The organism is Ornithinicoccus sp., from assembly GCF_057176825.1.
Window position 1 is genome coordinate 1,234,983 of the sequence record NZ_CM169976.1, and the last position, 448,411, is coordinate 1,683,393.

Genomic DNA, 448,411 nt, shown 5'->3' on the forward strand with positions numbered 1-448,411 from the left:
AGGGTGGCCGGCACACGCCGTTCTACGACAACTACCGTCCGCAGTTCTACTTCCGGACCACGGACGTCACCGGTGTCGTGCACCTGCCCGAGGGCACCGAGATGGTCATGCCGGGTGACAACACCGAGATGCGCGTCGAGCTGATCCAGCCGATCGCCATGGAGGACGGCCTGAAGTTCGCGATCCGCGAGGGTGGCCGCACCGTCGGCGCCGGCCGGGTCACCAAGATCCTGAAGTGATCTGAGCCCCACGGGGCGACCCGGGCTGAAACGCCCGTCACGCAGGGCCCGGACCGATTGTCGGTCCGGGCCCTGCTGCGTCCCCGCCTGACCGTGGGGCGGATCACAACCGGTGCCCCCGTGACCGATTTGAGTGCGGGGCCACCGGCGTGGCACACTAGACAGGTTGCTTGACGCGCGGCGCTGACCCATGTCGGTGCCGCCAGCCATCTGGCACGGCCGGATCTCACCCGGGCGGGCGATGGCAGCGCAAGCCCCGACGGTTGACCGTCGGGCTCCGGACACCACGCCCCAGCGATGACGATTCGTCGGTGCGTGCCTGCGGACAGGGCGACACGCCCGACCGCGGGGGTCGGAGTCCGGGGGAGACCGGCCCGAAGTTGAACGACGAGAGAGAGTCAGACAAGCGATGGCGGGACAGAAGATCCGCATCCGGCTGAAGTCGTATGACCACGAGGTCATCGACAGCTCGGCGCGCAAGATTGTCGACACGGTGACCCGTGCCGGCGCGACCGTGGTCGGCCCGGTGCCGTTGCCGACGGAGAAGAACGTCTTCTGCGTCATCCGGTCGCCCCACAAGTACAAGGACAGCCGCGAGCACTTCGAGATGCGCACCCACAAGCGTCTCATCGACATCGTCGACCCGACCCCCAAGGCGGTCGACTCGTTGATGCGTCTCGACCTTCCGGCTGACGTCAACATCGAGATCAAGCTGTAAGGGCCACCAATGACTGCTACGACAGAGCGCAGCGTCAAGGGCGTCCTCGGCGAGAAGCTCGGCATGACCCAGGTCTGGGATGCCGACAACCGCCTGGTCCCCGTGACCGTGATCAAGGCCGGCCCGTGCGTCGTCACCCAGGTGCGCGCCGAGGCCGACGGCTACAACGCGATCCAGATCGCCTTCGGTGCGATCGACCCGCGCAAGGTGAACCAGCCGATGAAGGGCCACTTCGACAAGGCCGGGGTCACCCCCCGCCGTCACCTCGCCGAGGTGCGCACCAGCGACGCCGGCGAGTATGCCGTGGGCCAGGAGCTCACTGCCGAGACCTTCGAGGGTGGTCAGACGGTCGACGTGACCGGGACCAGCAAGGGCAAGGGATTCGCGGGCGTCATGAAGCGCCACGGATTCCACGGCGTCGGCGCCTCCCACGGTGCGCACCGCAACCACCGCAAGCCGGGCTCGATCGGCGGGGCCTCGACCCCGGGTCGTGTCTTCAAGGGCATGCGGATGGCCGGTCGCATGGGCGGCGTCCGCCACACCACCCAGAACCTGACGATCCACGCCGTGGACGCCGACAAGGGTCTGCTGCTGATCAAGGGCGCCGTTCCCGGCCCCCGCGGCAGCGTCGTCCTGGTCCGCACGGCGGCGAAGGGGGCCTGACGTCATGACGACGATCACCATCACCACCCCGACCGGCGGCGAGGCCGGCACCGTGGAGCTGCCCGCCGAGCTGTTCGACGTGCAGACCAACGTGCCGCTGATCCACCAGGTCGTCGTGGCCCAGCTGGCCGCGGCCCGCCAGGGCACGCACGCCACCAAGACCCGCGGCGACGTCCGCGGCGGTGGCCGCAAGCCGTACCGGCAGAAGGGCACCGGCCGCGCCCGTCAGGGCTCGGTCCGCGCGCCGCAGTTCGCCGGCGGTGGCATCGTGCACGGCCCGCAGCCGCGCGACTACGCGCAGCGGACGCCCAAGAAGATGAAGGCTGCCGCCCTGCGCGGGGCGCTGTCCGACCGGGCCCGCAACGGCCGCATCCACGTGCTCTCCGCCGTGGTCGAGGGCGAGGCCCCGTCCACCAAGAGCGCCTGGACCGCGCTGAGCGCTCTGACCGAGCGTCCGAACCTGCTGGTCGTTGTCGACCGCGCGGACGAGATCGGCCTGAAGAGCCTGCGGAACCTGGAGGACGTGCACGTGCTGTTCGTCGACCAGCTCAACACCTACGACGTGTTGTGCGCCGACGACGTGGTGTTCACCCAGGCCGCGCTGACCGCCTTCGTCGAGGGCCGCACCGCGGCCCCGGCTGCCGAGGCCGCCACCGTCACCGAGGAGGACGCCAAGTGAGCACCGAGACCAACGCTCGCAACAAGGACCCGCGGGACGTGCTGCTGGCACCGGTCGTGTCCGAGAAGTCGTACGCGCTGCTGGACCAGGGCAAGTACACCTTCGTGGTGGACCCCCGCTCCAACAAGACCGAGATCCGCAAGGCCGTCGAGGACATCTTCGGCGTCAAGGTCTCCTCGGTCCACACGATGAACCGCAAGGGCAAGACGCGCCGCACCCGCTTCGGGCTGGGCAAGCGCAAGGACACCAAGCGCGCCATCGTGACGCTCCGCGAAGGCACCATCGACATCTTCGGCGCCCTCTGAGCCGGCAGCCGAGACGTTAGAACCGAGGAATACCCACATGGCTATCCGTAAGTACAAGCCGACTACGCCGGGCCGTCGCGGCTCCAGCGTGGCCGACTTCGTCGAGGTGACCCGCTCCACCCCGGAGAAGTCGCTGGTCCGTCCGCTCACCAAGTCCGGGGGCCGCAACGCCTCCGGCCGGATCACCACCCGTCACATCGGTGGTGGCCACAAGCGGGCCTACCGCGTGATCGACTTCCGTCGCGCCGACAAGGACGGCGTGCCGGCGAAGGTCGCGCACATCGAGTACGACCCGAACCGCACCGCGCGCATCGCGCTGCTGCACTACGCCGACGGCGAGAAGCGCTACATCATCGCGCCGAACAAGCTGAAGCAGGGCGACGCGATCGAGCAGGGCCCGGCCGCGGACATCAAGCCCGGCAACAACCTGCCGCTGCGCAACATCCCGGTCGGTACGGTCATCCACGCCATCGAGCTCAAGCCCGGTGGCGGGGCCAAGATCGCCCGCTCCGCCGGCACCCGCGTGCAGCTGGTCGCCAAGGAGGGCGCCTACGCCCAGCTGCGGATGCCCTCGGGCGAGATCCGCAACGTGGACGCCCGCTGCCGCGCCAGCATCGGTGAGGTCGGCAACGCCGAGCAGAGCAACATCAACTGGGGCAAGGCCGGCCGTATGCGGTGGAAGGGCAAGCGCCCGACCGTCCGTGGTGTGGTCATGAACCCGGTCGACCACCCGCACGGCGGTGGTGAGGGTAAGACCTCTGGTGGCCGTCACCCGGTGAGCCCGTGGGGCCAGCCGGAGGGCCGCACCCGCCGTCCGAACAAGCCCAGCGACAAGCTCATCGTGCGTCGCCGCCGGACCGGCAAGAAGCGCTGAGTAGGGAGCAGATAAACGATGCCTCGCAGTCTGAAGAAGGGCCCCTTCGTCGACGACCACCTCGCCAAGAAGGTGGACGCCCAGAACGAAGCCGGCACCAAGACCGTCATCAAGACCTGGTCCCGCCGGTCGATGATCACCCCCGACATGCTCGGCCACACGCTGGCCGTGCACGACGGCCGCAAGCACGTCCCGGTCTTCGTGACCGAGTCGATGGTCGGCCACAAGCTCGGTGAGTTCGCCCCGACCCGCACCTTCAAGGGTCACGAGAAGGACGACCGGAAGGCCCGTCGCCGCTGACGCGGCGACGCCGGACCGGACAACGATGAGTACGAACGAAAGCAAAGGGACAGCGATGGAAGCCAAGGCGCAGGCGCGGTTTGTCCGTGTCACGCCCCAGAAGGCCCGCCGCGTCGTGGACCTGATCCGTGGCAAGCAGGCCGAGGAGGCCAAGGCGATGCTGCAGTTCGCCCCGCAGTCGGCCAGCGAGCCGATCCTGAAGGTGCTGAACAGCGCGATCGCGAACGCTCGGTTCCAGGCCGACCAGACCGCGACCGCCTTCGACGAGCGCGAGCTCGTCGTCACGGCCGCGTACGTCGACGAGGGGCCGACCATGAAGCGGTTCCGTCCGCGGGCGCAGGGTCGGGCGAGCCGGATCCTCAAGCGCACCAGTCACATCACCGTGCTGGTCGGACAGACCGAGCAGGTCAAGGGAGGTGCCCGCTGATGGGGCAGAAGATCAACCCGTACGGCTACCGCCTGGGCATTACGACCGACCACGTGAGCCGTTGGTTCGCCGACTCCACCAAGGAGGGCCAGCGTTACCGCGACTACGTCAAGGAGGACGTGGCCATCCGTGAGCTGATGTCGACCGGCATGGACCGCGCCGGCATCGCCAAGGTCGAGATCGAGCGCACCCGCGACCGGGTCCGCGTCGACATCCACACCGCCCGGCCGGGCATCGTCATCGGCCGCCGCGGCGCGGAGGCCGACCGCATCCGCGGTGAGTTGGAGAAGCTGACCGGCAAGCAGGTGCAGTTGAACATCCTCGAGGTCAAGAACCCCGAGGTCGACGCCCAGCTCGTGGCGCAGGGCATCGCCGAGCAGCTCGCCGCCCGCGTGACCTTCCGTCGCGCGATGCGCAAGGGCATGCAGACCGCGCTGCGCGCCGGCGCCAAGGGCATCCGGATCCAGTGCTCCGGTCGTCTCGGCGGCGCCGAGATGTCCCGCTCGGAGTTCTACCGCGAGGGTCGCGTCCCGCTGCACACGCTGCGCGCGAACATCGACTACGGCTTCTACGAGGCCCGCACGACGTTCGGTCGCATCGGCGTGAAGGTGTGGATCTACAAGGGCGACCTGACCGCCAAGGAGCTGGCCCGCGAGCAGGCGGCGGCCCCGTCGCGTCCGGGTCGTCCCCGTCGGGACGGCGACCGTCCCGGTCGTGGGCGTCGCGGTGACCGCGGCGAGCGTCGTGGCGACCGCACCGAGGCCCAGCAGCCGACGACGGCCCCCGAGGCTCCGGCCGAGGCGACCCCGGCGAGCAGTGAGGGAGAGCAGTCCTGATGTTGATTCCACGTCGCGTCAAGCACCGCAAGCAGCACCACCCCAAGCGGACCGGAATGGCCAAGGGTGGCACCGCCATCGCGTTCGGTGACTACGGCATCCAGGCCCTGGAGCCGGCCTACGTCACCAACCGGCAGATCGAGTCGGCCCGTATCGCGATGACCCGTTACATCAAGCGTGGCGGAAAGGTGTGGATCAACATCTACCCCGACCGTCCGTTGACCAAGAAGCCGGCCGAGACCCGGATGGGCTCCGGTAAGGGCTCGCCCGAGTGGTGGATCGCCAACGTCAAGCCCGGACGCGTCATGTTCGAGCTGTCCGGCGTGAGCGAGGAGACCGCCCGTGAGGCGATGCGCCTGGCGATGCACAAGTTGCCGATGAAGTGCCGCTTCGTCGCGCGTGAAGGTGGTGACAACTGATGGCTTTCGGGAGCAAGAACCTGACGCCCGAGCAGCTGCGTGGTCTGGAGGACGAGCCCCTGGCCGACGCCCTTGCCGAGGCCAAGCGGGAGCTGTTCAACCTGCGGTTCCAGACGGCGACCGGCCAGTTGGAGAGCCACGGCCGGCTGCGCGCGGTCCGCAAGGACATCGCCCGGATCTACACCGAGATGCGTGAGCGCGAGCTCCACATCGGCCGGGACGTTCCGGAGCCGGCTGACGACACGAACGAGACCACGACCGAGAAGGTTGGCTGATCATGAGCGAGACCACGCAGCCCACTGAGGCCACCGACGCCCAGCCAGCGCGCAACTACCGCAAGACCCGTCAGGGTTACGTGGTGAGCGACAAGATGGACAAGACCGTGGTGGTCCTGGTCGAGGACCGCGTCAAGCACGCCCTGTACGGCAAGGTCATGCGCCGCAGCCACCGGGTGAAGGCGCACGACGAGGCCAACGCCGCGGGTGTCGGTGACCTGGTGCAGATCATGGAGACCCGCCCGCTCAGCGCGAGCAAGCGCTGGCGCGTGGTGCAGATCCTGGAGAAGGCCAAGTAACCACTCGCACGGGGGCGACCCGCCCCCTGCACCCCCGTCGCACTAATCATCCACAACGTTCGGCAAGGCTCATCTGACGCGAGAGCGTCACGAGAACCGGCACGACGAAGGAGTCTGAAGTGATCCAGCAGGAGTCGCGACTGCGTGTCGCGGACAACACCGGTGCCAAGGAGATCCTGTGCATCCGCGTGCTCGGTGGCTCCGGCCGCCGGTACGCCGGCATCGGTGACACCATCGTGGCGACCGTCAAGGACGCCATTCCCGGTGGCAACGTCAAGAAGGGTGACGTCGTCAAGGCGGTCATCGTGCGTACCCGTAAGGAGCGGCGCCGTCCCGACGGCAGCTACATCCGCTTCGACGAGAACGCCGCGGTGATCCTCAAGGCCGACGGCGACCCCCGTGGTACCCGCATCTTCGGCCCGGTGGGCCGCGAGCTGCGTGACAAGAAGTACATGAAGATCGTGTCCCTCGCTCCCGAGGTGATCTGAGATGGCGAAGATGAAGATCAAGAAGAACGACCTGGTCCAGGTCATCTCCGGCCGCAAGCAGGACAAGGGCGGCGACCGGGGCAAGCAGGGCCGCGTCATCGCGGTCTACCCGGAGACCAACCGGGTGCTTGTCGAGGGTGTCAACCGGGTCACCAAGCACACCAAGGCCGGTGACCGGCAGGGCATGAGCTCCGGCGGCATCCAGGTCATGGAGGCCCCGATCCACGTGAGCAACGTGGCCCTGGTGGACCCCGAGACCAAGGCGCCGACCCGGATCCGCACCCGGGTCGAGACCGTCGAGCGCGACGGCAAGACCAAGACGCAGCGCACCCGCGTGTCGGTGCGCTCGGGTAAGGACCTCTGATGACGACCACGACCGAGACCACGACGGGTCAGCCGCGCCTGAAGGCGCGCTACCTGTCCGAGATCAAGCCGGCGCTGACGCAGGAGTTCTCCTTCGCCAACCCGATGCAGGTGCCGGGGATCGTCAAGATCACCGTCAACATGGGTGTCGGCGACGCGGCCCGCGACAGCAAGCTGATCGAGGGCGCGATCCGTGACCTGGCGACCATCACCGGCCAGAAGCCGGCGGTCACCAAGGCCCGCAAGTCCATCGCGCAGTTCAAGCTGCGTGAGGGTATGCCGATCGGCGCCCACGTGACGCTGCGCGGCGACCGCATGTGGGAGTTCCTGGACCGTCTGCTGTCCCTGGCGCTGCCCCGGATCCGCGACTTCCGCGGCCTGTCCCCGAAGCAGTTCGACGGGAACGGCAACTACACCTTCGGTCTCAACGAGCAGTCGATGTTCCACGAGATCGACCAGGACAAGATCGACCGCGTGCGGGGGATGGACATCACCATCGTCACCACCGCCACCAACGACGACGAGGGCCGGGCGCTGCTGCGTCACCTGGGCTTCCCGTTCAAGGAGAACTGACCGTGGCCAAGACCGCCCTGATCCAGAAGGCAAACCGCAAGCCGAAGTTCAAGGTGCGCGGCTACACCCGCTGCCAGCGGTGTGGCCGACCCCACTCGGTCTACCGCAAGTTCGGTCTGTGCCGGATCTGCCTGCGGGAGATGGCGCACCGGGGCGAGCTGCCCGGCGTGACCAAGTCCAGCTGGTAATCGACCACCACGTCACGGGAGTGCTCCCGTGACCACCCCGCACCCATGACTCTCTACATCGCAGGTCGGCCAGGCCCCACGGGGGCCGGACGAAACCGCGGTGAGGAAGGGCACGAAGCCCAATGACAATGACCGACCCGATCGCGGACATGTTGACCCGCATCCGGAACGCCAACTCGGCGCACAAGGATGCCGTCAGCATGCCGTTCTCCAAGTTGAAGTCCCACATCTGCGAGATCCTCCAGGCGGAGGGTTACATCGGCGGCTGGTCCGTCGAGGACGCCGAGGTGGGCCAGACCCTGGTGATCGACCTGAAGTACGGCCCCAACCGGGAGCGCTCCATCGCCGGTGTGCGACGCGTCTCCAAGCCGGGCCTGCGGGTCTACGCCAAGTCCACCAACCTGCCGCGCGTGCTCGGCGGCCTGGGTGTGGCGATCCTGTCCACCTCCTCCGGCTTGTTGACCGACAAGCAGGCGGCCGAGAAGGGCGTGGGTGGGGAAGTCCTCGCCTACGTCTGGTGAGGGAGGAGTAAGACATGTCTCGAATCGGACGACTTCCCGTCACCGTGCCCAGCGGTGTCGACGTCACCATCGAGGGCCGCGACGTCACCGTCAAGGGCCCGAAGGGCCAGCTGGCGCACACCGTCGCCGACCCGATCACGGTCGACAAGACCGAGGACGGCAGCGTTGCGGTCGCCCGGCCGGACGACGAGCGCGAGTCCCGCAGCCTGCACGGCCTGACCCGCAGCCTCATCGCCAACATGGTCGAGGGCGTCACCAGCGGCTACACCAAGAAGCTGGAGATCCACGGCACCGGGTACCGCGTGGTGGCCAAGGGCTCGGACCTCGAGTTCGCCCTGGGCTACTCGCACCCGATCCTGGTCAAGGCCCCCGAGGGGATCACCTTCCAGGTCGAGAACCCGACCCGGTTCTCCGTCTCCGGCATCGACAAGCAGCAGGTCGGCGAGGTGGCTGCGAACATCCGCAAGCTGCGCAAGCCCGACCCGTACAAGGGCAAGGGTGTGCGCTACGAGGGCGAGCACATCCGCCGCAAGGTCGGAAAGGCTGGTAAGTAAGCCATGGCAAAGATCGTCAAGCGCCCCAAGGGCAAGATCGCCGCGCGCTCGCGTCGGCACCTGCGCCTGCGCAAGAAGGTCACCGGCACCGCCGGTCGTCCCCGTCTGGTCGTCAACCGGTCCTCGCGGCACGTGTTCGTCCAGGTCGTGGACGACTCCACCAGCAAGACGCTGGTGTCGGCCTCGACCATGGAGGCCGACCTGCGCCAGCTGGACGGCGACAAGACGGCCAAGGCCAAGCGCGTGGGCGAGCTGATCGCCGAGCGTGCGAAGGCTGCCGGCGTCGAGGCGGTCGTCTTCGACCGTGGCGGCAACCGCTACGCGGGCCGCGTCGCTGCGATCGCCGACGGCGCCCGCGAGGGTGGGCTGTCCCTGTGAACATGACCGACAACGCACAGAAGAGGAACGTCTGATGGCTGACTTCCAGCGTCGAGGGGCCGGCGACTCCAACGCCGACTCCGGTCGCGGCGGCCGGGACCGTCGTGACAACCGCGACCGCGACAACCGTCGCGGTGGCCGTGACGACGACCGCAACCAGTACCTGGAGCGCGTCGTCACCATCAACCGTGTCGCCAAGGTCGTCAAGGGTGGTCGTCGCTTCAGCTTCACCGCGCTCGTCGTCGTCGGTGACGGTGACGGCACCGTCGGTGTCGGCTACGGCAAGGCCAAGGAGGTGCCGGCCGCGATCTCCAAGGGTGTGGAAGAGGCGAAGAAGAACTTCTTCCGCGTGCCCCGGATCGCCGGCACCATCCCGCACCCGGTCCAGGGTGAGGCCGCTGCCGGTGTCGTCATGCTCCGCCCCGCCAGCCCCGGTACCGGTGTCATCGCCGGCGGCCCGGTGCGTGCGGTCCTGGAGTGCGCCGGCATCCACGACGTGCTGAGCAAGTCGCTCGGCTCCGACAACGCCATCAACATCGTGCACGCCGCGGTGCAGGCGCTCAAGGAGCTGGAGACCCCCGAGGCCGTGGCCGCCCGTCGTGGGCTGCCCATTGAGCACGTGGCCCCGGCGGCCATGCTCAAGGCTCGTGCAGAGGCGGGTGCGTGATGGCTCAGCTCAAGGTGACCCAGATCAAGTCGGAGATCGGTGGCAAGCAGATGCACCGGGAGACGCTGCGCTCCCTGGGCCTCAAGCGCATCGGTCACACCGTCGTCAAGGAGGACCGCCCGGAGTTCCGGGGCATGGTCCGCTCGGTCGCCCACCTGGTGACCGTCGAGGAGGTTGACTGACCATGGCTGACACCACGGCCAAGACCGAGGCGCGCGCCGGTGGCTCCGCGCTGAAGGTCCACCACCTGCGTCCGGCCCCCGGCGCCAAGACCGCCAAGACCCGCGTGGGTCGCGGTGAGGCGTCCAAGGGCAAGACCGCCGGCCGCGGCACCAAGGGCACCAAGGCCCGCTACCAGGTGCCGGCCAGCTTCGAGGGTGGCCAGACGCCGCTGCACATGCGGCTGCCGAAGCTGCGCGGCTTCAAGAACCCGTTCAAGGTGAGTTACCAGGTCGTGAACCTGGCCAAGCTCGCCGAGCTCTACCCGCAGGGCGGCGACGTCACCGTCGAGGACCTGGCGGCCAAGGGTGCGGTCCGCAAGGGCCAGCCGGTCAAGGTGCTCGGTGAGGGCGAGATCGCCGTCGCCGTCAACGTGACCGCGGCGAAGTTCTCGGCCTCCGCCCAGGAGAAGATCCAGGCGGCGGGCGGCACGATCACCGCCACCGGGGTCTGACCCGACACCCCCTGGTATGCCGATGCCCCGGAACGCCTACCCGCGTCCCGGGGCGTCGGCATACCGGCCGGGTTCTCACCCGGTCATCCGCCCGGACCGCGACGAGTGTTATCGTCAGCCGGTTCACGCACTGACCCGCGACGCGGGGCACCCCAGGAGGATCCGCTGTGCTTTCCGCCTTCGTGCGGGCGTTCAAGACGCCTGATCTTCGCAAGAAGATCCTGTTCACCCTAGGCATCCTTGCGGTGTTCCGGCTGGGTTCTGCCATTCCCAGCCCCGGCATCGACTACAGCCTGGTGCAGCAGTGCGCCAACATGGCCGAGCAGACCAACTCGGTCCTCGGGCTGGCCAACCTGTTCAGCGGCGGGGCGCTCCTGCAGCTGTCGATCTTCGCCCTCGGCGTGATGCCCTACATCACCGCCGCCATCATCACCCAGCTGCTCACCGTGGTCATCCCGCGGTTCGAGGAGCTGAAGAAGGAGGGCTCGGCGGGCCAGACCAAGATGACGCAGTACACGCGGTACATGACCATCGGTCTGGCCGTGCTGCAGTCCTCCACCCTGGTGACCTTCGCCCGCAACCCCTCCTCGTTGTTCGGCCCGACGTGCAGCACGGTGATGCCCGACGACGGTGTCGTGACCATCCTCCTCATGGTGTTGACGATGACGGCGGGCACCGGCCTGATCATGTGGCTGGGCGAGCAGATCACCGAGCGCGGTGTCGGCAACGGCATGTCGCTGCTGATCTTCACCGCCATCGCCTCCGGCTTCCCCGGCTCGCTGGCCGTGATCCAGCAGCGCTCCTGGACCACCTTCGCTCTGGTGATGGTGATGGGGCTGTGCATCATGGCGCTCGTCGTCTTCGTCGAGCAGTGCCAGCGCCGGATCCCGGTGCAGTACGCCAAGCGGATGATCGGGCGTCGCCAGTACGGCGGCACCTCGACCTACATCCCGCTGAAGATGAACATGGCCAACGTCATCCCGATCATCTTCGCCAGCTCGATCCTGATGCTGCCCACGCTCATCGCCCAGTTCAACACCCCCTCGGACCCCGCGGCTGAGCCCCCCGGCTGGGTGACCGCGATCAACACCTACTTCGGGATGGGGATCACCGGCCAGGACACGCACTGGATCTACATGCTGGTGTATGTCGTGCTGATCATCTTCTTCACGTTCTTCTACGTCGGCGTGACGTTCAACCCGGTCGACGTGGCGGACAACATGAAGAAGTACGGCGGCTTCATCCCGGGCATCCGGGCCGGCCGGCCGACGGCCGAGTACCTGCAGTACGTCATCAACCGGATCACCACCCCCGGTGCCATCTACCTGGCCAGCCTGGCGCTGATCCCGCTGATCGCCTTCAACATCCTGGGCACCAGTCAGGACTTCCCCTTCGGCGGCGCCTCGATCCTGATTATCGTGGGTGTCGGGTTGCAGACGGTCAAGCAGATCGAGTCCCAGCTCCAGCAGCACGACTACGAAGGGTTCCTCCGCTGATGCGCATGATCATCCTCGGGCCGCCCGGTGCCGGCAAGGGCACCCAGGCCGCTCTCATCGCCGAGAACCGGGGCATCCCGGCCATCTCCACCGGTGACATCTTCCGGGCCAACATCCAGGGCGAGACCGAGCTCGGACTCCAGGTCAAGCAGATCCTCGCCTCGGGCGGGTACGTCCCCGACGAGGTCACCAACGCGATCGTGCGCGACAGGCTGGCCCAGGCCGACGCCGCGCTCGGCTTCCTGCTGGACGGCTACCCGCGCACCCCCGGCCAGGTGGAGGCGCTGGATGAGATGCTCGCCGAGCAGGGCAACTCTCTGGACCTGGTGCTCGAGCTCACGGTCGACACCGACGAGGTCGTCGGCCGCCTCCTGCAGCGCGCCCAGGAGCAGGGCCGGGTCGATGACACCGAGGACGTCATCCGCAAGCGAATGGACATCTACACCGAGGAGACGGCCCCGCTGGCCGCGACCTACTCCGAGCGCAACCTCCTCAAGCAGGTCGACGGCATGGGCACGGTCGAGGAGGTCACCGGCCGGATCACCGCCCTGCTGGACCAGACCGGCGCCACTCCCGCCTGAGCCGGCCCCTCCGCATACCTGCCTGATGTCGTTCCTGCGCCGCCCCAAGATCGAGGCGAAGTCCCGCGAGCAGCTGCTGCTGATGCGGCGCGCCGGCCTCGTCGTGGGGCAGACCCTTCAACTGGCGCGCGAGGCGGCCGTCGCCGGCACCACGACCGGTGAGATCGACCGGCTGGCGGAGGAGAACATCCGGGGGCAGGGGGCGGTGCCGTCCTTCAAGGGGTACCACGGGTTCCCCGGCTCGCTGTGCATCAGCGTCAACGAGGAGGTCGTCCACGGCATCCCGGGGGAGCGGGTGCTGCAGGAGGGGGACCTGGTCTCCATCGACTGCGGTGCCATCGTCGAGGGCTGGCACGGCGACGCGGCCCTGACCCTGGTCGTGGGAGGCCGTGCCGCGGCGCGCCCCGAGGACCTGGCGCTGATGGACGACACCGAGGCCGCGATGTGGGCGGGGATCGCCGCGCTGAGCGTCGGGGGACGGCTGTATGCCGTGGGAGACGCCGTCGAGGGGTCCGCCCTGGCCGCCCGGGAACGCCGGGCCCAGGAGGGGAGTCCTGCGCTGACCTACGGCATCGTGGAGGACTACGTGGGCCACGGCATCGGGCGGGAGATGCATATGGACCCGCAGGTGCCCAACTACGCCGTCGATGCCAAGGGCCCCACCGTGCCCGACGGGGCCACTCTGGCGATCGAGCCGATGATCACCCTCGGCACCATCGAGACGCGCACCCTCGAGGACGACTGGACTGTGATCACCACCGACGGGTCCCGCGCGTGCCACTGGGAACACACGGTGGCGGTGACCGCGGACGGTCTGTGGGTGCTCACCGCCCTCGACGGCGGGCAGGCAGCCCTCGCCGCCGCCGGCGCCCCCTTCTCCCCATTTTCGTAGTGGGATTGTCGCCCGGCCCCGCATTTTCGTAGCGGTTCTGCGGGCGGGTTCCGGCCGCGTCAGAACAGCCACGACGTGCCCGTCGAGCACCCCAACGGCACCCTTGACCGGTGGTGGGTGCCGTGTTACGTTCGGGGATGCAATCGATTGCAACCGAGCGGGGAAGGTAAGACGATGGCGTCAATCACCGGCGGAGGCCCCCAACGGTCCGGTGGCCCCCGGGGCCTCACGACACGGAACGTGGCGACGACGGAGATCAGTCGTCGTCGCATGCTGCAGCTGACCGGGCTCGGCCTGGGTGCGGTGGGGCTCGCCGGGTGCGGCCCGCTGAGCTCGGAGTCCGGCGGCGGGGCATCGGGGCCGGACGGCGGCGGAGGATCGGGTCCGCAACTGGCCGAGATCGGGGTGAAGCCTGCCGAGGGCACGTCCGGGTGGGACTTCCTCGTCGGGGTCGGTGACGAGGTCACCGAGGAGAACCCCGACTTCACCTACAACTTCACCTTCGTCAACACCAAGGTGCGGCCGCAGATCGAGCAGCGCTGGCGGGCCGGGAACCCGCCGGACACCGACTACGAGATCTTCAACGCGCAGGTCCCCTCGACGCACGACTTCGCGGAGAACCTGCTGGATCTGACGCCCTACCTCGAGGAGGAGATCGAGGGCGGCGGCACGTGGGGGGAGAGCTTCCTGGAGGGCACGGCCAAGGAGGTCGAGCTCGACGGCAAGACCTACGGGGTGGTGACGGACACCCACGTCGTCGGCCTGTACTACAACATTGCGCTGTTCGACGAGCTCGGCATCGAGGCGCCGACCACCTGGAGTGCGCTGCTGGAGGCCTGCGAGGCCCTGCGGGGTGCCGACATCGCCCCGATCGCGGTGACCGGTATGCACGACCCCTACATGGGGTACTGGACGGACTACCTCTTCATGCGCCACGTCGGCTTCGAGGCGGCCCGCGAGGCCGCCTACTCCGGGGACTTCAGCGATCCGGGATTCCTCGCCGCCGCGGAGCTCTTCCAGGAGTTCCGGGACACTGATCCCTTCATCAACGGGTTCGAGGGGACCGACTTCACGGCCGTCCAGATGGAGTTCTTCCAGGAGAAGGCCGGCATGATCCTCATGGGCACTTGGATCACCGCCGAGATGAAGGACTCGATCCCGGAGGGCTTCGCCCTGGGTGTCGTGCCCTTCCCCCAGGTCGAGGGCACAGAGGAGAACCATGGCTTCATCGCGGCCTCCAACGTGATGGTGGTGAACAAGCAGAGCGAGAGCATCGATGCCGCCATCGCCTACATGAAGGCCCTGACCTCCAAGGAGACCCAGACGAGGCGAGCACTGGAGCAGTCGGCGGTGTCGGCGGTGAAGGACGTCCCCGGCCCGCCGGGGGTCGAGGGGTTCGACGAGATGATCGCGGGGGCCGACGAGCTCAACATCCGCCAGTACGGGCTCGAGTACACCCCGGACCGGAACACCGCCTTCTACCGCGAGGTGGCCAGGTTCTTCTTCGGGGACCTGGACGCGCAAGGATTCATCGATGGCTTGTCCAAGGCCATGAAGGGTGCCTCCTGACTGCCGTGCGACCGGGTGATCACCGACTGACATGAGCATCATCGATCAGCAACGGCGTCGCCTGGCACTGCCCTTCCTGGCCATCCCCTGCGCGATGCTGGTGGCCTTCTTCATCTTCCCGCTGTACCAGACGTTCTACCTGTCGTTCACCGACTGGTACGGGACCTTCCAGACCACCGGTTGGGTCGGGCTGGAGAACTACCGTGCGCTCTGGAACGACCCGCTGTTCCACAGCGCGGTGCTGAACACCCTGCTGTATTTCGTGCTCTCCCTCGTGGTGCTCTTCCCGCTCGCCATGTTCATCGCCTGGGCGCTGCTGCGCACCAAGGGCAGCCGGTCCTTCTTCCAGGTGGCCATCTTCGCCCCGGCCGTGCTCTCGGTGTCGGTCGCGGGCGTGCTCTGGAAGTTCATCTACAACCCGAGCTTCGGGCTCATCAACACCGCACTGGACGCGGTCGGCCTGGAGTCGCTCGCCCGGCCCTGGCTGGGCGATCCCTCGACGGCGATGTTCGGCATCGTCGTGGCGGTGATCTGGCACGGCATCGCCACCTGGATCATCCTGATCCTGGCCGGGATCGACCGGATTCCCTCGGAGCTCACCGAGGCCGCGTCCCTCGACGGCGCCTCGGACTGGAAGGTGTTCACCAGGATCACGCTGCCGCTGCTCTGGCCCGTGCTCAGCACCCTGCTGGTGCTGTGGTTCATCCAGTCCATGCAGACGTTCGCCTTCATCTACGTGATGACCAACGGTGGTCCCGCCGGCGCCACGGAGGTGATGGCCACCTACATGTACCGGCTGGCCATCGAGGGACGGATGTTCGCCTACGGCTCGGCGATGGCTGTGGTCATGACGCTGATCGTGCTGGTGATGAGCCTGGTGGGGTCCAAGTTCTTGAAGGGTGATCGCTTTGAGGCGTGATCGTCGAGGAGGTTGGACGCGGCCGCTGCGCCAGCATCCGATCGTGTTCCTGTCGCTGTCGATCTACGCGGCGTTCAACATCTTCTGCCTGGTCTGGCTGACCAACACCTCGTTCAAGAGTTCCTCCGAGATCCTGGCCACCAGCCCGTGGACGCCGGCGCAGGCCCCGCTGTGGGAGAACTACGCGAATGCCTGGACCTACGGTCACATGGGCACCTACATGCTCAACTCGGTCGTCGTCACCGCGATCACGACGGTGGCCGTGCTCCTCCTGGGGAGTCTGAGCGGCTACGTCTTCGGGCGGATCGAGTTCCCGGGCCGCAACGTCCTGATGGCGATCTTCATGACCGCCATGATGATCCCGCCGTTCGCCCTGGTGGTGCCGCTGTTCGACGTCTTGACGTTCACCGGGCTGCTGAACACGCGGACGGGCCTCATCCTGGTCTACGTCGCGATGGAGCTGCCCCTGGTCACCTTCATCCTGACCGCGTTCCACAAGACCGTGCCGAGGGAGCTTGAGGAGGCCGCCGCGATCGACGGCGCGTCACCGCTCCAGACCTTCCGGCGGGTGGTGCTGCCGCAGACGGGCCCCGCGATGACCGCCTGTGGTGTGGTGGTGGTGCTGCGGGTGTGGAACGAGTTCATCTACGCCCTGACCTTCATCCGGGACGACGAGTTCCTCACCCTGGCCGTCGGAATCTTCAAGCTGAACCAACTCGCCGACTACTCCTCGAACTGGGCGATTCTCTTCGCCGGGATGGTGATCAGCATCGCACCCGTCCTCGTCGTGTTCGCGCTGTTCCAGCGCAGCTTCACCAGCGGCATCGCACAGGGAGCCGTGAAGTTGTGAGCGACAGCGGGGACACGGTGGCAGAGACGCGCCAGGACCTCTCCCGCGAGGAGGTGCTGACCCGCTTCCGCGAGGACGTGTACGGCCGGGCGCCGGCGGACGGCTGGGAACTCTCGTGGGATCTGCTGCACGAGCACGTGACCGCCACCCGACTCGTGCGCCAACAGTGGGCACTCGTGATCAGCACGGCACGGGGCAGTCACCGGTGCGTGGTGCTGGTGGACAGCCCCGAGCAGGCGACGGCCCCGGTTTCGGCCTTCCTGGCCCTGAACTTCCGCGGCAACCATGCGGTGACCGCCGACCGCGAGGTCCTCGACCTCCAGCGCGAGCCGGCTGCTCGGGGCGGATCCCTCCACTATGAGGGTCTGCGGGAGCCGGTGACCCTGCCGGTTTCCCGGGGGGTCGAGGCCCACCGCTGGCCGGCGGAGCTCGTGGCGGGCGGGGGCTACGCCGCGATCACCGCCTGCTACCTGCAGTGCGGTCCGGACAGCACGGACATCTTCGGCCACGGCATCCACCGCCTGTTCGGCACCAGCCACGCCGCGACCCGTGGGCCGCACGAGTGGGGCAGCATCAGCATCTGGGCGTGGCTGCTGTCCCGGATCCTGGATGCACTGGAGGGCGGCATGGCTCCCGCGGTCGACGCCGGCAGGGTCGCGGTCCTGGGCCACTCCCGGCTCGGAAAGGCGGCGCTCTGGGGGGCCGCTCAGGATCGCCGTTTCGCCGCGGCGATCAGCAACAACTCCGGATGCATGGGTGCGGCGCTGTCCCGACCTGTCGGAGAGACCCCCGAACTCCTCGCCCGGGTCCGACCGCAGTGGTTTGCGCGACGGTTCTCCGCCACGGTCCTGTCCGGCCAGCCGGTCCCCGTCGACCAGTCCCAGTTGCTCGCGGCCATCGCGCCGCGACCCGTCTACGTCGCCAGCGCCAGCGACGACGCGCCCGCCGACCCGGAGGGCGAGTTCGGGGCCCTGTGCGCGGCCGCCCCGGCCTGGGGGGTCGGCGGCCAGCTTCCCGACCTCCCGGCCCCGGACGCGGTGCAGTGGTGGGACGGGGTGCCGCTCGGGTACCACCTGCGTCGCGGGCACCACGAGATGGTGGCGTGGGACTGGGCCCAGTACGTGTCGTTCGCCGATCGCTGGCTCGGAGCGCCCACTGACCCGCTCGTGGAGTCATCCTGAGGGAGCTCAGAGCCCGCCGTGGACGACCTCGCCCCCCACGATCGTGGCGAGCAACCGGCCCGCCTCGTCGAGCACGACGAAGTCGGCCCGCGCACCGATCCGCAGCCGCCCACGATCGGTGGCGCCCACGAGCGCGGCCGGGACGGACGTGGCCATGGCCAGCAAGGTCGCCCGGTCCAGGGGAGTGTGCGCCCATGCCCAGCGGAGGCAGTCCAGGAGGTGGGCCCCCGAGCCCGCGAGCAGACCGGTGCCCGGCAGGCGCAGGGCGCCGTCGTCGGTCACCTCGACCTGTCCGCCCACGGGTGTCGGGTGGACGCCGGGTGGACTGCCGGCGAGGGCGGCGGCATCGCTGACGAGGAAGGACTTCCCCGGTCCCTTGGCGCGCACCATGGCCGTCACGGTGTCGGCCGGGAGGTGGTGCCCGTCGGCGATCAACCCGGCCGCGAGCCGGTCGTCCGCCAGTTGCGCCCAGAGTTGGTTCGGGTGCCGGGGCAACATCGTCTGGATCGCGTTGCCGAGATGGGTGGACAGGCTCGCCCCTGCCGCAGCCGCGTGGTGGATCTGCTCGGTCGTGGCGGCACAGTGACCGACCGAGACCCGGACCCCTGCGGCCACGGCCTCGCGGATGTATCGCTCGGAGCCGGGGAGCTCGGGTGCCACGGTGATGATGCGCACCAAGCCGTCGGCCGCCGCCAACCACCGGCGGAGCTCGGCCGGGTCCGGGTCCCGCAGGTGACGCGCGTCATGGGCCCCCCGCGGGCCGTCCACCGCGGACAGGTGGGGCCCCTCGACATGGATGCCCACCACGGAGGCCGCAATTACCGGGTCCTCCCGGACGGCCCGACCGATCGTCTCAAGCGCGCGGACGATGGCGGACTCGGGTGCCGTGATCACCGTCGGGCAGAAGGCGGTGGTGCCGCGGGCACGGAGTGCCTCGGTGAGTGCCCGCAGGGTGGCGACGTCGAAGTCCTCGCCGTTGACGTCCAGACCCGCGCCCCCGTTGACCTGGAGGTCGACCAGACCCGGCAGGACGAGTGGCCAGGTCTGGCTGCCGGTGTCCGCCACCTCCTCGATGGTGGCGATCCGTCCGTCCTCGGCGGTGATCCGTGCGACCGCTCCGTCCAGGAGCCTGCCGGTGATCATCCGGGCAGCCTACTGAGACGTGGTGAGTGCGGACGCTGCGCCCGTGTCCAGATGGAGGACGGCGTCGGCGTGCCTGCGCAGGGCACTCGCCGGACAGCTCTCGGTCAGGGCGCCGGTGACGGCCCGGGCCACGGCCGGAGCCTTGTGCCGGCCGGTCACGGTGCACACGAGCGAGGTGGCGGACAGGAGGGCGGGGACCGTCAGGCTGAGGGCGCTGGTGGGGACCTCGTCGAGGCGCTCGAAGCACCCGTCGTCCACCTGCTGCTGCCGGGACTCCTGCGTGAGGGTGACCTCGCGCACGGCGTGGGGATCGCTGAAGTCGGTGTCACCCGGCTCGTTGAATGCGAGGTGACCGTTGACACCGATGCCCAGGAGGCACAGGTCGATGGGCGCCTCGCCCAGCAGCCGGGCATACCGGGCAGCCTCGGACCCGGGCTCCGCCCGGCCGTCGATCCGCTCCAGGCGTCCCAGGGAAACCGGCGCCAACTGGTCTGCCAGCCACTGGCCGAACGCCTGGGGGTGGTCCGGCGGGAGCCCGAGGTACTCGTCCATGTGGAAGGCGCTGACCCGGGCCCAGTCGATGTCGGGCTCGGCGACGAGCGCCGCCAGCATCGCCTGCTGCGAGGGCGCCGAGGCCAGGATCACCCGGGCGGTGCCGCGGGCCGACAGCGCGCCGCGCAGGGCGGTCGCCGCATCGCGCGCCGCCGCCCTGCCGGTCTCGGTCGCGGATGCGCCGACGCGGATGGGGATGGTCTCCCGTGCAACTGAGCGTGTCATCGTGCCCTTCGTGTGGGTTCCGCGCTGCAATCGATTGCATCGAGTCTAGGGGCGCTCCACGGCTCTGGCAAGAGCGGGCAGGGGAGGGGGCGCTCAGCCGCGTCGAGCGGGGACCGGGCCGGTGGAATTGCGCAGGGAGAGGGTGCCGGTCAGGGTCGCGGTCTGGGGCCCTGCGGTGCGGTCGGTGAGGTGGCGCTGCAGCTGGGCCAGGGCCGCGCGTCCCAGCTCGTCCAACGGTGCCGTGACCGTGGTGAGGGCCGGGGTCAGGGTCCGTGCCAGCAGGACGTCGTCGCAACCGACCAGGCTCATGTCGTCTGGGACCCGGAGCCCGCGTGCGGCCAGTCCCGCCACCGCGCCGCAGGCCATCAGGTCATCGAAGGCGAAGGCGGCCGTAGCCGGGGCCTCAACCAACCTGTCGGCGGCCTCCCGGCCGCCGTCGTAGGAGGCCGGGAATGGGCCCAACTCGAGGAGGTCCACGCCCGTGCGCCGAGCCCAGTCCTTGACCGCGGTGGCCCGGCGCTGCGCCGCCCAGGATCCTGACGGGCCGCGCAACAGCGCGATCGACCTGTGCCCCAGCTCGTGCAGGTGGTCTCCGGCCTCCCGCAGGGCGGGTCCGTTGTCGACGACGGTGGTGCTGACCTCGGCGCTCGACCGGTTCACCGCAACCATGGGCATCTCGCCGACGGCGTCCCTGATCCGGGTCATCGGGCTGCGGGGTGAAACGAGGATCAACCCATCGATCTGACCGCGCAGCCGTCGCACCAGGTCGAGCTCAACCGCGGGCTGTTGCCCGGAGTCGAGCAGCATGACGTTCAGGTCGACCTCGGAGGCCGCGCGCTGGATGACCCGCACCAGAGGCGGGAAGAACGGGTTCTCGATGTCGGGGATGAGCAGGCCGACCATGCCGAGCCGGCCGGTGATCAGTCCCCGGGCCGTCTTGTTGGGCTGGTAGTCGACCTCGGACGCCTTGGTGAGGATGCGCTGGCGCACGGCCTCGTTCACCAGGTCGGGGCGGCTGAACGCGCGCGACACCGTCGAGGGGTGGATCCCCAGCTCCTTGGCCAGCGAGTAGATCGTGGCCCTCTTGGCCGGCATGCCAGCGCCTTTCCCCTGGGTCGGGATCACGGGTTGAGTCCGGTCCATTCTAGGTGGTGGCGAGGCGAGGGATCGGGGTCACTGGTCCGTCCCCGCACGGCGCTGTGCTGCGGCGCGGGCGAGCAGCCTGGCCTCGAACTGACGCACCTCGGCCCGCAGGTCGTTGTCCTCGGGAGCGGTGCCACCGAAGTTGCCGTGGGGCATCGCCTCGAACACGTGGAGCTCGGCCTCGACCCCCGCGGCCAGGAGGGCGCGGTGCATGCGGACGCTGTTCGACAGGAAGAGGTCCCGGGTGCCGCTCTGCAGGAAGGTGGGCGGCAACCCTGCGAGGTCGCCGAAGAGGGGAGACAGATAGGGGTGGGCGAGGTCCTCGCCGTTGGCGTAGAGCAGGTTGACGGGCATCAGCGAGGTGATCACGGTGTCGATGCCGTCGTTGGTCCGGAACGTGTCACCGGACTCGGTCAGGTCCACCTCGGGGGTGAGCAGGACGAGCGCGGCGGGCATTGGCAGTCCCTCGTCCTTGGCACGCAGCAGGAGGGCGGCCGCGAGGTTCCCACCTGCCGACCCGCCGCTGATGACGATCTCGGACGGGGAACGGGTGCCCAGCGCCGCGCGATACACGGCGAGCACGTCGTCCAGTGCGGCGGGGTAGGGGTGCAGCGGGGGCATCCGGTAGTCCGGCGCCCAGGTGACGCCCGCCCGGTCGACGGCGTGCCTGGACGCGGACATCCAGGTGAGGTCGCCCCCGCCGAGCCACAGGGCTCCGCCGTGGAGCTCGATAAACAGCGCTCCGCCGTCTGCGCCCGCACCACGGGTCGGCCGCAACTCGTATGTCGTGACGCCGGCGACGTCGGACTCCGTCACCTCCAGTGCACCTTCCGGGGGGAGCGCCGACTCCAGGTAGGGCCTCCTGGTGCCGGTGTCCGTCTCCCGGGCGAGACTGAGCCAGGCCTCGGTATCCTCGATCGGCGGATACACCGGGTCCGGTGGTCCCGGTTGCGACAGCACCCGCCGCGCCTCCTCGCTGACACTGGGTGGTGCCGGCGGACGGGTGCGGTGGGCGGGGGGTGGGTGCGGCACGTCTGGCGCCATGCTGTCTCCTGGTCGGTCCCGTGATCGGGCGTCGGCTGCGTCGTGCGTGACGGGTCACGCTAGGCAGCGATCCTGACACGCCGCGGTGCCCGATCGACAGGCGCCGCGATTGGTGTTCGGACGGCCTCGTGGCGTAGACTCGACCCTCGGTCCACGTCTGGGCTCCCTCAGGGGTGCCCAGGGACGGGCCACGTGTTGTAACCAACCCTTGTGAACGCATCGAACCAGGCGCGGCCTGTGCCAGGTGCGGGCACTGAGAAATGTGGAGGACATGGCGAAGAAGGACGGCGTCATTGAGATCGAGGGCACCATTGTGGAGGCCCTCCCGAACGCGATGTTCCGAGTCGAGTTGACCAACGGTCACGTTGTGCTGGCTCATATCTCGGGCAAGATGCGTCAGCACTACATCCGGATCCTCCCCGAGGACCGGGTCGTCGTGGAGCTCAGCCCGTACGACCTGACCCGCGGCCGCATCGTCTTCCGCTACCGCTGAGCCCCCGGGCCGGCACAGCACCACCATCCATCCACCCACAGATCGAAAGCGGCAACCAGAACATGAAGGTTCAGCCGAGCGTCAAGAAGATCTGTGACAAGTGCAAGGTGATCCGCCGCAACGGCCGGGTCATGGTGATCTGCGACAACCTGCGCCACAAGCAGCGCCAGGGCTGAGCAGAAGCACCACCCGAGCACGAGTCACGGACTCGAGCGCACGACATACCAGAACACGCAGCACCCGACCCCCGACATGCGGGACGTCACCCTCGGACGCGTTGGCCGAGGACCGCGGGCAGCAGCCCACCAAGAAGATGCGGACCGGTGTTGCACCAGACCATCGCGACAGACACAGGAGCACACGCCACATGGCACGACTCATCGGTGTCGACCTGCCGCGCGAGAAGCGCGTCGAGGTCGCCCTGACCTACATCTTCGGCGTGGGACGCACCCGCGCCGACCAGACGCTGGCGGCCACGGGTGTGGACCCGTCCACCCGCGTCAAGGACCTGACCGACGAGCAGCTGGTGCAGTTGCGGGACCACCTCGAGGCCAACTTCCGGCTCGAGGGTGACCTGCGCCGCGAGGTTGCCGCCGACATCCGCCGCAAGGTCGAGATCGGCAGCTACCAGGGCTTGCGGCACCGCCGCGGCCTGCCGGTGCACGGCCAGCGCACCAAGACCAACGCGCGCACCCGCAAGGGCCCGAAGCGCACCGTGGCTGGCAAGAAGAAGGCCACGAAGTAATCACGCTCGGGGGCTCCGCCCCCGAGTCCCCCGAACGCTCGCTTCGCTCGCGGGCGTCGGGACACCAGACTTGACTCGTCAGTTCAGGAGTAATGAATGCCCCCCAAGAGCCGTAGCACGGCCGGCGCCCGCAAGGTGCGTCGCAAGGAGAAGAAGAACGTTGCCTTCGGGCAGGCTCACATCAAGAGCACGTTCAGCAACACCATCGTCACGATCACGGACCCGACCGGTGCGGTGATCGCGTGGGCCTCGTCCGGCCAGGTCGGATTCAAGGGCTCGCGCAAGTCCACCCCGTATGCCGCGCAGATGGCCGCCGAGGCCGCCGCGCGCCGCGCGATGGACCACGGCATGCGCAAGGTCGACGTGTTCGTCAAGGGCCCGGGCTCGGGCCGCGAGACCGCCATCCGCTCGCTCACCGCCGCCGGCCTCGAGGTCGGCGCGATCAGCGACGTCACCCCCCAGGCGCACAACGGCGTTCGTCCGCCGAAGAAGCGTCGGGTCTGAGACCGGAAGGGAGTTAGAGGAGAATCATGGCCCGTTACACCGGACCCATCACCAAGAAGTCCCGCCGGCTCAAGGTCGACCTGGTCGGAGGGGACAAGAACTTCGACCTGCGTCCGTTCCCCCCGGGGCAGCACGGCCGTCGTCGCACCCAGGAGAAGGAGTACCTGACCCAGCTGCAGGAGAAGCAGAAGGCCCGCTTCACCTACGGCGTGATGGAGAAGCAGTTCCGCCGCTACTACGCCGAGGCCGCCCGCCGGCCCGGTCGCACCGGTGCGAACCTGCTCACCATCCTGGAGTCCCGCCTCGACAACGTCATCTACCGTGCCGGCCTGGCCCGCACCCGTCGCGCCGCGCGCCAGCTGGTGACCCACGGTCACTTCCTGGTCAACGGCCAGCGCGTCGATGTGCCGTCCTACCGGGTGGAGCAGTACGACATCATCGAGGTCCGGCCGAAGTCGGTCGAGACGCTGCCGTTCGAGCTGGCCCGCCAGACCTTCGGGGACCGCCCCGTCCCGGCCTGGATGAAGGTCGTGCCCGGCACGCTGCAGATCCTGATCCACCAGCTGCCGACGCGTGAGCAGATCGACACGATCCTCACCGAGCAGCTCATCGTGGAGCTCTACTCCAAGAACTAATCGCACGGGGGGCACACGGGGGGCAAGCCCCCCGTGTGCCCCCCCGACGGCCAGGAGCTCGCTTCGCTCGCGTGCTCCTGGCTGTTCCGGGAAACCAAGCCTCGCTCCGCTCGGCGGTTTCCCGGGCCCCACGGCATACGGACAGAGGTATGCCGTGTTCTCACCGGGCGTCAAATAGCGGTCGCCCGATGGAAAGGAAACAACCGTGCTGATTGCTCAGCGTCCCACCCTGTCCGAGGAGGTCGTCTCCGAGGCCCGTTCCCGGTTCGCCATCGAGCCCCTGGAGCCCGGCTTCGGCTACACCCTCGGCAACTCCCTGCGCCGGACCCTGCTGTCCAGCATCCCCGGCGCCTCGGTCACCAGCATCCGCATCGACGGCGTGCTGCACGAGTTCTCCACGATCCCCGGGGTCAAGGAGGATGTCACCGAGATCATCCTGAACCTGAAGAACCTCGTCGTCTCCTCCGAGCATGACGAGCCCGTCGTGATGTACCTGCGCAAGCAGGGCGCCGGCGCGGTCACCGCCGCCGACATCGCCCCGCCCGCCGGCGTCGAGGTGCACAACCCCGACCTGCACATCGCCACGCTGAACGACAGCGGCAAGATCGAGATGGAGATGACCGTCGAGCGCGGTCGTGGCTACGTCTCCGCCCAGCAGAACAAGTCCGGCGACCTGGAGATCGGCCGCATCCCGGTCGACTCCATCTACTCCCCGGTGCTGTCCGTGACCTACAAGGTCGAGGCCACCCGTGTGGAGCAGCGCACCGACTTCGACAAGCTGATCGTGGACGTCGAGACCAAGAACTCGATCGCCCCGCGGGACGCCATGGCCTCCGCCGGCAAGACCCTGGTCGAGCTGTTCGGCCTGGCCCGGGAGCTCAACGTCGAGGCCGAGGGCATCGAGATCGGCCCGTCGCCGACCGACGCCGCGCTGGCCTCGGACCTGGCGCTGCCGATCGAGGACCTGGACCTCACCGTGCGGTCCTACAACTGCCTCAAGCGCGAGGGCATCCACACCGTGGGTGAGCTCGTCGGGCGCAGCGAGGCGGACCTGCTGGACATCCGCAACTTTGGGGCCAAGTCGATCGACGAGGTCAAGGAGAAGCTGGTCGAGATGGGCCTGGCCCTCAAGGACAGCCCTCCCGGGTTCGACCCCAGCACCGCGGACTACACCGAGGGTCCGGACGACGAGGCCGACGCCGGCTTCGCCGAGGACGAGCAGTACTGACCTTTCGCTAGGAGAAACCACGAATGCCTACCCCGAAGAAGGGCCCGCGCCTCGGCGGCGGTCCGGCGCACGAGCGCCTGATCCTGTCCAACCTCGCCACCGCCCTGTTCGAGCACGACCAGATCACCACCACCGAGGCCAAGGCCAAGCGGCTGCGTCCGCTGGCCGAGCGCCTGGTGACCTTCGCCAAGCGCGGTGACCTGCACAACCGCCGCAAGGTCATGGCGATCGTCCGCGACAAGGGTGCCGTGCACCGGCTGTTCGCCGAGATCGCGCCCGACATGGCCGACCGTCCCGGTGGCTACACCCGGATCACCAAGATCGCGCCGCGCAAGGGCGACAACGCCCCCATGGCCGTGATCGAGCTGGTCCGCGAGCCGGTCGCCAAGAAGGCCGTCGTCACCCAGGCCGAGGGTGCCACCAAGCGCGCCGCCAAGGACCAGGCTGCTGCCGAGGCGGAGGTCGACACGACCACCACCGACGTGGCCCCCCTGGCCGGTGAGGGCGAGCTGACCGAGGTCAACGAGACGACGACCGAGGACACCACCGAGGCAGCCAACACGGCAAAGACCGACGACGGCGCCGACGGCGGCTTCGGCCCGGACTCCGCTCCGGTGACCGAGGACGGCGCGGCCCCCGAGGGCTTCACCGTCAAGGGCAACAAGGACTCGATGAAGTACCACGTCGAGGGCTCCCAGTGGTACGACGCGACCGTCGCCGAGGTGTGGTTCCGCACCGCGGAGGCGGCCGAGGCTGCTGGCTTCGAGCCGGCCGGTGGCGCCGCCGCCCAGCAGGGCGCGGACACCGGTGCCGAGCTCGGCAAGGCCGACGAGGACTGAGGTCTGAGGGACGGACTGTCCTGACCCCGTGAGGGCCGCAACCCACCCCGGGTTGCGGCCCTCACGCGTGCGGTCAGGGCGGTATTGCCCGGCCGGTGCAACGCCCGCGATAGCGTCGGGGGGTGCGCATCCGGATCGATCTCGCCTACGACGGCACCGCCTTCTCCGGGTGGGCCCGACAACCGGGCCTGCGCACCGTCGAGGAGGAACTGGCCACAGCCCTCGGCACCGTGCTGCGCACCGACCCGCCGCGGCTGACCGTCGGCGGACGCACCGACGCGGGGGTGCACGCCCGTGGGTCGGTCGCCCACGCCGACCCCGACCCGGAGGCCTGGGCGGCGCTGCCCGGGCGCTCGGACCGGACGCCGGCACAGGCCGCGGTGACCCGGCTCGGTGGGGTGCTCCCGCCGGACGTGGTGGTCCGCTCCGTGCGGGAGGTGCCGGAGGCCTTCGACGCCCGTTTCTCCGCGCTGCGGCGCCGCTACACCTACCGGATCTGCGACGACCCGCCCCGGCTGGACCCGCTGCGACGGCACGACACGGTGCGCCACCGGCGAGCCCTGGACGTCGCCGCCATGGACGCCGCCTCCCGCGCGCTGACCGGGCTGCACGACTTCGCGGCCTTCTGCAGGCCGCGCGAGGGAGCCACCACGATCCGCACGCTGTTGGACTACACCTGGTCCCGCGACGGGGACGGCGTCCTGGTCGGCACCGTCGTGGCGGACGCGTTCTGCCACTCGATGGTGCGCGCGCTCGTCGGGGCGGTAGTGCCCGTCGGGGAGGGCCGGTATGCCGTCAGCTGGCCCGCGCAGGTGCGCGACGCCGGGCGCCGGGACCCGCGGGTGACGGTGATGGCAGCCCACGGGCTGTGCCTGGAGGAGATCACCTACCCACCCGATGACCAACTGGCCGAGCGTGCGGAGCAGGCACGCAGCATACGGACCCGTGAGTGAGCGCTCAGGGGACCGGCGCCGGCGCCAGGTCGGTCGGCGCGGGCACCCGGGGCCGCTTGCGGCGCAGTGACCCGAGCAGCACCCCGGCAACGACGACCACGCCCCCGAGCACCTCGACCGGGCTCACCGTCTCGCCCAGCACCACCCACGCCGCCAGCATGCCGGCGACCGGGACCAGCAGGGAGTACGGTGCGACCACACCGGCCGGGTGCCGCGCCATCAGCCAGGTCCAGATGCCGGTGCCGACGACGGTGCCGAACACCACCGTGTAGGCGAGCCCCGCCAGCGCCGGCAGCGCCTCGGGGGTGAAGGCCGTGCCCAGGGCGGCGCCGATCCGGGCCGGGCCCTCGACCGCCAGCGACACGGCGAGCATCGGCAGCGGCGGGACGACGGACATCCAGAGGGCCAGGTGGAGCGGGTTCTGCGGGCGCGCCTGCCGGTTGCACAGGTTGCCGATCGCCCAGCCCAGCGCGCCGGCGAGGGTCAACAGGAAGGGCAGCACCGCGGCGACCTGGGCCCGGTGCGCGCCGACCAGGGCCAGGCCGCCGACGGCGATCAGGATGCCCAGCACCTGGATGCCGCTGATCCGTTCCCGCAGGAAGACCGCGCCCAGGACGACGGTGAACGGGGCGGAGGCCTGCAGCACCAGGGAGGCCAGCCCGGCGGGCATCCCGGTCGCCATCCCCCAGTAGAGGAACAGGAACTGCAGGGTCCCGAAGCCCAGCCCGTACCCCACCAGCCAGCGCACCCTCACCCGGGGCCAGGGGACCAGGAAGAGGGTGGGCAGGGCCAGGACCAGGAACCGCAGCGCGACCAGCAGGAACGGCGGGAAGTGCTCCAGCGAGGCGTGGATTGCGGTGAAGTTCAGCCCCCACATCACGGCGACGGAGACGGCCAGCAGGCGGTGACGGATGGGCACGAGACCAGCCTCACCCGCGCCTACTGTTCAGCACAAGCGACAGTGTGTGACTGGTATTTGTAGGATGCCTACATGGACGTGCGCCACCTCGAACTGCTGCGGGAGCTCGCCGAACGGGGCAGCATCACGGCGGTGGCACGGGCCACGCACCGCACTCCCTCCGCGGTGTCCCAGCAACTGCAGACCGCGCAGCGCGAGCTCGGGGCGCGGTTGGTGGAGCCACGCGGCCGGGGGGTGCGGCTGACCGAGGCCGGTGAGCTGCTCGCCCGCCGGGCGGTGGACGTGGCCACGGTGCTCGCGGACGTCCACGCCGAGTGGGACGCCTACCGCGACGAGCCGACGGGGTCGGTGTCTGTGCTTGCCCTGCCCAGCGCCGGGGAGTTCCTGCTGCCTGCGGCGCTCGTGGCGCTGCGCGGCTCCGGCATCCGGGTGAGCTGCCACGATGCCGACGTCGCCGAGGCGGACTGGGCCGGCCTGGCGCGCGACCACGACATCGTGCTCGGGCACTCGCTGCGCCACCGGCGCCCGCCGGGCACCGCGGCGCTGCGGGTCACGCGGGTGGTCCGGGAGCCGCTGGATGTTGCTCTCCCCGCCGGTCACCGACTGGCTGGTCGTGGCGCGGTGCAGCCCGCCGAGCTGGTCGGGGAACTCTGGATCGGGGTGCCGCTGGGCTTCCCGTTCGACACTGTCCTCCAGGCGATCGAGCACCACACGGGGGCGACGTTGGACGTGGTGCAACGGGTCCGGGACAACCGCCTCGTCGAGGCCCTGGTCGCCGCCGGGTGCGGGGTAGCCGTGCTGCCCCGATTCACCACCCGACCCCGGGAGGACGTCGTGCTGGCCCCGCTCGCGGGGATCGACACGGGGCGGCACATCATGGCGATCCAGCGGCCGGACCGGGCCAGGCGGCTGGCCGTACGCCGCGTCCTGGCTGCCATCGAGGAGGTGGCCGCCTCCTTGCCGGGCGCGCCGGGGAAGGCCCTGGCAGGGTAGGCCGATGGGCACCGAGGAGATCCGCGAGCACCTGCAGGCCAAGGAGGCCGAGCTGCTCGCGCAGATGGAGCAACTCACCGCCCCGCAGCAGGACCAGGGCACTATCAGCTTCGGCAAGCGGGTCGGCGAGGGAACCTCGATGGCGGTCGACCGACTCAGCGCGGTGACCGCCCACGACACCCTGACGGACATCCTGGGGCAGGTGCGCCGGGCGCTGGCCAAGCTCGAGGAGGGTGACTACGGGCGGTGCGACGTCTGTGGCGAGGACATCGGTGAGGGGCGGTTGGAGGCCCGGCCCTGGGCGACCGGCTGCCTGCGCCACTCCTGACCCGCCCCGGCCACGGGCCGGCATCGCAAACCCCGTCGCCGGCCCGGCGGCGGTCGTGGCACACTGACGGCCGATCACGCGGAGGAGAGACGTGGGACACCTGGACATCAATGGTGTCGGGTTCACCCTGCCCGACGGCCGGCCGCTGCTCGACGGGGTCTCGCTGCGCGTCGGGGAGGGCGCGCGGGTGGCGCTCGTGGGGCCCAACGGGACCGGGAAGACCACCCTGCTGCGGATCGTCGCCGGGGACCTGGCACCGCACGCAGGCTCGGTGGGTCGCGGGGGTGGGCTAGGGGTGATGCGCCAGTTCATCGGGACGATGGGGCGTGAGGACGGTGGCGGGGAGCCGCCGACGGTGCGGGACCTGCTCGTCGCCGTCGCGCCGCCCGACCTCCGGGAGGTCGCGGACCGGCTCGAGCAGGCGGAGCTAGCCGTGATGGAGGTCGATGACGAGCCCGCCCAGCTCGCCTACGCCCAGGCCCTCTCGGACTGGGCCGACGTCGGGGGCTACGACTACGAGACGCTCTGGGACGTGTGCACCGTCGCCGCCCTGGGTGTGCCGTTCGAGAAGGCCCAGTGGCGCAGCACGGCGACGCTGTCCGGCGGCGAGCAGAAACGGCTGGCGCTCGAGGCGCTCCTCCGCGGTCCCGACGAGGTGCTGCTGCTGGACGAGCCGGACAACTACCTCGACGTCCCGGCCAAGCGCTGGCTCGAGGAGCAGCTGTGCACCTCCGGGAAGACCGTGCTCCTGGTCAGCCACGACCGGGAGCTGCTGTCGCGGGTCGCCACCCGGGTGGCCACCCTCGAGCCGGGTGCTGCCGGGAGCAGCCTGTGGGTGCACCCGGCGGGCTTCGCCACCTGGCACCAGGCGCGGGAGGACCGCAACTCCCGGCTGGAGGAACTGCGCAGGCGCTGGGACGAGGACCACGCCAAGCTGCGCGCGCAGATGCTGATGTACAAGCAGAAGGCGGCATACAACTCCGACATGGCCGCCCGCTACCAGGCGGCCCAGACCCGGCTGCGCAAGTTCGAGGAGGCGGGACCCCCGGAAGTCGTTGCCCGGGAACAGAACGTCCGGATGCGGCTCCAGGGTGGCCGCACCGCCAAGCGCGCGGTGATCGTGGAGCACCTGGAGCTCACCGGCCTGATGCGGCCCTTCGACCTCGAGGTGTGGTTCGGCGAGCGGGTGGCGGTGCTGGGCAGCAACGGGTCCGGGAAGTCGCACTTCCTGCGGTTGCTGGCGGGCGGGGGGAGTGATCCCGAGCCCGAGCACCGGCCCGTCGGCGACGTGGTCCCCGCGTCGGTGGCGCACACCGGGCTGGCCCGGCTCGGGTCCCGGGTGCGGCCCGGCTGGTTCGCCCAGACGCACGACCACCCGGCGCTGGTGGGTCGGACCCTCCTGGACATCCTGCACCGCGGGGACGAGCACCGCCGCGGCCGCCCGCGGGACGAGGCGGCCCGGGTGCTGGACCGCTACGAGCTCGCCCGCGCCGGCGAGCAGAGCTTCGACTCGCTGTCCGGTGGGCAGCAGGCACGGTTCCAGATCCTGCTCCTGGAGCTGTCCGGTGCGACCCTGCTGCTGCTCGACGAGCCGACCGACAACCTCGACCTGCACTCCGCGGAGGCGCTGGAGGCCGGGCTGGCCGCGTTCGAGGGCACCGTCGTGGCGGTGACCCACGACCGATGGTTCGCCCGGGGTTTCGACCGGTTCCTCGTCTTCGGTGCCGACGGGGTGGTGCGTGAGTCCGACGAGCCGGTCTGGGACGAGGGGCGCGTGGCGCGGGCACGTTGAGCGGGCTGGTGGGCACCGGCCCGGCGTCAGGTCGTGCGGAGCACGGGCACGTGCTCGCTAGCGCTGCCAGTCAGGGTCCCGGCCGATGAAGCCGATCAGCCGGGTCTGGACGTCGGCCTCCGCGGGCACGGGCACGGCGGGACCGTACTGCCCGCTGCTGCGGAGGACCTCCTCCATCGGCTGCATGCCTTTCAGCAGCTGTGCGCAGAAGTCGGCATCGAGTTTCTCTCCCTGGCCCGTCGCCCGCGCCAGGTCCCAGGTGTGCATGAACACGTCGGCCGTGTAAACACTGGTTACCGCCGCCGCCAGTGGTTGCTCGGGCAGCTGCGGGTGGCGGAACGGCGAACTCGCCACCTCGGGGTCCTCGAGCAGCTCCTGGACGCCGTCCGTGTGCACCTGCCAGGCGGCGACCGGATCGTCCGTGACGGCAGGCCCGGTCGGCAACCGGTGCGTCGTGCCACCCTCGAGCAGCCCGGGCAACCAACCCACCAGGTGGCCGACGACGTCCCGGGCGGTCCACCCCGCGACCGGCGCAGGGACGTCCCAGTCGGTCACGCCGCGCACCCGGTCTGTGAAGGTCCCCGCCACCTGCCGGTGGAGCGCGGCAGGCTCGGTGGGCAGCGCCATCAGCTGGCGTCCCCGGCAAACAGCCCGTCGAGCTTGGCGTAGCCCTCGTGGACACCGACGTCCATCCCGGATGAGAGCATGCCGTCCCGTCCCTCGAAGGAGTCGCACAGCGACTGGCTGCGCAGCCGGGTCCAGCCGTCCCCGAGGTCCTCGAGGGTCATCGTCTCCAGGGCGATCGCCTCGGGCATCCCCTCGAAGGTGAAGGTCTGCACGATGCGGCGCTCGCTCACCTCGGGGAAGGTCCCCCGGAAGGCGTACTCCTCGCTGCCGAGGTGGCTCAGGTAGCGGTAGGACCCGAGTGTGCGGCAGTCCCAGTGGTCGATCGTGGTGGTGGTCGAGTCGGGGCCCACCCACCGGGCGAACAGCTCGGGGTCGGTGTGGGCCGCCATCACCTGCTCCGGGGTGGCCCGGAAGTCGCGCACGATGTGGATCATCGGGACGTTCGGGTCCGCCTCGATAGTGGCCTCGGTGTGGCGGGTGCTGCTGTCGGTGGTGGTCATGATGCGGTGTCCTCTTCTCTCGTGGTGTGTGGTGTGGTGCCCTGCATGTCGGCCAGGACTGCGTCCAGCCGGCGGTACCGGGCCTCGGCCTGCGCGCGGTAGCGTTCGATCCACCGGGTCATCAGGTCGAGTACCCCGACCTCCAGGTGGACGGGCCGGCGTTGGGCATCCCGGGTCCTGCTCACCAGGCCGGCGTCCTGGAGCACCTTCACGTGCTTGGACACCGCCTGCAGGGAGACGTCGTACGGCTCGGCGAGGTCGCCCACGGTCGCGTCGTCGCTGCAGAGACGGGCGACCATGTCCCGCCGGGTCGGGTCCGCCAGGGCGGCGAAGGCCCGGGAGAGCTGATCCTCGTCCATCGAATCCCTTCCTCAACTAATCGGTTGAATAACCGTAGGGCACCTGAGGCACGTTGTCAACCATACGGTTGATAAATGGTGGCGGTGGGCCAGCCGCGCCCCCGACGTGTGCCGTTCACCGGGAGGGACTACCGTGCTCGACAGAGGGCCTTCGCGGCCGCGGAGGACCACCGACCGGTGCCCGGTCCCACCCCGGGACACCAGGACGAGAAGGAGACCCGCATGCCCAACCCCGTTGTCAGCAAGGCCAGCACCGTCTGGAACGGCGACCTGTTCACCGGCCGGGGATCAACCTCCCTGGACAGCTCCGGTGCCGCCACCTTCGACGTGGAGTGGAACGCCCGGGCCGAGGGCTCGGACTCGACCACCAACCCCGAGGAGCTCCTCGCCGCCGCGCACGCCACGTGCTACTCGATGGCCCTGTCCAACGAGCTGAAGAAGAACGACACCCCGCCGACCCAGCTGAACACCACGGCCGAGGTGACCTTCGTCGCCGGCACCGGGATCACCGGGATCCACCTGACCGTCGAGGCGCAGGTCGAGGGGATCGAGGCCGAGGCCTTCCAGGGCATCGCCGAGGGCGCGAAGACCGGCTGCCCGGTCAGCCAGGCGCTCGCGGCCACGGAGATCACGCTCACCGCCTCCCTGGCCTGACGGTGGCCCCGCCGCCGGAGCCGGGCGACCCGGGCGGGCCCAGCGCGCCGTGGGCCCCCGGAGTCGCCCGACGCACGGGGCGGACGCTGGAGGAGTGGGTCGCGCTCATCGAGGAGTCCGGCCCGGACCCGTTGGACCAGAAGGGGGTCCGGGCCTGGCTCCGTGAGGAGCACGCCGTCCCGCTCAACACGCAGTGGGCCATCGCCGACCACGTGGCCGGTCTCCACGGGTGGGAGCGACCCACCGTGACCGGCTACACCGACGGGCTGTATGCCGGAGCGAAGGCGGGGCTGCGCCCGCTCCACGACGCGGTGGTGGGCCTCGCCATGGATCTGGGCGAGGACGTCGAGCCGCAGGGACGGGCGACCTACATCCCGCTGGTCCGCCGCACCCAGTTCGCCGCGGTCGCCCCGGGGCCACGGGGCACGCTCCGGGTCGGGCTCCGCTACCGCGAGGACGTCCCCGACGACGACCGGCTCGAGACGGCCCGCGGCTTCGCGCAGGCGACGCACTGGGTGCACCTGCCCGGCGACACCCCGCCCTCCGGCGCCGGCCCGCTCGAGCCGTTGCTGCGCCGGGCCTACGACCAGAACGGCTGACCCGGACCCGTGTGAGCAGGTAGCGTCGGATCATGCCCGGAGAGCAGCGCAACGTGCTGGGTGGCGAGCTGCAGCAGTGCGGCACCGACCCGCTGACTGGTTTCTACCGGGACGGGCACTGCCAGACGTCGGTGGAGGACGTCGGCAGCCACACCATCTGCACCGTCGTGAGCCGGGAGTTCCTGGAGCACCAGCGGTCCGTGGGCAACGACCTGATCACCCCGCGGGCCGAGTACGGCTTCCCGGGACTGCAGCCCGGCGACCGGTGGTGCGTGGTGGCCGCCCGGTGGCTGCAGGCGTGCCAGGCCGGCGCGGCCGCCCCCGTCCTCCTGGCTGCGACGCACGAGTCGGCGCTGGAGGTCGTCCCGCTCCAGCTGTTGCGCAGCTTCGCCGCCGACATCCCCGACGATCCGAGCTCACTCTTCTGAGCGGCGCCGCTCGTGCCGGGCCCGGGCCAACCGGTGCGCCGTCCGGAGCAGCTCGAGCAGGACCTCGCGCGTCGCCGGACCGGGATTCGTCACGGCCAGCCACCCGAGCTCCCCGTACACCGGGTGCGGGAGGACCGCGTCGTCCATCGGGTCCCCCGTGGGGTCGCCGGGCGCCCTGGGTGCGTCCGGCGGGGCGTGGCCCACCTGGTCCCGGTATGCCGTGCTGCCGGCGGCGACGTTGACCCGGAAGGCGCCGGTGCGGTCCAGCCGGGAGGACACGTCCTCGGGGTAGTCCTTGGTCACGATCGTGGCGAACGGCTGTCCCGGCGGGAGCACGCCGTCGGGCGCGACATAGAAGAAGGAGTCGCCCCAGGCGATCTCGGGGGTGCCGTCACCCGGTCGCGGGGTCAGCGTGAGCACCCCACCCAGCCCCGTGACGAAGTCGGTGATCTCCTGGATGTCCATTCCTCCAGCGTCACATTAACGTGCTTGTGGAGACCTGAGGCCCGATATCGTGGTGAAGTGCCCGGTGAAAGTCTCCACCCGATCCTGCGGACGGTCGATGTGGCGCGGAGGACGGGGTACTCGGTCCAGCAGGTCCGCAACCTCGAGCGGGACGGCGCTCTGCCTCCGGCTCCGCGCACCCCTGCGGGCTACCGGGCTTACCACGACGGTCACGTTCGTGCCGGGCTCGCCTACCGCGCGCTGGCCGCCGGGGTCGGCCCGGTCCGTGCCAAGGAGTTGCTCCGCATCGCCCACCGTGCCGCCCCAGAAGTCCTGGCCGAGAGGCTCGACGCCGCCCACGCCGAGCTCGATGCCGAACGGAAGCACCTGGCGCTGGCCGAACGGGCGGTGCTCTCCATCGCCGAGGAGCCGGTCGAGGATCCGCAGCCGTCCGATGCGCTGACGGTCTCCGAGCTCGCGGGGGCTCTCGGCATACCTGCCTCCACCCTGCGGCACTGGGACGCGGAGGGGCTCGTCGTCCCCGGCCGGCACGGCGTGGCCCGGGTCCGGAGCTATGGCCCCGCGGCAGTCCGGGACGCGCGCATCGTGCACCAACTACGACGGGCCGGCTACCGGATCGGTCCGTTGCGCGCCCTGTTGCCCGAGCTGCGCGGTGCGCGGCGGCTGGAGGAGGTGGCGAGCGCGCTGGCCACCCGGCAGCGCGACATCAACTCCCGGTCCGTGGCACTCCTGCGTGCCGCGGGTCACCTGGTGGCGGTGGTCGACGCCGGGTCCAACGGCAGGGCGCAGGTATAGAGCACGACCCGCTTGGCCTGCGGGTTGCCCTGCCCGACCCGGCGGTATCTGCCGAGCACCTCGCTGAGCTCGGCGCGCAGCGCGGTGAGCTGCTCGGCGGTCACCTGCACGAGGTGGTCGTCGAGTCCCGCGACCTGCCACTCCTGCGGCCACTGCGCCCGGCGCTCCAACCAGCCCTGTGCGCGCTCGTGGAAGTGCGACAGGTAGTCCAGAGCCAGCCAGTCCGCCGCCTGGGCGTCCTCCTCGTCGAGCGGCTCCCCGTCGGGGCCGTCGGCGGTCGCGACGTCCCGGTCGGCCGCCCGCCAGACCCGCTGCCTGCCGGCGCCGGTGCCGGTGTCCTCAACGAGGGCGACCTCGGCCAGGCGACGCAGGTGGTAGCTGGTGGCGCCGCTGTTGGTCTCCAGCGCCCGGGCCAGCTGGGTGGCCGTCGCCTGGCCGTGCACCCGGAGCTCGGCGAGCAGGCGGGAGCGCAGCGGATGGGCGAGGACGCGGCGGGCGGGTGCGGACTGCGGGAAGGTGGGCATAGTTGCACAATAGTTGTGCACACTACTGATGCACAACTGTTGTGTGACGTCGCCGATGCCCCTTTGACCAGGGATGATGCCGGATTTGGGGCACCCTGACGGGGGCCCGTAGAATGAATGACTGTTGCTTTCGCAGCACACCATCCGAACGACATACGAAGGTTTGCACTGTGCGCACCTACACCCCCAAGGCCAGCGAGATCACTCGCGCCTGGCACGTCATCGACGCCACGGACGTCGTCCTGGGCCGGCTCGCCTCCCAGGCCGCGATCCTGCTGCGCGGCAAGCACAAGACCACCTACGCGCCGCACGTGGACACCGGTGACTTCGTCATCATCATCAACGCCGAGAAGGTCGCCCTGACCGGCGCCAAGCTTGAGCAGAAGAAGGCCTACCGCCACTCCGGCTACCCCGGTGGCCTGAAGGCCGTCGGCTACGAGCAGCTGCTCGAGAAGCACCCGACGCGTGCGGTCGAGAAGGCCATCCGCGGGATGCTCCCGAAGAACTCGCTGGGCCGCCAGCAGCTGAGCAAGCTGAAGGTCTACGCCGGCGACACCCACCCGCACGCGGCCCAGAAGCCGGTGCCGTTCGAGATCTCGCAGGTTGCGCAGTAAGTCCGCCACGGACTTCGCGGCTAACGAAGAAACAGGAGAGACGTGGCTGATATGAGCGTGAACGAGAACGAGGTCCTGGAGACCGACGAGCCGGAGCTGACTGAGTACACCTCCGAGTCCGAGACCCCCGTCGAGGCGGCCGCCCGCCCGACCGCCTCCGCCCCCGGCGCCGGCACCGGCCGGCGCAAGCAGGCCATCGCTCGGGTCCGGATCGTTCCGGGCAGCGGCGAGTGGAAGATCAACGGGCGCACCCTGGAGGAGTACTTCCCCAACAAGGTGCACCAGCAGATCGTCAACGAGCCCCTCACCGTGCTCGAGCTGGACGGTGCGTATGACGTGCTGGTCCGGGTGCACGGTGGCGGCCCCTCCGGCCAGGCCGGCGCGGTCCGCCTCGGGGTGGCCCGCTCGCTCAACGGGGTGGACGCCGAGCTGAACCGCCCGGCGCTGAAGAAGGCGGGCCTGCTCACCCGCGACGCCCGCGTCCCGGAGCGCAAGAAGGCCGGGCTGAAGAAGGCCCGCAAGGCTCCGCAGTACAGCAAGCGCTGATCCGGCGCCCCCGTCGGGGGCACGGAACGACGACCGACGGCGGTCCCAGGACCTGCACCGCAGGTGCCCGGGGCCGCCGTCGGCGTCTCCGGGAGGCGGGTCGCCCGGCATCCCGCGGCCCTACGGCATACTGCTCCGGTGCCCCTCATGGAAGGGCCCGCACGGAAGGCGAACACAGATGGCACGAATTTTCGGCACCGACGGGGTGCGTGGACTGGCGAACAGGGACGTGACCGCGGAGTTGGCCCTCCAGCTGTCGGTGGCGGTGGCGCACGAGCTGGGCGGGCGCAGCACCTTCGGCGGCGCGCGCGCGATCGCCGTGGTGGGGCGGGATCCCCGGGCCTCCGGCGAGTTCCTCGGGCACTCGGTCATGGCCGGGCTGGCCTCCGCAGGGGTCGATGTCCTCGATGCGGGCGTCCTGCCGACCCCCGCCATCGCCTACCTGACCAAGCGGATGTCGGCGGAGATGGGGGCGGTCCTGTCGGCCTCGCACAACGCGATGCCGGACAACGGCATCAAGTTCCTCGGCGCCGGGGGGCACAAGCTGCCCGACAACGTCGAGGACGCCATCACCGAGCGGATGAGCAACGACTGGGAGCGTCCGACCGGAGCGGGGGTGGGGCGCATCAGGCCGTTCCCGCAGGGCACCGAGTTCTACTTGGAGCACCTGCTCAGGAGCGTCCCGACGCGGCTCGACGGCCTGCACGTCGTGGTCGACGCGGCGCACGGGGCGGCCAGCCACGTGGGGCCGGAGGCGTTCCGCCGGGCGGGGGCGACGGTCGACGTGATCGGGGCCGACCCCAATGGGCTGAACATCAACGACGGCTACGGGTCCACCCACCTGGAGCAGCTGCAGCGCGCCGTCGTCGAGCGGGGCGCGGACCTGGGGTTCGGATTCGACGGGGACGCCGACCGCTGCCTGGCGGTCGATGCCGACGGCGTGGTGGTCGACGGGGACCAGATCATGGCCATCCTCGCCGTGGACCTGCACGAGCGCGGTCGCCTGGCCGATGACACGCTCGTCGCGACCGTGATGAGCAACCTGGGCCTGATCCGCGCGATGGAGCGGCACGGCATCACCGTCAAGCAGACCAAGGTCGGCGACCGCTACGTCCTCGAGGAGATGCGGTCCGGCGGCTTCAGCCTGGGCGGGGAGCAGTCGGGCCACATCATCATGCTGGAGCACGGCACCACGGGCGACGGTGTGCTCACCGCCCTCGCGCTGGCCTCGAGCGTGGTGGCCTCGGCCCAGCCGCTGGGTCGGCTCGCCGCCGTGATGACCCGCCTGCCGCAGGTCCTCGTCAACGTCAAGGACGTCGACAAGGATGCGCTGGACGGGGACGAGCAGGTGCGCGCCGAGGTGGTCGCCGTGGAGCAGGAGCTGGGCCGCGACGGCCGGGTCCTGTTGCGCAAGTCCGGCACCGAGCCGCTGGTGCGCGTCATGGTCGAGGCCGACACCGGCGACCGTGCCCAGCAGTATGCCGACCGGCTGGCCGCGGCGGTCCGCGACCGTCTCGCCCTGGGCTGAGCGGTGCCGCAGGAGTCGCGCCGGGACGGCGTGGGACTGCACCCGGACGACATCCGGGCGGCCCGGGACCGGATCGCGGGCCAGGTCCGACCCGTCGCGCTGACCACCTCGGACCTCGTCCCGGGACTGCACCTGGCGCTGGAGTTCCTGCAGCACACCGGGTCCTTCAAGGCACGCGGAGCGGCCAACTTCATCCGGGCCCACCGGGATGCGGGCAGCCTCCCGGATGCGGGCGTCACGATCGCCTCCGGCGGGAACGCCGGCCTGGCCTGCGCATGGGCGGCCCGTCGCCTCGGGGCGGCTGCCACCGTGTTCTTGCCCGAGACCGCGCCCGCGGTGAAGGTCGCGCGGCTCCGGGCCTACGGGGCGGACGTCCGGTTGGTCGGTGTCGAGTATGCCGAGGCGCTCGCCGCCTGCCAGGACTTCGCCGCCGCGAGCGGGGCGCTGACCTCCCACGCCTACGACGACCCGTTCGTCGCGGCGGGGGCCGGCACGGTCCTGGAGGAGATCCACGACCAGCTGCCGGCGCTGGACACCGTCGTGGTGGCCGTCGGGGGAGGGGGCCTGTTCGCCGGTGTGGCCACCGCTGCCGAACCCCACGGGGTCCGCACCGTGGCGGTGGAGCCGGACCATTGTCGGGCGCTCAACGCGGCCCTCCGTGCCGGGCGCCCCGTCGACGTCCCTGTCGATTCGGTGGCTGCGGACTCCCTCGGGGCGCGGCGCACCTCCGCGATGGCGCTGGCGGCGGTCCGTCGTCCCTCGTCCCGGTCCGTGCTCGTCCCCGACTCCGCGATCGTCCGGGCCCGGCAGCTGCTGTGGGACGAGCACCGGGTCGCCGTCGAGCACGGCGCGGCCACCGCCCTCGCCGCGCTGGTGCACGACGACGGCTACCGGCCTGAGCCGGGGGAGCAGGTTTGCGTGGTGCTTTGCGGCGCGAACACCGACCCCTCCGACCTGGCCTGACAACTCCGGACCCGGGGTGACATGACGCGGCGGTCAGCGCAGGTCGGGCTGCCCGCGATCGCCGTCGGGCGTGGGGTCGCCGTCATCACCCTCCGGGTCAGGCTCGCGGGACGCTGTCGAGGGGGTGCGGATCGGCATGGCGAGGGCGGTGCCGTCCGGGGCGTCGCCCGAGGTGGTGCCGGCAGCTGACGCCGAGGGTGGGGCCGGGTCGGGCGAGGGGCGCTCGCTCGTGCGTTCCTGCCGGGGGCGGATCCGGATCCGGTCGGTGCGTCCGGCGAACCCCTCGAGCGAGCGGATGGCGTCCTGGTGGGACAGGCCGGTCATCCGGAGCAGGTCGACGGCGGCGGAGCGCACCTGCCAGACCATGACGTTGCTGGTGGGTCGCTGCGTGGAGTGCAGTGTCGAGGAGGCGGTGGCGGCCGCGCGCAGGGCGTGCTCGCGCACCACCTCTCCGCTGGTCTGCCCGCCCACCCAGCGCCGCAGCTCACCGACCGCCCGGGCGTACTGGTCGACGGCGGTCACCAGCCGGCCGTCCGGCGGCTCCCCGTGGCGGACCGCGCTGGCGGTGGCCCGGGCCATCGAGCGCCCGGTGGTCAGCAGCAGGTCGAGCCGCTCCACGACCTGCTGTACGGCCCGCAGCCGCCGTCGCTCGCTAAGCCGCCGCCGGCCACGGGACAGTTGCAGGCGCTCCCCGACGGCGAGCAGGGCCTCCTCGATCGAGGTCCGCGCCCCGTCCAGGTCGTCCAGTGTGTCCTGCGCCTCGTGGGCCTTGGGCAGGTCGGCCTCCTCCAGGGCATTGACCATCAGGTACAGCGCCGAGCCGAACCGCTCGAGGGTGTCGCGGGTCCGGTCGACCGCCACCTTGTGGGGATCCGGCGACAGGAACGCGTTGAGCACGATGGCCACGGCCCCGCCGATCATGGCGTCGAAGAGGCGCACCAGCGGGGGCGCGTCCTGGTAGGGAGCGAGCGCGATCACGATCACGGCGGCCACCGCGGCCTGGTTGGCCAGCAACGGACTGGCGCGGAAGGCGACGGCGCCGGTCATCGCCAGGAACACCGCGAGCGAGAGCTGCCACGCCCCGAGCCCCAGGAACCCGACCAGGAGGTCCGCCAGCACCAGCCCGAGCACGACGCCCAGCGTGATCTCGATGGCACGGAGCAGGCGCTCGCCGGCGGCGAGCCCGGTGGAGACGATCGCGGCGATGGGGGCAAACATGGCGTGCTCGGCCGAGAAGACGAGCAGCGCCAGCAGGTAGGCCAGACCGGCCGCCACGGCGGCCAGCAGCAGGGAGGGCAGGTGGGAACGGACCCGACGGGCCATCTGCACCAGGGCACGCCGGGGCCGCCAGCGGAACCACCCGGTCGGCGCCCGGGTCATGTCCGGGTCGTATCTCACCCGGACAAATCTATCGGTCCGGGCCCGACCCGTCGTAGGCCTCGAGGATCAGGTCGGCGGCGCCCACCGCCGTGAGCTCCCCGGCGACGACCTGGGCGCGCACGGCTCCGCGGACCCGCGCCACCTCGGCGTTGCTGGCGAGCCGGGAGTCCAGCTCGTCCCGCACCAGGGCCCAGGCGAACTCCAATTGCTGACTGGCCCGCTTGTCGGCCAGCCCCCGGCGCCCCAGGAACTCCCGGTGCCGGAGGACGCGTCGCCACACCTTCTCCACGCCCGTGCCCTCGAGGGAGGAGCAGGTCAGGACGGGCGGCACCCACGAGCTGGTGCCCGCGTAGACCAGCCGCAGCGCCCCGGCCAGGTCCTTGGCGGTGGACTCCGCCTCGGTCACCCGGTCGCCGTCGGCCTTGTTGACGGCGATGACGTCGGCCAGCTCCAGGATGCCCTTCTTGATCCCCTGGAGCTGGTCTCCCGTGCGGGAGATGGTCAGGAAGAGGAAGGTGTCCACCATCCCCGCGACGGTGACCTCGGACTGGCCCACTCCCACCGTCTCGACGAGCACGACGTCGAAGCCGGCCGCCTCCAGCACGGTGATCGCCTGCGCGGTGGCCCGGGCCACCCCGCCGAGCGTGCCGGCGCTGGGGGAGGGACGGATGTATGCCGAGGGGCTGGCCGATAGCCGGGACATCCGGGTCTTGTCCCCCAGCACGGAGCCGCCGGTCCGGACGCTGGAGGGGTCGACCGCGAGGACTCCGACGGTGTGGCCCTGCTCGATCAGCCAGCTGCCCAGCCACTCGATGAAGGTCGACTTGCCGACCCCGGGCACACCGGAGATCCCGACCCTGACGGCGCCTCCGGCGTGCGGGGTGAGCTCGGCGATGAGGTCACGCGCGGCACGGCGGTGGTCGGTGCGGCTGGACTCCACGAGGGTGATCGCCCGTGCCAGTGCGGTCCGGTTGCCGGCCACGACGTCGCGGGCCAGTGGGGCGGTGTCCAGCGGGGTCTTCCGCGCGGCCCCGGCTGGTGCCGGGGGCTCCTGGCGTGCCGCGGGCTCCTGGTGGGTGGCCATCCGGTCAGTGCCCGAGGTCGGCGCGGAGCCGTTCGAGGAGGGACAGGGCGCTCGTGGCGATGACGGTGCCGGGCAGGAACACCTCGGCGGCGCCCATCTCCCGCAGCGTGGCCACGTCGTCGGGAGGGATCACCCCGCCGATGACCACCATGATGTCCTCCCGGCCTAGCTCGGCCAGCGCGGTGCGCAGGGCGGGGAGCAGGGTGAGGTGGCCGGCTGCCAGCGACGAGACCCCGACCACGTGCACGTCGGCGTCGACCGCCTGCTGCGCGACCTCCTCCGGGGTGGAAAACAGTGGCCCCACGTCGACGTCGAAGCCCATGTCGGCAAACGCGGTGACGATGACCTTCTGACCGCGGTCGTGCCCGTCCTGGCCCATCTTGGCCACCAGGATGCGGGGGCGGCGACCCTCCGCGCGCTCGAACTCCTCGGTGGCCGCCACCACCTGCTCGACGTTGCCGGCCCCACCGGCCTCCTGTCGGTACACCCCCGAGATGGTACGGATCACCGCGCGGTGCCGGCCCCACGCCTTCTCCAGGGCGTCGGAGATCTCACCGACGGTCGCCTTGGCCCGGGCGGCATCGACCGCCAGGGCGAGCAGGTTGCCCTCCAGCGAGCCGTCGCCGCCACCACCCTGCTCGGCGCTGCGGGTCAACGCCTGCAACGCCGCCCCCACCTGCTCGCCGTCCCGCTCCTCCCGGAGGCGTTCCAACTTGGCCAGCTGGGCGGCATACACCGCGTCGTTGTCCACCTTGAGCACCTCGAAGGGCTCCTCGTCGTCCACCTGGTAGGTGTTGACGCCGATCACCGCCTGCGCGCCGGAATCGATCCGCGCCTGGGTGCGGGCGGCCGCCTCCTCGATGCGCATCTTGGGGATGCCCTCCTCGATGGCCTTGGTCATCCCGCCGGCGCGCTCCACCTCCTGGATGTGCTCCCACGCCCGGTTGGCCAGGTCGTGGGTGAGCCGCTCCACGTAGTAGGAGCCGCCCCACGGATCGATGATCCCGGTGGTGCCGGTCTCCTGCTGGATCAGCAACTGGGTGTTGCGGGCGATCCGGGCGCTGAAGTCGGTCGGCAGCGCGATCGCCTCGTCCAGCGCGTTGGTGTGCAACGACTGGGTGTGTCCCTGGGTGGCGGCCATGGCCTCGATCGCGGTGCGCTGCACGTTGTTGAAGACGTCCTGGGCGGTGAGCGACCACCCGGAGGTCTGGCAGTGCGTGCGCAGGGACCGTGACTTCGGGTTCTGCGGGTCGAAGTCGGAGACGAGCCGGGACCAGATCGCCCGCGCGGCGCGCATCTTGGCGACCTCCATGAAGAAGTTCATCCCGATCGCCCAGAAGAAGGAGAGCCGCGGGGCGAACGCGTCGATGGCCAGGCCGGCGTCCAGCCCCGCCCGGATGTACTCCACCCCGTCGGCGAGGGTGTAGGCCAGCTCCAGGTCTGCCGTGGCCCCGGCCTCCTGGATGTGGTAGCCAGAGATCGAGATCGAGTTGAACCGTGGCATCCTCGCGGCCGTGAAGGAGAAGATGTCGCTGATGATCCGCATCGACGGGGCCGGCGGATAGATGTAGGTGTTGCGGACCATGAACTCCTTGAGGATGTCGTTCTGGATGGTCCCGGACAGCTGCTCGGGGGAGACCCCCTGCTCCTCGGCCGCCACGATGTAGAGCGCGAGCACCGGGAGCACGGCGCCGTTCATGGTCATCGACACACTCATCTGGTCCAGCGGGATGCCGTCGAACAGGGTGCGGGTGTCGTAGATGGAGTCGATCGCCACCCCGGCCATGCCGACGTCGCCGCGCACGCGTGGATGGTCGGAGTCGTAGCCGCGGTGCGTGGCCAGGTCGAAGGCCACCGACAGCCCCTTCTGGCCGGCCGCCAGGTTGCGCCGGTAGAAGGCGTTGGACTCCTCCGCGGTGGAGAACCCGGCGTACTGGCGGATCGTCCAGGGTTGCGTGGTGTACATCGCCGGGTAGGGGCCACGCAGGAACGGTGCCAACCCGGGGTAGGTGTCCAGCGCGTCCAGGCCGGTCAGGTCCTCGGCGGTGTAGAGCGGCGGCACCTCGATCCCCTCGGGGGCGCTCCAGGGCTGGCTGCCGGCCACGGCCTGCTCGTATGCGGACCGGTCGGGCTCGGTGGGGTGCTGGGGGTTCAGCGGGAACCCGGCGAAGGACCTCGGGATGTTCCTCATCGTGCCTCCTCCGTCCGGGGGTCGGCGGTGAGCCGCTCGCGGGTGCGCTGTAGAAAGGCCAGGGCGTCCAGCCCCGCGGCGGCGTGGTCGTCCACGTCGACGCCTGCCACCGGTCGACCGGCCAGGACTACCCAGGTGGCCCCGGCGTCGCGCAGGGCCGCGACCAGGTCGGCCCCCCACTCGGCATACGCATCGTCGGTCCCGGCGAGACACACGACAGGCTGCCCCCGGTACGCGGCGAGGACGTCCTCCACCCCGGTCGTGGCGCCGGCCGGGGCGGCGGTGATGCCACCGGCTGCCAGCACGTTGCCCACGAAGGTGGCGCGGGCGGTGTGCTGGGCGACGCTGCCCATCGTTGCCAGGAAGGCCGGCCGGGGCGGCGGGGCGTCACGCAGCGCCTCGAACGCCGCGCCGTAACGGACCACCTCCCGCGGGACGGGGTAGGGACGCCGCTGCGGGAGGGTCTCGGCCGCCTGCGGGAACTCGGAGAGACCGGTGAGGGGACGCTGGCGGCGGGCCACCTGCTCGTCGCGGGCGGCGGTGGTCGCGGCGACGCGGTCGTCCCACGAGCCGTCGTGCAGCACGTGCAGGATGCCTCCCGCCTGCTCGATCTCGCCGAACAACCGCCACGCGGCGTGGGCGAGGTCGTCGGTGAGGCGCTCGACCGCCGGTGCGCCGCCGGCCGGGTCGGTGACGGTGCCGACGTGGGACTCGTGGATGAGCAGGCTGGAGGTGTTGCGGGCGATCCGCCTGCTGAACGACTCGGGCAGGCCGAGGGCCTCGTCGAAGGGCAGGACGGTCACGGCGTCAGCGCCACCGACCCCTGCGGCGAACGCGGCGACCGTGGTGCGCAGCATGTTCACGTAGGGGTCGTAGCGGGTCATCATCGGCCGTGAGGTCACGGCGTGCTGGGCCTGCCCGCGGTGCTCCGCCGGGACATGGCTCAGCTCGAGTACGCGGGACCAGAGCCTGCGGGCGGCGCGCAGCTTGGCGATCGTCGGGAACTGCTCGGCGGTCGCGGCGTAGCGGAACTCCATCAGCCCGGCCGCCGTCGTCGGGTCGTGACCGGCCCGCGCCAACAGGCGCAGGTAGGTCGCCCCGGCCGCCATCGTGTAGGCCAACTCCTGCACGTCGGAGGCTCCGCGGTCGTGCACGCCCGTGCCGTCGACGACGACGGCACGCAGCCCCTCGCGGACGGCCAGGTCGGCGATGTCGCGCACGACCTCGCGGGTCATCGGCTCGGGGGCGCGCTGGCCGATCGGGTTGGCCCCGAGATTGGTGCCGGGCGCCGGGCGCACCCTGCGGTGCACCAGGGCCTCGACGAACGCCGAGGCGGCCACCACCGGCCGCTCGGGGGCGTCCAGCACCACCGGGGCGAGGTCGAGGAGCACCGGCTCCAGCACCTGGGGCAGGTCCTCCGGGGCTATCCCCCCGGTGCCGACGGAGAGCCACAGCGAGTTCACGCCGTTCTCCAGGTCGGTCAGCACGTGCCGGGCCGTCAACTCGGCATCGGGGTCCTCGAACCTGGCCCGGATGTCCCACGCCCCGAACTCCCGGAAGGGCAGGCGCCCCCGGGTGTAGGGGGCCTGGCCGGGGAGCCCGGGGTCCGGCACTCCGGCGGCACCCTCCGGGGTCCCCAGGGGGAGCACGCCGATGCCGTCCAGGGTCGTGGCGGTCAGGGCCGACCACACCTCGGTGTCCGCCGCGTCGGGTCCGAGCCGCCCGGTCTTGCGCAGCACCGCCGCGACGGCCCGCTCCCAGTCCTCCCGGTCGGCGTCGGCGCCCGGGGCGAGGGGCAGACGTTCGGCAGGCGACGGCGAAGGCATGGTCCGATCGTAGGGGTCGCGGGGGCGCCTACGCCTGCCGGGTGACCAGCCCGGTGTCCACGTCGTAGAGGAACCCGCCGACCTCCACGGAGTCCGGGATCAGCGGGTGCGACTCCACGATGTGCACGTCGGACCGCAGCGCCGCGAGTTGGTCGGTGACCACCCGGAACCGCTGCCACGAGACGTCCACCCCGGCGGACTCCCCGACCCTGGCCTGGAGCTCCTCCTCGGATGCGGAGGCCATCGCGCACCGGGTGTGGGGCACCACGAGGACCCGCCGTACCCCCAGCAGGTGGACCCCGAGCACGAGCGCCTCCATCGCCTGTTCGGTGACCCGGCCACCGGGGTTGCGGAAGATCTTGGCGTCCCCGTGCTGCAACCCCAGCATCGCCAACGGCTCGATCCGGGAGTCCATACACGTCACGACGGCCACCCCGGCGTGGGCGATGCCGTCGAAGCCACTCTGGGCGAACTGTTCGGCATACCGTCGGTTGGCGGCGAGGAGGTCGGCGAACCCCGCGTCCGTGGTCGGCGGGGCGGGGCGTTCTGGGGACATGAACCCAGGGTAATCGCGACATGACGCCCGGGGGTCCTAGCGTTGTCGGCCGAACGGGTGTTGGATGAGATCACGAGCGTGCCCGCGCACGCACGGATCTGCCGAAGGAGCCAGATGTGAACAGACGCAGAAGCCGACCCCGGATCGCAGCGGCGCTGTGCGCTGTTGCCGGACTTGCCGGGGTGACGGCCTGTGGCGGCGGCGACTCGGGCACTGCCACGCTGAACTGGTACATCAACCCCGATGGCCAGGACACGCTGACCGAGATCGCGCAACGGTGCAGCACCGACCAGTACGACGTCGTGATCCAACTTCTCCCCGCCAGCGCCACCGACCAGCGCACCCAACTGGCCCGCCGCCTGGCCGCCGGAGACAGCTCGACCGACCTGATGAGCCTGGACCCCGTCTTCGTGGCCGAGTTCGCCAACGCTGGCTGGCTCGAGCAGTTCCCGGACGAGGCCGCCTCACGGGTGGTCGACGACGACGTGCTTGAGGGCGCTGCGGAGACGGTCCGGTGGGACGACGGCATCTATGCCGCTCCGCAGTGGGCCAACACGCAGGTGCTCTGGTACCGCAAGTCCCTGGCCGAGGCGGCCGGGCTCGACATGGAGCAGCCCGTCACCTGGGACCAGGTCATCGACGCCGCGGCCGACAACAACGGCACGGTCGGGGTGCAGGCCAACCGGTACGAGGCCTACACGGTGTGGATCAACGCCATGGTGCTCGGTGCCGGCGGCGAGATCATCTCCAACACCGAGGCCGGTCGCGACGCCGAGGTCCAGATCGACTCCGACGCCGGGAGGTCTGCGGCGGAGATCATCGCCAAGCTCGCCGACTCCCCGGCCCGGCAGCCGGACTTCACGGTGTCCAACGAGGGCACCAGCCTGGGCCGGATGTACCCGGCAGACCCCGAGGGCCAGGGTGGCGCCGGTCAGTTCATGGTCAATTGGACCTTCGTCTACAAGAACTACGAGGGCTCGGTCAGCGAGGAGGAGTTCGAGGACCTCGGCTGGGCCCGCTACCCGCAGACCGTGGAGGGCGAGGATTCCCGCCCGCCGATCGGTGGCATCGACATCGGTGTGGGTGCTTTCTCGGCCAACACCGAGTTTGCGCTGGAGGCCGCCGAGTGCATCACCGACGTCGAGGCCCAGACCGCGCTCGCGGTCAACGACGGACTGATGCCGGCGCGGCAGTCGGCCTATGAGTCCCAGGAGCTGCAGGAGGCCTACGACCCGAGCCTGCTGGAGCTGTACCAGGTCAGCATCGACGAGGGCGGGCCGCGGCCCAAGAGCGCGTTCTACAGCCAGATCTCCTCGGCCGTGCAGTCCGTCTGGCACTCGCCGACCTCGGTGAATCCTGACTCCACCCCCGAGGAGTCGGCGACGTTCCTGAGGGACATCCTCGACGGAAGGAGGCTGTTGTGAGCGTCACCTCAGCACCCCCTGCAGGTCGGCACGCACAGGGTCGCGCGGCCCTGTCCGACCGGGCCCGCGCGGAGAACCGCCTGGGTATCCGCCTGGTGGCACCAGTCGTCGCGCTGATGCTCCTGGTGACGGCGTTCCCGATGCTCCGGGCGCTCTACCTGTCGTTCACCAACTTCAGCCTCACCGCCCCGGACGACAGCGAGTTCGTCGGCCTGGCGAACTACTGGACCGCGCTGACCGACCCGTTGTTCTGGCAGGTCACCGCCAACACCGTGTTCATCATGGTGGTCACGGTCGCCGTCGAGCTGGTCATCGGCTTCGCGTTCGCCATGGTGATGCACCGGGTGGTGTTCGCCCGTGGAGTCATCCGCACCTCCATCCTGATCCCCTACGGGATCATCACCGTCGTCTCCGGCTTCGCTTGGCAGTTCGCGTTCAGCAACTCCAACGGCTTCGTCAACGCCTGGATCCCGTTCATGGAGGACGGTTTCAACTGGTTCGGCCAGTACGGCTCGGCGATCTCGGCGATCATGGTCTCGGAGATCTGGAAGACGACCCCGTTCATGTCGCTGCTGCTGCTGGCCGGTCTGGCCAACATCTCCGAGGACATGCTCGAGGCGGCCAAGGTCGACGGGGCCAGTTGGATGGCAACGCCTGACCCGGGTGATCCTGCCCAACATGCGGGCCGCGATCATGGTCGCGATCCTGTTCCGGGCGCTGGACGCCTACCGGATCTTCGACAACATCTTTGTGATGACGGCGGGAGCGCAAGGCACCGAGTCGGTGTCCTTCCTGACCTACAGGCAGGTGATCGAGCAGTTCCAGCTCGGCCTTGGATCGGCCCTCTCGGTCCTGCTGTTCCTCTCGGTCCTGGTGGTGGCGTTCATCATCGTCAAACTCTTCCGAGTCGATCTCGGCGCGGCGCGACAGGAGTCCTGAGATGTCTACCAAGAACCGTATCGGCGTGGTCATCGGCGCACTGCTCATCCTCACGTGGTGCCTGCTCCCGGTGGCCTGGATCATCTCCCTGTCGTTCAAGTCGCAGGAGGCCATCACCACCGGTAGTCCCGGGTTCCTGCCGTCGTCCGGCGGGTTCGCCGGCTGGCAGAACTACGCGGACGTCATCGCCGACGACCAGTTCCGCCGGGCGATCTTCAACTCCATCGGAATCTCGCTGATCGCGACCGTGGCCTCCGTCGCCCTGGCAACGCTGGCTGCCTATGCGATCGCCCGCCTGGAGTTCAAGGGCAAGAAGTTCGTGCTGACCACCGCCCTGGTGATCGCCATGTTCCCGGTGGTGTCCCTGGTGGGCCCGCTGTTCGACATGTGGCGCACCCTGGGGATCTACGACACCTGGCTCGGGTTGATCATCCCGTACATGTCGTTCACCCTGCCGCTGGCGATCTGGACCCTGTCGGCCTTCTTCCGCGAGATCCCGTGGGAGATGGAGCAGGCGGCCCAGGTCGACGGGGCGACATCGTGGCAGGCGTTCCGCAAGGTCATCGTGCCGCTGGCAGCGCCCGGTGTGTTCACGGCGGCGATCCTGACCTTCTTCTTCGCCTGGAACGACTTCGTCTTCGGCATCTCGCTCACCTCGACCGAGACCGCACGACCGATCCCCGCGGCGTTGTCGTTCTTCGTCGGCGACGACCCGTTCAACCGTCCCGCCTCGCTCCTGGCAGCGGGTGCGGTCGTCTCGACGATCCCGATCATCATCATCGTCCTGCTGTTCCAGCGCAAGATCGTCGCCGGCCTGACCTCCGGCGCAGTGAAGGGTTGATGCCACATGGCTTCCATCGAAATGAAGAACATCGTGAAGCGGTACGGCGACGGCTTCCCCGCGGTCAACGACGTCAGCATCGACGTCGGTGACGGGGAGTTCGTGATCCTGGTCGGGCCCTCCGGCTGCGGCAAGTCGACCCTGCTGCGGATGATCGTCGGGCTGGAGGACATCACCGACGGCGACATGGTCATCGGTGGGAAGCGGGTCAACGACCTGGCCCCGCGCGACCGCAACCTGTCGATGGTGTTCCAGAACTACGCGCTCTACCCGCACCTGTCGGTGTTCGAGAACATCGCGTTCCCGCTCCGGCTGTCGAAGGGCAAGTTCACCGAGGACGAGATCACCTCCCGGGTGAAGCGGGCCTCGCAGATGTTGGAGCTCAACGACCACCTGGAGCGCAAGCCGGCCAACCTCTCCGGTGGTCAGCGCCAGCGGGTGGCGATGGGCCGGGCCATCGTCCGGGAGGCCGACGCCTTCCTGTTCGATGAGCCGCTGTCCAACCTGGACGCCAAGCTGCGCGGTCAGATGCGCACCGAGATCTCCCGGATGCAGCGACGGCTGGGCACGACGACGATCTATGTCACCCACGACCAGACCGAGGCGATGACCCTCGGCGACCGGGTCGCGGTGCTGAAGAAGGGCGTGCTCCAGCAGTGCGCCTCGCCCCGCGAGCTCTACGAGCAGCCGATCAACCTGTTCGTCGCCGGCTTCATCGGCTCGCCGCCGATGAACTTCCTGCCGGCCCGGGTGGAAGAGGGGAAGCTGGTGCTGCCCTTCTGTGAGGTGAGCTTCGGGCCCGACTTCGCCGCGAAGGTCAAGGGCAAGGACCTGGTCATTGTCGGCATCCGGCCGGAGTACATCAAGGACAGCAAGGTCAACCCGCCCGGTGACAACGCGGTCGGGTTCGAGGCGACGGTGGACGTCACGGAGTGGCTGGGCAACGAGCAGTACGCCTACGTCCCCTTCGAGTCCGACCCCTCGGTCCAGGCCAAGCTGGACGAGTTGGACCGCGACCTCGACGGAGAGGGGATGCGCACCCAGATGGTGGTCAACCTCGACGCCCGGTCTCGCATCCTGGAGGGCGACAGCGCCACCTTCCACTTCGACCCGTTGCTGATGCACGTGTTCGACCCGGAGAGCGGCGACAACCTCACCCGCAACGAGGAGGAGGCGGCCCGCATCTCGCAGGAGAGCGAGGAGGAGCGCAAGCGGGCGCTTGAGCGGGCCCGTCGGCTGGACCAGGAGGCCAAGGAAGAGGCCAGCTGACCCACGACTACCGGGCGGTGATCCCCAACTCGGAGCGGGTCGGTGCTGCGGCACCGGCCCGCTCCACCGTGAAGGTGGCGCAGGCCACGGCCCGGTGCACCGCGGGCAGGATCTCCTCGAGGGACGCCTCGCGCAGCCGGGTGCGGGCGTCCGGCCCGCCGAGCAGGTCGGCGTCCAGGAGTCCGGAGACCAACCCCGTCATGAACGAGTCACCGGCGCCGACCGTGTCGACGACGTCGACGGGCCGCCCGGGCTCCTCGTGGTCGGAGTCGGTCGCGGTGAGGTGGATGAGCGCGCCGTCGCCGCCCCTGGTGACCACGACCACGGCGGGGCCCAGCAACCCCCACAGGTGGACGACCTCGGGCAGCGGCGCCCCGGCATACAGCCACTCGATGTCCTCCGAGCTGGCCTTGACGATGTCGGCGCGGCCGATGCACTCCTCGATCCGGCCGCGGACCTCGTGCGGCTCGCCCATCAGGGTCGGTCGCAGGTTCGGGTCGTAAGACACGGTCGCGCTCTCGCGGGCCCGGCTCATCAGGTCGAACACGGCCGACCCGCCGGGCTCCACGGTGGCGGCGAGCGACCCGGCGTGCACGTGGCCGGTCCCGGCCAGGTCGACCGCCGGGACCTCCCAGGTCAGGTCGAAGACGTAGGTCGCGCCCCCGGCTCCGCCCTCGGCGTCCAGCCGGGCCGTCGCGGTGGAGGTCCGGTCGGCCGCGTCGCTGCCGGGGACCAGCGTGACGCCCCGCTCGCCCAGGTGCTCGGCGATCCGGGCGCCGCGCTCGTCGGCTCCGATGTGGGTGGCCAGACGCACCGGGTGGTCGAGCGTGGACAGGCCGACCGCGACGTTGGCAGGGGAACCCCCGACGTGTTCGCGGGCCGGTCCCTCGGAGGGCTCCACGATGTCGATGAGGGCCTCGCCGATCACCAGGACGCGGTCGGCGGTGGCCATCAGGCGCCACCCTGACCGGCGAGGGCCGCGACCTTGTCCAGCTTGTGGTGCGCCTCGATCATCCGGATCGTGCCCGACTTCGAGCGCATCACCAGCGAGTTGGTGATTGCGATGCCCGACCCGTAGCGGACCCCCCGCAGCAGCTCGCCGCTGGTGATGCCGGTGGCCACGAAGAAGCAGTTGTCACCGGTGACCAGGTCGTCGGTGGACAGCACGCGGTCCAGGTCGTGGCCGGCGTCGATCGCGCCCTGGCGCTCCTCGTCGTCCTTGGGCCACAACTTGCCCTGGATCACCCCGCCGAGCGCCTTGATCGCGCACGCGGTGATGATGCCCTCGGGGGTGCCGCCGATGCCCAGCAACAGGTCGACGCCGGACTCCTCGCGGGCGGCCGCGATGCCACCGGCGACGTCACCGTCGGTGATGAAGCGCAGCCGTGCCCCCGCGTCCCGGACCTCCTGGGCCAGGTCCTCATGCCGCGGCCGGTCCAGCATGATGACGGTGACGTCCTCTAGGCTCTTGCGCTTGGCCTTGGCCACGCGGCGGACGTTCTCCGCGACCGGGAGCCGGATGTCCACCACGTCGGCGGCCTCGGGGCCGGTGACCAGTTTGTCCATGTAGAACACCGCGCTGGGGTCATACATGGTGCCGCGCTCGGAGACCGCCATCACCGAGATCGCGTTGTCCATTCCCTTGGCTGTCAGCGTGGTGCCGTCGATCGGGTCGACCGCGACATCCACCCCGGGGCCGGAGCCGTCGCCCACCTGTTCGCCGTTGAACAGCATGGGCGCCTCGTCCTTCTCGCCCTCGCCGATGACGACGACGCCGTCCATGGCCACGCGGGAGATCACGCTGCGCATCGCCTCGACGGCGGCGCCGTCGGCACGGTTCTTGTCCCCGAGGCCGACCCAGCGGCCAGCGGCCAGGGCTGCGGCCTCGGTCACCCGGACCAGTTCCAGGGCCAGGTTGCGGTCGGGGATGACCGCTTCACGCTTGGCGGGGCGGGGCTGGTCGGCTGCCATCGGTCTCCTCCGGGTGGGTGCGACGTTGCTGAGCCCTGACGATACCGCCCGGAGGGGATGGGACGATGGGGGAGTGAGCACACCGCAGGACACCGGGCCCCAGGCCGCGCCTCCCCAGGACAAGCGGATGCAGCGGCTGCTGTCCTATTCGACCAAGAACATGATCTACTCCCTGGTCGCCGTCTTTGCGCTCGCCTTCGGGGTCTGGGCCCTGATGCCCGGCGATCGGGGTGTGACGGCCCGGGACACCAATGTCACCAGTGTCGCCTCGTATGCCGTGGAGCAGGTGGACTGGCCGGTGCACGTCCCGGTGGACCTGGGTGAGGACTGGCAGGTCACCACGGTGCTCTTCCAGGAGATCGCCGGCCAGCAGACCTGGCGCCTGGGCGTCGCCACGCCCACCGACGGCTACCTCGCGCTGTCCACGACCGACGACGCGGGCGAGGCCTGGCTCGACATGACCACGGGTGAGACCGGGGAGTTGGGAGAGCTGGTGCTCGACGGTCCGGACGGCGAGCAGACCTGGCAGCACAGGGCGGGCAACGCCTTGACCTCCCTGGTCCTGGCGCCCGAGGGGGACCGGACCAGCACCACGGTGGTGCACGGCACGGCGAGCGACGCCGAGCTGGTGGAGTTCGTGGAGCACCTGGGCGAGTTCGGCGACTGAGCCCGGGAGATCACCACGCCAGCGGGAGCGGGTCACCGACAGGGGCGGGATCGGTGCGCAACCGCCCGTAGGTGAGCACGTCGACCCGCTCGCCCGCGACCAGGAACTTGGCCCGCTCGAGCCCCTCCTGCACGAAGCCAGCGCGGCGCGCCACCGCGCCCGACTCCGGGTTGTTGGCCCGGTGCCCGAGTTCGAGGCGTTCCAGACCTCCCGCACCCAGGGCCCAGGTCGCCACGGTCGCCGCGGCCCGCGAGGTGAGACCGCGACCCCGCTGGTCCTCGCGCATCCAGTACCAGAACCAGCCGGTCAGGTTGTCACGGTCGATCGGGGCCACCCCCACGCAGCCGACCATGGTGCCGTCGAGGTCCACCGCGAGGACGACCCGGTCCTCCTCCGCACCCGGCAGCATCCGCGACACCCACGCCCGGGCCTCGGCCTCGGTGGTCACCTGCCCCTGTCGGTCCATCCCGCTGCCGCCGAACGCCTCGAGGACAGCCGGTGCGTCCGTCTCGACGACGGGCCGCAGTCGTGGGGAGGCCGAGCCCATGGGGTTGCTCAGGACTGCTCCTCGTCCTCGGTCTGGTCCCCCTCGGCACTGTCTTCCTGCTCGCCGGAGACGTCCCGCCCCTCGCCGGTCGCGGTGTCCAACCGGCCCTGAGCCTGGTCGAGTTTGGCCTGGCAGTGGGACGCGAGCGCCTCGCCCCGCTCCCACAGGGTCATCGACTCCTCCAGCGGGGCGTCGCCGCTCTCGATCCGGGCGACGATCCGGACGAGCTCGTCGCGGGCCTGCTCGTAGGTCAGGTCAGAGACGTCGGTCCCGGCGGTGGGCTGCTCGGTCTGTTCGGCCATCCCCGCAGCCTAACCGCAGAGAAAATACCGGGCACCGCGACGCTCGGGAACGTAGCGTCGGATCAGGACCCTGCCACCCAGAGACGCCGTGCGCGTCCCCACCGGAGGAACCATGAAGATCTGTGCCACCTGCGCCGTCGAGCACGCCGAGCCGCTCCCGGACGTCTGCGCGGTCTGCGCCGACGAGCGCCAGTGGGTGCCCGCCACTGGCCAACGCTGGACCGACCTGTCCGAGCAGTCCGCCCAGGGCGCCAGCCTGCGTTGGGAGGAGACCGAGCCTGGTTTGGTGGGGATCACCGTCGAGCCCGGTGTCGGGATCAACCAGACCTCCCAACTGGTGACGACCACCGCCGGTTCGTTGCTGTGGGACCCGACCGGCTACCTCGACGACGCCACCGTCGCCAGGGTCCGCGAGCGGGGGCCGGTGCTGGCGATCGCCGCCAGCCACCCGCACATGTTCGGGGTCCAGGTCGAGTGGGCCCGCGCGCTCGATGCCCCGGTCCTGGTCAACGAGGCGGACCAGGAGTGGGTGGCGCGGCCCGATCCGGTCATCGAGTACTGGTCTGGCGCCCGTGAGATCGCCCAGGGTCTGACGCTGATCCAGGTGGGCGGCCACTTCCCGGGAAGCACAGTGGCGCACTGGGCCGACGGCGCCGACGGGCGCGGAGTGCTCCTGGCCGGGGATTCGGTCTTCCCCAATCCCGACCGGAGCTCGGTGGGCTTCCTGCGCAGCTACCCCAACAAGATCCCGCTCTCGGGCGGGGTCGTCGAGCGGCTCGCGACCCAGTTGGGCGCGCTGGAGTTCGACCGGATCATCGGCAACTTCGGCAACCCGATCGACGCCGGCGCCCAGGAGGTGCTGCGTCGCTCGGCGGACCGGCACATCGGCTGGGCGCGCGGCGACTTCGACCACCTGACCTGACCACCCGCAGCCTCTGCGACGCCCGCGGTGGGCGGCGCCCACAGTGCGGCACCGCGAGCCGGCTCAGTCTCGCGTGGAATCTGAAGGGGCCTATAGCCCCCTCCAAGTGACACGCGAGACCAGACCCGGGCGACCACAGCGCCTCCCCACCCACCGCACAGGCGCCCTGACCTGCGATGTCCTCGAAACGAGGACAGCCTCGTAGGGCGCCCCTTCCGGGGGGTGCGGGCCCACTGTGCGGTTCCGCGAGCCGGCTCAGTCTCGCGTGGAACATGAAGGGGCCTATAGCCCCCTCCAAGTGACACGCGAGATCAGGCCCGGGCGACCACAGCGCCTCCCGGCACCCACCGCACAGGGCGCCCTGACCTGCGATGTCCTCGAAACGAGGACACATCCATGCACCCTCAGCCGCCGATCGCCACGGACGCCGATGGCGAGCGACATCAGCCGACGGCACGCACCGCGAAGTCGCCCTGTGCGACGGTGACCCGGAGCAGTTCGTCGACCTCCACCTCGGCCTGGTCACGCACGATCACGCCGTCGGGGTGCCGCACCACGGCATACCCCCGTTCGAGCGTGTGCTGCGGCGAGACCGCGCGCAGGTGCCGGGCGAGGTGGACAACGCGGTCGTGCTCGCGCTCCAGCCGTCCGGTGAGCACGTTCCTGCCACGCTGGGCGGCGGCGGACACCTCCGCGCGGTGCCGGTCCAGGATCGCCGCACGGTCGGCCATCACCGGACGGCTGGTGAGCGCTGCGAGGGCCCGACGCTCCACCGTGATCCGCCGGGCCAGGGCGCCCCGTCCGCGGGTGACCGCGGCGTGCAGTCCCGCCTGCTCGTCCTCCCGGTCCGGCACCACCCGGGAGGCCGCATCGGTCGGGGTGGAGGCGCGCACGTCGGCCACGAAGTCCAGCAGCGGCGTGTCGGTCTCGTGACCGATGGCGCTGACCACAGGTGTCCGAGTGCCGGCCACGGCCCGCACCAGGGCCTCGTTGCTGAACGGCAACAGGTCCTCGAACGAGCCGCCACCCCGGGCGATCACGATGACGTCCACCTCCGGCAACGCGTCGAGGTCGGCAAGGGCCGCGGTGACCCCCGGCACCGTGTCCGGGCCCTGCACCGCCACCTGGCGGATCTCGAACGCGGCGGCCGGCCAGCGGCGCCTGACGTTGGTCACCACGTCCCGTTCGGCCGCGGTGTTGCGCCCGCACACCAGCCCCACCCGCCGGGGCAGGAACGGCAGACCCTGCTTCCTGCCGGGGTCGAACAACCCCTCGGAGCGGAGCAGTTGCTTGAGGTGCTCGAGCCTGGCCAGCAACTCGCCCACCCCGACGTGCCGCATCTGCCGGGCGTCCATCTGGAGGGTGCCCCGTTTGGTCCAGAACTGGGGCTTGAGGTGCACCACGACCCGGGCACCCTCCTGCGGCGGCGAGGGCATCGCGTTGATCGCGTTGACCGGGATGGAGACCGAGAGGGACATGTCCACGTCGGTGTCCCGCAGCGTCAGGTAGGCCCGGGACATCCCCTGCCGGTGGTTCAGCTGCACGATCTGCCCCTCGACCCACAGGGGCGACATCTTGTCGACGTAGTCCGCGATCTTCATCGACAGGGTCCGCACCGGCCACGGCTCCTCGGCCGTGGTGTCCCGGGCAGTGGCGGGCAGCGGGCGGGCGGTGTTCACAGGGGTTAGCGTAGGCGGGTGAACCCCCGTCTGGTCCTCGTCCACGGCACCCGCATGTCGGGCCGCCACTGGGACCGGTATGCCGGGCTGGTGCCCGAGGCCGAGGTGGTCGCCCCCGACCTGCCGGGTCACGGGGACAGGCTGGGGGAGCGGTTCAGCACCGGGGCGGCGATGGTCGTGCTCCGCGAGGCCGTGGAGGGTGCCGCGCCGGGGCAGCCGGTGATCGTGGTCGGGCACAGCCTGGGCGGCTACATGGCCATGGTGTATGCCGCCCGGTACCCCGAGCGTCTGGCCTCGCTCGTGCTGGTCGGGGCCAGCGCCGACCCGCGCAGCCCGGCCGCCCTGGTCTACAAGGGTTTCGCGGCGGCGCTGCCCCGGGTGGGCTTCGAGCGGGTGGGTCGTGGCATGAACGGCGTGATGTCCCGGCTGGGCACCCCGCCGGACCTGCTGCCGGACAACGCGGCGTACCCCGCGTTGGCGGACGCCTGGGACTCGGTGATGACCGACTGCCGACCGGAGTTGTTGGCCGACGTCGACTGTCCCGTCGTGTTCGTCAACGGACAGTTCGACCAGATGCGGATCGGCATACGGCAGTTCCGCGCCCACTGCCGGCGTTCGACGGTCATCACCGTCCCGGGGGCCACCCACCTGGTGCCGCTGACGCACTCCGCCGAGCTCGCCGAGGTCCTGCGCAAGTCGGTGGCCGAAGCCGCCTGAGCCACACGCCCGGCTGCCGCGTCAGAGCTGGCCCAGCTCCCGCTCCAGGTCGTCCAGTCCCAGCGCCCCGAGCGAGAGCGCCGCCATGTGCCAGGCCTTGAGGTCGAAGCCCTCGCCGTGGGCCCCGCGGGCCGCCTCGCGACCCGCGAGCCAGGCGCGCTCCCCGAGCTTGTAGCTGATGGCCTGCCCAGGCCATCCGAGGTAGCGCACGATCTCGGACTCGATGAACTCCCGGGACCGGCCCGAGTGGGCGGCGAAGAACTCGGCGGCCAGGGCGGGCGTCCAGGTCTGCCCGGGGGCGATGGGGGAGTCGTCCGGGATCCGCAGCCCCAGGTGCATGCCGAGGTCCACCACCACCCGGACGGCCCGCATCATCTGGCAGTCCAGGTAGCCCATGCGCTCCTCGTCGTCGAGGTAGCCGAGCTCGTCCATGAGCCGTTCGGCATACAGGGCCCACCCCTCCGTGGCACCGCTGGAGGAGCCGACGGAGGTCTGGTACATCGACAGCTGCGGTGCCACGTGCACCCACTGGGCCAGTTGGAGGTGATGTCCGGGGACGCCCTCGTGGTACCAGGTGCTCACCAGGTCGTACACCGGGAACCGGGTCCGGCCCATGGTGGGCAGCCAGGTGCGCCCCGGTCGGCTGAAGTCCATCGAGGGCCGGGAGTAGTAGGGGGCGGCCGCGCTGCCCGGTGGGGCGATCATCGCCTCGACGGTGCGGATCGGCTCGGCGATGTCGAAGTGCGTGCCGTCCAGGTCGCTGATGGCGCGATCCATCATGTCCTGCAGCCACTGCCGCACCTCGTCCACGCCCTCGACGGCCCGTCCGTGCTCGTCCAGGTGCCGCATCGCCTCGACGGGGCTGGAGCCGGGCAGGATCCGCTCGGCAAGCTCCTCCATCTCGGCGTTCAACCGCAGGTACTCCTGCCAGCCCCAGGTGTACGTCTCCTCCGGGTCCAGGTCGGCGCCCATCCACCGGCGCGCGTTGAGCAGGTAGCGCTCCCGACCCGCCTCCTCCGGGGTGCCCTCGACGGCGTCCAGGTAGGTCGTGCGCAGGTAGTCCCGCAGGTCTGCCACGGCCGTCACCGCCGCGTCGGCGGCCGCCGACAGCGACTCCTGCTGGTCCTCCGGCCCGCCCGCGACGAGGTCGTGGAACCACGTCTCGCCGGGCGCGGTGCCGACCCACTGCCCGAGCTGGTCGATGACTGTTTCGACCTGTCGTGGTGCCGCGCGCAGCCCCTGCCGGAGGCCCTCCTCCAGGGAGGCGGTGTAGGAGGCGTAGGCCTCCGGGAAGCGGGTCATCCGGCGGCCGATGCAGGCCCAGTCCTCGGGCGTGGCGGTGGGCATCATGGTGAGCAGTTGACGTACGGCGTGGGCCGGGGATCCGATGTTGCGGATCGCCCGCAGGTGCTCGCCGGCGGCCGAGCACTCCAGCTGGACCGACAGCCGCTCGCGCAGGAGCGTGGCGCACCGCTGCTCCAGCGGGTCGAGCCGCTGAGGGGCGGCGGCCGACTCCAGGTCGTCCAGGGCCCGCAGGGTCGCGCGGTCCAGTTCGTCGCGCGCCTCCTGACCCGCGGGGGAGTAGTCGGGCACCCGGTCGTCGTGCGGCCGCAGTCCGAGCGCCGTCGCCACACCGGGGTCGAGGTCGGCCAGGGCGTGCACGTACCGGTCGGCGAGGCCTCGCGGGGTGCTCGGGCGGGTGATGTCTGCGGAGTCCGTCATCTGCCCATCATCGCCTGGCTGGGTCGGACGGCACCGCGCCGCCTACCATGGAGGCATGACCACCCCCACCCAGGCCACCTCCGTGAACGTGCCCGAGGCAACCCCCGGGGCCGGCAAGAAGGTCCTGCTGGCCGCCCCCCGCGGCTACTGCGCCGGGGTGGACCGGGCCGTGGTGACGGTGGAGAAGGCGCTGGACCTCTACGGCCCCCCCATCTATGTCCGCAAGCAGATCGTGCACAACAAGCACGTCGTGCGCACCCTGGAGAAGCGGGGCGCCATCTTCGTGGAGGAGACCGACGAGGTGCCCGAGGGTGCCACGGTGATCTTCTCCGCCCACGGTGTCTCGCCCGCCGTGCACGCGGAGGCCCGGTCGCTGAGCCTGAAGACGATTGATGCGACGTGCCCCCTGGTGACCAAGGTGCACCGGGAGGCCGTGCGGTTCGCCCGGGACGACTTCGACATCCTGCTCATCGGCCACGAGGGCCACGAGGAGGTGGAGGGGACGGCGGGCGAGGCCCCTGAGCACATCATCCTGGTGCAGAGCCCGGACGAGGTCGACGGGGTCGAGGTGCGGGACCCCGACAAGGTCGTCTGGCTCTCCCAGACCACGTTGTCGGTCGACGAGACGATGGAGACGGTGCGTCGGCTGCGGGAGCGGTTCCCCAAGCTGCAGGACCCCCCGAGTGACGACATCTGCTACGCCACGCAGAACCGCCAGGTCGCGGTCAAGCAGATGGCGGCGGAGTGCGATCTGCTGATCGTCGTCGGCTCCACCAACTCCTCCAACTCCGTCCGTCTCGTGGAGGTCGCGCTGGACCACGGAGCCCGGGACGGCCACCTGGTGGACTACGCCGACGAGATCGACGAGGCGTGGCTGGACGGCGTCACCACCGTCGGGGTGACCAGCGGGGCCAGCGTCCCCGAGGTACTCGTGCGCGACGTGCTGGACTGGCTGGCCGAGCGGGGCTATGAGGACGTGTCGCCGGTGACGGCGGCCGAGGAGTCGCTCCTGTTCGCGCTGCCCAACGAGATCCGCCGGGACCTGAAGGCGCGCGACGGCAAGGACGCGGCGAAGATCCGCCACGACGCCGGGTCGCTGCACTGAGAGTCAGGCCTTCTTGCGCCAGTCGTCCGAGGAGTAGGTGCTCCGCGTCGCCACCTGGTGCTCGATGTCCTCGTCAGGGTCGGAGCCCGCGTCGGCGACCTCCGTGAGCTCGCCGAGGAGCAGTTCCGCCGCCGTCACCGGACGCGGCGTCTCCTCCACCGCCGGGACGGCCGGCACCGGGGTGTCCGCGACCCCGAGCTCCTGCATCCGGCGGCTGGTGACCAGGACCCGGGTCTCCAGGGTGCCGACCATCCTGTTGTAGGCCTCGACCGAGCGACGCAGGGCCCCTCCCATGTCGCCCACATGCTTGCCGAGGGTGCCCAGCCGCTGGTGCAGGTCCTGCCCGAGGGCGAGGAGCTCCCGGGCGTTGTCGGTGAGCGCCTGCTGCTGCCAGCCGTAGGCCACCGCCCGCAACAGGGCGAGCAGCGTCGCGGGCGAGGCCAGCACCACCTTGCGGGCCTGGGCGTAGTCGTACAGGTCGGGCTCGGACTGCAGGGCGGCCGCGAGCACGGCGTCGCTCGGGACGAAGCAGACCACGAGCTCCGGGGCGCTGGTGAAGGCACTCCAGTACGCCTTGTCGGACAGGGCGCCCACGTGCCTGCGCACCGCTGCCGCGTGCTCGCGCAGCAGCGCCTGCCGCTCGGTGGGGGACAGGTCGTCCGCCTGCGCCTGGAGGAAGGAGGTCATCGGCGCCTTGCTGTCGATGACGAGCGACCGCTCACCGGGCAGCCACACCACGACGTCGGGGCGGATCCGGGCCCCGTGGGCGCTGACCGAGCTGACCTGCTCCTCGAAGTCGCAGCGGGCCAGCATCCCGGCGTGCTCGAGGATGCGGCGCAGCTGCTGCTCACCCCAGGTGCCGCGGACCCCCGAGGAGTTGAGCGCCCCGGACAGGGTGGCCGTCTCGGACCGCAGAGCGGCCGTAGAGCCGGCCACCTCGGTCAACCGTTCCCCGACCAGCCCGAACTGCTCGAGACGGTCCCGCTCCAGGGTCTGCACCTGCTGCTCCACCCGGTCCAGCGTGCGGCGCAGCGGAGCCAGCTCTGAGGCGATCTGGCGGTCCTCCTCGTCGGCCGAGCGCAGGCCCTCCACCTGCGCCGCGAGGACGTCGCGCTCCGCCTCGGCGTGGGCGAGCCGGGCGGTCCCGGACAGACGCGCCAGCAGCCAGCCGCACGACATACCGGCCGCCGCGGCGGCCCCCGCGAGCACGATCACCCACTCGATGTCCATGTCGCCGACCCTCCCAGAGACCACCGACACACCCGGGCAGGACACCCCGCGTTGACAGAGGGGCGGGAGTGCCTCTACCTTGATCCCGAAACCTGAATCGCCTTTCAGGTTCGCCCGCCGACAAAGGAGTTCCCGTGGGTTCCTCTCGCCTCATCGCCCTCGCGGCGGTCACGGCCTTCGCCCTGTCCGCCTGCGCCCCGTCCGATTCCGACGACTCTGGGGACGGAGGGAACGGCGGCGACGGCGGCGCGGAAACGGCCGAGGCCGGCGGCGAGCCGACCGAGACCGTCAAGGTCGGCATCATCTACTCCGAGACCGGCCCCCTGGCCGCCTACGGTGCCCAGTACAAGGCGGGCCTGGAGGCGGGGATCGACCACGCCACCGACGGCACGGGCGTCATCAACGGCAAGGAGATCGAGGTCACCTACCGCGACGACACCGGCAACCAGGACACCGCCATCGCGGCGGCCAAGGACCTCATCGGACAGGACTACCAGATCCTCGGCGGCACCATCGTCTCCGGCATCGCCATGGCGATGGCCGAGCAGGCCGCGCAGAACGAGATCCTCTACATCTCCGGCCCGGCCGCGGTCGACGGCGTCACCGGTGTCAACGAATACACCTTCCGCTCCGGGCGCCAGAGTCTGCAGGACGTGGCCACCGCCGGCGCCTTCCTGGAGGGCGAGGGGCAGGAGGTCGTCGTCTTCGCCCAGGACAATGCCTTCGGCCAGGGGAACCTCGCGGCCGTGGAGGCGGTCCTCGGGGCCGAGGGTGCCACCGTGAGCAGCGTGCTCGTGCCCGAGGACGCCACCGAGTTCACCCCGTTCGCCACCCAGCTGGTCCAGGCGGACCCGGACATGATCTTCGTGGCCTGGGCGGGCGCCTCCTCGGCCAACATGTGGCAGTCGTTGGAGCAGCAGCAGGTGTTCGACGTGGCTCCCGTGGTGACCGGCCTGGGTGACAGCGTCACCTTCGACGCCTACGGGCCGGTGGCCGAGCACATCAGCTTCCTCAACCACTACTTCCCGGACGCCCCGGACAACGAGGTGAACGACGCGATGGTCGCCGCCATCGAAGAGGCCGGCGAGACTCCCGACCTGTTCAGCCCGGACGGCTTCGTCGCGGGTCAGATGATCGCGCACGCCATCGCCGAGGGTGACGACGTCGACGGCATGATCGCCGCCCTGGAGGGATGGACCTTCGAGGGGCCGAAGGGTGAGTACACCATCCGGGAGAGCGACCATGCGCTGATCCAGGACATGTACACCGCACAGCTCGTGGCCGACGGCGACACCTGGGTGCCCGAGCTGGTCGACGTGATCCCGGGCGCGGACGTCGCTCCGCCGGAGGCCGGCGGCCGGTGACCTCCGTCGGCGGCGCCGCCGACAACACCCCTGACGCCACGACGGACCCCGGGGCCGCGACACCGGCCCTGGAGGTCCGTGGCGTGGGGCTGCAGATCGGTGGCGCCAGAATCCTCCAGGACGTCTCGTTCCAGGTCGGACGCGGCCGGATCGTCGGGGTGATCGGGCCCAACGGCGCGGGCAAGACGACGCTGTTCAACTTGATCTCCGGGGTGCGTCCGCCCAGCGAAGGCACGATCCACCTGGGCGGCAACGACATCACCCGGCACAGCGTCACCCAACGGGCGCGCGCCGGGCTCGGTCGGACCTTCCAGACCTCCTCGTTGTTCCCCGGCCTGTCGGTGCTCGAGAACGTCCGGCTGGCCAGCCAGGTCGAGCTGGGTGGCGCGCTCTCGGTCGTCCGCTTCCCCCGGCCTGGGGACGCCGCGACCGCCCGGGCCCGGGACCTGCTCGACGAGGTGGGGCTCGGCCGCCGACTGCGCCACAAGGCCGGTGACCTGCCGCACGGCGACAAGCGCAAGCTGGAGATCGCGATGCTGCTGGCGACCGACCCGAGCGTCGTGCTGCTGGACGAGCCGATGGCGGGGGTGGCCTCGGGCGATGTCCCGGCGCTGACCTCGATCATCGGCCGGCTGCACCGGGACCACGGGTGCACCGTGCTGATGGTGGAGCACCACATGGAGGTCCTGCTGGGCCTGGTCGAGGAGGTCGCCGTGCTCCACTTCGGGACCCTGCTGGCGATGGACACGCCGGAGGCAGTCATGGACGACCCCACGGTGCAGAGCGCCTACCTGGGGGAGACCGTATGACGACGGCAGAGTCGGTCCTGACGGTGCGGGGCCTGTCCGCGCGGGCAGGCGGGCAGCAGGTGGTCGAGCACGTCGACCTCGACGTCGCCGCGACCGGGGTCACCGCGCTCCTGGGCCGCAACGGCGTCGGCAAGACCAGCACCATCAAGGCCATCATGGGATTGATCGAGCGCAGCGGCGAGGTCACCCTCGCCGGTCGACGGATCGACGGACTCGAGCCGCACCGGGTGGCGCGTCTGGGCGTGGCCTACGTCCCCGAGGACCGGGAGGTCTTCTCCGCGCTCAGCGTCAGCGAGAACCTGCGGATCGCCGAACGGCCCGGGGTCGAGCACCGCTACGACCTCGTCTACGACATCTTCCCCGAGCTCAAGGAGCGGGGCGGGCAGGCGGCCGGCACCCTGTCCGGCGGGCAGCAGCAGATGGTCGCGCTCGCCCGGGTGCTGATCAACGACAACGCGGTGCTCCTCATCGACGAGCCCACCAAGGGCCTCGCGCCCCGCCTGGTCCAGGAGGTCGGGCGGGTCCTGGCCACCGCGGCCGAGGTCGCGCCCGTGCTGCTGGTGGAGCAGAACCTCAAGGTGGTGCGCGAGCTCGCCCGTGACGTGGTCGTGCTCACCGGCGGCCGCAGCGTGCACCACGGGGACGCCGCGGAGTTCCTGGCCGACGACGGGCTGACCCAGCGGTTCCTCGGCGTCCACGGCGGGCAGGAGGAAGACTCGTGAACACCATCATCCTGCTGCTGATCACCGGGCTGGGCCTGGGAGCCATCTACTTCCTGGTCGCCTCCGGGCTGTCGCTCATCTACGGCCTGATGGGTGTGCTCAACTTCGCCCACGGTGTCTTCCTCAGTCTCGGGGCCTTCCTCGGCTGGGAGGTCGCCCAACGGGTCGGGGCCACCACCTGGGGCGGGTTCGCACTCTCCCTGCTGGTCGGCGCCCTCGCGGGTGCCGCGTTCGCGGCCCTGACCGAGCGGTTCCTGGTGCAGCGCCTCTACAACCGGCACATCGAGCAGGTCCTCGTCACGGTCGGGCTGGCCCTGGCCACGGTCGCGCTGTTCGACGGCATCTGGGGCACCGACCCGACCTACGTGCGCGGACCGGGCTGGCTCAATCAGGTCACCACTGTGCTGGGTGCCAGGGTGCCCAACGACCGCTTCGTCTCCATCGTCGTGGCCGTGCTGGTCCTGCTGGCCATCGTGCTGTTCCTCAAGCGCACCCGGTTCGGCATGATCATCCGGGCCGGTGTGGAGAACCGTGCCATGGTCACCGCCCTCGGCATCGACGTGCGCAGCGCCTTCACCCTCGTCTTCACCATCGGCGGCGCCGCCGCCGGGCTGGGCGGGGTGCTCGCCTCGCACTACTTCGGCTACGTCTCGCCGGTCCTCGGCCAGACGCTGCTGATCTTCGCGTTCATCGTCACCGTCATCGGCGGGCTGGGCTCACTCACCGGCGCTGCCATCGCGTCGGTCCTGGTGGCGCTCCTGCAACAGTTCGCCAACTACTACCTGAACGGCACCGGCGACCTCGCGGTCGTGGTGCTCCTGGCGGTGGTGCTGCTCACCCGGCCCTCCGGTCTGATGGGGAGGAAGGCACTGTGACCACGACCCCGGCACGATCCACGGTCCTGCGCTACGGCGGGGGCGTGCTCCTCGTCGTCCTGATGGCCTGCCTGCCGCTGCTCAACATCAGCCTGCCCGGAATCCTCCCCGGCCCGACCTACCAGCCCGGCGCCCTGCACATGCTCGCCCTGGCGATGCTGATGTCCGCGGTCGCGCTCAGCTACCACCTGCTCCTCGGCGTCGCGGGCCTGCTCTCCTTCGGCCACGCCCTCTACTTCGGGGCGGGGGTCTACGGACTCGGCATCATCCTGCGCCAGTGGGACATCCCGCTGCTCCCCGCGATGGGCCTGACCATGGTGGCGGTCGTCGCGCTGGCCCACGTCTTCGGCGCGGTCAGCCTGCGCGTCACCGGCATCCCGTTCGCCATGGTCACCCTCGCCTTCGCGCAGGCCGGCTCGGTGCTGGCCCGCCGGGACCCCGGTGACGTCACCGGCGGCGAGGAGGGTCTGTCGCTGGCCACGGCGAACGTGCCCGACTGGCTGGTGGGGGTCGCGGACACCCGCAACGTCTACTGGCTGTCCCTGGTGGCACTCGTGCTCACCTACCTGCTGGTCGTGTGGGTCCAGTCGTCCCGGGCCGGCCACGTCGCCGAGGCGACCCGCGAGAACGAGTTGCGGGTGCGGGTGCTCGGCATGCGGCCGTATGCCGTCAAGCTGGTCATCTTCGTCGTCGCCGCCACCATCGCGGGCGGGGTCGGGATGGTCTACCTCCTGCTGCAGAGCAGCGCCGTCCCGCACGTGGTCTCGGCCGACTTCACCATCTCGATCCTGCTGATGGTGGTGCTGGGCGGCGTGGGGTCCCGGTGGGGTGCGATCGCCGGCGCCGTCGTGTATGTCGTGCTGACCCAGCGCCTGGCGGTGCTCGCCTCCTCGGAGTGGATTCGGGACCTGCCCGCGGTGCTGCGCATCCCGCTGTCGGAGCCGATGTTCATCCTCGGCACCCTCTTCGTCCTGGTCGTGATGTTCGTGCCCGGCGGGATCGCCGGGGCAGCCGGTATGGCCCGCGGGAAGGGAAAGGGCGGCCCGGGAGAGGATGATGAAGCTCCCATCTCCGAGGTCGTGGCGGAATCGTGATGCAGGCACAGACGGTGCACACACTGGGCCGATGGCCCACGGACCGTGCCAGGGTGCGCCCTGACGGGGTGGCCGTCGTCGACCGTGGGCTGGAGCTGACCTACGGCGAGCTGGAGCGCCGGGCCGAGGCACTGTCCGCGGCGCTGCGGGACGCTGGCTACCGGCGTGGTGACCGGATCGCCACGCTCACCGGCAACACCGCGGATCACGTCGTCATGTTCTTTGCCTGCGCCAAGGCAGGGCTGGTCCTGGTCCCGCTGTCCTGGCGCCTGACCGCACCCGAGCTGGCGTCCCAGCTGGAGCAGGCCGACCCGGCCGTCCTGCTGGTGGAGGAGGAGTTCGCCACCGCGGCCGACGAGGCGTTGCGCCGACTGGTCGTCCCCCTGCCGTGCGCGCACCTCGGGGAGGGAGGCGTGGAGGCCGGCCCACCCACGCCCTGGCGCACGCGGGAGGAGGGGCCGGCACACGGCATACGGTCACCGGTGCTCGACTCCGACCCGCTGCTCATGGTCTTCACCTCCGGCAGCGCGGGACGGCCCAAGGCCGCTGTGCTGACCCACGCCACCTGCTACTGGACCAACCTGTCCCTGTCCCGCATCCTCGGGCTCTCCGAGCACGACGTGGTCCTGGCGGTGCTGCCGCAGTTCCACGCCGGGGGCTGGAACATCCAGCCGCTGCTCGCCTGGTGGCACGGCGCGACGGTGGTGCTGGAGCGGACCTTCGACGCGGGGCGGACGCTGCGGCTCGTGGCCGAGCGGGGCATCACCACGATGATGGCCGTCCCGACCCAGTACCTGCGGATGGCCGAGCACCGTGACTTCGCCACGACCGACTTCTCGAGGCTGCGCAGCGCAGTCGTGGGTGGGGCGCCCATGCCGGCACCCCTGCTGCGCACCTTCCACGCCCGTGGGGTGGCGCTGACGCAGGGCTACGGGCTGACGGAGGCCGGGCCCAACGTGCTGTGCGTGCCGCCGCAGGACGCGCAGTCCCGGGTGGGGTACGCAGGCACGCCGTATCCCCACGTCGATGTCGCCCTGGCCGACCCCGTCACCGGGGAGCACCTGGAAGGGCCCGCCACGGGCGAGCTCCTGGTGCGCGGACCAGGGCTGTTCGCGGGGTACTTCCGCGACGAGGAGGCCACCCGTGCGGCCTTCCGGGACGGGTGGCTGGCCACGGGTGACATCGCGACCCGGGAGGCCGACGGCTACCTGCGGATCGTGGACCGGCTGAAGAACATCTACATCTCCGGCGGCGAGAACGTCTCTCCCGCCGAGGTCGAGCAGGTGTTGCGGCGGCTGCCGTGCGTGGCCGACGTGGCGGTCGTGGGGATCCCCGACGCGCGCTGGGGCGAGGTCGGCGTGGCCCTGGTGGTGCGACGCGCCGGGGTGCCCGGCGACGCCGCCGAGATCCTGGCCCACGCCCGGACAGAACTCGCGACCTACAAGGTGCCGGTCGCGGTCCGCTTCGTCGACGCCCTGCCCTACGTCGGCATCGGCAAGGTGAGTCGGCCGCTGGCGCGGGAACTGGCGTTGGCCGTGCGCGACGAGGACGCAGCCCGCGACGACCAGCAGGAGGCACGGTGAGCCAGGCACCCCGCACCAGCCGCGGCACCCGCACCAGGGCCAAGATCCTCGCGGCCGCCGAGCAGGTCTTCGCCACGCTCGGCTACCACGACGCGTCGATCGTGAAGATCACCGAGGAGGCCGGCGTCGGGCTCGGCACCTTCTACCTCTACTTCCCGGGTAAGACCGAGGTCTTCGATGAGGTGGTGCGGGACCTGAACCACCGGGTCCGCCAGGCCATGTCGGTCGCCTCCTCCGAGGCAACCACCCGGATCGCGGCCGAGCGCGCCGGGTTCCGGGCCTTCTTCCGCTTCACCGCCGAGCACCCAGCCCTCTACCGGATCATCCGGCAGGCCGAGTTCGTCTCCCCCGGAGCGATGCGGGAGCACTACTCGAGCATCGTGGAGGGGTACCTCCAGGGGCTCCGGGCGGCCCAGGCCAAGGGCGAGGTCCGCGACGTGGACCCGACTGTGGCCGCGTGGGCACTGATGGGGGCCGGTGAACTGATCGGTATGCGGTGGGTGCTCTGGGAGCAGGACGCCGGCTCCCACGCCAGCGGCGTCCCGGACGAGGTGTTCGAGTCGTTGATGGACCTGATCGAGGTGGCGCTGGGCGCCACGGAACGCACTGACGAGGAGACTCCATGAGCCTGGATCCCCGGTCGGCCCCGGTCGCCGACGTGGTCGGCGACCGCTACCGGACGGAGGACGTCGCGGTCCCCGGCGGGACCCTGCGCGTCGGGGTGTGGGAGCCGCGGTCGGACGTCGCCGACCCGCCGACCGTCGTCGCGGTGCACGGCATCACCTCCAGTCACCTGGCCTGGCCGTTGTTGGCGCAGGCGCTGCCGGACGTCCGGGTCGTCGCGCCGGACCTGCGCGGCCGCGGCCGCTCCAGCACGTTGCCGGGGCCCTACGGGATGCCGACCCACGCGGACGACGTGGCGGCCGCCATGGACGCGCTCGACGTGGGGCAGGCGGTGCTGGTCGGCCACTCCATGGGTGCCTTCGTCGCTCTGGTGCTGGCCGATCGGCACCCGGAGCGGGTCCGCTCCCTGGTGCTGGTCGACGGGGGGATGCCGCTGCTCCCGCCCGAGGGGGTGAGCCCGGACCAACTGGCCCAGGCCGTCCTCGGCCCGGCGGCAGCCCGGCTTGAGATGGAGTTCCCGGACCGGGAGTCCTACCAACAGTTCTTCCGGCAGCATCCGGCCTTCGCGGACTGCTGGAGCGAGCTGGCCGCGGTCTACGTCGACTACGACCTGGTGGGGCACGAGCCGCACCTGCGGCCTGCCACCGCGGTCGCGGCCCTGCAGGAGGACATCCGCGAACTCGTCGACGGTGATTCCCTGCTGCGCGCGCTGTCCCGCCTGCGGCACGATGTGACCTGGTTGGTCGCACCACGCGGTCTGATGAACGAGGTGCCCCCGCTCTACCCGGAGGCCGCACGCGAGCACTGGCTTGCCGCGCACCCCGGGATCGAGATGACGGAGGTCCCGGACGTGAATCACTACACGATCGTGATGGACGGACGGGGAATCCAACGGGTGGCTCCCGTCGTTGCCCAGAGCCTGGAGCGATGACCTTTCCGGCCTGAGAGTGTCAGTGGCTGGTGACAGGCTCGATCCCGAGCGAGCGTTACCACTGGAGACACCATGGACGACTACCGCGCCGCGGCCGGCACCCGGCTCCCGCGGGCGCTGACACCGTTCCGGCACGCTGCCTACCGGCGCCTGGGGCTCGCCCTGTTTTTCTCGCTGCTCACCACCGGATTGTGGGTCGTCGCCCTGGTCTGGGAGGTCATCCGTCTCGGCGGCGGACCGCGGGAGCTGTCCCTGGTCACCACGGCGGCGGCCGTCGGCACGGTGCTGCCGGCGCTCCTGGGCGGGGTCGTCGCCGACCGGGTGCCGCAGAAGCACATCCTGCTCGCCGTCGAGACGGTGCACGTGGCGACCTTCGCTCTTGCGGCGCTGTTGTCCCTGACTGGGTTCATGGCGCTGTGGCACCTCGCGGTCATCGCCTTCGTCGGCGGTGTGGCGCTCGCCTTCTACTACCCCGCGTATGCAGCGTGGCTGCCGGCCCTGGTGCCGCCGGAGGACCTGATGGCGGTGAACGGGTTCGAGGGGATGTTGCGCCCCTCCATCCAACAAGCCGCCGGTCCGGCGCTCGCGGGGATGGTCGTCGGCGCCTTGTCCCCCGGGGCCGCCATGGCCCTGGCCACCGTGATCGGGCTGGTCGGTCTGCTCGCCCTGGCGACGGTTCCGCTCACCCCGGTACGCCGAGACCTCGCAGCCACCGGGGGCGGCAGCCCCCTGGCCGCGGCGGTCCGCGATGTCCGGGAGGGGTTCGGCTACATGGTGCGCACCCCGTGGCTGCTGGCCACCCTCGTGTTCGCCTCCCTGATGATCCTGGTGATGATGGGCCCACTCGAGGTGCTCATCCCGTTCCTCCTCAAGGACGGCCTCGGCGGTGGTCCGGCAGACCACGCCCTGGTCCTCGCGGGCTTCGGGGTCGGTGGTGCGGTCGGGTCGCTGGCGATGGCCTCGCTGCGGATGCCCCGCCGCTACCTGACGATCATGAACCTCCTGTGGGGCCTGGGGTGCCTGCCGTTCGTGGTCATCGCCTTCGCGTCCGGAATCTGGCAGGTGATCGGATCGGCGTTCGTGCTCGGCGTGATGTTCTCCGCCCCGATGGTCATCTGGGGCACGCTCCTGCAGCGCCGCGTCCCACCGCACCTGTTGGGTCGGGTGGCCAGCCTGGACTTCTTCGTCTCGATCTCCCTGATGCCGGTGTCGATGGCGCTGGCCGGGCCGGTCGCCGAGTTGATCGGCCTGCGATCCACCTTCATCCTCGCTGGCACCGTGCCCGCGGTGGTCGCCGTGGTCGCTATTGTCTGGGCCAGGCTGCCGGCCGATGAGGTGGCCAACCCGCTCCGCGACGTCGACGCGACTGAAGGGGAATCTCCTCACCACGGCGTGGTGGCGACACCCCCTGTGGTGGCGACACCCACTGGGGCGGCGACACCCGGCGAGGTGACGGCGCCGACGGAGGACCCAGGGTCCCTCTGTGAGACCTGCCCCGAGCCCGCAGGGTGACGCGTCGCGGTGGTCCTGAGGTGGGTCTGGATCCTTAGAACGGATCGACGATGCCTCCGCCGCTCCGGCGGCCGCATACCCCGGGTGCTGTGCTGGTGTAGCCGTCACCACGCGGAGAGAGGGCAAGTCGGCGGAGTTCGGACACCCGGACGGCCGCACGATCGTAGGCCTCGTGGGGGTCGAGAAGGTCGGGATGGCGACGCAGCACCCGCTCGGCCGTGAGCTCTGTGACGCGGTCCCACACCCGGTAGCTGCCCACCTGCTCGTCGAGCCGACCCAGGGTGTCTGCTGCCCGTGGAGTGGCCTGGGCCAGAAGGGCATCGGCGATGGTCACGAGATCCTCGTCGTCCAGACCGGGGAAGCCCGTCAGCACCCTCTCTTCGTGGACGATCGGGCGGGGCGGCGGAGTCTGCAGCAGGGCAGCCCGCCAGTCGTAGCCGGGGTCCGCCAGATGGTCCCGGATGGTGGGGAGCACTCGGTCCAGGAGGCACCCTCGCTCCTCGACGGGCAGCATCCGGACCAGGCGGTGCTCGACCGGTCGAGGGCCCCGCCCGACCGCCGCGGCAATCTCGTCAAGGTCCTTGCCGGCACGCACCGCTGCGACCAGCGCCTGGTAATCCTCGTCCGTCCACGGTTGTCCGGAGCGTGACGGAGGGCTCGGTGCCCCTCCCTCGTCGTCCTGCACCACTGTCAGTCTGTCCATGGTCCCTCCCTGGGCTCGATCGTCCATCCAGGGTGTCCCACAGTCGAGGGGCCCCATCCGCTCTGTCCACAGGTGCATGGAGCTCCACAGGTGCAGCAACGGTGTCGGCTGGCCAGCGGCGACGCGGAAGGCCCCGGGTCGTCCCTACAGCTACCCGGCCAGCCCCGGGTCGTCTCGCCAGATGTCGTGGAGCTCGTCCTCGTCGGGGTTGCCGCAGAGGTCGCCTCCACCGCCCGGTCCTGGCTGATCGTCCTGCCGGTCGACGAGCTGCTGCCAGGCGCGGAGCGCCTCCCATAGGTCTGCGACAGACGGGTCCAGCAGTTCCGACGGGGCACTGGTCCGTTGGCCTGCGTCGTCGCCAGGCCCGTCCCTACTCGCGGTGACGGGATCGCCCCGGACCCGTCGCCCTCCGACCGTGGCGCTGTCGCTGCGTGCGTCGTCCCAGTCAGCGCCCAGGGGCTCCATCGCGTCCAACACCGGCGGTGCCGTCGAGCAGTAGCGATGACCCGTTGGCGTCGTCGTCTCCACGAGGTCGGTGCCGTCCTCACGCTGGACCACGCGGCTGCTCCAGCCGAGCGTCTCCTTGACGTAGTTGCAGGTCTCGCAGAGCCCCTGCCCGTTCCGTTTGCGGGTCCGGCCTCCTGCTGAGTAGGGCACGACGTGGTCGGCGTGCCGGACGGGAGCTCCGCACCACGGGGTCCGGCAGATCTGGTCGCGGGCGACCACGAGGCGGCGCAGCCGGCCGCCGAAGACGCGCCGGTCTGGATCCATGTCGCGCACCGAGTCGTCCTCGGGCGACAGAAAGACCCGACGGATCCATGCCCTCGCGACCTCCCGCAGATCGTCGTCAGGCTCGTCGTCGCGGGTGGTGCCCTTGCGGGCCAGGTCTCGGGCCAGCTCGGCCGGGATCGGCCCGAACCCCGGCACGCGACATGGGGTGTCGGCGCCCGCGAACAGGGAACGGTCGGTCATGACGACCTGGACCTCCACGTCGACCCCCTCGGCGGGGGAGCGGCCGGTGATGCGCTCGACGAAGGTGTCTGCCGCGATCTGCTGTCGAGTCCGCTCATTGCCCGACGCGCGCAAGGCGTCTGCGCGCTGGGTGAGCGCCGCGTAGCACGCGACGCCTTCCTCCACGGGCAGCAGCGCGGTGACGTAGGCCATGACGTCCGGTGCGGGACGGATGGTGACCCGGCGATCCCCGATGGCCTTGCGGGCACGGCGTACGAACGACTCGGGGTCGAGCTCGTAGGCGTAGGAGCGTGCAGTCGTCTCGAGCTTGGTCTCTGACACCGACCCCAGGGAGTCCGCCAGCCTCGCGTCGACAGCCGCCCGGTCCTCCGTGCTCAGTCCCTGCGTGGCCTTCACGACCAGGGTGGCGGCGAACTCGGTGATGCGTCCCTGCTGCAACGCCGCATAGGTGAGGGGCATCTCCTCGACCAGCACCCGGGCCAGCCTCAGGTGGCTGCGCCCGCGAACCGGCGACTCACGCCGTGCGAGCGCCACCTCCGCCGCGATGCTCCGCGTCGCGTTGGTCTCGCCCACCCCGCTGCCGCGCAACTCCTCCCGGCGCCTGACGGCATACTCCCTCGTGAGCCGTGCCTGCGCCCCAGCGCAGGCACCCTTGAGGCGCTCCAGTGCCTCGATCTGATCGACCGTCCCCGCGTCGTCCAGTGCCGGAGCGGCGACCCCCAGCCGCCCCAGCAGGACCTCCAGCTCCTCGACCTCCACCGGTCGATCGCTGGGTTCCAACGCGGCTACCCCCGTCATGCGAACAACTGTATGACGAGCCACCGACAGAGCTCTGATCAGCAGCGATGCGCGGGGAGCGAGGTGGGTATGCCGTGGGTCGGGTGGTCGTTGCGTGGGCGGTAGACTCCTGTCCCCGTGGCCCTCACCATCGGAATCGTCGGACTGCCCAACGTCGGCAAGTCCACGCTCTTTAACGCGCTGACCAAGAACACCGTGCTCGCGGCGAACTACCCGTTCGCCACGATCGAGCCCAACATCGGGGTCGTGCCGCTGGCCGACGCCAGGCTGACGCGGCTCGCCGAGATCTTCGGCAGTGCCCGGATCCTGCCTGCCCCCGTGAGCTTCGTCGACATCGCCGGGATCGTCCGGGGCGCGTCCGAGGGGGAGGGTCTGGGCAACAAGTTCCTGGCCAACATCCGCGAGGCCGATGCCATCTGCCAGGTGGTCCGGGCGTTCGTCGACGACGACGTCGTGCACGTCGACGGCAAGGTCTCGCCAAAGGATGACATCGAGACCATCAACACCGAGCTGATCCTGGCGGACCTGCAGACCCTGGAGACCGCCGTCCCGCGGTTGGAGAAGGAGGTCAAGGGCAAGAAGGCCGACAAGGACGTCCTCGACACCGCGGTCGCCGCGCAGAAGGTGCTCGAGGAGGGGACCACCCTGTTCGTCGGTGGGGCCGCCGCAGGGGTCGACATGGACCTGGCCAAGGGTCTCGGGCTGCTCACGACCAAACCCTTCCTCTACGTCTTCAATCTCGATGAGGACGGGCTCACCGACACCGCGTTGCACGACGAGCTGGCCGCCCTGGTCGCGCCCGCCGAGGCGATCTACCTCAACGCCAAGCTCGAGGCGGACCTGGCCGAGCTCGAGGCCGACGAGGCCGCCGAGCTGCTCGAGTCCGTCGGCGTCACCGAGCCCGGCCTGGAGCAGTTGGCGCGGGTCGGATTCCAGAACCTCGGCCTGCAGACCTATCTGACTGCAGGCCCCAAGGAGTCCCGGGCCTGGACCATTCGCAAGGGATGGACCGCGCCGCAGGCTGCCGGAGTGATCCACACCGACTTCCAGCGCGGCTTCATCAAGGCCGAGGTCGTGTCCTTCGCCGACCTCGATGCCGCCGGCTCCATGGTGGAGGCCAGGGCTGCCGGCAAGGTCCGGATGGAGGGCAAGGACTACGTCATGGCTGATGGGGACGTGGTGGAGTTCAGGTTCAACGTATAGTCGAGGTCCAGCCGGGCGCCTGCCGACCTCACACGACGACACGGAGGTGGCCCAGCCTGTGGTGTGGTCATTGCGCAGGCGTAGCGTGGTGCGCATGGACGTCACAGCAAGGATCGGGACGGCCGAGATTGCGCCGGATGTCTGGTCGAGGTCCTCTCTGCGTCCTCACCGCGCAGATCAGTTCACGGTGCGGCGGTGGTGGCGCGATGCCGGTGGGCTGGTACCGCTCGTTCCTCGAGGCAGGTCCGGCTATTCCACCCGAGCAATACCAAGGACCACCGGTCGTGCTGTTGCATCCGGCCGAGGATCGTTGGACTACGCCGGAGCTCAGCCTCGACTACCTTGGTCGGCTTCACGGCAAGACCCGGGTCGTGATGCTTCCTGGCTGCGGCCACTTCCCCCTCGAGGAGCCCGGCTTCCAGGTCCTCCTGGACGAGGTTTCGGATGAGATTGAACAGGTGCTGGATGACCAGCGGAGAGGCAGCTGAGTCGGCCATGCGCGGTGAGGGACCGTAGCCCGGCGGCCGGTCTGGCCCGGTGAGGCGTGCTGCGTTCCCAGTCGTGGCGACATCCTGGAGTTCGAGCGCCCGCGCTATGGCGGATCGCAGGAGCTCGCGACGATCATCCCCGGGCCCTGCCGGGGCCGGGTCCGCGGGCAGTGCAGCGACCTGGTCATGCCCCGCCATGAGGCGATCGGTCCGCGCGAGATCGCTCGGGTCCTGGCCCCCGGAGGTCATCTGCTCACCCAGCAGGTCGACGGCGCCGACGCCGAGGAGATCCACGAGTGGTTCGGCACCGATCCCCAGTATCCGGAGGTCTCCTCGGAGCGCATCGTGCGCGATCTCGAGGCCGAGCGCCTGCTCGCGCTCGACGCGGACCGTCCGATCCGTGTCACGCAGAGACGCTTCCGCATCCTCGCCTCCCGTGATGGGGTTTGATAGTCCGATGAGCACCCCTGACCCGGTCCCGCATGTCGTCGTCTGCGGTCCCGCCTCCTGGAACCACCTGATCTCCCTGGACCGCCTTCCCGAACCGGTCCCGCACATGCAGTTCGCCGAGAGCGCCTGGCACACCGTCGGCGGCACGTCGGCCGGCAAGGCGGCGCATCTCGCCGCTCTCGGCGTCCCCACGGTGCTCCATGCGCCGCTCGGCGCCGACGAGGACGGCGGGCGGATCGCCGCGCTGCTGATCGGTGCCGGTGTCGATCTGCGTGCGGTCGGGAGCGAGCGCACCGAGAGGCATGTGAACCTCATGGCGCGGGACGGGCGGGTCTCCCTGTACGTCGCGGCCCCGTCGGCCCCGTCGGCCGACGACGTCTCCTCCGCCACCGCGTCGGCGCTCGCGGCCGACGTCGCCGTGCTGGACCTCTCGGAGCTGGGGCTCGCCGTGCTCCGGGATCTCGAGCGCTCCCCGCGCCGCCCCAGCATCTGGACCGACCTGCACGACTACGACGGCACCGCGGCGTTCCATGAGCCCTTCCTACGGGCCGCCGAGGTCGTGCTGATGAACGCCGATGCGACCGACGACGCCTGGGCGCTGCTTGCCTCCTGCGTCGCACGCGGTCCTCGACTCGCGGTCTCCACCCTCGGCGCGCAGGGCGCGATCGCCCTGGAGGCCGACGGGACGCGGCATGAGGTCTCAGCGGTGCCGGCCGAGGTCGTGGACACCAACGGCGCCGGCGATGCCTTCATGGCCGGTCTGCTGGCGGCGACGCTGCGCGGACAGAGCATCCCCTCCGCGCTCTCCGCCGCGGCCGCGCAGGCGCGGGTCGCGATCGAGGGCGAGCATCTGCATCCCGCGCTCCGAGCCGAGGGATGAGCTCTCGACCCTCAGAACGTGCTGGTCACAGACGTACTACGGCATATTCTGCCGTTCGTGACGTATACGTCTGGGGCTGTGGGGCGCCCTCTCCGCGCACCTAGAGTGGTCTGCCGATGGTTGCAGACTCCCGGATATCGCCAGTCGCCGGGCTCGACTCCTCCCTCATGCAGGTCCGCCGTCGGACCCTGGCCCAGGGCTGGATCCAGCGTCTGACCTCGATCTGGGCCCTCGGCATCGCCTTCGTGACGGCCTTCGTCATCGCCGCTGGGCCCTTCCAGCAGACCGACCTGCTCCTCGCGATGCGCTGGCTGCGGCGGATCGAGGTCAAGTCCCTTTGAGTGGTGGCTTTTGGGTCAGGCGGTCATGAGGAGCCGGCTGTTGTTCTCGGGGGTTTCGGTGGTGAGCATGTCGGCGAGGCGGCGGAGGGAGATGTCGCTCATGTAGCGGCGTTCGCCGTACTGCCATTCCTCGTGCTGGTCTTGGAGGACGGCCCCGACGAGTCTGGTCGCGGAGTCTCGGTTGGGGAAGATCTGGACCACGTCTGCGCGGCGCTTGATCTCGCGGTTCACGCGCTCGATGGGGTTGTTTGACCAGATCTTGCGCCAGTGCTCGATCGGGAACGCTGCGAACGCGGTCAGGTCCGACTCGGCATCCTTGAGCATTACCGCGATCTTCGGGAACGAGCTCTCGAGCGATGCCGTGACCTGCTGGAACGAGCCCCGGACGGTCTCCGGGCTGGTCTGGGCGAAGATCGTGGAGACCAGGGCGTTGACGGGCTTGGAGCGCGCAGAGCCCAGCGTCTGGGTGATGTTGCGAGCGAAGTGGACCCGGCAGCGCTGCCAGGACGCGCCGGGCAGCGCTGCCTTGATCGCGTGCTTCAACCCGGAGTGCGCGTCGCTGGTCACCATAAGCACGCCCTCGGGTGCGGCGGGGGTGGAGACTTTCAGTCCGCGTTCGCGCAGGCTGCGGAGGAACTCGGTCCAGAAGTCGGTGGTCTCCGCGTCACCGATCGCCATGCCGAGCACTTCCCGGTGACCGGTCGCGGCAACGCCCGTGGCGACCACGACGGCCTGGGAGACGACGCGCCCGCCCTGGCGGATGTCGAGATAGGTCGCGTCCAGGAACAGGTAGGGGAACCAGGTGTGGTCCAGGCGGCGGTGGAGGAACTCGGCGACGACCTCGTCGATCTCGCCGCAGATCCTGGAGACCTGGGACTTGCTGATCCCGGACTCGTTGCCCAGCGCCCGCACGAGATCCTCGACTTTCCGGGTGGAGACGCCGTCGATCCAGGCCGTGCAGATCACCGCCCAGAGCGCTTTGTCGACCCGGCGACGAGGATGCAGCAGCGCGGGATAGAATGACCCGGCCCGCAGCTTCGGAATCGCCAGATCCAGCTCCCCGGCAGGGGTGGCCAGGCGTTTTGCCCTGGTGCCGTTACGGCGCGTCGAGCGGGACGGGGAGCGTTCGTAACGGTCAGCACCGATCTTCACAGACGCTTCGGCATCGATGAGGTCCTGGAGCCCGGCCTGGAGAAGCCGGCGGAACAACTCCTCGTGAGCGAGGTCGGGGTCCTCGAGCAGTTCACTGACGAGAGCAGACAGGGCAGACTGGTGACGGGTCATCGCCTAACCAGCAGCTCCACGCCACCCCGGGAATGCCACCACGCTAAGGGACACACCCCGCAAGGCAGAGTTGACAAGGCACATCGGATCAGCGCTCGAGCCGTACCGGGGGAGTCGTTCACTGCTGCCATTCGATGAAGCTGCAGCGGAGTGCTACGCCGACGTGCTCGTCGCCCGAGAGGCGGCGGGCGCACCGATCAGCACCGCCGATGCCCAGATCGCCGCGATCTGCCTTGCTCACGACGCGAGCTGCGCAACGCGCAATGTGAAGGATCTCGAGCACACAGGCGTGTCTCTGGTCGACCCCTGGGCAACTCCCTGACGCCAAGTCGATCGATCGACGTCGACCTGAGTATTCGGCCCGTTGAGCACCGGTGGTGGTGCCATTCGGCGCCACCTTGCCTGGGCGCGCGATCGCGGTGGTCAGCGCCGCTGGGTATTGGGCTTCAGCGCCACTGGGTTTCTAGTCTCCTTCTGCCACGTGGCGTCTCACGTGGCAGAAGGAGTAATCGGAGATGGTACGGAATATCAGGGCGTGTTCACCGACGTCTAGCACCCGGCCTGTTGCGTGACGCTGTCCGTACGATCGGCGTCTCGGGTTAGCGCGAGCGGTCTCGGCATTGCGTGCGATTCGGCCCGGGAGCGAGAGGTTGTTCGGCTACAGAACTTGGTGGAGTTCCGGTTTAACGTCTAGCGCTAGGGGTTCGGAATCACGCAGGACGAGCTCGCCATATCGATCGGTGTGCCACCCAGGCGAATCAACGAGATCGTGCACGGCAAGCGGGGGACCACGGCGGATACTGCGCTGCGGCTGGCGAAGTACTTCGGCACCTCGGCCGAGTTCTGGATCAACCTGCAGAGCCACTACGAGCTCGACCGGGCTGAGGACACCGCGGGCGAGCAGATCGCGGCGATCACCCCGCTGCCCGTCGGATGACCGTGACGCACGTGCGTGGATGCTGTGCGAGCGTTCTCACCTTGTTCGGGGATCGGTTGTCGCGTGGCGCTGCCTGACACGGTGCCGCGCTTGAGTCACGGACGGGTGTTGCTCAGGGCGTTCGAGGAGCGCGATGTAGAGCTGGTCGTCTCGGCTGCCTTCGATGATTTGATCCCGTTGATCACCACGGTGCCCACCAGCGGGTCTCGGGGTGACGCGGAGGAGTACATCGCAAGGCAGCATTCGCGCCTCGAATCAGGTGCCGGATACTCGTTCGCCATCGCTGACTCTGAGACCGACGAAGCCGTTGGCCAGATCGGCCTGTGGCTCCGCGACATCGACGAGGGCCGTGCGACCACGGGGTACTGGATCGGCCCCGGGCATCGACGGCGGGGCTACCTCACGGCCGCCCTGCGGGCGTTGACCGACTGGGCGCTCACGTTGGACGAGGTCGAGCATCTTCACCTGTTCGTCGAGCCCTGGAATGAGGGGTCGTGGCGAGCTGCCCAGCGATGCGGGTATCAGCGAGAAGGACTCTTGCGATCGTGGCAGCAGGTGGGGCAGCAGCGGAAGGACATGTTCGTCTACAGCACCCTGTCCCACGCGGCCTCGCCGCGATGACGTGGCGGTCCAGGCCGCGTCCTCCGTGCGCCGCACGCGGCGCAGGTCGGCTTGGGATAGCGCAGCCCGGCCCGCCGGACCAGTCCTTCGATATGGGCTTCGGGGTCCCGGACCTCGACGTGAGGCGAATGGAGGGGGAATCGCCTCTCACGATGTCGAGGCGACGTGTCTCGTGCAGGTGCCGGGGAAGAGGTCGCTCATGCGGGTCGCCACCACTGTCCGAGCACGGGCGGCTTCTCGCGTGGCGGTGCTGGTCAGGATGTGGAGGCAGAGTCCGTCGGCCAGCGACAGGAGCGCGTGAGCCTCTGTCGTCGGCTCCGTGGCCGTGATGTCGGGGATCTCCCCGCACCGTCCGGCGTTCTCGACAGCGCGGGCGACGCGCGCTCTGAGAGACCTGACGAACCGAGTCTGGTGCTCGCGCAGCCGGGGGTTGTCGAGGGCAAGGCCGGAGAACGCCATGCGCAGGCGTGCCTCCTCGGTGCGGACCTCGTCGAGGGGTAGCAGCTGTTCGATGCCGGCGCACAGCACGTGTTCGATGCGCGCCCCGCGTGCCTCGGCCAGAGCGGTGGCTCGCTCGACCCTGTCGAGAATGCTCGCGAGCGTGCGGTCGAGCGTGTCCACCAGGAGCGCGTCCTTGGAGCTGTAGTAGTGCTGGACCAGGCCCACGGACACTCCTGCGGCCCGAGCCGTGCTTGACATCGTGACTGCGACGAGACCGACCTCGGCGGCAGATCTGCGCACGCCGCTGCAGATCTGGGCGCAGCGTTCATCGTGGTCGGCGGTGCGGGGCATGAGGTCGAGACTACGGCAGCAGGTCTATAACAGTATGAGCGTATTGGTACGGTGGTCGCATGAACCGGTGGTGCTACATCGTCCTGTCCGTCGTCGCCTACATGTCGGTGTACGCTCTCGCTCCGGCGTCCGCGAACCATTCCTCGGTGGAGGCCTATCTGGAAGAGTGGCGCAAGGACAACGCCGTGCCGGGGCTGGCCGTGGCGGTGCTGGACGGAGACGACGAAGAGACGTGGTTCCTCGGCGGCGACGGGAACGGCGAGCCGATGGCGTCGAGCACGCCGTTCGTGATCGGGAGCGTCGCCAAGACGTTCACCGGCACGATCGTGCTGCAGCTCGCCGACGAAGGGCTGGTCTCGCTCGACGATCCCGCGAGGAGGCATCTTGCCTGGATCGACCTGACGCCACGATTCGACAGTTGCTTGATCACACCGCCGGATATTCAGCTGCTGACGGGCTAGCGGTCTCGGAGCGCTACCGGGAAAGCCTGTCGGTCACGGATGCAGCCCGTACACTCGATCATTCCGGTGAAGATCGGAGACTACTCCTACAGCAGCGCGAACTACCTGGTGCTCGGTGCGCTCGTCGAGGAGGTGACCTCGAGCTCGTTCGCTGAACAGTTGAGCCTGCGCATCACCGATCCGCTGCGCATGGACATCACCGGAGTCGACGGCTCGGTGGCCGAATTGCCGCCCGGTCACCGGCAGTGGTGGGGCCTGACATTCCCCTACGCGCCGGGATCCGAGCCCTCGGGTGCTCCTTACGGCTATGTCGTGTCGACCGTCGGCGACCTGGCGACCTATAGCCGCGCCCAACTCACCACCGACGTGGTGCCCGGTGATCTCCGTGCGCTGGCATGGACCGAACAGGCCGGAGAGAGCGACGGGTCCGGGTACGGATATGGCTGGCGCATCGATACCTCCGACGGCGCGCACCGCGTCCACCATACCGGTGCGACACCCGGATATTTCGCACACGTCATGCTCATCCCGGAAGAGGATCGAGCGGTCGTCGTGCTGGCGAACACGTACTCCGAGGCCAGGGCGCCGAGTCTCGCTTCCGCTGCTGCCGACATCGACCGAATCAGTCAAGGCGGTACTGACATACCGACGGCGGGAGACACGGTCCTCACCATCGTGCCGTGGTCGGCGCTCGCTCTCGTCGGCCTCGCGATCGTCACGTTCGTCGTCGTCGTCGTTCGGCGCCCGAAGTCACGTGCAGCGGCCGTATCTCTTCTCGTCGGCTCCGTGCTGGTCGCGCTCGGGCTCGCCCTCACACCCTGGCTGCTGGGGATGACCTGGCACGTCGCCCGAACATGGTCCCCCGACACCGCGCTCGGACTCGTCGTGGGCGCCGTCGCGTGGACCTCCGTCGCTCTTCTCCTGGCGATCAGGGTTCGGCAGGCCACCTGGGCCTCGATGGCCGAGGTCCCCTGGTCGCCCTCAGGCCTCCAGCACGACGAAGAGGAAGGCTAGGAACCGCGGGTCGTCCCGATCCTGGAAGAAGTCCGGGAACTGCTCGATCGCCTCCGGCGACGGTCCCGGCTCGCCGACGTGGGTGATCCGGAACCCCGCGGCGAGGAACGACTGCATCATGGCCGACAGGGGACGGTCCCAGAACGTGAGCTCGACGCTCTCGCCGGCCATGTCGGTCTCCCTCCTGCTGCGGGTGGCGAAGTAGTTGGTCCTAGTGCCGCCCTGGTGGGAGGCGAACCAGATGGCGAAGGGGTGCTCCACCGACAGCACCAGGCGGCCCCCGGCTTTGAGCACCCGGCGCATCTCCGAGAGGGGGGAGTCCCAGTCCTCCAGGTAGTGCAGGGCGAGGGAACAGACCACGTCGTCGAAGGTGGCGTCGTCGAAGGGGAGCGGATCGGCCAGGTCCGCGACCCGCAGGTCGACGTCTGGGCCCACCCTGTCGCGAGCGATGTCCAGGAGAGCCGCGCTGCCGTCGATGCCCACCACGCTGGCGCCTGCCTTGATCAGGTCGACCAGTATCGGGCCGGACCCGCATCCCGCATCCAGGACGTGCCGTTCCGTCACCGGTCCGAGAAGCCTGCGGATGGCCGGCCGGTTGTAGTAGGCGTTCAGCAGGCTCGTGTCGTTCTCCGCCGTGTAGGCCTCGGCCACGGCGTCGTAGGCGGCTGCCGCGCGCCGGCCCTGGGATGATGGGTTCACCCGGTGACGGTAGCGCGCGGTGCTCAGCCGTCGGCAGCATCGGGGGATAGGGAGGTGATCCGGTGCGCGACACCCCGCACTACCTGATGACGGACCCGGAGGAGGTCAAACGCCTGATCCGGCACAACCCGTGGGCGACGTTCGTCTCCCCGACTGGGAACGGGCTGGTCGCCTCGCACTACCCGGTGATCCTGAATGAGGATGCCGACGGCATCGAGATCGTGAGCCACTTCGGCAGGCCCGACGAGGTGTCGCACGAGCTCGGCGCCCACGAGGTGCTGGTCGTCATCCAGGGACCACACGACTACGTCTCGCCGAGCTGGTACGCGCCCGGTGACCTCGTGCCGACCTGGAACCACGTCACCGCCCACCTCTACGGCATACCGGAGATCCTCTCCGCGGAGGAGAACTACCGGATGCTCGCGCAGCTGACCCACCACTTCGAGCAGCACTATCCGGAGGGCCGCAGCCTCTCCGATGACGAGGCGGGGACGCGGCGAGCGGCCAGGGGAACGGTCGGGCTCCGGATGCGGGTCACCCGGTTCGACGCGCGGGCCAAGCTCAGCCAGAACAAGGCCCCGGAGGTGGTCGACCGGGTCACTTCCGAGCTGGACGCGACCAATCCCGCGCTCGCCGACGAGATGCGCCGGGTCCGGAGCCGGGACGGGGAGGGAGCCCCCGAGGAGTGAGTGGGGGAACCGTTGGCGGCCGTGCGCCGTCGCATGATCGGCTCCCAAACGGGAGGACGACAGACACCGCGCCACGCAGGCGCGACATCACGAAAGGGGAACGGGCAGGGCCGAACACGGCCCGGCACCGCAGACACATGGAACCTATGACGATTGGTTACAGCAAGCCGCTCGCGATCACCCTCCTGGTGGTCGGCCTCGTGCTGCTGGGGACAGCTCTCCTGACCGAGACGTGGCTGAGCGTAGTCGCCGGCGGCGTCCTCGCGCTGTTGGGTGGGCTCAACCTGGTCAACCCGACGATCAAGATCGAGCGCGACGAGGTGCAACTGCGCAACCCCTTGGGGATGACGCTGCGTCGCTTCCCTGTCTCCGGCCCCGCCGACCTGCGGTTTGAGGGCAACAAGCTGATGCACGTCCCCCAGGACAAGCGCATCGCCAGCCTGGGCTTCGGGTTCGACAAGGGTGACGTCTCCGCCCTGCGCTCCCAGGTGCAGCCGGGGGTCTGAGTGCCACCTCCGCGGTCGGGGGACCACTTCGTCTTCGCCCACACGTGGACCCTGCCGCACCCTCCCCAGGAGGTGTATGCCGTGCTCGCGGACCCTGCGGGGTATCCCCGGTGGTGGCCCCAGGTCCGCAGCGCGCAGGCCATCGGTGAGGACAGTGGCCAGCTCAGCGTGCGCAGCCTGCTGCCCTACACCCTGGACCTGGTCCTCACCCGCGAGGTGGAGGACCCGCGGGCGCGGACGCTGCAGGTCGGGATCGGGGGCGACCTGAGGGGCTGGGCCCGGTGGCGACTGACGGAGGATGCCACCGGCGGCACGGTCGGACACTATGACCAGGAGGCGGCCCTGGGGCGGAATGCGCCCCAGGGCCTCGTCCGTCTGGCCGCGCCCGTGTTGCGGGCCAACCACAGCTGGATGATGCGGGCGGGGGAGCGCGGGCTCACCTCGTGGCTCGCCACAGGGCAGCACCGACGATGAGGTCCTGCCACGGCATGCCGGTGCCCTTGAACACGCGGGGTCGGGCCGCCGGCAGGTGGGTCGCGCCGGAGACCAGGTCGCGGAGGGTCACCAGATCCTCCGGGTCCCACCGTCCCTCGTCGCGCGGAATGGTCAGGTCGCCGGCCTCCCGCAGCGCGCTGCCCCGGGACTCCACGAGCACGCTGGCCCGGCTGATCAGCTCGGAGTCCAGCTCGCGGGCGTCCATGGTGTGTGAGCCCATGGCCAGGACCGCCGCGTGGTCAGGGACGGCGGCACCGGCGAACAGGGGGACGGGTGAGGCGGTGCAGCAGCAGACGGTGTCGGCCGCCGAGACGGCCTCATCCGCCTCGGCGAGGGGCCTGACGCGCGCAGGGACCCCCAGACTCGCGGCCAGGTCCGCCAGGGGCGCCAACCGTTCCGGGCGTCTGCCGACCAGGTCGACGGAGGCCACGACGCCCTCCTGCCCCAGCGCGGCCAGGTGTTCCCTTGCCTGCGGCCCACTGCCGAACAGCACCAGGTGCCCGGCCTTCGCCTCCGGGCGCAGCAGCCGGTGCGCCAGCAGGGAGACGGCGGGAGTGCGCAGCAGGGTGAGGGCCGCACCATCGACGAGTGCCACGGGCCGCTGCCCGGCGCCCTCGAACAGCACGAACAGGCCCTGGACGGCAGGGAGCCCCCGGTCCGGGTTGTCCCCGGTGGTGGACACCACCTTGACCCCGGAGTGCCCCGCCCACGTCGAGGGCATCAGCAGGACCTGCCCCGTCGGGGTGGCTATCCGGGACCGCGGCGCGTCGTCGTCGGGGTCCAGCCCGTCCGCGATCGCCTGCCGGAGTGCGTCCGCGGCGCCTCCGAAGGAGAGCCGCCGCAGCGCGTCGGTGCCGAGCAGTCGCATCCCCGCGAACTCGGGCATGTCCGGTGCACCCTCGGACCTGCTCACGCGCGGTCTCCCCGGTTGCGCGGATGCCTCTTGCCCTCCCGCTCGTTGCCGCGCTTGTAGTTGCCGGTCAACCGCGCCATCAGCGCCTGGTCGTCGGCGCCCTCGACATCCTCGAAGAAGTCGAGGGCACGTCGGCCACGCAACGTCGTGGCGAGCCTGCCGTGGTGCAGGATCCGGACCTCCGGACCGTCGCGCACCACGAACTCGAAGCCCTGCGGATCGCCACCCATGCCCCGACCCTGTCGCAGCCTCGGCGACACGTCCACCCGATTCTGGGGTGCGGCCCCCGGTGCTGCTCTCGGGAAGCGAAGAGCATCACGCGACGGGAGGCGAGCCGGTAGGCAATAATGAAAACATGAGTTCCGACGGTGGAGACCAGAACACGCCCCCTGTCGCCGGGCAGCCGGTCGTGGTGGGGGTCGACGGCACGGGGACGGACGAGTCCGCGGTCATGTGGGCGGCGAAGGCTGCCTCGCTGCACGGGGTGCGGCTGATCCTGGTCAACGCCAACGAGGTCGCGGCCGTGGGGGCGTTGGAGGACGACCCCTCGATGAGCGGCCCGACGGTGCTGGACGCGCTGCGGCGGGAGGGGGAGGGGCCGCCCTTCGCGCAGCAGGCCGCGGACCGGGTCCGCCAGGTCTACCCGGACCTTGAGCTGGAGGTTGTCGAGGTCTCAGGAGCCGCGTCCGGTGCGCTGCTGGCCTATCAGGACGCGGCATCCATCATCGTCGTCGGGTCGGGTCAGAAGGGCTCTCTCGGCCAGTTCCTGCTGGGCACCACTTCGCTGAACACCGCCATGCATGCGACCTGCCCGGTCGCCGTGGTGAACCAGAGCGTCGCGGTGACCCCCCGGCTGGCGGACCGGGTGCTCGTCGCGGTGGACGGCAGCCGGGACAGTGCCGCGGCGGCGGTCGTGGCCTTCCGGGAGGCCGCGCTGCGCTCCGTCCCGGTCGTCTGCCTGAGCAGCTGGTACCTCGAGGTCGTGGACGGGTATGTCGTGACGGAGCCGGACAGCCCGGAGTGGCAGGCCATCGAGGAGCGTCAGCGCCGGCGGGTGGACGCCTCGACCAAGCAGGCGAGGGGTCTGTATCCGGACGTGGAGGTGCAGGTCGAGATCTTGCACGGCCCGAGTACGCGGATGCTCAGCGAGGCCACCGGACGCACCGATCTGATGGTCATCGGCACGCGCGGCCGGGGCGGTTTCGCCGGCAAGCTGCTGGGGTCGGTGAGCCACAAGGTGCTCCAGGCCGCGGCCTGTCCGGTGATCGTGGTCAAGGCACCGCGGGACTGAGCCTGTCCGGGCCTGTCCTCGTGTGGCTCAGGAGTCCAGGGACTGCTTGACGATCTGGGCGAATCGCTGCGCGAGGGGCTCCCAGAACCGGCGCAGCTGTGACTCCGCCGACCGGACCTGCGCCGACAGTGCCGGGAACCCTGCCCGCACCTCCTCGGTGACGTTCTGGTCCTCGTTGGCGAGCCAGGCGTCGAAGACCGTGCCGTTGGCCTCCGGGTGGAACTGCACGCCCCAGGCCCGCTCCCCGAACCGTGCCGCCTGGACGGTCCCGTCGGGGAAGGTCGCCAGGACCCGCGCCTCGCGGGGCATGGTGAGGACGACGTCGCGGTTGGACTGGATGGCCAGTGCCCCCGGCAGCACCGCTCGCAGGAGCGGGTCCTCGCGTCCCTCCGCGTTGGGGTTGAACGCGCTCAGCCCCCGGAACGGCCCATGGGGGTTGCGGCCGACCTCACCGCCCAGGGCGACGGCGGCCAGTTGGTGCCCGAGACAGATCCCGAGGAAGGGGACTCCGCCGCCGACGGCGGTGGCGATGAGGGCCCGGACCGCCGGGAGCCAATTGGCCACGTCGTCGTCCTGCGCCCCCATGGAGCCGCCCAGGACCACGAGGCCGGCATGCTCGGTGAGGGCCGCCGGGATCGCCCGACCGGAGGAGGCGTTCAGCACGTCGAGGTCGAGTCCCGAGGCGATCAGCCAGTCGCCGAACCAGGCGGGCGGACACATCTCCTGGTGCTGGACCACCAGCAGGCGAGGCTTCATTCGGGCAATGTAGCGGTCAACCGACCTCGGTCACGGAAGCGGGGCCGAAGAACTCCTCCCCGCTGTTGCTGTCCTCCGCGGTCGGGTCGGTCACCTGGACCGTGACCTCGTGAGGGCGGATGTCGCCCGAGGCGATCTGCTCGGCCCAGTGGCAGGCCACCCGATGGGATCCGGGGGAGCCCTCGATCTCGACCGTCCGGAGCTCGGGGCGCTCGGTGTCACACCGGGTCTCCTGGCGCCACGGACAACGGGTGTGGAACCGGCAGCCAGTGGGCGGGTTGGCAGGACTGGGCAGGTCACCGGCCAGCAGGATCTGCTCGCGGGTGTCTTCGAGTGTGGGGTCCGGGACCGGGACGGCCGACATCAGGGCACGCGTGTAGGGGTGCAGCGGATCGGCATACAGGTCGTCGGCCTCCGCCTCCTCCACGAGCGCGCCGAGATACATCACGCCGATCCGGTCGCTGACGTGCCGTACTACGGCGAGGTCGTGCGCAATCACCACGTAGGTGAGACCGAACTCCTCCTGGAGGTCCTCCAGCAGGTTGATGACCTGCGCCTGCACCGACACGTCGAGCGCGCTGACGGGCTCGTCGGCCACGATCAGCTCCGGCTCGACCGAGAGCGCCCTGGCGATGCCGACCCGCTGCCGCTGCCCGCCGGAGAACTCGTGGGGGTACTTGCTCAGGGCGGTCCGGGGCAGGCCCACGGCAGTCAGCAGCTCGGTCAGCCTGGCGCGGGCATCCCGCCCCTTGGTCAGACCGTGGGCACGCATCCCCTCCAAGAGCAGTTGCTCCACGGTCTGGCGCGGGTCCAGGCTGCCCAGGGGGTCCTGGAACACCATCTGCATGCTGCGTCGCTTGCGGCGGAGCTCCTCACCCTGCAGGGGCGCGAGGTCCTCGCCGGCGAACAGCACCTCACCCTCGGTCAGATCCTCCAGGCGCAGCACCGCCCGCCCGAACGTCGACTTGCCGCAGCCGGACTCGCCGACCAGCCCGTAGGTCTCGCCGCGCCGCACCTGCAGGTCCATGCCGTCGACGGCGTAGACGTGGCCCACGGTGCGGTCGAAGATGACGCCGCGCTTGATAGGGAAGTGCACCTTGACCCCGCGGACCTCCAGGAGGATGTCGTCCTCCCGGGTGACGGCGCTGGCGGTGGAGCTGCTGCCAGCGGTCGTGGTGTCGGCGGACTCGCTCATTCGTCGGCTCCCATCGGGTTGAAGCAGCGCAGCAGGTGGGCCGTCCCGCCGGTGTCGACGGACTCCAGGTCCGGTGAGCCCTGGAGGCACGCGTCGACGGCGTTGCCGCAGCGCGGGGCGAAGGCACACCCGCTGGTCCACGGAATGTTGTCGGCCACCGACCCGGGGACGGGCGACAGGCGCTGGCCCTTGTCCTGGTCGAGGCGGGGGATGGAGGCCAGCAACCCGTGGGTGTAGGGGTGTCGGGGGTGGGCAAACATCTCGTGCCGGTCCGCCCGCTCCACGATCCGGCCGCCGTAGAGCACGTTGACCTCGTCGCACAGTCCGGCCACCACCCCGAGGTCGTGGGTGATCATGATCAGGGCGGTTCCCGACTCGGCGACCAGTTCCTTGAGCAGCGCCAGGATCTGCGCCTGGATCGTCACGTCGAGGGCCGTCGTCGGCTCGTCGGCGATGAGGAGCCTGGGCTCGCAGGCCAGCGCCATCGCGATGAGGGCGCGCTGCCGCATCCCACCGGAGAGCTGGTGCGGGTAGTCGGTGAGTCGCCGTGTCGGGTCGGGGATGCCGACCTTGTCGAGCAGTTCGGCGGCGCGGCGCCGCGCGGCGTCGGCACGCATGCCCTTGTGCCGCTTCAGCACCTCGGTGACCTGGACCCCGAGGCGGACGACCGGGTTCAGCGAGCTGAGCGGGTCCTGGAAGATCATCCCGAGCTGGTCCCCGCGCATGTCACGCATCTGGCCGTCGGTCAGCGTCAGGAGATCCTTGCCGGCGAAGTCGACCCGGCCGGTGACCTGGTTGCCCCGGGAGGGCAACAACCGCATGATCGCCAACGAGGTCACCGACTTGCCGCAGCCGGACTCGCCGACCAGGCCGACGGTCTGACCGGGCGCGACCTGGAAGCTGATGCCGTCGACCGCGGTGAACGGCTTCCGACCTTTGGCCGTGAAGACGACCGACAGGTCCTCCACACTGAGCAGGGGCTCGCGGCTGCTCGTGCTCCGCGAGGTGTCGGTCAGGGGTTGGGCGGTCATGGTCTGTGCCACCTCACCGTCGGGACTTGGGGTCGAGGGCCTCACGCAGGGACTCACCCATCAGGGTGAAGCCGAGTGCCACGACCACGATGCAGATGGCCGGGTAGAACGCGAGGTGCGGGAAGGAGTCGAAGTAGCGCTGTGAGGCGCCCAGCATCTGGCCCCACTCCGGCTGCCGGTCGTCGGGGTTGCCCAGGCCGAGGAAGGACAGCGCCGCGGCGTCGATGATGGCCGTGGCCAGCACCAGGGTGGCCTGCACGATCACCGGGCCGATGGCGTTGGGGAGCATGTGGCGGAACACGATCGGTGCCCGCCTGACACCCAGCGCGCGGGCGGCCAGGACGTGGTCGCTGTGCCGCTGGGCGAGCATCGAGCCGCGTAGCAGGCGGGCGAAGATGGGCACCTGCACGATCGCGATGGCGATGATCAGGGTGTGCTGCCCGGGGCGCTGGAACAGGGCGGCGATGCTGAAGGCCATCAGCAGCGACGGGATCGAGAGCATCACGTCGACCAGGCGCATGACCGCTGTGTCGACCCATCCGCCGATGCCTCCCGCCAGGGTGCCCAGCGTCAGCCCGCCGGCGAGCCCGAGCAGGGTCGCCATGACCCCGACGATGAGGGTCTGCCGGGAGCCGACGATGAGGCGGGAGAGCAGATCACGCCCGGCCGGGTCGCCGCCCAGGGGGAAGCCGGCCTGAGACCCCGGAACCGGGTTGCTCTGCTGGTTGACCTGGTCGAGCAGCAGCGTGGCACTGGGGTCGTTGGGCGCGATCCAGGGGGCGATGATCGCCAGGATCACGAAGCCGATCGTGATCGCCAGACCGATCAGGAAGACGACGTTGGTCCGCAGCCGGCGCCAGGCGCTGAGCCACAGGCTGACGCCCTCGTCCTCGTCGATCGCCCCGGCATCCGAGACCTGGGCCTCCAGCACGGCGACCGAGCCGGAACCGCCGTCAGCCTTCGTGGTCCCCGACCGCCCTGACGCAGGGGCGGAGGACTGGGCCAGGCGGTCGATCCGGTCCTTCTTCGCGCGACCGGAGAACGGGTTCGTTGGGGTCATCGTCAGCTCCTCACTTGGCCCGCACCCGCGGATCGATCACGGCATACGCGATATCGACCAGCAGATTGACGACGATGTAGACCAGGGCGGCCATCATGATCAGGATCTGGAGCACCGGGTAGTCGCGGCGCTCGAAGCCGATGGCCAGTGCCTGGCCGATGCCCTGGAAGTTGAAGACGCTCTCGGTCAGGACGGCGCCGGCGAGCAGCGCTCCGATCTGCAGGCCGATCGTGGTGACCACGGGGATCATGGCGTTGCGCAGGACGTGCCGCACCCGGATCACCTGCCGGGTCAGCCCCTTGGCCCGCGCGGTGCGCACGTAGTCCTCGTCCATGACGTCGAGCACCGACGCACGGGTGATGCGGAAGATCACGGCGAACGGGATCGAAGCCAGAGTGAACGCCGGGAGGATGAGGTGCTTGAAGGCGTCCCACGCGGCGTCCCACTCCCGGGTGAGGATGCCGTCGAGGACGAAGAAGCCCGTCACGTGCGTGGCGTTGATGCCCACGCTAGAGCGCCCCGACGGGGGCAGCCACCCGAGCTGGATGGCGAAGATGTACTTGAGCACGAAGCCCAGGAAGAACACCGGGACGGCGACACCGACCAGGGAGCCGATTACCGACGAGGTATCCAGCCAGCCGCCACGACGGCGAGCCGCGAGATAGCCCAGCGGGATGGCCAGCGTGATCGCGATGACCAGGGCCAGCATGCTGAGCTCGAGGGTGGCGGGGAAGCGGGTGGTGAAGACCTCGAGCGCCTCGGCGCCACGTTGCACCCCGTTGCTCACGCCGAAGTCGCCCTGCATACAGCGCTGCAGGAACAGCCAGTACTGCACCCAGATCGGCTCGGTCAGCCCGAAGGCCTCCTCCATGGCGGCTCGGGATTCGGGGTTGCCCCGCTCCCCGAGCAGGGCTCCGACGGTGCCTCCCGGCAGGGACCGGAACCAGGCGAACAGCAGCAGGCTCAGCACGAAGAGTGCGATGAACATCTGCAGTACGCGGCGGATGATGAACTTCAGCATCGAGGGTTCCTCCGCTCCTCAGGGCCACGGACCTGCCTGTGGCGGCGGGTCGACCAGACGGTCGACCCGCCGCCACAGGGACAGGTCGTGCGGGAGTGACTCAGTCGGTCACCGTGACCGTGTTGAAGACCTCGGCCGTCAGCGGGCTCGGGATCAGGCCCTCCACGTTGCCGCCGACCACGATCGCCGGGGGCGAGTGGGAGATCGGCAGCCCGGGCAGCCACTCGGCGATGTTGGCGTTGACCTCTTCGTACAGCTGGGTGCGCAGGGCCTCGTCAGGCTCACCGTCGGCGGCCCGCAGGTCGTCGATCAGCTGCTGACCCCAGTCGTACTCGCCGGTGCCGAACGCGTTGTTGGTCGACCCGAAGAAGTTGCCCAGGAAGTTGTCGGCGCTGTCGTAGTCACCGGTCCAGCCCAGGAAGTAGGCCGGGGCCTGGTTGGCCTGCACGCCGTCCAGGTAGCCACCGTTCCACGGGCGGGCCACCGGGTTGACGGTGATGCCGACGGCCTCCCAGTCGGCCCGGACCGCCTCGAAGATGCGCTGCGGGTCCGGCATGTACGGGCGGGACACCTCGGTCGGGTACCAGAAGTCGATCTCCAGGTCGGCGTGTCCGGCTTCCTCGAGCAGGCGCATGGCCTCGTCGGGGTCGTAGGGCACGGCCTCCAGCTCGGCGTTGTAGCCGGTGACGGTCTCCGGGATGAACTGGGTCGCCACCTCGGCGCCATCCGGCAGCTGGGTCTGGACCAGCTGGTCCCGGTTGATCGCGTGGTAGAGCGCCAGCCGGACCCGGTCGTCGAGCAGGGCCTCGTTCTCGACGGGGCTCAGCCCGACGTAGAGGATGTTGAACGGGTCACGCACCATCACCTGGTTGCCGTCCTCCTCCAGGGCGGCCCAGTCGACCGGGTTCGGCAGGTCGTAGCCGTTGATGGTGCCGGCCTCGAGCTCCTGGCGACGGGTGTTCTCGTTGCTGATGACGCGGAAGATGAGTTCCTTCACGCCGGCGGGGTCGCCGTAGTAGTCCTCGTTGCGCTCCAGCGTGATGGTCTCGTTGGCCGTGTCGTAGGAGACGAACTTGAACGGCCCGGTGCCCGTGGGGTGCTCCATCCCGTATGCCGGGTACGTCACCGCGTCGCCGGAGACGGACACGCCGTTGGCGTCGTGCTCCTCCATGGCGGTCGGGCTCTGCATGGCGTAGGCCGACTGGCCCAGGATGGTCGGGAACTTGGAGGTCACGCGGGTGATCTTGACCTCGGCGGTCATGTCCTCGACGGCCTCGCAGCTCTCGTAGAGGCTGTCGACGTCGTTGTCGGCGAAGCCGCCCCAGTCGCTCTGCCAGTACGAGGTGACGGCCTGCAGCTGACCGTCGGCCTCCTGGTTGTACATCCGCTCGAAGTTGGCGCAGACGGCCTCGGCGTTGAACTCGGTGCCGTCGTGGAAGGTGACCCCCTCACGCAACTGGAAGGTCCAGGTCAGACCATCCTCGGAGGACTCCCAGGACTCCGCCAGCCCCGGTCCGGGGGTGGCGCTGCCGGGCTCGAACTCGACCAGGCCGTCGTAGATCTGTCGGGTGACGCGGAACGTCTCGCCGTCGCTGGCGTAGAACGGGTCGAACGTCGCCGGTGCGCCGGCGGCGCCGAAGACGAACGTGCCGTCCGTCGGCTCGGGCGCACCGTCGGTGCTGCCCCCGGTGGAGTCCCCGCCATCGCCGTCGCCGTTCCCACCGTCGTCACGCTGTGACTCGGCGCAGGACGTGAGGGTCAGCGCCAGTGCCGCGGTCCCGGCCACAGCAGCAACCTTGCGGTTGATCATCGTGCCTCCTCGTATCGACCGCCCGAGTCCTTGACGCTCGGAGGCGGCCCTTTCGGAATGGGTGGACACTAGCCCGACCGGGGCGCCGTCGGAAGCATGAGCGGCCCCCGATGCCGAACCTTGATCACTTTGAGACCTCGGGATGGGCCACGGTCGCTACCCCCTGCCGGGACCGCATCGACGTGGGAGCGGAGCGGCCCGAGGGCCTGGCGGCGGCACGGTGATCCCGACCGACGATGGCCGGGGAGCGCCGTGACGGACCGAGCGTCTCGCCTATGTCATCGGACGGGTGAGGCGCAGAATACGTGCTCCCAGCAATGTCGATATCGCGTTGCTTGAACTTTCGCGCGAAAGTTTTGGGCCTGTTGAAGGGATCGTGAGTTCGTGCTAGCGTCGAAATGCGCTACAAAGACCGACATCAAGGATGTGATCGATATGCGCACCGCCAGAAAAGTTCTGGCAAGTTTGTTCGCCGGGGGTCTTATGCTGGTCCCCACGCAGGTCTCGGCCCATGAGGCGCAGGACCTCTGCGACGGAGGATGGCGGGCCAATATCACCAGCTACGAGTCGACCCACATGCCCGTGGGCAACGTGATCAAGGACGGCCCGGGCGGGACCATCACAGTGAGCAACACGATCAGCGGAACGGTGAGCTCCTCGATTACCGGCGGTGGTGGGGCGAGCCTGGACCTGATCGTGGCCGAGGTCAGGGCCGACGTGTCCTCGACCGCCACGAGTTCGCACACGGCGTCGTTCACCCACACGTACTCCAGGGATGTGTCGAGCGGAATGTACGGCAACCTCCAGTACGGCGTCTGGGGTCACAACGTCGGGTGGGAGCACTACTATGAACTCCCCAATTGCAACAAGAATTCAGTGACCACGGGCACGGCAGTGATCGCGAATACCGCCGAGGGGTGGAACTATTGGGAGACCAGTAGTTGACGAATAGTCGGGTGCGCCACGAATTCGTCGTGTGCGAAGTTGATTGCGCATAGCGACTCGTGGTGGCCTTGGCAATAAAGTTCCCGATCGTGCCCGACCCGTCACAATGGCTCCATGACTGAGCACTCGGGTCGGACGGTCGTGGCCGCGGTCATCGTGGATGACCTGGCTGCGCCGACGCGACTGCTGGCGGCACGACGCAGCGCCCCGCCGGACCTGGCGGGGCGCTGGGAGTTCCCCGGCGGCAAGGTCGAGCCCGGGGAGGGCCTGGTGCAGGCGCTGCGCCGGGAGGTCCGGGAGGAGCTCGGCACCGAGATCGACCTGGGCGAGCAGTTGCCCGCGCCGCACGCGGAGGGCTGGCCACTCACCGGATCCTGGCGGATGCACGTCTGGTGGGCGGTGGCCGGGGCCGAGCCAGCCCCGCTGGAGGACCACGACGAGCTCCGCTGGCTGGGCAGCGAAGAACTGCACAGCGTCCCCTGGCTCCCCACCAACGCGACCATCGTGACTGCCGTGTCCGGAGCCCTGCGTCCGGGCTGAGACAATGCGGTCATGCCTTTCGCCTCACGCGACGACATCCGCAACGTCGCCATCATCGCCCACGTCGACCACGGCAAGACCACCCTCGTGGACGCCATGCTCTGGCAGGCCGGCGTGTTCGCCGAGCACGCCGCCGCCGCGCACGCCGTCGACCGAGTGATGGACTCGGGCGACCTGGAGCGGGAGAAGGGCATCACGATCCTGGCCAAGAACACGGCGATCTCCTACGCCGGCCCGTCTGCCGCGGCCATCGGCCAGGAGGCCGGGGTGACCATCAACATCATCGACACCCCCGGTCACGCCGACTTCGGCGGCGAGGTCGAGCGTGGGCTGTCCATGGTCGACGGTGTGGTCCTGCTGGTCGACGCCTCCGAGGGTCCGCTCCCGCAGACCCGGTTCGTGCTCCGCAAGGCCCTGGCCGCCCGACTCCCCGTCATCCTGTGTGTCAACAAGGTGGACCGCCCCGACGCGCGGATCGAGGGCGTGGTGAACGAGGTCGAGGACCTGTTCCTGGACCTGATGGACGACGCGGGACTGGAGGAGGGGCTGGACTTCCCGATCGTGTACGCCTCCGCCAAGGCGGGCCGGGCCTCGCTGACCCGCCCGGCGGACGGGGAGGTGCCCGACGAGGAGAACCTGGAGCCGCTGTTCCGGACCGTGCTGGAGACCATCCCGGCGCCCTCCTACGACCCGGAGGTGCCGCTGCAGGCCCACGTGACCAACCTGGACTCCTCGCCGTTCCTGGGCCGGCTGGCGCTGTGCCGGGTGCACTCCGGCACGATCCACAAGGGACAGCAGGTGGCCTGGTGCCGCAAGGACGGCACGACCGAGAAGGTGAAGATCACCGAGCTCCTGCTCACCGAGGGGCTCGAGCGGGTGCCCGCCGAGCAGGCCGGGCCGGGTGACATCATCGCGATTGCCGGGATCCCGGAGATCACGATCGGCGAGACCCTGGCCGATGCGGAGGACCCCAGGCCGCTGCCGCTGATCACGGTCGACGAGCCGGCCATCTCGATGACCATCGGGACGAACACCTCGCCGCTCGTGGGACGGGTGAAGGGGGCCAAGGTCACCGCCCGCCTCGTGAAGGACCGGCTGGACAAGGAACTCGTTGGCAACGTCTCGCTGCGGGTGCTGCCGACCGAGCGACCCGACGCCTGGGAGGTGCAGGGGCGCGGCGAGCTGGCGCTGGCGATCCTGGTCGAGCAGATGCGGCGCGAGGGATTCGAGCTCACCGTGGGCAAGCCGCAGGTGGTGACCCGGACGGTCGACGGCGCGGTGCATGAGCCGGTCGAGCACCTGACGATCGACGCCCCGGAGGAACACCTGGGCACCATCACCCAGCTGCTGGCCGCCCGCAAAGGCCGGATGGACCAGATGACCAACCACGGCACCGGCTGGGTCCGGATGGAGTATGTCGTGCCGTCCCGGGGACTGATCGGCTTCCGCACCGAGTTCCTCACCGAGACCCGGGGCACCGGGATCGCCCACCACGTCTTCGACGGCTACGCCCCCTGGTTCGGGGAGATCCGGACCCGGCAGAGCGGCTCCCTGGTGGCCGACCGGGCAGGCGCCGCCACGACCTACGCGATGTTCAACCTGCAGGAGCGGGGCACCCTGTTCGTCGAGCCCACCACCGAGGTCTATGAGGGGATGATCATCGGGGAGAACTCGCGCGCCGACGACATGGACGTCAACATCACCAAGGAACGCAAGCTCACCAACGTGCGCTCCTCCACCTCCGAGGTCCTCGAGCGACTCATCCCCCCGCGCCGCTCTGAGCCTGGAGCAGAGCCTGGAGTTCTGCCGCGAGGACGAGTGCGTGGAGGTCACCCCGGAGGCCGTCCGGATCCGCAAAGTGATCCTGGACCAGGTGGAGCGCAACCGGGCCACGGCGCGGGCCCGCAAGTCGTGACGTCCGGTCGGCGGCCACTCCTGCCCGGGGACACCCCCGGGGTGGTGGTCGCCGTCCATGCACACCCCGACGACGAGACGCTGGCCACGGGGGTGGCCCTGGCCCACCACGTGCAGCGCGGTGACCGGGTGCACGTGATCACCTGCACGCTCGGCGAGGAGGGCGAGGTCATCCCTCCGGAGCTCGCCCACCTGGAGGGCACCGAGGCGCTGGGCCCGCACCGGGCCGGCGAACTGGCGGCAGCCATGTCCCGGCTCGGGGTGTCCCACGAGTTCCTGGGCGACCCCGGCAGCGGCGCTCCCCGCTGGCGGGACAGCGGCATGGCGGGCACGGCGTCCGCCGAGCACCCCCGGGCGTTCGTGGGGGCGGACCGTGCCGAGGCGGCCGCGTTGCTGGCGGGCAGGCTGGCCGACCTGCGCCCGGACGCGGTCCTGACCTACGACCCGCAGGGTGGCTACGGCCATCCCGACCACATCCGCACCCACCAGGTCACCGTGGCGGCGGTCCGCTCCCTGCCCGCGGCCGACCGGCCCGTCCTGTATGCCGTGCTGACCCCGCGGTCGTGGGCCGTGGAGGACCGCGCGTGGCTGGCCGAGAACGTGCCCCCCGAGATGGGCCTGACGGTGCCGGGGTCCGAGATGCCGTATGCCGTGTCGGTCGTCGACGACGAGGCGGTCACCCATGCTGTGGTCGACGCGGCGGTGCTGCCGGCCCAGGCCGCGGCACTGCGCGAGCACCGCACCCAGGTGGCCGTGTATGACGGGTACTACGCCCTGTCCAACGAGATCGCGGCCCGGCTGCCGGGCCGCGAGGGATACGCCGTGATCGACCCGGACGGACCGGACCGGTGAGCGGGAGGCCGGGGTCGTCGGAGGGGCAGATCCTGGAGGGCGAGCCGGTGGACCCGCTGGACTACCGGCGGGCGATCGGACGGTTCGCCACCGGCGTGACGGTGGTCACGACGTTCGCCGGGCGGCACGACCACGCCATGACGGCCAACTCCGTGACCAGTGTGTCGCTGGACCCCGTCCTCATGCTGGTCAGCGTCGAGCAGGAGGCGCGGTGGCACGACGCGGTGCAGGAGTCGGGGGTCTGGGGGGTCAGCATCCTGGGGGCCGCCGCACGGGCCGCCGCGGAGTGGCTCTCCACGCCGGGCCGACCGCTGCACGGTCAACTGGACCGGGTCGCGCACCACCGGGGGCCCCGGACCGGGGTCGCGCTGCTCGACGGGGCGCTGGCCACCCTCGAGTGCCGCACGATGACCACGCATCCCGCGGGCGACCACAGCCTGGTGGTGGGCGAGGTGTTGGGCGTCCACAGCCCGGAGCGGGTCGACGAGGCACTGATCCACTACCGCGGCCGCTACGGTCACCTGCCGTGACCGTCCGGCACCGCACCGTCGCGCGTTCCGACGCCACGGGCGCGGAGCGTGCATACTGCTGGGGGGCAGGCCGGGTGACGGCCAACACCGATCGCCGGACGAGGGACAGTTGAGGATGGAGACCGAGAGCACGCTGCAGGAGGTACCGCAGCGGAACGAGTGGGTGGGGATCGCCGTGCGCACCCTGCTGGCACTGGTCGTGCTGGCCGGTGCCTACATCGGTGTCGCCCACTACCTCGGCAGCCGGATCCCGAACGGCACCACCGTGCAGGGAGTGGACATCGGCAACCTCACCCCGGAGGACGCGCGGGAGACGGTCACCGCCAAGCTGCAGGGCCTCACGCAGGACCCGATCGCCGTCGAGGTGGACGGTGAGAGCTACGCCCTGGACCCGCAGTCCGCGGGGCTGAGTCTGGACGTGGACCGCACCCTGGACGGGATCGCGGGGGTGAGCTACGACCCACGCACGCTCTGGAGCCGTGTCACCAACGACGGGCGGGACCTGCCCCTGGCGGTATCGGTGGACCGGGGGGCGCTGGAGGACGCCCTGGCGGAGCCCGCCGACGAGTTCGCGCAGGAGGCCACGGAGGGCCGGGTCTCCCTGAAGCTGGGGGAGGTGGACGTCCGCCAGCCCGTTGACGGCCGGGAGCTGGACGTGACCGCCACGGCCGACGTCGTGGAGCAGGGGTGGCCGGACGAACGCGCCGTCGAGGGGGTCTGGGACCCGGTGCCGCCGGCGCTCTCGGCGGAGGAGATCGAGCGGTTCGTCAGTGAGGAGGCCGAGCCGGCGCTGGAGTCCTCGCTGGTGGTCAAGGTGGGCAAGAACCACGAGATGTCGATCACCCCGAACCAGCTCTCCCGCCTGCTCACCGTCGAGGAGGGGGAGGGGCCTTCGCTGTCCCTGGTGCTCGACGAGGAGGAGACGGTCACCATCGCGCGCGGGGCGCTGAGCGAGGCGGAGAAGAAGCCCCGCAACGCCTCCGTCCGCCTCGCCAACAACGGCACGCCGCAGCTGGTCGAGGCCGAGAACGGCAGGGTGCTCGACGACGAGGAACTCCTGGAGAAGGTGAACGCGGCCCTGTTCTCCGACGGCAATCGCACCTTCAACATCGGCACCACCAGGGTGGAGCCGGAGATCTCCGACGAGGACGCCGCGGAGTGGACGATCGATGAGGAGATGGCCGAGTTCCGCAGCCAGTTCCCGACCTCGGCGGGCAACGAGGACCGGACCGAGAACATCCGGGTGGGCCTGGGGCACGTCAACGGCACAGTCGTGATGCCCGGGGGGCAGTTCAGCCTCGGCGATGCCCTCTCGCCGATCTCCGCGGAACGCGGGTATGTCGAGGCGGGCGTGATCCAGGACGGTCGCCTGGTCAAGGGCATGGGCGGTGGACTGTCCCAGGTCTCCACGACGGTGCTCAACACCGCCTGGGAGGCCGGCGTGCAGCTGGACGAGTTCACCCCGCACTCGTACTACATCTCCCGCTACCCCGAGGGCCGGGAGGCCACGTTGTCGGTCCCGGTGATCGACAACAAGTGGACCAACGACACCGACAGCCCGATCATCGTGCAGACCTACATCGAGGGCGACGAGATCGTGATGCGCTTCTACGGGGACAAGCAGTTCACCGTGCAGACCCACACCTCCGGGCGCTCGAACGTGGTCCAGCCCGAGCGGCGGACCGACGACAGCGAGGACTGCCTGTACCAGTCGCCCCAGGTGGGCTTCAACGTCACCGTGACCCGGGTGCTGCTCCAGGGTGGCAATGAGGTTGGTCGCCGGTCCTACACCACCCACTACAACGCCTCCGACGAGGTGGTCTGCACCAACAACTGAGGTCGCTCGGACGGGCCGGGTTCGGCCCTGGGGCACGCTGCGGCATACAATCCAGGTGTACTCCGGTCCGGGCTGGGCCCGGTCCCGGCCACGGCACCGTGCATTGCGTTCCACGAAGCAGGAGTTGTCCCTATGACGTATGTGATCGCCCAACCCTGTGTCGACCTGAAGGACAAGGCCTGCATCGAGGAGTGTCCGGTCGACTGCATCTACGAGGGTGAGCGCTCGCTGTACATCCACCCCGACGAGTGCGTCGACTGTGGCGCCTGCGAGCCGGTCTGCCCGGTGGAGGCGATCTACTACGAGGACGACGTCCCCGAGCAGTGGGCGGAGTACTACAAGGCCAACGTCGAGTTCTTCGACGACCTCGGCAGCCCGGGAGGCGCGGCGAAGCTCGGGCTGATCCCGAAGGACCACCCGATCATCGCGGACCTGCCCCCGCAGGAGCACGACGAGTGAATCCGCCCGCAGGGGGCGGGTGCTCGCGCGTCCACTCCTGCACCCACCCATCGACCGCGCCCCTGACCCGGGGCCACCGCCCGCAGGGCACGAGCAGGAGGAACACATGACCGAGAACGCCACACTCCGCCACGGCTCCCACGAACTGTCACTGCCGTTCGTCCCTGCAGTCGAGGGCAACAACGGGCTGGACATCTCCGCACTGCTCAAGGAGACCGGCGACGTCACGCTGGACGTGGGCTTCGTCAACACGGCGTCCTGCTCCTCCGAGATCACCTACATCGACGGCGGGGAGGGCATCCTGCGCTATCGGGGATACCCGATCGAGCAGCTGGCCGAGCACTCCAACTTCCTGGAGACCAGCTACCTGCTGATCTACGGTGAGCTCCCGACCGCCGAGGAGCTGGAGGCGTTCGACTCGCGGCTGCGGCGGCACACCCTTCTCGTGGAGGACATGAAGGGCTTCTTCGGCGGGTTCCCCCGGGACGCCCACCCGATGCCGGTGCTCTCGTCCGCGGTCTCCGCGCTGGGCACCTTCTACCAGGACAGCCTGGACCCGTTCGACCCCGAGGACGTGGAGATCTCCACGTTCCGCCTGCTGGCCAAGCTCCCGACCATCGCCGCCTACGCGTTCCGCAAGAGCCAGGGCCAGCCGTTCCTCTACCCCGACAACAGCCTCAACCTGGTCGAGAACTTCCTGTGGATGACCTTCGGGATGCCCACCGAGAAGTACGAGCTGGACCCCGATCTGGTCAAGGCGCTGGACCTGCTCTTCATCCTGCACGCCGACCACGAGCAGAACTGCTCGACCTCCACCGTCCGCCTGGTGGGTTCCTCCCAGGCCAACCTCTTCTCCTCCATCTCCGCGGGCATCCACGCGCTGTCCGGGCCGCTGCACGGCGGCGCCAACTCCGCGGTCCTGGAGATGCTGGACGGCATCCGCACCCAGGGCGGGGACGTCAAGGAGTTCGTCCGCAAGGTCAAGAACAAGGAGGACGGCGTCAAGCTGATGGGCTTCGGCCACCGGGTCTACAAGAACTACGACCCGCGCGCCGCCATCGTGAAGCAGACGGCGCACGACATCCTCTCCAAGCTGGGCACCAACGAGCTGCTCGACCTGGCCATGGAGTTGGAGCAGACCGCTCTCGAGGACGACTACTTCGTCGAGCGCAAGCTCTACCCGAACGTCGACTTCTACACCGGCCTGATCTACGAGTCGATGGGCTTCCCCTCCAGCATGTTCACCGTGCTGTTCGCGATCGGGCGGCTGCCCGGATGGATCGCCCAGTGGCGCGAGATGATCAACGACCCGCAGACCAAGATCGGCCGCCCGCGCCAGCTGTACACCGGGTCCCCGGCCCGGGACTACGTGCCGGCCGCGCAGCGCTGAGCACCCGGCGCCGGGGGGGTTACCCGGCGACAGTGATGAGGACGGTGGCTCCGCTGGGGCCGCCGTCCTCGTCGTTGCGCCAGGTGAGGGGGTCCTGGGACCGGCTCCACCGCATACCGTCGACCTGGACCGAGACCACGGACTCGCTGCGCGCGTGCGCGACGGCCCACGCCGCCACCGCCCACGCCGCGCGCTCGGACCCGGCGGTGAGGGTCACCGTGGTGTCATCGTCACCGACCTCGCCGGAGGCGTTGAACTGGGCCTGCGCCTTGGCCAGGACGTCGGCGGCCGAGCCGGTCCCCGGGTCGTCCAACTCGCAGCCCATCGCGGCCGGCGTCTCTCCGGTGAGGGTGGTGGCCAACACCCGCGCCTCCCACTCGTGGTCGGCGTAGGCCTCGGGGAAGGCGCTGCGCTGCACCTCCTGCGCGGCCACGGTGATCTCCATCTCCTGCCACCCGGGGACCTCGAGGAGGGCGTCGTAGAACGTGTTCGCGGCATACACCGGGTCCAGCACCTCCTCCTCGCTGCCCCAGCCCTGGCTGGGTCGCTGCTGGAACAGGCCGAGGGAGTCGGCGTCCCCGTAGTTGATGTTGCGCAGTTTGGATTCCTGGATGGCGGTGGCCAGGGCGACGGTGACGGCGCGCAGCGGCAGGTCGCGGTCGACGGCCACCATGGTGATGGTGGCCGCGTTGGCGGACTGTTCGGGCGTGAACGTCTCGGTCCGCTCAGCTGCCCGGAACTCACAGCCGTCAGAGCGCAGCTCGGTCATCACCCACCGCGCTCCCAGGACCCCGCCCGCCCCGGCCACGAGCAGGGCCGTCACGGCCACGACGGCACCGGCCCGCGAGCGGCGGCGGGGGCCTGCCCCGGGGCCCGAGGGCAGGCGGTCGTGGTGGTCCGGCGGGGGCATGGCGCACAGTGTAGGTGGGCAACCTAGGGTGTCCGTCCATGGACACCACCGGCCCCGACGGCCCCCACGCGCTGGACCTGTCCGCTGACGTCGTGACCCTCACCGCGGCGCTGTGCGACATCCCGTCGGTGAGCCTGGACGAGCGGAGACTGGCCGACGCGGTGCAAGAGGCGCTGCAGGCCCTGCCGAACCTGGCCGTGGTCCGGGACGGCAACGTGGTCGTCGCCCGGTCAGAGTTGGGCCGCCGGGAGCGGGTGGTGCTCGCCGGCCACCTGGACACCGTGCCCCTGACCGACCCTCCCAACCTTCCCGTGGTGATGGACGGCGAGTACCTGGTCGGTCGCGGGACGACCGATATGAAGGGCGGCGTGGCCGTCCAACTCCGGCTCGCCGAGGCGCTCACCGACCCGGTGCGGGACATCACCCTCGTGTTCTACGACGGGGAGGAGGTCGCGGACGAACACAACGGGCTGGCCCGGCTGGCCCGGGAGCGCCCCGACCTACTCGAGGGTGACTTCGCGGTGCTCCTGGAGCCGACCGACGACGGGGTCGAGGGCGGATGCAACGGCTACGTCACGGTCCGGGTCCACACGCGCGGCACCGCCTGCCACTCGGCCCGGCCCTGGATGGGGCACAACGCGCTGCACGACCTGGCCGGGGTGCTGGACCGGATCGCGGGCGCCGACCTGCCGGAGGTCGACGTCGACGGTCTGACCTACCGGCAGTCGCTCAACGCCGTGGGGGTCACCGGCGGCATCGCCGACAACGTCATCCCGGACCATGCCACGCTCACCGTGAACTACCGGTTCGCGCCGGACCGGTCGGCCGAGCAGGCCGTGCGGCACCTGCGGGACGTGGTCTTCGCCGGGCTGGAGGTCGAGGTGCTGGACGCCGTGGACGGTGCCCGACCGGGCCTGCACCTGCCGGCAGCGGCGGACTTCGTCGCGGCCCTCGGGCTGCCCGTCCGTGCCAAGCAGGGCTGGACCGACGTCGCGCGCTTCAGCGCCCTCGGGATGCCCGCGGTGAACTTCGGGCCGGGGGAGAGCCGGTTCGCCCACATGGACGACGAGCGCTGCCTGGTGCGTCAACTGCGCGAGTGCGAGGCGGCGCTGCTGCGCTGGCTGTCCTGACCCCGTCTGTGCGGTCCGTGCCTGCGGCCGCTAGGTTCGTGCCCGTGACGGACCAGAGGGAACACCAGCAGGGACCCGTGACGCTGCGCGGCCGCCAGGTCCCGGCGACGACCACCGACCAGCGGCTGCTGGACAGCAGTGGCCCGGGAGACTGGGTGCACACCGACCCGTGGCGGGTGCTGCGGATCCAGGCCGAGTTCGTCGAGGGATTCGGCACGCTGTCACAGGTCGGGCCCGCGGTGAGCGTCTTCGGCTCGGCCCGGACCCCGGCGGGCCACCCCACCTACGCGCTCGCCGAGACGGTGGGGCGGACCCTCGTCGAGCAGGGCTTCGCGGTGATCACCGGCGGAGGCCCCGGCACCATGGAGGCTGCCAACAAGGGCGCCACCGAGGCAGGGGGCACCTCGATCGGCCTGGGCATCGAGCTGCCCTTCGAGGCGGGGCTGAACCCCTACGTCAATCTGGGGATCAACTTCCGCTACTTCTTCGCCCGCAAGACCATGTTCGTCAAGTACGCCCAGGGTTTCATCGTGCTCCCCGGTGGGTTCGGCACGCTGGACGAACTGTTCGAGGCGATCACCCTGGTGCAGACCGGGAAGGTGACCCGGTTCCCGATCGTGCTGATGGGGGTCTCCTTCTGGGAGCCGATGATGGGCTGGCTGCAGCGCACGCTCGAGGGCGAGGGCATGGTCTCCCCCGGGGACCTGGACCTGCTCCGGCTGACCGACGACATCGACGAGGCGGTCGACCACATCGTCCGCACCCGCGAGCAGCACACGTGACACCATCGGCATCGTGATCATCCTGCTCGTCATGCTCGTCGTCCTGCTGGCCGGGCTCGTCGCGGCCGCGCTGGCCGGGCGCATCCCCGCCGGCGGCCTGCTGCCGCCCGTGACCTCGGAGTCGGCAGCCGGGCTGCCTCGCGGCGGCATGGAGCCCGACGACCTGCCGCGGCTGCGCTTCGACATGGTCCCGCGGGGCTACCGGATGTCCCAGGTCGACGACGTGATCGACCGGTTGGGGGACGAGATCCGCACCCGAGACGCCGAGATCACGCGGCTGCGAGCGGAGGCCGACCGCACCCATGGGGACGTTTGACCTGGCCCGCGTGGTCCCGGCCGACGTCCCCGCGACGTTCGCGGTGGTCGGTGACCTCACGGCATACGGACAGTTCATCCCGATGACCACGATCGACGCGGACCCCCTGCCGCCCCGGGCAGGGTGGCGGTTCACCGCGCGGACGGGGAAGGGCCCCCTCGCCGTGGTCGACCGGATGACGGTCACCCGGTGGGACCCCCCGCACGGCTTCGCCGTGCGCAAGCTCGGCCCCGTGCTCGACGGGTGGGCCGAGGTGGAGCTCATCGCGGGCACGGCCGGGACGACGGTGCGGTGGCGCGAGGAGATCACCGTCCGGCCCCCGTGGCTGGGGCGCCGCCTGGGGTTTGTCTCCGACCCGGTGAACCGCCGGCTCTTCGCCCGGGCGCTGGACCTCATGGTGGCCCGGGTGGTCGCCCGATGACGCGACGCGTGCCCGGGCGGTTCCTGCTGGCCGTGCTCGCCGTCTACACCCTGTTCCGGGTGTTCACGACGGGGGTGCTGTTGTGGATCACCCACACCCAGCAGGACCCCTCGGTCTTCACCGACGACTACCCGCGCTACTTCGACGTCGTCTCGGCCTGGGACGGCAAGTGGTACCGCGAGATCGCCGAGCAGGGCTACCCCCCGGAACTGCCGCGCTTCGAGGACGGCACGGTGCGCCAGAACCCATGGGCGTTCTACCCGATCTTCCCCAAGGCCGCCGCGGCCCTGATGCACCTGACCGGCCAGCCCTTCCAGGTAGTCGCCCCGCTGCTGGCGACCGTCATCGGCTACGCCGCAGTCCTGGTGATGGCACTGCTGCTGCACGAGCGGATCGGGCGCTGGGGCACCCTGGCCGTCGTGGCGCTCTACGCCGCCTTCCCGGCCTCGCCCACCCTCCAGGCCGCCTACACCGAGTCGCTGGCCGTGCTGCTGCTCTGCCTGGTGTTGTGGTTGCTGAGCCGGGAACGCTGGCTGTGGGCCGCCGGGGTGGCCGTGCTCACCGGCCTGGCCCGCCCGATCGCCCTCCCGCTGGGCGCCGTGGCCCTGGTGGCGGTGTACCTGCGGTGGAGGGACCGGGGGGAGCGGCCGCTGGGCACCCCGGAGGCCCTCCGGATGGCAACTGCCCTCGCGGGCTGCGGGGTATCCGGGCTGATCTGGCCGGCCCTGGTGTGGGAGGGCACGGGCGAACCGGACGGCTACGCGCTGACGATGTCCGCCTGGCGCGGCGGGGAGGAGATCACCGCGTTCCGGCCCACCCTGGACCTGCTGGAGTTCCTCTTCGGGGACACCGGGCTGTGGCTGCTGGTCGGGGCGGGGGCGCTGCTGCTCCTGGCCGTGCTCGGGCCGTGGGCGCGGGCCCTGGGGCCCGAGTTGCGCACCTGGCTGTTGGCCTACCCCTTCTACCTGCTGGCCGCCCTCGACCCGTGGACGAGCATCTACCGCTACCTGTTGCTGATGTTCCCGCTGTTCGCGGTGTTCGTGGGCGCTGGTTGGCGCACCGGGGACCGCCGGGGCTACGAGCAGCCGGGCTGGCTGACCGTCACGCGGACCGTCGTGCTGGTGCTGCTGTTCCTCGGGTGGCAGGTGTGGTGGACCTGGGAGCTGTTCATGTTCGTCCCGCCCCGGGACGACCCACCGTGAGCCTCACTCCCCGGTGAAGACCGGCTTCTCCTTGGCCAGGAAGGCCGCCACCGCGGCCTGGTGGTCGGCGCTGGCCCCGGTGGCGGCCATCAGGTCCGCCTCGTGCTCCAGGGCCTGCTCCAGCGGCAACCCGGCCGAGGCGTCGACCGCCCTGCGGACGGCGCCGTAGGCCAGGGTCGGTCCTGCGGCGAGCTGCGCCGCGAGGGCGTTCACCCGCTCCTCGAACTCCTCGGCCGGGACGACCTCGCTGGCCAGTCCTAGCTCGGCGGACTCCTGCGCAGAGACCGTCCGGGGCAGCAGCAGCAACTCCTTGGCCCTGGCGGTGCCGACCAGCCGTGGCAGCGACCAGGACGACCCCGAGTCACAGGAGAGCGCGATCCCCACGAAGGCCAGGTTGAACCCCGCGGCGTCGGAGAGGATGCGCAGGTCGGCGGCGAGCGCGAAGCCGGCGCCGGCCCCGGCCGCGACCCCGTTGACGGCCGCGATCACGGGCTTGTCCATCGTCGCCAGGAGCCGCACCACGGGGTTGTAGTGGTCCCGCACCGTGGACCACAGCGACTCGTCCTGCGCCTGCAGCAGGGTGATGTGCTCCTTGAGGTCCTGGCCCACGCAGAACGCCCGCCCGGAGCCGGTGAGCACCACGCAACGGACCCCGGGGTCCGCGGCCACGTCGCGCAGCGCGGCCAGCAGCGCCTCCTTGGTGGGGGTGTCCAGGGCGTTCATCGCCTCCGGTCGGTTGAACCGGACGGTGGCGACCGCGCCGGCGCGCTCGACGGCTACGGGTTCGGGCATCACGGGGCTCCTGTCAGTGGGGACCCGGCCGCGGCCAGGCTGTCGGTGACGAATGTACGGGCCGCCGGGCGCAGCGTCTCGGCGACCTCCAGGAACAGGGCCCGTGCGGCGGTGCCGGGCCACCCGGCCGGCATGACCTCCGGGGGGAGTTCCGGGTCGCTGAACAGGAAGCCACGCCACCGGTGGACCAACTCGGCGCGCACCGGGTAGGCCTCGGGCGGCGCCAGCCCCGCACTGGCACGGGGCACCAGGTCGGCATACCGGTCCAGGAAGTCGCGGTAGCGGCTCGCCAGGTCGGCCAGGTCCCACGCCTGGGCCGCGAGGCTGGAGGGGGCCCCCAGGTGGTCGGCCTCGAACGCCTGCCAGCCCACCCGCAACGGGGCGAGCGCCGTCTCCAGCTCCGGGTTGCGGTGTGCCGCCACCCAGGTCTGGGCGGCGAGGCGGCCGTAGCCGAGGTAGCTCAGGGTGGCCGCCAGCCGGTCACGCAGGGCCCGGTCACCGGCCCGGTCCAGCACGATGACACGCCACCGGCCGTCCCAGTCCTCCTCCACGGGACGATAGATCCGCTGGTGGGCAGCCGCCAGCCGCTGGACGGCGGCCGGGGTGGCGAGGTAGCCGCGCACCCCGTCGCGCGTCTGCGGGCTCAGCCACTCCTGGGCGACCATGCGGGACACCGCGGTGCGGGTCGCCGCCGGTTGGATCGCGCACGTCTGGAGCAGGGCGACCACGCTGGAGATGGGTGCCCAGGACCCGAACTCGGAGAGGTGGTCGCCGTAGAGGTCGAAGACGGCCGATCGCGCGCGCACCGGACCAGTGTGCCTGAGGGGTGATTTCGACACGCAGCGTGGACAGGGGATAATGGGCCGAGTGATCGAGCCCGCCGCACTTCGGCGGAGGGCACCGCGGTGCGCCGCGGCAGGAGGAAGGGTTCACGATGGCAGCGATGAAGCCGCGCACGGGGGACGGCCCCCTCGAGGTGACCAAGGAGGGCCGTGGCATCGTGCTTCGGATGCCGCTCGAGGGTGGCGGCCGCCTGGTGGTGGAGATGAACGCCGAGGAGGCGGGTGCCCTCGGCACCGCGATCGAGGAGTGCCTGGCCGGCTGAGACCGGCCCGTCACAGCACGGCAGGGTCCCCACGCCGCACCGCGGCGGTGGGGGCCCTTTCGTGTGTTGTGGGGCGGTCTCAGCGCTTGACGGCGGCGAACAGCCCGTCGCCGACGGGCAGCAGGGTGGGGAGCAGCCGCTCGTCCTCACGCAGCTCCTTGCCCAGGTCCCGCAGGATGGTGGTCGTCTCGTCGCGCGCGGCGGGGTCGGCCACCTGGTCGTGCCACAGCATGTTGTCCAGCACCAGCACCCCTCCCGGCCGCAACAGACGCAGCGCCTGCTCGGCATACACCGGGTAGCTCGGCTTGTCGGCGTCCACCAGGACCAGGTCGTAGGCGGCGTCGGTGAGCCGCGGCAGCACCTGGCCGGCGTCCCCGCCGATCACCCGGGTGCGCTGGGTGGGGATCCCGGCGGCGGCAAAGGCCTCGCGGGCGGCGCGCTGGTGCTCCGGCTCGACGTCGATAGAGGTCAGGATGCCGTCGGGGTCCATGCCCTGTAGCAGCCACAGCCCCGACACCCCGGCGCCGGTGCCGATCTCGACCACGTGGGTGGCCTTCAGTGCGGCGGCCAGCAGCCGCAACGCGGCGCCGGTGCCGGGGCTGACCGGCATGCACCCCAGCGCGGCGCCCCGCCCGCTCGCCTGCTCGATCACCTCGCCCGGAGCGATGAAGTCCTCGGTGTAGGCCCATGTGGCCGGTTTCTGCGCACCCATGGGGGCAACAGTAGCCGCCCCCGGCCCTCAGGCATTTCCCAGGATCGACTGTCAGTGTGTGACCACGAACCCCGGCTGGCCCCAGGCCACCACAGCACCGGAGGACACCATGGCTGAGCGGACGCACGAGACGCAGGACTGGCAGCCGCCGTCCTGGGACGAGATCGTGCGCGACCACTCGGCTCGGGTCTACCGGCTGGCCTATCGCCTGACCGGCAACCAGCATGATGCCGAGGACCTGACCCACGACGTGTTCGTGCGGGTCTTCCGGTCGCTGCAGACCTACCGGCCCGGCACGTTCGAGGGGTGGCTGCACCGGATCACCACCAACCTGTTCCTGGACAAGGCACGCCGCAAGCAGCGGATCAGGTTCGACGCGCTCTCCGATGACGCCGCGGCCCGCATCCCCAGCCGGTCCCTGGGTCCGGAGGCCAGCTACGACGCCACCCACTTCGACGATGACGTGCAGCGCGCACTGGACTCGCTGTCGCCGCAGTTCCGTGCCGCCGTCGTGCTCAGCGATATCGAGGGGTACACCTATGAGGAGGTGGCCCAGACGCTCGGGATCAAGCTGGGCACCGTCCGGTCCCGGATCCACCGGGGGCGGGCCCAACTGCGCCAGCAGCTGGCCCACCGGGCGCCGGAGCGTGCGCGCCGTGGCCCGACCACGCAGCCGCTGCCCGTGATGGGCTGAGCCCCCGCGTCTCACCCGCCGTCCCCGGCCGGCCCGGGGATCGGGCAGAATCGGGTGATATGGCCGAGCACGAGGACGAGACGCAGGGGATCCCGGTCGACCGCACGATGGCCTGGCGGACCACCCGACCGACGGCGCCCGTGAGCGACGCGCGCCCGTACGTCTCGGCATACGGCCCGGCAAGCGGCACGGCATACGGCTCGGCTCACGGATCGACTGGGGACGGTCCGGCCTCGCCGACCCGAGGTGGGCGGCGTCGGGGCGGGGCTGGGTGGCTCGCCGCGGGCCTGGTCCTGGGACTGGCGGGTGGTGTGGCCGGTGGCTACGCCTCGGACCGGTACCTCGCCGGCCAGGAGGAGTCCCCGACCGTGGTCGAGCCGGCGCTGGTCACCCAGGTGGGCACGGGCAGCGGGGACGTCGCGCCGATCACGGCGATCGCCGGAGCGGTGCTGCCCAGCGTGGTCTACATCAGCGTCGAGGGCGGTGACGCCGAGGGGGTCGGGTCGGGCTTCGTGGTCCGTGAGGACGGCTACATCGTCACCAACAACCATGTGATCGAGGCGGCGGCCGACGGTGCCGGCACCATCACCGTCGAGTTCTCCGGCGAGCGGGAGCAGTTGGAGGCCGAGGTGGTGGGCCGGGACGTGCCCTACGACCTGGCCGTGCTCCGGGTGGACCGCTCGGGCCTGCCTGCCCTGCGCTTCGCAGACTCTGACCAGTTGGAGGTCGGGGCAGGGGTGGTGGCGTTCGGCGCCCCGCTCGGGCTGGACAGCACCGTCACGGCCGGGATCGTCTCGGCCGTGAACCGGCCGGTGGTGGCCGGTCAGGGTGACAGCACCTCTTACATCAACGCCATCCAGACCGACGCGGCCATCAACCCGGGGAACTCCGGCGGGCCGCTGCTGGACATGAGCGGGCGGGTCGTCGGGGTCAACTCCGCCATCGCGCAGATCCCCGACATGATGAGTAGCAGCGTGGCCGGGAGCATCGGCCTGGGGTTCGCCATCCCGGGCAACCAGGTCCAGCGCACCACGGACCAGCTGATCGAGACCGGCACCAGCGAGCACCCGGTGATCGGGGTGCTGGTGGACACCACCTACTCCGACGGGGGTGCGCGGGTCCTCGACGAGGCCCAGGCCGGGGACCAGGACCCGGTCATCGACGGTGGCCCGGCGGACGGGGCGGGCATCGAGCCGGGCGACATCATCGTGGCCATCGACGGGACCCGGGTCGACGACGCGAATCACCTGATCGTGCTGCTGCGCTCGCACGAGGTCGGGGACCGCGTCGAGGTGCTGGTCCGGGATGCCGACGGGTCGGAGCGGACCGAGACGGTGACCCTGGCAGGATCTGGGGAATGAGCGGGAACCTCGAGCGCGGCGGGGCGCCCTGATGTGGAACCTGAACGGCACCGAGCTGCTCATCCTGATCGTGCTCGCCCTGGTGATCCTCGGCCCGGACCGGCTCCCGGAGTATGCCTCCCGGCTGGCCCGGGGCGTGCGCCAGTTGCGGGACCTTGCCGAAGGGGCCAAGGTGCAGCTGCGCCAGGAGATGGGGCCCGGCTTCGACGACGTCGACTGGCAGCAGCTGGACCCCCGGCAGTACGACCCGCGCCGGATCGTGCGGGAGGCCCTGCAGGACGACCCGGACCCCGACGCGGGCGCGGCTGAGGATGTGGCCACACCGGTTGACACCGCCCCGGCCGCTGGGGGCGCGGTGCCTGCCCGCCCGACGGTGCGCGTCATGGACCCCTCGCTGCCCACTCCGTTCGACCCCGAGGCCACGTGACCCCTGGGCCCTCCTCGCTGAGCCCGTGGGCGCTCGCCGCGCTGGCCAGCGTGCACTCCCGCAGCGTGGGCGGACGCCTCGACCCGGACCTGCGCGTCACCCTGAACTTCCACCCCGACCGCATCAGCCACGGAGGGACGGTGCTTGAGCACCTGGGCCGGGACCTCGCGTACCGCTCGCAGTTCGAGACGGGCACCAGCAACGGCGGACTGACCGCGTATGCCGGGGGAGACCGGTGGCACTGGGAACAGCGTGCCTTCGGCGGTGCCTACGATGATGCGCCCCCGGCGGAGCGCCCGAAGTATGGCGCGCTGGACCACCGCCCGGGGCCGCTGGGCGGGGCACCGAGGTTCGGCTCGGCATACCTGCGGCTGCGCCCCGAGGTGCTGGACCGGACGACCTTCTGCTTCCCGGACTCGGTCTTCGGACCCACCTTGTGGGGAACGGCGGGCGCCTGTGACCTCATCCGGTACGCCGAGGAGTTCGCCGGTCGGGCCAGGGACGACGCGGCCGAGGCGACCCACGGGGGACTGCTCGATGCGTATGTCGAGGCGCAGGTCCACGGGCCGGTGCACTGTGTCCACGACGTCGAGGCGCTGGTGCTCGACCCGAGCTTTCGCGGGACGGAGGTGGAGGAGCAGGCCAGGGCGCTGCCCGTGCCCGTGGGGTGGCACGAGGGGCGGCGCCTGACGGTCGGGGAGGCCGAGCAGCACCTCGCGTTCCGGGGACCGGGGCCGGTGGCGCTGGCCCGTCGGATCGCCCGGGACGGCGTAGTCGATGCGCGGGTGATCGGGCTGGCTGCCGCGAGCGGGGCGGACCCGCAACTCCTCAAGCGCGTGTGGCACCTGGTGGCCCGGTTCGGGGACCCGGCCCCGTGACGTCAGGGGCGTGAGGTCAGGGCCGTGGGGACCGCGCCTCGACAGCGGGCAATCGCGACCGCAAACTCGCTACGAAGTTGCGGATGGGACGACAAACTCGCTACGAAAATTGGATGGGGACGACAAACTCGCTACGAAAATTGGTCAGGTGGGGGAGATGCCCAGTTTCCGGCCGGCGAGGCCGCGGCCGCGGCGGGCCAGGCCGCGCGCCACCGAACGCAGGGCCGTCGCTGCCGGGGAGTCGGGCTGCCCCAGGACCACGGGTAGTCCTGCGTCGCCGCCCTCACGCACGGTGACGTCCAACGGGATCTGGCCCAGCAGGGGCACCTCGGCGCCGATCGAGCGGGACAGGGAGTCGGCCACCGTCTGGCCGCCGCCGGAGCCGAAGATCTCTTGGCGGGTGCCGTCCGGCAACTCCAGCCAGGACATGTTCTCGACCACACCGACCAGTCGCTGGTGCGTCTGCAGGGCGATGGACCCGGCACGCTCGGCGACCTCCGCGGCCGCCTGCTGGGGCGTGGTGACCACGAGCAACTCCGAACTGGGCAACAACTGCGCCACGGTGATGGCGATGTCACCGGTGCCCGGTGGCAGGTCCAGGAGCAGCACGTCCAGGTCCCCCCAGAACACGTCGCCCAGGAACTGCTGCATGGCTCGGTGGAGCATGGGCCCGCGCCAGACGACGGGCTGGTTGCCGGGGACGAACATCCCGATCGAGATGACCTTCACCTCGTGCTGGATCGGCGGCAGGATCATGTCGTCGACCTGGGTCGGCTGGTGCTCCACCCCGAGCATGCGGGGCACCGAGAAGCCGTAGATGTCGGCGTCGACCACCCCGACCCGCAGCCCCTCGGCGGCCATCGCCGCCGCCAGGTTGACGGTGACCGAAGACTTGCCGACGCCGCCCTTGCCGGAGGCCACGGCATACACCCGGGTCAGGCTGTCCGGGCGGGCGAACGGGATCTCCTTCTCCGCGGCGCCACCGCGCAGCTGCTGCTTGAGTCCCTGGCGCTGCTCGTCGCTCATCACCCCGAGCTGGACCTGGACCTCGCGGACCCCCTCGACAGCAGTGAGGGCCGCGGTGACGTCCTTGGTGATGGTGTCCTTCATGGGGCAGCCGGGGACGGTCAGCAGGACCGTGGTGCTCACCGTGCCCTCGGCCGAGACATCCACGCGTTCGACCATGCCCAACTCGGTGATCGGCCGGCGGATCTCCGGGTCGTTGACCGTCGCGAGGGCGGCCTGAAGCGCATCAAGGGTAGGCACGGACATGCTCCCCATGGTAGGTCGCCGCCGGCGACGGACCGAACGCGGTGGGTCAGCCTCCGGTGCGTTCCGGGTCCGGCGCCTCACCGGGCTGGCCCGCCTGCCGCGCCCGTTCGTCGAGCTCCTCAAGCAGGCTGCGCAGTTCCGAGCGGACGAAGTCGCGGGTAGCGGTGTCCCGCAGAGCGATCCGCAGGGCGGCCACCTCGCGGGTCAGGAACTCGGTGTCGGCGAGATTGCGCTCGTCCCGGGTGCGGTCCTGCTCGATCATCACCTTGTCCCGGTCCGCCTGACGGTTCTGCGCGAGCAGGATGAGCGGGGCCGCGTACGACGCCTGGAGGCTGAGCATCAGGGTCAGGAAGATGAAGGCGTAGGGGTCGAACCGGAGGCCGCCGGGCGCGAGGACGTTCCAGGCGAGCCAGACGGCGACGAAGATCGTCATGTAGGCCAGGAAGCGTGCCGTGCCCATGAACCGGGCGAAGCCCTCGGCGAAGGCCCCGAACTGCTCCGGGTCCATCCGCGGCCGCAACCGCCAGGAGCGGCCCTGGGCCAGCGGCTGGTCGAGCTTGTCGTCGCGCCCGGCCGCCCGGTCGACCGCGCGTTCGGCCAGCCGGTCCCGGCGCGGCCGGTTGCCGGTGGGTTCAGACATGGTGGGCCTCCGGGGTTGCGTCGTCGTCGCGATCCTCGCGCCAGTCGTCCGGGAGCAGGTGGTCCAGCACGTCGTCGACGGTCACCGCGCCCAGCAGCCTGCCCTCCTCGTCGGTGACCGGGAGGGCAACCATGTTGTAGGTAGCCAAGAGCCGGGTGATCTGGCCGAGCCGAGCATCGGGGGCGACCGGCTCGAAGTCCTTGTCCACGACCGAGCCGAGGGTCTGGTGCGGGGCCTCGCGCAGGAGCTTCTGGATGTGACAGACACCGAGCAATCGCCCGGTCGGTGTTTCCAACGGCGGCCGGGTCACGTAGACCAGCGAGGCCAGGGCAGGGCTCAACTCCTCCCGGCGCACGACCGCGAGAGCCTCGGCGATGCTGGCCTCGGGGCCCAGGATCACCGGCTCGCTGGTCATCAGGCCGCCGGCCGTGTCCTCGTCGTAGGCCAGCAGCCGCCGGATCGGGTCGGCCTCGCCCGGCTCCATGAGCTGGAGCAACTCCTCGACGGTGTCCTCGGGCAGGTCGCCCAGCAGGTCCGTGGCGTCGTCCGGCTGCATCGCCTCCAGGATGTCCGCGGCACGATCGGTCGTCAGCTGGGTCAGGATCTCCACCCGGTCGTCGTCGGGAAGTTCCTCCATCACGTTGGCCAGCGTCTCGTCGTCCAGGGCGTCGGCCACCTCGGAGCGGCGCTTGGGGGACAGGTCGTGGATCGCGTCGGCGAGATCCTGCGGCTTGAGGTCCTCCAGGCTCTCCAGGAGCCGGTGTGCCTCCTGGCCGGGTGCGTCCAGGTGCAGTCCCTGGACCCGCTCGATCGGGATCAGGAAGGTCTCCCCGCGGCGCCGCCGCAGTCGCAGGCTGCCGGAGCTCGGCGTCCGCCGGCGCACGAACACCTTGGTCACCCGCCAGTCCCGGCTCGGCGTGAGCTCCAGCGCGAGATCCTCCACGACCGCGGGGAAGGTCTCCTCGTCCTGGGTGGCGGTCACTTCACGGTCGAACAGTTCGGCGACGACCATGGTCTCCCCGGTCCGCTGCTCGAACCGACGCATGTTGACCAGGCCCGTGGTGATGACCTGGCCGGAGTCGATGCTGGTCACCCTCGTCATGGGGACGAAGACGCGACGGCGTCCCGGCACCTCGATGACCATCCCGATCGCACGGGGTCCACGGGCGCGGACGGCCCCGGTGAGGCTGACCACGACGTCGCGGACCCGGCCGACCTCGTCGCCCATCGGGTCGAAGACACTCAGCCCGTTCAGCCGGGCAACGAAGACTCGTGGGCTCACTGCTGCAGACTACCGACCGGGCGCTGCCGGCTCACGACCCCTCTCGTCAGCGCGCGCCCGGAGTCTGTGTCGGGAGCCGGGGAATACCCGCGCACGACCCCCGGCGTTGCAAGCGTTTAGCCGGGTGTCGTCTGCGATGAGGGAGACGGTCTGGCGCCCGGCTGAGCCCGAGCCCACACCGTATCCAGCACGACACCGAACCAGGAGCACCACACCCCCATGGGATTCACCACCACCGGCACCTATGACTACGCCACGTTGCGTGCCTTCCAGCACCGCCTGCGGGCGCAGGACGTCGCGCGCCGGCCGGTCAAGCCGCGCCGCCGACTGTTCCAGCGCTGACCCGGCGCACCCGTCCCGGGTGCGCCACGATCGACAGACCCTCGAGCCCCAGTGGGCCCGGGGGTCTTGTTGTCGCCCGTGCCGTGGTGGGACTTCCGCCCGCGGTGGTGCCATGATGGGCGGGTGAGCAGTCAACCCCACATGGGAGCCCCGGGCCGTATGGCGGGGCTCACCCTCAACTACCCCATGTCACTCGGGGTCTTCGACCGGTACGAGGACGCCCAGCGGGCGGTCGACTACCTCTCGGACCAGCAGTTTCCGGTCGAGAACTGCATGATCGTGGGCACGGACCTGCGTCAGGTCGAGCGGGTCACGGGGCGGCTGAGCATGGGCCGGGTGGCCCTGGGGGGCCTGGTCACGGGGGTCTGGCTGGGTCTGTTCGTGGGGCTGATCTTCGCGCTGTTCGGGACGGTCGGGGACACGCTGGTCACCGTGCTGTCGTGCGTGGTGTTCGGTGCCGGTTTCGCGCTCATCTGGGCGCTGTTGGGCTACGGGATGACCCGGGGTCGGCGCGACTTCACCTCGATCTCCCAGGTGGTGGCCACCCGCTACGAGGTGCTGACGGAGCACAAGCTCGCCGAGCGTGCCCGCGACCTCCTCGCGCAACTACCGCCAGCCCAGCGGGGCTGACGACCGCACCTGACCGCCATGGTGACCGGGTACTCGGCGTGGGACGGCGCAGACCTGTCCGGCCACCTCATCCGGGAGGTTGATCTCTCTGGCGCTGATCTTCGGGGAGCGGTGTTGGACGGCACCACGATCGATGGCTACATCAGGGGCTTGACGGTGAACGGGGTCGACGTCGCCCCTCTCGTCGAGGCAGAGCTCGATCGGCGGCACCCGGAACGCCTGGCGCTGCGTCCGACGGACGCAGCCGGCCTCCGCGCCGCCTGGGACGTTGCCGCCAGTTTCTGGGGTGCCACCGTCGAGCGGGCCGGGCGGCTGCCGGAGGAGTTGCGCCACGCCTCGGTAGACGGCGAGTGGTCGGTGGCACGGACCCTGCGCCACCTGGTCTTCGTGACGGACGCCTGGGTCGGGCACGCGGTCCGGGGGGACTCCGCGCCGTTCCATCCACTCGGGCTGCCGGCCGGCTTCCTGGACGGTGCGGCCTGCGGCATCGACGGCGAGGCCACGCCGACGTGGGCGGAGGTTCTCCAGGTGCGAGAGGACAGGATGGCTATGGTGGCGGACCTGCTCGCCGGGCTCACCGACGACGACGTCCACACGGTCTGTGGCCCGAACCGGGCGCCGGGGTTCCCGCCACCGGCCGAGCGCACTCTGCTGTCCTGCCTGCACGTCGTCCTCAACGAGGAGTGGGCACACCACCAGTTCGCCGTGCGCGATCTCGCCAGGCTGGAGGTTGGAGACTGACCGGGGCGAAGTCCGGAACCCGGGTCCCGGGGGCAATCAGCGGCGCCCTCCGGCGCGCACCCACGCCTCCACCTCGTCGGCCGAGCGGGGGAGTGCCACCGACAGGTTGCGGTGACCGTCCTCGGTGATCACGATGTCGTCCTCGATGCGCACCCCGATGCCGCGGAACTCCTCCGGCACCAGCAGGTCGTCGGCCTTGAAATACAACCCGGGCTCGACCGTGAGCACCATGCCGGGCCGCAGCGTGCCCTCCATGTAGTCCTCACGCAGGGCGAGCGCGCAATCGTGCACGTCGATCCCGAGGTGGTGGCTGGTGCCGTGCACCATCCAGCGCCGGTGGAACTGGCCGTGCTCGGCGTCCAGCGTCTGCTCCACGGTGACGCCGTCCGGGAGCAGGCCCCACTCGTGCAGCTTCGTCGCGATGACTCGGATGGCAGCCTGGTGCACGTCGCCGAAGGTGTTGCCCGGGCGCGCCGCAGCCAGCCCGGCCTCCTGTGCCTCCAGGACTGCCTCGTACACCCTGCGCTGCACCTCGGTGAACGTCCCGTTGACCGGGACCGTGCGGGTCACGTCGGCGGTGAACAGGGCGTCGGTCTCCACCCCAGCGTCGAGCAGCAGCAGGTCGCCGTCGGTGACGTCACCGGTGTTGCGGATCCAGTGCAGGGTCGTGGCGTGGTCCCCGGACGCGCAGATCGAGTCGTAGCCGACGCCGTTGCCCGCGTGCCGGGCGTGCAGGCCGAACACACCCTCGACCCAGCGTTCGCCGCGGCCCCGTCGCACCGCCTCCGGGAGCTCGCCGACGACGGCGTCGAACGCCTCGGTCGTGGCGTCGCAGGCCCGCTGCATCTGCTCGATCTCCCACTCGTCCTTCACCAGGCGCAGGGTCGACAGGAAGCGGGCCAGCTCGGCGTCCTCCTCGCTGTGTGCCTGGGCCTCGTCCTCGACGGCCGCACCCGCCTGCGCGCGGACGGACGCCACCTGGGCGGTGACATCCTGGTCCGCGTCCGGCACGACGCGCAGCGTGACCTGGCCGGCGTCCTTGGCCAGGGCATCGCCCAGCTCGTCCAAGTGCCGGGTGGCTACCCCCAGCTCCGCAGCCAGGCTCTCCAGGGTGGGCCGGGCACCGACCCAGAACTCCCCGACGCGGGAGTCGGCGAAGAACTCCTCGCTGTCCCGGTCGGCCAGCGGATAGAAGTACAGGACCGGCTCGTGGCCGCCCTCCTCGAGCGGATGCAGCACCAGCACGGCGTCCGGCTCCCGGTCGGCCCCGAGCCCGGTGAGGTGCGCGAACGCGCTGTGCGGGCGGAAGACGTAGTCGGTGTCGTTGCTGCGCACCTTCAGGCCGCCGGCGGGCACGACCAGGCGTTCCCCGGGGAAGGCGGCGGAGAGGACCGCACGGCGACGCTCGGCATACGGCGCCACCGCCGCCTGCTCGGGCAGCCGGCCGTCTCGGGGAGCCCACCCGCTGGCCACGAAGGCGCGGAACTCCTCGGTGGTGGGACGGCTGCGGTGCCCTGCCTTGATCTGCTTCTCACTCACCCGCCCATCGTCGCACGGTCGGTTCCAGGCCAGGTTGCGCAGGTGCCTACCCTGGTGCCGTGCCCTCACGCCCCGACCGTCGGAAGCCCGCCCCGCCCTCCGGCGCCGAGATCACCGGGCCCCAGGTCCGCGCCGTCCCCCGCGTGGGCACGGTGTGGCGCGACCGCGCCCAGTGGGTGGTGCGCGGGGTGGGGCCGCCCACCGTCCCGATCGCCCTGCCGGGCCACCACGACGAGGTCAGCCAGCGGCACGCCAGGATGGTCATCGACCTCGCCCTGCGGATCGGTGAGGCCATGCTCTCGACCGGCGCCTCGGCCGCGGACGTCGTGGCCACGGTGCTGCGGCTGGCCAACGCCTACGAGATCCGCTCGGCCCACATCGACATCACCTTCACCTCCATCGAGGTCTCGATCCACCGCGGCATCGACGAGGACCCCCTCACGGTCATGCGGGTGATCTCCGTGCGGTCTGCCGACTACTCCAGGCTGGAGCAGGTGCAGTTGCTGGTCGACCGGATCGCGTCCCCGGAGGACGGCCAGGACACCCTGCCGGTGGAGGAGGCGCGCGATGAGCTGGGCCGGCTGCTCGCCCAGCCGCACCCGTACCGTCGATGGGTGGCGACGGCGGGCGCCGCGCTCCTCGCCGGCGCCGTCGTGGCGCTGTTCGGCGCGCAGCCGGGCATGTGGATCCTAGCCGCGCTGAGCGCCGCGATCGTGGATCGGGTCTCCCGCTGGCTGGCTCGCGTCGGCTTCGCCGCGTTCTTCAACCAGGCGATCAGCGCCGCGATCCCCACGACCATCGCCGTGTTGCTCTTCTGGGGGCGGGACCACGGGTTCGAGATACCCGGCGTGCAGTCACCGTCGCTGGTCGTCATCGCGGGGATCATCGTGCTGTTGGCCGGGCTCACCGTGATGGGTGCGGCAGAGGACGCACTGGACGGCTACTACGTCACGGCCGGCGCCCGCGGTCTTGAGGTCCTGATGTTGACCGCGGGCATCGCCACCGGGATCTCCCTGGTGCTGGCCATCGCCTCGGCCGCCGATGTGCCGATGGATGTCGTCCCGACCGTGCGGCTGGCCGGTGACCCGGTGGCCAACACGGCGGCGGCGATGCTCGTCGGGATCGGCTTCGCGCTGTCGACCCATACCGGCCCACGGGGTGTCGCGGTCGCCGGGCTCACGGCCGGGGCGGGATGGATCGTGTACGAACAGGTCGACCCGCTGTCGCTGGGGGATGCCACGACGGTGGGGCTGGCGGCGGCGCTCGTCGGGGCACTGGGGTATGTCGCACACCGCACCCTGCGCGTACCGGAACTGGCGATCACCACGGCGGGGATCGTCTCGATGCTGCCCGGGCTGGCGGCCTACCGCGCCCTGTTCTGGATGATGGAGGACTCGACCGGCCTGGTGAGCACCGCCCTGGTGGAAGGGTTCCGCGCCGTCTCCATCGGCCTGGGCCTGGCTGCCGGCGTCTCGATCGGCGGGTTCGCCGCCCGGCGCGCGCTCGGCCTGGACCGGTTCGCGACCCGGGCCCGACGGCGCTCGCGGGGTGGGTTCGTCTGAGCGTTGCGGCGCGGGTGTGCCCTCAGTCCTGCCACTCCACGGAGTCCAGGATCTGGGTGAGGATCTCCTCGCCCTCCTCGCGCTGGGACTCGGCGGCGGACAGGGTCAGGACGTAGAGCACGTCGTCGTGGACCACCCAGCGCTGGATCTGGGCCAGGCCGAAGTCGTTCTGCTCCCGGAAGATGACGTAGCCGAGTGCCTCCTCGCCGGCGACCTCGACCGGGTCCAGCATCTCGTACGAGCCGTCGTCCCCGGCGAGGTCCTCGGCCGAGGACTCGAGGGTCTCCTCCAGGTCCTCGAACGCCGGCTCCCCTGTGATGACCAGGTTGGTGTAGAACTCGTCGGCCGGTTCGTTCGCCCGAACGGCGGCCTCGACCTCCTCGGCGACCATGCTGCGCGCGTCCATCCAGCCGGCAGGCACGTCGAAACTGAAGGCCCCGTCGTTGGAGGTGACGGTGCCGGCACCGTCCTCCGGGGCCCCGGTCTCGGCCGACTCGTCACCGCCCGTCGTCGTCTCCGCGTCGTCGGGCGGGGCCGCGGACTCTCCCGCCCCGTCGTCGGTCGCGGTGACGCCCTCCTCGTCGGCCTCCTCGGTGGCCTGGGTGGAGTCCGTCGTCACCACCGGGTCGTCGTCGCCGGAGCAGCCGGCCAGCAGGGCGGCGGCCAACAGGGCGGCCCCGTACTGGGTCGTGCGGGTGCGGTGGCGACGTGTCATGCAGGCTCCTTCGGTCGGCCGGCGGTCCGCCGGGTCGGGTCTCATCCAGTATGACCCCACCGCCGCATAGGCTGGCGCGGTGAGGATCGATCTGCACACCCACTCAGACCGCAGCGACGGCACGGAGCCGCCCCGGACCGTGGTCGAGACCGCAGCACGGGCCGGCGTGGATGTCATCGGTCTGACGGACCACGACGTGACCAGCGGGTGGGCCGAGGCGGACCTGGCCGGGCGCGAGAGCGGCGTGAGCATCGTGCCCGGGATCGAGGTCTCCTGCAGCCACCACGGGATCTCGGTGCACATGCTGGGCTACCTGTTCGATCCGCAGGACCCGGAGCTCGTGGCCGACCTGGCGCGGTCCCGCGACTCCCGGGTCACCCGGATCCAGAAGATGGCCGAGCTGCTCGAGGCGGACGGCTACCCGGTGAGCTACCGCGCGGTGTTGGACCACGCCCGCAGCGAGGCGACGCTGGGACGTCCGCACCTGGCGGACGCCCTGATCTCCGCAGGGGTGTTCCCCGACCGGGCTGCCGCGTTCGCGACAGTGCTCTCGCGCGGCGGGGGCTACTACGTGTCGCACTACGCCCCGCGGCCGGAGGACATGGTGCGGATGATCCGTGCCGCGGGGGGTGTGGCGGTGATCGCCCACCCGTTTGCCGAGCAGCGCGGACGGGTCGTCGACGACGAGGTCATCGCGGATCTGGCGCAGGCGGGACTGGCGGGGATCGAGGTCGACCACCGGGACCACGACCCCGCGGCCCGCGACCGGGCCGCCGGGCTGGCGCGGGACCTCGGCCTGCTCCCGACCGGCTCCAGCGACTACCACGGAGCCAGCGGCAAGCCGAACCGACTGGGGGAGAACACCACGTCCGCGGAGGTGCTGGCCGAGTTGCTCGAGCGCAGCACCGGACACCGGGTCCTCGGGGCGCCGCTCGCGCTCGACCTGGGCTGACCCCACCCGACGAGGGGCGACCGAGCCCGACGGGTCAGTCCGTGGTGCCGCCGCCGGACTGCTGCTGGGTGCTGGGCCCGCGACGGCGCCGCTTCCGGTTGCGGGTGCGCTGGGGAGCGCCGTCGGCGCCCTCCCGGCGACCGCGGTCGCTGCGGGACCCGCGGGCCTGGTCGCCGCGGCCACCGGACCGTCCGCCACCGGAGCGACCGCCGCCACTGCGTCCGCCCCCGTGCCGACCACCCTTGCCCGGGCCACGACCGGTCTCCCCCAGGTCCTCCAGGACCTCGGCGTCCAACCCGGCCCGGGTGCGGGCGCTGCGGGGCAGCGTGCCCTTGGTCCCCGCCGGGATGTTGAGCTCCTCGTACAGGTGCGGCGAGGAGGAGTAGGTCTCCACCGGCTCCGGGATGCCCAGGTCGAGGGTCTTGTTGATCAGGGCCCAGCGGTGCAGGTCGTCCCAGTCCACGAAGGTGACGGCCACACCCGTGGCGCCGGCTCGTCCGGTGCGGCCGATCCGGTGCAGGTAGGTCTTCTCGTCCTCGGGGCACTGGAAGTTGATCACGTGCGTGACCGCCTCGACGTCGATCCCACGGGCCGCGACGTCAGTGGCGACCAGGATGTCGACCTTGCCGCTGCGGAAGGCCCGCATGGCCTGCTCGCGGGCACCCTGGCCGAGGTCACCGTGGATCGCCGCTGCCGCAAAGCCGCGGCTGGCCAGGTCGTCGGCGACCTTCGCGGCGGTGCGCTTGGTGCGGGCGAAGATCATGGTCAGCCCGCGCCCCTCCGATTGCAGGATGCGGGCCAGCATCTCCACCTTGTCCATCGCGTGGGCGCGGTAGACGAACTGCTCGACGGCGGCGACCGTGTGGCCCTCGTCGGCCTCGCCCATCGCCCGGATGTGGGTCGGCTGGGTCATGTACCGGCGGGCCAGGGAGACGACGGCACCGGGCATCGTCGCGCTGAACAGCATCGTCTGTCGGCCGGCGGGGGTCAGCGCGAGGATTTTCTCAACGTCCGGCAGGAAGCCCAGGTCGAGCATCTCGTCGGCCTCGTCGAGCACCACCACGCGGGCGTGCCCGAGGTTCAGGTGTCCCTGGTTGGCCAGGTCCAGTAGTCGGCCGGGGGTGCCGACCACGACTTCCACGCCCTTGCGCAGCGCCTCGACCTGCGGCTCGTAGGCCCGGCCGCCGTAGACCGTGAGCACCCGCAGGCCACGCCGCGCCCCGGCCTTGGTGAGGTCGCTGGCGACCTGCACGGCGAGCTCGCGGGTCGGGGCCACGGCCAGGGCCTGCGGCTTGCCGGGCGCCGCCAGGTCGGCGAAGCCGGGGTCGTTCGGACCGACGGCCTGCTGCAGCATCGGGACGCCGAAGCCCAGGGTCTTGCCGGTGCCGGTCTTGGCCTGACCGATGATGTCGTGGCCGCCGAGTGCGACCGGCAGGGTCATCGCCTGGATGGGGAAGGGGTGGGTGATCCCCTGGTCGGCGAGTGCGCCGACGATCTCGGGGTGGACGTCGAAGTCCGCGAACGAGCGGGTCTGTTCCATGGTGAACGTGTCTTTCCGGTCGGGGGGCACGCGCGGATCCGCCGATGAGCGGCTCAACGTCAGGAGTACCCCTGCACTGTGGGCCGATCGGGGTCAAGTCCTTCGGTGGCTGCCACTGGCAGCCGGTGCATCGTGCCGACCGGGCACCGTATGTCCGTTCAGTGTATCGCCGGTTGGCAGTAGGTTGGCACCCATGAGTGGTGAGGTGGTGTCGCAGGGGTCCCCGGGGGACCCGGGCCTGGTCGACCAGGACGGCGTGGTCGACCTGTTCGGGGCATTGGCGTATGCGGAGTTGACCGCGAGTCTGCAACTGGCGCTGGACGCGGAGCGGGCACCCGACCTGCGGGTACAGACCGCGCTGGGCCGGATGATGACCTCCGAGTTCGGGCACTTCGAGCGGCTCACCGCGCGCCTGACCGAGCTGGGGCGGGACCCGGAGGAGGCGATGGCGCCGTTCGTCGAGCCGATCCGCGCCTATCACGCGCGGACGACGCCGAGCGACTGGCTCGAGGGGCTGGTGAAGGCCTACGTCGGCGACGGGATCGCCCGTGACTTCTACCGCGAGATCGCGGTGCACCTGGCACCGGAGGACCGCGACCTGGTCCAGCACGTGCTCGGGGACGCGGGCCAGGACGATCTGGTCGTCGCGTCGGTGACCGAGGCCATCGGGGCCGACGAGCGTCTCGCGGGCCGGCTGGCGCTGTGGGGGCGTCGCCTGGTGGGAGAGGCGATCGCGCAGACGCAGTACGTCGCCGTCGAGCGTGACTCGCTGGCCTCGCTCGTGGTGGGTGGCGGCGGGCTCGATGGCGGACTCGATCTGGCCGAACTGGGACGGATGTTCACCCGCCTCACGGAGGCACACGCCGCGCGGATGCAGCGGCTCGGGCTGGCCTCGTAGGCGGCCGGCCCGGCACGAGCGGGGTAGGAGCCCCGAACGTGCACGGAAACGACGCAGGGCGTGACCGCCTCGGCGGCCACGCCCTGCGTCGTGCAACGGCTCCGGTCAGACCTTCTTGCCGGAGACCGCCCCGTAGATCAGGATGAGCACCGCGGCGACCGCGATGCCGATGAAGAACGCGATCCAGTCGATGCCTCGCGTGGTCTCGTTGCCGCTCAGCCAGGTGTAGATCATCGAGCCCCCGAGGGATCCCAGGGCACCCAGGCCGATGGTCATGGGGACGGAGATGTTCTGCTTGCCGGGAAGTACGAGACGCGCCAGCGGGCCGATGATGCAGCCCGCGATCAACGCCCCGATGATGGTCCAGATCATGATGCAGCCTTTCCAGTGCGTGCCCGCCGGAGGCGGACATCAAGTGTCACACCTGCAACATCAGTCACAGATTCAAGCGGCCTCAGTGTAGGCCCGCACTGGTCCTGCTGCACCGCAACACGCACTCGTGACCGAACCGTGACCTCGGGCGGACCCGCCCTCAGCCCCGGCCGAAACCGACGCGTGGCTGCTCGGGCGAGCCGACCTCCACGTAGCCGATGGCCGCCACCGGCACGATGACGGTGCCGCCCTTGTCGTCCGTCAGGGAGAGCACTCCCTCGCCGGACTCGACGGCTGCCGTGACGGCGGCCTGTACCTCCTCCGCGGACTGGCTCGACTCGAAGTTGACCTCGCGGGCCACCTCGCGCACGCCGATACGGATCTCCATCTGGGCCTCCTCAGGGGGGACCGGGCACGTGGCACCCGGTCCGACGGACGGTGTTCGTGGGTCGGAACTGTCTGTGGGGGTCAACTCGCCGGGTCGGCGGAACCTTCCTCGCGGATCAGCGGCATCGCGCCGAGGCCGCGCCAGGCGACCTGGGCCACCAGGTCGGCGGCCTGCTCGCGGGGCACCTGCCGGTCGCCGGATACCCATCGCTCGGCGCAGGACTGGGCGAGGCCGATGAGCGCCGTGGCCACCAGCGCCGACTCTTCCTCCGGCAGCCCGGTGTCCTGTCGGATCGTGGTGGCGATGGCGCCGGCGCACGCCCCGACCACCCGCGTGAGCCGCTCCCGGACCTCGGGGTCCGAGGACTGGTCGGAGTCGAAGATGAGTCGGTAGCCGGGATCCTGGTCGACGAACTCGAAGTAGGCGCCGACCGAGGCCGCCACACGTTCGGCGTTGTCGCTGGAGGAGTCGAGAGCGGCCTGCACCAGGGCCACCAGTCGCTCGGCCTGGAGGTCGACCAGCCCCAGGTAGAGGTCCTGCTTGCTGGCGAAGTGCTGGTAGAGCACCGGCTTGGACACCCCGGCCCGTTCGGCGATGTCGTCCATCGCGGTCGCGTGGTAGCCCTTGTCCACGAACGAGTCCTGGGCTGCCTGCAGCAGCTGGGCGCGGCGCTCCGTGCGGCTCATCCGCCGTCGAGTCGAGCTGATAGGTCTGCTCACGGTCCTCCTCCTCGGCGAGTCGCCATCCTACGTGGCCCGGACGTCGCGTCTGTGCCCGCCTATCCTGACGCGTATGGACCAGGGGCAGCCACCGGAGGCGGAACGGCTGCCGGTGTATGCCGAGCGGGTGCTCGACCTGGTCGACCAGGTGCCGGCGGGCCGGGTGCTCAGTTACGGGGACGTCGCCGAGCTGCTGGAGGAGGGAGGTCCCCGCCAGGTCGGGGGCGTGATGGGCCGCTACGGCAGTCTCACCTGCTGGTGGCGCGTCGTCATGGCGGACGGGTCCCCTCCGCCGGGTCATGAGGACCAGGCCAGGCGCCGGTGGGACGCCGAGCAGACGCCGAGGCGAGGAGCCAGGGTCGACATGCGGGAGGCGAGGTGGCACGGGCCGAACGGGGTTGCCGGCGCCGGTGTCGGTGGTGCCTGATGGACTACGGGGGATGAGTGAGTCGCGCCCCAAGCCTGTGCTGGACCCCCGGCAGCAGGCGGCGGTCGAGCACCGCGGCGGGGTGCTGCAGGTCGTCGGGGGACCCGGCACCGGCAAGACGACGGTGGCCGTCGAGGCCGTGGCGGACCGGGTGCACCGGGACGCGGTTCCGGCGGACTCCGTGCTGGTGCTCGCACCCACTCGACTGGCTGCTGGGGCACTGCGGGTCGCGGTCACCACCCGGCTCGCCGCCACGACGACGGAGCCGTTGGCACGCACACCCTCCGCGCTCGCGTTCGCCGTCCTCCGGCAGGCGGCGGTGCTCGCCGGGCACCCGACGCCGCGGTTGCTGTCGGGAGCCGAGCAGGACCTGCTCCTGGCCGACCTGCTGGCCGGTCACCGGGAGGGCAGCGCGCCCGGCCCCGACTGGCCGGACGCGCTGCGGGGAGCACTGGGCACCCGGGGCTTCCGGGACCAGCTGCGGGACCTGCTGATGCGCGCGGTGGAGCACGGGCTCGAGGCCGAGGACCTCCGGGAGCTGGCCGCCCGGCACCAGCGTCCCGAGTGGCGCGCGGCGGCCGCGGTGTTGGAGGAGTACGACCAGGTCACGGCGCTGCGCAGCCCGGGGGCGTTCGACCCCGCCTGGATCTGCACGGCGGCGGCCGACCTGCTTGAGGAGGACCCGGCCGTGGCCGAACGGGTGCATCGGGCGCTGCGGGTCGTCGTCGTCGACGATGCCCACGAGCTCACCGCGTCCGCGTCCCGGCTGGTGCGGGCCCTCCACTCGCCGGGCACGGACCTGTTGCTGCTCGGCGACGGTGACCTGACGGTCCAGGGCTTCCGGGGGGCCGACCCCGCCCGGTTCGACCTGCTGGCCGCCGAGCTGGCCGGGTCGTCAGGGCCGACCCGGGTGGTGCTGGACACCCAGCACCGGATGCGGGAGGACCTGGCCGGTGCCGTGAGCCGGGTCGCCGAGCGGATCGGGGTGAGCAGCGGCACGGCCCACCGCCGGGCGCAGGCAGTGCGTCCAGGGGGACAGTGCACCGTGGTGACCGTACGCACCACCGCCCAGGAGACGGCATACGTGGCTGCGCGGTTGCGCAGGGCCCACCTGCTCGAGGGGGTCCCGTGGTCGCGGATGGCGGTCATCGCCCGGTCCCGCACGCGGCACGACGCCCTCCGGCGCGGGTTCGCCTCGGCGGGGGTCCCGGTGACGGTGCCGGGCGGCAGACTGCCGTTGCGCGACGAGCCGGCCGTGCGGGCCCTGCTCACCGCGTATGCCGTGTCTGTCCGGGGGAGCGACGACCATGCCGGCGGGGCTGCCCCGACGCCGGACGAGGCGGTGGAGCTGGTGACCTCCGTCCTCGGTGGGGCAGACCCCGTGGCCTTGCTCCGGCTGCGGCGTGCGCTGAGGGTCTCCGAGCACGCACGGGGGTCCGCCCGGCCGCCCGAGGAGGTCCTGGCGGGACTCTTGGCGGGCCCCCCGGCCGACCTCGCCGACGAGCCCGACCTGGGCCCGGCCCGCGCGGTGTCGGCCGTCCTGGCTGCGGGGCGTGCGGCGGCGGTCCGGGACGCTGACGGGCAGTGGGAGGGGGCGGTGACGGCCGAGTCGGTCCTCTGGTCGCTCTGGGAGGCGTCCGGACTGTCGGACCGCTGGGCGCGCCAGGCGTTGGGCGGCGGGGCCGCGGGGGCGCGGGCCGATCACGACCTCGACGCGGTGATGGTGCTCTTCGGCGCCGCGGCCGACTACGTCGAACGCCTGCCCGGGATGGGCCCCGAAGGCTTCCTGGAGCACGTCGCGGCCCAGGAGGTCACCCCGGACAGCCTGGTGGCACGGGCCCGCCCCGCCGAGGTCGTCGAGGTGCTCACGCCACAGGCCGCCGCGGGACGTGAGTGGGACCTGGTCGCGGTGGTCGGTGTCCAGGAGGGGGTCTGGCCCGACCTGCGGCTGCGGGACACGCTGCTGGGGGCGGAGACCCTGGTGAGCGTGCTGCGCGGACGCCCGGTCGATGGCCCGGAGGGCGCCCGGGCCGCACAGGCGCAGGTCCGTGCCGACGAGACCCGCCAGTTCCACAGCGCGGTGTCCCGCGCCCGGGAGGAGCTGCTCGTCACGGCAGTCGCGGGCACCGAGGAGCAGCCCTCCCCATTCCTGGACCTGCTGGACCCGGAGGCGACGCACCGTCGGGTCGAGGTGGTCCCTCAGGCGCTCACCCTGCGGGGGTTGGTGGGGGAGCTGCGCCGCGACCTGGTGCTGGCACACCGCGCGGGGGACCTCGCCACCCGGGACCGCGCCGCCCACCGCCTGCAGCGGCTCGTGGACGCGGGCGTTCCCGGGGCCGACCCCGACGGGTGGTGGGAGGCCAGGGAGGTCTCGGTCGACCGGCCGCTGCAGGAGTCCGGTCCCGTCTCGGTCTCCCCGTCCCGGGTGCAGACCTACGACGAGTGTGCGCTGCGCTGGTTGCTGTCCAGCCACGGCGGAGACCCCGGCGCCGCCGCCGCGTCCCTGGGCACCCTCGTGCACGACGTCGTATCCGCGGCGCCGGAGTCAGACCTGGAGACGCTGGACGCCGCGTTGGAGGCACGCTGGCCCGAGCTCGCTCTGGGGTCCGGCTGGGCCGACCGCCGGGAGCGGGAACGCGCGCGGGACATGCTGCGCCGCTACGTCGGCTACGTCGCCTCCAGTCGCGAGGCGGGCCAGGAGCTGGCCGCCGTCGAGATCCCCCTGGACGTGACCGTCGGGGACGCCCGCATCACCGGCCGCGCCGACCGGGTGGAGCGGGACGCGCAGGGGCGCCTGCGGATCGTGGACCTGAAGACGGGCGCGAGCAAACCGAGCGCCAAGGAGGTGCAGCGCCACCCCCAGCTCGGCGTCTACCAGGTGGCGGTGGCCGCCGACCCTGACCTGCTGGGCACGGAGGGGGAGCCCGCTGCCGGGTCCGGCGGCGCCGCCCTCGTCCACCTCGGCAGGGCCGCGGGCAAGGCGGCCGCCGTGCAGCAGCAGGTGCCGCTGCAGGAGGACGCCGAGCCGGACTGGGCGGACGACCTGCTGCGGCGCACCGCCGCCGGCATGGCGGGCGCCACCTTCCCGGCGACGGCCGGCGCCTGGTGCCGCACGTGCCAGGTGCGGTTCTCCTGCCCGCTGCAGCCGGAGGGGAGGACCCTGCGGTGAGCTACTCCGCCCACGACATCGCGGTGGCCGTCGGCAGCCCGCCTCCCACCCCGCAACAGTCCGCCGTCATCGAGGCGCCGCTGGAGCCCGCACTGGTGGTGGCCGGCGCCGGGTCGGGCAAGACCGAGACCATGGCCGCCCGGGTCGTCTGGCTGGTCAGCAACGGTCTGGCCCGCCCCGAGGAGGTCCTCGGCCTGACCTTCACCCGGAAGGCCTCGATCGAGCTCGCCGAACGCATCGGCACCCGGCTGCGCGCGGTACGGGAGGCCGGCCTCTGGCTCGCGGACGGCGACGAGGACACCCTCGCACTGCCCACGGTGTCGACCTACCACGCCTACGCCGGACGGCTGGTCAGCGAGCACGGGCTGCGGATCGGGATCGAGCCGGAGTCCCGGCTGCTGTCGGAGGCCGCCAGTTGGCAGCTGGCGGGTCAGGTGGTGCGTGGCTACGACGGTGAGATGGAGGAGGTTGGCCTGGCCGTGTCCACCGTCACGGAGGCGTTGCTCTCGGTCTCGGGCGAGCTGGCCGAGCACCTGGTGGAGCCGGACCGCGCGGAGGAGTTCCTGCACCACCTGGCCGACCGGGTCGGGGCGCTGCCGGGACAGGACCACAAGACCCCTCTCAAGGCCGGCGCCGAGACGGCACGCAGCCTGCGGGCCATGTCCCGGCTGTACCCGCTGGTGCGGGAGTACGCCGCACTGAAGCGCTCCTTGCGGGCCCTGGACTTCGCCGACCAGATGGCGGCGGCAGCGCGCCTGGCCCGGGAGCTGCCCGCGGTCGGGTCGCTGGAGCGGCAACGCTTCGGCGCCGTGCTGCTCGATGAGTTCCAGGACACCAGCGAGGCGCAGATGGTGCTCCTGGAGTCGCTGTTCGCCGGCCACCCGCTGCCGGTGACGGCAGTCGGCGACCCCCACCAGTCGATCTACGGGTGGCGCGGGGCCAGCGCGACCACGCTCACCCGGTTCCCCCAGCGGTTCCGGGCCGGCGCGGCGCCCGCGCCGGTCCTCGCGCTCAGCACGTCCTGGCGCAACGCCGACGTCGTGCTGCGGGCGGCCAACCGCACCGCGCGACCGTTACGGGAGGCCAGCAGGGTGCAGGTCGAGCAGCTGGCGGCCCGCCCGGGTGCACCGTCCGGGCGGATCGAGGCGGCCCGCCTGATCACCCACGAGGCGGAGGCGGCCCACGTCGCGCAGTGGGTGAGGAGCCGCTGGTTCACCCAGGACGGGACCCGCAGCGGACTGTCGGCCGCGGTGCTCTGCCGCAACCGGGCGCAGTTCGACGGCATGGTGCAGGCGCTGCGCGACCGGGGGCTTCCGGTCGAGGTCGTGGGTCTCGGGGGGCTGCTCAGCGCACCGGAGGTGGCGGACCTGGTGGCCCTGTTGACCGTGGCCCAGGATCCGGGCCGGGGTGATCAGCTGATGCGGCTGCTCACCGGCCCCGTCTGCCGCCTCGGCGCCGCTGACCTGGATGGGCTCTGGGCCTGGGCCCGCGCGTTGCACCGCCAGAGCGGAGCGCCGTCGTCCGAGCCGGCGCTCCTGTCCGAGGCGGTGCACCTGCCGCCCGCCCAGACCTGGACGTCCCCGCACGGACAGCGGGTCTCGGCCACGGGAGTGGCCAGGGTCACGGCCCTCGGTCGGGTGCTGGACCGGCTGCGTGGGCTGGTGGGCATCCCGTTGCCCGACCTGCTCGTCGAGGGGGAGCGCCTGCTGGGACTCGACATCGAGGTGGCGGCCGACCCCGACCAACCGGCGGCGTGGGCCCGTGCCCAACTCGATGCGCTCGGCGAGGTCGCCGCCGGCTTCGCCGCGTCGGCCGAGCGGCCCACGCTCGGTGGTTTCGTCGACTGGTTGGAGGCCGCCCGGGAGCGGGAGCGCGGGCTGGAGCCCGCGGAGGTCTCGGTGTCCACAGAGGCCGTCCAGGTTCTCACCGTCCACGCGGCCAAGGGTCTGGAGTGGGACGTCGTGGCGATCCCCGGGCTGGCCGAGGCCGTCTTCCCCTCGCACACGGGCAGGGCCCGGGTCGAGGACGGCGGGTGGACCGTGCCCGAGCCCACCGACGGGGGCTGGCTGACCGGGATCGGCTCGCTGCCCTACCCGCTGCGCGGTGACGCCGAGGGACTGCCGGCGATGCCGTGGGCGAGCCTCACCGACACCACCCACCTGCGGGACTCCCTGGCAGGGTTTCGGACCGCCGGGGGGCGTCACCAGCTGACCGAGGAGCGGCGCCTGGCCTACGTCGCCTTCACCCGGGCCCGGTCCGAGATGCTCCTGACCGCTCCCGTCTGGTCGACCGGATCCACCCCCCGGGTGACCTCCCGGTTCCTCGAGGAGCTCATCGCTGACCCCGACTGCCCGGTCCAGATCACCCGATGGGACCCGATGCCGGACCCTGCTGACCCCGCGGCCGCCGTCAACCCGCTCCTGGAGGAGGAGACCCGGTCCGGCTGGCCGGTGACCCCCGACTCCCGGCGTGTCGAGGCGCGGGACCTGGTGCGGGCCGTGCTGGACGCGAGGCGTGCCACCGGCGCGGCGTCCCCGTCCCCGGTCCCTGCCGACCCGGGCACCGGCCCCGATCCTGCGGCGCCCGATGCCGAGCGCGACAGCCAACTGGAGATGCTGCTCGCCGAGCGGGCCAGACTCCGGGACGCGCGCGGACCGCTGGGGTCGACGGCGCCCGGGCACCTGTCCACCTCCGCGCTCGTCGAGCTGTCCGCCGACCCCGAGACGTACTGGCGCCGGCAACGTCGCCCCGTGCCGACCCCGCCGGCCACCCAGGCGCGGGCGGGCACCGAGTTCCACAGTTGGGTGGAGCAACACTTCGCGGCGGCTGCCCTCGTCGACCTGGACGACCTCCCGGGGATCGTCGAGGAGGCCGGCACCCCCGACCTGTCCCGCCTGCGCGAGAACTTCCTGGCGTCGCCCTGGTCACGCCGCACCCCGCACGCGGTGGAGATCGCGGTCGAGACGCTCGTCGCGGGGGTCCCGGTCAGGGGACGGATCGACGCCGTCTTCGTCGACGGCGAGGGCAGGCACACGATCGTGGACTGGAAGACGGGCGCACAGGGGGACGCCTCCGCACGCGCGCGCAGGGCGGTCCAACTCGCCGCCTACCGGGTGGCCTATTCACGGCTGACCGGGGTGCCGGTCGAACGGATCGACGCGGCCTTCTTCTTCGCGGCCAGTGGGGTCACCGAGGCTCCTGAGCTGATGGGGGAGCAGGAGCTTGAGGGCCTGGTGGCAGGGCTGCTCAGCAGCAGTCAGGCCGACCCTTCCTGACGGGGTGAGTCCGCATCGTCCGTGGGGTCGTCGGGATCGGCGGCATCCTCGCCCGGCTCGTCCTCCGCCTCTCCCGGATCGTCGTCGGTGCCCGCCGGCTCGTCCTCGGCGCTTGCGGGCTCCCCCTCCGTCGGCATGCCGTAGAGGGTGTGCAGCCGCTCCCGCTCCTCCTCGGCGGGGCTTTCGGACGTTGTGGGAGAGACCTCCTCCGCAGCCGGGGGGCTCGGCTCGTGGCGAGGGGGCTCGTCGCTGGGGTCCTCGCCGGTGACGGCCTCGTCGGCTGCTGGTGTCTCGGTTTCCGTGTCCTCGGTCGTGGGCACCTCGGCTGCCACGTCAGGGTCGTCACTGCCCGGCGTCTCGGCGACGGGGATCTCCTCGGTGCGGTCCTCGGTGCCGACCTCAAGGTCTTCGTCGGCCCGTGCCTCGTTGGCCGGATCCTCCTCACCGGTGTGGGGCACCGTCTGCCAGGCGCCGCCGCGGTCCGAGACCTCCACGACCCCGGTCTCAAGGGAGTCCGTCGAGCCCCGTCCGCCAGCAGCGGCGTCCGCCTCGTCCTCGGCCGCAGCCTCACCCGCGGCCTCCCCGTCGACCGGTCCGGTGACGTCCGAGGACGGGGTGGACGGAGCCGCCGCGGCCGGGGCGGTTTCGACCAGGGCGGTGCGCGGGACCAGGGAGTCGTCGACCGAGGTGAGCCGGTCCAGCTTGCGCAGCCGCTCCGCACGGTCCCGGACCGTCTCGTCGTCCTCGGAGTCGACGGCGCGGGCCAGCCCCGTGATGAGCGCCAGTTCGGAGGCGAGACGCGCGCGGTGGACCAGATAGCCGTCCGGGCGCTGGGACCGCGCCATGGAGTAGCTCTCCAGCACCGCGTCGACCACGGCCGGGCTCGCCTGTCGCACGAGGGCGGCGAAGTCGTCGGCGGGGTCGGCGACCTGGGCGTTCTCCCACCCGGTCAGGGCAACCACCCTGCCCGTGGCCGCGTCGTCGCCGGAGAAGGCGACCAGGAAGGATCCGCCGTCGAGTGAGCCGTGGGTGGCCGTCGTGGAGAACTGCCACAGGGCAGGGGCCTCGAGGGCCTGCTCCCACCGCGTCAGCAGGCCGGTGGGCACGTGGCCCGTCTCGGCGGCACGGTCCAGGTCCGCCAGTCGGCGGGTGCGGTAGGCCGCCGCGTCGAAGACGGGTGTGCCGGCCTCCTCGAACAGGTCGCGCTGGATGTTGTGGACCGCCGCCACCGCGCGGCCCACGGCCGCCGTCAGGCCGGGACCCGCCGGAAGGGTGCGGAAGTTGAGGGCCGAGCCCTCGACATACGGGTAGACAGCAGCCCGCCCCGCCGGCCCCAGGTCGGCGTAGCCCGCCGCAGCCGGCACCTTGAAGGGCAGGTGGCGGCCCAGCATCCGGATCAGGGTGTCGTTGCGTTCCAGCTCGGCCCCGCCGGCGGCGTCCAGGGGAGCCCGGACCACCCAGGTGCGGCCCGTCGCGTCCTCGATGAACGCGACCTGGTAGCGCGGGGTGGGCTGGTCGGACGCCGGCCGCACGCCGGTGACCGACACGGGCTTCATGCCGGGAACGGCGGCGGTGGCCAGCGCGGCGAGGGCAAGGTCACTACGGGTCACCCCAACACCGTATGCCGTGTGCTTGCCCAAGCGTGGCAGGACGCCCCGCACGTCGGGTCACCGGAGCCGTCCTACAGTGGCACGGTGAGCCCCTCCGTCGACTACCTGCTGGACCTCTCGCTCTCCCGGGGGACCCTCGACCGATCCGCCACGCACCGGCGTGACCCGGACCTGATCAAGGCCCTGCTCGCGGATCCCGACACCCGGGTGCTGGACCTGGTGGACAACCAGGCGCCGACCTGCCGCGTCGACGGGGTGCTGCGCCTAGTCTTCCGGCCCCCGTCCTTCGGGGACGCCGACCGGCTCGTGCTCTATCTGGGCCGCGGGCCCGACGGTGTCTCCTACGTCGCGCTCCCCAGCGCGGTGGCGGAGCCGGAGTCCGGGGGCGGTGGCCCGGCGCCGGGTTGGCGCACCCTGCGGGAGGCCGGGGCCGACCTGGACGACACCGATGCCGGGGTCTTCACCAGCGCTCTCGCGCTGGTCAACTGGCATGTCCGGCACCCGCGCTGTCCCCGCTGCGGGGCAGCCACGGTGCCGGAGCAGGGGGGCTGGTCGCGCCGGTGCACCGACGACGGGTCGGAGCACTTCCCGCGGACCGACGCGGCGATCATCGTGGCGGTGACCGACCCGGAGGACCGGCTGCTGCTGGCCGGCGGACCGCACTGGCCGGAGAAGCGGATGTCCGTGCTCGCCGGCTTCGTCGAGGCCGGGGAGTCCCTCGAGGCGACGGTGGTGCGGGAGGTGGCCGAGGAGGTCGGCGTCCACGTGGAGGACGTGATCTACCGGGGGAACCAGCCCTGGCCGTTCCCCGCCTCCCTGATGGTCGGCTTCTCGGCCCGGGCCACCGGCACCGAGCTGGAGTTGGACCAGGAGGAGATCGTGCGGGCCGAGTGGTTCACCCGCGGCGAGTTGAACGGGGCGCTGCGCAGCGGAGAGGTCGAGCTGCCGCCCCGGGTGTCCATCGCCCGGCGGCTTATCGAGGACTGGTTCGGAGGCCCGTTGGAGATGGCCGAGGAGGTCAGCGGGCCGTTCCGGGGGAGCGACGCGTGACTGTCCCGGCCTCTGCCGACGAGGTGCTCGCGGCGCTGGACCCCGATCAGCGCCGGGTCGCCGAGCAGCCCCTCGGCCCGATGTGCGTGCTCGCGGGCGCCGGCTCCGGCAAGACGCGGGCCATCACGCACCGCATCGCCTACGGCGTCTGGTCCGGCGCCTACCCGGCGCACCGGGTGCTGGCCGTGACCTTCACCGCGCGCGCCGCCGGTGAGATGCGCAGCCGGCTGCGCGGGCTCGGGGTCCCCGGGGCACAGGCCCGGACCTTCCACGCCGCGGCGCTGCGCCAGCTCCAGTACTTCTGGCCCCAGGCGGTGGGTGGCGCCCCGCCGGAGGTCCTCTCGCACAAGGCTCCCGTCGTGGCGGAGGCCGCCGGTCGACTCCGCCTGCGCACCGACCGCACCGAGTTGCGGGACCTGGCCTCGGAGATCGAGTGGGCCAAGGTGAGCATGCTCACGCCCGAGACCTACCCGCCCGCCGCCCGGCGGGACGGGAGGTCGCCGGCCGGCTACGAGCCCACGGCGGTTGCCCGCCTGATGGAGGCCTACGAGGAGGTCAAGGGGGAGCGGCACGTCATCGACTTCGAGGACGTCCTGCTCCTGATGGCCGGCATCCTGGCCGAGCACCCGCAGATCGCCGCGGCAGTTCGCGACCAGTACCGCCACTTCGTGGTGGATGAGTACCAGGACGTCAACGCCGTCCAGCAGCAACTGCTCGACCTGTGGCTGGGTGGACGGGGTGACATCTGCGTGGTGGGGGACCCCGCCCAGACCATCTACTCCTTCACCGGGGCCTCGCCCCGTCACCTCCTCGACTTTCCGAAGGCCCACCCCGACGCCGAGACCGTGCGGCTGGTCCGCAACTACCGGTCCAGCCCGCAGGTGGTGGCCCTGGCCAACACGGTGCTGGGGGCCGCCCCGGGGGCCACCGCGGTCCGACTGCAGGCGGTGGCCGAGCCGGGTCCGGCCCCGCGCGTGGTCCGCTACGACGACGACGTCGCGGAGGCGGCAGGCACCGCAGCCGCCATCGAGGACCTGATCCGGGGCGGTCAGGAGGCGGCGGGGATCGCCGTCCTGTTCCGCACCAACGCCCAGTCCGAGGCGATCGAGCACGCCCTGGGCGCGGCAGGACTGCCCTACCTGGTGCGTGGGGGAGAACGGTTCTTCTCCCGCTCCGAGGTGCGGCAGGCGATCCTGCTGCTGCGTGGGGCGGCCCGCTCCGACGACGCGAGCACCACGCTCGGGCGGGTGGTCCGCGACGTCCTCAGCGGGGCGGGGTGGACACCGGAGCCACCGTCGGCCTCCGGCGCCACCCGGGAACGGTGGGAGTCCCTGCAGGCACTGGTCAACCTGGCAGAGGACCTGTCGGCGGCGGACCCAGAGCTGCGGCTGCCCGGATTGGTGGCCGAGCTCGACCGCAGGATCGCCGAGCAGCACGCCCCCATCGTGCAGGGGGTGACCCTCGCCTCCCTCCATGCCGCGAAGGGGTTGGAGTGGGACGTGGTCTTCCTGGTCGGCTGCAGCGAGGGACTGTTGCCGATCTCGGTGGCCGAGGGGCCGGAGCGGGTCGAGGAGGAACGGAGGCTGCTCTACGTCGGGTTGACCCGGGCGCGCCGGGAGATCCGGTTGAGCTGGGCCGCCACGCGCGGCGGGGGAGGGCGTGCCACCCGGCGGATGAGCAGGTTCCTCCACCCGGCCGCCGGCTTGCTCGGCATGACCCAGGAGGCGACCGGCCCCGGCCGTGCCCGCGCACCCCGCACCCCGAAGCGGCGCAAGGTCTGCCGGGGGTGCGGGGGTGAGCTGGGGAGCGCGGCCGAGCGCAAGGTCGGCCGGTGCGACTCGTGCCCGCCCACGTATGACGAGGCCACCTTTGAGGCGTTGCGGGAGTGGCGGCGGGTGACGGCCCGGGAGGCGGAGGTGCCGGCATACGTGGTCTTCACCGACGCGACGCTCACCGCGATCGCGGAGGGAACCCCCTCGGACACCACGGAACTGGGTCGGATCGCCGGCGTGGGCCCGGCCAAACTCGACCGCTACGGCGCGGCGATCCTGCAGATCCTGGGGTCGGCAGAAGATTCTGAATAAATACCTTGCACGGCTCAGATAGGGAGCCGTACTCTGTTTCTTGTCCAGCCCGCGGAGGTCGATTTCGGCCGCGCGCGGGGCGAGCAGTTTGAGTCCGAGAGGAGGGTGGAAACGATGGAGACCATGATCGCGATCGACATGGAGCACCGGGGCACCGGTGTGTGCGATTCCACCCCCCGGGCCTTCCGGCTGCGTGGGACCGGCGCCTTCGCCGGCGGAGTCGTTCCGTCCCCCGCCCCTGCCGCAGATGCGGCGTTCCCTGCTGTCCAGGTGAGGTAGCACCGACTACCACTCCTCGCCGGCCGCGGAACCCCATCTGAGGATCCGCGGCCTTTCGTTTGTGCCAGTGCGTACAGCTCGGCCCGGATCCTCCCCCGAAATCTTCAGGAGGACCGCCATGACCGATCACGATCGGTGGCCGAGCCAGGGCCGCCGTACCAGCACCCAGCACACCCGCGAGGAAAGGAACAGCGTGTCTAGCCACGCAGGCGTCGTCGACGCCCCACCAGCCTGGGACAGCGCACCGAGCACCTGGGACTCCGCCGTGCTGGCGGACGACCCGGCGCTGCCCTGCCGGCAGCACCCGGCCGACCTGTGGTTCGCCGAGCTCCCCGAGGACGTCGAGCTGGCCAAGTCGCTGTGCGGCGACTGCCCGCTGCGCCAGCAGTGCCTCGCGGGGGCCCTGGACCGCTCCGAGCCGTGGGGCGTCTGGGGAGGCCAGCTGGTGCTCCAGGGCACCGTGGTCCCGCGCAAGCGGCCCCGCGGCCGACCCCGCAAGAACCCCGTGGCTGCCTGACCTGGCAGCCCGGTCCACCCATCGTTTCCCCACACCCCGAAGGAGGGCGTCATGTTCCAGTCCCTTGACCAGGAGCTCGCTCGCGCCCGGCACCTGGAGCGGATGCAGCTGCTGCACCACGAGCACAGCAACCGCCCGGGTCGCGACCTGACCGACCAGTCCTGGTCGGCCCGGCGCAGCCGGTCCCGCCGCGGCCGGTGACCCGCCCGTGGCGGTCACCCGTGACCGGACCCGACCGGTCACCCGCACCAGCGGGACGAGCACACACCGACTGAGGCGGTGCCACCAGATGGCACCGCCTCAGTTCGTGTCCGGGGCCGCACTCTCGGCCAGGGGAGGGAGCTCGATCCCCGGGAGGAACCGGTCGACCACGGCACGGGTGCGCACGTCCACGCCCATCTGGCAGAGCACCGCGGTGCCGCCCAGCCACACCCGGTGGATCAAGAGGTACTGCGGGGGAAGGTTCAGCCGCAGCGACACCCGGAAGGCGGTGCCGCGCGGGTCGTTGATGTCGGCGGTCACCGATTGCAGCCAGTCCCGGGTGAACGGGAACTCATCCACCCGGCACGGTGCGACGAACGGCTCGAGAAAGGCCAGCAGCTCTGCAGGATCGATGTCCACCGTGTCCCGCACGAAGCCCTGGTCGCGCAGCCCGTCCAACAGGGTGTCGGCGTCCTCCCGCAGCGCCACCGTCAGCAGCTGCCCCATCTCGATCGGCAGTCCGTCGGGCAACCGGTCGACGGCGCCGAAGTCGACCACGCCCAGCCGTCCGTCCGGGGTCAGCCGGAAGTTGCCCGGGTGCGGATCGGCGTGCAAGAGCCCCACCCGGCTCGGAGCTCCCAACAGGAACCGGATGTAGCGCTCGGCCACCTGCTCCAACCCTGCCCGGTCGCCGTCCCGAATGAGCCGGTTCAGGGGTGCACCCTCGAGCCACTCGCTGACCACGACCCTCGGACCCGATGCCAGGACCCGGGGGACCACCACGTCCGGATCGTCGGCATACGCCTGGGCGAAGGCGTCCTGGGACCAGGCCTCCCGCCGGTAGTCCAGCTCCTCGGACATCCGCTCCTGCAGCTCGGTGATCACCGGCGACAGGTCCATGCCCGGCAGGAGGGGACCGATCATCCGACTGATCCGGCCCAGTTGGCGCAGGTCGGAGCGGAGTGCCTCATCCGCGCCGGGGTACTGGATCTTCACAGCGACGGGGGTGCCGTCCTCCCAGACCCCGCGGTGCACCTGCCCGATGGACGCGGCCGCGGCAGCGGTGTCGTCGAACTCGCGGAACCGGTCGCGCCAGGACGGGCCCAGGGACTCCTCCACGACCTCGGTCAGCTCGCCCGACGGGACCGGCGGCGCCTGGTCCTGCAGGCGGACCAGGGCCTGACGGTAGGGCCCGGCCAGGTCCTCCGGGACGGCCGCCTCGAACACCGATAGGGCCTGGCCGACTTTCATCGCCCCACCCTTCAGCTCCCCGAGTGCCGCGAACACCTCCTCTGCGGTCCGCTGACGCAGCTCGGCGCTGACGGCGTCCCCCGGCGCCCCACCGAGTCGCCTGCCCAACCCGACGGCGGCTCGGCCCGCGACGCCCAGGGGCAACCGGGCCAGTCGTAAGGCACGGCCCGCCCCGGACCGGGCGAAGGGAGCGGGCTCCTCGGTCATGATGCCCTCCTCCCTGTGGCCGTGGGACCGACAGGATCTCAGCCTAATCTGGGCGCACTCCTTAGGCGGTCCGCCTCGACTGGCAGGGGCAGCCGGGGTGCGATGCCCACTGGCGCATGGTGACGGCACCGCGGGGCAGGCTCACCTCCCACGTGGTGCCAGGGGAGACCTGCCGCCCCGAGAGGTGGTCGCGGACCACCATCGCGCAGACCGCTGCGGCCGACGCGCACAACGCAGGGTCGGCGCCGACCGGGTCGGCGAGGTCGGTAGCCGACGGGGCGACCTGGGCGAGGAGACGCGGCCACGCCTCGTCGCGGTCCCGGCGGTGCAGGTCCAGGCAGTGCAGGCACGGACCGGCGCTCGGGTCGGCCGGTGGTTCCCGCGGGGGGCTGACCAGGGGGCCGATGACGACCCGGCCGGCATGGGCGACCATCGGCAGGTGCGGCAGGCGACGGGCCCACCACAGGGGGGCCTCCTGCGGTGACACGGCGCCGCGGGCCACGAGGACGACGAGCTCGGCTGGGGCGTCCTCGCGCCAGAGCGCCCCGACCTCGCCGACCCCGCAGCGCACCAACTCCTCGCGGACCCGCTCCGGGAGCGGACCCCGGCCCAGCACACACACCTCACGGCCCCGGAGTGCGGCGGTCCCGTCGCCGGATCCTGCCGGCGCGGGGGAGAGCAGGCCGTGTCGACGCAGCAGCGCCACCAGGTCACGGGCCCGGTCCGGCGCCACGCCGTGACGGCGGGCCAGGTCGGGCAGGGCCTCCTCGGCGCGCAGTGCCCGCAGGGTCAGGAGCAGGTCCGCCTCGTCCTCGGTGAGCCCGCTGAGGACGCAACCGGGCCCCGGCCAGAGCCCGAACTGCACCACGCCCGGCGCCCGGCGCGCGGGCAAGGCGTCGGGGTGCAGGCGCAACGGTGTCGACACGCTCCACAGCGTGGCAGGTCGCCGCCGCCCCGTCGCGCAGGATCCACAGGGCCGCGACCACACGGGCCGTACACCACGACGCGGGGCGGGACCGACAGTGGTGTCGGTCCCGCCCCGCGTCAGGTCGTGGTGCAGGTCAGGCGCTGGCGGCCTTGCCCAGGATGCGGTTCAGGTTGGTGCCGCAGACGGGGCACTTGCCCTTGGCCATCCGCCGACCGTTGGTCTCGACGACGTTGCCCTCTGCCTCGCGCTTCTCCTTGCACTTCACGCAGTAGAACTCGCCCTTGTAGGTCTCGCCGGTCTCGGCCATGTCACTCTCCTTCTTCGCTCGGACGGGTGTCCGATCTCGAGGGGCCGTCTGGCCCTGTCTTGCCCTTCACACTAACCGGATCGTGCGTGCATGCCGTGGTTGTGTGACGAACCCGGCCCGGCGTGTCGTCGTGCTCAGGAGTGCGGGATCGGCCATGTCGGCGGGAGCGTCTACGGTCTGTCCATGGACGTGAGGAGTCGTGACGCAGCGGAGCGGGACCGGTGAGCGGCCCCCTGGACGCCCCGCCCGAGCGGGTCGAGATCCGACGCAGCGCACGGCGCAAGCGCACCGTGACCGCCCGGGTGGAGGGCGACCGCATCGTGGTGTTGATGCCGGCCGGGCTGAGCAGCGCCCAGGAGGAGCGTCACGTCACGGCTCTGGTGGACAAGCTCCGCAAGGGGCACCAGCGCAAGCGCCTCCAGGCGGAGGACCTGATGCCGCGTGCGATGCGTCTCTCCCGCCAGCACCTGGACGGTCGCGCCGTGCCCACCGAGGTGCGTTGGGTGACCAACCAGCGGTCCCGGTGGGGTTCCTGCAGCCCGGACACCGGGCGGATTCGCCTGTCCAGCCAGTTGGAGGGCATGCCCGGATGGGTGGTCGACGCGGTGCTGGTGCACGAGTTGGCGCACCTGGTCGTGCCGGACCACGGACGCGGTTTCCAGGCGCTGGTGCGCCGCTACCCCCGGTATGCCGAGGCGACCGCCTTCCTGCACGGCGTCAGTTGGGCGCGGGGCAGTCAGACGGGGGGTCTGGACGAGGACGACGTCGCGGCCGAGGGCGACGGTGTCGTCCCCGAGGGTGCCCAGGACGAGTAGCCGACTCGCCGGGGCCACACGCGGGGGAGCAATCGTCGGTCAGGCAGGCCCGTCGGGTCCGTCGCCGCGGAGCAGCCGGTCCAGCTCGGCGTCCATGTCGTCCCCACCCGAGGCTCCCTGCGCGCCCCCGTGCCGCTCGACGAAGCCGAGGGGGTCATCGAGATCGGCGGCGGTTGGGGCCACGTCGGGGTGTGCCCAGGCCCGGTCCCGCTCGGCCTGTCCGTGCGCGGACTCCAGCGCGGCCCAGAGATTCGCGGCGTCCCGCAACCGACGCGGACGCAGCTCCAGCCCGACCAGCGAGGCGAACACCTTCTCCGCGGGTCCCCCGGTGGCCCGGCGGCGCCGGACCGCCTCGGCGAGGGCGTCGGCGTGGGGCAGGTGAGCGGCGACGGCCCGTTCGCAGACCAGGTCCACCCACCCCTCGACGAGGGCGAGGTAGGTCTCCAACCGTGCCAGCGCGGCCTCCTGTGCCGGGCTCGGCTCGGGCGTGAAGAGCTGATCGGCCAGCGCCTCCTGCATGGCCTGCGGGTCCTGTGGGTTGACCGAGCGCAACGTCTCCTCGATGCCCTCGGTGTTGATCGAGATGTCGCGGGCGTAGTCCTCGACGGCGGTGAGCAACTGGGGGCCCAACCAGGGGACGCCGGCAAACAGCCGCACCCGGGCCGCCTCCCGGACCGCGAGGTACAGGTGGACCTCCCCGGCGTCCACGGAGAGCCCCTCGGCGAACGCTGCGACATTGGCCGGCAGGATCGCCACGACCTCCCCGGACAGCAGGGGCAGCCCGACCTCGGTGCCGCTCACGGTCTCGCCCGCGAGCGTGCCGACCGCCTGGCCCACCTGGGCGCCGAACATGGCGCTGCTCATCTTGCGCATCATGGGCTGGATCTGGCCCAGCATCGCTGCCGGGTTCATGCCCGGTGGCAGCCCGGGGATCTCCGGGAGTCCACCTTCGGGTGTCTCCTCGCCGAGGGCCCGCATCTGGTCCTGCATGGTGCTGGTGATCGCCGCCCCCACGCCCGCGGCCACCGGCTCGGTGACCCTGCGCCATACCGGCATGGTCTCCTCGACCCACTCGGCCCGGCTGAGCGCCCGGGCGCCGCCCTCCGGCGGGTTGAGCTCGGTGACCTGGTCTAGCCAGAGGTTGGCCACCTGAACCACCTGCTCGACGTCGCGCCCGGTCGCCGACCCCACGACGTGGTCGCCCGCCTCGGCCACCATCCGGCGCGCGGCATCGGTGGCCACCTGCTGGTTCATCGCCCCACCGTCGTCGGCTGCCATCATGGCCTGCACCTGGGACTGGATCATCTGCATCATCCCCGGGTCCGCGGCGTCCAGGCCGAAGGACTTCATCGCCTCCTGGAGCTCCGGCGGGAGCTGCCCCCCGAACAGGGCGGCGAACGGGTCACCGGACGCAGGCTCGCCCCGCGCCGGCTCGTGGGGTTCCTGCCCGTCCGGTCGCTGGTCGTCGTCGGGGGGCGGTTGCTGGTCGGCCACGATGAGTCCTTCCCGGATGGTCTGCCGTGGGCCCGCGGTGGGGGCCTGACAGGATGAGTCTTCACCATGACAACCACGAGGAGGTGGCCGTGAGTTCCCCAGGAGCGCCGGTTCGCTCTCGGCGTAGCCCCGCCTCGCTGCGGGTTGCTGTCACCAGGGCCTCCTCGACCTTCGCCGCGACCCTGACCCGGGAGATCGCCGCGTCCGGGGACGTCGTGGTGGGCCTGGACCAGCGCACCGGGATCTCCGCGGACGTGGACTGGAGGATGGCGGACATCACCTCCCCGCAGGTCGTGGAGGCCCTGCACGACGTGGACGCCCTGGTGCACGTGGCCAACGACGCTGATCTGGTCCGGTCCCTGGCCCAGCCGGCGGCCACCCGCCGTGCCCGTCTGGTCCGGGAGGCGCAGACCCTCACCACCGCCGCCGCGGCAGCAGGCGTGGGACACCTGGTCGTGATCACCTCGGCCATGATCTACGGCGCACGGCCCGACAACCCGGTGCCGATGCCCGACGACAGTCCCCTGCGAGCCCAGGACACCGAGGGGGTGGTGGCCGACCTCCTCGCGGTCGAGGAGATCCTGGAGACGGCCCGCACCGTCCACCCGGGCCTGCGCCTGACGGTCGTCCGGCCCGCGGCCCTGGTGGGGCCCTCCGTCGACACCATCATCACGCGCCACTTCGAGGCACCCCGCCTGCTGGTGCTCCGGGATCGCCGGCCGACGTGGCAGTTCTGTCACGTCGAGGACCTGGGCAGGGCGCTGGTCACGGTGCTGCACGCGGACGGCCCCCCGGTCGTCACCGTGGGCTCGTGGGGCAGCCTCAGCCAGGAGGAGGTCCAGGAGATCTCCGGCCTGCGCAGCGTCGAGCTGGCCGCGGCGGCGGCAGACGCGGCCGCGGACCGGCTGCACCGGGTGGGTGTCCTGCCGCTCCCCGCCTCGGACCTGGCCTACGTGTCCCACCCCCTCGCGATCGACCCGCAGGCGCTCGCCGCACTCGGGTGGGCCCCCGCCTACGACAACGCGGCGGCGCTCACCGTGTTGCTGGAGGGGGTGCGTGGGCACCACGCGGTCATGGCCCGGCGGGTGGAGCGGCGAGACGCCGCCGCCCTGGGTGCCGCCGCCGGCGTGGCGAGCGCCGCGGTCGCAGCGGCCGCCACCGCGGCCCTGATGCGACGCAGGCGACGTAGGGGTTGAGCAGGCTGCTCGCAGACCGATGGGGGATGATGACGCGGTGAACGACTCCACGACCACCCCCCACGGTGCCGACGAGGTCACGACGCACGCGCGTGTCTCGGCGGACCCGTTGTCCCTGGACGCGGTGCTCGCCGAGGTGGGCCACGCGAAGGCCGGTGCGGTAGTCCTCTTCCTCGGCACCGTCCGGGACCACGACGGTGGCCGCGACGGTGTGCAGGCCCTGGACTACTCGGCCCACCCCGACGCGGGCGCCGAGCTGGAGCGCCTGGTCCGTGCGGCTGCGGCCCGCGACGGCGTCCGGGCGGTGGCTGCGGAGCACCGGACCGGGACCCTGTCCGTCGGCGACCTCGCCGTGGTGTGCGCCGTCTCCGCCGACCACCGGCCGGCAGCCTTCGAGGTGTGCCGAGACCTGATCGAGGAGCTGAAGGCAACGGTGCCGATCTGGAAGCGCCAGGCCTTCGCCGACGGCGACACCCAGTGGGTGGGTCTGTGAGCGGGCAGGACCACGGGGGCGCGGAGGGCTACTACCGCGGATACGACCTGTCCGGCGCCCCCGCCCCGGAACGCGGGAGCAACGGCGGCACCCGGGTGACCCTCGGGATGGCGGTTGCGCTGGTGGTCTGCGTGCTGCTCGTGGCAGGCATCGCGATCATGAATCTCGTCGACGTCGCGAAGGTGTTCTACCGCCCCGGGCCGATCTACAACACGCTGGGGGAGACCGACGGTCGTCCCACGATCACCATCGAGGGTGCCGAGACCTATCCCACGGACGGCGAGCTCAACTTCACCACGGTCACCCTCTACGGCGGCCCCCGCTACCCGGTGAGTGCCTGGGACTGGCTGCTCGCCGAGTTGGACCCCGACACCGACGTCGTGGACGAGGAATTGGTGTACCCCACCGAGATGACCGCAGAGCAGGTCCAGGAGCAGAACACCGAGCTGATGCTCCAGTCGCAGAACTCCGCGGCCGTCGTCGGGGTGCGTGCCGCGGGGGTCGAGGTGCCCGAGCAGGTCAAGGTCGCCCAGATCATGGTGGACGCCCCGGCAGCCGAGGCGCTGGAGGTCAACGACGAGATCCTCACCGTCGGGGGAGCACCGATCGCGAACCCGGCCGAGGTCCGGGACGCCCTCCAGGAGTTCGAGCCGGGAGAGGAGGTGGAGTTCGTGCTGGTCCGGGACGGTGATGAGATGACCCTCTCGGTGCCCACCGGTGAGGACGAGGTCGAGGCGGAGGACGGCACCCTGGAGCTGCGCACCGTGATCGGTGTCTACCTGGCCTCGGACTACGACCTGCCGTTCGAGGTCACCATCGACGCGGGGAATGTCGGGGGACCGTCCGCCGGTCTGATGTTTTCCCTCGCGGTCTACGACAAGCTCACCGAGGGCGAGCTCACCGGCGGGCACGTCTTCGCCGGGACCGGCACGATCGACTCCGCCGGCGCGGTGGGGGGCATCAGCGGGATCCGGCAGAAGATGGTCAGCTCGCAGGACCGGGGGGCCGAGTACTTCCTGGCGCCCGCGGCCAACTGTGACGAGGTGCGGGGCAACGAGCCGAGCGATCTCGAGGTGATCCGGGTCGAGACCTTCGAGCAGGCCCGCGAGATCGTCGAGGCGATCGGGCAGGGTGAGGACGTGGATCTGCCGCGTTGCTGAGCCGGACGTCGTGGTGCCGGACGTCGGCCGCAGCTACTCCTGCAGCGTGGCGCGTAGCGCGTGGACGAGACCGGGCGCGATGTCCTGACCCCGGGCCACCGCGTCGTCGCTGTCGTGATCCCGCTGCCGCAGGAGGCACACCGACTCCCCGGAGCGCAGGACGGCGGCGACTAGGCGCACGTCCTTGCGATCCGGATGCTCCGAGAGCCGCTCGGTCGCGGCGACAGGGTCCTCGGGCAGGTCGCGCTCGGCCTCCGGCGGCACCACGATCCGCTCCACCGCGAGCGCGACACCGTCCACCTCCGGAGGCCAGGCGATCCGGCCCAGGAGGGACTCCAGGTTGGAGGTGCGCAGCATCCCCTCCTGCTCGATCGCGGTAAACCCCTCCGGGCTGCCCTCCTCCAACTGCGGGCGCAGCGACGGCTCACGCTCCAGCAGTTGGGAGGTCCGGACCAGGGCGAACATGCGCGGAGCCTGGTCCCACCCCAGGCGGGCGACGTGACGCTCGGTGTCGGCGGCCGCATCCACCAGCATGCGGTCGACGGAGCTGGCCGGGCGGTCGGGAACCTCGGGTCGGTCGGACTCGTTGTCGGGACGCTCGTTCACTGTCGGCACGGGTCCATGGTGTCACCGGGTGCGAGTGGGTCAGCCACCGCTAGGTAGGCTGAAACCATACGAACCAGGTCCGGCCGCCGTCGCGGCTGCTGGTCAGACGCGAGGAACAGGATTTTCGGTGAGCCAGGACAACGAACCGGACCCCGGCGGCCAGCGCCGGTCGGACGGAGACGGTGCCGCTGACTCGGCGGGCCCCGGGAGCGGGCCCGGCGGAGGACGACCCGGCGGGGTACGCACCGCTCGGGGCGGGATCTTCGGCGGGGGGCGGATCGGACCGACCCTCCTCGTCCTCGTGGTCGTCGTCGTCCTGGTGGGCTGGCTCGCGACGCTGTGGACCGACTTCCTCTGGTACGACTCGCTGGGCTACCGCTCGGTCCTGACCACCCGGTTGCTGACGCAGGCAGGCCTCTTCGTGGTCGCCGCGGGCATCACCGCAGTGGTGATCTGGAGCGCCCTGCACATGGCCTACCGGCAGCGCCCCATCTATGCCCCGGTGAGCCCTGAGCAGCAGAACCTGGACCGCTACCGCGCGGCCCTGGAACCGATGCGCCGTCTGGTCTTCGTCGGTGCCCCTGTCGTGCTGGGCCTGTTCGCCGGCTCTGCGGCAGCTTCCCAGTGGCAGGTTTTCCTGCTGTGGTGGAACCGGCAGCCCTTCCTGGACGCCGAGGGCGCGGTGATGACCGACCCGCAGTTCAACATGGACATCGGCTTCTTCGTGTTCACCCTGCCCTGGCTCTCGGTGCTGGTCAGCTTCGCCACCCTGGTGCTCGGCCTGGCGGTGCTCGGCGCCGTCCTGACGCACTACATCTACGGGGGCATCCAGCTGCAGGGGCCGGGTGAGCGCACCACCAAGGCCGCCCGGATCCACCTGTCCATCCTGCTGGCGGCCCTGATCCTGGTCCGCGCCGTCGCGTACTGGCTGGAGCGCTACGAGCTGGTCACCGCCGAGCACGACCGGATGACCGGCATGGCCTACACCGACGTGCATGCGGTGCTGCCCACCCGGGGCGTGCTGGCGATCGCCGCCCTGCTGTGCGCCGGGCTGTTCATCGCCACCATCTGGAGCAAGTCGTGGCGGCTGCCGATCATCGGGCTGGTCGGGCTGGTGGTCGTGGCGGTCCTGGTCGGCGGGGTCTACCCCTCCCTGATCCAGTCGCTGCGGGTGCGGCCCTCCCAGGCGCTCCTGGAGGAGCCGTACATCCAGCGCAATATCGACGCGACACTCACGGCATACGGGTTGGACGACGCCGAGATCATCCCCTACGAGGCGGAGACCGAGGCGACCTCCGGCCAGCTGCGTAACGACGCGGACACCATCCCGGGGATCCGGATCGTGGACCCCTCCATCGTGTCTCCGACGTTCCGTCAGCTGCAGGGCGTGCGTAACTACTACCAGTTCCCGGACACCCTCGACGTCGACCGCTACGAGGTGGACGGTGAGACCGTGGACACCGTCGTGGCGGTCCGCGAGCTGAACCTGAGCGGCGTCTCCGACGCCCAGCGCAACTGGGTCAACGACCACACCGTCTACACGCACGGCTTCGGTCTCGTCGCGGCCTACGGCAACCAGCGGTCGGCCGACGGCGAGCCGATCTTCTACCAGCGCAACATCCCGCCGGTCGGCCCGCTCGGGGAGTTCGAGCCCCGCATCTACTTCGGGGAGTACTCGCCCTCGTACTCGATCGTCGGGGCTCCCGAGGGCTCGACCCCCCGGGAGCTGGACTACCCGGACAGCGCCAGCGAGTCCGGTGAGACCCGAAACACCTACTCCGGGAACGGTGGCGTGGCGATCGGCTCGTTCCCGCGCCAGATGGCCTACGCGCTGAAGTACCGTCAGCTGGAGATTCTGCTGTCGGACAACGTGAACAGCGAGTCCCGGCTGCTGGACCACCGCGAGCCCCGCGAGCGGGTGGAGCGGGTCGCGCCGTGGCTGCGACTGGACGGCAACCCCTACCCGGCGGTGGTGGACGGGCGCGTCCTGTGGATCGTCGACGGCTACACGGTCAGCTCGAACTACCCCTACTCCCAGATGGAGCAGCTGGGCGATGTGACCACCGACTCGCTGGTGGCCGGCTCGGACAACATCCGCTCCATCGGGACGGGCAACGTGAACTACATCCGGAACTCGGTCAAGGCCACGGTCGACGCCTACGACGGCACCGTGCAGCTCTACGCCTGGGACGAGCAGGACCCGCTACTCAAGGCGTGGTCCGGGGCCTTCGACAACACGGTGCAGCCGATGTCGGAGATCGACAGCGACCTGATGAGCCACCTGCGCTACCCCGAGGACCTCTTCAAGGTGCAGCGCGACATCATGGCCCGCTACCACGTGGACACGGCCGAGGCGTTCTTCGGCGGCCAGGACTTCTGGCGGCGTCTCGGAGGACCCGAGCGTGGAGGGCGACCTCGATGTCCCGATGCCGCCCTACTACCTGAGCATCGCGATGCCCGGGCAGGACGAGCCGACCTTCTCGCTGACCACGAACTTCATCCCCCAGGGTGAACGGCAGAACCTCGTGGGCTACATGGCCGTCGACGCCGACGCCGGCGGCGAGGAGGGGACCAAGCGCGAGGACTACGGCACGATCAGGGTCCTGGAGTTGCCCAGGGACACCACCGTGATGGGCCCCGGCCAGTTCCAGAACAACATCGAGTCCTCCAACGAAACCTCGGAGGCGTTCACCCAGACGCTGTCCCAGTTCCTGTCGCTCAACCGGCAGCAGGGCTCGAACGTGCACATCGGCAACCTGCTGACGCTGCCCGTGGGTGGCGGACTGCTCTACGTGGAGCCGGTGTATGTCTCGGCCCGCAGCGGGTCCTCCTACCCCCTCCAGCGGCTCGTGGTGGTGGCCTTCGGTGACCAGTTGGCGTGGTCCGACACTCTCGACGGCGCGCTCGACGAGCTGTTCGGCGGGGACTCCGGTGCCACCGCTGCCGACGAGGGCACCGGGTCCGATGAACCCATCGACGGCACCCCCGAGGACGGCGAGGGCGCCCCGGAGGACGGCGAGGATGCCCCCGAGGACGAGGAGGACGCCCCGGAGGACGGCGAGCCGGCCCCGCCCGTCGAGGCCGACCAGGATGCGCTGGACCAGGCGATCGCCGACATCCGCCAGGCCTACGAGGACGGTCAGGCGGCCATGGCCGAGGGTGACTGGGCGGCGTATGCCGAGGCGCAGGTCCGCCTGGAGGACGCCATCAACCGGGCCGTCGAGGCAGCCCCCGCGGGCGGCTCGGTCGACCTGGACATGGGCGGCGGCGAGGACGACGCGGAGCAGACCTCGCAGCCGTAGCGGATTTGGTCCGTCCCGCGACGGTGACGTATGGTGGTGTCACCGACGCGGGGTGGAGCAGCTCGGTAGCTCGCCGGGCTCATAACCCGGAGGTCGCAGGTTCAAATCCTGCCCCCGCTACCAAACGCGTCAGATGAGGAAGGCCCGGACCACACGGTCCGGGCCTTCCTCGTTCCCACGGGGGAAAGCCGCACCGTTCTCCCGGGAGAGGGCCTCACCGCGTGGCGCACATCACGACATACCCGGGGCTGCGTCATCGTTGAACCCGATGGAGGAGGCAACCATGACTGCACAGACCACCGCCCGCCCACGGGTGGTCATCATCGGCTCCGGCTTCGGCGGTCTCTTCGCCGCGCGTGCCCTGAAGCGGGCCGATGTCGACGTCGCCCTCATCGCCAAGACCACTCACCACCTGTTCCAGCCGCTGCTCTACCAGGTGGCGACCGGCATCATGTCCCAGGGCGAGATCGCGCCGTCCACCCGCGAGGTGCTGGCCCGGCAGGACAACGTCGAGGTCATCCTTGGGGACGTCACGGGGATCGACCTGGCCTCCCGAACAGTGAGTGCGGAAACCCTCGGGACCGAGCACACGCACTCCTACGACCACCTGATCGTGGCCGCGGGTGCCAACCAGTCCTGGTTCGGCCGCGACGAGTTCGCCGAGTATGCCCCGGGGATGAAGAGCATCGACGACGCGCTGGAGCTGCGCGGCCGGATCTTCGGCGCCTTCGAGCTGGCCGAGCAGGCCGCGGCGGAGGGCCGCACCGAGGACGTCAAGCGGTTCACCACCTTCGTCGTGGTCGGTGCCGGCCCGACGGGTGTGGAGATGGCCGGCCAGCTGGTCGAATTGTCCAAGCGGACGCTCCGGCACGACTTCCGCCACATCGACCCCACCGACTCCCACGTGATCCTGCTGGACGCCGCGCCCGCGCTGCTGGGCAGCTTCGACGAGAAGCTCCAGCGCAAGACGCGGGAGTCGTTGGAGAAGCTCGGGATCGACGTGCGGTTGGGCGCCAAGGTGGTGAACGTCGACGGGACCGGACTGGAGACCGAGGACGCCGACGGCAACCGGACCCGGATCGAGGCCCTCACCAAGGTGTGGGCCGCCGGGGTCGCCGCCAGCCCCCTGGCCAAGCAGCTCGCCGACCAGGTCGGGGTCGAGGTCGACCGGGCCGGCCGGATCCCGGCGCAGCCGGACCTGACCCTGCCAGGACACCCCGAGGTGCACGTCGTCGGTGACATGGTCACCCTCGACGGGTTGCCCGGGGTCGCCCAGGTCGCGATCCAGGGAGCCCGGCACTCCGTCAAGGAGATCAGGCGCGGGCTGAAGGGTGAGCCGACCGGCGCCCCGTTCCGCTACAAGGACAAGGGCAGCATGGCCACCATCTCCCGGTTCCGGGCGATCGCCGAGGTCGGCAGCCTCAAGCTGACCGGGTTCCTGGCGTGGCTGATGTGGTTGGCCGTGCACCTCGTCTACATCATCGGCTTCAAGTCCCGGATCACCACCCTGCTGCACTGGGCAGTCAGCTTCATCGGTCGCGGCCGCTCCGAGCGGACCGTCACCGAGCAGCAGACGTTCGGTCGACTGGCGATGCAGCAGGCGGGGCGTGCGGTGGACGTCCGGAAGGTCTCCAGCCCGCCCCCGGGCTGAATTCAGCGTGACGGCTACCCGCCCCTACAGTGGGTGGATGCCGTTGGACTACCCGATCGCCACCCGCACGCTCGACAACGGGCTGCGGGTGGTCGTCAGTCAGGACCGGTCCGTGCCGGCCGTCACGGTGAACCTGTGGGTCGACGTCGGCTCCCGGCACGAGGTGCCGGGGCAGAGCGGGTTGGCGCACCTCTTCGAGCACCTGATGTTCCAGGGCTCGGAGAACGTGGCCGAGGGGGAGCACTTCGCCGCGCTGATGGCCCACGGGGGCCGGCTCAACGCCACCACGTGGTTCGACCGGACGAACTACTTCGAGACCGTCCCCACGGGTGCGCTCGACCTGGCGCTGTGGCTGGAGGCGGACCGACACGGCCGGCTCCGCGCCGCGCTGACCCAGGACAACCTGGACAACCAGCGGGACGTGGTCAAGGAGGAAAAGCGCCAGCGCTACGACAACCAGCCGTATGGCAACGCGGTCAACGACCTGGTCGGATTGGTGTTCCCGGAGGGCCACCCTTACCACCACCCGACGATCGGGTCGATGGAGGACCTGGACGCGGCGTCGCTGGAGACCGTGCATGCCTTCTACGACCGGCACTACGGGCCGGACACCACCGTGCTGACCCTGGTCGGGGACGTGGACCCCGAGGAGGGCTTCGCCCTCGCACAGCGCTACTTCGGTGATCTCCCGGCGTCCGGGCGGCCGCCCCAGCCACTGACGGCCCCGCTCGGACCGCTGCCCTCCCCGGCCCGGGTCACCCGGGTCCAAGAGGTGCCCAACGACCGGGTCTACCTCGGGTTCCGGTTCCCGCAGGGGTCACACCGCGGACTACATCGCGGGCTCGGTGGCCCTCGACGCCCTCGGCGGGTTGGCAATCAGCCGGCTGCACCGACGGCTGGTGCGTCGCGACGACCTGGCCACCGGCGTCTCCGCCTCCGCCATGGGGCTGGTCGACGGCACCTCACTGGCCTTCATCGCCGTCGACGTCAGCGAGGGTCGGGACGTCGACGAGGCCGAGGCGGCGGTGCTCGAGGAGCTGGTCGAGTTCGGCCGTAGCGGCCCGACCGAGCTGGAGCTAGAGGCCTCCCTGGCCGACACCGAACGGTCCTGGCTGGAGGCCTTGGCCGGGATGGACGAGCGGGCAGACCTGATCAGCCACTACCTGAGCCTGTACGACGACCCCCACTTCGTGAACACCTTCCTGGACGACGTCGCCCGGGTGACCGCCGAGGACGTCCGCCGCGCCGCCCATCAGTGGCTGCAGCCGGAGCACCGTGCCGCCGTCGTCTACCGGGACGGCGTGGAGGGGACCGCACGGCATACCGAAGGAGTCGCGTGATGAGCAGCCTGCCCCAGCCCGTCGGACTGCCCCCGCGCCCGGAGGTGCGGCCGCCGTCGGCGTGGACCTTCCCTGTCCCGGACACGTTCCGGCTCAGCAACGGGCTCTCGGTGCAGGCCTTCGACCTGCCCGGGCAGCACGTCGTGTCGGTGCGTCTCGGGATCCCCGCCCCCCTGTCCACGGAGCCCACCGAGGTGGAGGGCGTGGCCACGATCCTTTCCCGGACGATGGACGAGGGCACCGCGCGGCACGACGCCGAGGAGATGGCCGGCCTGCTGGAGCGCAAGGGCGTCTTCCTGGGCGCCGGCGTGGGGGAGCGGGGGATCCTGGTCGACCTCGATGTCGCCGTGCGCAACCTCGGTCCCGCCCTGGACCTGCTCACCGAGTGCCTGACCGAGGCGACGTTCCCCGAGGAGGAGGTCCAGCGGCACGTCCGCAACCGGCTCGCCGACATCCGGCACGACCTGGCTGACCCCGGGAGCCGGGCCGCCCTGGAGTTCCTGCCCACGTACTTCACCCCGACGAGCCGGGCCTCCCGGCCCTCCGGGGGGAACCTGCGCTCCGTCGCCGCCGTCACCGCACAGTCCGTGCGTGAGCACTATCGGCGGGTGGTGCACCCCGACCGGTCGCACCTCGTCGTGGCCGGTGACCTCAGCGGGGTGGACCTCCCGGGGCTGCTCGAGCGGTCGCTGGTGGGCTGGGCGGGCAGCGGGCGGGAGGCCGCCGGGGCGAGCGCCGGGCGCGACGAACGGGCGCAGGACGCGGCCCGGATCGTCCTGGTGGATCGGCCGGGCTCGGTGCAGACCGACCTCTACCTGGGCTGCCCCGGCCCGGACCGGCGCGACCCCCATGGCTGGGGCGCCTACCAGGTGCTCGCACTGGCCGTGGGTGGGTCCCCCCAGTCCCGCCTGGACCGGGTGCTGCGGGAGGAGAAGGGCTATACCTACGGGGTGCACGCGGGTTTCCGACCGCGGTCTCGGGGCGGGCTCTTCCTGGTCAGCGGGTCGGTGCGCGCCGATGCCACGGTGCCGGCGCTCGACACCCTGCTGTCCCTGCTGGACATGCGAGGCAGCGACCTGACCGACCGTGAGGTGCGGGAGGCGGCCGACTTCGTCGCCCAGACGGCGCCGGGGCGCTACGCGACAGCGGACGTGCTCGCCGGGGAGGCGATCGGGTTGGCGATGGACGGGCTGACGACCGACTTCGTTACCCGCACCCTGGCGCAGGTGCGGGAGATGGACGCCGCCACGGCCGGGGCCGCGTGGGACAGCCAGATCCACGGTGAGTGGACCGTCATCGCGGTCGGTGACGCCTCGGCGCACGGCGCGGCCATCGAGGAACTCGGGCGGGGCCCGGTCGAGGTCCGTACCGGAGGACGGGAAGCGCTCAGACGGGGCGCCTGAAGCCCTGCTGCAGCGTGGAACGGAGGGCGTGCGCGGCCAGGTAGTCCTCCAGCAGGACGTGCCCCTCGTCGTGCATCGCGGTGGCCACGCGCGGGCCGACGTAGCGCACGTGCCACGGCTCGTAGGCGTAGCCGGTGCGGTCCTTCTCCCCGTCGGGGTAGGAGATCACGAACCCGAACCGGTGCCCGTGCGCGGCGACCCAGCGTCCCTCCGGGCTGTCGCCGAAGCACTGGTCCAGATAACAGGTGCCGCGGTCGTTGTCGAGGTCGACGGCCAGGCCGGTCTGGTGCTCGCTGTGTCCCGGGCGGGCGCTGACGGCCTCGGCCCGGGAGCGACCGGCCGTCCGCTCCCAGTAGTCGAAGGTCTCCTGCTGCGTCCGGTAGGACCGGTAACCGCTGACCACCCGCAGCCCGTGGCCCTCCTGCTGCGCGGCGTCAAACAGGTCGGACAGGTGGTCGGCCACCTCCGCGCGCAGCTCGTAGTGGGGATCGCGCCAGGCCACCAGGTCGTCGGGGGCGTAGTCGACCGGGTCGAGGGGGTGGTCCTTGGTCACCACCACGAGCAGGTTGTCCTGGTCGTGGCGCTCCAGATCGGTCAGGGTGGCAGCCCGCCCGGTCCGGGCAGGCTTGCGCCCCACGGGGGCAGTGGTCGCGCCCGCAGGAGGGACGAACAGACCGGTCACGGCGAGCCCGCCCAGCGCCAGTACGGAGCGTCGGTTCAGGGTTGCCATCGGACCCATTATGGCGCAGGTGCCCCCCGGAGCGCACGGAGCAGGTCCTCATGCAGCAGGCCGTTGCTGCTCACCGCGCCCTCGCCGAAGGGCCCGTCGGTGCCCTCGAGATCGGTGAACCGCCCACCGGCCTCCGTCACGATCGGGGCGAGCGCGGTCATCTGGTGGATGCCCAACTCGGGGCCCAGCGCGACGTCGACCGCACCCTCGGCCACCAGCACGTGAGACCAGAACTCGCCGTAGGCCCGGCTCCGCCAGGCCCGGTCCACCACGTCCAGGAAGCCCTCGCGGTGCGGGGAGTCCAGCCAGGGAGACAGATCCGAGTAGCTCACCGAGGCGTGCTCCAGGCGGGAGGTGTCGGCCACCTCGATGCGGCGTGCCCGGTTCAGTGACCTGCCGGTCCACGCCCCGGACCCGACGGCGGCCCACCACCGACGGGAGAGCGACGGCGCGGCCACCAGCCCCAACACGGGGGAGTCGTCGACCAGGAGGCCGATCAGGGTGGCCCAGGCCGGCACGCCGCGCACGTAGTTCACGGTGCCGTGGATCGCGTCGAGCACCCAGCGGCGGTTGCCGTGCCCGGTCGTGGGCAGTTGCTCGCCCTGCACGACGTCGCGGGGGCGGGTGCGCTGGAGCTGGTGGCGCAGCAACTCCTCGGTGTGCCGGTCCGCGTCGCTGACCAGCTCACCCTCCTCGGTCACCTCGATGCGCAGGTCGGGGGAGTTGAAGGAGTCCAGGCTGGCGCGCTCCACCGCGTCCGCCAGGACGTGGGCCAGGCGCAGGTCGTCCTCGTAGGTAGCCACGCCTGGCAACCTACCTGGCCGGGACGCGGCTCAGGGCGAGGACTCACCCGTGCGGCTGCGCAGCAGGCGGCGCAGCGACTCCAGCCGCGCCGCGCCGTGGGGGCCGGCCCGGCCGTCGGCGACCCACGCGTCCAGCGCGCACTCCGGCTCGTCGTGGGAGCACCCGCGCGGGCACGCCCCTGCGCCCTCGGACAGGTCGGGAAAGTGCTCCACGAAGGTCGCCGGGTCCACGTGTCCCAGCCCGAAGGAGCGGACGCCGGGGGTGTCGACCACCCACCCGCCGCCCGGCAGTTCGAGGGCGACGGCGCTGGTCGAGGTGTGCCGCCCCCGCCCGGTCACGGCGTTCACCACCCCGGTGCTCCGCAGCGCCTCCGGCACCAGGGCGTTCACCAGCGTCGACTTGCCCACCCCGGAGTGGCCGACGAGCACACTGACCCGCCCGGCCAGGTGCTCCCGCACCTCGGCCACGCCCTGTGCCGCGGCCGCGTCCCCACCGCCCTCGTCCGCCCCGGGGGCGACGGAGGTGACGACATACGGCACGTCGAGGGACTCGTATGCCGTCAGCAGGCCCGCGGGGTCGGCCAGGTCGGATTTGGTCAGCACGAGCAGGGGATCCAGCCCGGCGTCGTAGGCGGCCACCAGGCACCGGTCGATCATCCGGGGACGGGGCTCCGGGTCGGCCAACGCGGTGACGACGACCATCTGGTCGGCGTTGGCCACGATGACCCGCTCCACCCGGTCGCTGTCATCGGCGCTGCGGCGCAGCACCGAGCGGCGCTCCAGCACCCGCACGATCCTGGCGAGGGCGTCCGGGTTGCCGGATACGTCCCCCACCATGGCGACCCGGTCGCCGACGACGATCTGCTTGCGGCCCAGCTCCCGGGCCCGCATCGCGACCACGTCGCGGTCCTCGTAGCGGACCGTGAAGCGACCCCGGTCCACCCCGGTGACCAGGCCGGTGACGGCGTCCTCGTGGGCGGGGCGTTCCTTGGTGCGGGGCCGGGAGCCGCGGCGGCTGGGGCGGACCCGGACCGCGGACTCGTCGTAGTGGTCGTATCGGCTCACCCGAGCACCAGACCGGTCCAGACGTCGGCGAAGCCCGGAAAGGTCTTCTCCGTGGTCGCGATATCCGCCACCTCGGTGCCCGGGACACCCAGCCCGAGCACGGCGGCGGCCTGGGCCATCCGGTGGTCGTGGTAGGTCTCCAGCACCGCCGGGTGCAGTTCCCGGGGGGTGATCCGCAACCCGTCGGGAGTCTGCTCCACACCGCAACCGACCCGGCCCAGCTCGGTCTCCAGGGCCGCCAGCCGGTCCGTCTCGTGCCCCCGCAGGTGGGCGACCCCGCGCAGCACCGACGGCCCCTGGGCGAGGGCGGCGAGCGCCGCGACGACGGGGGTCAGCTCGCCCACGTCGTGCAGGTCGAGGTCGACGCCCCGCAGGCCCGACCGGCCGGGTCCCTGGACGGTGAGGCCGCGGTCGGTCAGTTCCGTCTGTGCGCCGAAGTGCTCCAGGATCGCGCGGAACTCGGCGCCGGCCTGGGTGGTCTCCTCCGGCCAGTGCCGCAGGGTCACCTCGCCGCCGGTGACGGCGGCGACGGCGAGCAGCGGGGCGGCGCTCGACAGGTCCGGCTCGACGTGGACCGCGAGGGGGCGGACCGGGCCGTGGTCGACCGCCCAGGTGGTGTCGCTCAGCCGGGCCACGCCCACCCCGGCCTCGCGGAGCACCTGCAGGGTCATGTCGATGTGGGGGACGCTTGGCAGCCGGCCGCCGATGTGGCGCACCAGCAGCCCCTCGGCATACCGGGCCCCGGCGAGCAGCAGCCCGCTGACGAACTGGGAGCTGCCCGAGGCGTCGACCTGCACCTCGCCGCCGCGCACGTCGCCCGTCCCGTGCACGGTGAACGGCAACGTGCCCCGGCCCTCGTCCTCGACCCGGACCCCGAGCTGGCCCAGCCCCTCCAGCAGCGGGCCGACCGGCCGGACCCGGGCCGCCTCGTCCCCATCGAACTCCACGGAGCCCCCGGCCAGGGCCGCCACGGGCGGGACGAACCTGATGACGGTGCCGGCGAGGCCACAGTCGATCCGGGCACCCGCGCGCAGGGTCTGGGGCGGGGTCAGCGTCCAGCGCGCGTCGTCCGGCGAGCGGTCCACCTGCACCCCCAGCGCCTCGACGGCCTGCAGCATCAGCAGGGTGTCGCGGGAGACCAACGGGGCCTCGAGGGTGCTGGGGCCGTCGGCCAGGGCGGCCAGCACCAGGTAGCGGTTGGTCAGGGACTTGCTTCCGGGCACCGTGACGGTGCCGTAGACGGGATGCTCCGGCGAGGGGGCTGCCCAGGTGGTCACGGCGCTCAGATCGGGAGTTTGTCGGACACGCCGCGCGTCACGTTGCGGGCGGCCAGCTCGGCCTCCAACCCCGCGATGCGGGCGGCGTTGCGGGAGCGCCACACCAGGCCGGGGGCGCCCGCCGTGTCGGCCGAGGCGATCAGGACGCCGCCCAGCAACCCCAGGTTGGTGAAGAACGCCTTCTTCTCCGCCGCCTTGGCCTCAGGGTCCTCCTCCAGCCAGAAGCGGTGGGCGAACAGGGTGCCGGGCACCAGGCTCACGGCCAGCGCGGCCCCCGCCAGCCGCGGTGCGCGCCCCATGGCCAACAGCGCCCCGGCCCCGGCCATGACGGCCCCGTTGACGCGCACCAGCAACTCGGGGTCGGTGGGGGCGCCGAGCGGCTCGGCAACCGTGGCCGAGAACCGCTCCGCGGCGGGGATCCGGCTCGTCGGCTGTTGCAGGGCGTCGACACCGCGGGCGATGAACGCGCTGGCGAGCAGGGGGCGGGCGATCTTGCGGAGCAGCATCTGGTCTCCTCGGTCGGGCGTGGGCTGCGTCCTACGGTAGTCCGTCCGCATGCTGCTCCAGCCAGGTGGCGACCGCCCCCGCCATGGCGACCAGGCTGGTGGTCGGGGAGTGGTTGCCCGGCACGGGGTGCACCGTGACCGGCCCGGGCTGCGCACCCAGGGCGTCGAGGACCTCCTCGGGTGAGCCGAACGGGTCCTTGTGGCCCTGGACGACCAGCGTCGGTATGTCGTGTGCTGGCGGGGTCTGCAGCTCCGGCGCCCGGGACTTCTCGGGTCTGCCGGGCGGGTGCAGGGGGAAGGCCAGGCAGAGCACGGCCGCGGCCCGGGGCAGCCCGACCGCCGGGTCGCCGGGGGCGTTGCGGCAGGCCACCCGGGCACCGGCACTACGGCCGCCCACCACGAGCCTGTCCGCGGGGTGCGCCGCCAGGTAGCCCGGGACCAGGTCACGCCAGGCCTCGTCCAGCCGCGGCGGCGGGGTGGCCACCTTGCGGCCGGCGACCCGCCACGGCTGCTCGACCAGCCCGACCTCCCACCCGTGCCCGACCATCCGGGTGAGGATCTGCAGGTCCGCGGCGCCCACGCCGCCGCCCGCGCCGTGACCCAGCAACAGCAACCCGCGCGGGCTGCCGGACACGGCATACCGGTGGACCCGCGCCGGCCCCTGGGAGGTGGGAAGCTCCAGGACCTCGGGCTCAGCCACCGAGCACCTCCCCGGTCACGGGGTCCAGGACCCCCGTGAGGGACTCCGCCGGCAGCGGGTCCAGCAACTGTGACCCGCTGTTGCGCGTGGCGTTGACGGCGGTGCCCACCGGCCAGGTGACGAAGCGGCCCGCCCCGGGTGACTCGGCCAGAGAGCGCACGTCGTCGGCGGAGGTGAGGTCGGGGTCGAGCCAGTCCGACCAGCGGTCGCGGTCCAGCACGACGGGTTGCCGGTCGTGGATCCGGTCCAGCCCCGGCTCGGCCTCGGTCGTCAGGATGGTGAAGCTGACGAGCCAGGCCGCGGGATCCTCGGCGGCGGCGTCCTTGTCCCGCCAGAACTCGTAGAGGCCCGCGAAGGCGACCACGTCCCCGTCCTCCCGGGTCAGGAAGAAGGGTTGCTTGCGCGGCTTGCCCTTGGCGTCGGTGGCGACGGGGGAGGCCTGCCACTCGTACCAGCCCTGGGCGGGGATGATCGCGCGACGGGCCAGCGCGGCCTTCTTGAACGCCGGTTTCTCCAGCGCCGACTCCAGCCGTGCGTTGATCATCCGCATGCCCACCTTGGGCTCCTTGGCCCAGGAGGGCACCAGGCCCCAGCTGAGCAGTCGCAACTGGCGCACCGGTGTGCCGGGGCCGTCGTCCCCGCGGCGGGCCCGGGTCAACACCACGGGGGCCTGCTTGCCCGGGGCCATGTTGTAGTCGGGGGTCCCCGCCGGCGGCTCCTGCGGGTTGACCAGTGCCGACCGCGACGGCTCGGAGGTGGCGTCCTGCTCGACCTCGAACTCCTCGATCAGCTCGTCGGGGTTGGCGCTCGCCGCGTACCTGCCGCACATGGTTCGTCAGCCTACGCCCACCGCTCCACCAGCCGGCCTCAAGCCGACCGCCATAAGTTACCCGTGAGTCAGTAAAGGTTTGGCCGTCGCCCTGTCGCCTCCCCGGCCGATCGATGACGGTGTTGATGCAGGCATCCCGCCCCCGGGGTGCCACTACTGCTCAACGAGGAGTATCCGTGCAGAAACAGTCAACGATGCACCGCCGGGTCGCCGCGCTCGGGTCACTGGCCGTCGTCGCAGCGCTCGCCGTCCCCGGCGCCGCTGCGGGCGCGGCACCAGAGTCCGGAGGCGCCGTACCCGAGGTCGCGACCACCCAGAAGGACCGGCAGGCGCCGCTGATCGAGGCCGAGGGCGAGGCGGTCGAGGGCCGCTACATCGTGCTCCTGGAGACCACTGCCGAGGGCACCATGGCCCCCAGCACGGTCCAGGGCGCGGTGGACCGGGCCAAGGCCCAGGGCATTTCGGTGGAGCGCGAGTTCAGCGAGCTCGGTGGGTATGTCGCCGACCTCGACGCCGCGCAGCTCGACCAGGTCCGCAACGACCCGGCCGTGGCGTTGGTGGAGCAGGACGCGGTGGTCCGCATCTCCGAGGACCAGCAGAACGCCACCTGGGGGTTGGACCGGATCGACCAGCGCAACCTGCCCCTCAACGGCGTCTACAGCTACGACGCGACCGGCTCGGGAGTCACGAGCTACGTCATCGACACCGGCATCCTGTCGGGCCACCAGGACTTCGGTGGCCGGGTCAGCTCCGGCTACACCGCGATCAACGACGGCCGCGGCACCGAGGACTGCAACGGGCACGGCACCCACGTCGCCGGCACCGTCGGCGGCACCACCTACGGTGTCGCCAAGCAGACCTCCCTGGTCGCGGTGCGGGTGCTCGGGTGTGACGGCAGCGGGACCAACTCCGGCGTGATCGCCGGGATGGACTGGGTGGCCGCGAACTCCTCCGGCGCCTCCGTGGCCAACATGAGCCTGGGCGGCGGTGCCTCCTCGGCCACCGACTCGGCCGTCGACCGGATGGTCGCCGACGGCGTCACCGTCGTGGTGGCCGCGGGCAACGAGAACCAGAACGCCTGCAACGTCTCGCCTGCCCGCGCCGCCTCCGCGGTCACCGTCGGGTCGACCACGAGCAGCGACGCCCGGTCCAGCTTCTCCAACTGGGGCACCTGCGTCGACATCTTCGCGCCGGGCAGTGACATCACCTCCGCCTGGCACACCGGATCCAGCGCCACCAACACCATCAGCGGCACCTCCATGGCCTCCCCGCACGTGGCCGGCGCCGCTGCCCTCTACTTGGAGGACAACCCGGGCGCCTCGCCCGCCCAGGTCGGCTCGGCCCTGACCGGCAACGCCACCAGCGGTGTCGTCGGCTCGCCCGGCACCGGCTCGCCGAACCTGCTGCTGTTCACCGGCTCGGGTGGCGGCAGTGACCCCGACCCGGAGCCCGAGCCGGAGCCCGGTGGCGTGGTCAACGGTGGCTTCGAGGACGGCAGCACCGGCTGGACCACCACGAGCGGCGTGATCAGCACCAGCGGACCCGCCGCCCGGACCGGCTCCGGGAAGGCCTGGCTGAACGGTTACGGCTCCAGCTCCACCGACCACGCCTCGCAGCAGGTGACCGTCCCGGACGGTGCGTCCCTGTCGTTCTGGCTGCAGGTGGCGACCGCCGAGACCACCGGCACCACGGCATACGACACCCTGCAGGTGCAGGTGATCACCGGGTCGGGCACCTCGACCCTGGCGACCTACTCCAACCTCGACGCGTCGTCCTCCTACGTGCAGCGCAGCGTGGACCTGTCGGACTACGCCGGGGAGTCGGTCACCCTCCGCTTCCTGGGGCAGGAGGACCAGTCGCTCTACACGACGTTCCTGATCGACGACGTCGCCCTGGGCTGACCAATTTTCGTAGCGGGTTTGTCGCGCCCACCCGGGATCTCGTAGCGGGTTTGCGGGCGTGACCGACCCGGAGGGCCCCGTGCGCCACGGCGTGCGGGGCCCTCCCCCGTGTCGGGACCGGGGCAGATCCGCTACGAAAATGGGGAAGCGCGCGACAAACCCGCTACGAAAATTGGGGGGTCACTGGTGGTAGGAGGCGAGGAAGTTGCCCATCCGCTCGAGGGCGACCTGGAGGTCGCGGGCCCAGGGGAGGGTGACGATCCGCAGGTGGTCGGGGGTGGGCCAGTTGAAGCCGGTGCCGTGTACCACGAGGATGTGCTCGCGCTCCAGCAGGTCCAGGCACAGCTGGACGTCGTCGTGGATCTCGTGCACCTCCGGATCGATCCGGGGGAAGACGTAGAGCGCCCCGCGCGGTTTGGTGCAGGACACCCCGTCCATCGCGTTGAGCATCGAGTAGGCGACATCGCGCTGCTCCAGCAGCCGGCCGCCCGGCAGGATGAGGTCGCCGATGCTCTGTCGCCCGGAGACCGCCACCTGGATCGCGTGCTGCGCCGGGACGTTGGGGCACAGCCGGGTCGAGGCGAGCAGCTCGATGCCCTCCAGGAAGCCGGAGGCGTGCTGCCGCGGGCCGGAGATGACCACCCACCCGGCGCGGTACCCGGCGACCCGGTAGGTCTTGGACAAACCGTTGAAGGTCAGCACCAGCAGGTCGGGGGCGAGGCTGGCCAGGCAGGTGTGCTCGGCGTCGTCGAACAGCACCCGGTCGTAGATCTCGTCGGCCATCAGCAGCAGGGAGTGCTCGCGGGCCACCTCCACCAGCTCGGCGAGTAGTTCCTTGCTGTAGACCGCCCCGGTCGGATTGTTCGGATTGATCACGACCAGCGCCTTGGTGCGGGGCGTGATTTTGCTGCGGATGTCCTCGATGCTGGGCTGCCAGTCGTTCTCCTCCTCGCACAGGTAGTGCACGGGGGATCCGCCGGCCAGGCTCGTCGCCGCGGTCCACAACGGGTAGTCGGGGGCGGGGACGAGCACCTCGTCCCCGTCCTCCAGCAGCGCCGACAGCGTCATCATGATGAGCTCGGACACGCCGTTGCCCAGGTAGACGTCGTCGACGTCGACCCGGGGGAACCCAGGCACCTCCTGATAGCGGCTGACGACGGCGCGTCGCGCGGACAGGATCCCCTTGGACTCGGAGTACCCCTGCGCGACCGGGAGGGCGGCGATCATGTCCTGCAGGATGGTGTCGGGCGCCTCGAACCCGAACGGTGCCGGGTTGCCGATGTTGAGCTTGAGGATCCGGTGCCCCTCGGTCTCGAGTTGGGCTGCGCGGGCGGCGACGGGGCCGCGGATCTCGTACAGGACGTTCTGCAGTTTGCGGGGCTGGCGGAGGGGACGCAGGTCGGTCCCGGTCGGCAGGGCGGCGTTCACCGCCCCATGGTGTCACGGGTCGGGAATGCTCCCGGGGTCTGCCGCCGTTGACTCCTGCGAACGCCCACCCCAGCACGCCCGCGAGAGCCCAGGAGACAGAGCGTATGTCGGTAGCCATGCTCGCCGCCCCGGAACCCGGGACGCTACCCGCCGGTGGCCTCCGGTTCGCCGGGCAGACCGGGCGACGTGCCGGGGGGCTAGGCTGGTCGGTAATGACTAACGACCAGGCACCCGAGAGCACCGGCGCTGGCCGGTCCCGCGACACGGACGACGTGGTGGCCACCGCGGACGAGGTGGTCGACGTGGCGACGGAGACGCCGGAGGAGCGGGCTGCCCGCTTCGAGCGCGAGGCGATGCCGCTGCTGGACCAGATGTACAGCGCCGCGCTGCGCACGACGCGCAACCCGACCGACGCCGAGGACCTGGTCCAGGAGACGTACGCGAAGGCCTTCGCGGCCTTCCACCAGTACCGCCCCGGGACCAATCTCAAGGCGTGGATGTACCGCATCCTCACCAACACCTACATCAACACCTACCGCAAGAAGCAGCGACAGCCCAAGGAGTCCGACGCCGCCGAGGTGGAGGACTACCAGCTCGCCCGCGCGGCCCAGCACTCCTCCACGGGTCTGCGCTCGGCAGAGGCCGAGGCCCTGGACCACCTGCCCGACTCGGACGTGACGCGGGCGCTGGCCCAGATCCCCGAGGACTTCCGGCTCGCGGTCTACCTGGCCGACGTCGAGGGGTTCGCCTACAAGGAGATCGCCGAGATCATGGACACCCCCATCGGCACCGTCATGTCCCGGCTGCACCGTGGCCGGCGTCAGTTGCGGGACCTGCTCAGCGACTACGCGCTGGAGCGGGGCTTCATCAAGCGGGAGAAGGTGCAGTCATGAGGGCCGCTTCCGGGGACGAGCGCCGGCCCGACTGCACCGAGGTCGTGCTGCGGCTCTTCGAGTTCGTCGACAACGAGGCCGGCCCCGACGACTGTCGGTGGATCCAGTCGCACCTGGACGAGTGCACCTCCTGCCTGCGGGAGTACGAGCGGGACAGGGTGCTCAAGGAGGTCGTGCGGCGAGCGTGCGGCTGTGAGCCGGCACCCGAGGCGCTGCGGACCCAGATCATGGCGCGCATCACGAGCATCTCGGTGACGCGTACCTTCACCACGGACTGACCAGACAGGGCGCGGGCCCGAACGACAGGACCCCCGCGCCCGAACCGGGCTGCGGGGGTCCTGTGCTGATCTGGGTGCTCAGGCGTTCGGCTTCTTGCCGTGGTTGGCACCCTTCTTCTTGCGGTCGCGACGCTTGCGGGCGCGCTTGCTCATCGTGGCCTCCTACGTTCGTGGTGGTGTAGCGCCTCCCGGGAGATGTCCCGGTGGGGCAGAACCGACCCCCATGATCGCACACCACGCACCCGTCCGATACCGCTCCGACCGCTAGATCAAGAGAGAGTAAATTGTCGGTCAAGTGTGCCATCGGGTCCTTCCGGACGACTCCCGCTTTGGTCATTACTGTGCCATTCTTGAAGAGTCTCCTGCTGGCCGACGGGGCCCCCAATCCCGTCGGAGGAGTTTGCTGACCCGGCCACGGAAGGAACCATCATGCTGCAGGCGCTCTTGGACCTGGTGACGAGCGGCCAGCTGGCCGACGTTCTGAACTTCATCCCGGACGTTGTCTTCTGGGAAGATTGACGTCGAGGCCCTGATCGGCACTGATGGCTGAGCACGACGCCCGATCAGGGCACTCTCGCACCGACGCATCGGAGGCGCGGCCCCCCCAGGGGGTCGCGCCTTTCGAGTCCCCCGAATCCGGCCCCGCACCACGATGGGCCGTGAACAGTTATGTCCTCCTGCTGAGCATCGTCGCGCTCGGCTTCATCGTGGGCGGACTCTGGATCGGGCGGCAACTGCCCTGGACCGCCATCGTGCTGCTCACGGCCCTCGCGGCGCTGGGGGCCTCGATGCGGGAGCGGGAGCTGGGACCGCACGTCGGTGTCTCGTTCGGCACCGTGATCCTGGCTGCCTCGCTGCCGCTGGCCGGCCCGGTCGGGACGGCGGTCATCGGCTACGTCAGCTGCATCGTCGGGGCACGCAACTCCCGGCCACGCACCCGGGTGTTCAACGCGGGGATGACAGGCTGCTTCGGCGCCGGCGGCGGCCTGGTCTACCTGGCCTGCGGCGGCCAGCTGCCGATCAACAGCGCCTCCACCCCGGCGGAGCTGCTGCTAGGGGTGGCCGCCCCGATGGTCATCGGCTACGCGACGATGGCCGTCCTCAACGTGCTGCTGGTCGCGGTGATGGCACGACTGGCGGGAGGTATGCCGTTCGCCCAGGTCTTCGGCCGCACGCTGCGTGGTCTGGGGTGGGGTTACGTCACGCACGCCGTGGTCGCCTTCCTCTTCGTCGTGCTCTGGGTGCCGGCGGGCGTCGGGATGTTCAGCGCGGCCCTGGTGCTGCTGCCGCTGCTCATCGCCCAGTGGACGCTGAGCCGAGACACCTACGAGCGGCGCTCGCACACCCGCACGGTGAGCACCCTGGTCGCGGCGCTGGAGGCGGCCAACCCCTACTCCGTGGGGCACAGTGCGAGGGTGGCCGAGTTGTGCCGCCGGATGGCGCCGCGGCTGGGAATCGGCGGCTCCGTGGCCGAGGAGCTCCACTTCGCTGCCCTGCTGCACGACATCGGCATGGTCGCCGTGCCGCCGCAGGGCCCCCGTGCGACCGGACCGGTCGACGTGGGGTTCCTCGTGGCGATCAGCGAGCACCCGCAGGCAGGAGTGCGGATGCTGCAGGACATCGACTTCCTGGCCAACGCGCTCCCCGGCATCCTGCACCACCACGAACGGCTCGACGGGAAGGGATACCCCGCGGGCCTGCGGGGGGAGGAGATCCCGTTGTTCGCCCGGGTCATCGCGGTGGCCGACGCGTTCGACTCGCTCACCACGACCCGCTCCTACCGCGACCCCCTCGACCAGTCCGCCGCGCTCCAGCAGTTGCAAGACCGGGTTGGGACGCACCTGGACGGTGAGGTGGTCGGCGCCCTCGCGGAGGCCCTGGCGGACCGGACCTGGGAGCCGACCCTCATCCACGAGGACCTGCGCTCCTCCCTCGGGGACGTGCACGACCACGACGACCCGGTCATCAGCGACCAGTACGCCCAGTGGTCCCCCGACGCCGACCACCAGGACCTGGCGATCGGCATGACCGAGCCCCCGCCAGCGATCGAGGAGGTCGGCCGGTGAGGGTCAGCCTGTCCGGGAGGTCCTTCGACCGCCTCCTCATGCTCACCGCGGGCGTCATCACCGTGGGTTCGCTGCCGCTGCTCCTGTCCTCGCTGGAGCCCATCCCGCTCGAGGTCGCGGTCCTGTACCTGATGTTCCTGGTGACCATCGCGGTGAGCGAGACCTGGCGGGTGCGCATCCCGGACTCCCGGGAGCTGTCGCCCCTCGCGGTGGCCTCGTCGGTGGCGTTCGCGATGAGCGCCGAGCTCCCCAGCGACACCAGCGTGGAGCACCTGCCCGGGGTCGTCGTCCTGGGCACCGCCCTGGCCAGCCTGGCCGGACACGCGCTCTACGCCCGAACGGCCGAGCGGCCGATGGACCTGTCGGTGGTGGCGACGCGGGTGATCGTGGTGGCCCTCGCCGCGATGTTGGCCCGGGTGGTCCCCTGGGAGGGTAGGTCCCTGGTGGAGTGGGTCGATGCGGCGAACCAGGACCGCTGGTGGGTCGCGCTCGCACTGTTCCTGGTGGCGGGCGCGGCGATCGGCTGGCAGCTCCTCCTGATGAGCGTGCAGCGGTCGGCGCGCACCCACGCCATCCTGCGCCGGGCGTTCCTGGAGGAGCTCTCGGCGGTCGGGCCGCTGGCCGCCGCGACGACCTCGACGGCCGCCGTGGTGGCCATCGCGGTCGGCACGCTTGGCGCGATCGCGGTGCCGCTCTTTCTGATCCCGCTGATGCTGCTGAACCTGGCGGTGACCCGGCAGGCGGGGGTGCGCACCGCCCAGCGTCAGACGATCTTCGCGCTGTCCCGACTGACCGAGCTCGGCGGCTACACCCCGGCGGGTCACGCGGCCCGGGTGGCGGACTACTCGGTGTCGATCGGTCGCGACATGGGGATGTCCGAGCGGGAGCTGGTGGACCTGCAGTCGGCGGCGCTGCTGCACGACCTGGGTCAGGTGTCGCTGCGCCGACCGATCCCGGGAGGCGCGACGCTGCTGACCTCGCCACTGGACCAGCGCAGGATCGCCGCGGCCGGGGCCGCCATCCTGTCCCGCACCGCCGAGCTCTCCCGGTTGGCCGGCATCGTGGGGGACCAGTCGGTCGCCTACAAACGCACCACCGACATCGGGCTGGTTCCCCTGGCCAGCAGGGTGTTGAAGGTCGCCAACGCCTTCGACGACCTGGTCGGCGTCGACCGATCACCCGACGCGGTGCGCCGTGCCGCCGAACGGCTGCGGCTGAACGCCGGGTACGAGTACGACCCGCTGGTCCTCCGCTCGTTGTGCCGGATCCTGCAACGGGACGCATTGCTCACCGGCCGCGACGTCGTCCGGCTCGACGTCTGAGCAGGACGCCGCGCCGGTTAGCCTGGTGCGGTGCTGCTCGCCCTCGACACTGCCACCGCCACGGTGGGTGCGGCCGTCCACCACGACGGTCGGCTGTTGGCCGAGGTGACCCATCGGGACGACCGACGGCACGGTGAGCTGCTCGGGCCGACCGTCGGCGAGGCCCTGGAGCGGGCGGGGGTCCGGGCGCAGCAGCTCAGCCACGTGGTGTGCGGCGTCGGGCCGGGGCCGTTCACCGGCCTGCGGGTCGGGGTGGTGACCGCCCTGGTGCTGGGCCACGGTGCCGGTGTGCCGGTCCACGGGGTGTGCTCGCTGGACGCGATCGCCTGGAGCGCGGTCTCCGACGGTCTGGTCAACGGCGACTTCCTGGTGGCCACGGACGCCAGGCGCAAGGAGGTCTACTGGGCCCGGTATGCCGTGTCCGACGGGTCGGCGCACCGCGTCACCGGACCTCAGGTCGGCCGGGCGGCCGACCTGTCCCCCGAGGTTCGCGCACTGCCGTGCCTGGGCCGCGGGGCGACGCTGTACCCCGACGCCCTCACCGGGCCACCCGGGCTCGCGGAGGACCGGGCGCAGGAGGCGGCAGACGTGCTGCCGGGCGCCCTGGCGACGCTGGCCACGGCGGCCCTGGCCCACGGTGACCCGCACGCCATACTGCTCGACCCGGAGCCGCTCTATCTGCGCCGGCCCGACGCCGCCGTCCCCGGACCGCTCAAGCAGGCACTCACCCCACCGCAGCCCGGGGGCCGACGATGACGGCCGGCGCCGCGAGCACCGTGCGCCCGATGCGCTGGCCGGACCTGGCCCAGGTGACCGCGCTGGAGGCCCGCCTGTTCCCCGAGGACCCCTGGTCGGACGCGAGCTGGTGGGCCGAGTTGGCGGCCCGTCCGCGGCGGGACTACGTCGTGCTGCTGGACGAGGACGGCGTGATCGTGGGGTATGGGGGGACGGATCGCGGGGGTGACACGGTCGACGTCATGACGGTCGCCGTGGACCCGTCCCGACAGGGCAGTGGGCACGGTAGGACCCTGCTGACGGCGCTGCTGGAGCGGGCCGTCGACGCCGGTGTCGGCGCCGCCCTGCTGGAGGTGCGGGCGGACAACGCCGCGGCGATCCGGCTCTACGAGCGGCACGGCTTCACCCTGCTCCGGACCCGCCCGCGCTACTACCCCGGGGGCGTGGACGCCCTCGTGATGCGGGCCGACCTGACCCGGGAGGTGGCGACCCGTGGCTGATCCACTGGTGCTGGGGCTGGAGTCCAGCTGCGACGAGACCGGAGTCGGCCTGGTGCGTGGCACCACCCTGCTGGGCCACGCCGTCGCCAGCAGCGTCGAGGAGCACGTGCGCTTCGGCGGCGTGGTGCCCGAAGTTGCCAGCCGGGCCCACCTGGAGGCCATGGTGCCGACGCTGGAGCGGGCCTGCGCCGAGGCCGGTGTGGGTCTCGGGGACGTGGACGCGATCGCCGTGACCTCCGGACCCGGCCTGGCGGGGGCGCTCCTGGTCGGCGTCGGGGCAGCCAAGGCGCTCGGCATCGCCCTGGACCGTCCCGTGTATGCCGTGAACCACCTGGCCGCGCACGTCGCCGTGGACATCCTCGAGCACGGCCCACTGCCCGAGCCCACGATGGCGTTGCTGGTCTCGGGTGGCCACACCAACCTGCTGCTCGTGCGCGACATCGCCTCGGACATCACCTCCCTGGGCACCACCATCGACGACGCGGCAGGGGAGGCCTTCGACAAGGTGGCGCGGGTGTTAGGCCTGCCCTACCCCGGAGGCCCCCATATCGACCGCGCGGCGCAGGACGGCAGCGCGACGATCCGGTTTCCCCGCGGGCTGACCTCGGGTCGTGACATGGAGCGGCACCGCTACGACTTCTCCTTCTCCGGCCTGAAGACGGCGGTGATCCGCTGGGTCCAGGCTCGGGAACGGTCCGGTGAGCAGGTGCCCGTCGCCGACGTCGCGGCGAGCTTCCAGGAGGCAGTGGCGGACGTGCTGACCCGCAAGGCCGTGCTCGCGTGCCGGGAGCACGACATCCACGACATGGTGCTGGGCGGAGGGGTCGCCGCGAACAGCCGGATCCGCGGGCTCATCGAGGAACGCTGCGCGGCCGAGGGGATCCGCCTGCGGGTGCCGCGCCCCGGGCTGTGCACCGACAACGGGGCGATGGTGGCGGCGCTGGGTGCCCAGGTCCTGCGGGACGGTCAGGCCCCGTCGGCGCCGGACTTCCCCGCGGACTCCTCGCTCCCGGTGGAGCAGGTGCGAGGGTGAGGCTGTCGCGCCCGGCGCTGGGCGTCCTCGTGGCCACCGGGCTGCTGCTCACGGGCTGCACCGGGTCGGTCGAGGACGAGGACCCGGCCAGCACCGGAAGTGCGAGCGCACCGGACATGACGGGTGGATCCACCACCGATGACGGGGCCGCCACGAGCGAGGGGAGTGGGGCGACCGGGGGACCGGACGGGACCTCCGGGACCGGCGACCCGACCCCGGAGGATTCTCCCGGGATCGTGGCGGGTCTGCCGTCGGCTGACGAGCTGGACCGGGCCCGCGAGGAGGTGCGCCACCTGTCGCTGGAGGAGCTGGCCGGCCAGCTGGTCGTCGCCTCCTACGGTGGCACCGACGCGGGGGAGGCGGCCGACCTGGTGAGCCGCCACCATCTCGCCGGGGTGATCACGCTGGGGGACAACGTGCCAGAGGACCCCGACCTCCGCACCGAGGCGCTGCAGGACCTGACGGCGGCCGTCGACGAGGCGGTGGCCGCGGACGGGCGGGACTGGCCGGCCTTCCTCGGGATCGACCAGGAGGGCGGCCCGATCACCCGCGTCGGGGACCCGCTGCAGACCTGGCCCTCGGCGATGGCGCTCGGGGCGGCCGGCGACACCGACCTGGCGCACGATGTCGCCCTGGCCTCGGGGGAGCAGGTGCGGGCGCTGGGCTACACGGTGATCTTTGCGCCGGTGGCCGATGTCACCTCCGGCCCCGACGACCCGACGATCGCCGCCCGGTCACCGGGCAGCGACGTCGACCTGGTGGCCACGATCGCGACCGCGCAGGCCGACGGGTATGCCGACAGCGGGCTGGTCCCGGTGGCCAAGCACTTCCCGGGTCACGGGTCCGTCACCGCCGACACCCACCTCGGCTCGGCCGTCCAGGACGCCGACGTGGAGACGTTGCGCGAGCGCGACCTGGTCCCGTTCGCCACGATGGCCGACGAGGGGGTGCCCGCGATGATGACGGCCCACATCGAGGTGGAGGACGTCGACCCCGGGCGTCCGGCAACCCTGTCCGCTCCGGTGCTGACCGGGATGCTCCGGGAGGAGCTCGGCTTCCAGGGTCTGATCATCACCGACGCCCTCAACATGGGCGCCATCGTCGACGGCTACGGCGCCGGTGACGCCGCCGTGCTGGCCGTCGAGGCGGGTGCGGACGTCCTGCTCATGCCCGCCGACCCCGGAGGTGCCACCGCGGCCCTGGTCGAGGCCGTCCAGGGCGGCACGCTGGAGCGCAGCCGCCTGGAGGAGTCCGCGGCACGGACCATCGCCACGCTCCGTCACCTGGAGGACGTGCCGGAGCCGGACGCGGAGGTGATCGGCACCGGGCGCGACCTGGCGGTGCGTGCCGCGGCGGCGTCGATCACTCAGCTCTCCGGCACCTGCGGCGCCCCGCTGGTCGGCGACTCCATCCAGATCGTCGGTGGCACCGAGGCCGACCGCCGGCGGCTGTCGGAGGCGGCCGGGGAGGCTGGGCTCGGGACCGGATCCGGGGATGTCGTCGCGCTGCTCGGCGCACCGGACTACCAGGCGGGTGGAGGCGGCGGCGGGACCGGGGGTGCCTCGGCCGACGTGGTGGTCGCCCTCGACGTCCCCTACGCACTCGCCGACAGCAGCGCGAGCACGGCGCTCCTGGCGGCCTACGGGCGGGACTCGGCGACCTTCGAGGCCCTCGTCGAGGTGCTCACCGGCGAGGCACCGGCGCCCGGGACGTTGCCGGTGGCGGTGGGGGAGCACCCCGTCGGCACGGGGTGCGACTAGGCCCCCGGGTGTCACCCCGGCTGGACGGGCAGCACGACGGGACGGCCCGCGATGCGGGTGACCACGACGACCGCCTCCGCGTCGCCGCTCAGACGCAGCTGGCGGCGCAGGTCGTCAGGGTCCACCCGCACCCCCCGCTTCTTGATGGTGAGCCGCCCGAGCCCGCGGTCCCGCGCCCAGGCCCGCAGCTTCTTGGGGTGCAGCGGGAGCACGTCCTGCACCCGGTAGCGGCTGGCCCAGGCCAGGTCGGCGGCCCGGTCCGCGGTGACGTAGCCGACCCCGGCATCCAGCTCGGCGCCCTCGACGGCGGCCGCGAGCGTGCCGACCAGACCGGCCTGCAGCACGGCCTTGTCGGGCTCGTAGAGCCAACTCCCCACCTCGGCCCCCGCGCGGAGGGTGGGCGCGGGGCCCGGTGCCTCGTCGTGGACCCGGACCCAGCCCGACCGGGTGTGCGCCAGGGCGCTGCGACCCGGAGAGCGGACGGCGTCCCCCCACCAGATGGTGCACTCCAGCGCCTCGCCCCGGAACGAGACCCACTCCGCCTCCGCCCCGTAGGGCACGCGGGCGTGCGGGAAGGCCGGGCTCAGTTTCGCCCCGGCCGCAGGCACCCGGGCCGCCACCTCGCGCACCGTGTCCCAGGACGGGGAAATCTCCTCGAGGCGGAACAGCCGTCGGGTGCGGCCGGCCTGGTCGGTGGCCCCCGGGAGCCGGCGCGCCGGGTCGAACCAGGCGCCGCACCCCGTGGCCGCCGGCCCGGTCGGCAGGTCCGGCAGCACGTGGTCCACCGGTGCCGTCCGGACCTCCGCCCGCGGCCAGGGGCGCAGGTTGACCTCCGCGACCGCGGCGGTCGCCGGGTCGGCCTCGACTGCGGTGACGCGCAGCCCGGCCGAGGCCGCGGCCATGGAGTCCGCCCCGATTCCGCACCCCAGGTCCCACAGCCGGGTGGTGCCGCACTCCACGAACCGTGCGGCGTGGCGGGCCGCGAGCTCGGACCGGGTGGCCTGCTCCAGCCCGTCGGGGGTCAGCAGCATCGCGGCGACCCGGTCGCCGAACTTCTCCCGCCCCCGTCCCCGGAGCCGGGACTGGGTGAGGGCAGCGGCGACCAGGTCGGGGTCAAAGCCCTCCGCCCGCAGACGCGAGCCCAGCGCGATGACCTGCTCCTCGTCATACGGGGGCAGTGACTGCAGCAGTCCCCAGCCCTCGCCGCTGCCCAGGCGGCGCACCAGGTCGGGATCCATGGGTCCCATGATCCCCCACCCGCGGGACCGGCCCGAACGGGTAGGTTGACCGTATGTCGTCACTGCGCAGCCGGGTCCGCTCGGCCCGGCGGGTGGCTGTCGGGGTGGGGGCCGCCACGTTCGCGGCCCAGATGGTCGCCGCGGGTGCCGTGATCGGGGTGGACGCGCTGCGCAAGCGACGCACCACGGAGGTGCACGAGGCCCCGGCGCATGACCCGAGTTGCTCCCCGGTGGGGGAGAACGTCATCACCACCTACACCTACGGGGAGCACCTCTACGACGCGATGCTGGAGGCGATCGCGGAGGCCACCGACTACGTCTACCTGGCCAGCTACATCTGGAAGGGCGACGAGGTCGGGCAACGGTTCAAGGACGCGCTGGTCGCGGCGGCCAACCGCGGGGTGCGGGTGTGCGTGGTCTTCGACGGCTTCGCCAACCTCGTCGTGCCCCGGGCGTTCAAGCAGTTCCCGGACACGCTGCACGTGCTGAAGTTCCCGACCGTGCGCGGAGGATTCCTGCTCAACCTGAGGCGCACCGGGAGGGACCACCGCAAGGTGCTGGTCGTGGACGGACGCGTGGGGTTCGTGGGGGGCTACAACATCGGTGGCGTCTACGCCACCCAGTGGCGGGACACCCACGTCCGGGTGGAGGGGCCGGCCGTGTGGGAGCTGAGCAACACCTTCGTCGACTTCTGGAACCGGCACCGGCACCGCAACCACCCGGACCTGCCGGACAGTGGCCACCCGGACTGGACCAGCCCGGTGCGGGCCTCGCGCAACGAGCCGAGCCGGTTGGTGTTCCCGGTCCGCAACATCTACCTCGAGGCGATCGACCGGGCGATGGAGCGGATCTGGATCACCCAGGGGTACTTCATCCCCGACCGCGAGATCCAGCAGGGGCTGCTGATGGCGGCCGAGCGCGGCGTCGACGTGCGGGTCGTCATGCCCGCCGTGTCCAACCACGTGATCGCGGACTGGGTGGCGCGCGGGTCCTTCGACGAACTGCTGCGCGGCGGGGTGCGGCTCTACCTCTACGAGGGGGCCATGGTGCACGCCAAGACGGCCACGGTGGACGGGCAGTGGACCACCGTGGGGACGGCCAACATCGACCGGCTCTCGCTGATGGGCAACTACGAGGTCAACCTCGAGATCCGCGACCCGCGCCACGCGGCCGACATGGAGGAGGTCTTCCGCCGCGACCTGACCAACTGCCACGAGATGACCTGGGCGGAGTGGCAGGAGCGGGGGCTGCTGCCCCGGGTCGTCGAACGGTTGCTGCACCCGTTCAGCCCGCTGCTCTGAGGCACCCGCAGGGGCTCGGGGGCCCCGTCGCCCGCGGGGACCGGGGCGCGTCCTGGCACTCGGTTTGACCGAGTGCTAATCCGCGACATAGATTCGTTCCTGGCACTCGCCGGTGGCAAGTGCCAGCCAGGTCCCGGTCGAAGCCGACCCCCGCGACGGCGGCCCCGGCCGGACCAGACAGACCACGTCAGACATTTGTCGACACACCTGAAGGGAAGGCCCCACCGTGTCGGTTTCCATCAAGCCGCTCGAAGACCGGATCGTCGTCCAGGCCGTCGAGGCCGAGCAGACCACCGCCTCCGGCCTGGTGATCCCGGACACCGCCAAGGAGAAGCCCCAGGAGGGCGAGGTCCTGGCGGTCGGCCCGGGTCGCTGGAACGAGGACGGCGACGAGCGCATCCCGCTCGACATCGCCGTCGGCGACCGCGTGATCTACAGCAAGTACGGCGGCACCGAGGTCAAGTACGGCGGTCAGGAGCTGCTCATCCTGTCCGCGCGTGACGTGCTGGCCGTCGTCGCCAGCTGACACCTCGAGACGCCCCGGTGACCCTGCACGCATTGCGGGTCCCCGGGGCGCTCGTCATATCCGTGCCCGTGGAAGGAAGTAGGCCGATCAATGGCTAAGCAGTTGCAGTTCAACGATGACGCCCGCAAGGCGCTCGAGCGGGGCGTGGACGCCCTCGCCAACGCCGTCAAGGTGACGTTGGGCCCCAAGGGCCGCAACGTCGTCCTCGACAAGAAGTGGGGCGCCCCCACCATCACCAACGACGGGGTCACCATCGCCCGCGAGGTCGAGCTGGACGACCCCTACGAGAACATGGGCGCCCAGCTGGCCAAGGAGGTGGCCACCAAGACCAACGACATCGCCGGTGACGGGACCACCACCGCGACCGTGCTCGCCCAGGCCCTGGTCAAGGAAGGTCTGCGCAACGTCGCTGCGGGCGCCGCCCCGTCGGGGCTCAAGCGCGGCATCGACGCTGCCGTCCAGGCGCTGTCCGACCAGCTGCTGGCCAACGCCCGCGAGCTCGAGGGCCGTGACGAGATCGCCCAGGTCGCCAGCCTCTCCGCCCAGGACGAGGTCATCGGCAACCTGATCGCCGACGCGTTCGACAAGGTCGGCAAGGACGGCGTGATCACGGTCGAGGAGTCCTCGACCGCGGTCATGGACCTGGAGTTCACCGAGGGTATGCAGTTCGACAAGGGCTACCTCTCGCCGTACTTCGTCACCGACACCGAGCGCATGGAGGCTGTCCTGGAGGACACCTACGTGCTGCTGCACCAGGGCAAGATCTCCTCGGTCGCGGACCTGCTGCCGCTGCTGGAGAAGGTCGTCGGCGAGAGCAAGCCGCTGCTGATCATCGCCGAGGACGTCGAGGGCGAGGCCCTGTCGACCCTGGTGGTCAACAAGATGCGCGGCACGTTCAACGCGGTTGCCGTGAAGGCCCCCGGCTTCGGGGACCGTCGCAAGGCGATGCTGCAGGACATGGCCACCCTGACCGGCGGCCAGGTTGTCGCCGAGGAGGTCGGCCTCAAGCTCGACCAGGTCGGGCTCGAGGTGCTCGGCAAGGCCCGTCGCGTCGTCGCGACCAAGGACGGCACCACCATCGTCGACGGTGCCGGTGCACCCGAGGACGTGCAGGCGCGGGTCGACCAGATCACCGCCGAGATCGCTGCGACCGACTCCGACTGGGACCGCGAGAAGCTGCAGGAGCGGCTGGCCAAGCTGTCCGGCGGGGTCTGCGTGATCCAGGTCGGGGCGCACACCGAGGTGGAGCTGAAGGAGAAGAAGCACCGCGTCGAGGACGCCGTCTCCGCGACCCGTGCGGCGATCGAGGAGGGCATCGTCGCCGGTGGCGGCTCCGCGCTCATTCACGCCGCCACGGCCCTGGATGCGCTGTCGCTCGAGGGCGACGAGGCCGTCGGTGTCACGCTGGTCCGCAAGGCGGTCCACGAGCCGCTGCGCTGGATCGCCGAGAACGCCGGGCTCGAGGGCTACGTGGCCACCGCCAAGGTGGCCGAGCTCCCCGCGGGTCAGGGGCTGAACGCTGCGACCGGTGAGTACGTCGACCTGGTCGGGGCCGGTGTGCTGGACCCGGTCAAGGTGACCCGGTCCGCGCTGCGCAACGCCGCGTCGATCGCCGCGATGGTCTTGACCACCGAGACGCTCGTGGTGGACAAGCCGGAGGACGAGGAGGACGAGCACGCGCACTGAGCGACTGCTCGCCCGAGACACGAACGGGCCCGCCCCGGCCGCTGGTGCGGTCGGACGGGCCCGTTCGTGCGTCCGCGCTCAGTTGGGGGACGGCGGGGCAGGGACCAGGTGCGGCGCCTGCAACAGCCGCTCCCGCTCCGCCTCCGTCATCGCCCCCCAGACGCCGAACGGCTCGTGCGCCCGTAGGGCGTGCTCGCGGCACTCCTCCAACACGGGACAGCGTCGGCATACCTGTTTGGCCATGTCGTCGCGGCGGCGGCGCGCGGCGCCGCGCTCCCCCTCGGGGTGGAAGAAGACCTCGGGGCTGACGTTGCGACACAACCCCTGGAACTGCCACTCCCACAGTTCGGCCACTGGTGCTGGCTCTGCGCTCATCTCACGCAACCTCCCAGATCGTCGGTGCTTCCGGCACCGTGGCAACGCCACCAGCAGGCGACGCTCCCGGCACCTGCCACTCTAGGTGGAGACGGCACCGACGGGAAGTGGGAGGCGGAATCGGGCCGCTTAGACTGGTGCCATGACCTCGGCCGCCCCGCTCCCCGAAGTCCCGTCCGCCTTCAGCACGATCGGTCTCACCTTCGACGACGTGCTGCTGCTGCCGGGAGAGACCGACGTCATCCCCAGCGACGCCGACACGGCGACCCGGCTGACCCGCAACATCGCGGTGCAGACACCGCTGGTGTCGGCCGCGATGGACACCGTCACCGAGGCACGGATGGCCATCGCGATGGCCCGCGCAGGGCGGCCTGGGGATCCTGCACCGCAACCTGTCGATCGAGGACCAGGCGACCCAGGTCGACCGGGTCAAGCGGTCGGAGAACGGCATGGTCACCGACCCGGTGACCATCGGTCCCGAGGCGACCCTGGCCCAGATGGACGGGCTGTGTGGCCGGTTCCGGATCTCCGGGCTCCCGGTAGTGGACGACGGCGGGGCGCTGGTCGGCATCATCACCAACCGCGACATCCGGTTCGAGTCCGACTTCTCCCGCCCGGTGCACCAGGTGATGACCCCCGCGCCGTTGGTCACCGCCCCGGTCGGGGTCGACAAGGACGAGGCGCTGCGGCTGCTGGCGGTCAACAAGATCGAGAAGCTGCCGATCGTCGATGACCGGGGCCAGTTGCGCGGGCTGTTCACCGTGAAGGACTTCACCAAGACCGAGCAATACCCGCTGGCCACCAAGGACGACACGGGCCGGCTGCGGGTGGGCGCGGCCGTCGGCTTCTTCGGCGACTCCTGGAAGCGGGCCATGGCCCTGGTCGAGGCCGAGGTGGACGTCCTGGTCGTGGACACCGCCAACGGGCACGCCCGGGGGGTCACTGACATGATCCGCAGGCTCAAGTCCGACCCCGCCACGGCGGGTGTCGAGGTGGTCGGGGGCAACGTGGCGACGCGTGCCGGGGCGCAGGCACTGGTTGACGCGGGGGCGGACGCCATCAAGGTCGGGGTAGGCCCTGGCTCGATCTGCACGACGCGGGTCGTGGCCGGCGTGGGGGTGCCCCAGGTCACCGCGATCCACGAGGCGTCCCTGGCCGCCGGCCCGGCCGGCGTCCCGGTCATCGGCGACGGTGGGCTGCAGTACTCCGGCGACATCGCCAAGGCCCTGGTCGCGGGTGCCGACACGGTGATGCTGGGCTCGTTGCTGGCCGGGTGTGACGAGTCGCCCGGGGACCTGGTCTTCATCAACGGCAAGCAGTACAAGTCCTACCGCGGCATGGGGAGCCTGGGTGCCATGCAGTCCCGGGGGCGTGGGGTGTCCTACTCCAAGGATCGCTACTTCCAGGGTGACGTGGCCGACGACGACAAGGTGATCCCCGAGGGGATCGAGGGCCAGGTGGCCTACCGCGGCCCCCTCGCCGCCGTCGCCTACCAGCTGGTCGGGGGACTGCGACAGTCCATGTTCTACGTCGGCGCCCGGACCGTCCCCGAGTTGAAGGAACGGGGTCAGTTCGTGCGGATTACCGCGGCGGGACTCAAGGAGTCGCACCCGCACGACATACAGATGACCGTCGAGGCACCCAACTACTCACGCGGCTGAGCCGCCTCCTGCCCCGAACTGCCAGGACCGTTTGGACAGGCCGAACCAGAACCCGTCGACCGTGCTGTCCGCCGCGAGGTCACCGGAGGCGTCCGCGGCGCCCAACGCGACGTAGAGCGGTGCCCAGTGCTCGGTCCGGGGGTGTGCCTCGTGCGCAGCCGGGGCCACGGCCTGGAAGGTGAGCAGGGCGTCGATGTCCTGCGCGGCGACCGCCTCGGCGGCCCAGTGGTCGAACTCGGCCGACGCCTGCGGTGGCGGGGCGTCGGCTCCCGCGTGCGGGTCGAACCACCGCAGGTTGTGGGTGGTGAACCCGGAGCCGATGATCAGCGTGCCCTCGTCGCGCAGCTCGGCCAGCTCCCCGCCGAGCCGGAACAGCTCCTGCGGCTCCAACGTCGGCAGTGACATCTGCAGCACCGGGACGTCGGCGCCGGGAAACATCTCCACCAGGGGGACGTAGGCGCCGTGGTCCAGACCGCGCCCCTGGTCCTGCTGCACCGGGCCCCGGTCGGACAGCAGCGAGGTGACCCGCTCGGCGAGCTCGGGCGCGACGGGCGCGTCGTACCGCACGTCGTAGTACTTCTGAGGGAACCCCCAGAAGTCGTACAGCAGGGGCGTTCCGGGCCGGGTGGAGCTCAGCGCCAGCGGGTTGTTCTCCCAGTGGGCGGAGACGACGAGGATGTTGCGGGGCCGGGGCAGGGCCGCCGACCAGGCGGAGAGCTCGGCACACCACCGGGCGTCGTCGGCCAACGGAGGGGCCCCGTGGGACAGGTACAGGACGGGTTGGCGGCTGCCGGCGGGGGCGGAGGGGGTCACCGCTCCATCCTGCCGCGCCACGCGCCGCGACGGTAGGGCGCACCGATCGGTCCCCGCCGCCGGATAACCTGAGCGGGTGAGCGAGATCGAGATCGGACGTGGCAAGCGCGGACGGCGCGCGTACTCCTTCGAGGACATCGCGGTGGTGCCGTCCCGGCGCACTCGCGACCCCGAGGAGGTGTCGATCTCCTGGCAGATCGACGCCTACCACTTCGACCTGCCCGTGATCGCCGCGCCGATGGACTCGGTCGTCTCCCCGGCGACCGCCATCGAGGTGGGCCGACTCGGGGGTCTGGGCGTGCTGGACCTGGAGGGGCTGTGGACCCGCTACGAGGACCCTGCCACCCACCTGGCGGAGATCGCCTCCCTGGACGCCGGTGCCTGCACGGCCCGTCTCAAGGAGCTGTATGCCGCCCCCGTGCGACCCGAGCTGATCACCGAGCGGCTGCGCGAGATCCGGGACGCCGGGGTCACCGTCGCCGGCGCGCTGTCGCCGCAGCGGACGCAGCAGTTCTGGAAGACCGTCGTGGATGCCGGCGTCGACCTGTTCGTGATCCGCGGCACCACGGTCTCGGCGGAGCACGTCTCCAGCAACGCGGAGCCGCTCAACCTCAAGCGCTTCATCTACGAGCTGGACGTGCCCGTCATCGTCGGGGGCGCCGGGACCTACACCGCGGCGTTGCACCTGATGCGGACCGGCGCGGCCGGGGTGCTGGTCGGGTTCGGCGGTGGTGCGGCCCTGCGCACCCGCAGCACGCTGGGCATCCACGCCCCGATGGCGACCGCTATCGCCGACGTCGCCGCAGCGCGCCGCGACTACCTCGACGAGTCGGGCGGGCGCTACGTGCACGTCATCGCCGACGGTGGCGTGGGCCTGTCGGGCGACATCGTCAAGGCTGTCGCGTGTGGGGCGGACGCCGTCATGTTGGGCGCCGCCCTGGCGCGGGCCGAGGAGGCTCCGGGGCAGGGTCACCACTGGGGCTCGGAGGCCCACCACCCGCTGTTGCCGCGGGGGGAGCGGGTGCACGTCGGCACGGCCGGCACGCTCGAGGAGATCCTGCTCGGGCCCGGGGTCGACGCCTCGGGGACCACGAATCTCACCGGGGCGCTGCGCCGGGCCATGGCTACCACCGGCTACAGCGACGTCAAGGAGTTCCAGCGCGTCGAGGTCGTCGTCGCGCCGTACCAGCCCCGCTGAGGCTGGCGCTCCCCGGCGCGTTCGGCCGTCATCTGGCCCCCTGCCCCTTACCCTGGGACCGAGGAAAGGGGCATACCGGGTATGCAGATTCGCCAGGAGAGCGTCTTTCGGCGCCGTCGCAGGGTGGCCGGTGGCGCGGTGGCGCTGCTCGTGGCCGGGATCTCGCTGACGGCCTGTCTCGGGGGTGAGGACGACGCCGCACGCGACACCGAGGCCGCGGCCGAGCAGACCGAGGGCGGGGGACTGCTCGGCTCCGGCGGAGTGCTCGGCGACGGCGACGACGCGACCGCGTCCGGCGGGCCGGACGGCACCGGGGACGGGGACGAGGACTCCACGACGGGCGAGGACGACGACGCCGGGGACGAGGGCTCCGGGGACGACAGTGCGGATGGCACCGGGAGCGAGACGGCCGAGCAGGCGCTGCCCTCGGCGGAGTCGTCCATGGAGCGGATCGACTACCTCACCGGTGGCATCACCCCCAAGTCGGTGGTGGCCTCCGGCGACGGGCTGGTGATCGCCAACAACATGATGTACAGCCACACCATGACCGTCTACGACTCGACCAGCCACGAGTTGCTGGAGACGCTGTCCGACACGGTCGTGATGGAGGACTTCGGCATCGAGGACCACCCGGGGGAGTCACGAGGGTCGCCCGTGGAGGCCGCCTGGACCGACGACGGGCAGTACGCCTACGTCTCGCAGTACACGATGTACGGCCAGAACTTCGGCCGGGAGGGCTTCGACGACTGCAGCCCCGAGAGCGGGGTCGGAGCCTCCTACCTCTACCGTTTCAACGCCGCGGAGATGGCCTGGGACCAGGTGATCCGGGTCGGGGCGGTCCCCAAGTACGTCGACATCACCCCCGACCAGAAGAAGGTCCTGGTCAGCAACTGGTGCGACTCCACCGTGTCGGTCGTCGACCGGGAGAGCGCGCAGGAGGAGACGGTCATCCCGATCGCCGCGGCGCCCCGGGGCATCGAGGTGCTCCCGGACAACCGCACCGCCTACGTCGCGGCGATGTATGCCGACAAGCTGTTCAAGGTGGACCTGCAGGAGGGCACCTCCGAGCTCCTGATGGACACCGGCCGCAAACCCCGGCACCTCAACCTCTCCCCGGACGGCAAGTACCTCTACATGGCGGTCAGCGGGGCGAACACGATCTACAAGATCGACACCGAGACCGAGGAGATCGTCGACGAGGTCGTCTCCGGGGCCGAGCCCCGGAGCATGAGCATCTCCCCGGACGGCAGCGCGCTCTACGTGGTGAATTACTACGAGCCGTCCGTCGCCAAGATCTCCACCGAGGACATGGAGGTGCTCCAGAAGGAGCCCACCGACGCCAACCCGATCGGCATCACCTACGACGCGGCGACCCACCAGGTCTGGGTCGCCTGCTACGGCGGCAGCATCTACGTCTTCGACGACCAGGCAGGGTCCGCCGCAGACTGATCGCCTACCCTGCAGGGGTGTGGCGCACCCTTGTGAAACCTCGGTGGCTGCTGCTGCTCGGGGTGCTAGTCGTGGTCGTGGTGACCTTCGCCCGCCTCGGCATGTGGCAGTTGTCGGTCGCCCAGTCGGCAGCGGTGGAGCAGGCCCGCGAGGAGCAGTTGGCACGGCCGGTCGCCCCTTTGTCCGAGGTGATGACACCCCATCAGCGCTTCCCCGACGACGGTGCCGGCCGCCCGGTGACCACCCTGGGCAGTTTCGACGCCGAGCGCCAGTTCCTCGTCCCCGACAGGGTCCTGGACGGCGTCGACGGCTACTGGGTGGTGGCCCCGCTCGTGGTCACCGACACCGGGGCCTCGCTGCCGGTGGTGCGCGGATTCATCACCGACCCCGACGACGTCGACCGGCCCGAGCGCACCGAGCTGACCCTCACCGGCACCCTCGCCCCGGGCGAGGCACCGCAGACCCGCACGGATCTGCCGGAGGGCCAGATGGACAGCGTGGACCTGTCCGCCCTCGCCAATGCGTGGCCGGGCGAGCTCTACAACGCCTTCCTCTTCGGCACGGCTGAGGAGCCTGCGGTGAGCGGTGACCAGGTCCAGCCCGTGCCGCCCCCGACGTTCGGCGGGGAGACGGACTGGCGCAACCTGGGCTACGCCCTGCAGTGGTGGGTGTTCGCAGCCTTCGCCATCTTCATGTTCGTCCGCTTCGTCAGGGACGACCACGAACTGGACCGGGCCGAGGCCGCCGCCACGGTGCCGGACGAGCCGACCACACGGCATACAGTGACGGGGTCGGAGGACCCCGGTGACACCCCTGCGGAGAGGACCCCCACCCAGCATGTCTGACCAGGCAAAACTCACGTTCTTCCGGGTGATGGCGTTCATCGTGGGCGTCGCCCTGCTGATCCTGACCCTGCACATGGTGCTGCGCTACGGGTTCGACAACCACCTGCTCGACTGGTGGGCGATGCCGCACGGGTTCCTCTACATGGTCTACCTCGTGGCGGTGATGCTGCTCGGGTTCGAGCTGCGCTGGGGGATGGGCCGCATCGTGGGGGTCATGCTCGCGGGGGTGGTGCCCTTCCTGTCCTTCTACGTCGAGCAGCGGGTGAGCCGGGATGCCCAGGCGCAGTTGGCGGCGCGGCGCGGATCCTCGGCCGACCGCCGGTAGCCTGTAGCGGTGACAGACGCCCTCCACGAGCGCCCGGTACTCGTCCTCGACTTCGGCGCGCAGTATGCCCAACTGATCGCCCGACGGGTCCGCGAGGCCGACGTCTACAGCGAGATCGTCCCGCACGACACCCCGGTCGAGCAGATCCTGGCCCGTGACCCGGCCGCCCTGATCCTCTCCGGGGGGCCCTCCTCGGTGTATGCCGACCGCGCGCCGGCGGTCGACCCGGCCCTGTTCGGCGCGGGGGTGCCCGTGTTGGGCATCTGCTACGGCTTCCAGGCGATGGCGCGGGGACTGGGTGGTGAGGTCGCCCAGACCGGGATGCGGGAGTACGGCGAGACCAAGGCGCGCATCAGCGACACCGACAGCACCCTGTTCGACGGGCAGCCCGGCGAGCAGACCGTGTGGATGTCGCACGGTGACTCGGTCTCGACCGCTCCGCAGGGGATGCAGGTCACCGCGACCACGCCGGGCGCCGAGGTCGCGGCCTTCGAGGACGACGAGCGCCGCCTCTACGGCGTGCAGTGGCACCCGGAGGTGCTGCACTCGGCCTTCGGGCAGCGAGTGATCGAGAACTTCCTGCTCCGCGGCGCCGGGATCGAGCCGACCTGGACGCGGGTCTCCATCGCCGAGGAGCTGGTCGCCTCCGCCAGGGAGACGATCGGCGACGCCCACGTGATCTGCGGGCTGTCCGGGGGCGTCGACTCGGCGGTGGCCGCCGCGCTGGTGAACCGCGCTGTCGGTGACCAGCTGACCTGCGTATTCGTCGACCACGGCCTGCTCCGCGACGGCGAGGCCGAGCAGGTGGAGAAGGACTTCGTCGCCGCCACCGGGGTGGACCTGGTGGTGGTCGACGCCCAGCAGCGATTCCTCGACGCCCTCGCCGGGGTGAGCGACCCCGAGGAGAAGCGCAAGGCGATCGGGCGAGAGTTCATCCGGGTCTTCGAGCAGGCGGCCCGTGACATCGTCGGCACGGCCGATGACGACGGCCACCCGGTGGAGTTCCTGGTCCAGGGCACCCTCTACCCGGATGTCGTCGAGTCGGGTGGCGGCAGCGGCACCGCCAACATCAAGAGCCACCACAACGTGGGGGGACTGCCGGACGACCTCCAGTTCACCCTGATCGAGCCGCTGCGCACCCTCTTCAAGGACGAGGTGCGTCAGGTCGGGCTGGAGCTCGGCGTGCCCGAGGAGATCGTGTGGCGTCAGCCGTTCCCCGGTCCCGGTCTCGGGATCCGGATCGTCGGCGAGGTCACCGCGGACCGGCTGGCGACGCTGCGGGCGGCCGACCGGATCGCCCGGGACGAACTGACCCGGGCCGGGCTGGACCGCGACATCTGGCAGTGCCCCGTCGTGCTGCTGGCCGACGTGCGCTCCGTCGGGGTGCAGGGTGACGGCCGCACCTACGGCCACCCGGTGGTGCTGCGGCCGGTCTCCAGCGAGGACGCGATGACCGCCGACTGGACCCGGGTGCCCTACGACGTGCTGGCCCGCATCTCGAACCGGATCACCAACGAGGTGCCGGAGGTCAACCGCGTCGTCCTCGACGTGACCAGCAAGCCGCCGGGCACCATCGAGTGGGAGTGAGGCGATGAGCGCGCAGCCGACCCGTGGCTCCCGGGTCCGGACTTCCGTGGCCCTGGTCGCCGGCAAGGCCGCGCGCCTGGCCTCGCGGGTGCGGGGCGGGGGGTCGGCGCTGCCCGGCCTGGTCACCGAGCGGATCGACCCGGCGGTGCTACGGCATACCCTCGCGGTGCTGCCCCGCGGGATCGTCGTGGTCAGCGGGACCAACGGCAAGACCACGACCACCAAGATGGTGGTGGCGCTGCTGCGGGAGCACGGGGTCCGGGTGTTCACCAACCCCACGGGGAGCAACTTCACCCGTGGGGTGATCAGTGCGATGTTGGGGGAGGTGTCGCTGCGCGGTCGCCTGGACGTCGACTGTGCCGTCCTGGAACTGGACGAGGCGCACGCGCTGAAGTTCGCCGCAGAGGTGGCGCCCACCCACTCGCTGTTGCTCAACGTGGCACGCGACCAACTCGACCGATTCGCCGAGATCGACCACACCGCCCGGCTGCTCACGACGCTGGCCGAGCAGACCACGCACGGTGTCGTGCTCAACGTCGACGACTCCTTCATCTCCCGCATCGTCGACCACGTCGCCGAGGGGGTCGAGGTCTCCTGGTTCGGCGTCGATCCCTCGATCGCCGACCGGCTCCCGGAGTTGCAGGAGGCCGACGTCCGGTTCGCTGACGGCGACGACGGCCCCCAGACCGGGGAGGGCGACCTGGTCGGCCTGCTGCACCCCGAAGACGACCGGGCCTTTGCCGTCCGGTTCGCCGACGGAGAGGACGTCGGCCCCGTCACCCTGCGCCAGCGGGGCCTGGCGGCCATGATCAACGCCACGGCGGCCACGACGACCGTGCGGGCCCTGTTGGGGGCGGAGTTCGAGGCGGCGAGCGCCGTGCGGGCACTGCAGGCTGTCGCCCCGCCCTTCGGGCGCGGTGAGGTGATCGACGTCGGGGGCCACCCCCTGGAGCTGGTGCTGGTGAAGAACCCCGCCGGGTTCACCGTCGCCCTGGGGACCTACGGCAACGAGCCGGTGGCCACCATGATCGCGATCAACGACGACTACGCCGACGGCCGGGACGTGTCCTGGCTCTACGACGTCTCGTTCGAGAGTCTGCGGGAGACCGGCGTGGCGATGACCTCGGGCGTGCGCGGGTGGGACATGGCGCTGCGGCTGCGCTACGACGGGGTGGACACCGACCGGGTGGAGACCGACCTGGACGCCGCACTGGAGGCCTTCCTGGCAGAGCACCGGGGGGAGGCCACTCGGATCTTCTGCACCTACACGGCCATGATGCACCTGAGGCGCCGCCTCGCCGCCCGGTTCGGGCTCGCCCGGTTTGGAGAGGACGCGCCCTCATGAGCGAGCAGCCACCCGTCCCGATGCCGCCGGAGGCCGAGAGCAAGGGCGAGGTGCACGTCGTGCACCTGTACCCGCGGGAGATGAGCATCTACGGCGACCTCGGCAACACCCGCTGCCTGAGCGCCCGCCTGGCCTGGCACGGATACACCCCCGTCGTCCACGCCCACCATCCCGGCGCGCCCTGGCCCGACCGGGTGGACCTGCTGGTCGGCGGGGGTGGCCAGGACTCCGGCCAGGTCCGGGTGCAGGACGACCTGGACCGCAACGCCGACACCCTGCGCGGGCTGGCCGCCGACGGCGTGCCCATGCTGATGATCTGTGGGATGTACCAACTCTTCGGCAACGCCTTCATCACGGTGGACGGTGCCCGGCTGCCGGGACTGGGGATCCTGGACGTCACCACCCAGGGCAATGCCACCCGGATGATCGGACCGGTCGTCCTGGAGACCGACTTCGGCACCGTCGTGGGCTATGAGAACCACTCGGGGTCGACGGTGCTGGAAGGCGGGCAGCAGCCGTTCGGCAGCGTCCGCCACGGCAGGGGCAACAACGGCGAGGACAGCACCGAGGGCGCCCGGTCGGGTCATGTCATCGGCAGCTACCTGCACGGACCGATCCTGCCGGCCAACCCCGCGCTCGCCGATGCGCTCCTGGAGATCGCCGCGACTCGTGCCACTGGCGAGTTCGTGCCGGGTGAGATCGATGACACCATCGCCGACCAGGCACACCGTCGCCAGGTCGCCAGGCTGCTCGACAGCTGACCGGACCTCTCGGTCGCCAGATCACGCGTTCGGTGCCGGCCAGGACCGCCAGATCACGCGTCCGGTGGGGTCTGGGGACCGCCAGATCAGGCGTCCGGTGGGGAGGTGGGGTGGGGCGGGGTGTCGCGTGGGTCCCGGGACGTTGGCTTCGGCTCGGGCAGCGACTCGGTGAGGACGACCTCCTCGCCTCCCGGGCCCAGTTGGACGCGGGTGGGATGGTTCGGTCCGAACCACCACAGCAGCATCGCCCCGATCCCCAGCGGCACCGCCAGGACGTGGGTGAACACGGCATACAGCAGCGCCGCAGAGGCGGCTGCGGCCGGTGAGGCGCCGAAGGCGACGAGGACACCTGCCGTCCCCGCCTCGGTGATCCCCAGGCCGCCTGGGGTGATCGCCACGACGGTGAGGACCTGGCGGAAGGCGTAGGCCGCGAACATCTCCACGTAGGGCAACTCCACGCCCACGGTGTGGCAGGCCACGACATACAGCACGAAGAAGAACCCGAACATGCCAGCCAGGCCGAGGGTCATCCGGATTCCGTGGTCCCCCACGATGTTGGACATCCGGTCCCGCTGGTCCTGGATCAGGTGGTCGAAGTCCCGGACCCGACGCGCCCGGCGGGAGAACGGCCGGGCCAGACGACCGATGCCCCGACCCACCCGGTGGGAGAAGGAGTCGGAGTAGATGGCGGCGATGAACACGGCCAGGATCGCCAGGCCGATCGCCGAGGCGACACCCGTGCCGATGAGGACCGCCCGCGGGGCGTTGACCGGGCCGATCAGGATCACCAGGCAGGCCAGCACCGGCAGCACCAGACGGGCCAGGATGTTCCACACGCCGGTCACCACCAGGGAGGTGGAGATGTTGCGCTTGGTGAACTCCCAACTGCGATACATCATGTAGGTCACGGCCACGCCCACGGCCCCTCCGGCGGGCAGGATGTTGCTCACCATCGACCCCGCCGCGTTGACCATCAGCGCCCGCATGTGCGTGAGGCCGGGGAGCGAGCCGATCAGGGTGAACGTGTAGCAGTAGAGCCCGAGCAGCATCAGCACCAGCATGACCAGGGCGACCGGCGCCCCGACCAGGCGCAGTTGGGCGCCGATCTCGGGCCAGGTGGTGTCGGCCACCCGCGGCAGCCCCCAGACCAGCATCGACCCGGCCAGGGCGAATCCGACGAGCGACTGCACGACCTGGCGCCAGCCCACGCCGAACTTCGGCTCGAAGTCGTCACCCGTGATGCTCACGCGACCCCCTCCACGCAGTCCCGGGCCGCCCGCCGGGGTGTAGGGGCGGGAAGGTCCTCGCGTCCCAGGGCGCGGCGGCGGACCGCGATGGGCAGTGGCAGCACGGCCGCCAGAGTACGCCCTCCCGAGCCGTCCCCGTGCGGGCGAGTGACGCCACGACGCTGCCCGGCACCACCCACCTCCTTCCCCCGACGACTCACACACGGACCTCTGCCTGCCACTCCACGGTACCTGGCGTGGCAGGCTGGCCCCGTGAGGATCGTCCTGGTTTCCGACTGCTATCTTCCGCGGCTCGGTGGCATCGAGGTCCAGGTCGCCGACCTGGCCGAGCACCTGCGGGCCGCTGGCCACGACGTCGTGGTGGCCACCGCGACCCCGGGGCACGAGGAAACGGGCGTGGTCCGGATGTTGCCCCCCGTCCCGCTCCCCGTGCCGATCAACCCGTGGGCCGGTGCCGACCTGAGCGCGCTGATGGCGCAGGCGGACGTCGTGCACGTCCACCTGGGGATCGTCGCGCCGTTCGCCTCGATGGCGGCCCGTCGCGCCACCCGGATGGGGGCTGCGACGGTGGTCACGTGGCACAGCATGTTCGGGGCCAGCGCCCCGTTCCTGCGGTATGCCGAGCCGTGGCGGCGGTGGGTGCGCGACGGGGCGGTGCCCACGGCCGTGGGTCAGGCGGCCGCGGAGCAGGTGGCCCCGGCCATCGGGGGAGGCACTCCGGTGCAGGTGCTCCACAACGGCATCGAGGTCGCCGACTGGGTGGCCCCGGGGCCACCGCCGTCCGAGGGCCCCGTGCAGCTCTTCTGCGCGATCCGGATGGCCCGGCGCAAGCGACCCCTCACGGTGCTGCACCTGATGAACCGGATCCGGGAGGAGTTGGCGGGCGAGGTCGACGTGCACGCTGTCGTGGCGGGTGCGGGGCCGCTGCTTGCCCCGATGCGGGGTGTGGTCCGCAGGCAGGGTTGGTCGGAGTGGCTGCAACTGCCCGGGCGGCTGACCCGGCCGGAACTGGCGAGCAGCTACCACCGCAGCCACCTCTACATCGCCGCGGCGCGCCTGGAGTCCTTCGGGATCGCCGCGCTCGAGGCCCGTTCCGCCGGGATGCCCGTGGCGGGCCTGGCCGACAGCGGCGTCGAGGAGTTCATGGAGGACGGCGTCACCGGCATCCTGGCCCCCGACGACGAGTCGCTGGTGCAGCGGGCCGTGGCGCTGATCCGGGACCGGCCGTCGCTGGACCGGATCGCCGCCCACAACCGTGCCACCCCGCCGCCGCAAGCCTGGCCGGCCGTCATCGAGGAGACCCTGGCGACCTACGAGCGGGCGAGGAGGCTGCGTGCTGAGGCTGCGCGCGACTGACCCCGACGGTGCCGTCGTGCAGGAGCGGGCGGTGGCACACGGTGAGGACCCGGTCGAGTTGCTGCGCGCCCAGGGGATGGAGCCGACGTTCCGTGGGGCGCACCGGGAGTCCGATGCGTTGGTCCTGGAGTTTGCGGTCGTGGACAGGGTGCCGGCGCCGCCCTACCAGCGGGTGGCGGCCTACGCCGTCGTGCCGGCCGTCGTGGCGGGAGTCCCGAGCGTGTTGCTCACCTCCTTCTCGGGGACGCGCAGCGACGGGTGGTGGGGCCTGCCCGGTGGCGGCCTCGACCCGGGGGAGGACCCGCTGGACGGGGTCCGGCGTGAGGTGCACGAGGAGACCGGGCAGGACATCACTGGGCTCGCACCCCTGGAGGTCGTGTCCTCCCACTGGACAGGGCACTCTCCCGCGGGACGCCTCGAGGACTTCCACGCGGTGCGGTTGGTCTACCGGGCGGTCTGCGATCACCCGACCGCACCGGTCGTCCACGATGTGGGGGGCACCACCGCCGACGCGGCCTGGGTGCCACTGGCCGAGCTGGGGCGCGTGCCGGTCCTGGAGTGGGCCCGCCGGATCATTGTCACCGAGGTCACCGAGGCGCCGGAACTAACCGCGGCTACGGAGGTCACCGGGAGTACCGGCGTCTCCGACCACACCCAGGGGTCGTAGCCGATCGGATGCAGCGACCCCGGCGGGTAGCCCGGGCAGGCCCCTCGCCTACGCTCCAGGGCATGGAGTTCGTCTACAACGTCGCCGTCGGCCTGCACTTCGTGGGCCTGCTCGCACTCATCGTCGGCTACGTGATCGCCGTCACCCGCAAGGGCGAGCCCGTCGTCCCGGGGCCGCTGATGTTGTGGGGCGCCCGGGCCCAGGTGCTCACCGGGCTGGTGCTGGTGGGTCTGGGGGAGGCGGCCCTGGACAGCGAGTTCAACCACACCAAGATCGCGGTCAAGCTGGTGGTGGCGATCGCCGTCGCTGCGCTGGTAGAGATCTCGGGCGGACGGCACCGGCGCGGTGCCACGGCGAGCCCGATGCTGGTGCACGCTGCCGGCGCGCTGACTCTCGTCAACGCGGCGATCGCGTTCGGCTGGAACTAGGGGCGGGGGGTCGGGCGCTGGAGTCAGACCCCGGTCCCTCGAGCGAGAGACCCGCTCCCTCGATTCAGGCCTCGGTCCCGGTGGGTTCCGGGCCCCAGGGGCGGGTCTTCCACAACCACCACAGGCCCGCCACGGGTAGCACCAGGGGGATGTAGAGGTAGCCGCGGCCGAAGCCGCTCCACACCGTGTCGTCGGGGAAACTCTCCGGGGCCAGCACGCTCCACAGCCCGACCGCCAGGACCCCGACCATCTCGGTGCTGATAGCGACGAGGCTGACCCACCAGGCGCGGGCGCCGGAGATGCACAGCGAGACCGTCGCCAGGACATACACCGCGGCGGCGAGGGCGGACAGGCCGTAGGCCAGCGGCGCCTCGTGCCACCGGGTCGAGATCTGCACGGCAGCGCGGGAGACCGAGCCGATCACGAAGACCACGTAGACCGCGATGATGAGGCGGCCGGGGCCGGACGTCCTGGGGGACCCTGCCATCAGAACCCCACCCCGTACCAGACCTGCGCGGCACGGGCGACCATGACCGCGGCGACGAACCCGGCCAGCGCCAGGACGAACGTGCTCCACCGGGTGGGCTCCTCCCGGGCCCAGATCACCGCGAGCACCGGCAGCAGGATCACGGTGACCAGGTAGGCCCAGACCTCCCAGGCCGGACCCACCGGGTTCTGGCCGCCGAGGGAGCGCACCAGGTAGTTGCCGACGACGGCCAGGAGCACCACCTCCAGGGCTGCGGTGGCCCCCAGGGTGAGCCGGTCGGGGGCGCGGCCACGCAGCCCGGCGACCAGGCACACCGCGGCGGCGAGCAGGCCCACGACGAGCCCGACGGTGGTCCAGGCGTCGAGGTAGTCGACAGGCGCGGTGGGCTCGGTCATGCGGAGGTACCCAATCGCCGCAGCGCCTCGCCGGTCAGTCGCTGGGTCGTCCACTCATCGAGCGGCTCCGCGCCGACGTGGCGGTAGACCTGCTGCGCCGGAGTGTTCCAGTCCAGCACGGTCCACTCCATCCGGGGGTAGCCGCGTTCGACGCAGACGGCGGCGAGGGCTGCCAGCAGCCCGCGTCCGAGGCCCTGACCCCGGTGGTCTGGGGAGACATACAGGTCCTCCAGCCACATCCCGTTGGTCCCCTCCCAGGTGGAGAAGGTGAGGAACCAGACCGCGATGCCGACGACCTCGCCCTCCACCTCTGCGACATGGGCCCACGCCGTGGGAGATCCCTCGGTCGGCCACAGGCAGGCGGTGAAGGACTCGGGCGTGCCCGTCACCGCGTCCGGCTCCTTCTCGTATGCCGCGAGCTCGCGCACTAGATCGAGGATCCTGGGCAGGTCCGCGGGTTGGGCAGGTCGGATCACCGCACAAGAGTAATCCGTGTGCGGCCGGTGGAGGACAGGGCCGCGCACTCCTTCCACCGACCTAGACTGGTCGACACGATGAGCAGTCTCTTCGACGACGTCCCGCTGCCCCCGATGAACCCTGCCCAGGCCAGCGGCGCGGTCCCGGTGGACCGTGCCGAGGGCACCACCGGCCGTGCCGGGCGGGCCCCTGTTGGCCCTGCCGGGTCGGGCTCCGTCGACCCTGCCGGGTCGGGTGGGGTCGACGAGGCCGGCGTCCCCCTGTGGGCACTCGACGGCGGTGGACCGGCGCCGGACTTCGCAGCCACCGGGGACGCCCGCCCCAGCGACGCGGACCGCCACGCGGTCGACGTCGAGGCGCTGTTGACGGGCCTCAACGCGCCGCAACGCGAGGCTGTGGTGCACGCCGGCTCACCCTTGCTCATCGTCGCCGGTGCGGGCTCGGGCAAGACTCGCGTGCTGACCCACCGGATCGCCTACCTCCTGGCCGAGCGCAGGGTCCAGCCCGGGCAGGTGCTGGCGATCACCTTTACCAACAAGGCCGCAGCTGAGATGAGGGAGCGGGTGGCCACCCTGGTCGGCCCCCGGGCCAAGGCGATGTGGGTCTCCACGTTCCACTCCGCCTGCGTGCGCATCCTGCGCCGGGAAGCCGCCACGGTGGGCCTGAAGTCGACCTTCTCCATCTATGACGCCGCCGACAGCCAGCGGCTCATGGCGATGGTGGTGCGGGACCTGGATCTGGACCCCAAGCGCTACCCGCCGCGGGCCTTCACCGCCAAGGTGTCCGCTGCCAAGAACGAGCTGATCGACGAGGAGACCTTCGCCGCGGGGGTGGGCAACAACCCCTACGAGGCGAAGGTGGCGCAGGCCTACACGATGTACCAGCAGCGGCTGCGCCAGGCCAACGCGCTGGACTTCGACGACCTCATCGCGACGACGGTCCACATCCTGCGGGCCTTCCCGGCGGTCAAGGAGCACTACCGGCGCCGCTTCCGGCACGTGCTGGTGGATGAGTACCAGGACACCAACCACGCCCAGTACGCCCTGGTCAAGGAGCTCGTCGGCACCGGGGAGGACGTCCCCGACGCGGCGGCGCAGCAGGTGCCGCCTGCCGAGTTGTGCGTCGTGGGCGACGCGGACCAGTCGATCTACGCGTTCCGGGGCGCGAGCATCCGCAACATCGTCGAGTTCGAGCAGGACTACCCGCAGGCCCGGACTATCCTGCTGGAGCAGAACTACCGCTCCACCCAGCGCATCCTGCGCGCCGCCAACGCGGTGATCTCGCGCAACCCCAAGCGCCGGGAGAAGCAGCTGTGGACCGACTCGGGGGACGGTCCGATGATCGTGGGGTACGTCGCCGACGACGAGCACGACGAGGCATCCTTTGTGGCCGGGCGGATTGACGAGCTCGGCGACACCGAGGGAGTCCGTCCCGGAGACGTCGCAGTGTTCTACCGGACCAACGCCCAGTCCCGTGCGCTGGAGGAGGTGTTCGTCCGGCGGGGGCTGCCCTACAAGGTGGTCGGGGGGACCCGGTTCTACGAGCGCCGGGAGGTCAAGGACGCCCTGGCCTATCTGAAGGTGGTGGCCAACCCGGTCGACGACGTCAGCCTGCGACGCATCCTCAACGTCCCGAAGCGGGGGATCGGGGACCGGGCGGAGGGCGCCGTCGCCGCGCTCGCCGAGCGGGAGCGCATCCCGTTCGTCGCGGCCCTGGGGCGGCCGGAGGACGCGCCGGGCATCGTCACCCGGTCGGTCAGCGCGATCCGGGCGTTCACCACCCTGTTGGAGGGGTTGCAGGGCGTGGCGGGCGACGAGGGGTCCGGGGTTGCCGAGCTGCTCGAGGCCATCCTGGACCGCTCGGGGTACCTGGCCGAGCTCCGGGCCAGTCATGACCCGCAGGACGAGACCCGGGTGGAGAACCTCGAGGAGTTGGTCGCCGTCGCCCGGGAGTTCGACGACAACTACCCGGACGGGTCGCTCGTGGACTTCCTGGAGCAGGTCTCGCTCGTCGCCGACGCGGACGAGATCCCGAACGGCAGCGACGAGGACGCCGGGGTGGTGACCCTGATGACACTGCATACGGCCAAGGGGCTGGAGTTCCCCACGGTGTTCCTCACCGGTATGGAGGACGGCACGTTCCCGCACCAGCGGTCGCTGGACGACCCCGATGAGCTCGAGGAGGAGCGCCGCCTGGCCTACGTCGGGATCACCCGGGCCCGGGAGCGCCTCTTCCTGAGCAGGGCCGGGACCCGGGCGGCCTTCGGGACCCCGCAGTGGAACCCGCCGTCACGATTTCTCGACGAGGTCCCGCACGACCTCGTCGACTGGGAGCGCACCGACTCCGACCGCGCCAGCATGGCGGGGCGGCCGAGCGCCGCGGCCAGCCAGTGGTCGGGTGGCGGCCAGTGGTCGGGTCAGGGACCCCGCGCTGGCGGTGCCGCCGGTGGTCGGGGCTCCGGTGGCAGGGGCGCAGGCGTGGTCCGGCTCAACCCGCGCGGTTCCGGGCCGGCGGCCCCTCGCCAGCCGGTGTCGGTGACGACCGGAGACCGGGTGAGTCACGACGCCTTCGGGCTCGGCACCGTGATCCGGCTGGAGGGCCAGGGCGATCGCACCATGGCCCACGTCGACTTCGGGGAGATCGGTGTGAAGCGGCTGCTGCTGCGGTTTGCCCCCCTCGAGAAGCTGTGACCCCGTGTCCCCGGGGCTCCTGACCGCCCGGCGGCCAGCGGGGAACGGGCGCCGGGGTACGGGCCCGCTGCCGCTGCGATACCCTGCGCATGCACCTTTCGTGGGGTGGCACCTGCCGACACCTACTCACCTGATGGGATTGCTGACTCGTGGATCTTTTCGAGTACCAAGCGCGTGACATGTTCGAGGCCCACGGAGTGCCGGTGCTGCCGGCTGCCGTGGTGACAGAGGCCGGTGAGGCGGCAGCAGCCGCCGAGCAGATCGGGGCCGGGAGCGGCGGAGTGGTTGTCGTCAAGGCCCAGGTGAAGACCGGCGGCCGCGGCAAGGCCGGGGGTGTGAAGCTGGCCAAGTCGCCCGACGAGGCGGTCCAGGCGGCGGATGACATCCTGGGCATGGACATCAAGGGCCACACGGTGCACCGGGTGATGATCGCCCAGGGTGCCCGCATCGCCGAGGAGTACTACTTCTCGATCCTCCTGGACCGGACCAACCGTTCCCTGTTGGCCATGTGCAGCAAGGAGGGCGGCATGGACATCGAGCAGCTGGCCGTCGAGCGGCCGGAGGCGCTGGCCCGGGTCGCGGTGGACGCCAACACCGGGATCGACGAGGCGAAGGCCGCCGAGATCCTGGAGACCGCCGGCTTCACGGCCGAGGAGCAGCCGGCGCTGGTCCCCGTGCTGCAGCAGCTGTGGGATGTCTACGCCGGGGAGGACGCGACCCTGGTCGAGGTCAACCCGCTGGTCAAGACCGAGGACGGGGCGATCATCGCGCTGGACGGGAAGGTGACACTGGACGGCAACGCCGAGTTCCGCCACCCCGACCACGCCGCCCTGGAGGACAAGGACGCCACGGACCCGCTGGAGGCCGCGGCCAAGGAGAAGGACCTCAACTACGTCAAGTTGGACGGCAGCGTCGGCATCATCGGCAACGGTGCGGGGCTCGTGATGAGCACCCTGGACGTCGTCGCCTACGCCGGTGAGGAGTTCCCGGGGTCGCCCAAGCCGGCCAACTTCCTCGACATCGGCGGTGGGGCCTCGGCCGAGGTGATGGCCAACGGGCTGCACATCATCCTGGGGGACGAGCAGGTCAAGAGCGTCTTCGTGAACGTCTTCGGCGGCATCACCGCCTGCGACGCGGTGGCGGACGGCATCGTCGGTGCCCTCAAGGCGCTGGGCGACGAGGCCACCAAGCCCCTGGTGGTCCGCCTCGACGGCAACAACGTCGAGGAGGGGCGCCGGATTCTCGCCGAGTACGACCACCCGCTCGTGAGCATCGAAGAGACCATGGACGGAGCGGCCCGCCGGGCCGCCGAACTGGCCGCGGCCACCAACTGAAAGGCCAGGGAGGACTCGACAATGGCAATCTTCCTCAACGCTGACTCCAAGGTCATCGTCCAGGGCATGACCGGCTCCGAGGGGATGAAGCACACCCAGCGGATGCTCAAGTCCGGGACCAACATCGTCGGTGGGGTGAACCCGCGCAAGGCCGGCCAGTCCGTCGACTTCGACGGTGGCACCACCGTCCCCGTCTTCGGCTCGGTCGCCGACGCGATCGCCGAGACCGGGGCCGACGTCTCCGTCCTCTTCGTGCCGCCGGCCTTCGCCAAGTCCGCGGTGGTCGAGGCGATCGACGCCGACATCGACCTGGCGATCGTGATCACGGAGGGCATCGCGGTGAAGGACACCGCGGAGTTCTACGCCTACTCGGAGGGCAAGAACACCCGGATCATCGGGCCGAACTGCCCGGGTCTGATCAGCCCCGGCAAGTCCAACGCCGGGATCATCCCGGCCGACATCGCCGGTGAGGGGCGGATCGGGCTGGTGTCCAAGTCCGGCACGCTCACCTACCAGATGATGTACGAGCTGCGGGACTTCGGTTTCTCCTCGGCCATCGGCATCGGCGGCGACCCGATCATCGGCACCACCCACATCGACGCGCTCGAGGCGTTCCAGAACGACCCCGAGACCGACGCGATCGTGATGATCGGCGAGATCGGTGGCGACGCCGAGGAGCGGGCCGCGGCCTACATCCAGGAGAACGTCACCAAGCCCGTGGTCGGCTACGTCGCGGGCTTCACCGCGCCCGAGGGCAAGACCATGGGTCACGCCGGCGCGATCGTCTCCGGCTCGTCCGGCACTGCCCAGGCGAAGAAGGAGGCCCTCGAGGCCGCTGGCGTCAAGGTCGGCAAGACGCCGTCGGAGACCGCCGGGCTGATGCGCGAGATCATGCAGTCGCTCGGCGGCTGAACCCCCTCATCACCGGAGGCGCACCGGGGCGAATCCTCGCTCCCCGGTGCGCCTCCGCCGTCCTACGGCGTGCCCGGGTGAGCATGGGAGGGAGATGACGCTGCTGCAACGACCCCCGCGGGTCACCACCGACGCCACGGGCCCCGACCAGGCCACGATCCTGGACCGCGCCCGAACCCTAGCGCTGGCCGCCGTGGCCGGCGCCCTGGCCGCTTTCCTGTCTCTCATCGTGATCAGTGTGCCCGTGCTGTTGGCCTGGTTCGCCGAGTCCCGGAGCTCGGTGACCCTCTGGCAGACCATGGGGATCGGTGTGGACATGTGGGCCCTGGCCCACCGGGCCACCGTGCTGGTGGGGGACACGAACGTCGTGCTGGCGCCGCTCCTGCTGACCCTGATCCCGCTGTTGACCTGCCGGTATGCCGTCAACCAAGTCCTCGTGGACCGTCCCGAGACGAGGGGCGCCCTGCGTGAGGTCACCGGGGCCCGGGCGGCCTGGCAGGCCCTGGCCGGCACGGAGCTGTCCCTGTTTGTCGGCGGCTACCTGGTCAGCGGCCTGGTCTTCTGCCTGTTGGCCGGGCTCGGGCAGGCCCCGGTGCACGTGGCGAGCGCGGTCCCCGGGTTGCTGATCGTGCCGGTCAGCGCGGTGCTGCTGGGCCTGTGGCGCGAGCACCGGCTCCAGGAGCAACCGACGATCGACCGGGGGCTGCGCTGGGTGGAGGACCACACCCCGGTGCTGGTCCGGCGTGGTCTGCGCCCGGCCGCCCACGCCCTGGCGATCCTGGCGGTCGGTGCCGCGCTCGTGGTGCTGGTGCTGTTCGTGCTCCGCTGGGACCGCATCGCGGTGCTCTACGGGGCGCTGGACGCCGGGACCGTCGGCACCGGCGTCCTCTCCCTCGGGCAGTTGGCGGCGCTGCCGAACATGATGGTGTGGTCGGCCGGGTGGACCTCCGGTGCCGACGTGGCCGTCGGCAGCGTCACCGTCGGGTGGGGCTCCTCCACCGAGGGGGACCTGCCCCTGATCCCGGTCCTCGGTGCGCTCCCCGAGCCCGGGCAGCTCCCGGGCTGGCTCTGGGCGGTCGTCGCCCTGCCGCTGCTCGCTGGCTGTTGGGTCGGCTGGCGCTCCATCGCTGCGGCCCCCCGACTGGCCAGCTGGTGGGCCAAGGCCCAGATCGCCGGGTCCGCCTGCCTGTTCGCCGCGCTCGTCGTCGGTGCCCTCACCTGGTTGGCCAGCGGCGGGGTCTCACCGGGTCACCTGAGCACGATCGGCTCCGATCCGCTGCGGGCCGCGGGAGGCACGCTGCTCCTGTTGTTGGCTGGGGCGTTGGTCACCACGACCCTGCTGCACCTGGTGCGGGCCCGCAGGCTCACCCGCTGATCTGCTGTACCTGGTGCGCGCCCGCAGGCTCACCCGCTGACCCATTCCGGCAGGAGCCGGGCTACAGTTCCCGGGTGGCCGCACCGACCGATCCGTCCGTGAGCAGCCTTGCCGCCCCCGGGCGCAGCCCGGTCCCGGTCGTGGTCCTCGTCTCGGGCAGCGGCACCCTCCTGCAGGCCCTGATCGACGCCTCCGCCGACCCCGCCTACGGCGTCCAGGTGGTCGCCGTCGGCGCGGACCGACCCGATATCGAGGGGCTGCGCCGGGCCGAGCGCGCCGGCATCCCGACCTTCGTGCAACGGGTCCCGGACTTTCCCACCCGGGGGGAGTGGGACGAGGCGCTGACGGCCGCCGTCTCGGCATACGAGCCCGCGCTCGTGGTGTCCGCAGGCTTCCTGAAGCTGGTGGGCCCGGCCTTCCTGGCCGCCTTCGGGGGGCGGTACCTGAACAGCCACAACGCGCTGCTGCCCTCCTTCCCCGGGATCCACGGGCCCCGGGACGCCCTCGCCTACGGGGTGAAGGTGACCGGTGCGACACTGTTCGTCGTCGACGAGGGGGTCGACACCGGTGCGATCGTGGCCCAGTGCCCGGTCCCTGTCCTCGAGGGCGACACCGAGGAGAGCCTCACCGAACGCATCAAGGAGGCCGAGCGGCCCCAACTGGTCGAGTACGTCGGCCGGATGGCCCGCGACGGCTTCACCGTCACCGGACGAAAGGTCACCATTCCATGACTGACGAGGGGCGCCGCCCGATCCGCCGGGCGCTGGTCTCGGTCTACGACAAGACCGGGCTGGAGGGGCTCGTGCAGGGCCTGCACACCGCCGGGGTCACCATCGTGTCCACGGGCTCGACGGCCGGGCGGATCGAGGGCGCCGGCGTGCCGGTCACCCGGGTGGAGGAGGTCACCGGCTTCCCCGAGTGCCTGGACGGACGGGTCAAGACGCTGCACCCGAAGGTGCACGCCGGCCTGCTCGCCGACACCCGCAACCCCGACCACGTCCGCCAGTTGGGCGACCTCGAGGTGGAGCCCTTCGATCTGGTGGTGAGCAACCTGTACCCGTTCGCCGACACCGTCGCGTCGGGCGCCACCCCGGAGGAGTGCGTCGAGCAGATCGACATCGGCGGGCCGTCGATGGTGCGGGCCTCGGCCAAGAACCACGCGAGCGTTGCCGTGGTCACCGACCCCTCGGCATACGAGGCGGTGCTGGACGCCGTGGGGGCGGGCGGGTTCACCCTCGCCCAGCGGCAACAGCTCGCCGCCCTCGCGTTCCGACACACGGCCACGTATGACGTGGCGGTGGCCTCCTGGATGGGCAACGTGCTCATCGACACCAGCGAGGGCACCGGGTTCCCGTCCTGGGCCGGTGCCACGTGGGAACGGCAGGCGGTGCTGCGCTACGGGGAGAACCCGCACCAGCGGGCCGCCCTCTACGGCAACGGTTACCTGTCCGAGCCGGGTCTGGCGCAGGCCGAGCAGCTGCACGGCAAGGAGATGTCCTACAACAACTACATCGACGCCGATGCGGCCCGCCGCGCCGCCCACGACCACGGGGACCAGCCCACGGTCGCGATCATCAAGCATGCCAACCCGTGCGGGATCGCCATCGGCGCCGACATCGCCGAGGCGCACCGCAAGGCGCACGCGTGCGACCCCGTGTCGGCCTACGGCGGCATCGTCGCGACCAACCGCCCGGTGACGCAGGAGCTGGCGCACCAGCTGAAAGACATCTTCACCGAGGTGGTCGTGGCGCCGGACTTCGAGCTGGCCGCGGTCGAGGTGCTCACCGCCAAGAAGAACCTGCGCCTGCTCAAGGCGGCGTCCCCGTCCGGCGGCGGCGTGGAGACGCGCCCTGTCTCCGGGGGTCTGCTGATGCAGGCCGTGGACGCGATCGACGCGGAGGGCGATGACCCGGCCACCTGGACCCTGGCGGCGGGCGAGGCGGCCGACGAGGCCACGCTGGCCGATCTGGCCTTTGCCTGGCGCTCGGTGCGCGCCACCAAGTCCAACGCGATCCTGCTGGCCCGGGACGGTGCCAGCGTCGGGATCGGGATGGGGCAGGTCAACCGGGTCGACTCCTGTCGGCTCGCGGTCTCCCGCGCCGGTGCGGAGCGGGCCGGGGGGTCGGTCGGGGCCTCGGATGCTTTCTTCCCCTTCGCCGACGGGCTGCAGATCCTGCTCGATGCGGGGGTGCGGGCTGTGGTCTCTCCCGGCGGGTCGATCCGGGACGACGAGGTCATCGCCGCGGCAGAGGCGGCCGGGGTCACGCTGTACTTCACCGGGACGAGGCACTTTGCCCACTGAGCCGACTTGGCGGTGACCGCGCGCGAGCCGGGTCGCGGGCTCCTGCTGGCGTTCCTGGCGGCGTTCAGTTGTGGTGCGTTGCTGGCGGTCCAGTCCCGGATGCACGGGGTCCTGGCCGGTGGGGTCGGGGCCTTCCAGACCGCGTGGTGGAGCTTCGGCTCGGGGTTCCTGCTGCTGTGCCTGTTGGCGCTCGCCCCCCGGTACCGGCGCCACGCCGCACGTGTCCCAAGAGCGCTGCGCGAGGGTCGCCTGAGGTGGTGGCAGCTGTTGGGTGGCGTCTGCGGCGGGCTGTTGGTCGCCGTCCAGGCGTATGCCGTGCCCCTGGTCGGGGTAGCCGCCTTCCTCATCGCGATCGTCGGGGGACAGGTGGCTAGCGCCCTCCTGGTGGACCGCTTCGGGCTCGGGCCGGCCGGGGCCCAGGCGCTGTCGGTCTCGCGGGTGCTGGCGGCGCTGGTCGCGGCGGCAGGGGTGGCGGTGGCAGCTGTCGCCGGGGCGAATGGGGATGCGGCCTTCCGGATCCTCCCCGTGGCGCTGGCCTTCGTGATCGGGCTGGGGTCGGCGGTCCAGCAGGCCGTCAACGGGCAGGTGGGTGTGGCCGCACGGGATCCACTCGTGACGGCCCACCTCAACTTCGGGACCGGCCTGCTCACGGTGCTCCTCGTGGGGGCGGTCCCGGTGCTGCGCAGCCCGCTGCCGGAGCCTGGCGGGTTGCCGTGGTGGGTCTGGCTCGGTGGGCTCCTCGGGATCACCTACATCGCGTTGGCTGCCTGGGCGGTGCGCCACATCGGGATCCTGCTCTTCGGCCTGGTCACGATCACCAGTCAGATGACGGTCGCGCTGGCCCTCGACCTCGCCGTCCCGGCCACGCGACACCTGGTAGGGCCGCAGCTCCTGCTGGGCATCGGGCTGACCGTCCTCGCTGCCTGCTGGGCGACCCTCGCCACGAGTTCGGGCCGACCTCGCCGGCGCCTCGGTGCCGCGAGGACCGGTCGCTCGCCCGGGCGCCCACCCTTGAGTGTGACGCGAGGTCCTGGCGGCCAGGGGCGACAGTGGTTCGTCGCTAGAAGGGTGGGGGTTCGTCGTTGGGGTCAGTGGGGGGCGGGGTGGGTGGTGTGGGGGTGGGTCGGGTGGTGAGGAGGTCGGTGTAGGTGGGGTGGTCGGGTGGGGTGCCGCGTCGGGTGTGGGGGCCGTGTTTGTGGGCGGTTTCGGCGGGGAGGGCCCAGGGGGCTTGGGTGTGTTCGGCGTCGTAGGCGGCGGGTTCGTGTTCGGTGAGGGCGGCGTAGAGGAGTTGGGCGAGGTCGATCGTCGTCGGGCGGCGGTCGGGTCCGGAGCCGCGAGCCTGGTCGGTCGCTGACTGTTCGGGAGCGTCCGGGGGCAGGGTGATGGTGGGGTGGCCGTTGTGGTCGCGGGTCAGGGTGGTCAGGGCTTGGCCGGTGATGCGGGCGAGGTGGTAGTCGTAGGTCATCCGGGTGAATCCTGCGGCGCGGAGCATGACGTGGCGTGTCCGGTCTGCCTGGTCGTGCCGTGCCCGGTCTGCCTGGTCGTGCCGTGCCCGGTCTGCCTGGTCGTGCCGTGCCCGGTCTGCCTGGTCGTGCCGTGCCCGGTCTGCCTGGTCGTGCCGTGCCCGGTCGTGACGTTCCTGGTGGTCTCGGGCTTGATACGGCTGGTCGTGTCGGGGGTGGTGGTGTGGGGGTAGGTGGGGTCGGTAGTCGTGGGGGTGGGTGGTGTAGCAGCGGCCGAAGAGGGTGGTCCAGGTGATTTTGCGGGTGAGGGCGTCTAGTGCGGTGTGCCAGAGGCGTTGTGTTTTGAGCCAGTGCGCGGTGCCGTCTTTGTAGTCCAGGTTGGTTTCGGCGGTGGGTCCGCCTTCGTCGTAGGGGTGTTCGTGGTCGGGTTGGCAGCGCCACCAGGGGGTGGTGCAGCCGGGTTCGCGGCAGGTGGCGTCGGTGGCGCGGAGTTGGGCGAGCATGGGGGTGTCGGGTCGGTAGGCGGTGGTGGAGCGTTCGATGCACCGGCCGTCGAGGGGGTCGGTGATCAGGCGGTGGATGGTGCTGTGTTCGGTGATGAGGTCGCGGGCGTGTTCGCCGGTGATGTAGCCGTAGCCGCGGACGTGGCCGATGGTGTCGGGGCCGCCGGTGAGGACGTCCAGGCCGATGACGAGCTCGATGTGGGCTTCGGGGACCCCGGCCAGGACGCGGGTCATCCGGGCCAGGCGCTCGGGGTCGGTGGTGTCTTTGCCGGTGCCGTCCGGGCCGAGGAGTCGCCCGGTGACCGGGTCGGCGGTCCCGGTGTGGCCCACGGGCGGGTCGGCAGCACCGATCGGCAGGCCCTGATCTTCCCCGGACCCCCTACCCCCGGACCTACTACCCCCGGGCGTGCTGTCCCCGGGTGTGGTGTCCCCGGGCGTGGCGTCCCCGGGTGGGTCGGGTAGGTGGGGGAGTTGGCCGAAGCCGAGCAGGGCGAGGGCGGTGTCGGCGCGTAGTTGGGCCAGGGTGCGTTGGTCGCCGGCTTTGCGTAGGCGGCGGGCGGTGGTGTCGAGGCGGGCTGCGGCGGCGGCCAGGGCGGGTCCGTCGCCGGTGAGGGTGAGGTGGGCGGTGCCGTGCTCGAACAGGGTGGTGGTGACGTCGCGGCGTTGTAGGTCGCTGGTGCGGCGGGCGCGGGCGGCGGGGTCGGGTCCGCCGTGGGCGCGGACGACCTCGCGGTCCAGGACGTCCTGGAACTGTTTCCAGGACAGGGTCGTGGTGGTGGTGTGTCCGGTGTCGGGGTCGGTGTGGTCGGCGGCGTTGCCCATCGCGGTGGCCGGGTCCATGCAGGTGGCGGCGATGGCGCCGGCGGTGTGTGGGGGCAGGTCGTGGGTGCGGCGTTGCCAGGTGGCCAGGTGGGCCCAGGTCACCTGACCTGTGGCGAGTTGGGTCATCGCCACGCCGGTCGCGGCCTCGGGTGCGGTGGCCAACGCGACCCTGTCGTGGGCCTGACGGCGGGTGCACCCGGTCGCGGCGGCGACCTCGGCCGCGGCCACGGACCGGGACTGTCGGGCCCACCGGTCCCGCCTGGTGGGGGAGGTGAACTCTTCCAGGGTGGCCACCTCGGCTCGGGCCAACAGTTCGGCCCCGGCCCGCGCGGCCAGGGTCCGGGTCGCGAGCAGGGACAGGTGCTCGGACCAGCCCTGCACGGCCTGTGCGGCGGACAGGGTGTCGACCACGGCCCGGTCCGGCCACGCCGCTTCCGGGGGCACGGTCCCGGCCCGTCCGGTCCCGCCGCGCACCGGCAACACGGCCTGCACCGCCGCACTGGCCTCATCGTCCAGGTGCGCGGCCGCTCCGGCGACCAACACGTGCAACGCGTCCACGATCCTCGGATCGATCCCACCGGCCGCGATCACCGCCTCCAACGCCACCCCCAGCCCCGTCCCCGAGCTCTCCGTGCTGGTGCCCCCTGCGCCCGGGTCCGCTGCACGAGTGCCCCTGGAACGAGTGCCTTCCGGTGAGGACTTCATCCTCATCCCCCCTCTCCTGAACTACCCCCAACATAGCACGCCTGTACGACATACGGAAGAGTGTCCACAAGTGGATTTGCCCGCCGCAGGCGCGTTCGGGCGCCCGTGCCCTGGCGGGTCGCGGATCCCTCCTAGACTGACGGCATGACGGCGCAGATCCTCGACGGCAAGTCCGTGCTGGCCACGATCAAGGAGGAGTTGCGACTCAGGGTCCGGTCGCTGCGCGACCAGGGGGTCCGTCCGGGCCTGGGCACCGTCCTGGTGGGCGATGACCCGGGGAGCACCTGGTACGTCAACGCCAAGCACAGGGACTGCGCCGAGATCGGCATCGAATCCTTCCGCCGTGATCTGCCCGCCACCAGCACCCAGCAGGAGGTGGAGACGGTCGTCGACGAGCTCAATGCGGACCCCGGCTGCACCGCGTTCCTGGTCCAGCAGCCCACAGGGCTGGACGAGTTCGCACTCCTGTCGCGGGTGGAGCCGGAGAAGGACGTCGACGGGCTGCATCCGTTCAACCTCGGCAGCCTGGTGCTGGGCCGTGCGGCCCCGCTCCCCTGCACCCCTGTGGGTGTGGTGGAGCTGCTGCGCCGCTACGAGGTGCCGCTCGCGGGCGCCGACGTGGTCGTCGTGGGACGTGGCCTGACCGTCGGGCGGCCGCTGGGCCTGATCCTGACCCGCCGGTCCGAGAACGCCACGGTCACGCTCTGCCACACAGGGACCCGTGACCTGGCCGACCACACCCGACAGGCAGACATCGTGGTGGCGGCAGCCGGCGTGCCGGATTTGATCACCGGCGACATGGTCAAGCCCGGTGCCGCAGTCCTAGACGTGGGGGTCGCGCGCCGCGACGGCCGGATCGCCGGAGACGTGGCGCCCGACGTGGCCGACGTGGCCGGCTGGGTCTCCCCGAACCCCGGCGGCGTCGGGCCGATGACCCGGGCGATGCTGCTGACCAATGTGGTCGAGGCGGCGGAGCGGCAGGCCGCGGCACTCGGCACCCGCGCCGTGTCGTGAGCGGAGGGGAACCCGACCCTTCGGAGGGCGGATACCGGGAGCCGGTTGCGCGGGAGCACGAGGACGGGCAGCGGGCCGACCAGGAACCCCTCGGCGATGTCGTCGCGCCGGCTCCTCCGGCCTGGCGCCGGCGCCAGGCGCTGGGCTGGTGGTGGGTCCTTCCAATAGGTCTGGTGGTGGCCGCCGGGATGCTCCTCCAGGGGGAGCTGCGGGGCTTCGGGTACGTCGCCGGAGGCACCCTTGGGGTCGCCGGTCTGCTGCGGCTGGTGCTGGGGCGTGAGGTCGCCGGGGGCCTGGTCGTGCGCTCCCGGTGGCTCGACGTGCTGTGCTTGTGGGGGCTCGGGCTGGCCATCGCCTTCCTCAGCGCGACGCTGCGCATCCGCTGAAGAAGCGTCCGAAAGCCGCATCCGCGGGGGAGCTCCGCACCGACTGAAACGGATCCGGCCCGCACCCCACGGGGGCACGGGCCGGACCACAGGCAGGGAGCGGGCTCAGATCAGGCCGAGCCCCGTGACCGCCTCACGCTCCTCGTCCAGCTCGGCGACCGAGGCATCGATCCGGCCACGGGAGAAGTCGTCGATCTCCAGGCCCTGCACGATGGAGTAATCACCGCCGGACGTGGTCACCGGGAAGGAGCTGATCAGGCCCTCCGGCACACCGTAGGAGCCGTCGGAGGCCACCGCCATGGACAGCCACGAACCCTCCGGGCTGCCCTGCAGCCAGTCGCGGGTGTGGTCGATCGTCGCGGACGCGGCCGAGGCGGCGGAGGAGGAGCCGCGAGCCTCGATGATGGCGGCGCCGCGCTTGGCCACCGTCGGAATGAAGGTGTTCTCCAACCAGTCCTGGTCATCCACCACCTCGGCGGCGCTGCGCCCCCCGATCTCGGCGTGGAAGATGTCGGGGTACTGGGTGGCCGAGTGGTTGCCCCAGATCGTCATCTTGGAGATCTCCGAGACGGTTACCCCGGCCTTGGCGGACAACTGCGCCAGCGCCCGGTTGTGATCCAGCCGGGTCAGCGCGGAGAACCGCTCGCGGGGGATGTCGGGGGCGTTGCTCATCGCGATCAGGGCGTTGGTGTTGGCCGGGTTGCCGGTCACCGTGATCCGGATATCGTCGGCGGCGTGGTCGTTCAGGGCCTTGCCCTGGCCGGTGAAGATGGCGCCGTTGGCCTCGAGCAGATCACCGCGCTCCATCCCCTTGGTGCGCGGCCGGGCGCCGACGAGCAGCGCCAGGTTGGCGCCGTCGAAGACCACGTTCGGGTCGTCGCCGATCTCGACGCCGGCCAGCGTCGGGAAGGCACAGTCGTCGAGCTCCATGACGACGCCCTCGAGAGCCTTCAGCGCGGGCGTGATCTCCAGCAGTTGCAACTGCACGGGGGTGTCCGGACCGAGCAGGTCACCACTGGCGATGCGGAACAGGAGGCTGTAGCCGATCTGGCCGGCGGCACCGGTGACGGCGACCTTGACGGGTGTGGTGTTCACGGTGGCAGGACCCTTCGTCGTGCGGGAATCTGGTATGCCGTGACGGTAGCAGCGGGGTGGCGCGGACGGGACACCCAGGTCGGAAGTGGGGCGCGATAACCTCAAGGGGCACCGAGCACCCACCTGTCCAAGGAGACGGCACGTCCATGGCCAAGATCATCTACACCCTCACCGACGAAGCGCCGATGCTGGCGACCCACTCGCTCAAGCCAGTGATCGAGGCCTTCGCCTCCACGGCCGGGGTCGAGGTGGAGACCCGCGACATTTCGCTGGCGGGTCGCATCATCGCGGTGTTCGGGGACCGGCTGCCCGAGGAGCAGCGGATCCCCGACGCACTGGCCGAGCTGGGTGACCTGTCCAAGGATGCCTCGGCCAACATCATCAAGCTGCCCAACATCAGTGCGTCGCTGCCCCAGTTGAAGGCCGCCATCGCCGAGCTGCAGGGGCAGGGCTACGCGCTGCCGGACTACCCGGAGAGCCCCAGCACGCCGGAGGAGGAGGACGCCCGGGCCCGCTACGACAAGGTCAAGGGCAGCGCCGTCAACCCGGTCCTGCGCCAGGGCAACTCCGACCGTCGGGCCCCCGCGTCGGTGAAGAACTACGCCCGGTCCCATCCGCACTCGATGGGCTCCTGGTCGCCGGACAACCAGACCAACGTCGCCACCATGGGCCGCGACGACTTCGCCAGCAACGAGAAGTCCGTCGTGATGTCCCAGGACGACACCCTCGCGGTCCGGCACGTCGCCCCCGACGGCACGACGACCGTCCTCAAGGAGTCGATCCCGGTCCTGACCGGAGAGGTGGTGGACGCGACCGTGCTGCGCGCCGCGGCGCTGGATGAGTTCCTCCGCGCGCAGGTGGCCCGCGCCAAGGAGGAGGGCGTCCTCTTCTCGGTGCACCTCAAGGCGACCATGATGAAGGTCTCGGACCCGATCATCTTCGGTCACGTCGTGCGGGCCTTCCTGCCCGAGGTGTTCGAGAAGTATGCCGACCAGCTGGCCGCCGCCGGTCTGTCACCGAGCAACGGGCTGGGCTCGATCCTGGCTGGCCTGGACTCGGTCGACGGGGGTGCCGAGATCCGGGCCGCCATCGAGCAGGGACTGGCCGATGGCCCGGACCTGGCGATGGTGGACTCCGACAAGGGGATCACCAACCTGCACGTCCCCAGCGACGTCATCGTCGACGCCTCGATGCCGGCCATGATCCGCACCTCCGGCCAGATGTGGGGCCCGGACGGGCAGCCGGCTGACACCCTCGCGGTGCTGCCGGACAGCAGCTATGCCGGGATCTACCAGGTGGTGATCGAGGACTGCCGGGCGAACGGTGCCTTCGACCCGACCACCATGGGTTCGGTGCCCAACGTGGGCCTGATGGCGCAGGCCGCCGAGGAGTACGGCAGCCACGACAAGACGTTCGAGATCGAGTCCGAGGGCACCGTGCAGGTCGTGGACGCCTCGGGTGCGGTCCTGCTGGAGCACGAGGTCGCGGCCGGTGACATCTGGCGCGCCTGCCAGACCAAGGACGTGGCGATCCGCGACTGGGTCAAGCTGGCCGTCACCCGGGCGCGGGCATCGCAGACGCCGGCCGTGTTCTGGCTCGACAGCAGCAGGAGCCACGACGCCAACCTGATCGAGAAGGTCACCACCTACCTGGCCGAGCACGACACCGAGGGCCTGGACCTGTCCATCAAGTCCCCGGTGGAGGCCACGGCGCACACCCTGGAACGCATCCGCCGCGGTGAGGACACCATCTCGGTGACCGGCAATGTGCTGCGCGACTACCTGACGGACCTGTTCCCGATCCTGGAGTTGGGCACCAGCGCCAAGATGCTGTCGGTGGTGCCGCTGATCGCCGGGGGCGGCCTCTTCGAGACCGGCGCCGGCGGCTCGGCCCCCAAGCACGTGCAGCAGCTGGTGGCGGAGAATTACCTGCGGTGGGACAGCCTCGGAGAGTTCCTGGCGCTCGCCGTCAGCCTGGAGCACCTGGCCACCAGCACGGGCAATGCGCGCGCCCAGGTGCTGGCCGACGCCCTGGACCGGGCCACCGGCACCCTGCTCAACGAGAACAGGTCACCGGCCCGCAAGCTCGGCAGCATCGACAACCGGGGCAGCCACTTCTACCTGGCGCTCTACTGGGCCCAGGAGCTCGCGGCGCAGACCGAGGACTCGGCCCTGGCCGCCGCATTCACCGATGTGGCCCGGGCACTGGCCGAGCAGGAGACGACCATCACCGAGGAACTGCTCGCCGTGCAGGGGCAGCCCACCGACATCGGCGGCTACTACCGGCCCGACGAGGAGAAGGCGGCCGCGGTCATGCGTCCCTCGGTCACCTTCAATCGGGTGCTGGAGACCCTGGCTCAGCCGTAGGACGGGAGCGTCGGCAGCTCAGCCGTAGGACGGGAGCGTCGGCAGCGGCTTGGCACTCGCCAGGCCGCGGTCGATGCCCCGGGTCAGCCACAGCAGGATGTTGCCGGTGGCTCCCTCGATGGCCTGCCCGCCTCCACCGAGGTTGACCTTGCGGCCGTCGGAGGGGATGAGGGTGACCGGCGGGCAGCCCACTCGACCGTTGAACCGGTCGGCGCACTCCACGATGGCGGCGTGCACCACCTCGGTGGAGGAGTCCTTGAAGGTGAATGCCAGGTCCAGGTCGACGTGGTGGATCGTCACCTCGCGCACCCGCATCCAGGGGACCTGACTGCCGGCCATCGCGATCTTGGTGCTGCCGGTGCGCACGTCGGCGAGGTCGGTGCGGCCCCGCAGGTGCTCCGCCCGCTGGCGGAATGCCGCCGAGGAGGTCGTGACGTCCGCCCGCAGCCGGGCGAGCGACTGCCGGGCGCCCTCCTCGATGTCGGCCTCCCGCTGCTCCATGGAGTCGTAGGCCGACACCTCCCGCCCCGTGGACGCCCACCCGACCAGTCGCTGGAGGGCGTCGGCGTTGCGGGCCAGGTGTGCCAGGACGTGCGCCCTGCTCCAGCCGGGCAACAGCGAGGGGCCGTGCAGCGTGTCCTCGTCGAGTTTGGCCATCGTCGCCGCCAGCGCCTGGTCGGCCTCCTCGAGGCGGGCCAGGGCCCGGTCGACGCTCAGGTACACGGGTAGAGCCATGGCCAACCTCCGTCTGCGGGGACCTTGTGGAATCGATCCTGCCCCCGGCCGGGCATGCCCGCAACCGTCACGCGTCCCGCCCCAGCCCTACGACATACGTCGACGCCCCACGGCATACGTCGACCGCCCACGGCACACGTCGGGCAGGGAGGGTTCAGTCCTCCTTCTTGCCCATCGCCTTCCGGACACGCCCGAGCCAACTGCCGGCGCCCGCGGCTCCGCTGCTGCCACCCAGGCCCCGGCCGACAGTCCGGTTCTTCAGGTTCCGGCTGCAGCGGCGGCACAGGTAGCGGCCGGTCACCGACCGCTCGGCCTTGCCCATGTGGCGCTTGCGGCACTTGTCACAGGTGAACGCCATGGCTCAGGACCTCCCGCTCGCCCGGGTGACGAAGGCGGCCAGGTCGGCCGACTGTTGCACCCGGGAGGGTTCGTGCACGTACATCATGTGTCCCGCTTCGTAGTAGCAGTGCTCGATGTTGTCGTAGAGCTCCTCGGGGATCGCCAGGTGCTGCAGCACCTCGCGGGCGGCGTAGTAGGGCGTCGCGCCGTCGAACCACCCGTAGGCGACGTGCACCTGCAGGTGCGGGTTGGCCCGCATCGCACGCGCCAACTTCGGGGTGACGTCAACCGAACGGCCCTCGAACTCGGCGAACGACCACGGGTGCACCTTGCCCGAGATCTGCTCATAGTGCAGGTCCGACTCATAGGCCAGCTCGGAGCGGACGTGGTGGTTGAACGCCGCCGCGTACGGGCCCGCGATCGCGTCGTGGGAGGGGTCAGCGTCCATCGTCTCGGCGTTGCCCGCGGCGGCAGGACCGGTGAACCGTGAGTCCAACCGGCCCACGACCCGGCCCTCGTCGCGCAGCAGCTCGGTGAAGAAGCGCAGGTGCTCGATGCGCAGGTCAGCGCGGTCCACCCACTCGTGGGACAGGCCGGTGAGCCCGGCGACCTTCGCGACGTGCTCGGCCCGCTCGGAGCCCTGCAGCCGGCGCCCCTGGGCCAGCGCCCACGGGTAGTCGCGCTCGCAGTACTCCTCGGCCTCCCGGACCACCGTCGACAGCGCCTTGCGCCCGTGCTTGCCGTGGTAGTGCGCGACCGCGGCGTAGGTCGGCAGGAACCCCACGAAGGCCCGGTCGCTGTCCGGCTCGTGCAGCCCGATGGAGCCCATGTCGAGCACGGAGGAGATCAGCATCACCCCGTTGAGGTACATCCCGTAGCGCTGCTGCAGGTGCTCGGCCAGGGCCGCCGCCCGGGTGGTGCCGTAGGACTCCCCGGCGAGGAACTTGGGGGACATCCACCGCTGGTTGCGGGAGGTCCACAGCCGGATGATCTCGCCGACCGACTCGATGTCCCCGGAGAAGCCGTGGTACCCCTTTGCCTTGCCGCCCTTGACCGCACGGGAGTATCCGGTGGAGACCGGGTCGATGAAGACCAGATCCGACTCGGTCAGCAACGACTCCGGGTTGTCGACGAGCGCGTACGGCGGCGCCGCAAGGTCCCCGACATCACCCATCTGCACCCGGCGCGGGCCGAGGACACCCAGGTGCAGCCACACCGAGGACGACCCCGGGCCCCCGTTGAACGCGAAGGTCACCGGGCGCGGGGGAGCGGTCTTGGGCTGGTCCAGCACGTAGGAGGTCAGGAACACCTCTGCCTTGGCCTCCACCCCGGTGAAGACGTCGTCCTTGAAGACTTCCTCGCGCAGCACCACCCGGCCCGCGGTGGCGGTGTAGCGCAGCGTGCGCCGGCCCACCCGGAGCGAGTGGGTCGTGGTGACGAGGTCGTCCTCCGGCTCGGCGGGCGCGGTGGTGCGTCCGGGCTCTTCGGTCCCGTCGCCGGAGGGGGCCCGGTCAGTCGGGTCGGTCTGGACGGGGTCCTTCTCGTCGTCGGCCATGACCCGACTGTATGCCGTGTGCCGGCGCCGGCGGGGTCTGCCCGGTGGGTGTGGCCCGGTGGGGAGCGACCCGACGGGGTGGGTGAGGATGGACGGATGCGACTCGTCTCGGCGAACGTGAACGGCATCCGGGCAGCGGCCCGACGTGACGGGCTGACCTGGCTCGCGGAGCGTCAGCCCGACCTGGTGACGCTGCAGGAGGTCCGGGCGACCGAGCAGCACCTGAGGTCGGTGCTCGCGGACACCCTGTTCGAGGGGTGGGGCGTGGCGCTATGTCCGGGACCCGCCGGACGGGCAGGCGTCGCCGTGCTCACCCCGGACCCGCCGGAGGCGGTCCGCGGGGAGGCGGTCCTCGGGGACGTCCCGGGGGCCGAGGGCCGGTGGATCGAGGTGGACACCGTGGTCGACGGCGTGGGGCTGACGGTGGCCTCCTGCTACATGCACACCGGCGAGGCGGGCACCGCGCGGCAGGCCGACAAGTACGCGCTGCTCGACGCGGTGGAGCAGCGACTGGCGGCGCTCGAGGCTTCCGGGAGGCACGCCGTGGTCACCGGCGACCTCAACATCTGCCACCGGCAGGCCGACCTGCGCAACTGGAAGGGCAACCGGGGCAAGTCCGGGTTCCTGCCGGAGGAGCAGGAGTACCTGAGCCGCTGGTTGGGTGCCGGCTGGGTCGACGTGGTCCGGGAGGACGCGGGGGACGTGGACGGGCCCTACACCTGGTGGTCCTGGCGCGGCAAGGCCTTCGACAACGACGCCGGATGGCGCATCGACTACCAGTTCGCCACCGCCGCGCTGGCGCGGTCCGTCACCGGGGTCGGGATCGGCCGGGCCGCCTCGTATGCCGAGAGGTGGAGTGACCACGCGGCCGTCGTGGTGGACTACGGGCTGGGCGAACTGACAGTTGATCGTTCACAGACCGGCGCCGCCGCGGGGTAGGGTCGGGCGAGTGACCGTCAGTTCCGGCAGGAGCACCACCGTGGGGATCGCGCTGCCGATCCCCGAGCCGTGGGGCGAGCAGTTGCGCAGCCTGCGTCTGGGCTACGGGGAGGCCCGTGCTGCACACATCCCGACGCACATCACGCTGCTGCCGCCGACCGCCCTCGCGCAGGCCCGCTGCGAGGATCTGGCCGAGCATCTGCGCGGGGTCGCGGCCGAGCAGGAGCCGTTCCCGGTCGTGCTGCGCGGGACCGGGACGTTCCGACCGGTCTCGGACGTCGTCTACATCCAGGTGGCCCGCGGGGTGGCGTCCTGCGAGGAGCTGGAACGTGCCGTGCGGCTCGGTCCGGTGGACCGGGACCTGGAGTTCCCCTACCACCCTCACGTCACCGTGGCCCACGACGTGGATCCGGCCACCCTGGACCGTGCCTTCGAGGAGCTCGCGACGTTCCACTGCGAGTTCGTGGCCCGAACCTTCCGGTTGTATGTGCACGACGGCGACGGGGTGTGGCGCACCCTGGAGGAGTACCGGCTCGGCGGGTGAGGCGCCGCGTGGGGCCCGTCAGGCCACGGAAGCCCGTCAGGCGACGTGGGCGGGGACGTGGCCGATCGCCCGCACGTAGTGCTCGAGCAACTGGTCGGTGAGCGCCGGCCAGGACCGCTCCACCACCCGCTCGCGGCCCGCGGCGCCCATCTGTTCCCGCAACGCCGAGGCCTCGGTCGGGGGACCGCTGACGAGTGCCGACACGGCGGCGCGGAGTGCTCCGGGGCGGTCCGGGTCGAACAGCAGGCCGGTGCGGCCGTCGTCGATGAGGTCGATCGGCCCGCCACGCCGGGGTGCCACCACCGGGAGCCCGGCGGCCGCCCCCTCCTGCAGGGTCTGGCCGAAGGTTTCCCTGGTACCGGTGTGGACGAAGACGTCGAAGGCGGCGTAGGCGCGGGCCAACCCGAGACCCTCCTGGCGCCCCAGGAATACCGCCCCGGGCAGTTGGACTGCCAACTCGGCCCGGCTCGGTCCCTCTCCGACGAGGACGAGTCGGGTGCCCGGCAGCCGGTTCAGCTCGGCGAGTCGGTGCAACTCCTTCTCCGGGGCCAGCCGCCCGACATACCCCAGGAGCACCTCGCCGTTCGGCGCCAGCCGGGAACGCAGCGCCAGCGTCTCGGGGTCGTGCGTCCGGTCCGGGTGGAACAGGTCGGCATCGACACCCCGGCCCCACAGCGCCACCCGGGGGACGTCGTGCTCCTGGAGGTCCTGGAGTGCTGAGGTGGAGGGGGCCAGGGTGAGGTCGGCCTGGGCGTGGATCCGGCGGATCCAGCGCCACGCGGCCCGCGCGGTGAGCTCGCCCACGGGGCCGGAGTGCTGCCGGATGTAGCTGGGCATGTCGGTCTGGTAGACCGCCACCGAGGGGAGCCCCAGGCCCCGGGCCGCGGTGAGGCCGCGCACCCCCAGCACGAACGGTGAGGCGACGTGCACGACGTCGGGGTCGAACCGGTGCAGCACGGTCTCGATCTCGTAGGAGGGCAGGCCGACCCGGAACTGGCGGACCGGCAGACTGCTCACCGGGTGGATCGGGAACCCGGCGTAGTGCTCGGGGGTGGCGGTGGCGCTCCACGGGCTCGTGCCGGGGGCGACGACGAGCGCCTGGTGCCCCTTGTCGCGCAGCGACTCCAGGACCTTGCAGACGCTGTTGGTGACGCCGTTGAGGGCGGGGAGGAACGACTCGGTGACGATCGCGACTCGCATGACCCCCAGCGTCCCGGCCCCAGGTGGTGCCGCACCGACGTCCCGGGGTGTGTTCCGTGAGCGGGAGGTGGCCAGTGGGTGACCCAGCCCGTCGCGGGCGCCGTGGGGACGCCGAGCCGCGCCACGTGGTGGCGGCGCGGACGGGTGCACAGGGTCGTGCGGGGGCTGCCCCTGCGGGGCCTGCTCGGCGCTCAGGTCAGGTCCTCCCGCCCGATCCGCTGCAGGGTCTCGACGATCCCCTTGACGTCCTGGACGCGCTCCCGGGTCGTGACCAGTAGCGCATCCAGGGTGTCGATCACGACGACGTCGGGAACCCCGAGGGTGACAATGGTGCGGTCCCCGTGCGCGGCCACCACCCCGCTGCTGTCCAGGGAGATGACCTGGTCACTGGGTCCTAGGATCCGGAGCCCCGGGTGGTCGCCCGACTCCTGCAGGAGGGTGGCCAGGGAGGCGAAGTCACCGACGTCGTCCCACGGGAAGTCCGCGGGGATGACGGCCACCCTCCCGGCGGCGGCCGCGGGCTCGGCCACCGCGTGGTCGATGGCGATCTTGGTCAGCGACGGCCAGACGTCCTGCATCCGGCGGGGCTCGGCGGCGATCAGGCGGGCGCCCTCGACCAGGTCCGGGTGCCAGGTCGCCAGCATGTCCAACAGGGTGGCCGCGCGGACGACAAAGATCCCGGCGTTCCACCGGTGCCGTTCGCCCTCCAGGTAGCGCTCGGCGGTCGCCCGGTCTGGCTTCTCCACGAACGCGTCGACCCGGTGCGCCGACGGTGCCCCGGGCACCCGCCACGCGCCGCCCACCTCGATGTAGCCGAAGCCGGTTGCGGCATACGTGGGTCGTATGCCGAGGGTCACCAGCGCGCCGGCCCGCGCCACGTTCGCAGCCTCCCGGATGCACTCGCGGAACCGTGCCTCACCGCCGATCACGTGATCGGCGGCGAACGATCCGATCACGGCGTCCGGGGAGCGGCGCTCGATGGTGGCGGCGGCCAGCGCGATCGCCGGCATCGAGTCCCTCGGCGACGGCTCGACGAGGAGGTTGTCAGCCGGCAGGTCGGGCAGTTGCTCCCGCACTGCCTCGGCGTGCAGCACGCCGGTTACCACGATCACACGGTCCTCGGACAGGGGAGCCAGGCGCGCTTCCGTGTCCTGCAGCAGGGACCGCCCGCTGCCGGTGAGGTCCTGCAGGAACTTCGGTGCCGACCGGCGGGACAGCGGCCACAGCCGGGTGCCCGAACCGCCCGCGGGCACCACGGACCAGAAGTCCGGGATCGCGGCGTCGGTCGCGTCGTCACTGCTCATCCGCTCCAGTCTAGGGATCCCCGCCCGAACGGGGGTGGCCCGACCGTAGGGTGGGCCTGTGGCCCAGGACCTCACCTCCCGTGTGCTTGCCGCCGGATACCAGACGGCGGTGCGTCCCGCGTTCTTCCGGTTGGGCGGCGGTGATGCCGAGGCCGCGCACCACCGGACCGTGCAGGCGGTCGCTGCTCTGGGCCGGCACCGCGCCCTGGTCCGGGCGACGGGGACGGCACTCGGCGCAGCGGCGGGGTCGGGTGGCGGGGTCGACCTGTGGGGGCTGCGCTTCCCCAACCGGGTCGGGCTGGCCGCCGGGATGGACAAGAACGGTGTCGGCGTTCGCGCCTGGGGTGCGCTGGGCTTCGGACACGTGGAGCTCGGGACCGTCACCGCGGTGCCCCAGCCGGGCAACTCCCGTCCGCGCCTGTTCCGCCTGTCCGAGAGCCGCGGCGTGATCAACCGGATGGGGTTCAACAACCACGGAGTCCGGGCGCTCGCGGAGCGGCTGCGGGAGGCTCGTGCAGCCGGGCGGGTCGACATCCCGGTTGGGGTTTCGATCGGCAAGAGCAAGGTCACCCCGCTGGAGGAGGCGACGCAGGACTACCTGAGCTCGGTGGACGCGCTGGCCGGACTGGCGGACTACCTGGCCGTCAACGTCTCGTCCCCGAACACGCCCGGGCTGCGCACCCTGCAGGACGCCGGCCCACTGGGGGAGCTGTTGCGGGCGGTCGTCGACCGCGCCGACGGTCCTGTCCTGGTCAAGCTCGCCCCCGACCTGACCGACCCCGCCCTGGACCAGGCCCTCGAGGTCGCGACCGGCGCCGGAGTGGCCGGGATCATCGCGACCAACACGACCCTGGCGCGGGACCACCTCTCCCCGGCCGATCGGCATACGGCCGAGGAGTCCGGGGGACTGAGCGGAGCCCCGCTCACGGGCCGCGCGCTGGAGGTGGTGCGCCGCGTGACGGCGCAGACGGGGCTCCCCGTGATCGGCGTCGGCGGCATCATGACCGTCGATGACGCTGCCCGGATGTTCGACGCGGGTGCCCGGCTGGTGCAGCTCTACACGGGCCTGATCTACGCCGGGCCGGCCCTGGTGCGGGACATCGCGCGGACCCCAGTCACCCCGGGGTGACCAGAGGGGCCGCCGGCACAAGGTAACGTGGCCGCCCAGTACCCGACCTCCACAGTGAAGTAGCCAGTGACAGCCGCAACTCCCCCCGAACTCCACCCGACGCCCTCGGTCGATGCCCTCATCGCGCGCGTGACGCAGACCGTCGAGGAGCGCCGCACCGACCTCATCGACTGGCGACGCAGCATCCACCGGCACCCGGAGGTGTCCTACCAGGAGCACCAGACGACCGCCCTGGTCAGCCAGTGCCTGCAGGGTGCCGGGCTGAACGTGCGCACGTTGCCGGGCAGCGGGGCGACCGTCGACCTGGGGGCTACCCAGCCGCGGGTCCGGATCGCGCTGCGGGCCGACCTCGACGCGCTGCCCGTCGACGAGGTGACGGGGCTGCCGTTCGCCTCGCGCCGGCCGGGTGTCTGCCACGCGTGCGGGCACGACGTGCACACCGCCGCGGTGCTCGGGGCCGGGCTGGCCCTCGCCGAGATCGAGGAGGACCTGGTCGCGCTCGGGGTCGGGGTGCGGCTGATCTTCCAGCCCGCCGAGGAGTCGATGCCCGGTGGTGCCCACGACGTGATGGCCGCCGGCGGTCTGGACGGGGTGGACCGGCTGTTCGCCGTGCACTGTGACCCCTCGGTCGACGTGGGCTCCATCGGGCTCAAGGTCGGTCCGATCACCGCGGCCTCGGACTCGGTGCATGTCACCCTGACCGGCCGCGGGGGGCACACCTCCCGCCCGCACCTGACCCAGGACCTCACCTATGCCCTGGGCAAGGTGATCACCGATGTGCCTGCGGCGCTGTCCCGGCGGCTGGACCCACGGTCGGGCACCGCCCTGGTGTGGGGCGCGGTCAAGGCCGGTTCGGTGGCCAACGTCATCCCCGCCCGCGGTGAGTGCGTCGGGACGCTCCGCATGCTCGACTCCGAGACCTGGGACACGGCCGAGCCGCTCATCAAGGAGATCGTGCAGGGCGTCGTCGCCCCCTATGGCATCGCAGCGGAGGTCCGCTACGTCAAGGGGGTGCCGCCCGTGGACAACGACGCGGCCACGGTGGCGGCGTTCACGGCCGCGGCCTCCGCCGTGGTCGGCCCCTCCTCCGTCGTCCCCACCCGACAGTCGCTGGGCGGCGAGGACCTGGGGTGGTACCTCACCAAGGTCCCGGGTGCGATGGCGCGGCTGGGCACGCGCACGCCCGGCGGCCCGACGTATGAGTTGCACCAGGGTGACCTGGTGGTGGACGAGGCGTCCATCGGGATCGCAGCCAAGTTGTTGGCCGCGGCGGTGCTCACGTCCATCGAGCCCGGGGGACTCGCCTGAGTCGGACCCCGGTGTGACGGGTGTGACGGGTGTGATCTCGGAAGATCACGGCTGCATTACCTTATGGTTACGGTGCAGTGGTCTCGTGATGGACAGCCGGTAGAACCGGCTACGATCCCCCCGTTACGTCCCCCCGACATCAAGGAGTGCCCGTGCGTAGGGTGATGAAATTTGCGGCCCTGACGGCGGCCGCCACGCTGGCTCTGTCCGCCTGCGGTGAAGCCCCGGAGGAAGAGGACACCGGGAGCAACGCCGGATCCGAGGGCGGCGGCGACGACGCCACCGACGACGGCGACGACTCCACGGCTCCGGCTGCCGGCGGCGACGTCGACTTCCTGGCCTGCATGGTCTCCGACTCCGGAGGTTTCGACGACCAGTCGTTCAACGAGTCCGGCCGGCTCGGCATGGAGGCCGCCGAGTCCAGCCTCGGGGTCGAGACCGTCCTGGTCGAGTCCCAGTCGGACGCGGACTACGCCACCAACGTCAACGGCCTGGTGGAGCAGGGCTGCGGCCTGACCATCGGCGTCGGGTTCCTGCTCCAGGAGTCGATCAGTGCTGCGGCGGAGCAGTACCCGGACAGCAACTTCGCGCTGATCGACTCCGGCTTCGACGGAGAGCTGGAGAACGCCAAGCCGATCCTGTTCAACACCTCCGAGGCGGCCTTCCTGGCCGGCTACCTGGCCGCCGGGATGACCGAGTCAGGCACCGTGGCCACCTTCGGCGGCCTGCAGATTCCCTCCGTGGCGATCTTCATGGACGGCTACGCCGACGGCGTGGACCAGTACAACGAGGACAACGGCACGGACGTGCAGGTGCTCGGCTGGGACAAGGAGGCCCAGAACGGCTCCTTCTCCGGTGACTTCGAGAACCAGTCGCAGGGCCAGACGCTCACCGAGCAGTTCATCGCCCAGGGCGCCGACATCATCATGCCCGTCGCCGGCCCGGTCGGGCTCGGCGCGGCCGCGGCGGCCGAAGGGTCCGACGGGGTCAAGATCATCTGGGTCGACTCTGACGGGTACGAGACCACCGAGTACGGCGACATCATGCTGACCTCGGTGATGAAGGAGATCGCCCCGGCGGTCGAGGACACCATCACCGCCAGCGTCGACAGCTTCTCCAACGAGCCGTATGTCGGCACGCTGGAGAACGAGGGTGTCGGACTGGCCCCGTTCCACGACTTCGACGGCGATGTGCCGCAGGAGCTCAAGGACGCCATCGAGGACTACCGGCAGCAGATCATCTCCGGTGAGCTCGTGATCGAGTCCCCGAACGCCCCGTGAGCTGACCCTCGCGGAGGCACGCGCACCACTGCTCGGCGTAGCGGCCCGGCCTACCAGGGCCGGGCCGCTACGCTGTCAGCGCACCTCCTCAGCGCCGATCGGACAGCCACCGTGACGGGAGTCGGAGACCATGAAGTTGGAGCTGCGTGGCATCACCAAGACCTTCGGGTCCCTGGTGGCCAACGACCACATCGACCTGGTCGTCGAACCAGGTGAGATCCACGCCCTGCTCGGCGAGAACGGGGCGGGCAAGAGCACGTTGATGAACGTGCTGTACGGCCTGTACGACCCCGACGACGGGCAGATCCTGCTCGACGACAAGCCGGTCACCTTCCCCGGCCCCGGAGACGCCGTGGCCGCCGGTATCGGGATGGTGCACCAGCACTTCATGCTGGTGCCCGTCTTCACCGTGGCCGAGTCCGTCGCGCTGGGGTACGAACCGGCCGGACCCGCCGGCCTGCTCGATCTGGGCACCGCCCGTCGCCGGGTCGAGGAAATCTCCGAGAGGTTCGGGTTCGATGTCGACCCCGACGCGGTCATCGAGGACCTCCCCGTCGGTGTCCAGCAGCGGGTCGAGATCATCAAGGCGCTCTCCCGGGACGCCAACGTCCTGATCCTGGACGAGCCCACCGCGGTGCTCACCCCGCAGGAGACCGACGAGCTGATCCGGATCATGGAGGAGCTCAAGGCGGCCGGCACCTCCATCGTCTTCATCACCCACAAACTGCGCGAGGTGCGGGCGATCGCCGACCGGATCACGGTCATCCGGCGCGGCAAGGTCGTCGGCGAGGCCAGTCCCACCTCCACCGAGACCGAGCTCGCCTCGCTCATGGTCGGGCGCTCGGTGAGTCTGACGGTGGACCGTGCCCCGGCGAACCCGGGGGAGGAGTCCTTCCAGGTGCGCGACCTGACCGTGCACGACCCGAACGGCACGGCGGTCGTGGACCGGGTGAGCTTCACCGTGCGGGGCGGGGAGATCCTGTCGATCGCAGGTGTCCAGGGCAACGGTCAGACGGAGCTGACCGAGACCATCCTGGGCCTGATGCCGGCGGCCGCGGGGGAGATCCTGCTCGATGGGAAGAACCTGCTCGGCATGGACATCAAGAAGCGGCTCCGGGCGGGGCTGGGATTCGTCCCCGAGGACCGGTCGACCGACGGGGTCATCGCGAGCTTCTCGATCGCCGAGAACCTGATCCTGGACCTCTACGACACCGAGCCCTTCGCCAAGGGCGTGCAGATGTCCCCCGGACACGTGCACGACAACGCCGTGCACCGCACCTCCGAGTTCGACGTCCGCTTCACCGACGTCCACGACCCGATCTCCACCCTCTCGGGCGGCAACGCCCAGAAGGTGGTGCTCGCGAGAGAGATGTCCCGCCCCCTGAGCCTCTTGGTGGCCTCGCAGCCGACCCGCGGGCTGGACGTCGGCTCCATCGAGTTCGTCCACCAACGGATCGTCAAGGAGCGCGACCAGGGCCGCCCGGTGATCATCGTCTCGACCGAGCTGGACGAGGTGCTGGCGCTGGCCGACCGGATCGCCGTGATGTACCGCGGCCGTGTCGTCGGGATCGTGGACAACGAGGACGTCAACCGGGACGTCCTGGGTCTGATGATGGCCGGCGTGCCGCTGGAGGAGGCCCAGCAGGAGGCCGCCAAACACCACTCCACCCTGGGCGAGGCCGATCTCGCCGCTGACACCGAGGAGGGTCTGACGTGACGGAGGAACGTCCCCCAGCCGGCGCCGGCGGCGCGGCGCCGATCCCAGGCACCGCTCCCGCCGAGCCGGGCCAGGACAAGGACCAGGGCCGCACGGTGCTGCGGCAGATCGTCGGCGGCAGCTCGGCGATCTCCTTCCTGGCCATCGTCGTCGCACTCGCCCTGGGCGGGGTCCTGATCGCCCTCGCCGACGAACGGGTCCAGGAGGCGGCCGGGTACTTCTTCGCCCGCCCACTCGACCTGTTCCAGGCAGCCTGGTCCTCGGTCTGGAACGCCTACGTGGCGATGTTCCGTGGCTCGATCTTCGACTGGCAGGCGGCGACGTTCGCCGGGTCGGTCCGGCCGATCACGGAGTCGTTCGTCTACGCCATCCCGCTGATCCTGGCCGGTCTGGGCATCAGCGTTGGCTTCCGCGCCGGCCTGTTCAACATCGGTGCCCAGGGCCAGATCATCGTCGGGGCCATCTTCGCCAGCTACATCGGCTTCGCCTGGAGCCTGCCGGTCGGCCTGCACCTGCTGCTGGCCATCCTGGGCGCGATGGTCGGTGGCGCCCTCTACGGAGCCATACCCGGTGTGCTGAAGGCGACGTCCGGGGCCAACGAGGTGATCGTCACGATCATGCTCAACTGGATCGCGGTCTACCTCATCGCCTGGACCCTGAAGCAGCCGGTGTTCAACCCGGGCCGCTCCGGGCAGCGCAGCCCGGCCGTAGCCGAGACGGCCGTCTATCCCCGGCTGATCCCGGACTGGCTGGTGCCCGGCAACACCTTCCGGCTGCACTGGGGACTGCTGGTCGCGATCGCGGCCACCATCTTCGTGTGGTGGCTGCTGGAGCGGTCCACCATCGGGTTCCAGTTGCGTGCGGTCGGTGCCAACCCGCACGCCGCCCGCACGGCCGGGATGTCGGTGGGCCGGATCACCGTCATCACCATGGTGATCGCCGGTGGCCTGGCCGGGTTGGCCTCCACTGCCCAGGTGCTGGGCACCGAACGCTCCCTGACCAGTGGCGTGGCGGCCTCCTACGGCTTCGACGCGATCACCGTGGCGCTGCTCGGCAGATCGAGACCCTTGGGCACCTTCTTGGCGGGCCTGCTCTTCGGGGCGCTGAAGGCCGGTGGCTCGCTGATGCAGCGGATCACACCGACGGAGATCGACATCATCCTCGTGGTGCAGTCCGTCATCGTGCTCCTCATCGCCGCGCCGCCGTTGGTGCGCAGCATCTTCCGCCTGCCCGACCCGGACGCCCCGCGCCGGTCGGCGGCCACCAAGAAGGAGGTTGCGGCATGAGCACCCCGACCGTGCCTGTGACCGCCGGGACGCCCGCGGAGGACCTGTCCACGGTGGCCAAGCGGATCAGCTACAAGTTCCCCATCGTCTACGGCCTGGCGGCGCTGTTGAGCCTGCTGGCCTTCGCCCGGCCGACCCCCTCGGGCACCCACACCACCTTTGCGATCGCCTCGGGATCGGGGTGGTTCACCATCCCGAACTGGGCCGTCCCGTCCGCGCCGGCCACCTGGCTGTTGTCCCTGCTGCTGGTCGCCGCGACCGGATACGCCGTGTGGCTCACCCGGTCGCACCGCCCGATCCCGGCCTGGCTGAACGTCGTGGTCGGTGTCGTCTTCGTGTGTGCCTTCCTGGTGTTCGTGGCCGCCGGCAAGACCTCGGTCATCCCGGTCACCTCGCTGCTGGCCGGCGCCCTGGCACTGTCCGTGCCGCTGATCTTCGGCGCCCTCTCGGGTGTCGTCTGCGAGCGGTCGGGCATCATCAACATCGCCATCGAGGGGCAGTTGCTCTTCGGCGCCTTCGCCGCGGCCGTGATCGCCTCCCTGTTCGCCCAGCCCTACCTGGGCCTGGTCGGGGCACCGATCGCGGGAGCGTCGGTCGGCGCCGTGCTGGCCTGGTTCTCGGTCAAGTACCACGTGAACCAACTGATCGTCGGTGTCGTCCTGAACACCCTGATCATCGGCCTCACCGGCTTCTTCTTCTCCACGGTGCTGCGGGCCGACTCCGCGACCTGGAACAGCCGACAGCCCCTGGGCGTCCTGGAGATCCCGGTGCTCAGCCAGATCCCGGTGCTCGGGCCCGTGCTGTTCCGGCAGTCGATCCTGGTCTACATCATGTATGCCGTGATCATCGTGCTGCAGATCATGCTGTTCCGCAGCCGCTGGGGCCTGCGCACCAGGGCCGTCGGGGAGCACCCCAAGGCCGCCGACACGGTGGGAATCAAGGTGAACCCGCGCCGGGTGTGGAACACCATCCTGGGCGGGGCCATCGCCGGCCTGGGCGGAGCGTTCTTCACCGTCGGGTCCGGGCTCGCGTTCGGTCGCGAGATGTCGGCGGGCAACGGCTTCATCGCGCTCGCCGCCATGATCCTGGGCAAGTGGAACCCCAAGGGCGCGGTCCTGGCGGCGCTGCTGTTCGGCTTCTCCAAGAACCTCGGGAACGTCCTCAGCACCATCGGCTCGACGGTGCCCTCGGAGTTGCTGCTGATGCTGCCCTACATCATCACCATCTTCGCGGTCGCCGGCTTCGTGGGCCGGGTCCGGCCGCCCGCCGCCGAGGGTGTGCCCTACACCAAGTGATCGGAGCATGATGTCGATGGCCCAGGACCACACTCCCGACTGGGAGGCCCTGCGGGCCCGGGCGGTCGAGGTCGCCACCCGTGCCTACGTCCCCTACTCCGACTACCCGGTGGGCGCAGCCGGGCTGGTCGACGACGGCAGGGTCGTGGCGGGGTGCAACGTGGAGAACGCCGGCTACGGCGTCACCCTGTGCGCCGAGTGCGGCCTGGTCTCCGACTTGGTCGCCGGTGGTGGCGGTCGGCTCGTGGCCGTCGTCTGCGTCAATCGCAACGGCGAGGTGATCATGCCGTGCGGGCGCTGTCGGCAGCTGATCTGGGAGCACGGCGGCGCCGAGTGTCGGCTGCTCACCCCCGAGGGCGAGCTCACCATGGACCGGGTGCTGCCGCAGGCGTTCGGGCCAGAGGCCCTCGACGCGGTGCGCTGATCAGGGGACCGCCGCGAGCGGTCCGTCACGCGCGTCTGTCAGGCTCTGGGGATGGACGACCTTGACACACCGGTCAGGGCCGCAGACGTGGCCCGGGACCCGACGCTGCAGGACTGGCGGTTCCTCGTGGCCGGGCTCGTGGCCCGCTTCGACACGGGGGACTTCGCCGGGGCCGTGGCCCTGGTCCGGGCGATCGAGGACGTCTCGCGCATGCTGGACCACCCTCCGGACGTCGACCTGCGGCCCGGTCACGTGGTGGTCCGCACGACGAGCAGGAGCACGCGTCTGGTCACCGGTCGCGATGCCGAGTTCGCACGTCTGGTGAGCGGGGCTGCCGCCGCCGTGGGGTCGGTGCCCCGGCCCGATCAGGTCTCGGAGCTGGAGATCGCGGTCGATGCCGTCGACGGCCACGCGGTCCGGCGGTTCTGGGCCGCCGTCCTGGGACGCCGCCTGGAGGGCCTGGTCCTCGTCGACCCCTCGGACCGACAGCCGGCCCTGTGGCTGCAGCCGATGGACCAGCCCAGGATGGGCCGCAACCGGATCCATCTGGACATCACGCTGCCGCACGAGCTGGCGAGGTCGCGGGTCGCCGAGGCGGTCCGGGCCGGCGGACGCCTCGTATCGGACGAGCACGCCCCGGCCTGGTGGGTGCTGGCCGACCCCGAGGGCAACGAGGTCTGCGTCTGCACCGCCCAGGGATGGAAGGGCGGGGTGCCGCCACCAGAGGAGCGGCTGCCCGCCGACCAGGGCGAGACCGACTGACGGCAGGCGACGCGCACGGTGCCGGACCGGTCGCACCGTGCCGGCAGCGGCCACCGCAGCGGGTCAGCGCGTGATCAGGCGTCGGACCCGTGCCCGAGCAGCAGACCCTGAGGCATCCCGTGCGCCAGGAGCGCGGTGGCGTGTGTTCCTGACCCGGCGAGGAAGAGCACCGTCCCGGCCGCGTCCTTCACCTTGCTGTGCACCGCGGTGGCCGTGCTGGCATCGAGCACGTGTCGCCCGCGCTCCGCCGGGAGGTAGACCTTGCTGCCCTCGGCCGTCGAACGCTGCTTGTCCACGACCGTGGCCGGGTCGAGCGGGGACGCCGACATGGCTGCCGCCAGGGCGTCCATGACCGACCTGTCGGAGGGAGTGCCCTTGGTGGGGCGGCCGAAGAGCAGCTCCCCGTCGGCGCCCACGTCGAAGCGCTGCACCGCCATGGCCGCCTGCCGCTCCCGCGACATCGTGGTGTAGGCCAGCGCCGGCCCCGCCTGCTGTGCCTCCTGCTCCGGGGTGGCCTCCCGTTCGGGGAGGCTCACCTGCGCCGCCAGCACCAGGGACTGGGCACCCAGGCCGATGGCGAGGGTGGGGGCGCAGGCCAGGGCCATCTCCATCCGGGGGGCGGTGACCACGCACAGGACCCGGTCCTCGCGCAGGGCGACGACCGCGGGGAACATCGTCTGCTCCCCGTCGGCCCGGGTCATCGAGCGGCGCTTGAACTCCTGGACAGCGGGGACGACGAGGGCAAGGGTTTGGGCGACATTCACCGGCCCAGGATCGCACAGAGCCTGGCAGGATGAGGCCATGAGCGAAGCCTTCGACACGGTTGACATCATCCGCGCCAAGCGGGACCGGCAGCAGCTGAGCAGCGAGCAGATTGCCTGGGTGATCGATGCCTACACCCGCGAGGTCGTGGCGGACGAGCAGATGTCCGCCCTGGCCATGGCCATCCTGCTCAACGGGATGGACCGCCGCGAGATCGGCGACTGGACCGCGGCGATGATCGCCTCGGGCGAGCGGATGGACTTCGGCGGGTTGTCCCGCCCCACGGCCGACAAGCACTCGACGGGTGGGGTCGGTGACAAGATCACGCTGCCCCTGGCGCCCCTGGTCGCGGCCTGCGGCGTCGCCGTGCCGCAACTCTCTGGACGCGGGCTGGGCCACACGGGCGGGACCCTGGACAAGCTGGAGGCCGTCTCGGGCTGGCAGGCCGAGCTGAGCAACGAGGCGATGATGACCCAGTTGGAGGAGGTCGGGGCCGTGATCTGTGCCGCCGGCGCCGGGCTGGCCCCCGCCGACAAGCGGCTCTACGCGCTGCGGGACGTCACCGGGACCGTCGAGGCGATCCCGCTCATCGCCTCCTCGATCATGAGCAAGAAGATCGCCGAGGGCACCGGGGCGCTGGTGCTCGACGTCAAGGTCGGCTCCGGGGCGTTCATGAAGGACGCCGCCCAGGCGGGTGAGCTCGCCCGCACCATGGTGGAGCTGGGCACCGATGCGGGCGTGACCACCGTCGCCCTGCTCACGGACATGGGCACCCCCCTGGGGCTCACGGCCGGCAACGCCCTGGAGGTTCGCGAGAGCGTCGAGGTGCTGGCCGGGGGAGGTCCTGCGGACGTCGTGGAGCTCACCGTCACGCTGGCCCGGGAGATGCTCCAGGCAGCCGGGGTGACCGACGTCGACCCGGCCGACGCGCTCGCCGACGGGCGGGCGATGGACGTGTGGCGACGGATGATCGCGGCGCAGGGCGGCGACCCGGATGCACCGCTGCCCACGGCCCGCGAGACCCAGGTGGTGACGGCGGATGCCGACGGTGTCCTGAGCAGGCTGGACGCCCTGGCCGTCGGGGTCGCCGCGTGGCGCCTCGGCGCGGGCCGCGCACGCAAGGAAGACCCCGTCCAGGCAGGAGCCGGCGTAGAGCTGCACGCCAAGCCGGGAGACCAGGTGCGGGCAGGGCAACCACTCCTGACACTGCATACGGACACCCCGGAGCGGTTCACCCGTGCCGCCGAGGCCCTCGATGGGGCGTGGGACATTGCCGACGGCTCCGCAGCGCCCGGACCCCTGGTGATCGACCGGGTCTCCGCCTGACCGACGCCTGACCGTCGGTGGTGGTCAGCGCCCCTTCGGGTGCCAGACGGTCTTGGTCTCCAGGAAGGCCTCGAGCCGGTGCAGGTCCGGCACGGGGGCGAAGTCAGGCTCGACCGCGGTGACCCCGGTGCCGGCCGGGCGCAGCACCCGCTTGAGGTTCTCCGCGGCAGCCTCCTCCAGGTCGCCCCAGGACAGGCCCTCCACCCCGGCGGCACCGGTGAGGTCGATCGCGTTGACGTCGCGGTGCGAGGCGAGCCAGGGGGCCACCTCGGCGGTGTGCCCGGTGATCAGGTTGACCACGCCCCCGGGGACGTCCGACGTGGCCAGCGCCTCGGCCAGGGTGATCGCCGGGACCGGGCGGTCCTGCGAGGCCAGCACGACCGCGGTGTTGCCCGAGACCACGACCGGCGCGACCACCGACACCAGGCCGAGCAGCGAGGACTGCTGCGGGGCCAGCACGGCCACGACACCGGTGGGCTCGGGCGCCGAGATGTTGAAGAACGGCCCGGCGACCGGGTTCAACCCGCCCAGGACCTGGGCGTACTTGTCGGACCACCCCGCATACCAGACCCACCGGTCAATGGCGGCGGAGACGTTGGCCTCGGCCTTGGCCGCGGTGAGCCCCTCCGCGGCCTGCACCTCGGCGACGAACTGGGCACGGCGGGACTCCATCACCTCGGCGACGCGGTAGAGCACCTGCCCACGGTTGTATGCCGTGGCGCCAGACCAGCCGGACAGGGCACCGCGGGCGGCCTTCACCGCATCGCGGGCGTCCTTGCGGGACCCCTGGGCGGCGTTGGCCAGGAACGCGGGGGAGCGCCCCGTCGAGAACACCTCGTAGCTGCGCCCGGACTCGCTGCGGGGGAACTTACCCCCGATGTAGAGCTTGTAGGTCTTGCGCACATCCACCCGGCTCACGCGTCGGCTCCCGTCTTGACGTAGGCGGCCAGGCCGTGGCGCCCGCCCTCCCGGCCGTACCCCGACTCCTTGTAGCCGCCGAACGGGCTGGTCGGGTCGAACTTGTTGAACGTGTTGGCCCACACCACGCCCGCCTTGAGCTGGTCGGCCATCCACAGGATCCGGGACCCCTTCTCGGTCCAGATCCCGGCGGACAACCCGTAGGGGGTGTTGTTGGCCTTGGCGACCGCCTCCTGCGGGGTGCGGAAGGTGAGCACGGACAGGACCGGGCCGAAGATCTCCTCCTGGGCGATCCGGTTGGTCTGGCTGACACCGGTGAACACCGTGGGCCGGAACCAGAAGCCGTGGGCCGGCAGCTCGCAGTCGGGCGACCAGCGGGTGGCGCCCTCCTCCTCGCCGACCTGGACCAGGGCGTTGATCCGGTCCAGCTGCTCACGGGAGTTGATGGCTCCCACGTCGGTGTTCTTGTCCAGGGGGTCACCGACCCGCAGGGTCTCCAGCCGCCGCTTGAGCTTGCGCTCGAACTCTGCGGCGACCGACTCCTGGACCAGCAGCCGCGAGCCCGCGCAGCACACGTGGCCCTGGTTGAAGAAGATGCCGTTGACCACACCCTCCACGGCCTGGTCGACGGGGGCGTCGTCGAAGACGATGTTGGCCGCCTTGCCGCCCAGCTCCAGCGTCGCCTTCTTCCGGGTCCCGGCCACGGCGCGGGCGATGGCCTTGCCGACGGCGGTCGAGCCGGTGAACGCCACCTTGTCGATGCCCTCGTGCTCCACCAGCGCCCGGCCCGTGTCACCGGCGCCGGTCACGATGTTGACCACGCCGGGCGGCAACTCGGCCTGCTGGCAGACCTCGGCGAACAGCAACGCGGTCAGCGGTGTGGTCTCGGCCGGCTTGAGGACCACCGTGTTGCCGGTGGCCAGGGCCGGGGCGATCTTCCAGGCCAGCATGAGCAGCGGGAAGTTCCACGGGATGACCTGCCCGACCACGCCGTGGGGCCGGGGGTCCCCGCCCAGCGAGGCGAACTCCAGCTTGTCGGCCCACCCGGCGTGGTAGAAGAAATGCGCCGCCGCGATCGGGACGTCGACGTCGCGCGACTCCTTGATCGGCTTGCCGTTGTCCAGCGTCTCCAGCACTGCGAACTCCCGGGCCCGCTCCTGCAGGATGCGCGCGATCCGGAAGAGGTACTTGCCGCGGTCGGCGCCGCTCATCCGGGACCACACCCTGCTGTATGCGGAACGGGCGGCCCGGACGGCGCTGTCGACGTCGGCGGCGCTCGCCTCGGTCACCTCGGCCAGCACCTCCTCGGTGGCTGGGCTGATCGACTTGAAGGTGGAGCCACCGTCGGAGTCGACGAACTCGCCGTTGATGAAGAGCCCGTAGGAGCTCTGGAGGTCGACGACGGCCCGGGACTCGGGCGCCGGTGCGTACTCGAACGTTGCCATCTGCGTGGGTCCTCGGCTCTTCTGCCTCTAGTAGAGGCTGGGGGTGTCGTCGGCGATGTAGTCGGCCCCGGAGTAGGCACCGGTCCGCATCCGCTGGCGCTGCAGCAGCAGGTCGTTGAGCAGGCTGGAGGCGCCGAAGCGGAACCAGTGCGGGTCCAGCCAGGCCGCACCGGCGATCTCGTTGACGGCCACCAGGAACTTGATCGCGTCCTTGCTGGTCCGGATGCCCCCGGCCGGCTTCACCCCGACCTGGTCGCCCGTCAGCTCGCGCCAGTCGCGCACCGCCTCGAGCATGATCAGGGTGACCGGCAGGGTGGCCGCCGGCTGGACCTTCCCGGTGGAGGTCTTGATGAAGTCGCCGCCGGCCAGCATCGACAGGTACGACGCCCGCCGGACGTTGTCGTAGGTGACCAGTTCGCCGGTCTCCATGATGACCTTGAGCCGGGCGTCACCGCAGGCCTGCTTCACCTGCACGATCTGGTCGAACACGGTCAGGTAGTCCCCGGACAGGAACGCACCCCGGTCGATCACCATGTCGATCTCGTCGGCCCCGGCCGCCACCGCGTCGGCCGTGTCGGCCAGCTTGACGGGGACGCTGGCGCGGCCGCTCGGGAAGGCGGTCGCCACGGCCGCGACCTGCACGCCGCTGCTGCCCAGGGCTGCCTTCGCGGTGGCGACCATGTCGCCGTAGACGCAGACCGCTGCCGGCCGCGGCGTGGTCAGGTCGCTGGGGTCGGGGGTCAGTGCCTTGGTGCACAGGCCGCGGACCCGGCCGGCGGTGTCGGCGCCCTCCAGGGTGGTCAGGTCGATCATCGAGATCGCCGTGTCGATCGCCCAGGCCTTGGACGAGGTCTTGATGGAGCGGGTGCCCAACGAGGCTGCTCGGGCCTCGGCACCCACTTCGTCGACGCCGGGCAGGCCGTGCAGCCAGGAGGACAACGCGCTGTTGGTCAGGCGGGAGACCCCCAGGACGTCGCGGGCGCGGGCGCTGACGTCGGTGTCCGCTGCGGTGTCGGTGCTCACCTGCCGGAGTCTATCCGGCCGTAGACTCCGCGTATGCCCCTGCGACTCGAACCCGTCCGCATCCCCGTCCCCGGTGGCAAGGTGATCGAGGAGCTGGCCGGAAGGGCCAGCACCGAGCACCCCAACTACTCGGTGGCCCACATGGTGGCGCCCGCCGGCTGGGAGGAACCGGCCCAGCGTCCGGACTTCGACGAGGTCACCTACGTGATCGCCGGGGAACTGCTCGTCGAGCACGACGCCGGCACGGAGACGGTGACCGCCGGGCAGTCCATCCTGTCCCGGGCGGGGGAGCGGGTGCGCTACTCCACGGGCGAGGAGGGCGCGGAGTACCTCGCGGTGTGCGTGCCCGCCTTCAGCGAGGAGGGGGTGCGCCGTGACGGCTGAGACGGCGGCGGGCGTGCCGCTCACCGAGGGCTTCATCAGGGCGCTACCCAAGGCGCTGCTGCACGAGCACCTGGACGGGGGAGTGCGCCCGCAGACCATCATCGAGCTGGCCGACGAGGTCGGCTACGACGAGTTGCCCGCGACCGAGGAGGCGGCCCTCGCGGACTGGTTCGCCGAGTCCGCGGACTCCGGGTCGCTGGAGCGGTACCTCGAGACCTTCGCGCAAGTGCTCGCCGTGATGCAGACCCCGCAGGCCCTGACCCGGGTGGCGCGCGAGTCGGTCCTGGACCTGGCCGCCGACGGGGTGGTCTACGCCGAGCTGCGCTACGCCCCCGAGCAGCACCTCGAGGGTGGCCTGGACCTGGACGAGGTGGTGCTCGCGGTGGACCGCGGTGTCCGGGAGGGCATGGAGGAGATGGCAGGCCAGGGCCGGCCGATCGTGGCCCGCACCCTGCTCACCGCGATGCGTCACGCCGCCCGGTCCCGGGAGATCGCCGAGCTGACCGTGCGACACCTCGAGCACGGCGTCGCCGGCTTCGACATCGCCGGCGCCGAGGCGGGGTTCCCGCCCAGCCGGCACCTGGACGCCTTCGAGTTCCTGCGCCGGGAGAACGCCCACTTCACCATCCACGCCGGTGAGGCGTTCGGCCTGCCCAGCATCTGGGAGGCCATCCAGTGGTGCGGCGCCGAGCGGCTCGGGCACGGGGTGCGACTGGTGGACGACCTCACCCTCGACGGGGTGCCGGTGACCGAGATCGACACCCCGTATGCCGAGTGGACCGACGACATGCTGGCGGCGGTCCGCCTGGGTGCCCTCGCGGCATACGTGCGGGACCGCCGCATCCCGTTGGAGATGTGCCCGTCCAGCAACCTGCAGACCGGCGCCGCGCCGACCATCGCCGCCCACCCGATCACCCTGCTGGACCGGCTCCGGTTCCGGGTCACGCTGAACACCGACAACCGGTTGATGAGCCGCACCTCGATGAGCCGGGAGATGGGGCTGCTGGTCGACCAGGCGGGGTGGGAGCTCGGGCACCTGCGCCGCGTCACGGTCAATGCGATGAAGTCGGCGTTCCTGCCCTTCGACGAACGGTTGGCGATCATCGAGGACGTGGTCAAGCCCGCCTACGACGGCTGACGGTCCGGGCAGCCGCGTGGCCTAGTCGGGACGGACCTTGCCCCGGAGTGCGTCGCCGAGCGCGGACCCGACGAGCAACCCGAGCGCGATCGCTGCCATCAGGCCCAGCACCCCCATGACGACCTCCACGGCCGACCCGGGGTCCACCACCAACTGGCTCACGCCGACCAGTCCCAGACTGCCGGGGACCAACAGCCAGAAGGCGGGGAGGAAGAGCACCAGCCGGGCGAGGTTGGGGCGCCCCAGCTCGACCAGCGTCGCGCCGACACTGGCGGCGACCGCGCCCAGGAACCCGCCCAGCGCGAGGCCGCCGAGGTGCTGGCCCAGGACCTGGGCCCCGTAGGCCAGCAACAGCACGACGAGCACCCACGGGATCTCCCGGGCCGCCACGCCCTCCATCAGGCAGATCCCGACGGCGATCAGCACCAGCCCCACGGCCGGGCCCCACCACCCCAGGTCGTCGACCCGTTCGTTGGCCAGGCTGGTGGCCGGCAGGCCCAGCAGGTACATGGCCGCGAGGATGCCCAGGCAGAACAGGCCGAGCTGGACGACACCGTGCACCAGCCGGGCGGAGCCGGCCTGCATCTGCCCCGCGGCCAGCTCCGACATCCCGGTGACGATCAGTGCGCCCGGGAGCAGTGGGGCGATGGGCGGCAGGATGGTGCGCAGCGCCCCGTCCAACAGTCCCGCCTCAGCCACCGATAGCACGAGCAGCGCCACCACCAGGGCGGCCAGGGTCGGCAGCAGCGTCGCGACCAGGCGGTGGCGACGGGCCAGTCGCATCAGGCCGTCCACGGCCAGGGCCGCCAACGCCACGGCGAGCAGGTTGGGCCACCCCGGCTGGAGCAGGCCGGCAATACCCACCGCGACCAGCACCAGGGCCGGCGTGGAGGTCCAGGACGGGTAGCGGGTCCGCAGCCTGCGCAGGGCCTCCAGCTGAGCCATCGCCTGGCGGCCGGTGATCTGCTTGTGGTGCAGTTGGTGCCGGATCCGCCGGACCTGGGACGCCTGCTCCAGCCGCAGCGGGGAGGTCACCTTCTCGAACGTTGCCGGCTGCCCGGTGCCCAGGGCCACGGTCAGGCTCGTCGGACCCGCGCCGACCTGGGCGTCGGGGTGACCCAGACGCGCCGCCAGGGCCCCGAGCTCACCCTCGATCTCGTGGGTCGGCTGCCCCGTGGCGATCATCGCCGTGCCGAGCTCGGCGAGGAGGGTCCGGGTGGCCTCCTCGCTGCTGCCCCGGGTGGTCCCGTCCGGGTCCTTCATCGCGCCAGCGGGTCGGGGCCCAGCACCCGGGCGCGGAGGCGGTCGTGCTGGTCCAGGCGGATCATGTCGCGCCGTCGGCGCTCGGCCATGACGGCCGACATGACCGCCTCCGGGTGAGCACCCTGCGGCGGTGGGGGAGAGACGTGACGCAACAGGTCGGCATACAGGGCCCTGCCGGTGGCCTCGCGGGCCTGTGGCAGCAGGTCCGCGCTGCGGGAGAGGAACTGGCGCACCGCGACGGCGAGGCCGTCGGGGACCACCCCGATGTCGGCGCCCTGTGCCCAGCCGACGAGCAGGTCGGGCATCGGCGGCGGTGGGGGCAGCTGCAGCCGCGCCCGGTCGCGCACCACGTAGGTGCCGGCGAGCAGGTCGCCCAGCCGCTTGGCCTTGTCGTTGGTGGCGGCGGTGAGGACCGCGACGCTGCCCAGGGTCAGCCAGATCTCGACCCAGGCCGTGAGCCCGCGGATCAGCGCGTGGCGGAATCCGATCGGTCCGGTGTCGTCGCGCACCGTGCGCAGGCCGAGGGCCAACTTGCCGACCGTGCGCCCCTGGGTCACGGTCTCCAGGGTGACCGGGATCGCGACGAAGGCGCCGACCACGATAAGGATGACGAGGGCCTGAACCAGGGCGAAGTCGCTGCCGACCAGTTGCCACGGGGCGAGCCACACCGCCAGTGCCAGGAGGGCGAAGACGATGAGGATGTCGAGGGTGCCCGAGGCCATCCGCAGCGGCAGGGTGGCAGGGGGCAGGTCGATCTCGACGGCCTCGGACGTGACGAAACCGTCGCGCTCGAAGATGCCCCGGGTAGCCATGGTGCGGTCAGCGTACCGAGCGGCACAGGCCCGGCGCCTATCCTGAGGGCGTGGACCTCGACGCACTGGTGTCGCGCAGACAGGGTGGGTGGCAGCGGCTGGCCGACCTGTCCCGGCAGCGACGCCTCGACGGCCAGGAAGCCGACGAGCTCCTCGACGGCTACCAGCGGGCCGCGACCGACCTGTCGACGGTGCGTTCCACCGCCCCCGACCCGGGTCTGGTGACGTACCTGTCGACGGTGCTCGCCGGTGCCCGCCAGAAGTCGGCGGGCACTCGGACGGTGTCCTGGGCGGGCGTCGGCCGCTTCTTCGTCGAGGACTTCCCGGCCGCGCTCTACCGGATGCGGTGGTGGTGGGGGTTGACGGCGATCCTGAGCGTGCTCGTCGGGTTCGTCCTGGGGGCGTGGCTCTACCACAACCCCGTCGTGGAGAACTCGCTGCTGAGCCCCGCCGAGGTGCAGCAGCTGGTCGACGTGCAGTTCGAGTCCTACTACTCCGAGCACGCCGCCAGTAGCTTCGCCACCCAGGTGTGGGTGAACAACGCCTGGGTCGCGGCCCAATGCATCGCCCTGGGGGTGCTCGGCCTCCCAGTGCTCTACGTGCTCTGGCAGAACATCGCCAACGTGGCCATCATCGGCTCGCTGATGCACCAGCACGGGAGGGCGGACGTCTTCTGGGGGCTGATCACACCGCACGGGCTGCTGGAGCTGACCGCGGTCTTCGTCGCCGCCGGCGTGGGGCTGCGCCTGTTCTGGGCCTGGGTCGACCCGGGCCCGCAGACCCGGCTCGCCTCGCTGGGCAGGGAGGGTCGCACGGCGGCCGGGGTCTCGCTCGGGCTGGTGGTCGTGCTGCTCGTCTCCGGCCTCATCGAGGCCTTCGTGACCCCGTCACCGCTGCCGACCTGGGCGCGCGTCGGGATCGGCGTGCTGGCGCTGCTGCTGTTCCTGGCCTACGTGTTCACGCTGGGCCGCGCGGCGGTGCGCCGCGGCGTGACCGGAGACGTGGACGAGTCGCTGACGGCGGCCTCGGCCCCGACCGCAGGCTGAGCCACCGTCCTCTCCTGGCACGTGGCTACGCGCGAATGCGCCCCGCTTGTGCCAGCACTCACGTGAAGGTGGCTCCGGCGACATGTTCACGGAGGTAGTCGCGCAGATAGGGCAGAGTGAAGGTGACCGCTCCCCGCGTGGTCGGAGTGATGACGCCGGCGGCAATGAGGCGTAGACGATACTGGCTCGCATAATTGGTGTCGACGCCGAGCCTGGTGCGAATGTCGCTCATCTTGGAGGGGCCATCGTCCATGGCCATGGCCGCGAGAAAGCTGCGGTCGATCGTGGACAGATCGGCGAGTGCGGGCTCGTGGACGAGGCGGCCGACTCTTCTCACTGCGTTATCGACACCCTGTGCGGCGTGCTGTTGGGTGATCTCGGGTGCGTCGCGATCCACGTTCCACATTTGGCGACCGACGAGCTGAATGAGAAAGGGGTAGCCGCGGGTGCCCGTGACCGCGGTGGCAAGGGCGTCGGCGGTGATGGTACGACCAGATTGCGTGATGGGTTCTTCGAGAGCACGGCGAACGTCCTGGTGACGCACTGGGCCAAGCTCGAGACGTTCGGCGCGACGGAGAAAGGTCATAGCCCGGTCGTGCAGGGTGTCCATGACGGCGCTGGGTAGGCCTGCTGCGACGAATGCGACCTGGCGGCCCTCCCGGAAAGCGTGCTGTACGGCCTGGGTGATGATCCGAAGGTCGTCGAGCGCGTCACGGTGTACCTCGTCGAGGCTGAGCAGGACTCCCTCGTGCGACGACGCGAGCGCTTCGGTGAGATCTTGCAGTTGGGAGCGGAACGTTGGTGCCTGCGGGTAACGATCGATTTTCTCGCGTGTCACGCTACCGCCGAATCCCGCCGCCGAGACCCCACCGCCGGTGATGCGGTGCTCGACGGCACCTTCGCGGTCCTGCAGCTGCCGGGGGAGCGTATGTGCCGTGAGGTCGGCTGCAACACCCTTGCGCGCGGTCTCGGAGATCACAAGCCAGCCCCGTTGGGTCGCGGCGTCCTCGATCGCATTGAGGGTCACGGTCTTTCCCGCCCCCCGGGCGCCTGTGATCAGGGTCGCCCTGCCCGGACTGCCGATCCCATCATCGAGTGCGTCCAAGACGGTCGCGATCTCGTCGTCGCGGCCGACGAGAAGCGGTGGTGTCACGCCGAACGTTGGGGTGAAGGGGTTGCCCACGGCCACGCTCCTTTAGTTTCTTTTAGAGAGTTTAGACTATTTAGACTTCTCTAGTTGGGTTCGGCCGTCGCCAACTGTCGGGTCTGCATGTCGGGGTCGCTGAACCGGGCTTTCAACGGCTGCCGGACGCGGCCCGGCCTCACAGCAACCCCTGCGCCTTGAGTGCCAGGTAGTGGTCGGCCAGGGCCGGTGGCAGCGCCTCCGGGTCGGCGTCCAGGACGTGCACCCCCATCCGCCCCAGCGCCTCCGCGGTGCGGTGGCGCAGCGAGATGGTCCGCTCGGCCGCGGCCGCGTCGTAGACGTGGCGCAGGTCGGACAGGTCCGTCTGCATCCGGCCTAGCTCCGGGTCGGCGACCGACGCGACGACGACCCGGTGGTGTGCGGTGAGGGCTGGCAGCACGGGGATCAGGCCCTCCTCCACCGCGGCCGGCTCCAGCGCCGTGAGGAGCACCACCAGTGCCCTGCGGCGGGTGAGCGCGGTGACCCGTCCGGCCAGCATGGTCCAGTCGGCCTCGACCAGGACCGGCTCGATCGGCGCCATCGCGGTGACCAGCTGGTGCAGCAGGGCGGTGCGGTCGGTGTTGGGCGTGACCCGGCCGCGGACCTGGCGGTCCCCGGCGATCAGGTCGATCCGGTCCCCGGCCCGGGACGCCAGCGCGGCCAGCAGGAGCGCAGCATCCATGGCGGCATCCAGCCGCGGTTGGTCATCGATCCGTGCGGCGCTGGTGCGTGAGGTGTCCAGCACCAGGATGACGCGCCGGTCCCGCTCGGGTTGCCAGGTGCGCACCACCACGTGCTGGCGCCGGGCGGTGGCGCGCCAGTCGATGGACCGCACGTCGTCGCCCTCGACGTAGTCGCGCAGCGAGTCGAACTCGGTGCCCTGGCCGCGGGTGCGGACGGCCGAGCGCCCGTCGATCTGGCGCAGCTGGGCCAGTCGGCTGGGCAGGTGCTTGCGGGAGTGGAAGGGCGGGAGCGCGCGGACCGACCCCGGCACCCGCACGGACCGTTGCCGGGCGGCGATCCCCAGCGGTCCCGTGAGCCGGATCGTGACGGTGTCGGAGCGCCGGTCGCCGCGCCGGGTGGGACGCAGGTCGGTGGTGAAGCGGCGACGTTCGCCCCCGGGGATGTCGACCGTATGCCGTGCGCCGGTCGCTCCCGCGGACGGCACCCAGGCGTCGCGCAGCCGCCCCCGGATCCGGCGCCGCAGCGGGTTGGTCACGAGCAGCGTCGTGGCGGCCGGCTCACCGAGCCGGACCTGGGTGTCCTCGGAGCGTGCCAGGCCCAGAGCTGCCGGCTTCGGGGCCAGGAGCAGGTCGGCGACGACGACCACCAGGCAGACGAGCAGCCACCAGCGCACGGTGGTCATGGTGGGCCACTGTGCCACCGGGACGAGCCCGAGCAGCACCAGGGCCACGGCCCGCCAGGTGAGCGCCATCTCCTCGCCTCAGCGGGGGACCGGGACGGAGTTCAGGGCGCTGTCCAGCACGGAGGTGACCGAGACCCCCTCCAACTCGGCCTCCGGGCGCAGCGCCAGGCGGTGCGCGAGGGTGCCGTGGGCCAGGGACTTCACGTCGTCGGGCGTGACGAAGCCGCGGCCGTTGAGCCAGGCCCAGGCCCGGCTGGTGCTCAGCAGCGCGGTGGCCCCCCGCGGGCTGACGCCGAGTTGCAGCGACGGGGACTGGCGGGTGGCCCGGGCGATGTCGACGATGTAGCCGGCGACCTCGGGAGCGACCTGCACGCTGCGCAGCGCGGCGGCCCCGGCCGCGAGGTCCGCCGGGCCGGCGACCGGGTGGACCCCCGCCGCGGCCAGATCGCGGGGGCTGAAACCTCCGGCGTGCCGGCGCAGCACCTCCAACTCGTCCTGTCGGGGCGGCACGGGCAGCACCACCTTCAGGAGGAACCGGTCCAGCTGGGCCTCCGGCAGCGGGTAGGTCCCCTCGTACTCGACCGGGTTCTGTGTTGCGGCGACCAGGAACGGGTCGGGCAGCGGTCGGGGCGAGCCGTCGACGGTGACCTGCCGCTCCTCCATCGCCTCCAGCAGCGATGACTGGGTCTTCGGGGGAGTGCGGTTGATCTCGTCGGCCAGCAGGAGGTTGGTGAAGACCGGCCCCGGGCGGAACTCGAAGTCGCTGGTGCGCGAGTCGTAGACCAGGGAGCCCGGTGACGTCACCGGGCATCAGGTCGGGCGTGAACTGCACGCGCTTGGTGTCCACGTCCAGGGCGGTCGCCAGGGTGCGGACCAGCAGTGTCTTGGCCACCCCGGGGACCCCCTCGAGGAGGATGTGGCCCCGCGCCAACAGGGCCACGATCATGCCCGAGACGGCCGCGTCCTGGCCGACGACGGCCTTGGCCACCTCGGCGCGCACCCGGTGCAGGGCCTCCCGCGCCTGCTCGGGGCTGCGTTGCCCGTGCTCCTCCTGCGGCGTTGTCATCAGCCGATCATCCCTTCCTCGAGGGACCGCGCCTCACGGGCGATCCGGACCAGTGTCTCGTCATCGGGCGCGTGCGGGTCGGCGAGCACCCGCCGCACCTCGTCGGTATGCCGTCCGGTCGCCCGGGCGGTGTGCTCCACCACCGTCTCCGGCGGGGCGGTCGCCGGCAGGCTCAACCGGGCTGCGAGCCGGCGGCGGCTGGCCAGCTGCAGGGAGGCCAGGGCCCGCTCGCGGTCCCCCGCCCGCTGGTACATCCGGCTGCGGCTCTGCGTGGTCTCCACGGACCGGACCACGGCCGGCAGGGGCTCGGTGACCACCCTGCCGAGCCGACGCCCGCGCCACACCATGGTGGCGACGAGCCCGACGAGCAGCAACGCCACCGAGGGTGCCACCAGGTCGGGGAGCAGGTCCTCCACGGACTGGGCGGTGGCGCTCTCGCCGGCGTCCGCGGGGCCGGGGACGTACCACACGAGGCGTTCCCCGGACCCCAGCAACCGCAACCCCGCTGCCGCGTGGGCCTCGTCCCGGACGTGTTCGTTGGTCAACGCGCTGGCGATCCCGGCCAGCACCACGCGGGGTCTGCCGGTGTCGGCGTCCAGCTCCACGACATACCCGGACATCGCGCCACCGGCGTTGAAGCCGGGGCTGGGTGGGAAGCAGGCGCGCGCGCGGTCCCGCTCGGCGGTGACCTCGATCAGCACGTCGCCGCGGGCCAGCTGGTCACCGTCGCGCCAGGTGGCGGCGGTGCCCTCGCACAGGGCCTCCGCGGTGTTGGACAGGGGCCGCCACGTGGCCTGGACCGGCAGGCCGAGGACGTCCCCGGCGTTGGGAGCGGGGTTCAGGACCACGACCGAGTCGGCCTGCCCGACGTGGCCCATCAGGTCCTCCCCGGCGTCCTCGCCGAGCAGTGACGTGCCCGACACGAGCACCGTGGTGCCGGGCCCGACGTCCTGGGACAGCAGCGAGGGCAGCCCCCGGGCGATGGTCACCTCCACCCCCTCGCGCTCCAGCACCCGGGCGAGGGCCTGCATACCCCCGTCCTCGGGGTTCTCCGGGTCCCACGGCACCTGGTTGCTGCCCCGCATCCCGCCCAGGACGGCGGCGGTGAGGGCCACCACGAGGACCACCCCCACCCACAGCGCGAGGCGACGGGTGCGTGCGGCCGTCACCCGATCCCCACCCGCTCGGGACGGGTGCCGGCCAGCTCGCGGTCCAGCTCACGGACCTGCTCGGCCTGCTGCTGGTCGGCGTGCTGGTCGCCGTAGCAGACTGCATCGAACCGGTCTGCGGCCCAGGCGATCCGGTCGCCGAGGCGGGGGAAGGGGACGCGCAGTCCCAGGGCGATCTCGTGGGCGGTGGTGCCGGGTTGCTCGTCCAGCAGGGTGCGCTCCTCGGCGTCCGCGGCGATCGCCCGGTAGGAGTCGAGCAGCACCAGGTCCCAGTTCCCGCTGGTGGCGGCCGAGGCCGCCCGGTCGCGGTAGTCCCGGGCACTCAGCCCCTCCTCGACCAGGACGGCGCGGTCGCCGGGTTCGCGCAGCCGGGAGCTGCGGCGACTGCCGCGGACGGCGAACACGATGGCCGCAACGACCACGGCCAGCACGGCGCCGAGCAGCAGGGTGGACAGCGCGTTGGAGCCGGGCAGCAGGGTGATCAGCGAGTCGATCTGCTCCAGGAGCCAGTTCAGCGCCTTCCGGACGAAGGACTCCGGCCGGTTGTAGTCCGACAGGCTGAGCTCACGGGAGAGCAGCTCCCGGGCCTCGTCCCGGTCCGGGTCGAGGGAGGAGGCGGTCACGTCATGCCCCGCGTGCGGCCGCGCGCTCCTGGGCGGCCTTGACCATGCCGACGTCCAACCCCTCGCGGCGGATCCGCTGGTCCAGGTAGAGCAGGGCGGTGACGCCGGCGGTGAACGGGGTGACGATCGCGTTGACCAGGAGGGAGACGACGTGGTCGAGGATGACCTGGCCGTAGTACAGGCTCGTCTCGCTGCCCGTGCCCAGGCTGAGGACCGAGCCCAGCCCGAAGACGAGGACCGTGGACACGGCGATCGAGAACATCGTGCCGAGGATCCCCGCCAGCAGGGTGATGCCCAGGACCCGCCAGGCCTGGCCGCCGGTGGTCAGCGCCCAGGAGCGTCGCAACCCGGTGAGGGGGCCGGACTTCTCCAGCACGACGGCGGCGGAGGCGAGAGACAGGCGGGCGTACAGCCAGAGGAAGAGGGGCACGCTGCCGACGAGCAGCAGCGCGAGCAGGATGCCGCCGGCCACGCCGAGGACCCCCACGAGCAGGACGCCGACGAGGATGATCACGATCATGGCGGTGACCAGGCCGACCGCCACGAGGATCGTGACCATCACCAGGGCGAGGAGCCTGCCGCGCACCGCGCGCCAGGTCTGCGCGATCCCCACCCGGTCGCCGAGGGCCGCCTCGCTGACCACGTAGATCACGAACCCGCTGAGCGCCAGGGTCGCCAGGCTGCTGAGCAGCATCGGGATGAGGCTGGCCAGCGCGATCTGGTCCTCCAGCGCCACGTCGAGCAGCTGCGGCAGGAACGCCGAGATCCCCAGTGACGGGACCAGCATGATGCCCAGCACCAGCAGGGCCATCCCGATGGTGGCCTCGGGGTTGCCCCGCATCGTGCGCAGCGACCCCTCGAACATGTCGCCCATCGTGAGCCGGCGCAGGGGGATGACCCCCGGCTTGTTCAGCCGCATCAGCTGCTCGGGCGGCAACTCGTGCCACTGACCGCTGCCCGGGGCGCCGTACTGCCCCGGTTGGGCGTAGTGCGGGGGTGGTTGCGAGCCGTACGGCGGCGGGGGTGGTTGCTGGCCGTAGTGCGGCGGGGGCTGCTGGCCGTACTGGGGTGGAGGTTGCTGCTGGCCGTAGTGCGGCGGGGGCTGCTGGCCGTACTGGGGTGGAGGTTGCTGCTGGCCGTAGTACGGCGGGGGCTGCTGGCCGTACTGCGGGATGGGACGCGTGCCACCCTGGGGAATCGGCTGGGTGCCGGGGGCGTCGTGGCGGTCCGGATCCTCTCCCTCCCCGGGCGCCGTCCAACCGCGCGGCTCCTCCGGCGGTTGCCCCATTGCGTTGCCCTCCCTCAGGACTGTGGCACGGTCAGCAGGCGCCGGCCCAGGGCCTCTGCCTCGCGCGCCGTCATCGGCTCGGCACCGAGTGCCTGCTGTGCCTCGACGATACCCGGTTCGGCACGCCGCAGGGTCAGCCCCCGCCGCACCAGTGTGAGGGGAGGTTTGCGGCGCTCTGCCAGGTCCCGCACCAGACGGCGGGCGAACGTCTTCCACGGCCGCCCACGCACGCACCAGGCGGCGGCCAGCAGGCCGCGCTCCCGCAGCGGCTCGATCGCGTGCGCCGCGAAGATCCCCTCGGCGACGACCACGGGGTGTCCCTGCGTGTCCAGCACCCGCCGACCGGACACGCGGGAGGCCGCGATGTCATAGACCGGGGCCTCGACCCGGCCCTCCCGGCACAGCGTCTCCAGGGCGGCGAGGGCGTCGTCCAGGCACCAGGAGCGCACGTCGTCCCAGTCGGGGAGGCCGAGCGGACTCATCGGGAGGGCGGGGTCATCGACCTCACGGTAGAAGTCGTCCAGCGGCACGACCGGCCAGCCGTGCTCGGCGTTCAACCGCCGGGCCAGGCGCGACTTGCCCGCGCCGCTGGGGCCGCAGAGCACGACGACGCGGGCGGGACGGGGACGGTCGGGGGGTGTCACGGGGGATCAGTGTAGGTGGACTCCTAGACTGATCGGACCATGACCGAGCAGCCCCCCTCCGACCCGGCGCGGGACGGATCCGTGCGCACCTTCCGGACCCTGCCCGCCCGCCTCATCGGATGGGTGCTCGTGGTCGTCTGCGTGGGACTGGCCGTGCTGCTGACCAGGGGGGAGCAGGAGCGGCACCTGGATGCCTTGACCCCCATCGCTGTGATGGCCCTGGTCATCGCCGTGGTCTGGGTGGTCCTGCTCCGGCCCTGCGTGCGCCTGGGCCGGACCGGGATCGAGCTGAACAACCTGGTCACGGATGTCGAGGTGCCCTTCGAGAGAGTCGACCGGATCGGCAACCGGTGGGCGCTGGAGGTGGTGGACACCGCCGGCCGCACGCACAGCTCGTGGGCGGTCCCGGCGCGGCGCGACTACGGACTGCGGCGGCCGGTCGACAGCTACGCCGAGGCGACGACGAAGGGCAGGGCGCGGGAGTCGGTGCATGCCGAGCACGTGCGGGGACACGTCGAGCACGCGATCCAACGGTGGCAGATGGAGGGCGGGGTGACCGAGCCCGGCCAGGGCGCCCGGGTCCGATGGGCCTGGTCGGCGCTCGCGCCGCTGCTCGGGACCGTGCTGCTGCTCGTCATGGCCCTGCTGGTCTGACACGACGGTGACGTCACCAGGCTGACGCCACCAGGCTGACGCCACCAGGCTGACGCCGCGGGCGGCTCAGACCCTCGTCCGCTCCTCCAGGTCGGCCCGGACCGCAGCCAGCCTGCGTGCGGCCTCGGTGCGCGCGGCCCCGAGCCCATCGTCGCCACCGGGCGTCCCGGTCTCCACCGGCACGATGGCCTCCAGGTAGACCTTGAGCTTGGGCTCGGTGCCGCTCGGGCGCACGATGGCGCGCGTGTCGTCCGCCAGGTAGTAGCGCAGCCCCTCGGTGGGAGGCAGCTCCGGGGTGCCGACCGCGAGGTCGTCGGCCCGCGTCACGGGCACGCCGCCGAGCTCGGCCGGTGGCGTCGCCCGCAGCCGGTCCAACACGGTGCCGATCAGCGACAGGTCCTCCACCCGCACCGAGAACGCGTCGGTCTGGTGGACCCCGTGCTCCCGCGCCAGGTCGTCCAACACGTCGCGCAGGGTGCGTCCCTCCCGGCGCAGCCCCGCCACCAACTCGGCCACCATGAGCGCGGCGCTGATGCCGTCCTTGTCCGGGACGGTGGCCGGATCGACGCAGTAGCCCAGCGCCTCCTCGTAGCCGAACGCCAGGTCCGGCACGCGGCCGATCCACTTGAACCCGGTCAGGGTCTCCCGGGACGGCAGGCCCGCCGCGTCGGCCATCGCGCCGAGCAGTCGGGAGGACACGATGGACCGGGCCAGCACCCGGCGGTCGGAGTCGGGGTCGATGCGGTGCCGGATCGTGTGCCACCCCAGCAGGGCGCCCACCTCGTCCCCGCGCAGCATGGCCCACCCGTCCGGTCCGTGGGTCGCGACGGCGCACCGGTCCGCGTCCGGGTCGTTGGCCAGCACGACGTCCGGGTGCTCCTGCTCCGCCAGCATGATCGCGGCGTCGATGGCGCCCGGCTCCTCCGGGTTGGGGAAGGTGACGGTGGGGAAGTCGGGGTCCGGTGCCGACTGGGTGAGGACGGTCTTGGGGGCCGGCAGCCCGGCGGCGCGGAAGGCCTCGACGAGGACGGCCGAGCCCACCCCGTGCAGGGCGGTGTGCACGATGGAGACCTCGCGCGGGCCCTCGGGGTCGAGCACGCCCACCGCCGCCTGGACGTAGGCCTCGAGCAGGGTGTCGTCGAGGGTGTCCCACCCCTGGGTCGCCAAGGCCACCGACGATGCGGTGGGCACGGCAGCGATGTGGGCGGCGATGTCGGCGTCGGCCGGGGGCACGATCTGGGACCCGTCGCCCAGGTAGACCTTGTAGCCGTTGTCCTGTGGCGGGTTGTGGCTGGCGGTGACCATGACGCCGGCGTCGGCGCCCAGATGGCCGATGGCGAAGGCCAGCACCGGGGTCGGCAGCGGGCGGGGTAGCACCAGCGCCCGCCCCCCGGCCGCGGTAACGACGGCGGCGGTGTCCCGGGCGAAGACGTCGGAGTTGTAGCGCGCGTCGAAGCCGATCACCACCGTGGGGGTGGGGGACACCCGTTCCTGCAGGTATGCCGTGAGCCCGGCGGCGGCGCGGATCACCACCACCCGGTTCATCCGGTTGGGGCCGGCCCCCAGGGCGCCGCGCAGCCCGGCCGTCCCGAACTGGAGCAGCCCGGCGAACCGGTCGGCCAGGTCCTCGGTGGCGTCGGCCGCATCCGCCTCGTCGCTGCCCCCGACGCGGGAGAGCAGCCGGTGGAGCTCCTCACGGGTCGCCTCGTCCGGGTCGTCGTCCACCCAGGCCCGCGCCCGGGTGACGAGGTCCGCGCGGGCGGCGGGTCCGGCATACGGGTCGGTCATCCTGCCCTCAGATCCGGCCGACGATCTCGGCGAGCAGGCGCCCACAGCGTTCCGCCGCCGCCTTGCCGGCGTCGAGGACCTCCTCGTGCGACAGCGGGTCGGGGCTGATGCCGGCCGCGGCATTGGTGACCAGGGAGATGCCCAGGACCTCGAGCCCGGCCTGGCGCGCGGCGATCGCCTCCAGCGTGGTGGACATGCCCACCAGGTCCGCGCCCAGGACCTTGGCCATCTGCACCTCGGCCGGGGTCTCGTAGTGCGGGCCCCGGAACTGGGCGTAGACGCCCTCCGGCAACTCGGGGTCGACCTGGTGGGCCACGTCGCGCAGCCGGGCGCTGTAGAGGTCGGTGAGGTCGACGAAGGTGGCGCCCTCGATCGGGGAGGTCGCCGTCAGGTTGAGGTGGTCCCGGATCAGCACCGGCGTGCCCGGCGCCCAGTCGGGCTGGAGCCCGCCGCAGCCGTTGGTGAGCACGATGGTGCGGGCGCCGGCCGCCGCGGCGGTGCGGACCGCGTGGACGACGGCGCGCACGCCGCGTCCCTCGTAGTAGTGCGTGCGGGTGCCGAAGACGAGGGCGTGCCGGTCGCTGTCACCGATCCGCACCGAGCGCATCGCCCCGGAGTGGCCGGCGACGGCGGCCGCGGAGAATCCCGGGACCTCGGTGTTCTCGATCGTGGCGACGGTCTCGCCGATGAGGTCGCCGGTCTGTCCCCACCCGGAGCCCAGGACGAGCGCGACGTGGTGCTCGGGCACCCCGCTGCGGTTGGCGATCACGTCCGCCGCGGCCTGTGCCACGGCGAACGGATCCGTCTGCGGATCGGCGAGGTCCAGGGGTCGTGTGTTCACCGGCCCAGCCTAGCGATGGTTGGATGGATGTCGTGAGCACTCAGAAGTCAGTCGTGGTGGTCGGTGGCGGTCCGGGCGGGTATGAGGCGGCCCTGGCTGCGGCGCAGTTGGGGGCGCAGGTCACCGTGGTCGAGCGGGGGCTGGTCGGGGGATCGGCAGTGCTCACCGACTGCGTCCCGAGCAAGGCGCTCATCGCGACCGCCGACTTCATGGACAGGTTCAGCGCCGCCAAGCGGATCGGCGTGGGCTTCGACGGGGCGCCGGGGGACCAGGGGGTCACCGCGCACCTGGGTGAGATCAACTCCCGGATCCTGGGTCTGGCCACCGCGCAGAGCACCGACATCGTGGAGCGGCTGGAGTCCAACGGGATCGACATCGTGCAGGGCGCCGCCCGCCTCCTGGAGCCGGGGGTGATCGAGGTCGCCACCGACGTGGCCGAGACGTCGTCTGGCCAGGAGCCGGCGCCGTCTCCGGGCGAGGTGGCGCAGGGGGACTCGGTGCGTCTGTCCGCCGACGTGACCCTGATCGCCACCGGGGCACGGCCCCGGGTGATGGACACCGCTGTGCCCGACGGCGAACGCATCCTGACCTGGCAGCAGATCTACGACCTGCAGGAGCTGCCCGAGAAGCTGATCGTGATCGGCTCGGGCGTCACGGGGGCGGAGTTGGCGCACGCCTACCTGGGGCTGGGGTGCGAGGTCGTCCTGGTCTCCTCGCGGGACCGGGTGCTCCCCGGCGAGGACGCCGACGCGGCCAACGTGCTGGAGGACGTGTTCCGCCGGCGTGGGATGGAGGTGTTGAACCGTTCGCGCGCGGCGGGTGTGCAACGCCGGGACGACGGGGTGCTCGTCGAGCTGGAGGACGGCCGGACCGTCGAGGGCAGCCACGCGCTGCTCGCCGTCGGGTCCATCCCCAACACCACCGACATGGGCCTGGAGGATGCCGGGGTCCGGCTCAGCACCTCCGGCCACATCGAGGTGGACCGGGTCTCGCGCAGCTCGGTCGGCGGGGTATACGCGGCCGGCGACGTGACCGGCGTGCTGCCGCTCGCCTCGGTCGCGGCGATGCAGGGCAGGATCGCGATCGCCCACGCCCTCGGGGACGCCGTGGCGCCGCTGTCCCTGGGGCGGGTCAGCTCCAACATCTTCACCGACCCCGAGATCGCGACGGTGGGGATCTCCCAGGCCGACATCGACGAGGGGCGGGTCGACGCCCGGGCGGTGATGCTGCCGCTGACCAAGAACCCCCGCGCCAAGATGCAGAACGTGCGGGACGGCTTCGTCAAGATCTTTGCCCGCAAGGGCAGTGACACCATCTTGGGCGGCGTGGTCGTCGCCCCGCGGGCCAGCGAACTGATCTTCCCGATCGCCCTGGCCGTGGCCAACCGGCTCAACGTGGACCAGTTCTCCTCGACCTTCACCGTCTACCCCTCGATGTCCGGCTCGGTCGCCGAGGCGGCCCGGCAGCTGCACTCGATGGCGGACTGACCCTCGGGCAGACTGGTCGCCATGGGCGACCCTGCCAGGCCGTGGGTCCTGCACGTCGACCTCGACGAGTTCATCGCCGCGGTCGAGGTGTTGCGCCATCCGGAGCTCGCCGGGCAGCCGGTGATCGTCGGGGGACGCGGCGACCCGACCGAACGGGCCGTGGTCTCCACCGCCTCCTACGCCGCCCGGGAGTTCGGCATACGGTCCGGTATGCCGTTGCGCATCGCCGTGCGCAAGGCACCGGAGGCGGTGCTCCTGCCGGTCGACGGGCCCGCCTACGAGGAGGTGTCGCACCAGGTGATGGCCACCCTCCGGGAGCTCGCCGTCGTGGAGGTGCTCGGCTGGGACGAGGCCTTCCTCGGGGTGGAGACCGACGACCCGGAGGCGTTCGCCCATCTGGTGCGGGAGCGCGTGCTGGCGGCCACCGGGCTGCACTCCTCGGTCGGGATCGGCGACAACAAGGTCCGGGCCAAGATCGCCACCGGCTTCGGCAAACCGCGCGGGGTGTTCCGGCTGACCGGTGAGAATTGGGCGGAGGTGATGGGCGAGCGGCCGGTGATCGACCTGTGGGGTGTCGGGTCCAAGGTGTCGCGGCGACTGGGCGGACACGGCATACGGACGGTGGACGAGCTGGCGCGGACCCCGCGGGAGACCCTTCGTGCGGAGTTCGGGCCGAAGATGGGCGACTGGTACGCCGCGCTGGGCCGCGGTCTCGGCCCTGCGGTCGTGGACGACACCCCGTGGATCGCGCGCGGGCACAGCCGCGAGACGACGTTCCAGCAGAACCTCACGACCCCGGAGCAGGTGCGGGAGGCGGTGCGCGAGCTGGCCGAGCGGGTGTTCGCGGACACGGCCGCCGAGGGGCGGCAGGTCTTCCGGGTGGGGCTGAAGGTGCGCTACGCCCCGTTCCAGACCTTCGTCCGCAGCCACAAGCTGCCAGAGCCGACGGACCGGCGCGAGGACGTGGTGGTCGCTGCACTGGACCTGGTCGAGCGACTCGACCCGGACCGCGAGGTGCGGCTGCTGGGCGTGCGGGCCGAGATGGTCATGCCCGAGGAGGGTGATCCCGCCGAGCGGACGCCGGTGCGCGGTCGGCTCTGAGCAGCCAGGTGCCCGACAATCCCGCTACGTAAATGCGGGAAGGGGCGTCAAAACCGCTACGAAAATTGTCAGGTGAGCTCGCAGATGGTTGCGCCGTTGCTCACGGTCTGACCGACCTCGGCGTTCAGGCCGGAGACGGTGCCCGTCTTGTGGGCGTTGATGGGCTGCTCCATCTTCATCGCCTCCAGCACGACCACCAGGTCGCCCTCGGCGACCTCCTGGCCCTCCTCGACGGCGATCTTGACGATCGTGCCCTGCATGGGGGCGGTGACCGCGTCGCCCGAAGCGCCGGCGCTGGAGGATCCGGCCCGGGCACGCTTCGGGGCCTTCTTGCGGGCGCCGGCGGCGGCACCGCCGCCGAGGGACAGCCCGCCGGGCAGGGAGACGTCGAGCCGCTTCCCACCGACCTCGACCACGATGGTCTGCCGCGGCTCCTCCTCGGAGTCGGCGTCGGCCGACGGGCCCGAGTAGGGCTCGATGGTGTTGTCGAACTCGGTCTCCATCCACCGGGTGTGCACCGAGAACGGCGTGGTTGGGTCCTCCGGGGCGAACGCGGGGTCCTCGACCACGGCACGGTGGAAGGTGAGCGCCGTGGGCATCCCCTCGACGGTGAACTCGGCCAGGGCCCGCCGGGACCGGGCCAGCGCCTCCGCCCGGTCACGCCCCGTGACGATCAGCTTGGCCAGCATCGAGTCGAACGCGCCGGAGATGACGTCGCCCTCCTCGACGCCGGAGTCCAGCCGGACGCCGGGGCCGCTGGGGACCTTGTAGGTGAGCACGCTGCCGGGCGCGGGAAGGAACCCGCGGCCCGGGTCCTCGCCGTTGATCCGGAACTCGATCGAGTGACCGCGGACGGTGGTGTGGTCGTAGCCGAGCGGCTCCCCGTCGGCGATCCGGAACTGCTCGCGGACCAGGTCCACGCCGGTGACCTCCTCGGTCACCGGGTGCTCGACCTGCAGCCGGGTGTTCACCTCCAGGAAGGAGATGGTGCCGTCCTGCCCCACCAGGAACTCGCAGGTCCCGGCGCCCACGTAGCCGGCCTCGCGCAGGATCGCGGTGGAGGCACGGACCAGCTCGGCGTTCTGCTCCTCGGACAGGAACGGCGCCGGGGCCTCCTCCACGAGCTTCTGGTGGCGCCGCTGGAGGGAGCAGTCGCGGGTCGAGACCACCACGACAGTGCCGTGCTGGTCGGCCAGGCACTGGGTCTCGACGTGGCGAGGCTTGTCCAGGTAGCGCTCCACGAAGCACTCGCCCCGGCCGAAGGCCGACACGGCCTCGCGGACGGCCGAGTCGTACAGCTCGGGGATCTCCTCCAGGGTGCGGGCGACCTTCAGGCCACGCCCGCCGCCGCCGTACGCCGCCTTGATCGCCACGGGGAGTCCGTGCTCCTGGGCGAAGGCGACGACCTCGTCGGCGCTCTCGACCGGGTCCTTGGTGCCGGGCACCAGCGGGGCGTCGGCCGCGGTGGCGATGTGCCGCGCCTTCACCTTGTCACCGAGCGCGTCGATGGCCTCCGGGCCGGGGCCGATCCAGGTCAGCCCGGCGTCGAGGACCGCCTGGGCGAACGAGGCGTTCTCGGCGAGGAAGCCGTAGCCCGGGTGAACCGCGTCGGCGCCGCTCTCCCGGGCGATCTCGATCAGCTTCTCCTGGACCAGGTAGGAGTCGCCGGGGGTGCTGCCGCCCAGGGAGTAGGCCTCGTCGGCCACCTTGACGTGCAGGGCGTCGCGGTCCGGCTCGGCATACACGGCGACGGAGCCCAGGCGGGCGTCCTTGCAGGCGCGGGCGATGCGCACGGCGATCTCGCCCCGGTTGGCGATGAGGACTTTGCTGATCGGCATGGGCCGCAGCCTAACGGCTGGAGCGTCGTGCTCGGCGGGTGAGGGATCTCGGGTCGGCCGGGGGAGCCCCCGCGGGCTCAGCCGTCGGTGCCCTCGAGGCGCTCCAGGTCGGCGCGGCACCGGGCCGCGACACCCTCCAACTCGGCCAGGGCGGCCTCGATGTCGCGCTGGCGGGCGAGCAGGTCGGCCCGCTGGCGCTGGATCTGCTCCAGGAGGTAGTGCAGCTGCCCGACCTCGCCGGGCTGCTCGTCATACATCCCGATGATGCGCCGGATCTCCTCCAGGGAGAAGCCGAGCCGGCGCCCCCGCATGATCAACTGCATCCGGATGTGGTCGCGTCGGTGGTAAACGCGGGCCGTCCCCCGGCGTTCCGGGGTGACCAGCCCGAGGTCCTCGTAGTGCCGGATCGTGCGGTGCGTGACCCCGAACTCCTCGGAGAACTCGGCGATCGTCCAGGTGCGTCCTGGGGTGTCCGGAGCCGGGTCGCCGGTGGTCGCGGCGGGAGCACTTGTCATAGACACCGAGGATGCTTTACGTTGACGTCAACGTCAAGCAGGACCTGCTCCACCACCCCGAAAGGCCGGCCACCGATGTTCGAGCTGACCAAGGACCACGAGGACTTCTGCCACCTGGTGCGTGACTTCGCCGAGGGCGAGGTCGCCCCGCACGTCGAGCAGTGGGACCGGGACAGCCACTTCCCGACCGACCTGGTGCCCAAGATGGGTGAGTTGGGACTGTTCGGCCTGAACGCGCCCGAGGAGTTCGGCGGCGCCGGGCTGGAGGAGGGTGGCTTCACCTACCTGTGCCTGGCCATCGAGGAGTTGGGCCGGGTGGACCAGTCGATCGGCATCACGCTGTCGGCGGGGGTGGGCCTGGGGATCAACCCGATCCTCACCTACGGCAACCAGGAGCAGAAGCAGACATGGCTGCCCGACCTGATCAGCGGCCGCGCACTGGCCGGCTTCGGCCTGACCGAGCCCGAGGCGGGCTCGGACGCCGGCGCGACCCGGACGCGCGCCACCCTGGCCGACGGCCAGTGGACGATCCGGGGGGCCAAGGCGTTCATCACCAACTCCGGCACCGACATCACCTCGGTGGTCACGGTGACCGCCCGGACCGGTGAGACCGCCGACGGCAAGCCGGAGATCAGCGCCATCATGGTCCCCGCAGGCACCGCGGGGTTCACCGTCGAGCCCGCCTACCGCAAGCTCGGCTGGCACATCTCCGACACCCACGGGCTCACCTTTGAGGACTGCCGGGTCCCGGAGGCCAACCTGCTCGGGGAGCGCGGCGAGGGGTTCAAGCAGTTCCTGAAGACCCTCGACGACGGTCGTATCGCGATCGCCTCCCTCGCCGTCGGCTGCGCGCAGCGGATGCTGGAGGAGGCGACGGACTACGCCAAGACCCGCCTGGCCTTCGGCAGGCCGATCGGGGTCAACCAGGGTGTCTCCTTCCAGCTCGCCGACCTGGCCGTGAGCGTGGAGGCGGCCCGGCTGCTGACCTACAAGGCAGCCTGGCTCAAGGACGAGCAGGAGGCCGGCCGGCGCGGTGTCGCCGAGGTCAAGCAGGCCGCCGCCATCGCCAAGCTCTACGCCACCGAGGCCGCCGTCACCGCCACCCGCACCGCCACCCAGATCTTCGGCGGCAACGGCTTCATGGAGGAGTACCCGGTCGCCCGCTTCTTCCGGGACGCCAAGATCCTGGAGATCGGCGAGGGCACCTCCGAGGTGCAGCGCATGCTGATCGGCCGCGGTCTCGGCCTGCCCACCGCCTGATCCGGCCCCGCACCTGAGAGCATGAGCGCCATGACCCCGACCCCGTTCGCCGACCCGACGGAGGGCGGAGACGTCAAGGTGGGCGACCTGCGCCGACGGCTCGCCTCGGCATACACCGCCTCCGACGCGCCCACCGACCGGGCCCGCGCCAAGCTCGACAGCCAGCACAAGCTCTACGTCCGGGAGCGGATCGCGCTGCTCTTCGACGAGGGGACGTTCGTCGAGGACGGGCGCTACGCCAACGCCACCGCGCAGGGCCTGCCCGCCGACGGTGTGGTGACCGGACGCGGCGAGGTCGACGGGCGGCCCGCGATCGTGGTCGCCAACGACCCGACGGTGAAGGCCGGCTCCTGGGGGGCGCGGACGGTCGAGAAGATCATCCGCGCCACCGAGGCCGCGTTGCGCGAGGAGTTGCCGATCTTCTGGTTCGTGGACTCCGCCGGGGCCCGCATCACCGACCAGGTCGACCTGTTTCCGGGCCGCCGCGGTGCCGGCCGGATCTTCCACAACCAGGTCGCGCTGTCCGGGAGGGTCCCGCAGATCTGTTGCCTGTTCGGCCCCTCCGCCGCCGGCGGCGCCTACATCCCCAGCTTCACCGACATCATCATCATGGTCGAGGGGAACGCCTCGATGTACCTGGGCAGCCCCAGGATGGCCGAGATGGTCGTCGGGGAGAAGGTGTCCCTGGAGGAGATGGGGGGCGCCCGGATGCACTGCACCGTCTCCGGCGTCGGCGACCTGCTCGCCGCCGACGACACCGAGGCGATCGAGCTGGCCCGGCTGTACTTCTCCTACGTGCCGGACAACTGGCACACCCCGGCCCCCCGCTACGAGGCGGAGCAGCCCGCGACGCTGCTCACCCCGCACACCGTGCCGGAGGCAGAGTCCCTGCCGTTCGACGTCCACGACGTGATCGAGGGGTTGGTGGACGAGGACAGCTTCTTTGAGATCAAGCCACTGTTCGCCGCCGAGCTCGTCGTCGGCTTCGGCCGGATGGACGGCGAGACCGTGGGGATCGTGGCCAACAACTCGGCGGTCAAGGGCGGGGTGCTGTTCACCGACTCCGCGGACAAGGCGGCCCGGTTCATCTGGTTGTGCGACGCCTTCGGCATCCCGCTGCTCTACCTGGCGGACGTGCCGGGCTTCATGATCGGCTCGGAGGTCGAGCGTGGCGGCATCATCCGGCACGGCGCCAAGATGGTGTCGGCGGTGTCGGAGGCCACGGTGCCGCAATTCTGCGTCGTGCTCCGGAAGGCCTACGGGGCCGGGCTGTACGCCATGGGCGGTCCCGGATTCGGGCCCGATGCGACGCTGGCGCTGCCCACCGCCAAGATCGCGGTGATGGGCCCGGAGGCCGCGGTCAACGCGGTCTTCGCCAACAAGATCGCCGAGATCGAGGACCCCGCGGAGCAGGCGGAGTTCGTGGCGGCCCGCAGGGCCGAGTACGAGGAGGACGTGGACCTGGAGCGGCTGGCCGCCGACCTGGTGATCGACGGGATCATCGAGGCCGACACGCTGCGTGCGGAACTGCTGCACCGGCTGCGCTACGCCGCCCGCCGCGACCGGCACTTCTCCACCAAGCGCCGCGGCGTCCCCCCGGTATGACCGGCGCTACGCTCCCTGCATGCGGACCATCGGCAACGTCCTCTGGCTGGTCCTGGCCGGCTGGTGGCTCGCGCTGGGCTACCTGGTCGCGGGCGTCATCGCCTGCATCCTGATCATCACGATCCCGTTCGGCATCGCCAGCTTCCGGCTGGCCGGCTTCGTGCTCTGGCCGTTCGGCCGCACGGCGGTGTGGCGCCGCGACGCCGGGATCCTCTCGCTCGTCGGCAACATCGTCTGGATCATCGTGCTCGGCTGGGAGCTGGCGATCGCCCATCTGGTCGCGGGCGCGCTGTTGTGCCTGACCGTCGTCGGGATCCCTTTCGGCATCGCCTGCTGGAAGATGGTCCCGCTCGCGCTGGTGCCGCTCGGGCGGCAGGTCGTGCCGCTGTCGGCGGTGCGCCACGACCCGTTCGCCCTCCCGCAGCCGCCGTCCTGAGCGACCGGCGCCCAGTCGACATGCCGGAGTAGATTGCCGCCATGACCCGGGCCTCGCGTTCCCGACCTCACGTGGAGGCGAAGTTGGCGTCGTTGACCGGTGTGCTGGACCGGTTGCGGACCGAGTCCGGCAGCGCGGGGCTGCTCGTCGTCGTCGCCCTCGTCGCGCTCGCCTGGGCCAACTCGCCCTGGTCGCAGTCCTACACCGACCTGTGGCACACCCCGGTGAGCTTCCGGATCGGATCCCTCGGGCTGGACATGGACCTGCACCACTGGGTCAACGACGGCCTGATGGTGCTGTTCTTCTTCCTGATCGGGCTGGAGGTGCGCCAGGAGCTGGCGGTGGGGTCGCTGCGGGACCGCAGCCGGGCCCGGATCCCGCTGGTCGCCGGCGCTGGCCGGCGTCGTGGTCCCCGCCCTGGTCTACCTCGCGGTGGTCGGGGGCGGCGAGGCCGCCCGGCGGGTGGGGTGTCGTGATCGGCACCGACACCGCGTTCCTGCTGGGCGTGCTGGCGCTCGTGGGCCCGGCGATGTCCAACCAGCTGCGGGTCTTCCTGCTGACCCTCACCGTGGTCGACGACTTCCTCGCCGTCGTCGGTGATCGGCGTGGTCTACACCGAGGACGCTGCAGTGGTCGTGCCCGCTGCTGGTGGCGCTGGCGGTGCCTCGGGGCTGCTGCGCGCTGCTGGCCCGGACGCAGCCATGTGGCGCAGCGCGCCGTACGTCGTGGTGGTCGTCGTGCTCTGGGACGCCACCGTCTCCGCGGGCGTGCACCCCTCGCTGGCCGGAATGGCCGCAGGGCTGCTGGTGCCCGGCCTACGCCACGCAACGGCACAAGGTCGAGGCCGCCAAGACCCTGTTCCGCGACTACTGGCAGTCACCGCGAGGCCGGGGCCGAACGCTCGGTCCGCGCGCGGCCTGGCGCGGTCCATCTCGGTCAACGAGCGGCTGCACGACGTCGCTGCGCGGAGCCTCGGTCTCACTGGTGGTCGTCCCGGTCTTCGCGCTCGCCAACGCCGGGGTCGACCTGCGCGGCGGTCGTGCTCGGCGACGTCGCTCGGCTCGCGCGATCACCTGGGGCGTCGTGGCCGGGGCTGGTGGTCGGCAAGCTGCGTCGGGCATCGCGCTGGGCACCTTGGCGCGCGGTCCGGCTCGGCCTCGGGCGGCTGCCCGACGGCGTGGGCCGGGGCAGCGTGCTGGGCGGCGCCGCGCTGTCCGGCATCGGCTTCACCGATGTCGCTGCTGATCGTCGGCCTCGCCTTCGACGCGTCGTCCGAGCACGGCAGGCGAGGCCACCGATCGGCGTGCTGCTCGCGCTGGTGCTGGCGACCGCTGCTGGGCGCGGCTGGTCTTCCGGATCGCGCGGCGAGCAGGTGGGGCGAGGACGACCGCCGACCTGCCGACCCGGCTGGACCCCCGACGGTCGACCCCGATCGTGGACCACATCCGCGGGCGAGCCCGAGGCACCGCTGACCGTGGTGGAGTACCTCGACTTCGAGTGCCCGTTCTGCGCGCGGGCGACCGGGATGTGGCAGGACCTGCACGCGCACTTCGGCGACCGGGTCTCCGGTACGTCGTCGCGGCACCTGCCGCTAGACGGGCGTCGCACCCGCACGCCCGTGCGGCGCTGCGGTCGCGGCCGAGGCGGCGGGTCGGCAGGGCCGCTTCTGGGAGATGCACGACCTCCTGTTCTCCCGCCAGGACGCGCTCGAACTGCCCGCGCTGATCGGGTACGCGGACGAACTGGGGCTGGACGTGGAGCGGTTCGTGCTGGATCTGGACGACCCGGACGTCGCGGACCGGGTGCAGCGCTCCGTCGACAGTGCTGCGGCGAGCGGTGCCCGCGGCACCCCCACCTTCTTCGTCGCGGGGGAGCGGCACCGTGGGCCGCACGACGCCCGGACGCTCATCGAGGCGCTGGAGCGGGCGCGCCGGCGCTAGCCCCGTCCGGCGCTCAGTGCGGAGACCGGAACTCCTGGGACCGCACCCAGTCCAGGTGCGCGTGCAGCAGGGGCGCCACGGAGGCGCCTTCCCCGCTGGCCGACGCCACCCGCTTCATCGACCCGGACCGCACGTCACCCACCGCGAAGATGCCGCGGACGGTCGTCTCCAGGCTGTCGGGCGGGCGATCATCCTCCCAGGCGTCCCGGGGCACGTCGCGCCCGGTGAGCACGAATCCCTGCCCATCGCGCGCCACCTCCGCGGGCAGCCAGTCGCAGTGCGGCTGGGCACCGAGCAGGAGGAACAGGCCCTCGGCCCGCTCCCGAGTCACTGCCCCGGTGTCCAGGTCACGCACCTCCACCCACTCCAGGCGGTCGGCGCCCCCGCCGTCGACCACCACGCTGCGACCCCGGACCTCGATCCCGGGGGTGCTGGCGATCTCCCGCACCAGGTAGTCCGACATCGTGGCCGCGAGCCCGTCGCGGCGCACCAGGATCGTGACCCGGCGGGCGAACTTGGCCAGGTGGACGGCTGCCTGCCCGGCGGAGTTGCCCCCGCCGACGACGATGACGTGCCGACCGCGCATCTCCCGTGCGACGGTGCTGGCCGCCCCATAGTGCACGCCCATCCCGACGAGCCGTTCGACGCCCGGGACGCCGAGGAGACGGTAGGTGACGCCGGTCGCGATGACGACCGTGCGGGCGCACAACTCGGCCCCCTCCACGTGCACGTGGTGGTGCTCTGGCTGGTCGGTGGGTCCACGTTCGATCCGGATGGCCGGGCGCCCGGTGAAGAACCGGGCGCCGAACCGCAGCGCCTGGACCCGGGCCCGCTGGGCCAGGCGCATCCCGGAGATGCCGCGGGGGAACCCCGGATAGTTGCGGATCATCGAACTGGTGCCCGCCTGCCCCCCGATCGCCTCGCGTTCCAGGACGACCGTGCTCAGCCCCTCCGAGGCCGCGTAGACGGCCGTGGCGAGGCCGGCCGGCCCGGCACCCACGACCACGACGTCGGCGACGACGCCGCGGGGGATCGCGGTGGCGCCGCCGTACATCGCCTCGGTGACACCCGACGCCGTGGCCCCGGCCAGAATCCTGCCGTCGAAGGCGCGCACGATCGGAATGGAGGCGCCGGCACCGGCCAGGTCCATCACCTCCCGCCCCACCTCCGAGTCGGGGCTGTAGGTGAGCGAGGGGAAGCCCATCCGGCCCAGTACGTCCCGGATGGCGGTGACCTGCGGCGAGTCCGAGTCGGTCACGATCTCGACCGACGCCACCTGGGGCTGGGTGACCGTCCATCCCCAGTCCGAGAGCAGATCGATGATGGCGCTGTGGAACTCCTCGTCGCGGACCCCGCGCGGGATCAGCACGAAGGTGTCGATGACATTGCTTCCCAGCGCCTGGGTGAGAGCGTCGTAGTGCTCCCGGAACTCCTCGATGGGCACGAGGCCGACCCGACGCGTGGTCGGCGCCACCTCACGGAGCCCACGGAACAGCGCCAGGCAGTCTCCATCGGGCAACCGGTGCTCCGCCGCGACCATCGCGACCGGCACCTCGGCTTCAGCCCACTCCTCGACCCCACGTCGCGCCGCTGCCGCGTCGGGTGCCACCTCGATGCGGTAGTCACGGTCGTAGCGGCTGCGGAACTCGTCCTCGATCGCCGGACGTCGCTCGTGGGCCACCAACAGGATGACGGGCCGGTCGGTCACGTTTCGCAGGGTAGTCCTGTGGGGATCGGCGGGACAGTGCTGTCAGCCGCCGGCGAGGGTGGCCAGGGCCCGCTCCGCGGCGGCACTCACACGTGGGTTCGGGTCCTCCCGGAGGTCGGCGACCTCCCCGGTGAGGGCTTCCAGGGCACGGGCGCGCACCACCTTGAGGGCCATCTCCCGCACCCTCCAGTGCTCGTCGTGCAGGGCGCGCTCCACGGCGCTGCCGCCAGCCGGGGACCACGCGTAGAGCAAACCCCGCAGGCCCCACGTCCGGCGCCAGTAGGGCTTCCAGTCCTCGGTGCCCCCGAGCCAGCGCAGGTCAGGGTCGTCGGGCCGCTCCTGCCCGGTGACCAGGCGGGTGCACCACGCCACGACCTCCGGCTCGCCGAAGGTCCGCACCGCCGCGGCCAGGAGCACCCGGGGGTGGGCGCCAGGGGGAGGGCCCTCCGGGGTCACCCGGGCTGCCGCAGCTCGTGGAAGAGCACACCGAGCTCGCCGAGCAGGTCCCGCAGCAGCGGCAGGCTCAGCCCGACGACGGTGTGGAAGTCGCCCTCGATGGCGGTGACGTAGGGCCCGCCGAGACCGTCGACGGTGAAGGCGCCCGCGACGTGCAGCGGCTCCCCGGTCGCGACGTAGGCCTCGATCTCGGCGTCGGACAGGTCGGCGAAGTGCACCGTCGTGGAAGCGGTGGCGCCCACGACCCCGCCGCTGCCGCCCTCGCCCGGGGCGCGCAGGTCGGCCAGCCAGTGACCGGTATGCAGCACGCCCGAGCGGCCGCGCATGACCTGCCACCGGGATGTCGCCTGCGCCGCGTCCCGCGGCTTGCCGTGGATGCTGCCGTCCAGCTCCAGGACCGAGTCGCAGCCGAGGACGAGGTCTGCGCCCGGGGCGGTGGCCGCGACGTCCTCGCACTTGGCACGCGCCAGGGTGAGGGCGACGTCGGCACCCGCCAGGCGCCCGTGCCGTTCCTCGGCACGCTGCAGCACGGCGTCCTCGTCGACGGCCGAGACCACGACGAGGGGCTCGACCCCCGCCGACCGGAGCGTGCTCAGCCGGGCGGGGGAGGCGGAGGCGAGGACGAGGGAGGTCGGCACGCGCTCAGAGCTCGCCCAGCACGGCCGCGCGCAGGGTGTCCAGCCCGACCCCACCGATGTCCAGGGCGCGGCGGTGGAACGTCGTGAGGTCGAAGTCGGCGCCCTCCCGCTCCCGCACCTGGTCGCGCAGTTGCAGCCAGAGCCGCTCGCCAACCTTGTAGGCGGGCGCCTGGCCGGGCCACCCCAGGTAGCGGTCCAGCTCGAAGCGGGTGTAGTTCTCCTCGCCGTTGGTGTGGGCCCGGAGGAAGTCCCAGGCCTTGTCGTAGGTCCAGTCGCCCCCGCCGACCTCCGCCGGCGCCTCGAAGCCGCAGTGCACCCCGATGTCCAGCACGACCCGGGCAGCCCGCAGCGCCTGGCCGTCGAGCAGACCCATCCGGTTCCCCGGGTCGTCCATGTAGCCGAGATCGGCCATCAGCCACTCGGCATACAGGGCCCACCCCTCGCCGTGACCGGAGGTCCACGAGGCCATCCGGCGCCAGCGGTTGAGCAGCTCGCTGCGGTAGACCGTCTGCCCGACCTGGAGGTGGTGGCCCGGGACTCCCTCGTGGTAGACGGTGGTCAGCTCCCGCCACGAGGTGAACTCGGTGACGCCCTTGGGGACCGACCACCACATCCGTCCGGGGCGGCTGAAGTCCTCGCTGGGCCCGGTGTAGTAGATCCCGCCGGTCTGGCTGGGGGCGATCATGCACTCGATGGTGCGCACCGGTGCGGGGATGTCGAAGTGGGTGTCGGCCAGGGCGGCCACGGCCTCGTCGGCCTTGACCTGCATCCACTCCTGCAGCTCGCCGGTCCCGTGGAGTTGGTAGGCGGGGTCGGCGTCGAGGACGGCGATCGCCTCCTTGACGGACGCTCCCGGCGAGATTTGGTGGGCGGTCTCCAGCATCATGGCGTCGATCCGGGCGACCTCCTCCAGCCCCCAGGCGTACGTCTCGGCGAGGTCGACGGTCGCTCCCAGGAAGGACCGGGACTCCAGCTGGTACCGCTCGCGCCCGCAGGCGTCGGCCTCGGGGGCCCGGGCCAGCAACGTCCCGGTCAGGAAGTCGCCGAGCCCGGCGTAGGCGGCGCGGGCCCCCTCCACCGCGGTGGCCAGGTCCTGGCGCAGCGCCTCGGGGAGGTCCTGCGCCGCGGCCTCCCGCAGCAGGGTCGCGTAGGTGGTGTCCTCACCGGCCTGGTCGGCGCACTGGGCGGCGACCTTCTCCACCTGGCGGCGCGGCGCGACCGCGTCGTGCTCGGCGGAGTAGGTCAGGGACTCGGTGTACTGCGTCAGCGCGGCGGGCACCGCCCGCAGCCGGCTGCTGATGTCCTGCCAGTCCGCGTCGCTGCCCTTGGGCATGATGTCGAAGACGTCCCGGAGCTCCTGGACGGCACAGGCGATCACGTTGAGCGGCACCGCGTCCGTGCCGGCGATGATCCGGTCGTACTGCTCCCCGCTGAGCCCGAGCCGTTCCCGCAGCGCGGCGACCGTCACCCGGTCCACGTCGTCGACCGGGGCGACGCCCTCCAGCGCCGCTAGGGTGCCCCGGTCCAGGTCGGCGCGGGCGCGCACCCCGTCGATGGTGAGGTCGTCGATCTCGCCGTGGCGTCCCTCGACCCCCAGGTAGGTGGCCATGATCGGGCTGTTGGCGATCGAGGCGTCGAGGTGGGCCTCGGCGATGCGGTCGATCTCGGTCTGGGCGCGGGGGGTGGTCGTGGTCACCCGGCGAACCTAGCGCAGGGGACCGCGCCGCGGCATCCGCAAAACGGCTGGCGCGGGGGCCCGCCCCTCGGCATACGGTGTCGGTATGTCGTCCGCTCGCGTGCAGTCCGTCAACGTCGGCTCCGCGGTCCCCTCCTCGGCAACGTCGGCCCCCAAGGGGACGACCGGGATCGACAAGCGCCCCGTCGACCGGCTGGAGGTGCACGACCCGGGACCGAAGGACGGGGGCGAGGGCAGCGGCGTGCAGGGTGACCACATTGGCGACCAGCGCCACCATGGCGGGAGCACCCAGGCCGTGTACCTCGTGGCCCGCGAGGAGCTGGACCACTGGGGTCGGGACCTGGGGCGGGAGCTGCGGTCGGGCATGTTCGGGGAGAACGTCACCACCACCGGCCTGGCGGTCGATGACCTCCTCCTCGGCACCCGGCTGTCCTTCAGACCCCGGGACGGCGACGGTGCGGTCCTGCGGGTCTCCGGTCCCCGCATCCCGTGCCGCACCTTCGCGGCACACGTGGGGGTCGCGGGGTGGGTCCGACGCTTCACCGAGCACGGTCGCCCCGGCGCCTACTGCGCCGTCGAGATCCCGGGCACGATCCGTGCCGGCGATCCCATCACGGTGCTCGACGAGCCGGACCACGGGATCGGTATCTGCCTGGCGTTCCGGGCCCTCACGGGGGACCTGGACGCCGCCGTCCGGCTGTTGGACGCGCGGGTCCTGCCCGAGGTGGAGCACGAGGCTCTGGCGTCGCGGGGGGCGCGCCGCACCTCGACCGGGACGGCCACGTCGTAGCGACCTGGCGCCCGCACGGCGCGTGACGTGTCAGACTTGGACGCTGAACCACGCCCCCGAACGAATGGTTGAGATGGCCCCCCTCGTCGTCCATGTCACTGGTGCGCGCCCGAACTTCCCGAAGGCCGCTCCCGTCCTCGATGCCCTCGCCGCCTACGACGTCGAGCAGTTGCTCGTGCATACCGGGCAGCACTATGACGACGCGATGTCCGACGTCTTCTTCCGCCAACTGGGCATCCCCAGGCCCGACGTGAACCTGGGTGTGGGCTCGGGCGCCCACGGCGCCCAGACGGCCAAGGTGATGATCGCCCTGGAAGAGCTCTTCCTGGAGCGCACGCCCGACCTGGTCGTGGTCTACGGCGACGTGAACTCCACCGTGGCGGCTGCCCTGGTGGCCGCCAAGCTCGGCATCACCTTCGCCCACGTCGAGGCGGGCCTGCGCTCCTTCGACCTGACCATGCCGGAGGAGATCAACCGGATGGTCACCGACCGCCTCTCCGACCTGCTGCTGTGCACCAGTGCCGACGCCATCGCGCACCTGGGCAACGAGGGCACCGACCCGGACAAGATCCACCTGGTCGGCAATCCCATGATCGACACGCTGTTGAAGCACGAGCGCAGCTTCGACGCCGCAGCCGTGCGGGACCAGCTGTCGATCGAGGGGGATTACATCGTGGCCACGCTGCACCGGCCGGGCAACGTGGACGACCCCGCCGATGTGCGGGAGCTGGTGTCCGCGGTGCACGCCGTCGCGGACCAGGCGCAGGTCGTCATCCCGCTGCACCCCCGTGGTCGGGCCCGGCTCGAGGAGGCCGGCTTCCTGGACCACGACCGGATGCGGGTCATCGACCCGTTGGGCTACCTGGAGTTCATGGGTCTGGTGCGCGGCGCCGCGGCCGTCGTCACCGACTCCGGAGGCGTCCAGGAGGAGACCACCATCCTGGGCGTCCCGTGCCTGACGTTGCGGCCGAACACCGAGCGTCCCGTCACGATCACCCATGGGACCAACCAGCTGGTGACCCGGCAGACCCTCCCGGGGGCGGTGGCGCAGGTCCTAGCGCGTGGCCGCTTGGACGCCTGGGACACCCCGCCGCTGTGGGACGGCCACGCCGGTGAACGGATCGCCGGCGTGCTCGCCGGGGCCGTGCAGGCCCCGCCCCGGTCGGAGGCGTGACCGCCCCGGTCCGGGGGGATCACGCACCGCCCCAGGCGCCGCCTTCTCGCGGCGGCCACGGGCGGACACCGCTGCGCGGTGACATCGAGGGTCTGCGGGCCGTGGCCGTCGGCACGGTGCTGCTCTACCACGTCGGCATCCCGTTCATGCCGGGCGGCTTCGTCGGGGTGGACATCTTCTTCGTGATCTCGGGCTTCCTGATCACCTCGCTGCTGCTGCGCGAGGCGGCCAGGACCGGCCGGATCTCCCTGGCCGACTTCTACGCCCGACGGGCCCGCCGGCTGCTCCCTGCGGCCTCGCTGGTGCTCCTGTGCACGGCGGCCGCCGGATGGCTCGTGCTGCCGGGGCAGGATCGGGCCAACCTCGGCATCGACGTGGTCGCGGCCACCGGGTACGTCGTGAACTGGGCGCTGGCGTTCCGATCCGTGGACTACCTGGCGGAGGACGCTGCCCCCTCGGCCCTGCAGCACTACTGGTCGCTGTCGGTCGAGGAGCAGTTCTACGTGGTGTGGCCGCTGCTGATCATCCTCGGGCTGTTCCTGGCCCGCCGGACCGGGCTCCGGCCCAAGCCGCTGCTGTTCGTCGTCCTGGGCCTCGTCGCGGCTGCCTCGCTGGCGTACTCGGTGCTGCACACCCGGTCCGACCCGGCAACCGCCTACTTCTACACCACGACCCGGGTCTGGGAGCTGGCCATCGGGGCGCTGCTGGCCTTCCTCGTGGTGCGGCTGGGCTCGCTGCCGCGGCGTGCGGCGGAGGCCCTGGCCGCGGTGGGCCTGGTGCTGGTGGTCTGGTCGGCGTTCTTCCTCACCGGGTCGCACCCCTGGCCGGGATCCTGGGCCCTGGTCCCGACGGTGGGAGCCGCCCTCGTGATCGCCGCCGGCTGCGCGAGCCAGGGCACCGTCACCGCCCGGCTGCTCAGCCTGCCCCCGCTGGTGTGGATCGGGGGACTGTCCTACGCCATCTACCTGTGGCACTGGCCGCTGCTCGTCCTGGCGAAGGCGGCCGTCCCCGAGCTGCGGCTGCGCCACCTCGTGGTGCTGGGGGCGCTGTCGGTGCTCCTGGCATGGCTGACCAAGCACCTCGTGGAGGATCCGGTGCGGTTCCATCCCGGCCTGAGCGCCAAGGCCTCACGGGGCCTGGTGTTCGGCCTGGCCACGATGCTGGTGACCGCCCTCGCCGGGCTCGCGGTCTGGCTCACCGTGCCCAAGCTCGACCAGGACGCCCAGGTCGAGGGAGCCACCCATCTCATCGCCGACCCGGACGCCACCGAGTGGACCGTGCGCGAGGACCTGGACGCCGTGCTCACCACCTCGGGGCCGGTCACCCCGGACCCGGCCGTCGCCGCCGAAGACGTCCCGAGCTACTACGCGGACGACTGCCAGATCAAGGAGGGCGACAGTGCGGTCGACCCGTCCTGCGTCTACGGCGACCCGGACGGCGATCGGACGATCGCCCTGCTCGGGGACTCCAAGATGGGCCAGTGGTTCCCGGCGGTGGAAGCCATCGCGGAGCGTGAGGGCTGGCGCATCGAGCTGTACCTCAAGTCCGCCTGCGCCTTCACCCACGACGGTGCCGAGGCCGATTGTGAGGAGTTCGCCGACAACGTCCTGGCGCACGTGCAGGAGGAGGGTGCACCGGATCTTGCGCTCGTGTCGCAGGGCGCCGCGAGCAGTGAGGCCCTGCGCTCGGGCATGGCCGACGCGATCGGGGACCTGAAGGAGCAGGGCACCGAGGTCGTCGTGCTGGCCGACTCCCCGCGGCCGGGGGAGGAGCAGGTCTACACCTGTGTGGAGGAGAACCCCGAGGACTACTCGGCGTGCGGCTTCGACGCGGAGGGACATGGTCGGTCCGGCCGCGGGTCCCCCGCGCTGGAGGCGGCGGCCGAGACTGCTGGGGCACCGTTCCTGGACCTGAACGGGTGGATCTGCCCACCCGGGCGGGAGCAGTGCCCGCCGGTGATCGGCGACACCCTCGTCTACCGACAGGGCAGCCACGTCACCGCGAGCTACGTCCGCACGCTGACGCCGTTCCTCTACCGGGCGCTGGCGCAGGAAGGACTGACCTCGCGCGAGGTCGGCGAGATCTCCGTGTCCGAGGTGCCCTGACCGTCAGCCGAGCAGCTCGTGGTAGGCCTCGTCCACGATCCCGGTCATGTCGCTCCAGTCTCGCTCGCCCAGCACCCACTCCCTGGCTTGGCGGCCCATCCGCTCCCGCAGCTCCGGGTCATCCAGGTAGCGGGTCAGCTGCCGGGTGAGGTCGTGCGCGTCGCCCTTGGCGAAGACCAGGCCGCGGACGTCGGGCTCGACGATCTCGGTGAGCGCGGCGACCGAGCTGGCGATGCACGCCTTGCCCATGGCCATCGACTCGAACGGCTTGATCGGGCTGATCAGCTCAGAGACCGGCAGCGGCAACCGGGGGAACGGAGTGATCTGGAAGATCGACAGGTAGCGGGCGACCTGGTCGTGCGGCACCCGGCCGGTGAACAGCACGACGTCCTCGACCCCGAGGTCCTTGGTCAGCCGCAACAGGTGCTCCTGGAAGTGCCCGTCGCCCACGATGATCACGGCGAAGTCGTCGCGGGTGCGCTTTAGCTCGGCGGCAGCTTCCACCAGCAGGGTGAGCCCCTCGTAGTCGACCAGGCCCCCGGCGTAGCCGATGACCGTCTTGCCCTGCAGACCCAGCTCGTCCAGGAGGGTCTGGTCCGGGTCGCGGGGCTCGAACTGGCTGGTGTGCACGCCGTTGGGCAGCACCCGGATCCGGTCGGCGGGCCCCCCGCGCCGGATCATCTCCTCCCGGAGTGCCTCGGTGATGACGAAGGTCAGGTCGGCCTGCTGGACGATGTGACGCTCCAGCCCCGTCATGTAGGCGTGCCCGTCGGTCCGGGCGAACTCAGGGTTCCGGGAGACCTTCATGAGGTCCTCCAGCCCCCGCATCTCGTACACGAACGGGATCCCCAGGCGGCGCGCGGCGCGCAGTCCGGCCAGACCGTTGTTCTGGAAGCTGCTCGCGTGGATCAGACCGGCCTGGTGCTCCCGGGCGAGCTCCTCCAGACGCACCGCGAACCGGTCGATGTAGCCGGCGAGCGGAGTCGTCCGGTAGTCCCGCTGGCCGGGCTCCAGCAGCCGGCGGTAGGTCAGGCCGTCGATGACGTCCTGGTCCGGGACGTTGCGCTTGTCGTCGTGGCCCCAGAAGTCGTAGGGGAACCCGAGGCGGGTCGTGGCCAGGACGTCCCAGTCGAGCTGCCGCAGACCGGTGAGGATGCCGTGGCTGCGGGTCGCGTACCCGCCGGAGCGGTGCGGCAGTGACTGGGCCAGGACGGACAGGACGGCCCGGGGACGCGGCTCGTAGGAACGGGGCTGTGCCTGGTCGGCGGGCCAGCCGGTGCGGGCGATGTGGATCTGGTCTGACGCCTGGTCGTGGGCCTGTCGTGCCCCGCGGTGGTTGCCGACCCGCAGAATCCGGTCGGTCATCACCTGGGCGGTGTCGAGCCAGCCGGCGCGGGAGGCGCGCTGGGCGAGGGCGACGGCGGTCTTCGTGGGGACTGCGGCCACGGTCTCGGGGTCCTGCGCGGCATACAGATCGCGCAACTCGTCCCAGGCATCGAGTGAGCCGAGCACCCTGCTCGCGGCCCGGAATCCCTCAGGACTGCTCATCCCCACCGTGAGGGCAGTGGCCCGCTGGGCCTCGTCGTCGCCAGCACGTCGGATCTCGGTCTCTGCGCGCAGCAGGTCCAGCGAGGAGGTGGTGAACGGCACCTGCCAGGTGGCGACGTTTGCCAGGAACGCCTCGGCCTCGGCGACCTCCTTCGTCGAGAACCAGTCCAGCAGCCGCTGCGCGTCGACCTCGCGGTGGGGGCGGGTGGTTGCGGCTAGGGCGTTGGTCGCCACCACTAGGTCGCGGTGGCGACTGCGTTGGGCGACGGTCATGGCCAGGCCGACCGCCTCAGCATCGGGCTCCAGGGTCAGCGTGGTGCGCGCCTCCCGCACCGCGTCCTCCAACGAGCCGAGGGACAGATGGGCCCACGCCTTCAAGCCGTGGCCGGTGGCCCCCAGCGCCCCCTCCGGGACGCGATCGAGCAGCCGCAGTCCCTGCTGGAACTCCTTGGCCCGCAGGATCTGCAGGCGGGCCTTGGCCAAGACGGCGCGGCGACCCGTGGACCCCCCCTGGCCGGGCAGGGCGGCGACCGGGTCGAGGGGGGCACGGCGCACGGCGGCGCGGGCAGCGCGCCGTCCCTGGGTGCGGAGGGAGGTGACATCGAGTGCGGGCATGGGGCTCCTTGTCATGTGTCCCGGAGGGGGCGGTCCGGGACTCAGAGGCTCACGTGGGTGGTGGGATCACCGTAGAAGAGGAGGCGACCCGTCGCGGTGAGGAAGGTCGAGTCGGCCACGTCCCAGGTGTGTGCGTGTCGGTCCGCGCCACGCACCGAGACGTAGTTGTAGCGGTCTCCCGAGTAGACGCGGACCCCGTCGGCCATGGCGCGGTCCAGGATGTCGGAGTCGACGGCACGGGGGAGGTCGCCGAACCGGACCTGACGCACGACGTCGCCGGCGAAGAGCATGGACCCGCCCTGCACGCGGCGTTCGTAACGGTGCTCGGAGTCGGGGTAGCGCAGCACGACCGCACCGGTCGAGCGCAGCCACACGTAGTGGCACCACTTCCCGACGATCCCGGCGTCGGTGTAGCCGAAGGTGGACAGGAGGTCGGACAGGAAGCGCGGACCGTAGTAGTTGTCGTCGTCCATCTTGGCGATGAACCGTCCGCCTGCGGCGTCGACGCCAAGGTTCATACAGGCGCCGAGCGTGAGGTCGGCCTCCGCGTGCACGATCTGCACGTTCTCGACGCCCGCGGCAGCCGCCCGGCGCTGCAGGTCCGCATCGTCGGTCTCCAGACCGTGCAGCACCAGCACCAACTCCAGCGCGGGGTGGTCCTGACGGCCGAGGTTGGCGAACACGTTGTCCAGCTCGTGCAGCCGGTTGGTGGGCACGACCGCCGAGACCGTCGGTGGCTCCGCGGCCGGGGCCGGCAGGCCCGCGGCACCGGCCAGCGCGCGCGCCCTGTCGGCGCCGGTGTGCCCGGCGAGGACGGCCCGCTGCAGCAGGAGGCCCTCGCGGGCCACGAGCTCCTCCTGGTGGATCCGGGCGACCAGCTCGCTGCGCAGGGCGCGGGGCTCCCCGACCCTCGGGATCAGGGCGGCGAGATCCTCGGGCAGGTCCGCGTGCTCGGGGGTGCCGACCACGGGGGTCTGCGCGGCGGCCGCGGCCACCGTGCTCCAGGCGCCGCCCGGTGCGGTGGATGACAGGTCGAGGAACACGCGGGCCCCGCCCGGGTCGGAGGTGGCTCCCTCCACGCGGTCGGCCAGGGACGAGGGGAGGGGCACCGACGCGGACTTCCCGGGAGTGCGCACGATGTGGGTGTCGGCGCGCTTCATCGGCCCGACGGCCCCACCGACCAGCCGTGGCACGGAATCGTCGGACAGCCGCGACAGGCCGTCGACCACGACGAGGCCCCCATGGCGGCGGGTGGTCGTGTCGTCCTCGCGCGCCAGACCCGCCCTGCGGGGCTGGGCGGCCGCGGGCCAGTGGTGAACGGTGCGCCCGGTGGCCCGCATCGCGGCGGCCGCGGCGCCGGAGGAGGTACCGAGCACCTCGATCGAGTCGGCCCAGTCGCCCGGGGGCAGGTCGTCGGTCACCCACAGCACGACGGGGATCCCGGCGTCGCGGGCGCGTTCCAGCACATGGCGCAGCGGGGCTCCGTCACCCCAGCCGGCGACCGAGCCACCGACGCCCTCGAGGACCACGAGGTCGACACCCTCCAGTGTCGTGCGCCAGGTCCGTCGCTCGAGGGTGCGTTGCTGCCACTCGGGGGCGAGGAGGTCACGGAGCACGGGCCGTGCGGCCACGGCGACCGTGAGCAGCAACGGCGGCGCGGGCGCGTGGGGTGCGGTCACCGGGCCGCCGGGGGCATCGCTGTCGGGGGCATCGACAGAGGGCCCGGGGGTCGGGGGCTTCGCGCGTGCTGCGTCGTCGGGCGCGCTCGGGGTCTCTGCGGGGGAGGTGGGGGAGGTGCCGCGGACTTCGCGGACGGCGGCCCGTGCGGCACGGCGCAGCCTTACGCCCACGGCGCTCAGGTTCTTCACTCGATCCATCGCGCGCCATCCTGTCACGACGTCGCGTGGTTGCCGGCGTCGCCAGGGCTCCGCCGGCCGCGTCGCTAGCCCGCCGGGGGAGCCGCAGGCTCCGCCACGGCGTCCTCGGCGGGGATCCCGCGGTCACGCACCAGGTAGAGCCACGGGAATGCCCGGCACCCGACCTGCCAGCCGTCCCGCTCCCACCGGTGGGTCGGCCCGCTCCAGACGACCCGGCGGTGCTCCCACTGGGTCGGGGTACGGACCATCCGGTGGCGGAGCATGCCGGCCTCGACGGTGTGCCAGCCCAACCGACCGGCGATCTCGAGCTCGCGCATCTCGTCCAGGGCGGTGACCGGCCCGAGCCAGCGATACCGCGGGGAGTCGGCCGGCTCGCTGCGGGACCCGAAGCGTTGCTGCACGGCCTGCCGGGTCAGCCCGAGCTCGCTGCCGATCGCCGCCCAGCTGAGGCCGCTGGCGCGGGCCGCAGTCACGGACTGCTGCAACAGGTCGCGGGCCGCCGTCTCGGCCGCTGCCGCACGGTGGACCAGGGTGAGGTGATCGCCCGGGTCCGTGGGGTCCACCGGAGGATCGCCGTCCCCGTGACCACCGAGGATCGCCTCCCCGATGGCCTGCACCAGGGCGTCGTCCGAGGGGCTGCGCGGGTCGTGCTCCGTCGGGGGAGTCGCGCTCACTGCCGGTCCTGGCTGCCGTCTGCGCCGTCGCGGCTGGGCAGCCACTGGGCTCCGCGGTCGAGGTCCTGCTCCTCCTTCCGCCTCCAGAAGAGGCGGGAGCCGATGAGGTAGGCCCCGATGACCATCAGGGCGATGGTGGCGCCCTGGAACAGGCCCCGGAGGAACCCGCCGTCGAACAGGTCGGCGACGAAGAAACAGACGAATCCGACCAGGATCGCCCCGAGTCCCACCGGCATCGTGACGGGGGATGCGGGACGTGCGGCGCGGGAGAAGGGGGAGTCGGAGCGAGTCATGACGTCAACCGTACGTTGACACTCAGGGACGTGTCAATGTCGCATTGACGAGAGGCGTGGGGTGCCGACGCCAGCGACGGCTCGTGTGGAGCATAAAGGGGCCTATGACCCCCTCCATGTGACACGCGAGATCGGCCGGGCCGGGTCAGCGGGGCAGGGCCGAACCCCGCCACGCCCCGGGGCCGGGGGACAGTCGGGGCCGGGCCGCCCGGCTGCGGGAGTTCCACAGCGACCGCGGCGCGCCGGCGCTCCCCGGGCCGTCCGGGGAGGCGTCGCCGCCCAGCAGGCTCAGGACGGCCACCACGGCAGCCGTCTCCTCCGGCGTGGCGTTGCCGCCCTCCACCCGGATCAGGGGGTGCTCCGGCGCGCTCACAGCGGGATGTTCCCGTGCTTCTTGGGTGGGCGGTTGGCCCGTTTCGTGCGGAGCGTGCGCAGCGCCCTGACCACCTGGATCCGGGTGTCCGACGGGGCTATCACCGCGTCGATGTAGCCCCGCTCGGCGGCGATGTAGGGGTTGGCCAGGGTGTCCTCGTACTCCTGGATCCGGCGGGCGCGCTCGGCATCGACGTCGCCCCCCGCCTCGGCGACGTCGGACAGCTGCTTGCGGTAGAGGATGTTGGCGGCGCCCTGGGCACCCATCACGGCGATCTGCGCCGTGGGCCAGGCGAAGTTGAGGTCCGCCCCCAGGTGCTTGGACCCCATCACGTCGTACGCGCCCCCGTAGGCCTTGCGGGTGATGACGGTGACCAGCGGCACCGTCGCCTCGGCATACGCATAGAGCAGTTTGGCCCCACGGCGGATGATGCCGCCCCACTCCTGGTCGGTGCCCGGGAGGAAGCCGGGGACGTCGACGAAGGTCAGGATCGGGATGTTGAACGCATCGCAGGTCCGCACGAAGCGGGCGGCCTTCTCGGAGGCGTCGATGTCGAGCGTGCCGGCGAGCTGCAGCGGCTGGTTGGCCACCACCCCGATCGAGTGGCCCTCGACCCGGCCGAAGCCGCACACGATGTTGGGGGCGAAGAGCTCCTGGACCTGCAGGAACTCCCCGTCGTCCAGCACGTGCCCGATGACCGTCAGCATGTCGTAGGGCATGTTGGCGGAGTCTGGCACCAGGGTGTCCAACTCCTCGTCCTCGGCCGAGACCTCCAGATCTGCCTCGGCCTCGAACGCCGGCGGGTCCTCCAGATTGTTCTGCGGCAGGTGGGACAACAGGTCCTGCACGTAGCCGATGGCGTCGGACTCGTCGGTGGCCATGTAGTGCGCCACGCCGGACCGGGTGTTGTGGGTGCGGGCGCCGCCCAGGTCCTCGAAGCTGACGTCCTCCCCGGTGACCGTCTTGATGACGTCGGGTCCGGTGATGAACATGTGCGAGGTCTGGTCCACCATCACCGTGAAGTCGGTGATCGCTGGGGAGTAGACGGCCCCGCCCGCGCACGGGCCGAGCACCAACGAGATCTGCGGGACGACCCCGGAGGCGTGCACGTTGCGGCGGAAGATCTCGGCATACAGCCCCAGCGCCACGACCCCCTCCTGGATACGGGCGCCGCCGGAGTCGTTGATCCCGATGACGGGGCAGCCGATCTTCATGGCCAGGTCCATGACCTTGACGATCTTCTCGCCGAAGACCTCACCCAGCGACCCGCCGAAGACGGTGAAGTCCTGGGCGAAGACCGCGACCGGCCGCCCGTCGACGGTGCCGTAGCCGGTGACCACGCCGTCGCCGTAGGGCCGGCTGCGGTCCTGGCCGAACGCCGTGGAACGGTGCCGGGCCAGCTCGTCGAGCTCGGTGAAGGAGCCCTCGTCCAGCAGCTCCTCGATCCGCTCGCGCGCCGTCTTCTTGCCCTTGGCGTGCTGCTTCTCCACGGCCCGCGCCGATCCGGCGTGCACGGCCTCGTCGACGCGCCGCCGGTGGTCGGCCAGCCGCCCCGCGGTGGTGCGCATGTCCGGGCTGACGTCCTCACTCATGGGGACAACCTACTGCGGGCGGAGTGTCCCGGTGCCGCCCGTCTAGCCTGGCCGGGTGACGCAGCTGCGATGGGCGGCCCCCGAGTGGCACGCCACGGTCCCCTCCACGAACGTGCTGGCCCACGAGGACCTGCGTCCCGGCCGGGTGATCGTGGCGGACCACCAGAGCGCCGGCCAAGGGCGCCGGGGTCGGACCTGGACGGCGCCGCCCGGGGCCTCGCTGGCCGTGACCGTGGTGCTCCCTGCGCCCGAGGGGCCCGACGTCGGCTGGGTGCCGCTGGTCGGCGGGCTCGCGGTCGCGGAGGCGCTCGCAGACAGCCGGTATGCCGTGACCGCGCGCCTGAAGTGGCCCAACGACGTCCTGGCCCAGGCGGACGGGGAGCTGCGCAAGATCTGTGGGGTGCTGGCGCAGGCGGTCCCGGACGGTCCGCACGGCCCGGTGGTCGTGCTCGGGGCCGGGGTCAACATCGACCAGGGGGCCGAGGACCTGCCGGTGCCGACGGCCACGTCGTGGCGCCTGGCACGCGGGGGCGGCGCACCGCTGCCGGACGGGGCCCGGGAGGAGTTCCTCGGGCACTACCTGGACCGACTCGCCCACCGGCTGGCCGACCTCGGGGCCGCGCGGACGGCATACCGCCTCTGGTGCGACACGCTGGGGCGCGAGGTGACCGTGCACCAGCCCGACGGCTACGAGCGGCGGGGACGGGCCGTCGAGGTCACCGACGAGGGACTGCTGGTCATCGAGGGCAGGGGGACCCGGACGGTGCACCATGTGGGTGACGTGGTGCACGTCCGCCCGGCTGGCTAGCCTGCGTGCATGACCTCCGACGACTTGATGCTGCAGGTCACCCGGCACGGCCCCGAGGGGCACGTGGTCGAGGTGGCGCTGAACCGGCCGCAGGCGATGAACGCCATCTCGACCGCCTTCGCCCAGGAGATCGCGGCGACGACGCGTGAGCTGGCCGCCGACCCGTCCGTGCGGGCCGTGGTGCTCACCAGCACCCACGAGCGGGCGTTCTGCGTCGGTGCCGACCTCAAGGAGCGCAACAACTTCACCGACCAGCAGATGACCGAGCAGCGGTTGATCACCCAGCAGGCCTACACGGGCGTGCTCAACCTGCCGATGCCCGCGATCGCCGCCGTCGAGGGGTTTGCGCTGGGCGGCGGGTTCGAACTCGCCCTGTCCTGTGACCTGATCGTCGCGGGGGAACAGGCCACGGTCGGACTGCCGGAGGTCTCGGTCGGTGTCATCCCCGGTGGCGGGGGCACCCAGCTGCTGACCCGGCGGGTGGGGTGGTCGCGGGCCGCGTCGATGATCTTCACGGCGCGACGACTCGCCGTCCCCGAGGCGCACGCGCTGGGGGTGCTGGACGAGGTGGTGTCTCCCGGGGCGGCCCGGGACCGTGCGCTGGAGCTCGCGGCGACCATCGCCGGCAACTCTCCGGTGGGCGTGCGTAACGCCAAGCGGGCCATGCGGTTCGGCACCGATGTCGACCTCGCCACCGGCCTGCAGATCGAGGACTCGGGGTGGCGGGCGACGGCCCTGTCGGCCGACCGGCAGGAGGGGATCGCGGCCTTCGTGGAGAAGCGCGCCCCCCGGTGGCCCGGAATCTGACCCGTAGCCAACTAGGATTACCCCCATGACCCGTGTGTTGCTGGCCGAGGACGATGAAAACATCTCCGAACCCCTGGCCCGGGCGCTGTTGCGCGAGGGCTACGACGTAGAGGTAGCGGTCGACGGTCGCCAGGCGCTCAAACTCGCCGGTGGCACCCCGCCGGACCTCGTCGTGCTGGACCTGGGGCTGCCCTACGTGGACGGGTTGGAGGTCTGTCGGCGGATCCGTCAGCAAGGACTCATCTGCCCCGTGTTGATCCTCACCGCCCGGGGTGACGAGGTCGACACGGTCGTGGGTCTGGACGCAGGCGCCGACGACTATGTGACCAAGCCGTTCCGCCTCGCCGAGCTGCTGGCCCGCGTGCGGGCGCTGCTGCGGCGCGGGGGCGAGGGCCCCGAGGCCGGTGGGGACAGGCCCGTCACCATCGACAACAACGCCCGGCGTGCCTTCCTCAACGGCCAGGAGCTGCAGCTGACGGCCAAGGAGTTCGACCTGCTGCGGGTCCTGATGCGTGAGGGCGGCAAGGTCGTCTCCCGCGAGGACCTGATGCGCGAGGTCTGGGAGAGCACCTGGTACGGCTCCACCAAGACGCTCGACATGCACGTCTCAGTGCTGCGCCGCAAGCTGGGCGAGGACGCCAACGACCCCAAGCACATCGTCACCGTGCGAGGCGTGGGTTTCCGGTTCGAGAACGAACCGGAAGGCTGAGCGCCGCGGCCCGACGTGGGTAAGGCCCTTCGCGCACTCGCGATCCAGTCGGCAGCCATCACCGCTGCGCTCGTGGTGGTGCTGGCCTTCAGCGTTGCTGCGGTCCTGCTGCAGCTCGAGCAGGAGCGTGACCCGGACGGGGTGGGCCTGCTGCCGGGATGGGTGCTGGTGCTGGCGGGCCTGGTGTTCGTGCTGCTCGCCGCGGCCATCGCCGCCTGGGTCGGGTATCTCGTGGCCGAGCGGGACGCCCGCCGGCTGCTCGAGCCCCTCCGGTCACTGGCCCAGCGTGCCGAGGAGTTCGGCAGCGGCGGGTTCGCCTTCGACTCGATCACGGGCGGCGAGGGGCACGGTCGCCTCACCCGGTCCGGGATCGAGGAGATCGACGCCGTGTCCCGGATCCTGGACCGCAACTCCCGGGCCCTGGCACGGGCCCTGTCCGCCGAGCGTTCGTTCGCCGCGGACGCCTCCCACCAGCTGCGCACCCCCCTGGCGGCGCTGCTGATGCGGTTGGAGGAGATCGCCGAGGCCGAGGACGTGGGGGTGGCCCAGAGCGAGGCGGTCATCGCGATCTCGCAGACCGAGCGACTGGCCGGTGTGGTGGACGACCTGCTCCACCGCACCCGGGCCGGGCACGCCGACGGTGGGCGTTCGGTGTCGCTGGACACCGTGCTGTTCACCCTGCAGAACGAGTGGACGCACGCCTTCTCCTCCGCGGGGCGCACCGTCTCGGTGACCCTCGAGCGCGGGATGATCGTCCGGTCCTCGGCCTCGGCGATCTCCCAGATCCTCAACACCCTGCTGGAGAACTCGCTGGTGCACGGCGCCGGAGACGTCCGGGTCACCGCCCGGCGCAGTGGCCCCTCGGCCGTCCTGGAGGTGGAGGACGAGGGCAAGGGGATCCCCGACGAGCTGGCCCGACGCATCTTCGAGCGGGCGGTCAGCGGCGGTGGCGGCACCGGGTTGGGGCTGGCGGTGGCCCGCGAGTCGGCCGAGCAGTTCGGCGGACGGCTGGAACTGGTCCAGGCGCGTCCCGCGGTGTTTGCGCTCTATGTGTCGATGGCACCCGTGCAGTGAGCGTCGTCCGGGTCGCCCCCGCGCGACTCGTGCGGCACCAGGTGGGTGTCGATCTCGGCCAGCGCGTCACCCCGGAAGACGAAGGTGCGGTAGGCCCAGAAGCGGAAGAGCGTCCCGAGGACCAGTCCCACCCCGTTGGCGCTGATGTTGTCGGCCAGTTGGCTGTGCAGGTCGAGCACGTAGCGGGAGAACCCGAGGCAGGCCACCGCGATGGCCAGGCCCAGGATGTTGAACAGCACGAAGAGGGCGAACTCGTGTGCCACGGCGGCGCGGCGCCGGTGGCGGAAGGTCCAGTAGCGGTTGCCGAGCCAGGCGACCACCATCGCCACGCAGGTCGCCGCGATCTTGGCGCGCAGCGGGATGTCATGCATCGGGCCCTCGGGCGCGCCGGGCAGCCCGAAGACGAAGTAGTTGTAGAGGGTCGTGTCGACGATGAACGCCACCAGTCCCACCACGCCGAACTTGGCCGCCTCCCGGATGAGAACGTCCAGGGCGCCGCGGGCACGCTGGATCAGGCCGGGGTGGTCGTGGGTCACCGCGGCAGTCTACGCGGCGGGAAGTAGGCTGGACCCCCGTGAGCTTCACCCCCCAGACCGCACCGTCGGCCCCGCCGTCCCCGCCCGCACCGCGCCGCGCCGAGGGGGGCTTCCCGGTCGTCGGCATCATCGGTGGCGGGCAGCTGGCCCGGATGTGCCAGCCCCCCGCCGTGGGGTTGTCCCTGACGTTGTCGGTGCTGGCCGAGTCCGAGACGGCCTCGGCCGCTCTGGTGGTGCCGCACTCCCCGGTGGGGGAGCACACCGACCTGGAGGCCGTGCGCCGATTCGCGGCGCACTGTGACGTGGTGACCTTCGACCACGAGCACGTCCCGGCAGAGGTGCTGGCCGCGCTGGAGGTCGACGGGGTGGCGCTGCACCCCGGGCCAGAGGCGCTGACCCACGCCCAGGACAAGCTGGTCATGCGGCGTAGACTCACCGAGCTCGGCATCCCCTGCCCCCGGTGGACCGCGGCCTGCACCGTCGAGGAGGTGGAGGCGTTCGCGTCCGGGGAGTGGCCGATCGTGGCCAAGACGCCGCGGGGCGGCTACGACGGCAAGGGGGTGCGCCTCGTCCGGTCAGCCGCCGACCTGTCCGACTGGCTCGCCCAAGTGGGGCGGCCCGGTCCGCTCGTGGACGGCATCCTGCTGGAGGAGGCGGTCGAATTCACCCGCGAGCTCGCTGCCCTCGTCGCGCGCAGCCCCAGCGGGCAGGCCGCCACCTGGCCGGTGGTGGAGACGGTCCAGACCGATGGCATCTGCACCGAGGTGTTGGCGCCGGCTCCGGACCTGGACCCCGACCTGGCGGCCTCCGCCGGAGAGGCTGCGCTGCGCATCGCCGGTGAGTTGGGCGTGACCGGTGTCATGGCGGTCGAGATGTTCGAGGTGCGGGACCGGGAGACCGGTGCCCCCGCATACCTGGTCAACGAGCTCGCGATGCGCCCCCACAACAGCGGTCACTGGACCATCGACGGGTCCGTCACCAGCCAGTTCGAGCAGCACCTGCGGGCCGTCCTGGATCTTCCGCTCGGCGACCCCTCGGCGCGGCAGCCGTGGACCGTCATGGCGAACGTTCTCGGCGGGGAGCACCCCGACCTCTACCCGACCTACCGGCACCTGCTGGCCCGCGACCCTGGCCTGCGGGTGCACCTCTACGGCAAGGGCGTGCGCCCGGGCCGCAAACTGGGCCACGTCACCGTCTACGGCGACGCGCCCGAGCTGTCGGACCTGCGCGAGCGGGCCCGGCACGCCGCCGACTACCTCCAGGGAGTGATCACCGAATGAGCGATCCCAGCGGACCCCGCGACAGCGGGGAGACGGCCGTCGGGCTGGTGATGGGCAGCGACAGCGACTGGCCGGTGATGGAGCAGGCCGCGCTGGTGCTGGACGAGCTCGGCATCGGCTACCAGGCCGACGTCGTCTCGGCGCACCGGATGCCGACCGAGATGATCGACTACGGCCGCACCGCCGCCGACCGGGGGTTGCGGGTGATCGTCGCCGGCGCCGGGGGAGCCGCGCACCTGCCGGGGATGTTGGCCTCGGTCACCGTGCTGCCCGTGATCGGCGTCCCCGTGCCACTGAAGCACCTGGACGGGATGGACTCCCTGCTCTCCATCGTGCAGATGCCGGCTGGGATCCCGGTGGCCACGGTGTCCGTCGGAGGGGCCCGCAATGCCGGGTTGCTCGCGGCCCGGGTGCTGGCGGCCGGCACGGACGAGGATGCGGCGGCGCTGCGCGAGCGGTTGGCCGCCTTCGCCGAGGACCTGCGGGAGCAGGCCCACGCCAAGGGCCAGCGGCTGCGCGACCTCAGCCGGCAGCGCGGGGCGAAGTGACCCGCCGCCTCAGACCATGAAGCGCGGGTACTCGATCTTCGGGCAGGTGTCCATCACGACATCCAGCCCGGCAGCGACCGCACGCTCGGCGGCGGCCTCGTCGATCACACCGAGCTGCAGCCAGAGGGCACGGATGCCGAGGCGCTCCCGCTGCTCCAGCGCCTCGTCGACGACCTCTCCGACGACCGCGGAGTTCACGAACAGGTCGACCACATCCACCTGCGTGCCGTCCGGGATCTCGGACAGCGAGGCATAGCCGACCTCCCCGAAGACCTCCTCGGCCCGGGGGTGCACCGGGATGATGCGGTGGCCCAGTGTCTGCTGCAGGAACTGCGAGATGCCGTATGCCGTGCGCTGGGTGTTGGCGGACAGGCCGACGACTGCCCACGTCGCCGGGGTGCCCAACAGGTGACGGATCACGCCGTCGTCGTTGCGGTGCGGACTGGTCGACATGACCCGATTGTCTCGCGAACCCCGATGGGCCCCACATGCGGCCCCCGGAGACCGGGTCTAGTTTGTGTCCCATGCGCTTCGGAATCTTTGTGCCCCAGGGTTGGCGGATGGACCTGGCAGGGATCGATCCTGCCCGGCAGTGGCAGGTCATGCAGGACCTCGCGGTGCGGGCCGACCGGACGCCCGCCTGGGAGTCCATCTGGGTCTACGACCACTTCCACACGGTGCCCGAGCCCACCGACCAGGGCAACCACGAGGCCTGGACCCTGATGGCCGCCTTCGCCGCCGTTACCGACCGGGTGCGTCTGGGGCAGATGTGCAGTTGCATCAGCTATCGGGAGCCGACCTACCTGGCCAAGGTGGCTGCGACGGTCGACGCCGTCTCCGCGGGGCGGATCGAGATGGGGATCGGCGCAGGGTGGTACGAGCAGGAGTGGCGCGCCTACGGCTACGGCTTCCCGCGCGCGGGGAAGCGGCTGGCCCGGCTGCGCGAGGGCGTGGAGATCTTCCGGCAGATGTGGACCACCGGGTCGGCGACCCTCGACGGCACGCACTACCAGGTGGACGGCGCCCTCTGCTTCCCCCGACCCCTGCAGGGGACGAGCCTGCCGGGTTCGGCGAGCAACGGCATACCGATGTGGATCGCCGGGGGCGGGGAACGCAAGACCCTGCGCATCGCGGCGGAGTATGCCGACTACACCAACTTCGTGGGGGACCTGGAGGGCTTCACCCACAAGTCCGAGGTGCTGCGCGGCCACTGTGCCGACATCGGCCGGGACTTCGACTCGATCGTGCGCACCGCGGACTACAACGTCTTCATCGGCGAGACGGAACGGGAGGTCGAGGACCGGCTCTCCTGGCTGCACGACCACGTCCTGCGGAGCGGGCTCAGCCAGGCCCGCGCCGACAAGGCGGTGGCGGACGCCCGAGGCGGCCCCCTGGTGGGCACGCCCGAGCAGGTGATCGCCGCGCTGCAGCAACTGGAGCGTGCTGGGATGGACTACGCGATCACCTACTTCGCCGAGGCGGCTTGGGACACCTCCGGGATCGAGCTGTTCGAGCGCGAGGTGATTCCCGCCCTGGCCGGCTGAGTGTCGCCATGCGACCGGCCGGTAACATCACGCGGGTGACCGACTTCGACCTGTTCCGCATCTCCGAGGACCACGAGGCGCTGCGCGAGGCGGTGCGCGACGTCGCGGAGGCCAAGATCGCCCCGCACGCGGCCCGTGTCGACGAGGAGGGCGTCTTCCCGCAGGAGGCGCTGGACGCCCTCACCGCGACCGACTTCCATGCCCCCCACATCCCGGAGGACTACGACGGGGTGGGCGCTGACGCGCTCGCCACCTGCCTGGTCATCGAGGAGGTCGCGCGGGTCTGTGCCTCGTCCTCCCTCATCCCCGCGGTCAACAAGCTCGGCACGATGCCGATCCTGCTGGGAGCCTCCGAGGAGCTCAAGGCGACGTACCTGCCCCCGGTGGCCCGGGGCGAGGCGATGTTCTCCTACGGGCTGTCCGAGGCCAACGCTGGGTCCGACACCGCCGGGATGACGTGCCGGGCGCTCGCCGACGGCGACGACTTCGTGCTGAACGGGCAGAAGTCCTGGATCACCAACGCCGGGGTCTCGGAGTTCTACACCGTGATGGCCGTCACCGACCCCGACGGGGAGCGCGGCCGCAACGTCAGCGCCTTCGTGGTGGAGAAGTCCGACGAGGGCTTCACCTTCGGGGAGCCCGAGAAGAAGTTGGGGATCAAGGGTTCGCCGACGCGGGAGCTGCTCTTCGACAACTGCCGCATCCCGGCAGACCGGATGATCGGGGCGCCGGGGGAGGGGCTGAAGATCGCGCTGCGCACCCTGGATCACACCCGGGTCACCATCGGCGCCCAGGCGGTCGGCATCGCCCAGGGAGCTCTGGACTTCGCCCTGGGCTATGTGAAGGAGCGCCAGCAGTTCGGCAAGCCGGTGGCCCAGTTCCAGGGCGTGCAGTTCATGCTGGCCGACATGGGGATGAAGCTCGAGGCGGCCCGTCAGTTGGTGTACGCGGCCGCGGCCAAGTCCGAGCGCGGTGACGCCGATCTGCCCTACTTCGGCGCCGCCGCCAAGTGCTACGCCTCGGACGTGGCGATGGAGATCACCACCGATGCGGTGCAGCTGCTCGGGGGCTACGGCTACACCCGGGACTTCCCGGTCGAGCGGATGATGCGCGACGCCAAGATCACCCAGATCTACGAGGGCACCAACCAGGTGCAGCGCCTGGTGATGGCCCGCCAGCTGCTGCAGCGCTGAGCCCCGCGCCCGGACGCCTCACCCGCTCGGTGTGACCTGGGCCACAGATTCCGGGCGGAGGGTCCGCTAACGTCGAATGCCGTCGCAACCGCTGACCCAACCCCCGGAAAGGGGCTGATAGCCCATGGTTACGACGACCCACTCCCATTCCCTGCCCAGCCGCCGCACCGTCCTCGCCGGCATGGCCGCAGGCACCGTCCTCGGCACGCTCGGGCTCCGCGGTGCGCTCCCGGCCGCCGGCCACGGCGAGATCATCAGTTATCCGGACATCGACGGGGCGCCGACGGTCTATGAGGCCACCGAGGCGCTGAGCAGCTTCGGCTACCGTCCGTCATTCCACGACCGGCTGGGCTCCTGGTTGCAGTACTGGGACGCCAACACCCCGAGTTCGTTCGCCCGCCAGTTCCAGGTGTGGAGCCTCGGCGCGCATGCCGACCACCGGGTGTCCGAGGCCCACAACAACGGCCGGGGCTTTGACCTGACACGCATCTTCGTCCGGGACGGGTCCGGGGCGCTGGTCGAGCAGTTCAACGCCCGTCGCGACATCTGGCAGGACTGGCCGGAGGCAGACCAGGTGGTGCAACTGCGGCGCTACTGGGCGACCTCGGCCTCCGCGCACCACCACTTCGCCCACGTCCTCACCTACGCCTGGGACCCCGCGGGGCACAACAACCACATCCACATCGACAACCTGGCCTCCGGGTCGGGGAACTCCACCTTCGGGACCGGGTCGCAGGCGCAGGTCTACCACGTGCAGGGAGCGTGCCGGCACGTCTGGGGCCTGAGCACGACCCTGGACGGCATCTGGGGTCCGGAGACCGACGGGCACTCCACCCAGGTGCTCCGCGCGGCCGGTGTCGCGTCCGGCACGCTGACCTCGTCGCAGGCCAACTGGCAGGCGTTCAACACCGCGACGGTCCGCAACGGTTACGGCACGCAGAGCTACCCGGCGCCCTGAACGGGTGGATCGGAAGCCGGCGGCGTCGCCGGGTCGAGCACCACGCGCTGTGCGGCATCCACCCGCCGGGTGACGCCGAGGTGGTCCAGGTGCTCCAGGAGCGGGATCACCACGCGCCGTGAGGTGGCCAGCGCCTCCCTCGCCGCGCTGGCGGTGAACGGTTGCTCCAGGTGTCGCAGCACCTGCGCCGCCTGCCGGGGCGCGTCGGGCAGGAGGAGGACGTCCCTGCCGAGGAGCAGCACCAGCCCGGCCGTCGAGGCCTCGCGCAGCGCCCGCGGGCCCAGGCCCGACGCCTGCAGGTGCTCGCCGGACGGGGCCGCGAACGGCTGTCGCGCCAGCGCCGTGCGGATGTCCCCCAGCGCGCTGACCTCGGCGGAGGTCAGGTTGGGGGCCCTCCGCTGCGCGACCGTGGCGTCCCGCACCACCAGGTCCGCCTCGGCGAGCAGGTCCTCCCACAACCGGCGTCCGGCCAGCCCGGTCACCTCGCGGAGTGACGCCGCGGGGAAGGGCCCCTGCCGGGCAGCGTCGGACAGGCGCTGACGGGCGCGCGCCCACTGTTGCGCGTCGACCAACTGCCCTCCCCGGCGCAGCACCGCCCCGGAGCCGCGCAGCTCGGCGGCCCGCCGTCCCGCGTCTCCGCGCCGTGCGAGTGGGGGCGGCGCGGGCTGCAGCACGATCACACCCGCGAGCACAGCGCGGCGACCCGGATCACGCAGTAGGCCGCGGTCGCCCGGACGCAGGACGAGCGGGTCGTCCCAGGTGAGCCGCCACAGGTCACCGTCCAACGGCCGCAACCGCACCTGGCGGGAGGCCGTCCCGAGGTGCAACATGACGTGCCCCGGCAGCTCCCGGGGGTCGACCGCGGTGAGCTGCACATCGGCTGCGGACGTCGGGGGCACGGGGCTGCCCAGCAGTCGGTCGCCGCGGGCCAGCCTGCTGGCGGGGACGCCCCGCAGGTTGACCGCGGCCCGGGCGGGGGCCGGGACGACGTCGCGGTCCTGGCCCAGGGCCTGGACCCGGCGCACGCTTGCGCCGACCGTCCCGGACGACAGACCGAGGTGGACCCGCTGACCCGCCCGGACCGACCCGGCGCTCAGGGTCCCGGTCACGACGCTGCCACTCCCGCGCACCGAGAAGGCCCGGTCCACCCAGAGGTCGGCCCGTTCCTCCGCGCCGCTCCCGCCGCCGCCCGGGGGGTCGTCCGGGTCGCCGGTGTCGGCGGGGTCGCCCGCCCGGGCGCGTGTCTGCTCTGCCAGGTCCAGCAGGGCCGCACGGACGTCGTCCACACCCTGCTCGTGCCCGGGTCGCGAGCACGCTGTCAGCATGGAGGCACCCTCCAGTCCCGACCCGGCGAGCCGCTCCCTGGCCTCGGCGAGAGCCGGGGCGGGATCGGTCAGGTCGCTGCGGGTCACCACGACCACACCCCGGGAGACCCCGAGCGCCTCGATCGCCGCGGCGTGCTCGGTGGTCTGTGCCGACCACCCGGAGTCTGCCGCGACGACCAGCAGCACGGTCGCGGCGGGGCCGAGCCCGGCCAGGGTGGTGCCGATGAACCGTTCGTGACCGGGCACGTCGACGAGGGCCACCTCGGTGCCGGTCGGTCCGGACAGCCAGGCGTAGCCCAGATCGATCGTCAGACCCCGGCGCTGCTCCTCGGCCAGTCGGTCCGGCTCCATCCCGGTCAGGGCGCGCACGAGGGCGGTCTTGCCGTGGTCGACGTGGCCGGCAGTGCTCACGACCAGCACCGCTCAGCCCGCCTCCCCGGTGGCAGCAGCCACGGCATCGGCGAGTGACTCGTCCAGGTAGGCAGGCACACACCGGAGGTCCAGCAGGAGTTCGCCGTCCAGCAGCCGCCCGACCACCGCAGGGTCCCCGGTGCGCAGCGGCGTGGACAGTTCGGCGGGGACGGCCACGGCCCATCCCGGCAACGGCACCCCCGGGGCGCCGCCGCCGCCCACCACGCCGTCGTGCCTTCGGACCCGCCCGCCGACCCGGTGGGCGAGCCGCTCGGCCCGCTGGCGCAACACCGTCTCGTCCGCCGTCCGGTATGTCGTCACGGGGGCGGGTGCGTGCCGCAGGGTGGACTCGAGGGCGGCCAGGGTGAGCTTGTCGACGCGCAGCGCCCGTGCCATCGGGTGTCGGCGCAGTCGTTCGACCAGGTCGGGGTCGCCCACCAGCAGGCCGGCCTGGGGTCCGCCCAGGAGCTTGTCGCCGCTGGCGGTGACGAGGTCGGCACCCTGCCGGAGGGTGGTGCTGGCGTCCGGCTCCCGGGGTAGCGCCGGATCGGGGGTCAGCAGCCCGGATCCGATGTCGACGACCACGGGTACCCCCAGTGCCGCGAGGTCGGCGACGTCGGCGCCGCCGGTGAAGCCCTCCACCCGGAAGTTGCTCGGGTGGATCTTGGCGATGCACCCGGTGTCCGGTCCCACCGCAGCGGCGTAGTCGGCAGCCCGGGTTCGGTTTGTCGTGCCCACCTCACGCAGCCGGGCGCCCGCACTCGTCATCAGGTCCGGCAGCCGGAAGCCGTCGCCGATCTCGACGAGTTCACCGCGGCTCACCACGACCTCGCGCCCGCCACCGGCCAGCGCGGTCACCGCGAGCAGGAGGGCAGCCGCCCCGTTGTTGACCACGAGTGCCGCCGTTCCCCCCGGCAGGTGCGCCCTCAGGGACTCGAGCACCGCCGCCCCGCGGGGTCCCCGCCGCCCCGTGGTGACGTCATACTCCACCGTTGAGTAGCCGGCCGCCCGCACGACGGCCTCGAGTGCCTCGGGCGAGAGTGGTGCCCTGCCCAGGTTGGTGTGCACCACGACCCCGGTGGCGTTGAGGACGGGACGAATCCCCGACGTGGCCGACGACAGGTCGGCCAGCGCCGACGACAGCACCTGCTCGGGACTGATGGCGCCGTCCCGGGCCCGTTGCTGGGCGCTGCGGATTGCGGAGAGGGAGCGATCGCGCCCCGCCCGGGTGGTGGCAGCTGCCAGCCGGGGGTCGGCGAGGAGCCGGTCGGTCCGGGGGATGCGGCGACGCGGGTCGGTCATGCTCACCCGCGCTTCCTGGTCATCCGGCTGCACCCGGGCACCGACGCACGCGGGTCTGGCGGAGGCGGATGGGAATCGAACCCACCTGACCCAGGTCCTGGGTCACGACGGTGTTGAAGACCGCGGGGCCCACCAGGTGCCCTGACGCCTCCACCAGACACGGTACGACACGGTGCGCAGGGCGGTGCCGCGACGTGTCCGGCCGGTTAGCGGATGATCGTCACTGGGCACTTCGCCCGGTGCAGCACCGCCCGGCTGGTGGAGCCGAGCAGCAGGCTGGCCAGGTCTCCGCGACCCCGGGCCCCGACCACCAGCATGGCGGCCTTCTCCGAGGCCTTGCCGAGGACCTCGTCGGGTCGGCCGTTCTTCACCAGCAGCGAGACCTCGGTGTCCGGGGACAGCCGGAGCAGGCGCTCGCGGGCCTTGTCCACGAAGTGCTGCGCACCGGCCTTGCGGCTCTCGGTGGCCTCCTCAACGCTGCTGAAGCCGGACGGCGGGTTGCCCAGGGAGTCCTGCCTCGCCTTGCTCCACGCGACGACGATCGTGACGGGCGCCTCGGTGGCCGCCGCCACGACAGCGGCGCCGTCCACCGCGCGCATCGAGCTCTCGGACCCGTCGACCCCGACCATGACCGGGTGGTTCGGACCGGGGAGGTCGACGTCTACCCGGGGGACGATGACCACGGGGGAGCGGGCGTGCTCGGTGACGTTGAAGGCGGTGGAACCCAGCAGGGTGCCGCTGATCCGGCCGCGACCGCGGTTGCCGACGACCACGCAGCTGGCCCGGATCGAGGCCTCCTGGAGAGCCAGCGAGGCGCTGCTCAGCGACGTCGCGATCTCGACGTCGAGGTCGGGGTGCTCCTTGCGCACGGCGGCGGCTCCGTGCTCGGCGATCTTGGCCGCCGACTCGAGCGCGCGCCCGGCATCGAAGTTGCCGACGCCCTTGTCCTGGGCGTGGATGAGCACCCCGGAGGCGTGGAGCACGACGACGGGCAGCTTCTCCCGTTCTGCCATCGCGGCGCCCCAGCGAAGTGCGGCCTCCGCCAGGTCGGATCCGTCGTAGCCGACCACGACAGAGTTCTCGGGGATCTTCATGACATCTCCTAATCGTCGGTGGACCGATCCTGTCGGGTCGCGGGTGTCGAGGCAAGGGGACTCGACGGCTGTGTTGCTCATCGGACTCGAATGACGAGGTGCCCACCGGGCCTGACGTCGGTCGTGACACGGTGGGTGCATGGAGACGGGAGCATCAGGCGTCCGGTTGACCGGCTATGCCGCGGGCGGCGGGTGTGCGTGCAAGATCCCGCCCGGCGAGCTTGAGCAGGTGCTCGCTGGCCTACCCACGACCGGAGACACCGGCGACGTCCTGGTCGCGGCCGGGGACGACGCGGGTGTGGTGCGGGTGCGCCCCGACCTCGCGGTCATCAGCACGGCCGACTTCTTCACCCCCGTCGTGGATGACCCGTATGACTTCGGCCGGGTGGCGGCGACCAACGCGCTGTCCGACGTCTATGCCATGGGCGGGACACCGGTCATGGCGGTCAACCTCGTCGGTTGGCCCCGGTCGGTCTTGGACACCGACGTGCTCGCGGAGGTGCTCCGCGGCGGTGCCGATGTCACCGCTGCCGCGGGGTGTCCCCTGGTCGGTGGACACTCGATCGACGACCCGGAGCCCAAGTACGGGCTGGCCGTCACCGGCACGGTGCACCCGGACCGGATGCTGCGCAACGACGCCGCCGCGCCCGGCCTGCCGCTGACCCTGACCAAGCCCCTCGGGATCGGGGTGCTGAATACGTGGCACAAGCGCACTGGGGAGTGGTCCGAGGCCGCCGTCGAGGCGATGACCACCCTGAATGCGGCAGCCGCCGGAGCCGCGCTCGCGGCCGGGCTGGTGGCGGCCACCGACGTCACAGGTTTCGGGTTCCTCGGTCACCTGCACGAGATGATGAGCGCGTCGGGGACCAGCGCCACGATCGATGCGGCGGCCGTGCCCTACCTGCCTGGTGCACGCGCCGTTGCCGCCGACGGGTACGTCAGCGGTGGCACCCGGCGCAACCTGGACTGGGTGCGCCCGCGGCTGGTGGCCAGCGGCGTGGACCAGACGGAGTTGCTGTTGCTCGCGGACGCGCAGACCAGCGGTGGGCTGCTGGTGGTGGGGGAGGTCGACCTCCCCGGGGCCGTCGTCGTGGGTGAGGTGCACCCGGCCCGTGACGACGGCGCCACCCTGGTCGTGCGGGGGTCTGTGTCCTCCGATTGAGGACGCGTCCGGTGGAGCGCCGGCGCCAGCCCAGCAGGGTGTCCTCGATATGAGGACATTGCTGGTGAGGGTGCGTGTCGGCTGGGGTTGGCCGGTGGTGTCGTTGCTGTGGGACGGTCCGGGTGAGGGGGCGCAGGCTCGTGTGGAGTCTGAAGGGGCCTATGACCCCCTTCAAGTGACACGCGAGATCGGTCGGGCTGAGGGAAGCGCTTGCCTCACCCGCGCCCGGGCGGTCGCTCGATGTTGGGGGCGGCCTGGCCTCGGGTGTCGTCGATATGAGGACATTGCTGGTGAGGGTGCGTGTCGGCTGGGTTTGGCCGGTGGTGTCGTGCTGTGGGACGGTCCGGGTGAGGGGGCGCAGGCTCGTGTGGAGTCTGAAGGGGCCTATGACCCCCTTCAAGTGACACGCGAGATCGGTCGGGCTGAGGGAAGCGCTTGCCTCGCTCGCGCGGGGGCGGTCGCTCGATGTTGGGGGCGGCCTGGCCTCGGGTGTCCTCGATATGAGGACATTGCTGGTCAGGGTGCCAGTCTTGCGAGGGTGGGGGCGGCCGGCAGAGGTGTCCTCGATACGAGGACATCGCTGGTCAGAGTGCCAGTCCTCCAAAGTGATCACACTCCAATCGTCGAAGAGAGTGCTCACTTTTCGAGCGCCGTACTTGCTCAGTTTTCAAGCGCCGCCGACAGGTGTCCTCGATATGAGGACATTGCTGGTCAGGATGCCTGTTGGCGGGGCAGGCGCGGAGGCGGGTCAGGGCTTCTGTGCGACGAGGTGGCTCTTGACGACCAGCAGTTGCTTGGTCGGCACCGTGTCGAACGGCGGGACGAGCTCCAGGCCCTCAAGGGCTGAGGGCTCCCGGCGAGTGTTGCGTGCCTGGAGGACCTCCCAGCCGGATTCCTCCAACAGTCCCCGGTAGTCGGCGATCTGGAGCCGGTTCTGGTAGTGCAGCCGGTTGTTGGCCCACCGCCACTGCCGATCAGTGAGGGTGAGGAAGTTGAACTCCCCGATGCTCGGGTCGACGCTCGCGTAGTGGTCCGCCAGGTCCACGTAGTGACTCATCCGGGCGTGGTCCGCCCCGACCCGGACAAATTCGCTGAAGATGTCGCGCAACACCTCGGCAGGGATGTGCTCCAGGGTGTTGTTGGAGACCATGAGGTCCGCCCCGTGGGTGTCCCGCAGGTGGGTCAGGTCCCGGGCGTCCGCGAGGCGTGGGGTGATCCCGAGCGGTGCCAGGTTGCCCAGCACGGGGCGGTCGCCAGCGCCCGGTGCGAGGGAGCGAAGCAGGTCCAGTCGGGGACCGGGCGGCACCTCGATCTCGCCGCGATCCACCAGGTCGAGTGCGACCTGCAGCACGAGGGCGACCCGTCCGGCCTCAAGGTGGGCATTGGCGTCGACGCTGATGACGTCCGCGCCGCGCAGGGCCAGCCCCAGCGGAACGATCGGGAACCACCCGGTGCCGAGTTCCACGACCCTCGTGCCGGAGAGGTCCCCGTCGACATCGCCGGTCAGCGCGCGCGTGTGTGAGGTGACGTGGTGCCACTTGCTGAGGAAGTACTCCGGGTCAAGGTGTCTCCCGGTGCGGCGGTGCCTGACCCACTCATCCACCCGCGGAGCCCCGGGCACCAGGGACAACGCCCCCTGAGCTGCCGCCTTGAGCCACCAGCGGGGGACGGTGCGAGGGATCATGGCGTGTCCCGTCAGGGCTCGATCGAGAGCGGTTCGTCGTTGCGCAGCGCCTCGAACATCTGCTGGGCCTGCGCCGCGTCCCAGAGGACGGCGCTGCCGACCGGGGTGCTGTAGTTGGGGTTCTCGATCGGCACGGTGACCGATTGGCCGCTGCCTCCGGAGATGCTCCGCATCGCCAGCGCCATCTGGATCGTCTCCCACATCGAGGTGTCCTCACCGATGTGCATGGCCGATCCCGTGGCGGTGCCGACGTCGTGCAGTCGCCACGGCACGAGCATCGTCTGGGGCGTGGCCATCTTGCTGACCAGCGCGGAGAGGAACTCACGCTGCCGTTCGACCCGACCCAGATCGCCCCGCGGGTCGGAGTAGCGCATCCGGACGTAGTTGAGGGCTTCTGCGCCAGCGAGGTCCTGACAACCGGCGGCGAGGTCCAGCCTCGTCTTCTCGTCGGCGACGGGCTCATCGAGGCACATGTGGACTCCGTCCACGGTCTGCACCACCTCGACGAAACCGCCGAAACCGATCTCGAGGTACCCCGACACGCGGAGCCCGGTCGACTGCTCGACGGTGTCGACGAGCAGCGGTGCGCCGTCGATGGAGTAGGCAGCGTTGATCTTGTTCCACCCCTGGCCGGGGATCTCCACGTAGCTGTCGCGGGGGATCGAGACCAACGTCGGATCACCGTCGTCGGGCACGTGCAGCAGCATGATCGTGTCGGCGCGGGCACCCTCCGTGCTGTGTCCGGCCACCAGTTCGTTGCGCTCCTCCCGGGTCAGGTTGTCCCGGCTGTCGGTGCCGACCAGCACGAAGTTGGTGCCGCTGCCCCCCTCCGGACGGTCGGAGGAGGTCGGCGTCGCGGGCACCCGCTCGATCGAGTTCCAGGTCGCGCTGACGGCCCAGATCATCGCCCCCACGTAGGCCAGCACCAACACGAGGATGACGACCATGAAGCGGCGCAGACCGTAGCGCGGACGCTTGCGGCGTCCCCGCCCGCCCGGTGGGGGGCCGCCCGGGGGCGGACCACCCGGACGGCGCGCGGGCGCCGCCTGCTCCCGACCGTCCCGGTCGTCGTCGTACCCCTCGTCATACCCCTGCTCGTAGCCCCCGTCGTACTCCCCGTCCTCGGCGTACCGCCCGTCGTACCCCCCGGCATACTGCTGCGTCTCAGGGGCGTCCGCGTCGGCATACCCGTCGTCGTAGTCGTACCCCTGCTCCTCGTCCCGGCGGTACCCCCGACGGCCGGTGCCGCGGTCGCCGTCGGACGAGTGCGCCCCCGCAGACGGGTAGTCGATCTGCTGCGTCGCGTCCGGGTCGTAGTCCTCGCCGCCCAGGTAACCGGGGACCTCGGGGTCCCTGGGGTCGCTGCGACGACCGCGCGGCGCGCGGGGTATCGGGCGGGTCCAGTCGTCCTCGGGGTGGTGCGGCACCGGGCCAGCGTAGGCGAGTTGCCCGGGAGCCCTCGAACCGCCACACCGGCGATGGGGCGTGCCGCAGGTCGGACGGATACCCTGCGAGCGTGACGTCCGACCACCCGCCCGTGTCCGTGATCATGCCGATCCTCAACGAGGAACGGCACCTGGGGCACGCGGTCCGATCCGTGCTCGCACAGGCCTATCCGGGTGACCTGGAGGTGGTCCTGGCCATCGGCCCGAGCGAGGACCGCACCCTGGAGGTGGCCCGTGAATTGGCCGCCGAGGATCCCAGGATCACCATCGTGGACAACCCGTCCGGACGCACCCCGGACGGCCTGAACCGTGCGTTGGAAGCGGCTGCGCACGAGATCATCGTGCGGATGGACGGGCACGGGGAACTCTCCGAGGGCTACGTCACCCGGGCCGTCGAGGTGCTCCTGGAGACCGGGGCCGCAAACGTGGGTGGCCTGATGCGGGCCGAGGGGGAGACCGACTTCGAGAAGGCCGTGGCCGGGGCGATGCGCTCCCCCCTGGGTATCGGGGGCGCCCGGTTCCACGTCGGAGGCTCGGCCGGGCCCAGCAAGACGGTCTACCTGGGGGTGTTCCAGCGGGACTGGCTGCGGCGCGTCGGTGGCTACGACACCACCTACTCCCGGGCCCAGGACTGGGAGATGAACTATCGGATCCGCCAGGAGGGCGGGCTGGTCTGGTTCACGCCGGAGCTCAGCGTCACCTACCGGCCGCGCCCCGACTTCGGGGCACTGGCCCGGCAGTTCTATCGGACCGGGCAGTGGCGCCGGCGGCTCACCCGGCAGCACCCGCGCTCGCTGAACGTCCGCTACCTGGCCCCGCCGGTGGCCGTGGCCGGTCTGGCCGTCGCCGCCGTGGGTGGGCTGGTGTGGCGTCCGCTGTGGCTGGCGCCAGCGGGGTATGCCGCAGCCGTCACCGTGGGCGGACTGGCCATCGGGGCACCGGACGGCCCCGCCGTGGCCGTGCGGGTGCCCCCCGTGCTGGCCGTGATGCACCTGGCCTGGGGGACCGGCTTCCTGCGGGGGACCGACGACTGAAACCCCGGCGCACCGCCGGGCGGCGGTGGTGCGCTGACCGGGCGCCGGTCAGGCCTCCTGCAGGTCGACCGTCAGCGTCGGGCCCGTCTTCTCCTCGACCTCCTCGACGGTCACGCCGGGCGCGAGCTCGCGCAGCACCAGCCCGTCCGCGGTGACGTCGATGACGGCCAGGTCGGTGATGATCCGCTGCACCACGGCCAGGCCGGTGATGGGCAGCGAGCACTCGTCCACGATCTTGTGGGAGCCGTCCCTGGCGACGTGCTCCATGAGCACGATGACCTTCTTGGCACCGTGCACCAGGTCCATCGCCCCGCCCATCCCCTTGACCATCTTGCCGGGGATCATCCAGTTGGCGATGTCGCCGCCGACCGAGACCTGCATCGCGCCGAGGATGGCCGCGTCGACCTTGCCGCCGCGGATCATCCCGAAGCTCGTGGCGGAGTCGAAGAAGGAGGCGCCGGGGCGGACCGTGACGGTCTCCTTGCCGGCGTTGATCAGGTCCGGCTCCTCCGTGCCCTCGACCGGATAGGCGCCCACGCCGAGGATGCCGTTCTCGGACTGCAGGACCAGCTCGACGTCGTCGGCCACGTAGTTGGGCACCAGCGTCGGCAGTCCGATGCCGAGGTTGACGTAGTCACCGTCGGCCAGTTCCCGGGCGGCCCGGGCCGCCATCTCGTCACGGGTCAGGGCCATCTCAGGCCTCCTGCTCGGTCGTCGGGGCGGGACGGGTCGTGCGGCGCTCGATCCGCTTGTCGACCGCCTGATCGGCGGTCAGCGGGAGCACCCGCTGCACGTAGATGCCGGGCAGGTGCACGTCGTCCGGATCGAGGTCGCCCGGGTCGACGAGCTCCTCCACCTCGGCCACCGTCACCCGGCCAGACATGGCGCACAGCGGGTTGAAGTTGCGGGCCGACTTGTTGAAGACCAGGTTGCCGTGGCGGTCACCGACCGCAGCGCGGACCAGGCCGAAGTCGGCCACGATGGAGTGCTCCAGCACGTAGTCGCGGGTCTGCCCACCGAAGTCGAACTCCTGGGTGGCCTTGGGTGGGGAGGCAATCTCCACGGAGCCGTCGGCGGCGTACTTCCACGGCATGCCACCCTCGCTGACCTGGCTGCCGACGCCGGTGGCGGTGTAGAAGGCGGGGATCCCGCAGCCTCCGGCACGCAGCTTCTCCGCCAGGGTGCCCTGCGGCGTCAGCTCCACCTCCAGCTCGCCGGAGAGGTACTGCCGGGCAAACTCCTTGTTCTCCCCGACGTAGGAGGCGATGATCCGGCGCAGCCGACGCTCGTTCAGCAGGATGCCCAGGCCCCAGTCGTCCACCCCGCAGTTGTTGCTGACGACCTCAAGGTCCTTGGTGCCCCGGGCGAGGAGCTCGGCGATCAGCACCGAGGGCACCCCGCAGAGTCCGAACCCTCCGACCGCCAGCGTCATCCCGTCGGTCACGCCCTCCAGGGCCTCGGCGGCTGTAGCAACGACTTTGTCCATGCCCGCACCCTAACCGTGCCCGGTCAGGCTTCGGGAAGCAGGTCCACGCCCTCCGAACGCATCCGTTCGTCCTCCGGGCCGGGTGCTGCGCCGCGCACCAGCACGACCGAGCCGCCGGCCGCGAACGCCTGCAGGAGGTGCAGGAGGAAGGTGTGCGGCTCGGCGCCGTGCAGCAGCACGCGGGAGCCCGGCGGCCAGGTCGGGTCCGGGACGACCTCGCGGTATGCCGTCCGCTCACCGTCGTGGATCAGCGCCGGGTCCTCGGGGTCGGGCTCGTCCCACGGGGTGAACCCGTCGCCGTAGCTGGGCAGCTCCTTGGCCTCGTCCATCACCCCGGACCGCAGGTCCCCGTCGAACTCGCGCGCCAGCGCCGGCAACGTCACCGCGATGACCTCGTCGGCGTCCTCGGCGTGGGCGGCCTCCGGGTCGTGGGTCACCAGCACGTCCGCGCCCTCGTGGAGGTCGAGGGTCAGGGTCGCGCCCACCGACCACACGGCCAGGGACCAGTAGGTCCAGCGCCAGTGGGGCACCGGCAGGTCGAGCAGGACGACCGAGCCCGGCTCGACGTCCAGCCCCTCCTGGAGGGCGTTGGCTGCCTTGGCGACCCAGGTGGCGAGCACCTTGCGGGAGAGCTCGATCCGCTCCCCCTGGGTGGGGCCGGGGGTGTCGTCGTAGAACGTGACGGCAGGTCGCGACGGATCCTCGGCGAGGAGGTCGGCCAGGACCTGGGCGGGCGTGTGCACGCCCACGACGCTAACGCAGGTCGGTCGGACGGGCGTGTCAGGCTGTGGACATGTCGCCCAATCCGCAGACCGTGATGCGCCGGTCCCGGTGGGCACCCGGGCGACCCGTGGACCTGGTCGCGACGTGGGGGACGCTGCGCCGGGGGACCGGGGACCCGACCTGGCAACAGCACCACGGCGCCCTCTGGCGGGGAGTGCGGACCGCCGCGGGACCCGTCACCCTGCACGTGCGGGTGGACCGTGCCGCCGGCGAGGTCGAGGGTCGAGCCTGGGGATCCTCCGCGGCCACGGAGCTCATCCTGGACGCACTCCCGGCGATGCTCGGGCGCGAGGACGACCCGGGCGGTTTCCACCCGCGGCATCGCGTCCTGGCCGAGGCCTGGGCGCGTCGACCGGGGTGGCGGGTGCCCCGGACCGGGATGGTGCTGGAGTCCCTCGTTCCGGCGGTCATCGAGCAGAAGGTCACCGGCCAGGAGGCGTTCGCCGGGCAGCGCAGGCTGGTCCGCCGGTGGGGTGAGCCGGCTCCGGGGCCGGGCCGGGCGATGGGGTTGTGGGTGGCGCCGTCACCGGCGACGCTGCGCGCGGTCCCGTCCTGGGAGTGGCTGCGGCTCGGGGTCAGCCCGCAGCGGGCGGACACCCTTGCGCGCGTGGTCGCGGTGTCGGACCGGCTCGAGGAGGCGGCCGGGCTCGACGGCGTGGCAGCGCGGCGACGGCTCACCGCGGTGCCCGGCGTGGGGGTCTGGACCGCCGCCGAGACCGCGCACCGCGCGCTCGGTGACGCCGACGCGGTCAGCTTCGGCGACTATCACGTGGCCGCCGACATCGGGTGGGCGTTGACCGGGAGCCCGCTCGACGATGACGCGCTCGTCGAGCTGCTCGAGCCGTATGCCGGCCACCGCTACCGGGTGCAGCGGCTGCTCGAGCTGGCGGGACACCACCGTCCACGGCGCGGCCCGCGCATGGCGCCCCGGGCCCACCTGCCGGTGCGCTGACCAGGCGTCACCCGGCCTGGGACTGCACCCGAACCTGCGGGTCGGCCAGGCGCTCGCCGCGCAGGGCCACCTCGAGCCGGGCGCTGACCCGGCCCACGGAGACCGGGTCACCCCCGGACACCCGGAGCGTCAGGCGCCCCGAGTCGTCGGCCTCGACCTCGACCGCAGTCCCGTCCGGCTCGCCGAGCCGGGCCAGGCGCACGGCGCGGTCCAGGCGGGTCGGGACGTCCTCGGGGGCCACGGAGGGGATCCCGACCGCCGCGGCCTCGGGGGTGCCGGGCTCCGCGCCGAGGGCCGCTCGGACGGCCTCGATCGCGCCGTGTGCGAACCAGTCGTCCGGGCCGGTGCGGACCAGGTCGGCGGCGCCGCGCGCCCCCGGGTCCGCCACGGTGCCCGAGGGCAGGCCCCGGACCAGTGCTGCCGGGACCCCGCCGACCTTGCCCTTGACCAGGTCGGCCGCGGCCGCGATCTCGTCGGCGACCGCCCGCGAGGTGACCGACAGGTCGCGCCCGTCGGCGTCCCTCCCGCCCCGGAGGTCATCCAGCACCGCGATCCCGCAGGAGCCCAGCGCAAAGTCGGTCTGGCCCACGCGCCACGGTCGCCCCGCGGTGTCGCTCAGGACGATGCCGACCATCGGCACGGGTGAGGGCGCATAGGCCGCCAGCAACTCGGCATACACCGATCGGGCGGCTAGGTCCGGGTCGGGCGGCAGGGTGAGGAACCCGCCCTCCTCCCCGACGTTCGATCCATCGATCCCGGCGGCGACCATCACGGGCCCCGCTGCGGCGTGCACCACCCGGGTCACCCCGTGCGGCGTGGACCGCTCGGTCACGATGCGGCGGCTGTGCCGCAGCACCAGGGACTCCTTGTCCGCGGTGTGCTCGCGCATCCCGAAGGCCTTGGAGACGATCTTGCTGGAGAGCACGAGCACGTCGCCGTCCACCAGCCGCAGGTCCGCCCGCTCCAGGGCGTCCCGCAGCAGGGACCCCAGGTCGTCGCCCCGACGCACCTCGCCGATGCCGGTCAGCGGGATCAGCGTCACCGCGCCCGGGGGAGTGCTCACGCGGCACCCCCCGCGTCGCGGGCGCGCAGCTCCAGCGCCAGGTCGAGGGCTGCCCCGGCGATCTCCGCGGCGGTCTCGACGTCCCTCATCTGCAGGTCACGGTGGCGCACCGTGGTGCGCGAGGCGTACCCGCCCGGCGCCTGGTCCCGGTCCACGTCGTCGACCAGCCACCCGTCGAGGAAGTCCGCGTAGAGACCGGCCACCCCGACGGCGCTGACCTCGACCCCGAGGGGGGCCAGGCATGCGTCCGCATGCCCGCGCACCGGAGCCCCGCCGATGATCGGGCTCACTCCGACGACGGGGGCGCGGGAGCCGCGGAGGGCGTCGCGCACCCCGGGGATGCCGAGCACGATGCCGATTGAGACGACCGGGTTGCTGGGCGGCAGCAGGATCACGTCGGCGGTGCGCAGCGACTCCAGGACCCCGGGCGCGGGGACGGCGGACGACAGTCCGGCGACGGTGAACCTGCGAGCCGGGACAGCCGCACGCTGCTGGACCCACCACTGCTGGAAGTGCACGGCCCGCTCCCCGGGGCTCCCGTCGGGGGCCGGGTGGTCGGGATCGTCGAGCACCACGTGCGTCTCGATCGGGGTGTCGGTCGCCGGGAGGAGGCGCACACCCTGCCCGGGCAGCCCCCAGCGCCGGGCCAGCCGGCTGGTGACCTCGCTGAGCGAGAGCCCCTGCCCGAGCCACTGGCTGCGGGCGATGTGCGTGCCGAAGTCGCGGTCCCCGAGGCCGAACCACTGGGGCTCGGCGCCCAGCGCCGCGAGCTCGCTCATCACCTCGCGGGTATCTCCCTCGCGCCCCCACCCCTGCGCCTCGTCCACGCCCCCGCCCAGGGTGTAGAGGACCGAGTCCAGGTCGGGGCAGATGCGCAGCCCGAACAGCGTGATGTCGTCGCCGGTGTTGCCGATGATCGTGAGCCGGGCGTCGTCGGGTGCCGGGCCTTCGCGCCGTTCCAGGTGGTGTGTCAGGCCGCGCAGGAAGCGGGCGCCGCCCACACCACCGGAGATTGCCGTGATCCGCATGGGTCCATTGTGGGAGGTCAGGCCCTTGTAGCAGACCTGGGGTTGACGTAATGGCATGACACGCGTGTAATTCTCTCAATGTTGTTTGTGCCGGAGGGTCGAGGAGGAGCCGTGCACGAGCTGGACCTGCTGACATTCCTGAACACGACCGAAGAGGACGAGGAGGCCTCGTGGCAAGAGCGCGCCCTGTGCGCGCAGACCGACCCCGAGGCCTTCTTCCCCGAGAAGGGGGGATCGACCCGCGAGGCCAAGAAGGTCTGCGTCGGGTGCGAGGTTCGCGCCGAGTGCCTGGAGTACGCCCTGGCCAATGATGAGCGGTTCGGCATCTGGGGTGGGCTCTCCGAGCGGGAGCGACGCAAGCTGAAGAAGCGCGCCGTCTAGGCGCCGCACCTTCCCAGTGTCTGCCACGCCCGGGTCACCGCAACGAGGTCTGGCGCGTGATCGTCGTCGCGCGCCGGTGCAGGATGTCACCGTCATCCTGCTGACCCATCCGGGGGGACCGGTGGTCGGGCACGTCCTCGACGCGCTGGCCGCTCAGACCCGGCGTCCGGACCGCGTCGTGCTGACCGGCCTGGACCGGGACGACGAGGAAGTCGCCGGAGCCCGCACCCACAGCCTCTTCCGGGACGGCGCGCGCCTGGTGGTGCGCGATCCCCTCGACGCACCGGAGGAGCCCGAACTGCACGCGGTGGTGGCCGACGCCGTCGGCGACCTGCCGGTGCAGGAGGGCGCCTGGTGGTGGTTGCTGCACGACGACTCCCTGCCCGAGAGCGCCGCGCTGGAGCAGCTCATCGAGGCGACCACCCGGTCCAGCGGGGTGGGCGTGGTCGGGCCCAAACTGGTCCAGGCGCAGAACCCGCGCCATCTGGTGGCCGTCGGGCAGGCAGTCACCCGTGCCGGCCGGGCCGGTGACACGGTCGCCGGCCAGCTGGACCAGGGGCAGTTCGACCAGCGCACCGACGTCCTGGGCGTCCCCGTCGCGGGGATGCTCGTCCAGTCCGAGGTGTTCACCTCGCTGGGCGGACTGGAGCCCGCCTTCGGGGACGGGGTCGAGGGACTGGACCTGTCCTGGCGCAGTCACCTCGCCGGGCACCGGGTGCTGGTCGCGACCGGTGCCGTGGTCCGCCAGGGAGGGCCGGGCCTCGGTGTGGTCAGGCCGACCCGCACCCGTACCCGTACCCGGCAGATGGCGCTGGCCCGCGGGTCGTTGTGGAGTATGCCGTTCCGTGCGCTGGCGGTCACCCTCACCTCCGTGGTGGCTGCCCTGGGGCTGCTGCTGGTCAAGAGACCGTCCGCGGCCGCGGGCGAGCTTGCCGACATCCGGGGAGCGCTGTCTCCCTGGCGCGGTCTGGGCGCCCGGTGGCGGTTCCGCGGGCGCACGAAGGTCCGCCGCCGCGACCTGGCCGGGCTCCACCCCAGCTCCGCCAGCGCCTGGCGGGGCACCTCCGACCTGGTCCAGGACGCCCTGACCCCGCGGGCGGCGGGCGCCCGGCGCGCCGGCACCGACGGGGAGAGCGGCCCGGTCGACGAGGACGCCCAGTCGTTGGCCGCCGCGCGGTTCGGGCGGGGGCTGTGGAGCTGGCCGCTCGTCCTCGCCGGGCTGCTCGGCACCGTCCTGGCGCTGGTGTGGTGGCGTGACGTCCTCGCGGGACTGCGCGGGTCGGGTCACGGCGTCACGGCGAGCGAGCTCGCCGTGGTGGACGCCGGCAGCCGGGAGCTGTGGGAGTCCTGGTGGTTCGCCTGGCATGGGTCGGGCCTGGGCTCCGCGGTGGCGGCTGAGCCCTGGCTCCTGCCCATGGCGGTGCTGACGCGCCTGACCGAGGTGCTGCCCTGGGTGGCCGGCTCCGGGTCACCCGCCGCCGCGACGGCAGCCTGGCTGCTCTTCGCCGCGATCCCGCTGTCGGTGGTGAGTGGCTACCTGGCCACCCGCGTGGTGGTGCGCAGCCGCTGGAAGCGCGCCGTGGCCGGCCTGCTCTGGGCCGCACTGCCCCCGCTGGCAGCCGGCGTCGCCGACGGCCGGGTGGGCCCGGTCCTGGCGCACGTACTGCTGCCGCCCGTCGTCGCGGGGTTCCTGCTGGCCGCGGGCCGTCGGGACGGGGGTCGGCGCACCGCCGCGGCCTTCGGCACCGCGCTGCTGCTGGGACTGATCGGCATGTTCGTGCCCGGACTCCTCGTGCTGTCCTCCGTCGCGGGGCTGCTCATCTTCGTCTTCGGTCCCGGTTGGGGCCGGTTGCGGGGGCTCGTCCTGGCGTTCCTGCCGTGGGTCCTGGTCGGCCCGTGGATCCAGGCGGTGTGGCAGGACCCGCGCCTCGTGCTTGGTGGGGCCGGCGCGACCACCACGCACGCTCCCGTGGAGCCCTGGCAGACCCTGCTGCTGCACCCGGGCGGGCCACAGTCCCTGACCGTCTTCTGGACCGCGCCGCTGCTGCTGCTGGGGGCGGTCGCGCTGCTGCGCACCGGCTCCCGGGGACGCAGGGCCGCGCTGCTGCTCACCGGGGCCGTGTTGGCGCTGGCGGCCGCGCTCGCGGTGCCGATGCTCGAGGTCGGAGTCCAGCCGGACGGGTACGGCGCTGCAGGGTCTCCGGTGACCGCCTGGTCCGGGAGCTATCTGAGCGCCGTGGGCGCGTGCGTGCTGCTCGCGGCGGGAGTGGCGGTCGACCGTGTCTCCCGACGGGGCCGTTGGTCGCGGGCCGGACGCCCGGCCGTGACCGTGCTCGGCGGGGTCGCCGTCGTGGCTGGTGCCGGCCTCCTGGGGTCCACCGTGTGGAGCGGTACGGGCTCCTCGCTGGCGACGGCGCCGGCCCGGTTCCCGGCCGTCGCGGCCGAGCAGGCCTCCGGCGCGGACTCGCTGCGGATGCTCGAGCTGACGCCCACCGGCGGATCCGTGTCCTACCGGCTCGAGGGCCGCGAGCCGGGGCTATGGCTCCGGGACCGGGCGCGTGAGATCAGCGGCGTGACCAGCCCCGCTCCCGGGATGGGGGAGGAGCACCTGGACACCACGGTCAACGCACTGCTCGGCCAGTCGGCCGTTGCCGGTGGACCGGGCGAGCCGTCGGGGGATGGCGCCGCCGGGGAGGACTCCGGAGAGGACGGTGCCGCGGGGGAGGAGTCCGGTGAGGACGAGACGTTCGACCGTGGCGTGTTGGGCCGCCTGCACGACCTGGGGGTCGGCTTCGTCGGGCTGCGCTCCGGTCAGGACGACCCGCTGGTCGAGCGGCTGGACGGCACGCCGGGGCTGACCCGGCTCGGAGGGACGGACGAGCTGGTGCTCTGGCGGGTGGGGGCGCTGGGCGAGGGGGAGGAGCGGGTGTCCCCTGCGCGGCTTTGGGTGCGGGCCAGTGACGGCTCCACGCTCACCACCGTCCCGGTGACCGGCAACCATGCGCGCACCGAGGAGGCGGAGCCTGGGACACCCGTGCCCGCCGGTAGCGTCCTGGTCGCCGCGGAGGGCCAGGGATGGCCGGACTATGTCTCCGTGACGGCCGACGACACCGTCCTGGTGCCCGATAGCAGCAGCTGGCCGCCGGCCTACGCCCTACCCGACGGCGCCGCGGAGATCTCGGTGGCCCCGGTCGCGCGCGACTCCACCTGGCACCTGATCACCGCCGCCCTCGCGGCCCTCGCCGCCGTCCTGGCCCTCCCGCTGGGCTCTCGCAGTAGGAGCACCCGATGAGCCCCCGCCGCCGCCGCAAGCACGAGCCAGACGACGACCCGATCCGCACGGAGGAACTCGTGCGTAGTGAGCCGGTCGAGGTGGACGATGACCCCGAGCCTGACCCTGACACCGACGCGGGGGTGGGAGTGGGCGCCGGGGCGACGGCACGCGACGGCGGGGACGGAACGGGCGCGCCGGCCGACGCTGTGGCGGACGACGCGGACCGGGTGGGGGACCGCCCGCCATCGCACCGTCGGGCCGCTGCCGGGAGAGTCCTGGCTCTGCTCCTCCTGGCCGGTGCCGTGACCGGACTCATCCTCGGTGCGGCGCGTCTCCCCGGCGGCCTTGACCTCTCCGATCGACTGGGTCCACCCGCGCCGGAGCCGGTCGCTGCGGCCACCGTTGACCCGAGGGTGAGTGAGTCGGTGTTGAGCTGTCCCGGCCCGGAGCAGGTCGGGCTGCAGGACGCGACGGTGGAGGAGCAGCGGATGGTCGTGCAGGCCTCCGCGGCCGCAGCGCCCGAGGAGGCGCTCCCGGAGGACCTGTCACCAGCTCCGGACTTCGGTTCGCTCGTGCTGGAGACCTTGCCGGAGGGACCGACCGAGGAAGTCGCGGAGCGCGGCACCCGGATCGAGCAGGCCCTTGAGGACGCCTCTGCCGTCCGGGTCGCCGGCTCCGGTGAGTTGGCTGCGGGCACATCCGGGGCGCAGTGGCACCTGAGCCGCGCCGACCAGCGACGCGGTCTGACGGGGGCGCCCTGCATCCCGGCGACCACCGAGTCCTGGCTACTGGCCGGTGGCGACGAGCCGGGCCGGGTGGAGCGGATCGTGCTGGTCAACCCCGGGGGCAACGCCGTCACCGTCCGGGTGCAGGTCTTCGGCGGGGAGGGCGAGCTGCCTGCCCCCGGTGGGCAGGGGATCGTGTTGGAGCCGGGCGGCCGCACCGTCCTGCTGCTGGACGCGTTGGCGTCGGGGGAGGCCACCCCCGCGATCCGGGTCACCTCCAGCGGGGGCCCCGTCGCGGCTGCGCTGGGTGACCGGTGGCTCGAGGGCACCCTGGACCGGGGGCTGGAGCTCACCGTCCCGGCGGCGCTCCCGTCCACGGAGCTGGTGGTGCCGGCCGTTCCCCTGCCGCTGGAGCAGCAGGCCAGCTCGGCGCAACTGCGGGTCGTGGTGCCCGGCGACAGCGATGCGATCCTGCAGGTCCGCGCGCTGACCGAGGACGGCCCCGTGCGGATCGAGCAGGACGTCACGGTGGTGTCCGGTGGGACCGTCGCCGACATCGACGTCTCCGACGTCCCGCCCGGCACCCAGGGGCTCCAGGTGACCAGCGACGTCCCCGTCACCGCAGCGGCCCGCGTGGAGCGGCGCAGCGCCGACGACGCGCCCTCGGACATGGCCTGGGTCCCCGCCACCGAGCCGGTCCGCGAGCTCGCCGGGGTGCCCCTGGCCGAGCACGAATCCGTCTCGATCAACAGCCAGTTGGTCCTCGCGGCGGTGGAGCCCGCGGAGGTCGAGGTCGTCACCGTCGGGCCGGACGGTGAGATCGACACGCAGAGCGTGTCCGTCCCCGCCGCCAGCGTGGCCAGGGTGCCGGTGCGCGGTGCCGCCAGCGTCTGGGTCCGGCCTCTCTCCGGGACGCCGCACGCGGCCGTGGTGGCCTTCGACACCGAGGCACCGGGCGGCACCCTCCTCGCCGGGGTGCCCCTCCAGGACCTGCCAGTGACCAGGGACCTCCTGGACGTGCTGCCCTGGCGCCCCTGACGGGTCACCCGGGTCCGGGACTCCCGGCGGGCCGCAGTCAGGCCAGGTCGTCAGGGTCCAACCCGAGCATCGAGGCGATCTGCTCGGCCAGCACCTCGTGGACCATCGAGGCCAGCTCGGCGTCGTCGTGCGCCCTGGTCTCCAGGGGCCGGCGGTAGAGCACGACCCGGGTGGGCAACGACCCCTCCGCGGGGAAGAGCCGACCCAGCGCCACCCGGGTCTCCCAGGGGGCGGGGTCCGAGGGCGGCACGTCCTCCACGGCCAACTCCACGCCGTCCAGGGGGCGCCCCACCCGGCGCTCGACCGAGGCCAGGGCGTCCAGCACCATCTCGTCGAACTGCTGACCACGGGAGACCATCGACGGGACGCGGGGCCAGGCCAACGGGCCGCGCATCCCACGCCCGTGCCGGTCCCGACGCTGCATGCCGCTCACGGACCCGACCCTACGCCGCTCCCGCGGGTGCCCCCGCAGGCGGCGTGCGCGGGTGTCCCAGCAGGCGGCGTGGTTGCCCGGTCGGAGGCGGGTGACGGCATACAGTGCACGGGTGACCGTTTCCCGCCACTGCTCGAAGACCGCGTGCGACTGTCGTGCCGTCGCCACGCTCACCTACGTGTATGCCGAGCAGACGGCAGTGCTGGGGCCGCTGGCCACGTATGCCGAGCCGCACTCCTACGACCTGTGCGGGGAACACGCCGGTCGGTTGACCGCGCCGCGGGGTTGGGACGTGGTGCGGCTGGATCACGACCAGGACGTGCCCACCGACGACCTCGTGGCCCTCGCCGAGGCGGTCCGCGAGCACCGGGCGGAGGCCGCAGCGCGCCCCGCGGCAGACGGCCCGCCCGGGCCCGGGTCCTCGACGGTGGGCGGGCGCCGCGGCCACCTGCGCGTCCTGCGCGACACGTAGGGACCGCCGTGGCAGCACCCCGGTTGTCCGAGTTCATCAAGGCCTACGACGTCCGCGGCCTGGTCCCCGAGCAACTCGACCCCACGGTCTGCCGGGCCCTCGGCTCGGCGTTCGCCCAGGTCGTCGCCCTTCCCGACGGCGCCGACGGCATCGTGGTGGGCCACGACATGCGCCCCTCCTCACCGGAGCTGTCCCGGGCATTCGCCGCGGGAGCCGCGGCCGCCGGGCTGGACGTGACGATGATCGGCCTGTGCTCCACGGACGGCCTCTATTTCGCCAGCGGGCACCTGGACCTGCCGGGGGCCATGTTCACCGCGAGCCACAACCCGGCCCGTTACAACGGGATCAAGCTGTGCCGGTCCGGTGCCCGGCCGGTGGGGCTGGACACCGGCCTGGCAGAGGTCCGCGACCTGGCGCAGTGGCAGCTGGACCGCGGCCACCTCCACGCAGGGTCCGGTGCCGCGACGCCCGGGACGATCGCAGAGACCGACCTCACCGGGGCGTACGCCGACTTTCTGCTGAGCCTGGTCGACCTGCGGGGCGGGCGGCCGCTCACGGTGGTGATCGACGCCGGCAACGGGATGGCCGGGCTCACGGCCCGCGAGGTGCTGATGCGGGAGGAGCTGCCGCTCACGGTCGTGCCCCTCTACTTCGAGCTGGACGGGACCTTCCCCAACCACGAGGCCAACCCGCTGGAGCCGGAGAACCTGCGCGACCTGCAGGCGGCGGTGCTCCAGCACGGGGCGGACCTGGGGCTGGCCTTCGACGGCGACGCCGACCGGTGCTTCGTCGTCGACGAGCGGGGCGAGCCGGTGACGCCCAGCGCGATCACCGCCCTGATCGCCGCGCGGGAGGTCGCCCGCGAGGTGGCGGCCGGCCGGGACGCCGGTGACATCGCCATCGTCTACAACGTGATCTGCTCTCGGGCCGTGGCCGAGACGGTGGCCGAGGTCGGCGCCGTCGGTGTGCGGACCCGCGTGGGCCACTCCTACATCAAGGCCGTGATGGCCGAGCGGGAGGCCGTCTTCGGGGGAGAGCACTCGGCGCACTACTACTTCCGGGACTTCTGGTTCGCCGACACGGGCATGCTCGCGGCGCTGCACGTGCTCGCCGCGCTCGGCGGCCAGGACGGGCCACTCAGCGAACTGGTCGCCGAGTACGACCCCTACGTGGCCTCCGGCGAGATCAACTCCACCGTCGCCGACGTCGCGGCAGCCACCGAGCGGGTCCGCGCCTGGGGCGAGGAGCAGGGCGCCGAGGTGGAGACCGTCGACGGGTTGATCCTGGTCGGCGCGGGAGAACCCATGTGGTGGCTCAGCCTGCGTCCCAGCAACACCGAGCCGCTGTTGCGGCTCAACGTGGAGGCGGCGGACACTGGGACCATGACGACGGTGCGGGACACGGTGCTGGGTATGGTGCGACGGTGACGAACCACCTGGAGCCCTGGGTCCGGCAGATCCTGCGCTGCCCCGTCGGACGGCACGAACTGGTCGATGTGGTCGACGCTGCGGGCGAGCCAGCATTGGAGTGTGCCGAGGACTGCGGGACGGACGGGACCCGGCGGCAGTACCCCGTGCGGTCCGGGATCCCCGTGCTGCTGGCCGACGAGGCCACCCTGGTGACCCGCTGACCCAGGACCGTCCCGCCGACCCTGCCCACCACCCGCTCGAGATCGAGGTCGAACTGTCGTGGCGCCATACATCGACGAGGCACTGCTGGACGATCCGGAGGAGTTGCTCCGCAAGGACAGCCGCGAGACCCTGCGGGCCCTCGCGACCGCCGGCGCCCAGGTGCGGGAGAGCAGCACCCTGACGGCGGAAGCGGGGATCGCCCGGCTCACCGACCAGGACCGTCCCCGGTCGGTGCTGGTCGCCGCCCTCGGTGGGTCCGCGCTCGTGGCCGATGTCCTCGAACTGCTGGCCGAGCCCGGGTCACCCGTCCCGGTGCAGGCGCGCCGCAACCTGCCGCTCCCCGGCTGGGTCGGGCCGTTGGACCTGGTCGTGGCCGTCTCGCTGTCCGGACGAGCTCCGGGACCGCTGGCGGTCGCCTCCGAGGCGGCCCGGCGCGGCGCCTCGCTGCTCACCGTCGGGGCCGACGACTCGCCGTTGGCGCAGGTGTGCCACCAGGCCCGCGGGGTCCACGTGGGGATCGGACGGGGCCGGGCCAGCTCCCGGACGGCGCTGTGGACCCTCCTCACGCCGGTCCTGCTCGGCGCCGACGCGCTCGGTCTGATCGACTGCACCCCGGAGACGATGGACCAGGTCGCGACCCGGCTGGACGAGAAGGCCGAGGCCTACCGGCCCAGCTCGGAGTCCTTCGTCAACCCGGCCAAGCTGCTGGCGGTGCAGCTCGCCGAGACGGTGCCGATGGTCCTGGGAGACGGGCCGATGGGCGGCGTGGCGGCGGCCCGGGCCGCCTCGATGCTGGCGCGCACCGCCCGCATCCCGGCAGCCTTCGGTGAGCTCCCGGACGCCGCGAGCCAGATCGTGGCCTGCTTCGACGGGCCCTACACCCGGATCGGCGGGCGACGGGCCGGCACCTACGACAACTCCCGGATCAGGCTGGGCGACATCGACACGAGCGACTGGGAGCCGCGTCACTTCGACGCGCCCGAGGGATCCCTGATGGAGCAGCCCCGAGGGCCGCGGCCCGGCGCTCGCGACGACATCTTCGCCGACCCCTACCTCGACGGCCCCACACCCCCGCAGCTGGGACTGCTGGTGCTGCGCGACGCCCCGGCGACCCCCGCGACCCAGGGGTCCGTCGAGGCCGAGGCCCTCACCGACGCGGTGCTCAGCACCGCCCATGAGGCCGGGGTGAAGGTGATGGAGGCACGTGCCGAGCCGGGCGAGCCGATCACCCGCCTGGCCGACCACGTCGCCACCGTCGACTTCACCTCGACCTACCTGGCCCTCGGCCTGGGCCTGGACCCCTCGGTCTCCCCGCACGTCGCCGACCTGCGCGACCGCACCCGCTAGCCGCCCCAGAGTCCTGCACCGGGGGAGGACGTCGATCAGTCGGCGGTGCGGACGGCCGAGTCGGTCACCCGTGCCAGCAGCGGGGCGGTGCCGCGCAGGGCCAGCCACACCATGGCGATCCCGGCCGCGAGTGCGGCCGCGATGACGAGCGCCGCGAGGGGCCGGGTGAGCAGCATCATCCCGGACAGCGGCGCCACGAGCGCCGCCGCGGTCAGGGCGGAGCCCAGAGCGACGACCTTCAGCGGGGAGAGCACGGCCCGGCGACGGGCGGCGTCGACGCGGTCGCGCGGCATCCCCATCCGGTCCAGGCTCACGTAGAGGTCACGGCGGTCGAGGATGTCGGCCGACTGGTTGACCGCGACGGAGGCGGCCACGGTCGCGAACGAGATCACCAGGGTCAGGAGGATCCCGGTGCGCTGGTCCTCCAGCAGCATCGTCTGCTCGCCCGTCAGGTCGGCACTGGCCGCGACGTCGCCGAAGGCCAGGCCCACGCCGGCGAAGACCGCCACGAACGAGGTCAGGGCCACGCCGCTGACCTGGCGCCAGGCCGCCTTCGGGGAGTCCAGCACGGTGCGGGCCGCGAGCAGGCGCTCCGCGGCCCTCGCGCCGGAGGCGCGCTTGACCTGTCGGGTGGCGATCAGCCGCAGCACCCAGGGTCCGAACGAGTTCAGCACGGCCATCGTCAGCCCGAAGGTCCCGGCGAGCGTGACCACGAAGGCGACCGTCCCCTGGTCGGGGCTCAGCACCTGGCCGGCGATGAGCCCGACGACGACCGCCGCGCCCACCGCCACCACCCGCAGGACGCTCATCCTGGGGGCGTCCTGACGGGTCCGCACGCCGAGCGGGGACACGACCACGCCCTGCAACCCGATCAGGGAGCTGACGGCGGCGAGGGCGACGAGCCCGAGCACGCACCCGAGCGTGCCGGGGACGCCCAACAGGATGTTGGTGGCGCCGAGCTGTGAGCCGTGGAAGGTCAGCAGGCCCAGCACCGGTGCCAGCAGCAGGTGCCCCACGACGCCGCACAGCGTGCCCGCCGCTGCCAGGGCCGTGGACTCCAGCACCGTCATGGTGGTGACGGTCCGGGTCGGCGCACCGAGCAGCCGCAGCGTCGAGAGGTGCTCGTCGCGGCGTCGCGCCGACAGTCGGGCGGCCGAGCCGCAGAGGGTGAGCAACGGGATCAGCAGCAGGATCACCGCGAGCGCGGCGAGCCCCTGGTAGGTCGGCGCCAGGTCGCCCTCGATCGAGAAGAAGAACCGGGCTCCGCCCAGCACCGTCAGCGCCAGCGCGGTCACCACACCGAAGGCCGCCACCGGCAGCGCGAGGGCGCCCCGGTCTGCGTCGCTGGTCCGACGAAGGAGGAGGTAGGTCAGCCGGCTCGCCGTGCTCATCGGGTCACCTCCGGGATCCGGGCGACGCCGGCTTGCTCGTGGACGACGAGGCCGTCGCGCAGCCGCAGCACGCGGTGGCAGGTGGCGGCGACCTGCTCGTCGTGGGTGACCACGACGAGGCTGCGGCCCGCCCCGACGGTCGCGTCCAGCAGCGCCTGCATCACCTGGGCCGAGGTGTGGCTGTCGAGCGCACCCGTCGGCTCGTCGGCGAACACCACGGCGGGGTTGGTCACTTGCGCGCGGGCCACCGCCACCCGCTGCGCCTGCCCGCCGGACAGTTGCCCGGGGCGGCGGTCCTCCATCCCGCCCAGTCCGAGCAGGTGCAGCAGCCGGGCCGCCTCCTGCTCTGCCGCCCGGCGATCGGCGCCACCGAGCAGCAGCGGGAGCGCGACGTTCTCCACCGCGGTCAGCTCCGGCAGCAGCAGGCCCTGCTGGAAGACGAACCCGTAGCGCTCGCGGCGCAGCGCCGCCCGTCCCTCGGGCGAGAGGGTGTGCACGTGCTCGTCGCCCTGGGGGGTGTGCAGGCAGACCGTGCCGTTGTCGGGGGAGATGATCCCCGCGAGGCAGTGCAGCAGGGTGGTCTTGCCGGAGCCGGAGGCGCCCATCACCGCGACGGCCTCGCCCGCGCCGATGCCGAGGGTGACGCCGGCCAGCGCGACGGTGCTGCCGTAGGTCTTGGTCAGGGACTGTGCTGAAAGGACTGGTGTGAACATGTCTCCCAGCGTGCGCCGGACGGGGGCCCTGCCACATCGGACCGCGGGTCCGTATGTCGTGGGGAGCCGTACGACCCCGGTGGCCCGTCACAGGGTGGCGGGTACGACCTGCGGGGGACACCCCGGGTCGCAGAACTGGGGAGCCGCGATACTGGGGAGACGAGACGACGAGGTGGAGGAAGCGTGAGCAGCGAGGAGCAGGCCGGGCCGGGTCGGAGCCGCCCCCTGGAAGAGGGGATCGAGCGCGACTTCTCCCGGAACATGTCCTACGGGGAGTACCTCGACCTGGGCCGGGTGCTGTCCGCCCAGCACCCCCGGGCGGTGCCGCCGCGGCACGACGAGCTGCTCTTCATCATCCAGCACCAGACCTCCGAGTTGTGGCTGAAGCTGATGCTGCACGAGCTGCGCTCCGCCCGTGACCTGATCCGGCAGGACGAGACCAAACCGGCGCTGAAGCGGCTCGCCCGGGTCAAGCACATCCAGGTGACGTTGACCGAGCAGTGGTCCGTCCTGGCCACCCTGACCCCCAGCGAGTACGCCGAGTTCCGCTCGTTCCTGGCCACCGGCTCGGGCTTCCAGTCCTGGCAGTACCGGTGCGTCGAGTTCATCCTGGGCAACAAGAGCGCCGACATGCTCAGCGTCTTCCGGCACGACCCGGCCGTGCAGGAGGAGCTCGCGGGCCTGCTCGCCGAGCGCAGCGTCTACGACGAGTTCCTGGCCTACCTGGCGCGGGAGGGTTTCGCCGTGCCCGCCGAGGTGCTGGAGCGCGACTGGAGCGTGCCCTATGAGCCGCACCCCGGCGTGGTCGACGTCCTGGCGACCATCTACGGGGACACCCACCGCTACTGGGCGGCGTACGAGATGGCCGAGGCGCTCGTGGACGTCGAGGACAACTTCCAGTTCTGGCGGTTCCGGCACCTCAAGACGGTCGAGCGCATCATCGGGTCCAAGCGGGGCACCGGCGGCTCCACCGGCGTGCCGTTCCTGCGCCGGGCGCTGGAGCTCACCTTCTTCCCCGAGCTGTATGCCGTGCGGTCCCGGATCCAGGACGTCGAACCTCCCGGCTACCACCACCACGGGTAGATGACCCCTTCACTGCCGGCCGCGTCCCGGGTCGTGGTCATCGGGGCCGGCCAGGCAGGGCTGTCGGCCGCCTGGTTCCTGCGCCGGGCCGGTCTCGAGCCGGGCCCGGGCTACCTGGTGCTGGACCACAACCCGGCGCCCGGCGGCGCCTGGCAGCACCGGTGGCCCACGCTGACGCTGAGCACGGTGAACCGGGTGCACGACCTGCCGGGCATGGCCCTGGCGGAGGCGGTCGAGGACGCCGAGGGGACGGTGCGGGCCGCGGACGCCGTGCCCCGCTACTTCGCCGCCTACGAGTCCCGGTTCGACCTGCCGGTGCGCCGACCGGTGAGCGTGCACCTGGTGCGCGGTGCGGCTGACCCCGCCGGGCGCGAGTTCGTGCTGGAGACGGATGCCGGCGAGCTTGCCGCGGAGGGGATCATCAACGCCACCGGCACCTGGGAGCGGCCCTTCAGACCCTTCTACCCGGGCCGGGACGACTTCGCGGGGCAGCAGCGACACACCGCCGACTACCGGACCCCGGAGGAGTTCGCCGGCCGGCACGTGCTGGTGGTGGGAGGGGGGATCTCCGCGGTGCAGCTGCTGGTGGAGATCGCGGCCGTGACCAGCACCACCTGGGTCGCCAGGCGGGAGCCGGTCTGGTCCGAGGAGGAGTTCACGCCGGAGAAGGGCCGTGCGGCCGTCGCGCTCGTGGAGGACCGGGTGCGGCGCGGACTCCCGCCGGGGTCGGTCGTGTCGGTGACCGGCCTCCCGCTCACGCCCGCCATGCGGGAGGCCCGCCAGGCGGGGATCCTGGAGCGGCACCCGATGTTCGAGCGGATCGTCCCCGAGGGCGTGCAGTGGGCGGACGGCTCGGTGCAGCGGGCCGACGTGATCCTGTGGTGCACCGGGTTCCGCAGCGCGCTGGACCACCTCGCGCCGCTGCGGCTGCGCGGCCCCGGTGGCGGCATCGTGCTCGACGGGGCGATCCCGACGCGGGTGGCCGCGCACCCGCGGCTGCACCTGCTCGGCTACGGGCCCTCGGCGAGCACGATCGGGGCCAACCGGGGAGGCCGGGTGGCGGTCCGGGAACTGCTGGCGACCCTCGGCATACATTGAGGGCATGAGCGTTACCGACACGACACCGGCCCGGGAGTGGGCGGAGGAGGCAGCCCGGCTCGACCGGGAGGACCCGCTGGCCCCGTATGCCGAGCAGTTCGAGACCGCGGACGGCGTGGTCGCCTACTTCGATGGCAACTCCCTGGGTCGGCCGGTCCGGGGCGTCGCCGACCGGATGGCCTCCTTCGTCCGGGAGGACTGGGGATCGCGACTGATCCGGGGGTGGGACGAGGCCTGGATGCGTTGGCCGGAGGAGACCGGTGACCTGGTGGCGGCCGCCGCGCTGGGGGCTGCTCCCGGGCAGACGGTCGTCGCGGACTCCACCACGGTGCTGCTCTACAAGACGCTGCGGGCGCTCGCCGACGCCGGGGTCGCGGCCGACCCCCGGCGCACCGAGATCGTCGTCGACACCGACAACTTCCCGACCGACCGCTATGTCGCCGAGGGGGTGGCCGCGGAGCGGGGGCTACGGCTGCGCTGGATCGAGGCGGACCCGGCCAGCGGCGTGACCGCCGAGGACGTGGCGGCAGTCGTGGGGGAGCAGACGGCCGTGGTGCTGCTGAGCCACGTCGCCTACCGTTCCGGCTTCCTGGCGGACGCCCCGGCGATCACGTCCCTGGTCCACGAGGCTGGCGGCACCGTGCTGTGGGACCTGTGCCACTCGGCCGGGTCGGTGCCGGTGGAGCTGGACGCCTGGCAGGCGGACGCCGCGGTCGGCTGCACCTATAAGTACCTCAACGGGGGCCCGGGTGCTCCGGCCTTCGCCTACCTGGCGGCGCGGCACCACGCCTCGGTGCGCCAGCCCGTCCAGGGGTGGATGGGCCGTCGCGACCCCTTCGCGATGGGGCCGGGGTACGAGCCCGCGCCCGGGATCCGGTCGATGGTCAGCGGCACCCCACCCGTGGTCGGGATGGTGCCGGTCCGGATGGGGGTGGAGATGCTCGCCCGCGCCGGGATCGGCGCCGTCCGGGAGAAGTCGCTGGCGCTGACCGACTTCGCGTGGCGGATCGTGGAGTCCTGGCCGGCTGAGCTGGGCGTCACGATCGCCTCGCCGCGGGAGCGTGACCGGCGGGGCGGGCACATCACGATCCGGCGACACGACTTCGCGCAGGTCAACGCCGAGTTGTGGCGGCGGGGCGTGATCCCGGACTTCCGGGCACCCGACGGCCTGCGGCTGGGCCTCGCGCCGCTGTCCACGACGTTCCTCGAGGTGGCCACGGGCCTGGGCGTGGTGCGCGAGGTCATCGGGTCCTGACCCCCGCCGGGCCCCCGACCCGCCCGGCGTAGGCTGCCGGGTGTGACGGATTTCGACCTGGTCATCATCGGAAGCGGCTCGGGGAACTCGCTGGTCACCCCCGACTTCGACGGGCGACGCGTGGCCGTCGTGGAGCGCGGCGTCTTCGGCGGCACCTGCCTCAACGTGGGGTGCATCCCCACCAAGATGTTCGTGTATGCCGCGGACGTCGCCACCACCATCCGCGAGGCCTCCCGGTACGGCGTGGACGCCACGCTCGACGGGGTGCGCTGGCGCGACATCCGGGACCGGATCTTCGGCCGGATCGACCCCATCTCGGCAGGCGGCCGGGACTACCGGATCGAGGGCCCCCACACCACGGCATACCTGGGTGATGCCACGTTCACGGGTCCCCGGGAGCTGGAGATCGAGATCACCGCCCCGGGCGGGCAGCACCAGGTCGGCGAGCGGGTGCGCATCAGCGGCGAGCAGGTGGTGGTCGCCACCGGCAGCCGCGCCGTGGTGCCCGACGTCATCGCCTCCTCCGGGGTGGAGTTCCACACCTCCGACACGATCATGCGGATCGCGGAGCTGCCCCGGCGGCTGGCGATCGTCGGCGGAGGATTCATCGCCGCCGAGTTTGCGCACGTGTTCTCCGCACTCGGCGTGCAGGTGCACCAGGTGCATCGGAGCGGCGCGCTGCTGCGGCACCTGGACAGCGAGATCAGCGAGCGGTTCACCCGCCTGGCCGCGGACCAGTGGGACGTGCGGTTGAACACCGAGGTCGCGGCGCTGCGCCAGCAGGACGGGGAGGTGCTGCTCGACCTGTCGGACGGCTCGCAGCTCGCGGCCGACGCGCTGCTGGTGGCGACCGGACGCACCCCCAACAGCGACGGGATGGGACTGGCCGAGGCCGGCGTCGAGGTCCACCCGGACGGCCGGATCCGGGTCGACGACTACGGCCGCACGACGGCCGAGGGCGTCTGGTCGCTCGGCGACGCCAGCTCGCCCTACCAGCTCAAGCACGTGGCCAACCACGAGGCGAGGGCGGTGGCGCACAACCTGGTCCACCCCGAGGACCTGCACGCCTTCGACCACCGGTTCGTGCCGGCGGCCGTGTTCACCCACCCCCAGATCGCCCATGTCGGGCTCACCGAGCAGCAGGCCCGGGAGGCCGGCCACGAGGTCACCGTGAAGGTGCAGTCCTACGGGGACACGGCATACGGGTGGGCCATGGAGGACACCACCGGTGTGGCCAAGCTCGTCGGGGACGCCCGGACCGGGCGGCTGCTCGGGGCACACCTGTTGGGCCCGCACGCCTCCACGGTGATCCAGCCGCTGATCCAGGCGATGAGCTTTGACCAACCGGCCCAGGACGTGGCGCGCGGCCAGTACTGGATCCACCCCGCCCTGGCCGAGGTGGCGGAGAACGCGCTGCTCGGCCTGCAGTCCACCTGACCGGTCCCCGCAGGTCCGGACCGTACGATAGGCGCGAAGCCGATCGATCCCCGAGGACACGGAGCACGCAGCGATGACGTTCGACTATCAGGTCAAGGACCTGGCACTGGCACCCGCCGGGCGCCACCAGATCCGTCTTGCCGAGCACGAGATGCCCGGCCTGATGACGCTGCGTGAGCGGTATGCCGGCAGCCAACCCCTCGCGGGCGCCCGGATCGCCGGGTCGCTGCACATGACGGTGCAGACCGCGGTGCTCATCGAGACCCTGGTGGCGCTCGGCGCCCAGGTGCGGTGGGCCTCCTGCAACATCTTCTCCACCCAGGACGAGGCGGCCGCGGCGGTCGTCGTCGGCCCGGAGGGCACCGCAGAGGACCCGCAGGGTGTCCCGGTCTTCGCCTGGAAGGGCGAGACCCTGCCGGAGTACTGGTGGTGCACCACCCAAATCCTGGACTGGCCCGGCGACGAGGGGCCGAACATGATCCTGGACGACGGCGGCGACGCGACGCTGCTGGTGCACAAGGGCAAGGAGTGGGAGGCCGCCGGCGCGGTCCCGACTGCCACGGAGGAGGACCCGGAGGAGTATGCCGTGATCCTCCAGACGGTGCGGGAGACCTTCGAGTCCCAGCCGCAGCGGTGGACCACCATCGCCGAGGGGATCCGCGGGGTCACCGAGGAGACCACCACCGGCGTGCACCGCCTCTACCAGTTGCACGAGGCCGGGGAGCTGCTGTTCCCCGCGATCAACGTCAACGACGCGGTCACCAAGTCCAAGTTCGACAACAAGTACGGCTGCCGGCACAGCCTGCTGGACGGCATCAACCGGGCCACCGACGTGCTGATCGGCGGCAAGGTCGCGGTCGTCTGCGGCTACGGCGACGTCGGGAAGGGCTGCGCGGAGGCGCTCGCCGGTCAGGGCGCCCGGGTGATCGTCACCGAGGTCGACCCGATCTGCGCCCTGCAGGCAGCGATGGAGGGCTACCAGGTCGCCCGGCTCGAGGACGTCGTCGGTGTGGCCGACTTCTTCGTCACCACGACCGGGTGCAAGGACGTCATCACCGCCGAGCACATGCTGGCGATGAAGGACAAGGCGATCGTGGGCAACATCGGTCACTTCGACAACGAGATCGACATGGCCGGCCTGGCCCGGGTGCCGGGGGTGCAGCGGACCGAGATCAAGGCACAGGTGCACGAGTGGACCATCCCCGCACAGGGCGAGGACGCCCCCGGCGGGGAGAAGGCCGAGCGGTCCATCATCGTGTTGTCCGAGGGTCGGCTGCTCAACCTGGGCAACGCGACCGGGCACCCCAGCTTCGTGATGTCCAACTCCTTCGCGAACCAGACCCTCGCCCAGATCGAACTGTTCACCCGCCCCGACGAGTACCCGCTGGGCGTGCACGTGCTGCCCAAGCAGCTCGACGAGGAGGTCGCCCGGCTGCACCTGGAGGCGCTCGGGGCCGAGCTCACCGAGCTCACCAAGGAGCAGGCCGAGTACCTCGGCGTGGACGTCGCCGGCCCCTACAAGCCGGACCACTACCGGTACTGACCGAGGTGGTGTGATGAACCCCAAAGTGCTCGTGGTCGACGACGACCAGGCCCTCGCGGAGATGCTCGGTATCGTGCTGCGCAAAGAGGGGCTGGACGTCGCCCACTGCGCCGACGGCGGTCGCGCGGTGGCGATGTTCCGGGAGTACCGCCCCGACCTGGTGCTGCTGGACGTCATGCTGCCCTCGATGTCCGGCGTGGAGGTGTGCCGGCACCTGCGGGCCGAGTCCGGGGTGCCGATCGTGATGCTCACCGCACGCACCGACACCCGGGACGTCGTCGGCGGGCTGGAGGCCGGCGCCGACGACTACGTGGTCAAGCCGTTCAAGCCGCAGGAGCTGATGGCCCGGATCCGCGCCCGCCTGCGCCGCACCGAGACCAGCCAGACCGAGCAGCTGCGGGTCGGGGACATCACCATCGACGTCGCGGGCCACACCGTGAAGCGCGACGGTGAGACGCTGCCGCTCACGCCCCTGGAGTTCGACCTGCTGGTGGCGCTCGCGAGCCGGCCCAACCAGGTCTTCGACCGCGAGTCGCTGCTGGAGAAGGTGTGGGGCTACCGGCACGCCGGGGACACCCGGTTGGTCAACGTGCACGTCCAACGGCTGAGGTCCAAGATCGAGAAGGACCCGGAGAACCCGACGATCGTGCTGACCGTGCGGGGCGTGGGCTACAAGGCCGGAGGGGCCTGAGCACGATGCCCGGACCCGCGGCGGCCAGCGGGGGCCTACCCACGTGGTGGCGGTCCTCCCTGCGGGTGCGGGTGATCACCTCCACCATGGTGCTGGGCATCGTCCTGGTCCTGCTGCTGTTCAACCTGCTGTTCGCCCAGATCGCCCAGGGACTGGTCTCCCAGGCGGTCGACGCCGCCAGCCGGGACGCGGCGCAGCGGGTGCGGCAGGCCCAGGAACAGTTCGACGCCATCGATCGCCGTGACAACTCCAGCCTGAACGACACGGCGTTCGACGTGGTCGGCGCCGTCGCCCCGTCCGACCAGGAGTCCCGCCGGGCCGTGCTGGCCCGCGCGCTCGACAACGAGCGGGAGGCGATCATCAGCACCAACACCTCCTCGGACACCGGCCTGGACGACGTCCCGATGGAGCTGCGGGAGGCCCTGGATGCCGATGAGGGCAACCAGCAGCTCATGGTCACCACCGTCGACCTCTCCGAGGGCCCGTCGATGCCCTCGGTCATCATCGGGTCCCGCGTGGATATCCCGCGGGCCGGCGCCTACGACCTCTTCCTGGTCTACCCCATGCAGCAGGAGCAGGACACCCTGGACCTGGTCCGCCGCTGGTTCGTCGTGGGCGGGCTGGCGTTCGTGGTCCTCGTGGGCGGCGTCGCCTGGTTGGCCTCCCGGATGGTGACCGCACCGGTCGGCCGGGCCGCCCGGGTCAGCCAGGAGCTGGCCCAGGGACGGTTGGACGAACGCCTGCCGGTCCGTGGGTCCGAGGACGAGCTGGATCGCCTGGCCCTGTCGTTCAACACGATGGCCGACAGCCTGCAGAACCAGATCCGCCAGCTGGAGACGCTCTCCCAGCTGCAGCAGCGGTTCGTCTCCGACGTCTCCCACGAGCTGCGCACCCCGCTGACCACCATCCGGATGGCCGGCGAGGTGCTGCACGCCTCCCGGGAGGAGTTCTCTGGGCCCGTCGCCCGGTCCGCCGAACTGCTCTATGGCGAGTTGGGGCGCTTCGAGGAGTTGCTGACCGAGCTGCTCGAGATCAGCCGCTACGACTCGGGTGCTGCCGACCTGGAGATGGACCGGATCGACCTGGTGGGTCTGGTGCGCAGTGCCGTGGAGGGGGTGGCGACCCTGGCCAGGCACAGCGGCAGCCCGGTCACGGTGACGGTGACGGGAGGACGCCCCAGCATCGAGGTCGACATGGACCAGCGACGCATCTCCCGCATCCTGCGCAACCTGTTGGGCAACGCGATCGAGCACGGGGAGGGCCGGCCGATCGACGTGACCGTCGACCAGGCCGACCGGGCGGTGAGCGTCACCGTCCGGGACCACGGCATCGGTCTGGACGAGGAGCAGCTGGCACACGTCTTCGAACGGTTCTGGAGGGCCGACTCGGCCCGCACCCGCACCACCGGCGGCACCGGACTGGGCCTGGCCATCTCGCTGGAGGACGCGCGGCTGCACGGCGGCTGGCTGCAGGCGGGTGGACGTCGCGGTGAGGGCGCTGTCTTCCGGCTGACCCTCCCGCAGGCGACCGGCAACGTCGTGCCCGAGCCGGCGCCGCCCGTCCTCCGGTCGTCGCGGCGCGCCGTGCCCGACGCCCCGGCACTGCCCGCGGGGGCCACGCGCCCACCCGCCATCACGGCCGCTGCGGGCCAGGAGGAGGACCGATGAGGCGGGCCCGGAGGATCCTCGCGCCGCTCGTGACCGCGGCGGCCCTGCTGCTGGCCGGGTGTGCCGGGCTGCCCACCAGCGGCACCGTGGAAGCGGGGCTCCCGGTGCTCGGCCAGGCGCAGCAGGGGGTCCAGGTCGTCACCGACGGACCCGAGGACGGCATGGAGCCGGCGCAGATCGTTCGGGGTTTCCTGCGGGCCAACCAGGGGTTCACCGACAACCACGACACCGCCCGTGACTACCTCACCGACGACCAGGCGGGCCAGTGGCAGCCCACGTCCCAGGTCCTGGTCTTCGAGGACGACGTCCAGGTGCGGACCGTCGGGGACCGGGTGACGGCCACGGTGTCCGTGGCCGGCACGGTGGACGAGAACGGGCGGCTGACTGAGACCCACTCCGGCACGGTGCTCAGCGAGCAGTTCCGGATGTCCCTGGAGGAGGGGCAGTGGCGCATCGGTGGGTTGCCGAACAGCTTCGGCCTGTGGCTGACCCGGTCCGACTTCGAGCGGCTCTACCGGGCGCTGACCATCAACTACGTGGCCTCCGGCACCGATGAGTTCGTCTCCGACGTCCGCTGGTTCCCGCGCTATCCGCAGGTGGCGGGGCTCCCGACCGCGCTGGCCCGCGCCCAGCTGGAGGCTCCGCCGGAGTACCTGCGGGGAGTGGTGCGCAACGGCATACCCTCCGGCGTGGACCTGATGGCCGGTGGCGTGCCCGTCGACACGGCGACCGGCGTCGCGACGGTGGACCTGACGGGTGTCGGCACCAGCAGCTCGGAGGAGCAGCAGGAGCTCATGTGGGCCCAGTTCGCGCGCACCCTGCGCCAGGCGCCCGGGGTCAGCTCCGTCCGGGTCCAGGCCGGGGGTCGGGTGCTGCCCGTCTCGGGCTTGGAGGAGGACCTGCTCGCCGACCCGGTGGAGATCGGGTTCACCGACCCGGAGCCGAAGGTCGACTTCGCGTTGCTGCGGGTCCGCAACGAGCTGACCATCGTGGACCCGGAGAACTACCTGCTCTCCGACTACTCGCCGGCGGAGGGTCAGGAGCTGCCCGAGCTGCCGGAGAGCGTGCCAGTGCGCTGGACGGACCTGGCGACCGACGAGGAGGTCTCGGAGCTTGCCGCCGTGTCCGTGGACCGGGAGACCCTGTGGCGCTGGCGCGACGGCGAGGAGGGCGAGCTGGAGGACATCGGGGCCGAGCTCAACGGTCCCAGCTTCGACGGAGCCGGCTTCCTGTGGCTGGGCGGTGCTGCGGGGGAGCGTCCCCGGATCTGGGTGGTCGATCTGGACCCCGACGTGTCGCTGCGGCGTGCCCAGGCGCAGCCGGTCGAGGCTGAGTGGCTCTCCGAGGACTGGCAGGTGGTGAACCTGGAAGTGGCGCCGGGTGGGCAGCGCGTGCTGCTCCACCTGCGGGAGCGGGTGTCCGGTGAGGAGCGGCTGTCGCTGTCCGGGGTGGTGCGGGACGACGAGGGCACCCCGGTCTCGCTCACGACGCCGACGCAGATCGCCCCCACTCTGGAGACGCTGACCGACATCGAGTGGCTCACCCCCCTGTCCCTGGTCGTGCTCGGGCAGCGCCAGGACGACGATGTCCTCACCCCCTACCTCGTGCCGCTCGGGGGATTCCTGGAGGCCTACGCCACCATTCCGGAGGCCAACCCCATTCGGATCCGTGGCGTCCCCGGTGACGAGCAGGTGGTGCTGGTCCTCACCGACCAGGGCGGCATCTACCGCCCGGAGGGTGCGGGGTGGAACGCCTACAGGTTCGGCGACGACCTGGTGATCCCCGGCCGCTGACCGCCCTCGTCCACAGGGCGGCGCGGGCTCCGGCCCGGTCCACAGCTCCGTGGCGACCGGGTGACCCTGGCCCCGCGGGACCGGACGATGACGTATGCCGTCACTGCCGCTGCTCGCGGACCTCGCCGATCTCGTGGTGCCGCGGGAGTGCGGCGGGTGCGGGACGGCGGGGGACCGGTGCTGCCCGACGTGCCGTGCGGTCCTGGCCGGGGCCCGCCCGCGTGCCTGGTCCCCCGACCCCCGGCCGCGGGGCTTCCCCCCGGCGTGGGCCTGCCTGCCCTACGAGGGTGTGGTGCGGCAGGTTGTCGTCGCCTGGAAGGACCGGGGCCGGCGGGACCTGGCCAGGGTGCTGGCCCCGGTCCTGACGCTGGGACTGGCCGCTGCGGCCCACCACCATCTGTGCCGACCCGGTGCGGCCCCGCACCCGGTGCCGGAATCCCCGGCGCCCCTGCCGCTGCTCCTGGTGCCGGCCCCGTCCTCAGCGGCAGCCACCCGGTCGCGGGGCGACCGCCCGCTGCTGGCCCTGTGCCGGCTCGCGGCACGGGCACTTCCCCCGGACCTGGTGTCGGTGACCCCGGCGCTCCGGCAGGGGCGGACGGTCGCCGACCAGGCCGGACTGGGGCGGGCAGAGCGCGCGGAGAACCTGGCCGGGTCGATGGTGGTGGGTGCCCGGGCGGCCGCCCTCGTGGCCGGGGCGCACTGCGTCGTGGTCGACGACGTGGTGACGACGGGGGCCACCCTGACGGAGGCCGCCCGCGTGCTGGATGCCGCGGGAGCGGCTTCCGTGAGCGCCGTGACGGTGGCGGCGACGCGACGCACCGTAGGTGGGGCAGGGGCACCCGGGAGGGCCCACGGCGGGGCGCGTGCGGGTCGGTGACCACCGGGGGTGTTGTCCTGATTGGTGGGAGGCTAATGTGTCTTCATGGAGCAGGTTCGTGACCCGAGGGCCGCAGGGCGGCACGGGGTCGGACCGGGCTCATCCGCCCAGCGCGGAGGGGGTGGTGGCCGCACGACCGAGGGCATCTGATTGCTCACAACACTGCATCTCATCCTGCCTTGCCTCGTCTGAGGAGGACACATGGAAATCACCGTGACAGGCCGCAAGAAGACCGTCACCGACCGCTTTCGCCGCCACCTGGAGGAGAAGCTCGAGAAGATCCCGCAGCTGGCCCCCAGGACCAGCCGGGTCGACGTGGTACTCACCCACGAGAGCAACCCCCGGCTCGTCAAGACCAGTGAGCGGGTGGAGATCACCTGCTACGTCAAGCGGACCGTGGTGCGGGCCGAGGCCGCGGCTGACGAGGACTATGCCGCCCTCGATCTGGTCATGAACAAGCTCACGGAGCGGCTGCGCCGGCTGGGGGACAAGCGGCGGATCAGCCATACCGGCAAGCACCGTCTGCCGTCCGTGGCGGAGGCGACGTTCGGCTTGACGACCGAGCCGTTGCTGACCGAGGAGCCCGGGACCAACGGGCACCGGCCGACGACGGAGGAGGCAGTCGACGAGGCGCTGGGGACCGAGGGCAACTCCCCGATCGAGCTGCGGGAGAAGGTGCACGCCTCCGAGCCGATGACCGTCGGGCAGGCGCTGAACGAGATGGAGCTCGTCGGACACGACTTCTACCTGTTCCAGGACGTGGACTCCGGCCACCCGAGCGTGGTCTACCGCCGCCGGGGCTGGTCCTACGGCGTGCTGCGCCTCGACACCGGGGAGCGCACGGTCCACGAGGACGAACGCACCGCCGAGCCGGTCGGCTGACCGACTGGCACCGCGCAGAGCCGGGGCCACCGACACAGACCGTGTCGGTGGCCCCGGCTACGTTGGGCCCGTGCCCACGACACTGACTCTGGCCCAGGCCCGCAGGATCGCCCTGGCCGCCCAGGGCTTCGCCGACGACCGGCCGCCGCCCTGGTCCGCGGGGATGCGCCAGGTGCAGCGCGTCATCGACCGGCTGCAGGTCGTCCAGATCGACAGCGTCAACGTGGTGACCCGCAGCCAGTACCTCCCGTTCTTCTCCCGGCTCGGCCCCTACGACACCGGGCTGCTGGACCGCGCCCGGGACGGTGCCGGGCCCCGCTCGCGCGCCCCCCGGCGGCTGGTGGAGGCGTGGGCGCACGAGGCCAGCCTGATCCCGCCGGAGACCTGGCCCTACCTGGGCTTTCGGATGCGGCGGGCCTCGGTCGACTCGTGGTCCCGGCGGGTCGAGTCGGAGCACCCTGGGGTGCTCGGGGCGGTGCGGGACACGGTCGCCGAGCACGGCCCGCTCACCGCCCGCGAGGTGGACGCGCGGGTCGAGCACGACGCGCCACACAGCCGGGAGAACTGGGGCTGGAACTGGTCGCTGGTCAAACAGTGTCTGGAGCACCTGTTCTGGGCCGGGGAGATCGTCAGCGCCGGGCGCAACAGCCAGTTCGAGCGACGGTATGCCGTGCCCTCCTTCACGTTGCCCGACCAAGTCGTGTCCCGCGGCCCACGTGCCGACGGGGCACCCGGGGAGGCCGAATCCGGTCTGGAGCTGATGCGCCGGTCGGTGCGGGCGCACGGGATCGGCACCGAGTCGGACCTGCGGGACTACTTCCGGCTCAAGGCCCAGATGTCCGTCCCCGCGCTGGTCGAGCTGGTCCGCACCGGGGAGGTGGAGGAGGTGTCCGTGCAGGGGTGGGACCGGCCGGCCTACCTCGACCCGGCTGCCCGCCGCCCGCGTGCCGTCCGGGCCAGTGCCCTGCTCAGCCCGTTCGACTCCCTGGTGTGGGAGCGGTCCCGGACCGAGCGGTTGTTCGGCTTTCGCTACCGGCTCGAGATCTACGTGCCGGCCCCCAAGCGGGTCTACGGCTACTACGTCCTGCCGTTCCTGTGGGACGAGCGACTGGTCGCCCGGGTGGACGTCAAGGCGGACCGGGCCGCGGGCCGACTGTGGGTCCGTGCGGTGCACCTGGAGCCCGATGCCCCGCGGGGGGCGCGGGAGGCGCTGGGGGAGGAGCTGGCCCGGCTCGCCGACTGGTTGGGACTGGACCGGGTCGAGGTCACCTGACCGGCACATTCCGTTCACGTAACGATCCCCCGGAGTCGGCCCCAGGACCGCCGGTCGACCCCTAGGCTCAGCGGCACGTCCGGCCCGCCGGACCATCCCTGCCCACCCTGACGAAGGTGCAAAGCCATGACACGACGTGCCGCCACCCGGCGCACGGCGGTCTGTGGCGCCACGTCCCTGGTCCTCACCGGACTCTTCGGGACGGCGCTGCCCGCGACCGCCACACCCCCCACCCTGCCCACCGCGCCGGTGTCCCCGCAGGCCACCGGCCTGATCATCAGCGAATACATCGAGGGCTCTGGCAACAACAAGGCCCTGGAGATCTACAACGGGACCGGTGCCGCGGTCGACCTGGGGGGCTACGCCATCCAGGGATACCAGAACGGCAGCGGCACGGTGGGATACACGGTGGCGCTCGCGGGCTCCCTGGAGCCCGGCGGCACCCATGTGGTGGCGCACCCCCAGTGGGAGCTGGAGTACGAGCCGGACCAGACGGCGAACCTGCAGTTCAACGGCGACGACGCCGTGGTGCTGTCGCAGGACGGGGTGCCGGTCGACTCCCTCGGCCAGGTCGGCTTCGACCCGGGGAACGCCTGGGGCGTCCCGCCCACCACGACGCGTGGACGCCACCCTGGTGCGCAACCCCGACGTCTGCGCCGGCGACACCGTGGTCGACGACGTCTTCGACCCGGCGCAGGAGTGGACCGGTCTGCCGCAGGACGACATCTCCGACCTGGGCAGCCACACGGCGGACTGCGGCCCTGCCGCCCCGGTCGAGGTGGTGCTCAACGAGTTCTCCGCCAGCACCGCGGGTGACGACCTGGAGTTCCTCGAGGTGTACGGCGAGGCGGACACCGACTACTCGGACCTGACCGTCCTGGAGGTCGAGGGCGACGCTGCCTCGGCCGCCCGCGGCACCGTGGTCAGCAGCCACCCGGTCGGCACCACCGACGAGGCCGGCTTCTGGTCCGTCGACCTGCCGGTGAACACCCTGCAGAACGGCACGCTGACCCTGCTGCTCGTCGCCGGTTACACCGGCGAGACGGTGCTCGACGCGGACCAGGACGGGGAGATCGACCTGGAGGCCTGGGACGAGCTGGTCGACTCGGTGGCCGTGAACGGCGCCACCACCGGTGACCTCGTCTACTCCGAGACGGTGCTCGCGCCGGAGTACGACGGCGCGCCGTTCGCGCCCGGCGGTGCCTCCCGGATCCCGGACGGGACCGACACCGACACCACCGCCGACTGGGTGCGCAACGACTTCGAGCGGGCCGGGTTCCCCGGATTCGACGGCCCGCCCGCGGACGGGCAGGCGTGGAACACCCCCGGTGCCCCCAACGAGGTGTACGAGGCCGAGGAGCCGCCGCCCGGCGGCTCCTGCGGGGACCCGGTCACCCTGATCGGCGAGGTCCAGGGCCCGGGCGCCGTCAGCCCGATCGTCGGCGAGACGGTGGACATCGAGGGCACCGTGGTCGGCGACTTCCAGACCGGTGGCTTCAACGGCTACTACCTCCAGGACGGCGGCGACGGCGACGACGCCACCTCCGACGGCATCTTCGTCTACGCCCCGGGCGGCACCGCGGTGGACGAGGGCGACACGGTCCGCGTGACCGGCACCGTCGGCGAGAACTTCGGGATGACCCAGGTGACGGCGGCCTCGGCCACCGTCTGCGCCACGGGTGGCGAACTGCCCGAGCCGACCGTCCTGGAGCTGCCGATCGAGGACCCCGAGCCGTTCGAGGGGATGTACGTCACCTTCCCGCAGGACCTGGCGATCCTGGAGTACTTCAACTTCGGCCGCTTCGGCGAGATCGCCCTCGGCACCGACCGTCAGTTCCAGCCCACCGCCATCTTCGAGCCCGGGTCAGCCGAGGCCGAGGCGCTGCTGGCAGAGAACCTGGCCAACCGGATCACCCTGGACGACGGCCGCAGCACGCAGAACCCGGACCCGGCGATCCACCCCAACGGTGAGGAGTTCACGCTCGACAACCTGTTCCGGGGCGGGGACCTGGTCACCAACGCGACCGGCGTCCTGGACTACCGGTTCGACCTGTGGCGGATCCAGCCGACGCAGGGCGCGGACTTCACGGTCGCCAACCCCCGACCCGAGGTCCCGGAGCTCGGCGGTGACCTGACCGTGGCCTCGTTCAACGTGCTGAACTACTTCACCACGCTGGACAGCCGCGGGGCCAACACCCCGGAGGAGTTCGAGCGCCAGGAGGCCAAGATCGTGGCGGCCCTGGCCGAGATCGACGCCGACGTCGTGGGTCTGATCGAGATCGAGAACAACGACGACGTCGCGGTGGAGACGCTGACCGAGGCCCTCAACGAGGAACTGGGGTCCGACACCTACTCCTACCTGGAGACCGGGGTGATCGGCACCGACGAGATCACCACGGCCTACATCTACAAGGACGAGACCGTCACCCCGGTCGGCGACTTCGCCACCCTCACCAGCGAGGACGACGAGCGGTTCCTGGACGACTACAACCGGCCGACGTTGGCCCAGACGTTCCAGCACGACGCCAGCGGCGAGTCGCTGGTGGTGGCGGTGAACCACCTGAAGTCCAAGGGCTCGGGGTGTGAGGCCGTCGGCGACCCGGAGGACCCGAACGGCCAGGGCAACTGCAACGGCGTGCGGACCGATGCCGCCGAGGCGATGGCCGACTGGCTGGCCGCGGACCCGACCGGGACCGGGGTCGAGGAGACCCTGATCATCGGCGACCTGAACGCCTACGACAAGGAGGACCCGATCGTGGCGCTGCAGGAGGCCGGGTACACCGACCTGCTGCTGGAGCACGCGGGCGAGGAGGCCTACACCTACGTCTTCGACGGTCAGCTCGGCTACCTCGACCACGCCCTGGCCAACGAGGCGCTCGTCGACAAGGTCACCTCGGCCGCGGCCTGGGAGATCAACGCCGACGAGACCAGCCTCATCGACTACGACATGACGTTCAAGCTGCCGCCGCAGCAGGAGCTGTTCGCACCCGACGCGTACCGATCCAGCGACCACGACCCCGTGCTGGTCGGGCTGTCCCTGGCCGAGGTGGAGGAGCCGGTCGTGGTCGACCGGATCCAGGGCTCGGACCGCTACGCGACGTCGGCCCAGATCGCCGCCACCTACGGTGACGTGGACACCCTGGTCCTGGCCAGCGGTGCCAACTTCCCCGACGCCCTGTCGGGGGCGTCGCCGGCGGTGCGTGACGACATACCGGTGCTGCTGACCCGGCCCACCTGGGTCCCCGCCGCGACCGCGGCCGCCCTCGAGGCGGCCTCGCCGGAGCAGATCCTGGTGCTCGGTGGTCAGAGCGCGGTGTCCGAGGCCGTCCTGGAGGAGGTGGCCGAGCTCACCGGCGCGGAGGTGACCCGGATCAGCGGGTTGAACCGCTACGGCACGGCTGCGGCTGTTGCCGGGGAGCTGTTCGACCCGGCGGACGTGGACACGGTCTACATCGCCTCGGGCGAGGAGTATGCCGACGCTCTCGCGGGCGGGCCGCTCGCCGGCCGGGACGGAGACCCGATCCTGCTGGTCCGGTCCGGGGCCGCACCGGCGGTCACGCTGGACGCGCTGGAGGAGTTGCAGCCAGAGCGGATCGTGGTGCTGGGCGGCCAGGGCCGGATCGCCGACACCGTCCTGACGCAACTGGAGCCGTACGCCGAGACGGTCGAGCGGTTGTTCGGGGACACGCGGTACGAGACGGCTGCGCTGATCGCCGCGGAGTTCGAGCCCACCGGTCGGGAGTTCCTGGCCTCCGGCCTGGCGTTCCCGGACGCGCTGTCCGGTGCCGCGCTGGCGGGGCACCTGGACGGGCCGTTGCTGCTCACCAACCCGGCCCAGCTGTCCGAGGTGACTGCGACGACGTTGCTGGACCGGGACCCGCAGTGGGTCACCCTGTTCGGTGGCGTCTCGGCGATCTCCCAGGACGTGGAGGACGAGGTGGTCGCCCTCCTGGAGTGACCGTCACGACTCACCGCTGACCGCAACGACTCACCGCCGGTGCCCCTCGCGGGCACCGGCGGTGAGTCGTGGTCCGGCAGGAAGTGCCTCGTCAGTCGTGCGGAGCCGGCTCCTGCCGGGTCTCCGCGGTGACCGCCCTGCGGCGCAGCTGCAGCAGCATCGGCACCACGACCCCTAGGGCGATGATCACCAGGAGGGTCAGCGAGATGGGCCGGGTGAAGAAGACCGACCAGTCGCCGTCGGCGATGAGCAGCGCCCGCCGCAGGTTCAGCTCCAGCAACGGCAGCAGCACCGCGGCGAGGATCGCCGGGGTGAGGGGGAAGCCGTTCTCCTGCATCAGGAAGCCGATGAGCCCGATCGCCACCAGGGTGAGCATCGAGAACAGGCTGAAGGTGATGGCGTAGGCGCCCAGCATGACGAAGGCCACGACCCCGCCGTACAGCAGCGGCGGCGGCACCTTCAGCAGCTTCACGAAGACCCGGACCATCGGCAGGTTCAGCACCAGCAGCATCGCGTTGCCGACGAGCATCGAGGCGATGATCGTCCAGACCAGGTCGGCGTCCCGGCTGAACAGCTGCGGACCCGGCTGCAGGCCGTACATCTGGAAGACGAACAGCAGCAGCGCCGTCGTGGCCGAGCCGGGGATGGCCAGCGCCAGCATCGGCACCATCGCGCCGCCGACACCCGCGTTGTTGGCTGTCTCGGGGCCTGCCACACCCTCGATGGCGCCCTTGCCGAACATGCGCTTGCGCTCCGGCTTGGCGACGCGCCGCTCCAGGGAGTAGGACGCGAACGACCCGAGGGTCGGTCCCAGGCCGGGCATCACCCCGGCGATGAACCCGACCACGGTGCCCCGGGCGTAGGGCGGCGCGGAGCGCTTCAGGTCCTGCTTGTCCATCCAGGCCCGCTGCACCTTCAGCGCGGACGGGGCCCTGCGCTCTCCCACCGACAGGTGGCGCAGTGCCTCGGGGATCGCGAACAGTGCCATGGCCAGCAGCGCGATGTCGATGCCGTCCGACAGTTCGATCTGGCCGAAGGTCCACCGCTGCACCGAGTCCTGGGGGTCCAGCCCGATGATGCCGATGCACATCCCGAAGAGCACCGAGATCAGGGCCTTGACCCGCGACCCCGTCATCAACGAGGTGGTGAGGGCGAGCGCCCCCGCCAGCAACACGGCATACTCCGCCGCCCCGAAGGACGTGGAGACGTCGACCAGGACGGGGGAGAGGAAGACCAGCCCCAGCACCGCCAGCGTGCCGCCGATGAAGGACCCGACGGCGGCCGTCGCCAGGGCGGGTCCGGCCTGACCCCGCTTGGCCATCTCGTAGCCCTCGAGCGCCGTCACCGCTGAGGCGACCTCGCCCGGGGTGCGGATCAGGATCGAGGTGATCGACCCGCCGTACATCGCGCCGTAGTAGACGCCGCACAACAGGATCAGACCGGCCGTCGGGTCCATGTTGAAGCTCAGCGGGATGAGCAGCGCGATCGCCGTGATCGGGCCCAGCCCGGGCAGCACACCGACGATCGTGCCGACCAGCACGCCGATGAAGACGACCCACAGGTGCGCCGGGGTGAGGGCGCCGGCCAGTCCGGACAGCAAGGAGTTCAGAGCATCCACGGGTGCCTCCTCAGCCCAGCACGCCGGCAGGCAGCCGCACGCTGAGCAGTTCGGTGAACCCGAAGTACACGATCACCCCGAAGAGGACCGCGAAGATCAGGTTGCGCTTCCAGGCGGCCCGGTCGATGACGGTGACCGTGATCCCCAGGTAGAGCGCGGTGGACAGCATGTAGCCGAGCGGGATGAAGACCAGCGCATACCCGACGAACAGCCCGATGTGCAGGGCCAGCCGGGCCCACGGGATGGGCGGCTCCTCCGGGTTGAGCAGCTCCTCGAACAGCTCGGCGTCGTCCTCGGCCAGCACCTCGGCCTCGATCCCCTGCACCGGCCGCCTGCGCAGCCCCAGTCCGGCCAGCACCAGCCCGGAGACCAGCAGCATGGCCGACAGGAAGGTCGGCAGCGTCCCCGGGCCGATACCCGGGGCCGGGCGGACCGCGTCGCCGATGCTGAGAGCGGAGACCAGCAGTGCCGCCCCAGCGGCCGCGACGACGAGACCGGCGACGACGTCGCCACGGCCGCTGCGGGGGAGGCCGGCCGGGGCGTGCTGCCCCGTCTCGGGAGTGGAGGTCACTGTGAGCCGATCTGTTCGAACGCCTCGACCACCTGGGCGTTGGTCTCCTCGAGGTAGGTGTCCATCTCCTCGCCGGTCATGAACGTGGTCACCCACTGGTTCTTCTCCGCGGCGTCGGCCCACGCGTCGCTCTCGACCGCGTCGGCCAGCACGCCCTCCCAGTACTCGACGGCGTGGGCGGGCATGTCCGGCGGGCCGTAGATGCCGCGCCAGTTGGAGATGGTCACGTCGAAGCCCTGCTCGGCCGCGGTCGGGACGTCCGGCAGGCCCTCGAGCCGGTCGTCACCGATGACCGTCAGCGCCCGCAGCTCGCCGGACTCGATCAGGGGCAGGAACTCGCTGGTGCCGGCGATGGCGACCTCGATGTCCCCGGACAGCAGCGCGTTGCTCTGCTCACCGCCGCCCTCGTAGGCGACGAAGTTGATGGCGGAGGCGTCCCCGCCGCCCTCGTTCACCAGGAGCGCGAACGGCAGCTGGTCGTCGGACGCGGCGCCGACGGGCACCGCACCCGGGTCCTCGATCACCGCGTTGATGACCGACTCCAGGTCCTGGTACTCGGCGTCGGCGCTGACCACGACCACGAAGTACTCCGAGATGAGCCGGGCGATCATCGTGACGTCGTCGACGTTGTAGTCGGACTGGCCGCGCGCGTTGTTGGTCATCATGACCAGCGAGGTGACGGACACCTGGTCCTCCGCGCCGGCGTGCGATTCGACCATTTGGGCGGTCCACACCGCGGAGGCGGCACCGGGCCGGTTCTCGATCGGCATCGGGACGTCGACCAGGTCCTCCTGCTGGAGGACCTGCACCAGCGTGCGCATGGTCAGGTCGAATCCGCTGCCGGGGTCGGCACCCACCGACATGGTGATGGGGCCGCTGGGGTAGTCCGAGCCCTCGTCACCCCCATTGTCGTCGGAGCAGGCGGAGAGGGTCAGGCCGAGGGCGATAGCGCCGGCGAGGAACGGCATCTTGTTCATCGAGGTGTCTTCTTCCGTGAGAGATGGGTGTTGCGGGCCCGGGCAGGGGCGGGGTCGGGTGCTGGTGGGCGGCGGGATCTCAGTGCTGACCACCTCCCGCTGCGGTGCGCAGTGCCCGGGGACGTCGGGTGGTGGGCAGGGCCGGCCTACGGGACCGCTCGTATGCCGTGATGTCGCCCTCGTGCCGGAGCGTGAGCGCGATGTCGTCGAGCCCCTCGAGGAGCCGGCGGCGGTCGTCGGGGTCGACGTCGAACGGCTCCCGGAAGTCGCCCGCACGGATCTCCTGGTGCACCAGGTCCACGGTCACGGGAGCGTCGGGGGTGGCGTCCAGGAGGTCCCACAGCCGGTCGACGCACGCCTGCGTGGCGACCACGGGCAGCAGGCCGTTCTGGTAGGCGTTGCCCCGGAAGATGTCGCCGTAGCGGGGGGCGATGATCGCCCGGAACCCCCATCCGGTGAGGGCCCACACGGCGGACTCGCGGGAGGAGCCGGTGCCGAAGTCGTTGCCGGCCACCAGGATGCTGGCCCCGGTGTAGCGGGGGTCGTTCAGCACGAAGTCCGGGTCGTCCCGCCAGTCGTTGAACAGGTTCTCCCCGTAGCCGGCGATCGTGCTGCGGGTCAGGAAACGCACCGGGATGATCTGGTCGGTGTCCACGTTGCTGCGACGCAACGGGGCGGCGGTGCCGGTGTGCACGGTGAACGGCTGCATCATGCCCCCAGGTCCGCGGGCGAGGCGAGCCGGCCGGCGATCGCCGTGGCTGCTGCCACGGCGGGGGAGACGATGTGGGTCCGCGACCCCTTGCCCTGCCGACCCTCGTAGTTGCGGTTGGTGGTGGACGCCGCCCGCTGGCCGGGTCGGAGGCGGTCCTCGTTGACGGCGGCGCACATCGAGCACCCGGCGTGGCGCAGCTGGATCCCGGCCGCCTCGAAGACCCGGTCCAGCCCCTCGCTGATGGCCTGGTTGCGGACCGACTCCGAGCCGGGCACCAGCACCGCCTCGACGCCGTCCTTGACCCGGCGGCCGCGCAGCACTTCGGCGGCGGCCCGGAGGTCCTCGATCCGGCTGTTGGTGCACGAGCCGATGAAGACCGCGTCGACCGCGATGTCCCGCATCGCCGTCCCCGGGGTCAGGGCCATGTACTCCAGCGCCCGCCGGGCGGCGGCCCGCTGCTCCTCGTCCTCGAAGCTCTCCGGGTCCGGGACCGCGGCGTCGAGCGCGATGCTCTGCGCCGGGTTGGTGCCCCAGGACACGTAGGGGCTGAGCGTGGAAGCGTCGAACCGCACCTCCCGGTCGAAGACCGCGTCCGGGTCCGAGCGCAGCGTCTTCCAGTGCTCCACCTCGGTCTCCCAGGCGGCACCGGTGGGGGCGTGCGGGCGGCCTTTCAGGTAGGCGAAGGTGGTCTCGTCCGGCGCGATCATCCCCGCCCGCGACCCGGCCTCGACGGTCATGTTGCAGATCGTCATCCGGGACTCCATCGACAACGCCTCGATGGCCGGACCGGCGTACTCGATGATGTGGCCCTGGCCGCCGGCGGTCCCGATCCGGGAGATGAGCGCCAGGACGAGGTCCTTGGCGTCCACCCCCTCGGGGAGGACGCCGTCGACCTGGACCCGCATGTTCTTCAGCCGGTGCATGGGCAGCGTCTGGGTGGCCAGCACGTGCTCCACCTGGGAGGTGCCGATGCCGAAGGCCAGGGCGCCGAAGGCCCCCTGCGTGGTGGTGTGGCTGTCGCAGCACACGATCGTCATCCCCGGGTGGGCGAGCCCCAACTCGGGTCCGATGATGTGCACGATGCCCTGCTGCTCCTCGCCCAGGCGGTAGTGCTCGATGCCGAACTCGGCGCAGTTGGCACGCATCAACTCGACCTGGTGCCGGGCGGCATGGTCCTCGATCCGCTTGCGGATGTCGCGGGTCGGGGTGTTGTGGTCCTCGGTGCCCAGGGTGAGGTCGGGACGGCGCACGCGACGACCGCTCGTGCGGAGCTGGTCGAACGCGACCGGGGTGTTCAGCTCGTGCAGCAGGTGCAGGTCGATGTAGAGCAGGTCGGGTTCCCCCGCAGCCGCACGGACGACGTGCGACTCCCACACCTTCGTGGCCAGTGTTGTGCCCATCGTCTCGCTACGCTCCTGCCAGTTCCTGCCGCTGCGGAGGCGTGTGCAGCACCCAGGACGGGTCCGCCTTGGCGAAGGAGGACTCCAACGGGTGACCGACGGCCGTGGCCACCGGGCCGCGCGCGATCCCCGTCAGGGCATCCAGGTCCACCCCCGTCTCGACACCGAGCAGGTCCAGCAGGTGCACCAGCTCCTCGGTGGCGATGTTGCCGGTCGCGCCGGGGGCGTAGGGGCACCCGCCGAGACCGCCCACGGAGGAGTCGAAGTCGGTGATGCCGGCCCCCAGGCCGGCGATCACGTTGGCGATGCCGAGGCCGCGAGTGTTGTGCAGGTGCAGCGTGATCCGCAGGTCGGGGTACTCCCGCCGCAGCCGCGAGGACACCTCGTGGACGTGGGCCGGGTCCGCCAGCCCCGCGGTGTCGGCGATCGTCACGTGCTCAACCCCGGCTTCGGCATACAGGCCGACGACCCAGGCGACCCGCTCGAACGGGGTCCTGCCCTCGAAGGGGCACCCCAACGAGGTCGCCAGACCGCCCACGAGGTGCTTGCCCTCGGCCAGCCCGAGCTCGATGACGGGGCGCAGGCGCTCGAAGGCCTCGGCGGTGGGGCGGTTGGCGTTGGCGATGCTGTGGGCGTCGGTGCTGGAGAGCATCAGCTCCCAGCACGCGGCGTCGGTCGTCAGGGCCCGCTCGGCCCCCTTGAGGTTGGGCACCAGCACGGAGTACTCCACGCCGGGGGCGGGGGTGTAGCCGGCCATCACCTCCGCCGCGTCGGACAGCTGCGGCACGGCGTCGGGGCGCACGAAGGAGGTGAGCTGGACCCGCGGCACACCGGTCGCCGACAGGGCGTCGATGATCGCGATCTTGTCGGGGGTGCTGATCACCCCTGGCTCGAGCTGGAACCCGTCCCGGGGCCCCACCTCCTGGATGGTGACCCGGCCCGGAATCGTGAAGGGCAACGGCGCGGTCCCCTCGGCGTAGCCGCGGGCGTGGTCGAAGCTGCTGGTCATCAGACGATGCCCCTGTCCTTGAGGTCGGTGATCTGCTCGGGGGAGTAGCCCAGGTCGGCGAGGACGGCGTCGGTGTGCTCGCCCATCTCGGGGCCGGCGTTGCGGATGGAGCCGGGGTTCTCGCTGAACTTGGGCACGACGCCGGGCAGGGTGATCGAGCCGAGCGTCGGGTGGCTGACCTCCACGAGCATGTCGCGGGCCCGGTAGTGCTCGTCCTCGAAGATGTCGGAGGCGCTGTAGACGGGGGAGTGCGGGACGGAGAACTCGTCCAACCGGGCGTGCAGCTCGGCCCGGGTCAGGCCCGCGGTCCAGTCCGAGAGCATCTGGTTCATCTCCCCACGGCGGGCCAGCCGCTCCCGGTTGGTGGAGTAGCGGGGGTCGGTCAGCAGGTCCGGGCGGTCCATCGCCTCCGCCAACCGGGCGAAGGTGCGCTCGGTGCTGGTGACGATGACGATCCAGTGCCCGTCCTGCGACTGGTAGATCCCGGCGGGGGAGGACGCGGCGAGCTCGTTGCCGGTGCGCTCCCGGACGGTGCCCAGCACGTCGTACTCCGCCACGACGACCTCGAGCATCCGGAAGATCGACTCGTACAGCGCGACGTCGACCTCCTCTGCCGGGCCGCCCGACACCTTGAGCTGGTAGACCGCCGCCAGGGCGCCCATCGCGGCATACATGCCGGTCAGGTAGTCGACCAGGGAGACCGAGGGGAGCACCGGGGGGCGGTCGGGGTAGCCGTTGATGTGGGCATAACCGCTGTATGCCGTGGCGGGGGTCCCGAAGCCCGCCTTGCCCGCGTTGGGGCCGGTCTGGCCGTAGCCGGAGACGTGGACCACGATGATGTCCGGGTTGGCAGACCGGAGCCGCTCCAGGCTCAGGCCCCACCGCTCAAGGGTGCCGGGGCGGAAGTTCTCGATCAGCACGTCGCGATCGGCGAGCAGCCGCAGGAGCACCTCCTGACCCTCAGGCGAGCGCAGGTCCAGGGTGATGCTGCGCTTGTTGCGGGCCGAGGCCGCCCAGGTCAGGGAGGTGTCGCCCTGGAACGGGCCGAGCGCGCGCAACGGGTCACCGACCCCGGGCATCTCGACCTTGATGACGTCGGCACCCATGTCGCCCAGCAGCGCCGCGGCGAACGGCCCGGCGAAGACGGTGGCGATGTCCAGGACCTTGAGGTCTGAGAGCGGTCCGCTCATCGGCTGGCCTCCTGCTCGAGGGTGGGGGTGGCGCCCGCTGCCTGCGTGGCGCTCCGGGACGGGTCGTGGCCGAGCTCGGCGGAGACGGCCTCGGTGGTGGCGAGCAGCCGGTCGATCACCTGTTGACGGTGTGCCTCGTCGGCCAGCCGGGTCATCGTGGACGACACCACGAGCGCGCCGACGACGTAGCCCTCCCGGTCGCGTACGGGGGCGGAGACCGCCGAGGTCTCCGGGTCGCGCTCGCCGTCGCTGTATTCCCAGCCCTGCTCCCGGACGGCGCGCAGCCGCGCGAGATAGGTCTGCGGGTCCCACGGGCGACCGGACCACTCGGCCGCGCTCTCCGCCGCCAGCTCCATCGCCCGGTCCTCGGTCAGCCAGGCCACCAGGACACGGCTGCTGGCGCCGACGTGGATGGGCAGTGGCACCCCGATCTCTCCGGTGGTGCGCACCGTGCGCCGCCCGACGGCCATCTCGATGGGGACCCGTCGGTGCCCGGTGCGGATCTGCAGCTCCACGGTCTCGTCGAGCAGGTCGCGCAGGGCCTTCATGTGCGGCAGGGCGACGCCCCGCACGTGGACCCCGCTGTGCGCCCGGCTGCCCAGCTCCAACAGGCGGGTCCCGAGCCGGTAGTCGCGGCCGTCCGCATCGAGCAGGCGGTGCTGGCTCATCGCCTTCATCAGGCGGTAGGTGGTCGGGGTGCTGTAGCCGACGCGGCCCGCGACCTGGGCCGGGTCGAGCCGGGTCGCGCCGTCCTCGAAGGCGTCGAGGATCGCCATCACCTTGTCGAGCACGCCGACCGCAGTCATCCTTGACTCCATTATGTGGAGGAGTAGTTCACGATGTGGAGACGCTAGCGCATCTCCCCGCTTCTGTCACCCCTTCCCCTTGTGCGACCGGACGCGCGGTCTGGCGGTCTCACGACTTCTACGTCATCATCGACGTGTTCTCCCGACAGATCATGGGCTGGCGGGTCGAGGTCACCGAGTCCGACCAGATGGCCCAGGACATGTTCCTGACCGCGTTCGCTACCCACCAGGGCAAACCACACACCATCCACTCCGACCGTGGCGCCGCGATGACTTCCACCCTCGTGGGAAAACTGTTCACCGCCCTCGGCATCGAGCGCAGCCTGAACCGTCCCCGGGTCTCTAACGACAACCCGTTCTCCGAGACCTGGTTCAAGACCGCGAAGTACTCCCCAGGGTTCCCCGCGTGGTTCCCCGACCTGCAGGCCGCCCAGGCCTGGGCCGAGCAGTTCGTGACCTGGTACAACACCTGCCACCGCCACTCCGGCCTCGCTGGCCATACCCCGGCCAGCGTCCACGACGGCACCTGGGTCCAGGCCCACCACGCCCGCCAGGCCACCCACAACACGCTGGCCGCGGCCAACCCCGACCGGTACCGCAAACCCACCCACCTCAAGACCCCCTACGCCCTCATCGCCCTCAACCCCGACGGCGACCGAGCACAACAACGACTCACAACAGGTTGACAGGTTCCGCCTACCCGGCACTGGACGTGCGGTCTGGCGGTTTCACCCTGGCACCGGACGTGCGGTCTGGCGGTTTCACCCCGGCACCGGACGTGCGGTCTGGTGGTCCTGGTCTCAGCGAGACCTCCACCGGACAGAGGTAAGCCGTGTGATGCCTCCTGTGCCTGGGCGACCGGAGGTTTGAGGACGCCAGACGACGCGTTCGGTGGCCGGAAATGTCGCCAGACGACGCGTTCGGTGGCCGGAAATGTCGCCAGACGACGCGTTCGGTGGCCGGAAATGTCGCCAGACGACGCGTTCGGTGGCGTGGGGGGTCAGGGGTGTGGTGGTGGGGACCACTCGCTGCGGAGCAGGTCGAACCGGAGCAGGTCGTCCAGGGTCCCGTCGCCGAGCCGTTCGGCGGCGCGGTCGCGGCCGACCTCGGTGAAGCCTGCGCTCAGCGCCACCCGCTGGGAGGCGGTGTTGGTTGCTGCGGCCCGGAGCGCCAGGCGATCCAGGCCCAGGCCGCCGTCTTGCCGGTCCACGAAGGCGTGGCGCACGGCGCGGCGCAGCGCCTCGCTCAGCACTCCGCGACCGCGCGCCCGGGCGTGCGCCCAGTAGCCGATCACGCCGCTGGTGGGACGGCCCCTGTCGTCCCTGTCGCGGTCCAGCTCCATGATGGCCAGGGAGCCGACGCAGTCGTCCGAGCCAGGGTCGGCCACGCACCAGGCCAGCATGCTGCCGGCCAGGGCCGCGGTCCGGCAGCCGGCGAGGAAGGTCGTCGCGTCGCGCTCGGTGTAGGGGGACGGCAGGTCGGCGAGGAAGTGCTGGGCCAGTGGGTCCGCGCAGGCCTCGACCAGGAGGGGGATGTCCTCGTCGCGCCACGGTCGCAAGCGCACCTGGGGCGCCTCGATGACCGGCACGTCCAGGGTGGCGGCGACACCGGTGGCGGCCGCCGCGACCCGATCGGTCCCGGAGTCCAACGAGAACTCCAGTCGGATGCGGCCGTCCGGCTCGGTCTCTCGACCCCACAGGCGGAAACCGCTGTGCCGCAGGATGGTCTGGGACGCCAGATGGTCGTCGGTGGTGTCCGCGCGCAGGTGGGTCAGCCCCGCCCCGCCCTCCTCGGGTGAGGCCAGGAGGTGGTCCACCACGGCGTCCAGGGCCTCCCGTGCGAACCCCTGGCCGCGGTGGCCCGCGCTCAGCCAGTAGCCGAGGGAGCCCCGGTCCGCCTCGATGCCGTAGGCGCGGATCACCCCGATCGGGACGCTGCCGGCGAAATCACCGCCGGCCAGGCACACCGCCCAGGACCACTGACTGCCCTCCCACTGCAGCCGCCGCAGACCGGCCCACCACTGCGCGGCCTCTTGAAGGCCGGCCCTCGGGTGGTGCCCCGGCCCGACGTCGGAATGGCGCAGGAAGCCGGCGATGTCCGGCAGGTCCCGGGACAGGAAGGGTCGCAGGAGGAGCCGTTCGGTCCGGAGGGTCGCCGGCCCGGGCAGGCTGCGCCGTGGACCAGCGTGCTCGGCCGCGTCGGCGAGGAGCTCGAAGGTCACGGTGTCGTGGCGGTCGCCGCCCGGGTCGTAGACGCAGGAGTCCTGCTCGGTGCCCACGTAGCGCCATCCCGCCCGCACCAGGGTGGCCTGTGACGGGGCGTTGCGCTCGTCGGTCTGCGCCGAGAGGCGGTGCAACCCGAGGCCGGCGGTGCCGTTGGACGGGTCGTCCGGGGCGGGCGCGAAGGCGTGGCCGGCTGCCAGGGCCAGTGACTCGGTCACGACGCCCCGCCCGCGCGCAGCCGGAACGGTCCAGTAGCAGACCGTGGCGCTGCCCTGGGCGAAGGGCTTGTTCATTCCGAAGATCCCCAACCAACCGAGGGGGGCGTCGGTGCCCGGGTCCGCCAGGCACCAGGTGAGCTCGGTGCCGCGGGCGGCCGCGTCCCGCGCGCGGAGCAGAGAGGCCGCGATCCCCTCGGGCGTCAACTGCGGGAGCGCCGGCCCGACGTAACGCCTGGTCGCCTCGTCGATCTCCAGACCCGGAAGGTCCGCCTCCCGCCACGGACGCAGCACGACCCGCTCCCCGGTCAGGACCGGCGGGACGAGCCAGCGCGCCGCGGGTTCGCGGGGTTCGCCGACGGCCAACGTGCCGAACCAGCCGCCCCGCAGCACGCCGTCACGGTCCACCCGCCACCCCGGCACCACCTCGCCGATCCGGAACCCGAGCCGCCAGGCGACCCGTCGGGACGCCCAGTTGCCCTCGTAGGCCCCCCACTGCATGGTGCGCACCCCGCCCTCGCCGAAGGCGTGGTCGAGCACCAGGGACACGGCCCGGGTCATCACCCCACGGCCACGGGCCCAGGGTGCCGCCGCGAAGTCGAGGGACGCGACCTCGGCCCCCCGCGACCGGTAGCCCACGCTCCCGGCATAGCGGGGGCCCGCCCCGTCGTCGCGCTCGATCGCCCAGCGCCGGTGCACCGGCCCGGCCCCCGCCTGCCAGCCGGCTCGCACCCGGTCCAGGTACGCGCGCGCCTCCGCCTCGGCATACGGCGCGGGGGTGCTCGTGAACCGCAGTGTCTCGGTGTCGCGGGCCTGCTCGACAAGCCCCGGTATGTCGTCAGGTGAGTGGGCACGGAGCCTGACCCCACCGTCGGACAGGGTGGGGACGGGGGCAGCGGGGGATGGCCCGGTCATGGCGCCCAACGTAGCTCCCGACAAAGGTGTGAGCACACGCTTTCCGCACTTCACGGGGGGAGCGTTTAGCCTAGGAGAGTTCACCACGACGTGTCAGGAGACCTGGGTGCCCAAGCTGTTCGAGAAGATTCTGCGTGCCGGCGAGGGGCGCACGCTGCGCAAGCTGGAGACGACCGCCCGGTTGGTCAACGCCTTGGAGGACGACTTCAAGGATCTCAGCGACGCCGAGCTGCGCGAGGAGACCGACAAGTTCCGCGCCCGGATCGCCGACGGGGAGACCCTGGACCAACTGTTGCCCGAGGCCTTCGCCGCGGTGCGGGAGGCGGCGTCGCGGACCATCGGCAAGCGACCCTTCGACGTGCAGATCATGGGTGGGGCGGCGCTGCACCAGGGCAACGTGGCCGAGATGAAGACCGGTGAGGGCAAGACCCTGGTGGCGACCCTGCCCTCCTACCTCAACGCGCTCGAGGGCAAGGGCGTGCACGTGGTCACGGTCAACGACTACCTGGCCGAGTACCAGGCCGAGCTGATGGGGCGCGTGCACCGGGCCCTGGGCCTGGAGACGGGCGTCATCCTGTCCAAGATGACGCCGAGCCAGCGTCGCGAGCAGTACCTCAAGGACATCACCTACGGCACGAACAACGAGTTCGGCTTCGACTATCTGCGCGACAACATGGGCTGGTCGACGGCGGACCTGGTGCAGCGGGGGCACAACTTCGCGATCGTCGACGAGGTCGACTCGATCCTCATCGACGAGGCGCGCACGCCGCTGATCATCTCCGGCCCGGCCGACCAGCCGACCAAGTGGTACGGCGAGTTCGCCAAGGTCGCCCGGCTGCTGAACCGGGGGGAGAACGGCGAGGGCGACTACGAGGTCGACGAGAAGAAGCGCACCGTCGGGGTGCTGGAGTCCGGCATCGAGAAGGTCGAGGACTACCTCGGCATCGACAACCTCTACGAGAGCGCCAACACCCCGCTCATCGGCTACCTGAACAACTCCCTGAAGGCCAAGGAGCTGTACAAGCGGGACAAGGACTACGTGAACATGGACGGTCAGATCATGATCGTCGACGAGCACACGGGTCGCATGCTCCCCGGACGCCGCTACAACGAGGGGATGCACCAGGCGATCGAGGCCAAGGAGGGGGTGGAGATCAAGAACGAGAACCAGACCCTGGCCACGGTGACCCTGCAGAACTACTTCCGCATGTACGACAAGCTGGCCGGGATGACCGGCACCGCCCAGACCGAGGCGGCCGAGCTGCACCAGATCTACAAGGTCGGCGTGATCTCCATCCCGACGAACCGCCCGATGGTCCGCAAGGACCAGTCGGACCTCGTGTACCGGACCGAGCAGGCCAAGTTCAACGCCGTCGTGGACGACATCGTGGAGCGGCACGAGCACGGCCAGCCGGTGCTCGTCGGCACCACCAGCGTGGAGAAGTCCGAGCGGCTCTCCGAGCAGTTGCGGCGCCGGGGGATCCCACACGAGGTGCTGAACGCCAAGCACCACGCCCGGGAGGCAGCCATCGTCGCGGAGGCGGGTCGTAAGGGCGCCGTCACCGTGGCTACCAACATGGCCGGTCGCGGCACCGACATCATGCTCGGCGGCAACCCGGAGTTCCGGGCGGTCGCTGCCCTGAAGGCCGCGGGTCTGGACCCGGTCGAGACGCCGGAGGAGTACGAAGCCGCCTGGGACAAGGCACTCGCGGAGGCGGAGGAGTCGGTGCAGGCCGAGCACGACGAGGTCACCAAGCTCGGCGGACTGTATGTGTTGGGCACCGAGCGCCACGAGTCCCGACGCATCGACAACCAGTTGCGTGGGCGCGCCGGCCGTCAGGGCGACCCGGGGGAGAGCCGGTTCTACCTGTCCCTCGAGGATGACCTGATGCGTATGTTCAACGCCGGGATCGTCGACCGGGTGATGGCCTCCTCCGGGATGGACGATACCCCGATCGAGTCCAAGGTGGTGAGCCGCTCCATCGCCGGAGCGCAGTCGCAGGTCGAGGCACAGCACTTCGAGACCCGCAAGAACGTGCTCAAGTACGACGATGTGATGAACCGCCAGCGCGAGGTGATCTACGAGGAGCGCCGCCGGGTGCTCAACGGGGAGGAGATGGAGGAGCAGGTCCGGCACTTCATCAACGACGTCATCGAGGAGTACGTCCGCACCGGCAGCATCCCAGGCGAGGACGGCGTCGACCTCGAGGGCATGGTCAACGAGCTCCGCACCGTCTATCCGGTGACCTTCGAGGCCGACGGGCTGACCCAGTTCGACCCGGCGGACCTCGAGCAGCAGCTGCTCTCCGACGCCCAGCACGCCTACGACGCACGTGAGGAGGCGGTCGGGCCCGAGATCATGCGGGACGTCGAGCGCCGGGTGCTGCTGCAGGTGCTGGACCGCAAGTGGCGTGAGCACCTCTACGAGATGGACTACCTCAAGGAGGGCATCGGGCTGCGCGCGATGGCTCAGCGTGAGCCGCTGGTGGAGTACCAGCGTGAGGGCTACCAGCTGTTCGCCGCCATGATGGAGTCCATCAAGGAGGAGGCCGTGCGCTTCCTGTTCAACGCCGAGATCAAGACGCGCCAGGCCGCCGGGGATGGTGCGCCTGCAGGTGGCGGGGACGGTGCGGGCGAGTCGGAGGCCGCGGTGGCCGACCGGTTGCAGCGCACCGGGGCGACCGTGGCGGGTCTCAGCGAGGCCGTGGCGCAGGCGTCGCGCCGGCAGCAGGCGCTGACCTACTCCGCACCCAGCGAGGACGGCTCGGTGGTGCAACGGGCCGAGGGGCAGTCCGAGGACTCGGCCAAGGCTGTCTCCGCGGCCAAGGCCCAGGGCGGCAACCGCGCGGAGCGGCGGGCGGCCCGCAAGCGCAAGGACTGACCCCGTCCGGCGGGCAGCCTGACCCTGGGTCTGCCCCCGGGGCAGTCTCAGCCCAGCTCGAGCGCGGTCATCACCCAGCGGCCGTCGACCCCGCACAGGCGGGCGGCGACGGCCCTGACCCGGCCGCCGTGGTCCACGACGGCCGCGACCTCCGCCACCCCGTCGGCAGGCTGACAGACGCGTAGCGCCCGGACGATGACCGTGCGGCGGCGCTGCAGCCGGCGCCGGGCCAGCAGCCCGCGCCGGGTGAGGCGCGAGAGGATCTCCTCGCGCACCCACCGGTTCAGCTGGCCGGGGGGACGGGTGCCGTCCCCGACCTCCAGCATCACCCGCAGCAGTCGGGCCGCCCAGTCGGCCGGATCCGGCAGGTCCTGCGCCGGGGTCGCCTGGGGCCCGAAGTAGGAGTCCTCGTAGCCGCGGCGGAAGTCCACCGCCAGCACCCCCTGGACGTAGTCGTCCGCGGGCGGCGGGAGCACGAAGGGGGCCTCTCCCGGCTCCGTTGCCGGGATGGGCAGCACCCGCAACTCGGCGCGGCGCTGTGGGGACGTGTGGGCCCAGGCCGCCGGCTGCGGCTGGGCGCTCATGACTCCGCTCCCAGGGGTGCGTGGCCCGGGGGCACGAGCTCCTGGCCGGGCAGGATCAGGTCGGGGTCGGGGCCCAGGGTGTCCCGGTTGGCCGCGTGCCACCGGGGCCACTCGGCGGCTATGTCCTCGGTGGAGGCGTCCGGGCCGAGGTGCCGGGCCGCGATCGACCAGAGCGTGTCGCCGGGGCGCACGACGACCGACTCGACCACCTGGGCCTGCTGCCTGGTCCCGCCGCCCACCAGCAGCCGGACGTCGGCCCGCCCACGCGGGGGCGCCGGCTGCCATCCGGGCTCGGGTGCGGGTGCCGCGTCGTCGGTGGCGACCGACAGGGACGGGGTGGGGCCGGCGGCCACCGACCAGTCCGGCAGGGGGGTCGGGGCGCCCTGGTCTGCCTGGGCGGCAGTGGGCCCGGCGACGGCCAGGGCCAGCAGGGCTGCCGCGACCCGGGGAACCAGGCGCGGGGCCAGCCGCAGCCCCAGACGTCGTGCTGGCCGGACACAGCGGGCGGGGCTGACCGCAGCCGCTCCCAGCAGGAGCAGCACCGCGATCCATGCCAGGACCAATGCCGCCGCCGAACCGGCGAGGTGGTGCAGGCCCGAGGCCACCGGCTCCGGACCGCCCCCCTGGCCGAGCCGGAGCCACCAGGGCGCATGGGCCAGGGCCAGGACCACCGCGGCGCCCCCGGCGATCAACCCCGCAGCGCCGCCCAGGAGGCCGGCCCGCCGGGAGAGTGGGTGCTGGGTCAGCGCCTGGGTGGGGGACGGCATGGGCTCCTCCGATGCGTCAATACGTGCGTTTGCGATCAGTTGCGTGTAGTTAAGCGCATTGACGCCGGGTCGGCAAGGGGGGCGAGGGCGATTGTGGACAAGGTCGCCGCGGGACCGGGCGCGGGGCAGGATGGGGGTATGCGGTGGAGCCGGTTGTTCGACGACCTCGAGGCACAGGTCCGCGCCGAGCACGATGCGGAGCTGCGTGCCGACGTCGCCGAGTACGCCCGCGCGCAGCGGGGGCAGCAGACGCTGACCGACCGGCTGGCGGCGGACCTCGGTCGACCCCTTCGGGTGCGGGTGACGGGGGCGGGCGTCCTGGACGGCGGGCTCACCGAGCTGGGCACCGACTGGCTGGTGCTGGACGTGCGCCCTCCCGCCGCCCGCGGCCGCGCGGTGCTGGTGCCGGTCCACGCGGTCCGCGCGGTGTGGGGGCTCAGCGGCCGCGCCGACCCGCACCAGGGGGTGGCGCAGCGACGGCTCGGGTTGCGCCAGGCGATGCGTGCCATCAGCAGGGACCGTGCGCTGGTGCGGGTGGGCGACGTCGACGGCGGGCAGCTCTCCGGCACCATCGACCGGGTGGGGCGGGACCACCTCGACCTGGGTGAGGCGCCCGACGACGGGAGTCGGCAGGACCGGCGAGGTCACGTCGTGGTGCCGTTCGCCGCCGTGGCGCTCGTGGCCACCGGTCCCGTGGGACCGGCCGAGGGGATCACCCGCTAGCGCTCGCGACGGAACCCGGCCGGTCACTCCCTGTCGTGCGCCGAGTCCTCCAACTCATCGCCGCGCGCGATGGATTCTCGCGTCTCGGCATACATCCGCTGGATGTAGTCCTCCAGGGCCTTGTCCTCCACCCGCCAGACACCGCGGCCGCCCACCTTGATGCCCGCCAGGGCGCCGCTGCGGACCAGCGCCTTGGTCTGGGCGAGCGTGACGTTCAGGGTCTCGGCGACGTCGGTGAGGGTCAGGAAGCGGGGCACCATCCACCTCTCTCGTCGCGCGGTCGGGTCGCGGGTCGGCGACTTGAGCAGGATTTTACCCGTCCCGGGGTTCCCGCCGGAGGGGCCTGTGGACAAGATGGTGCGGTCGGCGGGGACGCGCACTAGGTTGCCCGTGGGCGACCTCGACGAGGAGGGGACAGGAGGCAGCACCATGGGCGCAACGGAGCAGGTCCGGACGGCGCGGCGACTGCAGGTGCCGGGATGGCGGGACGCCCGGTTGCTGGTGGGGGCGCTGCTGGTGCTGCTCTCCGTCGCCGGCGGTGCCCGGCTGGTGACCTCGCTGGACGACACGACTCCCGTCTACGCCGCGACGCGGGCGCTGCTGCCGGGGGAGCAGGTGGCCGTGGAGGACCTGGCGACCGTCCAGGTGCGGATCGGCGAGCCGATGCAGCACTACCTGGACGGCACGCAGGCGCTCCAGCCGGGCACGTATGTGCTGCGCCAGGTGGCCCCCGGGGAGCTGGTGCCGCGCACCTCGCTGGGCACGGCCCGCCAGGTGCAGGACAAGACCGTGACGGTGCCCGTCGACCCGACTGCTGCCGAGACGCTGGCGGTCGGCGAGGTGGTGGACGTGTGGGTGAGCGGTCGCGACCCCGGGGCCGCGGGGGTGTCCTACCTCCCGCCCGAGCTGCTGCTGGAGCAGGCCGTCGTGGCCGGGGTGCCCACCGCGGGCCGGGCGCTCGGGGTGGGGGTCGGCCGGGCCGCCGTGCAGGTGGTGGTGCCGGCGGACGCGGTCGGGGACGTGATCGCCAGCGTCGACCAGGAGGCGCGGGTCACCCTCGTCCCTGCCCCCCGCAGTGCCGCACCGGAGGAGTGAGGCCGTGCCGAGCCAGCCGTTGCTGACCGCCGTCACCCACCGGTGGGAGTCCGACCTGGCCGAGCGACTGGGGCGCTCCGACCTGGTCCACGTCGTGCATCGCTGTGCCGACCTCGCCGACCTCCTGGGCACGGTCGAAGCCGGCCTGGGCCGGGTCGTCGTGCTGTCCAGCGACTTGCGCGGGTTGGACCGCGCGGTCGTCTCCGGACTGGTCGACCAGGGGCTGCTCGTGCTCGGCGTGCACCCGCCGGGGGAGGAGGACGGCGTGCGGGCGCTGCGCCGCTGGGGTGTCGGGGCCGCCCTCCCCGCGGACGCCGACGCTGCCACCCTGGACGAGGCGCTGCGGGACCTGCTGGGGGACGGGGAGGGGGTCGACGCCGGACGGGACTGGGACCGCGCGGCACAGGACGAGCTCGGGGGCGGGGATCCGGAGCAGGACCCTTCGGACCCCGACGGGGCGGACCCCTCGTCGCCAGTGACCGAGCGGCGGGACACCGCGCAGGAGTCGCCCCCCGCCGGGTCGCCCTCGCCGTCGGAGGATTCCGCCGGACGCGGCCGGGTGATTGTGGTGTGGGGTCCGGCCGGCTCGCCCGGGCGGACCACCGTCGCGGTGAACCTCGCGGCCGAGATCGCCTCGCCGGTGAGCTCGGTGCTGGTGGTGGACGCCGATACGTATGCCGCATCCGTCGCCCAGGTGCTGGCCGTCCTGGACGAGGCACCCGGTGTCGTGGCCGCGGCGCGAGCGGCCGACCAGGGCACCCTCGACCGCGAGAGCCTGGCCGCACTGGCCCCGGAGGTGCTGCCCGGGCTCCGGGTGCTCACCGGGCTGCCGCGCGCCGACCGGTGGCCGGAGCTGCGCGAGCACGCGCTCGCCGACATCCTGGAGGTGTGCCGCGACGTGGCGGACTGGACGGTCGTCGACGTCGGGTTCAGCCTGGAGCAGGACGAGGAGCTGAGTTTCGACACCCGGGCTCCGCGCCGCAACGGCGCGACGCTGACCGCGCTCGGGGCGGCCGACCACGTGGTGGTGACCGGCGCCGGGGACCCCGTCGGCCTGCAACGCCTCGTCAGGGGGCTCGACCAGCTCGAGGCGGTCAACCAGGCGCCGCGCACCGTGGTGGTGACCAGGGTGCGCCAGAGCGCGGTCGGCAGCGACCCGGCCCGGAGGGTGCGCGAGGCCCTGGCCCGGTTCGCCGGGGTGCGGGAGCCCCACGTGGTGCCGGACGACCGCGCGGCCCTGGACGGCGCGCTGCTCTCTGGGCGGGTGCTGCGCGAGTCGGCCCCCCGCGCGGCGGCCCGACTGGCGCTGCGCGAGCTGGCGGAGCACCTCATCGACCGGTCCGCGGAGGAACGGCCCGGCGGCCGGGGGCGGCGCAGGCTGTCGGCCGGGCGGTGATCCCGGGCGCGTGACGGGATGTGGACAGGGGCGCCGGATCTGCGACGATAAGCCCCGTGTTCGACCGACTGAGCCCCCTGGACTCCTCCTTCCTCTACCTGGAGGAGTCCGTCACCGCGATGCACGTGGGGTCGGTCCTGGTGTTCCAGACCCCGGAGGAGGGGTTCGACTACGAGGACCTGGTGTCGCTGGTCTCCAACCGGATCGCCTATGTCCACCGCTACCGCCAGCGGGTGCGGCAGGTCCCCGCCGGCCTGGGCGGCCCGGTGTGGGTCGACGACGCGGACTTCGACCTGACCTACCACGTGCGTCGCTCCGCACTGCCCCGCCCGGGCAGTCTCGAGCAGCTCGGGGAGTTCGTGGCGCGGGTGCAGTCCCGCCTGCTGGACCGGACCCGGCCGTTGTGGGAGGTCTACCTGGTGGAGGGGCTGGCGGACGACCGGTTCGCCCTGGTGACCAAGACCCACCAGGCGATGGTGGACGGCGTGACGGGCATCGACATCGGCCAGGTGATCCTGGACGACGCCCCCAACGACGTGGTGCCGATCGCACAGACCTGGTCGCCCTCGCCGGAGCCGAGCGACCTGGAGCTGCTGACGCGCGCGACGATCGGCACCGCGACCAGCCCCCGGCGGTTGCTCTCCGGGCTGCGCGGCGGTCTGGAGGACCTGCGGCACACGGGTGCGCGCGTCGCCGAGGCGGCCGGGCAGGCCGCCACCGCACTCGTCCGCACGGCGGCGAGTCCCGCCCCGTCAACACCGCTGAACACCACCATCGGCAACGCCCGTCGGGTCGAGCTGGTCGAGCTCGACCTCAAGGACTTCCGGACCGTGCGCAGCCGCCGGTTCGGCGCCACCGCCGACCACGGGCACGTCACCGTCAACGACGTGGTGCTCGCGACGCTCACCGGGGCGCTGCGCGAGTGGTTGATGAACCGGGGCGAGCCGGTCAGCGCCTCCACGACGCTGCGCGCCATGGTGCCGCTGTCGATCACCGACTCGGCGGTCGACACCCATGTCGGGGGCCCGGTCGTGGCCGCCTTCATCGACCTTCCCGTCGGGGAGCCGAGCACCGGGATGCGGCTGGGGCAGGTGAGCTACCGGATGACCCAGCAACTGCAGCACGGCCAGGCTGTCGGGGCGGCGGGACTGGCCGGGCTGGCCGGGTTCGCACCCTCCACCCTGCACTCGATGGCGGCCCGCCTGGCCAGCGCCATGTCGCGTCGCATGTTCAACCTGGTGATCAGCAACGTCCCCGGCCCGCAGGCGGCCCGCTACGCCGGGCACGCCCGGATGGTCGCCTCCTACCCGGTGATCCCCCTGGCCAAGGGCCAGGCGCTGGCGGTCGGGCTGACCTCCTACGACGGCCGGGTCTTCCTGGGACTGAACGGCGACCGTGACGCGATGGTGGACCTGGACGTGCTGGCCGAAGCCGTCCACAAGGCCCTGGCCGAACTGGTCGAGGACGCGTGAGGAGTGAGGAACCAGCCGTGAGCGGACACACCCGGATCTACCTGCCGCTGTCCCCGGACCAGTGCCGACTGCTGCAGTCGGCACGCACGGTCCCCGGACCGTTGGAGGGGTATGCCGTGACCCAGTCGGTCCGTACGTCCGACCCCGAGGGGGACGAGGAGACCTGGGAGTACGCCGCGCTGCAGGACGCGGCCCTGTCCTGTGTGCACCGTGGTGTGCCGGTGCTGGTCGCTGCCGCCGACCTCGACCTCGTCGAGGTCGACGACTCGGCACCGGCCGGCTCCCGCGTGGTGGTGACGGGGGCGCTGAGCCTGCAGCGGGTGGCCGCCTTCCACGTCGGCGACGACGTGCTGGCCGGCCAGGCGCCCGACACCCCGGAGTCCGGGTCGGGGGTCGAGCTGTCCTGGTACGACACGACGGAGCTCGACCATCTGGTTAGCCTGGTCTGAGACCCCTTCGCCGTGCCGGACGGGCACGCCGACAGACGACGAGAGGAAGTCATCACCGTGGATGCATTCGCGCAGGTTCCCGAGCCCCTGAACGAGGCGGTGGGGGACTACGCGCCGGGCAGTCCGGAACGGGCCGACCTGGAGGTGGCGCTGGCCGAGCTGGCGGCCACGCCGGTCGACCTGCCGCACGTGATCGGCGGGGAGCACGTGCGCGGTGAGGGTGCCGAGGTGCAGGTGGTGCAGCCGCACGCGCACGCCGAGGTGCTGGGCACCCTGCACGACGGGACGAAGGCGGACGCCACCGCGGCGATCGAGGCCGCGCAGCAGGCGGCACCGGCGTGGCGGGCGCTGTCCTTCGAGGACCGGGCGGCGATCCTGCTGAAGGCGGCCGACCTGCTCGCGGGCCCGTGGCGGGCCCGGCTGAACGCCGCCACCATGCTGGGCCAGTCCAAGACGGCCTACCAGGCCGAGATCGACTCGGCCTGCGAGCTGATCGACTTCTGGCGGTTCAACGTGCACTTCGCCCGCCAGATCCTGGCGGAGCAGCCGGTGCGCAACGCCCCCGGGGTGTGGAACCGGTTGGACCACCGGCCGCTCGAGGGGTTCGTCTACGCCGTGACTCCGTTCAACTTCACCGCGATCGCGGGGAACCTGCCGACGGCGCCCGCCCTGATGGGCAACACCGTGGTGTGGAAGCCGGCGACCACCCAGCAGCGGGCCGCCTCGGTTGTGATGGACCTGTTGGTCGAGGCCGGCATGCCACCGGGCGTGATCAACATGGTCACGGGCTCCGGCGTCGAGGTGTCGGAGGTGGCGCTGCAGCACCGGGACCTGGCCGGCATCCACTTCACCGGCTCGACCCGGGTGTTCCAGATGTTGTGGAACACCGTCGGCTCCAACCTCGCGGGCTACCGCTCCTACCCGCGCATCGTCGGGGAGACCGGCGGCAAGGACTTCGTCGTGGCGCACCCGTCCGCCGACCCGGACGTGGTGCGGACCGCCCTGGTGCGCGGGGCCTTTGAGTACCAGGGCCAGAAGTGCTCCGCAGCCTCCCGCGCCTATGTGCCGAAGTCGCTGTGGTCGACGCTACGGGACGAGGTGGCCCAGGTCACCGAGTCCATCCCGATGGGCGACGTGCGCGACCTGTCCAACTTCATGGGCGCGGTGATCGACCGCCGCGCCTTCGACAAGCACGCGAAGGTGTTGGAGCAGGCCGCCGCGGACGACTCCGTCACCGTCCTCGCCGGCGGGACGGCCGACGACTCCGTCGGCTACTTCGTGCGCCCGACCGTCCTGGAGGTCACCGACGGCAGGCACGAGTTCCTCACCACCGAGTTCTTCGGGCCGATCCTGTCCGTGCACGTCTACGACGACAAGGACTACGACGCGATGCTGGCGCAGATGGAGTCGGTGGCCGACTACGCGCTCACCGGGTCGATCATCGCCCAGGACCGGGCCGCCATCGCCCACGCCACCCAGGAGCTGCGGTTCGCCGCCGGCAACTTCTACATCAACGACAAGCCGACGGGCGCCGTCGTGGGGCAGCAGCCGTTCGGCGGGGCACGCGCCTCGGGCACCAACGACAAGGCCGGGTCGGCGGCCAACCTGATGCGCTGGACCAGCACCCGCGCCATCAAGGAGACCTTCGTACCGGCCACGGACTGGCGCTACCCGCACATGGGCTGAGCGCGGACGCGGCGGTCCGGATCGCGGCCGCAGGACTGCTGTCTCAGGACTCCTGACCGAGCGACTCCGCCACCAGTGCGCGCTCCAACCGGATCGCCTTGACCAGGATGGGGGCGACGGCCTTCTCGATCTTGCTGCCCAGCAGCGGGACGTGCGCCTTGAGCTCCCCGTCCACCCGCTGGGTAGACCCGCCGTCGGAGGGCTCCAGGTCGATGCCGCCGACGAACTGGACGGGCGTGCCCGGGATGTCGACCTCCAGAGCCGCCTCCCGGGCCCCGTCCTCGTCGGCGGCGCCCCAGCGCTGGGTCTCCACGACCTCCAGGCTCTTGCCGACGAAGCCCTTGGCGAAGTCGGGCAGGCCGTCGCTGGGCAGGGTCCGCCGGGTCACCACGGTCACCGCGTCGCCCTCCACCTCGATGGCGACGTCCTGGTCCGTGGCGCCGCTGCGGGCGCACTTGAGCTCCTGGTACTCCGTGGAGCAGAACAGCTCGAACACCTCCTGGGGCGTCGCCGGGTGCTCGTTGGTCTCGGTGATCCTCGTGGTCATGGGCCCAAGGTAGTGGGCGGCGGTCCGTGGCGCCCCCTCACCGCGCCGCGTGGTCGGGGGAGAGCAGTTCGTATGCCGTGCGCAGGCCACGCAGGATGGTCCGGTCGGCCTCGGCCCGGTCCGCCGTGCTCGTGGCGGCCGCGATGCCCGCGGCGTGGTCCTGCAGGGCGCTGGCCAGGGCCGCGACTGCCTGGCGCACCCGGTCCGGCAACGCGCCACCGGGGGCCTGCGCGCCACCCGCCTCCCCGGTGACCTCGTCCAGGGCGACACCCACCGTGCGCAGCCGGGCGGCGAGGGCGACACAGGACGCGGGGTCGTCGCCGCCCTCGGACGCTCGCGGGTCACGGGGTCGGCGCAGGGCGTCCTCACGGGGTGGCCACGGCACCGTCTGGGTGGGTGCGGTGCGGCCGTCGGCCAGGTCCACCAGCGCGTGGGCGAGCGCGTCGACCACGACGGTCAGACGGGCCTGGGCGAGCGGATCGCCGAGGTCGGCGTCCTCGCCCGCGACCCCGTCGGCCAGCCGCAGCAGACGGGTGCGGGCGCGAATCGACATACCCGTCACCCTACGGTCAACATACCCGTCACCCTACGGTCAACCGGGGGTCACACCCCGGCCTTCCCCACGTCGTGATCGGCGCTAGGCTCGCTCTCGGGCACACCGCCGTGCCCGAGAGGCTTCGTACCGTCAGGAGAGCGATCACCAGTGATGTCCGACGACACGTTGTTGCAGCGGTTCTACCTCCACGTTGCCCACCAGGACCTGCTGGAGCGGGACCCGGAGGTGCGGGAGGCGATCGTCGAGGGGGTCCGGGGGTTGTCGGCCGCCCGGCCGGAGGGGGAGGCCGCGGTCCGGGTGCTCAACCCCTCGCAGGACGAGGACGGCTGGACCAGCCGCTACACCATCGTGCAGATCTGCACCGACGACATGCCCTTCCTGGTCGACTCGGTGCTGGGGGAACTGCAGCAGCGCGGCCTGGACGTGCACCTGCTCATCCACCCGCAGGTGGTCGTGGGCAGCGACGGCTCCGGGGCCGTGCTGGAGCAGGACGCCGAGCCCGACGAGGGTGAGCGCCTGGAGTCCTGGATGCACCTGGAGATCGACCGGATCCCCGAGGAGGACGGGCGCGAGGAGCTGGCGGAGCGGCTGCGCGCGGTGCTCGTCGACGTGCGGCGGGCGTGTGAGGACTGGGCCGACATGCGCGCCGCGGTGCGGGACGTTATCGAGGACCTGGAGCAGAACGTCCCCACGACAGTGGACCAGGGGACGGTCGAGCCGACCCTGGAGTTCCTGCGCTGGCTGGAGGACAACCACTTCACCTTCCTCGGCTACCGCGAGTACGCCCTGGAGATGATGGACGACGAGGAGGTGCTCATCTCCGTGCCGGGCACCGGGCTGGGGATCCTGCGGGACTCCGGGGAGGACACCGGCACGGTGAGCCGGTTGCGGCCCGAGGCGCGAGCCACCGCCCGGGAGCCACGGCTGCTGACGATCACGAAGGCCAACTCGCGGGCGACGGTGCACCGGCCGGTCTACCTGGACTACGTCGGGGTGCGCACCTTCGACGAGCAGGGCAACGTGGTCGCCGAGCGTCGCTTCCTGGGCCTGTTCACCCAGAGCGCGTATGCCGATTCCGTCACCCGGCTGCCGGTCATCGGCGGCAAGGTCAAGCGCATCCTGGAGGAGAGCGGCTACGCGCCGGACAGCCACTCCGGCAAGGACCTCATGGGGGTGCTGGAGAACTACCCGCGCGACGAGCTGTTCCAGGCCGACCCCGAGCAGCTGGCCGAGACCGCCCACGAGGTGCTGCACCTGCAGGAGCGGGCCGGGACCCGGCTGTTCCTGCGCAAGGACGAGTTCGGGCGCTTCGTCACGGCGCTGGTGTACCTGCCGCGGGACCGGTTCAACACCTCGGTGCGGTTGCGGATGGAGGAGTTGCTGCGCGAGGCCTACGGCGCGGAGTCCGTCGACTACACGACCCGGGTGGGGGAGTCCAAGCTCGCCCAGATCCACTACACGTTGCGGATGCCGCGGGGCGACTCCATCCCCGACATCGACGTCGAGCCGCTGCAGGACAAGCTGATCGAGGCGACGCGGACCTGGACCGAGCGGCTGGCCCATGTGGTCGACGACCACTACGGGGACGCCGAGACCACCGGGGAGGTGCTGGCGCGCTACGCCTCCGGCATCCCAGAGGCCTACAAGGAGGACTTCGACGCCGAGACCGGGTTCCGGGACCTCGGGTTCGTCCACCAACTGGAGTCGGGCGAGGTGCGCCTGCCGCTGCACGTCTACGCCGAGGACGGGCACGAGCCGGGGGTCCGGCGGCTCAAGGTCTACCGCAACGCCGAGACCTCCTTGACCGACGTGCTGCCGATCTTCACCCACCTGGGTGTCCACGTCACCGACGAACGGCCCTACGACCTGGAGTCCCGGGACGGGACGACGACCCACATCTACGACTTCGGGATGGTCGCCGACAGCGAGGAGGTGTGGGCGCCGGAGGGCAAGGACCCGCAGGACGTCGCCTCGGCCTTCGAGGACGTCTTCGCCGCCGTCTGGAACAACCGGGCCGAGAGCGACTCGCTGAACTCCCTGGTGCTCACTGCCGGGCTCACCTGGCGTGAGGTCGTCATCCTGCGCACCCTGGTGCGCTACCTGCGCCAGGTGGGGGCCAACTCCCTGGAGTACCTGGAGGAGGCTCTGGTCGACAACCCGGGAATCGCCGCCCAGATCGTCGATCTCTTCGGCGCCCGGTTCGACCCGGACCGGGAGGGTGACCGGGAGGCCGACTGCGAGCGCCTCGACGCCGAGATCGTTGCGGCGCTCGACGGCGTCAGCAGCCTGGACCAAGACCGCACGCTGCGGGGGCTGCTGGCGGTGCTGCACGGCACGCTGCGGACCAACTACTACCAGGCGCTGCCGGACGGCGACCCCAAGCCGCACGTGTCGCTGAAGCTGGCCCCGCGCCAGATCGACCTGCTGCCCGAGCCCCGGCCCGCGTTCGAGATCTGGGTCTACGCCCCCCGGGTCGAGGGGGTGCACCTGCGGTTCGGCGCGGTCGCCCGCGGCGGGCTGCGCTGGAGCGACCGGCGGGAGGACTTCCGCACCGAGATCCTCGGCCTGGTCAAGGCGCAGATGGTCAAGAACGCGGTCATCGTGCCGACCGGGTCCAAGGGCGGCTTCTTCGCCAAGCAACTGCCCGACCCCACCCAGGACCGGGAGGCCTGGCAGGCCGAGGGGGTTGCGGCATACCAGATCTTCATCAAGGGCCTGCTGGACGTCACCGACAACCGGGTGGGCGGGGAGATCGTGCCGCCCGAACGCGTCGTCCGCCACGACGAGGACGACTCCTACTTGGTGGTGGCCGCGGACAAGGGCACCGCCAAGTTCAGCGACATCGCCAACGGGGTGGCGCGCGAGTACGGCTTCTGGCTCGACGACGCGTTCGCCTCCGGCGGGTCGGCCGGCTACGACCACAAGGGGATGGGCATCACCGCCCGCGGGGCGTGGGAGTCGGTCAAGCGGCACTTCCGTGAGCTGGGCCTGGACACCCAGACCGAGGACTTCACCGTCGTCGGCGTCGGCGACATGAGCGGCGATGTCTTCGGCAACGGCATGCTGCTGTCCGAGCACATCCGGCTGGTCGCCGCGTTCGACCACCGGCACGTGTTCCTGGACCCCGACCCCGACGCCGCCACCTCGTATGCCGAGCGGCGGCGGATCTTCGACCTGCCCCGCTCCAGCTGGGAGGACTACGACGAGTCGCTCATCAGCGAGGGTGGCGGTGTCTACCCGCGCAGCGCCAAGTCGGTGCCGGTCAGCCCGCAGGTGCGGGAGGTGCTGGGACTCGACGAGGAGGTCAGTGCTCTCATGCCCGCCGAGTTGCTCAGTGCCATCCTCCGGGCCCCGGTGGACCTGTTGTGGAACGGCGGCATCGGCACCTACGTGAAGTCCTCGCAGGAGACGGCCGCCGAGATCGGTGACCGTGCCAACGACGCCATCCGGATCAACGGTGGCGACCTGCGCGTGCGGGTCGTGGGTGAGGGCGGCAACCTCGGCCTGAGCCAGCGCGGCCGGATCGAGGCGGCACGGGCCGGTGTGCACGTCAACACCGACGCGATCGACAACTCCGCCGGTGTCGACACCTCCGACCACGAGGTGAACATCAAGATCGCCCTGAGCCCGCTGGTCCAGGAGGACGTACTGGACCTGCCGGCCAGGGACGAGCTGCTGGCCTCGATGACCGACGAGGTCGCCGAGCGGGTGCTGCGGCACAACTACGAGCAGAACGTCCTGATCGGCAACTCCCGGCACCAGGGCAGCGTCATGGCGCCCGTGCACGAGCGGCTGATGACCCACCTGGCCGACCGGGCCGGGCTGGACCGCGAGCTGGAGTTCCTGCCGGACTCCGCCGACCCTCGCGGAGCGGGAGGAGGCCGGCGAGGGCCTGAGCAGCCCGGAGTTCTCCGTGCTGGTGGCGTACTCCAAGCTCGCGCTGAAGGACGCCCTGATCGAGTCCGAGTTCCCCGACGACCCGTACTTCAACGACACCCTCACCGGCTACTTCCCGACCGCGCTGCAGGAGCGGTTCGGCGACCGGCTCGCCGAGCACCCGCTGCGCCGGGAGATCATCGTCAACGACCTGGCCAACGCGATGGTCAACCGGGGCGGGATCACCTTCGCCTTCCGTGCGGCGGAGGAGACGGGCGCCACGTTGGTGCAGGTGGCCCGCGCGTTCGTGGTGTGCCGCGAGGTGTTCGGGCTCGCCGACTTCGTCGAGGCGGTGGAGGCGCTGGACAACCAGGTCCCGACGGCCACCCAGACCGAGCTCTACCTGGAGTTCCGCCGGTTGCTGGACCGGAGCGTGCGCTGGTTCCTGAACAACCAGTCGTTGACGTCCGGGATGCCCTCGGAGATCGAGCGGTTCGCCGGGCCCGTGTCCTCGCTCACCCCGCAGATCGGCACCCTGCTGCAGGGCGTCGAGCGGGAGCGGTGGACCCGGCAGCGGGACACCGCAGTCGAGGCGGGTATCCCCGAGGAGCTTGCCGAGCGGTACGCGTCGCTGCTGGACTCCTTCTCGCTGCTGGACGTCGTGGAGCTCGCCGAGGACGCCGAGCGCCCCGTGGAGGAGATGGCGGCGATGTACTTCGCGGTCTCCGAGCGGTTCCGCATCGACATCCTGCTCACCCACATCTCCCACCTGGAGCGGGAGGACCGTTGGGACTCCCTGGCCCGCGGTGCCGTGCGCGACGACATGTATGGCGTGCTGCGGGCCCTGGCCCGGACGCTGGTGGTCAGCACGGACGACGAGGGCGACGATGCCCAGGCCCGGATCGACCGGTGGGCGGAGAGCAACCGCGAGTCGCTGGCCAGGACGTCCCAGGTGCTCCGCACCATCGGCGGCCTCGAGCGCCCGGGCCTGGCGCCACTGTCCGTGGCGTTGCGCACGCTGCGCGGTCTGGTCCGCCAGGGCTCCTCCGGCTGAGGGCCGGCGCCCCGGCGTCGGCGGGCCCGCGGGTACCCTGCCCGCATGCCAACCCTGCGTGACGTCCTCACCGAGCGAGCCGCGCTGCCCCGGGCGGATGCCGAGTGGTTGCACCGGCTGGCGGGTGACTGGCAGATGGTGGCCGACCTGTCCTTCTCCGACCTCACCCTGTGGGTGTCGACCGGAGGACAGGACGCGGGACAGGACCCGGCTGACTGGGTGCTGGCCTCCCACGCCAGGCCGTCGACAGGACCGAACTTCTACCACGACGACGTGGTCGGCACGGTCGCCGACGACCGGCGGCGGGGCCGGCTGGAGCAGGCCCGGAACTCCGCGAGCATCGCGCTGCCCGACGAGGTCGGCTACGTGCGTGAGCAGTACGTCCCGGTGGTGCGCGCCGGGCGCTGCATCGCGGTGCTGGTGCGGCACACGGACCTGCAGGCGATGCGGGCCCAGGGCGGCCTGGAGGTGAACTACCTGCAGACGGCGCAGGCGCTGCTGCGGATGGTGAGCCAGGGGACCTTCCCGGCGGAGGGATCGCCGACCGGCGTCGGCCGGGGCACCCCCAGGGTCGGGGACGGGGTGTTGCGGCTGGATGCGGACGGGCTGATCGAGTACGCCAGCCCCAACGCTGTGTCAGCGCTGCGCCGCCTCGGGCACACCGAGCAGGTCAACGGCGCCGACCTGTCCGAGATCGTCACGGTCCGGATGCCTCCCGGGACCGCGGTGGACGAGACGATGCCGCTGGTCCTGACCGGTCGCGCCCCCTGGGGGACCGAGATCGAGACCCGGGGGTTGAACCTCACGCTCCGGTCGGTCCCGCTGTATGCCGACGGTGCCCGGGTGGGTGCGCTGCTGCTGATGCGCGACGTCAGCGAGCTGCGGCGCAGGGAACGCGAGTTGCTGACCAAGGACGCCACCATCCGGGAGATCCACCACCGGGTGAAAAACAACCTGCAGACCGTGGCGGCGCTGCTGCGACTGCAGTCGCGCCGGATGGAGGACCCCGCGGCCAAGGCGGCGCTCCAGGAGGCCGGTCGCCGGCTGACCACGGTGGCGCTGGTGCACGACACGCTGAGCCAGGGGTTCGACGAGACCCTCGTCTTCGACGAGATCGCCGTCCGGGTCGCCCGGGCGACGGTGGAGGTGGCGGCACGGGGCACCCGGGTGAGCGCGCTGCATACGGGCTCCTTCGGCCGGCTCCGGGCCGAGGACGCCACGCCCCTGGCCACGGTGCTCGCCGAGCTGGTCCACAACGCCGTCGAACACGGCTTCAGCACCGAGCCCGGCGGGTTCGCCTCGGGCACGGTCCGGGTCACCGCCCGGCGGGAGCACCGCACGGACCAGGACGACCTCCTGGAGGTCACCGTCGCCGACGACGGGAAAGGGCTGGAGGGCGGCCGGGAACCGGCCAGGACCGGGCTGGGGATGCAGATCGTGGAGGCGCTCATCGCCGACCTGCGCGGCGAGATCCGGTGGGAGAGCGTGCAGCCACACGGGACTGCGGCCCGGTTCGTGGTCCGGCTGCGGCCGGTGCCGGCAGCACCCGGGAGGGTCGAGCCGTCCGTGGGCCGGACCGACTGACGTCAGGGAGGTGTGGCTGCGCCCGGGCAATGCGGGGCCTGCGAGGGTGCCGGCGAGTGGTCCTCAGCCGGCGCGACGGGCGCGGGCCTTGCGGCGCTTCAGGGCGCGACGCTCGTCCTCGGACAGTCCGCCCCACACACCAGCGTCCTGGCCGGTCTCCAGCGCCCACTTCAGGCAGGTGTCCATGACCGAACACCGGCGGCACACCGCCTTGGCGTCCTCGATCTGCTGCAGGGCAGGCCCGGTGTTGCCGATCGGGAAGAACAGCTCGGGGTCCTCGTCCAAGCAAGCAGCGCGGCTGCGCCAATCCATCTGTGGTACTCCTCGTGGTTCACCCGGCGGTCGGACTCGTGTCCGTCCCGGCTCGGGACTCGTGTGCGGTGGGGACGTTCTGGGGGCCGGCGTGCGGCTGCGCGTGCGGCGGGCGTGCTAGGTGTGGTGGGGCAGGCGCAATGCTGCCGGTCACCACAGCGATCGTGGGGTCGGGCACCGCGCTGTGTCCGTTAACTCGGCCTGTGGGTGCCAACGTCGTGGCTCAGCACAGTGTTCCCAATACTCACAGGTCACTTCTGGGGTGCACAAGGGTTTCGGGAGTATTTCTTGGGCGTAGCGATGAGGTTTCAATCACATCTCGCTGCGCTGACGATGGAGAGCAAAGCGCGAGGTCAGGCCCCGACCCGGGGGCGGAGCGGCCCGGAGCGGGTCGTAGGGTGGACGGGCCGCGCAGGCTGCGGCACACCCGATCCGCCGCCCACGGGAGGAACCCATGACCCTGGCCATCAGCAACGCCCACGTCGTCCCGATCGACGGGGACCCGTTCAGCGGGACCGTCGTCCTCGAGGACGGAAAGATCGCGGCGCTGGGTCCCGAGGTCGCCGTCCCGGAGGGCGCGACCGAGGTGGACGCTGCAGGGCGCTGGGTGCTGCCGGGGCTGATCGACGCGCACGTGCACCTGGGGGTGTGGGAGGAGGGCGAGGGCTGGGCCGGTCAGGACACCAACGAGATGACCGACCCCGTCATGGCCGCGGCCCGCGCGCTGGACGCCATCAACCCGCGCGAGCGGGGCTTCGACGACGCCCTCGCCGGCGGCATCACCACCGTGAACGTCAACCCGGGGTCGGGCAATCCGATCGGCGGGCTCACCGTCGCCCTGAAGACCTACGGCCGCTACGTCGACGAGATGGTGCTGCGCAGCCCGTCCGGGCTGAAGGCCGCGCTGGGGGAGAACCCGAAGCGGGTCTACGGGGACCAGAAGAAGACCCCCTCGACCCGGTTGGGGGTCGCCCTGGTGCTGCGCAAGGCCTTCACCGAGGCGCGCAACTACATCGCCAAGGCCGAGAAGGCCGGCAGCGAGGGTGAGACGCCCGAGGGCCACCTGGTGAACCAGGCGCTGGTGCAGGTGCTGAACCGGGAGATCCCGTGGCGGCAGCACTGCCACCGGGCCGACGACATCGCCACCGCCATCCGGATCGCCGAGGAGTTCGGCTACGAGCTGGTGCTGGACCACGGCACCGAGAGCTACCTGCTGGCCGACCTGGTCGCGGAGAAGGGCGTGCCCGTGCTCTACGGGCCGCTCATCGTGAGCCGCTCCAAGGTGGAGGTGCGGGAGCGGTCGCTGGCCGCCCCCGGCATCCTGGACCGCGCCGGCGTGAAGGTCTCCATCATCACCGACCACCCGGTGGTCCCCATCGACCACCTGATCACCCAGGTGGCGCTCGCGGTCAAGGAGGGCATGGACCCCGAGGCCGGGCTGCGGGCGGTGACGCTCAACCCGGCCGAGGTGATGGGGGTGGCCGACCGGGTCGGCTCCCTCGCGGTCGGCAAGGACGCCGACGTGGTCCTCTGGTCCGGCGACCCGCTCGACCTACGCTCGCGTGCCCTGCGCGTCTGGGTCGGTGGCGAGGAGGTCTACAGCTACGACGAGGAGCAGCGCTCCGGCTCCGTCCGCCCCCGCTGACCCAGTGCGCCAGGATCAGGCAGCGGGCTGGAGTTTCTTGCCCTTCTTGCCTTTCTTCCCCTTCGTGCCGTCGACCTTGACGAGCTTGCGGTGCTTGACCCTGTAGCCGTCGGGGAGCGTGCCTTCGGCCAGCATGCGCAGGGGGCAGCGACGGCACTGCGGCTTGCTGACGCAGCACTTCTTCTTCGGCCCCTTCTTGGCCTTCGACTTGCCCTTCTTCGACACGGGAGCATCGTAGGGCAGCAGGGTTAGGTCCGCCTAAGCCGAGGGGTGGACGTATGCCGATCCGCACCGCTGCGGGAGGCCGGCGGTCAGTGGTCGTCCCCGGCGGGGCGGCCGGGCCGGACCAGGACACAGTCGGGGCACAGCCCATGGCCCGGGAGGCGGTAGTAGAGGCAGCAGCCGCGGCGCCGGAAGGTGACTTCGGAGGGCTTCCCCGGGGTCGGTTCGACGGAGGCACCGCCGCGGGCCAGCCGGGGGTCGCGCAGCAGGGTGCTCACGACCTCCTGGGTGGCCGCCGCGACGTCGGGACGTTGCCGCACCAGCATGCGGCCGCTGTTCACCAGGGCCGACGCGGTGTTGCTGACCATCACCTGGCCCGAGGTGCGTCCCAGCTCCGAGCAGGCGCGGTCGACGTCGGTGATCGCTGCCTCCAGCACCAGCTCGCCGAGGGCCCGAGCGGTGTCCGCCGGTCCGACCACCGGGTGACCGGCCGAGGGGTCGGTCGAGGCGAGAGTGACGGGGCTGGCGTGCTCCGGGGCGATCCGCAGCACCGCGGTGGACAGGTCCGGGACCCAGCGGTGCACGAGCGCCGACGCCAGCGCGACCGACCACAACCGCGAGACCAGCCCGACCTGGACGGCGGACACCGCGATCCGCGGGTCCACCTCGCCCCCCGGTGGGGCGTGCCCGGCCAGCGCCGCACGGACCTGGTCGAAGCGGTCCTGCAGGTCGGGGAGGGCGAGGGCCTGCTGCAGGGGCACCAGGCCCTCGGTCGACACCTGCCAGGGGAAGAAGCCGCCGAGTGCGGTGAGTGAGTCGGCCCACGCCACCGGCTCGGGCCCAGGACCCGGACCGCCAGGCACACCGGTGGTCAGTCGGACGTCCCGTCCAGCACGGCGCGTGCGGCGGAGAACCGGGCGATGGGCACCCGGAACGGTGAACAGGAGACGTAGTCCAGCCCGATCGACTCGAACAGCGAGATGGACGCCGGATCGCCGCCGTGCTCGCCACACACGCCGACCTTGAGGTCGGACTTGGTCTGACGGCCCCGCTCGGTGCCGATCTGCACCAGGCCGCCGACACCGTCGGCGTCGATCGAGGCGAACGGGTTGCTGGGGACGACGTCGTCGTCGACGTAGGCGGCCAGGAAGCTGCCCTCCGCGTCGTCCCGGGAGATGCCGATCCCGGTCTGGGTCAGGTCGTTGGTGCCGAAGCTGAAGAAGTCCGCGTGCTCGGCGATCTGGTCGGCGACGACCGCGGCCCGCGGCAACTCGATCATGGTCCCGACGGTGTAGGGGAACTCCTTGCCCGCCTCCTCGAATTCTGCGGCGAGCGTCTCATCGATCAGCTCGCGCATCCGGCGCAGCTCCTCGGCATACGCCACGAGGGGCACCATGATCTCCACGATCGGCTCGCCGCCGCGCTCGGCCACGGCGAACGCGGCCCGGGCGATGGCCCGCACCTGCATCTGGGGGATCTCGGGGTAGAGCAGCGCCAGGCGCACCCCGCGGGTGCCGAGCATCGGGTTCATCTCGGTGAGCTTCTTGACCTGCCCCAGCAGGACCCGGGCCTCCCGCAGCTCGGCCTCGCTGCCGCCCTGCAGCTCCAGTCGCTGCACCAGCAGGGCCTGCTCCACCAGGTCGGGGAGGAACTCGTGCAGCGGCGGGTCGAGCAGCCGGATGGTGACCGGCAGCCCGGACATCGCCTCGAAGATGGCCTCGAAGTCCTCCTGCTGCATCGGCAGGATGGTCTCCAGGGCGGCCGCGCGCTCCTCCTCGTCGCCGGCCAGGATCATCCGGCGCACCGCCGGCAGCCGGTCCTCGGCCATGAACATGTGCTCGGTGCGGCACAGGCCGATGCCCTGGGCGCCGAACTCGCGGGCCCGGGCCGCGTCCTCCCCGGTGTCGGCGTTGGCCCGCACGTTCAGCCGGCGCACCTCATCGGCCCAGCCGACCACCGCCTGGAAGTCCTCGTTGATCTGCGGCGGCACCAGCTCCAGGGCGCCGAGGAAGACCTCGCCGGTGGACCCGTCGAGGGTGATGGTGTCGCCCTCGCGGAGGACGGTGTCCCCGATGGTGACCTTCTTGCCGGTGGCGTCGATCTTCAGGGCGGACGCGCCGGCGACGCAGGGCTTGCCCATCCCGCGGGCCACGACCGCGGCGTGCGAGGTCATCCCGCCGTGGGCGGTCAGCACGCCCTGCGCCATGATCGTCCCGCCGATGTCGTCGGGCGTCGTCTCCCAGCGCACCAGGACCACGGCGTCGCCGGCCTTGCCCCGCTGCTCGGCGGTGTCGGAGTCGAAGACGACCTCGCCGACGGCCGCGCCGGGGGAGGCGTTCAGCCCCTTGGTGATCGGGGTCTGCCCGTGCTCGGGGTCGATCGCAGGGTGCAGCAGCTGGTCCAGCTGGGCGGGCTCGATCCGGTGCAGCGCCTGCTCCTGGGTGATCACGCCCTCCTCGACGAGGTCGCGCGCCACCTTGAACGCGGCGGGCGCGGTGCGCTTGCCGTTGCGGGTCTGCAGCAGATAGAGGGTGCCCTCCTCGACGGTGAACTCGATGTCCTGCATGTCGCCGTAGTGGCCCTCAAGCCGGTTCATCGTGTCGAGCAGTTGCCCGTAGGCCTCCGGGAGCACCGACTCCATCTCCCCCAACGGACGCGGGGTCCGGATCCCGGCCACCACGTCCTCACCCTGCGCGTTCACCAGGAACTCGCCGTAGAGCTCCTTGGCGCCGGTGGAGGGGTTGCGGGTGAAGCACACGCCGGTGGCCGAGGTGTCGCCGCGGTTGCCGAAGACCATCTGCATCACGTTGACGGCGGTCCCCAGGTCATCCGGTATGCCGTTCGCCTTGCGGTAGATCCCGGCGCGGGGGTTCTGCCAGCTGCGGAAGACCGCCTCGATGGACCGACGCAGTTGGTCGCGGGGGTCGGTCGGGAACTCGGCACCCATGTGCTCGCGGGACACCTCCTTGAACTGGTCGACCAGCTCCTTGAGGTCCTCGACGGTCAGGTCGGTGTCCTGCTCGACCTCACGGATCCGCTTCATCCGGGTGAGGGCGTCCTCGTAGGCGTGGGCCGGCACCCCCTCGACCACCTCGCCATACATCTGGATGAACCGGCGGTAGGAGTCCCAGGCGAAGCGGGGGTTCTCCGCCTCCGCGCCCAGCGCCTCGACCGACTCGTCGCCGATCCCCAGGTTCAGGATGGTGTCCATCATCCCGGGCATCGAGACGACCGCGCCGGAGCGGACCGAGACCAACAGGGGCTTCTCGCCCGACCCCAGGGTCCGGCCGGTGCGCTCCTCCAGGCGGCCCAGGGCCTCCAGGGTGTCGTCCCACAGCGACTCGGGCCATTCGCCGCCCCGGTTCATGGCCTCGATGCAGGCGGCGGTTGTCACGGTGAACCCGTCGGGGACGGGGACCCCCAGCCGCAGCATCTCCGCGACATTGGCTCCCTTGCCCCCGAGCAGCGCCTTCATCGACGCGTCGCCGTCGGACAGGTCGTACAGGTAGCGGGTGGAGGTGGTCTCGCTGGCGCTCATGGCGTCTCCTCGCTGGTCACGTCCCGGTCACATCCTCGTGCCACCCGGACGCGTCGGCCCGGGGATCTGGGTGTTGAGCCTACTGCCCCCGCAGAGCCCGCGCCGCCCGGGGACCGGCAGTGCCGGCGTGCTACCCGAGGGCGGCCTCGCGGCGGCGTTCCAGGACCTCCAGCACCCGCCCGGCGGCTTCCTCCAGGGCCAGCTCCGTGGTGTCGATGATGGGGCAGCCGAGGCGGCGCTGGATGTCGTTCACCTCGTCGAGCTCCTCATAGATCTTGACCAGCTCGGTGTAGCCGTCGGCACCGTGCTTGCGGCTGCCCAGGGCCCGCACCCGCTTCTCGCGGATGGTCTGCAGCCGCTGCGGGTCGATCGTCAGCCCGACGATCTTCCACCGGTCTGCCTCGAAGAGTTGGTCCGGCGGGGCGATCCCGGCCACCAGGGGGATGTTGGCGGTCTTATAGCCCAGGTAGCCCAGGTACATCGACAGGGGGGTCTTGCCGGTGCGGGACACCCCGACCAGGACGATGTCCGCCTGCTGGATCGGGTTGGTGAGCCGCCCGTCGTCGTTGGCCAGGGCGAACTCCATGGCGTGGATCCGCTTGAAGTAGTCCTCGCCGACCCCGACCGGCCGGGCCGCGACCCGCTCCGGCGCGGCACCGGTCGCCTGCTGGAGCGCGCTCAGTGCGGAGTCCAACAGGTCGGCGTGCGGGATCTGCCGGGCCCCGCACAACTCGGCGACGCGGCGGCGCAGCGACTCGTCCACGATCGTGGAGTACACCGCCAGCCTGCCCCGCGCCGAGTCGAGGTGCCCGATGACGTGCTCCAACCCGGCGGCAGAGGCGATCCGGGGGTGGCGCACGATCCGGACGTCGTAGCTGGCGTACTGGGCGGCCGCGGCCCGTGCGACCCGGGCGGCGGTGTCCCCCGTGGAGTCGGCGACGACATGGACTTCGATGGGCTCACGCGGCATGCGACCCAGTATGTCGTGGTCAGGGCTGGGGGCCGTAGCCCTGCTGCTGCCCGCCGCCGGGGCGTGCCGCGAAGGTGCGGTGCACGTCGTCGGACATCCGGACCAGCGCGAAGTAGACCTCGAGGGTCATCCGCACGAACGCGAGCCAGATCAGCGCGAGAACCCAGCCGAACAGCAGCGCCAGGACCCCGATGATCGGGTAGTCACCGGCGAAGCCAGTGACGATCCAACCGAGCCAGGTGAGCACCGCTACGACGATGCAGGCCAGGTAGATCCAGCTGACGATCTTGGGGGTGACCAGGGTGTGGAAGCGCCAGTCCAGCAGCGCCATCAGGAATCCCTTGGCCTGGTCGGCGGACTGCGTCCCCACCTGCTGGGTGACGTTGACATTGACGTTGCCGGGGCCGCTGCCTTGCGGCGGCTGGTTCTGCTGCCCGTACGGGGACTGTCCCTGCGGGGCCCCGCCCTGCGAGGGAGGTTGCTGCGGCGACTGGCCGTACTGGGGCGGGCCCTGCTGGCCGTAGCGCTGGGGATCGTTCGGGGGAGGATTCTGCTCGGGAGGGACGGTCATGGGAGGCTCCTGGATTCACGGGACCCGCCGGCGGGCCACCGGCGTTGCCGCACAGTCTGGCCCTCCCGTCCGGTGCCTGTCCAGGGTCGGCTTGGGGACAGTCAGTTCAGACCGCGGTGTCCTGCTGGCAGACTCGTGCCGTGGCCGAACCCTCGTACGCCGTCCCCGGGACTGCGCAGCCGGCCCCGGTCGTGGCCGTGGTGGGGGCGACGGCCACGGGCAAGTCCGACCTGGGTCTGGACCTGGCCGCACGGCTCGACGGGGAGGTGATCAACGCCGACGCCTCCCAGCTCTATCGGGGCATGGACATCGGCACGGCCAAGCTCTCGGTGGCCGAGCGCCGCGGGATCGCCCACCACCAGTTGGACGTGCTGGAGGTGACGCAGGAGGCCAGCGTGGCCACCTACCAGCGCGAGGCGAGGGCGGACCTCGCGGCGATCCGGGCCCGGGGACGCCGGCCCGTCGTCGTCGGAGGGTCGGGGCTCTACGTCCGGGCGCTGCTGGACCACCTCGACATCCCGCCGACGGACCCCGCGACGCGGTCCCGGTGGGAGGAGGAGCTCGCGGAGCGCGGGGTGGGCGCCCTGTATGCCGAGCTGTCCGACCGCGATCCCGTCGCCGCGGCGCGGATCGAGCCCCGCAACGCCCGGCGCATCGTGCGGGCGCTGGAGGTGATCGAGCTGACCGGTCGCCCGTTCAGTGCCTCGCTGCCCCGCCGGGAGTTCGTCGACCCCACGGTCGTCCTCGGGCTGCGCGCACCGCGGCCGGTGCTCGACCAGCGCATCGCGACCCGGGTGTCCCGCATGTGGGAGGCAGGCATGGTCGCCGAGGTCGCGGCACTGGACCGGCTCGGGCTCCGGGAGGGGCGGACGGCCTCACGGGCCCTCGGCTACTCCCAGGCGCTGCGCCAGCTCGACGGGGAGCTGACCGAGCAGGAGGCGCAGGAGGACACGGTGCGGGCGACCCGACGGTTCGCCCGGCGACAGGAGGCGTGGTTCGGCCCCGACCCGCGGATCGTGTGGTTGGACCACGACGCCCCGGACCTGCTCGACCGGGCGCTCACGGTCGTGCGTGCCGCCGAGATCAGCCCTCGGTGACGCCCGGTGCCACGACCCGCAGCAGCCGGAATCCCTTAGAACTCCCGGCGCGGGACACGGCATACGCCCCCGGCAACTCCCGCCCCAGCCAGGCCTGCAGCGAGTCGGCCCCCAGGTTCTTCTGCACCACCAGCCAGGCCTCCCCGCCGGGTGCGAGACGGGGCAGCCACCGGAGCAGCAGGTCGTGCAGCACCGCCTTGCCCACCCGGATCGGCGGGTTGGACCAGATGAGGTCGAAGGTGAGGCCCTCCGGGATCTCCTCGGGCGAGGCCACGTGCACGCCGGCCAGGTCGAGCGCGGCGGCGTTGCGGCGCACCAGGTCGAGCGCGCGCTGGTTGACGTCGACGGCATACACCGTGGCGGCAGGCGACCGGAGCGCCAGGGTGAGGGCCATCGGGCCCCAGCCACACCCCAGGTCCAGGAACGTGCCCTGCGGCGGGGGCGCCGGCGCGTCCTTGAGGAGCACCGCCGTGCCCTTGTCGATGCCGTCGGGGGAGAAGATGCCGCCGGCAGTGTGCACGGAGACCTCGCGTCCGGCCAGGGTCACGGTGTGGTGGCGCAGCTCGCCGGGGGAGGCCGGCTCGGCAGTGAAGTAGTGGTCGGTGCCCATCGCGTACCGAGTGTAGGGACGAAATCACTGGTTCGCGGCGTTGACCAGTGAGACCCTGAGGAGAACATGACGAACGAAGACACCACGATGCGCCGCCAATCCGTCCTGGACCGCCGTGCGGCCGCGCTGACCGAGGACACCGACCTGCTGGACCGCCCGGGCGCGGGGTGGGAGACCGACGGCGACCAGTTCGACCGCGAGGAGCGCGACGCGCTGCGCAGGGTCGCTGGCCTGTCGACCGAACTTGAGGACGTCACCGAGGTCGAGTACCGCCAGTTGCGGCTCGAGCGGGTCGTGCTGGCGGGGCTGTGGACCGAGGGGACCGCGCAGGACGCCGAGAACTCGCTGCGTGAGCTCGCGGCCCTGGCCGAGACGGCCGGCTCCCAGGTGCTCGACGGCCTGATCCAGCGGCGCGACAAGCCGGACCCGGCGACCTACGTCGGGTCGGGCAAGGCCCAGGAGCTGCGCGACATCGTGATCGCCGAGGGCGCCGACACCGTCATCTGCGACGGCGAGCTCGGCCCGTCACAGCGGCGCGCCCTGGAGGACGTCGTCAAGGTCAAGGTGATCGACCGCACCGCGCTGATCCTGGACATCTTCGCCCAGCACGCCAAGTCGCGGGAGGGCCGGGCGCAGGTCGAGCTGGCCCAGCTGCAGTACCTCCTGCCGCGACTGCGTGGGTGGGGTGACTCGATGTCCCGGCAGGCCGGTGGCCGGGTCGCCGGCGGTGAGGGCATCGGGTCGCGTGGTCCCGGTGAGACCAAGATCGAGCTGGACCGGCGCCGGATCAACACCCGGATCGCCAAGCTGCGTCGCGACATCCGGGGGATGAAGTCGTCCCGGGACACCAAGCGGTCCTCGCGCCGGGCCGGCAACGTCCCGTCCGTGGCCATCGTCGGCTACACCAACGCCGGCAAGTCCTCGCTGCTCAACCGGCTGACCGGAGCGGGCGTGCTCGTGCAGAACCAGCTGTTCGCGACGCTGGACCCGACGGTGCGCCGGGCCGAGACCTCCGACGGCAGGGCCTACACCCTCGCCGACACGGTCGGGTTCGTCCGGGCCCTGCCGCACCAACTGGTCGAGGCGTTCCGCTCCACCCTGGAGGAGGCCGCGGACGCCGACGTGCTGCTGCACGTCGTGGATGGCTCGCACCCGGACCCGGAGGGTCAGATCAGTGCGGTGCGCGAGGTGCTGGCCGAGGTGGACGCCACGGACATCACCGAGGTCATCGCGGTCAACAAGGCCGACCTGGCCGATCCGGACGTGCTGGCCGCGCTGCAGCGCAACCACCCGGGTGCGGTGGTCGTCTCCGCCCGCACGGGTCTCGGCATACCGGAGTTGTTGCGCGTGATCGAGGAGGAACTGCCGCGCCCGGAACTGCGGGTCGAGGTGCTGCTGCCCTACGACCGCGGCGACCTGGTGAGCCGGATCCACGCGGAGGGAGACGTGCTGGCCGAGCAGCACACCCCCGAGGGCACCCGGGTGCACGCCAAGGTGGCGGAGGACCTGCACGGCGTGCTGGGGGAGTTCGCGGTCTGAAACACCCTGCCCGTCCCTAACGTCAGGTGATGGGTAGGGTAACTCTGTGACTGAATCGCTGCATCCCCTGCCCAGCAGTGACCCGGACGCTGCGGTCCTCGCGACCGACAGCCTGCCGGTCCTGGACCTGCGGCTGGCCGCGGACCCCGCGACCGCCGGGCAGTTCCGGGACCGGCTGCGTGAGGCCACGCACGACTACGGGTTCTTCTACCTCGTCGGCCACGGCATCGACCCGGCCCTGACCGAGCGGATCCTCGCCGTCTCCCGCGAGTTCTTCGCGCTCCCGGAGGCCGACAAGCTGGAGATCGAGAACGTCACCAGCCCGCACTTCCGCGGCTACACCCGGGTGGGCGGGGAACGCACGCAGGGCACGGTCGACTGGCGGGAGCAGATCGACATCGGCCCAGAGCGACCCGCGGTGCCCGCCGGACCGGACGTGCCGGACTACTGGATCCTGCAGGGCCCCAACCTGTGGCCGAGCGCGTTGCCGCAGGTGCGGGAGACGGTGGAGGAGTGGAACGCGACCCTCGCCGAGGTCTCCACCCGACTGCTCGCGGAGTGGGCCGAGTCCCTGGGGCAGCCCCGCGACGTCTTCGACGCCACCTTCGCCGAGGCCCCCGCGACGCTCACCAAGATCGTGCGCTACCCGGGCCGGGTCGAGGGCGGCACCGCCCAGGGTGTCGGCTGGCACAACGACTCCGGCGTGCTCACCCTGCTGCTGGTCGAGCCGGGCAAGCGCGGGTTGCAGGTCGAGCGGCACGGGCAGCCGATGGACGCTCCGCCGGTCGACGGCGCCCTGATCGTCAACATCGGCGAGATGCTCGAGTGGGCCACCGACGGCTACCTCAAGGCCACCAACCACCGGGTGCTGGCCCCCGAGCCGGGCACCGACCGGATCTCGGTGCCCTACTTCCACAACCCCGCCCTCGATGCCGTCTTCCCCAGGCTGGACCTGCCTGCCGAGCTCGCCGCCGAGGCACCCGGCGTCACCCTGGACGACAGCAACCCGATCCGGGGCGTCTACGGCGAGAACGCGTTGAAGAGCCGGCTGCGGGCCCACCCGGACGTGGTCGAGGCGCACCACCCGCACCTGGCGGGCGCCCCCGCGGTCAGTCGGTGAGGTCCGCGCACGCGTCGTTCGCGCGGGCCAGGGCCTCGGTGAACTCCGGTGTGTCGGCGGAGAACATGCTGCTGCTGACCTGACGCGGCTCGGCGACCGACTCGTACAGGTCCTGGTGCTGCGCGTCCTGCTCCTTGGCCAGGAAGGCCAGCCCCTCGGCCGCGGCCAACCGGCTGATCTCCGGGAAGTTGGGCTCAGTCGTCATGTCGAAGCCGTCCTCCGGCACCTGGCCGACCAGGGTGCACGCCGCCCGGGCGCTGCTCTCCGCGGTCTCCCCGAGCTCGTCGGAGGACGCCCGCTGACTCCACACCAGGTAGGCCAGCACCGCGCAGCCGATCAGGAGCACGACGGTGGCGATCTGCCACGGCCGGGCGGCACCACCGGACCGCCGCGTCCCTCCGGCCGTCGGGCCCGTCGGCTGTCCCGCGTCCGCTGCAGTCATCGTTCCCTCTTCCTGTGGATCGCCGTCCGGTCGTGACAGTCTGGCGTGCGTGAACGCCGAACAGCAGCGACTCGCCGAGTCCGAGGACCCGAAGGCTCCGTGGCGGCGGTGGGGGCCCTATGTGTCCGGGCGCCAGTGGGGCACCGTGCGGGAGGACTACTCCGCGGACGGCGACGCCTGGGGCTACTTCCCGTTCGACCATGCCCACCGGCGCGCCTACCGCTGGGGGGAGGACGGGCTGGCCGGGCTGTGCGACCTGGACGGCTACCTCAACCTGGGGCTGGCGGTCTGGAACGGGCAGGACGACCGCCTCAAGGAGCGGCTGTTCGGGCTCACCAACCCGCAGGGCAACCACGGGGAGGACGTCAAGGAGTACTGGTGGGCGCTGGAGGGGACACCCACGCACAGTTACGCCCGCTGGCTCTACCGCTACCCCCAGGCCGCCTTCCCCTACGCCGACCTGGTCGCCACCAACGCCGCCCGCGGCTTCACGGACGAGGAGTACGAACTCGCCGACACCGGCGTCCTCGAGGACGACCGCTTCTTCGACATCGAGGTGACGCACGCCAAGGCCTCCCCGGACGACGTTCTCGTCGAGATCACCGCGACCAACCACGGACCCGACCCCGCGCCCCTTGACCTGGTGCCGCACCTGTGGTTCCGCAACACCTGGGGCTGGGGAGACGACGTCACCCGACCGGTCATCCGGGTGGGACCGCACCGGGAGGGGTATGCCGTGGTGCAGGCCGAGCACCCCGAGCTCGGCACCGTGCGTCTCACCGCCGAGGGCGACCCCGACCTGCTCTTCTGCGAGAACGAGACCAACCTCGCCGACCTCTACGGTGCGGACGCCGTGCCCGCCGGCCACACGGCATACCCGAAGGACTCGGTGGACCGGGCGATCGTGCACGGCCAGGCCGACGCCTGCAATCCGGCGCAGACCGGCAGCAAGGTCGCGCTGTGGTGGCGGTTCGCCCAGGTCGCGGCCGGGGACTCGGTCACGGTGCGGCTGCGGCTGACCGTGCTGGGTGCCGACCCCGAGGGGGAGCAGGGCTTCGCCGAGGTGCTGGAGCAGCGGCGTGCGGAGACCGAGGAGTTCTACGCCGCGGTGCTGCCGGAGGCGACCTCCCCGGAGGACGCGCTCATCGCCCGCCGGGCGTTCGCCGGTCTGCAGTGGGGCAAGCAGCTCTACCGCTACGACATCCCTCGCTGGCTGGCGGGTGACCCGGGGCAGCCGCCGCCCCCGCCCGAGCGGTCGGATCGGCACACCGGCCGCAACGTGCACTGGCAACACCTGAACCTGGCCGAGGTCATCTCGATGCCCGACGAGTGGGAGTACCCCTGGTTCGCCACCTGGGACCTGGCCTTCCACTGTGTCGCACTGGCCCATGTCGACCCCGCCTTCGCCAAGTCCCAACTGCTGCTGATGTGCCGGGAGTGGGCGATGCACCCCAACGGCCAGCTGCCCGCCTACGAGTGGAACTTCGGCGACGTGAACCCACCGGTGCACCCGTGGGCCGCCTGGCAGGTCTATGCGATCGACGGTTGCCGGGACCAGACCTTCCTGGAGCGCGTCGTGCTCAAGATGCTGCTCAATTTCCCGTGGTGGGTGAACCGGAAGGACGCGGACGGGTCCAACCTGTTCGAGGGTGGTTTCCTCGGGATGGACAACGTGGGCCTGTTCGACCGCTCCGACCGGCTGCCCAGCGGGCAGCGGCTGGAGCAGGCCGACGCCACGGCATGGATGGGCGGCTTCTGCCTGCGGATGACCCGGATGGCGATCGAGCTGGCCCGGCGCAATCCTGCCTGGGACGAGGTCGCCACCAAGTTCCTGGTCCACTTCCTGGCGATCTCGGAGACCATGGAGGACTTCGGGGCCGGGCATGACACCCTCTGGGACCCCGAGGACGAGTTCTTCCACGACGTGTTGGCCACCGAGGACGGGCGGGCCTACCGGATGCCGGTGCGCTCGATGGTAGGGCTGCTGCCGCTCACGGGTGTCGCGATCGTGCCGGACTGGGTGGCGACGGAACTGCCGGACCTCACCGACTTCTTCCAGGGGTGGACGCAGCGCCGGCCCGAGCTCGCGGACGCCCTGCTGCACACCACGAGGCAGGGGCACAGCGTCCGGACCCTGTCGATGGTGTCCCGCGACCAGCTCGACGCGCTGCTGCGCCGGCTCCTGGACGAGGAGGAGTTCCTCTCGCCGCACGGCATCCGGTCCCTGTCGGCCGCGCACCGGGACGGCCTCACCGTGGAGCTGCAGGGCAAGGAGCTGTCGTTGCAGTATGTGCCGGCGGAGTCGGACTCGGGGATGTTCGGCGGCAACTCGAACTGGCGGGGACCGGTCTGGCTGCCGGTCAACGCCCTGCTCACCGACGCGCTGCGCAGCTACGGCCGGGGTGCCGGTGCCGGGGTGGACGTGCCGTTCCCGACAGGGGGGACCGAACGGGTCGGGATGGTCGAGGCGGCACGCCGGATCGAGCAGCGTCTCGTCGGGCTGTTCCGGCCCGGGCCGGACGGGCGGCGGCCGGGCACCCCGCGGCACCACCCCGCCGGTGCCCTGTGGGATGCCCACCCCACCTTCAGCGAGTACTTCGACGGGGACACCGGTGCCGGGTTGGGAGCCTCGCACCAGACGGGCTGGACCGCACTGGTGGCGCACTTCGTCTGCGCGCCGGACGGGATCGCGAACCGCTGAGCTCAGCCGTCGGCTCGCCGGAGCTCGAGCGGCCGGCCCAGGAACCGGCCCACCCGGCGCACCTCCTCGGCCAGCGAGTGGCCCGGTTCGACGCCCTCCGAGCAGGTGGCGGTGAGGTCGCTCCCGGTGACCTTCCAGGTCCCGGAGACGATGCCGCCCATCGTCACCAGGTGGGCACCACGGGTCACGGCCGGCCGTAGGCCCGGCGGCACGACGGCGGCGTCCGCGGTGCCCGGGCCGAGCACCCACTGGTCGTGGCCGGTCAGCAGGCGGACCTGGTCGGTCGGCTCCGCCGCCGCGAGGTCTTCGGCGAGCGGGGTCGGGACCAGCGTGGACGCACCCTCGATCTCGACCTCGGTCAGCTGGTCCGCCAGGTCCGCGAGCCATGCCCGGATCCGCTTGCGTCCGGCGCCGAGCCCCTCGCCCAGCCAGTAGTGGACCCGGTCGGGGGTCGCCGGGCCGTATGCCGAGAGGTAGCTGGTCACTGCGTGCCGCCCGGCGTCATCCAGGTCGGGGAGACCGGGCCACCGCGGGTTGGCGGCCAGCCCCTGCACCGTGGCCCGCCCGTCCCGGGAGGCGGCGAAGCAGAGATCGCCCTGCCAGAAGAACGGCTTGAGGAAGGTGCCGGCCACGGAGAGGTGCTCCCGCAGGTGCCGGTAGCGCGGGCTGGCGGCCACCGCGGCGCCCAACTCCTCGAGGGTGAGCGGCCCGTCGGCCACGGCCTCCCGGACCGCGGCGCGCAGCGGTGGCCAGTCCGCCGGGGTCAGGTCGTAGAAGTCGTGCCAGCTCGTGCGCTCCCACATCCGCCCGGACGCCCGCAGCGCCAGGTGGGAGGCGGCCATCCCCGGGGTCATCAGGTGGGTGGCGCCGCGAAAGGCGAAGACGCGCACCAGTCGTCCGTCCGCGACCGCCGCCTCGACCTCGCCCTCCTCGGCGCGATTCCGGCGCGCCCGCACGGCGAACTCCGGGTCGCCGGACCAGGCCGGCACGGCCCCCAGCCGCTCCACGACGTCCTCGACGGAAACCTCGGATCCTCCCGGGGGCAGCAGATACTGCCGGCCCAACCGCCAGCTCAGGGCTTGCGCCCAGGTGATCGACATACACCCCACGGTAGGGGGAATGTGGCGGGCGGGTCGGGCGCGGCGGCGCCGTGGCGCTCAGGGCCGCCCGTATGCCGTGAGGCCGCGCCGGTCCGTCACGACCTGCACCGCGGGGTCCTCCACCTCCGTGGTGACGGTCGGTGGGAGTGGCCATGGCACCGCCCCTGCGCGGGCACCCGCAGCGTCGCGCGGGACGAACCGGCCGGTGCCGGTGACCCGGGACTCGTCCTCGCGCGAGCCGGGGACGGCGACGACGTGGTACGGGTCCTCCTCGACCCACACGACATCGGAGGGCCCGCCAGGTCGTGCCCGGCCCGACTCCACGTCGATGACGACCGGGCCGTCCACCGTCTCCACCGACACGTGACCGTCGTCCACGGGCCGCAGCACGGGCGGCACCTGACCGTCGTCCCAGACCGGCTCCGGGAGCGGCACCGTCCACAGCGCCTCGCCGGACGAGGGGTCGAGCCTGACCAGGTCGACGTCCAGGTCGTGGAACGTCGACTCGCCCTGCACCGTCACCCGCTCGCCGGAGTGCCAGACGCAGGCGAGGAGGGGGTCCTCGTCCGCCCCCGTGACGTCGGTGTCGCAGAACGCCGAGGTGCGTTCGGCGAGCCAGCGCCGCTCCCCGGTTGCCGAGTCGATGCCGACCGTCCGGTAGGCCGGCAGGTCCCACGCGATCCGGAAGGACCCGACCCGGCTGCGGGTGCCGACCGATCCGACGAGCAGCGCGTCGTCGGCGAAGGCCTGGAAGGCCCAGCCACTGTTCGTCGAGTGGTCGGGCGCGAACAGGGCCTCGGTGTCCGCCTGCCAGAGCACCTCACCGTCGCGCACCCTGGCCAGCTCCGTCCCCTCGTTCCCGCGCCTGCTGAGCCCCAGCGGGCCGATGCCGGACCATCCCGTCGCGGCGCTCGCTGGCACCTGCGAGAAGCTGCCGTCTCCCATGAGCCCCAACTCCGTCCAGAGGCCGTCCACCCGGATCCGGGCGCAGACCCTCTGGTCGTCGGTCCGGCAGGGGCCGGGCAGCGCGCCGTGGCTCAGCGGATCCGTGGATCGCTGCAGCTCCGCACCGGTCCGCGGGTCGCGCAGCACCACGACGGCAGGGGCCTCGCCCCGGTAGCGACCCTCGACGGGCGCCAGGTGGACGACAGACCCGGCGACGTCGGAGACCGCCAGGTTCACCCCGCCCACCGACTGGGACGGGGTGGCCGGGTGTGTCCACAGCACGGATCCGTCCGCAGGATCGAGGCCCGTGATCGACAGCTCCTCGTCGGACACGGTGTAGAGCACCAGCGTCCCGCCGATCACCTCGGGGGTGGAGACGGGCGCCACCTCCTCGGTCCGCCACACGGTCTCCGCGACGGGACCGTCGGGCGGCTCCACGGCGGGCTCTGTGGCGCTCGGCGTGGCCGATCCGGTGGCCAGGTCGTCCGCGGGGGACGCACCCGGAGGGGACACCCCCGTGACGTCGGCAGTCTGGGCGTTGCGGTCGGGCCCCGACCCCCTGGTCGGGCCGCTGTCGGGAGTCGTCTCGCACCCAGCCGCAGCGAGCAGCAGCGCGGTCAGGGTGGCGAGGTAGGGCGTCGCGCGCATGCCTGAAGTCCAGCAGAACAGCAGAGCACGCGTGCGGGTTGTCCACAGGCCCCGCTCGGGTTACCCCCGCACCCTGCGGACCGGGATCTGCTCCTGCGCCGAGGGCCATTCCAGGATCGAGGCGAGCTGCCGGATGTCCTCCTCGGCGAGCACGTGGGAGCCCGGCTCCCCGGTCTCGGCGCGCCGCCGGGCACGGTCCACCGCCGTCGCGAGGTCGACCTCGAGCACGTGCAACAGCGGTCGGCAGCCCACCGCCAGCGCCCGGTCCCGCCAGGTGGCGCGCCGCTCGCGGCTCCACTGGTTCCAGTCCAGCACCACGTCCCGGCCCGCGGCCAGCACGGGGAGCGCCCGGGACCACAGGGCCTCCTTGGCCTCCTCCGCCAGGGCGCCGTAGCCGGGGGCGTCGAACGACAGGCCGGGATGGTGCGCGATCATCCACTCGTCCAGCGAGAGCCGCAGGGCGCCGCACTCCTGCTCCAGGCGTCGCGCGTGGGTGCTCTTCCCGGCCCCGTTGAGCCCGCACAGCAGGTGCACGGTGGCGCCCGGGCCGGCTGACGGCATACCGGCGCTCACTCCTCGGCGGGCTCCAGGCGGATCACGATCGACTTGCTCGTGGGGGTGTTGGAGTCGAGCGCGGTGGAGTCCAACGGCACCAGCACGTTGGTCTCCGGGAAGTAGGCCGCGGCGCACCCGCGCGTGGTGTCGTAGGCGATCACCCGGAAGCCGGGGGCGCGGCGCTCGACGCCGTCGCTGAACTCCGAGACGAGGTCGACGACCTGGCCGTCGGCGAATCCCAGCTCGGCGAGGTCGGTGGGGTTGACGAGCACCACCCGACGACCGCCCTTGATGCCGCGGTAACGGTCGTCGGGGCCGTAGACGGTGGTGTTGTACTGGTCGTGGGAGCGGATCGTCTGCAGCAGCAGCCGTCCCTCCGGCACCTCCGGCCACCACAGCTCCGTCGTGGTGAAGACAGCCTTGTCGTTCGCAGTCTGGAAGGTCCGCACGTCGTGGGGGCCGTGCGGCAGCTTGAACCCGCCCGGGTGGTCGATCCGCTCCTCGTAGTCGGTGAACCCGGGCACGACCCCGGCGATGTGCCGCCGGATCAGGCGGTAGTCGTCCTCGTAGCCGGCCCAGTCGGCCCGGGGAGTCCCCGGCCGGGGACGACCGTCCTCGTCGTGGAACAGGGCACGCGCCAGCCGGCTGACGATCGCGACCTCCGAGAGCAGGTCGCCCTTGGGGGGCGTCAGGTTGCCCTGCGAGGCGTGCACCATCGACATCGAGTCCTCGACGGTCACCCGCTGCGGGCCTGCGGCCTGCACGTCGAGGTCCGAACGACCCAGGGTGGGCAGGATCAGGGCGGTCTCGCCGGGGGCGAAGTGGGAGTGGTTGAGCTTGGTGGAGACCTGCACCGTCATCGAGCAGGAGCGCAGGGCGGCCTCGGTGACGTCGCTGTCGGGGGAGGCCTTGAGGAAGTTGCCGCCCATGGCCATGAAGAACCGCACCCGCCCGTCCCGCATAGCCCGGATGGTGTTCACCGTGTCGTGCCCGTGCGCCCGGGGACTGGCGAAGGAGAACTCGACGTCCAGCCGGTCCAGGAACGCGTCGGGCATCTTCTCGAAGATGCCCATCGTCCGGTCGCCCTGGACGTTGGAGTGCCCCCGCACCGGGAGCAGGCCTGCGCCGGCCCGGCCCAGGTTGCCCTGCAGCAGCACGACGTTGACGATCTCCTTGATGGTCGGCACGGCGTGCCGGTGCTGGGTCAGCCCCATCGCCCAGGCGACCACCGTCCGGTTGGAGTCCAGCAGCAGCTCACCGACCTCCCGGATCTGGGCCTGCGTCAGCCCGGACGCGGTCTCGATGTCGGCCCAGGAGGTGGCCCGCAGGTTGGCCAGGTAGCCCTCCAGCCCCTCGGTGTGGGCGTCGATGAAGGCGTGGTCGAAGACGCTGGACATGCCGCGGGTGTGGCGTCCCGCCTTCTCCGCCTCGTCCAGCACCTTGCCCAGGCCCTGGAACAGCGCCAGATCGCCACCGAGCCGGATCTGCAGGTGCACGTCGGCGAGCACCGTGCCCCGGCCGATGACACCCTGGATCGTCTGCGGGTTGCGGTAGTGCGTCAGCCCGGCCTCGGGGAGCGGGTTGATGGCCACGATCTTGGCCCCGCCCTCCTTGGCCTTCTCCAGCGCCGTGAGCATCCGCGGGTGGTTGGTGCCGGGGTTCTGACCCGCGATGAGGATCAGCCCCGCGGTGTGCAGGTCGTGCAGGGTGACCGAGCCCTTGCCGATGCCGATGGTCTGGCCCAGTGCCTCGCCGGACGACTCGTGGCACATGTTGGAGCAGTCCGGCAGGTTGTTGGTCCCGAAGCCGCGGACCAGCAACTGGTAGAGGAACGCCGCCTCGTTGGAGGTGCGCCCGGAGGTGTAGAACGCCGCCTGGTCGGGGGAGTCCAACCGGCCCAACTCGTCGGCGATCCGCCGGAAGGCCTCCTCCCAGGACACCGGCCGGTAGTGGGTGGCACCCTGCTCCCGCAGCATCGGGTGGGTGATCCGGCCCTGCCGGTTCAGCCAGTAGTCGTCGGCCGCGTAGAGCTCCTCGATCGAGTGCTCGGCGAAGAACTCCGGGCGCACCCGCTTGCGGGTGGCCTCTGACGCCAGTGCCTTCGCGCCGTTCTCGCAGAACTCGGCGTGGCTGCGGTCGGGCGCGTCGGGGTCCGGCCAGGCGCAGCTCATGCAGTCGATGCCGTCCGTCTGGTTCAGCTTGAGCAGTCCCTTGGCCCCGCGGACCGGGCCCATCTCACGGATCACGTGCTCCATGGCGTGGGCAACCCCCGGCACTCCCACGGCGCTCGTCTTGCGCTCGCCCACCTTCAGGCCGCTCTCATCGATGCCCTTGGTCGTCATCGATACATGCTAACGACCGGAGCGCACGCCTGCCGGGGAGGACGGCTACCGTCGACCGTATGCAGTGGGGCGCGACCGGCGTCCCGGGACGGGAGCGGTGATGGCACGGGTGACCCGGCGCTGGCGGGTGCGACGGCTGGCTGCCGACGGCTCGGTCCGGGAGCGGGCCGACGTGCTCGCCGGGGAGGAGCCGCTGGAGATCCGTCTCGCGGGCCGGCCGTTCACCGTGACGATGCGTACGCCGGGCGACGACTTCGACCTGGTGGCCGGGTTCCTGGTGTCCGAGGGGGTGGTGCACGAGCACGGGCAGGTCGTGCGGATGGACTACCGGTCCGGGATCGCGGCATCGGGGGAGCGGGACTACAACGTCGTGGACGTCACGCTCGCCGACGGGGTGCCGCTGCCCGACACCTCGATGGAACGGCACGTCTACACCTCGAGCAGCTGCGGTGTGTGCGGGACCGCCTCGATCGAGGCGGTCCGCAAGGTCTCCCGGCACGATCCCGCGGGCGACGGTGCGACGGTCGCCCTGGCCGACCTACTGGCGCTGCCGGCCCGGCTGCGGGAGGGGCAGGGGGTGTTCGACCGCACCGGCGGGGTCCATGCGGCCGCGCTCTTCCTGCCCGCCCGACCGGGGGAGGACGCGACGGACGACGAGCCCGGGGCTCCGTCGCCCGGCACCCTGGACCTGGTGTGTCTGCGTGAGGACGTGGGGCGGCACAACGCCGTCGACAAGGTGGTCGGCTGGGCACTCCGGCAGGGCCTGCTCCCGGCCCGGGGCGGAGTGCTCCAGGTCAGCGGCAGGGCCTCGTTCGAGCTGGTCCAGAAGGCCGCGATGGCGGGCATCCCGGTGTTGTCGGCGGTGTCTGCGCCGTCGGCACTGGCCGTCGAGCTGGGCGAGGAGGAGGGCATCACCGTCATCGGGTTCAACCGCGGCGAACAGCTCAACGTCTACAGCCGCGGCGAGCGCGTCCGGTGACCCCGGGAACCGTGACTGCCCCGGACGGTGGTCACCGTCCGGGGCAGCCCGTGGGCTGGCGGGTGCCGGTCAGGGCTCGTCGCAGACCCGCTTGAGCTCCTCGCGGCTGTTGATCTCACCACGGTCGAGCTGGGCCTGGACCTCCTCGGCCTTCTCCGGCGTCAGGACGGGGACCTCCTCGCCCTCGGCGTCCACGACCTTGCCGTCGACCACCGAGTCGCCGTCCTCCAGGGCGTCCAGGATGTCCCGGCGCACGAAGCGCACCTGCGTCCCGGCGACGAACACCGACGCCTTCTCGGGGTTGCCCGCGGAGATGTGGTTGAACACGATGTTGAGCAGCACGGCCATGATCGCGGCCGAGCTGATGCCGGAGTGGAAGATGATGTTGAACCACTCGGGGAAGTCGTCGTAGAACGACGGCTGGACCACGGGGATCAGGCCGAACGCCAGCGAGACCGCCACGATGATCAGGTTCATGTTGTTCTCGTACTTCACCTTCGCCAGGGTCCGGATCCCGGCCGCGGCGACGGTGCCGAAGAGGACCACCCCGGCACCGCCCAGCACGGGCGTAGGGATGGCGGCGACCACGCGCCCGATGAGCGGGAAGAGCCCCAGGACCACGAGGATGACACCGCCGGCCGACACGACGAACCGACTCTTCACGCCCGGTGATGGCGACCAGGCCCACGTTCTGGGCGAAGGCGGTCTGCGGGAAGGAGTTGAAGACCGGCGCCACCGCGGAGGAGAGCATGTCGGCGCGCAGGCCGTCGGCGATACGGCGGGAGTTCACCTTGGTCTTGACGACCTCGCCGACCGCCAGGATGTCGGCGGTGGTCTCGGTCATCGTCACGATGATGACGATGAGCATCGAGATGATCGCGGCGGCGTTGAAGGTGGGCCAGCCGAAGGCGAACGGGGTGGGGAAGGCCACGATCGAGCCGTCCGCGACGTTGGAGAAGTCGGCCACGCCGGTGACCGCGGCGACCACGGTGCCCACGCACGATGGCCAGCAGGATGGAGAGCCGGGAGATCGTCGCGCTGTTGACCTTGGACAGGACCAGCACGGTGAGCAGGGTCAGCGCGGCGAGGCCGACGTTGCCCATGCTGCCGTAGCCCTCCGCGCTGGAGTCCCCGCCCATGGCCCAGTTGGCGGCGACCGGCATCAGGGTCAAGCCGATCGTCGTGATCACCACGCCGGTGACCACGGGCGGGAAGAAGCGGATGATCTGGGCGAAGAACGGCGCACAGGACCAGACCGATGAGGGAGGCGACGAGCACCGCCCCGAACACGTCGTTGATGGTCCCGCCGTCGGAGCTCATGATCGCCAGCATCGTGGCGACCCCGGCGAAGGAGACGCCCTGGACGAGCGGGAGCTGGGAGCCGAAGAACGGCACCCCGAAGGACTGCAGGATCGTGGCCAGGCCGCCGATGAACAGGCAGGAGGCGATCAGCAGCCCGACCTCGGTCGAGGTCATCCCCGCCGCGCCGCCGACGATGAGGGGGACCGCGATGATGCCGCCGTACATCGTGAGGACGTGCTGCAGGCCGTAGGCGAACGAGCTGCCGATCGGGAGGCGTTCGTCCTCGGGACGCAGCGGGGTGGCTGTCGTCGTCTTGTCTGCCGCCATGGCAGGCTCTCCTTTGAGTCGAGGAAGCGGGTGCTGAGCGTTCCGCAATGCGAGATACGAGGTTTCGCTTGACAAAACTTACGACCGGGCTCTGCGCCCTGTCAAGGGGTTGACCCCTGCCGATCCACCGGTGCTAGCCTGCGCTCACCCGGCCGAGTCGGCAACTTGTCGCGGCCCGGGTTCCTGGATCAGCAGACAGGACCACACTGAGCTGGCGGCACCTGCCGCCCGGCAGGTCCCGCTCGACACGTGAGCGAGAGGCGATCCGATGACTACCCTCCTCTGGATGCGCACACCCCCTGGCGATCCTGACCGGCACCGACGAGGACGCCGGCGGCGGCCTCGTGGTGGACACCGGCAGCGGGACGATCTGCGAGGTGGTCCCCGCCGGGGGCACCCCGCAGACCACCCCGGACACCACATACGACGCCTCGGGGCACGTGGTGGTCCCCGGCCTGGTCAACACCCACCACCACTTCTACCAGACCCTGACCAGGGCCTGGGCGCCGGTGGTGAACGTCCCGCTCTTCCCCTGGCTGGTCAACCTCTATCCGGTGTGGGCGCGGCTGCGACCCCGCGACCTGGAGCTGGCGACGACGGTCGCGATGGCCGAGCTGCTGCTGTCCGGGTGCACCACGGCCGCGGACCACCACTACCTGTTCCCGGACGGCATGGAGGACTCGATCGACATCCAGGTGGCGGCGGTCCGTGCCCTCGGGATGCGCGCCACCCTCACCCGCGGGTCGATGACCCTGGGCGAGGAGGACGGCGGTCTCCCGCCGCAGAGCACCGTGCAGGACCCGGACGTCATCCTGGCCGACTCCGAACGGCTCATCGAGCGCTACCACGAGCGGGGTGCGGGTGCCATGGTGCAGATCGCGCTGGCCCCGTGCTCCCCGTTCTCGGTCACGACCTCGATCATGGCCGACAGCGCCGAGCTCGCCGCGCGTCACGACGTGCGGCTGCACACCCACCTCGCCGAGACGATCGACGAGGAGACCTTCTGCCTGGAGCGGTTCGGGATGCGCACGGTGGACTACCTGGAGTCGGTGGGCTGGCTCACCGACCGGGTGTGGCTGGGCCACGGGATCCACTTCGACGACGAGGAGGTCGCGCGGCTGGGCGCGGCCGGCACGGCCGTGACCCACTGCCCCAGCTCGAACATGCGGCTGGCGTCCGGGATCTGCCGGGCGGTGGACCTGGAGGAGGCGGGCTCCCCGGTCGGCCTCGGCGTCGACGGGTCCGCCTCCAACGACGGCTCCAACATGATCCTGGAGGTCCGCCAGGCGATGTACCTGCAGCGACTGCGCTACGGCGCCGAGCAGGTCACCCCGCAGCGGGCGCTGTCCTGGGGGACGCGCGGCTCGGCCCGGGCCCTGGGCCGGGACGACCTGGGCACGCTCGCCGTCGGCCAGCAGGCCGACCTGGCCATGTTCCGGCTGGAGGGGCTGCGCTTCTCCGGCAGCCACGACCCGCTGTCCGCGCTGTTGCTGTGCGGGGCGGACACCGCCGACCGGGTGATGGTGGGCGGCCGCTGGAGGGTGACCGACGGGGCCATCGAGGGACTCGACGTGCCCGCCCTGATCGCCGAGCACTCGGCCGCCGCGCGCCGCCTCGTCGCGGGCTGACCGCTCAGCCGCGGCCTGGGGACGGCGGGCCACCGCCGTCGGTCCCAGCGCCTACCCTGGGGGCATGCCCCCGGACCTGGACGCCCTCCTGCACGCCGCCGTCACCGCGGTCGGCGGCACCGAGCGTCCGGGGCAGGAGCAGATGGCGACCGCCGTCCGGGACGCGGTGGAGGACGAGCGGCACCTGCTGGTGCAGGCCGGCACGGGCACCGGCAAGTCGTTGGCCTACCTGGTCCCCGCGATCGCGCACGCCGTGGCCACCGGCAAGCCGGCGGTCGTGGCGACCGCGACCCTGGCGCTGCAGGCGCAGATCGTGGACCGCGACCTGCCCCGGATCGCCGAGGCGCTGCGCCCCGTGCTCGGCCGACTCCCGACGTTCGCGCTGGTCAAGGGTCGGTCCAACTACCTGTGCCGGCACAAGCTGGTCGGTGGCTTCCCCGACGAGGAGGACGAGGGCCTCATCTCGGTCGGCGCGGTCGACCGGGAGGCCTCGCGGCTCGGGGCCGAGGTGACCCGGCTGCGGGAGTGGGCCGAGGTCACCGAGTCCGGCGATCGGGACGAGCTGGTCCCCGGGGTCAGCGCCCGGGCCTGGCGACAGGTGTCGGTGTCCGCCCGGGAGTGCCTGGGCGCCACCAAGTGCCCCCTGGCGGCGGAGTGCTTCGTCGAGCAGTCCCGGGCCGCCGCGCGGGACGTCGACGTGGTGGTGACCAACCACAGCTTCATGGCGATCGACGCCTTCGAGGGCCGGCAGATGCTGCCCGACCACGACCTCCTCGTGATCGACGAGGCACACGAGCTCACCGACCGGGTGACCTCCACCATCACCGACGAGCTGACGGCGACCTCGGTGTCCGTGGCGGCCAAGCGGGCCGGCAAGCACGCCGACACCACCGAGCTGACCGAGGCGGCCGACACCGTGCAGGCCGTGCTGGAGGAGCTCCCGGAGGGGCGGCTGCACGGCCTGCCGGAGCGGCTGTCCATGGTGCTGGCGTCGGTGCGCGACGCGGCGCGCGGGCTGCAGACCGAGCTCAAGCCGCAGTCCGGTGCCGAGGCCGACACCGGGCGGCAGATCGCGCGGGCTGCCATCGAGGAGGTGTTCGACACCGCCGAGCGGCTGCTGGAGGAGCGCGAGCTGGACGTCGCGTGGGTCAGCAAGGACCCGCGCCGCGGCTCGGTCCTGCGGGTGGCCCCGATGAGCGTCGCCATGCTGCTGCGGGACAAGATCTTCGGCGAGCGGACGGTCGTGATGACCTCGGCGACGCTGGAGCTCGGCGGCACCTTCGACGCCGTCGCCGGCACCCTCGGGCTGCGGGGGGAGGGGGCGCCGCCCTGGGTGGGGCTCGACGTGGGCAGCCCGTTCGACTACCCGCAGCAGGCGATCGCCTACGTCGCCTCGCACCTGCCGGCACCGGGCCGCGACGGCACCTCCGAGAAGGTGTTCGAGGAGATCGAAGACCTGGTGCGCGCTGCCGGCGGTCGGACGCTGGGCCTCTTCAGCTCCCGCCGTGCCGCCGAGGCCGCCGCCGAGCAGTTGCGCGAGAGGCTCTCCGACACCGGCATCCGGGTGCTGTGCCAGGGCGACGACCAGACCGCCACCCTGGTGCGGGACTTCGCCGCCGACGCGACGACCTGCCTGTTCGGCACCATGTCGCTGTGGCAGGGCGTCGACGTGCCCGGCTCGGCCTGCCAACTGGTGATCATCGACCGCATCCCCTTCCCCCGACCGGACGACCCCCTGTCCTCGGCCAGGTCCGAGGCCATCGGGCGGATGGGTGGCAACGGCTTCATGGCCGTGTCGGCGACGCACGCGGCACTCAAGCTCGCCCAGGGCGCAGGGCGGCTGGTCCGGCGTGGTGACGACCGGGGTGTCGTCGCCTTCCTGGACTCCCGCATGATGAGCGCCCGCTACGCCGGGTTCCTGCAGCGCTCGCTGCCGCCGTTCTGGCCGACCTCGGACCGGGCGCTCGTACTGTCCGCCCTGCGTCGACTCGACGAGACGGCCGCGGACCCGCTGCCGGTGCAGCAGCCCGGCGTGCGCGGTGTCGGTGGTGCACCGCAGACTGCGGCACTCGGACCGGTCGCGGACCCGCCGCCGGTCGCCCGGTCACCGCGCACGGCGGTCACCGGCGGACATGCTTGGACGCCCGACCAGGACGCCGAGCTGCGCGAGGGGGTGGAGTCCGGCCTGACCCTGGAGGAGCTGGTCGATCACCTCGAGCTGGCACCCGACGTCGTCACCGCGCGCCTCAACCTGCTCGAGGTGGAGCTCGCCCCGGACGAGACCGTCCGCGAGGACGCCCCGGCGGCGCTACCGCTGGGTGACTGACCGGGCGCCGGGACCGTTCAGAACCGGGAGGAGCTGCCGGCGCCGCTGAAGCTGCCGCCGCTGCTGCTGAAGCCCGAGGTCGAGCCGCCCGAGGACGAGGAGGAGCTCCGGGACTGCTCGACCTTGCGCGTGCCCGAGTTGTACCCGTCACGGAAGGAGTCGACCGGGTACCACGTCCACGTGGGGTAGGAGGTCGTCAGGATGGTGGGCCGCCCGACACGCTCCCGACGGGTCTCGCCCATCTGCCGCTCCATCGTGCGGCGCTCGGAGGCGGAGTAGTCCGACACGTTGGCCACCGCCGTGGCGAGCCGGTCCAGGTGCCCGCTGAGGTCGTCCCGCGTGTTGCGCAGCCGGTCCAGGGCGTCGTCCGGGGTCACCGCGCCGTTCTCCAGGTCGCCCCGGAGCTGCTCCAGGTCGGCCGTGGCCTGCGAGCTGAACTCGCGCAGCGACTGGGCCTCGGTGACGCCCCGCGCCGAGGAGTTCAGGGTGCTGGAGATCAGGGAGTCCACCTTGGCCAGGTCCTCCCGCAGCGGTGCGACCTGCCGCTCCCAGGCCTCGGGCCAGGCCTGGTCCTTGTTGAGCAGGGCCGCCGTGTCGGCGATGACGTCGTCCAACTCGTCCAGCGACGTGGCCTTGTCCCGGTAGGTGGTCAGCGTCTCCAGCGCCGCAGGCGTGTCGTAGTCGCGCTCTGGGACAGACCGAGCCTGGTTGCCGACCTCGGTCAGCTCCCGGAACCCGTGGGTGTAGGTGTCGTAGCGCTCCAGCATCGCCCCGCCGTACCGGGACTCCTCGGGAAGCAGCTTGGCGTGGATCTCGGTGGCCTCGTAGTCCCGGACCACGTTGGCCATGCTGCGGTCGCCGGTCTCCCGCGCCGAGCGGCTCTTGCCCTGCCGGCGCTTGCCCACGCCGTAGTAGGCGCCGGCGCCCCCGAGGGTGAGCAGCGAGGCGATGGCGGCGGCGATGGTGCCCCCGGTCGTGCGGATTCCCGGGGCGTTCATCCGGTCCGCCCCGGCCTGCACCCCCAAGATCGTCCCCTCGGTCCACTGGCCCCGACGGTACTCGTCCTTGGCGGCGTCCTGGATGTCGAGCTGGGTGCCCTCGCCGACCTTGCGGTTCTCCCCGAAGTAGGTGCCGACCAGACGGCCCTCGGGGTCGACGGCGAAGATGAACAGGTCGGGGGCGAACTTCTGCTCGTCCTCGCTGAGCCAGTCGTTCCGGGTCTCCCGGGCGTAGGCCAGGACCGCGTCGTTCAGGGCGTAGTCGTCATAGCGGGCCTCCGGCCCGCCCCGGTGGGTGAACACGGCGACGGTCGTCGGCTCGTAGAACCGGATGTCATCGATCGCCTCGCGCAGGTCCGGCTCGTAGATGACACCGGCGGTGTCCTCCAGCTGGACCTCGGTCGCCGCGTGGTCCGGCCCCTGGACGGCATACAGACCCACGCTGCCCCCGACCACGCCGAGACACGCGACGGTGCCCACCACGACTCGCTGACGGATCGACATACGGATTCCTCCCTGCGCCACGCACGACCGGGGTGGTCGTGCCTGGTCTGTGACGGGGCCGGCCGGCCCCAGGTTCCCGCACCTAGCCCACCACAGACCGCGGCGGGAACGCCAACCGGGTCCGGCTGGGGCGGCGTGGCAGGCTGACACCCGTGAACGTGCACGGACCGGGAGCCCCGGCCACCCGACCGGCCCGCTACGCGATCGGCATGTTCGGGACCTCCATCCCGATCAACCTGATCAAGGGCTCGATGATCCTGTTCTACGTCGACCTGCTGGGCCTGGACGTGCGCGTCTACGGGGTCGTCATGGTCGTCTACGCCATCATCGACGCCGTCGACAACCCGGTGCTGGGCTTCCTGTCCGACCGGACGCGCACCCGGTGGGGCCGACGCCGGCCGTGGCTCCTCGCCGGCGCGCCGCTGCTCTGCGTCAGCCTGGTCGCCTTCTTCGCGCCGCCGTCGACCCTCGACGGTGCCGGCCTCATCGTCTGGTTCACCGTCTTCGCCATCCTCTGCGAAGCGTTCGACTCGATGCTCAACGCCAACTACGGGGCACTGCTGCCCGAGTTGTTCCCACGGGAGCGGGAGCGGGCGGTGGCCAACTCGCTGCGCCAGGCGTTCCAGCTGCTGGCCCTCGTCATCTCCCTGGCGGTCACCCCGCTGCTGACCACGCGGGTCTTCGGCACCGAGACGACGACCGAGGGGTTCACCACCACCGCGGCCCTCTACGGGGTGCTGGCCTGCGCCGTCATCGTGTTCATGGCCCTCGGCGTGCGGGAGGACCCCCGTCCGGCGCAGGAGCACCGGCCCCGCCTGCTGCCCACCGTCCGGGTCATCGTCACCAACCGGCGCTTCTGGCAGATCGGCCTCACCAGCGCCTGCTACCTGAGCGCGATGGGGCTCGTGCTCACCGGGGTGCAGCTCTACGTCCGGTACGCCCTCGGCCTGCCCGTCGCCCAGACGCTGTACCTGCAGGGCGTGGTGATCCTGGCGTCCGTCGGCTTCCTGGTGGTGTGGACCCGGGTCGTGCGGGCCAAGGGGGCCCCGTACGTCTGGCGGGCGGCGTTCGTGCTCCTGGCGCTCAGTTTCGTCCCCCTCTTCCTGGCCCGCGACCTGCTGACGGCCGTGCTGGCCGGGCTGGTCGTGGGGGTCGGCTACTCGGGGATGCTGGCGAGCAACGACCTGGTGATCGCCCGGGTGCTGGACGAGGACGCGGCCGTGCACGGGCAGCACCGGGAGGGTATCTTCCTGGCCGCCTTCGGCTTCTTCGGCCGGTTGGGTGGCATCGTGACCGGCACGGCGCTGGCCTCGTTGGCGTTCTTCTTCGGCTACCAGTCCGGCACCGTCCCCGGCGATCAGCCGGACCTGGCCTGGCGGGTCTACGTCTGTGCCTACCCGTGCCTGCTGGCCACCCTGGGGGCGGTCGCGGCCTTCTGCATCGACGTCCCCGAGAACCGCCGCACCCCCGACCCGGCCGTGCCCGACGCACCCCACCGGGCGCCATGACCCGCCGTCTCGTCCTCACCGCGGATGACCTGGGCCGGGAGTCCGCCACCACCGGGCCGGTCCTGGAACTGCTCGCAGCCGGGCCGCTCACGGCAGTCACGCTGATCGCGGTTGCTCCTGACTCGGCGGCCGCCGCGGCCGCGTGCCGGGACGCGGGTGTCCTCCCTCGGTTGCACGTGACGCTGACCAGTGAGCGGGGGCTCCCCGCGTGGCGGCCACTGTCGCCGCACCCGGGCGCACTGGCCGACGGGGCCGGCTGTCTGCCTACCGATCCCGCGGTGGTGGGTTCGCGGGCGACCCCGGCCGAGGTCATCGCCGAGGTCGCGGCGCAGTGGGACTGGATGGTGGCCCAGGGTCTGCGGCCGACCGGTCTGGACTCGCACGCGGGGACGCTCTACGGCCTGCACGGGCGCTCCTACCTCGCCGGGGCGCTGCGGTTCTGCGCCTCCCGGGGCCTCGACTTCCGCCTGCCGCGGGACGCCGGGCTCATCCTCGGCCGGGGCATGGACGAGGCCCTTCGGGCGCAGCACGCCCAGGCCGTTGCGTATGCGGACGCGCTGGGTGTGCGGCTGCCGGCGACCATCGCCTCGCGCCCGTCCGGCGAGGGGGACCCGGGGACCTACCGCTCCCTGCGCGAGGACTACCTGCGGCTCCTGGGGCACCTGCCGGAGGGGACCAGCGAGATCTTTCTGCACCCCGCACCCGAGGGGGTCGTCGCCGGACCGGCCGGCGTGGTCCGCGGCTGGGAGCTGCGGCTGCTGCGCGATCCCCTCTTCCACCGGGCGCTGGAGACCGAGGGACTGGAGCTGGTGCCCTCCTGGTGACGCCGTCCCCGGGTCCGGTCAGTCCGCGGCGTCGCCGAGAGACAGCAGCAACCGGCGCAGGGTCGCGGTGAGCCGCTGCTGCTCCGACACCGTCAGTCCGGACAGCAGGTCCCGCTCGTTGGCCACGTGGGCCTCGATCGCCCGGTTGACCAGGGCGCGACCCTCCCCGGTCAGGCGGATGAGCACGCGGCGGCGGCTCTCCGGATCGACCTCGCGGTGCACCAGGCCGCGGGCCACCAGCCGGTCCACCCGGTGCGTCTGGGTCGCCGCGCTCACCATGGCGGTGCGGCTCAGCTGGCCCGCGGTGAGGGTGTGCGGCGCGCCGGCCCGCTCCAGGGTCGCGAGGACGTCGAACTCCCAGGACTCGAGGTCGTGCTCGGCGAGTGTGTCGCGGACGGCCCGCTCCAACAGGCGGGCGGCCCGGGAGAGCCGGCCGACCACCGCCACGGGGCTGCAGTCCAGGTCGGGGCGGGCCGCCGCCCACTGATCGAGGATCGCATCCACGCTGTCCCGGTCTGCCATGGCTCTCCGTGCCTTTCCTCGGCTGGTCGGGACCACTCTAACACTTCTACATCAAAATGTTTGACACGCATCGGAGCGATGTGTCTAATATTTCGACACCAAACATTTAGGAGGCACATCATGAAGGTCCTGCTCATCGGAGCACGGGGATACATCGGCGCGGTCGTGGCGGAGCGGTTGGCCGAGCGCGGCCACGAGGTCGTGGAGCTCACCCGGCCCGGCCGCAACGGGAGGGGCTACGAGGTGCGGGTCGGAGATCTCGCCGACGTCGCGTCGCTGGAGCGGGCCGTTGAGGGCGTGGACGGTGTCGTCAACGTCGCGGCCCCGACCGGCGACGAGAGGTCCGACGCGGAGGCAGTCGCAGCCCTGGCGAAGGCGCCCCGCTACGTCCACACCAGCGGGGTCTGGGTGCTCGGCACGACCGACGGTGCCGACGAGGCTGCCCCACCGCGGCCCATCTCGATCGTCGGCTACCGCGACCGCACCGAGGAGGAGGTCCTGCGGGCCGGCGGCGCCGTGATCCGGCCCGGGATCGTCCACGGCCGTGGCGGCGGCATCCCCGCGATGCACGTCGAGTGGGCCCGGTCGACCGGCGCCGCCCGCATCGTCGCCGACGTGAGCTGGCCGATGGTCGACGTCGACGACCTCGCTGACCTCTACGTCGAGGTCCTCACCCAGGGCGGCACCGGGATCTTCCACGGCGTGGCCGAGGAGAGCGTCGCGGTGCGCGAGCTCGCGGCCGCGGCCGCCGAGGCGGTGGGTGCCTCCGGCGAGCCCCAGGTGTGGGCCGACGCGGCGTCCCACCTGGGTGAGGACTTCACCGAGGCCCTGGCCCTCGACCAGGTCGTCACCGCGACCGCGACCCGCGAGCGGTTCGGGTGGCAGCCGTCCCGGCCGTCCGCGGTGGCCGACGTCCGGTCCGGCTCCTACCGGGCGTCGGGCGACTCGGACCAGGGCACCGAAGCGCAGAGCGCCTGACGTCACGGGGGCTGCGCCGCCCCCACGGCGCGGGAGGGCGCCACCGCGAGGCGGTGGCGCCCTCCCGCGCGTGCCCGGCCGACGCAGCCCTTGCCAACGTCCGCGGCACTACCGGCTGGCGCCGTCCCACCAGGTGAGCACCCGGGTGCCGATCAGCGTGAGCCACGGTGAAGGCACACCGACCGGGACGTCGACGTCGAACCAGACCTGGCCCCGCGGCCGGACGTCCTGAAGCCAGGAGCCGTCCGGCCGTCGCTTGGCGCGGATCAGCTCGATCGCGTCGGCCATCCGGGGATCCGGGGCCGTGCCGTCCACCATGGTCGCCCTCCGGAAATAGTCGGCGGCGCGGAGCACCGAGTAGCGCCACCGGAACGGGTAGCCGAACTCGGCCACCCACGGGCCCAGGGACTCCCCGGTCGAGCGCCGGCGGAACAGGTCGCGCTCCAGCAGGTAGGACTCGCCCCGGTGCCTGGCCCCACGCAGCGGGTCCTGACCCTGGGGGAGATGTTCCTCGCGGTAGAGCAGACCCTCCAGGGCGTTGAGGGTGCTGTGCACCGAGGACCGGGTGGCGCCGTGGTCCCACTCGCAGTTCCACCCGCCGTCGGCCAGCTGGTGGTCGGGGAACCAGCTGGCCAGCCGCCCGACGTCCGCCCCCAACCAGGTGCCGTTCGCCAGCGTGAAGCCGTTGATGCAGCAGTCCACCTCACCGCCCCAGTAGGGGAGGTCGTCGTACTCCCACCGGGAGTGGGCGGCGATCCGCTCCGCGGTGTCGCCGAGCACGGCGGCGTCCAGACCCCACTCCCGGAGGGCGTTGAGCGACCAGGTGGTGGCCGTCCACGGTTGGCCCTGGTCGGCCTCGGTGTCGCCCCGGGGGTCGATCGCGCGCTCGTCCCTGCGGCCGGGGAAGTAGGCACCGCCCGCCCACTGGCCGTCCGGGTCCTGCAGGGCCAGCAGGCGGGCGCCGAACCCCTCGGTGGCGACCCGGCCCCGGGTGGCCCGCCAGACCTCCTCGGGGGCGCCGGTGACATCGCGCTCCACCTGCCATCGCAGCGCCGGGTCGGTCTCGAGCAGCCAGGTCGTCCGTTCCTCCGTCAGGCCCACCCCGTCAGGCTATCGGCGACCACCGACGCAGGGGCGGCCGAGCAGGACCCCGGCGCGCGGTCACTCCGGGTCGGGCACCGGGCCGAGCAGCGCGTTGGCCCACGGCGCCGTGGACCGACTCGTCGTCGCTGGGGTGGAAGATGCCGGCGAGCACGTCGCGGTAGAGCCGGGACAGCTCGCTGCGAGTTGAAGTAGGAGGAGCCGCCCGGAGACGCGGACCGCCTTGGCTCGACCACCGACCTTGCGCGGTCTCGGTCGCCCGGGACCTTGACGGCCGACAGCTGCGGCATCCAGAGCGGGCCGCGGTCGACCCGCTCGTCGACGTCCCGCGCCAGCGGCCGCGATCTGTGGGTGGATCGCGGTCCGAGCTCGATCGCGGCGGTCGGCGAGCCGCCAGCGGATGTCCGGGTCGTGGGCGTAGGGGGCGCCGCCGCGCTTGAGCGAGGTCCGCCGCTGCACCGTCTCGACCGCGAGGTCGAGCGCCCGCTGCGCGATGCCGGTGTAGACGGAGGCGAGCAGGATCTCGAAGGTGGCGAAGATGCCGAATACGAACGGGTCGGTCGTGGGCCCGGGCGGGATCCGGCGGATCACCCGGTCGGCGGGGGCGTGGGCGCCGTCGAGCACGGTGGTGCGCGACTGGCGTGCCGCGCATCCCCAGGGTGTCCCAGTCGTCCTTGACCTCGAAGCCGCCGCCGTCGCGGGTGACGAAGCCGAAGACCGACGTGCGGCTCGTCGGGCCGGTGCTGTCGGTGCCGAAGCGTGCCCAGCCGGGTCCACGCGGGCGCGAGGGAGGTGAAGATCTTGGTGCCGTGGAAGCGTGTAGCCGCCGTCGCCGTCGGGCCGCGGCCTCGGTGCGCGAGCCGAAGAGCACCAGGTCGTTGCCGGCCTCGGAGATGCCGAAGCCGAACACCTCACCGGCCGCCGCTTCGCGCAAAGACCCAGTCCATCGAGGCAGTCGCCGCTCGCGTGGACGACCCGGGCCACGCCGCACCCACACCTGGTGCATGTTGACCGCCAGGGCGGTGGCGGGAGCGGCCCCGGCGAGCCGTTGCTGCTCGAGGGTCATCTCCTCCAGGGCGAGCCCGAGACCCGCCGTGGTCGGTCGGCACCATGGCGCGCAGGTACCCGGCGGCTGCGAGGTCGGCCAGGTCCTCGTCCGGGAACGCGTTCTCCCGGTCGACCCGCGCGGCCCTCTCGCGGATCCGCTGCAGCAGGTCATCGGTGAGCACAGTGCGGGGCCCGGGCATCGGCATACTCCTCGTCGTGGCGGTCAGGGGACCCGGTAGGTCCACTCCGGCGTCAGGAACTTGGTCTCGGTGAGCTCCCGGGCAGCCGCGAGCTCGGCGTCGGTGTAACTGCTGTCGACCGTGTCGTAGCGGCGGCGGAAGTGCCCCAGGAACGCCTCGATTACCGCGTCCCGCTCCATCCCGGTCTGCGACCGCATCGGGTCGACCCGCTTGTTGGCGCTCTTGGTGCCCTTGTCGGACAGCTTCTCCCGCCCGGTCCGCAACACCTCGAGCATCTTGTCGGCATCGATGTCGTAGGCCATGGTCACGTGGTGCAGCACCGCCCCCGCGGCGAACCGCTTCTGCGCGGCCCCGGCGATCTTGCCCTTGTCGGACGCGATGTCGTTGAGCGGCACGTAGCGGGCGTTGACGCCCACGTCGGCGAGCGCGCCGAGCACCCAGTCGTCCAGGAACGCGTAGGACTGCTCGAAGGTGAGCCCCTCCACCAGGGTGGTCGGCACGACGAGGGAGTAGGTGATGCAGTTGCCCGGCTCCATGAACATGGCGCCACCGCCGGAGATGCGCCGGGCGATCCGTATGCCGTGGCGCCGGGCCGCGTCCTCGTCCACCTCGTTGCGCACGGACTGGAACGAGCCGATGACGACCAGGGAGGCGTCCCAGTCCCAGATCCGCATCACCGGGGGGCGGCGCCCTGCCGCGACCTCCTGGGGGAGCACCTCGTCCAGCGCCATGTGCATGACCGGGTCCATCGCGAGCGGGGGGATGACGTCGAAGGTGTGGTCGCCCCACCCGGTCGCCTTGCCCAGGGCCCGCCGGACCGCGATCCCGACCGACTGTGCCGTGAAGCCGATGAGGGCGACCGACTCGTCCAGCGCCCCCTCGATCGCGGCGGCCAGCCCGTCAGCCCTGGTGTCGGCCGGCATCCCGGTCAGCGCGGCGTCGATGTCCTCCAGTGCCGAGTCGGGCTCGAGGAAGAAGTCCCCCGAGACGTGGACGTCGGTCAGTCGGTCCTCGACCACGTCGAGATCGACGACGACCAGCTTGCCTCCCGGCACCTTGTACTCTCCGCGCACCACCCCAACCTAGCCGGGTGGTGGCCGATCTCACCGCCCGCGGGGTGGAGGTCCGCGGCCGGACCTGGGATGATGGAGGTCAGAGCCTGACGAGGGGTTCCCGGACGAGGCACGCCGTACCCGGACTGCGACAAGACGGTGTCCGAGGAGTAGTCATGGCGTGGATCATTCTGGTCATCTCTGGTGTCTTCGAGGCGGTGTGGGCGGTGGCCCTGAGCCGGTCGGAGGGCTTCAGCAAGTTGATGCCGTCCCTGGTGTTCGGCGGCGCGTTGGTGGTGAGCATGGCCGGGCTGGCCTATGCGATGAAGATGCTGCCGGTCGGGACGTCGTATGCCGTGTGGGTGGGGATCGGTGCGACGCTGACCGTCGCGTGGGGGATGGCCACGGGCGCCGAGTCGGTGTCGGTGGTCAAGATCCTGCTCCTGCTCGGCATCGTCGCCTGCGTGGTCGGGCTCAAGCTGGTCCACTGACCGCCGGGCCGCTCCCCGTCCGGTGGACGGGAGCGGCCGGTGTCCCCGTGGCGTGGCAGGCTGGGCCCCGTGAGTGAGAGTGGCGCGGCGGGCCGGACGCCGTTCGTGGTGGTGCAGGGCCCGGAGGAGATCCTGGCCGAGCGGGCGGTCGACGGGGTGCTGCGCACCCTGCGGGAGCGGGAGCCCGAGGTGGACGTGGTGCGACTGCACGCCGCGTCCTACGAGCCGGGGTCGTTGGCGGTGCACGCCAGCCCGTCGCTGTTCGGGGGGTGGACCGCGATCGTCGTGCACGACATGGACGAGGCGGACGACGACCTGGTGGAGGACCTGTTCGCGATGGCCTCGGCACCCGAGGACGGCGTCACCCTGATCGTCCGCCACAAGAGCGGCAACCGGGGCAAGAAGGTGCTGGACCTGATGAAGAAGTCGGGGGCGCGGGTCATCGAGGCCAAGGCGCTGAAGTCGGAGAAGGACAAGGTCGGCTTCGTCAAGCAGGAGTTCCGTGACGCCAAACGGGTCATCGAGGAGCCGGCTGCCCTGACGCTGGTGCACGCGGTGGGCAGGGACGTGCGCGAGCTGGCGGTGGCCGCCGCGCAGTTGATCCGGGACACCACCGGCCGGGTCGACGAGGAGACCGTGCACCTGTACTACGGCGACAAGGTGGAGACCACCGGGTTCAAGGTCGCCGAGGCCGCACTGCGCGGCGACCGGGCCGAGGCGGTCCGGCTGCTGCGGCACGCGCTGGCCGGTGGTCTGGACCCGGTGCCGCTCGTGGCGGTGCTCGCGATGCAGCTGCGCCAGGTCGGGCGGGTGGCCTCGGCCGGGCGCGGCAACCCGGCCTCGCTGGCCCGTGACCTGGGGATGGCTCCCTGGCAGATCGAGCAGGCGCAGCGGACGGCGCGCGGGTGGGACGGGCACCGGCTGGGGCGTGCCATCCAGGCGGTGGCCGCCGCGGACGTCGAGGTCAAGGGAGGGGTGCGCACCGGCACCGCCGTGGCCCGCGACCCGGAGTATGCCGTGGAGCGGGCCGTGCTCGCCGTCTGCGCGGAGCGGGCGGCCGACTGAGTTTGGGGCCGTCGCGGACCTGCTGGTAGATTTGACCCTCGCGTGCGCGCTATTGGTCGTGCGCGCATGCAGCACCACCTCACGTGACTCTCCGAGGGTGTCCCCACGCCCGGTCCCGAGTCGCGTGTGTCGCCCTCACCGACACAACACCTTCGACCGAGCAGGAAGTACTACGTGGCAAACATCAAGTCCCAGATCAAGCGGATCAAGACGAACAACAAGCGCACCGAGCGCAACCGCGCCTACAAGGCCGAGCTGCGCACCTGGATCCGCAAGTTCCGTGAGGCTGCCGACAGCGGCGACGCCGACAAGGCGCAGGAGGCACTGAAGGTCGCCTCCAAGAAGCTGGACAAGGCCGTCTCCAAGGGCGTCATCCACCAGAACCAGGCCGCCAACAAGAAGTCGGCGATGGCCAAGCGGGCCGCCTCCCTCTGAGGTAGCCCCCCACACGCAGCGAGGGCGTCCACCCGATCGGGTGGACGCCCTCACTGCGTCTAGACCCGGTCCTCCCCGTCCGGCCGGGTGAACTCCTCCTCGTCCGGGTCGGCGGCGTAGGGGCCCTCGGTGACCTCGGGGTGGGACCGGAGGAACAGGATGCTCGCGGTCAGGCCACCCCACAGGATGACGATGGCGACGATGAACATCACGATCGCGGACGCGCTCATCGGTCCACCTCCTCGCGCTCGGTGTGGGACCTCGGTGGGTAGGGCGGCCAGGGGCGGAACGGCTCTCGGCCCAGCCGGCCCCACGGGATGGCGGTCAACAGCAGCGCCGCGACGATCACGAACGCGATGGCTCCCCAGCCGAAGGTCAGCAGGTACCAGGTCGGCAGGTCCTCGTAGCCGTCGCTGACGAGCGAGACGACCTTCTGCCCCAGCATGAAGGCCAGGAACACCGGCCCGAGCCCGCCGATCAGGAAGATCCAGATCCGGCCCACCTGGAAGGTGGAGACGGCGTTGAGGTGGAACCGCAGCTCGCTGCCCCGGCGGAGCACCCAGATCAGCAGGACCGTCATCAGGATGGCTGACGTCACCACGCCGACGTTGTTGGCCCACTGGTCGACGACGTCCAGTGCCAGCAGCCCGCTGGTGGTGGAGAACAGCGCGATCGAGATGACGGCGCACACCCCGGAGACCAGCACCGCGCTCTGACGGACTCCCAGGCCGAACTTCTCCTGCACCGACCCGGAGACGCCCTGCAGGATCGAGATGATCGAGGTGAAGCCGGCGATGACCAGCGAGCCGAAGAACAGGACACCGAAGAACTCGCCACCGGGCATCTGGGAGATGACCGCCGGGAAGGTGACGAAGGACAGGATCGGACCGGTGAGGCCCTCGAGGTCGGCGATCAGCACGTTCTGCTGGTGCGCCAGGAAGCCGAGGGTGGCGAAGACGCCGATCCCGGCCAGCACCTCGAAGGAGGAGTTGGCGAACGCGACGACCAGGCCGGGGCTGGTCATGTTGGACTTGCGCCGGCGGTAGGAGGAGTAGGTGACCATGATCCCGAACGCGATGGACAGCGAGAAGAAGATCTGCGCGTAGGCGGCGATCCACACCTCGGGATCGCCCAGGGCGCCCCAGTTGGGGGTGAAGAGGGCGTCCAGGCCGTCGACGGCGCCGGGGAGGGTCACGGCGCGGATCACCAAGGCCAGGAAGGCCACCAGCAGCAGCGGCAGCCCGATCACGTTGGCCTTCTCCACGCCCTTGGCCACACCGAGGGCGAGCACGATGAGGATCGTCACCCACACCAGGACCAGGGGGATGGCGACCGCGCCCACGATCGTGGTGGACAGTTCGGGGTCACCCACCTGCAGGTAGTCCCCGAGGAAGAACCCTGCTGGGTCGTCGCCCCACTTCAGCCCGAAGGAGTACACGAAGTAGCTGGCCGCCCAGGCGATGACAGCGGCGTAGTACACCGCGATGACGAAGGACAGGCAGATCTGGAACCAGCCCAGCGCCTCGGCGCGCTGGTGGATCCGCCGGTAGGCCAGCGGCGCCGTGCCGCGGAACCGGTGCCCGACGGAGTAGTCGAGGAACAGGATCGGGATCCCGGCGGTGAGGAGGGCCACCAGGTAGGGGATGAGGAAGGCGCCGCCGCCGTTCTCGTAGGCGACTCCCGGGAACCGCCAGATGTTGCCCAGACCCACGGCCGAGCCGATCGCGGCGAGGATGAACCCGGTCTGACCGGTCCACTGCTCGCGTCCATCGGGAGCCTTTGTCGGTGAAGCCTGACGCGCCATGACACACCCTTCGCTCGGTGCAGGACGGGAGCACTCTACTCACGAGGGCGGGTCCGCGCACTGCCTTCTGTGCGGTAACCTGAGGACGTGGCCAGCGTGCGACTTCTCCTTACGCAGCCGCGTTGACGAACGTCCGACGACGCCGACGCGGCTGACCCCTCCTGCGCGAGGGGCTTTTTTGTGTCACGGGGCACCGCGCAGCACACCACACGGCATACCAGCGAAGGACAGTGATGACGACGCAGCAGCAGGCGAGCGACGAGACGCCGCACCGCTACACGGCGCAGCTGGCGGGGGAGATCGAGGCCCGCTGGCAGGAGCGCTGGGCGCGCGAGGGCGCTTTCGACTCGGCCAACCCGGCGGGTCCGTGGGGGACCCCGGACGACCCGCGCCTGCCGGCGGAGCGGGGCCACATGTTCATCATGGACATGTTCCCCTACCCCTCCGGGAAGGGCCTGCACGTCGGGCACCCGCTGGGCTACATCGCCACCGACGTCTTCGCCCGGTTCCAGCGCACGACCGGCAGGAACGTGCTGCACACCATGGGCTTCGACGCGTTCGGGCTGCCGGCGGAGCAGTATGCCGTGCAGACCGGTCAGCACCCGCGGGTCACCACCGAGCAGAACATGGAGACCTCGCTGGGTCAGCTGCGTCGGCTGGGGCTGGGCCACGAGGAGCGTCGCCGGCTGGCGACCATCGACCCCGAGTTCTACCGCTGGACCCAGTGGATCTTCCGCACCATCTTCGAGTCCTGGTACGACCCCGAGGCGGAGCGTCCCGGCGGGCAGCGGGGCGCTGCCCGGCCGATCGCGGAGTTGGTGCAGCAGTTCGAGGACGCCCGGCGGCCCACGCCCGACGGACGGCCCTGGGCCCAGCTGACCCCGGCCGAGCGGTCCGCGGTGCTGGACGACCACCGGCTGGCCTACGTCTCCTCCGCGCCGGTGAACTGGTGCCCCGGACTGGGGACGGTGCTGTCCAACGAGGAGGTCACCAACGAGGGCAAGTCCGAGCGCGGCGACTTCCCGGTCTTCAAGCGCAACCTGAGCCAGTGGATGATGCGGATCACCGCGTATGCCGACCGGCTGGCCGACGACCTGGAGCGGGTCCAGTGGCCTGAGCAGATCAAGATTCAGCAGCGCAACTGGATCGGCCGGTCCGAGGGCGCGAACGTGCACTTCCCGGTGGTCGACAGCGACGCCGTCATCGAGGTCTTCACCACCCGCCCCGACACCATCTTCGGCGCCACCTTCATGGTGCTGGCACCGGAGCACCCGCTGATCGAGCAGATCGTGTCGGCCGAGCAGCGGGACGCGGTCGCGGCCTACCAGGTCGCCGCCTCCCGCAAGAGTGACGTGGAGCGGCAGACCGAGGGCCAGGACAAGTCCGGCGTCTTCACCGGCGGCTACGCCGTCAACCCGGTGACCGGTGACCGGATCCCGGTCTTCGTCGCCGACTACGTCCTGATGGGCTACGGCACCGGCGCGATCATGGCCGTCCCCGGACAGGACGAGCGGGACTGGGCCTTCGCCACGGCATACGACCTGCCCATCGTGCGCACCGTCCAGCCGCCGGACGACCACCCCGAGGACCAGGCGTTCACCGGGCAGGGCCCGGCGATCAACTCGGCCAACGACGAGATCAGCCTGGACGGACTGGAGATCGATGCTGCCAAGACGGCGATCATCGACTGGCTGGAGGCCACGGGCCGCGGCCGGCGGACCACCACCTACCGGCTGCGCGACTGGCTGTTCAGCCGGCAGCGCTACTGGGGCGAGCCGTTCCCCATCGTCTGGGACGAGGACGGCGTGCCGCACGGGCTGCCCGACGACCTGCTGCCGCTGACCCTGCCGGACGTGCCGGACTACGCGCCCCGCACCTTCGACCCCGACGACTCCGCGTCCAACCCGGAGGCGCCGCTGGCCCGCGCGACCGACTGGGTCAACGTCACCCTGGACCTGGGGGACGGTCCGAAGCAGTACCGCCGCGAGACCAACACGATGCCCAACTGGGCCGGGTCGTGCTGGTACCACCTGCGCTACCTGGACCCGGAGAACAAGGAGGCGCCGGTCGACCCCGAGGTCGAGACGTACTGGATCGGTCCCCGGCCCGAGCCGGTGCCGGGTGCGCCGGAGGGCACCCAGGACCCCGGCGGTGTCGACCTGTACGTCGGCGGTGCCGAGCATGCGGTGCTGCACCTGCTGTACGCCCGCTTCTGGCACAAGGTGCTGCACGACCTGGGGTACGTCACCAGCGAGGAGCCGTTCCGGCGGCTGATCAACCAGGGCATGATCGAGGCCTACGTCTACCGCGACGGCCGCGGACAGCCGGTGCCCGCCAACGAGGTCGAGGAGACCGTCGCGGAGGACGGGCACACGGTCAGCTACTCCTGGCAGGGCCAGCCGGTGACCCGCGAGCACGGCAAGATGGGCAAGTCCCTGAAGAACGTGGTCACCCCCGACGAGATGTGCCAGACCTACGGCGCCGACACCTTCCGGGTCTATGAGATGTCGATGGGCCCGCTGGAGCAGTACCGCCCGTGGGAGACCCGCGCGGTCGTGGGGTCACAGCGGTTCCTGCAACGGCTGTGGCGCAACGCGGTCGACGAGGAGACCGGCGACCTGACGGTGGCCGACGTGCCGATGGACGCCGACACCGAGAAGCTGCTGCACAAGACGATCGAGGGGGTGCGCGGCGACTACGAGGCGCTGCGCTTCAACACCGCGATCGCCAAGCTGATCGAGCTGAACAACCACCTGACCAAGCTGGTCGCGGTGCCGCGGGCGGCCCTGGAGCCGGTCGTGCAGATGGTGGCGCCGGTCGCGCCGCACGTCGCCGAGGAGCTGTGGTCGCGTCTGGGGCACGCGGAGTCGCTGGCCAGGGCGCCGTTCCCGGAGGCGGACCCCGCGCTGGCCGCGGACGAGACGGTGACCGCGGTCGTCCAGGTCAAGGGCAAGGTGCGGGACCGCCTGGAGGTGCCGGCCGACATCACCGAGGAGGACCTGCGGCAACGGGCACTGGACACCGACAGGATCCGCGAGATCATCGGCGAGGCGGAGCCGCGCAAGGTCATCGTGCGTGCCCCCAAGTTGGTCAACATCGTCCCGTCCTGACGGGACCGTCCGGAGGTCTGCCCGTCCCATGAGCACCGTCGTCCTCACCGATTCCACCGCCTGCCTGCCCGCGGCCATGGCGCAGGAGGCAGGGGTGGAGGTGCTGCCCCTGCACGTGGTCGTCGGGCAGCAGACGTATGCCGAGGGCGTGGACATCGGTGCCGCGGAGGTCGCGGCGCTGCTGCGCCGTGGCAAGGAGAAGGTCAGCACTTCCCGCCCTGCCCCGGGCGAGTTCGTGCAGTGCTACCGCGACCTGGCCGAGCGCACCGGGAGCCGCTCGATCCTGTCGCTGCACCTCTCGCACCGGGTGTCCGGCACGGTGGACTCGGCGCGGCTCGCCGCGGCTGCCGTGCAGGGCGAGCTGGACGTGGAGGTCGTGGACAGCGGGGTGCTGGGGATGGGCATGGGGTATGCCGCGTGCTCGGCCGCCCGGTCCGCCGCCGCCGGCGCGGGGTTGCCGGAGGTGGCCCGGGTGGCCAGGGACCGGGCCGCGAGGTCAAGCACCTACTTCTACCTGGACAGCCTGGAGCACCTGCGCCGCGGGGGGAGGGTCGGCACCGCGGCCGCGATCTTCGGGTCGGCGCTGTCGATCAAGCCGTTGCTCACCCTCGCCGAGGGTGAGGTGCAGATGTCGGAGCGGGTGCGCACCCGCTCCAAGGCGCTGGCCCGCCTGGAGCAGCGCTGCATCGCCGACGTCCGGTCCGTGGGGGAGCACCCGGTCGACGTGGCCGTCCACCACCTCGGGTGGGCCGAGCAGGCGGAGGACATGTGCGACCGGCTGCGCCTGGAGCTGCCGCCCGGCACCACCATCGACCTGGTCGAGCTGGGGGCCGTGACGGGAGTGCACACCGGCCCCGGGACGCTGGCCGTCGTGGTGTCCCCGCGCGAGGACCGGTGACGCTCCCACTGCGGTGACCCGCGGCACGGGACTGTCCACAGTGCGGCAGGGCCGGGCCGGTCGTCCACAGACCGGCCGCACGGTGGGCCGGGCAGGGGCGGGACCTGCCTAGCCTGCCGCCATGCCCTTCACCCGACCACGAGAGTCCGTGCCGGACGCCGCGCTGGTCAGGGCGCGGCTCGATGACCTGCTGGGCCAGGGGAGTGAGGGCGGGGTCGACGCCTGGGGTCCGGGCGACGTGGTGGGGCAGGACGTTGAGAGGGGGCGGGGCCCCGACGACCGAGCCGATGGGGAGCCCGCTGTCAGCGGGGGCAGGTGGCGACCCACGCGCGCCGACCTCGCACGGCGCACGGACAGCGCCGACCTGCTGGGCCTGCCCGCCGAGGACGGCTCCGCTGCCGGGCGTCACCGGGCCGGCGACCGCGCCGGTGACAGGGCCGTTCCCCTGCTGTCCGTGCCGCGATCGCTGCGTGGGGCGCAGGTCCGGGTCAACCCCGCGGCCCTGATCGGGATGCTGCTGCTGGTGCTGCTCGCGGCGCTGGTCTTCGGGTGGCGCGTGTGGCAGGCCGAGCGCGCTGCGGTCCCGGTGCCCGTCGCTCCGGTGCCTGCGGGGGACCCGGCCGCGGGGACGCCGGAGGGGGACGGGCCGGGAGAGCAGCCGGACGGGGACGAGCCGGGAGAGCAGCCGGACGGGGAGGCGGCAGCCGGGGCGCCGGTCATCATCGTGGTCCACGTGGACGGCGCCGTCCAGGCGCCGGGGGTGGTGGAGCTCGAGCAGGGGGCGCGGGTGCGGGAAGCCGTCGGGGCCGCTGGGGGCCTCACCCCGGAGGCGGACACCGGGCGCATCAACCTGGCTCGTCCCCTGGTGGACGGCGAACGGCTCTGGGTGCCGGTCCCGGGGGAGGAGGAGCCCGAGGTGATCGGCCAGTCCGGGGTGCAGCCCGGAGGGGCTGCCGCCTCCCCGGGCGGGGACGACCCCGGCTCCGGGGGCGGATCCTCCGTCGACCTGAACGCCGCCGACCAGACGGCGCTGGAGAGCCTGCCAGGGGTGGGCCCGGTGACGGCGGAGCGGATCCTGGCCTGGCGGCAGGAGCACGGCCCGTTCAACAGCGCCGAGGAACTGCTGGAGGTCAGCGGGATCGGGCCGCGCACGTTGGAGCAGCTGCGACCGCACCTGACCTGGTGAAGCCCCCGGCACCCCGGACGGAGGTGGTGTCCCGCCTCGTGCCGGTGTCCGACCTGGTGACTCGTCCCGCGGAGGGCCACCGCCCGCTGGACCTGCGGCTGCTGCTCCCGGCGCTGGTGGCCTGGGCGGTCCTGGCGACCCTGGTGTCCCGTGACCCCCTCGTCCTGGCGGCGACCTCGGCCTGCTGCCTCGCCGGGGCAGTGGCCGGTGCCGCTGCCCGACGGTGGGGCCTGCCGGGGCGGCGCGCGCACCGTCGGTCGACCACCGTCCTGGTCACGGTCATCCTGCCGCTGACCCTGGCCACCACCTCGCTGGTCACCCTGGCGGGGGCGGCGCACCGGGTGCTCGACCGGGCAGGGCCGGTCGAGGACCTTGCCCGGGAGCGGGCCGTGGCGCGCGTGGAGGGGACCGCCCTCACCGAGCCGCGGTTGGTCAGCCGCGGAGACGAACGACCGGACCTCGTGGTGCTGACGCTGCGGGTGGACCGGGTCGAGGGGCGCGGCCTGGGCAGCGGGGTCTCCACCCCCGTGGTCGTCTTCGCCGACGAGGCCTGGCTCGAGGTGACCTGGTGGCAGCGGGTCCGGGTGCAGGGCCGGTTCGGCCCCACCGATCCCGGGCAGGACGTCCTGGCCGCGTTCACCCCGCTCGGGCCACCGGAACTGGTGGGGCAGCAGGGGCCGGTGCTGGCCGGGGCGGACGTCGCGCGGGCGCGCCTGAGGCAGGCGGTGACCCCGCTGCCCGAGGACGCTCGGGGCCTGATCCCGGGTCTGGTCATCGGTGACACGTCCCTCACACCGGTCGCCCTGACCGAGGCGATGCGGGCGACCGGGATGACCCACCTGAGCGCGGTGTCGGGCAGCAACGTGGCCATCGTGCTGGGGGCGGTGGTGCTCGTCTGCGGGTGGGTCGGCGTGCCCCGCAGGGGGCGACCCGTGGTGGCGGTGCTGGCGCTCGCCGGGTTCGTCGTGCTGTGCCGCCCCGAGCCGAGCGTGTTGCGTGCCGGGGCGATGGGGCTGGTCGGCCTGCTGGCGCTCAGCACGCACCGGCGGAGGGCGAGCCTGCCGGCGCTGGCCGTTGCCGTCATCGTGTTGTTGTGCGTCGACCCGTGGCTGGCCCGCTCGCACGGTTTCGCTCTCTCCACCCTGGCCACCCTCGGGCTCGTCGTCTTCGCCCGGCCGTGGGGCGATGCCATCGCCGGGCGTCTGCCGCCCCGCTGGTCCCTGGTCGGCGACGCGATCGCCATCCCGCTGGCGGCCCAGGTGATGTGCGGGCCGGTGATCGTGTTGTTGCAGGGCACCGTCAGCACCGTCGCGGTGCTCGCCAACCTGCTCGCCGCCCCGTTGGTGGCACCCACGACCGTCGCGGGCATCGTCGCCGCCCTCACGGCGGTCGCTTGGGTGCCACTGGGGGTGGCCGTGGCCTGGGTCGGGGCGCTCCCCGCGTGGCTGATCGGCCGGATCGCCCGCTGGTGCGCGCTCGTGCCGATGGGTCAGGTGGACTGGGTGGAGGGCGCGGCCGGTGCCTGGCTGCTGACGGCCCTGACCGCGGTTGTGCTGCTGGCCGGACCGTGGCTGCGGGCCCACGCCGCCCGCCATCCGGCGGTGTGGGCGGGCGGCCTCGTGCTGGTGTTGGTGTGGCTGTGGCCGCTCCCGCGGGTGGCGTGGCCACCGGGTGGGTGGGTCGTCGTGGGGTGCGACGTGGGACAGGGCGATGCCTTCGTGGTGCCCAGCGGGCCGGGTCGTGCCGTCGTCGTCGATACGGGACCGGACCCCGACGCGGTGGTGCGCTGCCTGCAGGACCTGCAGGTCCGGCAGGTGGACGCGCTCGTGCTCAGCCACTTCCACGCCGACCACGTCGGAGGCGTGGGCGGGATCCTCGAGCGCCTTCCCGTGGGCGCGGCCTACGTGACCCCGGTGCGTGACCCGCCGTGGGAGGCCGACCGGGTCCTGGGTGAGCTCTCCGCGGCGGGCGTGCCCGTCTTCGAGGTGACCGCGGGGCATCGGCTGGCCTGGGGCGACGTCGCTGCGGAGGTGGTCTGGCCCCCGGCAGACCCGCCCGCCACGCTGGGGGCGAACGACGCCAGCGTCGTCCTCGACATGGTGGCTGGGGAGGGCGGAACCCGGCTGCTCTTCACGGGTGATCTGGAGCCCGCCTCGGCCCGACAGGTTCGCGCGGCGGTCGCGGGGGAGACCTTCGACGTGCTCAAGGTGCCGCACCACGGGTCCGCCGCCCAGGATCCGGACCTGCTCCTCGACTCCGGGGCACGGGTCGCGCTGATCGGGGTGGGGGAGGACAACACCTTCGGCCACCCCACGCCCACGGCACTGGGACTGCTGCGCGAACTTGGGGCGGTGGTGCTGCGGACGGACCTGCACGGCGACTACGTCGTCATCGGGGACGCGGCGGGGCTCGCGGTGCGGGTGCGCAACGGATGAGCGCTCCACGGCTACAGCGTCATCCTGGTGCCGCCGATCGAGACGACCGCCAGCGCGTCGCCCACCCGGACGTGGATGACGTCGTGGTCGCGGCCGGCACCACGACAAGGCCGCCGGGTCGGGGATCGCTCCCCGGCCCGGCGGCCTCGTGGATGAGTCAGCCGAAGCTGCTCAGGCGGTCAGGACCTCAGTCCTCGACACCGTCGGCGATGTCGTCCTGGATGCCCTGGGACACCGCGGAGGTGCCACCGAAGATGACGACCTTGCTGGCGCCGAGGCGAGCGATCTCCGCCTCGATGCCCATGCCGTGGGTGCCGTCCAGGTTGGCAGCGCTGCCCGGGACCAGCAGGACGGGGACGTCCTCGGACCCGGCCAGGGCGCCGCCCGCGAGGGCGTCGGCGTACTGCTGGCCGGTGGCCACGTACACGACGTCGGCGGACTCGTAGCCGGCCGAGATGGCCAGACCCGTCTTGTACCGGTCGGCGCCGGAGAGACGGTCGGAGGCGCCCACCTCGGCGGCGACGGCGTCGCTGACGGCCGAGGTGCCACCCAGCACGACCACGTTGGCGTCCGGGACGGTCGCCAGGTAGTCGGCGGTCGCCGCCGGCACGCTGTCGGACTCGACCAGGACGATCGGGGCGTTGTCCCGCCCGGCCGCGGCCGAGCCGGCCAGCGCGTCGGCGAAGGCCTTGTCACCGTCGCCACGGGCGACGTAGACGGTCGAGGGGTTGTCGAACTCGGCGGCCAGCAGGGCGGCCGTCTCGTAGCGGTTGTTGCCGCCGACGCGACGGACGTCGTCGGCGTAGTCGCCGAGCTCGGCCTCGATACCGGCGGTCACGACGCCCTCACCACCCAGGACGACGATGTTGTCCGGGGCCAGGTCGGTCAGGGCCTCCTTGACCTGGGTGTGGAACTTGGCGGAGGACAGGTCCTCGTCCTGGCCGCGCACCAGCAGCACCGGAGCGGCGTCGCCCTCCGGGGTCTCCAGGGTGCCGACCTGGCCGTTGGCCGCGGCGGCACCGCCGGCGAGCGCGTCGGCGAAGCCCTGGCCCGTGGTGACGTACACCGTGTTGACGTCGTCACCGTAGTAGGTGGAGATCTCCGCAGCGGTGTCGTAGCGGTGGGCACCCTCGTAGCGCACGACCTCCAGGGCCGGGGGCTCCGGCTCGTCGTCGTCGACCGCGTCGAACAGCGCCGGCAGGTTCAGGCTGCCCTCACCGAAGGTCTCGTTGTTCTCGTCCGGGCCGCCACAGGTCGGGTCCGCGCTGTCGATGGCGGACTCGTCCAGCAGGGCGATGGTGCCGTCGACGTCACCGACCAGCTCGGGGAACTCGCTCCACAGCAGGGCGATCGAGCCGGCCGCGTGCGGGGCCGCCATCGAAGTGCCGGTCATCAGGCTGTAGCCGCCACCGGGCACCGAGGAGAGCACGTCGGTGCCGGGGGCGCCGATGTCCACACCGGGCTCGAGGTCCTCACCGGGACCGCGGCTGGAGGACTCGTTGATGGTGCCGTCCTGCTGGTAGTTGCCGACGGAGTAGGCGCCGTCGTTCCACGCGAAGGACCCGACGGTGTCACAGCCGGGGCCCTCGTTGCCCGAGGAGAACACGCCGAACATGCCGGCGGCCCGCCAGGACTCCAGGAGCTCGTTGATCTCCGGGTCCGGCACCTGACCGGCGGTCAGGCCCCAGGAGTTGTTGATGATGTTGGGCCGCTGGGCCGGGTCGGGGTCGGAGCCGTCGATCCGGGTCGGGGCCAGGAACCACTCCCAGGTGGCGAGCAGGTCCGCGCCGTTGACGCAGCAGCCGGAGGTGCCGATCCACTGGGCGCCCGGGGCGACGCCGATCTGGTTGTCGCCGTCCTCGCCGACCATGGTGCCCGTCACGTGGGTGCCGTGGCCGTGGGTGTCGATCGGGGTGTCGCTGCCCCCGGTGCTGTCGAACCAGTTGTAGTCGTCGGAGCCGGTCTCGGTCCCGCGGTAGGAGGGAGCCAGGGCCGGGTGGTCGCCCTCGACACCGGTGTCAAAGGTGCCGACGACGATGCCCTCACCGGTCGTGCCGTACTCGTCCCAGATCTGGGGGGCGCCGATGTTGTCCAGGCCCCAGGTGGTCTCCTGCGGGGCGAGGTCGGAGGAGCTGCTCACGGGCTCGACCAGGGTCGGCGTCCAGTCGGCGCCGATGCTGTTCACGGAGTGGGTGCCGACCAGGGAGTCGACCAGCGCGCTGTCGGCGTTCTCGACGAACACCGAGTTGTTCACCCAGAAGGTGCGGTACTCGACGCCGGCCTCGTCCAGCTGGGCCACCACGTCGGCCTGGGCCTGCTCGGAGTAGGTCGTCAGGGTGTCGTAGACGAACTGCCCCCGGTCTTCCCAGGACATGCCGTAGGCGGCCGACAGGTCGGCCTTGCCGCCCAGGTACACCCAGACGTCGGTCGTGCCGTTCTCCTCGAGCTGAGCCTCGACCTCGCTGGTGACGATGGCCAGGCCCGTGTCGTCGTGCTCCGGCGCTGCCCCGGCGGTCATGGCGGGAGCCATGCCGGCCAGGAGCCCGAAGGCCGCGACGGCCACCAGGCCGCGACGGGTCCTCTTGCTTGCTTGAACCACTGTTCCCCATTTCGATGTGCACAGCGGGAGGCCCCAAGCGGTCCCCCCGGCGGTGAGCCTCGGACGCCCTCCCGCGGAAGGAAACCTAGCAGGCGCACCGGCACGGGACCCAATCGGGGTCGGGTCCGCGCCAGGGGCCCGACGGGGCCGGTCAGACGTGTTCGTCAGTCGTTCACCCGGGCGTCAGCCGGCCGACACCGGCTGGCCCGTCTTCAACTCCTTGGCGCTGGCGCAGAGAGCGTCCAGGGTGGCCCTGACGGCGGGGACCCGCTGCAGGTCGGGGGTGGTGACCATCTGCACGGCGCGGCTGGAGTGGGGGCGGACCGGTCGGGTGACCACGTCCGGGTGGGAGACGGAGGAGAGGATCAGCTGGGGCACCAGGGCCACCCCGAGTCCGGCGGCGACCAGACCGAGCACCGCGACGTAGTCCTCGGTCTCGAACGACACGTCGGGGGTGAAGCCTGCGGTGTGGCTCAGGGACAACAGGTGGCCGCGACAACGGGGGCACCCGGCGATCCAGGACTCCCCGGACAGCTCGGCAAGGTGGATCTCGTCCTGGTCGGCCAGCGGGTGGTCGGCGGGCAGTGCTGCGAGCACCGGGTCGTCGAGGACGTCGCGCACCACCAGCCCCTGAAGGTCGTCCTCGCCCCGCCCGACGTCGGTGCCGTCGTAGGTGAAGGCCACGGCGAGGTCGCAGGTGCCCTCGCGTAGCGCGGCCAGGGACTCCGGTGGCTCGCCCTCGGAGAACTGGACCACGATGCCCGGGTGCGCCGCCTTGACGCGGGCCAGGGCGCGCGGCACCAGGGTCGCCGAGGAGGAGGGAAAGGCCATCAGGCGGACCCGTCCCGCCTGGAGTCCGGCGATGGCCGAGACCTCTGCCTGGGCGTTGTCCAGGGCGGCCAGCACGTGGACGGCGTGCCGGGCCAGCACCTCGCCGGCCTCGGTCAGCCGGACGCTGCGGCCGTTGCGCTCGACCAGGGCGGTCCCGCTGCGCTTCTCCAGGCGCCGCACCATCTGGGAGATCGCGGGCTGGGTGTAGCCCAGGGAGTGCGCCGCGGCAGTGAAGCTGCCCTCATCGGCGATGGCCTTCATGACCCGAAGTCCCGCTGCGTCGAACATTCCCAAACGATAACGCAACCTAATGGCAGGGGACAGGTTCGCAACAGGCGGGGCGAGCATTAGTTGTGATTATGAAAATCTAACAGATTCCTTCGTTGCGTCATGGGGCGAGATCGGCGACAGTGGAGGGTATGTCGACAGTCGCCGCCGGTGCTCAGCTCACGCCCGCCGCCGAGTCGGTGCCCGAGCAGGCCGCTCGGTCCTGGGAGCGGGTGCCCGGCTACCTGAACGCCGCCACGCTCGGACTGCCGCCCCGCCACGTGGTCACGGCCATGCAGGAGGCCGTCGCCGAGTGGGCCGCTGGCCGTGCCTGCCCCACCCGCTACGACGGCCACGTCAACGCCGCGCGCCGTTCCTACGCGGACCTGGTGGGGGTGCCGGTGAGCCAGGTGGCCGTCGGTTCCCAGACGTCGGTGTTCGCCGGCGGGGTGGCCGCCTCGCTGCCGGACGGTGCCGAGGTGGTGGCGATCGAGGACGACTTCACCTCGATCCTTTTCCCGTTCCTGGTGCAGCAGCAGGCCGGCCGCGACCTCACCGTGCGGCTGGTGCCCCGAGAGGGGCTCGCGGACGCGGTGGGGGACTCGACCGACCTCGTCGTGTTCAGCCTGGTGCAGAGCGCCTGCGGCCGGCTCGTCGACGCGGCCGCGGTGACCGAGGCAGCCGCCCGGCACGGGGCCCTGACCCTGTGCGACACCACGCAGGCCGCGGGCTGGATGCCCGTGGAGGCGGGCATGTTCGACCTCACCGTCTGCTCGGCATACAAGTGGTTGTGCCAGCCCCGCGGCACCGCCTACCTGACGGTGCGCCCGGACGTGGCCGAGCGGCTCCAGCCGGTCGCCGCCGGCTGGTACGCCGGGGAGTCCATCTGGGCCTCGACCTACGGACCGGGCATGCACCTGGCGCAGGACGCCCGTCGCTTCGACGTGTCGCCGGCGTGGCTCAGCTGGGTCGGGGCCGAAGCCGCCGGCGAGGTGTTCGCCGGGCTCTCCATGGAGCAGGTGCGGGAGCACACCGGCGGGCTGGCCGACCGGGTGCGGGAGGTGCTCGGGCACGAGCCGTGCGGCCGACCGGTCCTGGCGCTGCCGGACCCCGGGGGTGAGTTGGCCACCCGACTGGCCGAGGCCGGCGCCGTGGTCGCCTCGCGCGGCGGCGGTGTCCGGATCGCCTTCCACCTGTGGAACACCGAGGACGACGCGGACCTGGTCCGCTCGGTGCTGACCGCCTGAGCCGGGGGCAACCCGCCCCGACAACTCGCCGTCACCTCCCGGTCCGGGTGTCGTTCACACGCGGGTCACGCACACCCTCTTCCCTGGGGGTGTGCTGCACCACCACATCCCGACCGGCGACCCGGTCGCCGCCCAACTGGAGGCGGCCCGGGCCCAGGCGCACCACGGCCCCGCCGCCACCGGCACCCGCCACGGCACCGCCCTGTGCCTGTCCGGCGGAGGGTTCCGGGCCGCGCTGTTCCACCTGGGCGCCGTCCGCCGGCTCAACGAGCTCGGCGTGCTGGCCAGGCTCCGCACGGTCAGCGCCGTGTCCGGGGGAGCCCTGGTGGCGAACCTCCTGGCCGACCCCCGCCTGGTCTGGCCCGATCCGGACGGACCTCCCGCGCCGGTGCAGGGCCTGGAGGAGTTCGTCGCCGAGCCGCTGCGCCGCCTGACCGCCCGCAACGTGCGCACCCCCGCCCTGCTCGCCCGGTTGCAGCCGTGGCGCGGGGGGCGGTCCGGCGCCATGATCCAGACCCTCGCCGGGGAGCTGCTCGCGGTCGTCCCGTGGTGGGGGACGGACCTGCGGGAGGCCCGGCGGGGCGGTCCCGCCATCCTGACCACGGCCACGGAGGTCGGCTACGGCGTCACCTGGCTGTTCGCCGACGCCCGCAGCATCGGGCCGCGCGGCCGGATCGGTGACCACCGGCTCGGCTACGCGGCGCCGCCGCCCGGCCTGCGGGTGGTCGACGCGGCCAGCGCCTCCCTGGCCTACCCACCCATCTTTGAGCCGCTCGTGCTGGACGGGTCCGGGCTGGGGCTGGTCGGTGGGGTGCCCGACGCCGATGAGGACTCGAGCGTCCACGACGCGATCGGTGGCCGCATCGAGCTGGCAGACGGGGGTGTGGTCGACAACCTGGCGATCGAGCAGGTGTGGGCCGACCACGAGGCGGTGCTCGTCAGCGATGGCGGCGCGGTCTTCCGCGGGAGGGGCCCGGGGTCGGTGTTCGGGCAGCTCTGGCACCTGCTGTCCATCGCCTCCTCCGGTGGCCACACCACGCGGTTGCGCTGGTTGCGGGCCAGCTTCTCCCAGGGGCTGGTGGAGGGAGCGACCTGGTCGATGGAGGCCTCGAACGCCGTCGCCCCCGCTGTCCCGGAGCACCGTCCCGGCGCCGGCGGCCCGCTCTACCCCCCGGACACGGTCGCCGTGATCAACCGGGTGCGGACCGACCTGGACGCCTTCGACCCCGCCGAGCAGATGGTGCTGGAACGCCACGGCTACCTGGTCGCCGACGACTCGCTGCGCCGTCACGCACCGCAGCTCGTGCCCCGCCTGGTGCCGCTGCGCCCACCCCACGACGCCGTCGGGGACCCCGACTGGGTCACCGAACTGCTGGCCGGGTCCGACCGGGTCCGACCCTGGGGCCGGGCCACCCTGGAGACCGCGGCCAGGTGACTGCCCGCCCGCGGGCGGATCGGCATACGGTGGACCGGTGGACCCCTCCCTCGCCCTGCCGCCGCGGACCGAGGTCGACGAGGCGGCGTATGCCGAGTTGCGGCGCACGGTGGCGGCCGGCCGTGTCGTGGTGCTCGCCGGGGCGGGCATGTCGACGGCCTCGGGGATCCCCGACTACCGCGGGCCCGACGGTCAGCGCCGGGTGCAACCGATGCAGTACGCCGAGTTCCTGGCGTCCACCGAGAACCGGCGCCGTTACTGGGCCCGGAGCTTCGCGGGGTGGCGACGCTTCGCGGCGGCCGGACCCAACGCCGCCCACCGGGCCCTCGCGGCGCTGGAGACGGCTGGCCTGGTGTCGGGGGTGATCACCCAGAACGTCGACGGTCTGCACCAGCAGGCCGGCTCCCGCAACGTCCTGGAGCTGCACGGGAACCTGGCCCGGGTGATCTGCCTGTCCTGTGACGAGGCCTACGACCGGGAGGTCGTGCACGAGTGGCTGGCCCTGGCGAACCCGGGGTTCACGGCCGACGCGGGGCAGGTGCGACCGGACGGTGACGTGGTGCTGCCCGAAGGCGCGGTGGCGCGTTTCCGGCTAGCGCACTGCGTGGTGTGTGGCTCGGACCGGCTGAAGCCGGACGTGGTGTTCTTCGGCGGGTCGGTCGCCAAACCGCTGGTGGAGCGGGCCTTCGAGATGGTCGAGCAGGCGGGGGCGCTGCTGGTCGCGGGGTCCTCCCTACAGGTGATGAGCGGATACCGGTTCGTGCGGCGTGCCGCCCGGCTCGACATGCCCGTGATCTTGCTGACACGTGGTGCCACCCGTGCCGAGGCCGAGGCCACGATCAGGCTCGATGCGCTCCTGGGCGACGTGCTGCCCCGCCTCGTCGACGACCTCGGGTGAGGGAGTGCGCGACGGCGTGACCGCGCCACGGTGGTCCCGGTCGCGCCGGCGCCGGGGGAGGGCTACCGTCGGAGACAGGGACCGGGACGTCCCCGCTCCCTTTCGCCCGGAGGTGCGCGATGAGCATGACGCAGGAGCAGCTATCGGGGGCGGCCGGCCAGCCAGTGTTCGACTTGGACCGGCGCCCGGCGGGCCACTTGGTGGAGGTCTTCCTCGACTCCGGTGACGGGCACCCCGCATGGGCGCTCATCCGGCACGGTGAAGGGGTCCGGGTCGTGCCGTTGTATGGCGCGGTCCAGCACGAGGACGGGCTTCTGGTGCCCTACTCCGGGGAGGCGATCGAGTACGGCCCGACGCTGACCGAGGACCCCGACGCGGTGCAGGCCACGCCGGACGCGTGGCTGACCTACTACGGGCTGCGCGGGGCGGTGGGGGCCGACCCGGAGCTTGACGTCCCCGCCGAGCAGGAGCACCTGGCGCGCGGTCTCTCCGGCTACTCCTCGGACCGTCCCGCGGCGCACGCTGCCTCCTATGCCGGCGGGCACCACCCTGGAGCCCAGCATCTGCAGCGCATGGGTTTGTACCCCGGGTGAGGGGGTCCGCAGAGATGACGGTGCCGCCCGCCGAAGGGGTTGGAGGGGTCGGCGGGCGGCACCGGTCTGTGCCGCGACACAGCACCGCCCGTCCGGGCGGCTGGCGCGGGTGTCCTCAGATGCGGCGTAGCACCGCCGTGACCTTGCCCAGGATCACGGCGTGGTCGCCGTCGATCGGGTCGTAGGCCTCGTTGTGCGGCATGAGCCAGACCTTGCCGTCCTTGCGGCGCAGGGTCTTGACGGTGGCCTCGTCGTCGAGGAGCGCGGCCACGATGTCGCCGTTGTCGGCATCCTGCTGCCGCTGCACCACGACCCAGTCACCGTGGCAGATCGCGGCGTCCACCATGGAGTCGCCGACGACGTTGAGCAGGAAGACCTCGCCGTCCCCGACGAGTTGCTTGGGCAGCGGGAAGATGTCCTCGACCGCCTCCTCTGCCAGGATCGGCCCGCCGGCGGCGATCCGGCCCACGAGCGGCACGTACTGGGCCTCCGGGCGGGCATCGCCGATGCCGGTCTCGTCAGCGAACCCTGACGGGACCGCAGCCTCGTCGTGGTCGGCGGCCACGCCGCCTCCTGCGGACCTGCGGTAGCCGGTGCTCTGCCCGTCAGCCCCGGGCAGCACGATCTCGATCGCCCGCGGCCGGTTCGGGTCCCGGCGCAGGTAGCCCTTGCGTTCCAGCATCTTGAGTTGGTGTGCCACCGAGGAGGGGGAGGTGAGCCCGACGACCTCGCCGATCTCGCGCAGGCTGGGGGGATAGCCCCGCGTGTCGACCGACTCGCGGATCATGTCCAGCACCCTGCGCTGCCGCACGGTCAGCTCCGGGCGGCTTGCGTCACGGTCCGGGAACTCGTGGATCTTGGCCATTGTCTTCTCCTACCCCTCGTGCCTATTCCTGCTGGTCAGACGCTCTGTCGGTGGCGTCTGTTGTGCTGTGCCTCATGAACAAGCGTACGACCAAGACCCGCCGTGGGCAAACATCTGTTCGACGCGGCGTGTCGACAGGAGTCGTACGACTGTGCTACACATGGGACAGACGTTCTATCGCACGCGTGTTCGCGACGATCGGGACGACCGACGAAAGGGAGAGCCAATGAGCGCAGCACCGGTACTGCACGACCTGGACGACGCACCCGCGCAGCGGGGCAGCCGGGGCGGTCGCGGGCACCTGCGGCTGGTCCGCCCGGGCGAGCCGGCTCCGGTCCAGGCCCACCCGGCGACGCCCGCCCGGTTGCGGGTGGTGGGTGAGGACGCGAGGACCACGGCCCCGCGCCGGGCGCGCGCCCGCATCACGCGACGGGGCCGCCTCGTCGTGACCGGCACCGTCTCCCTGTTGGTGGCCGTCTCGGTGGCGGCCCTGGTCGCCACGATGGCGCCCGCGGGGGCGTCGAGCTCGGAGACCGTGGTCGTGCAGCCGGGGCAGACCCTGTCCCAGATCGCGGCCACCGAGTTGCCGGAGCTGCCCCTGGACGCGGCGATCGTGCAGATCCAGTTGGCCAACGAGATGAACACGTTGCACGTGCAGGCGGGCCAGACCCTGGAGATCCCCGGCAACTGAGCAGCAGGCGACGATCCCCGCGGGCTGGAGGGGAGCCCTCAGTTCTCGGGGGTGCGCCCGTCTTCCTCGGGGGAGGGCTCGCTGTCCGCGGAGGACTCGCTGTCTTCGGCCATGACGGCATCCCACAGGGCGCCCATCTGGTCGACGGGTAGGTAGAAGCCGCTGATGTTGGAGTCGAACATCAGCCCCGCGATGTCGGCGGAGCGGTACGCGGCCGCCGAGTCGACGACCTCACCGGGCGGCAGGGCGATGGCGGCCAGGTCCTCGCCCTCGGCGATCATCTGCTGCTGTACGGCAAAATGCCGAGCGCGGGCGGCGTCGGTGAAGGCCAGCAGCACCAGCTGACCGTCGACCTCCGCGGCGGCAGGTGACTCCAGCCCCTCCTCACCGACCGCGATGAACCACCAGTGCGGCAGGTGCATGGTCACGCGCCACAGGGCGGCCATGCCGACCCTGTCGTCCGGACCCTGGACCTGCGCGACGAGACGGTCGATCTCCGACTCCCCGGGCGTCGGCTCGCCGGTCGCCGGGAGCACCGGGTCGGAGGGCGCACGGTCGTCGTGCTGTGGTTCGTGAGGGTCACTCATGCCTCCACCTCACCACAAAACCGGGGTGCATACCGCATTGTCGACCGGGATCAGACCCCGTCTGCCGCGGTCAGGACCGGTCCGTGGCCCTGGAGGGCAAGCACCGTTTCGTCGGCGCTGACGGTGACGCGTTCGCCGCGGACCGACAGGTCCACCGGCTCTCCCGACTCCACCTGGAGGGCGATCTCCTCCTGTCGCACGGTGACCCGCAGCCGGGACCCGTGCCAGGACATCGGCCAGGACAGTTCGCTCCAGTCCGCCGGCAGCCGGGGGTCGAGCGTGAGCTCGCCGTGGTGGTCCCGCATGCCGCCGAATCCGCCGACCAGGGCGCTCCACACGCCACCGGTGGAGGCCACGTGGACCCCGTCGGTGGTGTTGCCGTGCCGGTCACTGAGGTCGACGAACAGACCCGCGTAGAAGTAGCGCAGCGCCAGATCGGCGTGGCCCACCTCGGCGGCGACGATGGACTGCACGACCGCGGACAGCGTCGAGTCACCCGTGGTGATCGGGTCGTAGTACTCGAAGTTGGCCCGCTTCTCCTCGGCAGAGAAGTCCTGCCCCGACAGGTACATCGCCAGCACCACGTCGGCCTGCTTGAGCACCTGGAACCGGTAGATGACCAGGGGGTGGTAGTGCAGCAGCAGGGGCCGCTTGTCCGCCGGCGTGGTCTCCAGGTCCCAGACCTCGCGCTCCAGGAAGTGCGTGTCCTGGGGATGCACCCCGACCGCCGCGTCGTAGGGGATGAACATGCCCTCGGCGGCGGCCTGCCAGGCCTCGACCTCGTGGGGCTGCAGCCCGAGCCGGGCCACCGCGCGGGCGTGCCCGGCCGGGTCGGTAGCGGCCAGCTCGGTGATCGCCGACACGGCACGGTCCAGGTTGTGGCGGGCCATCACGTTGGTGAACAGGTTGTCGTTCACCACGGTGGTGTATTCGTCCGGGCCGGTGACACCGTGGATGTGGAAGGCCTTGTCCCCGTTGCCCTGCCAGAACCCCAGGTCGGCCCACAGCCGGGCCGTCTCCACCAGGATGTCCAGGCCCTCGTTGAGCAGGAAACCCCGGTCGCCGGTCGCTCGGACGTACTTGTCGAGGGCAAAGGCGATATCGGCGTCGATGTGGTACTGCGCGGTGCCGGCGGCGAAGTAGGCGGAGGCTTCCTTGCCGTTGATCGTGCGCCACGGGAAGAGGGCGCCCTCCTGGGCCAGCTCGGCCGCCCTGGCGCGGGCCGCCCCGAGCATCCGGTGCCGGAACTGCAGGGCGTTGCGCGCCGCCTGCGAGGAGGTGTAGGTCAGGAACGGCAGCACGTAGATCTCGGTGTCCCAGAAGTAGTGGCCGCCGTAGCCGGAGCCGGACACCCCCTTGGCCGGGACCCCACTGCTGTCGGCGCGGGCGGACGCCTGCGCGAGCTGGAACAGGTTCCACCGGACGGCCTGCTGCAGGGCCGGCTGGTCGGCGATCCGGACGTCGGAGCGGCGCCAGAAGTCCTCCAGCCAGGCCCGCTGGTCGGCCACCAGGGCGTCAGGCCCGGCAGCGGTGACGCGGTCCAGGGTGCGCCAGCACCGGTCGGCGAGCTCCCGGACGGGCACCCCCTTGGAGGTGTGCACCGCGACCGTCTTGGTCAGCCGGATCGGCTGGCCCCGACGTGCCGTCACGGAGTACACGTGCTTGGCCAGGTCCTCCTCGGCGGTGATCTCCTCGGTGAAGTCGCACTCGGTGTCGAGCGTGTGCTCGGCCGCCACTGCGATTGTCATCCGGGACTCGTGGCAGCGGTAGCCCAGGAGCATCCGGTCCTCCCGCACCTCGCTGGCCTGGGGGTCCAGCACCCGGCGGGAGAACTGCTCGGCCTTGCGGGGATCCATCCCCTCGCCCATGGCGGCGGCGCTGACGTGGTACTCGTCGGAGCCGTCCTGCCGGTTCAGCAGCTGGGAGGACAGCACGACCGGGGCGTCGCCGTCGAGGAGCTCGACCTCCATCTGGAGTAGCGCGACGTGTCGCTCGGTGAAACTGACCATCCGGGAGGAGGTGATCCGCACCCGGGTCCCCGAGCTGGTCGCCCAGAGCACCTCGCGGCGCAGCACCCCGTCACGGAAGTCGAGGGTCCTCTCGTAGCCGTCGAGGTCGGCGTCGGCGAGCAGCAGGGGCTCGTCGTCGATGTAGAGCTTGATGGTCTTGGGGTCGGGGATGTTGACGATCGTCTGCCCCACCCTGGCCAGCCCGAACGCGTCCTCGGCGTGCTCGATCTTCCAGGTCTCGTGGAAGCCGTTCACGAACGTGCCGTGGGTGTGGGTGTCCCGCCCCTCCTCGGGGTTGCCGCGCATCCCCAGGTAGCCGTTGCCGACGGCGAAGAGGGTCTCGGTCTGCCCGAGGTCGGTGGTGTCGTAGGCCGTCTCGCGCAGCGCCCACTCATCGATCGGGAACCGGGTGCGCTCGAGCGGGTCGACTGGTGCCGGAGGCAGGTGCGGTGACGGGTGCTCCAGGTGGGTCATCCTGCCCCGCCCTCCCCGCCGAGCTCGTCGGCGTCGACGGGGTCGCTGGGCACGATCAGGTCAGCCAGGTCCTCCACGACCAGCTCGGCGCCCGCGCCGGTGAGCGCCTGCGCACCCGCCCCGCGGTCGACGCCAACGACCAGGCCGAAGTCACCGGCGGCGCCGGCCCGGACCCCGCTGATCGCGTCCTCCAGCACCACGCACAGGGTGGTGGGGACGCCGAGCTGCTCCGCGGCATACGTGAAGGTGTCCGGCTCGGGTTTGCCGGGCAGGCCCTGCTCGGAGGCGACGGTCCCGTCCACGACGACGGTGAACCGGTCGGCCAGGCCGGCGGTCCGCAGCACGTCCCCGGCGTTGCGCGAGGAGCTGACCACCGCGACCTGGACCCCGCACTCGGCCAGGTGGTCCAACAGGAGGACGGACCCGGCATACGGGTCGATCCCCTCGGTGTGGAGCACCTCGTTGAACAGGACGTTCTTGCGGTTGCCCAGCCCGCACACGGTGCGGGCGTCAGGGTCGTCACCGGGGTCACCCTGCGGCAGGTCGATGCCGCGCGAGGCCAGGAAGGCGGCCACTCCCTCGTAGCGCGGCTTGCCGTCCACGTGGGCGTAGTAGTCCTCGTCGGTGTAGGGCGCCTGGCCCTCCTGGTCGGCGAGGAAGTCGGTGAACATCCGGCTCCAGGCTCGCATGTGCACCTCCGCCGTGGGGGTGAGGACACCGTCGAGGTCGAACAGGGCTGCGTCGTAGTCGTCCCAGTGCACCCGCCCAGCGTAGGGGAAGGTGGGCCCGGCTCAGTAGATCGTGAAGCTGGCGAAGGCGCGGTCCAGTGCGGCCAGGTCGTCCTCGGTCGCCACGTAGGTCACCATCACCGCCGTGTAGGTCCGGTCGCGGTTCGATGCCAGCAGCGTCACGACGAGCCCGTCGGTGCCCTCGCACTGGCTCCAGATCTGGTAGAGCCCGGAGTACATCGCGTCCGAGAAGTCCTCGGTGAGCTGCTCGGCGCACACCTCCTCGTAGGTGTAGTGGCTCAGGATGTCGCGCTCGCTGCCCTGGTAGGGGCGGAGGTAGAAGACCAGCCCCGGATGGGTCCAACCGGCGCGGAACGCGGCCATGTCGTCGGAGGCGCCGATGAACGGCCAGCCCTCGGGGGAGTTGTCCGGTGAGGTGTCCCGGTCGTGCCACTGGACCGGGACGTCCACTTGGATCGAGCCGGTGTCGTCGGTGATCGTCTCGAAGGTGTATGTCGTGTCCTCGCCTCCGCCGGAATCGCCCCCGTCGGCCACCTCGTCACCGACCTCGTCGGCCAGCGACAGGATCGGCTCCAGGTCGGCGTCACCGTTGATCTCGCCGCGTAGGACCTCGGCGGTGTCCCACCGCAGCACCTCCACGCTCAGGGTGTTGCTGCCGCCGCTGCGGATCACGTCGCAGTACTCGGCGTAGGTTCCTGCCGTGGCCATCGGCAGCCCGTTGAGGGTGAGCACGATGTCACCGGGCAGCAGGCCGGCCCGGGACGCGGGGGTGCCGGCCTTGACGCCCGCCACCCAGATCCCGCTCAGCGCCAGCTGCTCGTCGAAAAATGGCCAGCCGTTGATGCCCAGCGACTCGGTGTCACCCTCCTGCAGTCTCTCGACCATCGGCTCGGCCAGGTCAGCAGCGATCGCCCAGAACTGCTTGGAGGCAGCCTCGTGCAGGGCACCCCCCGCGTAGTTGACCGCGACGACCTCGCCGTCGGAGGTGATCAACGGTCCACCGGAGTTCCCGGGCTGGATCGTGGCGTCGTGCTCGATGGCGTGCGCGATGGACGAGGATCCGGTGATGTCCCCGTTGGCCTTCGCCTTGGAGACGATCCCCTTGGTGAGGGTGTACTCGGGGTCGCCGAGCGGGTAGCCGGCGGCGTAGACGTCCAGCCCCGGGGTGACCTCCTCGTCGGACCACGCCAGGTAAGGCACCTCCTCGGGCACGTCGACCTGGATCAGTGCCAGGTCGCTGCACTCGGAGGCACCGATGACGGTGGCGTGGTAACTGCGGCTGGTGTCGCCGCCGACATAGACCTCGAGGGATCCCGCACCGGTCACCACGTGGTTGTTGGTCACGGCCAACCCGTCCGGGCTGATCAGGAACCCGCTGCCGCTGCCCGCCGAGCTGGTCATCCCGACCTCGGGGTCGCGCAGCGTCCCGGACGCGATGATCTGGATGACCGCGGGCTGTGCCTGGTCGAAGCTGTCGACGGCGCCCCCGGCGACGGTCCCGTCGGTCGTGTTCTCCACCCCGTCCCCCCCGTCCACCGTGTCCGCGGTGACGACCGCGGCGTCCTGGGTGAGGTCCGGGGGCGTGGCGACCGGGGCGCCGGAGCAGGCGCCGAGTGTCAGGCTGAACGGCAGGGCGAGGGCCAGGGCGGTGCGACGGCTGCGGATCACGATGCTCTACTCCTGTGTGTTCCATGTGGCTGAGCCCGACGGAAGGTGAGCCCCGGCGCGCTGGTGCGATTGTGACGCATCGCACTCCACGCACGTTCCCGGCCGCCGCACGTTCCCAGTGTCTCGCGCGACTCAGTCAGGGCACGACGATGATCGGCGCGGGGGACTGTCGCACGATCTTGGCGGCGCTCTGGCCGAGGAAGAGCTTGCTGATCGGGCTGCTCGCCGAGGACCCGACGACGAGCACCTCCTCGGGGATCCAGTCGATCCGCCGGAAGGCGGTGCTCCAGTCGGCGCCGACGGCGACGACGGTCTCCACCGAGCCCGGGTCCGGAGCGGTGAGGGAGCCGACCGCCTCCTCCTGGGCCTGTCCCACCTGTTCCACCCAACGCTCGAGCACCATGTCCTCGGCCCCGCTGATCTCCGGGGGATACATCCGGCGTCCGCGCACCGCGAAGGTCACCACCCGCAGTGGAATCTCCATCTCGGCGCAGAGCCCGGCCGCCTGGCTGAGCACCCGGCGTGAGACGTCGTCACCGCGGAACGCGCACGTCACCCGACTGACCCTGCTGTCCGCCCCCGCGTGGTAACCACGGGTGCCGACGGCCACCGGCACCTCGGCCGTGTGTAGCAACCAGTCGGCGGTCGAGCTGATCACCACGTGGCCGTAGGGGCCGTTGCGGCCCGACCCCAGCACGATCAGGGAGGCGCCCTCGGCGGCCGCCTGCTGCAGGAGAGTGGAGGGCACCGAGCGGCCCGGTGCCCAGGTCGCGCGCGTCGTGAGGTCCGGGCAGTGCTCGGCCAGCAACTGCTCGGCCTCGCCGACCGCGGCCAGTCCCTGCTCCCGGGACCAGTTCGTGAACTCCTTGTCGACCCCGCCGGAGAGCGGGGTGGGCCAGGGGGAGGGGACGACGGTGAGCACGACGAGGTCCTCGCCCCGGGACCGGGCCAGGGTGGCGGCGAGCTCGATCGGGGAGGCGTCGTCCTTGTGCGGCGCGAAGCCCACCAGGAGTGTCATCGCTCAGTCCTCCGACGCGGTGAACTCGGGTGACTCCGCCCCCGGGCCGAGCCTGGAGTGATGCCGACCCCAGAGGAAGTAGAACGCCAGCACCAGCGCCAGCCAGCTGCCGAACACCGCCCAGGTCAGCAGCGAGAGGTTAGACAGCATGTACACGCAGATCAGGACCGTCAGGATGGGCAGGACCGGGTAGCCGGGCACCTTGAACGGGCGCTCCAGGTCGGGGTCGCGGCGGCGCAGCACGATCACCGAGATCGCCACGACGGAGAAGGCGGCCAGGGTCCCGATGGAGACCGTGTCCCACAGGTAGCCCGCCGGGATGAATCCGGCGATCAGGGCGACCACGGTGCCGGCGACCATGGTGTTGAACGTCGGGGTCATGGTCCGGGGGTTCACCTCGGCGAACTTGTCCGGCAGCATCCGGTCCCGGCCCATCGCGAACAGGATCCGGGTCTGGCCGTACAGGGTGACGAGGGTGACCGAGAAGATCGAGATGACCGCGCCCGCGGCCAGGATGGTGCCGGGCACGGACGAGCCGGTGACATTGGCCAGGATCACCGACAGGCCGGCACTCTGTTGCTCGGGGTCCTCGAACCGCTCCACGGGCTGGGCGCCAACACCGGCGAACGCCACGAGCAGGTACACCGAGACCACGATGACCAGGGCACCCATGATGGCCCGGGGGAGCGCGCGTTGCGGGTCCCGGACCTCCTCTCCGGCGGTGGAGACCGCGTCGAGGCCGATGAAGGAGAAGAAGATCGTGGCGGCGGCCGCACCGATGCCGGCGAAGCCCGCGTCCCAGAACCCCTCGAAGTGGTCGGTGCGGAAGGCGGTGAACCCGATCGCGGAGAACATCACCAGGACGCCGACCTTGATGATCACCATGATCGTGTTGACCCGTGCCGACTCGCTGGCGCCCCTGATCAACAGGGCCGTGCACATGAAGACGAGGACGACTGCGGGCAGGTTGATCAGCCCGGTGACGTCGTCGCCGTGCGGCACGAAGGAGTAGGACAGCGAGTCGGGCAGGCTGACCCCGATGGTGTTGTCGAGCAGGTTGTTGAAGTAGCCGCTCCAGCCCACGGCCACGGCGCCACTGGCCACGCCGTACTCCAGGATCACGCAGGCCGCGATCACCATGGCCATGAACTCGCCCAGGGTGTGGTACGTGTACGAGTAGGTCGACCCGCTGACCGGGATGGTGCTCGCCATCTCGGCGTAGCAGATCGCCGACAGGCCCGCGGCCAACCCTGCCACCAGGAACGAGATGACCACGGCTGGCCCGGCGTCCGGGACCGCCTCCTGCAGCACGAAGAAGATGCCGGTGCCGACGGTGGCGCCGACACCGAACATCATCAGCGCGAAGGTCCCGAAGCTGCGCTCCAGGTGGTCGGCACCCTGCGGGCCCTTCTGGGCCCCGATGGGCTTGCGCCGGCTGAACTGTCGGGCGAGCGTTTTCTCGGACATGGCCGTCCTTCCCGGCCCCTCCCGGGACCCGACTGTGTCGAACCACCGCAACATAGACCCGGGGAGACCATTGCGCCAGACCTTCCCGGCATACCGTCCCGGCGCTCCCCGTGCCCGGTGCTGTCGGTGCGGGCCCGTAGCCTGGCGCTGATGAGCACCCACACGGCACTGAGCGACCGCGCCCGACAGACGCTGCGCACCCTCGTAGGCCGGGAGGATGCCGACTTCCGCGACGGACAGCTGGAGGCCGTCCAGGCCCTGGTGGAGCGGCGCGAACGGGTCCTGGTGGTGCAACGCACGGGCTGGGGCAAGTCGGCCGTCTACTTCGTGGCCTCGGCGTTGCGCCGGGCCGAGGGTGCCGGACCGACGGTGATCGTCTCGCCGCTGCTGGCACTCATGCGCGACCAGGTCGCGGCAGCAGCCCGGGCCGGCATCCACGCGGTGTCGATGAACTCGGCCAACGCCGAGGAGTGGGGCAGGGTGCGGGAGGACCTGGCGGCGGACCGGGTCGACGTGCTGCTGGTCAGCCCCGAGCGTCTGAACAACCCTCGCTTCCGGGACGAACAGTTGCCCGAGCTGGCCGCGCGCTGCGGGCTGCTGGTGGTCGACGAGGCGCACTGCATCAGCGACTGGGGACACGACTTCCGCCCCGACTACCGGCGGATCAGGACGCTGCTCGCGGGCCTGCCGGTCGACACCCCGGTGCTGGCCACCACGGCGACCGCGAACGAGCGGGTGGTCCGCGACGTCGTGGAGCAGCTCGCGGTCGGGGCCGACGGGTCGGCCCGGTCGGTGAGCACGATCCGGGGGCCGTTGGCGCGGGACTCCCTGCGGCTGGGCGTGCTGACCCTGGAGACGCCGGAGCGGCGGATCGCCTGGCTCGCGGCGCACCTGGGGTCGTTGCCGGGCAGCGGGATCGTCTACGCGCTGACCGTGTCGGCCGCGGAGGACCTGGCCGCCACCCTGCAACGGGCCGGCCACGAGGTGCGCGCCTACACCGGGCGCACCGACCCCGCGGACCGCCTGGAGCTGGAGCGCGCGCTGCGCGACAACGAGGTCAAGGCCCTGGTGGCCACCAGCGCCCTCGGCATGGGCTTCGACAAGCCGGATCTCGGCTTCGTCGTGCACCTCGGGGCACCGTCCTCCCCGGTGGCCTACTACCAACAGGTCGGCCGGGCCGGGCGCGCCACCGAGCGGGCCGACGTACTGCTGTTGCCCGGGGTGGAGGACCGCAACATCTGGGCCTACTTCGCCTCGGCGTCGATGCCCCGGCAGGACCAGGCCGACGCCGTGCTCACCGCGCTCGCGGGAGCCTCCAAGCCGCTGTCCACGGCGGCCCTGGAGACCCAGGTCGACGTGCGCCGCGCCCGGCTGGAGTTGCTGCTGAAGGTGCTCGACGTGGAGGGCGCCGTGGACCGGGTCACCGGGGGCTGGACGGGGACGGGCCAGCCCTGGGCCTACGACGCCCCGCGCTATGACCGTGTGGCGCAGGCCCGCGAGCGGGAGCAGCAACTCATGCTCGACTACCTGGCCACCACGGACTGCCGCATGGCGTTCCTGCAGGCCACCCTGGACGACGCGACCGCCGCGCCGTGTGGGCGGTGTGACACCTGCGCGGAGCCCTGGTATCCCACGGAGATCCCGAGGGAGGCGGTTGACCTCGCGCTCGGGCAGATCTCGCGGGCGGGTGTCGACCTGGACCCGCGCGCCCAGTGGCCGACCGGCATGGACCGCCTCGGCGTGCCGGTGCGGGGGCGTATCCCGGCGGAGGAGGCGCTCACCACCGGGCGGGTGCTCGCCCGGCTGTCCGACCTCGGCTGGGGGCAGCGGGTCCGGGAGCTGCTGACCGAGGACCAGCCCGTCCCCGACACCGTGGTCACGGGGGTGGTGCAGGTGCTCGCCGAGTGGGACTGGGTCACCCGACCCGTCGCCGTGGTCGGGATGCCCTCGCGGAGCCACCCCCAACTCGTCGCCTCGGTCGCGCAGCGGATCAGCGAGCTCGGCAGGCTCCCCCTGCTGGGCGCCCTCGACCTGATCGAGGGGGGACCGACGGGTGAGGCAGGCGGCAACAGCGCCTTCCGCCTGGCCGGTGTCTGGGACCGCTTCGCCGTGGGCCCGGAGCTGGCGGAGGCGCTCGCCGGCACCCGCGGCCCGGTGCTCCTCGTCGACGACCTGGTCGACTCGCGCTGGACCCTCACCGTTGCCGGCCGCGCACTCCGACTCGCCGGCGCCGACGAGGTGCTCCCCTTCGCCCTGGCCGCCGCCGGCTGACCCGCACCCGCCCTCGCGACGCTGCGCCACGGATTGGTGGTCGACAGGCGGCGCGTCCGGTCGGATACTGGCTGGGTGGACGCCACGCCGGTCTCGCAGTTCCGCAGCACACGGCTGTCGGTGCCGGGTGTCGCGAGCACGGTCGGCTATCGGTCGGCCGGGCTGCCCCGCGGCATCCACCTGGGGCTTCCCTCGCCCTACCTCACCTTCATCTTCTCCCTGGACGGCCCCGTCGAGGCCTCGTTCGGCCCCGACCCCGGAGCGGGTGACCCGGCCGCGGTCAGGATCCTGCTGGGCGGGCTGCACACGAGGCCGGCGTTCGTGGTGCAGCCGGAGCGGCAGTCAGGGATCCAGCTGGCGATCCATCCCTTGGCCTCCCGCGCACTCTTCGGCGTGCCTGCGGGAGAGCTGCAGCCTGTGGGTGGGGGTGAGGACGTGCTGGGCCCGGCGGTGGAACGGCTGCGGCAGCGGCTGATGCAGGAGATGCCGTGGGACCGCGGGTTCGCCGAGGTGAGCGCCTACCTCCGGGACCGGCTGGACACCTCCCGGGCGGCGCCGCCCCGCTCCGAGCTGGACGGCGCCTGGACCTGGATCGCCCGGCACCGGGGGACCGGGTCGATGGAGGGGCTGTCCCGCCACGTCCACCTCAGCGGCCGGCAGCTGAGCACGCTGTTCGACCGGGAGCTCGGGGTCTCACCCAAGCGGTTGAGCCGCCTCATGCGGTTCCACCACGCCAAGCGGCGGGTGGTGGCCGCGGCCCGCGGCTCCGGGGAGTCGGTGGCCGCCATCGCCGCCGGGTGCGGGTATGCCGACCACTCCCACCTGGTCCGGGAGTTCCGGGAGTTCACCACCCTGAGCCCGACCGCGTGGGTGGCGCAGGAGCACCGAAACATCCAAGCCGGGGGGTTCGTGGACGACGGAGACTGAGTCCATGAACAGCACACCAGACAGCACCACGATCGAGAGCCCCGCGCCGGCACCGGCCCATGGTTCACCGCCGCCCACCGTGTGGCCGACCCTCATCTGTCGCGACGCCCCGGCGATGATCTCCTTCCTGGTCGACGTTGTCGGCTTCACCCCCACCGCGGTGTATGCCGATGGGGACGTCGTCGAGCACGCGCAGCTGGACTGGCCGGAGGGCGGGGGCGTGATGCTGGGCTCGCTCCGGGAGGGCACCGAGTGGCAGCAACAGCCCGGCGGTGCGGGGTGCTACGTGGTGACCGAGCACGTCGACGAGGTCCACGCGAGGATGCGTGCCGCCGGCGCCCGGATCGTCTCGGACCTGCAGGAGCAGGACTACGGGAACCGGAGTTTCGTGGCGGCCGACCCCGAGGGCAACCTGTGGTCCTTCGGCCACTACGCCGGCGAGCCGCCGGCGTCCCCCTGAGCGGCCCCGTCGGCCACGGCAGCGGCGCGGACCGGTCCGGACGCCACCCAACTGCTGGAGGCCAGGTCCATCGCCTGCCGCAGGGACGTGGCGGCCGAGTCCGGCGCCGTGTCGTCGGGGAAGGCGAAGTAGAGGCTGTGCGCGTAGCCGGGGACGAGCCGGTTGCGCCAGGGGCGCGCCCCGACGCCCCGGGGTCCGTTGCCGGTCACCATGATGTCCTCGATGCCCGCGCCGTACATCGGGGCCAGCGGACCCCCGAACCAGTCGCCGAAGAAGCGCGCCCGGGTGGGGAAGTAGAGGTTGGTCCACCGGACCACCGCGAACGGGGCGCTCTCGTGCAGGACCCGGCGCCCGGTCCCGCGACGTTCCCAGCTGAACGAGCCGACGGCATCGGCATCGAGGTCCTTGGTGTTGCGCTCCGCCTGGGGCGGGCACGTGGCCTGCTCCCCGCGACGGATCCGCTCGGCGAACCGCATCCGTCCCCGGCCGTCGATGAGCCTGTCGGCGAAGTACATCGGCGAGCCCGCCGTCACCAGGTCGGTGATCCGCCAGGGGTTGCCCTGCTCGCGCAGGCCGAGCCAGGCCTCCCGCTGGGCCTCCCGGTAGCGGCCGCGGGCGGCGTTCTCGACGTCGCTGGGGAGGTAGGGCTTGAAGCGGGGCCCGGGCAGGGCGGAGGCCGCCTCCTCCACCTCCGCGAGCCCGTGAAACTCCAGGGGCGCCTTCGTCCCGGCGTTCCGGGCGTTGCCCTGGGCCCAGAGGTAACTGATCGCGTCGAAGGCGATGTAGCTCCCGAGGCTGTGACCGACGACGATGATCCGGTCGTAGGTCTGGGCCCGGCCCCGCTTGGCGTCGTGCAGTCCCTCCAGCAACTGGACCAGGCCCTTGCGGATCTCCTTGCGCGCGGCATACGAGCGCGGTGAGGTGTCGAGGTAGCGGGAGACGTCGACGAAACTGTTAGTCAGCCACGCCGGCACCACCTTGCCGACGGCGAAGGCCACCACGCCAGCGACCACGCCACCGGAGAGCACCGTGCCCAGGAGCCGGGTGAGCAGGTCACCGTCACCGTCGGTCAGGACCGAGGACCACGGTCCCCAGACGAACGCCCAGACGCCCCCCAGCACCAGGATCCAGGAGGCCAGCCAGGCCCACACCAGCCCGTAGGGCACGTGGGTGATGGGGAGGAAGAGGATGCGGCGCACGGTGGAGAGCAGGTCACCGAGCTTGTTGCCCTGCATCAGGTGAGACCAGTGGTATTCGAAAAACTCCGTCTGGGCGTTCACCTCCACCTCGGTGCCGTCCGGTCCGGCGATGGAGCGGGCGGGGGCCAGGAACCGCCGCGACTCGTAGGAGTCCGTCACCGACTCCGGTCGGGAGTAGTAGGTCCGTGCACCGTCCGGAGCGGGCTCCACGGCATTGTCGATGAAGCCGAGGACGGTGCTCAGCGGGCGCTGCTCACCCATCCCGTGGATGACGACCACGGCCTGGCGGATGTACCTGCTCACCCGTGCCTCCTCGAGCCGGGGCCGACCGGCGGGCCCTTGATCAGGAGAGTAGCGCCGGGGCCGTCGTGATACCGCCGGCGCGGGTGGCAGCCCGGAGCGAAATGCGCGTGCAGCCGGGAGGGTCGACACCTAGGGTCGAGGGATGCGGCACACCGGAGCAGGACCCGGCCGGACCGTGAACTACCCGCCGGGGGAGGCGTTGCGCTGGGCGGGGCGGCGCTTCGGGCCTGTCGTGCGCTCCGGCGCCGGCAGCAGGCGCTACGCCTACTTCCTCGGACCGGACGCCAACCGGTTCGTCTTCGCCCACGACGAGCTCTTCACCATGCACGAGGCGATGGCCGGGCTCATCCCGGTCGACGGCCCCACCTCGCTGGTCGTCTCCGACGGCCCCGACCACCGGCGTCGACGCCGGCTCGTGCAGCCCTCGATGCACCGCCGCCAGGTGGACGGCTACGTCGCGACCATGGTGCGGCACGCCGACGAGGAGCTGGCCGGCTGGGCGGGGCGGCCCGCGGACGCTCCGCAGGTCGACGCCTACCAGTCGCTGCGCGCCGCGATCCGGCGGAGCACGATCGAGACCCTGTTCGGCGCCGACGTGGCGCGTGACGAGCCGGTGATCGCCGCCGACCTGCAGCCGCTGCTCGACCTGGTCGACCGGCTCCCGGACAGCATCGGGGTGCACCGCCGACTGCGCACCCCGACCTGGCGCCGGGCGATGGCCGCCCGGGCCAGGCTGGACGCACGGATCCACCGCGAGATCGAGCGGGCCCGCGCCGCGCCCGCCGAGCACGACCACGTGCTGGCCACGCTCGTCGACGGGCGGGACGGCGACGACTCCGGGTTGTCCGACCTCGAGGTCCGCGACCAGGTGGTGACGCTCATCGCCGCCGGGCACGAGACGACCAGCGCCGCCGCGGCGTGGATGGTGTATGCCGTGGGGACGCTGCCGCAGGTCCGGGCCCGGGCCAGGGCGGAGGTGGTCGACCGGATCGGGGACCGGGAGCCGACGGCCGCCGACCTGGCCGCGATGCCCTACCTGCAGGGCGTGGTCAGCGAGGTGCTGCGCCTCTATCCGCCGGCGGTGGTCTCGGCCCGGCACGTGAGGACGGGTTTCGAGTACGCCGGCTCGCGGATCCGGCCGGGCACGCTGGTCCTGTTCAGCCCCTACGTGACGCACCGGATGCCCGAGGTCTACCCCGAGCCCGAGGAATTCCGCCCCGAGCGGTGGGTCGAGGACGGGGCTCCCCGCCGGGCTGCACCGCACGAGTTCCTGCCGTTCGGGGGAGGGGCGCACCGCTGCATCGGCTCGGTCATGGCCACCACCCAGCTCCAGGTGCTCCTGGCCCGCCTGCTGGTCCACCCGGCATACCGGGTGGTGCCGCAGCGCTTGCGGCCCTCGGGCTTCGCCGCGATGCGGCCGCGGGGCGGGCTGACGGTGGCCGTGACCCCCTGACCCTCACCCGCGCAGGCCGTCCAGGGTGCGCCGCAGCTGCTCGATGGTGTGGTTCGCGAGCCGGATGAAGGCCAGGTGCATCAGCGGGTAGGCCACCCGGGACCAGCCCAGCAGCTCGACGGTCGCGTGGTAGCCGACCGTTGTGCCGGTCGTGTCCCCGCTCTCCGCGGGGGTGACCCGGATGTCGTCGACGGTGCGTGCGCCCGCGTTGCGCCCCTCGAACACGACGCCGTCGGCCCGCAGCTCGACCAGGGTGTACTCCAGGGTGGTCTCCCGGCCGAGGACGCGGGAGACGTTGCGCCACCGCGAGCCGACCCGGACGGGACCGGAGTCGAGCCGGGTGCACGACTGTGTGCCCGGGTCCCACTCCGGCGCGTGGCCGAAGTCCTGCAGGTAGTCCACGACGGCCTGCTGGGTGGCGGTCACGGTGGTGGTGCGTTGGACGCGGATCATGCGTGCTCCTTCGTGGGACTCGTGCTGCCCGCCGTGCGGGAGGGGGCCGCCAGCCGGGCCCACAGCCCGACCGGCACCAGGCGGGCCGCCTTCATCAGGGCGGCCATGCGCAGTGGGAAGACGATCTCGGCGCGGTCCTTCGCCATTCCGTCGGCGATCGCCCGGGCGGCCTGGTCGGGCTGGATGAGGAACGGCATGGGGAAGGTGTTGGCGCTGGTCATCGGGGTCTCCACGAAGCCGGGACACACGGTCTGCACCAGGACTCCGGTGCCGTGCAGCCCGGCACGCAGCGATTCGAGCAGGTTGATCTGGGCCGCCTTGCACGCCCCGTAGGCCTCCGCGCCGGGCAGGCCTCGGTAGCCGGCCACCGAGGCGACGCCAACGATGCTGCCCCGCCCGCGCTCGCGCATCCCGGGCAGCACCTGGGCGATGCAGGTGGCCATGCCCAGCACGTTGGTGTCCACGTGCGCGGCGAAGGAGTCGAGGTCCAGCTCACCGGGTCGCCCCTGCCGCCACAGACCGGAGCAGATCACGACGGCGTCCAGTGGTCCGACGGCGTCCTCGGCGCGGGCGGCCGCGTCGCGCACCGCGTTCCGGTCGGTGACGTCGACGGGCACGACCCCCATCGTGCCGTCGGCAACCCGCGCGAGCTTCGCCTCGTCCCGGGCGGACACCACGACCCGGGCGCCGCGGGCCTGCAGCTCCCGGGCCAGCGCCGCGCCGATGCCGGAGGAGGCCCCCACCACCCAGACGGCCGATCCAGCGATCCTCATGAGGTCGCCCGCAGCCCGAGCTGCCACACGTCCAGGTGCCCGGCCCGGAAGCCCGCCTCGGAGTAGGCCAGGTAGTACTCCCACACCCGCCGGAACTGCGCGTCGAAGCCCAGCGCGTCGACCTCCGCGGCGGCGACGCCGAAGCGGCGGCGCCACTCCCGCAGGGTCCGGGCGTAGTCGTCACCCATCCGGCTGCGGTCCCCGACCTGCAGCCCGGCGCGGGCGGCCGCCTCCTCGATCGCCTGCACGGACGGGATGAGCCCGCCCGGGAAGATGTACTTGTGGATCCAGGTGTAGGCGTGCCGGGAGTCCAGCATGACCGCGTGCGGCATGGTGATCGCCTGCAGCCCGAACCGTCCGCCGGGGGCGAGCGCGGCCCGCACCGCGGCGAAGTAGGTGTCCCAGTACTCGTAGCCGACCGCCTCGATCATCTCGACCGACACGACGGCGTCGTAGCGCTCCTCGACGTCGCGGTAGTCGCGGACCTCGATGGTCACCCGGTCCGCCAATCCGGCGGCGGCGACCCGCTCCCGGGCGAGCCGGGCCTGCTCGGCCGACAGCGTGATGCTGTGCACCCAGGCCCCCCGCCCGGCCGCCTGGATGGCCAGTTGGCCCCAGCCGGTGCCGATCTCCAGCACCCGGCTCCCGGCCCGGACGCCAGCGAGGTCGAGCACGCCGTCGACCTTGTGCCGTTGCGCGGCGGTGAGCAGGTCCTCGCCCGCCCGGGGGTCGGCGCCGTCGAACCGCGCCCCGGAGTAGGACATGGTGTCGTCCAGGAAGGTGGCGAACAGGTCGTTGGACAGGTCGTAGTGCCGCGCGATGTTGGACCGCGCCCCCTCGGGGTCGCCGCCCTCACCCGAGGGGTGGGTCGGCTCCAGCACCCGGCGGAACCGCTTGAGCCACCTCGGCACGATGCTGGTCAGCCGTTCCGCCAACGGGGTGAGCACGTCGGCCAGGTCGCTGTCGGGCGCCGGGGCCCACTCGCCGGCCTGGAAGCCCTCACCGACGCCGATGCTCAGGTCCGCACCGACCCGGTCGAAGAACCGCTCGGTCCGGACCTCCAGCCGGGGCGCGTCCGGGTCGGGGGAGCCCAGCACCTGCCCGTCCGGCAGCACGAGCTGCAGGTCGAGGCCGCGGACGGCGCGGGTCAGCAGGGCGCGGGCCGCGCGCCCGCGCACCGGTGCCCGCCTGGTGCGGTGCACGTCCGCCCACGGGTCGCCCGTGTCACGCCTCGTGGGTCTGGCGGTGTCCTGGGTCATGCGGACCTCCTCGTCGATGGGGTGGGGATGCTCGTATGCGGGGAGCTGGGTCGGGGGAGCACCGGCAGCCGGCGCAGCCAGAGCCAGATGCCGTGCAGCCGGATCCGGGCGCTGGTCTGGTGCATCACCAGTGGGGTGCGCAGCACGGCGCGGGCCACCTCACGGCGGGTCGCCGGCCGGGGTCGACCGGTGAACGAGGCCGCCAACACCGGGGCGCCGTCCTGGTGCAGCACGACGGAGACGGCCACCCGGTCGGGGGAGAGGCGCAGGCGCACGGCATACCGTCCGTCGACGGACAGGAACGGCGAGACGTAGAACTCCTTGGGCACGCTGTCGCGGCCCCTCCCGTCGGGCTCGAGCAGCTGGGCGTGCCGCTGGCCGTAGGTGTTGTGCACCTCGAGCACCGCCCAGCGCACGGTGCCGCCGGGGGTCAGGCACCAATGCACAGACAGTGGGTTGAACTCGTGGCCTAGGGTGCGTGCCCCGGCGAGCATCAGGATCCGGTCGTCCGGGCCGGGGGTCGTGGCACGGCCGGTGGCGGCCACGAAGTCGAGCACCTTGTCCCTGATCGGCCGGTGGTCCTCGGGGTCGAAGTGCCCCTCGGTGGGAAACGCGGCGACTGCACGCGGCGCGGGGACCTCGGCCAGGTCGACCAGCCACAGGTAACCGGTCATCCCCACGTCGTGGCGGATGGGGGAGAGCCGGCGGTGACTGACCTCACCGCGCACGACGGCCGGCAGGCCCGGGGGCGCGGCCCTCACCAGGTCGCCCCGAGCCGGTACGCGGCCTGCACGCCGGAGCGGGCGCCGTCCTCGTGGAAACCCCACCCGAGGTGTGCCCCGGCGAAGGCCAGGCGGGGGCCGCCCGCCCCGCGCAGCGTGCCGCCGGCGGCCACCGCGGCGTGGGTGAACACCGGGTGGCGGTAGGTCATGGCCGCGACCACCGACTCCGGCGGCACGGCGTCCCCCGCGTTGAGCGTGACCACGAAGTCGTCGGGGGATTCGAGGCCCTGCAGCCGGTTCATCCAGTAGCTGACCAGGACCGGGCGGTCCCCGCCGGCGCAGTCCGCGAGCCGGTAGTTCCAGGAGGCCCGGGCCTGGCGGCGCTCGGGCAGGACGGTGCGGTGCCGGTGCAGCAGCGTGCGGTTGGTGGAGTAGCCGATGGCTGACAGGGCCGACTTCTCCTCCGCGCTGGCGTCGGCCAGCAGCGCCAGGGCGTCGTCGGCGTGGGTGGCGACCACCACGCGGTCGTACGTGGCGGCGGTCCCGTCGCCCGTGCGGACGTCCACGCCGTCGTCGTGCCGCTCGACCGCCACGACGGGGGTGCTGCGCCGGGCCGCGGGCAGCCGCGCGACGAGGGCGTCGACGTAGCTCGCCGACCCGCCGACCACGGTCCGCCAGGTGGGGGAGCCGGTGACCGAGAGCATCCCGTGGTGGTCCAGGAAGGCGAACAGGTGCCGGGCCGGGTACTCCCGGGCGTCCTGCCCGTCCGCGGACCACACGCAGGAGACCAGCGGGACAGCGAAGTGCTGCACGAAGAAGCGGCTGAACCCGCCGGTGGCGAGGAACTCCCCCCAGGTGGGGCCGTTCTCCCCGGCCGCCGACGGTCCCGGTGACCCGTCCCGCTGCAGCAGCCGGCGGGCCATCCGGTGGAAGCGGGGCACCTCGGTGAGCAGCCGCACGAATCGCGGGTCCGCGGCCCGCCACGGCTGGGCCAGGACACCGCGCGGCCCCCGCCCCCCGGCATACGACAGGCCGCAGCCGCGGCAGGTGACCGACATGCTCATCTCGGTCTCGCGGGTCTGCACCCCGAGTTCGCCGAACAGCCGGAGCAGGTGGGGGTAGGTGCGCTCGTTGTGCACGATGAAGCCGCTGTCGACCCGGTGCGGGGCACCGGCCGAGTCGGTCACCGCGTGGGTGTGGGCGTGGCCGCCGAACCGGTCGTCGCCCTCCAGGAGGGTCACCGCGTGGCTCTGCGACAGCACGTGCGCCGCGGTCAACCCGGACACGCCGCTGCCGATCACGGCCACGGTCGGTCGTGCTGATGCCATGGGTGCTCCCTCCATCCTGTCCAGGGTTTGTGCCGGTACTTGCGTGCTGCCCCTCAACGTAGCGGGTTTGTCCAATCTTTGTCTAATGTATGTCGAGGGGTGGCTACGATGGCCGAACCATGTACACGATCAAGCGCGCCGCCGAGCAGACCGGGGTCCCGGTCGCGACGCTGCGCGCGTGGGAACGGCGCTACGGCGTCGTCTCCCCGGCCCGGACCGAGAGCGGCTACCGGGTGTATGACGAGGGCGCCCTGCGCCGCCTCGTCCGGATGCGTGATCTGGTGGCCCGGGGGTGGGCTCCCAAGCAGGCGGCCGAGCAGGTCGCGAGCGACTCCGTCACCGCGGCGACCGTGGTACCGGACGCATCCGGGGTGCCCGCCGATGCGACGGCCCGGTTTGTCGACGGGGCCGCCCGGCTCGACGGTGCGGCGATCGCGGCGGTGCTCGACGAGGTCATGGCCCGGTCCAGCTTCGAGGGCTTCGCCGACGGCTGGCTGATGCCCGCCCTGACCGAGCTGGGGGAGGCCTGGAGCAGCGGCGCCGTGTCGGTGAGCGGGGAGCACCTCGCGGCCCACGCCGTCCTGAGGAGGCTCGCCGCCGCCTACGAGGCGGCCGGGCGTGGCTCCACCGGGCACCCGGTCCTGATCGGGCTGCCCTCCGGGGCGCACCACGAGCTGGGTGCTCTCGCCTTCGCGACGGCCGCCCGGCGAGCGGGCCTCGACGTGCTCTACACCGGGCCGGACCTGCCCGCCGACGGCTGGGTCGACGGGGTGGGTCGCCACGGTGCCGCGGCCGCGGTCGTGGCGGTGCCCATGGAGGTGGACGTGCCGGCCGCCCAGGCGACGGTCGACGCGCTCCGCGCCGCCGACCCCGACCTGCTGGTCGCGGTCGGCGGCGCGCACCACGGCACGCTGCGCGGTGCCCTCGGGCTGGGCCACACGATCACCGGCGGCGCGGCGCGGCTGGTGGCCGAGCTCGCCGACCGGGACCGTGCGTCCGGGGACCGGGCAGATCACGAGACCGGTCTCACATCTCCGGCATGAGGACGGCGTCGATCAGGTAGACCGTGGCGTTCTCGGTCTCGACACCGCCGCAGATCACGGCGGCATCGTTGACCATCAGCGAGTTGCCCTCGCCGGTGACCTCGACGGTGTCGCCCTGGACCGTGGTCTGGTCGCCGACGACCTCCTCGGGCGTGAGCTGGCCGGGCACCACGTGGTAGGTGAGCACGGTCGTCAGCAGGTCGGCGTCCGTGGAGAGCGTGTCGAGGGTCTCCTGGTCCACCGCCGCGAACGCGTCGTCGACCGGGGCGAACACGGTGAACTCGTCCCCGTTGAGGGTGTCGACGAGGTCGACGTCGGGGTTCAGCTCGCCAGAGACCGCGGCCACCAGGGTGGTCAGCAACGGGTTGTTGCTGGCCGCGACCGCGACCGGGTCCTGGGCCATGCCCTCGACTGACCCGGCGCCGTCCGGCACCGCCTCGGCGTAGGCGGCGCAGCCGGGTCCGACGAGGTTGCCGCCGGCCGCCATGTCCTCGGTGGTCTCGTCGGCCATGTCGTCCTCGGTGGACGTGTCGTCCTCGGTCGCCATGTCCTCCTCGGTGGCCATGTCGTCCTCGGCCTCGTCGGCGCCCTCGTCGGCGCCGTTGTCCTCGGCCTGCTCGTTGCCGGGCATGTCCTCCATGCCGGCGTCGCCGTCGTCCCCGTCCCCGCCGCAGGCGGAGAGGGTCAGGGCGGAAGCCGCGACGAGGGCCAGCAGGGACTTCTTGGTATGCAGGGTGCGCATGGTGGTTCCTTCCGTGGTGGGTGTCGGCATCAGGTGACGGTGACCGTCACCGAGTGCCATCCGGTCGACCCGTCGGGCGCCACTGGGGCCCGCTGGGACGTCTGTGTGTCGCCGGTCCGGTCCGTCGCCCGGACCTCCAGGCGGTGGGTGCCGGGCTCGGCGTCCCACTCCAGGCGCCAGGGGCGCCAGGTGTGGGTGGAGTCCTCCTCGGCCAGCTCGGCCTCCTGCCAGTCGCCGTCACCGACGCGGACCTCGACCCGCTCGACCCCCCGGGGCTGCGCCCAGGCGACGCCCGCCGCGACGTTGCGCCCGGCGTCCAGCTGGGCGAATGAGGCGGGCACGTCGATCCGCGAGGACAGCTTGATCGGCGCCTGCTCGGCATACCCCCGGTCGGTCCAGTACGCGCTGAAGTCGGCGAACCGGGTGACCTCGAGGTCCACCAGCCACTTGGTGGCGGAGACGTAGCCGTACAGGCCGGGCGTGACCATCCGGACCGGGAAGCCGTGCTCCAGGGGGAGCGGCTCACCGTTCATCCCGACGGCGATCAGCGCCTCGCGGTCGTCGGTGAGCGCCGAGAGGGGGGTGCCGGCGGTGAAGTCGTCGGCGCTGGTGGACTTCACGGCATCGGCCCCGGCCTGCACGCCCGCCTCTTCGAGCAGGTCACGGACCGGTATGCCGAGCCAGGTCGCGTTGTCCACGAGGTCGCCCCCGACCGGGTTGGACACGCAGGTCAGCGTGATCCGGCGCTCGACGAGGCGGCGCTCGAGCAGGTCGGTGAAGCTGAGCTCGAGCGGGGTGTCGACCATGCCGTGGATCCGCAGCAGGTAGCCCTCGAGCGGCACGTCGGGCACGGTGAGGGCGGTGTCCACGCGGTAGAAGTCGGCGTTGCTGCTCAGATAGGGCGTCAGCCCCGGGACGTCGAAGGTCACCCCACCGGGCACCGGTGGTGCCGTGTCGGCGGGGGAGGGCAGGGTGAGGGCGTCCCGGGCCCCCGAGGCCGCGGGGCCGGCGCCGAGTCGGGCCACTGCGCCCCCGACTGCGCCGACCGCCGCGACCGTCCCTGCGGCCCGGAGGAAGCCGCGCCGGTCGAAGCCGGGCAGCACCTCCTGGCCCGTCATGTCGTCGGTGAGCAGCACCCGGGTCCGGCCCGGTGCCTGTCCCGACGAGGCCTGCGTGGCGGGGGACCCGGTCACCCCGGTCGTGGGCCGCAGCGTCCGCAGCATCCACCACAGACCCCCGACCCCGACGAGGCCCATCGCGGCGACGGGCAGCAGCCGTGGCGCTGTCCCGGCCCCCGCTGCCCGGTCGGTCAGGACCGCGGCGCTCGCGACCGCGACCAGCACGGTCAGCGCGCCCAGCCCGACGCCCGGGCGGCGGGCGCCGACCGCACCGCAGACGAGGGCGAGCAGGCCCACCGTGACCAGGACCCCACCGATCAGGACGGCCTTGTCGGCCGTGCCGAACGTCTCGATGGCCCACTCCTTGAGCGGGCGGGGCGTCCAGTCGACGGCGCGGTTGCCGACCGCGACGACGGGGGCGGTGATCCCCGTGAGGAGGGCGCTGACGCCCTCTCCGGCGAGCACCCCGGCGGACGCTGCGACCAGGCCGGCCGCGGCCCCTCGCCGGCGGGTGCCGCGCGGTCCGGCGGCCGGGTGCTGGCCGGCCTGCGCCTCCGAGGTCCTCATACCCGGTCTTCGGCGCCGCGCGCCGTGCGGATGGGTCGGGGTGGGACGGGTGCCCTGCGCTAGGGAGGCGTGGGCGCCTGCCGGCCCGCTCTCCCGCGGTGAACCCTGGGCGAGTTGTGGCGACTGTTGCAGCGAGCGACGCAGGTGGAGCGCGGCCGTGCAGGCGTAAGGTCAGCCTAACCTAAGTCGATCGCGCGCGGCCAGGACGTGGTGGCGTGATCCGTGCCACGCCAGCTCAACCGGGCGTGGGCGCCAGGCCCCAGGCGTCGGCCAGCAGGCGGAAGGACCGCCGACGCAACTCGGGGTCGTAGGTGTAGGTGGTGACGATCAGCTCGTCCAGGTCGTGCTCGGCCACGATCGACTCGAGCCGGGCGACGACCTCCTCCGGCGTGCCGACCGCGCGGAAGGAGTGCAGCCCGGCGGTGAGCTCCAGGACTCCCTCCGGCAGGACCGAGCCCAGGTCCTCCACCGGTGGGTCGAGCGGCGCGGGCTGTCCCGTGCGGATGCGGGCGGCCATCAGCCGCGCGGTGCTGAAGAGGAACTCCGCCTCCTCGGTCGTGGGGGCCACCAGGACGTTGACGCCGGCCATCACGGTGGGCCGGTCCACCTGGGCGGTCTCCGCGTCGGCCTGGAACCGCTCCCGGTAGAGCGCGATCGCCTCGGTCATCTGCTGCGGCGCGAAGTGGCTGGCGAAGGAGAAGGGCAGCCCCAGCAGCGCGGCGACCTGGGCGCCACCGGTGGAGGACCCGAGCATCCACAACGGCACCTTGGTGCCCTCGCCGGGCAGTGCGCGCACCTTGCGCTCGCCGTCCGGGTCACCGAGGTAGTCCACCAGGTCGAGCACGTCCCGGGCGAAGGTGTCGAGCTGCCCGGACCCGCGCTGGAGAGCGGCGGCCGTCATCGGGTCGGTGCCCGGCGCCCGCCCCAGCCCGAGGTCGAACCGGTCGCCGTAGAGCGTGGCGAGGGTGCCGTAGTACTCGGCCACCATGAGCGGGGAGTGGTTGGGCAGCATGACCCCGCCCGAGCCGAGCCGGATCCGCCCGGTGTGCTGGGCGAGGTGCCCCAGGAGCAGTGCCGTCGCCGACGCCATGAACGCCTCGCTGCCGTGGTGCTCGGCCACCCACAACCGGTGGTAGCCCAGCCGGTCCACCTCCTGGGCCAGCTTCGTCGACTCGGCCAGGGCGTCGGCGGGGGACATGCCGCGTGACCGCGGCGCCAGCTCGAGGACGGACAGGGGTATGCGGTGGGGAGCGTTCGGCATACCCGGTCCAACCCCGCGGGGGGACCGATGCTTCCCGCGTCTCACCCCACCCCGGGCGGGGCGGGTCAGGCGTCCTCGGTGGCGACCCGGACCTCGGGCTCCACGGTGATCTCGGTGTTCAGCGAGTTGGCGATGAAGCACTCCTCGTGGGCGCGCTCGATGAACTCCGCGATCCGGCTGGTGTCGCTGCCGGGTGCCAGGACGATCCGCGGGCGCAGCGTGATGGTGCTGATCCGCATGCCCGACCGGGCCATCGGCATCCGCCCGAGCGCCTCGTCGCGGTAGTCCACGACGTCCAGCCCCTCGCGTGCGGCGACCGCGAGGAAGGAGAGCATCTGGCAGCTGCTGGCGGCGAGCACCACCAGCTGCTCGGGGTTCAGGCGTTCTGGCACCCCGCGGAAGTGCGGGTCTGCGGTGAGTTCCAGCTCGATGCCAGGCCCCGCGGTGCCGGTGTGGCTGCGGCTGTAGTTGCGCAGTCCCTCGGCCGTGGAGCCGCTCCACGCGAGGGTCGTCGGGAAGGTGTGCTCGAGCATGCGGACAGTCTCCCCCAGGGCAAGGAGGGTGTCGCGGGACCTGTCACCCTGCCCCGGGTGGTGGGGCAGGGCGACAGGCCGTGCGGACCCGGGCTCCGGGTCCCTGGTCAGTCCGCCAGGGCCGTCACGGTGCCGGCGGCGACGGTCCGGCCGCCCTCCCGGACGGCGAACCCGAGACCGACCTCGAGCGCGATCGGTTTGTCCAACTCGACGGTCGCCTCGACCGTGTCCCCGGGCAGCACCAGCTCGGCGCCATCCAGCCGCAGGCTCCCGGGCACGTCGGTGGTCCGGAAGTAGAACTGCGGCCGGTAGTCGTCGGCGAACGCGGTGTGCCGACCGCCCTCCTCGGCGGTCAGCGCTCGCAGCGTCGTGCGGAACCGTCGGTGCGGCTGCACCGACCCCGGCACGACCAGCACCTGGCCGCGCCGGACCTGCTCCCGGCCCACGCCGCGCAGCAGGACCGCCGCGTTGTCGCCCGCCCGGACCTCCTCCAGCGTCTTGCCGAACGTCTCCAGGCCCGTGGCGACCGAGGTGACGGTCTCCCCGAGCCCGACGAGCTCGACGGTCTCCCCGAGGCGCAGCGTGCCGCGCTCGACGGCACCGGTGACCACGGTGCCCCGACCCGTGATGGTCAGGGCGTTCTCCACGGGCATGAGGAACGGCATACCGAGGTCCCGCTCCGGCAGCGGCACGTACTCGTCGACGGCGCGCAGCAGGTCGGCGATCGAGGCGGTCCACCGCGGGTCGCCGTCCAGGGCGCCGAGTGCGGACACCGGGACGACCGGCAGGTCGGATCCCGGGAAGCCGTACTCCTCGAGCAGGTCGCGCACCTCCAGCTCGACGAGCTCGAGTAGCTCGGGCTCCTCCACCGTGTCGGCCTTGTTGAGCGCCACGACGAGATAGGGGACGCCGACCCGCTGGGCGAGCAGCACGTGCTCGCGGGTCTGCGGCATCGCCCCGTCCTGTGCGGAGACGACCAGGATCGCCGCGTCGACCTGGGCCGCTCCGGTGATCATGTTCTTCACGTAGTCGGCGTGGCCCGGCATGTCGACGTGGGCGTAGTGCCGGGTGGCGGTCTCGTACTCGACGTGCGAGATGTTGATGGTGATCCCGCGGCGCGCCTCCTCCGGCGCCCGGTCGATCCCCTCGAACGCGACGAAGTCGTTGGTCTCGGGGGAGGCGTCGGCGAGCACCTTGGTGATCGCGGCGGTCAGCGTCGTCTTGCCGTGGTCGACGTGACCCATCGTGCCGATGTTGAGGTGCGGCTTGGACCGCATGAACTGGCTCTTGGCCATGGGTGATCTGCTTCCTGTGTCTGTCTGTCTCTGGGCGGCAGGACCGCGGGACGGGCAACGCGCGCCACGGGGAGTCCGTGGGGGTGCCCGGGAGGGGGAACGACCCTCCTCCGTGGGTCCTGCTGGGACAGGAGGAGGGTCAGACTTCGGCGCCGTCGAGGCGGAAGAGGTCCGCCGCGGCGACCCGGCGCGCAGGTGCGCAGCGCTCAGCACCCGAGCGGCGGGTGCCGGTCAGGTGCTGGAAGCCGGTGGCGGCGGACATGGTGATCACGGTACGGGCGCAACGCTGCGCGGCGCCACCGGATTCCCGCCCTCGTCTCCCGCCCCGCTAGCGGCGCGGCAGGAAGGGCCGCCCGGCGAGCATCACCAGGACCACGACCAGCCCGGTGACCGGGAGGACGACCCACATCGAGTCGTTGATCCCCGAGGCCAGGGTGCCGGCGGCCAGTCCGGCGAGGACGGCCAACCCGCCCAGCAGACCCTGGCGCCACTGGATGCCACTGGACCGCTGCCGCGCGGGAGGCTGCTCGGGAGTGCTCATGGCACCACCCTCGCACGCAGCCGCCGCGCCCTGCTCACGGCCGGGGCAGGAGGTGCTCGCGCAGGTAGCTGACGGCCCGGTCCAGGTGCGGCCCGATCGGGGTGCCGAGGAAGCAGTGGTCAGCGCCCTCGACCACCTCCAGGGTGGCGTCGACCCCGGCGACGCGGAGGGCCGTGTGCAGCCGCTGGCTGTGCTCCACCCCGACGACGCCGTCGCGGGCGCCGTGCATGAGCAGCGTCGGCGGGATGGCGCCGTGGACGTGCTCCGCCGGGGCCATCGCCCGCAGCACACGGGCGTCGTCCTGGAACGCCGCGGACCCGAGGAACGGCACCCCGCCGCCCCCGGCGGCGAACTCCTCCAGCCGGTCCGGCCCGTAGAAGAGCACCGCGGCCCGGGTGTCCACGGGGCCCTCGCCGATGCCGACGTCGCCGAGCAGGTGGCTGTCGGCATACGGATCGGTGCCGAGGAAGGCGACCATCGCGGCCAGCTGTGCTCCGGCGGACTCGCCCCACACCCCGATCCGGTCGGCGTCCACACCCAGGTCGCCGGCGTAGCGGCGCAGGTAGCGGACCGCGGCGACGCAGTCGTGCACGCAGGCGGGGAACGGCGCCTCGGCGAGCAACCGGTAGTCGACCGTGGCCACCGCCAGCCCCGCCCCGACGAGCGTGTCGAACAGCGTCTGCTGGCCCCACTGGAGCGGCACGTAGCGCCGGTCACCTTCGGTCCACCCGCCGCCGTGGATCCAGACCACGAGAGGCACCGGGCCGGTGACGTCGGCCGGGACGTGCAGGTCGAGGGTGAGCGGGCGGTATCCGGGCACGAACGCGAAGGTCAGGCCCGTCCAGGACCGGGCGCCGTGCACGCCGTCGCTGCTCAGGGGTGGGTAGTGCGTGGGCGGCGGGAACGGTCCGTCCTCGACGGGCGGGCGCAGGTCGCGGATGTCCATGAGGCCAGGGTGCCAGCCGCCGGGCGGCAGCCGGCGCCAGTCAGGTGGCTGGCGGGTTGGCCGCCCAGATGAAGACCACCAGGGCCAGCGCCGACACCAGGGTGAGGGCCAGCACCACCCAGGTCACCCAGGTGGCCCGCCGCCCGATGCGCAGGTGTCCGTCCAGCTGCGAGGTGAGCCGGACCCCCTGCCGGTAGCCCGCGTAGCGCTCGGATGCGATGTCGGCGACCGCACGTGCCGCCTCCGCGGCCTCCGTCAGGGACTTCTTCTCCGGGCCGGTCGCCGCCGCGGCCGCGGACCGCGCCGCGAAGGCCTTGTCGCGTGCGTCGTAGTAGGCCTTGCCGGTGTCGTCTGCGGACTGCAGGAGGTTCTGGAGACTCGCGGCGCCGCGGTGGTAGGAGGAGTCGTTGCGCACCGCGTGCAGGAGACTCGTGGGCTTGCCGTCTTTCACGACCTTCCTCAGCCGGGCCAGGTCGCTGCCGGGGCCGGGCATCTGCACGAACGCGAGCAGGCCCAGCGCCACGACCACGAGGAGGAGCACGAGGGTGAACGAGGCTCCGGCGGCGATGAGTCGCTCCACTGTCTTCCGGCCACGCGAGCCTGCCGACGTCGGAGAGCTGGGTGCCGGCCAGCAGCAGGGCGGCGATGGCAGAGAGGGCGCCGATGAGCCACTTGATCGAGCTCAGGAACTGGTCGTTGGCGGCCTGGAACGGGCTCACCGGCGGAGCACCGGTGCCGGACCCAGACGGCTTCTCGGTGGCCTTGGCCGGCATGCCGGTCGCCCCGCCCGGAGACGGCTCCTGCCCCGTGTCACCATCCCGGAATGCCGCCCAGGCAGCCTTGACTGCGGCGCGGATCCGGGATCTCCTAGGCATCGTCGGTGGCGATCCGGATCTGGACGGACTCCACGTGGGGAGCCACGACGTCCCTGATCTCGGTGCTGGACAGACCCTTGGCCGCGCTCTCGATCTTCACGGAGACGGAGGAGCTCAGGTCTGCTGCCCAGGCGCTGAGCTCTCGCTTGGTGACGTCGGAGGTCAGCCGGACGACGTAGCGAATCGGCCAGCCGTCCGGGTCGTCGTTGCGGGCCACGATGTGGATCGCCATGCAACCTCCCTCGGTTGGCCCAAGGATCCCCCCAACGTCGCTGGAGCGTCAACGGTCGGATCGGTCGGTGCGCAGGTCAGGTGCGGGGCAGGCCGAGGTCGCGGTCCAGCCGAGCGATCTGGGCGCGCACCATCGGTTGCAGCGGTGACGCCGGCGGAAGCAGGTGGGCCTGGGCCACCCACAGGTCGTAGTCGTCGGTGCCCCAGGAGGACCGGGTCCAGGCGGCGAGCAGGTCGGGCCGCCGGCTCTCCAGGACCGCCTGGCGCAGGGCGCCCGCGAGGTCGTCCCGCAGCGCGACCACGCCGGGGGCCTGGGAGTGCGGGAGCAGCGGTCCGGCGTAGTGCCGCAGCGCTGCCTCGACGTCCCCGCTGGCCAGGAACGCACGGACCAGGTGCCAGTCACCCGCGAGGTCACCGACGAGCCGGTAGGGGCGTGATGCGACCACCTCATCGCCCACCAGGCCGCGTAGCCGGTTCAGCTCCGCCCGGAGGGTGGAGGGCGTGACGTCCGAGGCGTACAGGTCCAACGCCAACTCCTCACCCGACATGCCCCCCGGCCGGCCGGCCAGGATGGCCAGCACCTCGCTGTGCCGCGGGCTCAACACCATCGTGCGGTCCGCCGACCGCAGTAGCGCCTCGCGCCGACCCAGGGCCTCCAACCGGAACGTGATCCCCGCCCCCAGCATGGAGGCGTCGGGGACCGGCCCGGACCGATGGCCCGAGCGCAACAGTTCGGCCTCGGCCAGGCGCGCCGCAGCGCGCACCATCGCCAACGACTGAGGCGCCGCGACGTCGGCGCCGCCGGTGATGTCGAGGACGCCCAACAGCCGCCCCGACTCGGGGTGGTGGATGGGTGCCGCGGCGCAGTGCCACGGGCGGACCGAGCGCCGGAAGTGCTCCTCGCCCGTGACGATCGTGGGGCGGTCCAGCACGAGGGCCGTCCCGGGGGCGTTCGTGCCGGCGACCCGTTCATCCCAGCTGGAGCCCTCGACGAAGCCGATCGCCTCGGCCCGGCGCAGCGTAGCCAGCGTCCCGCTGACCCACAACAACTGGCCCTGGTCGTCGGTCAGGGCCAACAGGGCGTCCGAGGCACGGGCCGCCTGACCCAGGACGTCCTCCAGCAGCGGGTAGACCAGCGCCAGCGGATGCGCCTCGCGGTACCCCGTGAGGTCGTCGCGGGGCAGCGTGATGGTCGGCTCGGTGGCGTCGACACTCACGCCAGCGGCCGCCGAGCGTTGCCACGAGTCGGCCACCTCGGACCGCATGGTGCGGGGCATGTCCCCCATTCAAGGCGCACCTGCGGCAAAGGGCAACAGTGATGCAACGTAGATGCAACGTTGTGCCGCCTAGCGTGGGGAGCACCCCTGCACGGGGAACCACCAGCGACGTTGGGAGCACACCATGACTGTGTACGCACCTCCGGGGAGCGCGGACTCCTCGATCGAGGTCAAGAGCCGCTACGGCCACTACATCGGGGGAGAGTGGGTCGAACCGGTCAAGGGGGAGTACTTCGAGAACATCACGCCAGTCACCGGTCAGGTCTTCACCGAGGTGGCTCGGGGGACCGCGGAGGACATCGACGCCGCGCTCGACGCGGCACACCAGGCAGCCGGCCCCTGGGGAGCGACCTCCCCGGCCGAGCGAGCCGACGTCCTAGTCAGGATTGCCCAGCGGATCGAGGAGAATCTCGAGGACCTGGCCGTCATCGAGTCGTGGGACAACGGCAAGTCGGTGCGCGAGTCCCTCGCGGCGGACCTCCCCCTGGCCGTGGACCACTTCAAGTACTTCGCCGGGGCACTGCGCGCCCAGGAGGGCGGCATTTCCCAGATTGATGAGACCACGGTCGCCTACCACTTCCACGAGCCGTTGGGCGTGGTCGGCCAGATCATCCCGTGGAACTTCCCGATCCTGATGGGGGTCTGGAAGCTGGCCCCCGCCCTGGCCGCCGGCAACGCGGTTGTCCTCAAGCCGGCCGAGCAGACCCCGTGGTCGATTCTGAAGCTGTTCGAGGTGATCGGTGACCTGCTTCCCGCGGGCGTGGTCAACATCGTCAACGGCTTCGGCACCGAGGCCGGCAAACCGCTTGCCTCCAGCCCGCGGGTGGCCAAGGTCGCCTTCACCGGCGAGACCACCACCGGTCGCCTGATCATGCAGTACGCCAGCCAGAATCTCATCCCGGTCACCCTGGAGTTGGGCGGCAAGAGCCCGAACATTTTCTTCGAGAACGTCGCGGCCCAGCAGGACGCGTTCTACGACAAGGCGCTCGAGGGATTCACGATGTTCGCCCTCAACCAGGGCGAGGTCTGCACCTGTCCGTCCCGCGCGCTGGTCCAGTCCTCCATCTACGACCAGTTTGTCGGCGACGCGATCGGCCGCGTCAAGGCGATCAAGACCGGCAACCCGCTGGACACCGACACGATGATCGGGGCCCAGGCCAGCAACGACCAGCTCGAGAAGATCCTGTCCTACATCGACATCGGCAAGCAGGAGGGCGCCAAGGTCCTCACCGGTGGCGGCCGCAACGAGCTCGAGGGCGACCTGGCCGGCGGGTACTACGTGCAGCCGACCGTGTTCGAGGGTGAGAACTCGATGCGCATCTTCCAGGAGGAGATCTTCGGCCCGGTGGTGGCGCTGACCCGGTTCGACGAGGAGGCAGACGCGCTGAAGACGGCCAACGACACCCTGTACGGTCTCGGCGCGGGCGTCTGGAGCCGCGACGGCTCGCAGGCCTTCCGGGTCGGGCGCGGGATCCAGGCCGGGCGCGTCTGGACCAACTGCTACCACGCCTACCCGGCACACGCCGCGTTCGGCGGCTACAAGCAGTCCGGCATCGGCCGGGAGAACCACAAGATGATGCTCGACCACTACCAGCAGACCAAGAACCTGCTGGTGTCCTACAGCCCGGACAAGCTGGGCTTCTTCTGATCGGAGCGATCTGTGAGTGCACCGACCCCCACCCGGGTCGCGGTCACCGACGAGGCCGCGGATCTGCTCCGCGGCCTCGTCGCCCGGCACGGCCCGGTGATGTTCCACCAGTCCGGCGGTTGCTGTGACGGCTCCTCGCCGATGTGCTACCCCGACGGGGAGTTCCTCACCGGCGACGCCGACGTGCACCTGGGTGACCTCCTGGTCCCCGGAATCGAAGCCCCGATCGCGGTGTGGATGTCGCGGTCCCAATTCGAGTACTGGAAGCACACCCACCTGACCATCGACGCCGTCCCCGGCCGGGGAGCCGGGTTCTCCCTGGAGGCGCCTGAGGGCAAACGCTTCCTCATCCGCTCACGGCTGCTCACCGACGAGGAGGTCAGCTACTTCGACGCGGCACAGGCCTGAACGCCACCGTCGGCAGGTAGCCTGGCGCCATCGACGGTGAGGAGCAGCAGATGGGCGTCACGACGGGGGAGGCACCCTCCACGGGCACGGACCACCAGGACCCGCTGGAGCGGGCCCTGGTGCGGCAGGGCTGGGAGCTGGTCGAGGTGGTCGAACGGATCGGCCCGGCCGAGACGAACCGACTGCTGGCACCCCGGTGGGAGCAGGCCCGCGAGCGGGGGAAGTCCTCCTACACCCCGCTGCCGGTGAGCAAGGGGCTCAGCCCGTACCACCGCTCCATGTACGAAAGCTCGGGCAACCTGACCCGATTCGCCCGGACCTGCGACTTCGTCCGCCCGGGGGAGCGGGTGATGGAGGTGGGGATCGGCCGCGGCTTCCTGGCGACGATGCTGCTGCGCGACGCCGGCATCAGCGCCTACAAGGGCATCGAGCTCGACGAGCGCAACGTGACCGCCGCCACCCACGTCCTGGAGGCGAACGGGTTCAGCGACCGGGCGACCGCCGAGCAGGGTGACCTCTATGAGCTGACCCGCGAGGTGGTGGCCGCCCACGACACCGACCTGCTGGTCTGTTGCGAGGTGCTGGAGCACGTGCCCGATCCCGAGGCGGGCCTGAAGGCGCTGGCGGACGCGCTGCCCGACGGGACCGACCTGTTGGTCTCGGTCCCGCTGCGCGGCCGCCTCGAGTCGGTCTGGGGTCACATCGCGATGTTCGGGGTGCCCCGGGTGCGCGACATGCTGGAGGGGGCGGGGCTGACGGTGCACCACGTCGAGCCGCTGGCCAACACCTGGGTCTTCATCCTGTGCTCCCGCAACCCCGCCGGCACCGGACGCTCGGCGCTGGCCGCTGCCGCGGTGCCGGACCTCATCTCCGATCTGGAGACACCCGAGGAGTGGCCGATGCGGGTCGACAACGTCGACGTGGAGGCCGCCGAGTCGCGCTGGAACAGACGGCTGGCCTCGCACTCGGTCCGGCCGGCCGACCCGGAGAAGGACGAGGTTGGCGTCATCCTGGAGGCCGTGGCCGAGACCGACCCGGTGGTGCGCCGGGGCGTGGGCCGACTCGGCCGGCTCCCCGGGGTGGACCGCCTGGCCAACGCGACACGGGTCAAGGGCCACTACGCCGGTATGTCGTTCCCGTGCCAGGAGGTGCGGGGGGTCCGGATCGAGATCGATCCCTTCGACCTCGACGGCGTCTTCGCCTTCTACGGCGACTTCTATGCGGGCGCGACCCGCCTGGCCCGGTGGAAGTGGGACCGGACGAAGACGCCCCGGGCCAAGCGCCCCACGTTCGTGCTGCAGCAGCACCGCGGCGGCGCCTACTTCAAACTGGTCAAGGACGGGGACGTGAGCACCGCCGACAGCTTCGAGCTGTTCGCCCAGCTCAGGTCCGGCGGCACGGTGCGGGTCGCCGTGCGCCGGCTCGGCTGGCTCAGGTGAGGCAGCTGCCCCCGTGACGACCCTCGACGTCAGCGTGACCGGGCCCCAGGGCACGATCGACCTGTCCAACGGCCTCCTCGGACCGGCCAGCACCATCTTCTTCGGCGCCTGCGACGCGCTGCGGGACGGGAAGGCCACGGGGACGGCCGGTGCCGCGGGGTGCAGCGTCACGATGAAGGGCGAGGTGCTGCTGGACCTGCTCCCTGGCAGCGATGCCGGGCTCTACCAGAAGCACTCCTCCTCCGGGGAGCAGATCCGGGCCTTCCGCGACAGTGTCGACCCGGCTGCCGACTACCGCGTGGACGCCCTCGAGGTCTGAGGCGCCAGAGGCACCGTCACCGGGTGAACCGGTAGCCGCGGGGGAAGAGCGGGTCGTCGAAGTCCGGCTTGTCCTCGGGGTGGGCCCGCACGTCGTCCATGCTGCGCGGGATGTCGAAGGGCAACCGCCCGACCGGTGCGACCACGCCGGTCAGCGCGTCGACCCAGGCCTCGTCGCTCGTGCCGTAGGAGGCGGTGAGGGTCGTGGTCACGTCGAGCAGCGGCGTGAGGACGGCCGGGCGGTCCAGGAACACGTCCACCACGAGCGGGCAGCACGCGGCGACCCGGGCGAGCCGGTGGGCCAGTCCGGGTTGGAAGTCCAACGACCCCTGGTGGAACCAGGCCTCGAGGAAGAGCTCGTCCCGCGGCTCGAAGGGTGCCGCCAGCCGCACCACGGCCAGGTCCGCGTCCTCCGGCCGCGCCACGACCTCACCCAGTCGGGCGGCCACCTCGGGACGCACCCCCTCGGCATACACCCGCCGGGTGCTGCGCTCCAGGAGCGGCAGCAGCGCGCCGCCGGTCAGCACGGTCACGGACGCCGCCTGGGCCTCGCGACCCGCCGCGCGGGAGGACTCCTGGCCGACGACCGCGGCTGCGGCGTCCTCGTCGACATACGGGTCGTCGAACAGCCCCAGGCGGAACTTGACCGCGAGCAGCCGCCTGGCGGACTCCTCGATCCGCGCCTCCGTCACCCGGCCCTGCCCGACCAGGTCGGCGAGCACCTCGACGCACTCCTCGCCGCCGAACTGGTCGCACCCGGCGTGCAGGAGCAGCTCCATCCGGCCGTGCGGGTCGAGGTCCTCGACCCCCCACGCCCGCGCCGGCAGCACCTGGTCCCCGACGTGGTTGTCGTTGATCAGCTCCCAGTCCGAGAGCACCACGCCGTCGAAGCCGAGCCGGCCGCGCAGCAGCTCGGTCACGACGGTGGGGCTGAAGCCGAAGCCGACCTCCTCGATCTCCAGGCCGCCCAGGGTCAGCCCGACCGGTTTGGAGTAGTAGGGCATGACCCCGGACACGCCTGCCCCGATCGCCGCGGGGAACGGTTGCAGGTGGGCGTCCTGGCTGCCGCTGGGGTAGACCTGATCCGTGCCGTAGGGGAAGTGCGAGTCCTCCCCGTCGCGGACCGCGCCGCCGCCGGGGAAGTGCTTGGCGGTGCACGCCACGCTCGCGGGGCCGAGCACCGGGCCCTGGAGCCCCGCGAGGTAGGCCACCCCCAGCTCGGTGACCAGGTCCGGGTCGGAGCCGAAGGTCTGGGCCTGGCGCGCCCAGCGCGGCTCGGTCGCCAGGTCCAGCGTGGGGTGCAGCGCGGCGCGGATGCCGACGGCGAGGTACTCCTGCCGGACGATGTCGGCGAACCGGCGTACCAGCTCCGGGTCCCGCAGTGCCGCCAGCCCCAGCATCTCCGGCCACTGCGAGAAGGATCCGGCGGCGAAGCTGGCGCCCGCGTTCTCGGCGAACGCGTGCCGTGGGTCGGTCGAGATGGTGACCGGTATGCCGTGGGGCGTCTCCTCGGCGATGGCCTGGACCGCGTTGTGCCAGCGGGCGGCCAACCGGGGGTCACCGAGCTCGTGCACGTTGAAGTGGTTGACCAGCTTGCCGCCCACCACGTGCGCCGTCCCCGTCTTGCTGATCGCCCCCGGACCGTCCACGACCGTGCCGTCCGCTCCCGCCTCGATGACGGTGTGGAACATCAGCCCGATCTTCTCGGCGAGGGACAGCCGTGCCAAGAGGTCCTCGACCCGGTCGGCGACCGGGAGGCGGGGGTCCTCGAAGGGGTCCATCACCCCGTTGCGGTTCAGGTCCCGGAAGGCGACGCCGTCCGGCCCGGTCAGGAAGGTGGCCGCCACGCCGTCACTCACCCGGCCCGAAGACCTCGGGGGCGATGACCGGCCGGAGCCGCT

The 448,411-nt window shown here is 71.7% G+C and carries 423 protein-coding genes, 2 tRNA genes, 12 pseudogenes and 1 riboswitch (2 of these 438 only partly in view); of the genes and pseudogenes, 255 read left to right on the forward strand and 182 right to left on the reverse strand.

The genetic code is table 11. From position 1 onward, the window contains the following. The 29 genes from tuf (AC1QRC_RS06350) to AC1QRC_RS06490 all read left to right on the forward strand — a co-directional run. Nucleotides 1–239, forward strand: the end of a protein-coding gene (tuf, locus tag AC1QRC_RS06350; protein WP_484205943.1) for an elongation factor Tu. It extends 958 nt beyond the left edge of the window; only the last 239 of its 1,197 coding nucleotides appear in the window; the start codon falls outside the window, past its left edge; the stop codon is at nt 237–239. 409 nt (nt 240–648) lie between these two features. Then, nucleotides 649–957, forward strand: coding sequence for a 30S ribosomal protein S10 (rpsJ, locus tag AC1QRC_RS06355; RefSeq protein WP_006946210.1), 309 nt, complete (start codon nt 649–651; stop codon nt 955–957). Nucleotides 958–966: 9 nt separating this feature from the next. Continuing rightward, nucleotides 967–1,620, forward strand: coding sequence for a 50S ribosomal protein L3 (gene rplC / locus AC1QRC_RS06360; RefSeq protein ID WP_484205944.1), 654 nt, complete (start codon nt 967–969; stop codon nt 1,618–1,620). 4 nt (nt 1,621–1,624) lie between these two features. Beyond that, nucleotides 1,625–2,299, forward strand: a complete 675-nt coding sequence (gene rplD / locus AC1QRC_RS06365; protein WP_484205945.1) for a 50S ribosomal protein L4, sunset domain variant — start codon at nt 1,625–1,627, stop codon at nt 2,297–2,299. After that, nucleotides 2,296–2,604 (forward strand): 50S ribosomal protein L23, encoded by a 309-nt coding sequence (rplW, locus tag AC1QRC_RS06370; RefSeq protein ID WP_484205946.1) that lies wholly within the window; start codon nt 2,296–2,298, stop codon nt 2,602–2,604. Before rplD ends, rplW begins: the two co-directional genes overlap by 4 nt. A 37-nt stretch (nt 2,605–2,641) precedes the next feature. Continuing rightward, nucleotides 2,642–3,478: a 50S ribosomal protein L2 gene (gene rplB, locus AC1QRC_RS06375; RefSeq protein WP_484205947.1), complete on the forward strand. Its 837-nt coding sequence runs from the start codon at nt 2,642–2,644 to the stop codon at nt 3,476–3,478. A gap of 18 nt (nt 3,479–3,496) precedes the next feature. Then, nucleotides 3,497–3,778 (forward strand): 30S ribosomal protein S19, encoded by a 282-nt coding sequence (gene rpsS / locus AC1QRC_RS06380; protein WP_484205948.1) that lies wholly within the window; start codon nt 3,497–3,499, stop codon nt 3,776–3,778. A 55-nt stretch (nt 3,779–3,833) separates the two neighbouring features. Continuing rightward, nucleotides 3,834–4,205, forward strand: a complete 372-nt coding sequence (gene rplV / locus AC1QRC_RS06385; RefSeq protein ID WP_484205949.1) for a 50S ribosomal protein L22 — start codon at nt 3,834–3,836, stop codon at nt 4,203–4,205. Beyond that, complete coding sequence (gene rpsC / locus AC1QRC_RS06390) at nt 4,205–5,041, forward strand: 30S ribosomal protein S3 (protein ID WP_484205950.1); 837 nt, start codon at nt 4,205–4,207, stop codon at nt 5,039–5,041. The genes rplV and rpsC overlap by 1 nt, the downstream gene beginning before the upstream one ends. Further along, nucleotides 5,041–5,460: a 50S ribosomal protein L16 gene (gene rplP / locus AC1QRC_RS06395; RefSeq protein WP_484205951.1), complete on the forward strand. Its 420-nt coding sequence runs from the start codon at nt 5,041–5,043 to the stop codon at nt 5,458–5,460. Before rpsC ends, rplP begins: the two co-directional genes overlap by 1 nt. After that, nucleotides 5,460–5,735 carry a 50S ribosomal protein L29 gene (gene rpmC / locus AC1QRC_RS06400; RefSeq protein ID WP_484205952.1) on the forward strand — a complete coding sequence of 92 codons (276 nt, stop codon included), beginning with the start codon at nt 5,460–5,462 and terminating at the stop codon, nt 5,733–5,735. Before rplP ends, rpmC begins: the two co-directional genes overlap by 1 nt. Nucleotides 5,736–5,737: 2 nt before the next feature. Next, entirely contained in the window at nt 5,738–6,034 is a 297-nt protein-coding gene (gene rpsQ / locus AC1QRC_RS06405) for a 30S ribosomal protein S17 (RefSeq protein WP_484205953.1), read from the forward strand. Nucleotides 6,035–6,153: 119 nt separating this feature from the next. Further along, nucleotides 6,154–6,522 (forward strand): 50S ribosomal protein L14, encoded by a 369-nt coding sequence (rplN, locus tag AC1QRC_RS06410; protein WP_141784217.1) that lies wholly within the window; start codon nt 6,154–6,156, stop codon nt 6,520–6,522. A 1-nt stretch (nt 6,523) separates the two neighbouring features. Next, nucleotides 6,524–6,886, forward strand: a complete 363-nt coding sequence (gene rplX, locus AC1QRC_RS06415; RefSeq protein ID WP_484205954.1) for a 50S ribosomal protein L24 — start codon at nt 6,524–6,526, stop codon at nt 6,884–6,886. Further along, a complete protein-coding gene (rplE, locus tag AC1QRC_RS06420; protein WP_484205955.1) occupies nt 6,886–7,458 on the forward strand; it encodes a 50S ribosomal protein L5 in 573 nt (190 codons plus the stop codon). The genes rplX and rplE overlap by 1 nt, the downstream gene beginning before the upstream one ends. A gap of 2 nt (nt 7,459–7,460) precedes the next feature. Then, nucleotides 7,461–7,646, forward strand: a complete 186-nt coding sequence (locus AC1QRC_RS06425) for a type Z 30S ribosomal protein S14 (protein WP_141784219.1) — start codon at nt 7,461–7,463, stop codon at nt 7,644–7,646. Between the two features lie 122 nt (nt 7,647–7,768). Continuing rightward, nucleotides 7,769–8,167 carry a 30S ribosomal protein S8 gene (gene rpsH, locus AC1QRC_RS06430; protein WP_484205956.1) on the forward strand — a complete coding sequence of 133 codons (399 nt, stop codon included), beginning with the start codon at nt 7,769–7,771 and terminating at the stop codon, nt 8,165–8,167. 14 nt (nt 8,168–8,181) lie between these two features. Beyond that, a complete protein-coding gene (gene rplF / locus AC1QRC_RS06435; RefSeq protein ID WP_484205957.1) occupies nt 8,182–8,721 on the forward strand; it encodes a 50S ribosomal protein L6 in 540 nt (179 codons plus the stop codon). Between the two features lie 3 nt (nt 8,722–8,724). Continuing rightward, nucleotides 8,725–9,099, forward strand: a complete 375-nt coding sequence (rplR, locus tag AC1QRC_RS06440; RefSeq protein WP_484205958.1) for a 50S ribosomal protein L18 — start codon at nt 8,725–8,727, stop codon at nt 9,097–9,099. A 34-nt stretch (nt 9,100–9,133) separates the two neighbouring features. Further along, nucleotides 9,134–9,766: a 30S ribosomal protein S5 gene (gene rpsE, locus AC1QRC_RS06445; RefSeq protein ID WP_484205959.1), complete on the forward strand. Its 633-nt coding sequence runs from the start codon at nt 9,134–9,136 to the stop codon at nt 9,764–9,766. Further along, nucleotides 9,766–9,948 carry a 50S ribosomal protein L30 gene (rpmD, locus tag AC1QRC_RS06450; protein ID WP_484205960.1) on the forward strand — a complete coding sequence of 61 codons (183 nt, stop codon included), beginning with the start codon at nt 9,766–9,768 and terminating at the stop codon, nt 9,946–9,948. The genes rpsE and rpmD overlap by 1 nt, the downstream gene beginning before the upstream one ends. Before the next feature lie 2 nt (nt 9,949–9,950). Continuing rightward, entirely contained in the window at nt 9,951–10,439 is a 489-nt protein-coding gene (rplO, locus tag AC1QRC_RS06455) for a 50S ribosomal protein L15 (RefSeq protein WP_484205961.1), read from the forward strand. A 167-nt stretch (nt 10,440–10,606) separates the two neighbouring features. Further along, nucleotides 10,607–11,935, forward strand: coding sequence for a preprotein translocase subunit SecY (secY, locus tag AC1QRC_RS06460; RefSeq protein ID WP_484205962.1), 1,329 nt, complete (start codon nt 10,607–10,609; stop codon nt 11,933–11,935). Then, the gene (locus AC1QRC_RS06465) at nt 11,935–12,516 is read left to right on the forward strand and encodes an adenylate kinase (protein ID WP_484205963.1); all 582 of its coding nucleotides are present in this window, start codon (nt 11,935–11,937) and stop codon (nt 12,514–12,516) included. Before secY ends, AC1QRC_RS06465 begins: the two co-directional genes overlap by 1 nt. A gap of 25 nt (nt 12,517–12,541) precedes the next feature. Beyond that, on the forward strand, nt 12,542–13,408 hold the full coding sequence (gene map, locus AC1QRC_RS06470; RefSeq protein WP_484205964.1) for a type I methionyl aminopeptidase: 867 nt from the start codon (nt 12,542–12,544) through the stop codon (nt 13,406–13,408). Nucleotides 13,409–13,678: 270 nt separating this feature from the next. Continuing rightward, nucleotides 13,679–14,977, forward strand: coding sequence for an ABC transporter substrate-binding protein (locus AC1QRC_RS06475; RefSeq protein WP_484205965.1), 1,299 nt, complete (start codon nt 13,679–13,681; stop codon nt 14,975–14,977). 31 nt (nt 14,978–15,008) lie between these two features. Then, complete coding sequence (locus AC1QRC_RS06480) at nt 15,009–15,896, forward strand: carbohydrate ABC transporter permease (RefSeq protein ID WP_484205966.1); 888 nt, start codon at nt 15,009–15,011, stop codon at nt 15,894–15,896. 43 nt (nt 15,897–15,939) lie between these two features. Then, complete coding sequence (locus AC1QRC_RS06485) at nt 15,940–16,746, forward strand: carbohydrate ABC transporter permease (RefSeq protein WP_484205967.1); 807 nt, start codon at nt 15,940–15,942, stop codon at nt 16,744–16,746. Further along, complete coding sequence (locus AC1QRC_RS06490) at nt 16,743–17,927, forward strand: alpha/beta hydrolase family protein (protein WP_484205968.1); 1,185 nt, start codon at nt 16,743–16,745, stop codon at nt 17,925–17,927. The genes AC1QRC_RS06485 and AC1QRC_RS06490 overlap by 4 nt, the downstream gene beginning before the upstream one ends. Nucleotides 17,928–17,933: 6 nt before the next feature. Here AC1QRC_RS06490 and AC1QRC_RS06495 read toward each other — a convergent pair whose 3' ends face one another. From AC1QRC_RS06495 to AC1QRC_RS06510, 4 genes are all read right to left on the reverse strand, one after another. Then, nucleotides 17,934–19,070 (reverse strand): N-acetylglucosamine-6-phosphate deacetylase, encoded by a 1,137-nt coding sequence (locus AC1QRC_RS06495; protein WP_484205969.1) that lies wholly within the window; start codon nt 19,068–19,070, stop codon nt 17,934–17,936. 9 nt (nt 19,071–19,079) lie between these two features. Continuing rightward, entirely contained in the window at nt 19,080–19,847 is a 768-nt protein-coding gene (locus AC1QRC_RS06500) for a 6-phosphogluconolactonase (RefSeq protein WP_484205970.1), read from the reverse strand. 93 nt (nt 19,848–19,940) lie between these two features. Then, nucleotides 19,941–20,942, reverse strand: coding sequence for a LacI family DNA-binding transcriptional regulator (locus tag AC1QRC_RS06505; RefSeq protein ID WP_484205971.1), 1,002 nt, complete (start codon nt 20,940–20,942; stop codon nt 19,941–19,943). A 78-nt stretch (nt 20,943–21,020) separates the two neighbouring features. Continuing rightward, complete coding sequence (locus tag AC1QRC_RS06510) at nt 21,021–21,950, reverse strand: alpha/beta hydrolase (RefSeq protein WP_484205972.1); 930 nt, start codon at nt 21,948–21,950, stop codon at nt 21,021–21,023. A 355-nt stretch (nt 21,951–22,305) separates the two neighbouring features. Here AC1QRC_RS06510 and infA point away from each other — a divergent pair, with 355 nt between their 5' ends. The 8 genes from infA to truA all read left to right on the forward strand — a co-directional run bounded on the left by infA (nt 22,306) and on the right by truA (nt 27,431). After that, nucleotides 22,306–22,527 (forward strand): translation initiation factor IF-1, encoded by a 222-nt coding sequence (infA, locus tag AC1QRC_RS06515; RefSeq protein ID WP_252621734.1) that lies wholly within the window; start codon nt 22,306–22,308, stop codon nt 22,525–22,527. A gap of 62 nt (nt 22,528–22,589) precedes the next feature. Further along, nucleotides 22,590–22,703, forward strand: a complete 114-nt coding sequence (gene rpmJ / locus AC1QRC_RS06520; protein WP_007928044.1) for a 50S ribosomal protein L36 — start codon at nt 22,590–22,592, stop codon at nt 22,701–22,703. A gap of 191 nt (nt 22,704–22,894) precedes the next feature. Continuing rightward, nucleotides 22,895–23,272, forward strand: coding sequence for a 30S ribosomal protein S13 (gene rpsM / locus AC1QRC_RS06525; RefSeq protein ID WP_484205973.1), 378 nt, complete (start codon nt 22,895–22,897; stop codon nt 23,270–23,272). Nucleotides 23,273–23,368: 96 nt separating this feature from the next. Beyond that, nucleotides 23,369–23,776: a 30S ribosomal protein S11 gene (gene rpsK / locus AC1QRC_RS06530; RefSeq protein ID WP_141784230.1), complete on the forward strand. Its 408-nt coding sequence runs from the start codon at nt 23,369–23,371 to the stop codon at nt 23,774–23,776. 26 nt (nt 23,777–23,802) lie between these two features. Continuing rightward, nucleotides 23,803–24,411, forward strand: coding sequence for a 30S ribosomal protein S4 (rpsD, locus tag AC1QRC_RS06535; protein WP_484205974.1), 609 nt, complete (start codon nt 23,803–23,805; stop codon nt 24,409–24,411). Nucleotides 24,412–24,616: 205 nt separating this feature from the next. Further along, nucleotides 24,617–25,639, forward strand: a complete 1,023-nt coding sequence (locus tag AC1QRC_RS06540) for a DNA-directed RNA polymerase subunit alpha (RefSeq protein WP_484205975.1) — start codon at nt 24,617–24,619, stop codon at nt 25,637–25,639. 23 nt (nt 25,640–25,662) lie between these two features. Next, on the forward strand, nt 25,663–26,478 hold the full coding sequence (rplQ, locus tag AC1QRC_RS06545) for a 50S ribosomal protein L17, sunset domain variant (protein WP_484205976.1): 816 nt from the start codon (nt 25,663–25,665) through the stop codon (nt 26,476–26,478). A gap of 122 nt (nt 26,479–26,600) precedes the next feature. Next, nucleotides 26,601–27,431 (forward strand): tRNA pseudouridine(38-40) synthase TruA, encoded by an 831-nt coding sequence (gene truA / locus AC1QRC_RS06550; RefSeq protein ID WP_484205977.1) that lies wholly within the window; start codon nt 26,601–26,603, stop codon nt 27,429–27,431. A 4-nt stretch (nt 27,432–27,435) separates the two neighbouring features. Here the strand turns inward: truA and AC1QRC_RS06555 are convergent, their stop codons facing one another. Beyond that, nucleotides 27,436–28,350 (reverse strand): EamA family transporter, encoded by a 915-nt coding sequence (locus AC1QRC_RS06555; protein WP_484205978.1) that lies wholly within the window; start codon nt 28,348–28,350, stop codon nt 27,436–27,438. Nucleotides 28,351–28,422: 72 nt separating this feature from the next. Between AC1QRC_RS06555 and AC1QRC_RS06560 the strand changes: the two genes are divergently transcribed. The 3 genes from AC1QRC_RS06560 (at nt 28,423) to AC1QRC_RS06570 (ending at nt 31,463) form a co-directional block, all read left to right on the forward strand. Beyond that, on the forward strand, nt 28,423–29,343 hold the full coding sequence (locus tag AC1QRC_RS06560) for a LysR family transcriptional regulator (RefSeq protein WP_484205979.1): 921 nt from the start codon (nt 28,423–28,425) through the stop codon (nt 29,341–29,343). Between the two features lie 4 nt (nt 29,344–29,347). Beyond that, nucleotides 29,348–29,671 (forward strand): TraR/DksA family transcriptional regulator, encoded by a 324-nt coding sequence (locus AC1QRC_RS06565; protein WP_484205980.1) that lies wholly within the window; start codon nt 29,348–29,350, stop codon nt 29,669–29,671. Between the two features lie 91 nt (nt 29,672–29,762). After that, entirely contained in the window at nt 29,763–31,463 is a 1,701-nt protein-coding gene (locus tag AC1QRC_RS06570) for an ABC-F family ATP-binding cassette domain-containing protein (RefSeq protein ID WP_484205981.1), read from the forward strand. Nucleotides 31,464–31,520: 57 nt separating this feature from the next. Here the strand turns inward: AC1QRC_RS06570 and AC1QRC_RS06575 are convergent, their stop codons facing one another. The 3 genes from AC1QRC_RS06575 to AC1QRC_RS06585 are packed head-to-tail and all read right to left on the reverse strand — an operon-like array spanning nt 31,521 to nt 32,949. After that, nucleotides 31,521–32,090 (reverse strand): TIGR03086 family metal-binding protein, encoded by a 570-nt coding sequence (locus tag AC1QRC_RS06575; RefSeq protein ID WP_484205982.1) that lies wholly within the window; start codon nt 32,088–32,090, stop codon nt 31,521–31,523. Beyond that, nucleotides 32,090–32,590 (reverse strand): SRPBCC domain-containing protein, encoded by a 501-nt coding sequence (locus AC1QRC_RS06580; protein WP_484205983.1) that lies wholly within the window; start codon nt 32,588–32,590, stop codon nt 32,090–32,092. Before AC1QRC_RS06580 ends, AC1QRC_RS06575 begins: the two co-directional genes overlap by 1 nt. Further along, on the reverse strand, nt 32,587–32,949 hold the full coding sequence (locus AC1QRC_RS06585) for an ArsR/SmtB family transcription factor (protein WP_484205984.1): 363 nt from the start codon (nt 32,947–32,949) through the stop codon (nt 32,587–32,589). Before AC1QRC_RS06585 ends, AC1QRC_RS06580 begins: the two co-directional genes overlap by 4 nt. 222 nt (nt 32,950–33,171) lie before the next feature. On the opposite strand from AC1QRC_RS06585, the gene AC1QRC_RS06590 reads away from it, so the two are divergent. The 3 genes from AC1QRC_RS06590 to AC1QRC_RS06600 are packed head-to-tail and all read left to right on the forward strand — an operon-like array spanning nt 33,172 to nt 34,630. Further along, nucleotides 33,172–33,603, forward strand: a complete 432-nt coding sequence (locus AC1QRC_RS06590; protein ID WP_484205985.1) for an OsmC family peroxiredoxin — start codon at nt 33,172–33,174, stop codon at nt 33,601–33,603. Between the two features lie 2 nt (nt 33,604–33,605). Beyond that, nucleotides 33,606–34,202 carry a DUF5655 domain-containing protein gene (locus tag AC1QRC_RS06595; protein ID WP_484205986.1) on the forward strand — a complete coding sequence of 199 codons (597 nt, stop codon included), beginning with the start codon at nt 33,606–33,608 and terminating at the stop codon, nt 34,200–34,202. A gap of 32 nt (nt 34,203–34,234) precedes the next feature. Then, nucleotides 34,235–34,630 carry a DUF2237 family protein gene (locus AC1QRC_RS06600; protein WP_484205987.1) on the forward strand — a complete coding sequence of 132 codons (396 nt, stop codon included), beginning with the start codon at nt 34,235–34,237 and terminating at the stop codon, nt 34,628–34,630. Here the strand turns inward: AC1QRC_RS06600 and AC1QRC_RS06605 are convergent. Then, the gene (locus AC1QRC_RS06605) at nt 34,619–35,095 is read right to left on the reverse strand and encodes a DUF6194 family protein (protein WP_484205988.1); all 477 of its coding nucleotides are present in this window, start codon (nt 35,093–35,095) and stop codon (nt 34,619–34,621) included. The genes AC1QRC_RS06600 and AC1QRC_RS06605 overlap by 12 nt on opposite strands. Before the next feature lie 57 nt (nt 35,096–35,152). Between AC1QRC_RS06605 and AC1QRC_RS06610 the strand changes: the two genes are divergently transcribed. Further along, on the forward strand, nt 35,153–35,890 hold the full coding sequence (locus AC1QRC_RS06610) for a MerR family transcriptional regulator (protein ID WP_484205989.1): 738 nt from the start codon (nt 35,153–35,155) through the stop codon (nt 35,888–35,890). Here the strand turns inward: AC1QRC_RS06610 and AC1QRC_RS06615 are convergent. Beyond that, the gene (locus AC1QRC_RS06615; RefSeq protein ID WP_484205990.1) at nt 35,839–36,414 is read right to left on the reverse strand and encodes a winged helix-turn-helix domain-containing protein; all 576 of its coding nucleotides are present in this window, start codon (nt 36,412–36,414) and stop codon (nt 35,839–35,841) included. The genes AC1QRC_RS06610 and AC1QRC_RS06615 overlap by 52 nt on opposite strands. A 170-nt stretch (nt 36,415–36,584) precedes the next feature. Here AC1QRC_RS06615 and rplM point away from each other — a divergent pair, with 170 nt between their 5' ends. From rplM to AC1QRC_RS06635, 4 genes are all read left to right on the forward strand, one after another. Next, nucleotides 36,585–37,028 (forward strand): 50S ribosomal protein L13, encoded by a 444-nt coding sequence (gene rplM / locus AC1QRC_RS06620; protein ID WP_484205991.1) that lies wholly within the window; start codon nt 36,585–36,587, stop codon nt 37,026–37,028. A 51-nt stretch (nt 37,029–37,079) separates the two neighbouring features. Continuing rightward, complete coding sequence (rpsI, locus tag AC1QRC_RS06625) at nt 37,080–37,574, forward strand: 30S ribosomal protein S9 (RefSeq protein WP_484205992.1); 495 nt, start codon at nt 37,080–37,082, stop codon at nt 37,572–37,574. 178 nt (nt 37,575–37,752) lie between these two features. Then, the gene (gene glmM, locus AC1QRC_RS06630) at nt 37,753–39,102 is read left to right on the forward strand and encodes a phosphoglucosamine mutase (RefSeq protein WP_484205993.1); all 1,350 of its coding nucleotides are present in this window, start codon (nt 37,753–37,755) and stop codon (nt 39,100–39,102) included. A gap of 3 nt (nt 39,103–39,105) precedes the next feature. After that, nucleotides 39,106–40,065: a threonine/serine dehydratase gene (locus AC1QRC_RS06635; protein ID WP_484205994.1), complete on the forward strand. Its 960-nt coding sequence runs from the start codon at nt 39,106–39,108 to the stop codon at nt 40,063–40,065. Between the two features lie 33 nt (nt 40,066–40,098). Here the strand turns inward: AC1QRC_RS06635 and AC1QRC_RS06640 are convergent, their stop codons facing one another. The 5 genes from AC1QRC_RS06640 to AC1QRC_RS06660 are packed head-to-tail and all read right to left on the reverse strand — an operon-like array spanning nt 40,099 to nt 47,102. Then, a complete protein-coding gene (locus AC1QRC_RS06640) occupies nt 40,099–41,445 on the reverse strand; it encodes an FUSC family protein (RefSeq protein WP_484205995.1) in 1,347 nt (448 codons plus the stop codon). 28 nt (nt 41,446–41,473) lie between these two features. Then, the gene (gene meaB / locus AC1QRC_RS06645; RefSeq protein ID WP_484205996.1) at nt 41,474–42,529 is read right to left on the reverse strand and encodes a methylmalonyl Co-A mutase-associated GTPase MeaB; all 1,056 of its coding nucleotides are present in this window, start codon (nt 42,527–42,529) and stop codon (nt 41,474–41,476) included. A 4-nt stretch (nt 42,530–42,533) separates the two neighbouring features. Then, nucleotides 42,534–44,720: a methylmalonyl-CoA mutase gene (gene scpA, locus AC1QRC_RS06650; protein WP_484205997.1), complete on the reverse strand. Its 2,187-nt coding sequence runs from the start codon at nt 44,718–44,720 to the stop codon at nt 42,534–42,536. Then, nucleotides 44,717–46,546 carry a methylmalonyl-CoA mutase family protein gene (locus tag AC1QRC_RS06655; RefSeq protein WP_484205998.1) on the reverse strand — a complete coding sequence of 610 codons (1,830 nt, stop codon included), beginning with the start codon at nt 46,544–46,546 and terminating at the stop codon, nt 44,717–44,719. Before AC1QRC_RS06655 ends, scpA begins: the two co-directional genes overlap by 4 nt. A 28-nt stretch (nt 46,547–46,574) precedes the next feature. Next, entirely contained in the window at nt 46,575–47,102 is a 528-nt protein-coding gene (locus AC1QRC_RS06660) for a beta-class carbonic anhydrase (protein WP_484205999.1), read from the reverse strand. Between the two features lie 116 nt (nt 47,103–47,218). On the opposite strand from AC1QRC_RS06660, the gene AC1QRC_RS06665 reads away from it, so the two are divergent. From AC1QRC_RS06665 to ugpC, 4 genes and pseudogenes are all read left to right on the forward strand, one after another. Continuing rightward, nucleotides 47,219–48,526, forward strand: coding sequence for an extracellular solute-binding protein (locus AC1QRC_RS06665; RefSeq protein ID WP_484206000.1), 1,308 nt, complete (start codon nt 47,219–47,221; stop codon nt 48,524–48,526). Next, a pseudogene (locus tag AC1QRC_RS06670) lies at nt 48,523–49,465 on the forward strand (carbohydrate ABC transporter permease). The gene AC1QRC_RS06665 and the pseudogene AC1QRC_RS06670 overlap by 4 nt, the downstream one beginning before the upstream one ends. A gap of 1 nt (nt 49,466) precedes the next feature. Beyond that, complete coding sequence (locus tag AC1QRC_RS06675; protein ID WP_484206001.1) at nt 49,467–50,306, forward strand: carbohydrate ABC transporter permease; 840 nt, start codon at nt 49,467–49,469, stop codon at nt 50,304–50,306. A 6-nt stretch (nt 50,307–50,312) separates the two neighbouring features. After that, the gene (ugpC, locus tag AC1QRC_RS06680) at nt 50,313–51,575 is read left to right on the forward strand and encodes a sn-glycerol-3-phosphate ABC transporter ATP-binding protein UgpC (protein WP_484206002.1); all 1,263 of its coding nucleotides are present in this window, start codon (nt 50,313–50,315) and stop codon (nt 51,573–51,575) included. Between the two features lie 7 nt (nt 51,576–51,582). On the opposite strand, the gene AC1QRC_RS06685 is transcribed toward ugpC, so the two are convergent. Together AC1QRC_RS06685 and glpX are read right to left on the reverse strand one after the other, a co-directional pair. Next, nucleotides 51,583–52,527: a carbohydrate kinase family protein gene (locus tag AC1QRC_RS06685; protein ID WP_484206003.1), complete on the reverse strand. Its 945-nt coding sequence runs from the start codon at nt 52,525–52,527 to the stop codon at nt 51,583–51,585. Next, nucleotides 52,527–53,546 (reverse strand): class II fructose-bisphosphatase, encoded by a 1,020-nt coding sequence (glpX, locus tag AC1QRC_RS06690; protein WP_484206004.1) that lies wholly within the window; start codon nt 53,544–53,546, stop codon nt 52,527–52,529. The genes AC1QRC_RS06685 and glpX overlap by 1 nt, the downstream gene beginning before the upstream one ends. 73 nt (nt 53,547–53,619) lie before the next feature. Between glpX and AC1QRC_RS06695 the strand changes: the two genes are divergently transcribed. Next, nucleotides 53,620–54,213 (forward strand): DUF4245 domain-containing protein, encoded by a 594-nt coding sequence (locus AC1QRC_RS06695; protein ID WP_484206005.1) that lies wholly within the window; start codon nt 53,620–53,622, stop codon nt 54,211–54,213. Between the two features lie 10 nt (nt 54,214–54,223). Here the strand turns inward: AC1QRC_RS06695 and AC1QRC_RS06700 are convergent, their stop codons facing one another. Further along, nucleotides 54,224–54,760, reverse strand: coding sequence for a GNAT family N-acetyltransferase (locus AC1QRC_RS06700; RefSeq protein WP_484206006.1), 537 nt, complete (start codon nt 54,758–54,760; stop codon nt 54,224–54,226). An 8-nt stretch (nt 54,761–54,768) separates the two neighbouring features. After that, a complete protein-coding gene (locus tag AC1QRC_RS06705) occupies nt 54,769–55,062 on the reverse strand; it encodes an exodeoxyribonuclease VII small subunit (protein WP_484206007.1) in 294 nt (97 codons plus the stop codon). Nucleotides 55,063–55,174: 112 nt separating this feature from the next. On the opposite strand from AC1QRC_RS06705, the gene AC1QRC_RS06710 reads away from it, so the two are divergent. Further along, nucleotides 55,175–55,984 (forward strand): MBL fold metallo-hydrolase, encoded by an 810-nt coding sequence (locus AC1QRC_RS06710; protein ID WP_484206008.1) that lies wholly within the window; start codon nt 55,175–55,177, stop codon nt 55,982–55,984. A 443-nt stretch (nt 55,985–56,427) separates the two neighbouring features. On the opposite strand, the gene xseA is transcribed toward AC1QRC_RS06710, so the two are convergent. After that, nucleotides 56,428–57,663, reverse strand: coding sequence for an exodeoxyribonuclease VII large subunit (gene xseA / locus AC1QRC_RS06715; protein WP_484206009.1), 1,236 nt, complete (start codon nt 57,661–57,663; stop codon nt 56,428–56,430). A gap of 18 nt (nt 57,664–57,681) precedes the next feature. Between xseA and AC1QRC_RS06720 the strand changes: the two genes are divergently transcribed. Continuing rightward, nucleotides 57,682–58,380 carry an alpha/beta fold hydrolase gene (locus AC1QRC_RS06720; protein WP_484206010.1) on the forward strand — a complete coding sequence of 233 codons (699 nt, stop codon included), beginning with the start codon at nt 57,682–57,684 and terminating at the stop codon, nt 58,378–58,380. 21 nt (nt 58,381–58,401) lie between these two features. On the opposite strand, the gene AC1QRC_RS06725 is transcribed toward AC1QRC_RS06720, so the two are convergent. Continuing rightward, nucleotides 58,402–60,102: a DUF885 domain-containing protein gene (locus AC1QRC_RS06725; protein WP_484206011.1), complete on the reverse strand. Its 1,701-nt coding sequence runs from the start codon at nt 60,100–60,102 to the stop codon at nt 58,402–58,404. A 55-nt stretch (nt 60,103–60,157) separates the two neighbouring features. Between AC1QRC_RS06725 and AC1QRC_RS06730 the strand changes: the two genes are divergently transcribed. After that, complete coding sequence (locus AC1QRC_RS06730; protein ID WP_484206012.1) at nt 60,158–61,207, forward strand: 4-hydroxy-3-methylbut-2-enyl diphosphate reductase; 1,050 nt, start codon at nt 60,158–60,160, stop codon at nt 61,205–61,207. Nucleotides 61,208–61,210: 3 nt separating this feature from the next. Here the strand turns inward: AC1QRC_RS06730 and AC1QRC_RS06735 are convergent, their stop codons facing one another. After that, nucleotides 61,211–62,437: a DNA recombination protein RmuC gene (locus AC1QRC_RS06735; RefSeq protein ID WP_484206013.1), complete on the reverse strand. Its 1,227-nt coding sequence runs from the start codon at nt 62,435–62,437 to the stop codon at nt 61,211–61,213. Between the two features lie 134 nt (nt 62,438–62,571). Here AC1QRC_RS06735 and AC1QRC_RS06740 point away from each other — a divergent pair, with 134 nt between their 5' ends. The 9 genes from AC1QRC_RS06740 to AC1QRC_RS06780 all read left to right on the forward strand — a co-directional run bounded on the left by AC1QRC_RS06740 (nt 62,572) and on the right by AC1QRC_RS06780 (nt 71,951). Next, entirely contained in the window at nt 62,572–63,801 is a 1,230-nt protein-coding gene (locus AC1QRC_RS06740; protein ID WP_484206014.1) for a substrate-binding domain-containing protein, read from the forward strand. A 68-nt stretch (nt 63,802–63,869) separates the two neighbouring features. Then, a complete protein-coding gene (locus tag AC1QRC_RS06745) occupies nt 63,870–64,610 on the forward strand; it encodes an ABC transporter ATP-binding protein (protein WP_484206587.1) in 741 nt (246 codons plus the stop codon). Next, entirely contained in the window at nt 64,607–65,332 is a 726-nt protein-coding gene (locus AC1QRC_RS06750; protein ID WP_484206015.1) for an ABC transporter ATP-binding protein, read from the forward strand. Before AC1QRC_RS06745 ends, AC1QRC_RS06750 begins: the two co-directional genes overlap by 4 nt. Continuing rightward, the gene (locus AC1QRC_RS06755) at nt 65,329–66,207 is read left to right on the forward strand and encodes a branched-chain amino acid ABC transporter permease (RefSeq protein ID WP_484206016.1); all 879 of its coding nucleotides are present in this window, start codon (nt 65,329–65,331) and stop codon (nt 66,205–66,207) included. Before AC1QRC_RS06750 ends, AC1QRC_RS06755 begins: the two co-directional genes overlap by 4 nt. Then, entirely contained in the window at nt 66,204–67,301 is a 1,098-nt protein-coding gene (locus AC1QRC_RS06760; protein ID WP_484206017.1) for a branched-chain amino acid ABC transporter permease, read from the forward strand. Before AC1QRC_RS06755 ends, AC1QRC_RS06760 begins: the two co-directional genes overlap by 4 nt. Before the next feature lie 53 nt (nt 67,302–67,354). Next, nucleotides 67,355–68,884 carry a class I adenylate-forming enzyme family protein gene (locus tag AC1QRC_RS06765; RefSeq protein WP_484206018.1) on the forward strand — a complete coding sequence of 510 codons (1,530 nt, stop codon included), beginning with the start codon at nt 67,355–67,357 and terminating at the stop codon, nt 68,882–68,884. Beyond that, a complete protein-coding gene (locus tag AC1QRC_RS06770; RefSeq protein WP_484206019.1) occupies nt 68,881–69,510 on the forward strand; it encodes a TetR/AcrR family transcriptional regulator in 630 nt (209 codons plus the stop codon). Before AC1QRC_RS06765 ends, AC1QRC_RS06770 begins: the two co-directional genes overlap by 4 nt. After that, complete coding sequence (locus AC1QRC_RS06775; RefSeq protein WP_484206020.1) at nt 69,507–70,439, forward strand: alpha/beta fold hydrolase; 933 nt, start codon at nt 69,507–69,509, stop codon at nt 70,437–70,439. The genes AC1QRC_RS06770 and AC1QRC_RS06775 overlap by 4 nt, the downstream gene beginning before the upstream one ends. A gap of 72 nt (nt 70,440–70,511) precedes the next feature. Then, entirely contained in the window at nt 70,512–71,951 is a 1,440-nt protein-coding gene (locus AC1QRC_RS06780; protein ID WP_484206021.1) for an MFS transporter, read from the forward strand. A 34-nt stretch (nt 71,952–71,985) separates the two neighbouring features. Here the strand turns inward: AC1QRC_RS06780 and AC1QRC_RS06785 are convergent, their stop codons facing one another. Both AC1QRC_RS06785 and AC1QRC_RS06790 read right to left on the reverse strand, forming a co-directional pair. Then, nucleotides 71,986–72,654, reverse strand: coding sequence for a hypothetical protein (locus tag AC1QRC_RS06785; RefSeq protein ID WP_484206022.1), 669 nt, complete (start codon nt 72,652–72,654; stop codon nt 71,986–71,988). Nucleotides 72,655–72,804: 150 nt separating this feature from the next. Continuing rightward, nucleotides 72,805–74,424 carry an HNH endonuclease gene (locus AC1QRC_RS06790; protein ID WP_484206023.1) on the reverse strand — a complete coding sequence of 540 codons (1,620 nt, stop codon included), beginning with the start codon at nt 74,422–74,424 and terminating at the stop codon, nt 72,805–72,807. Between the two features lie 117 nt (nt 74,425–74,541). On the opposite strand from AC1QRC_RS06790, the gene ychF reads away from it, so the two are divergent. The 5 genes from ychF (at nt 74,542) to AC1QRC_RS06815 (ending at nt 77,786) form a co-directional block, all read left to right on the forward strand. Continuing rightward, complete coding sequence (ychF, locus tag AC1QRC_RS06795) at nt 74,542–75,627, forward strand: redox-regulated ATPase YchF (RefSeq protein ID WP_484206024.1); 1,086 nt, start codon at nt 74,542–74,544, stop codon at nt 75,625–75,627. A gap of 206 nt (nt 75,628–75,833) precedes the next feature. Beyond that, nucleotides 75,834–76,115, forward strand: a complete 282-nt coding sequence (locus tag AC1QRC_RS06800; protein ID WP_484206025.1) for a hypothetical protein — start codon at nt 75,834–75,836, stop codon at nt 76,113–76,115. Nucleotides 76,116–76,301: 186 nt separating this feature from the next. After that, a complete protein-coding gene (locus AC1QRC_RS06805) occupies nt 76,302–76,565 on the forward strand; it encodes a hypothetical protein (protein ID WP_484206026.1) in 264 nt (87 codons plus the stop codon). A 7-nt stretch (nt 76,566–76,572) separates the two neighbouring features. Further along, the gene (locus tag AC1QRC_RS06810; RefSeq protein WP_484206027.1) at nt 76,573–77,445 is read left to right on the forward strand and encodes a carbohydrate kinase family protein; all 873 of its coding nucleotides are present in this window, start codon (nt 76,573–76,575) and stop codon (nt 77,443–77,445) included. Nucleotides 77,446–77,561: 116 nt separating this feature from the next. Next, nucleotides 77,562–77,786 carry a hypothetical protein gene (locus AC1QRC_RS06815; protein WP_484206028.1) on the forward strand — a complete coding sequence of 75 codons (225 nt, stop codon included), beginning with the start codon at nt 77,562–77,564 and terminating at the stop codon, nt 77,784–77,786. 15 nt (nt 77,787–77,801) lie between these two features. On the opposite strand, the gene AC1QRC_RS06820 is transcribed toward AC1QRC_RS06815, so the two are convergent. Continuing rightward, nucleotides 77,802–79,070 (reverse strand): IS256 family transposase, encoded by a 1,269-nt coding sequence (locus AC1QRC_RS06820; RefSeq protein WP_484206029.1) that lies wholly within the window; start codon nt 79,068–79,070, stop codon nt 77,802–77,804. Nucleotides 79,071–79,779: 709 nt separating this feature from the next. Here AC1QRC_RS06820 and AC1QRC_RS06825 point away from each other — a divergent pair. Both AC1QRC_RS06825 and AC1QRC_RS06830 read left to right on the forward strand, forming a co-directional pair. Then, the gene (locus AC1QRC_RS06825; RefSeq protein ID WP_484206588.1) at nt 79,780–80,007 is read left to right on the forward strand and encodes a HigA family addiction module antitoxin; all 228 of its coding nucleotides are present in this window, start codon (nt 79,780–79,782) and stop codon (nt 80,005–80,007) included. A gap of 63 nt (nt 80,008–80,070) precedes the next feature. Beyond that, a complete protein-coding gene (locus tag AC1QRC_RS06830) occupies nt 80,071–80,628 on the forward strand; it encodes a GNAT family N-acetyltransferase (RefSeq protein ID WP_484206030.1) in 558 nt (185 codons plus the stop codon). A 147-nt stretch (nt 80,629–80,775) separates the two neighbouring features. Here the strand turns inward: AC1QRC_RS06830 and AC1QRC_RS06835 are convergent, their stop codons facing one another. Continuing rightward, nucleotides 80,776–81,420, reverse strand: coding sequence for a TetR/AcrR family transcriptional regulator (locus AC1QRC_RS06835; RefSeq protein WP_484206031.1), 645 nt, complete (start codon nt 81,418–81,420; stop codon nt 80,776–80,778). Nucleotides 81,421–81,521: 101 nt separating this feature from the next. On the opposite strand from AC1QRC_RS06835, the pseudogene AC1QRC_RS06840 reads away from it, so the two are divergent. Next, a pseudogene (locus AC1QRC_RS06840) lies at nt 81,522–82,895 on the forward strand (serine hydrolase domain-containing protein). On the opposite strand, the gene AC1QRC_RS06845 reads toward AC1QRC_RS06840, so the two are convergent. Further along, nucleotides 82,863–83,594, reverse strand: coding sequence for a class I SAM-dependent methyltransferase (locus AC1QRC_RS06845; protein WP_484206032.1), 732 nt, complete (start codon nt 83,592–83,594; stop codon nt 82,863–82,865). The pseudogene AC1QRC_RS06840 and the gene AC1QRC_RS06845 sit on opposite strands and share 33 nt — an antisense overlap. A gap of 62 nt (nt 83,595–83,656) precedes the next feature. On the opposite strand from AC1QRC_RS06845, the gene AC1QRC_RS06850 reads away from it, so the two are divergent. From AC1QRC_RS06850 to AC1QRC_RS06860, 3 genes are all read left to right on the forward strand, one after another. Then, nucleotides 83,657–84,283, forward strand: a complete 627-nt coding sequence (locus tag AC1QRC_RS06850) for an FMN-binding negative transcriptional regulator (RefSeq protein WP_484206033.1) — start codon at nt 83,657–83,659, stop codon at nt 84,281–84,283. Nucleotides 84,284–84,420: 137 nt separating this feature from the next. Continuing rightward, nucleotides 84,421–84,789, forward strand: a complete 369-nt coding sequence (locus AC1QRC_RS06855) for a hypothetical protein (RefSeq protein WP_484206034.1) — start codon at nt 84,421–84,423, stop codon at nt 84,787–84,789. Continuing rightward, entirely contained in the window at nt 84,790–85,263 is a 474-nt protein-coding gene (locus AC1QRC_RS06860) for an SRPBCC family protein (RefSeq protein ID WP_484206035.1), read from the forward strand. On the opposite strand, the gene AC1QRC_RS06865 is transcribed toward AC1QRC_RS06860, so the two are convergent. Together AC1QRC_RS06865 and AC1QRC_RS06870 are read right to left on the reverse strand one after the other, a co-directional pair. Beyond that, the gene (locus tag AC1QRC_RS06865; RefSeq protein WP_484206036.1) at nt 85,226–86,197 is read right to left on the reverse strand and encodes an ornithine cyclodeaminase family protein; all 972 of its coding nucleotides are present in this window, start codon (nt 86,195–86,197) and stop codon (nt 85,226–85,228) included. The two genes, AC1QRC_RS06860 and AC1QRC_RS06865, sit on opposite strands and share 38 nt — an antisense overlap. Continuing rightward, on the reverse strand, nt 86,194–86,427 hold the full coding sequence (locus AC1QRC_RS06870) for a hypothetical protein (protein WP_484206037.1): 234 nt from the start codon (nt 86,425–86,427) through the stop codon (nt 86,194–86,196). Before AC1QRC_RS06870 ends, AC1QRC_RS06865 begins: the two co-directional genes overlap by 4 nt. A 125-nt stretch (nt 86,428–86,552) precedes the next feature. Between AC1QRC_RS06870 and AC1QRC_RS06875 the strand changes: the two genes are divergently transcribed. Further along, entirely contained in the window at nt 86,553–87,488 is a 936-nt protein-coding gene (locus AC1QRC_RS06875) for a universal stress protein (RefSeq protein WP_484206038.1), read from the forward strand. A gap of 27 nt (nt 87,489–87,515) precedes the next feature. On the opposite strand, the gene AC1QRC_RS06880 is transcribed toward AC1QRC_RS06875, so the two are convergent. From AC1QRC_RS06880 to AC1QRC_RS06905, 6 genes are all read right to left on the reverse strand, one after another. Beyond that, complete coding sequence (locus AC1QRC_RS06880; protein WP_484206039.1) at nt 87,516–88,244, reverse strand: type 1 glutamine amidotransferase; 729 nt, start codon at nt 88,242–88,244, stop codon at nt 87,516–87,518. Between the two features lie 16 nt (nt 88,245–88,260). Continuing rightward, the gene (locus AC1QRC_RS06885) at nt 88,261–89,439 is read right to left on the reverse strand and encodes an ABC transporter ATP-binding protein (protein WP_484206040.1); all 1,179 of its coding nucleotides are present in this window, start codon (nt 89,437–89,439) and stop codon (nt 88,261–88,263) included. After that, nucleotides 89,436–90,470: an ABC transporter ATP-binding protein gene (locus tag AC1QRC_RS06890; RefSeq protein WP_484206041.1), complete on the reverse strand. Its 1,035-nt coding sequence runs from the start codon at nt 90,468–90,470 to the stop codon at nt 89,436–89,438. The genes AC1QRC_RS06885 and AC1QRC_RS06890 overlap by 4 nt, the downstream gene beginning before the upstream one ends. Nucleotides 90,471–90,483: 13 nt before the next feature. Continuing rightward, nucleotides 90,484–91,530, reverse strand: coding sequence for an ABC transporter permease (locus AC1QRC_RS06895; RefSeq protein ID WP_484206042.1), 1,047 nt, complete (start codon nt 91,528–91,530; stop codon nt 90,484–90,486). Between the two features lie 10 nt (nt 91,531–91,540). After that, entirely contained in the window at nt 91,541–92,551 is a 1,011-nt protein-coding gene (locus tag AC1QRC_RS06900; protein ID WP_484206043.1) for an ABC transporter permease, read from the reverse strand. 100 nt (nt 92,552–92,651) lie between these two features. Next, complete coding sequence (locus tag AC1QRC_RS06905) at nt 92,652–94,361, reverse strand: ABC transporter substrate-binding protein (protein ID WP_484206044.1); 1,710 nt, start codon at nt 94,359–94,361, stop codon at nt 92,652–92,654. Nucleotides 94,362–94,745: 384 nt separating this feature from the next. Here AC1QRC_RS06905 and AC1QRC_RS06910 point away from each other — a divergent pair, with 384 nt between their 5' ends. The 8 genes and pseudogenes from AC1QRC_RS06910 (at nt 94,746) to AC1QRC_RS06945 (ending at nt 102,828) form a co-directional block, all read left to right on the forward strand. Further along, entirely contained in the window at nt 94,746–95,306 is a 561-nt protein-coding gene (locus tag AC1QRC_RS06910; protein WP_484206045.1) for a hypothetical protein, read from the forward strand. A 114-nt stretch (nt 95,307–95,420) separates the two neighbouring features. Then, nucleotides 95,421–95,846, forward strand: coding sequence for a (deoxy)nucleoside triphosphate pyrophosphohydrolase (locus AC1QRC_RS06915; protein ID WP_484206046.1), 426 nt, complete (start codon nt 95,421–95,423; stop codon nt 95,844–95,846). Between the two features lie 12 nt (nt 95,847–95,858). Beyond that, nucleotides 95,859–97,761, forward strand: a pseudogene (typA, locus tag AC1QRC_RS06920) (translational GTPase TypA). Between the two features lie 62 nt (nt 97,762–97,823). Next, nucleotides 97,824–98,612: pseudogene (mshB, locus tag AC1QRC_RS06925) on the forward strand (N-acetyl-1-D-myo-inositol-2-amino-2-deoxy-alpha-D-glucopyranoside deacetylase); the annotation flags it as partial. Next, nucleotides 98,609–99,142 (forward strand): flavin reductase family protein, encoded by a 534-nt coding sequence (locus AC1QRC_RS06930; protein WP_484206047.1) that lies wholly within the window; start codon nt 98,609–98,611, stop codon nt 99,140–99,142. The pseudogene mshB and the gene AC1QRC_RS06930, both read left to right, overlap by 4 nt. 115 nt (nt 99,143–99,257) lie before the next feature. Next, complete coding sequence (locus AC1QRC_RS06935) at nt 99,258–100,979, forward strand: VanW family protein (protein WP_484206048.1); 1,722 nt, start codon at nt 99,258–99,260, stop codon at nt 100,977–100,979. Nucleotides 100,980–101,111: 132 nt separating this feature from the next. Continuing rightward, on the forward strand, nt 101,112–101,438 hold the full coding sequence (fdxA, locus tag AC1QRC_RS06940) for a ferredoxin (protein WP_484206049.1): 327 nt from the start codon (nt 101,112–101,114) through the stop codon (nt 101,436–101,438). Nucleotides 101,439–101,544: 106 nt separating this feature from the next. Then, nucleotides 101,545–102,828 carry a citrate synthase gene (locus AC1QRC_RS06945; RefSeq protein ID WP_484206050.1) on the forward strand — a complete coding sequence of 428 codons (1,284 nt, stop codon included), beginning with the start codon at nt 101,545–101,547 and terminating at the stop codon, nt 102,826–102,828. A 19-nt stretch (nt 102,829–102,847) separates the two neighbouring features. On the opposite strand, the gene AC1QRC_RS06950 is transcribed toward AC1QRC_RS06945, so the two are convergent. Further along, a complete protein-coding gene (locus AC1QRC_RS06950) occupies nt 102,848–103,738 on the reverse strand; it encodes a hypothetical protein (protein WP_484206051.1) in 891 nt (296 codons plus the stop codon). A 38-nt stretch (nt 103,739–103,776) separates the two neighbouring features. Here AC1QRC_RS06950 and dapE point away from each other — a divergent pair, with 38 nt between their 5' ends. From dapE to AC1QRC_RS06975, 5 genes are read left to right on the forward strand one after another with little or no spacing between them, the layout of a single operon-like run. Then, nucleotides 103,777–104,868, forward strand: coding sequence for a succinyl-diaminopimelate desuccinylase (dapE, locus tag AC1QRC_RS06955; RefSeq protein WP_484206052.1), 1,092 nt, complete (start codon nt 103,777–103,779; stop codon nt 104,866–104,868). Between the two features lie 44 nt (nt 104,869–104,912). Continuing rightward, nucleotides 104,913–105,650, forward strand: coding sequence for an LOG family protein (locus AC1QRC_RS06960; RefSeq protein ID WP_484206053.1), 738 nt, complete (start codon nt 104,913–104,915; stop codon nt 105,648–105,650). A gap of 13 nt (nt 105,651–105,663) precedes the next feature. Continuing rightward, entirely contained in the window at nt 105,664–105,966 is a 303-nt protein-coding gene (locus tag AC1QRC_RS06965) for a DivIVA domain-containing protein (RefSeq protein ID WP_484206054.1), read from the forward strand. Next, the gene (locus tag AC1QRC_RS06970) at nt 105,953–106,387 is read left to right on the forward strand and encodes an SRPBCC family protein (RefSeq protein WP_484206055.1); all 435 of its coding nucleotides are present in this window, start codon (nt 105,953–105,955) and stop codon (nt 106,385–106,387) included. Before AC1QRC_RS06965 ends, AC1QRC_RS06970 begins: the two co-directional genes overlap by 14 nt. Continuing rightward, on the forward strand, nt 106,384–107,589 hold the full coding sequence (locus AC1QRC_RS06975) for a hypothetical protein (protein WP_484206056.1): 1,206 nt from the start codon (nt 106,384–106,386) through the stop codon (nt 107,587–107,589). The genes AC1QRC_RS06970 and AC1QRC_RS06975 overlap by 4 nt, the downstream gene beginning before the upstream one ends. Nucleotides 107,590–107,592: 3 nt before the next feature. Here the strand turns inward: AC1QRC_RS06975 and AC1QRC_RS06980 are convergent, their stop codons facing one another. Further along, complete coding sequence (locus AC1QRC_RS06980; RefSeq protein WP_484206057.1) at nt 107,593–108,381, reverse strand: enoyl-CoA hydratase/isomerase family protein; 789 nt, start codon at nt 108,379–108,381, stop codon at nt 107,593–107,595. Further along, nucleotides 108,381–109,187, reverse strand: coding sequence for a PaaX family transcriptional regulator (locus tag AC1QRC_RS06985; RefSeq protein WP_484206058.1), 807 nt, complete (start codon nt 109,185–109,187; stop codon nt 108,381–108,383). The genes AC1QRC_RS06980 and AC1QRC_RS06985 overlap by 1 nt, the downstream gene beginning before the upstream one ends. Before the next feature lie 128 nt (nt 109,188–109,315). Between AC1QRC_RS06985 and AC1QRC_RS06990 the strand changes: the two genes are divergently transcribed. Continuing rightward, the gene (locus AC1QRC_RS06990) at nt 109,316–109,486 is read left to right on the forward strand and encodes a DUF3117 domain-containing protein (RefSeq protein ID WP_484206059.1); all 171 of its coding nucleotides are present in this window, start codon (nt 109,316–109,318) and stop codon (nt 109,484–109,486) included. A 79-nt stretch (nt 109,487–109,565) separates the two neighbouring features. Here the strand turns inward: AC1QRC_RS06990 and AC1QRC_RS06995 are convergent, their stop codons facing one another. After that, entirely contained in the window at nt 109,566–110,198 is a 633-nt protein-coding gene (locus AC1QRC_RS06995; protein ID WP_484206060.1) for an O-methyltransferase, read from the reverse strand. A 109-nt stretch (nt 110,199–110,307) separates the two neighbouring features. Between AC1QRC_RS06995 and sigE the strand changes: the two genes are divergently transcribed. From sigE to AC1QRC_RS07015, 4 genes are read left to right on the forward strand one after another with little or no spacing between them, the layout of a single operon-like run. Then, the gene (gene sigE / locus AC1QRC_RS07000; RefSeq protein WP_484206061.1) at nt 110,308–110,892 is read left to right on the forward strand and encodes an RNA polymerase sigma factor SigE; all 585 of its coding nucleotides are present in this window, start codon (nt 110,308–110,310) and stop codon (nt 110,890–110,892) included. 59 nt (nt 110,893–110,951) lie between these two features. Next, nucleotides 110,952–112,253: a S1C family serine protease gene (locus AC1QRC_RS07005; protein WP_484206062.1), complete on the forward strand. Its 1,302-nt coding sequence runs from the start codon at nt 110,952–110,954 to the stop codon at nt 112,251–112,253. A 31-nt stretch (nt 112,254–112,284) separates the two neighbouring features. After that, entirely contained in the window at nt 112,285–112,680 is a 396-nt protein-coding gene (locus tag AC1QRC_RS07010; protein WP_484206063.1) for a twin-arginine translocase TatA/TatE family subunit, read from the forward strand. Then, complete coding sequence (locus AC1QRC_RS07015; RefSeq protein WP_484206064.1) at nt 112,677–113,558, forward strand: DUF3626 domain-containing protein; 882 nt, start codon at nt 112,677–112,679, stop codon at nt 113,556–113,558. Before AC1QRC_RS07010 ends, AC1QRC_RS07015 begins: the two co-directional genes overlap by 4 nt. 144 nt (nt 113,559–113,702) lie before the next feature. On the opposite strand, the gene AC1QRC_RS07020 is transcribed toward AC1QRC_RS07015, so the two are convergent. Genes AC1QRC_RS07020 through AC1QRC_RS07030 form a run of 3 tightly spaced genes read right to left on the reverse strand, consistent with a single transcriptional unit; the run spans nt 113,703 to nt 116,752 of the window. Next, a complete protein-coding gene (locus AC1QRC_RS07020; protein WP_484206065.1) occupies nt 113,703–114,830 on the reverse strand; it encodes an Mrp/NBP35 family ATP-binding protein in 1,128 nt (375 codons plus the stop codon). Nucleotides 114,831–114,876: 46 nt separating this feature from the next. After that, nucleotides 114,877–115,470, reverse strand: coding sequence for a DUF1003 domain-containing protein (locus AC1QRC_RS07025; RefSeq protein WP_484206066.1), 594 nt, complete (start codon nt 115,468–115,470; stop codon nt 114,877–114,879). After that, on the reverse strand, nt 115,463–116,752 hold the full coding sequence (locus tag AC1QRC_RS07030) for a magnesium transporter MgtE N-terminal domain-containing protein (protein ID WP_484206067.1): 1,290 nt from the start codon (nt 116,750–116,752) through the stop codon (nt 115,463–115,465). Before AC1QRC_RS07030 ends, AC1QRC_RS07025 begins: the two co-directional genes overlap by 8 nt. Nucleotides 116,753–116,971: 219 nt before the next feature. On the opposite strand from AC1QRC_RS07030, the gene AC1QRC_RS07035 reads away from it, so the two are divergent. The 3 genes from AC1QRC_RS07035 to AC1QRC_RS07045 all read left to right on the forward strand — a co-directional run bounded on the left by AC1QRC_RS07035 (nt 116,972) and on the right by AC1QRC_RS07045 (nt 118,465). Beyond that, a complete protein-coding gene (locus AC1QRC_RS07035; RefSeq protein ID WP_484206068.1) occupies nt 116,972–117,094 on the forward strand; it encodes a hypothetical protein in 123 nt (40 codons plus the stop codon). A gap of 123 nt (nt 117,095–117,217) precedes the next feature. Continuing rightward, nucleotides 117,218–117,724 (forward strand): YflT domain-containing protein, encoded by a 507-nt coding sequence (locus AC1QRC_RS07040; RefSeq protein ID WP_484206069.1) that lies wholly within the window; start codon nt 117,218–117,220, stop codon nt 117,722–117,724. Between the two features lie 18 nt (nt 117,725–117,742). Continuing rightward, nucleotides 117,743–118,465: a DinB family protein gene (locus AC1QRC_RS07045; protein ID WP_484206070.1), complete on the forward strand. Its 723-nt coding sequence runs from the start codon at nt 117,743–117,745 to the stop codon at nt 118,463–118,465. Nucleotides 118,466–118,501: 36 nt separating this feature from the next. Here AC1QRC_RS07045 and AC1QRC_RS07050 read toward each other — a convergent pair whose 3' ends face one another. Further along, nucleotides 118,502–120,004 carry an aminopeptidase P family protein gene (locus AC1QRC_RS07050; protein WP_484206071.1) on the reverse strand — a complete coding sequence of 501 codons (1,503 nt, stop codon included), beginning with the start codon at nt 120,002–120,004 and terminating at the stop codon, nt 118,502–118,504. A gap of 59 nt (nt 120,005–120,063) precedes the next feature. Here AC1QRC_RS07050 and AC1QRC_RS07055 point away from each other — a divergent pair, with 59 nt between their 5' ends. Next, nucleotides 120,064–121,566, forward strand: a complete 1,503-nt coding sequence (locus AC1QRC_RS07055) for a threonine/serine exporter family protein (protein ID WP_484206072.1) — start codon at nt 120,064–120,066, stop codon at nt 121,564–121,566. A 22-nt stretch (nt 121,567–121,588) separates the two neighbouring features. Here the strand turns inward: AC1QRC_RS07055 and AC1QRC_RS07060 are convergent, their stop codons facing one another. Continuing rightward, a complete protein-coding gene (locus tag AC1QRC_RS07060; protein ID WP_484206073.1) occupies nt 121,589–122,281 on the reverse strand; it encodes a hypothetical protein in 693 nt (230 codons plus the stop codon). A 79-nt stretch (nt 122,282–122,360) separates the two neighbouring features. Here AC1QRC_RS07060 and AC1QRC_RS07065 point away from each other — a divergent pair, with 79 nt between their 5' ends. Further along, nucleotides 122,361–123,233, forward strand: a complete 873-nt coding sequence (locus tag AC1QRC_RS07065; protein ID WP_484206074.1) for a PHP domain-containing protein — start codon at nt 122,361–122,363, stop codon at nt 123,231–123,233. Between the two features lie 34 nt (nt 123,234–123,267). Here the strand turns inward: AC1QRC_RS07065 and AC1QRC_RS07070 are convergent, their stop codons facing one another. Further along, entirely contained in the window at nt 123,268–124,773 is a 1,506-nt protein-coding gene (locus AC1QRC_RS07070) for a DEAD/DEAH box helicase (protein WP_484206075.1), read from the reverse strand. A gap of 193 nt (nt 124,774–124,966) precedes the next feature. Between AC1QRC_RS07070 and AC1QRC_RS07075 the strand changes: the two genes are divergently transcribed. Continuing rightward, nucleotides 124,967–125,671 (forward strand): ferritin-like fold-containing protein, encoded by a 705-nt coding sequence (locus AC1QRC_RS07075; RefSeq protein ID WP_484206076.1) that lies wholly within the window; start codon nt 124,967–124,969, stop codon nt 125,669–125,671. Nucleotides 125,672–125,776: 105 nt separating this feature from the next. On the opposite strand, the gene AC1QRC_RS07080 is transcribed toward AC1QRC_RS07075, so the two are convergent. The 3 genes from AC1QRC_RS07080 to AC1QRC_RS07090 all read right to left on the reverse strand — a co-directional run bounded on the left by AC1QRC_RS07080 (nt 125,777) and on the right by AC1QRC_RS07090 (nt 127,117). Further along, nucleotides 125,777–126,043, reverse strand: coding sequence for a GlsB/YeaQ/YmgE family stress response membrane protein (locus AC1QRC_RS07080; RefSeq protein ID WP_484206077.1), 267 nt, complete (start codon nt 126,041–126,043; stop codon nt 125,777–125,779). A gap of 160 nt (nt 126,044–126,203) precedes the next feature. After that, nucleotides 126,204–126,431, reverse strand: coding sequence for a DUF3107 domain-containing protein (locus AC1QRC_RS07085; RefSeq protein WP_484206078.1), 228 nt, complete (start codon nt 126,429–126,431; stop codon nt 126,204–126,206). An 80-nt stretch (nt 126,432–126,511) separates the two neighbouring features. Further along, nucleotides 126,512–127,117: a TetR/AcrR family transcriptional regulator gene (locus AC1QRC_RS07090; protein ID WP_484206079.1), complete on the reverse strand. Its 606-nt coding sequence runs from the start codon at nt 127,115–127,117 to the stop codon at nt 126,512–126,514. 106 nt (nt 127,118–127,223) lie between these two features. Between AC1QRC_RS07090 and AC1QRC_RS07095 the strand changes: the two genes are divergently transcribed. The 3 genes from AC1QRC_RS07095 to AC1QRC_RS07105 are packed head-to-tail and all read left to right on the forward strand — an operon-like array spanning nt 127,224 to nt 134,021. Next, nucleotides 127,224–127,577, forward strand: coding sequence for an MGMT family protein (locus AC1QRC_RS07095; protein ID WP_484206080.1), 354 nt, complete (start codon nt 127,224–127,226; stop codon nt 127,575–127,577). 13 nt (nt 127,578–127,590) lie between these two features. Then, entirely contained in the window at nt 127,591–130,746 is a 3,156-nt protein-coding gene (locus AC1QRC_RS07100) for an ATP-dependent helicase (RefSeq protein WP_484206081.1), read from the forward strand. Continuing rightward, the gene (locus AC1QRC_RS07105; RefSeq protein WP_484206082.1) at nt 130,743–134,021 is read left to right on the forward strand and encodes an ATP-dependent helicase; all 3,279 of its coding nucleotides are present in this window, start codon (nt 130,743–130,745) and stop codon (nt 134,019–134,021) included. The genes AC1QRC_RS07100 and AC1QRC_RS07105 overlap by 4 nt, the downstream gene beginning before the upstream one ends. Here the strand turns inward: AC1QRC_RS07105 and AC1QRC_RS07110 are convergent. Beyond that, the gene (locus tag AC1QRC_RS07110; protein ID WP_484206083.1) at nt 134,003–135,631 is read right to left on the reverse strand and encodes a protein kinase family protein; all 1,629 of its coding nucleotides are present in this window, start codon (nt 135,629–135,631) and stop codon (nt 134,003–134,005) included. The two genes, AC1QRC_RS07105 and AC1QRC_RS07110, sit on opposite strands and share 19 nt — an antisense overlap. A gap of 84 nt (nt 135,632–135,715) precedes the next feature. Between AC1QRC_RS07110 and nudC the strand changes: the two genes are divergently transcribed. The 4 genes from nudC (at nt 135,716) to AC1QRC_RS07130 (ending at nt 139,762) form a co-directional block, all read left to right on the forward strand. Further along, the gene (nudC, locus tag AC1QRC_RS07115) at nt 135,716–136,681 is read left to right on the forward strand and encodes an NAD(+) diphosphatase (RefSeq protein ID WP_484206084.1); all 966 of its coding nucleotides are present in this window, start codon (nt 135,716–135,718) and stop codon (nt 136,679–136,681) included. Beyond that, nucleotides 136,678–138,765: an ATP-dependent DNA helicase UvrD2 gene (locus tag AC1QRC_RS07120; protein ID WP_484206085.1), complete on the forward strand. Its 2,088-nt coding sequence runs from the start codon at nt 136,678–136,680 to the stop codon at nt 138,763–138,765. The genes nudC and AC1QRC_RS07120 overlap by 4 nt, the downstream gene beginning before the upstream one ends. A 544-nt stretch (nt 138,766–139,309) precedes the next feature. Continuing rightward, nucleotides 139,310–139,561 carry a WhiB family transcriptional regulator gene (locus tag AC1QRC_RS07125; protein ID WP_484206589.1) on the forward strand — a complete coding sequence of 84 codons (252 nt, stop codon included), beginning with the start codon at nt 139,310–139,312 and terminating at the stop codon, nt 139,559–139,561. Nucleotides 139,562–139,612: 51 nt separating this feature from the next. Continuing rightward, complete coding sequence (locus tag AC1QRC_RS07130) at nt 139,613–139,762, forward strand: hypothetical protein (protein ID WP_484206086.1); 150 nt, start codon at nt 139,613–139,615, stop codon at nt 139,760–139,762. Between the two features lie 99 nt (nt 139,763–139,861). Here AC1QRC_RS07130 and AC1QRC_RS07135 read toward each other — a convergent pair whose 3' ends face one another. The 3 genes from AC1QRC_RS07135 to AC1QRC_RS07145 all read right to left on the reverse strand — a co-directional run bounded on the left by AC1QRC_RS07135 (nt 139,862) and on the right by AC1QRC_RS07145 (nt 142,455). Continuing rightward, complete coding sequence (locus AC1QRC_RS07135; protein WP_484206087.1) at nt 139,862–141,157, reverse strand: ABC1 kinase family protein; 1,296 nt, start codon at nt 141,155–141,157, stop codon at nt 139,862–139,864. 124 nt (nt 141,158–141,281) lie between these two features. Beyond that, the gene (locus tag AC1QRC_RS07140) at nt 141,282–142,145 is read right to left on the reverse strand and encodes a hypothetical protein (protein ID WP_484206088.1); all 864 of its coding nucleotides are present in this window, start codon (nt 142,143–142,145) and stop codon (nt 141,282–141,284) included. A gap of 136 nt (nt 142,146–142,281) precedes the next feature. Continuing rightward, nucleotides 142,282–142,455: a DUF5679 domain-containing protein gene (locus AC1QRC_RS07145; protein ID WP_141786504.1), complete on the reverse strand. Its 174-nt coding sequence runs from the start codon at nt 142,453–142,455 to the stop codon at nt 142,282–142,284. Between the two features lie 221 nt (nt 142,456–142,676). Here AC1QRC_RS07145 and AC1QRC_RS07150 point away from each other — a divergent pair, with 221 nt between their 5' ends. Next, entirely contained in the window at nt 142,677–143,270 is a 594-nt protein-coding gene (locus tag AC1QRC_RS07150) for a M48 metallopeptidase family protein (protein WP_484206089.1), read from the forward strand. Between the two features lie 39 nt (nt 143,271–143,309). Here AC1QRC_RS07150 and AC1QRC_RS07155 read toward each other — a convergent pair whose 3' ends face one another. Then, nucleotides 143,310–144,764, reverse strand: coding sequence for a zinc-dependent metalloprotease (locus tag AC1QRC_RS07155; RefSeq protein WP_484206090.1), 1,455 nt, complete (start codon nt 144,762–144,764; stop codon nt 143,310–143,312). 89 nt (nt 144,765–144,853) lie between these two features. Between AC1QRC_RS07155 and AC1QRC_RS07160 the strand changes: the two genes are divergently transcribed. Genes AC1QRC_RS07160 through AC1QRC_RS07170 form a run of 3 tightly spaced genes read left to right on the forward strand, consistent with a single transcriptional unit; the run spans nt 144,854 to nt 147,613 of the window. Then, nucleotides 144,854–145,960, forward strand: a complete 1,107-nt coding sequence (locus AC1QRC_RS07160) for an NAD-dependent epimerase/dehydratase family protein (protein ID WP_484206091.1) — start codon at nt 144,854–144,856, stop codon at nt 145,958–145,960. A 37-nt stretch (nt 145,961–145,997) separates the two neighbouring features. Then, the gene (locus tag AC1QRC_RS07165; RefSeq protein WP_484206092.1) at nt 145,998–146,453 is read left to right on the forward strand and encodes a molybdenum cofactor biosynthesis protein MoaE; all 456 of its coding nucleotides are present in this window, start codon (nt 145,998–146,000) and stop codon (nt 146,451–146,453) included. Then, entirely contained in the window at nt 146,450–147,613 is a 1,164-nt protein-coding gene (locus AC1QRC_RS07170; protein WP_484206093.1) for a YlbL family protein, read from the forward strand. The genes AC1QRC_RS07165 and AC1QRC_RS07170 overlap by 4 nt, the downstream gene beginning before the upstream one ends. 33 nt (nt 147,614–147,646) lie before the next feature. Here AC1QRC_RS07170 and AC1QRC_RS07175 read toward each other — a convergent pair whose 3' ends face one another. After that, on the reverse strand, nt 147,647–148,147 hold the full coding sequence (locus tag AC1QRC_RS07175) for a PPA1309 family protein (protein ID WP_484206590.1): 501 nt from the start codon (nt 148,145–148,147) through the stop codon (nt 147,647–147,649). Nucleotides 148,148–148,346: 199 nt separating this feature from the next. On the opposite strand from AC1QRC_RS07175, the gene AC1QRC_RS07180 reads away from it, so the two are divergent. The 8 genes and pseudogenes from AC1QRC_RS07180 (at nt 148,347) to AC1QRC_RS07215 (ending at nt 155,915) form a co-directional block, all read left to right on the forward strand. Further along, a complete protein-coding gene (locus AC1QRC_RS07180) occupies nt 148,347–150,731 on the forward strand; it encodes a UPF0182 family membrane protein (protein WP_484206094.1) in 2,385 nt (794 codons plus the stop codon). After that, nucleotides 150,622–151,521, forward strand: coding sequence for a UPF0182 family protein (locus AC1QRC_RS07185; RefSeq protein ID WP_484206095.1), 900 nt, complete (start codon nt 150,622–150,624; stop codon nt 151,519–151,521). The genes AC1QRC_RS07180 and AC1QRC_RS07185 overlap by 110 nt, the downstream gene beginning before the upstream one ends. A 46-nt stretch (nt 151,522–151,567) precedes the next feature. Then, nucleotides 151,568–151,644: transfer RNA gene (locus AC1QRC_RS07190), tRNA-Met, on the forward strand. Nucleotides 151,645–151,804: 160 nt separating this feature from the next. After that, on the forward strand, nt 151,805–153,172 hold the full coding sequence (locus AC1QRC_RS07195; protein WP_484206096.1) for an NAD(P)/FAD-dependent oxidoreductase: 1,368 nt from the start codon (nt 151,805–151,807) through the stop codon (nt 153,170–153,172). A 37-nt stretch (nt 153,173–153,209) separates the two neighbouring features. Further along, a pseudogene (locus AC1QRC_RS07200) lies at nt 153,210–153,929 on the forward strand (M16 family metallopeptidase); the annotation flags it as partial. 88 nt (nt 153,930–154,017) lie between these two features. After that, nucleotides 154,018–154,197 (forward strand): annotated as a pseudogene (locus AC1QRC_RS07205) (peptidase M16); the annotation flags it as partial. Beyond that, on the forward strand, nt 154,198–154,512 hold the full coding sequence (locus AC1QRC_RS07210; protein ID WP_484206735.1) for a hypothetical protein: 315 nt from the start codon (nt 154,198–154,200) through the stop codon (nt 154,510–154,512). It abuts the pseudogene before it with no gap. After that, a complete protein-coding gene (locus AC1QRC_RS07215) occupies nt 154,512–155,915 on the forward strand; it encodes a M16 family metallopeptidase (protein WP_484206097.1) in 1,404 nt (467 codons plus the stop codon). Before AC1QRC_RS07210 ends, AC1QRC_RS07215 begins: the two co-directional genes overlap by 1 nt. Here the strand turns inward: AC1QRC_RS07215 and AC1QRC_RS07220 are convergent. Genes AC1QRC_RS07220 through AC1QRC_RS07250 form a run of 7 tightly spaced genes read right to left on the reverse strand, consistent with a single transcriptional unit; the run spans nt 155,899 to nt 161,825 of the window. After that, on the reverse strand, nt 155,899–156,645 hold the full coding sequence (locus AC1QRC_RS07220; protein ID WP_484206098.1) for a D-alanyl-D-alanine carboxypeptidase family protein: 747 nt from the start codon (nt 156,643–156,645) through the stop codon (nt 155,899–155,901). The genes AC1QRC_RS07215 and AC1QRC_RS07220 overlap by 17 nt on opposite strands. Before the next feature lie 8 nt (nt 156,646–156,653). After that, nucleotides 156,654–157,448, reverse strand: coding sequence for an inositol monophosphatase family protein (locus AC1QRC_RS07225; protein WP_484206099.1), 795 nt, complete (start codon nt 157,446–157,448; stop codon nt 156,654–156,656). A gap of 30 nt (nt 157,449–157,478) precedes the next feature. After that, nucleotides 157,479–158,513, reverse strand: a complete 1,035-nt coding sequence (gene rsgA, locus AC1QRC_RS07230) for a ribosome small subunit-dependent GTPase A (RefSeq protein WP_484206100.1) — start codon at nt 158,511–158,513, stop codon at nt 157,479–157,481. Next, nucleotides 158,510–159,790: a 3-phosphoshikimate 1-carboxyvinyltransferase gene (gene aroA / locus AC1QRC_RS07235; RefSeq protein ID WP_484206101.1), complete on the reverse strand. Its 1,281-nt coding sequence runs from the start codon at nt 159,788–159,790 to the stop codon at nt 158,510–158,512. Before aroA ends, rsgA begins: the two co-directional genes overlap by 4 nt. Before the next feature lie 5 nt (nt 159,791–159,795). Further along, nucleotides 159,796–160,296: a DoxX family protein gene (locus AC1QRC_RS07240; protein WP_484206102.1), complete on the reverse strand. Its 501-nt coding sequence runs from the start codon at nt 160,294–160,296 to the stop codon at nt 159,796–159,798. 31 nt (nt 160,297–160,327) lie between these two features. Beyond that, nucleotides 160,328–160,996: an alpha/beta hydrolase family protein gene (locus AC1QRC_RS07245; RefSeq protein ID WP_484206103.1), complete on the reverse strand. Its 669-nt coding sequence runs from the start codon at nt 160,994–160,996 to the stop codon at nt 160,328–160,330. Beyond that, nucleotides 160,989–161,825 (reverse strand): SOS response-associated peptidase, encoded by an 837-nt coding sequence (locus AC1QRC_RS07250; protein WP_484206104.1) that lies wholly within the window; start codon nt 161,823–161,825, stop codon nt 160,989–160,991. The genes AC1QRC_RS07245 and AC1QRC_RS07250 overlap by 8 nt, the downstream gene beginning before the upstream one ends. Before the next feature lie 176 nt (nt 161,826–162,001). On the opposite strand from AC1QRC_RS07250, the gene AC1QRC_RS07255 reads away from it, so the two are divergent. Next, entirely contained in the window at nt 162,002–163,726 is a 1,725-nt protein-coding gene (locus AC1QRC_RS07255) for a S8 family peptidase (RefSeq protein WP_484206105.1), read from the forward strand. A gap of 180 nt (nt 163,727–163,906) precedes the next feature. Here AC1QRC_RS07255 and AC1QRC_RS07260 read toward each other — a convergent pair whose 3' ends face one another. Next, complete coding sequence (locus AC1QRC_RS07260; RefSeq protein WP_484206106.1) at nt 163,907–165,154, reverse strand: pyridoxal phosphate-dependent aminotransferase; 1,248 nt, start codon at nt 165,152–165,154, stop codon at nt 163,907–163,909. A gap of 212 nt (nt 165,155–165,366) precedes the next feature. Here AC1QRC_RS07260 and AC1QRC_RS07265 point away from each other — a divergent pair, with 212 nt between their 5' ends. Both AC1QRC_RS07265 and rsrA read left to right on the forward strand, forming a co-directional pair. Then, nucleotides 165,367–166,047, forward strand: a complete 681-nt coding sequence (locus tag AC1QRC_RS07265) for a sigma-70 family RNA polymerase sigma factor (protein ID WP_484206107.1) — start codon at nt 165,367–165,369, stop codon at nt 166,045–166,047. Further along, nucleotides 166,044–166,325, forward strand: coding sequence for a mycothiol system anti-sigma-R factor (gene rsrA / locus AC1QRC_RS07270; RefSeq protein ID WP_484206108.1), 282 nt, complete (start codon nt 166,044–166,046; stop codon nt 166,323–166,325). The genes AC1QRC_RS07265 and rsrA overlap by 4 nt, the downstream gene beginning before the upstream one ends. A gap of 78 nt (nt 166,326–166,403) precedes the next feature. Here the strand turns inward: rsrA and AC1QRC_RS07275 are convergent, their stop codons facing one another. Continuing rightward, nucleotides 166,404–166,478 carry a 50S ribosomal protein bL37 gene (locus AC1QRC_RS07275; protein WP_390623317.1) on the reverse strand — a complete coding sequence of 25 codons (75 nt, stop codon included), beginning with the start codon at nt 166,476–166,478 and terminating at the stop codon, nt 166,404–166,406. Nucleotides 166,479–166,984: 506 nt separating this feature from the next. Here AC1QRC_RS07275 and AC1QRC_RS07280 point away from each other — a divergent pair. From AC1QRC_RS07280 to AC1QRC_RS07305, 6 genes are read left to right on the forward strand one after another with little or no spacing between them, the layout of a single operon-like run. Then, on the forward strand, nt 166,985–168,391 hold the full coding sequence (locus AC1QRC_RS07280; protein WP_484206109.1) for an HD-GYP domain-containing protein: 1,407 nt from the start codon (nt 166,985–166,987) through the stop codon (nt 168,389–168,391). Further along, nucleotides 168,388–169,713: an HD-GYP domain-containing protein gene (locus AC1QRC_RS07285; RefSeq protein WP_484206110.1), complete on the forward strand. Its 1,326-nt coding sequence runs from the start codon at nt 168,388–168,390 to the stop codon at nt 169,711–169,713. Before AC1QRC_RS07280 ends, AC1QRC_RS07285 begins: the two co-directional genes overlap by 4 nt. 30 nt (nt 169,714–169,743) lie before the next feature. Then, nucleotides 169,744–170,469 (forward strand): tRNA (adenosine(37)-N6)-threonylcarbamoyltransferase complex dimerization subunit type 1 TsaB, encoded by a 726-nt coding sequence (tsaB, locus tag AC1QRC_RS07290; RefSeq protein ID WP_484206111.1) that lies wholly within the window; start codon nt 169,744–169,746, stop codon nt 170,467–170,469. Between the two features lie 29 nt (nt 170,470–170,498). Beyond that, complete coding sequence (rimI, locus tag AC1QRC_RS07295; RefSeq protein WP_484206112.1) at nt 170,499–170,948, forward strand: ribosomal protein S18-alanine N-acetyltransferase; 450 nt, start codon at nt 170,499–170,501, stop codon at nt 170,946–170,948. After that, the gene (gene tsaD, locus AC1QRC_RS07300) at nt 170,941–171,981 is read left to right on the forward strand and encodes a tRNA (adenosine(37)-N6)-threonylcarbamoyltransferase complex transferase subunit TsaD (protein WP_484206113.1); all 1,041 of its coding nucleotides are present in this window, start codon (nt 170,941–170,943) and stop codon (nt 171,979–171,981) included. The genes rimI and tsaD overlap by 8 nt, the downstream gene beginning before the upstream one ends. Then, nucleotides 171,978–173,741 (forward strand): glycoside hydrolase family 3 protein, encoded by a 1,764-nt coding sequence (locus AC1QRC_RS07305; protein WP_484206114.1) that lies wholly within the window; start codon nt 171,978–171,980, stop codon nt 173,739–173,741. Before tsaD ends, AC1QRC_RS07305 begins: the two co-directional genes overlap by 4 nt. Before the next feature lie 11 nt (nt 173,742–173,752). Here the strand turns inward: AC1QRC_RS07305 and AC1QRC_RS07310 are convergent, their stop codons facing one another. Then, nucleotides 173,753–174,979, reverse strand: coding sequence for a THUMP-like domain-containing protein (locus AC1QRC_RS07310; RefSeq protein ID WP_484206115.1), 1,227 nt, complete (start codon nt 174,977–174,979; stop codon nt 173,753–173,755). Nucleotides 174,980–175,032: 53 nt separating this feature from the next. On the opposite strand from AC1QRC_RS07310, the gene AC1QRC_RS07315 reads away from it, so the two are divergent. From AC1QRC_RS07315 to groL, 3 genes are all read left to right on the forward strand, one after another. Then, nucleotides 175,033–176,280: a phospholipase D-like domain-containing protein gene (locus tag AC1QRC_RS07315; RefSeq protein WP_484206116.1), complete on the forward strand. Its 1,248-nt coding sequence runs from the start codon at nt 175,033–175,035 to the stop codon at nt 176,278–176,280. A gap of 226 nt (nt 176,281–176,506) precedes the next feature. Then, a complete protein-coding gene (gene groES, locus AC1QRC_RS07320; RefSeq protein ID WP_484206117.1) occupies nt 176,507–176,806 on the forward strand; it encodes a co-chaperone GroES in 300 nt (99 codons plus the stop codon). 90 nt (nt 176,807–176,896) lie between these two features. Continuing rightward, nucleotides 176,897–178,492 (forward strand): chaperonin GroEL, encoded by a 1,596-nt coding sequence (groL, locus tag AC1QRC_RS07325; protein ID WP_484206118.1) that lies wholly within the window; start codon nt 176,897–176,899, stop codon nt 178,490–178,492. 78 nt (nt 178,493–178,570) lie between these two features. Here the strand turns inward: groL and AC1QRC_RS07330 are convergent, their stop codons facing one another. Beyond that, nucleotides 178,571–178,867 (reverse strand): WhiB family transcriptional regulator, encoded by a 297-nt coding sequence (locus AC1QRC_RS07330; protein WP_484206119.1) that lies wholly within the window; start codon nt 178,865–178,867, stop codon nt 178,571–178,573. Between the two features lie 142 nt (nt 178,868–179,009). Between AC1QRC_RS07330 and guaB the strand changes: the two are divergent. Beyond that, nucleotides 179,010–180,528: pseudogene (gene guaB, locus AC1QRC_RS07335) on the forward strand (IMP dehydrogenase). Here the strand turns inward: guaB and AC1QRC_RS07340 are convergent. Then, nucleotides 180,517–181,341, reverse strand: coding sequence for a dioxygenase family protein (locus AC1QRC_RS07340; protein ID WP_484206120.1), 825 nt, complete (start codon nt 181,339–181,341; stop codon nt 180,517–180,519). The pseudogene guaB and the gene AC1QRC_RS07340 overlap by 12 nt on opposite strands. A gap of 76 nt (nt 181,342–181,417) precedes the next feature. Between AC1QRC_RS07340 and AC1QRC_RS07345 the strand changes: the two genes are divergently transcribed. The 7 genes from AC1QRC_RS07345 (at nt 181,418) to AC1QRC_RS07375 (ending at nt 188,851) form a co-directional block, all read left to right on the forward strand. Continuing rightward, a complete protein-coding gene (locus AC1QRC_RS07345; RefSeq protein WP_484206121.1) occupies nt 181,418–182,539 on the forward strand; it encodes a GuaB3 family IMP dehydrogenase-related protein in 1,122 nt (373 codons plus the stop codon). Nucleotides 182,540–182,620: 81 nt separating this feature from the next. Beyond that, entirely contained in the window at nt 182,621–183,988 is a 1,368-nt protein-coding gene (locus AC1QRC_RS07350) for a YncE family protein (protein ID WP_484206122.1), read from the forward strand. Nucleotides 183,989–184,005: 17 nt separating this feature from the next. Next, nucleotides 184,006–184,833: an SURF1 family protein gene (locus AC1QRC_RS07355; RefSeq protein ID WP_484206123.1), complete on the forward strand. Its 828-nt coding sequence runs from the start codon at nt 184,006–184,008 to the stop codon at nt 184,831–184,833. Further along, nucleotides 184,826–185,158, forward strand: a complete 333-nt coding sequence (locus AC1QRC_RS07360; protein ID WP_484206124.1) for a DUF3817 domain-containing protein — start codon at nt 184,826–184,828, stop codon at nt 185,156–185,158. Before AC1QRC_RS07355 ends, AC1QRC_RS07360 begins: the two co-directional genes overlap by 8 nt. A gap of 9 nt (nt 185,159–185,167) precedes the next feature. Next, entirely contained in the window at nt 185,168–186,745 is a 1,578-nt protein-coding gene (gene guaA / locus AC1QRC_RS07365; protein ID WP_484206125.1) for a glutamine-hydrolyzing GMP synthase, read from the forward strand. Nucleotides 186,746–186,749: 4 nt separating this feature from the next. Then, nucleotides 186,750–188,090, forward strand: coding sequence for a DUF1727 domain-containing protein (locus tag AC1QRC_RS07370; RefSeq protein WP_484206126.1), 1,341 nt, complete (start codon nt 186,750–186,752; stop codon nt 188,088–188,090). Next, the gene (locus AC1QRC_RS07375; RefSeq protein WP_484206127.1) at nt 188,087–188,851 is read left to right on the forward strand and encodes a type 1 glutamine amidotransferase; all 765 of its coding nucleotides are present in this window, start codon (nt 188,087–188,089) and stop codon (nt 188,849–188,851) included. Before AC1QRC_RS07370 ends, AC1QRC_RS07375 begins: the two co-directional genes overlap by 4 nt. Nucleotides 188,852–188,937: 86 nt before the next feature. Here AC1QRC_RS07375 and AC1QRC_RS07380 read toward each other — a convergent pair whose 3' ends face one another. Then, a complete protein-coding gene (locus tag AC1QRC_RS07380; RefSeq protein WP_484206128.1) occupies nt 188,938–190,098 on the reverse strand; it encodes a lysylphosphatidylglycerol synthase transmembrane domain-containing protein in 1,161 nt (386 codons plus the stop codon). Nucleotides 190,099–190,350: 252 nt separating this feature from the next. Here AC1QRC_RS07380 and AC1QRC_RS07385 point away from each other — a divergent pair, with 252 nt between their 5' ends. The 3 genes from AC1QRC_RS07385 to AC1QRC_RS07395 all read left to right on the forward strand — a co-directional run bounded on the left by AC1QRC_RS07385 (nt 190,351) and on the right by AC1QRC_RS07395 (nt 192,549). After that, entirely contained in the window at nt 190,351–191,454 is a 1,104-nt protein-coding gene (locus tag AC1QRC_RS07385; RefSeq protein WP_484206129.1) for a glycosyltransferase family 4 protein, read from the forward strand. Further along, nucleotides 191,432–192,121, forward strand: coding sequence for an NUDIX hydrolase (locus tag AC1QRC_RS07390; protein WP_484206130.1), 690 nt, complete (start codon nt 191,432–191,434; stop codon nt 192,119–192,121). The genes AC1QRC_RS07385 and AC1QRC_RS07390 overlap by 23 nt, the downstream gene beginning before the upstream one ends. A 62-nt stretch (nt 192,122–192,183) precedes the next feature. After that, nucleotides 192,184–192,549: a hypothetical protein gene (locus AC1QRC_RS07395; protein ID WP_484206131.1), complete on the forward strand. Its 366-nt coding sequence runs from the start codon at nt 192,184–192,186 to the stop codon at nt 192,547–192,549. 64 nt (nt 192,550–192,613) lie between these two features. Here the strand turns inward: AC1QRC_RS07395 and AC1QRC_RS07400 are convergent, their stop codons facing one another. From AC1QRC_RS07400 to AC1QRC_RS07410, 3 genes are read right to left on the reverse strand one after another with little or no spacing between them, the layout of a single operon-like run. Further along, the gene (locus AC1QRC_RS07400) at nt 192,614–193,036 is read right to left on the reverse strand and encodes a hypothetical protein (protein ID WP_484206132.1); all 423 of its coding nucleotides are present in this window, start codon (nt 193,034–193,036) and stop codon (nt 192,614–192,616) included. Further along, complete coding sequence (locus tag AC1QRC_RS07405) at nt 193,036–193,431, reverse strand: hypothetical protein (protein ID WP_484206133.1); 396 nt, start codon at nt 193,429–193,431, stop codon at nt 193,036–193,038. The genes AC1QRC_RS07400 and AC1QRC_RS07405 overlap by 1 nt, the downstream gene beginning before the upstream one ends. Further along, complete coding sequence (locus tag AC1QRC_RS07410) at nt 193,428–193,907, reverse strand: N-acetyltransferase family protein (RefSeq protein WP_484206134.1); 480 nt, start codon at nt 193,905–193,907, stop codon at nt 193,428–193,430. The genes AC1QRC_RS07405 and AC1QRC_RS07410 overlap by 4 nt, the downstream gene beginning before the upstream one ends. A gap of 78 nt (nt 193,908–193,985) precedes the next feature. Between AC1QRC_RS07410 and pcrA the strand changes: the two genes are divergently transcribed. The 7 genes from pcrA to AC1QRC_RS07445 all read left to right on the forward strand — a co-directional run bounded on the left by pcrA (nt 193,986) and on the right by AC1QRC_RS07445 (nt 203,655). Beyond that, nucleotides 193,986–196,598 (forward strand): DNA helicase PcrA, encoded by a 2,613-nt coding sequence (gene pcrA, locus AC1QRC_RS07415; protein WP_484206135.1) that lies wholly within the window; start codon nt 193,986–193,988, stop codon nt 196,596–196,598. A gap of 149 nt (nt 196,599–196,747) precedes the next feature. Further along, nucleotides 196,748–197,932: an ADP-forming succinate--CoA ligase subunit beta gene (sucC, locus tag AC1QRC_RS07420; RefSeq protein ID WP_484206136.1), complete on the forward strand. Its 1,185-nt coding sequence runs from the start codon at nt 196,748–196,750 to the stop codon at nt 197,930–197,932. A 21-nt stretch (nt 197,933–197,953) separates the two neighbouring features. Further along, nucleotides 197,954–198,844, forward strand: a complete 891-nt coding sequence (gene sucD, locus AC1QRC_RS07425) for a succinate--CoA ligase subunit alpha (RefSeq protein WP_484206137.1) — start codon at nt 197,954–197,956, stop codon at nt 198,842–198,844. A gap of 94 nt (nt 198,845–198,938) precedes the next feature. Beyond that, nucleotides 198,939–200,219 carry a cell division protein PerM gene (locus AC1QRC_RS07430; RefSeq protein ID WP_484206138.1) on the forward strand — a complete coding sequence of 427 codons (1,281 nt, stop codon included), beginning with the start codon at nt 198,939–198,941 and terminating at the stop codon, nt 200,217–200,219. Between the two features lie 74 nt (nt 200,220–200,293). Further along, nucleotides 200,294–200,950: a phosphoribosylglycinamide formyltransferase gene (gene purN, locus AC1QRC_RS07435; protein WP_484206139.1), complete on the forward strand. Its 657-nt coding sequence runs from the start codon at nt 200,294–200,296 to the stop codon at nt 200,948–200,950. After that, a complete protein-coding gene (purH, locus tag AC1QRC_RS07440; protein ID WP_484206140.1) occupies nt 200,947–202,521 on the forward strand; it encodes a bifunctional phosphoribosylaminoimidazolecarboxamide formyltransferase/IMP cyclohydrolase in 1,575 nt (524 codons plus the stop codon). The genes purN and purH overlap by 4 nt, the downstream gene beginning before the upstream one ends. 12 nt (nt 202,522–202,533) lie before the next feature. After that, nucleotides 202,534–203,655 (forward strand): DMT family transporter, encoded by a 1,122-nt coding sequence (locus AC1QRC_RS07445; RefSeq protein ID WP_484206141.1) that lies wholly within the window; start codon nt 202,534–202,536, stop codon nt 203,653–203,655. Here AC1QRC_RS07445 and AC1QRC_RS07450 read toward each other — a convergent pair. Beyond that, nucleotides 203,582–205,915: a hypothetical protein gene (locus tag AC1QRC_RS07450; RefSeq protein WP_484206142.1), complete on the reverse strand. Its 2,334-nt coding sequence runs from the start codon at nt 205,913–205,915 to the stop codon at nt 203,582–203,584. The genes AC1QRC_RS07445 and AC1QRC_RS07450 overlap by 74 nt on opposite strands. Nucleotides 205,916–206,158: 243 nt before the next feature. Here AC1QRC_RS07450 and AC1QRC_RS07455 point away from each other — a divergent pair, with 243 nt between their 5' ends. Together AC1QRC_RS07455 and AC1QRC_RS07460 are read left to right on the forward strand one after the other, a co-directional pair. Continuing rightward, a complete protein-coding gene (locus tag AC1QRC_RS07455) occupies nt 206,159–207,028 on the forward strand; it encodes a bifunctional methylenetetrahydrofolate dehydrogenase/methenyltetrahydrofolate cyclohydrolase (protein ID WP_484206143.1) in 870 nt (289 codons plus the stop codon). Further along, nucleotides 207,025–207,414 (forward strand): DUF3017 domain-containing protein, encoded by a 390-nt coding sequence (locus tag AC1QRC_RS07460; protein ID WP_484206144.1) that lies wholly within the window; start codon nt 207,025–207,027, stop codon nt 207,412–207,414. The genes AC1QRC_RS07455 and AC1QRC_RS07460 overlap by 4 nt, the downstream gene beginning before the upstream one ends. 105 nt (nt 207,415–207,519) lie before the next feature. On the opposite strand, the gene AC1QRC_RS07465 is transcribed toward AC1QRC_RS07460, so the two are convergent. Further along, nucleotides 207,520–208,509 carry a malate dehydrogenase gene (locus tag AC1QRC_RS07465; RefSeq protein ID WP_484206145.1) on the reverse strand — a complete coding sequence of 330 codons (990 nt, stop codon included), beginning with the start codon at nt 208,507–208,509 and terminating at the stop codon, nt 207,520–207,522. A gap of 146 nt (nt 208,510–208,655) precedes the next feature. On the opposite strand from AC1QRC_RS07465, the gene AC1QRC_RS07470 reads away from it, so the two are divergent. Beyond that, complete coding sequence (locus AC1QRC_RS07470; protein WP_484206146.1) at nt 208,656–210,875, forward strand: NADP-dependent isocitrate dehydrogenase; 2,220 nt, start codon at nt 208,656–208,658, stop codon at nt 210,873–210,875. Between the two features lie 18 nt (nt 210,876–210,893). Here AC1QRC_RS07470 and AC1QRC_RS07475 read toward each other — a convergent pair whose 3' ends face one another. The 3 genes from AC1QRC_RS07475 to AC1QRC_RS07485 all read right to left on the reverse strand — a co-directional run bounded on the left by AC1QRC_RS07475 (nt 210,894) and on the right by AC1QRC_RS07485 (nt 213,504). After that, nucleotides 210,894–211,610, reverse strand: a complete 717-nt coding sequence (locus AC1QRC_RS07475) for a maleylpyruvate isomerase family mycothiol-dependent enzyme (protein WP_484206147.1) — start codon at nt 211,608–211,610, stop codon at nt 210,894–210,896. A 154-nt stretch (nt 211,611–211,764) separates the two neighbouring features. Further along, nucleotides 211,765–211,968, reverse strand: coding sequence for a hypothetical protein (locus AC1QRC_RS07480; protein WP_484206148.1), 204 nt, complete (start codon nt 211,966–211,968; stop codon nt 211,765–211,767). Nucleotides 211,969–211,971: 3 nt separating this feature from the next. Then, complete coding sequence (locus AC1QRC_RS07485; protein WP_484206149.1) at nt 211,972–213,504, reverse strand: S10 family peptidase; 1,533 nt, start codon at nt 213,502–213,504, stop codon at nt 211,972–211,974. A 96-nt stretch (nt 213,505–213,600) separates the two neighbouring features. Here AC1QRC_RS07485 and AC1QRC_RS07490 point away from each other — a divergent pair, with 96 nt between their 5' ends. Next, nucleotides 213,601–214,443, forward strand: a complete 843-nt coding sequence (locus tag AC1QRC_RS07490; RefSeq protein WP_484206150.1) for an exodeoxyribonuclease III — start codon at nt 213,601–213,603, stop codon at nt 214,441–214,443. Nucleotides 214,444–214,453: 10 nt separating this feature from the next. Next, nucleotides 214,454–214,987, forward strand: coding sequence for a 2'-5' RNA ligase family protein (locus tag AC1QRC_RS07495; protein ID WP_484206151.1), 534 nt, complete (start codon nt 214,454–214,456; stop codon nt 214,985–214,987). Nucleotides 214,988–215,023: 36 nt separating this feature from the next. On the opposite strand, the gene AC1QRC_RS07500 is transcribed toward AC1QRC_RS07495, so the two are convergent. Together AC1QRC_RS07500 and AC1QRC_RS07505 are read right to left on the reverse strand one after the other, a co-directional pair. Then, nucleotides 215,024–216,187 carry a glycosyltransferase family 4 protein gene (locus AC1QRC_RS07500; RefSeq protein ID WP_484206152.1) on the reverse strand — a complete coding sequence of 388 codons (1,164 nt, stop codon included), beginning with the start codon at nt 216,185–216,187 and terminating at the stop codon, nt 215,024–215,026. A 191-nt stretch (nt 216,188–216,378) separates the two neighbouring features. Continuing rightward, nucleotides 216,379–217,491 (reverse strand): mannose-1-phosphate guanylyltransferase, encoded by a 1,113-nt coding sequence (locus tag AC1QRC_RS07505; protein ID WP_484206153.1) that lies wholly within the window; start codon nt 217,489–217,491, stop codon nt 216,379–216,381. 58 nt (nt 217,492–217,549) lie between these two features. On the opposite strand from AC1QRC_RS07505, the gene AC1QRC_RS07510 reads away from it, so the two are divergent. The 8 genes from AC1QRC_RS07510 (at nt 217,550) to AC1QRC_RS07545 (ending at nt 226,692) form a co-directional block, all read left to right on the forward strand. Then, entirely contained in the window at nt 217,550–218,620 is a 1,071-nt protein-coding gene (locus AC1QRC_RS07510; protein WP_484206154.1) for a quinone-dependent dihydroorotate dehydrogenase, read from the forward strand. 129 nt (nt 218,621–218,749) lie between these two features. After that, nucleotides 218,750–219,928: an amidohydrolase gene (locus AC1QRC_RS07515; protein ID WP_484206155.1), complete on the forward strand. Its 1,179-nt coding sequence runs from the start codon at nt 218,750–218,752 to the stop codon at nt 219,926–219,928. Between the two features lie 152 nt (nt 219,929–220,080). Next, complete coding sequence (locus tag AC1QRC_RS07520) at nt 220,081–221,208, forward strand: BMP family lipoprotein (protein ID WP_484206156.1); 1,128 nt, start codon at nt 220,081–220,083, stop codon at nt 221,206–221,208. A gap of 130 nt (nt 221,209–221,338) precedes the next feature. Next, complete coding sequence (locus AC1QRC_RS07525; protein WP_484206157.1) at nt 221,339–222,925, forward strand: ABC transporter ATP-binding protein; 1,587 nt, start codon at nt 221,339–221,341, stop codon at nt 222,923–222,925. Next, nucleotides 222,922–224,211, forward strand: a complete 1,290-nt coding sequence (locus AC1QRC_RS07530; protein ID WP_484206158.1) for an ABC transporter permease — start codon at nt 222,922–222,924, stop codon at nt 224,209–224,211. The genes AC1QRC_RS07525 and AC1QRC_RS07530 overlap by 4 nt, the downstream gene beginning before the upstream one ends. After that, entirely contained in the window at nt 224,208–225,506 is a 1,299-nt protein-coding gene (locus AC1QRC_RS07535) for an ABC transporter permease (RefSeq protein ID WP_484206159.1), read from the forward strand. Before AC1QRC_RS07530 ends, AC1QRC_RS07535 begins: the two co-directional genes overlap by 4 nt. Before the next feature lie 16 nt (nt 225,507–225,522). Continuing rightward, the gene (locus tag AC1QRC_RS07540) at nt 225,523–225,930 is read left to right on the forward strand and encodes a cytidine deaminase (RefSeq protein WP_484206160.1); all 408 of its coding nucleotides are present in this window, start codon (nt 225,523–225,525) and stop codon (nt 225,928–225,930) included. A 51-nt stretch (nt 225,931–225,981) separates the two neighbouring features. Beyond that, entirely contained in the window at nt 225,982–226,692 is a 711-nt protein-coding gene (locus AC1QRC_RS07545; RefSeq protein WP_484206161.1) for a VOC family protein, read from the forward strand. Nucleotides 226,693–226,766: 74 nt separating this feature from the next. On the opposite strand, the gene AC1QRC_RS07550 is transcribed toward AC1QRC_RS07545, so the two are convergent. Then, nucleotides 226,767–227,456, reverse strand: coding sequence for a hypothetical protein (locus AC1QRC_RS07550; RefSeq protein ID WP_484206162.1), 690 nt, complete (start codon nt 227,454–227,456; stop codon nt 226,767–226,769). A 37-nt stretch (nt 227,457–227,493) separates the two neighbouring features. Here AC1QRC_RS07550 and AC1QRC_RS07555 point away from each other — a divergent pair, with 37 nt between their 5' ends. Further along, entirely contained in the window at nt 227,494–228,780 is a 1,287-nt protein-coding gene (locus AC1QRC_RS07555) for a thymidine phosphorylase (RefSeq protein ID WP_484206163.1), read from the forward strand. Between the two features lie 24 nt (nt 228,781–228,804). On the opposite strand, the gene AC1QRC_RS07560 is transcribed toward AC1QRC_RS07555, so the two are convergent. Genes AC1QRC_RS07560 through deoC form a run of 3 tightly spaced genes read right to left on the reverse strand, consistent with a single transcriptional unit; the run spans nt 228,805 to nt 232,166 of the window. Next, the gene (locus AC1QRC_RS07560; protein ID WP_484206164.1) at nt 228,805–229,698 is read right to left on the reverse strand and encodes an aldehyde dehydrogenase family protein; all 894 of its coding nucleotides are present in this window, start codon (nt 229,696–229,698) and stop codon (nt 228,805–228,807) included. Continuing rightward, a complete protein-coding gene (locus AC1QRC_RS07565; protein WP_484206165.1) occupies nt 229,695–231,143 on the reverse strand; it encodes an aldehyde dehydrogenase family protein in 1,449 nt (482 codons plus the stop codon). Before AC1QRC_RS07565 ends, AC1QRC_RS07560 begins: the two co-directional genes overlap by 4 nt. Nucleotides 231,144–231,170: 27 nt before the next feature. Beyond that, nucleotides 231,171–232,166 (reverse strand): deoxyribose-phosphate aldolase, encoded by a 996-nt coding sequence (gene deoC / locus AC1QRC_RS07570; RefSeq protein WP_484206166.1) that lies wholly within the window; start codon nt 232,164–232,166, stop codon nt 231,171–231,173. 33 nt (nt 232,167–232,199) lie between these two features. On the opposite strand from deoC, the gene AC1QRC_RS07575 reads away from it, so the two are divergent. Together AC1QRC_RS07575 and AC1QRC_RS07580 are read left to right on the forward strand one after the other, a co-directional pair. Beyond that, nucleotides 232,200–232,550, forward strand: coding sequence for a cupin domain-containing protein (locus tag AC1QRC_RS07575; RefSeq protein WP_484206167.1), 351 nt, complete (start codon nt 232,200–232,202; stop codon nt 232,548–232,550). After that, nucleotides 232,540–233,688 (forward strand): adenosine deaminase, encoded by a 1,149-nt coding sequence (locus AC1QRC_RS07580; protein ID WP_484206168.1) that lies wholly within the window; start codon nt 232,540–232,542, stop codon nt 233,686–233,688. Before AC1QRC_RS07575 ends, AC1QRC_RS07580 begins: the two co-directional genes overlap by 11 nt. A gap of 21 nt (nt 233,689–233,709) precedes the next feature. On the opposite strand, the gene AC1QRC_RS07585 is transcribed toward AC1QRC_RS07580, so the two are convergent. Both AC1QRC_RS07585 and AC1QRC_RS07590 read right to left on the reverse strand, forming a co-directional pair. Beyond that, nucleotides 233,710–234,951: a threonine/serine exporter family protein gene (locus AC1QRC_RS07585; RefSeq protein WP_484206169.1), complete on the reverse strand. Its 1,242-nt coding sequence runs from the start codon at nt 234,949–234,951 to the stop codon at nt 233,710–233,712. Further along, entirely contained in the window at nt 234,948–235,763 is an 816-nt protein-coding gene (locus tag AC1QRC_RS07590; RefSeq protein ID WP_484206170.1) for an RDD family protein, read from the reverse strand. The genes AC1QRC_RS07585 and AC1QRC_RS07590 overlap by 4 nt, the downstream gene beginning before the upstream one ends. Before the next feature lie 50 nt (nt 235,764–235,813). Here AC1QRC_RS07590 and AC1QRC_RS07595 point away from each other — a divergent pair, with 50 nt between their 5' ends. Then, nucleotides 235,814–236,809: a stage II sporulation protein M gene (locus AC1QRC_RS07595; RefSeq protein ID WP_484206171.1), complete on the forward strand. Its 996-nt coding sequence runs from the start codon at nt 235,814–235,816 to the stop codon at nt 236,807–236,809. 58 nt (nt 236,810–236,867) lie between these two features. On the opposite strand, the gene AC1QRC_RS07600 is transcribed toward AC1QRC_RS07595, so the two are convergent. The 7 genes and pseudogenes from AC1QRC_RS07600 to AC1QRC_RS07630 form a co-directional block, all read right to left on the reverse strand. Next, entirely contained in the window at nt 236,868–237,992 is a 1,125-nt protein-coding gene (locus AC1QRC_RS07600; protein WP_484206172.1) for an ATP-binding protein, read from the reverse strand. A 139-nt stretch (nt 237,993–238,131) separates the two neighbouring features. Further along, nucleotides 238,132–239,427 carry a DUF58 domain-containing protein gene (locus AC1QRC_RS07605; RefSeq protein WP_484206173.1) on the reverse strand — a complete coding sequence of 432 codons (1,296 nt, stop codon included), beginning with the start codon at nt 239,425–239,427 and terminating at the stop codon, nt 238,132–238,134. A 9-nt stretch (nt 239,428–239,436) separates the two neighbouring features. Next, nucleotides 239,437–240,424: pseudogene (locus AC1QRC_RS07610) on the reverse strand (AAA family ATPase). Beyond that, a complete protein-coding gene (locus AC1QRC_RS07615) occupies nt 240,424–241,593 on the reverse strand; it encodes a DUF4350 domain-containing protein (RefSeq protein WP_484206174.1) in 1,170 nt (389 codons plus the stop codon). Before AC1QRC_RS07615 ends, AC1QRC_RS07610 begins: the two are co-directional and overlap by 1 nt. Beyond that, complete coding sequence (locus tag AC1QRC_RS07620; RefSeq protein ID WP_484206175.1) at nt 241,590–242,216, reverse strand: DUF4129 domain-containing protein; 627 nt, start codon at nt 242,214–242,216, stop codon at nt 241,590–241,592. Before AC1QRC_RS07620 ends, AC1QRC_RS07615 begins: the two co-directional genes overlap by 4 nt. Nucleotide 242,217: 1 nt before the next feature. Next, a complete protein-coding gene (locus AC1QRC_RS07625; RefSeq protein WP_484206176.1) occupies nt 242,218–243,504 on the reverse strand; it encodes a DUF7847 domain-containing protein in 1,287 nt (428 codons plus the stop codon). A gap of 14 nt (nt 243,505–243,518) precedes the next feature. Next, nucleotides 243,519–244,148: a uridine kinase family protein gene (locus tag AC1QRC_RS07630; protein ID WP_484206177.1), complete on the reverse strand. Its 630-nt coding sequence runs from the start codon at nt 244,146–244,148 to the stop codon at nt 243,519–243,521. Between the two features lie 39 nt (nt 244,149–244,187). Between AC1QRC_RS07630 and AC1QRC_RS07635 the strand changes: the two genes are divergently transcribed. Further along, entirely contained in the window at nt 244,188–244,802 is a 615-nt protein-coding gene (locus AC1QRC_RS07635; RefSeq protein WP_484206178.1) for a hypothetical protein, read from the forward strand. A gap of 66 nt (nt 244,803–244,868) precedes the next feature. Here AC1QRC_RS07635 and AC1QRC_RS07640 read toward each other — a convergent pair whose 3' ends face one another. Together AC1QRC_RS07640 and AC1QRC_RS07645 are read right to left on the reverse strand one after the other, a co-directional pair. Next, nucleotides 244,869–246,590: a phospho-sugar mutase gene (locus AC1QRC_RS07640; RefSeq protein ID WP_484206179.1), complete on the reverse strand. Its 1,722-nt coding sequence runs from the start codon at nt 246,588–246,590 to the stop codon at nt 244,869–244,871. A 7-nt stretch (nt 246,591–246,597) separates the two neighbouring features. Then, the gene (locus AC1QRC_RS07645; RefSeq protein ID WP_484206180.1) at nt 246,598–247,431 is read right to left on the reverse strand and encodes a purine-nucleoside phosphorylase; all 834 of its coding nucleotides are present in this window, start codon (nt 247,429–247,431) and stop codon (nt 246,598–246,600) included. 23 nt (nt 247,432–247,454) lie between these two features. Here AC1QRC_RS07645 and AC1QRC_RS07650 point away from each other — a divergent pair, with 23 nt between their 5' ends. Both AC1QRC_RS07650 and AC1QRC_RS07655 read left to right on the forward strand, forming a co-directional pair. Continuing rightward, on the forward strand, nt 247,455–248,918 hold the full coding sequence (locus tag AC1QRC_RS07650; protein WP_484206181.1) for an NAD(P)H-quinone dehydrogenase: 1,464 nt from the start codon (nt 247,455–247,457) through the stop codon (nt 248,916–248,918). Between the two features lie 21 nt (nt 248,919–248,939). Next, entirely contained in the window at nt 248,940–250,019 is a 1,080-nt protein-coding gene (locus AC1QRC_RS07655; protein WP_484206182.1) for a DNA polymerase IV, read from the forward strand. A gap of 68 nt (nt 250,020–250,087) precedes the next feature. Here the strand turns inward: AC1QRC_RS07655 and AC1QRC_RS07660 are convergent, their stop codons facing one another. Together AC1QRC_RS07660 and AC1QRC_RS07665 are read right to left on the reverse strand one after the other, a co-directional pair. Next, on the reverse strand, nt 250,088–251,857 hold the full coding sequence (locus AC1QRC_RS07660; protein WP_484206183.1) for an acetyl/propionyl/methylcrotonyl-CoA carboxylase subunit alpha: 1,770 nt from the start codon (nt 251,855–251,857) through the stop codon (nt 250,088–250,090). 77 nt (nt 251,858–251,934) lie between these two features. Then, on the reverse strand, nt 251,935–252,372 hold the full coding sequence (locus AC1QRC_RS07665; protein WP_484206184.1) for a MerR family transcriptional regulator: 438 nt from the start codon (nt 252,370–252,372) through the stop codon (nt 251,935–251,937). Between the two features lie 75 nt (nt 252,373–252,447). Between AC1QRC_RS07665 and AC1QRC_RS07670 the strand changes: the two genes are divergently transcribed. From AC1QRC_RS07670 to AC1QRC_RS07700, 7 genes and pseudogenes are all read left to right on the forward strand, one after another. Next, the gene (locus tag AC1QRC_RS07670; RefSeq protein WP_484206185.1) at nt 252,448–253,632 is read left to right on the forward strand and encodes an acyl-CoA dehydrogenase family protein; all 1,185 of its coding nucleotides are present in this window, start codon (nt 252,448–252,450) and stop codon (nt 253,630–253,632) included. Between the two features lie 30 nt (nt 253,633–253,662). Beyond that, the gene (locus AC1QRC_RS07675) at nt 253,663–255,237 is read left to right on the forward strand and encodes an acyl-CoA carboxylase subunit beta (protein WP_484206186.1); all 1,575 of its coding nucleotides are present in this window, start codon (nt 253,663–253,665) and stop codon (nt 255,235–255,237) included. Nucleotides 255,238–255,256: 19 nt separating this feature from the next. Beyond that, the gene (locus AC1QRC_RS07680) at nt 255,257–255,673 is read left to right on the forward strand and encodes a YccF domain-containing protein (RefSeq protein WP_484206187.1); all 417 of its coding nucleotides are present in this window, start codon (nt 255,257–255,259) and stop codon (nt 255,671–255,673) included. Between the two features lie 41 nt (nt 255,674–255,714). Continuing rightward, the gene (locus AC1QRC_RS07685; protein WP_484206188.1) at nt 255,715–256,149 is read left to right on the forward strand and encodes a Na+/H+ antiporter NhaA; all 435 of its coding nucleotides are present in this window, start codon (nt 255,715–255,717) and stop codon (nt 256,147–256,149) included. Between the two features lie 159 nt (nt 256,150–256,308). Beyond that, nucleotides 256,309–256,449: pseudogene (locus tag AC1QRC_RS07690) on the forward strand (hypothetical protein); the annotation flags it as partial. A gap of 208 nt (nt 256,450–256,657) precedes the next feature. After that, nucleotides 256,658–256,918 (forward strand): hypothetical protein, encoded by a 261-nt coding sequence (locus AC1QRC_RS07695; protein WP_484206189.1) that lies wholly within the window; start codon nt 256,658–256,660, stop codon nt 256,916–256,918. A gap of 428 nt (nt 256,919–257,346) precedes the next feature. Then, nucleotides 257,347–257,613, forward strand: coding sequence for a DsbA family protein (locus AC1QRC_RS07700; protein ID WP_484206190.1), 267 nt, complete (start codon nt 257,347–257,349; stop codon nt 257,611–257,613). 13 nt (nt 257,614–257,626) lie between these two features. Here the strand turns inward: AC1QRC_RS07700 and AC1QRC_RS07705 are convergent, their stop codons facing one another. The 4 genes from AC1QRC_RS07705 to AC1QRC_RS07720 are packed head-to-tail and all read right to left on the reverse strand — an operon-like array spanning nt 257,627 to nt 262,111. Beyond that, complete coding sequence (locus AC1QRC_RS07705) at nt 257,627–259,321, reverse strand: NAD(P)/FAD-dependent oxidoreductase (RefSeq protein ID WP_484206191.1); 1,695 nt, start codon at nt 259,319–259,321, stop codon at nt 257,627–257,629. Between the two features lie 42 nt (nt 259,322–259,363). Beyond that, complete coding sequence (locus AC1QRC_RS07710) at nt 259,364–259,777, reverse strand: HEAT repeat domain-containing protein (RefSeq protein ID WP_484206192.1); 414 nt, start codon at nt 259,775–259,777, stop codon at nt 259,364–259,366. Next, nucleotides 259,774–260,415, reverse strand: coding sequence for a Maf family protein (locus AC1QRC_RS07715; protein ID WP_484206193.1), 642 nt, complete (start codon nt 260,413–260,415; stop codon nt 259,774–259,776). The genes AC1QRC_RS07710 and AC1QRC_RS07715 overlap by 4 nt, the downstream gene beginning before the upstream one ends. Before the next feature lie 4 nt (nt 260,416–260,419). Continuing rightward, nucleotides 260,420–262,111, reverse strand: a complete 1,692-nt coding sequence (locus tag AC1QRC_RS07720; protein WP_484206194.1) for a DUF885 domain-containing protein — start codon at nt 262,109–262,111, stop codon at nt 260,420–260,422. An 85-nt stretch (nt 262,112–262,196) separates the two neighbouring features. Here AC1QRC_RS07720 and AC1QRC_RS07725 point away from each other — a divergent pair, with 85 nt between their 5' ends. The 3 genes from AC1QRC_RS07725 (at nt 262,197) to AC1QRC_RS07735 (ending at nt 266,180) form a co-directional block, all read left to right on the forward strand. After that, on the forward strand, nt 262,197–262,901 hold the full coding sequence (locus AC1QRC_RS07725) for an MOSC domain-containing protein (RefSeq protein WP_484206195.1): 705 nt from the start codon (nt 262,197–262,199) through the stop codon (nt 262,899–262,901). A 73-nt stretch (nt 262,902–262,974) separates the two neighbouring features. Continuing rightward, entirely contained in the window at nt 262,975–264,075 is a 1,101-nt protein-coding gene (wecB, locus tag AC1QRC_RS07730; protein ID WP_484206196.1) for a non-hydrolyzing UDP-N-acetylglucosamine 2-epimerase, read from the forward strand. After that, nucleotides 264,072–266,180, forward strand: coding sequence for an acyltransferase family protein (locus AC1QRC_RS07735; RefSeq protein WP_484206197.1), 2,109 nt, complete (start codon nt 264,072–264,074; stop codon nt 266,178–266,180). Before wecB ends, AC1QRC_RS07735 begins: the two co-directional genes overlap by 4 nt. Before the next feature lie 3 nt (nt 266,181–266,183). On the opposite strand, the gene AC1QRC_RS07740 is transcribed toward AC1QRC_RS07735, so the two are convergent. The 6 genes from AC1QRC_RS07740 to AC1QRC_RS07765 all read right to left on the reverse strand — a co-directional run bounded on the left by AC1QRC_RS07740 (nt 266,184) and on the right by AC1QRC_RS07765 (nt 273,152). Beyond that, nucleotides 266,184–268,343, reverse strand: coding sequence for a glycosyltransferase family 4 protein (locus tag AC1QRC_RS07740; protein WP_484206198.1), 2,160 nt, complete (start codon nt 268,341–268,343; stop codon nt 266,184–266,186). A 41-nt stretch (nt 268,344–268,384) separates the two neighbouring features. Further along, a complete protein-coding gene (locus tag AC1QRC_RS07745) occupies nt 268,385–270,022 on the reverse strand; it encodes a glycosyltransferase family 2 protein (protein WP_484206199.1) in 1,638 nt (545 codons plus the stop codon). 263 nt (nt 270,023–270,285) lie between these two features. After that, on the reverse strand, nt 270,286–270,894 hold the full coding sequence (locus AC1QRC_RS07750) for a hypothetical protein (RefSeq protein WP_484206200.1): 609 nt from the start codon (nt 270,892–270,894) through the stop codon (nt 270,286–270,288). Continuing rightward, entirely contained in the window at nt 270,891–271,187 is a 297-nt protein-coding gene (locus tag AC1QRC_RS07755; protein ID WP_484206201.1) for a hypothetical protein, read from the reverse strand. The genes AC1QRC_RS07750 and AC1QRC_RS07755 overlap by 4 nt, the downstream gene beginning before the upstream one ends. 145 nt (nt 271,188–271,332) lie before the next feature. After that, nucleotides 271,333–271,560 carry an acyl-CoA carboxylase subunit epsilon gene (locus AC1QRC_RS07760; RefSeq protein ID WP_484206202.1) on the reverse strand — a complete coding sequence of 76 codons (228 nt, stop codon included), beginning with the start codon at nt 271,558–271,560 and terminating at the stop codon, nt 271,333–271,335. Next, nucleotides 271,557–273,152 (reverse strand): acyl-CoA carboxylase subunit beta, encoded by a 1,596-nt coding sequence (locus AC1QRC_RS07765; protein WP_484206203.1) that lies wholly within the window; start codon nt 273,150–273,152, stop codon nt 271,557–271,559. Before AC1QRC_RS07765 ends, AC1QRC_RS07760 begins: the two co-directional genes overlap by 4 nt. Before the next feature lie 55 nt (nt 273,153–273,207). Here AC1QRC_RS07765 and AC1QRC_RS07770 point away from each other — a divergent pair, with 55 nt between their 5' ends. From AC1QRC_RS07770 to AC1QRC_RS07785, 4 genes are read left to right on the forward strand one after another with little or no spacing between them, the layout of a single operon-like run. Next, complete coding sequence (locus AC1QRC_RS07770) at nt 273,208–273,960, forward strand: biotin--[acetyl-CoA-carboxylase] ligase (protein ID WP_484206204.1); 753 nt, start codon at nt 273,208–273,210, stop codon at nt 273,958–273,960. Between the two features lie 9 nt (nt 273,961–273,969). Next, on the forward strand, nt 273,970–274,767 hold the full coding sequence (locus AC1QRC_RS07775) for an enoyl-CoA hydratase/isomerase family protein (protein WP_484206205.1): 798 nt from the start codon (nt 273,970–273,972) through the stop codon (nt 274,765–274,767). Nucleotides 274,768–274,792: 25 nt separating this feature from the next. Further along, nucleotides 274,793–275,476, forward strand: a complete 684-nt coding sequence (locus tag AC1QRC_RS07780; RefSeq protein ID WP_484206206.1) for a response regulator transcription factor — start codon at nt 274,793–274,795, stop codon at nt 275,474–275,476. A gap of 15 nt (nt 275,477–275,491) precedes the next feature. Further along, on the forward strand, nt 275,492–276,550 hold the full coding sequence (locus AC1QRC_RS07785) for a sensor histidine kinase (RefSeq protein WP_484206207.1): 1,059 nt from the start codon (nt 275,492–275,494) through the stop codon (nt 276,548–276,550). Here AC1QRC_RS07785 and AC1QRC_RS07790 read toward each other — a convergent pair. After that, nucleotides 276,523–277,086, reverse strand: coding sequence for a GtrA family protein (locus AC1QRC_RS07790; RefSeq protein WP_484206208.1), 564 nt, complete (start codon nt 277,084–277,086; stop codon nt 276,523–276,525). The genes AC1QRC_RS07785 and AC1QRC_RS07790 overlap by 28 nt on opposite strands. A 38-nt stretch (nt 277,087–277,124) precedes the next feature. On the opposite strand from AC1QRC_RS07790, the gene AC1QRC_RS07795 reads away from it, so the two are divergent. Beyond that, nucleotides 277,125–278,366: a 5-(carboxyamino)imidazole ribonucleotide synthase gene (locus AC1QRC_RS07795; protein WP_484206209.1), complete on the forward strand. Its 1,242-nt coding sequence runs from the start codon at nt 277,125–277,127 to the stop codon at nt 278,364–278,366. Beyond that, nucleotides 278,363–278,914 carry a 5-(carboxyamino)imidazole ribonucleotide mutase gene (purE, locus tag AC1QRC_RS07800; RefSeq protein WP_484206210.1) on the forward strand — a complete coding sequence of 184 codons (552 nt, stop codon included), beginning with the start codon at nt 278,363–278,365 and terminating at the stop codon, nt 278,912–278,914. Before AC1QRC_RS07795 ends, purE begins: the two co-directional genes overlap by 4 nt. A gap of 9 nt (nt 278,915–278,923) precedes the next feature. On the opposite strand, the gene AC1QRC_RS07805 is transcribed toward purE, so the two are convergent. Beyond that, nucleotides 278,924–279,367, reverse strand: a complete 444-nt coding sequence (locus AC1QRC_RS07805; protein ID WP_484206211.1) for a CoA-binding protein — start codon at nt 279,365–279,367, stop codon at nt 278,924–278,926. Nucleotides 279,368–279,438: 71 nt separating this feature from the next. On the opposite strand from AC1QRC_RS07805, the gene AC1QRC_RS07810 reads away from it, so the two are divergent. The 3 genes from AC1QRC_RS07810 (at nt 279,439) to AC1QRC_RS07820 (ending at nt 282,609) form a co-directional block, all read left to right on the forward strand. Next, nucleotides 279,439–280,458 (forward strand): LLM class F420-dependent oxidoreductase, encoded by a 1,020-nt coding sequence (locus tag AC1QRC_RS07810; RefSeq protein WP_484206212.1) that lies wholly within the window; start codon nt 279,439–279,441, stop codon nt 280,456–280,458. 8 nt (nt 280,459–280,466) lie between these two features. Beyond that, on the forward strand, nt 280,467–281,651 hold the full coding sequence (locus AC1QRC_RS07815) for an acyl-CoA dehydrogenase family protein (RefSeq protein WP_484206213.1): 1,185 nt from the start codon (nt 280,467–280,469) through the stop codon (nt 281,649–281,651). Nucleotides 281,652–281,775: 124 nt separating this feature from the next. After that, nucleotides 281,776–282,609, forward strand: coding sequence for a hypothetical protein (locus AC1QRC_RS07820; protein WP_484206214.1), 834 nt, complete (start codon nt 281,776–281,778; stop codon nt 282,607–282,609). Here AC1QRC_RS07820 and AC1QRC_RS07825 read toward each other — a convergent pair. From AC1QRC_RS07825 to AC1QRC_RS07840, 4 genes are all read right to left on the reverse strand, one after another. After that, complete coding sequence (locus AC1QRC_RS07825; protein ID WP_484206215.1) at nt 282,594–284,345, reverse strand: SelB domain-containing protein; 1,752 nt, start codon at nt 284,343–284,345, stop codon at nt 282,594–282,596. The two genes, AC1QRC_RS07820 and AC1QRC_RS07825, sit on opposite strands and share 16 nt — an antisense overlap. Before the next feature lie 12 nt (nt 284,346–284,357). After that, nucleotides 284,358–285,647, reverse strand: a complete 1,290-nt coding sequence (gene selA, locus AC1QRC_RS07830; RefSeq protein ID WP_484206591.1) for an L-seryl-tRNA(Sec) selenium transferase — start codon at nt 285,645–285,647, stop codon at nt 284,358–284,360. 56 nt (nt 285,648–285,703) lie between these two features. Next, a tRNA-Sec gene (locus AC1QRC_RS07835) sits at nt 285,704–285,799 on the reverse strand. 54 nt (nt 285,800–285,853) lie between these two features. Further along, nucleotides 285,854–286,741 carry a universal stress protein gene (locus AC1QRC_RS07840; protein WP_484206216.1) on the reverse strand — a complete coding sequence of 296 codons (888 nt, stop codon included), beginning with the start codon at nt 286,739–286,741 and terminating at the stop codon, nt 285,854–285,856. A 139-nt stretch (nt 286,742–286,880) separates the two neighbouring features. Between AC1QRC_RS07840 and selD the strand changes: the two genes are divergently transcribed. Then, the gene (gene selD / locus AC1QRC_RS07845) at nt 286,881–287,903 is read left to right on the forward strand and encodes a selenide, water dikinase SelD (RefSeq protein WP_484206217.1); all 1,023 of its coding nucleotides are present in this window, start codon (nt 286,881–286,883) and stop codon (nt 287,901–287,903) included. Nucleotides 287,904–288,651: 748 nt separating this feature from the next. Here the strand turns inward: selD and AC1QRC_RS07850 are convergent. Together AC1QRC_RS07850 and AC1QRC_RS07855 are read right to left on the reverse strand one after the other, a co-directional pair. Beyond that, a complete protein-coding gene (locus AC1QRC_RS07850; RefSeq protein WP_484206218.1) occupies nt 288,652–289,587 on the reverse strand; it encodes a class I SAM-dependent methyltransferase in 936 nt (311 codons plus the stop codon). 11 nt (nt 289,588–289,598) lie between these two features. Beyond that, nucleotides 289,599–291,014 (reverse strand): LCP family protein, encoded by a 1,416-nt coding sequence (locus AC1QRC_RS07855; RefSeq protein WP_484206219.1) that lies wholly within the window; start codon nt 291,012–291,014, stop codon nt 289,599–289,601. An 89-nt stretch (nt 291,015–291,103) separates the two neighbouring features. On the opposite strand from AC1QRC_RS07855, the gene AC1QRC_RS07860 reads away from it, so the two are divergent. Beyond that, nucleotides 291,104–292,066, forward strand: coding sequence for a glycosyltransferase family 2 protein (locus AC1QRC_RS07860; RefSeq protein ID WP_484206220.1), 963 nt, complete (start codon nt 291,104–291,106; stop codon nt 292,064–292,066). Between the two features lie 48 nt (nt 292,067–292,114). Here AC1QRC_RS07860 and AC1QRC_RS07865 read toward each other — a convergent pair whose 3' ends face one another. The 3 genes from AC1QRC_RS07865 to AC1QRC_RS07875 are packed head-to-tail and all read right to left on the reverse strand — an operon-like array spanning nt 292,115 to nt 294,295. Then, entirely contained in the window at nt 292,115–292,759 is a 645-nt protein-coding gene (locus tag AC1QRC_RS07865) for a CoA transferase subunit B (protein ID WP_484206221.1), read from the reverse strand. A gap of 1 nt (nt 292,760) precedes the next feature. Next, nucleotides 292,761–293,552: a CoA transferase subunit A gene (locus AC1QRC_RS07870; protein ID WP_484206222.1), complete on the reverse strand. Its 792-nt coding sequence runs from the start codon at nt 293,550–293,552 to the stop codon at nt 292,761–292,763. A gap of 23 nt (nt 293,553–293,575) precedes the next feature. Continuing rightward, nucleotides 293,576–294,295, reverse strand: a complete 720-nt coding sequence (locus AC1QRC_RS07875) for a TIGR03089 family protein (RefSeq protein WP_484206223.1) — start codon at nt 294,293–294,295, stop codon at nt 293,576–293,578. Between the two features lie 50 nt (nt 294,296–294,345). On the opposite strand from AC1QRC_RS07875, the gene AC1QRC_RS07880 reads away from it, so the two are divergent. Next, nucleotides 294,346–295,287: a DNA-3-methyladenine glycosylase family protein gene (locus AC1QRC_RS07880; protein WP_484206224.1), complete on the forward strand. Its 942-nt coding sequence runs from the start codon at nt 294,346–294,348 to the stop codon at nt 295,285–295,287. Nucleotides 295,288–295,294: 7 nt separating this feature from the next. Here the strand turns inward: AC1QRC_RS07880 and AC1QRC_RS07885 are convergent, their stop codons facing one another. Together AC1QRC_RS07885 and cofD are read right to left on the reverse strand one after the other, a co-directional pair. After that, entirely contained in the window at nt 295,295–296,350 is a 1,056-nt protein-coding gene (locus AC1QRC_RS07885) for a coenzyme F420-0:L-glutamate ligase (RefSeq protein WP_484206225.1), read from the reverse strand. Then, nucleotides 296,347–297,378: a 2-phospho-L-lactate transferase gene (gene cofD / locus AC1QRC_RS07890; RefSeq protein WP_484206226.1), complete on the reverse strand. Its 1,032-nt coding sequence runs from the start codon at nt 297,376–297,378 to the stop codon at nt 296,347–296,349. The genes AC1QRC_RS07885 and cofD overlap by 4 nt, the downstream gene beginning before the upstream one ends. Before the next feature lie 78 nt (nt 297,379–297,456). Here cofD and AC1QRC_RS07895 point away from each other — a divergent pair, with 78 nt between their 5' ends. From AC1QRC_RS07895 to AC1QRC_RS07905, 3 genes are all read left to right on the forward strand, one after another. Then, complete coding sequence (locus AC1QRC_RS07895; RefSeq protein WP_484206227.1) at nt 297,457–297,759, forward strand: WhiB family transcriptional regulator; 303 nt, start codon at nt 297,457–297,459, stop codon at nt 297,757–297,759. A 76-nt stretch (nt 297,760–297,835) separates the two neighbouring features. Continuing rightward, on the forward strand, nt 297,836–301,051 hold the full coding sequence (locus tag AC1QRC_RS07900; protein WP_484206228.1) for a glycosyltransferase: 3,216 nt from the start codon (nt 297,836–297,838) through the stop codon (nt 301,049–301,051). After that, nucleotides 301,048–302,796 carry a DUF5719 family protein gene (locus AC1QRC_RS07905; RefSeq protein WP_484206229.1) on the forward strand — a complete coding sequence of 583 codons (1,749 nt, stop codon included), beginning with the start codon at nt 301,048–301,050 and terminating at the stop codon, nt 302,794–302,796. Before AC1QRC_RS07900 ends, AC1QRC_RS07905 begins: the two co-directional genes overlap by 4 nt. A 37-nt stretch (nt 302,797–302,833) precedes the next feature. Here the strand turns inward: AC1QRC_RS07905 and AC1QRC_RS07910 are convergent, their stop codons facing one another. Then, complete coding sequence (locus AC1QRC_RS07910; protein ID WP_484206592.1) at nt 302,834–303,220, reverse strand: metallopeptidase family protein; 387 nt, start codon at nt 303,218–303,220, stop codon at nt 302,834–302,836. A gap of 121 nt (nt 303,221–303,341) precedes the next feature. Here AC1QRC_RS07910 and AC1QRC_RS07915 point away from each other — a divergent pair, with 121 nt between their 5' ends. From AC1QRC_RS07915 to AC1QRC_RS07930, 4 genes are read left to right on the forward strand one after another with little or no spacing between them, the layout of a single operon-like run. After that, entirely contained in the window at nt 303,342–303,701 is a 360-nt protein-coding gene (locus AC1QRC_RS07915; protein ID WP_484206230.1) for a DUF3499 domain-containing protein, read from the forward strand. An 8-nt stretch (nt 303,702–303,709) separates the two neighbouring features. Further along, complete coding sequence (locus AC1QRC_RS07920; RefSeq protein ID WP_484206231.1) at nt 303,710–305,128, forward strand: phosphomannomutase/phosphoglucomutase; 1,419 nt, start codon at nt 303,710–303,712, stop codon at nt 305,126–305,128. After that, entirely contained in the window at nt 305,125–305,331 is a 207-nt protein-coding gene (locus AC1QRC_RS07925) for a Trm112 family protein (protein ID WP_484206232.1), read from the forward strand. Before AC1QRC_RS07920 ends, AC1QRC_RS07925 begins: the two co-directional genes overlap by 4 nt. Nucleotides 305,332–305,389: 58 nt before the next feature. Then, entirely contained in the window at nt 305,390–306,679 is a 1,290-nt protein-coding gene (locus tag AC1QRC_RS07930; RefSeq protein ID WP_484206233.1) for an SIS domain-containing protein, read from the forward strand. A 35-nt stretch (nt 306,680–306,714) separates the two neighbouring features. Here the strand turns inward: AC1QRC_RS07930 and AC1QRC_RS07935 are convergent, their stop codons facing one another. After that, nucleotides 306,715–308,070 carry an FtsX-like permease family protein gene (locus tag AC1QRC_RS07935; protein WP_484206234.1) on the reverse strand — a complete coding sequence of 452 codons (1,356 nt, stop codon included), beginning with the start codon at nt 308,068–308,070 and terminating at the stop codon, nt 306,715–306,717. Then, nucleotides 308,067–308,783, reverse strand: coding sequence for an ABC transporter ATP-binding protein (locus AC1QRC_RS07940; protein WP_484206235.1), 717 nt, complete (start codon nt 308,781–308,783; stop codon nt 308,067–308,069). The genes AC1QRC_RS07935 and AC1QRC_RS07940 overlap by 4 nt, the downstream gene beginning before the upstream one ends. 261 nt (nt 308,784–309,044) lie before the next feature. On the opposite strand from AC1QRC_RS07940, the gene AC1QRC_RS07945 reads away from it, so the two are divergent. The 13 genes from AC1QRC_RS07945 to AC1QRC_RS08005 all read left to right on the forward strand — a co-directional run bounded on the left by AC1QRC_RS07945 (nt 309,045) and on the right by AC1QRC_RS08005 (nt 326,340). Beyond that, nucleotides 309,045–309,866: a tryptophan 2,3-dioxygenase gene (locus AC1QRC_RS07945; protein ID WP_484206593.1), complete on the forward strand. Its 822-nt coding sequence runs from the start codon at nt 309,045–309,047 to the stop codon at nt 309,864–309,866. Then, nucleotides 309,867–310,964, forward strand: coding sequence for an NAD(P)-binding domain-containing protein (locus tag AC1QRC_RS07950; protein WP_484206236.1), 1,098 nt, complete (start codon nt 309,867–309,869; stop codon nt 310,962–310,964). It abuts the gene before it with no gap. Nucleotides 310,965–310,968: 4 nt separating this feature from the next. Next, nucleotides 310,969–312,219 (forward strand): kynureninase, encoded by a 1,251-nt coding sequence (locus AC1QRC_RS07955; protein ID WP_484206237.1) that lies wholly within the window; start codon nt 310,969–310,971, stop codon nt 312,217–312,219. Between the two features lie 42 nt (nt 312,220–312,261). After that, entirely contained in the window at nt 312,262–313,656 is a 1,395-nt protein-coding gene (locus tag AC1QRC_RS07960) for a mycothione reductase (RefSeq protein WP_484206238.1), read from the forward strand. A gap of 73 nt (nt 313,657–313,729) precedes the next feature. After that, nucleotides 313,730–315,199, forward strand: coding sequence for an adenosylhomocysteinase (ahcY, locus tag AC1QRC_RS07965; protein ID WP_484206239.1), 1,470 nt, complete (start codon nt 313,730–313,732; stop codon nt 315,197–315,199). A 13-nt stretch (nt 315,200–315,212) separates the two neighbouring features. Continuing rightward, on the forward strand, nt 315,213–315,890 hold the full coding sequence (mtrA, locus tag AC1QRC_RS07970) for an MtrAB system response regulator MtrA (protein ID WP_484206240.1): 678 nt from the start codon (nt 315,213–315,215) through the stop codon (nt 315,888–315,890). Nucleotides 315,891–315,895: 5 nt separating this feature from the next. Then, nucleotides 315,896–317,557, forward strand: coding sequence for an MtrAB system histidine kinase MtrB (gene mtrB, locus AC1QRC_RS07975; RefSeq protein WP_484206241.1), 1,662 nt, complete (start codon nt 315,896–315,898; stop codon nt 317,555–317,557). After that, entirely contained in the window at nt 317,554–319,350 is a 1,797-nt protein-coding gene (locus tag AC1QRC_RS07980) for an LpqB family beta-propeller domain-containing protein (protein ID WP_484206242.1), read from the forward strand. The genes mtrB and AC1QRC_RS07980 overlap by 4 nt, the downstream gene beginning before the upstream one ends. 94 nt (nt 319,351–319,444) lie before the next feature. Beyond that, nucleotides 319,445–320,227: a ComF family protein gene (locus tag AC1QRC_RS07985; protein ID WP_484206243.1), complete on the forward strand. Its 783-nt coding sequence runs from the start codon at nt 319,445–319,447 to the stop codon at nt 320,225–320,227. 201 nt (nt 320,228–320,428) lie between these two features. After that, nucleotides 320,429–321,109, forward strand: a complete 681-nt coding sequence (gene hpf, locus AC1QRC_RS07990) for a ribosome hibernation-promoting factor, HPF/YfiA family (protein WP_484206244.1) — start codon at nt 320,429–320,431, stop codon at nt 321,107–321,109. Between the two features lie 70 nt (nt 321,110–321,179). Beyond that, nucleotides 321,180–322,382 carry a winged helix-turn-helix domain-containing protein gene (locus AC1QRC_RS07995; RefSeq protein ID WP_484206245.1) on the forward strand — a complete coding sequence of 401 codons (1,203 nt, stop codon included), beginning with the start codon at nt 321,180–321,182 and terminating at the stop codon, nt 322,380–322,382. Nucleotides 322,383–322,508: 126 nt separating this feature from the next. Next, entirely contained in the window at nt 322,509–323,198 is a 690-nt protein-coding gene (locus tag AC1QRC_RS08000; protein WP_484206246.1) for a lamin tail domain-containing protein, read from the forward strand. 652 nt (nt 323,199–323,850) lie between these two features. Further along, complete coding sequence (locus AC1QRC_RS08005) at nt 323,851–326,340, forward strand: ExeM/NucH family extracellular endonuclease (protein WP_484206594.1); 2,490 nt, start codon at nt 323,851–323,853, stop codon at nt 326,338–326,340. Nucleotides 326,341–326,431: 91 nt separating this feature from the next. Here AC1QRC_RS08005 and AC1QRC_RS08010 read toward each other — a convergent pair whose 3' ends face one another. From AC1QRC_RS08010 to AC1QRC_RS08045, 8 genes are all read right to left on the reverse strand, one after another. Next, nucleotides 326,432–327,958 carry a tripartite tricarboxylate transporter permease gene (locus AC1QRC_RS08010; RefSeq protein ID WP_484206247.1) on the reverse strand — a complete coding sequence of 509 codons (1,527 nt, stop codon included), beginning with the start codon at nt 327,956–327,958 and terminating at the stop codon, nt 326,432–326,434. Nucleotides 327,959–327,968: 10 nt separating this feature from the next. Further along, complete coding sequence (locus AC1QRC_RS08015) at nt 327,969–328,529, reverse strand: tripartite tricarboxylate transporter TctB family protein (protein WP_484206248.1); 561 nt, start codon at nt 328,527–328,529, stop codon at nt 327,969–327,971. Next, nucleotides 328,526–329,506: a Bug family tripartite tricarboxylate transporter substrate binding protein gene (locus tag AC1QRC_RS08020; RefSeq protein ID WP_484206249.1), complete on the reverse strand. Its 981-nt coding sequence runs from the start codon at nt 329,504–329,506 to the stop codon at nt 328,526–328,528. Before AC1QRC_RS08020 ends, AC1QRC_RS08015 begins: the two co-directional genes overlap by 4 nt. Nucleotides 329,507–329,585: 79 nt before the next feature. Continuing rightward, nucleotides 329,586–330,215 carry a 3-isopropylmalate dehydratase small subunit gene (leuD, locus tag AC1QRC_RS08025; protein WP_484206595.1) on the reverse strand — a complete coding sequence of 210 codons (630 nt, stop codon included), beginning with the start codon at nt 330,213–330,215 and terminating at the stop codon, nt 329,586–329,588. Beyond that, complete coding sequence (leuC, locus tag AC1QRC_RS08030) at nt 330,215–331,618, reverse strand: 3-isopropylmalate dehydratase large subunit (RefSeq protein ID WP_484206250.1); 1,404 nt, start codon at nt 331,616–331,618, stop codon at nt 330,215–330,217. Before leuC ends, leuD begins: the two co-directional genes overlap by 1 nt. A gap of 7 nt (nt 331,619–331,625) precedes the next feature. Further along, entirely contained in the window at nt 331,626–332,627 is a 1,002-nt protein-coding gene (locus AC1QRC_RS08035) for a hydroxymethylglutaryl-CoA lyase (protein WP_484206251.1), read from the reverse strand. Then, nucleotides 332,627–333,817 carry a CaiB/BaiF CoA transferase family protein gene (locus tag AC1QRC_RS08040; protein ID WP_484206252.1) on the reverse strand — a complete coding sequence of 397 codons (1,191 nt, stop codon included), beginning with the start codon at nt 333,815–333,817 and terminating at the stop codon, nt 332,627–332,629. The genes AC1QRC_RS08035 and AC1QRC_RS08040 overlap by 1 nt, the downstream gene beginning before the upstream one ends. Continuing rightward, complete coding sequence (locus AC1QRC_RS08045; protein ID WP_484206253.1) at nt 333,814–334,623, reverse strand: IclR family transcriptional regulator; 810 nt, start codon at nt 334,621–334,623, stop codon at nt 333,814–333,816. The genes AC1QRC_RS08040 and AC1QRC_RS08045 overlap by 4 nt, the downstream gene beginning before the upstream one ends. Nucleotides 334,624–334,658: 35 nt before the next feature. Between AC1QRC_RS08045 and AC1QRC_RS08050 the strand changes: the two genes are divergently transcribed. Then, entirely contained in the window at nt 334,659–335,309 is a 651-nt protein-coding gene (locus AC1QRC_RS08050) for a transposase (protein ID WP_484206254.1), read from the forward strand. Nucleotides 335,310–335,623: 314 nt separating this feature from the next. Here AC1QRC_RS08050 and AC1QRC_RS08055 read toward each other — a convergent pair whose 3' ends face one another. Then, nucleotides 335,624–337,975, reverse strand: a complete 2,352-nt coding sequence (locus tag AC1QRC_RS08055) for a GNAT family N-acetyltransferase (protein ID WP_484206255.1) — start codon at nt 337,973–337,975, stop codon at nt 335,624–335,626. Nucleotides 337,976–338,081: 106 nt separating this feature from the next. Here AC1QRC_RS08055 and secA point away from each other — a divergent pair. Beyond that, nucleotides 338,082–340,533, forward strand: a pseudogene (gene secA / locus AC1QRC_RS08060) (preprotein translocase subunit SecA); the annotation flags it as partial. A 370-nt stretch (nt 340,534–340,903) separates the two neighbouring features. Here secA and AC1QRC_RS08065 read toward each other — a convergent pair. Together AC1QRC_RS08065 and AC1QRC_RS08070 are read right to left on the reverse strand one after the other, a co-directional pair. Beyond that, nucleotides 340,904–341,440: an Rv3235 family protein gene (locus tag AC1QRC_RS08065; RefSeq protein ID WP_484206256.1), complete on the reverse strand. Its 537-nt coding sequence runs from the start codon at nt 341,438–341,440 to the stop codon at nt 340,904–340,906. Beyond that, the gene (locus AC1QRC_RS08070) at nt 341,437–342,207 is read right to left on the reverse strand and encodes a LysM peptidoglycan-binding domain-containing protein (protein ID WP_484206257.1); all 771 of its coding nucleotides are present in this window, start codon (nt 342,205–342,207) and stop codon (nt 341,437–341,439) included. The genes AC1QRC_RS08065 and AC1QRC_RS08070 overlap by 4 nt, the downstream gene beginning before the upstream one ends. Before the next feature lie 138 nt (nt 342,208–342,345). Between AC1QRC_RS08070 and AC1QRC_RS08075 the strand changes: the two genes are divergently transcribed. After that, entirely contained in the window at nt 342,346–342,930 is a 585-nt protein-coding gene (locus AC1QRC_RS08075) for a hypothetical protein (RefSeq protein ID WP_484206258.1), read from the forward strand. 23 nt (nt 342,931–342,953) lie between these two features. On the opposite strand, the gene AC1QRC_RS08080 is transcribed toward AC1QRC_RS08075, so the two are convergent. Then, the gene (locus tag AC1QRC_RS08080) at nt 342,954–343,190 is read right to left on the reverse strand and encodes a helix-turn-helix domain-containing protein (RefSeq protein WP_484206259.1); all 237 of its coding nucleotides are present in this window, start codon (nt 343,188–343,190) and stop codon (nt 342,954–342,956) included. 130 nt (nt 343,191–343,320) lie between these two features. Here AC1QRC_RS08080 and AC1QRC_RS08085 point away from each other — a divergent pair, with 130 nt between their 5' ends. From AC1QRC_RS08085 to pruA, 5 genes are read left to right on the forward strand one after another with little or no spacing between them, the layout of a single operon-like run. Continuing rightward, entirely contained in the window at nt 343,321–344,025 is a 705-nt protein-coding gene (locus AC1QRC_RS08085) for a CpaB family protein (protein WP_484206260.1), read from the forward strand. 4 nt (nt 344,026–344,029) lie between these two features. Beyond that, the gene (locus tag AC1QRC_RS08090) at nt 344,030–345,421 is read left to right on the forward strand and encodes a CpaE/TadZ family protein (protein ID WP_484206261.1); all 1,392 of its coding nucleotides are present in this window, start codon (nt 344,030–344,032) and stop codon (nt 345,419–345,421) included. 56 nt (nt 345,422–345,477) lie between these two features. Then, nucleotides 345,478–346,893, forward strand: coding sequence for a WS/DGAT/MGAT family O-acyltransferase (locus AC1QRC_RS08095; RefSeq protein WP_484206262.1), 1,416 nt, complete (start codon nt 345,478–345,480; stop codon nt 346,891–346,893). A 17-nt stretch (nt 346,894–346,910) separates the two neighbouring features. Beyond that, the gene (locus AC1QRC_RS08100) at nt 346,911–347,342 is read left to right on the forward strand and encodes a DUF6912 family protein (protein WP_484206263.1); all 432 of its coding nucleotides are present in this window, start codon (nt 346,911–346,913) and stop codon (nt 347,340–347,342) included. A gap of 57 nt (nt 347,343–347,399) precedes the next feature. Further along, nucleotides 347,400–349,028: an L-glutamate gamma-semialdehyde dehydrogenase gene (pruA, locus tag AC1QRC_RS08105; RefSeq protein ID WP_484206264.1), complete on the forward strand. Its 1,629-nt coding sequence runs from the start codon at nt 347,400–347,402 to the stop codon at nt 349,026–349,028. 43 nt (nt 349,029–349,071) lie between these two features. Here the strand turns inward: pruA and AC1QRC_RS08110 are convergent, their stop codons facing one another. Continuing rightward, nucleotides 349,072–349,575 carry a DUF2505 domain-containing protein gene (locus AC1QRC_RS08110; protein ID WP_484206265.1) on the reverse strand — a complete coding sequence of 168 codons (504 nt, stop codon included), beginning with the start codon at nt 349,573–349,575 and terminating at the stop codon, nt 349,072–349,074. Between the two features lie 37 nt (nt 349,576–349,612). After that, nucleotides 349,613–350,128 (reverse strand): hypothetical protein, encoded by a 516-nt coding sequence (locus AC1QRC_RS08115; RefSeq protein WP_484206266.1) that lies wholly within the window; start codon nt 350,126–350,128, stop codon nt 349,613–349,615. Nucleotides 350,129–350,281: 153 nt separating this feature from the next. On the opposite strand from AC1QRC_RS08115, the pseudogene AC1QRC_RS08120 reads away from it, so the two are divergent. The 3 genes and pseudogenes from AC1QRC_RS08120 to AC1QRC_RS08130 form a co-directional block, all read left to right on the forward strand. Further along, nucleotides 350,282–353,818, forward strand: a pseudogene (locus tag AC1QRC_RS08120) (NAD-glutamate dehydrogenase); the annotation flags it as partial. A gap of 232 nt (nt 353,819–354,050) precedes the next feature. Then, the gene (locus AC1QRC_RS08125) at nt 354,051–355,061 is read left to right on the forward strand and encodes a hypothetical protein (protein ID WP_484206596.1); all 1,011 of its coding nucleotides are present in this window, start codon (nt 354,051–354,053) and stop codon (nt 355,059–355,061) included. Nucleotides 355,062–355,106: 45 nt separating this feature from the next. Then, entirely contained in the window at nt 355,107–356,645 is a 1,539-nt protein-coding gene (locus AC1QRC_RS08130) for a sensor histidine kinase (RefSeq protein ID WP_484206267.1), read from the forward strand. A gap of 63 nt (nt 356,646–356,708) precedes the next feature. On the opposite strand, the gene AC1QRC_RS08135 is transcribed toward AC1QRC_RS08130, so the two are convergent. Next, a complete protein-coding gene (locus tag AC1QRC_RS08135; RefSeq protein WP_484206268.1) occupies nt 356,709–356,957 on the reverse strand; it encodes a WhiB family transcriptional regulator in 249 nt (82 codons plus the stop codon). Nucleotides 356,958–357,411: 454 nt separating this feature from the next. On the opposite strand from AC1QRC_RS08135, the gene AC1QRC_RS08140 reads away from it, so the two are divergent. Next, on the forward strand, nt 357,412–358,602 hold the full coding sequence (locus AC1QRC_RS08140; RefSeq protein ID WP_484206269.1) for an amidohydrolase: 1,191 nt from the start codon (nt 357,412–357,414) through the stop codon (nt 358,600–358,602). Nucleotides 358,603–358,617: 15 nt separating this feature from the next. On the opposite strand, the gene AC1QRC_RS08145 is transcribed toward AC1QRC_RS08140, so the two are convergent. The 5 genes from AC1QRC_RS08145 to AC1QRC_RS08165 all read right to left on the reverse strand — a co-directional run bounded on the left by AC1QRC_RS08145 (nt 358,618) and on the right by AC1QRC_RS08165 (nt 363,903). Further along, on the reverse strand, nt 358,618–358,827 hold the full coding sequence (locus AC1QRC_RS08145) for a hypothetical protein (RefSeq protein WP_484206270.1): 210 nt from the start codon (nt 358,825–358,827) through the stop codon (nt 358,618–358,620). Nucleotides 358,828–358,913: 86 nt separating this feature from the next. Next, nucleotides 358,914–359,654, reverse strand: coding sequence for a (2Fe-2S)-binding protein (locus AC1QRC_RS08150; protein WP_484206271.1), 741 nt, complete (start codon nt 359,652–359,654; stop codon nt 358,914–358,916). A gap of 41 nt (nt 359,655–359,695) precedes the next feature. Further along, a complete protein-coding gene (ppdK, locus tag AC1QRC_RS08155) occupies nt 359,696–362,362 on the reverse strand; it encodes a pyruvate, phosphate dikinase (protein ID WP_484206272.1) in 2,667 nt (888 codons plus the stop codon). Between the two features lie 130 nt (nt 362,363–362,492). Continuing rightward, complete coding sequence (locus AC1QRC_RS08160; RefSeq protein WP_484206273.1) at nt 362,493–363,332, reverse strand: pyruvate, water dikinase regulatory protein; 840 nt, start codon at nt 363,330–363,332, stop codon at nt 362,493–362,495. A gap of 19 nt (nt 363,333–363,351) precedes the next feature. Continuing rightward, a complete protein-coding gene (locus AC1QRC_RS08165) occupies nt 363,352–363,903 on the reverse strand; it encodes a DUF4282 domain-containing protein (protein WP_484206274.1) in 552 nt (183 codons plus the stop codon). A gap of 140 nt (nt 363,904–364,043) precedes the next feature. On the opposite strand from AC1QRC_RS08165, the gene miaA reads away from it, so the two are divergent. Next, entirely contained in the window at nt 364,044–365,000 is a 957-nt protein-coding gene (gene miaA, locus AC1QRC_RS08170; protein WP_484206275.1) for a tRNA (adenosine(37)-N6)-dimethylallyltransferase MiaA, read from the forward strand. On the opposite strand, the gene AC1QRC_RS08175 is transcribed toward miaA, so the two are convergent. Then, a complete protein-coding gene (locus tag AC1QRC_RS08175; RefSeq protein ID WP_484206276.1) occupies nt 364,987–365,610 on the reverse strand; it encodes a class I SAM-dependent methyltransferase in 624 nt (207 codons plus the stop codon). The two genes, miaA and AC1QRC_RS08175, sit on opposite strands and share 14 nt — an antisense overlap. A gap of 66 nt (nt 365,611–365,676) precedes the next feature. Here AC1QRC_RS08175 and hflX point away from each other — a divergent pair, with 66 nt between their 5' ends. Further along, nucleotides 365,677–367,149 carry a GTPase HflX gene (hflX, locus tag AC1QRC_RS08180; RefSeq protein ID WP_484206277.1) on the forward strand — a complete coding sequence of 491 codons (1,473 nt, stop codon included), beginning with the start codon at nt 365,677–365,679 and terminating at the stop codon, nt 367,147–367,149. A gap of 46 nt (nt 367,150–367,195) precedes the next feature. After that, nucleotides 367,196–368,269, forward strand: a complete 1,074-nt coding sequence (locus AC1QRC_RS08185) for an isopenicillin N synthase family dioxygenase (protein ID WP_484206278.1) — start codon at nt 367,196–367,198, stop codon at nt 368,267–368,269. On the opposite strand, the gene AC1QRC_RS08190 is transcribed toward AC1QRC_RS08185, so the two are convergent. Then, nucleotides 368,259–368,711 (reverse strand): hypothetical protein, encoded by a 453-nt coding sequence (locus tag AC1QRC_RS08190; protein ID WP_484206279.1) that lies wholly within the window; start codon nt 368,709–368,711, stop codon nt 368,259–368,261. The two genes, AC1QRC_RS08185 and AC1QRC_RS08190, sit on opposite strands and share 11 nt — an antisense overlap. A gap of 49 nt (nt 368,712–368,760) precedes the next feature. Between AC1QRC_RS08190 and AC1QRC_RS08195 the strand changes: the two genes are divergently transcribed. After that, the gene (locus AC1QRC_RS08195) at nt 368,761–371,412 is read left to right on the forward strand and encodes an MGH1-like glycoside hydrolase domain-containing protein (RefSeq protein ID WP_484206280.1); all 2,652 of its coding nucleotides are present in this window, start codon (nt 368,761–368,763) and stop codon (nt 371,410–371,412) included. A 2-nt stretch (nt 371,413–371,414) separates the two neighbouring features. Here the strand turns inward: AC1QRC_RS08195 and AC1QRC_RS08200 are convergent, their stop codons facing one another. The 4 genes from AC1QRC_RS08200 to AC1QRC_RS08215 are packed head-to-tail and all read right to left on the reverse strand — an operon-like array spanning nt 371,415 to nt 377,002. Continuing rightward, a complete protein-coding gene (locus AC1QRC_RS08200; protein ID WP_484206281.1) occupies nt 371,415–372,512 on the reverse strand; it encodes a DNA glycosylase AlkZ-like family protein in 1,098 nt (365 codons plus the stop codon). Between the two features lie 57 nt (nt 372,513–372,569). Next, entirely contained in the window at nt 372,570–374,105 is a 1,536-nt protein-coding gene (locus AC1QRC_RS08205) for an outer membrane protein assembly factor BamB family protein (RefSeq protein ID WP_484206282.1), read from the reverse strand. 60 nt (nt 374,106–374,165) lie between these two features. After that, nucleotides 374,166–374,666, reverse strand: a complete 501-nt coding sequence (locus AC1QRC_RS08210; RefSeq protein ID WP_484206283.1) for a P-loop nucleotide/nucleoside kinase family protein — start codon at nt 374,664–374,666, stop codon at nt 374,166–374,168. Between the two features lie 8 nt (nt 374,667–374,674). Beyond that, nucleotides 374,675–377,002 carry an FdhF/YdeP family oxidoreductase gene (locus AC1QRC_RS08215; RefSeq protein WP_484206284.1) on the reverse strand — a complete coding sequence of 776 codons (2,328 nt, stop codon included), beginning with the start codon at nt 377,000–377,002 and terminating at the stop codon, nt 374,675–374,677. 100 nt (nt 377,003–377,102) lie between these two features. Between AC1QRC_RS08215 and AC1QRC_RS08220 the strand changes: the two genes are divergently transcribed. Further along, nucleotides 377,103–377,981 (forward strand): formate dehydrogenase accessory sulfurtransferase FdhD, encoded by an 879-nt coding sequence (locus AC1QRC_RS08220; protein WP_484206285.1) that lies wholly within the window; start codon nt 377,103–377,105, stop codon nt 377,979–377,981. 69 nt (nt 377,982–378,050) lie between these two features. Here the strand turns inward: AC1QRC_RS08220 and AC1QRC_RS08225 are convergent. Then, a pseudogene (locus AC1QRC_RS08225) lies at nt 378,051–379,610 on the reverse strand (nucleobase:cation symporter-2 family protein). A 299-nt stretch (nt 379,611–379,909) separates the two neighbouring features. Between AC1QRC_RS08225 and AC1QRC_RS08230 the strand changes: the two are divergent. Both AC1QRC_RS08230 and AC1QRC_RS08235 read left to right on the forward strand, forming a co-directional pair. Then, on the forward strand, nt 379,910–381,238 hold the full coding sequence (locus tag AC1QRC_RS08230) for an 8-oxoguanine deaminase (protein ID WP_484206597.1): 1,329 nt from the start codon (nt 379,910–379,912) through the stop codon (nt 381,236–381,238). Nucleotides 381,239–381,302: 64 nt separating this feature from the next. After that, the gene (locus AC1QRC_RS08235) at nt 381,303–383,564 is read left to right on the forward strand and encodes an ATP-dependent DNA helicase (protein WP_484206286.1); all 2,262 of its coding nucleotides are present in this window, start codon (nt 381,303–381,305) and stop codon (nt 383,562–383,564) included. Nucleotides 383,565–383,581: 17 nt separating this feature from the next. Here the strand turns inward: AC1QRC_RS08235 and AC1QRC_RS08240 are convergent, their stop codons facing one another. Further along, nucleotides 383,582–385,066, reverse strand: coding sequence for a DUF5129 domain-containing protein (locus AC1QRC_RS08240; RefSeq protein WP_484206287.1), 1,485 nt, complete (start codon nt 385,064–385,066; stop codon nt 383,582–383,584). A gap of 152 nt (nt 385,067–385,218) precedes the next feature. Here AC1QRC_RS08240 and AC1QRC_RS08245 point away from each other — a divergent pair, with 152 nt between their 5' ends. Next, nucleotides 385,219–386,574 (forward strand): MFS transporter, encoded by a 1,356-nt coding sequence (locus AC1QRC_RS08245; protein ID WP_484206288.1) that lies wholly within the window; start codon nt 385,219–385,221, stop codon nt 386,572–386,574. After that, on the forward strand, nt 386,571–387,398 hold the full coding sequence (locus AC1QRC_RS08250) for a ChbG/HpnK family deacetylase (RefSeq protein ID WP_484206289.1): 828 nt from the start codon (nt 386,571–386,573) through the stop codon (nt 387,396–387,398). The genes AC1QRC_RS08245 and AC1QRC_RS08250 overlap by 4 nt, the downstream gene beginning before the upstream one ends. Before the next feature lie 18 nt (nt 387,399–387,416). Here AC1QRC_RS08250 and AC1QRC_RS08255 read toward each other — a convergent pair whose 3' ends face one another. Beyond that, on the reverse strand, nt 387,417–387,920 hold the full coding sequence (locus AC1QRC_RS08255; protein ID WP_484206290.1) for a MarR family winged helix-turn-helix transcriptional regulator: 504 nt from the start codon (nt 387,918–387,920) through the stop codon (nt 387,417–387,419). 120 nt (nt 387,921–388,040) lie between these two features. On the opposite strand from AC1QRC_RS08255, the gene AC1QRC_RS08260 reads away from it, so the two are divergent. After that, nucleotides 388,041–388,898 carry an NAD-dependent epimerase/dehydratase family protein gene (locus AC1QRC_RS08260; RefSeq protein WP_484206291.1) on the forward strand — a complete coding sequence of 286 codons (858 nt, stop codon included), beginning with the start codon at nt 388,041–388,043 and terminating at the stop codon, nt 388,896–388,898. Nucleotides 388,899–389,006: 108 nt separating this feature from the next. Here the strand turns inward: AC1QRC_RS08260 and AC1QRC_RS08265 are convergent, their stop codons facing one another. From AC1QRC_RS08265 to lplAB, 3 genes are all read right to left on the reverse strand, one after another. Then, nucleotides 389,007–389,999 carry a squalene cyclase gene (locus tag AC1QRC_RS08265; RefSeq protein ID WP_484206292.1) on the reverse strand — a complete coding sequence of 331 codons (993 nt, stop codon included), beginning with the start codon at nt 389,997–389,999 and terminating at the stop codon, nt 389,007–389,009. A 60-nt stretch (nt 390,000–390,059) separates the two neighbouring features. Further along, nucleotides 390,060–390,623 (reverse strand): hypothetical protein, encoded by a 564-nt coding sequence (locus AC1QRC_RS08270; RefSeq protein WP_484206293.1) that lies wholly within the window; start codon nt 390,621–390,623, stop codon nt 390,060–390,062. 646 nt (nt 390,624–391,269) lie between these two features. Beyond that, nucleotides 391,270–392,319 carry a lipoate-protein ligase LplAB gene (lplAB, locus tag AC1QRC_RS08275; RefSeq protein ID WP_484206294.1) on the reverse strand — a complete coding sequence of 350 codons (1,050 nt, stop codon included), beginning with the start codon at nt 392,317–392,319 and terminating at the stop codon, nt 391,270–391,272. 79 nt (nt 392,320–392,398) lie between these two features. Continuing rightward, a riboswitch (guanidine-III (ykkC-III) riboswitch) is annotated at nt 392,399–392,464 on the forward strand. Nucleotides 392,465–392,474: 10 nt separating this feature from the next. Between lplAB and AC1QRC_RS08280 the strand changes: the two genes are divergently transcribed. The 3 genes from AC1QRC_RS08280 (at nt 392,475) to rpsT (ending at nt 394,289) form a co-directional block, all read left to right on the forward strand. Beyond that, on the forward strand, nt 392,475–392,789 hold the full coding sequence (locus AC1QRC_RS08280; protein WP_484206295.1) for a DMT family transporter: 315 nt from the start codon (nt 392,475–392,477) through the stop codon (nt 392,787–392,789). Between the two features lie 69 nt (nt 392,790–392,858). Then, nucleotides 392,859–393,854, forward strand: a complete 996-nt coding sequence (gene holA, locus AC1QRC_RS08285) for a DNA polymerase III subunit delta (RefSeq protein WP_484206296.1) — start codon at nt 392,859–392,861, stop codon at nt 393,852–393,854. Nucleotides 393,855–394,028: 174 nt separating this feature from the next. Further along, complete coding sequence (gene rpsT / locus AC1QRC_RS08290; protein ID WP_484206297.1) at nt 394,029–394,289, forward strand: 30S ribosomal protein S20; 261 nt, start codon at nt 394,029–394,031, stop codon at nt 394,287–394,289. Between the two features lie 59 nt (nt 394,290–394,348). On the opposite strand, the gene AC1QRC_RS08295 is transcribed toward rpsT, so the two are convergent. Both AC1QRC_RS08295 and AC1QRC_RS08300 read right to left on the reverse strand, forming a co-directional pair. After that, on the reverse strand, nt 394,349–394,519 hold the full coding sequence (locus AC1QRC_RS08295; RefSeq protein ID WP_484206298.1) for a methionine/alanine import family NSS transporter small subunit: 171 nt from the start codon (nt 394,517–394,519) through the stop codon (nt 394,349–394,351). Beyond that, nucleotides 394,516–396,093 (reverse strand): sodium-dependent transporter, encoded by a 1,578-nt coding sequence (locus AC1QRC_RS08300; RefSeq protein ID WP_484206299.1) that lies wholly within the window; start codon nt 396,091–396,093, stop codon nt 394,516–394,518. The genes AC1QRC_RS08295 and AC1QRC_RS08300 overlap by 4 nt, the downstream gene beginning before the upstream one ends. A gap of 233 nt (nt 396,094–396,326) precedes the next feature. Here AC1QRC_RS08300 and leuS point away from each other — a divergent pair, with 233 nt between their 5' ends. The 4 genes from leuS to AC1QRC_RS08320 all read left to right on the forward strand — a co-directional run bounded on the left by leuS (nt 396,327) and on the right by AC1QRC_RS08320 (nt 403,722). After that, a complete protein-coding gene (gene leuS, locus AC1QRC_RS08305; protein ID WP_484206300.1) occupies nt 396,327–399,203 on the forward strand; it encodes a leucine--tRNA ligase in 2,877 nt (958 codons plus the stop codon). A 28-nt stretch (nt 399,204–399,231) separates the two neighbouring features. Next, on the forward strand, nt 399,232–400,101 hold the full coding sequence (locus AC1QRC_RS08310; RefSeq protein ID WP_484206301.1) for a DegV family protein: 870 nt from the start codon (nt 399,232–399,234) through the stop codon (nt 400,099–400,101). Between the two features lie 121 nt (nt 400,102–400,222). Then, nucleotides 400,223–401,287 (forward strand): ComEA family DNA-binding protein, encoded by a 1,065-nt coding sequence (locus AC1QRC_RS08315; RefSeq protein ID WP_484206302.1) that lies wholly within the window; start codon nt 400,223–400,225, stop codon nt 401,285–401,287. A gap of 26 nt (nt 401,288–401,313) precedes the next feature. Then, on the forward strand, nt 401,314–403,722 hold the full coding sequence (locus AC1QRC_RS08320; RefSeq protein ID WP_484206303.1) for a ComEC/Rec2 family competence protein: 2,409 nt from the start codon (nt 401,314–401,316) through the stop codon (nt 403,720–403,722). A gap of 187 nt (nt 403,723–403,909) precedes the next feature. Here AC1QRC_RS08320 and AC1QRC_RS08325 read toward each other — a convergent pair whose 3' ends face one another. Both AC1QRC_RS08325 and AC1QRC_RS08330 read right to left on the reverse strand, forming a co-directional pair. After that, the gene (locus AC1QRC_RS08325; RefSeq protein WP_484206304.1) at nt 403,910–406,285 is read right to left on the reverse strand and encodes a cell wall-binding repeat-containing protein; all 2,376 of its coding nucleotides are present in this window, start codon (nt 406,283–406,285) and stop codon (nt 403,910–403,912) included. Between the two features lie 219 nt (nt 406,286–406,504). Next, entirely contained in the window at nt 406,505–407,440 is a 936-nt protein-coding gene (locus AC1QRC_RS08330; protein WP_484206305.1) for a LysR family transcriptional regulator, read from the reverse strand. 131 nt (nt 407,441–407,571) lie between these two features. Between AC1QRC_RS08330 and AC1QRC_RS08335 the strand changes: the two genes are divergently transcribed. The 4 genes from AC1QRC_RS08335 to AC1QRC_RS08350 all read left to right on the forward strand — a co-directional run bounded on the left by AC1QRC_RS08335 (nt 407,572) and on the right by AC1QRC_RS08350 (nt 411,592). Beyond that, complete coding sequence (locus AC1QRC_RS08335) at nt 407,572–408,666, forward strand: aminotransferase class V-fold PLP-dependent enzyme (RefSeq protein WP_484206306.1); 1,095 nt, start codon at nt 407,572–407,574, stop codon at nt 408,664–408,666. A 91-nt stretch (nt 408,667–408,757) separates the two neighbouring features. Beyond that, the gene (locus AC1QRC_RS08340) at nt 408,758–410,101 is read left to right on the forward strand and encodes a patatin-like phospholipase family protein (protein WP_484206307.1); all 1,344 of its coding nucleotides are present in this window, start codon (nt 408,758–408,760) and stop codon (nt 410,099–410,101) included. A 37-nt stretch (nt 410,102–410,138) separates the two neighbouring features. Beyond that, nucleotides 410,139–410,999, forward strand: coding sequence for an NAD-dependent protein deacetylase (locus AC1QRC_RS08345; RefSeq protein WP_484206308.1), 861 nt, complete (start codon nt 410,139–410,141; stop codon nt 410,997–410,999). Between the two features lie 119 nt (nt 411,000–411,118). After that, on the forward strand, nt 411,119–411,592 hold the full coding sequence (locus AC1QRC_RS08350) for a hypothetical protein (protein WP_484206309.1): 474 nt from the start codon (nt 411,119–411,121) through the stop codon (nt 411,590–411,592). 115 nt (nt 411,593–411,707) lie between these two features. Here the strand turns inward: AC1QRC_RS08350 and lexA are convergent, their stop codons facing one another. Beyond that, on the reverse strand, nt 411,708–412,457 hold the full coding sequence (lexA, locus tag AC1QRC_RS08355; protein ID WP_484206310.1) for a transcriptional repressor LexA: 750 nt from the start codon (nt 412,455–412,457) through the stop codon (nt 411,708–411,710). 226 nt (nt 412,458–412,683) lie between these two features. Here lexA and AC1QRC_RS08360 point away from each other — a divergent pair, with 226 nt between their 5' ends. Further along, a complete protein-coding gene (locus AC1QRC_RS08360; protein ID WP_484206312.1) occupies nt 412,684–413,148 on the forward strand; it encodes a LysM peptidoglycan-binding domain-containing protein in 465 nt (154 codons plus the stop codon). Nucleotides 413,149–413,186: 38 nt separating this feature from the next. Here the strand turns inward: AC1QRC_RS08360 and AC1QRC_RS08365 are convergent, their stop codons facing one another. From AC1QRC_RS08365 to AC1QRC_RS08390, 6 genes are all read right to left on the reverse strand, one after another. Beyond that, nucleotides 413,187–413,735: a hypothetical protein gene (locus AC1QRC_RS08365; protein ID WP_484206313.1), complete on the reverse strand. Its 549-nt coding sequence runs from the start codon at nt 413,733–413,735 to the stop codon at nt 413,187–413,189. A gap of 50 nt (nt 413,736–413,785) precedes the next feature. After that, nucleotides 413,786–416,218 carry a glycoside hydrolase family 65 protein gene (locus tag AC1QRC_RS08370; RefSeq protein WP_484206314.1) on the reverse strand — a complete coding sequence of 811 codons (2,433 nt, stop codon included), beginning with the start codon at nt 416,216–416,218 and terminating at the stop codon, nt 413,786–413,788. Then, nucleotides 416,215–416,979, reverse strand: a complete 765-nt coding sequence (locus AC1QRC_RS08375) for an HAD family hydrolase (RefSeq protein WP_484206315.1) — start codon at nt 416,977–416,979, stop codon at nt 416,215–416,217. Before AC1QRC_RS08375 ends, AC1QRC_RS08370 begins: the two co-directional genes overlap by 4 nt. 30 nt (nt 416,980–417,009) lie before the next feature. Continuing rightward, a complete protein-coding gene (locus AC1QRC_RS08380) occupies nt 417,010–418,635 on the reverse strand; it encodes a S1C family serine protease (protein ID WP_484206316.1) in 1,626 nt (541 codons plus the stop codon). Between the two features lie 136 nt (nt 418,636–418,771). Further along, entirely contained in the window at nt 418,772–419,653 is an 882-nt protein-coding gene (locus AC1QRC_RS08385) for a universal stress protein (protein ID WP_484206317.1), read from the reverse strand. Nucleotides 419,654–419,656: 3 nt separating this feature from the next. Next, nucleotides 419,657–421,120: an APC family permease gene (locus AC1QRC_RS08390; protein WP_484206318.1), complete on the reverse strand. Its 1,464-nt coding sequence runs from the start codon at nt 421,118–421,120 to the stop codon at nt 419,657–419,659. A 150-nt stretch (nt 421,121–421,270) separates the two neighbouring features. On the opposite strand from AC1QRC_RS08390, the gene AC1QRC_RS08395 reads away from it, so the two are divergent. The 3 genes from AC1QRC_RS08395 to AC1QRC_RS08405 all read left to right on the forward strand — a co-directional run bounded on the left by AC1QRC_RS08395 (nt 421,271) and on the right by AC1QRC_RS08405 (nt 424,778). Continuing rightward, nucleotides 421,271–423,391, forward strand: coding sequence for a RecQ family ATP-dependent DNA helicase (locus AC1QRC_RS08395; protein ID WP_484206319.1), 2,121 nt, complete (start codon nt 421,271–421,273; stop codon nt 423,389–423,391). Nucleotides 423,392–423,466: 75 nt separating this feature from the next. Next, on the forward strand, nt 423,467–424,318 hold the full coding sequence (locus AC1QRC_RS08400) for an AraC family transcriptional regulator (RefSeq protein ID WP_484206320.1): 852 nt from the start codon (nt 423,467–423,469) through the stop codon (nt 424,316–424,318). Between the two features lie 4 nt (nt 424,319–424,322). Then, on the forward strand, nt 424,323–424,778 hold the full coding sequence (locus AC1QRC_RS08405) for a VOC family protein (protein WP_484206321.1): 456 nt from the start codon (nt 424,323–424,325) through the stop codon (nt 424,776–424,778). On the opposite strand, the gene AC1QRC_RS08410 is transcribed toward AC1QRC_RS08405, so the two are convergent. Next, on the reverse strand, nt 424,748–426,280 hold the full coding sequence (locus AC1QRC_RS08410) for a hypothetical protein (protein ID WP_484206322.1): 1,533 nt from the start codon (nt 426,278–426,280) through the stop codon (nt 424,748–424,750). The genes AC1QRC_RS08405 and AC1QRC_RS08410 overlap by 31 nt on opposite strands. Nucleotides 426,281–426,422: 142 nt before the next feature. On the opposite strand from AC1QRC_RS08410, the gene AC1QRC_RS08415 reads away from it, so the two are divergent. Continuing rightward, nucleotides 426,423–427,733 (forward strand): cytochrome P450, encoded by a 1,311-nt coding sequence (locus tag AC1QRC_RS08415; RefSeq protein ID WP_484206323.1) that lies wholly within the window; start codon nt 426,423–426,425, stop codon nt 427,731–427,733. Between the two features lie 3 nt (nt 427,734–427,736). Here the strand turns inward: AC1QRC_RS08415 and AC1QRC_RS08420 are convergent, their stop codons facing one another. From AC1QRC_RS08420 to AC1QRC_RS08440, 5 genes are read right to left on the reverse strand one after another with little or no spacing between them, the layout of a single operon-like run. Then, on the reverse strand, nt 427,737–428,186 hold the full coding sequence (locus tag AC1QRC_RS08420) for an SRPBCC family protein (RefSeq protein WP_484206324.1): 450 nt from the start codon (nt 428,184–428,186) through the stop codon (nt 427,737–427,739). Beyond that, the gene (locus tag AC1QRC_RS08425; protein WP_484206325.1) at nt 428,183–428,959 is read right to left on the reverse strand and encodes an SDR family NAD(P)-dependent oxidoreductase; all 777 of its coding nucleotides are present in this window, start codon (nt 428,957–428,959) and stop codon (nt 428,183–428,185) included. Before AC1QRC_RS08425 ends, AC1QRC_RS08420 begins: the two co-directional genes overlap by 4 nt. Further along, complete coding sequence (locus tag AC1QRC_RS08430; protein WP_484206326.1) at nt 428,956–430,218, reverse strand: class I SAM-dependent methyltransferase; 1,263 nt, start codon at nt 430,216–430,218, stop codon at nt 428,956–428,958. Before AC1QRC_RS08430 ends, AC1QRC_RS08425 begins: the two co-directional genes overlap by 4 nt. Continuing rightward, nucleotides 430,215–430,979 carry a DUF1365 domain-containing protein gene (locus AC1QRC_RS08435; RefSeq protein ID WP_484206327.1) on the reverse strand — a complete coding sequence of 255 codons (765 nt, stop codon included), beginning with the start codon at nt 430,977–430,979 and terminating at the stop codon, nt 430,215–430,217. Before AC1QRC_RS08435 ends, AC1QRC_RS08430 begins: the two co-directional genes overlap by 4 nt. Continuing rightward, the gene (locus AC1QRC_RS08440; RefSeq protein ID WP_484206328.1) at nt 430,976–432,268 is read right to left on the reverse strand and encodes an NAD(P)/FAD-dependent oxidoreductase; all 1,293 of its coding nucleotides are present in this window, start codon (nt 432,266–432,268) and stop codon (nt 430,976–430,978) included. The genes AC1QRC_RS08435 and AC1QRC_RS08440 overlap by 4 nt, the downstream gene beginning before the upstream one ends. 119 nt (nt 432,269–432,387) lie before the next feature. Between AC1QRC_RS08440 and AC1QRC_RS08445 the strand changes: the two genes are divergently transcribed. After that, on the forward strand, nt 432,388–433,311 hold the full coding sequence (locus AC1QRC_RS08445) for a MerR family transcriptional regulator (protein WP_484206329.1): 924 nt from the start codon (nt 432,388–432,390) through the stop codon (nt 433,309–433,311). On the opposite strand, the gene AC1QRC_RS08450 is transcribed toward AC1QRC_RS08445, so the two are convergent. From AC1QRC_RS08450 to AC1QRC_RS08500, 11 genes are all read right to left on the reverse strand, one after another. Beyond that, nucleotides 433,295–434,053, reverse strand: a complete 759-nt coding sequence (locus AC1QRC_RS08450; protein ID WP_484206330.1) for a fasciclin domain-containing protein — start codon at nt 434,051–434,053, stop codon at nt 433,295–433,297. The two genes, AC1QRC_RS08445 and AC1QRC_RS08450, sit on opposite strands and share 17 nt — an antisense overlap. Before the next feature lie 29 nt (nt 434,054–434,082). Continuing rightward, the gene (locus AC1QRC_RS08455) at nt 434,083–435,738 is read right to left on the reverse strand and encodes a molybdopterin-dependent oxidoreductase (protein ID WP_484206331.1); all 1,656 of its coding nucleotides are present in this window, start codon (nt 435,736–435,738) and stop codon (nt 434,083–434,085) included. Nucleotides 435,739–435,973: 235 nt separating this feature from the next. Beyond that, entirely contained in the window at nt 435,974–436,999 is a 1,026-nt protein-coding gene (locus tag AC1QRC_RS08460; protein WP_484206332.1) for an LLM class flavin-dependent oxidoreductase, read from the reverse strand. A 65-nt stretch (nt 437,000–437,064) separates the two neighbouring features. Continuing rightward, nucleotides 437,065–437,532, reverse strand: coding sequence for an OsmC family protein (locus AC1QRC_RS08465; protein ID WP_484206333.1), 468 nt, complete (start codon nt 437,530–437,532; stop codon nt 437,065–437,067). Nucleotides 437,533–437,639: 107 nt separating this feature from the next. After that, nucleotides 437,640–438,827: an elongation factor Tu gene (tuf, locus tag AC1QRC_RS08470; RefSeq protein WP_484206334.1), complete on the reverse strand. Its 1,188-nt coding sequence runs from the start codon at nt 438,825–438,827 to the stop codon at nt 437,640–437,642. Between the two features lie 139 nt (nt 438,828–438,966). Then, nucleotides 438,967–439,089, reverse strand: a complete 123-nt coding sequence (locus AC1QRC_RS08475) for a hypothetical protein (RefSeq protein WP_484206335.1) — start codon at nt 439,087–439,089, stop codon at nt 438,967–438,969. 66 nt (nt 439,090–439,155) lie between these two features. Next, a complete protein-coding gene (locus AC1QRC_RS08480; RefSeq protein WP_484206336.1) occupies nt 439,156–439,368 on the reverse strand; it encodes a hypothetical protein in 213 nt (70 codons plus the stop codon). A 34-nt stretch (nt 439,369–439,402) separates the two neighbouring features. Further along, nucleotides 439,403–440,314 carry an alpha/beta hydrolase fold domain-containing protein gene (locus AC1QRC_RS08485; RefSeq protein ID WP_484206337.1) on the reverse strand — a complete coding sequence of 304 codons (912 nt, stop codon included), beginning with the start codon at nt 440,312–440,314 and terminating at the stop codon, nt 439,403–439,405. Nucleotides 440,315–440,354: 40 nt separating this feature from the next. Further along, nucleotides 440,355–440,894 (reverse strand): hypothetical protein, encoded by a 540-nt coding sequence (locus tag AC1QRC_RS08490; RefSeq protein ID WP_484206338.1) that lies wholly within the window; start codon nt 440,892–440,894, stop codon nt 440,355–440,357. A 287-nt stretch (nt 440,895–441,181) separates the two neighbouring features. After that, the gene (locus tag AC1QRC_RS08495; RefSeq protein ID WP_484206339.1) at nt 441,182–441,421 is read right to left on the reverse strand and encodes a hypothetical protein; all 240 of its coding nucleotides are present in this window, start codon (nt 441,419–441,421) and stop codon (nt 441,182–441,184) included. A 76-nt stretch (nt 441,422–441,497) separates the two neighbouring features. Further along, nucleotides 441,498–442,697, reverse strand: coding sequence for a GAF domain-containing protein (locus AC1QRC_RS08500; protein WP_484206340.1), 1,200 nt, complete (start codon nt 442,695–442,697; stop codon nt 441,498–441,500). A gap of 124 nt (nt 442,698–442,821) precedes the next feature. Here AC1QRC_RS08500 and exaC point away from each other — a divergent pair, with 124 nt between their 5' ends. The 4 genes from exaC to AC1QRC_RS08520 are packed head-to-tail and all read left to right on the forward strand — an operon-like array spanning nt 442,822 to nt 446,511. Further along, complete coding sequence (gene exaC / locus AC1QRC_RS08505) at nt 442,822–444,345, forward strand: acetaldehyde dehydrogenase ExaC (RefSeq protein WP_484206341.1); 1,524 nt, start codon at nt 442,822–442,824, stop codon at nt 444,343–444,345. Between the two features lie 12 nt (nt 444,346–444,357). After that, the gene (locus AC1QRC_RS08510; protein ID WP_484206342.1) at nt 444,358–444,753 is read left to right on the forward strand and encodes a DUF779 domain-containing protein; all 396 of its coding nucleotides are present in this window, start codon (nt 444,358–444,360) and stop codon (nt 444,751–444,753) included. 50 nt (nt 444,754–444,803) lie between these two features. After that, nucleotides 444,804–446,192, forward strand: coding sequence for a class I SAM-dependent methyltransferase (locus AC1QRC_RS08515; protein ID WP_484206343.1), 1,389 nt, complete (start codon nt 444,804–444,806; stop codon nt 446,190–446,192). Nucleotides 446,193–446,205: 13 nt separating this feature from the next. Next, nucleotides 446,206–446,511 (forward strand): hypothetical protein, encoded by a 306-nt coding sequence (locus AC1QRC_RS08520; RefSeq protein ID WP_484206344.1) that lies wholly within the window; start codon nt 446,206–446,208, stop codon nt 446,509–446,511. 16 nt (nt 446,512–446,527) lie between these two features. Here the strand turns inward: AC1QRC_RS08520 and AC1QRC_RS08525 are convergent, their stop codons facing one another. Next, a complete protein-coding gene (locus tag AC1QRC_RS08525) occupies nt 446,528–448,369 on the reverse strand; it encodes a glycoside hydrolase family 3 protein (protein WP_484206345.1) in 1,842 nt (613 codons plus the stop codon). After that, nucleotides 448,362–448,411, reverse strand: the 3' portion of a protein-coding gene (locus AC1QRC_RS08530; protein ID WP_484206346.1) for a glucoamylase family protein. Its footprint extends 1,525 nt past the window's final position; only the last 50 of its 1,575 coding nucleotides appear in the window; its start codon lies beyond the right edge, outside the window — the gene reads right to left on this strand; it ends in the stop codon at nt 448,362–448,364. Before AC1QRC_RS08530 ends, AC1QRC_RS08525 begins: the two co-directional genes overlap by 8 nt.

What these genes read in the sequence shown, in the direction of transcription:
- rpsJ (WP_006946210.1), top strand. Translation starts at nt 649, where the DNA reads ATGGCGGGACAGAAGATCCGCATCCGGCTGAAGTCGTATGACCACGAG.
- rplC (WP_484205944.1), top strand. Translation starts at nt 967, where the DNA reads ATGACTGCTACGACAGAGCGCAGCGTCAAGGGCGTCCTCGGCGAGAAG.
- rplD (WP_484205945.1), top strand. Translation starts at nt 1,625, where the DNA reads ATGACGACGATCACCATCACCACCCCGACCGGCGGCGAGGCCGGCACC.
- rplB (WP_484205947.1), top strand. Translation starts at nt 2,642, where the DNA reads ATGGCTATCCGTAAGTACAAGCCGACTACGCCGGGCCGTCGCGGCTCC.
- rpsS (WP_484205948.1), top strand. Translation starts at nt 3,497, where the DNA reads ATGCCTCGCAGTCTGAAGAAGGGCCCCTTCGTCGACGACCACCTCGCC.
- rplV (WP_484205949.1), top strand. Translation starts at nt 3,834, where the DNA reads ATGGAAGCCAAGGCGCAGGCGCGGTTTGTCCGTGTCACGCCCCAGAAG.
- rpsC (WP_484205950.1), top strand. Translation starts at nt 4,205, where the DNA reads ATGGGGCAGAAGATCAACCCGTACGGCTACCGCCTGGGCATTACGACC.
- rplP (WP_484205951.1), top strand. Translation starts at nt 5,041, where the DNA reads ATGTTGATTCCACGTCGCGTCAAGCACCGCAAGCAGCACCACCCCAAG.
- rpmC (WP_484205952.1), top strand. Translation starts at nt 5,460, where the DNA reads ATGGCTTTCGGGAGCAAGAACCTGACGCCCGAGCAGCTGCGTGGTCTG.
- rpsQ (WP_484205953.1), top strand. Translation starts at nt 5,738, where the DNA reads ATGAGCGAGACCACGCAGCCCACTGAGGCCACCGACGCCCAGCCAGCG.
- rplX (WP_484205954.1), top strand. Translation starts at nt 6,524, where the DNA reads ATGGCGAAGATGAAGATCAAGAAGAACGACCTGGTCCAGGTCATCTCC.
- rplE (WP_484205955.1), top strand. Translation starts at nt 6,886, where the DNA reads ATGACGACCACGACCGAGACCACGACGGGTCAGCCGCGCCTGAAGGCG.
- rpsH (WP_484205956.1), top strand. Translation starts at nt 7,769, where the DNA reads ATGACAATGACCGACCCGATCGCGGACATGTTGACCCGCATCCGGAAC.
- rplF (WP_484205957.1), top strand. Translation starts at nt 8,182, where the DNA reads ATGTCTCGAATCGGACGACTTCCCGTCACCGTGCCCAGCGGTGTCGAC.
- rplR (WP_484205958.1), top strand. Translation starts at nt 8,725, where the DNA reads ATGGCAAAGATCGTCAAGCGCCCCAAGGGCAAGATCGCCGCGCGCTCG.
- rpsE (WP_484205959.1), top strand. Translation starts at nt 9,134, where the DNA reads ATGGCTGACTTCCAGCGTCGAGGGGCCGGCGACTCCAACGCCGACTCC.
- rpmD (WP_484205960.1), top strand. Translation starts at nt 9,766, where the DNA reads ATGGCTCAGCTCAAGGTGACCCAGATCAAGTCGGAGATCGGTGGCAAG.
- rplO (WP_484205961.1), top strand. Translation starts at nt 9,951, where the DNA reads ATGGCTGACACCACGGCCAAGACCGAGGCGCGCGCCGGTGGCTCCGCG.
- AC1QRC_RS06465 (WP_484205963.1), top strand. Translation starts at nt 11,935, where the DNA reads ATGCGCATGATCATCCTCGGGCCGCCCGGTGCCGGCAAGGGCACCCAG.
- map (WP_484205964.1), top strand. Translation starts at nt 12,542, where the DNA reads ATGTCGTTCCTGCGCCGCCCCAAGATCGAGGCGAAGTCCCGCGAGCAG.
- AC1QRC_RS06475 (WP_484205965.1), top strand. Translation starts at nt 13,679, where the DNA reads ATGCTGCAGCTGACCGGGCTCGGCCTGGGTGCGGTGGGGCTCGCCGGG.
- AC1QRC_RS06480 (WP_484205966.1), top strand. Translation starts at nt 15,009, where the DNA reads ATGAGCATCATCGATCAGCAACGGCGTCGCCTGGCACTGCCCTTCCTG.
- AC1QRC_RS06495 (WP_484205969.1), bottom strand. Translation starts at nt 19,070, where the DNA reads ATGATCACCGGCAGGCTCCTGGACGGAGCGGTCGCACGGATCACCGCC.
- AC1QRC_RS06500 (WP_484205970.1), bottom strand. Translation starts at nt 19,847, where the DNA reads ATGACACGCTCAGTTGCACGGGAGACCATCCCCATCCGCGTCGGCGCA.
- AC1QRC_RS06505 (WP_484205971.1), bottom strand. Translation starts at nt 20,942, where the DNA reads ATGCCGGCCAAGAGGGCCACGATCTACTCGCTGGCCAAGGAGCTGGGG.
- infA (WP_252621734.1), top strand. Translation starts at nt 22,306, where the DNA reads ATGGCGAAGAAGGACGGCGTCATTGAGATCGAGGGCACCATTGTGGAG.
- rpmJ (WP_007928044.1), top strand. Translation starts at nt 22,590, where the DNA reads ATGAAGGTTCAGCCGAGCGTCAAGAAGATCTGTGACAAGTGCAAGGTG.
- rpsM (WP_484205973.1), top strand. Translation starts at nt 22,895, where the DNA reads ATGGCACGACTCATCGGTGTCGACCTGCCGCGCGAGAAGCGCGTCGAG.
- rpsK (WP_141784230.1), top strand. Translation starts at nt 23,369, where the DNA reads ATGCCCCCCAAGAGCCGTAGCACGGCCGGCGCCCGCAAGGTGCGTCGC.
- rpsD (WP_484205974.1), top strand. Translation starts at nt 23,803, where the DNA reads ATGGCCCGTTACACCGGACCCATCACCAAGAAGTCCCGCCGGCTCAAG.
- rplQ (WP_484205976.1), top strand. Translation starts at nt 25,663, where the DNA reads ATGCCTACCCCGAAGAAGGGCCCGCGCCTCGGCGGCGGTCCGGCGCAC.
- AC1QRC_RS06560 (WP_484205979.1), top strand. Translation starts at nt 28,423, where the DNA reads ATGGACGTGCGCCACCTCGAACTGCTGCGGGAGCTCGCCGAACGGGGC.
- AC1QRC_RS06565 (WP_484205980.1), top strand. Translation starts at nt 29,348, where the DNA reads ATGGGCACCGAGGAGATCCGCGAGCACCTGCAGGCCAAGGAGGCCGAG.
- AC1QRC_RS06575 (WP_484205982.1), bottom strand. Translation starts at nt 32,090, where the DNA reads ATGGCGCTGCCCACCGAGCCTGCCGCGCTCCACCGGCAGGTGGCGGGG.
- AC1QRC_RS06580 (WP_484205983.1), bottom strand. Translation starts at nt 32,590, where the DNA reads ATGACCACCACCGACAGCAGCACCCGCCACACCGAGGCCACTATCGAG.
- AC1QRC_RS06585 (WP_484205984.1), bottom strand. Translation starts at nt 32,949, where the DNA reads ATGGACGAGGATCAGCTCTCCCGGGCCTTCGCCGCCCTGGCGGACCCG.
- AC1QRC_RS06590 (WP_484205985.1), top strand. Translation starts at nt 33,172, where the DNA reads ATGCCCAACCCCGTTGTCAGCAAGGCCAGCACCGTCTGGAACGGCGAC.
- AC1QRC_RS06600 (WP_484205987.1), top strand. Translation starts at nt 34,235, where the DNA reads ATGCCCGGAGAGCAGCGCAACGTGCTGGGTGGCGAGCTGCAGCAGTGC.
- AC1QRC_RS06605 (WP_484205988.1), bottom strand. Translation starts at nt 35,095, where the DNA reads ATGGACATCCAGGAGATCACCGACTTCGTCACGGGGCTGGGTGGGGTG.
- AC1QRC_RS06615 (WP_484205990.1), bottom strand. Translation starts at nt 36,414, where the DNA reads ATGCCCACCTTCCCGCAGTCCGCACCCGCCCGCCGCGTCCTCGCCCAT.
- rpsI (WP_484205992.1), top strand. Translation starts at nt 37,080, where the DNA reads ATGAGCGTGAACGAGAACGAGGTCCTGGAGACCGACGAGCCGGAGCTG.
- glmM (WP_484205993.1), top strand. Translation starts at nt 37,753, where the DNA reads ATGGCACGAATTTTCGGCACCGACGGGGTGCGTGGACTGGCGAACAGG.
- AC1QRC_RS06640 (WP_484205995.1), bottom strand. Translation starts at nt 41,445, where the DNA reads ATGACCCGGGCGCCGACCGGGTGGTTCCGCTGGCGGCCCCGGCGTGCC.
- meaB (WP_484205996.1), bottom strand. Translation starts at nt 42,529, where the DNA reads ATGGCCACCCACCAGGAGCCCGCGGCACGCCAGGAGCCCCCGGCACCA.
- scpA (WP_484205997.1), bottom strand. Translation starts at nt 44,720, where the DNA reads ATGAGGAACATCCCGAGGTCCTTCGCCGGGTTCCCGCTGAACCCCCAG.
- AC1QRC_RS06655 (WP_484205998.1), bottom strand. Translation starts at nt 46,546, where the DNA reads ATGCCTTCGCCGTCGCCTGCCGAACGTCTGCCCCTCGCCCCGGGCGCC.
- AC1QRC_RS06660 (WP_484205999.1), bottom strand. Translation starts at nt 47,102, where the DNA reads ATGTCCCCAGAACGCCCCGCCCCGCCGACCACGGACGCGGGGTTCGCC.
- AC1QRC_RS06675 (WP_484206001.1), top strand. Translation starts at nt 49,467, where the DNA reads ATGTCTACCAAGAACCGTATCGGCGTGGTCATCGGCGCACTGCTCATC.
- ugpC (WP_484206002.1), top strand. Translation starts at nt 50,313, where the DNA reads ATGGCTTCCATCGAAATGAAGAACATCGTGAAGCGGTACGGCGACGGC.
- AC1QRC_RS06685 (WP_484206003.1), bottom strand. Translation starts at nt 52,527, where the DNA reads ATGGCCACCGCCGACCGCGTCCTGGTGATCGGCGAGGCCCTCATCGAC.
- glpX (WP_484206004.1), bottom strand. Translation starts at nt 53,546, where the DNA reads ATGGCAGCCGACCAGCCCCGCCCCGCCAAGCGTGAAGCGGTCATCCCC.
- AC1QRC_RS06700 (WP_484206006.1), bottom strand. Translation starts at nt 54,760, where the DNA reads ATGGGCTCGGCCTCCCCACGACTGCGGCCCGTCGTCGAGACGGACGCA.
- AC1QRC_RS06705 (WP_484206007.1), bottom strand. Translation starts at nt 55,062, where the DNA reads ATGGCCGAACAGACCGAGCAGCCCACCGCCGGGACCGACGTCTCTGAC.
- AC1QRC_RS06710 (WP_484206008.1), top strand. Translation starts at nt 55,175, where the DNA reads ATGAAGATCTGTGCCACCTGCGCCGTCGAGCACGCCGAGCCGCTCCCG.
- AC1QRC_RS06725 (WP_484206011.1), bottom strand. Translation starts at nt 60,102, where the DNA reads ATGACGGACTCCGCAGACATCACCCGCCCGAGCACCCCGCGAGGCCTC.
- AC1QRC_RS06730 (WP_484206012.1), top strand. Translation starts at nt 60,158, where the DNA reads ATGACCACCCCCACCCAGGCCACCTCCGTGAACGTGCCCGAGGCAACC.
- AC1QRC_RS06735 (WP_484206013.1), bottom strand. Translation starts at nt 62,437, where the DNA reads ATGGACATCGAGTGGGTGATCGTGCTCGCGGGGGCCGCCGCGGCGGCC.
- AC1QRC_RS06750 (WP_484206015.1), top strand. Translation starts at nt 64,607, where the DNA reads ATGACGACGGCAGAGTCGGTCCTGACGGTGCGGGGCCTGTCCGCGCGG.
- AC1QRC_RS06775 (WP_484206020.1), top strand. Translation starts at nt 69,507, where the DNA reads ATGAGCCTGGATCCCCGGTCGGCCCCGGTCGCCGACGTGGTCGGCGAC.
- AC1QRC_RS06780 (WP_484206021.1), top strand. Translation starts at nt 70,512, where the DNA reads ATGGACGACTACCGCGCCGCGGCCGGCACCCGGCTCCCGCGGGCGCTG.
- AC1QRC_RS06785 (WP_484206022.1), bottom strand. Translation starts at nt 72,654, where the DNA reads ATGGACAGACTGACAGTGGTGCAGGACGACGAGGGAGGGGCACCGAGC.
- AC1QRC_RS06790 (WP_484206023.1), bottom strand. Translation starts at nt 74,424, where the DNA reads ATGACGGGGGTAGCCGCGTTGGAACCCAGCGATCGACCGGTGGAGGTC.
- AC1QRC_RS06800 (WP_484206025.1), top strand. Translation starts at nt 75,834, where the DNA reads ATGCCGGTGGGCTGGTACCGCTCGTTCCTCGAGGCAGGTCCGGCTATT.
- AC1QRC_RS06805 (WP_484206026.1), top strand. Translation starts at nt 76,302, where the DNA reads ATGCCCCGCCATGAGGCGATCGGTCCGCGCGAGATCGCTCGGGTCCTG.
- AC1QRC_RS06810 (WP_484206027.1), top strand. Translation starts at nt 76,573, where the DNA reads ATGAGCACCCCTGACCCGGTCCCGCATGTCGTCGTCTGCGGTCCCGCC.
- AC1QRC_RS06815 (WP_484206028.1), top strand. Translation starts at nt 77,562, where the DNA reads ATGGTTGCAGACTCCCGGATATCGCCAGTCGCCGGGCTCGACTCCTCC.
- AC1QRC_RS06820 (WP_484206029.1), bottom strand. Translation starts at nt 79,070, where the DNA reads ATGACCCGTCACCAGTCTGCCCTGTCTGCTCTCGTCAGTGAACTGCTC.
- AC1QRC_RS06835 (WP_484206031.1), bottom strand. Translation starts at nt 81,420, where the DNA reads ATGCCCCGCACCGCCGACCACGATGAACGCTGCGCCCAGATCTGCAGC.
- AC1QRC_RS06855 (WP_484206034.1), top strand. Translation starts at nt 84,421, where the DNA reads ATGGAACCTATGACGATTGGTTACAGCAAGCCGCTCGCGATCACCCTC.
- AC1QRC_RS06870 (WP_484206037.1), bottom strand. Translation starts at nt 86,427, where the DNA reads ATGGGTGGCGATCCGCAGGGCTTCGAGTTCGTGGTGCGCGACGGTCCG.
- AC1QRC_RS06875 (WP_484206038.1), top strand. Translation starts at nt 86,553, where the DNA reads ATGAGTTCCGACGGTGGAGACCAGAACACGCCCCCTGTCGCCGGGCAG.
- AC1QRC_RS06880 (WP_484206039.1), bottom strand. Translation starts at nt 88,244, where the DNA reads ATGAAGCCTCGCCTGCTGGTGGTCCAGCACCAGGAGATGTGTCCGCCC.
- AC1QRC_RS06885 (WP_484206040.1), bottom strand. Translation starts at nt 89,439, where the DNA reads ATGAGCGAGTCCGCCGACACCACGACCGCTGGCAGCAGCTCCACCGCC.
- AC1QRC_RS06890 (WP_484206041.1), bottom strand. Translation starts at nt 90,470, where the DNA reads ATGACCGCCCAACCCCTGACCGACACCTCGCGGAGCACGAGCAGCCGC.
- AC1QRC_RS06895 (WP_484206042.1), bottom strand. Translation starts at nt 91,530, where the DNA reads ATGACCCCAACGAACCCGTTCTCCGGTCGCGCGAAGAAGGACCGGATC.
- AC1QRC_RS06900 (WP_484206043.1), bottom strand. Translation starts at nt 92,551, where the DNA reads ATGCTGAAGTTCATCATCCGCCGCGTACTGCAGATGTTCATCGCACTC.
- AC1QRC_RS06905 (WP_484206044.1), bottom strand. Translation starts at nt 94,361, where the DNA reads ATGATCAACCGCAAGGTTGCTGCTGTGGCCGGGACCGCGGCACTGGCG.
- AC1QRC_RS06915 (WP_484206046.1), top strand. Translation starts at nt 95,421, where the DNA reads ATGACTGAGCACTCGGGTCGGACGGTCGTGGCCGCGGTCATCGTGGAT.
- AC1QRC_RS06935 (WP_484206048.1), top strand. Translation starts at nt 99,258, where the DNA reads ATGGAGACCGAGAGCACGCTGCAGGAGGTACCGCAGCGGAACGAGTGG.
- fdxA (WP_484206049.1), top strand. Translation starts at nt 101,112, where the DNA reads ATGACGTATGTGATCGCCCAACCCTGTGTCGACCTGAAGGACAAGGCC.
- AC1QRC_RS06945 (WP_484206050.1), top strand. Translation starts at nt 101,545, where the DNA reads ATGACCGAGAACGCCACACTCCGCCACGGCTCCCACGAACTGTCACTG.
- AC1QRC_RS06950 (WP_484206051.1), bottom strand. Translation starts at nt 103,738, where the DNA reads ATGCCCCCGCCGGACCACCACGACCGCCTGCCCTCGGGCCCCGGGGCA.
- dapE (WP_484206052.1), top strand. Translation starts at nt 103,777, where the DNA reads ATGGACACCACCGGCCCCGACGGCCCCCACGCGCTGGACCTGTCCGCT.
- AC1QRC_RS06970 (WP_484206055.1), top strand. Translation starts at nt 105,953, where the DNA reads ATGGGGACGTTTGACCTGGCCCGCGTGGTCCCGGCCGACGTCCCCGCG.
- AC1QRC_RS06975 (WP_484206056.1), top strand. Translation starts at nt 106,384, where the DNA reads ATGACGCGACGCGTGCCCGGGCGGTTCCTGCTGGCCGTGCTCGCCGTC.
- AC1QRC_RS06980 (WP_484206057.1), bottom strand. Translation starts at nt 108,381, where the DNA reads ATGCCCGAACCCGTAGCCGTCGAGCGCGCCGGCGCGGTCGCCACCGTC.
- AC1QRC_RS06990 (WP_484206059.1), top strand. Translation starts at nt 109,316, where the DNA reads ATGGCAGCGATGAAGCCGCGCACGGGGGACGGCCCCCTCGAGGTGACC.
- AC1QRC_RS06995 (WP_484206060.1), bottom strand. Translation starts at nt 110,198, where the DNA reads ATGGGTGCGCAGAAACCGGCCACATGGGCCTACACCGAGGACTTCATC.
- sigE (WP_484206061.1), top strand. Translation starts at nt 110,308, where the DNA reads ATGGCTGAGCGGACGCACGAGACGCAGGACTGGCAGCCGCCGTCCTGG.
- AC1QRC_RS07005 (WP_484206062.1), top strand. Translation starts at nt 110,952, where the DNA reads ATGGCCGAGCACGAGGACGAGACGCAGGGGATCCCGGTCGACCGCACG.
- AC1QRC_RS07010 (WP_484206063.1), top strand. Translation starts at nt 112,285, where the DNA reads ATGTGGAACCTGAACGGCACCGAGCTGCTCATCCTGATCGTGCTCGCC.
- AC1QRC_RS07020 (WP_484206065.1), bottom strand. Translation starts at nt 114,830, where the DNA reads ATGTCCGTGCCTACCCTTGATGCGCTTCAGGCCGCCCTCGCGACGGTC.
- AC1QRC_RS07025 (WP_484206066.1), bottom strand. Translation starts at nt 115,470, where the DNA reads ATGTCTGAACCCACCGGCAACCGGCCGCGCCGGGACCGGCTGGCCGAA.
- AC1QRC_RS07035 (WP_484206068.1), top strand. Translation starts at nt 116,972, where the DNA reads ATGGGATTCACCACCACCGGCACCTATGACTACGCCACGTTGCGTGCC.
- AC1QRC_RS07045 (WP_484206070.1), top strand. Translation starts at nt 117,743, where the DNA reads ATGGTGACCGGGTACTCGGCGTGGGACGGCGCAGACCTGTCCGGCCAC.
- AC1QRC_RS07060 (WP_484206073.1), bottom strand. Translation starts at nt 122,281, where the DNA reads ATGACACGTCGCCACCGCACCCGCACGACCCAGTACGGGGCCGCCCTG.
- AC1QRC_RS07070 (WP_484206075.1), bottom strand. Translation starts at nt 124,773, where the DNA reads ATGGAACAGACCCGCTCGTTCGCGGACTTCGACGTCCACCCCGAGATC.
- AC1QRC_RS07075 (WP_484206076.1), top strand. Translation starts at nt 124,967, where the DNA reads ATGAGTGGTGAGGTGGTGTCGCAGGGGTCCCCGGGGGACCCGGGCCTG.
- AC1QRC_RS07080 (WP_484206077.1), bottom strand. Translation starts at nt 126,043, where the DNA reads ATGATCTGGACCATCATCGGGGCGTTGATCGCGGGCTGCATCATCGGC.
- AC1QRC_RS07085 (WP_484206078.1), bottom strand. Translation starts at nt 126,431, where the DNA reads ATGGAGATCCGTATCGGCGTGCGCGAGGTGGCCCGCGAGGTCAACTTC.
- AC1QRC_RS07090 (WP_484206079.1), bottom strand. Translation starts at nt 127,117, where the DNA reads ATGAGCCGCACGGAGCGCCGCGCCCAGCTGCTGCAGGCAGCCCAGGAC.
- AC1QRC_RS07095 (WP_484206080.1), top strand. Translation starts at nt 127,224, where the DNA reads ATGGACCAGGGGCAGCCACCGGAGGCGGAACGGCTGCCGGTGTATGCC.
- AC1QRC_RS07100 (WP_484206081.1), top strand. Translation starts at nt 127,591, where the DNA reads ATGAGTGAGTCGCGCCCCAAGCCTGTGCTGGACCCCCGGCAGCAGGCG.
- AC1QRC_RS07130 (WP_484206086.1), top strand. Translation starts at nt 139,613, where the DNA reads ATGTTCCAGTCCCTTGACCAGGAGCTCGCTCGCGCCCGGCACCTGGAG.
- AC1QRC_RS07145 (WP_141786504.1), bottom strand. Translation starts at nt 142,455, where the DNA reads ATGGCCGAGACCGGCGAGACCTACAAGGGCGAGTTCTACTGCGTGAAG.
- AC1QRC_RS07175 (WP_484206590.1), bottom strand. Translation starts at nt 148,147, where the DNA reads ATGCTGGTGGATGCGGCCGCCGACACCGAGCGTCACGTCGCCCGCCTG.
- AC1QRC_RS07195 (WP_484206096.1), top strand. Translation starts at nt 151,805, where the DNA reads ATGACTGCACAGACCACCGCCCGCCCACGGGTGGTCATCATCGGCTCC.
- AC1QRC_RS07215 (WP_484206097.1), top strand. Translation starts at nt 154,512, where the DNA reads ATGAGCAGCCTGCCCCAGCCCGTCGGACTGCCCCCGCGCCCGGAGGTG.
- AC1QRC_RS07220 (WP_484206098.1), bottom strand. Translation starts at nt 156,645, where the DNA reads ATGGCAACCCTGAACCGACGCTCCGTACTGGCGCTGGGCGGGCTCGCC.
- AC1QRC_RS07240 (WP_484206102.1), bottom strand. Translation starts at nt 160,296, where the DNA reads ATGCTGCTCCGCAAGATCGCCCGCCCCCTGCTCGCCAGCGCGTTCATC.
- AC1QRC_RS07250 (WP_484206104.1), bottom strand. Translation starts at nt 161,825, where the DNA reads ATGTGCGGCAGGTACGCGGCGAGCGCCAACCCCGACGAGCTGATCGAG.
- AC1QRC_RS07265 (WP_484206107.1), top strand. Translation starts at nt 165,367, where the DNA reads ATGACTAACGACCAGGCACCCGAGAGCACCGGCGCTGGCCGGTCCCGC.
- rsrA (WP_484206108.1), top strand. Translation starts at nt 166,044, where the DNA reads ATGAGGGCCGCTTCCGGGGACGAGCGCCGGCCCGACTGCACCGAGGTC.
- rimI (WP_484206112.1), top strand. Translation starts at nt 170,499, where the DNA reads ATGCGCTGGCCGGACCTGGCCCAGGTGACCGCGCTGGAGGCCCGCCTG.
- AC1QRC_RS07310 (WP_484206115.1), bottom strand. Translation starts at nt 174,979, where the DNA reads ATGGATCCCGACCTGGTGCGCCGCCTGGGCAGCGGCGAGGGCTGGGGA.
- AC1QRC_RS07315 (WP_484206116.1), top strand. Translation starts at nt 175,033, where the DNA reads ATGTCGTCACTGCGCAGCCGGGTCCGCTCGGCCCGGCGGGTGGCTGTC.
- groL (WP_484206118.1), top strand. Translation starts at nt 176,897, where the DNA reads ATGGCTAAGCAGTTGCAGTTCAACGATGACGCCCGCAAGGCGCTCGAG.
- AC1QRC_RS07330 (WP_484206119.1), bottom strand. Translation starts at nt 178,867, where the DNA reads ATGAGCGCAGAGCCAGCACCAGTGGCCGAACTGTGGGAGTGGCAGTTC.
- AC1QRC_RS07350 (WP_484206122.1), top strand. Translation starts at nt 182,621, where the DNA reads ATGCAGATTCGCCAGGAGAGCGTCTTTCGGCGCCGTCGCAGGGTGGCC.
- AC1QRC_RS07360 (WP_484206124.1), top strand. Translation starts at nt 184,826, where the DNA reads ATGTCTGACCAGGCAAAACTCACGTTCTTCCGGGTGATGGCGTTCATC.
- AC1QRC_RS07370 (WP_484206126.1), top strand. Translation starts at nt 186,750, where the DNA reads ATGAGCGCGCAGCCGACCCGTGGCTCCCGGGTCCGGACTTCCGTGGCC.
- AC1QRC_RS07375 (WP_484206127.1), top strand. Translation starts at nt 188,087, where the DNA reads ATGAGCGAGCAGCCACCCGTCCCGATGCCGCCGGAGGCCGAGAGCAAG.
- AC1QRC_RS07395 (WP_484206131.1), top strand. Translation starts at nt 192,184, where the DNA reads ATGGAGTTCGTCTACAACGTCGCCGTCGGCCTGCACTTCGTGGGCCTG.
- AC1QRC_RS07400 (WP_484206132.1), bottom strand. Translation starts at nt 193,036, where the DNA reads ATGGCAGGGTCCCCCAGGACGTCCGGCCCCGGCCGCCTCATCATCGCG.
- AC1QRC_RS07405 (WP_484206133.1), bottom strand. Translation starts at nt 193,431, where the DNA reads ATGACCGAGCCCACCGCGCCTGTCGACTACCTCGACGCCTGGACCACC.
- pcrA (WP_484206135.1), top strand. Translation starts at nt 193,986, where the DNA reads ATGAGCAGTCTCTTCGACGACGTCCCGCTGCCCCCGATGAACCCTGCC.
- sucD (WP_484206137.1), top strand. Translation starts at nt 197,954, where the DNA reads ATGGCAATCTTCCTCAACGCTGACTCCAAGGTCATCGTCCAGGGCATG.
- AC1QRC_RS07430 (WP_484206138.1), top strand. Translation starts at nt 198,939, where the DNA reads ATGACGCTGCTGCAACGACCCCCGCGGGTCACCACCGACGCCACGGGC.
- purH (WP_484206140.1), top strand. Translation starts at nt 200,947, where the DNA reads ATGACTGACGAGGGGCGCCGCCCGATCCGCCGGGCGCTGGTCTCGGTC.
- AC1QRC_RS07455 (WP_484206143.1), top strand. Translation starts at nt 206,159, where the DNA reads ATGACGGCGCAGATCCTCGACGGCAAGTCCGTGCTGGCCACGATCAAG.
- AC1QRC_RS07470 (WP_484206146.1), top strand. Translation starts at nt 208,656, where the DNA reads ATGGCCAAGATCATCTACACCCTCACCGACGAAGCGCCGATGCTGGCG.
- AC1QRC_RS07475 (WP_484206147.1), bottom strand. Translation starts at nt 211,610, where the DNA reads ATGGCTCTACCCGTGTACCTGAGCGTCGACCGGGCCCTGGCCCGCCTC.
- AC1QRC_RS07480 (WP_484206148.1), bottom strand. Translation starts at nt 211,968, where the DNA reads ATGGCGTTCACCTGTGACAAGTGCCGCAAGCGCCACATGGGCAAGGCC.
- AC1QRC_RS07485 (WP_484206149.1), bottom strand. Translation starts at nt 213,504, where the DNA reads ATGGCCGACGACGAGAAGGACCCCGTCCAGACCGACCCGACTGACCGG.
- AC1QRC_RS07490 (WP_484206150.1), top strand. Translation starts at nt 213,601, where the DNA reads ATGCGACTCGTCTCGGCGAACGTGAACGGCATCCGGGCAGCGGCCCGA.
- AC1QRC_RS07500 (WP_484206152.1), bottom strand. Translation starts at nt 216,187, where the DNA reads ATGCGAGTCGCGATCGTCACCGAGTCGTTCCTCCCCGCCCTCAACGGC.
- AC1QRC_RS07505 (WP_484206153.1), bottom strand. Translation starts at nt 217,491, where the DNA reads ATGAGCAGTGACGACGCGACCGACGCCGCGATCCCGGACTTCTGGTCC.
- AC1QRC_RS07525 (WP_484206157.1), top strand. Translation starts at nt 221,339, where the DNA reads ATGAAGTTGGAGCTGCGTGGCATCACCAAGACCTTCGGGTCCCTGGTG.
- AC1QRC_RS07535 (WP_484206159.1), top strand. Translation starts at nt 224,208, where the DNA reads ATGAGCACCCCGACCGTGCCTGTGACCGCCGGGACGCCCGCGGAGGAC.
- AC1QRC_RS07540 (WP_484206160.1), top strand. Translation starts at nt 225,523, where the DNA reads ATGGCCCAGGACCACACTCCCGACTGGGAGGCCCTGCGGGCCCGGGCG.
- AC1QRC_RS07545 (WP_484206161.1), top strand. Translation starts at nt 225,982, where the DNA reads ATGGACGACCTTGACACACCGGTCAGGGCCGCAGACGTGGCCCGGGAC.
- AC1QRC_RS07555 (WP_484206163.1), top strand. Translation starts at nt 227,494, where the DNA reads ATGAGCGAAGCCTTCGACACGGTTGACATCATCCGCGCCAAGCGGGAC.
- AC1QRC_RS07565 (WP_484206165.1), bottom strand. Translation starts at nt 231,143, where the DNA reads ATGGCAACGTTCGAGTACGCACCGGCGCCCGAGTCCCGGGCCGTCGTC.
- AC1QRC_RS07575 (WP_484206167.1), top strand. Translation starts at nt 232,200, where the DNA reads ATGCCCCTGCGACTCGAACCCGTCCGCATCCCCGTCCCCGGTGGCAAG.
- AC1QRC_RS07585 (WP_484206169.1), bottom strand. Translation starts at nt 234,951, where the DNA reads ATGAAGGACCCGGACGGGACCACCCGGGGCAGCAGCGAGGAGGCCACC.
- AC1QRC_RS07590 (WP_484206170.1), bottom strand. Translation starts at nt 235,763, where the DNA reads ATGGCTACCCGGGGCATCTTCGAGCGCGACGGTTTCGTCACGTCCGAG.
- AC1QRC_RS07605 (WP_484206173.1), bottom strand. Translation starts at nt 239,427, where the DNA reads ATGGCGCTCACCTGGCGGGCCGTGGCCCTGGTGCTGCTCGGGCTCGTC.
- AC1QRC_RS07625 (WP_484206176.1), bottom strand. Translation starts at nt 243,504, where the DNA reads ATGGGGCAACCGCCGGAGGAGCCGCGCGGTTGGACGGCGCCCGGGGAG.
- AC1QRC_RS07635 (WP_484206178.1), top strand. Translation starts at nt 244,188, where the DNA reads ATGACCGAGCAGCCCCCCTCCGACCCGGCGCGGGACGGATCCGTGCGC.
- AC1QRC_RS07640 (WP_484206179.1), bottom strand. Translation starts at nt 246,590, where the DNA reads ATGACCGACCCGTATGCCGGACCCGCCGCCCGCGCGGACCTCGTCACC.
- AC1QRC_RS07650 (WP_484206181.1), top strand. Translation starts at nt 247,455, where the DNA reads ATGGATGTCGTGAGCACTCAGAAGTCAGTCGTGGTGGTCGGTGGCGGT.
- AC1QRC_RS07655 (WP_484206182.1), top strand. Translation starts at nt 248,940, where the DNA reads ATGGGCGACCCTGCCAGGCCGTGGGTCCTGCACGTCGACCTCGACGAG.
- AC1QRC_RS07660 (WP_484206183.1), bottom strand. Translation starts at nt 251,857, where the DNA reads ATGCCGATCAGCAAAGTCCTCATCGCCAACCGGGGCGAGATCGCCGTG.
- AC1QRC_RS07665 (WP_484206184.1), bottom strand. Translation starts at nt 252,372, where the DNA reads ATGACAAGTGCTCCCGCCGCGACCACCGGCGACCCGGCTCCGGACACC.
- AC1QRC_RS07670 (WP_484206185.1), top strand. Translation starts at nt 252,448, where the DNA reads ATGTTCGAGCTGACCAAGGACCACGAGGACTTCTGCCACCTGGTGCGT.
- AC1QRC_RS07675 (WP_484206186.1), top strand. Translation starts at nt 253,663, where the DNA reads ATGACCCCGACCCCGTTCGCCGACCCGACGGAGGGCGGAGACGTCAAG.
- AC1QRC_RS07680 (WP_484206187.1), top strand. Translation starts at nt 255,257, where the DNA reads ATGCGGACCATCGGCAACGTCCTCTGGCTGGTCCTGGCCGGCTGGTGG.
- AC1QRC_RS07685 (WP_484206188.1), top strand. Translation starts at nt 255,715, where the DNA reads ATGACCCGGGCCTCGCGTTCCCGACCTCACGTGGAGGCGAAGTTGGCG.
- AC1QRC_RS07700 (WP_484206190.1), top strand. Translation starts at nt 257,347, where the DNA reads ATGCACGACCTCCTGTTCTCCCGCCAGGACGCGCTCGAACTGCCCGCG.
- AC1QRC_RS07725 (WP_484206195.1), top strand. Translation starts at nt 262,197, where the DNA reads ATGTCGTCCGCTCGCGTGCAGTCCGTCAACGTCGGCTCCGCGGTCCCC.
- wecB (WP_484206196.1), top strand. Translation starts at nt 262,975, where the DNA reads ATGGCCCCCCTCGTCGTCCATGTCACTGGTGCGCGCCCGAACTTCCCG.
- AC1QRC_RS07740 (WP_484206198.1), bottom strand. Translation starts at nt 268,343, where the DNA reads ATGCCCGCACTCGATGTCACCTCCCTCCGCACCCAGGGACGGCGCGCT.
- AC1QRC_RS07755 (WP_484206201.1), bottom strand. Translation starts at nt 271,187, where the DNA reads ATGACTCGCTCCGACTCCCCCTTCTCCCGCGCCGCACGTCCCGCATCC.
- AC1QRC_RS07765 (WP_484206203.1), bottom strand. Translation starts at nt 273,152, where the DNA reads ATGAGTGAGGACGTCAGCCCGGACATGCGCACCACCGCGGGGCGGCTG.
- AC1QRC_RS07775 (WP_484206205.1), top strand. Translation starts at nt 273,970, where the DNA reads ATGACCTCCGACGACTTGATGCTGCAGGTCACCCGGCACGGCCCCGAG.
- AC1QRC_RS07780 (WP_484206206.1), top strand. Translation starts at nt 274,793, where the DNA reads ATGACCCGTGTGTTGCTGGCCGAGGACGATGAAAACATCTCCGAACCC.
- purE (WP_484206210.1), top strand. Translation starts at nt 278,363, where the DNA reads ATGAGCGATCCCAGCGGACCCCGCGACAGCGGGGAGACGGCCGTCGGG.
- AC1QRC_RS07805 (WP_484206211.1), bottom strand. Translation starts at nt 279,367, where the DNA reads ATGTCGACCAGTCCGCACCGCAACGACGACGGCGTGATCCGTCACCTG.
- AC1QRC_RS07810 (WP_484206212.1), top strand. Translation starts at nt 279,439, where the DNA reads ATGCGCTTCGGAATCTTTGTGCCCCAGGGTTGGCGGATGGACCTGGCA.
- AC1QRC_RS07815 (WP_484206213.1), top strand. Translation starts at nt 280,467, where the DNA reads ATGCGACCGGCCGGTAACATCACGCGGGTGACCGACTTCGACCTGTTC.
- AC1QRC_RS07820 (WP_484206214.1), top strand. Translation starts at nt 281,776, where the DNA reads ATGGTTACGACGACCCACTCCCATTCCCTGCCCAGCCGCCGCACCGTC.
- selA (WP_484206591.1), bottom strand. Translation starts at nt 285,647, where the DNA reads ATGACCGACCCGCGTCGCCGCATCCCCCGGACCGACCGGCTCCTCGCC.
- AC1QRC_RS07840 (WP_484206216.1), bottom strand. Translation starts at nt 286,741, where the DNA reads ATGAAGATCCCCGAGAACTCTGTCGTGGTCGGCTACGACGGATCCGAC.
- selD (WP_484206217.1), top strand. Translation starts at nt 286,881, where the DNA reads ATGGAGACGGGAGCATCAGGCGTCCGGTTGACCGGCTATGCCGCGGGC.
- AC1QRC_RS07850 (WP_484206218.1), bottom strand. Translation starts at nt 289,587, where the DNA reads ATGATCCCTCGCACCGTCCCCCGCTGGTGGCTCAAGGCGGCAGCTCAG.
- AC1QRC_RS07865 (WP_484206221.1), bottom strand. Translation starts at nt 292,759, where the DNA reads ATGGCCCTGACCCGTGACGAGATGGCGGCCCGGGCCGCCCGGGAACTG.
- AC1QRC_RS07870 (WP_484206222.1), bottom strand. Translation starts at nt 293,552, where the DNA reads ATGGACAAAGTCGTTGCTACAGCCGCCGAGGCCCTGGAGGGCGTGACC.
- AC1QRC_RS07880 (WP_484206224.1), top strand. Translation starts at nt 294,346, where the DNA reads ATGTCGCCCAATCCGCAGACCGTGATGCGCCGGTCCCGGTGGGCACCC.
- cofD (WP_484206226.1), bottom strand. Translation starts at nt 297,378, where the DNA reads ATGCGGATCACGGCAATCTCCGGTGGTGTGGGCGGCGCCCGCTTCCTG.
- AC1QRC_RS07895 (WP_484206227.1), top strand. Translation starts at nt 297,457, where the DNA reads ATGTTGTTTGTGCCGGAGGGTCGAGGAGGAGCCGTGCACGAGCTGGAC.
- AC1QRC_RS07905 (WP_484206229.1), top strand. Translation starts at nt 301,048, where the DNA reads ATGAGCCCCCGCCGCCGCCGCAAGCACGAGCCAGACGACGACCCGATC.
- AC1QRC_RS07910 (WP_484206592.1), bottom strand. Translation starts at nt 303,220, where the DNA reads ATGCAGCGTCGGGACCGGCACGGGCGTGGGATGCGCGGCCCGTTGGCC.
- AC1QRC_RS07935 (WP_484206234.1), bottom strand. Translation starts at nt 308,070, where the DNA reads ATGAGCACGGCGAGCCGGCTGACCTACCTCCTCCTTCGTCGGACCAGC.
- AC1QRC_RS07940 (WP_484206235.1), bottom strand. Translation starts at nt 308,783, where the DNA reads ATGTTCACACCAGTCCTTTCAGCACAGTCCCTGACCAAGACCTACGGC.
- AC1QRC_RS07945 (WP_484206593.1), top strand. Translation starts at nt 309,045, where the DNA reads ATGTCCTACGGGGAGTACCTCGACCTGGGCCGGGTGCTGTCCGCCCAG.
- AC1QRC_RS07950 (WP_484206236.1), top strand. Translation starts at nt 309,867, where the DNA reads ATGACCCCTTCACTGCCGGCCGCGTCCCGGGTCGTGGTCATCGGGGCC.
- AC1QRC_RS07955 (WP_484206237.1), top strand. Translation starts at nt 310,969, where the DNA reads ATGAGCGTTACCGACACGACACCGGCCCGGGAGTGGGCGGAGGAGGCA.
- ahcY (WP_484206239.1), top strand. Translation starts at nt 313,730, where the DNA reads ATGACGTTCGACTATCAGGTCAAGGACCTGGCACTGGCACCCGCCGGG.
- mtrA (WP_484206240.1), top strand. Translation starts at nt 315,213, where the DNA reads ATGAACCCCAAAGTGCTCGTGGTCGACGACGACCAGGCCCTCGCGGAG.
- mtrB (WP_484206241.1), top strand. Translation starts at nt 315,896, where the DNA reads ATGCCCGGACCCGCGGCGGCCAGCGGGGGCCTACCCACGTGGTGGCGG.
- AC1QRC_RS07980 (WP_484206242.1), top strand. Translation starts at nt 317,554, where the DNA reads ATGAGGCGGGCCCGGAGGATCCTCGCGCCGCTCGTGACCGCGGCGGCC.
- AC1QRC_RS07985 (WP_484206243.1), top strand. Translation starts at nt 319,445, where the DNA reads ATGCCGTCACTGCCGCTGCTCGCGGACCTCGCCGATCTCGTGGTGCCG.
- hpf (WP_484206244.1), top strand. Translation starts at nt 320,429, where the DNA reads ATGGAAATCACCGTGACAGGCCGCAAGAAGACCGTCACCGACCGCTTT.
- AC1QRC_RS08000 (WP_484206246.1), top strand. Translation starts at nt 322,509, where the DNA reads ATGACACGACGTGCCGCCACCCGGCGCACGGCGGTCTGTGGCGCCACG.
- AC1QRC_RS08020 (WP_484206249.1), bottom strand. Translation starts at nt 329,506, where the DNA reads ATGAACAAGATGCCGTTCCTCGCCGGCGCTATCGCCCTCGGCCTGACC.
- leuD (WP_484206595.1), bottom strand. Translation starts at nt 330,215, where the DNA reads ATGCAGCCGTTCACCGTGCACACCGGCACCGCCGCCCCGTTGCGTCGC.
- leuC (WP_484206250.1), bottom strand. Translation starts at nt 331,618, where the DNA reads ATGGGCACAACACTGGCCACGAAGGTGTGGGAGTCGCACGTCGTCCGT.
- AC1QRC_RS08035 (WP_484206251.1), bottom strand. Translation starts at nt 332,627, where the DNA reads ATGACCAGCAGCTTCGACCACGCCCGCGGCTACGCCGAGGGGACCGCG.
- AC1QRC_RS08040 (WP_484206252.1), bottom strand. Translation starts at nt 333,817, where the DNA reads ATGAGCGGACCGCTCTCAGACCTCAAGGTCCTGGACATCGCCACCGTC.
- AC1QRC_RS08045 (WP_484206253.1), bottom strand. Translation starts at nt 334,623, where the DNA reads ATGACTGCGGTCGGCGTGCTCGACAAGGTGATGGCGATCCTCGACGCC.
- AC1QRC_RS08055 (WP_484206255.1), bottom strand. Translation starts at nt 337,975, where the DNA reads ATGACCGGGCCATCCCCCGCTGCCCCCGTCCCCACCCTGTCCGACGGT.
- AC1QRC_RS08065 (WP_484206256.1), bottom strand. Translation starts at nt 341,440, where the DNA reads ATGAGCGCCCAGCCGCAGCCGGCGGCCTGGGCCCACACGTCCCCACAG.
- AC1QRC_RS08070 (WP_484206257.1), bottom strand. Translation starts at nt 342,207, where the DNA reads ATGCCGTCCCCCACCCAGGCGCTGACCCAGCACCCACTCTCCCGGCGG.
- AC1QRC_RS08075 (WP_484206258.1), top strand. Translation starts at nt 342,346, where the DNA reads ATGCGGTGGAGCCGGTTGTTCGACGACCTCGAGGCACAGGTCCGCGCC.
- AC1QRC_RS08080 (WP_484206259.1), bottom strand. Translation starts at nt 343,190, where the DNA reads ATGGTGCCCCGCTTCCTGACCCTCACCGACGTCGCCGAGACCCTGAAC.
- AC1QRC_RS08110 (WP_484206265.1), bottom strand. Translation starts at nt 349,575, where the DNA reads ATGACCACGAGGATCACCGAGACCAACGAGCACCCGGCGACGCCCCAG.
- AC1QRC_RS08115 (WP_484206266.1), bottom strand. Translation starts at nt 350,128, where the DNA reads ATGTCGATTCGCGCCCGCACCCGTCTGCTGCGGCTGGCCGACGGGGTC.
- AC1QRC_RS08130 (WP_484206267.1), top strand. Translation starts at nt 355,107, where the DNA reads ATGCCAACCCTGCGTGACGTCCTCACCGAGCGAGCCGCGCTGCCCCGG.
- AC1QRC_RS08135 (WP_484206268.1), bottom strand. Translation starts at nt 356,957, where the DNA reads ATGGATTGGCGCAGCCGCGCTGCTTGCTTGGACGAGGACCCCGAGCTG.
- AC1QRC_RS08140 (WP_484206269.1), top strand. Translation starts at nt 357,412, where the DNA reads ATGACCCTGGCCATCAGCAACGCCCACGTCGTCCCGATCGACGGGGAC.
- ppdK (WP_484206272.1), bottom strand. Translation starts at nt 362,362, where the DNA reads ATGAGCGCCAGCGAGACCACCTCCACCCGCTACCTGTACGACCTGTCC.
- AC1QRC_RS08160 (WP_484206273.1), bottom strand. Translation starts at nt 363,332, where the DNA reads ATGCCGCGTGAGCCCATCGAAGTCCATGTCGTCGCCGACTCCACGGGG.
- AC1QRC_RS08165 (WP_484206274.1), bottom strand. Translation starts at nt 363,903, where the DNA reads ATGACCGTCCCTCCCGAGCAGAATCCTCCCCCGAACGATCCCCAGCGC.
- AC1QRC_RS08175 (WP_484206276.1), bottom strand. Translation starts at nt 365,610, where the DNA reads ATGGGCACCGACCACTACTTCACTGCCGAGCCGGCCTCCCCCGGCGAG.
- hflX (WP_484206277.1), top strand. Translation starts at nt 365,677, where the DNA reads ATGACGAACGAAGACACCACGATGCGCCGCCAATCCGTCCTGGACCGC.
- AC1QRC_RS08190 (WP_484206279.1), bottom strand. Translation starts at nt 368,711, where the DNA reads ATGACTGCAGCGGACGCGGGACAGCCGACGGGCCCGACGGCCGGAGGG.
- AC1QRC_RS08200 (WP_484206281.1), bottom strand. Translation starts at nt 372,512, where the DNA reads ATGTCGATCACCTGGGCGCAAGCCCTGAGCTGGCGGTTGGGCCGGCAG.
- AC1QRC_RS08205 (WP_484206282.1), bottom strand. Translation starts at nt 374,105, where the DNA reads ATGCGCGCGACGCCCTACCTCGCCACCCTGACCGCGCTGCTGCTCGCT.
- AC1QRC_RS08210 (WP_484206283.1), bottom strand. Translation starts at nt 374,666, where the DNA reads ATGCCGTCAGCCGGCCCGGGCGCCACCGTGCACCTGCTGTGCGGGCTC.
- AC1QRC_RS08215 (WP_484206284.1), bottom strand. Translation starts at nt 377,002, where the DNA reads ATGACGACCAAGGGCATCGATGAGAGCGGCCTGAAGGTGGGCGAGCGC.
- AC1QRC_RS08220 (WP_484206285.1), top strand. Translation starts at nt 377,103, where the DNA reads ATGGCACGGGTGACCCGGCGCTGGCGGGTGCGACGGCTGGCTGCCGAC.
- AC1QRC_RS08235 (WP_484206286.1), top strand. Translation starts at nt 381,303, where the DNA reads ATGCCCCCGGACCTGGACGCCCTCCTGCACGCCGCCGTCACCGCGGTC.
- AC1QRC_RS08240 (WP_484206287.1), bottom strand. Translation starts at nt 385,066, where the DNA reads ATGTCGATCCGTCAGCGAGTCGTGGTGGGCACCGTCGCGTGTCTCGGC.
- AC1QRC_RS08250 (WP_484206289.1), top strand. Translation starts at nt 386,571, where the DNA reads ATGACCCGCCGTCTCGTCCTCACCGCGGATGACCTGGGCCGGGAGTCC.
- AC1QRC_RS08255 (WP_484206290.1), bottom strand. Translation starts at nt 387,920, where the DNA reads ATGGCAGACCGGGACAGCGTGGATGCGATCCTCGATCAGTGGGCGGCG.
- AC1QRC_RS08260 (WP_484206291.1), top strand. Translation starts at nt 388,041, where the DNA reads ATGAAGGTCCTGCTCATCGGAGCACGGGGATACATCGGCGCGGTCGTG.
- AC1QRC_RS08280 (WP_484206295.1), top strand. Translation starts at nt 392,475, where the DNA reads ATGGCGTGGATCATTCTGGTCATCTCTGGTGTCTTCGAGGCGGTGTGG.
- AC1QRC_RS08295 (WP_484206298.1), bottom strand. Translation starts at nt 394,519, where the DNA reads ATGAGCGCGTCCGCGATCGTGATGTTCATCGTCGCCATCGTCATCCTG.
- AC1QRC_RS08300 (WP_484206299.1), bottom strand. Translation starts at nt 396,093, where the DNA reads ATGGCGCGTCAGGCTTCACCGACAAAGGCTCCCGATGGACGCGAGCAG.
- leuS (WP_484206300.1), top strand. Translation starts at nt 396,327, where the DNA reads ATGACGACGCAGCAGCAGGCGAGCGACGAGACGCCGCACCGCTACACG.
- AC1QRC_RS08310 (WP_484206301.1), top strand. Translation starts at nt 399,232, where the DNA reads ATGAGCACCGTCGTCCTCACCGATTCCACCGCCTGCCTGCCCGCGGCC.
- AC1QRC_RS08315 (WP_484206302.1), top strand. Translation starts at nt 400,223, where the DNA reads ATGCCCTTCACCCGACCACGAGAGTCCGTGCCGGACGCCGCGCTGGTC.
- AC1QRC_RS08330 (WP_484206305.1), bottom strand. Translation starts at nt 407,440, where the DNA reads ATGTTCGACGCAGCGGGACTTCGGGTCATGAAGGCCATCGCCGATGAG.
- AC1QRC_RS08335 (WP_484206306.1), top strand. Translation starts at nt 407,572, where the DNA reads ATGTCGACAGTCGCCGCCGGTGCTCAGCTCACGCCCGCCGCCGAGTCG.
- AC1QRC_RS08350 (WP_484206309.1), top strand. Translation starts at nt 411,119, where the DNA reads ATGAGCATGACGCAGGAGCAGCTATCGGGGGCGGCCGGCCAGCCAGTG.
- lexA (WP_484206310.1), bottom strand. Translation starts at nt 412,457, where the DNA reads ATGGCCAAGATCCACGAGTTCCCGGACCGTGACGCAAGCCGCCCGGAG.
- AC1QRC_RS08360 (WP_484206312.1), top strand. Translation starts at nt 412,684, where the DNA reads ATGAGCGCAGCACCGGTACTGCACGACCTGGACGACGCACCCGCGCAG.
- AC1QRC_RS08365 (WP_484206313.1), bottom strand. Translation starts at nt 413,735, where the DNA reads ATGAGTGACCCTCACGAACCACAGCACGACGACCGTGCGCCCTCCGAC.
- AC1QRC_RS08370 (WP_484206314.1), bottom strand. Translation starts at nt 416,218, where the DNA reads ATGACCCACCTGGAGCACCCGTCACCGCACCTGCCTCCGGCACCAGTC.
- AC1QRC_RS08385 (WP_484206317.1), bottom strand. Translation starts at nt 419,653, where the DNA reads ATGACACTCCTGGTGGGCTTCGCGCCGCACAAGGACGACGCCTCCCCG.
- AC1QRC_RS08390 (WP_484206318.1), bottom strand. Translation starts at nt 421,120, where the DNA reads ATGTCCGAGAAAACGCTCGCCCGACAGTTCAGCCGGCGCAAGCCCATC.
- AC1QRC_RS08395 (WP_484206319.1), top strand. Translation starts at nt 421,271, where the DNA reads ATGAGCACCCACACGGCACTGAGCGACCGCGCCCGACAGACGCTGCGC.
- AC1QRC_RS08405 (WP_484206321.1), top strand. Translation starts at nt 424,323, where the DNA reads ATGAACAGCACACCAGACAGCACCACGATCGAGAGCCCCGCGCCGGCA.
- AC1QRC_RS08415 (WP_484206323.1), top strand. Translation starts at nt 426,423, where the DNA reads ATGCGGCACACCGGAGCAGGACCCGGCCGGACCGTGAACTACCCGCCG.
- AC1QRC_RS08420 (WP_484206324.1), bottom strand. Translation starts at nt 428,186, where the DNA reads ATGATCCGCGTCCAACGCACCACCACCGTGACCGCCACCCAGCAGGCC.
- AC1QRC_RS08425 (WP_484206325.1), bottom strand. Translation starts at nt 428,959, where the DNA reads ATGAGGATCGCTGGATCGGCCGTCTGGGTGGTGGGGGCCTCCTCCGGC.
- AC1QRC_RS08430 (WP_484206326.1), bottom strand. Translation starts at nt 430,218, where the DNA reads ATGACCCAGGACACCGCCAGACCCACGAGGCGTGACACGGGCGACCCG.
- AC1QRC_RS08440 (WP_484206328.1), bottom strand. Translation starts at nt 432,268, where the DNA reads ATGGCATCAGCACGACCGACCGTGGCCGTGATCGGCAGCGGCGTGTCC.
- AC1QRC_RS08445 (WP_484206329.1), top strand. Translation starts at nt 432,388, where the DNA reads ATGTACACGATCAAGCGCGCCGCCGAGCAGACCGGGGTCCCGGTCGCG.
- AC1QRC_RS08450 (WP_484206330.1), bottom strand. Translation starts at nt 434,053, where the DNA reads ATGCGCACCCTGCATACCAAGAAGTCCCTGCTGGCCCTCGTCGCGGCT.
- AC1QRC_RS08455 (WP_484206331.1), bottom strand. Translation starts at nt 435,738, where the DNA reads ATGAGGACCTCGGAGGCGCAGGCCGGCCAGCACCCGGCCGCCGGACCG.
- AC1QRC_RS08460 (WP_484206332.1), bottom strand. Translation starts at nt 436,999, where the DNA reads ATGCCGAACGCTCCCCACCGCATACCCCTGTCCGTCCTCGAGCTGGCG.
- AC1QRC_RS08465 (WP_484206333.1), bottom strand. Translation starts at nt 437,532, where the DNA reads ATGCTCGAGCACACCTTCCCGACGACCCTCGCGTGGAGCGGCTCCACG.
- tuf (WP_484206334.1), bottom strand. Translation starts at nt 438,827, where the DNA reads ATGGCCAAGAGCCAGTTCATGCGGTCCAAGCCGCACCTCAACATCGGC.
- AC1QRC_RS08475 (WP_484206335.1), bottom strand. Translation starts at nt 439,089, where the DNA reads ATGTCCGCCGCCACCGGCTTCCAGCACCTGACCGGCACCCGCCGCTCG.
- AC1QRC_RS08480 (WP_484206336.1), bottom strand. Translation starts at nt 439,368, where the DNA reads ATGAGCACTCCCGAGCAGCCTCCCGCGCGGCAGCGGTCCAGTGGCATC.
- AC1QRC_RS08485 (WP_484206337.1), bottom strand. Translation starts at nt 440,314, where the DNA reads ATGGACATCCGCGACCTGCGCCCGCCCGTCGAGGACGGACCGTTCCCG.
- AC1QRC_RS08495 (WP_484206339.1), bottom strand. Translation starts at nt 441,421, where the DNA reads ATGGCGATCCACATCGTGGCCCGCAACGACGACCCGGACGGCTGGCCG.
- AC1QRC_RS08500 (WP_484206340.1), bottom strand. Translation starts at nt 442,697, where the DNA reads ATGCCCCGCACCATGCGGTCCGAGGTGGCCGACTCGTGGCAACGCTCG.
- exaC (WP_484206341.1), top strand. Translation starts at nt 442,822, where the DNA reads ATGACTGTGTACGCACCTCCGGGGAGCGCGGACTCCTCGATCGAGGTC.
- AC1QRC_RS08515 (WP_484206343.1), top strand. Translation starts at nt 444,804, where the DNA reads ATGGGCGTCACGACGGGGGAGGCACCCTCCACGGGCACGGACCACCAG.